Consider the following 355,210-nt stretch of genomic DNA (forward strand, 5'->3'; position numbering starts at 1 on the left):
ACTACGAAAACCCGCGCAACGTCGGTTCCTTCGCCAAGGACGACGACACGGTCGGTACCGGCATGGTCGGTGCGCCGGCCTGCGGCGACGTGATGAAACTGCAGATCCGCGTCGGCGCGGACGGCATCATCGAAGACGCGAAGTTCAAGACCTACGGCTGCGGCTCCGCCATTGCGTCGAGCTCGCTCGTCACCGAGTGGGTGAAGGGCAAGACGCTAGACCAGGCCATGTCGATCAAGAACACGCAGATCGCCGAAGAACTGGCACTGCCGCCGGTGAAGATCCACTGCTCGATCCTCGCGGAAGATGCGATCAAGGCAGCAGTCGCCGACTACAAGCAGCGCCACGGCGAAGCGGCGGTCGCCGAAGACGGCAAGGCCGCCTGAGCAGCAACAAGGTAAGAACGAAGCAACCGGTGAGCGCGGCGCGAACACGCGCGCCAAGCACACCGGCAACTGAGAAACGTTATGGCAATTACGTTGACCGAAAAGGCAGCACAGCACGTCCAGAAGTATCTGACCCGCCGTGGTAAAGGCATCGGGTTGCGCGTCGGCGTGCGCACCACCGGTTGCTCGGGCCTCGCCTACAAGCTCGAGTACGTGGACGAACTCGCGCCGGAAGATCAGGTGTTCGAGACAGGCGGCGTGAAGGTCGTGGTCGACCCGAAGAGTCTCGCGTATATCGACGGCACGGAGCTCGACTTCGCGCGCGAAGGGCTGAACGAAGGCTTCAAGTTCAACAACCCGAACGTGAAAGACGAATGCGGCTGCGGCGAGTCGTTCCGAGTCTAGATTCGTTACTTTCCGCGTGCGGCGGATCAAAGGCGGCGCGGGCCGCCTTTTTAGTTTGATCCGTGCGCGCGTGAAGCGCTCACGCCTGACACGGCCCAACGTTTCCACACCAGGTTTTCATCAACGGACTTTCATCCGATGGCATCGCTGAACGACAGCCACTTCGATCTGTTTGGTCTGCCGGCGCAATTCGCGCTCGACGCGAGCACGCTCGATCACGCGTACCGCACCGTGCAGGCGCAGGTGCATCCGGACCGCTTCGCGGCGGCCGGCGATGCGCAAAAGCGTATCGCGATGCAATGGGCGACGCGCGCGAACGAGGCGTATCAGACGCTGCGCGATCCGCTCAAGCGCGCGACCTATCTGCTGTCGCTGCGCGGCATCAACGTCGGCGCGGAGAACAACACGGCGATGGAGCCCGCGTTCCTGATGCAGCAGATGGAGTGGCGCGAGAACATCGAGGACGCGGCCGCGGCGAAGAACGTCGACGCGCTCGACGCGTTGCTCATCGAGTTGCGCGACGAGGAACGTCAGCGCTTCGACAAGCTCGGCGCATCGCTCGATAGCGGTGCGAATCAGGCGGCGGCCGAGGCGGTGCGGCAGATGATGTTCATCGAACGCGTCGCGTCGGAAATCGACGCGCAGATCGAGCGGCTCGAAGGCTAGCCCGGTTTCGTGCGGCGCGCGCAAAAAGCGCGGCGCCGGCAAGCAGCAACACGCCGAAGCAGCACCGGCAGGCAGCGATGTAGCAAGCGACAAACAAAAACCAGAGCGGCCGCGAGCCGTGGCATCACCCCCAGCAACGCGAACATTCAGGACGGGGCACAACGTCCCCGAGAAGATCCAGATGGCCTTACTGCAAATCTCCGAACCCGGCATGGCACCGGCGCCTCACCAGCGGCGTCTGGCGGTCGGTATCGATCTCGGCACCACCAACTCCCTCGTCGCCGCCGTGCGCAGCGGCCTGCCCGATGTGCTGCCCGACGAAGACGGGCACGTGCTGCTGCCCTCGGTGGTGCGCTACCTGGAACAGGGCGGCCGTCGCATCGGCCGCCGGGCGAAGGCCGAGGCCGCCAGCGACCCGCGCAACACGATCGTGTCGGTCAAGCGCTTCATGGGCCGCGGCAAGGCCGAGGTGGAGGGCGCCGAAAACGCGCCGTACGACTTCATCGATGCACCCGGCATGGTGCAGATCCGTACTGTGGACGGCGTGAAGAGCCCGGTGGAAGTATCGGCTGAAATTCTCGCGACGCTGCGCCAGCGCGCCGAAGACACGCTCGGCGACGAACTGGTCGGCGCGGTGATCACGGTGCCCGCATACTTCGACGAAGCGCAGCGCCAGGCGACGAAAGACGCCGCGCGCCTCGCGGGGCTGAACGTGCTGCGTCTGCTGAACGAACCGACCGCGGCCGCGATCGCCTACGGTCTCGACAACGGCGCCGAAGGTCTGTACGCGGTCTACGACCTCGGCGGCGGCACCTTCGACTTGTCCATTCTTAAGCTCACCAAGGGCGTGTTCGAAGTGCTGGCGGCGGGCGGCGATTCCGCGCTCGGCGGCGACGACTTCGATCATGCGCTGTACCGCCATGTGCTCGAACAGGCCGGCATCGCGCCGCAGACGCTCGCGCCGCACGACGTGCGCCTGCTGCTCGATAGCGTGCGCGAGGCCAAGGAGGCGTTGTCGAGCGCGCCGCAGGCTGATCTCAAGCTCGCGCTTTCCAACGGCACCGCGCTCGATCTGACGATCGACGAAGCCACTTTCGAGACCATCACGGCCGAGCTGGTGCAACGCACGCTGGGTCCGACGAAGAAGGCGCTGCGCGACGCGAAGGTCACCACGAAGGAGATCAAGGGTGTCGTGCTGGTTGGCGGCGCGACGCGCATGCCGGTGATCCGCCGCGCGGTCGAGGCGTTCTTCGGCCAGGCGCCGCTCGTCAATCTCGATCCGGACCAGGTCGTCGCGCTCGGCGCGGCCATCCAGGCCGATCTGCTGGCCGGCAATCGCGGCGCGGAAGGCGACGAGTGGCTGCTGCTCGACGTGATTCCGCTGTCACTCGGCGTCGAGACGATGGGTGGTCTCACCGAGAAGATCATTCCGCGCAACTCGACGATTCCAGTCGCGCGCGCGCAGGATTTCACGACCTTCAAGGACGGTCAGACCGCGATGGCGATTCACGTCGTCCAGGGCGAGCGCGAGCTCGTCAGCGATTGCCGTTCGCTCGCGCGCTTCGAGCTGCGCGGCATTCCGCCGATGGCCGCGGGCGCCGCGCGCATTCGCGTGACCTATCAGGTCGACGCCGACGGCCTGCTGTCCGTGTTCGCGCGCGAGCTCGCGTCGGGCGTGGAGGCGTCGGTCGTCGTGAAGCCTTCGTATGGGCTCGCCGATGACGACATCGCGCGCATGCTCGAAGACAGCTTTTCGACCGCTGAAATCGATATGCGGGCGCGCGCTCTGCGCGAGGCGCAGGTCGAAGCGCAGCGTCTCGTCGAAGCGACCGACGCGGCGCTCGCCGCCGACGCCGAGCTGCTCGACGACAGTGAACGCGCCGAACTCGACACGCTGCTCGCCGCGCTGCGCAACGTCGCCCCGGGCGAGGACGTCGGCGCGATCGAAGCCGCGACGAAGGCGCTCGCCGAAGGCACCGACGAATTCGCCGCGCGCCGCATGAACAAGGGGATTCGCCGCGCGCTGTCGGGCCGCAAGCTCGACGAGATCTGAACGGGCGAACGAACCGCGAACGTCGCACGAATCACCGGAGCGCGCCGGCTGGACTTAAAAAGTCCGCGCGGCGCCAGTAAAATGGTACGGAGCCTGCACGCGGCATTGCTGGCAGCCGCTGTGCCTCAGACCCAAACGGAAACTGTATGCCTCAAATCGTTGTGCTGCCTCACGTCGAACTGTGCCCGGAAGGCGCGCTGATCGACGCCGTTCCCGGCAAGAGCATCTGCGACAACCTGCTCGATAACGGTATCGAAATCGAGCATGCGTGCGAGAAGTCGTGCGCATGCACGACCTGTCACGTGATCGTGCGTGAGGGTTTCGCCGCCTTGACGCCGTCCGAGGAAGACGAGGACGATCTGTTGGACAAGGCATGGGGGCTCGAACCGGCTTCGCGCCTGTCGTGCCAGGCGATCATGCCGGACGAGCAGGATCTGGTCGTCGAAATTCCGCGTTACTCGATCAATCACGCGAAGGAAAACCACTAACAGGAGGGCGCCGCCATGAAGTGGACCGATACGCAAGAAATCGCGATGGCTCTGACCGACAAGCATCAGGATGTCGATCCGCAGCAGGTGCGTTTCACCGACCTGCATCGCTGGGTGATGGAGCTCGAAGGCTTCGACGACGATCCGAACCGCTCCAGCGAAAAGATCCTCGAAGCGATTCAGGCGGCGTGGATCGAAGACGCGGATTATTGAACGCGCATTCGAACTGGTTCATGAACTGCAAAGAAAGGGCGATTCCGATGGAATCGCCCTTTTTCATGGCTGCGTTGACGGGAGTGGCGCGCCAGAGTGACGCGGCCGATCTCAGTCGGCGACGAGACCGCCGTTCTGGACGCGCACGCGCTCGCCGTCGTGGAACGGCGGCGCCTCGTGATAGGTGAAGTAGCGCGTCTTGCCGTCTTCCATGTGCACGCGCACCGAATACGACGTGGTGCTGCGCAAATGTTTTTCGACCGAGTTGCCGGCGAGCCCGCCGCCGAGCGCGCCGAGCAGCGTCATCGCGGTACGCCCGCCGCCGGCCCCGAACTGGTTGCCGACGACGCCACCGGCCACCGCGCCGCCGACCGCGCCAATACCGGTGCCATGTCCTTCATGCCGAACCGCCGAGATCGCGACGACCGTGCCGCAAGTCGAGCAATGAGCGGCTTGTGGCGCCGGCTGCTGCGCGTACTGGGGCGCTGCTTGCGGCCCGGGTTGTTGCGCGTACTGCGCCTGAGGTGCGGCCGGCGCCTGTTGCTGCTGCGCGTACTGCTGTTGCTGCGCCGGAGCGGGGGCCGGGGCTGGGGCGGGCTGCGCAGCTTGCTGAGCCTGAACCTGCTGCTGTTGCGCGGATGGATTGACCGGTGCGGCCGAATCGACGACGCCCGGCACTTGCGTGCTGACCTGCGCGGCCTGTGTCTGATCGTTCTGTGCGCCGTTGCCCGACGCCTTCGGGAACACGCCGGTGATCGCGGCGGTAGCGACGAGACTTGCAACGAGCACCGCGCCGGCGGCAACCGCGATCAACGGATGAAGACGACGTGGCTGCGTGGGTTGATGAGTAGGGGTGTCCATGTGGGGCCTCCACTTCTGACAGAGCCGACTGGCTATGAGACTGAGTGTCGGGCAATTCGATCCCGGCAGCGTTTCCATTTGTAACCGGCTCGATGGCGGCTTCGGGCGTGGGCCGGTGGCCTCTGCGCGGCGCGCCTTGTGTCAGCAAGCTTTCAAGACCGTTGCGACCACGGCGACTTGCGCGCACTGGCGCGGCTTTTACCGCCGGTTACAAAACGACCGCTCGCAGAAACCGGTCCCGCCAAGCGAAAACGCGCATAAAAAAACGCCCGGCATCGACCGGGCGCTCTTCAAAACCATCACATTGCACGCGAAGCGCAACGCCTACTCGCGCTTCGCGTCGCTCAATCTTCGCGACGCAGATGCGGGAACAGAATCACGTCGCGGATGCTCGGGCTATCGGTCAGCATCATCACCAGACGGTCGATGCCGATACCGCAGCCACCCGCCGGCGGCATGCCGTATTCGAGCGCGCGGATGTAGTCCGCGTCGTAGAACATCGCTTCCTCGTCGCCGGCGTCCTTCTGATCGACCTGCTTCCTGAAGCGCGCGGCCTGATCTTCCGGATCGTTCAGCTCGGAGAAACCGTTGGCGATTTCGCGGCCGGTGATGAACAGCTCGAAACGCTCGGTGATGCCTTCCACCTTGTCCGACGCACGCGCGAGCGGCGACACCTCGATCGGGTAGTCGATGATGTAGGTCGGCTCCCACAGTTGCGACTCGGCGGTCTCTTCGAACAGCGCCAGCTGCAGCGAGCCAATGCCCGCGTTCAGGAACTGCGGCTGCGAGGCATCGACGCCGAACTTCTTCAGTTCGGCGCGCAGGAACGTGCTGTCGGCGAGCTGCTCGTTCGTGTATTGCGGCGCGTATTTCTGGATCGCCTGCGTGATCGTGAGGCGATGGAACGGCTTCGACAGATCGAGCTCGCGTCCCTGATAGGTGATCGTGGCCGTGCCGAGCGCATCGATCGCGGCCTGGCGAATCAACTGCTCGGTGAAGTCCATCAGCCACTTGTAGTCGGTGTAGGCCGCGTAGAACTCGATCATCGTGAATTCCGGGTTGTGGCGCACGGACACGCCCTCGTTGCGGAAGTTACGATTGATTTCGAACACACGCTCGAAGCCGCCCACCACCAGACGCTTCAGATACAGCTCCGGCGCGATGCGCAGGAACATCTGCATGTCGAGCGCGTTGTGGTGCGTCGAGAACGGCTTGGCTGCCGCGCCGCCCGGAATCGGGTGCAGCATCGGCGTTTCGACTTCCATGAAATTCGCGTCGGCCATGTACTTGCGGATCGACGAAATCGCCTTGGTGCGTGCGAGGAACGTGCGGCGCGTCTCCGGCGTGACGATCAGATCGACATAGCGCTGGCGGTACTTCATTTCCTGGTCGGCGAGACCGTGGAACTTGTCCGGCAGCGGACGCAGCGACTTCGACAGCAGACGCAGCTCCGTGCAGCGCACCGACAGCTCGCCCTTGTTGGTGCGGAACAGCACGCCGCGCGCGGCGACGATGTCGCCCATGTCCCACTTCTTGAACGCGTCGTAGGTTTCCTGGCCGACGTCGGCTGGCGTGATGAAGAACTGGATCTGACCCGAGCCATCGCGCACGGTCGCGAAGCTCGCCTTGCCCATCACGCGTTTGAGCATCATGCGGCCGGCGATCGCGACTTCGAGCGGATTCGCTTCGAGCGCTTCCTTGTCGGCGTGCTCGTACTGCGACTGCAGATCTTCGGCGTGGTGCGTGGGACGGAAATCGTTCGGATAGGCGACGCCTTGCTCACGCAGCTCGCGCAGCTTTTCGCGGCGTTCGGCGATGATCTTGTTGTCGTCCACTTCGGGCACGACAGTCGGCTGGGCGGCATTCCGCTGGGCCGCATTCGGCTGGGTCGGTTCAGTCATGATGATTTGGTATTCGGTGGCCCGCCGCGGCGTGCGCCGCAAAGCGGGAAGCCAGTCAGTGTAGAAACCTCAGGCGGTACTGGAAAACGAAGCAAGCGCGGTCCCGATCGCTGAACGTGGCCGCGCCGTGCGCGCTTAGACGCCCTGTTTCAGGCTTGCGCTGATGAACGGATCGAGATCGCCGTCGAGCACGCTCTTCGTGTTGCTGATTTCGACGTTGGTGCGCAGATCCTTGATGCGGCTGTTGTCGAGCACGTACGAGCGGATCTGATGGCCCCAACCCACATCGGTCTTGCCGGCTTCGAGCTTGTCCTGCTCGGCCTGACGCTTGCGGATTTCCGCTTCGTATAGGCGCGATTTCAGCATCGCCATTGCTTCGGCGCGGTTGCGGTGCTGCGAGCGGTCGTTCTGGCACTGCACGACGATGCCCGACGGCATATGCGTGATACGCACCGCCGAGTCGGTCTTGTTGATGTGCTGACCGCCCGCGCCGGAAGCACGGTACGTGTCGATGCGCAGATCGGCCGGGTTGATCTCGACTTCGATCGAGTCGTCGATTTCCGGGTACACGAACACCGACGAGAACGAAGTGTGACGGCCGCCCGATGAATCGAACGGCGACTTGCGCACGAGGCGGTGCACGCCGGTTTCGGTACGCAGGAAGCCGTACGCGTATTCACCTTCGATCTTGATCGTCGCATTCTTGATGCCGGCGACGTCGCCTTCGGTCTGCTCGAGCACTTCGGTCTTGAAGCCCTTGCGCTCGCAGTAGCGCAGATATTGGCGCAGCAGCATCGACGCCCAGTCGCACGCTTCGGTGCCGCCGGCGCCGGCCTGGATGTCGAGAAAGGCGTTGTTGGGGTCGGCCGGGTTCGCGAACATCCGGCGGAATTCCATGTCGGCGACGCGCGCCTCGATGGCCTGGGCATCGGCTTCGCAGGCGAGCAGCGTTTCGTCGTCGGCTTCTTCGCGCGCCATGTCGAACAGGTCTTGCGCGTCGTTCACGTCGTTGGTGATCGACGTGAGTTTGCCGACCGTGTCGTCGAGCAGCTTCTTTTCCTTACCGAGTGCCTGGGCGTGCTTCGCATCGTTCCAGACGTCCGGGTCTTCGAGTTCCCGGTTGACTTCGATTAGACGCAGTGCTTTGTCGTCGTAGTCAAAGATACCCCCGTAGGTCGTCCGCGCGCTTGCGCAGGTCGGCCAGAGAGGCTTCGATCGCGTTGAGACGTTCCGCTTCCATGTCGATCTTTTATAGCTTCGTAAAAAGGAGAAATTATAGCCGATCGGCACGCCGCGCCGGAGCCCCGCGGGCGATCCGGCGCGTGTTCGCAATTGATTTTGCGGAAGATTTCAGCTCGCCGCGTGCTCGACGATCAATTGCACGCGCGACACGCCGTTCCATGTGTCGCTCGCGAGCCGGTAGGCGACGGTGGTGCGCGCGGGCAGCGTATCGGTGTGATTGAACCAGATCGCGTTGAAGCGCTGGCGGCCGCGCAACAGTTGCAGCTTCAGGTGCTTGTCCTTCACGAGCGCCTGCGACGCGACCTCGAATTCGCCCGAGAACACCGGCGCCGGAAAGCCTTGGCCCCATACGGCCGCATCGAGCATCTCGACGAATTGCGGCGTGAAGTACGCGTCTTCCAGCTCGCCGTCGGTTTCGACCGTGCGCGCGAGCGCCTCCGCGGACAGCCATTCGCGGCCGACCGCCTCGAAGGCGGCCGTGAAGCGCGGCACGTTCGCGGCGGCGATCGTCAGGCCCGCGGCCATCGCGTGGCCGCCGAATTTGACGATCAGGTCCGGTTCGCGCTTCGAGATCAGATCGAGCGCGTCGCGCAGATGGAAGCCCGCGATCGAGCGGCCCGAGCCCTTGACGAGCACGCCGGTATCGTCGGCGGGTGCGAACGTGAACGACGGGCGGTGGAATTTCTCCTTCAGCCGTCCGGCGACGATGCCGATCACGCCTTGATGCCAGCCCGGATTGAACAGCGTGATCGTGGTCGCGCCGTCGGGATCGACCGTCGACAGGTCGTCCAGTGCCTGCTGCTGCATGCCGGCCTCGATTTCGCGGCGCTCGCGGTTCATCGTGTCGAGCTGCTGCGCGAGTTCCCACGCGCGGCCGACGTCGTCGGTGGTCAGGCATTCGATGCCGAGCGACATGTCCGACAGCCGTCCCGCCGCGTTCAGGCGCGGTCCCAGTGCGAAGCCGAGGTCGAAGCCGGACGCGTTGCGCGCGTCTCGCGCGGCGGCGCGAAAGAGGGCGGCGATGCCCGGCTGCATGCGACCCTTGCGGATGCGCTGCAGACCTTGCGCGACCAGCACGCGGTTGTTGCCGTCGAGCTTGACGACATCGGCGACGGTGCCGAGCGCGACCAGATCGAGCAGGCCGTCGAGGCGCGGTTCGGGCAGCGCATCGCCGAACGCGCCGCGGCGGCGCAGTTCGGCGCGCAGCGCGAGCAGCACGTAGAACATCACGCCGACGCCGGCCAGGCACTTGCTCGGGAACCTGCAGCCCGGCTGGTTCGGATTGACGATCGCGCGCGCGGCGGGCAGTTCGTCGCCGGGCAGGTGGTGGTCGGTGACGAGTACGTCGATGCCGAGCGCGTTGGCGGCGGCGACGCCGTCGACGCTCGCGATGCCGTTGTCGACGGTGATCAGCAGATCGGGCTTGCCCGTAGCGCCGCGCGCCGCCAGCTCGACGATGTCCGGCGTGAGTCCGTAGCCGTGCTCCATGCGGTTCGGCACCAGATAGTCGATGCGCGCGCCGAACATGCGCAGTCCGCGCACCGCGACCGCGCAGGCGGTCGCGCCGTCGCAGTCGTAGTCGGCGACGACCAGCATGCGGCGCTGCTGCTGGAGCGCGTCGGCGAGCAGCGCGGCGGCCGCGTCGCAGCCCTTCAGCTCGACGGGCGGCACGAGCCGCGCGAGGCCGGTCTCGACCTCTTCGGGCAGGCAGACGCCGCGCGATGCGTACAGGCGCGCGAGCACCGGATGCATGCCGCAGCGGATCAGTACTTCGGCATCGACGGGGGAGCAGGGGCGCGTAACGATTCGGGTCATGCGGAAGGGCCGTGGATCATTCGATGAAAAGCGAGGCCAGCACGCGCCGCCGCCAGAATTTGCGCAGATCGCCGCGCGTGACGGTCAGCGTCACCGAGCCGGTGTCGCCGCACAGCGTGAGGCCGAGTTCGGGGAGTTCGCCCGCCTGCAGCGCCGCGAGCGCCGGCTCGAACCAGTCCGTCTGCAGCGCGGCGAATGCCTGGTTCCAGCGCGCCCAGTCCTGTTCGATGTAGGGCGCGGAGAATGGATCGAGTTCGACGAGTGTCGCGCCGCTGCCGTTGGTTGCACGGCGCAGCGCCGCCGGCAGTTCGCGATACGACGCCGGCGGCGCGCCTGGCGTGATCCCCGCGCTGAGCGCGAGGCCCCGCGTCGCGGCGGCGTCGGACAGCACCTGCGCGAACGGACTGCGCACCGGCCGCGCGGCGCCTTGCGCGTAAAACCAGATCGAGTTGACGGCCGGCAGCCCGCGTGCCTCGCGCGCCTCGTTGACCGGATGCTCGAACCATGCCATCTGCACTTCGTTCTGCAGCTTCATCCATGCGCGCGAGCGTTCGCCGGAATGCGCTTCATGGGGCAGCCAGATCTCGATGTTGCGGCCGCTCGCGCGCAACGGCGACGCGCCCGCGAGCGTGCCGAACGCGTCGCTCGACAGATACCAGCGGGTCGGTTTCGGCGCTTCGATGCGCACGCCGAGTTCCTCGATCAGCGGACGCGCAAGCGCGAGCAGCGTGGCCGCTTCGTCGTCCGACAGATCGAGCGACGCGGGATCGATCAGCACCAGGTGGTCGTGCGCGATGTGCACGTGCACCGGCTGCACGCAGGCCCACGTCGCGCTGCCGGGTTCGCCGCCGTCGGCGCGCAGCATGTAGGGCGCGAGCGGGGCTTCGTCGGCGGCGGCCGAGGCGTCCGCCGTGCCATCGGGCAGCGCGCCGAATTGTCGCGCGACCCAGCGCTCGTGCGGCAGCGTGCGCTGAAAATCTTCGCCGATCACGCGTTCGATCAGCGTCGCGCGGGCGACCAGCCTGTCGAGGGCGGGGCTCTGGATGTCGTGAAGCGCGGTGGAGGCGTCGGCCGCGGCGGGCAGCGCGAAGGGCAGCAGAAGATGGAGGCGGTCGGCAGGCATGATGCTGCGCATTGTAGGGCAAACGGTGCGAGTATTTCGACGAAGCACGGTCGGTTTGTCGATCGCGAACCGAGGCATGAGCTTTGCGCGAGCCGGCGGCATTGTGTGGCAAACTTCGCGCTTGATCGCTGGGCGCGGCAGGGGCGGCGCACCGTGCAGCCACGCCTCCATGCGCCAGCGGAGCCGCACGGCGGCTGGGCGGGCGAGGAACGATCCGCGCCGCCGCGAGCCCAACGGTCACGACGCTCGGGCCGCTCGGCGCACGCTCGATGTCCGCCGCTCCCGACACACAGTCGAAGAACGCACAAAAGGATTCGCTTGAAATTTCCCTACGAATGGCAGATTGGCTGGCGCTACACACGCGCCGGCAAACGCACGACCGGCAACGGCTTCATCTCGTTCATCGCGCTGGTGTCGATGTCGGGCATCGCGCTTGGCGTCGCGGCGCTGATCGTGGTGCTGTCGGTGATGAACGGCTTTCAGAAAGAGGTGCGCGACCGCATGCTGTCGGTGCTCGCGCACGTCGAGATCTTTTCGCCGACCGGGTCGATGCCCGACTGGCAGCTGACCGCGAAGGAAGCGCGGCAGAACCAGCTGGTGATCGGCGCGGCGCCCTACGTCGAGGCCCAGGCGCTGCTCACGCGCCAGGATGCGGTGAGCGGCGTCGCGTTGCGCGGCATCGAGCCGACGCTCGAACCGGAAGTGTCCGATATCGGCAAGGAAATGAAGGGCGGCAAGCTGACCGACCTCCTGCCCGGCGACTTCGGCATCGTGCTCGGCGCCGATCTCGCGGCCAACCTCGGCGTGCAGTTGAACGACAAGATCACGCTCGTCGCGCCCGAAGGCACGATCACGCCCGCCGGCATGCTGCCGCGCCTGAAGCAGTTCACGGTGGTCGGCATTTTCGAGTCGGGCCACTACGAATACGACAGCACGCTCGCGCTGATCAACATCAAGGACGCACAGGCGCTGTTCCGGCTGCCCGCGCCGACCGGCGTGCGGCTGAGGCTCACCGACATGCAGCGCGCGCCGGAAGTCGCGCGTCAGCTCGCGCGCACGCTGTCGGGCGATCTGTACATTCGCGACTGGACCCAGCAGAACAAGACCTGGTTCTCGGCGGTGCAGATCGAAAAGCGCATGATGTTCATCATCCTGACGCTGATCATTGCGGTGGCCGCGTTCAATCTGGTGTCGTCGCTGGTGATGACGGTGACCAACAAGCAGGCCGATATCGCGATCCTGCGTACGCTCGGCGCGCAGCCCGGCTCGATCATGAAGATCTTCGTCGTGCAGGGTGTGACGATCGGCTTCATCGGCACGGCGACCGGCGTCGCGCTCGGCTGCCTGATCGCGTGGAGCATTCCGTGGCTGGTGCCGATGATCGAGCATCTGCTCGGCGTGCAGTTCCTGCCGCCGTCGGTGTACTTCATCAGCGAGCTGCCGTCCGAGCTGGTTCCGGCCGACGTCGCTCGCATCGGCATCATCGCGTTCGTGCTGTCCGCGCTCGCGACGCTGTATCCGAGCTGGCGCGGCGCGAAGGTCCGTCCGGCGGAGGCGCTGCGCTATGAATGACCGCCTCGTCCATCCCTCAACCGATTCATCCATGAACGCTCAGGACCCCGCATCGTATCCGTACGTGCTCGAAGCCACCGGCATTTCCAAATCGTTCGTGCAGGGTGGCCTGAACGTGCAGGTGCTCAACAATGCCGAGCTCGCCGTGCGGCGCGGCGAGAAGCTCGCGATCGTCGGCGCGTCGGGCTCCGGCAAGAGCACACTGCTGCACGTGCTCGGCGGTCTCGACGATCCGAGCGCGGGCGAGGTGTCGGTGCTCGGCAAGCCGTTCACGAAGCTCTCCGAGCGCGAGCGCAACGACCTGCGCAATCGCGCGCTCGGTTTCGTTTATCAGTTTCACCATTTGCTGCCGGAGTTTTCCGCGCTCGATAACGTCGCGATGCCGCTGCGAATTCGTCGCGAGACGACCGAAGTCGCGCGCCGTGAGGCGATGGCGGTGCTGGAGCGCGTCGGCATGGAGCATCGCGCGAAGCATCGGCCGGGCGAGCTGTCGGGCGGCGAGCGTCAGCGTATCGCGATCGCGCGCGCGCTCGTCACGAAGCCCGCCTGCGTGCTCGCCGATGAGCCGACCGGCAACCTCGACGGCGGCACCGCCGACACCGTGTTCAACCTGATGCTCGAACTGTCGCGCACGCTCGAGACGAGCTTCGTGATCGTCACGCACGACCCCGAACTGGCGGGGCGCTGCGATCGCATCATGCGGCTGCGCGACGGCGTGCTGCACGAAGAACCGCCGGTGCCGGTCTGAACCCGGGTTGAGCGAAACCCCGGCACGGTCGTTGCTGGTGGTCCGCGGATGACCGACCGCCGCCGCGAAACGCCGGACCACCTTCGGTTCGGTTCCATTGCCAGCGAGACAACCCATGTGGATCGATACGCACTGCCATCTCGACGCTTCGGAGTTCGACGCCGATCGTGACGCGGTCGCGGCGTCCGCGCGCGATGCGGGGGTGTCGCGCATCGTGATCCCGGCGATCGGGCGACAGAACTTCGCGGCGGTGCGCGAGCTCGCGCACCGTGTCGACGGCGGCGCGTACGCGCTCGGCATTCATCCCATGTACACGCCAGGCGCCGTCGACGCCGACCTCGACCTGTTGCGCCTGGAGATCGAGGCGAGTCTCGACGATCCGCGCTTCGTCGGCATTGGCGAGATTGGGCTCGACTTTTTCGTCGACGGTCTCGACGATGCGCGCCAACAATTTTTCTACAACGGGCAGTTGCAACTCGCGCGCGAGTTCGATCTGCCGGTCATCTGCCACGTGCGCAAATCGCAGGATCAGGTGATCGCGGGACTGCGCCGGCATCAGATCCATCGCGGCATCGCGCACGCGTTCAATGGCAGTTTCCAGCAGGCTCGGGCTTATATCGATCAGGGCCTGCATCTTGGGTTCGGCGGCAACCTGACGTTCGAGCGCGCGCGGCAGATCCGCCGACTTGCCGAACAGCTGCCATTCGACGCGCTGGTCGTCGAGACCGACGCGCCCGATATCGCGCCATCGTGGATGTACAGGCAGCGCAATTCGCCGGAGCAGATTCCGGCGATCGGCGCGAGTCTCGCGCAACTGCGCGGTGTCACTTCCGACGCAGCAGCCCTTGGCACAACGGCTAACGCGCTCGCCGCGCTGCCGCGACTCGCGCTTTCCTCTGCATAATCGATTCCGTTGATCGAAAGGGTTCGCGCCGGGCGACACCCATGCCCGGCGGGCTCGCTGCTGCCTGCTCGCCGGCGCGTGACGACGCCCGGCGCCAGTGGTGCGGAGGGCGGATGCGGGCAGTCTGGTGCGGGTTTGCGTTGGGCGTGATCTGGCTGCAGCAGCAGGCGGTGTTGCCGGATGCGGGCGGATGGTGGGCGTTGATACTGGCCGGCTCCACGGCGGCTGGCGTTGCCGTGTGGGGTTTGCGTGGCGATAGGATGGGTGCGGCGTACCGGCTCGAATACGAGCGGCGCTTTTCGAACCAGTTCGCTAGCCGCGCATGGCGCGACGTCCGCATGCGGCGGGTCGCCGGTTGGGGCGCCGTGTGGTGCGCGGCGATCTGCGTCGGTTTCGGCTATGCGGCTCTGCGCGCTCATACGCGGCTCGCCGTAAGTCTGCCGCATGAGTGGGAAGGGCGCGACATCGAGGTGGTCGGCGCTATCAAGGGACTGCCAACGCGCGACGACAAAGGCGCGCGCTTCCTGTTCGACATCGAGTCGAACGATGCGCGCCTCGCCGCTTTTCCGCGCGTGGTCCAACTCGCCTGGATCGCGCGCGACGCCCCGGCGCCGCGGCTCGAACCGGGCGAGCGCTGGCGTCTGACCGTGCGCCTGAAGCGCCCGCACGGCAACGCGAATTTTGGCGTGCGCGATGCCGAGGCGAGTCTGCTCGCGCGCAACGTCCGCGCGACTGGTTACGTGAGCGTGCCGGAGCATGCGCGACGCCTCGCCGGTCGCGCGCGCGGGCTCGCCGTGCTGGTCGACCGCTGGCGCGCCGCATTGCGCGCGCGTATCGACACGGTGCTCGCCGATGCGCCGCATCGCGGCATCGTCGTCGCACTCGCGGTCGGCGCGCAGGACCAGCTGAGCCCCGCCGACTGGCAATTGATGCGCGGCACCGGCACGAGTCATCTGGTGGCGATTTCGGGCTTGCACATCGGCCTGGTCGCGGGGTTGACCGGCTGGCTCGCGGCCGCAGTCTGGCGACGCTCGGGCTGGCTCGGCCGCAACTGGCCGCTGCGCCTGCCCGCGCAGCTCGTCGGCGTGACGGCGGGGGCGCTGTTCGCCGCGCTGCATGCCGCGCTCGCGGGCTTCAACGTGCCGGCGCAACGCGCGCTGTGGATGGCCGCACTCGTCGCGCTGGCGTTCGTCGGTGGCCGGCAACTGGCGCGCTCAACGGTGCTCGCGTGGGCGCTCGGGCTCGTGCTGCTGGTCGATCCGTGGGCGGTCGTGTCGGCCGGATTCTGGCTGTCGTTCTGCGCGGTCGGCGCGATCCTGTTCGCGATGGCGGGGCGGCCGCGCGTGCGCGGTCCACAGGCGTCCCTTCGGCATGAAGACGAAGAGGGCGGCGCGGCGCATGGTAGGTGGCTGGCGCTGCGTCCTGACTTGATCCGGCATCTGCGTGCCTTCGCCGAACGCTTGCGCAGCGCCGCGCACGTGCAGTTCGCGGTGACGGTCGCGCTTGCGCCGCTGACCGCCTACTGGTTCGCGCAGATTCCGCTCGTCGGTCCGCTCGCGAATGCGTTCGCGATTCCGTGGGTGAGCGCGCTCGTCACGCCGGCGGTGCTCGCGGGCGTCGCATTGCCTGCGCCGCTCGACGCGTTCGCGTGGCGCGCCGCGCACACGCTGCTCGATGGTCTCGTGGCCGGCCTGGAGCTGGTGTCGGGACCGCGCTGGACATTGTGGTGGTTGCCGCAGCCGCATGCGTGGGCGCTCGCCGCGGCGGCAGTCGGTGTGCTGTGGTGTCTCGCGCCGCGCGGCTGGCCGTTGCGCTGGGCGGCGCCGCTGACGTGGCTGCCGCTGCTGATGCCCAGCGCAAACGGCGCACTCGCCGAGCCATCGGGCGCGTTCCGTCTGACTGCGCTCGATGTCGGGCAGGGCACGTCGGTGCTCGTGCAGACCGCGCATCACGCGTTGCTGTTCGATGCCGGCCCCGGCCCGGAATCGACGCATGCTGGCGAGCGAGTGGTGGTGCCGTTCCTGCAGGCGCAAGGTGTGACGATGCTCGATACGCTGATGATCAGCCACGACGATTCGGATCATTCGGGCGGCGCGCCGGCAGTGCTCGACGCGATCGAGGTGCGTCAGCTGGTGGCCGGACTGAAGCCGGACAATCCGCTGTGGCCGAAGGCGAAGCAGCATGGCACGCGGACGCTGCCGTGTGTGGCGGGGCAGCGCTGGCAGTGGGACGGTGTCGAGTTCGCCGTATTGTGGCCGGACGCCGGGGCGCTCACCGGCAAGGCGAACGAACATTGCTGCGTGTTGAGAGTCAGCACGTTGCCCGCCACCAATGCAGGCCAGGCGGCGTTGGTCAGTGTCAACGCGCCGCGGTTCGCGGCTCTGCTGACCGCCGACATCGAAGCGCCGACCGAACGCGCGCTGCTCGCACGCGATCGCGAGATGTTACGCGCGCAAGTATTGATAGTGCCGCATCATGGCAGCAAGACCTCGTCGACCGAACCGTTCCTCGACTCTATCGATCCGTCCATCGCGTTATTTCAGGTAGGCTACGAAAATCGTTTTCATCATCCGAACGCGGGCGTGCTCGCGCGCTACGTGGCGCGTCATATCGAGCTCGCGCGCAGCGATCGGGATGGCGCCGTCAGGGTCGACGTCGATCCGGGCGCGCGCGGTGAGGAGGGCGCCGCGCTCACGCTCGAGCGCTATCGCGACACGCAGCGCCGCTACTGGATGGAGCCCTGAGCGCGTCGCCGCTCAATGAGCGCAACGGCGCAGACAACGGGCGCAAGCAGCGGTATAAGCAGCGGCAGAGGCGCAGCACCCGCCCGCGCGTAAAAAACACAACGGAGATTGCCGCAGTTGAAAAACATCATCCATTTCTCGCACGCGAACGGCTTTCCGGCCTCGACTTACCGGACCATCTTCGCCGAACTCTCCGACGACTACGAGGTGCGCTCGATCGAGCGGATCGGTCATGATTCGCGCTTTCCGGTCACGCAGGACTGGCCCCATCTGGTCGACCAACTGCTCGACGATATCGCGCGCAAGTACGAGCAGCCAGTGTGGCTCGTCGGGCATTCGCTCGGCGGTTATCTGTCGCTGATGGCGGCGCTGAAAAAGCCGCAGTGGGTGAGGGGCGTCGTGATGCTCGACTCGCCGGTGATCGCCGGCTGGCGCAGCAGCATGCTGCGCGTGTCGCAATGGACCGGGCTCGACGAGCGGCTGTCGCCGGCCGCCGCGACGCGCAAGCGCCGCACGCAATGGGCTAGCCGCGACGAAGCCTGGCGGCACTTCCATTCGAAACCCGCGTTCGCGCGCTGGGACGAGCGCATGCTGTCCGACTACATCGACTTCGGCATTCCGCAGAGTTCGCCCGACGGCACCCGCGTGCTCGCGTTCGATCGGCGCACCGAATACCAGATCTACCGAACTTTGCCGCATACGCTCGGCGCGCGGCTCGCGCGCGGCGCGGCGGTGCCGGTCGGGTTCATCGCCGGCACGCACTCAAAGGAAATCCGCCAGGTCGGTCTCGACGCGACGCGGCGCGCGACCGGCGGGCACGTCGAGTGGATCGAGGGCAGCCATCTGTATCCGATGGAAAAGCCGATCGAAACCGCGCGCGCGGTGCAACGCATGTTGCGCGAGCTGGAGCGAACCGCCTGACGCGCTGCGCGCACGACGCGGGCCCGAAACTGCCGCGCCGGCTGCCACGCGAGGCGGCATCGGCGCGCGGCGGCCGGGTCGTTTTTTGCTGGGTCGGGACCATCCTTTACGGTATAATCCGTTTTTCCCGCGAGCATCCAGCGATGACCAAATATGTTTTCGTCACCGGCGGCGTAGTATCTTCCCTCGGCAAGGGTATTGCCGCCGCTTCCCTCGCCGCGATCCTCGAATCGCGCGGTCTTAAAGTCACCCTCCTCAAACTCGATCCCTACATCAACGTCGACCCCGGCACGATGAGCCCGTTTCAGCACGGCGAAGTGTTCGTGACGGAAGACGGAGCGGAAACCGACCTCGACCTTGGCCACTACGAGCGCTTCATCAGCACGAAGATGCGCAAGGCCAACAACTTCACCACGGGCCAGATTTACGAGTCGGTGATCCGCAAGGAACGCCGCGGCGATTATCTCGGCAAGACCGTGCAGGTCATTCCGCACATCACCAACGAAATCCAGGCATTCGTCGAACGCGGCGCAGCTTCTGCGACGTGCGGCGAGCCGGATGTCGCGATCGTCGAAGTGGGCGGCACGGTGGGTGACATCGAATCGCTGCCGTTCCTCGAAGCCGCGCGTCAGATGAGCCTGCGCCTCGGCCGCAACAGCGCGTGCTTCGTGCACCTGACGCTGGTGCCCTGGGTCGCCACGGCCGGCGAGCTCAAGACCAAGCCCACCCAGCACAGCGTGCAGAAGCTGCGCGAAATCGGCATCTCGCCGCACGTGCTGCTGTGCCGTGCCGACCGCCGCATTCCGGACGACGAGCGCGCGAAGATCTCGCTGTTCTCGAACGTGCCTGAAGACGCGGTCATTTCCGTGTGGGATGCGGACAGCATCTACAAGATTCCGCAGATGCTGCACGACCAGGGTCTCGACGCGATCATCTGCGAGGAGCTGAAGCTCACGCCGAAGGCGGCGGACCTTTCCATGTGGTCCGACCTCGTCGAGAAGCTGCAGAACCCGAAGCACGAAGTGACGATCGGCATGGTCGGCAAGTATGTCGATCTGACCGAGTCGTACAAGTCGCTGATCGAAGCGCTGCGTCATGCGTCGATGCATACGTCGACGCGCGTGAACATCGAGTACATCGACTCCGAAGAGATCGAAACGCAAGGCGTCGAAAGCCTCAAGCATCTCGACGCGGTGCTCGTGCCGGGCGGCTTCGGCCGTCGCGGCACCGAAGGCAAGATTGCCGCGATCCGCTACGCACGCGAAGCGAAGGTGCCGTATCTCGGCATCTGCCTCGGCATGCAGCTAGCGGTGATCGAATTCGCGCGTGACGTGGTCGGCCTGAAGGACGCGAACAGCACCGAGTTCGATCAGGAAACGAAGAATCGCGTGGTCGCGCTGATCACCGAGTGGTACGACCGCGAAGGCCGCGTCGAGAAGCGCACCGAAGAATCGGACCTCGGCGGCACGATGCGTCTCGGCTCGCAGCGCTGCCCGATCAAGCCCGGCACGCTCGCCGAAGAGATCTACGGCACGGACGTGAACGAGCGTCATCGTCACCGTTATGAGGTGAATAACCGTTTCGTGCCCCAGCTCGAAGGGGGTGGCCTCATCATTAGCGCCCGTACCCCGAGCGAGGATCTGCCGGAAATGATGGAGCTGCCGCGCAGCATGCACCCGTGGTTCGTCGGCGTGCAGTTCCATCCGGAATTCACGTCCACGCCGCGTGACGGTCATCCGTTGTTCAAGTCGTTCGTCGAAGCGGCGCTCGCGCATCAGCAGTCGAGGGTCGAGGAGAAAGCATGAAACTGGGCGATTTCGAAATCGGGCTCGACAAGCCGTTTTTCCTGATCGCCGGTACCTGTGTCGTCGAATCCGAACAGATGACGATCGACACGGCCGGCCGCCTGAAGGAAATCTGCGCGAAGCTGAACATTCCGTTCATCTACAAATCGTCGTACGACAAGGCCAATCGCAGCAGCGGCAAGTCGTTCCGCGGTCTGGGCATGGACGAAGGTCTGCGTATCCTGTCGGAAGTGAAGCGCCAGCTCGGTCTGCCGGTGCTGACCGACGTGCACGCCGAGCACGAGATCGAGCAGGTGGCAGCGGTCGTCGACGTGCTGCAAACGCCCGCGTTTTTGTGCCGTCAGACGGACTTCATCCACGCGTGCGCGCGCTCGGGCAAGCCGGTCAATATCAAGAAGGGCCAGTTTCTCGCGCCGCACGACATGAAGAACGTGATCGACAAGGCGCGCGACGCCGCGCGTGAAGCGGGTCTGTCGGAAGACCGCTTCATGGCGTGCGAGCGCGGCGTGTCGTTCGGCTATAACAACCTCGTGTCGGACATGCGTTCGCTCGCGATCATGCGCGAGACCAACGCGCCGGTCGTGTTCGACGCGACCCACTCGGTGCAGTTGCCGGGCGGTCAGGGCACGAGCTCGGGCGGCCAGCGCGAATTCGTGCCGGTGCTTGCGCGCGCCGCGGTGGCGGTCGGCGTCGCGGGTCTGTTCATGGAAACGCACCCGAATCCGGCGCAAGCGAAGTCGGACGGGCCGAACGCGGTGCCGCTCAATCGCATGGCCGAGCTGCTCGAGACGCTCGTCACGCTCGACCAGGCCGTCAAGCGTGGCCCGTTCCTCGAAAGCGACTTCAACTGATTCAGGTGTGCGCCGCGTGTCACGATTGCTCTCGATAATCGACCCGCGGCGTTTTCGCATAATGGTCGTCGAACGTATCGGCGCGCGAGTTGTCTGTCGGGGAGACCGGCGGGTGCTTTGCATGGGACCGGAGTAGGCGCTAAAGCACCAACTCCGGATCGACAGCGCGATACAGTGTCAGAGTAAAGAATTCAACGTCATCCTTTGAGGAAACCATGAGTGCTATCGTAGACATCATCGGTCGAGAGATTCTCGATTCGCGAGGCAACCCCACCGTCGAATGCGACGTGCTGCTCGAGTCGGGCACGATGGGCCGCGCAGCCGTGCCGTCGGGCGCGTCGACCGGCTCGCGCGAAGCGATCGAACTGCGCGACGGCGAAGCCGGCCGCTACGGCGGCAAGGGCGTGCTGAAGGCCGTCGAGCACATCAACACGGAAATCTCCGAAGCGATCATGGGTCTCGACGCTTCCGAGCAGGCATTCCTCGACAAGACGCTGCTCGAGCTCGACGGCACCGACAACAAGTCGCGCCTAGGCGCGAACGCAATGCTGGCCGTGTCGATGGCCGTCGCGAAGGCCGCCGCTGAAGAAGCCGGCCTGCCGCTGTACCGCTATTTCGGCGGTTCGGGCGCGATGCAACTGCCGGTGCCGATGATGAACATCGTCAACGGCGGCGCGCACGCGAACAATAGCCTGGACATCCAGGAATTCATGATCGTGCCGGTCAGCCAGCCGAGCTTCCGCGAAGCGCTGCGCTGCGGCGCCGAAGTGTTCCACGCGCTGAAGAAGATCCTGTCGGATCGCGGCATGAGCACGGCAGTCGGCGACGAAGGCGGCTTCGCGCCGAATTTCGGCAGCAACGAGGAATGCCTGTCCACCATTTTGCAAGCCATTGAGAAAGCGGGCTATCGCGCCGGTGAAGACGTGCTGCTCGCACTCGACTGCGCGGCCAGCGAGTTCTACCACGACGGCAAGTACCAGCTCGCGGGCGAAGGCCTGCAGCTGTCGTCGACGGAATTCGCGGATTACCTCGCGAACCTGGCGGACAAGTTCCCGATCGTGTCGATCGAAGACGGCATGCACGAAGGCGACTGGGAAGGCTGGAAGACGCTGACCGACAAGCTCGGCGACAAGGTCCAACTGGTCGGCGACGACCTGTTCGTCACGAACACGCGCATCCTGAAGGAAGGCATCGAGAAGGGCATCGCGAACTCGATCCTGATCAAGATCAACCAGATCGGCACGCTGACGGAAACCTTCGCGGCGATCGAAATGGCCAAGCGCGCGGGCTATACGGCCGTGATTTCGCACCGCTCGGGCGAAACCGAAGACTCGACGATCGCGGACATCGCCGTCGGTCTGAACGCCGGACAGATCAAGACTGGATCGCTGTCGCGTTCGGATCGCATCTCGAAGTACAACCAGCTGCTGCGTATCGAGGAAGATCTCGGCGATATCGCGAGCTACCCTGGCAAGTCGGCGTTCTACAATCTGCGCTAAGCGTTTTCGCCAGATTGTTCACGCCGATCGATGAGCCGGTTATCCTTCGTTTCTGATTGACTTCGCCGCCCTGCGTATAGCGCAGGGCGGCGCGTATTTATTGCGCTTACTTCATGCGGCTTGTCACTGCTGTCCTGATCGTTTTGCTGGCATTGATCCAGTACCCGCTCTGGTGGGGGCACGGCGGCTGGCTGCGCGTGCATGAGTTGCAAGGCCAGCTCGCGCAGCAACTGCAGAAGAATGCCGACGCCAAGCTGCGCAACGAGCGCATCCAGGGCGAAGTGCAGGATCTGCAGAACGGCACTGCCGCGGTCGAAGAGCGGGCGCGCTACGAAATGGGCATGGTCAAGGACGGCGAAGTGTTCGTGCAGTTCGTGTCGCCGAACCAGCCGCTGCCGTTGGCGAACACGCCGTCGGCGGATACTTCGACGCGCGGGGAAGTGTCGGCCGCGCCGCTGCACGTGGTGCCGAATCCGGAGTCGCGCGCGAAACCGGATCGCAAGCATGGCGGGAAGGCGGCGGCTGCGAAGGAGAAGAAGCCGGCGCACTGAGGTTCGATATCTCGCATCGGCTTCGCCACGAAGGGCGAAAAAAGCGCGGTTCACTTTGAAACGCGCTTTGTGTTTTTGGGCTGCCGTATTCGCTGCTACCAACCCCAATACGGCCCGAACCCGACGCCGACCCCAGTTCCCCAGCCACGTCCCCAGCCGCCGCTCGAGAAGCCCAAGGAAAATCTCACGGGCGGCGAGCGCGAGTAATAGCGGGACCAGGCTTGCGCGGCGGCGTCCGTGGCGATCGCCTGATTCTGTTCGAACATGACCTGTTGCTCGATCGCGTCATAGCGCGCGCGTTCCTCCGGTGTCAGCGTCTGTGTATGGCTGATGGCCTCCGCCTGATCGGGCGGCAGACGGCTCAGAATCGGCGCGGGGCCCGGCGGATCGATCGAGCAGGCGGCCAGCGCCGCGCAGCCCGTGAGGACGGCCAGGATCAACGAAAGCGTATGCTTCATGGTCGAATCTCCATCGGTCCGAGGTCCGAGGCTCGAGCAGGCGTCTTCCAACACGTGGTGACGGATCCTTCCAATGTATCAACGCCGCGCTCAAATGCAACGCGCCGCCCGAGCCGTGACAGGCATGGGGCGGCGCGGTCAGGACTTCCGTCGTAATGCGCGATCAGTTCGCGGGCACGCACTCCGCTTCAGCGGAAGCGCACTTTAGTGCCGCTGCGCGGCCGCCGGCGTCACGCCTTGTGAGAGTCCGCCGGCGACGAAAAGTTGCGCGACGTCGACCGGGTCGAACTCGTAGCGCTGGTTGCAAAACTCGCAGTGAATCTCGACGTGGCCGCGTTCCTCGATCACGCCGTCGACTTCATCGCGGCCGAGCATCTTCAGCATCGCGCCGACTTTTTCGCGCGAGCACGTGCATTCGAAGCGCGCGGTGACAGGCTCGAAATGCTGGACGTTTTCCTGCCAGAACAGACGCCGGAACACCGTCTCCGGTTCTTCCTTCAGCAACTCGTCCTGTGACAGAGTGCCGCCGAGCGTGCAGACGCGCTCCCACGTATCCGCGTCGAGCGCGCCCGGATGCGGGACGATGCCGCCGTCGCCCGGCAGCTTCTGCAGCAGCATGCCGACCGCGCGCTCGGTGTTCGCCGCGAGCCACATGCGCGTGTCGAGCTGCTCGGAGTGATGCATGTAGTGCTCGAGCACTTCGGCGATCGACTTCAGCGGTCCGTTCGCGCCCGACAGCGGCACGATACTCTGATACGGCTGCTGGCCGGGCTGCTTGTCGGTCGGGTCGAGCGTGATCACGCAGCGGCCGTGGCCGCTCGCGTTCACCAGATCGATCAGCGAGGTCGTGTCGTCGATCGTATGGGCGGCTTCGCCGGACAGCTTCGCGGTGGCGCGCATCGTCAGGTTCGAGCTGCACTGCACGACCAGCATCTTGATCGGGCCATCGCCGAAAATCTGCATGACGAGCGTGCCGTCGAACTTCAGGTTCGCCGACAGCAGCGCGCACGCGGCCATCATTTCGCCGAGAATCGTTCGCACGGGCGCCGGATAATCGCGGCGCGTCAGCACGTCCTGCCAGGTATTGCGCAGGGAAACGATCTCGCCGCGCACCGGCGCCGCGCTGAACATGAATTTTTGCAACTGGTCGCTCACAACTTTTCCTCGCTGGAATGACGCGGCGTGATGCCGCGCCTTTGCGCGCCGCGCGCCGGCCGTCTAGCCGATGCGTACGAGCTGCGCCTTGAAATACTCGCGACGCCCGGCATAACTTGCCGCGGCGCGCTGCAGGTTGGCGATATCCGCTTCCGTCAGTTCGCGCACCGCCTTCGCGGGCGCGCCGAGGATCAGCGTATTGTCGGGAAACACCTTGCCCTCGGTGACGATGGCGCCCGCTCCGACCAGACAGTTGCGGCCGATCACCGCGCCATTCAAGACCACCGCCTGAATTCCGATCAACGAGCCTTCCTTGATCGTGCAGCCATGCAGCATCGCCTGATGGCCGATCGTCACGTTCGACTCGACCGTCAGCGGATAGCCCGGGTCGGTGTGCAGCACCGCGTTTTCCTGCACGTTGCTGCCGGCGCCGATCTTGATCGGCTCGTTGTCGCCGCGCAGCGTCGCGCCGAACCACACGCTCGCATTCTCCTCGAGCGTCACGTTGCCGATGATGTTCGCGGAATCCGCGACGAACACGCTTTCATGAATGATCGGGGCGGCTTCGCCCAGCTTGTAAATCGTCACAATGTCTCCTTATCGGTCGGTGCCAGGCCTTGGGGCTGCTCCGATCCCGTGCACGATGGGTGTCTGATCGATTGCCTCGCATGGGCTGGGCGGCGTGCGCCCCGGCGCGGTGCGAGTTTGGCGGTTCTGCGTGGCCAACTGACGGGCGTGCCCGGAAGCGCGCCGGATGGTCGAATCGGGTATTGTAAACGGTTGTGTGCTTGAACCGCTCGGCCGCTCGCGTGCGGGCCGGGCGCCGTCGGCTTCACCGCTTCCATCGCCTATCCGTTCGTCATGACGTCCGCCCCTTCGCCCGTTTCCGTCGCTTCCCCCGCATCGAACTCTCGCGACGAGCCGCTGTGCGCGCGCCGCGCTGCGCTCGCCGCGTTGCGCGAGCGGGAACCGGCCGCGAAGGCCGCGGCGGCCCGCGAACTGTACGCTGCGGTACTCGATGGCCGCGCGCTCTGTGACGCCGGCCTCGACCTCGCCGAGCCCGCTGGCCTGCCCGGCCGCCCCGAACGGCCGGAACTGGTCGAACCGCGCCAGCTCGGCCGACGCAGCATGCAGTCGCCGCAGGGGCGCGCGGTGCTGCTCCACGCGCTTGCGCACATCGAGTTCAACGCGATCAATCTGGCGCTCGACGCCGTCTGGCGCTTCTCCGGCATGCCCGCCGAGTTCTATGCCGACTGGCTCAAGGTCGCCGCCGAAGAGGCATATCACTACTCGCTGCTCGCCGCGCGTCTCGCCGACTACGGCCACGCATACGGCGATTTCCCGGCGCACGGCGGCCTGTGGGACATGTGCGAGCGCACTCGCGGCGACGTGCTCGCGCGCATGGCGCTCGTGCCGCGGACGCTCGAAGCACGCGGCCTCGACGCGTCGCCGCCGATCCGCGCGCGGCTGCAGCAGGCCGGCGATCACGCGTCGGCGGCGATTCTCGACGTGATCCTGCGCGATGAAATCGGCCACGTGCTGATCGGCAACCGCTGGTTTCGTCACCTGTGCGACGCGCACGACCTCGATCCGCACCACACGTATCTGCGTCTGGCCGACCAGTATCACGCGCCTAGACTGCGTGGCCCGTTCAATTTCGAAGCGCGCCGCGACGCCGGTTTCGACGACGCCGAACTCGCCGCGCTCGCACGCGAGGATACGCTGCAAGTCGCACGGGCTGCGGACGACCGGGCGTCGCCCTGATAATCCATCACCACCTCTCGCGGCGTCCACCCTATAATCGAACGACCATTCTTTTTTGCGAGTGCGCCGTTGATGAATACCTCCCACTCTGAATTCGTTAGCGCACATGGCGTCCGGCTGCACGTGCGGCGCTGGGGCCGTCCCGACGCGCCGATACTGTTCATGCTGCACGGCTGGATGGATGTCGGCGCGTCGTTCCAGTTCGTCGTCGATGCGCTCGGCGGCGACTGGCAGGTGCTCGCGCCGGACCTGCGCGGCTTCGGTCTGTCCGACTGGCCGGTTGCCGGGCACGGCGGCGGCACCTACTGGGTGCAAGACTATCTCGGCGATCTCGACGCGTTGATCGACCACTACGCGCCGGACGGCGAGGTGAACCTGGTCGGTCACAGCCTGGGTGCGAACGTCGTGTGCCTGTACGCCGGCGTGCGGCCGCAGCGGGTGCGGCGGGTGGTCGATCTGGAGGGCTTCGGGCTCGCGCCTTCATATCCGGCGCAGGCGCCGAAACGTCTGCTGAACTGGCTCGACGAATTGCGCGATCCACCGCAGTTGAAGCGCTACGCGTCGCTCGACGAGGTCGCCGCGCGCCTGATCAAAACCAATCCGCGCCTCGATCCGCGGCGCGCGCAGTTCCTCGCGCAGCACTGGTCGAAGCCGGATGGCGAAGGGCGTTTCATGCTGCTCGCCGACCCGGCGCACAAGGTCCGCGGCCCCACCTTGTATCACCTCGACGAGGTGATGGCGGTGTGGCGCAAGGTCAGCGCGAAGGTGCTGCACGTCGAGGCCGCCGGCTCGCCGACGCTCGCGCGAATCGCCGGCGACGTGCCGCTCGACGAATTCAAGGCGCGTTTCCACGCGTTTGCCGATTGGCGCGAGAAGATCATCGACGGCGCGGGGCACATGGTGCATCACGACCAGCCGGAGCAGGTCGCCGCGTTGATCGAGGGTTTCTGCGCCTGACGCCGTGCCTGAAGCTACGGTCGAAAGGGCGCTCGCGGGTCGCCCGGACGTTGGTCTCGGCACTGCCCCGTCCTGACCTTCCGGCACCCGGGCAAGTGCAACCGGCGTCGCCAGATACCCCTGCGGACCCTTACTGCATTACAGTAAAATGACCGCAGAACCCTTCCAGGACCACGATGAACGCCGATCTTCACTGCCACTCCACCGTTTCCGACGGCCAGTTCGCGCCGACCGACGTCGCGCGCCGCGCGCACGCGAACGGCGTGACGCTGTGGGCGCTCACCGATCACGACGAAGTGGGCGGCCAGCAAGAGGCGCGCACCGCGGCCGAGGCGCTCGGCATGAACTACCTGAGCGGCGTCGAGATTTCGGTTACGTGGGCGGGGCGCACGGTGCACATCGTCGGACTCGGCATCGATCCGTCCAACCAGGTCCTGATCGACGGTCTTGCCCGCACCCGGGACGGCCGCGCCGCGCGCGCCGAGGCAATCGGCGAGCAACTGGCCACGCTCGGCATTCCACACGCGTACGAGGGCGCGCTGCACTACGTATCGAATCCCGACATGATGTCGCGCACGCATTTCGCGCGCTTCATGGTCGAGCACGGCCACTGCGCAAACACCCAGGAAGTGTTCGACCGTTATCTCGGCGACGGCAAGCCGGGTTATGTCGCGCACCGCTGGGCCAAGCTCGCCGACGCGCTCAGCTGGATCCAGGCCGCCGGCGGCGTCGCGATCGTCGCGCATCCGGGGCGTTACGCCTATTCTCAACTCGAATTCGACGCATTCTTTGGCGAATTCATCGACCTCGGCGGCAAGGCGATCGAGGTCGTGACCGGCAGCCACACGCCCGACCAATACCGCGAATATGCGGATGTCGCGCGTCGCTATGGCTTCGAGGCCTCGCGCGGTTCCGACTTCCATGCGCCAGGCGAAGGCCGCATCGAACTGGGCACACTGCCGCCGCTACCCGCCGATCTGAAGCCCGTCTGGGAACGCTGGCTGTGACCGCGCGCCGTGCCGGAACGGCACGTCTCGCACGCGGGCAGGCTGGCTGCGGCACGCGCGCTGCTCGCCGCAGCCCATCCGCCGCAGTTCGTCTGCCGCCATCGTGAGTCCCCATGTCCCAATACTTTCGGCTCCATCCCGACAATCCGCAGCCGCGCCTCGTCAAGCAGGCCGCGCAGATCATCAACGACGGCGGCGTGGTCGCCTTGCCGACCGATTCGACCTACGCGCTCGCCTGCCGTCTCGACGACAAGGATGCGGTCGAACGCCTGCGGCGTATTCGCGGACTCGACGAAAAGCAGCTGCTGTCGCTGCTCGTGCGCGATCTGTCGGAGCTCGCCAATTTTGCGATGGTGGACAACTGGCAATATCGGCTGCTGAAATCGGTGACACCGGGTCCGTACGTGTTCGTGCTGCAGGCCACCAAGGAAGTGCCGCGACGCGTATCGCATCCGTCGCGCAAGACGATCGGTCTGCGCGTGCCGGATCACGCTATCACGCTCGCGATTCTCGAGGAGCTCGGCCAGCCGCTGCTCGGCACGACGCTGATCATGCCCGGCGAAACCGAGCCGCTCAACGACCCCGAGGAAATCCGCGCGCGGCTCGAAAAGCAGCTCGATCTGGTGATCGACGGCGGCGCGTGCGTGTGCGAGCCGTCCACCGTGATCGATCTGACTGGCTCGGAGCCGGTGCTGGTGCGGGCAGGGCGCGGCCCGCTCGAGCCGTTCGGCCTCGAGGAAACGGCGTGAGCGGCCCGAGCGAAAGCGGACAGACACGCGCGAGCGCATTGTTACAATAGCGAGTTATGGATTCTTCCCTGATACAGACAATTGCGGTGTACGCGCTGCCGGTGATCTTCGCGATCACGCTGCACGAGGCCGCGCACGGCTACGTCGCGCGCTGGCTCGGCGACAACACCGCGTACGTGCTCGGCCGCGTGTCGCTTAACCCGATGCGGCATATCGATCCGCTCGGCACGATCGCGATTCCGTTGCTGCTGTACTTCGCGACGAGCGGCGCGTTCATGTTCGGCTATGCGAAGCCGGTGCCCGTCGCGTTCGGCAATCTGCGCAATCCGCGCTGGGGCAGCCTTTGGGTCGCGGCGGCCGGGCCGGTATGCAATTTTGTCCAGGCGCTGCTGTGGGGCGTGCTTGGCATCGTGCTGGCGGTGCTCAATGTCAACGAACCGTTTTTTACGCGTATGGCGGGCGCGGGCGTCGGCGTCAATCTCGTGCTCGGCGTGCTGAACCTGTTTCCGCTGCCGCCGCTAGATGGCGGACGCGTGGTGATGGCCCTGTTGCCGCCGAAGCAATCGATCGCGTTGTCGCGGCTCGAACCGTACGGCTTTTTCATCGTGATGGCGCTCGTGATGACGGGTACGCTCACGCGTTTCTGGTTGAGGCCCCTCGTTACGCTCGGCTATAGCGCGATCACCGCAATTCTGACTCCTCTTGTCTCGCTTTTCTAAATAACCATGTTCCCAGACCGTATCTTCTCCGGCATGCGGCCCACCGGGTCGCTGCACCTCGGCCACTATCACGGCGTGCTGAAAAACTGGGTGCGGCTGCAGTCCGAGTACCCGTGCTTTTTCTGCGTGGTCGACTGGCACGCGCTGACGACTCACTACGAAACGCCCGAAGTGATCGAAAAGAACGTGTGGGACGTGCTGATCGACTGGCTCGCTTCCGGCATCGATCCGGCGCAGGCGACGCTGTTCATCCAGAGCAGGGTGCCCGAGCATGCCGAACTGGCGCTGCTGCTCGGCATGAGCACGCCGCTCGGCTGGCTCGAACGCGTGCCGACCTACAAGGAGCAGATGGAAAAGCTGAAGGACAAGGATTTGTCCACCTACGGCTTCCTCGGCTACCCGGTGTTGATGGCGGCGGACATTCTGCTGTATCGCGGCTCGCTCGTGCCGGTCGGTGAAGACCAGGTGCCACACGTGGAGATGACGCGCGAAATCGCTCGTCGTTTCAACTACCTGTACGGGCGCGAGCCGGGCTTCGAGGAAAAAGCGAACGAAGCCGCGAAGAAGCTCGGCGGCAAGCGCTCGAAGCTGTATCACGAACTGCGCAATGCGTATCAGCAGGAAGGCAACGACGAAGCGCTCGAACGCGCGCGGGCGATGCTGCAGGAATCGCAAAGCCTGTCGATGAGCGATCGCGAGCGCCTGTTCGGCTATCTCGAAGGTTCGCGCAAGATCATCCTCGTCGAGCCGCAGGCGATGCTGACCGAGGCGTCGCGCATGCCGGGTCTCGACGGCCAGAAGATGTCGAAGTCGTACGGCAACACGATCGGCTTGCGCGAAGACGCGGAAACGATCACGAAGAAGGTCCGCACGATGCCGACTGACCCCGCTCGCGTGCGCCGCACCGATCCGGGCGATCCGGACAAGTGTCCGGTGTGGCAGCTGCATCAGGTCTACACCGACGAAGCGACCCACGAGTGGGTGCAGAAGGGCTGCCGCTCGGCGGGCATCGGTTGCCTCGATTGCAAGCAGCCGGTCGTCGAAGGGATTCTGCGCGAGCAGCAGCCGATGCTGGAGCGTGCGCAGAAGTACATGGACGACCCCTCGCTGTTGCGCGCGATCGTCGCCGATGGCTGCGACAAGGCACGCCGCTTCGCGACCGAAACGATGCGCGACGTCCGCGAGGCGATGGGGCTTTCGTACAACTGATGCGCACTCGAGGCGCCGCCCCGCAGCGATGAGCACGCCGGCTATCCCTGGCTTGCATGGCCTCGGTGAGCCGTCGCGCTGGGTGCGTCACTGGGCGCACCTGATCGCGCCGGGCGGGGCGGTGCTCGACGTGGCATCGGGGGCCGGGCGGCACGCGCGCTTTTTTGCGTCGCTCGGCCATCCGGTCACCGCGATCGATCGCGATGCCGCTGCCCTCGACCGGCTGCGCGACGCACCGCTCGTCAGCCCTGTCGTGGCCGATCTCGAAAGCGCGCCGTGGCCATTGCCGGACGATGCGGTGTTCGCCGCCGTCGTGGTCACCAATTACCTGCACCGACCGCTTTTTCCGCAGTTGCTGCGCGCGCTCGCGCCCGGCGGCGTAATGGTTTACGAGACCTTTGCGCAAGGAAACGAAAGCGTCGGCAAACCCTCCAATCCGGCGTTTTTGCTCGCGCCTGGCGAGTTGCTCGAGATCGTGCGGGGCCAATTGCGGGTGATCGCATTTCAGGACGGATTTCTCGCCGAGCCGCGTCCGGCGTACGTTCAGCGCATCTGCGCGGTTCGGGAAGCGGCACCTGCGGATGATCCCGCACGAGCAACAGTTCCACCTTGTTACGAGTTGGCTGGCTAATCCGCTACAATCGCGGTTTACCTGATCATATTCATGGCGTTTCATGACTAACGGCAACCACAGCGGTCACCAGGACGGCGTTCAGATCCGCGGCAGCATTCCTGCCATCATCACTCCGATGCTCGAAGACGGCAGCCTTGATCTGCCGGCGTTTCGCAAACTGATCGACTGGCACGTCGAGGAAGGCACGAATGCGCTCGTCGTGGTCGGCACGAGCGGCGAGTCGGCCACGCTGTCGGTCGAAGAGCACGTGCTGATGGTCAAGACCGCGGTCGACCACACCGCTGGACGCATTCCTGTCATCGCGGGCGCGGGCGCCAACTCCACCGCCGAGGCGATCGAACTCACGCAGCACGCGAAAGACGTCGGCGCGAATGCCACGCTGCAGGTCGTGCCGTACTACAACAAGCCGACCCAGGAAGGCATCTACCGCCATTTCGCGAAGATCGCCGAAAGCGTCGATCTGCCGGTGATCCTGTACAACGTGCCGGGCCGCACCGTCGCCGACATGAGCAACGAGACCATCCTGCGCTGCGCGCAGGTGCCGGGGATCGTCGGCGTGAAGGAGGCCACGGGCAACATCGACCGCGCTGCGCATCTGATCAAGTCGGCGCCGGCAAACTTCAGCATCTATAGCGGCGACGATCCCACTGCGATCGCGCTGATGCTGCTCGGCGGTCACGGCAATATTTCGGTCACCGCGAACGTCGCGCCGCGCGCAATGAGCGAGCTGTGCAAGGCCGCGCTCGCCGCGGACGCGAAGACCGCGCGCGAGATTCATCTGAAACTCCTGTCGCTGCACAAGTACCTGTTTGCCGAAGCGAATCCGATTCCGGCGAAGTGGGCGCTGCAGCAACTGGGGCGTGTGCAGGGCGGCATCCGCCTGCCGCTCACGCCGCTCGACGCGCAATACCACGAAGTGGTGCGCGGCGCGCTGCGCGAAGCGGGCCTGCTCGGCTGAACGGCCCGCCCGTCCAGCCGCCCACGCCAGACCGCCACCGGCATTTCATTAACCGACGTCGCTTCAGCCCACGTTCCCGGCAGACCGAACGAGGCATCGCGTTCCAGCATCACGAAGGACCTCATGAAACGTTCCGCACTTTCCCTCCACGCAACCCGCATGGCGGCGCTGGCGCTTGCCCTGTCGACGCTCGCCGGCTGTGACACGCTGAACGACTGGTTCGCTTCCGACCGCGTCAACTACAAGGCGACCTCGAGCGCACCGCCGCTTGCCGTGCCGAGCGACCTGAGCACGTCGCCGAACGACCAGCGCTATGTGGCGCCGCCCGCCAATCTGGCGCTCGGTGGCACGCCGACGCGCGCTGTCACGGCCGCCGGCAACGCGACCGAAGGTCAGCCGACCGCACAGGATCCGCTCGGCATGCATATCGAGCGCGACGGCGACCGTCGCTGGCTGGTGGTAGACGGCCGTTCCCCGGAACAGCTGTGGCCGCAACTGCAGGAGTTCTGGCAGGAGAACGGCTTCGTGCTGAAGACCGACGCGCCGGCCACCGGCATCATGACGACCGACTGGGCGGAGAACCGCGCGAACATTCCGGACGACTGGTTCCGCCGCACGATCGGCAAGGTGATCGACTTCGCCTATTCGTCGGGCACCCGCGACAGTTTCCGTACGCTCGTATCGCGCGGTTCGGACAGCGCGACCGATATCTCGATCACGCATAGCGCGATGGAAGAGGTGATGACCGGGCAGGACAAGACGTCTTCGCGCTGGGAAGAGCGTCCGCGTGACCCGGCGCTTGAGGCGCTGTTCCTCGCCAAGCTGATGCAGAAGTTCGGCCTGACCGAAGCGCAGTCGAAGCAGCTGCTGACCGACGCGCGCCCGGCCAGCGCGCCGACTACCATCGAGCAGAACGCGGGCGCGTCGACGCTCGATCTGCAGGAGTCGTTCGACCGCGCCTGGCTGCGTGTGGGCCTCGCGCTCGATCGCACCAACTTTACGGTCGACAACCGCGATCGCGAGAAGGGCATCTACTACGTACGCTACGCGGATTCGATGCAGGAGCTGAAGAAGGAAGGTTTGTTCGGCAAACTGTTCTACAGCGGCAATTCGACGCGCAAGCCGGGCCAGGAATTCCTCGTCAACGTGCGTGCGAAGGGCGACGCGGTGACGCAGGTTGCGGTCGTCGACGCGAACGGGCAGATCGATACGTCGTCGGACGCGCAGCGCATCGTGTCGCTGCTGCACGCGCAACTGAATTAGGCGGGTCGTGCGCTTCGCAAGTCTCGGCAGCGGCAGTGAAGGCAACGCGCTGCTGGTGGAAGCGCACAGCGGCGCGAGCACCACGCGCGTGCTGCTCGACTGCGGGTTTTCCGGGCGCGAAGTCGAGCGGCGTCTCGCGCGGCTCGGCGCGAGCGCCGAGCATCTCGATGCGATCCTGATTACGCATGAACATAGCGATCACATCGGCAGCGCATTGACGCTGGCGCGCAAGTGGTCGATTCCGCTGTACATGAGCTGGGGCACCGCGCGCGCGGTGGGCGCCGACGAAACCGATGTCGACCTGCAGGTGCTGTGGGGCGACGAGGCGGTAGCAATCGGCGAGCTCAGCGTTCTCCCTTATACCGTTCCGCACGACGCTCGCGAACCGTTGCAATACGTGTTCTCGAACGGCGCGCGCCGGCTCGGCGTGCTCACCGACGTTGGCACGTCCACCCCGCATATCAGCGCGGTGCTGAGTGGTTGTGACGCACTCGTGCTCGAATGCAATCACGACGTGCAGATGCTCGCGGGCAGTCGTTATCCGCCGTCGCTGAAGGCGCGTATCGGCGGCAATCACGGGCATCTGAACAACGACGCGGCGGCTGAAATCCTGGCGTCGCTCGACCGCTCGCGTTTGCGGCATCTGGTCGCCGCGCATCTGAGCCAGCAGAACAATCTGCCGGAACTCGCGCAGGCGGCGCTGGCGGGCGTGGTTGGCGCGGCTCCCACCGAGGTGGTGGTTGCGTCGCAGAGCGAAGGTTTCGGGTGGTTGACTCTGTGACTGCGGTGCGGGGCTGGCTTCCGGTTGCGCCGCGCAGCATATGTCAGCTGATCAGGTAATGAAAAAAGCCCATAACGAACAATCGTTATGGGCTTTTGCTTTGAGCGTCGAGGCGGCGCAGGGCACGCCTCGCGACCGGCCAAGCCTAATTGCGGTTGCCCCCGAAAATGCCGAGCAGCGCAAGCAGGTTCACGAACACGTTATACAGATCCAGGTAGATCGCTAGCGTCGCGGTGATGTAGTTCGTCTCACCGCCGTTCACGACGCGCTGCACGTCGAACATGATGTAGGCGGAAAAGATCACGATTGCCATGACCGAAACCGTCAGCATCAGTGCCGGCAGTTGCAGGAACACGTTCGCGACCGAAGCCAGCAGGATCACGATCACGCCCATGAAGAGCCATTTGCCGAGGCCCGAGAAGTCGCGTTTGCTGACCGTGGCGATGGTCGCCATGGCCGCGAAGATCACACCAGTGCCACCAAACGCGAGCATGATCAGCGACGGGCCGTTCGAGAAGCCGAGCACGAACGCGAGAATGCGCGACAGCATCAGCCCCATGAAGAACGTGAAGCCGAGCAGTACGAATACGCCGACGGCGCTGTCCTTGGTGCGCTGAATCGCGAACATGAAGCCGAACGCGATCGCGAAGAACGCCAGCATGCTCATGGCGGGACTGGTGGCGGCAAACAGCGAGAAGCCGGTGGCAAGACCGACCCAGGCGCCGAGCACCGTTGGGATCATCGACAACGCGAGCAGCCAGTAGGTATTCCGTAGCACGCGGTTGCGTGTTTCGACCGTACTGACCGCGCCGTTGCGGTCAAACATATATGGATGTTCGTTCATGGTCTCTCCTTACCTCGGAAGCGTGTTTCGTGATGGTGATACGGAAATTTGCGAAGCGCCGGCGGGCGCACCGTTCATCCGTAAGATTAGCGCGGCGGCACGGAGTTTCAATACCCTCCAGTCGCCCCTATGGCCTACGCTACCAGTATTTTGCACCCGTTGCTTCGATCCTTTCAAGTCTGTAAGGGTTCAATCGCAATGATACACGAGAACATGCTACAATAGCGGATTCATTTAAATCTGTAACCTCTTAATTTTTTGGAGTTTTTATGGCGATCGAGCGCACCCTGTCGATTATCAAGCCGGACGCAGTGGCCAAAAACGTGATCGGCCAGATCTATACCCGTTTCGAAAACGCTGGCCTGAAGATCGTGGCATCGCGCATGGTTCATCTGTCGCGTGCTGACGCCGAGAAGTTCTACGCTGTGCACGCAGCACGTCCGTTCTTCAAGGACCTCGTCGAATTCATGATCTCGGGTCCGGTGGTTGTGCAGGCGCTGGAAGGCGAAAACGCGATCCTGAAGCACCGTGACCTGATGGGTGCGACGGACCCGAAGAAGGCAGAAAAGGGCACGATCCGTGCCGACTTCGCCGACAGCATCGACGCCAACGCGGTGCACGGTTCGGACGGGCCGGAAACGGCTGCGGTCGAAATCGCTTTCTTCTTCCCCCAAGTCAACGTCTACTCGCGTTGAGCGCCTCGCGCTGAGGTCGGGTAGTGACCTCAGTCGCGTATCGCAAGCCGTCTTTCGCGTGGCGCGTTTCGTGCGGTCGAATTGTTTTATCGCATGGATCGCGCGCGGTGCACGGCAAAAGTAGTAAGGTAAAAGCAGCAGGAATGGGCGCGAACGGCACGGCGTTCATGCAGCTTGTTGCATGAACGTAGTCTCGCACTGAAATGGCAGGATTCGATATGACGAGCAGTCCCTCCGTCAACCTTCTCGACCTCGACGCCCAAGGGCTCGTCGCCTATTGCGACAGCCTGGGCGAGAAACCGTTTCGCGCCAAGCAATTGCAGCGCTGGATTCACCAATACAACGCTGCCGACTTCGACGGCATGACCGATCTCGCGAAGTCATTGCGCGAAAAGCTCAAAGGGCGCGCCACGATCACAATGCCTGGCGTCGTCAGCGATCATATTTCGTCGGACGGCACACGCAAGTGGCTGATCGATGTCGGTAATGGCAACGCCGTTGAAACCGTGTACATACCCGAAGAAACGCGCGGAACGCTATGTGTGTCGTCGCAGGCGGGGTGTGCGGTCAACTGCCGATTCTGCTCGACCGGCAAGCAGGGGTTCTCCCGCAATCTCACCACCGGCGAAATCATCGGCCAGTTGCGCATGGCCGAGTTTGCGCTGCGCGCGTCGCGTGGCGATGCCGGCGGCCGCGCGATGGGCGGCGACGGCAAGGGCGAGCGCGTCGTCACGAACGTCGTGATGATGGGGATGGGCGAGCCGCTGCTCAATTACGACGCGGTCGTGCCAGCCATGCGTCTGATGCTCGACGACAATGCGTACGGCCTGTCGCGCCGGCGCGTCACGTTGTCCACGTCGGGCGTCGTGCCGATGATGGACCGGCTTGGCGCGGACTTGCCCGTGGCGCTCGCGGTGTCGCTGCATGCGTCGAACGACGCGCTGCGCGACGTGCTGGTGCCGCTCAACAAAAAGTATCCGCTGCGCGAACTGATGGCGGCGTGCGAGCGCTACCTGAAAGTGGCGCCGCGCGATTTCATTACGTTCGAATATTGCATGCTCGATGGCGTGAACGACAGTGAGGCGCACGCACGCGAGCTGCTCGCCGTCACGCGCAGCGTGCCGTGCAAGTTCAATCTGATTCCGTTTAATCCGTTTCCCGAATCGGGCCTTATCCGCTCGAAACCGGAACAGATCAAGCGGTTTGCGCAGGTGTTGATCGACGCAGGCGTCGTCACCACCGTGCGCAAAACCCGCGGCGACGATATCGATGCTGCCTGCGGTCAGCTGGCCGGCGCGGTGAAAGACCGCACGCGTCTTGCTGAGCGCACCGGGAAGGCGGCGAAGGTGATCGAGGTTCGCGCCGTGTAATCGCGTGGGGCAGCAGGGCGTCGGCGTTCGGCGGAAAGCACTGCGAACGCAAAAATGCTCTGATGCCACCGGCGGTTGAAAAGAAAGTTTGCAGAATCGATCGGGAGCGGCACACAAAGCCGCACATTTTGTTATAAACGGTCTGCGATTTGGACGTGAGGCTCGAGCCCGTCCAGTCGCACGATTAAAAGAATCGACGCGAAAGGATTTGGGATGAGTGAGCCGCAGCACCCGCAGCCGCACGAGACAGACACGAACGATGGCCATCCGTCACCCGTCGCAAGGGCAGTGGTCCAGCCGGTCGTGCAGCCGGCCCTCGATTCGTTGGCAGCGGTTGGCGCGCGCTTGACCCAGTTGCGCGAGTCGAAAGGCTGGGCGATCGAGGACGTGTCGGCGCGGCTGAAGGTGTCGGTCGTCAAGCTGAGCGCGCTCGAAGCGGGCGACATCAGCCATCTGCCGGACACGACGTTCGCACTCGGCGTCGTGCGCAGCTACGCGAAAATGCTCGGCGCCGATCCGGCGCCTTTTACGGCGGCGCTGCGTCGCGAGAGAGGAGTGCCGGCGCCGAATCTGTCGATGCCCGCGTCATCCGGCAAGGATCTGCCCCGCGGCAAGGTTTCGCTGTCGCTCGGCGATAGCGGACACAAGAGCCGTTCGTGGCTCTGGGGCATTGCGGCGATCGTCGTCGCGGTCATCGCGCTCGGCATGTGGCGCACCAACGGCGGCGATTCATCCGCGTGGCTCGCGCGGCTGAAGGCCAGCGCAAATAGTTCGACGAGCAGCGACACGGCGGCGTCGGGCCCGGTCGCGCAAGGCCCGGCGACGGCGGAAGGCGCATCGGCGCCGGACGCGGCGGCCACGGCGGACAACGCGGGGAGCGCGGATAATGCGGCGTCTGCGTCGGCAACGCCGATGCCCGCACCGCTTGCCACCGGCACCGCGCCGGGCTCGGCCCCGGCTGCGAATACAGCGGCAACGCCGGCGCCGGCGGCAGCGGCAGCGAAGGCCGGCTCGCAGGCGCAGGCACAGGCCGCCATGGAGAGCCCAAGTGCACCGGTGGTCGTGGCGAACGCGTCGGCACCGGCGGTTGCGCCAGCGCCCGGCGAGTCGGTCGTCGCGCTGCGGGTGACGCAGGACAGCTGGTTCAGCGTGCGTGACAAAAACGGCAAGGAATTGTTCTCCGGCCTCGTGCATGCTGGCGATCCGAAGGAAGTGACGGGCGCCGGCCCGTTCAAGGTGACGGTCGGCAACAAGGCGGGTCTCGAGTCGGTGACGCTCGACGGCCAGCCGGTCGATCCGTCGAAATATGCGGCAGCCAAGGGCAATGTGGCGCGGTTTGCGCTGCCTTGACAGATACGGTACGCGCCGCGGCCAACCGGTCCGCGGCGCTTTTTCAATTGAGGCGCTGCGTTTTTGCATAGCGCGTGCGGCGTAAATGGGTTTTTCGATGCAAACCGAAGCTCAATCCCAATCCTGTAGCAAGATCGTTTCAGACGAGCCGGTGTTCGGCGGCCCCGCGATGCGGCGCAAATCGCATGCGGTCAACGTCCGCTGGGGCGGCCAGCTCGTGACCATCGGCGGCGATGCGCCGGTGCGCGTGCAGTCGATGACCAACACCGACACCGCCGACGCCATCGGCACCGCTATCCAGATCAAGGAGCTGGCGCAAGCCGGTTCGGAACTGGTGCGTATCACCGTGAATACGCCGGAAGCGGCGGCGGCCGTGCCGGCTATCCGCGAGCAACTCGACCGCATGGGCGTGATGGTGCCGCTCGTCGGCGACTTCCATTACAACGGCCATCTGCTGCTGCGCGACTATCCGGGCTGTGCGGAATCGCTGTCGAAATACCGGATCAATCCGGGCAACGTCGGGCACGGCGCGAAGCGCGACACGCAATTCGCGCAGATGATCGAGGCGGCGGTCAAATACGACAAACCGGTGCGCATCGGCGTGAACTGGGGCAGCCTCGACCAGGACCTGCTCGCCAAGATGATGGACGAAAACGGCTCGCGCGCTACTCCGTGGGAAGCGCAAAGCGTGATGTACGAAGCGCTGATCCAGTCCGCGATCGGCTCGGCGGAACGCGCGGTCGAACTCGGCCTCGGGCGCGACCAGATCATCCTGTCGTGCAAGGTCAGCGGCGTGCAGGATCTGATCGCGGTGTACCGCGAACTCGCGCGCCGTTGCGATTTCGCGCTGCATCTGGGCCTGACCGAAGCAGGCATGGGCTCGAAGGGCATCGTCGCGTCGACCGCAGCGCTGTCGGTTTTGCTGCAGCAGGGCATCGGCGACACGATCCGTATCTCGCTGACTCCGGAACCGGGCGCCTCGCGCACCGGCGAAGTGATCGTCGGTCAGGAAATCCTGCAGACAATGGGCCTGCGCTCGTTCACGCCGATGGTGATCGCTTGCCCAGGCTGCGGCCGCACCACGAGCACGCTGTTCCAGGAACTGGCGTCGCAGATCCAGACCTATCTGCGTCAGCAGATGCCGGTGTGGCGTGACCAGTATCCCGGCGTCGAGCAGATGCACGTCGCGGTGATGGGCTGCATCGTCAATGGTCCGGGCGAGTCGAAGCAGGCGAATATCGGCATCAGCCTGCCGGGCTCGGGCGAGAACCCGGCCGCGCCGGTGTTCATCGACGGCGAGAAAGTGAAGACGCTGCGCGGCGAAAACATCGCGCAAGAATTCCAGCAAATCGTGAGCGACTACGTCGAGCGCCGCTATGGCCGCGCCGAAGCGCTCAACTAAATACCGGCAATCGAAACACAGATGACTGAACAGAAGAAAAAGCTCGAGAAGCTTTCCGGCGTGAAGGGCATGAACGACATCCTTCCGCAGGAAGCCGGGCTCTGGGAATTTTTCGAAACCACCGTCAAGTCGATGCTGCGTTCGTATGGATATCAGAATATCCGCACGCCGATCGTCGAGCATACGCAGCTGTTCACGCGCGGTATCGGCGAAGTGACCGACATCGTCGAAAAAGAGATGTACAGCTTCACCGACGCATTGAACGGCGAAAACCTGACGATGCGCCCGGAAAACACGGCGGCGGTGGTGCGCGCGTCGATCGAGCACAACATGCTGTACGACGGCCCGAAGCGCCTGTGGTACATCGGGCCGATGTTCCGTCACGAGCGTCCGCAGCGCGGCCGTTATCGCCAGTTCCACCAGGTCGGTGTCGAGGCGCTCGGCTTCGCGGGTCCGGATGCGGACGCGGAAATCATCATGATGTGCCAGCGTCTGTGGGACGACCTCGGCTTGACCGGCATCAAGCTCGAAATCAACTCGCTGGGCCTCGCTGAAGAGCGAGCCGCGCATCGTGTCGAACTGATCGCATACCTCGAGAAGCACATGGACGTGCTCGACGAAGACGCGAAGCGCCGTCTCTATACGAACCCGCTGCGCGTGCTCGATACGAAGAATCCCGCGCTGCAGGAAGTCGCGCAAAACGCGCCCAAGCTGATCGACTTTCTCGGCGAAGAATCGCGCGCGCACTTCGAAGGTCTGCAGCGTCTTCTGAAGGCGAACAATCTTCCGTTTACGATCAATCCGCGTCTCGTGCGCGGTCTCGATTACTACAATCTGACCGTGTTCGAGTGGGTGACCGACAAGCTCGGCGCGCAAGGCACGGTCGCGGCGGGCGGCCGCTACGATCCCCTGATCGAGCAGCTCGGTGGCAAGCCGACCGCTGCGTGCGGCTGGGCGATGGGCATCGAGCGGATTCTCGAGTTGCTGAAGGAAGAGCAGCTCGTGCCGGAAGACGAAGGTTGCGACGTGTACGTGGTCCATCAGGGCGACGCCGCGCGCGAGCAGGCTTTCATCATCGCCGAGCGTCTGCGCGATACCGGTCTCGACGTGGTCCTGCATTGCAGCGCGGACGGTCAGTCTGCAAGCTTCAAGTCGCAGATGAAGCGCGCCGATGCGAGCGGCGCCGCGTTTGCGGTCGTGCTCGGCGAGGACGAGATCGCCAATGGCACGGTCGGCGTGAAACCGCTGCGCGACACCCAGGCCCATGGCGGTAAGAACGAGCAACAGAACGTGCCCGCCGAAGACTTGACCGAATATCTAATCAATGCGATGGTTGCATCCGCCGAAGACGGCGACGACTGATCGCAATGTCGTCGAGCCGGCTGGCTCGACACGCACACGTAGCAAGAATGAGGAAATCGCCGGGCAATGAGTTACCACGACGAACAAGAATCGATTGAAAGTCTGAAGGCATGGTGGCAGCAGTGGGGCAATGCGACCACGTGGATCGTGCTGGTGGTGTTGTTGGCAGGCGCGAGCTGGAATGGCTGGAATTTCTGGCAGCGTCGCCAGGCCGCGGAAGCCGCGGTGCTGTATGACCAGGTTCAACAAGCCACGGCAGCGGGCGACAAGGCGCAGATCGCGCGCGTCGCCGCCGACATGGAAGACAAGTTCGGCCGCACCGCCTACGCTCAGATGACCGCGCTCGGCGCCGCCAAGGCGCTCTACACCGCTGGCGACGAAGCCGGCGCGAAGGCGCAGCTGCAATGGGCGATCGATCACGCGAAAGATGACGAGTTCAAGCAGATCGCGAAGCTGCGCATGGCATCGCTGCTGCTCGACGACAAGGCGTACGACCAGGGGCTCGCGCTTCTGGCGGAGCCGCAATCCGATGCCTTCAAGGGCGTCGTGGCGGACCGCCGCGGCGACCTGCTCGCCGCCCAAGGCAAGCGCGACGACGCGCGCGCGGCCTACAAGCTCGCGCTCGACTCGCTGTCGAAGAGCGACAGTTCGGCGCGCCAGCTGATCCAGTTCAAGCTGGATGCGCTTGGCGGCTGAGCGTCCCGCGCGGCGCGCCGCGAGCCACGACCGCAAGACGGTCTCCCTTAATCCATTTCCTGAATGCTTCGTCCACCGATGAATCTGCTGAAACGTTACGCCGTGCCCGTTATCTGTGCGATGACCGTTCTCACGCTGGCGGCTTGCTCGTCCACGAAAGACGAGCGCCGTGTGCCGACGCCGCTCACCGAGTTCAAACCCGTTCTCGACGTGCAGCAGTCCTGGTCGGCGAGCGTCGGCAAGGCGGGCCGCTACATGTTCTCGCCGGTTGCCGTCGGCAATGCCGTGTACGCTGCCGGCACGAACGGCACGGTCGCCAAGATCGACGCGCAAACCGGCAAGGACGTGTGGCGCGTCAAGCTGCATGACGATCTGTCGGCGGGCGTCGGCAGCGATGGCACGCTCACCGCGGTCGGCGGCCTGAAGGGCGACGTATACGTGCTCGGCGCGGACGGCAAGGAGCTGTGGACCGCGAAGGCGCCGGGCGAGATCATTTCGCCGCCGCTCGTCGGCAACGGCCTCGTGGTCGTGCGCACGATCGACGGCCAGATCGTCGCGTTCAACGCGCAAACCGGCGAGCAGAAGTGGAACTTCCGCAACCGCGCGGTGCCGTTGAACCTGCGCGTGTCATCGGGCATGACGTTCGCGGGCGACGCGGCCGTGCTGGCTGGCTTCCCGGGCGGTTCGTTCGCCGCTATCAACCTGCAGACGGGCGACGCCTACTGGCAGACGCCGGTGTCGTATCCGAAGGGCGTGACCGAGGTCGAGCGTATCAACGACGTGACCGGCCCGCCGACGCTGGTGGGTTCGGAGACCTGCGCGGTGACGTTCCAGGGCCAGATTGGCTGTTTCGACGCGAACTCGGGCCGCGCGCTGTGGGGCAAGCCGTTCTCGAGCACGAGCGGCCTCGCGCAGGATGAGCGCAGCGTGGTCGCCGCCGACGACTGGTCGGTCGTGTCCGCGTTCGACGTGAACAACGGTTCGGTGCTGTGGAAGAACGAGGCGCTGAAGAACCGCGAACTGAGCGTGCCGATGCTGCTCGGCCGCGCGGCCGTGTTCGGTGACTACAAGGGCTTCGTGCATTTCCTGTCGACCGCCGACGGCACGCTCGTCGCGCGGGTCAAGACCGACGGTAGCGCGATTACCGCCGCACCGGTGCTGGCAGGCGACACGCTGGTCATCCAGACGCGCGATGGCGGCCTGTTCGGCTATCGTCCGCGCTGATCGCTATAGATGGTGTCAGGCGCGCAGGCCGGCTTTGCCGGCCGCGCGCTTTTTAGTTGAAGTCTGCGTGGGCCTTGGCGCACGGCTCCTGCCTCGGGTTGCCACTCCGTCCGTGGCGTGATCGGGCAGGCTCAATAGAAAAATCGCCGGACGGGCTGGTCCGGCAAGTCGGATCGAAGCTGCGCCCGCCGGCATCGAAGGCGGTGCGTGCGCTTGGTCGGCGGCTTTGCGAACCCCGGAAGCACTCGCGCACGAGCGTCGGCCGCCGAGCAGCACGGTCTGAAGCAGGCGACCCCCGGTGGCGTCTGTGCAGCCACTCCCGTCCGCCTGGATGCGCGTGTCGATTGCGCATCCGGAGCAGGCTGAATTCGTGATAATTTCGTCAAAACGCCGCCGCGTGGCGGCTGCCTGGCGTCGCTAAGCGCGCGATCGATTGCGATCCCGCGTTTCACCGTGAACAACATCAGATGAAACCCGTTATTGCCCTCGTTGGGCGCCCCAATGTGGGGAAATCCACGCTGTTCAACCGCCTTACGCGTTCGCGTGATGCGCTGGTTGCCGACCTGCCCGGTCTCACGCGCGATCGCCACTACGGCGAAGGACGCACCGGCGAGCGGCCTTATCTGGTCGTCGATACCGGCGGCTTCGAGCCTGTCGCGAAGGACGGCATCCTGCACGAGATGGCGCGCCAGACCCGCCAGGCGGTCGAGGAGTCGGACGTCGTCGTGTTCATCGTCGATGGCCGCAACGGGCTCGCCCCGCAGGACAAGTCGATCGCCGACTATCTGCGCAAGGTCGGCCGGCCCATCTTCCTCGTCGTCAACAAGGCCGAGGGGATGAAGTACACCAACGTCGCAGCCGACTTCTACGAACTCGGCCTCGGCGACCCGCGCGCGATCTCGGCCGCGCACGGCGACGGCGTCACCGACATGATCAACGAGGCGCTCGAAGTCGCGTATGCCGGTCAGCCGGAAGAGAGCGAGGAAGACAAGGAAGCGCGCGGCGTGAAGATCGCGATCGTCGGGCGGCCGAACGTCGGCAAGTCGACGCTGATCAATGCGCTGGTCGGCGAAGAGCGCGTGATCGCGTTCGACATGCCCGGCACTACGCGCGACTCGATCTACGTCGATTTCGAACGTAACGGCAAGCCGTATACGCTGATCGACACGGCCGGTCTACGCCGCCGCGGCAAGGTGTTCGAGGCGATCGAAAAGTTCTCGGTCGTGAAGACGCTGCAGTCGATTTCCGATGCGAACGTCGTGATTCTGCTGCTCGACGCGCGTCAGGACATCTCGGATCAGGATGCGCACATCGCTGGCTTCGTCGTCGAGCAGGGCCGCGCTCTGGTGGTTGGCGTGAACAAATGGGACGGTCTCGATCCGCATGTGCGCGAGCGCACCAAAGCCGACCTCGAACGCAAACTAAAATTCCTGGACTTCGCCAAATTCCATTTTATTTCCGCCGCGGAAAAAACCGGAATTGGGCCGCTGATGCGTTCGGTCGACGACGCTTACACGGCCGCGATGTCGAAGCTGCCGACGCCGAAGCTGACGCGCGCGCTGATCGAGGCGGTCGAGTTCCAGCAGCCGCGCCGCCGCGGTCCGGTGCGTCCGAAGCTGCGTTATGCACACCAGGGCGGGCAGAATCCGCCGATTATCGTGATTCACGGCAATGCGCTCGACGCGATCACCGACACGTATAAGCGGTACCTCGAAAATCGCTTCCGGGAAACTTTCAAGCTGACGGGAACTCCATTGCGAATAGAGTTCAGATCGTCGACGAACCCTTACGCGGACAAAGGCTGAAGCAGGCTGAAGCTGGTCTTAAACCTGGGCTGAAACCCGCATGTATGCTGGGTTTGGCCGGTGGTCCCGGGCCCGCGCGTCGAAATGAAAATCAGCTATAGTGTAGCGGTTGGCGGCGGATCTCTTTTTCTTCGCCGTCAATTCAGTCAACCTGCAAAAAAATACGGAGTTTGCTATGAGCAACAAAGGGCAATTGTTACAAGACCCGTTTTTGAACGCACTGCGTAAAGAGCATGTGCCGGTGTCGATCTACCTGGTCAACGGCATCAAGCTTCAAGGGAACATCGAATCGTTCGACCAGTACGTCGTGTTGCTCCGGAATACGGTCACCCAGATGGTCTACAAGCACGCGATTTCGACGGTCGTGCCGGCCCGTCCGGTGAATTTCCACCCGGATTCCGAACAGTCCTAACCCTCGCCGCGGCCGGCACAGCGTCGCCCGTTGGCGATTCGCTCCCGGTCGCGTCATTTTGATACCCTCCAATTTGATCAATGCAGCGCTCGTTGGCATCGACTTCGGCAAGATCGATTTCGAAGCCAGTCTCGAAGAACTCAGCCTGCTCGCGCAAAGCGCGGGCGCGAACCCCGTAGTCACCCTCACCGGACGCCGTTCCAGTCCCGACGCGAAGATGTTCGTCGGCAGCGGCAAGGCTGAAGAATTGCGCCTTGCCTGTGAAGCGAACGACATCGAACTCGTGATCTTCAACCATGCTCTGGCGCCTGCGCAGCAGCGCAATCTGGAGCGGGCGCTTAATCGGCGCGTGGTCGATCGCACCAGTCTGATCCTCGACATTTTTGCGCAGCGCGCACGCAGCCACGAAGGCAAGCTGCAGGTCGAGCTCGCGCAGCTGCAATATCTGTCGACCCGGCTGATTCGCGCGTGGACCCACCTCGAACGTCAGAAGGGCGGTATCGGTTTGCGCGGTCCGGGTGAAACGCAGCTCGAAACCGACCGCCGGCTGATCGGCGAGCGCATCAAGGCACTGAAGATCCGCCTCGACAAGCTGCGCCGCCAGCACGGCACGCAGCGTCGCGCGCGTAATCGCAACCAGACGATGTCGGTGTCGCTCGTCGGCTATACGAACGCTGGGAAATCGACGCTCTTCAACGCTCTTACCAAGGCGCAGGCGTATGCCGCCGACCAGTTGTTCGCGACGCTCGATACCACCTCGCGGCGCGTGTATCTCGGCGACGAAGCGGGGCAGGTGGTGGTGTCCGATACCGTCGGTTTCATCCGCGAACTGCCGCATCAGCTCGTCGCGGCGTTTCGCGCGACGCTCGAGGAAACCATTCACGCCGACCTGTTGCTGCATGTCGTCGATGCATCGAGCGCGGTGCGGCTCGATCAGATCGATCAGGTGAACGAGGTGTTGCACGCGATCGGCGCGGACACGATCCGCCAGGTGCTCGTGTTCAACAAAATAGATGCGGTGCCAGAGCTGGCAGCCCGTGGGGACGCGGTCGAGCGGGACGAGTATGGTAATATTTCGCGCGTCTTTTTGAGCGCGCGCACCGGGCAGGGGCTGGATGCGTTGCGCGCTGCCATCGCTGAAATCGCTACAGCCGAACCGCTTGCCGAGATGCCGCTCGATGCGTCGCAAGATGACCGCTCGGCGCAACTGCGCGAAGACCACAAGATTCCAGAACTCGGGCACTGACCCGTTCCAATTGCACTGACCCGCTGTCTACTCTGGTGAACGAACACAGGTGAACGATTACAATGAGCGGAGTATCTGGCTGCGTATGCGCGCCTCGCTTTCACTGAACGATCCGCGTTGGGGCCGGGGCGACGGCAACGGCGACCGGCAACGGCCGAACGATCCGAAGCGACCGGGGCGCGACGGTGAGGGTCCGCCCGATCTCGACGAAATGTGGCGCGATTTCAATCGCCGTCTGTCCCGGATTTTCGGGCGCAAGGGCGGCGGTGTCGGCGGCGGCCGTCCGGACAACGGCCGCGGCGCTCGCCTCGGCGTCGGCATCGTAATCGGCGTGCTGATCGCAATCTATCTCGGCAGCGGCGTGTTCGTCGTACAGGATGGCCAGGCGGCCGTCGTGCTGCAGTTCGGCAAGTATCGCTATACCGCGGCGCAGGGCGTGCACTGGCGTCTGCCGTATCCGTTCGAGTCCCACGAGTTCGTCAACGTCGGCCAGATCCGCCAGGTCGAGATCGGCCGTAGCAACGTGGTGCGACTCGCCAACGTGAAGGATTCATCGATGCTCACGCACGACGGCGACATCGTCGACGTGCGCTTCGCCGTGCAGTACCAGGTGCGTAAGCCCAACGACTTTCTGTTTCGCAGCGTCGATCCGGATCAGAGCGTGATGCATGCCGCGCAGGCGGCGGTGCGCGGCATCGTCGGAGCGCACAGCACCAGCGATATTCTCGATCAGGATCACGAAACACTGCGCCAGCAGCTGATCGCGTCGATCCAGCAATCGCTCGATCAGTATCAGTCCGGTCTCGGAGTCACGGGTGTGACGATTCAGAGCGTGCAGGTGCCCGAGCAGGTGCAACCCGCGTTCGCCGACGCTGCGAAGGTGCACGACGAAAACGAACGCGCGAAACGCGATGCGCAGGCTTATGCCGCCGAGCTCGTGCCGCGCGCGCAAGCCGACGTCGATCGTCAGGTCCAGGAAGCCAAGACCTACAGCCAGAGCACGGTCGCGCAGGCGCAGGCCGAGGCCGAGCGCTTCAAGCAGGTCTACGCGCAATACGAGAAGGCGCCGGCCCTCGTGCGCTTCCGCCTGTACATGGAAACCATGCAGCAGATTTACGCGAACGCGACCAAGGTGTTCGTCGACGCGAAAAACGGCAACAACGTGCTGTATCTGCCGCTCGACAGGCTCGTCGAGCAGAACCGCGAGCGTCAGGCCGCGGCCGCGGGTGCCGCCGCTTCGGGTCCGGCTGTCGCGGGCGCGCCACAAGCGGCGAGCGCGGCTGCGCCGTCGGCTGCGTCGGCCGCTGAGACCGGTGCCGCGGCGGGCTCCGCCGCCGAGGGCGCATCCGGCCCCGCCGCTTCCGCGCCTGCGCCGGCGAGCCGGCCGAGCGCCGCGTCGCTGCGTTCGCGCGAAGCGTTCCGCAATCGCATGCGCGAAGAAGACGTTCAATAAGGAGCGCACGAGAATATGAACCGAATCATTGCGCTCGTCGTCGCCGTCGTCATCGTGCTGTTCGCGGCATCGTCGATGGTGTTCGTCGTCGATCAACGGCATATGGCCGTGCTGTCCGCGCGCGGCGACGCCGTGCCCACGCTGCTCGGCCCAGGGCTGCACGTGAAGCTGCCGCCGCCGTTGCAAACGGTGACTTTCGTCGACAATCGCATCCAGTCGCTCGACGCACCCGACGAAGATCATTACGTCACGTCGGACAAAACCGATCTGCTGGTCAACCCGGTCGTCAAGTTCCGTGTGACCGATCCGCTGAAGCTGATCGCCGAGACGAAAGGCGATCCGCAGAGCCTGCCCGACCGGCTCGCGCTGCTGTCGCGCGGCGCGCTCGGCGACGCGTTCGGCAAGTTCACACTATCCGACGCGCTCGCGAAACAGCAGGCGGTCGCCGAAGAGGCGCGCGGTGCGATGGACAAGAGCGCGGCATCGCTCGGCGTGTCGGTCGTGGATGTGCAGCTCACGCGCGTCGATTTCCCGGCGGCGGTGGCCGACTCGGTGTTCAAGCGCATGATCGCCGCGCGCCAGCAGGTCGCAGCGGACGAGCGCGCGAAGGGCGCCGCCGAAGCGAACCAGATCCGCGCTGACGCGCTCGCGAAGCAGCAGGCGGTGCTCGCCGACGGCCTCGCCCAGGCCCAAGGCATTCGCGGCGAAGGCGATGCGAAGGCCGCGGAGATCGCCGCCGAAGCGTTCGGCAAGGACCCGCAGTTCTATCAGTTTTATCAAAGCATGCAGGCGTACCGGAAGACCTTCAAACCGGGCGATCTGATCGTGGTCGACTCCAGTAGCGAGTTCTTCCGCTTCATGCGTAGCCCGACCGGCGGCGTCGCCCCGGACGCTTCCGCGCCTGCTGCGCACAAACGCTGATTACCGAAGGCCGCGGCATCCGCATCGCGGCCGCTTCACTCGCATGGACATAGCTGGCTCGTTATTGCTCGCGATCGCGCTGATGCTGATTATCGAGGGGATGTTTCCGTTCGTTTTTCCGAGCGCCTGGCGCGACACGTTCCGTAAAATAGCGGAACGACCGGCGCATCAGATTCGTGTCGGTGGTCTCATCGTGATGTTGCTCGGGCTGGTTCTGCTGTTCATCGCGACCTGAAGCCGGCTTGCTTGTCTGACGAACGCTGCGTGCCGCGGCGTGTTTCACCCGCCCGAGCGAAACGCCGACTGTTCCGGTCAGGCCGCAGCGCGTCGCGCGCGAGCCGCAAAACGCCGCCCGAGCGTCGGTGACAGCCGCCAGAATCAAGCCGCTATACGCCATTCACACTCATTCATCGGCGCTACAAGACGCCGTGTTCAACGCCGTAGGACTGTATCGATGTCGACCTGGTTGCTTCCTGAGAATATCGCCGACGTGCTGCCGTCGGAGGCCCGCAAGATCGAAGAATTGCGGCGTCATTTGCTGGACCGTTTCCGCTCGTACGGCTACGAGATGGTGATGCCGCCGCTGCTCGAATACCTCGAGTCGTTGCTGACGGGCGGTGGGCAGGACCTGAATCTGCGCACTTTCAAGCTCGTCGATCAACTGTCGGGCCGCACGCTCGGTCTGCGCGCCGACATCACGCCGCAGGTCGCGCGTATCGACGCGCATCTGCTGAACCGCCAGGGCGTCACGCGTCTTTGCTACGCGGGCAATGTCGCGCATACGCGGCCGCGCGGCCTGCATGCGACGCGTGAGCAGATCCAGATCGGTGCGGAAATCTACGGCCACGCGGGCCTCGAAGCGGACCTCGAAATCCAGCAGCTGATGCTCGACGCACTGCGTCTCGCCGGCCTCGCGAAGGTGCGTCTGGACCTGTGTCACGCGGGCGTGCTGGCGGCGCTGATCGAAGCCGAGCCGGCCGCCGAGGAACTCGGCCAGGCGCTCTACGACGCACTGGCCGGCAAGGACGTGCCGCGCCTCGTCGAGATGACCGCACAATTCTCGCCGGTGATTCGCGATGCGCTGCGCGCGCTGCCCACTTTGTACGGCGACGCTTCGGTGCTCGAAGAGGCCCGCGCGCGTCTGCCGAATTCGCCGGCGATCGCCCGCGCGCTCGACGACCTCGCGTTCCTCGCCAGCCAGGTCGACGGCGCCGAAGTGATGATCGACCTCGCCGATCTGCGCGGCTACGCGTACCACAGTGGCGTGATGTTCTCCGCTTACGTGGACGGCGTGCCGAACGCGGTGGCGCGCGGCGGCCGTTACGACCACGTCGGCCAGGCCTATGGCCGCGCCCGCGCAGCAACCGGCTTTTCGCTGGATCTGCGTGAAGTCGCGCGAATCTCGCCGATCGAAGCGCGCAGCAGCGCGATCCTCGCGCCGTGGCGGCACGACGAGGCGTTGCGCGTGGCGGTCGCGGCATTGCGTGACGGTGGCGAAGTGGTGATCCAGGCGCTGCCTGGCCACAAGCACGATCTCGATGAATTCGCGTTCGACCGCGTGCTGGTCGAGCGCAATGGCGCATGGGTGGTCGAACCGCGCGCTTGAGCCGCGCGTTCCGATCGACTCCGCCGGGAACAGGTTTCCGGCGCTCGCTACAGGGCGGTGCAACCATCGCCCGAACCGGGCGCGGTCGAGCGACTTTTCGCGGCCGCGCATCCCTCGCAATACTCAACATAACGTGCATACCGTTGAGCGGAAACGGAAAAATTCCGGAAGCTTCCGCGAACCTAGGTAAAATACGTTTTTAACCAGCTTACGAAACAACATGTCTGCCAGCGCAGTGAATGTGAACCCCGGGCGCAACGTCGTCGTCGTGGGTACCCAATGGGGTGATGAGGGCAAGGGCAAGATCGTCGACTGGCTGACGGACCACGCTCAGGGCGTCGTTCGCTTCCAGGGCGGTCACAATGCCGGTCACACGCTTATCATCGGCGGCAAGAAAACCATCTTGCGTCTGATTCCGTCGGGCATCATGCATGCCGGCGTCGCGTGCTATATCGGCAATGGCGTCGTGTTGTCGCCGGAAGCGCTGTTCAAGGAAATCGGCGAACTCGAAGCCGCCGGCATCGACGTCCAGAAGCGTCTGTTCATTTCCGAAGCCACCACGCTGATCCTGCCGTATCACATCGCGATCGACCAGGGCCGCGAAGCGCGCCGCGGCGCGAGCAAGATCGGCACGACCGGCCGCGGCATCGGCCCGGCATATGAAGACAAGGTCGCGCGCCGCGGCCTGCGCGTGCAGGACCTGTTCGACGCGTCAGCCTTCGCCGAGCGCCTGCGCGAAAACCTCGACTACCACAACTTCGTGCTCACGCAGTACCTCGGTGCAGCCGCGGTCGACTTCCAGCAAACGCTCGACACGATGCTGAGCTACGCCGACCGTCTGAAGCCGATGGTCACCGACGTGTCGCGCCGCCTGTACGACGTCAACGCAAACGGCGGCAATCTGCTGTTCGAAGGCGCGCAGGGCACGCTGCTCGACATCGACCACGGCACCTATCCGTTCGTCACGTCGAGCAACTGCGTGGCGGGTGCCGCGACAGCGGGCGCGGGCGTCGGTCCGCAGAAGCTCAACTACATCCTCGGCATCACCAAGGCGTACTGCACGCGTGTTGGTTCGGGCCCGTTCCCGAGCGAACTGTACGATGCGGACAATACCTCGCGTCAAGACCCGATCGGCCTCGAACTCGCCACCGTCGGCAAGGAATTCGGCTCGGTCACCGGCCGTCCGCGCCGCACCGGCTGGCTCGACGTCTCGGCGCTGCGCCGCTCGATCCAGATCAACGGCGTGACGGGTCTGTGCATGACCAAGCTCGACGTGCTCGACGGTCTCGACGAGGTGAAGCTGTGCGTCGGCTATACGGTCGACGGACAGAACGTCGATCTGCTGCCGCGCGGCGCGACGGAAGTCGCGCGCTGCGTACCGGTCTACGAAACCTTCGCGGGCTGGAAGGAAAGCACGGTCGGCATCAAGGAATGGGACAAGCTGCCCGCCAACGCGCGTGCGTACCTGACGCGCGTGCAGGAAGTCGCGGGCATTCCGATCGACATGGTGTCCACCGGTCCGGATCGCGACGAAACGATTCTGCTGCGTCATCCGTTCAAGGTTTAAGTGATGCAAGGTGTACCGATGATCGCGATGAAAGATCCGCGTAACGACGACAAGAACCTGTGGGTCGGCTGGGACGAATATCACCGGCTGATCGAGGTGCTCGCACTTGCCGTGCACGAATCGGGCTGGAAGTTCGACAAGATCTTGTGCCTCGCGCGCGGCGGTCTGCGCGTCGGCGACCAGCTGTCGCGCATCTACGATCTGCCGCTGGCCATTCTCGCAACGAGCTCGTATCGCGAGGCGGCCGGCACGCAGCAGGGCGAACTCGACATCGCGCAATACATCACGATGACGCGCGGCGAACTGCACGGCAACGTGCTGCTCGTCGACGACCTCGTCGATTCGGGTGTCACGCTCGCGCGCGTGCAGCAGCATCTGAAGGAACGCTATCCGGCCATCACTGCGGTGCGCTCAGCGGTGCTGTGGTACAAGGGCTGCTCGAAGGTGAAGCCCGATTATCACGTGCAGTATCTGCCGACCAACCCGTGGATTCATCAGCCGTTCGAGGAGTGGGACACGGTGCGTCCGCATAATCTCGGCGCGTGGATCAAGCGCGGCATTGCCCAGGCCGAGGAGGCGTCGGGCAATTAACGCAAGGCCGCGCGCGGCATCGCGGTGTCACAGAACGGAGCCCAGTCGGGCTCCGTTTTTTATGCGCCCCACACGCTGCGCTGGGACGCCCGCCCCGCGGCAGACGCGTCCATATCGCAGTGCTACACTGCGCGGACATCCACGTGGCGTATCCACAACAAGCCGGGCGGTACCGGATGGGCAGTTTAAAATAGCGGGCGTTTTTTCCGCCCGGGAACGGATTTCCTCGCGTCCATGACAGATAACAACCACGAACACAAACAGCCGCTTCCTTCCCTTGCGATTGCCGCGATCGGAGTGGTGTTCGGCGACATCGGTACGAGTCCGTTGTACTCGCTGAAGGAAGCCTTCAGCCCGTCGCACGGTATCCCGTTGACCGATCAGTCGATCCTGGGCGTGATCTCGCTGCTGTTCTGGGCAATCATGATCGTAGTCGGCGTCAAGTACGTGCTGTTCGTGATGCGCGCCGACAACAACGGCGAGGGCGGCGTCCTCGCGCTGATGGCGCTGGCGTTGCGCTCGGCCGATCAGAAATCGAAAATGGCCGGCCTGCTGATGATGCTCGGCATCTTCGGCGCCTGCATGTTTTACGGCGACGCGGTGATCACGCCAGCGATCTCGGTGATCTCGGCGGTCGAAGGTCTGGAAATCGCCGCGCCGCATCTGTCGCATCTGGTGATTCCGCTGACCATCGTGATCCTGATCGTGCTGTTCTGGATCCAGCGGCACGGCACGGCCACGGTCGGCCGTCTGTTCGGGCCGATCATGATGCTGTGGTTCCTCGTGCTTGCCTTGCTCGGCCTGTGGCACATCATGCAGTCGCCGAACGTGATCCGCGCGCTCAATCCGTACTACGCGTACACCTTCATGGCCGCGCACGTGCTGCAGGCATACGTGGTGCTCGGCTCGGTCGTGCTGGTCCTGACCGGCGCCGAAGCGCTGTACGCGGACATGGGCCACTTCGGCGCGAAGCCGATCCGCATGGCGTGGTACGTGCTCGTGATGCCGTCGCTGGTGCTGAACTACTTCGGCCAGGGCGCGTTGCTGATGCACGACTCGAAGGCGATCGAAAATCCGTTCTTCCTGCTCGCGCCGGACTGGGCGCTGTTGCCGCTCGTCGTGCTGTCGACGGTTGCGACGGTGATCGCGTCGCAGGCGGTGATTTCGGGCGCGTACTCGCTGACGAGCCAGGCGATCCAGCTCGGCTACGTGCCGCGCATGAAGGTCCTGCACACGTCCGAACTCGCGATCGGGCAGATCTATGTGCCGGTCGTGAACTGGATGCTGCTGTTCATCATCCTTTGCATCGTGATCGCGTTCAAGAGCTCCGACAATCTGGCGGCCGCGTACGGTATCGCGGTGACGGCAACGATGGTGATCACGACGATCCTCGCGTGCGTCGTGATGGTGAAGGTGTGGAACTGGAACAAACTGCTCGTCGGACTCATCATCGGCGTGTTCCTCGTGGTCGACCTCGGCTTTTTCGGCGCGAATCTGCTGAAGGTCGAAGAGGGCGGCTGGTTGCCGCTGTGCATCGGCGGCTTGCTGTTCTTCCTGCTGATGACGTGGTTCAAGGGCAGGATGATCGTGAAGGAACGCACGGCCGCCGACGGTATTCCGCTGATGCCGTTCCTGCAAGGCCTGCTCGCGCATCCGCCGCATCGCGTGTCGGGCACCGCGATCTATCTGACCGGCAGCGATTCGCTGGTGCCGGTGAGCCTGCTGCATAACCTGAAGCACAACAAGGTGCTGCACGAGCGCACGATCTTCCTGACCTTCGTCACGCGCGACATTCCGTATGTGAAAGACTCCGATCGCGTGACCGTGAAGGACATGAACGGCGGCCTGTGGCTGGTGAAGGCAGCCTACGGTTTTAATGAAACGCCCGACGTAAAGGCGGTGCTGCTCGACGTCGGCCGCTCGCACGACATGACGTTCGAATTGATGGACACGTCGTTCTTCCTCGCGCGCGAAACGGTGGTGCCGACGCAATTGCCGGGCATGTCGGTGTGGCGCGAACGTGTGTTCGCGTGGATGCATCAGAACGCCGCCAAGCCGACCGACTTCTTCAGCATCCCGGCTAACCGGGTCGTGGAACTGGGGACGAAGATCGAGATTTGACGGCCCGCGCGTGACGTGCGGGAGCGCCAACAAAAAGCCCACGCAATGCGTGGGCTTTTGATTCATGCGCGCGTGCGTGTAAGCGGTTGAGCGCGCGACGCAGTCATATAACGGACCGGTGCACGTCCAACGACGTGCACCGGTCCGATACGCTCACTTCTGCTTGAGCTTGGCAAACGCGGCCGCCATCGCGCCGCCCGGCTCCGGTTCGCGCGAGCGCTGCGGCGCGCCGCGTCCCGCTCCGCCGCGGTTGAGGCCGCCCGAGCCGCTGCGATCCTGCTGCGCACCGCCGCCGCTGCGCGCGGCCGCCGCGCCGGGTTCGTCATCGAGACGCATCGTCAGCGCGATGCGCTGGCGTTTCACGTCGACCTCCAGCACCTTGACCTTGACAATCTGACCGGCCTTCACGACCTCGTGCGGGTCCTTCACGAACTTCGTCGACATCGCCGACACGTGCACGAGACCGTCCTGATGCACGCCGACGTCGATGAATGCGCCGAACGCCGCGACGTTCGTCACGACGCCTTCGAGCACCATGCCCGGGATCAGGTCGCTGACCTTCTCGACACCTTCGCGGAACGTCGCGGTCTTGAATTCGGGACGCGGATCGCGGCCCGGCTTTTCCAGTTCGACCAGGATATCGCGCACGGTCGGCAGACCGAAGCGTTCATCGACGAATTCAGTGGGTGACAGTCCGCGCAACGCGTCCCGATTGCCGAGCACTTCGCCGACCTGCTTGCTGATCTTCGCGAGAATGCGCTGGACGACCGGATAAGCTTCCGGGTGCACCGACGAACGGTCGAGCGGATTCTCGCCGTTGTTGATGCGCAGGAAGCCAGCGGCCTGCTCGAAGGTCTTGTCGCCGAGACGCGGCACCTTACGCAGATGCTCGCGCGACGGGAACGGCCCGTTCGCATCGCGATAGTCGACGATGTTGCGCGCGAGCGTCGCGTTCAAGCCCGAGACCCGCGCGAGCAGCGCGACCGACGCGGTATTCGCATCGACGCCGACCGCGTTCACGCAGTCTTCGACGACCGCGTCGAGCGAGCGCGCGAGTTCGCGCTGGTTCACGTCGTGCTGATACTGGCCGACGCCGATCGCCTTCGGCTCGATCTTCACGAGCTCGGCGAGCGGGTCCTGCAGACGTCGCGCGATCGACACCGCGCCGCGCAGCGACACGTCCATGTCGGGGAATTCCTTCGCCGCGAGTTCGGACGCCGAGTACACGGACGCACCCGCTTCCGACACGACGATCTTCTGAAGCTTTAGCTCCGGGTGACGCGCGATCAGCTCGCTCGCGAGCTTGTCCGTCTCACGCGACGCGGTGCCGTTGCCGATGCTGATCAGCTCGGCCTGCGTTTGCGCGGCAAGGCGCGCGAGCTTCGCGAGCGAGCCGTCCCAGTCGCGGCGCGGCTCGTGCGGGTAGATCGTGTCGGTCGCGAGCACCTTGCCGGTGCGGTCGACCACCGCCACTTTCACGCCGGTGCGCAAGCCCGGATCGAGACCGATCACGGCCTTCGGCCCAGCGGGCGCCGCGAGCAGCAGGTCTTTCAGATTGCGTGCGAACACGCGGATCGCTTCGTGTTCGGCTTCGTCGCGCAGATTGGTCAGCAGCTCGTTTTCCAGGTGCGGCTGCACCTTCACGCGCCAGCACCAGCGGCACACATCGGAGAGCCACTTGTCGGCGGGGCGGTTCTGATTGGCGATGCCGAAGTGCCGCGCGATCAGCGCTTCACCCGGGTGCGGCACCTGCGCGTCGAGCTCTTCGCCGAGACCCAGCTTGATCATCAGCACGCCGGCATTGCGGCCGCGGAACAGCGCGAGCGCGCGATGCGACGGCACCGTGCGGATCGTTTCGGCGTAGTCGTAGTAGTCGCGGAACTTCTCTTCCTCCGCCGTTTCCTTGCCTTCCACGACCTTCGACGACACCACGCCCTGGTTGAACAGATAGTCGCGCAGCTTGCCGAGCAGTTCGGCGGTTTCGCCGAACTGCTCGGAGAGGATGTCACGCGCGCCGTCGAGCGCGGCCTTCACATCGGCGACGCCTTTCTCGGCGTCCACGTACGCCGCGGCTTCGGTTTGCGGATCGAGCAGCGGATCGCCGAGCAGCGCGTCAGCGAGCGGCTGCAAACCGGCTTCACGCGCGATTTGCGCGCGCGTGCGGCGCTTCGGCTTGTACGGCAGATAGAGGTCTTCCAGCACCTGTTTGCTGTCGGCGCCTTCGATCGCGCTACGCAGCTCGACGGTGAGCTTGCCCTGTTCGTCGATGCTCGCAATGATCGCCGCGCGCCGGTCTTCCAGCTCGCGCAGATAGAACAGGCGTTCCTCGAGATTACGCAGTTGCGTATCGTCGAGATTGCCGGTCACTTCCTTGCGGTAACGGGCAATGAACGGAACGGTCGCGCCTTCGTCGAGTAGTTCCACCGCGGCCGCGACCTGGCGCGGCTGGACGGACAGTTCGGTGGCGATGCGCTGGACGATCTTGAGTGCTACGGTTTCCGTCATAAGGTCTTGGTATTTCCTGCGGACTCAGTGATGGGCCGCGCGCGGGCGGCAATTCGGGACAGGCCGGGCGTGCGCCGCGACCAGGTTGCTAGAGCGGGGCATTTTGCCATAAATGCCAAAGGGCTCAACCGCGGGGTGTTAGAATTTCGGGCATGTTCCGTTGACCCTCTACGACGTTGCCAATCTCCTTGTCCCTCAACCGCCTGGTCTCTTCGCTGGCGTCAGGTTCGCTGCCGGGTTCGTCTCGGGGTTCGTCTCAATTGCCGCTGGTTTCGTTGCGCTGGTTCAGTCCGTCGGTCGTAACGGCGGCTGCGTCGTGCGTGATCGCCGCAGCGCTTGCCGCGCCGGTGCCGGCCGCGGCGCAGAGCGCGACACCCGCGCAAGGTGCGGCGCCCGTCGCGGCCTCGGGCCCGCAAGTCGCCGCAACGGCCGGCAGCCCTCAAAGCGCGAGTGATGCAGCCGCGCTGGACAAGTCGTTCGACGAGCGGCAACAGGTGCTCAACCAGCGCACCGACGACAACAACTATCAATTCGCTGTCGCGCAACACAACTGCTACAGCCGCTTCTTCGTCAATCACTGTCTGAATCGTGCGCGCGACGCGATGCGCAGCGTGCAGGCGGACATCCGCAAGGAGCAGCTCGCGCTCGACGCCGAGCAGCGTGCGCAGCGCGCCCGCGAGCGCGACGAACGCACAGCATTACGGCGCGCGCAAAACGAGGCGGAAGCGCCGCAACGCGCCGCCGAAGACGCGCGTAACGAGCAGGCGTATCAGGAAAAGCAGCGTCAGCACGCGCTCGATCAGGCGCAGCGCAACGCCGAGGCGCCGCAGCGCGAAGCCAATGCGCAGGCCTACGAAGAGAAGCAGCGTCAGCACGCGCTCGAGCAGGCGCAGCGCAACGCCGCGGCACCGCAGCACCAGGCCAATGCGCAGGCCTACGAAGAGAAGCAGCGCCAGCACGCGCTCGACCAGGCGCAGCGTGGTGTCACGCCGTCGCAGTCGGCGGCCAATCAGAAGGCCTACGACCAGAAGCAGAGCGACTACCAGCGCAAGCTCGAGGAAGCCCGTCGGCAGGGCGCGCAACAGGCCGTGGAGCGCCAGCAGAAACAGGAGAATTTTGAGCGGAAGCAGGCCGAGGCCGCGCAGCACAAGCTCGATGTCGAAGCGCGTCAAAAGCAGGCTGCCGAAAAGGCCGAGCAGAAGCGTCAGGACCAGTTGAAGCAGCAACAGCTCGAAGAGCAGCAAAAGCAGCAGCAACAGCAACAGCAACAGTAAGCGTGCTGTAGTGGCAGTGCCGTAGAGTGAGCCGTGGCGGTCGTGGCCACGGCCGCCGTAGTCGCCGTAATGCGTTTTGAGCCGGACAGCAACCTCAGGCATCGGACCGCGCGCACGCGGTTGGTGCCGCCGACCAGAGGAGGCGAGCATGCGCGATCGTCATCACGTCATCGACGCAAACACACTTCGCGACCGCATTCTGCAACTGGAATCGGAGCATAGTGGACTCGACCGGTTGATCGACCGGATGTCGGATGAACCCGGCATCGACGACTTTGAGTTGCAGCGCCTGAAAAAGCGCAAACTCAAAGTCAAGGACACCATCATCTTGCTGCAATTGCAGCTCGAACCGGACGCGCGCGCCTGAGTTCGCGGCCTGGCAGGTGCTGGGGCGCGCAGCGCGCGAGCCGGACTTAGCAGGAACGCTTGCCTTGAATTCATCGCATGACACTTCATCCCGGGCCGCGCCGGACAACGCATCTGCTTCGGGCACGCCCTCGCCGCGTGCGGCAGCACCGGTGCCAGGTGTGTCGCTGAGTCGGCGCCGCGCGAGCGAGCTCGACGACATCTTCGCCGACAACGGTCTGCTCGCGCGGCAGATCGACGGTTATCGGCCCCGTGCGTCGCAGATCGAAATGGCGCGCGCGGTTGCCGCGGCGATGGAGGCGTCGGGTCGCGCGATGCCCGAGCCCGTGATGTTCGAGGCGCAGAAGCGCCCGGCACGGCGCCTGCAGCAGACGGGCGCTGAGGCCGCCTCTGAGTCGACCGACAGCAACGCCGAAGCCGACGGTGTCGATGCGGGTGAGAACACGCTGATCGTCGAAGCCGGAACCGGCACCGGCAAGACCTATGCGTACCTCGTGCCGGCCATGCTGTGGGGCGGCAAGGTGATCGTCTCGACCGGCACCAAGCATCTGCAGGATCAGCTGTTCCAGCGCGACATTCCGACCGTGCGCGACGCGCTCGCGGTGCCGGTGTCGGTCGCGATGCTGAAGGGCCGCGCGAACTATCTGTGCCATTACTACCTGCAACGCACCGCGGACAACGGCCGTCTGCCGTCGCGCCAGGAAACCTCGTATCTGCAGGACATCGTGCGCTTCGCGAAGATCACGCGCACCGGCGACAAGGCCGAACTGGCGAGCGTGCCGGAGACCGCGCAAGTGTGGTCGATGGTCACCTCGACGCGCGACAACTGTCTCGGCCAGGAGTGTCCGCACTACAAGGACTGCTTCGTGATGCAGGCGCGCCGCGAAGCGCAGCAGGCCGATATCGTGGTGGTCAACCACCATCTGTTTTTCGCCGACATCATGCTGCGCGATACTGGTATGGCGGAGTTGCTGCCGACTGCGAACACGGTCATCTTCGACGAAGCGCACCAACTGCCCGAAACCGCCACGCTGTTTTTCGGCGAAACGCTATCGACCGCGCAGTTCCTCGAGCTCGCGCGCGATTCGGTGGCCGAGGGGCTCGGTCACGCACGCGATGCGGTTGACTGGGTCAAGCTCGGCGCGACGCTCGAGCGCGCCGCGCGCGACGTGCGGCTCGCATTCAAGGAAGACACGGTGCGTCTGTCGATCGGCCAGTTGCCCGACGATCATCCGCTATTCCCCGCGCTCGACACGCTCGAAGCCGAGCTCGACGCATTGGCCTCGGCGCTGGCGGGGCAGGCCGAGCGAGCCGAATCGCTGGGCGCGTGTCTGCGTCGCGCGCGCGAGCTGCAGGACGTGCTGAGCGGCTGGACCACGCCGCCCACGAGCGCGGAACGCGACGCGGTTGCGACACGCGAAGGCGACGCAGGTGCCGAGCGCACCGATCCGAACGAAAAGGTCCGCTGGATCGAGGTGTTCTCGCACACGGTGCAGTTGCACGAAACGCCGTTGTCGGTCGCGCCGATTTTCGCGAAGCAGCGCGCCGGCGTGCCGCGCGCGTGGATCTTCACATCGGCGACGCTGTCGGTGCGGGGCGACTTCACGCATTACGCGGCGCAGATGGGCTTGAACTCGAAGCGCTCGATGACCTTGCCGAGCCCGTTCGACTATCCGTCGCAAGGGCTTCTGTACGTGCCGCGAAATCTGCCGCAGCCGTCGTCGCCGATGTTCACCGATGCCGTGTTCGATGCGGCATTGCCCGCGATCGAAGCATCGGGTGGCGGCGTCTTCATGCTGTGCACCACGCTACGCGCGGTGGACCGTATCTCGGCGAAGCTGCGCGACGCGATCGAGTCGCGCGGCTGGGACTATCCGCTGCTGGTGCAGGGCGATGCGAGCCGCACCGAACTGCTCGATCGCTTTCGCGCGTACGGCAATGCGATTCTGGTCGGCAGTCAGAGCTTCTGGGAAGGCGTGGACGTGCGCGGCGACGCGCTGTCGCTGGTCGTGATCGACAAGCTGCCGTTTGCGCCGCCAGACGATCCCGTGCTGGCCGCGCGGCTCGACGCACTGACGAAGAAGGGCTTGAGTCCGTTCGCCGTGCATCAGCTGCCGCAAGCCGTGATCACGCTGAAGCAGGGCGCGGGCCGACTGATTCGCGCGGAGACGGATCGTGGCGTGCTGATGATCTGCGATACGCGTCTCGTCGATAAACCGTATGGCCGCCGTATCTGGCAGAGTCTGCCGCCCTTCAAACGCACCCGCGAGATAGAGGTGGTCCGGGAGTTCTTCGAGGAACCGGTCGAACGCGGTTGAATATCTTGATCGGTTGCTGCGTTCGGGTGACGCAGCGACCCAACGACGTGTGCCGCGTGCGCGGTGCATCGCAAACAAAAAAGCCACGAATTTGCATTCGTGGCTTTTTTAATGCTGCTTGCCGGGGGCTGCCGGTTTGAGCAGCCTCCCGCATCGACGTTAGCTGCGACGGGAGCCGTCGCAACGTCGAGCAAGCGCAGCTTACTGGCTTGCGCCTGCAGCCGGCGATGCTGCGACTGCCGGCGATGCTGCTTCAGCCGGGGATGCTGCTTCTGCGGGCGATGCTGCTTCTGCCGGGGATGCTGCGACTGCCGGCGATGCTGCTTCTGCCGGGGACGCGGCAGCAGGCGCGGACGCAGCATCTGACGGAGCAGCGGCTTGTTCGCTCTTATTGCATGCAGCGAGTGCCACAGCTGCCAACAGGGATGCTACGAGGAGGGATTTCTTCATGATCACGTCCTTTTATGGTTTAAAGGTAAGCAACAGCGCAAAATAAAACCGGTAATGTGCTCCAACACCGACCTGGGCCGCTGGTGGAGATGCTCTTTCGAGAGCTGGAATCTTCCCTACGGCTTGGGCGGAAATTATATGCACTTTCGTACTGACAGTCGATAAATCCGGGGTCAATACGTTGTCTTTCTCATACAAAATTTCACTGTACGGTATAGCACGTGGGCAGAGTTACGCAAGCTCGCCCACCTGTATCCAGCCCGCACGATACCACTCGTGTAGCAGGGATGTCACAGATGAATCGTGCGATAGTGTTACAAAGCGTTTCGCACTCATGGACCTCTGATTCGCGAGATCAAACAGCCATCTTTTCGCACCGTTCCACGTCATTTCTTCTCCATTTACGAAGAAAAAACGACGTTCATACAACAGGTTAGTCTTGCGATCGAGCCGTAGACCGGATTTCGATGCGACGCCGATGAAACGGGCTTCGTTGAGCGGCCGTTGCGGCGGATCAAAGACGACACTCGGCTTCGGTTCGCTGAGGTACGTACCGAGGAACGACGCAATGTCCTGCTCATTCCATCGCACTTTAGCAAGCATCGCGCCCACCCGTTCGACGAGCGCCGCGGGCAGTTCGGCCGGCCGCTCGACGGCGGCCTGCCGTGGATCGCTGTAGAGGGTGCCGGCCTTGCGGGTGGCCTCTCCACGCTCGGCCAGGTGGTACAGGAACTGCGCGGTCAGCTCTGTCTCGGACGGGGCGCGAAAACCAATCGAACAGGTCATGCATTCGCCCTCGGCGATGCCATCGTGCGCGATGTGCGGCGGCAGATACAACATGTCGCCGGGCTCGAGCACCCACTCTTCATCGTGCTCGAAATGCTGTAAAACTTTCAACGGCAAGCCAGGCTGCAGTGTCAGGTCTTTTTGCGCGCTAATACGCCAGCGGCGCTTGCCTTTTACTTGCAAAAGAAACACATCGTAGGAATCGAAGTGCGGACCGACGCCGCCGCCATCGGTCGCATACGAAATCATCAGGTCGTCGAGACGCGCGTCCGGCACAAAGCGGAAACGGTCGAGCAACGCGCGGGCGCGATCGTCATGCAGGTCCACGCCCTGCACGAGCAGTGTCCACGCGCGCTGTTTGACGGACGGCAGTTCGTCGGGCGCAAACGGGCCGTGCTCCAGCTGCCATTTGTTGCGGAAGTGCGTGATCAGGCGCGCTTCGACGTCGTCCTGATCGGCCAGCTCGAACAATTCGTCGCGCGACAGCGGCGCTTCGACGTCCGGAATCGCCTGACGGATCAGCAATGGCTTTTTCTGCCAATAGCGGCGCATGAATTGCGAGGGGCTCAGATGGCCGAGCAGTGCGGTCGGAATGTCGGGCGAGGGCGGAAGAATGGGCTGCGTGGCCGGCTTTGCAGCAGACGGCGAATTGCTTGCCGAATGTGCATCGGCCGGGAGATGAGTGGGCCGCCTGGGCATCGTATAATGTGAGTTGTATTCTGGAGAATCGAATGAAAATCGCAAAGAACACCGTCGTGTCGGTCGCGTACAAGCTGTCGGATGCGCAAGGCAATCTGATCGAGGAAAGCGAAGAGCCGATGGTCTATCTTCACGGCGGCTATGATGGCACGTTCCCCAAGATCGAGGAAGAGCTCGACGGCCACGAGGCTGGCTTCGAAACCCAGATCCAGCTCGAACCGCAAGACGCGTTCGGCGAATACGATCCCGAGCTTGTGAAGATCGAGCCGCGCGATCGCTTCCCGGAACCTCTTGAAGTCGGCATGCAGTTCGAAGGCACCCCGGAAGATGGCGACGAGGAAATCGATGCGCTGGTCTACGTGGTGACCGACGTCGCCGAAGACAAGGTCGTGCTCGACGGCAACCATCCGCTCGCCGGCATGGCGCTGCGTTTCGCGTTGACCGTCAAGGACGTGCGTCCGGCAACTGAAGACGAAATCCAGCACGAACACGCGCATGGCGCGGACGGCCTCGAAGTCCTCGACGACGACGAAGACGAGGACGAAGAAGATAACTCAAAACCGACCCTGCACTGAGCTTGCGGGCGTGCGAGGTGTCGTCGCGGGGGCAGGCGGCACCGATGCCGGCAACGCCGGCGAGGCTGGCAGTATCGACCCCGGCGGCATCGAGATCGCGGGCCCGTAGTCGCCGCCGCCCTGGTCGGACGGGATGTGCGGCTGCTGGTCCTGCGACTCTCCAGGTGTCTGCAATACGGGCGGCAATTCTGACCCCGGCCCGAACCCTTCCACATTCGGCATCTCTGGTGCAGCCGGCATCGACGCGCCGGATTCGTCACGCGGCGATACGGGTGGCAAGACCGGCGGCGTGGTGGGCAGCGGCATCTGCTTCGGCACGTCGCGCACGCTGACTCTGAACGGCGGCTTCCAGGCGAAGTCCGCTTCTATCTGAATCCATTGGTTGAGACGATCACGCGGCGCGAGCGCAATGCGCGTGAGGTTCGTCACGACCATCCCCTTGTCGTTGCGTAGCGGCTGATCGATGACGAAAGCACCGGCCTGCCGTTCGTCGTCTGCATGAACGACGACCACGGGTCCGGGGAAAATCTGCGCGAGCTTGACCAGACTGCGCTTGAATTCGAGAAAGCCGTCGCGGCGCGGACTGTGAGCAAAGTGCAGCCAGGCGAACCGTTCGGGTCGCTCATAGCGCTCCGGGTCGAAATCACCCTGAATGAATACGACCATCGCGCGCGCGTCGCGGCGCTTCGCGTATTCGGCCGCGTGCTCCAGCCAGAATGCATTGGCGATCACGCGATCTTCGAACTCGCCGTTGCGGCCGCCCGCGCTCAGGTAGTGATTGTTCGGACCCGGCGCGTTCAAACCGATGAAGACGACGTCGCCGCCTTTGGTATTCGCTTTTTCGTTGACCACCCAGCGCACGTTTTCGCGAAATGGACGGAAGCGCGATACCTCGCTCTCGCGTGTCAACGCGATCGGGTTCTGTCCCATCGAGGTCGGATCGGCGAACAGCGTTTGACGCAACTGGTCGAGCCGTTCGACTGGATCGAAGCCGCCGGCTTCCGCCGTGCCGCAATCGGCCCAGTCGTGCTGGCCGGGGATAAAGAAGAGGGCAGTGCGCGAGCTGTCGAGCAAGGCCTGACGGCGCTCGAACAACGCGTCGCGACAAACTTCCTTCGGGCCCTTCAGATTGCCGTCGTAGACGATGAAGCGCACGTCGCGCTCGCGGCCGATCGCATCGAGCAACCGTTGCGTGGCGGCTTCGTCGGCGGGGCTGTGCATCGTGCCGGAAATCACCGCGAATCCGAAGCGCGAGGCCTCGGCGTGCGCCGGCGCGCCCCAAGCGCACACCATTGCGAGCACGACGATGCCCCCTGCCGGTGCGAGCACGTGACGCAGCGCCGCGCGAATCCCTCGCGGTCGCGGCGGGCGTCTGCGCATGTCAGTGGTCCGCATCCGGCGCGACGGCCAGTTCATGCAGCTCGTACAGCAGATCGAGCGCTTCGCGCGGCCGCAGATCGTTCGGATCAATGACGCGCAGACGCTCGACGAGCGTCTGAATCGCGGGCGACGCAGGCGTTGCGTCGCCCGCCGCCTCGAGGTCGTCGTCCGCATCTTCGGCGAGGATGGCAGGCTGCGTCGCAAACAGATCGAGTTGCGGCGCGGGCTGCGCGGCCGATTGCTGTTCCAGATGCGCGAGATGCTTGCGCGCCGCGCGAATCACCGCGTTGGGTACGCCGGCGAGTTGCGCGACCTGCAGACCGTAGCTCTGATTGGCCGGTCCTTCGTTGACAGCATGCAGGAACACGATGCCGTGCCCATGCTCGACCGCCGACAGATGCACGTTGGCTGCGTGCGGAAACTCCGCGGGCAGTTGCGTCAGCTCGAAATAGTGCGTCGCAAACAGCGTGTAGCAGCCGTTGTGGGATAGCAGGTGACGCGCGATTGCCCACGCGAGCGCGAGGCCGTCGAACGTCGATGTGCCGCGACCGATCTCGTCCATCAGCACGAGGCTTTGCGGCGTCGCGTCGTTGAGGATCGCGGCGGCTTCGGTCATCTCGACCATGAAGGTCGAGCGGCCGCCGGCGAGGTCGTCGGCCGCGCCGATGCGCGTGAAGATACGGTCGATCGGTCCGAAGGCCGCGCGCCGCGCCGGCACGTAGCTGCCAACATATGCGAGCAGCGCGATCAATGCGGTCTGGCGCATGAAAGTCGACTTACCGCCCATGTTCGGACCGGTGATCAACAGCAGCTTGCGCTCGGTCGCGAGCGTGCAGTCGTTGGCGATGAACTGCTCGACCTGCGCCTCGACCACCGGATGCCGCCCCTGCTCGATGTCGATGCCGGCGTTCGCCGAGAACGTCGGCGCAACCCAGTCGAGCGCGCGAGCCCGTTCGCCGAACGCGGCCAGCAGATCGAGTTCGGCAAGCGCGAGCGCGACGCGCTGACAGTCGGGAATGAACGGCAGCAACGCTTGCAGCAACGCGTCGTACAGCGCGCGTTCGCGCGCGAGCGCGCGTTCCTGAGCGGACAGCGCTTTGTCCTCGAAGGTTTTCAGCTCGGGCGTGATGTAGCGCTCGGCGTTCTTCAGCGTCTGCCGACGGCGATAGTCGTCGGGCACCTTGTCGGTCTGGCCGCGCGTGACTTCGATATAGAAGCCATGCACCTTGTTGTACTCGACGCGCAGATTGTTGATGCCGGTGCGTGCGCGTTCGCGTGTTTCGAGATCGATCAGGAACTGTCCGCAGTTCTCCGAAATATCGCGCAGTTCGTCGAGCTCGGCGTCATAGCCACGCGCGATCACGCCGCCATCGCGCACCATCGCGGCCGGCTCCTGCGCGACCGCGAGCTTCAGCAAATCGACGCACGCGTGCGGCGGTTCGAGCGCCGCGTCGATGCGCGCGAGCGAATCCGCGTTCGCTGCCACCGCCGCGAGCTGCGCGCGCAAAGCAGGCAGCGCGATGAAGGTATCGCGCAGGCTCGACAGATCGCGCGGTCGCGCCGACAGCAACGCGAGACGTCCGGTGATCCGTTCGATGTCGGAAATCTGCCGCAATGCGCTGCGCAACGTATCGAGATCGGCGCTTGGCGGTGCGTCGAGCAACGCGCCGATCGCCTGCTGGCGGGTTTGCGCCACCGCCGAATCGCGCGGCGGATGATGCAGCCAGTGACGCAGCAGGCGGCTGCCCATTGTCGTGCAGCAGGTGTCGAGCAGCGAGCACAGCGTTGGCGATTCGGTGCCGCGCAGTGTCTCCGTGAGTTCGAGGTTGCGGCGCGTGGCCGGATCGAGGCCGATGTATTCGGATTCGGATTCGACCTTCAGGCTGCGCACGTGACGCAGCTGCTGGCCTTGCGTAGACGCCGCATACAGCAGCAACGCGCCGGCCGCGCCGCACGCGCAGCCGAGCGAATGCGCGCCGAAGCCGTCGAGGCTCGCGACTTCGAGCTGATCGCACAGGCGCTTCGTGCCCGACGTGATATCGAAGTGCCAGGCCGGCACGCGCTTGAGCGCGCTGGCATTGACAGGCGGTGTCCAGCTGGTCGAGTCGGCGGCGGCATCGGCGACCAGAATTTCCGCGGGACGGATGCGCTCCAGCGCGGCGGCGACCTGATCGGGCACGACTTCGGCGAGCCGCAGCGCACCGCTCGCGAGATTGAGCCATGCGAGACCGACGCTCGTCGCGACGCCGCGGCGATTGTGCGCGACGCACAGCGCGAGCAGATAGACGTCGCTCTTGTCGGACAGCAGCGCGGCGTCGGTCAGCGTGCCGGGCGTGACCACGCGCATGACCTTGCGCTCGACCGGGCCTTTCGAGGTGGCCGGGTCGCCGATCTGTTCGCAGATCGCGACCGATTCGCCGAGCTTCACGAGCTTGGCCAGATATTGTTCGACCGAGTGATGCGGCACGCCGGCCATCTTGATCGGATTGCCTGCCGATGCGCCGCGCTGCGTGAGCGTCAGGTCGAGCAGACGCGCGGCTTTTTCCGCGTCGTCGAAAAAGAGTTCGTAGAAGTCGCCCATCCGGTAGAACACCAGCGTGCCCGGATGCTCCGCCTTGATGCGCAGGTACTGCTGCATCATCGGCGTGTGTTGTGCGACGTCGTTGGCCGCTGCGGTTTGAATGCCCATCCTTCGTGTCTTTTTGCGGTAGATGCTCAGGGCGTGAGTTTAACCCGCCGGCGCGACGAGCGGACCCTGGCCGAACGGACGATGCCCAACCCGGGAGCCGGATGCGTTCATTCCTCGATCATCGCCCGCATGTCCACTCTGCGTTCGTTGGTGGCGCTGCGGCGTTTCGCGAGCCACATCAGCAGCGTAATGAAGCTGCCGAACACGACGATGATCCACTGCGCGGGCATCTTTGCCGTGAGCAGCAGCGTGTACACGCCGAGCATCAGCAGCACCGCGAGGTTCTGGTTGAAATTCTGCACGGCGATCGAGTGACCGGCCGAAAGCAGCGTCGCGCCGCGATGCTGCAGGACCGCGTTCATCGGCACGATGAAAAAGCCCGACAGCCCGCCGAGCACGATCATCAGCGGATAGGCCAGCAGAATGTAGTAGGGCGCGACGTGCGTGCCGAAGCGCAGGCCCGCGCCCGGCGGGAACAGGTTCTTGTTGTAGAAGGCCATCGCGATCGCCACGGCACCTGTGAGCACGCCGACCGGCAAAACCTTCAGCGAGTGTCGCAACGGAATCAGCGCGGCCGCACCCGCCGCGCCGATCGCGATACCGGCGCCGGTCACGCCCTGCATCACCGCGGCTTTCGACAACGACAGCCCGAGGTTCACGTTCGCCCATTTGAGCACCAGCAGCTGCATCGTCACCGCGGCGCCCCACATCAGCGTGGTCACCCACAGCGCGATCTGCGCGAGCTTGTCGGCCCACAGCACGCGGAAGCAGTGATGGAAATCGCCGAGCAGCTTGCTCGGCTCGGTCAGCCGGTTCGGATAGCGCGCGCCGGTATCCGGAATGAAGATATTGATTGCGGCGGCGATCGCGTAGGTGAGCATGACCGCGGACATCGCGAGATCGGCGGCGGAGTGCATCAGCGGCAGATGCATGCGCGTGACGAAATGCTCGACGACGGTGCTGATCAGCGCGCCACCGAGCATCGTGCCGACGATCGTCGACAGCACCGTCGCCGATTCGAGCCACGCGTTTGCGCGCACGAGCTTTTCGGCGGGCAGCAGCTCGGTGAGGATGCCGTACTTGGCGGGCGAATACGCGGCCGCGCCGAAGCCGACCACGCCGTAGGCGATCATCGGATGAACGCCGAGGATCATCATCATGCAACCGCTCGCCTTCAGCGCGTTGGAGATGAACATCACGTGGCGCTTTTGCATCGAATCGGCGAACGCGCCGACAAAGGGCGCGAGCAGCACGTACGAGATCGTGAAGAAGATCTGCAAGAGCGGCGTAACCCACGCGGCAGAGCGCATCACGGAAAGCAGCGCGATGGCTGCGATCAACAGCGCATTGTCGGCCAGCGACGAAATGAACTGCGCCGCGATGATCGTATGGAAGCCTTTTTTCATGGGGCCGGTTGGAGGCTGCGCCCGGGGTGAAAGTCGGACAGGGTCAAAGCGGTATGGAGCACAGAACGGTCCCGGCCGAGTCCCGTCCCGAGTCACCGCGGCTTTTTGGCGCGACGCCGCGCACGCGCCGCAGCGCCGCCAACAAAAAAGCGGCCGAAGCCGCTTTTCCGCACAACTGTAATCCGTGGCCGCGGACCGGCCACGGCGGTGCACCTTACGCCGACTGCTGACGCGTGCGGCTGTAGCGCGACAGAATCGGGATCATCTGCGCGTAGACCTTCGGATTGCCCGCGACGACTTCGCCGACGTGCAGGAAATCCGAATCACCGGTGTAGTTGCCGACCAGACCGCCGGCTTCGGTGATCAGCAGGCTGCCCGCTGCGACGTCCCATGCGTTCAGGCCCTGCTCGAAGAAGCCGTCCATGCGTCCGGCCGCGACGTTGGCCAGATCGAGCGCGGCGGCGCCCGGGCGGCGCAGGCCCGCGCAAGCTTGCGTCATCTCGGCGAACTGGCGGCCGTACGATTCGAGGCTGTCCTGCGCGCGGAACGGGAAGCCGGTGCCGATCAGGCAGTCGGCGAGGCGGTCACGCTTGGCGACGCGGATGCGGCGATCGTTGAGGAACGCGCCACGGCCACGCGATGCGGTGAACAGATCGTTGCGGGTCGGGTCGTAGACGACGGCTTGCGTGACGATGCCCTTGTGCGCGAGCGCGATCGACACGCAGTAGTACGGGAAGCCGTGGATGAAGTTGGTGGTGCCGTCGAGCGGATCGATGATCCACTGGTATTCGGAATCGTCGTTCGACTTGCCCGATTCTTCGGCGAGGATGGCGTGATCGGGATAGGCGGTCTTCAGCGTTTCGATGATCGCCGCTTCGGACGCTTTGTCGACCTCCGTGACGAAATCGTTGTGCTGCTTTTTGCTGACCTGAATCAGGTCGAGATCGAGCGATGCGCGGTTGATGATCTGAGCTGCGCGGCGCGCGGCCTTCACAGCGATATTGAGCATGGGATGCATAAACTGATCCTTGTGCCGGGGCAGCACGGCTGCCGGCCGGTAAATAAGCGCGAAACCTGCGCTGACGGGCGCCGCAACGACGCAAAAACAGCACGGAACGGCAGCCGGCTATCCAGCCGGAGCGCATTCCGTCGACGGAGACGAATTGAATAAGAACGGTGCGGCCGGTTCGACGAAGGCTTCAGCAAACGTCGGCGCCGGACGCGAAAAGCGGTATTTTACCTGAGTCCGGCCGCCCTCGCGCAGGTGCTCGCTAACGTGGAGCGGATGTGCCGCACGGGCGCCCGTTGGCGCTACCATACGCGTCTTGAGTTCTAGCCAGCCGAGTTTCATCGTGGATCACACCCACCATTCCTCCGACCCCGCCGTGGCCGATTTGCGCGGCGGCTTCACGTCGACGCGTTTCGTGCTGGTCGAGCCCAGCCATCCGGGCAATGTCGGCGCCGCGGCGCGCGCGCTGAAAACCATGGGCTTTTCGCGGCTCGTGCTCGTGTCGCCGCGCGTGCCGAACGTGCAGAACGATCCCGAAGCGATCGCGATGGCGAGCGGCGCGGACGACGTGCTCGCCTCCGTGCACGTGGTGCCGTCGCTTGCCGATGCGCTGACCGGCGTGCACTGGTCGATCGCGCTGACCGCGCGGCTGCGCGAATACGGTCCGCCGCAATGGACGCCGCGTGCGGCTGCCGCCGCCGCGCACGCAGAGGCGATGCACGGCGAGATCGCGCTGGTGTTCGGCAACGAGCGCACGGGTTTGTCGAACGAGGACGTCGAGCGATGCAGCGCCATCGCGCATATTCCGGCCAATCCGGCCTACAGCTCGCTCAATCTCGCGCAGGCGGTGCAGGTGCTCGCCTACGAGCTGCGCACCGCGTATCTCGGCGCCGATGAAGCGACCGACGGTGCGCCCGCCGCAGGGGCACGCGTAGCGCCGGCCGAATCCGCCGGTACGCGCGCGCAGATGGCAGCGAGCGACGAGATCGAGAGCATGTTCGCGCATCTGGAAAGCGCGCTGGTCGCGCTCGAGTTTCTCGATCCGGCCAATCCGAAGAAGCTGATGTCACGGCTGCGGCGGCTCTTCGCGCGCTCGGGCCTCGAGCGCGAAGAGGTCAATATCGTGCGCGGCATCGCCAAGCACATCCTGCTCAAGACCGGGCGGACCGGCTGACGCTCGTTGACGGCCCGTCGCGGCGCACCTGTTGCGCCGCGTTCATCTGACGACAACCTTGCAGGTGACGGGGACTTCCGGCAGGTTTCGCGCAATCGCCCTACAATCCACGAAACGTTAGAAGCAAAGCTGCCGCCGTGCTAAGCGGCAGGCATGCCGTCACATGCGGCGCGAAATGCACAAGCCCGCGCGAGCACTAAGCGCGCGGACCCGCCCACGCAGACGGTTTTTCTTTTCCCCCAAAACAACACAGTCCCAGCCATGTTTACGAGACTTCGCGAAGACATCGCCACGATCCGGGAGCGCGACCCCGCCGCCCGCAGCGCATGGGAAGTGCTCACGTGTTATCCGGGGCTGCACGCGCTCGTGCTGCATCGGATCGCGCACGCGTGCTGGCGCGCGAAGCGCCGCTGGCTCGCGCGTTTCGTGTCGCAGATGGCGCGCTTCATGACCGGCATCGAGATCCATCCGGGCGCGACCGTCGGGCGGCGCGTGTTCATCGATCACGGCATGGGCGTCGTGATCGGCGAGACCGCGCAGATCGGCGACGACTGCACGATCTACCAGGGCGTGACCCTCGGTGGCACGTCGCTCACGCGCGGCGCGAAGCGGCATCCGACGCTCGAGCGTGGTGTGATCGTCGGGGCGGGCGCGAAGGTGCTCGGCGGATTCACGATCGGCGCGGACGCGAAGATCGGCTCGAACGCGGTGGTGACGAAGCCGGTACCGGCGCGTGGCACGGCGGTCGGCAATCCGGCGCGGATCATCGTACCGGCGTCGGTCGCCGCGGATGCGAACGGCGCCAAGGGTGCGAACACGAATGCGGACAACGCCGCGCGTGACGCGAAGCGTGGCAGCGAAATCAGCGCGTTTTGCGCCTACGGCATCACGCCCAATGCGGACGATCCGGTTTCGCTCGCGATTCACGGTCTGATCGATCATGCGGCTACCCAGGCGCGGCGTATCGATGAAATCGTCGATGCGCTCGAGCGGCTCGGCACGAGCCTCGAAGGGCTGCAAGGCGCGGATGCGGCGTTGCTCGATCTGCGGCGCCTATCGGCGGCGATCGCGGGGAAGGTGGAAGGGGTGGCGGCGGAGCACTAGGTATCGGCGCTTCGACAGCGCGAAGCGCACGCCGTACTTACCACGTCAATCCAGCGGCAACGCCCGAATCCCGTCGGCATCGATCTTCAGATAGCCGCCACGGCGCTCGCCGTGATCGAGATCCCAGTCCGGCAGAACCCAACGCGTGCCGCCCGGTTCGCGATGCCGCGCGGGCAGATGTGTATGCCCGTGAATGATCGTCGCGCTCTTCGATTTCCTGAACAGCGCGGCGACGCCTCGCGGGGTCACGTCATACTTGACCGACATCGGCCGCGTGCGGCCGTGCTCGCTCTTCGAGCGCATATTCTCGGCGAGCTTGCGACGCCACCGAAACGGCCACGCGAGAAACACTGTCTGCGCGAGTCGATTGCGCGCGAAACACCTGAACAACTGATAGCCGCGATCCGCGGTGCACAGACCATCGCCGTGGGCGAGCGCAATGCGCGTGCCGAACGCGGTGATCACGAATGGATCGGGGAGCCAGATCGCGCCGGCCGCTTTCATGAAGCGCTTGCCAAGCAGAAAGTCGCGATTGCCGTGCATGATGTAGAGCGCGATGCCGCGCTCGGACAGCGTGTGCAGCAATGCGGCAATACGGGCGACGAACGGCTCGCTCAGCATGTCGTCGCCGACCCAGTATTCGAACAGGTCGCCGAGGATGAAAACAGAGTCGGCCGCTTCCGCGTTCACGCGGATGAAGTGCTCGAACGCGGCGACCGTGCGCGGAATCGCCTCGCCCAGATGTAGATCGGAGAGGAAGAAAAAAGGGCGCGCGGCGTGCGGGCGTGGGCCCTCGCCTGGCACGCCCGCGGCGATGCTTCGCAGCGGCGTCTCTTGCAGCATTGAAGGTGCCTGATTTCAGTTCAAACGAGTCGACGCCCGCATGGGGCGCGACTCACTCACGGCTTAGCCGACGACGACAGCCTTTTCGATCACGACGTCATCGACCGGCACGTCCTGATGGAAGCCCTTCGAGCCGGTCTTGACCTTCTTGATCTTCTCGACCACGTCCATGCCTTCGACGACCTTGCCGAACACCGCGTAGCCCCAGCCTTGCGGCGTCGGCGACGAGTGGTTCAGGAAGTCGTTGTCGTTCACGTTGATGAAGAATTGCGCGGTCGCCGAATGCGGGTCGTTGGTACGCGCCATCGCGATCGAGCCGTTCTCGTTCTTCAGACCGTTGTTTGCCTCGTTGGTGATCGGCTCGGCCGTCGGCTTCTGCTTCATGCCGGGTTCGAAGCCGCCGCCCTGGATCATGAAGCCGTCGATCACGCGGTGAAACACCGTGTTGTCGTAGTGGCCGGCCTTCACGTAGTTCAGGAAGTTCTCGACCGACTTCGGCGCCTTTTCGGCGTTCAGCTCGAGTTTGATGACGCCGTGGTTCGTATGCAGTTCAACCATGATGGAATCCTTTGATGAACAGGTGGGTAAAAGGCGCGTCGCGTCGTCATGCGCTGACGACAGGCCGCGCCGGGGCGTTGGTTGGGGCCGGGCTTCGGCCGCGCGGATTCGCTTGCTCGTGCGCCCGCTGGTTCGTCGTTACTTGCTCACCACCGTCGCCGACTGGATCACGACCGGTTTCTGCGGTACATCGCTCATCGGGCCGCGCGTGGTGGTGGGCGTGGCTTCGATGCGCTTCACGACGTCCATGCCGCTCGTGACCTTGCCGAACACCGCGTAGCCGTTGCCGTCCGGATTCGGGTAGTCGAGATTGGCATTGTCCACCGTGTTGATGAAGAACTGCGCGGTGGCGGAATTCGGGTCGCTGGTGCGTGCCATCGCGATCGTGCCCGCGGTGTTCTTCAGACCGTTGCGGCTCTCGAGCGGGATCGGCGCGCGCGTCGGCTTCTCGGCGAAGCTCTGCGTATAGCCGCCGCCCTGAATCATGAAGCCCGGAATCACGCGATGAAAGATCGTGCCGCTATATTGGCCGGCCTTCACGTAGTCGAGGAAATTCGCGACCGTCTTTGGCGCCTTCTCGGGATACAGCTCGACGCGGATGTCACCCTCCGACGTCTTCAACAGCACGGAAGGATGAGCGGCCTGCGAACCGGACTGTGCAAAGGCGGGTGCGTTTGCGATCAGGGCGGCGCTGCCGAGCGCCAACATCAACCATTTCATGAAAATCCTCGGGGTTGGAGAAAACGTGCGGCAAGCAACGAGCCCGGCGCTCAGCGCGACGGCGCCATGTACGGCGGCATGGCGAGCGAGCCGTTCGGGCCGCCGAACTGGAAGCTCGGGCTGTCCGTGATGTTCGACGTGGGGTGCGCGGCGGGCCCGGTCGTCTGTTCGGCGGCGGGCTGCGACGCCGCGGCAGCGGGCGCCGCCGGCGACACGACCTTCTGGATGTCCGCGAGACGCTGCGCGGTCCTCGGGCTAGCCTTGCCGAGGCTTTCCGCGCGACGGTACGCGGCATCGGCGAGGCGCAGATAGAGGTCGCCGAGGTTCTCGAACGCGAGCCCGTAGTTCGGATTGACCTGGGTGGCCATTTCGAGCGCGGCGCGCGCTTCGGTCAGGCGGCCTTGTCTTGCGAAGAGCGTGGCGAGGTTGTTGTACGGCTCGGGCAACTCGGGATACAACTGCGTGAGTTCGGTGAACGCGGTGATCGCTTCGTCGTCGCGATTCAGATGCACGAGCACGTTTGCGCGTTTGAATTTAGCTTGTGCGTCGCGCGGGTTTGCGGCGACGCGCGCATCGAGTTGCGTCAGCGCGGCTTGCCAGTTTTTCTGCGCGATCGACGCGTCGATTTCCGGCGTGTTGTCACGCACGGCGGGACCTTGCGGCATCACCGCCGCCTTCTGCGCAAAAGCGCTCGCAGCCGGCACCGCGGCTAGCGCGGCAACGACGGTGATACGCCACGCGAGGGCGCGCGCCGCTTCGAAAGTGACGCCACCAACAACGTCGCCAAACGCAGTCGCGGCGAGGGTCGCAGCGCTGCGCGCGCGGCCGCTGGAGTGTTTCATAGGCTCAGGTCAGGATGTTATACTCCGAGCCATTCTAACAAAAGGTCTGCGCGTTCCGTCGAACCGCCGACTGTCTTTTCGCCACTCGTGGCCGTCTCCGCCCGGTTCGCAGTATCGTCTGCAGCCTGATCGCCGCACGAGGTGCGCCGGTTTAAGCTGTATGCGACGCACCCGTTGTCCTGTTGGTTTCGCGGGTCGCGGCGCGCATGAAGCACAATGCGGACTTCTTTCGGCCCACGCACCGCTCTCTATGGAATCTCTGCGCATCTACAACACGCTCGCGCGTGACAAACAGACTTTCGTGCCGCTGCGCGAAGGTGTCGTGCGGATGTACGTCTGCGGGATGACCGTGTACGACTATTGCCACGTCGGTCATGCGCGGGTGATGGTCGTGTTCGACATCGTGCAGCGCTGGTTGCGCGCGCTTGGGTACAACGTGACCTACGTGCGCAACATTACCGATATCGACGACAAGATCATCAAGCGTGCAGTCGAGAACGGTGAAACCATCAAATCGCTGACTGATCGCTTCATCGCCGCGCTGCATGAAGACGCGGACGCGCTCGGCATCGAGCGTCCGGACATCGAGCCGCGCGCGACCGACTTCATTCCGCAGATGCTCGGCATGATCGAGGCGCTCGAGAAGAACGGCTACGCCTACCAGGCGAGCGACGGGGACGTCAACTACGCGGTACGCAAATTCGCAGGCTACGGCAAGCTGTCGGGCAAGTCGCTCGAAGACCTGCGTGCGGGCGAACGCGTCGCGGCCAACGACGCGAAACAGGACCCGCTCGACTTCGTGCTGTGGAAGCAGGCGAAGCCCGATGAACCGGCCGACACCGGCTGGGATTCGAAGTACGGGCGCGGTCGTCCCGGCTGGCACATCGAGTGCTCGGCGATGGGCTGCACGCTGCTCGGCGAACAGTTCGACATTCACGGTGGCGGCCAGGATCTGCAGTTTCCGCACCACGAAAACGAGATCGCGCAAAGCGAGGCCGCGACCGGACAAACATTCGTCAATTATTGGATGCACAACGGCTACGTACAGATCGACAATGAGAAGATGTCGAAGTCGTTGAACAATTTTTTTACGATTCGCGAAGTGCTCGCGCAGTACGATGCAGAGGTGGTGCGTTTCTTCATCGCGCGCGCGCACTACCGCTCGCCGCTGAACTACAGCGACGTGCATATCGACGACGCGCGCAATGCACTCGCGCGTTTGTACACGGCGTTGAAAGACGTGTCACCCGATAGTGCCGCGCTCGACTGGAACGAAGCGTACGCGCAGCGTTTCCAGGCAGCGATGAACGACGACTTCAACACGCCGGTGGCCGTGTCGGTGCTGTTCGAACTGGCCACTGAAGTGAATCGCACGCGCGAGCCCGCGCTGGCCCGTCAATTGCGCGCGCTTGGCGCGGTGCTCGGGTTGCTCGGACGCGAACCGCGTGCATACCTGCAGCAGGCAGCGGGTGCTGCAGCCGAAGGCGCGCTCGAGCCCGCCGCGATCGAAGCGAAGATCGCCGCGCGCATCGCCGCCAAGCAGGCAAAAGACTATGCGGCAGCAGACCGGATCCGAGCTGAATTGCTCGAGGCCGGCGTTGCCCTCGAAGACAAACCCGGCGGGTTGACCGAGTGGCGGCGCGTGTGAGCGCACCTCGTACTTCCCTCTGAACGACTCGCCAGGCAGGAGGCAGGATGGCAACGGCCACGAAGACGCCGGCTAAACGCGCGGCGTCTCAAACCAGTGCGGCAGCCGCACCATCGGCTGCCGCAGCCAAGTCGACGCGTGCGTCGACTCGCGCGGGCGATGGCGCGGTAGACAAAGCGTCATCGATAGCGGGCGGGGCGGCGAAAGCCGGCTCGGCCGCGGCAAAGAAGAGCGCGGCCAAACGCTCGCTCAATGGCGCGTGCGGCGCGGGCGCTGAAGCCGCGCACGCGCCGGTTGCGAAGCGCGCGAAAACGGCGTCGCGGGCGAAGGGCAATGGCGCGGTGCCGGCCGAGCTCGCCGGCGACGTGCAGGAACTCGCACGCGATACGAACGCAGGCGAAGTCGTGCGCAAGACACGTGTGTCGGCCACCTCGGCGAGCACGGTCAGCGCCGGCGGCGAAGCGGCCGGTGTCGCATCGCTCGCGAACGAAGTCGCGGTGCCGGTGCAGATCGGCGGCCTCGCGCCTGAAGTCACGCGTCCCGCGTATTGGGATAAGGCGTGTGCGGACCTCGTCAAGCGCGATCGCATTCTGAAAAAGCTGATTCCGAAGTTCGGTCCTGTGCATCTTCTGAGTCGTGGCGATCCGTTCGTCACGCTTGCGCGCTCGGTGGTCGGCCAGCAGATTTCGGTCGCGTCGGCGCAGGCGGTGTGGGCGAAGGTCGAAGCCGCGTGTCCGAAGCTCGTGCCGCAGCAGTTCATCAAGCTCGGTCTCGAGAAGCTGACCGCGTGCGGTCTGTCGAAACGCAAGGCCGAGTACGTGCTCGATCTCGCGCGGCATTTCGTGTCGGGCGCATTGCACGTCGGCAAATGGACGTCGATGGACGACGAGTCGGTGATCGCCGAACTCACGCAGATTCGCGGCATCGGCCGCTGGACCGCGGAGATGTTCCTGATCTTCAACCTGTCGCGTCCCGACGTGCTGCCGCTCGACGACCTCGGCCTGATCCGCGCGATCAGCGTCAACTATTTCAGCGGCGAACCCGTCACGCGCAGTGAAGCGCGCGAAGTTGCCGCGAACTGGGAGCCGTGGCGCACCGTGGCGACCTGGTACATGTGGCGTAGTCTCGATCCGTTGCCGGTCGACTACTGAAGAAGAACAGGAGGCGAAGCCGTTTCAAAGACTATCGTGTATATCATGTCGATAGTTGAGAAATGGTTTTGACATCGGCTCGCGCGGTTAGAATACGCGCTGCCCGGTAAGTCCAAGGATTACAACCAATGAAGACCACGTTTCTGGATTTCGAACAGCCGATCGCTGAACTCGAAGCGAAGATCGAAGAATTGCGCTTCGTGCAGGACGACTCGGCTGTCGATATTTCGGAAGAGATCGAGCGGCTGTCCAAGAAGAGCCAGCAGCTCACCAAAGATCTGTATGCGAACCTCACACCGTGGCAGGTTTCGCAAATCGCCCGTCATCCGCAGCGTCCGTACACGTTCGACTACGTGAGCGAGCTGTTCACCGACTTCCATGAACTGCATGGCGACCGCAATTTCGCGGACGATCTGTCGATCGTCGGCGGTCTCGCGCGGTTCAACGGCCAGGCGTGCATGGTGATCGGTCATCAGAAGGGCCGCGACACCAAGGAGCGCGCGCTGCGCAACTTCGGCATGCCGCGTCCGGAAGGCTATCGTAAGGCCGAGCGTCTGATGCGCCTCGCCGAGAAGTTTGGCCTGCCGATCTTCACGTTCATCGACACGCCGGGCGCGTACCCCGGCATCGGCGCGGAAGAGCGCGGCCAGTCCGAAGCGATCGGCCGCAATCTGTACGTGATGGCCGAGCTGAAGACGCCGCTGATCGCGACGATCATCGGCGAGGGCGGCTCGGGCGGCGCGCTCGCGATCGCAGTGGGCGATAGCGTGCTGATGCTGCAGTTCTCGACCTACTCGGTGATTTCGCCGGAGGGTTGCGCGTCGATTCTGTGGAAGAGCGCCGCGAAGGCGCCGGAAGCAGCGGAAGCGCTCGGCTTGACCGCGCATCGTCTGAAGGCGCTCGGTTTGATCGACAAGATCGTCAACGAGCCGCTCGGTGGTGCGCACCGCGATCCGAAGGGCATGGCCGCGATGCTGCGCCGCGCGCTCGCCGATTCGCTGCGCCAGTTCCAGGGCATGAGCACCAACGACCTGCGCGAACGCCGTTTCGAACGGCTGATGGCGTACGGCAAATTCAAGGAAACGACGCCGGGCGCATAAGCCCGCGCGTTGACCTGTCTTCATCGTCCACCGGCGCTTGCCGCGCTAACGACGTGACCACCACCGCCGACTCATCCGCCGAGCGCCTCGTGATCGAGGCGCTCGGCGCGGCGCTGTCCGGGCTCGATCCGAACGCGCGGATTGCGCTCGCATTCAGCGGCGGCGTCGATTCGAGCGTGCTGCTCGATGCGGCGGTGCGCGTCGCCGGCGCATCGCGTTGTGTCGCGCTGCATGTGCATCACGGATTGAGTCCAAATGCCGATGCGTGGCTCGCACATTGCGAGGCATTCGCGCGCGAACGTGGCGTGGAATTCGACGCGCGACGCGCGGACGTTTCGCGCGCGCCGGGCGTGAGCATCGAGGCTGCGGCACGCGACGCGCGTTATCGCGCGCTCGACGCGATGTGCGCAACGCGCGGAATCAGCACGCTATGGCTCGCGCAGCATGCGGACGATCAGGCCGAGACCGTGCTGCTACAACTGCTGCGCGGCGCGGGTCTCGCGGGGCTCGCGGCGATGGCGCCCGGCTCGCTGCCGACGGGTGCGTCGACGACACGTATGCGGCCGCTTTTGCATTTGCTGCGCGCGCAACTCGAACATTATGCGAGCGCGCGCAAGCTTCGCTGGATCGACGACGAATCGAACACGGACACGCGTTACGCGCGCAACGCATTGCGTCATCAGGTGATGCCGGTGCTCGCGGTGCACTTTCCGGGCTTTCGCGATGCGCTCGCGCGCACGGCCGCGCATGCAGCATCCGCGCAGCGCTTGCTCGATACGCTCGCGCGCGCGGACATGAAGAGCGCGGCGCGCGATGAAGGACGCGCGCTCGCGCACGACGCGCTGCTCGCTCTCGACGACGATCGCGCGCTGAATCTGCTGCGCTACTGGATGCGCACGCTCGGCTTCGTCGCGGCATCGAGCGCACGTGTCGCGGATGCGCTGCGGCAGTTGCGCGAAGTCGGTGCGGGACAGGACGGACATCGTCTGCGTATCGATCATGCGGGGCATGCGTTGCGCAGTTATCGCGGCCTCGTCTACTGGGAGGCCGGCGACAGCAGCGAGCCCGCCGACGAAACCGCGCTCGCCGAGCGTGAGATCAGCGAACTCGCGTGGCAGGGGCAAGAGGTCTGGCATCTGCCGCAATGGCGCGGCACGTTCGTGTTCGCGGTGGTGGATGCAGCCGCTGCCTCCGACGTCGCCGACGCATTGCACGAAGCGCCACGCGACGAATCATTGGATACCGTTCCCGTCAGCGTCCTGCAACGTGCTTCTCTCAGCGTGCGGGCGCGCCGCGGCGGCGAGCGCATGCGCGTCGGTGCGTCGAACACGTCGAGCCGCACGCTGAAGAACCTGTTTCAGGAGCGCGGCATTCCCGCATGGAAGCGCGACGTGCCATTGCTTTACGTCGGCGATGAACTGCTGTTCGTGCCGCTGATCGGCGTGAATCGTCGGACGGTGCGCGACGCATCCGAGCGCGAAACGCGCGTGAAAATCGCCTGGCGAGAAGATCTGCTGATCGCCTGAGTGCCGGTCGGGCAGTCGCGCATGCCGCGCGGGCGCATGTCGTAATAATGAAATAGGGTGCAAATCAACGATAAAACAGGCCATTGCGTGCCTGATTTGACGCATTTGAACGCTCTGTGCGTCTTGTCTTTTTGTGCCTAATCAGGTACTTTAGCTTGTTTGCCCGACCCGATTTCGCCGTCGCTTTTGTCGCCATCGGTCGTTAGTGCCGGCAGGCGTGCGTGATCCGTCGTCGCCGTTCAAATCCGATCAGCCATTTGCGATTTCATCCCGGGCAAATCCGCGCGTGCTGCACGCGTGCTGCATCTACGCCGCCACACACTTTGCCGCCGTTCACGAGACGTTGCGCCCCTGTGCTTTCTGTGCGGTCGTCTCCAGCGCGCCAGCGCGGTTTATCTTCCAGTTCAGAACGACAATGGCACTCATCGTACACAAATACGGCGGCACCTCGATGGGCTCGGTCGAGCGCATCAAGAACGTCGCCAAGCGCGTCGCGAAATGGCACAAGGCCGGCCACCAGATGGTCGTCGTGCCCTCGGCAATGTCCGGCGAAACCAATCGCCTGCTTGGCCTCGCGAAAGAAATCACGACTCAACCGAGCCCGCGTGAAGTCGACATGATCGCCGCCACCGGCGAGCAGGTCAGCTCGGGTCTGCTCGCGATCGCGCTGCAGGAAGCCGGCGTCGAAGCGGTCAGCTATGCAGGCTGGCAGGTACCGGTCAAAACCGATAGCGCGTTCACGAAAGCGCGCATCAGCGACATCGACGGCGAGCGCGTCAAGCAAGACCTCGCGGCCGGTAGGGTGGTCGTGATCACCGGCTTCCAGGGTATCGACCCCGATGGCCACATCACGACGCTCGGCCGCGGCGGCTCGGACACCTCGGCGGTCGCGGTCGCGGCCGCGCTGAAGGCCGACGAGTGCCTGATCTACACGGACGTCGACGGTGTGTACACGACGGACCCGCGCGTCGTTGAAGAAGCGCGCCGGCTCGACCGCGTGACGTTCGAAGAAATGCTGGAAATGGCCAGCCTGGGTTCGAAGGTGCTGCAGATCCGCTCGGTGGAATTCGCCGGCAAATATCAGGTGAAGACGCGCGTGCTGTCGAGCCTGACCGATCCGCTGATGCCGCTCGACGACGAAATGAAGTCGGGCACCCTGATTACTTTTGAAGAAGACGAGACCATGGAAAAAGCAGTCATCTCGGGCATCGCGTTCCAGCGCGACGAAGCTCGTATCGCCGTGATGGGCGTGCCCGACAAGCCGGGCATCGCGTATCAGATTCTCGGCCCGGTGGCGGACGCGAATATCGACGTCGACATGATCATTCAGAACCAGAGCGTCGAGGGCAAGACAGCGTTCACGTTCACGGTTGGCCGCGGCGACTATGCGCGCGCAATGGAGATCCTCACCGGCACGGTCAAGGCGCACGTGCAGGCCGAGCAGGTGCTGGGCGACCCGAAGGTGTCGAAGGTGTCGGTGGTCGGCGTTGGGATGCGCTCGCACGTCGGCATCGCGAGCAAGATGTTCCGCACGCTGTCGGAAGAGGGCATCAACATTCAGATGATCTCGACTTCCGAAATCAAGATTTCGGTATTGATCGACGAAAAGTACATGGAGCTCGCAGTGCGCGCGCTGCATAAGGCCTTCGAACTCGATCAGGCATAAATCGTGTGAAAAACGGGGCGCTCTAGAGCGCCCCGTTTGTTTTGTGGCGTTCATGTGAACGATTTGCGTCGCGAGACACCTCGTTGGCACAAAAAATGTTCGCGAGACATTGACCTTATCGGCCCGGCCCGCTATTATCTTGGCTTCGTCGCACTGACTCCCTGTGCGACAGAAAGTTTGGGAGACGTGGCCGAGAGGTCGAAGGCACTCCCCTGCTAAGGGAGCATCTGGGCCAAAACCTGGATCGAGGGTTCGAATCCCTCCGTCTCCGCCAGCAATGGTGGTGAAACCCCGCAGAGTCTAGGCTCTGCGGGGTTTTTGTTTTTCGGCGACCGCTGTTTCGTTTCCTCTCGCTGCCAGTTATGCAGGCATCCTGATCACTGCATGGCGCTCTGAACCCGCGTCGCTTAGAACGCGTGCCGCAACCCCACCATGCCGACGAACTGAGACGGGCCCGACGACGGCGTCATGTTCTGCGAGTCGCCGACCACCGCGACCGCGTCGGCGATGGTCACGCCGCTGCCCGACGCGATCAGCGACTTGCCGCCCGCATGCTGATAGGCCTCGAGCGCGTACAGCGTGGTGCGCGTCGACAGGCTATAGGTCTGTTCGAGCGAGATCTGATGATAGTGCGCCGGGTCGGTGATGCCATTCGCCTGGCTTGCCTGCGTGAAGCTATAGCCGCCGCCCACGGTCACGCTCGGTGTGATCCGGTACGTCGCGATCGCGCCGTACGTGTTGAACACGGCCTTGTCGAAGAACAGCGAGCCGTGGCCCGGCGCGTACTGCACATTCGAGTAGTTGACGCCCACCATCAGATCGTGCCACGTGTAGCGGCCCGCCGCGGCGAACAGCTGCGCGCTGCGCGCGCTCGCATAACCGTTGTTGACCGGCGAGTTGATCGCGAAGCTGCCGAGCGCCGCGCTCGTCGCGATGTCCTTCAGCTTCACGTAGCCGGCTGCGAGCGATACCGGCTGGAAGTCATAGCGCAGTGCCGCGCTGAACAGGCTGCCGTTCGCGACGCTGCCGGGCACGCCACCGAGACCGTACTGCGCACTTGCCTGCAGGCCCGCGATCGTCGGTGATAGATAGGTAACCGAATTGTTGAAGCGCAGCGTCGTGTCGAGGGCGTCGAGATCGCCCGGGTGCGCGCCGGTCGCGCCGGTCAGCACGCCGGTCGGTCCGAGCGCGCCGACCATCTGGAAGTAGGGCGTGTACTGGCGACCGAGCGTCACTGTGCCATAGCGGTCGTTCGCGAGGCCGACGTAGGCCTGGCGGTTGAACAGGTAACCCGCGGTGCTTTGCGCGCCGGTCAGCGAATTGAAACCGCTCTCGAGCCGGAAGATCGCCTTCGTGCCACTGCCGAGATCTTCCGAGCCGAGGAAGCCAAACTTGCTCGCCTGCAGATTGCCCTGGCTCATGTAGAAGTTCGAATGCCCCTTCTGGTTGCTGGCATAGGCGAACGCATTGTCGATGACGCCGTACAACGTGACGCTGCTTTGCGCCGACGCGCTGGTCGATAACGCGGCGCCCGCGAACGGCAGGCAGCAGAGGACGAACGCGCGGGTGCGCGCGCGCTGGCTGATTTTCATGATTGGGATGTCTCCAGACTGAAGGGACGGCCTGATCCCTCAGGCCGGTGCGGTGTGTCGTTCAGTGCCTAGTAGCGCGAGTCGGTGCTTTTGTGTGTCAGTGCGGCAGCGAAATCGTCAGGCAGCGCCAGCCGTTTGCGGTGTGGTCGGCGTCGAGCGTGCCGTTCGTGCAGACGATCGCGCGTGTCTCATGCATCGGCACGAACACACGCACTCGGAGCTGCGTGCGATGCTTCCATTGCGGACGCTCGAGCGTCACGCGCAACGTGTTTGCGTCACCCGTCAGCGTGACGTTCCAGCGGCCTTGCTCGCCATTGCGCCAGGCTTCGGTCTCGCCGTCGTCCTCGATCGAGCCGCCTTGCGCGGTGCCCGCGCCGGCATGTGGCACCGCGAGGAATGCGCGCTCATCGGCGGGGCGGCCGAAATGCTGCTCGGCGATGTTGAGCGGAATCACGCTGCCTTCGCGCAGCAAGAACACCGGCCGCTCGATAGGCGCGGGCAGCGTGACGGTCTGGCCGCCGTCGAATGCTTCGCCGCTCCAGTACGACACCCAGCGCGAACCGGCGGGCAGATACACGTCGCGCGTGCTCCGGCCCGGATCGACCACCGGCGCGACCAGCATCGACGAGCCGAGCATCATGTCGTCGCCGTCGACGAGGCAGCGCGGATCGCGCGGAAACTCCGCGAACAGCGGCCGCAGCACCGGTTCGTACGCGCTATGCGATTGCCACAGCAGCTCGTATAGGTAAGGGATCAGCCGATAGCGCAGCTTGATCAGGTCCGCCACGTGCCGCGTGACTTCCGGATGCATCCACGGTTCGTTGACGGTGCCGTCGTCGTTCCACGAGTGAATCGAAAAGCGCGGCAGGAAAATGCCGAACGCGACCCAGCGCGCGAACAGCTCCGGCTGTGGCGCCGGACCCGAGAAGCCGCCGATGTCATGGCCGCTATTCGACACGCCCGACATCGCGAGCCCGAGGCCCATCTTCAGATTGAAGCGCAGCGTTTCCCACGACGTGTAGTTGTCGCCCGACCACGTCTGTACATAGCGATGCATGCCCACGCCGCCCGAGCGCGATACGAGGAACGGACGCTTATCGGGCGCATGCTCGCGCTGCGCGTCGTGCGACGCGCGCATCATCAGCTGCGTTTGCAGCACCTTAGCCTGATGTGCCGGATACGGCTTGCCGAAGCCGCGCGCAATTGCATGCGGCGACCAGATCTCGAACTCGTTGTTGTCGTTCCAGGTGGCCGCGATGCCGTATTCGAGCAGCGCGTCCTTCACGCGCGCCTTCCACCAGTCGATCGTCGCGGGATTCGTGAAGTCAAGATACGCGCCGACTTCGTCCCAGAACTGCACCCATGCGGGCCCGCCATCGGGCGCTTCGATCAACAGGCCGGCCTGCGCGACGTCGTCGAACGCGGGGTGATCCTGCAGCAGACACGGCTTGATGTTCGCGCATAGACGCACGCCGTGATCGAGATAGCTCTGTACGAAGCCTTCGATGTCCGGAAACTTCTCGTGGTTCCAGTTGAACACATAGCGCTTCGGCCCGATCGACGTATAGCCCGAGGACAGATGGAACGAATCGCACAGCACGTCGTGCTCGCGGCAGCGCTCGATGAATTCGCCCATCTGCTGTTGTGCGTCCGGTGCGTCGGTGTAGCTCATCGTCGAGCCCGAGTAGCCGAGGCCCCATTTCGGCATCCACGCGGGACGTCCGGTGAGCCACGTGAAGCGGCGCACCGCGTCGAGCGGCGAGCCGGGCGACGCGATGAAGTAGTAGTCGAGATCGCCATGCTCGGCGATGAAGTGCCGATAGTGACCGTGATAGTTGTCGAGCTCACGGCCCATGTCGAAGCGGCAATCGGCGAGCGTGTCGTAGAACAGGCCAAAGCCGGTCGACGTCTGCGGCTGCCACGTCACGTAGAACGGGATGTGTTTGTATAGCGGGTCCGTGGTGCGTGCGCTGTAGCCCATTGCGTCGATGTTGCGCATCTCGTAGCTTTGCTGCGCGCGATCGAGCGAGCCGGCACGCTCGCCGAGGCCCACGTACATTTCGTCGCGGCGCCGCTCGACGTAGTGATAGACGCGCGAGTCCCACCAGCCGAAGTTGTACGCCTGGGTCTTGCGATCGCTCATCACGCGATGCCACGTGCCTTCGTGCAGGATGTCCCATGCGCAGGCGCCGCCTTCGAGCGCGACGCTCACGCGTACGCGCGCCGTTTCGATCGCCACGTGGCCGGCTGCTTCGTTCACCGTGAACGGCGGCGGCGTAAAGCCGCTCAGGTCGCGGCGCTCGCGGCCTTCGAGCGGCACGTCGTCCGCGCCGGGCGCGATCGCCCACGTGCGCGGACCGTGCGTTTCGCCGTCCGGCAGCACGAGCACGCGGATGATGTCCTCGGCGAGCACGAATAGCTCGATGCGGCAATTCGGCTGCGCGCTCAGCACGACCGGGTTGGCCGCGGGGTTGCCAGCGTTGGAGGCGAGTGCGAAGCGCGGCGGATGTTTGAGATTGATCTGTGAACGCATGACGAGTCTTCGAGGGAGGTCAGGCAGCGGTGTTGACGCTCAGGTCGGCGCGGCGCGCGCGGCCGTGGCGCGGCACGCCGCGCATCAGGATGATCAGCAGCGCCGCGCCGATGATGTCGAACGCGCCGAGCGCGCCGAACAGCGGCGTGTAGCCGATCGAATCGGCGAGCGCGCCGACCATCAGCGAGAAGCCGAGGCCGCCGATCCACGCGGCCATGCCCGCGAAGCCGGCGACGGTGCCGACCTCGCCGGGATCGAAGACGTCGGCGGCGAGCGTGTTGACGAGCGCCGAGATCATCTGGTGCGCGAAGCCGCCGACGCAGAAGAGGGCGATCGCCTGGTACGGCGACGCGACGAGACCGATCGACGCCGGGCCGAGCATCATCAGCGCGCCGAGCACCACGCCCGAGATGCGCGACCAGATCAGCGGCACGCGAAAATGCTTCATCAGGAACGGCGACAGATAGCCGCCGAACAGGCCGCCGAGGTCCGCGGCGAGAAACGGCAGCCACGCGAACAGCGCGATTTCCTTCAGATCCATATGACGCTGCGTGGCGAGATAGAGCGGAATCCAGAAGCTGAACGTTTGCCACGCGGGTTCGGCGAAAAAGCGTGCCTGCGCGATCGCCCAGAAACGGCGCGTGCGCAGTACTTCACGCACGCTCGCGCGGCGTGCCGCGGGCGGTGCCTGGCCTTCGACGATCGCCGTGCGCTCGGCGTCACTCACGCGCTTGTGCTCGGTGGGCGAGCGGTACAGCACGAACCATGCGGCGGCCCAGAAGAAGCCGAGCGCGCCGGTCACTGCAAACGCGCTCTGCCAGCCGTAGCGCAGCGACAGGAACACGACGAGGGGCGGCGCGAGCAGCGAGCCGAACGAGGTGCCCGCGTTGAAATAGCCGACCGCGACGGATTTCTCGCGATCAGGAAACCATTCGGCGACGACCTTCATGCCGGCCGGAATCGCGACCGCTTCGGACAGACCCATGAAGCCGCGCAACGCGGCGAGCGAAAACCAGCTGCCCGCGAAGCTATGGAACACGCCGGTCAGCGACCACAGGCACGCAAACAATGCGAAACCGAGGCGCAGACCGATCAGATCGATGATCAGGCCGCAGACGGGCTGCATCACCGTATAGCCGACCTGGAACGCGCCGACCACGTACGAGTACTGCCGCGTGTTCATGTGCAGCAGCTTCATCAGCTCGGGCGCCATCACGCCGAGCGCGTTGCGCGACAGATAGTTGACGATCGTCCCAACGCAAACGAGGGCGATGATCCACCAGCGCAATCCCTTGATCGTTTTCAAAATCAGTCTCCGTGGCGCATTGAGCGGTTGCCTCCGAGGCGGCGCTCGGAAATGCGCGAATTCGAACATTTATTGGTCGTCAATGAAAGTCATCCTACCACTTGGAACCCGGTTAGATATTCGGGAAAACCATAGCACACCCGGTGTTTTTCATTGATTTTTCGAGATAATTTGGTAATCTTTGTCAGAATTTTTGAGAGGTGATCGGATGACTGCGATCCGAAATGCGAGCGTGAATGTTCTTTCGAACATGGAATGTTCGTTTGCGGTAAGTCTGCCAGACCTCAGCCGCCGGCCCCGCCGGAAGCGTTTTTTCACCGCCGTATGGCGGATGTAACCAGACATTACGCCGCAGCCGGTCAGGCGATTTTCAGCATCAGTTATTACAAAGTTGAAATACCCGTGTTGCTGCCTTGCGTTATATTTCCGCCAACAAACATGTTCGTACAAAGGTGATCAATGAAGTCCGTTCGTCTTGTTCCGCTTATGCTCGGGGTGTTCACGTTGGCTGCATCGGGTGCCGCGATGGCCGCGGGGCTCAACGTCGGAGTCAATATCGGCATTCCCGCGCCGGTCTACGTCGCACCGGCTCCGGTCTACGCACCGCCGCCGCCTCCGCCGCCTCCCGTCGTCTATCAGCCGGCTCCCGTGTACTACGGCGGTCCGCAGATCGTGATCGGCTGGCATGGCGACCGGTACTGGGATGGCAGTCGCTACTGGGCGCGCGACGACTGGTATCGCCACCATCCGCCGGGCCACGGCGACTATTGGCGCGGTCACTACGACCAGCATCGCGGCTGGCACTGAGCCGGCACCGCGGCGCGCTAACTGGCTGCTGCGACATCAGAACCGCCCTGCGAGGGCGGTTTTTGTTTTCTGCGCTGAAACATCGATAACTGATGCGTTTCGTCGCAGTCGCCCGCCGGATCGCGCAAGCTAATTGGGTAGAATCCCCCACATCGCCACTGCCCACTTACCAGCACGACTCCATGACAACTGGCTCGCGACGGGTTCAAACGCCTGAGGGACTTCGACACAGCGTGCTCCACGGACCCTTGCGCGCCGCGTTCGCCGTCGCGCTGCTGTGCGCGAGTCTGCTCGCCGCGCCGCATGCGCATGCCGCGCATGCGATCGCGCAGTACGGCGAGCCGAAATATCCAGCCGGCTTCAAACACTTCGACTACGTCAATCCCGATGCGCCGAGAGGCGGCACGCTGGTGCTCGCGAACCCGAGCCGTCTCACGAGCTTCGACAAGTTCAATCCGTTCACGCTGCGCGGCAATGCGGCGCCGGGCCTCGAATTGATGTTCGAGAGCCTGACGATCGGCAGCAGCGACGAAGTCGCGTCGGCTTATGGGCTGCTCGCCGACGACATCGTCGTCGCGCCCGACGGCCTGTCGGTCACGTTCCACATCAATTCGCGCGCGCGCTTTTCGAACGGCGAGCCCGTGACCGCCGACGACGTCAAATTCTCGCTCGATACGCTGAAGAGCCCGCAGGCCGCGCCGCAGTTCGCATCGCTTTTCAGCGAGATCAAGGGCGCGGTCGTCGTCGATCCGGCCACGGTGCGCTTCGAGTTTCGCGAGCGCAATCGCGAGTTGCCGCTGCTCGCGGGCAGCATGCCGGTGTTCTCGCGCAAGTGGGGGTTGAAGCCCGACGGCAGCCGCATTCCGTTCGATCAGCTTGCGTTCGAAAAGCCGATCGGCAGCGGGCCGTATCTGATCGACAGCTTCGACAACGGCCGCACGATCACGTTTAAGCGCGACCCGAACTACTGGGGCGCCGATCTGCCGGTGCGCGTCGGCATGAACAACTTCGATCGCATCGTCTACAAGCTGTATGCGGATAGCACCGCGCGGCTGGAGGCGTTCAAGGCGGGCGAGTACGACGCGCTGGTCGAATACATCGCGCGCAACTGGGTGCGGCGTGACGTCGGCAAGAGGTTCGACAGCGGCGAGTTGATCAAGCGCGAGTTTGCGCAGCACAACGGCACCGGCATGCAGGGCTTTTTCCTGAACACGCGCCGGCCGCTGTTCCAGGACGTGCGGGTGCGCAAGGCGCTCGATCTCGCGCTCGACTTTCAATGGCTGAACCGCCAGCTGTTTTTCAGCCAGTACACGCGCATCGATAGCTATTTCGCCAATACCGGATGGCAGGCGAAGGGGCTGCCGTCGCCCGGCGAGCTCGCGCTGCTCGAGCCGTTTCGCGCCCAGCTCGACCCGGCGGTATTCGGGCCGCTGCCGAAGCAGCCCGATACCGATCCGCCCGGCACGCTGCGCGCGAATCTGCTAGAGGCACGCGATCTGCTGCAGCAGGCCGGCTGGACCTATCGCGACGGCGCGCTGCGCAATGCCGAGGGCGAGCCGTTCCAGTTCGAGATACTCGACGACGCGGGTTCGGCCTCGTCGATGGAGCCGATCATCGCGACTTTCACGCGCAATCTGCAGAAGCTCGGCATTGCTGTGAACTTCCGCACTACCGACTTCGCGGTCTATCAGAAGCGGCTCGACGCATTCGACTTCGACGTGACGACGATTCGGATGCCCGACGTGCAGGTGCCGGGCTCCGAGCAGATCACCCGCTTCGGCAGCAAGGCCGCCGATACCCCCGGCTCGGACAACGCGATCGGCCTGAAGTCGCCGGCCGTCGACGCGGTGTTGAACGCGCTCGTACACGCGCAAACGCGCGAGCAGCTGACCGACGCTGCGCACGCGCTCGACCGTCTGCTGATGCATGGCTACTATGTGGTGCCGCACTGGTACAGCGGCACGCATCGCGTCGCGTACAAGCGCGGACTCGCGTGGCCGAAGACTTTGCCGCTGTACTATGGCGCGGAGGGCTGGATCACGACGATGTGGTGGTACGAAGATCCGCAGGCGCATGCGCACACGGCCAGCGCCGACTGATCCGCAGACCCATCGCCCCCACCAACGCGTTCGCACTGGAACACCGCCTATGTGGAGCTACATCCTCAAACGCCTGCTGCTGATGATCCCGACGCTGCTCGGCGTGCTGACGCTGACCTTCGTCGTGATCCAGTTCGTGCCGGGCGGTCCCGTCGAGCAGATGCAGCACGAGTTGCGCAAGGGCGCGGAGGGCGCCTCGCCGTTCGGGCTGCGTTCGCATAGCGGCGTCGATGCGCAGCAGATCGCGCAACTCAAGCAGCTGTACGGCTTCGACAAGCCGCCGCTCGAACGCTACGGGCTGATGCTCAAGCGCTTCGCGACCTTCGATCTCGGCCAGAGCTATTTCCGGCATCAGAGCGTGTGGTCGCTGATCGTGTCGAAGCTGCCGGTGTCGATCAGCATCGGCCTGTGGACGTTCTTTCTGACCTATCTGATATCGGTGCCGCTCGGCATCGCGAAGGCGGTGCGCAACGGCTCGCACTTCGATATCGCGACGAGCCTCGTCGTGCTGGTCGGCTACGCGATTCCGGGCTTCGTGCTGGGCGTGCTGCTGCTCGTGCTGTTCGGCGGCGGCACCTTCCTGCAGCTGTTTCCGCTGCGCAACCTCACGTCCGACAACTGGGGCCAGCTGAGCCTCATCGGCAAAATCCTCGACTATCTGTGGCATATCACGTTGCCGATCACGGCGTCGGTGGTGGGCAGCTTCGCGGTCGTCACGATGCTGACGAAAAACGCGTTCCTCGACGAAATCCGCAAGCAGTACGTGCTGACCGCGCGCGCAAAGGGTTTGTCCGAGCGGCGCGTGTTGTGGAAGCACGTGTTTCGTAATGCGCTGCTGCCGCTGATCGTCAATTTCCCGGGTGCTTTCATCGGCGCGTTCTTCACCGGCAGCCTGCTGATCGAAACGCTGTTCTCTCTCGACGGGCTCGGCTTGCTGTCGTATGAATCGGTGATGCGGCGCGACTATCCGGTCGTGCTCGGCACGCTGTATCTGTTCACGCTGATCGGCCTCGTCACGCGACTGATCTCCGACCTGTGTTACGTGTGGGTCGATCCCCGCATCCAATTCGAACAACTGGAGCGCTGATGAATCGAGCCCGCCTTTCCGCCGATGCGGCGGCACGCACCGAACCCGCGCGCGCACTGATGTCGCCGTCGCCGGCGCGTCGCGTGTGGCAGCGGTTTCGCCAGCAGCGTCTCGGCTACTGGAGCCTGATCATCTTCGTCGTCGCGTTCGCGGCGAGCCTCGTGGGGCCGCTGTGGTCGAACGACAAGCCGGTCGTCGTGCGCTATGACGGTCATCTGTATTTTCCGCTCGTGAAGACCTACGCCGAGACCACCTTCGGTGGCGACTTCCCGACGCCGACCGATTACCTCGATCCGTACATCCGTCACCGCTTCGACGCTCCGGGCAACTTCGCGCTGTATCCGCCGAATCATTACTACTACGACACGCTCAACTACTTCTCGAAGGCGCCCAACCCGGCGCCGCCGTCGCGCGAAAACTGGCTCGGTACCGACGACCGCGGCCGCGATCTGTTCGCGCGTCTGCTGTACGGCTTTGGCGTGTCGGTCGTGTTCGGCCTCGTGCTGACCGTGATCAGCACGATAGTCGGCATCGTCGCGGGGGCGGTGCAAGGTTACTTCGGAGGGCGAACGGACATCGTCGGGCAGCGCTTGATCGAAGTCTGGAACGCGATGCCTCAGCTTTATCTGCTGATCATCTTTTCGTCGATCTTCGAGCGCAGCTTCGCGCTGCTGATCGTGCTGCTGTCGCTGTTCAACTGGATCGGCCTGTCCGATTACGTGCGCGCCGAATTCCTGCGCAATCGCCAGCAGGACTATGTGCGCGCCGCGCGCGCGATGGGCTTGTCGCATTGGCAGATCATGTGGCGTCACGTGTTGCCGAACAGTCTGACGCCAGTCATCACGTTCCTGCCGTTCAGCATGAGCAGCGCGATTCTCGCGCTGACGAGTCTCGACTTCCTCGGCCTCGGCGTGCCGCCGCCGACGCCGAGCTTGGGCGAATTGCTCGCTCAGGGCAAGGCGAATCTCGACGCATGGTGGATCTCGGTGTCGACCTTCGGCGTGCTGGTGGCGATGCTGTTGCTATTGACCTTCATGGGCGACGCGCTACGCAACGCGCTCGACACGCGTATCTCCGATGCGATACACGCCGGAGGTGGCCAATGAGCGCGCTGCCGCAAATCGAGCCGCCATCGACGGATATGCCGCTGCTCGAACTCGACCATCTGCGCGTTGCGTTCGGCGACACGGTGGCCGTCGACGACGTCACGCTCGCGATCGCGCGCGGCGAGCGCGTCGCGCTCGTCGGCGAGTCGGGTTCGGGCAAGAGCGTGACCGCGCTGTCGGTGCTGCGCCTGCTGAACGACGCGCAGGTGAGCGGCGCGGTCCGCTTCGATGGTGAAGATCTGCTCGCGAAGAGCGAGCGCTCGATGCGCGGCCTGCGCGGCTCGGACATCGCGATGATCTTCCAGGAGCCGATGACCGCGCTCAATCCGCTGTATACGATCGGCGACCAGATTGCCGAGACGATCGTCGTGCATGACGGCGTCAGCGTGGCCGAGGCGTGCCGGCGCGCGGTCGCGTTGCTTGCGCGCACCGGCATCACCGAACCGGAGAAGCGCGTCAACAGCTATCCGCATCAGCTATCGGGCGGCCAGCGGCAGCGCGCGATGATCGCGATGGCGCTCGCCTGCCGGCCGCGCCTGTTGCTCGCCGACGAGCCGACCACTGCGCTCGACGTGACGATTCGCGCGCAGATCGTCGAACTGCTGCTGGAGTTGCAGCGCGACGAAGCGCAAAAGCGCGGCATGGCCGTGCTGCTGATCACGCACGACCTGAACCTGGTGCGTCACTTCGCGCAGCGCGTCGCGGTGATGGAGCGGGGCGTGCTGGTCGAAACCGGCACGGTCGAGCAGGTCTTCGAGGCGCCGCGCCATCCTTATACCCAGCGGCTGCTCGCCAGCCGGCCGCAGCGCGAGGTCGCGCCGGTGCTGCCGATCTCGCCGGTGCTGCTCGAAGCTCGCGACGTGTCGGTCGACTTCAAAACGAAGCTGCCGGGCCTGCGCGGCTGGTTCGGCGCGGGGCGGTTTCGTGCGGTCGACGCGGCGAACGTGTCGGTACGCCAGGGCGAGACGCTCGGGATCGTCGGCGAATCAGGGTCGGGCAAGTCGACACTCGCGATGGCGCTGCTCGGTCTGCAGCGCACCGCGCACGGCGAGATCCAGTTTCAGGGCAGGGCGCTCGCGAGCTATCGCGGCGCCGAAAAGACCGCGCTGCGCTCGAATATGCAGGTTGTCTTTCAAGACCCTTTTAGTTCGCTTTCGCCGCGGCAGACGATCGAGCGGATCGTCGGCGAGGGGCTCGCGCTGCATCGGCCGCAGATGACGCCGCAGGCGCGGCGCGACAAGGTGCTCGCGGTGCTGCGTGAAGTCGGCATCGACCGTACCGCGCTGTATCGCTATCCGCATGAGTTTTCGGGCGGGCAGCGGCAGCGCATCGCGATCGCGCGCGCGCTGGTACTCGAGCCGCGCGTGCTGATCCTCGACGAACCGACCAGCGCGCTCGACGTCTCGATTCAGCAGCAGGTGCTCAAGCTGCTCACCAGTTTGCAGCATAAGTACAACCTCGGCTTCGTGTTCATCAGTCACGATCTGGAGGTGATCGGGGCGATGGCGCACCGCGTCGTGGTGATGCAAAACGGATCGATCGTCGAGACCGGCGAAGTCGAGAAAATTTTTGCGGCACCCGCGCATCCTTACACGCGAAAGCTGCTGAAAGCGGCGCTTGATCGTTGATTTTTCACCGTTTCACCAATTGAGTGCGCGTCGCGATTGATTTTTTCTATTCCTTTTGACACGCAAATACTTACTGGCTAGTATCGACCAAACTTTTTCGTAGACGTCTGATTTTTTGGCAAAAACTACCGACCAATGCAGCACAGAAACTTCACCCAGGCTTGCACGCGCGTCGTCGCCGGGATGTTCATTGGCGTCTTGATGGCAGCAGCTCCCGGCGCATTCGCCGATGAAGTAAGCGGTTTTAATCAGAATGCCTCGTATCCGACCACCAACGGCTCGGATCCTCTCTCCCTCCTCACTCCGCAACCCAAGGCTGCTAGCACCGAGAGCAGCGGCGCCAAATCATTCCTTTCCGGTATGGCCGGCAAAGCGGGTGACGTGGTGGTCGGCGCGCTGAACATGATCGGCGTTCGCTACCGTTGGGGCGGCAATACACCAGATTCAGGGCTTGATTGCAGCGGTTTCGTGCGCTACGTGTTCCAGGACACGCTCGGCCTCGCGCTGCCGCGTCGTGCCGAGGAAATGAGCCGGATGGGCGAGAAGGTGCGCGTCAGCGACCTGAAGCCGGGCGATCTGGTGTTCTTCAATACGATGCGCCGCACGTTCTCGCACGTCGGCATCTATATCGGCGACAACAAGTTCGTGCACTCGCCGTCCACTGGCAGCACGATCCGCGTCGACGACATGGATGACGGCTACTGGGAAAAGCGCTTCACGGGTGCGCGTCGGATCGAGACCTCGTATCAGGCCGACGATCTGCGCAAGCGCGTGACCGCGACGATCAGCGGAAATAACTGATTCCGCGCTGAGTCCGGCGATAAAAAAGCCTGCTTCTTTCGAAGCAGGCTTTTTGCATTTGATGCGCGAATTTTGCCCTGGTGGCGCACGGCGACCGTGCGCCACGAGGTTTTCAGGCGCCCATGCGCCGCGCGGCGAGCTTGCGCTGCAATTCCGGCATCATCTTCGCGACCGCTTCCTCGCCGGCGAGGATCGCCGCGTTGCGCTGTGAGAAATCACTGCCGCTCATCGCCGCGAGATTCGGCCGGATCACCACGTCGGCGTACTTGTCGAGCTCGTAGGCCTTGATCGTCTGGCCCATGATCGTGAAGGTCTGCATCAGCACGTCGAACGAGCTCGTGGTGAGGCCGGTCTCCGGCCGCTGCGAGATATCGACGGCGATGACGAAATCCCCGCCCATCTTGCGCGCGAACGACGCCGGTACGGGGCTCACGAGACCCCCATCCACATACTCGTGGCCGCCGATCTTCACCGGCTCGAAAATCGACGGCACGCTGCACGACGCGCGCACCGCGGTGCCGGTGTTGCCGCGCTGGAACAGGATCGGCTGGCCGGTTTGCAGCTCGGTCGCGACTACGCCGAGAGGCCTCGCCATCTTCTCGATCGGGCGGTTGTTCAGCGTCGTGTTCAGGTAGTTCTGCAGCGCGACGCCCTGCAGGAAGCCGCGCGTACGAAACGGCATCGCCCAGTCGCTGATCGACGCTTCGTCCATCGACAGCGCGAGCTTGTTCAGCGCGAAACCGTTCATACCCGACGCGTACAGCGCGCCGACCACGGAGCCGGCGCTCGTGCCGGCGATCAGGTCGATCTGAATATTGCGCGCCTCGAGCGCCTTGATCACGCCGATGTGCGCAAAGCCGCGCGCGGCGCCGCCGCCGAGAGCGAGCGCGACGCGAACCGGTTTCTGTTGCGCTTTTTCAGGCGGCGCAACGGTGGGCGTCGCGGTGATGGGCGCGCCATTGAGTTTGCCGTTGGTCGTGGTGCAGGCGGCAAGCACCGCGGATGCGGCCGCCAGCGAAAAGCTGCGGCGGCTCAAACTTGGGGATGAGGGTTTCAACGAGTTCTCCAGCTGCGGCGCGGGCGACGCAGGCGGCGTCGCGCGTACCGCGATCAGGCTGAGGTCAGGCCAGGCGTATCGCCGGCGGCGATTCCGCGCGCTGGAGAGTGTCCCGTTCCTATCGGATCGATGTGCGGGGCAAGCCCTTATATCAGCGCGCGCACATCTTAATGCAAACGATCAGCGCGCGCGGTCCGCTGTAATGAAACGTTGCAGAGGAAGTATTCGGAACTGGGGCCGCGTCTTTTCAAGATGAGTTCGGTGAGCGGAGGGAAGGTGCCTGCGCAGGTGTCCGGACGCCGTTCGCCCATGCGCCTTAGGCCGTTCGGACGAGGGCGGCAACCCGCGGGCGGAAGGTATAATTCGCCTCTTGCATCTATTTCCCTCGTGGCCGTGCGCGACATCGCGCGCAGCATGGGCACGCTTCGCTGCCGCGCTTCGCAGCCATGTTCGCTCGAGCGCCGGCGCCTGTTTTCCGAGTAACCGCTAATGACCACCTCCGTTCGTACCCGATTCGCACCGAGTCCCACCGGCTTCATCCACCTGGGCAACATCCGCTCCGCGCTGTATCCGTGGGCGTTCGCGCGCAAGATGAAAGGGACCTTCGTGCTGCGGGTCGAGGACACCGACGTCGAGCGCTCCACGACCGAATCGGTCGACGCGATTCTCGAGGGCATGGCATGGCTTGGTCTCGATTTCGACGAAGGCCCGTTCTACCAGATGCAGCGCATGGACCGTTACCGCGAAGTGCTGAAGCAGATGCAGGACGCCGGGCTCGTCTACCCGTGCTACATGTCGACCGAAGAGCTCGACGCGCTGCGCGAGCGTCAGCGCGAAGCGGGTGAAAAGCCGCGCTACGATGGCACGTGGCGTCCGGAGCCGGGCAAGGTCCTGCCGGAGCCGCCCGCGGGCGTGACGCCGGTGCTGCGCTTTCGTAATCCGCTGACCGGCGTGGTCGCGTGGGACGACGCGGTGAAAGGCCGCATCGAAATCTCGAACGAAGAACTCGACGACCTCGTGATCGCCCGTCCGGACGGCACGCCGACGTATAACTTCTGCGTCGTCGTCGACGATCTCGACATGCGCATCACTCACGTGATCCGCGGCGACGACCACGTCAACAACACGCCGCGGCAGATCAACATTCTGCGCGCGCTCGGCGGCGAGCCGCCGGTGTATGCACATCTGCCGACCGTGCTGAACGAGCAGGGCGAGAAGATGAGCAAGCGCCACGGCGCGATGAGCGTGATGGGTTATCGCGATGCAGGGTATCTGCCGGAAGCGGTCGTCAACTATCTGGCGCGCCTCGGCTGGTCGCATGGCGACGCGGAGATTTTCACGCGCGAGCAGTTCGTCGAGTGGTTCGATCTCGAGCACCTCGGCAAGTCGCCGGCGCAGTACGACCATGACAAGCTGAACTGGCTCAACGCGCACTACATCAAGGAAGCCGACAACGCACGCCTCGCCGAACTGGCGATACCGTTCTTCGCGGAGCTCGGCATCGACGAAGCCACACTCGCGCAAGGTCCGGATTTGACGGGCGTAGTGGGCCTGATGAAGGATCGTGCGTCGACAGTGAAGGAAATTGCGCAGAACTCCGCGATGTTCTATCGCACGCCGGCACCCGATGCCGAGTCGCTTGCACAGCACGTGACCGACGCGGTTCGTCCGGCGCTCGCTGATCTGGCCGCTGCATTGAAGACGGTCGAATGGACCAAGGAGGCGATCGCCGCCGCGCTGAAGGCTACGCTCGGCGCGCACAAGCTGAAGATGCCGCAGCTCGCGATGCCGGTGCGTTTGCTGGTGGCGGGTACGACGCATACTCCGTCGATCGATAGCGTGCTGATGCTGTTCGGTCGCGACGTCGTCGTTGGCCGTATCGAAACAGCGCTTGGCTGATCAGCTGCGGGCGTGCGTGACAGGGTTTCGCACGCCTTCGGAAAAATCGCATGTAATTGCTCAAAGGGTATTTACAAACCGCAGATCGCCCTCTAGAATCTCGTTTCTCTGATGTGCGCGGGGGTATAGCTCAGCTGGGAGAGCGCTTGCATGGCATGCAAGAGGTCAGCGGTTCGATCCCGCTTACCTCCACCAACACAGCAGAGAGAAGTTAAAGTGGTTAAGAAGTCTGAAAGTTGTAGAAAAAAAGACTTCACAAATCGCTGAAACGTAGTTAAAATATCGGTCTTCGCAGTTGACGTTGAAAAGCTCGGCGAATTAACTGAAAAGTTAGGGCGAGCTAAATAAGTCGAAAGCGAATTAAGACGGATCTGAAAAGATTTTGTCCCCTTCGTCTAGAGGCCTAGGACATCACCCTTTCACGGTGAGTACAGGGGTTCGAATCCCCTAGGGGACGCCAAACATCAGCGTCGCTTTAGTATTCGAGTAGTAGTAAAGCAGCGCAGCTTGCAGAGAATTAACCGACGCTCGCAAGCAGGGTGTAAAGACTGGAGTGGTAGTTCAGTCGGTTAGAATACCGGCCTGTCACGCCGGGGGTCGCGGGTTCGAGTCCCGTCCACTCCGCCAGACAAAGCCCGTTCACACATACCTGAACGGGCTTTTTCATTAAAGGTGTAAGCAGTACGTTGTCCCCTTCGTCTAGAGGCCTAGGACATCACCCTTTCACGGTGAGTACAGGGGTTCGAATCCCCTAGGGGACGCCAGAACATCGGCGTCGTTCGGTTGGAAGTTTGAACGGTGCAGCAGGCTGTGAGCATGGCTCGCAGACTGCGATGCAAAATCTGGAGCGGTAGTTCAGTTGGTTAGAATACCGGCCTGTCACGCCGGGGGTCGCGGGTTCGAGCCCCGTCCGCTCCGCCAGATTTGAGAAAGCCCACTTCACAAGAAGTGGGCTTTTTTTATTTCGGCTGCCCGTGGCCGGCCGCCTCGCGGAAAGCTCGGGACAAACAGCCATTGCCAGCGCGCGCGGCCTGTTTTACCGTTGATCCGACTCATCCTCGCGGTCCTGCCATGTTCGATCCAACCGAAGCCCCGTCACCGTTTCATCTGCGCACGGCAAGCATGGACGATTTCGAGTTTGCCGAGGCGCTGACCCGCAACAACATGGGGGGCTACTATCGCCGGCATCATCTGGTCTGGCGCAGCGATCTGTTTCTCGGCAGTTGGCGGGAATCGGAGAATTTCATTCTCGAAGTGGATAGCGTGCCGATGGGCGTGCTGCGTATCACCGAGGAGGGTGATTCGCTGCATATCCGCGACGTGCAGATTGCCGAAGGATATCGGCGGCTTGGCGCCGGTACGTTTCTTCTCGACATCTCGCATCAATGGGCGCGCGAGCGGGGGCTGCGCGAGTTGCAGTTGCGCGTGTTCGTCGATAATCCGGCTGCGCGGCTCTATCAGCGCAAGGGCTATAAGCTCGCCGGGCCGCGGCTCGCGCAGCTAGGCGCAATCCGTCATCTGGCGCGGCGGGTTTGAGGCCAGGTCTGCGTGGTTCGCCGACTCGCACCGCCACGCATCGACGTTCACCGCTCGGCAACATCAGCCGAACCGGCTTGATCCTGTGCCGTTTCATCATCCGCTTGCGCATCATCATGCTCGCCGTTGCTTGCGCGATGCTCGGCGCCTCGGTCGATAAACGCGCGTGGACTCGCGCCGAACGCGCGCCGGAACATCGCGGAGAAGGCGCTTTGGCTCTGATAGCCCAGTTCCTGCGCGACATGCGACAGCGGCCGTCCCTGGCTCAACAAGGGAATGGCGCGCGCGAGGATCGCCTGCTGACGCCACTGCGAAAAACTCACCCCCAGCTCCTGACGAAACAGCCGCGCGATCGTCCGCGTGCTCGCGCCGACCGTCGACGCCCACTGTTCGAGCGGCTCGCCATGCATCGGGTCGGCGATCACGGCCTCGCACAGCGCGCGCAGGCGCTTTTCGCTGGGCATCGGCACGGACAGCGGCAACGGCTCGGAGCGCGTCAGTTCATCGAGGGCGAGCGCGCCGAGCAATTGCTCGCGTGCGGCGGACAGGCCAGGCGTATCGAGCGCGGCAATCACCTCGCGCAACAGGTTCGATACTTCGACGACGCGCGGCGTATCGAGCCCGGCCGGCACCGTACTCTCGGTGATGTACAGCGTGCGCAGGAACGCATCCTCGACGGCGACCACTTCGTGCGTGACATGCGGCGGCAACCAGATCGCGCGCGATGGCGGCACCATCCACGTCGTGCCCGTTGTCGCGACGCGCAGCACGCCGCGCGACGCATACGCGACCTGCGCCCATGCATGCGTATGACGCGCGATATGCCAGCCCGCCGGCATCGGCCGCGAGCGCACGCGGATCGGATGCGTGTCGTTCGGCGCAAACTCGGGCGGTATGTCGGCGAAACGCACGCGGCTCAACGGGTTGGACTCGGCGGACGAGGGCATGGCAAGGTCGGTTCGGATAACGGAGCCGGCAACGGCGAAGCGCGGTCGAGGCCATTCACCGGCGCGGGTTCCAAGCATTGTAGATCGTGCCTGGTTGCTGATGCCGTCGGGCCACCGTTGCATAATGTCCCGATGGCCCCCGAGCCACCAATCTCACCTCTGACCACGGAGACTCAACGACGATGCAGACCGTCTTTGTCTATGGCACGCTGCGTGCCGGTGAAACCAACGACATCAGCGAAGCCGCCGCGCGCAACGACCTCCCCGCGCCAAGCCTGCTCGGCAGCACCACGGTGCGCGGCCATCTGTTCGATTTTGGCGACTATCCGGGTCTCGTCGTCGACGAAGCGGGCGTCGACGTGGTCGGCGACGTCTATGAAATCGACGATGCGCTCGTCGCGGTGCTCGACGAAATCGAAGCCGTATATCCGGGTGTCGACGAGCGTTTTCTGGCCCGCGAGGTGATGGTCAAAGTAGACGGAAACGTCGTGAACTGCCGCTTCTATCCGGTTGTGCCGAACGCGGTAAAAGGGCTGCCCGAAATCCGTTCGGGAGACTGGGTCAAACATCGGCGCACGCGCTGAGCCGGTGCGCGCAAGCGGCCAATAGAGCAGCGCGCCACGTATGTCCGCGGCGCGCCGTCATTCAAGCTGATGCGATCGCCTGGCTCGAGCAGGCACGAGGCGCCCGAGCCCGCGTCATCGACACCATCAAATCTCTTCGTAAAGCGGCAGCGTCAGAAAATCGGTGAACTGCTCCGCGGTCGACATCTGCTCGAAGATCTGCGCGGCGCGCTCATACGGCTTCGTATCTCCGCCCACCGTCTGTTTGACCTTGTCGAGTTCCTGCCCCGCGAGCGCGCGCACCAGTTCGACCGTCACCTTGCGGCCGTCATCGAGCTTGCCCTTCGGCGAGCGGATCCACTGCCATACCTGCGAACGCGAAATCTCGGCGGTGGCCGCGTCTTCCATCAGGTTGTGAATCGGCACGCAGCCATTGCCCGCGAGCCACGAACCGAGGTAGTGGATGCCGACGTTGATGTTGTTGCGCAAGCCCGCTTCGGTGATCGGCGTTTCCGGGCGGAAGTCGAGCAGATCGGTCGCGGTCACGAGCACGTCGACGCGCTGCTTGTCGATCTGGTTCGGCCGGTCGCCGAGCACCTTGACGAACTCTTCCATCGCGACCGGCACGAGACCCGGATGCGCGACCCAGCCGCCGTCGTAGCCATCGCCGGCGTCGCGCGCCTTGTCCGAGCGCACGCCGGCCATCGCCTTGTCGTTCGCGGCCGCATCGTTCTTGATCGGAATCAGCGCGCTCATGCCGCCGATCGCCGGCGCGTTGCGGCGATGGCAGGTCTTCAGCAACAGCAGCGCATACGCCCGCATGAACGGCGAGGTCATCGTGATCTGCGAGCGATCGGCGAGGCAGAAGTCGCGGTCGCTCTTGAACTTCTTGATCGCGGAGAAGATGTAGTCCCAGCGGCCCGCGTTCAGGCCCGAGCTATGTTCGCGCAGCTCGTACAGAATTTCGTCCATTTCGAACGCGGCGACGATCGTCTCGATCAGCACCGTCGCGCGAATCGTGCCACGCGGCACGCCAACGGCTTCCTGCGCGGCGACGAAGATGTCGTTCCACAGGCGCGCTTCGAGATGGCTCTCCATCTTCGGCAGATAGAAGTACGGGCCCGAGCCGCGCGCGATCAGCTCCTTCGCGTTGTGCACCATGTACAGCGCGAAATCGAAGATGCCGCCCGACACGCGCTTGCCGTCGACCTTCACGTGCTTCTCGTCGAGATGCCAGCCGCGCGGACGCACGATCAGCGTCGCGGTCTTGTCGTTGAGCCGGTACGACTTGCCGTTCTGTTCGAGCGAGATCGTGCGGCGCACCGCGTCCTTCAGATTGATATGACCGGTGATCTGGTTGTCCCAGCTCGGCGCATTCGAATCCTCGAAGTCGGTCATGTAGGAGTCCGCGCCCGAATTGAGCGCGTTGATGATCATCTTGCGCTCGACAGGTCCGGTGATCTCGACGCGCCGGCACTGCAGATCCTGCGGCAGCGGCGCGATCTTCCAGTCGCCTTCGCGCACGCTCTTCGTCGCGGCGAGAAAGTCGGGACGCTCGCCCGCGTCGAGCCGCTTCGCACGTTCGACGCGCGCCTGCAGCAACTGCTGACGACGCGGCTCGAACGTACGGTGCAAGGCCGCGACGAGTTCCAGCGCTTCGCGGGTGAGGATCGCTTCAAAGCCGGGCTTGATGTCGCCGGTGATTTCCATGCCTTGCGGCAACGACAGCGGATTAGCCATCTTTTCTCCTTGGTCGGTCAGATTGCAAAAGTGCGAAGGTTGAAAACGGGAGTGGGTTCCCGAAAGCGAGGGGACGTCATACGCGCGGGCTGGCGCGCTTGCGGCCGCCACTGCCATGAGTTTTGGGTTGACGGCCGCCGCCCGAGCGCGACGACGTCGAGAGCGTCTGCAGAAAGCCCAGCAGATCGTTCATGCCGCCGCCGGTGCCATGCGGGCTCACGCCAAGCTCTTCGACGGGCAGGTTCTGCCGGTTCAGCCAGAACGTCGTGAAGCCGAACCACGTCGCGCCCGCGACGTCCCAGCCGTTCGCCGACACGAACACGATCTCGCGCGCGGCCACGCCGAACGCATCGGGGCCGAGCGCATACGCGGCGGGCGCGGGTTTGTACGCGCGCACCGCATCGACCGACAGCACATGATCGAAGAGGGCGCTCATGCCGGCGCTCTTGACCGCGATGTCGAGCATTTGCGGATTGCCGTTGGACAGAATCGCGAGCCCGAGTCTGAGCCCGACACGCGGCGCGCCAGCGGGCTCGCGCAACGTGCGCAGCACCGGCACCGCGTCGGGAAACGCCGACAGGCACGCGTATTCGTCCATCAGACGCTTTTCGGCCGAGCGGCCGAGCGTGAGCTGCAGTCTTTTCGCGGCGAAGCGCAGTGCGTCGAGCGTGATGTCCCAGAACGGGCGGTAGTGTTCGCCGGGGGCGTCGCTGCGCGCGGCGAGCGTGCGCAGCTGCGTGTATTCGATCTGCTTCTGGCGCCAAAGCTGCGACAGCGCGTCGCCGTGTCCGGGGAATAGTTGCTCCGCGGCGGCGATCACCGAATGCACGTCGAACAACGTGCCGTAGGCGTCGAAAATCACTGCTCGCGGGGAAGGTGTCGTTGTGGCCGACATTGCCATGCGCTCCTGTCAGAGGTCGGGATCGATTGTATTGGTGACCTTAGGTGCTAAAAAATAGGCTAAAAATCACTTGATCTTTTACTTTTATGTACCTAATCTCGCACACAACCCTCACTCTTGCGCCGATTTCATTGGTTCGCACGGCGCGCATCGTTCATGGACCGTTTCAAGCAGATCGAGACCTTCGCCACCGTCGCGGCCAAAGGCAGCCTGTCCGCGGCGGCGCTCGCCGAGGGCGTCGCTCCCGCGATCATCGGCCGGCGCATCGACGCGCTCGAGGAGCGCCTCGGCGTCAAGCTGCTGGTGCGCACGACGCGCAAGATCACGCTGACCTTCGAAGGCTCGGCCTTTCTCGAAGACTGCCAGCGCATCCTTCACGACATGCAGAACGCCGAGGCGAGCGTGTCGGCGGGCGGCGTCAAGGCGAGCGGCCATCTGCGGCTGTCGGCGCCGGCCGGCTTCGGGCGCCGGCACGTGGCGCCACTGGTGCCCGCATTCACTGTCGCGCATCCGGACGTGTCGATCACGCTCGATCTGTCCGATCGTCTCGTCGATCTCGTCAACGAGGGCTTCGATTGCGCTGTGCGGCTCGGCGAGTTGCCCGATTCGTCGCTGGTGTCGCTGAAGCTCGCCGAAAACCGCCGCGTGTGCGTCGCGTCGCCCGCGTATCTGAATCGGCGCGGCGCGCCGCACAGCCTCGCCGAGCTCGCGCGCCACAACTGCCTCGCGCTCGGCGCGAGCGCGAACCAGCAGCGCGGCTGGATGTTCCAGCACGACGGCAAGGTCGTGTCGATCAAGGTGTCCGGCACGATGGAATGCTCGGACGGCGCGGTGCTGCATGAATGGTGTCTCGCCGGACACGGACTGGCGTGGCGCTCGTGGTGGGAAGTCGGCGCGGACCTCGCGGCGGGACGCCTCGTCACGGTGCTCGACGAATTCGCCGCGCCGCCGATCGGCATCCACGCGGTGTTCCCGCAGCGCCGTCATCTGCCGCTGCGGGTGCGGCTGTTTCTGGACTTTCTCAAGCATACGTACGGCGAACCCGGTTACTGGGACTGACGCGCCAATCTCCAGACGGACGCAATTACCCGCATTCATACGCATTACAATCGTTCCGGGCAGCCTGCACCCTGGGCTTTGTTGGACGCTGACGCCGTGCTGCGCGCAGCCGGCGACGGAGGGCATCATGTTCAGGCACATCCTGGTTCCAACCGATGGCTCAGATCTTTCACGCAAGGCGATAGCGGGCGCGATCGATCTCGCGCAGGCCGTGGGCGCCCGCGTGACCGCGTACGCATGTCTGCCGCAATATCCGTACTCGCCGTTCTCCGATGTCGCGGTCGAACCACCCGGCGAGTTCCTGCAACGCAGCGAGCGCGAAGCGCGCGTGCATCTGCGCGAAGTCGAGCATGCGGCCCACCGCGTCGGCGTCCACGTCGAGAGCCGCACGAGCGTGCATCCGGCGCCGTATCTCGGCATCATCGAAGCGGCCGAGCGGGGCGGCTGCGACGTGATCTTCATGGCGTCGCATGGGCGGCGTGGGCTCGGAAGCCTGTTGATCGGCAGTGAAACGCAGCGCGTGCTCACGCATACGAAAATTCCTGTGATCGTCTATCGCTGAATCGCTTTGCGCCGCCGCCGGCGGCGTGCCGGCATCCGCCTTCAAAAAAAACGCACCGGCGGCGAAGCCGGCGCGTTCAGGTTCGCCGCACGCTTGCCGCGTGCTGGCTTCTCTCAGACCCCGGCCGCTGGCATGCGCACTAATGCTCCTGCCAATCCGGTACGGCGCGGTCCCCCCTGTGTCGGCGGCACTCTGACGGTGCCGCTCGACATTTGCCAATCGTTGCTGCGTTCAGGCCACGGGATTGCGTGACCCGACCGGCTGGTCTCAGGCGACCTTCTTGTCGAAGAACTGCTCGTTTTCCGTCGAACCATGCAGCGCGGTCGTCGATGCTTCGCGCTCGACCGTCTGCGTGACGGCGTCGAAGTAGCCGGTGCCGACTTCGCGCTGGTGCTTGACCGCGGTGAAGCCCTTTTCGGCCGCCGCGAATTCCGCCTGCTGCATTTCGACGAATGCGGTCATCTGGTTGCGCGCATAGCCGTACGCGAGGTTGAACATCGAGTAGTTCAGCGCGTGGAAGCCGGCCAGCGTGATGAACTGGAACTTGTAGCCCATTGCGCCGAGCTCGCGCTGGAACTTCGCGATCGTCGCGTCGTCGAGGTTCTTCTTCCAGTTGAACGACGGCGAGCAGTTGTACGACAGCAGCTGGTCCGGGTACTCCTTGTGGATCGCGTCGGCAAATTTCTTCGCGAACTCGAGGTCCGGCTTGCCGGTTTCGCACCAGATCATGTCGGCGTAAGGCGCGTACGCGAGGCCACGCGAGATCGCCTGTTCGAGGCCCGGCTTCGTGCGATAGAAGCCCTCGACGGTGCGCTCACCGGTCAGGAAGGGGCGGTCGTTGTCGTCGATGTCCGAGGTCACGAGGTCGGCGGCTTCCGCGTCGGTGCGAGCGAGCAGCACGGTCGGCACGCCCGACACGTCGGCGGCCAGACGCGCGGCGGTCAGCTTCGCGACGGCTTCGCGGGTCGGCACGAGCACCTTGCCGCCCATGTGGCCGCACTTCTTGACCGAGGCGAGCTGGTCTTCGAAGTGCACGCCCGACGCTCCCGCTTCGATCATCGCCTTCATCAGTTCGAACGCGTTCAGCACGCCGCCGAAACCGGCTTCCGCGTCGGCCACGATCGGGGCGAAGTAATCGACGTAGCCTTCATCGCCCGGGTTCTTGCCCTCCGACCACTGGATCTGGTCGGCGCGCGTCAGCGTGTTGTTGATGCGCTTAACGACGAGCGGCACCGAGTTGGCCGGATACAGCGATTGGTCCGGGTACATTTCACCGGCGACGTTGGCATCGCCCGCGACCTGCCAGCCCGACAGATAGATTGCCTTCAGACCGGCCTTCACTTGCTGCATCGCCTGGTTGCCGGTGAGCGCGCCGAGCGAGTTGACGAACGGCTCGCTGTTCACTGCGGCCCACAGCTTTTCGGCGCCGCGCTTTGCGAGCGTGTGCTCGGGTTGCACCGAGCCGCGCAGACGCACCACGTCTTCGGCCGAGTAGGTGCGCTTGACACCCTTCCAACGCGGGTCCGTTTCCCATTGTTGCTTGAGTTGCTGCACTTGCTGTTCGCGGGTCATTGTCATGATGTGCTCCTTCGATGCCAGTTATGGAGGATGGGTGACTCTGTCTTCTCGAAGCGTAGGGCCAGCAGAGGCGTTCTGTTTCGTGAAGTCTTATATAAGAGTCTAGGCAAATCGATGGACGCACAATAGACGCCGCAAAGCGTTTTTCCAATATTTATTTTTTCATGAAATCAATAGGTTAAATCCTACGTTTCGCGATGAGAAACGATATTTTCCCTGTTGCAATAGTCCTTCTTGTGCTTTGCAGCATGATTTTTTACGACGCAAAAAATTTTTTTACATCGTGAAATTTGGGGCGGGCAGTCGATAGGCGAAAAAAAACCGGCGCCTGAGCGCCGGTTTCTTCTGTTGCCACGGACGGCGCGAAGCCGTCCGTGGGTCTGATGGCTAGCGATTAGCTGCCGCGACGTGCCGAACGGGGACCGTCGTTGCGGCGCGCGCCGTAACCGTCACGCGAACCGTAACCGTCGCGCGAACCATAGCCGTCACGCGAACCGCCGTGGCTTTCGCGCGAGCCGTAGCCGTCACGCGAACCGCCGGCCGACTTGTTGCCCCAGCCGCCGCCGTTGCTGTTGCCGTTGCCGTTGCCGTTGCGCGAGCCACTGTAGCCGCCCGGCTTGCCCGAGCCGCTGCCGAAGCGGCGGCCGTTACCGGCCGGACGACCGCGGCCACCGAATCCAGGACGGCCGTTGCCCGAAGGCGGCGCCTTGCGCGGCTCGAAGCCTTCGACGACGTTGACCGGCAGCGGCGTGCGCACGAAGCGCTCGATGCGCTTCAACGCGCCCTGTTCGGCGTGATGCACGAGGCTCACCGCGATACCCGAGCGGCCCGCGCGGCCGGTACGGCCGATACGGTGCACGTAGTCTTCGGCGAACTTCGGCAGGTCGTAGTTGAACACGTGCGTGATGCCCGGGATGTCGATACCGCGAGCGGCGACGTCGGTTGCAACCAGCACGCGCACGCGGCGCTCGCGCAGCGCGCGGATCGTGCGGTTACGCGCGCCTTGCGGCAGGTCGCCGTGCAGCGCGGCCGATTCGAAACCGGCGTCGGCCAGACGGCCTGCCAGCTGGTCGGCGTCCATCTTGGTTGCCGTGAAGACGATCGCCTGATCGAGGCCGTCGGCACGCAGCAGATGGTCGAGCAGACGGTCCTTGTGATCGCGGTCGTCGACGTAGTGGACGGTTTGCGAGATGTTGGTGCGCTGCTCCATGCGCTGGACGATCTCGATACGCTCCGGGTCCTTCAACAGACGGCCGGTCAGCGAGCCGATCTTGCCGTCGAGCGTGGCCGAGAACAGCATGGTCTGACGCGTAGCCGGCGTCTCGGCGACGATCGTGTCGATGTCGTCGATGAAGCCCATGTCGAGCATGCGGTCGGCTTCGTCGAGCACGAGGATCTGCAGTTGCGACAGATCGATGCGGCCGCGCTCGAGGTGGTCGATCAGACGGCCCGGCGTCGCAACGAGGATTTCAGGGTTCTTCGCGAGCAGCATCAGCTGCTGGCCGTAAGCGACGCCGCCGAGAATGCTGACGGTGCGCAGGCGCTTGAGGTGCTTGCCGTACGTCGCGGCGGCGGTCGTGACCTGCATCGCGAGTTCGCGGGTCGGCGTCAGCACCAGCATGGTCGGACGTGCGACCGGCTGCGGACGGCGGCCGCGGCCACCGTCGGCCGGGCGCGGTTCGCGCGGCTGGCTCGCCTGGGCCTTTTGCAGCTGCGCGAAACGCTCGATGGCGGGCAGCATGAAGGCGGCGGTCTTGCCCGACCCGGTCGGGCTCGAAACCAGCAGATCGCGGCCGGCGATACCGGCCGGCACAGCGCGTTGCTGCACCGGCGTGGGGTGCTCGTAGCCAGCGGCGGTCAGCGCGGAGACGACTTCCGCGGACAGGCCGAGCGACGCGAAGCTCGGCTTGGCGTCAGCCTGCGCGGCGGCTGCGGGAGCGGCGGGCTCGAGACCAAGTGCTTCGTCGGCGATGGCGTTCAACGGGCTGCTGGGGGTGTTGCTCAAAGTCATGTGAATCCTTGAAAACGATCCTGGGTGGTTCATCGGATGAAAAACGTCAACGCCAATCGGCATACCCAAGTCGTCGGATTCAGCGAGCAAAAAAGCAGCGAGCAAATCGAAAAACGGGGGCAACTCGCGACAATGAAGGCGAGTTTTTCGTTAGAAGCTGTATCGGATGCGACATGCCAACATGGCGAGTCGCCAGCCTGGGACTTGAGCCCGTAGTGGGCTAGGCAGAAGGGGACAGGTTCTAAACTGGATTGGAGCAAACGCTATGGGACGCTGCGCCGCGAGGACCGTTGGAAAAAACGGGCGAAGCAGTGAAGCGCAGGCGGCATTATAGCGACCTTTGCTGCACTGCGCCACCATTCAGGCAATTCCGACAGAAAAAAGTGACGGAATGCAGTAGGGAAGTGAGATTGGCGCGCCGGAGACTCAGGCCGCGGCACCGCTCTTCAGCGATTCGACGAGCTCGACGTATTGCTGCTTAGCAGCGTCCTGCGCGGTGCCCTTGAGCGCCGCCCAAGCTTCGTACTTGTATTTGCCGACGATGTCGGTGAAGCCCGGCTTGTCGCCGTGCACGTCGCCTTCGCTCGCCTGCTTGAAGAGCGCATACAGACGCAGCAGCGTCAGATTGCCCGGACGCTCGGGCAACTGCTTGACGTCCTGCTGGGCTTGTTCGAACTGGGAGTTGATATCGGTCATGGTGGTTTGGCCCGCGTGGCGGGATAGATGAGATCGGCTGAAAATCATAACAATTGACCGCCGCCGCGGGGGCCGAGGGCTTATTCCAAACCGGGCAGCCGCGAAGGGGGGCAGCGTGGTCGCGCAAACCACCATTCACGCGCACCGCGCCGATTACAATACGGTCCATGACTCAAACATTGCTCCTTGCAATCGATACATCGACCGAATTCTGTTCGGCGGCGCTCGTGTCCGCGTCCGTCGATGCCGCCGGTCAGCCCAACGCCGAACCGCGCGTCTGGGTTCGTCACGAACAAACCGGCGCGGTGTCCAGTACCCGCCTGCTGCCGGCGATCCGCGAACTGTTCGACGAAGCCGGCCTCCCGTTGGCGGACTGCGACGCGATCGCGTTCGGCTCGGGTCCGGGTTCGTTCACCGGACTGCGTACGGCGACCGGTGTCGCCCAAGGCCTCGCGTTCGGCCTGAACCTGCCAGTCGTACCGATCGGCACGCTGCTCGCGTGCGCGGAGAGCGCCCGCCTGCGCGATCCGTCGACCACGCGCGTGCTGGCCGCGCTCGACGCGCGCATGGACGAAATCTACTGGGCCGACTACGCGTGGGACGACGCGCAACACGAATGGCGCACCGTTCAGACGGCGTCGCTCGATGCGCCCGAGCGGATCGCGCTGCCCGACGTACCGTTCACACTCGCCGGCAACGCGGCAGCCGCGTTCGGCGAGCGATTGCCGGCGGTCGCGGCCGCGCAGCGCGTCGATGGCGAGGCGTTGCCGCATGCGTTGCCGCTCGCGTACGCGGCGCTGCGCGCGTTCCATGCGGGTCGCACGGTACCAGCCGATCAGGCCGCGCCCGAGTACGTCCGCGACAAGGTCGCGCAGACGACCGCCGAGCGCCTGGCCGACAAAGCGGCGAAATCGGCCAAAGCGGCTCATAGCGCCGGGCAGTCCGCACAGAGTGCGCCCAACGGCGCGGCTGGCCAGCCGTCCCACGACGAGGCGCGCCCATGAGCGGCGTGCTGCTCACGGACCGCTACATGTCGCCGATGACCGAAAGCGACCTGGACGAAGTCGCCGCGATCGAGAAGCTAGCGTATGAGTTTCCGTGGAGTCGCGGCAACTTCGGCGACTCGCTGCGCAACGGCTATTTCGGCGTCTGTCTGCGTCACGTGACGGGCACTTTGATCGGCTATTGCGTGCTGATGCCGGTCGTCGACGAAATGCATCTGCTAAATCTTTGCGTCGCACCTCAAGCGCAAGGCGCCGGCGCGGGCCTCGCGCTGCTGCGCGAGGCGGTGCGCATCACGCACGCGAAGAAGCTCGACGGGCTGCTGCTCGAAGTGCGGCCGTCGAATCATCGGGCAATCCGGTTGTACGAGCGCTTTGGCTTCGCATCGATCGGCCGGCGCAAAAATTATTATCCGGCGCGGCATCGCGCCCGGGAAGACGCGATCGTGATGCGTCTGTCGTTTGCCACGGAGGGCGAAGATGGCGCTGCATGAAACGGTGCTCGAAGAATTTGGACTCGCGCCGCTGTGGGTGCGTCGCGGACTCGCCGCGCGCGAGGCGGAGGCCGGGCAGGGTGATGCGTCGCAGTCGCTGGCGGAACACGCAAACGACGAGCGACGCGCGGAGCCGGCGCCGCAGACCGCGCGCGAAGCGCTGCGCGCAACCGCCGACGCGCAGCCGCAGCAAGCGCCGCGTGAACCCGCACCGCGCTTCGACGAAACCGCCGCGCGCCGCGAGACATCACAACCGCAACCGGACTTTTCAGCCCCGCCAACTTTCGATGCACCACCCGACGACGACTTCGCGTGGTTCGACGATCCAACGGCATCGGCCCCCGCACCGGCCGAAGCACGCCGCGACGCGCCCGCGCTGCCGGCTATCCACACGCTCGACTGGGACGCGCTCGCCGAGCGCGTCGCCGGATGCGAGGCCTGCCGGCTGTGCGAGAAGCGCACGAACACGGTGTTCGGCGTCGGCGATCGCGAGGCCGACTGGATGCTGATCGGTGAAGCGCCCGGCGAGAACGAGGACCGTCAAGGCGAACCGTTCGTCGGCCAGGCCGGCAAACTGCTCGACAACATGCTGCATTCGCTCGCGCTCGCGCGCGGCACCAACGTCTATATCGCGAACGTGATCAAGTGCCGGCCGCCTGGCAACCGCAATCCGCAGCCGGATGAGGTCGCGCGTTGCGAACCTTATCTGCAGCGCCAGGTGTCGCTCGTGAAGCCGAAACTGATCGTCGCGCTCGGCCGTTTCGCCGCGCAAAGTCTGCTGAAGACCGAGGCGAGCATTTCGTCGCTGCGCGGCCGCGTGCATACGTACGAGGGTGTACCGGTGATCGTCACCTATCATCCGGCCTATCTGCTGCGTAGCCTGCCCGACAAGGCCAAGGCATGGACGGACCTGTGCCTTGCGCGCGCCACGTGGCTCGCGAACGGCGGCGCGCCGTCGAACGAATCAAAGTGACGATCCCCGAGGGACCGGCGGCGCGCATGTCCGCCACGTCTGTCAGCCGCGCGGCGCTTCTCGATACGTTGCTGGGTTTGCGTGACGATGCTTCAGTCGATGCGCTGCGCGATCCCGCCGTCCGCGATCTCGCCTGGCTGCTGCTGAGTCCCGATCTGTTGCGCCCTCAGCCTCCCGCGGGCGCGCTCGCCGATCCATTCGACACACCGCAGGAATTGCAGGCCACGCTCGACTGGCTGCGCGCGCTCGATGCCACTCCAGAACCTCTGCATCAGGATCTCGCGGCAACGCGCATCACGCGTCTTGGCCGCTACGCCGAACGCCTGCTGGGCTTTTTCCTTCGTCATGGGCCGGGCACGCAACTTATCGCAGCGGGTGTGCCGCTACGGCACGCGGGCCGCACGCTCGGTGAATGCGATTTCCTCGTGCGCACACGCGAGGGCGCGCGACTGCATTGGGAACTCGCGGTGAAGTGCTATCTGCATGCGGGCGATCCGAATGGGGCAGAGGCGGCGCGTCTCGCCGATTATGTCGGCCCCAATCTGAAGGACCGCTTTGATCTGAAGCTCGCGCATCTGCTCGATCATCAGTTGCCGCTCAGCGCACGCGAGGAATTTGCAACGACGGGCTATACGGGCGCGTGGACGCCGCAGATGTTCGTCAAAGGCTGGCTGTTTTACCGGCATGGCGCCACGCCCACCGATCCTCCCGAACTCGATCCCGCGCATGGCCGCGGCTGGTGGGTTACGCATCGCGACTGGCCGGCTTTCGAGTGCGCGCACACGCGCAAGTGGCGGCTGTTGCCGCGGCTCGAATGGCTCGCGCCGCAGTATCGAATGCAAGCCGGCGCGGACGACTCGAGCTATGTCGACGCAACCGCGCTCGCCGCTCGAATCTCACCGCAATACGGCCCGACGATGGTTGCCGGATTCATCGAAGACAACACGGGACGTCTGCTCGAGCGCTCGCGCGGCTTTATCGTGCCCGACGACTGGCCCGAGCACGCGCGGCGTTACGCGAAGCAATAGCGTCGCTCACCACCACCGATGAAAGTGATGCACCGGCCCCACGCCGTGGCCGACGTCGAGCCGCTCGCTCGCCTGCAGCGCACCGGTTAGATAAACCTTCGCATCGGCCACGGCGCTAGCGAGATCGTCGCGCTGCGGAATCAACGCCGCGATCGCCGACGACAACGTGCAGCCAGTTCCATGCGTGTTCTTCACCGGCACGCGCGGACCGCCGAGACGCAGCGTACCGCTTTCCTGCACGAGCCAGTCGGGGCTATCGGTCGCGCTCAGATGGCCGCCCTTCATCAGCACCGCGCGCGCGCCGAGCCCACGCAGCGCTTCGCCTTGCTCGACCATGCCGGCTTCGCCGGTGGCGGGCTGCGTGCCGAGCAACGCGGCCGCTTCCGGCAGATTCGGCGTCAGCAGATCGGCGAGCGGCAGCAGTTCGTCGCGAACCACCGCGACCGCATCGGGCAGCAATAGCGCGTGATTGCTCTTCGAGATCATCACCGTGTCGAGCACGATGTGTTTGGGCCGGTGACGGCGCAGCGCGTCGGCAACCGCGCGCGCGATCGGCGCGTTCGCGAGCATGCCGATCTTCACCGCGTCGATGCGGATGTCGTCGAACACCGCGTCGAGCTGCGCGGTGATGAACCCTGGGTCCGGCGCGTGGATCGCGGTCACGCCGCGCGTGTTCTGCGCGGTCAGCGCGGTGATCACGCTCGCGCCATAGGCGCCGAGCGCGGAGAAAGCCTTCAGATCGGCCTGGATGCCGGCGCCGCCGCCGGAATCGGAACCGGCGATCGTCAGCACATTGGGAATCGTTTGAGTCATTGTCGAGCGAGGAAGAAGAAGGGCGCGCTCGTGCGTGTCGCGGCCGGCCCGGCGCGGTTGATCAGTGCTTGGCTTCGCCGATCAGCGCGACCGAATCGAACGCGCGCTGGTTCGCCTGGTGGCGTCGCATGACGAGCCACATCATCACGCACACAAAGGTGCCGAACAGCACGATCACCACGGTAACCGGCACGTCGAGCCACACGAGCACCGCGTACAGGCACAGCATCACGAGCACGGACAGATTCTCGTTGAAGTTCTGCACGGCGATCGAATGGCCTGCCGACAGCAGCACGTGCCCGCGATGCTGCAGCAGCGCATTCATCGGCACGACGAAAAAGCCCGACAGGCCGCCCACGAACATCAGGAAGATATACGCGAAGATCAGGTAGCCCGACACGTGCATGCGGCCAAAATAAATGCCCCAGTGCGGGGGAAACAGATCGCGCGTATAGAACGCCATCAGCATCACGGAGATACCCATCATGATGCCGACCGGCAAGACCGACAGCGACTTCTTCAACGGCACACGCGAAGCCGCAAAAATCGCGCCGCCCGCGACGCCCACCGCGACCACCGCCTGCAGGATCGCCGCCTCGGACAGCGACATGCCCAACGACACCTCGGCCCATTTCAGCACGATGAATTGCAGCGTCGCACCCGCGCCCCAGAACAGCGTCGTCACGGCGAGCGAAATCTGTCCGAGCTTGTCACGCCACAGCACGAGAAAGCAGTCGGCGAAATCGGTGATCAGACGGATCGGACCGTGTTCCTGGCGCGGATAGCGCGCGCCGGTGTCGGGAATGCGCAGATTGAATAGCGCGGCGACCACGTAAATGCCCATGATCACGAGCATCGCGGCTTCCGCAGGCGTGTTCACGGTGGGGACGTGCCATTTGAGAATCGGCGCGGCGATGTGCGGGCTGATCAGCGCGCCGCCGAGGACCGTGCCGAGAATGATCGAGCCGACCGTGGTGCCTTCGATCCAGCCGTTCGCGGCGACCAGCCGGTCAGGCGGCAACAGTTCGGTGAGAATGCCGTATTTGGCGGGCGAGTAGGCCGCCGCGCCGAAGCCGACGATGCCGTACGCAATCAGCGGATGCGCGCCGACCAGCATCGTGATGCAGCCGACCACCTTGATCGTATTGGTGATGAACATCACGCGTCCTTTCGGACGGGAGTCGGCGAATGCGCCGACGAAGGCGGCAAGGACGACGTACGACAGCACAAAAAACAGCTTGAGCAGCGGCGTCATCCAGTTCGGAGCGTGAAGATCTTTCAGCAGTGCGATAGCAGCGATCAGAAGCGCATTGTCGGCCAGCGACGAAAAAAACTGCGCGGCCATGATGGTGTAAAAGCCTTTTTTCATCTGATGCGATGCTGTCCTCGCTGCGGTCCGTCCGCCCCGGCCGTTTGTTATGCGTCCGGGCTTATGCCGATCGAAATGGGTTGTGCGCACGGCTTTATATCATGAAAATAGATGGATTCAGACTAGCAGAATCCTTGATCGCACCGCCCAGCGGGCCGCAGAGCGCTGAAAACGCCTTGTAAGCCGCTGATTCGCAAGTGTCTTTTCGAAAAAATCCCATGCCGCGCCCCCTTTCCGCCACGATTCATACCGCTGCTCTCGCCAATAACCTCGCTGTCGCGCGGCGCTATGCGCCGAAATCGAAAATCTGGGCCGTCGTCAAGGCTAATGCCTACGGGCATGGCCTCGCGCGCGTGTTTCCCGGATTGCGCGCGACGGACGGCTTTGGGTTGCTGGACCTCGAAGAAGCGGTGAAGTTGCGTGAATTGGGCTGGGCAGGCCCAATTCTTCTGCTGGAAGGCTTTTTCCGGCCGACCGACATCGACGTAATCGACCGCTACAGCTTGACCACGGCGCTGCATTCTGACGAGCAGCTGCGCATGCTCGAAATGGCGCGCCTGTCGAAACCGGTCAATATCCAGTTGAAGATGAACACCGGCATGAACCGGCTCGGCTATACGGTCGAAAAATTCCGTGCCGCATGGGAGCGCGCGCGCGCCTGCCATGGGGTCGGCCAGATCACGTTGATGACGCATTTTTCCGATGCCGATGGCGAGCGCGGCATTGCTCATCAGATGGAGGCGTTCGAGCGCGGCGCGCAGGGCATCGCCGGTGCGCGCAGCCTGTCGAATTCGGCCGCGACGCTGTGGCATCCGGAAGCGCATTTCGACTGGGTTCGTCCGGGCATCATCCTGTACGGCGCGTCGCCGTCCGGCGTGACGGCCGCGATCGACGGCACCGGCCTGCAGCCCGCGATGACGCTCGCGTCGGAACTGATCGCCGTGCAAACGCTCGCCGAAGGCAGTTCGGTCGGCTACGGGTCCACGTTCACCGCGCGCGGGCCGATGCGCATCGGCGTGGTCGCGTGCGGTTACGCGGATGGCTATCCGCGCGTCGCGCCCGAAGGCACGCCGGTGATCGTCGATGGCGTGCGCACGCGAATCGTTGGACGTGTGTCGATGGACATGCTGACCGTCGACCTGACCCCGGTGCCGACCGCCAACGTCGGCTCGCGCGTGGAACTGTGGGGTACCGCGCTGCCCATCGACGACGTCGCGCAAGCCTGCGGCACGATCGGCTACGAGCTGATGTGCGCGGTCGCGCCGCGTGTGCCGGTTCGGGCGGAGTAACGCGTGGCGAAAGCGAAGACGTTGTACATCTGCGGCGAATGCGGCGGACAGTCGCCGAAGTGGTCCGGTCAATGCCCGTCCTGCCAGGCGTGGAACACGCTCGTCGAATCGGTCGCCGAGGCGCCGTCCGGTCACCGTTTCCAGTCGCTTGCGAAGAGCACACCAGTGCGGCGCCTCGCCGACATCGACGCGTCGGACGTGCCGCGCTTTTCCACCGGCGTCAGCGAATTCGACCGCGTGCTCGGCGGCGGCCTCGTGCCGGGCGGCGTGGTGCTGATTGGCGGCGATCCGGGCATCGGTAAATCGACGCTGCTGTTGCAGTCGCTCGCGGAAATCGCCGCGGACAAGCGCGCGCTCTATATCAGCGGCGAAGAATCGGGCGCGCAGATCGCGTTGCGCGCGCAACGGCTCGCACTGCTCGAACCCGGCTCGAAGGCGAGCGAACTGCAATTGCTCGCGGAAATCCAGCTCGAAAAAATTCAGGCGACGATCACCGAGCAACGGCCCGAAGTCGCCGTGATCGATTCGATCCAGACCGTCTATTCGGATGCTTTGACATCGGCGCCGGGCTCGGTTGCGCAAGTGCGCGAGTGCGCCGCGCAACTCACCCGCATCGCCAAGCAGTCGGGCACCACGATCATCATGGTCGGGCACGTGACGAAAGAGGGCGCGCTTGCGGGGCCGCGCGTGCTCGAACATATCGTCGATACGGTGCTGTATTTCGAAGGGGATACGCACTCGTCGTACCGTCTCGTGCGCGCGATCAAGAACCGCTTCGGCGCGGTCAACGAGCTCGGCGTGTTCGCGATGACCGAGCGTGGTTTGCGCGGCGTCGCGAATCCGTCGGCATTGTTTTTGTCGCAGCACGAACAGTCGGTGCCGGGGTCCTGCGTGCTCGTCACGCAGGAGGGCACGCGGCCGTTGCTCGTCGAAGTGCAGGCGCTCGTCGATTCGGCCAACGCGCCGAATCCGCGGCGCCTCGCGGTCGGCCTCGAACAGAACCGGCTCGCGATGCTGCTCGCGGTGCTGCATCGGCACGCGGGCATCGCCTGTTTCGATCAGGACGTGTTCCTGAACGCGGTGGGCGGCGTGAAGATCTCCGAGCCCGCCGCAGACCTCTCGGTACTGCTCGCGATTCATTCGTCGATGCGCAACAAGCCGCTGCCGAAAGGGCTCGTCGTGTTCGGCGAAGTCGGCCTCGCCGGCGAAATCCGGCCGTCGCCGCGCGGTCAGGAACGCCTGAAGGAAGCGGCCAAGCTCGGCTTCTCGGTGGCGGTGATTCCGAAGGCCAATGCACCGAAACAGCCGATCGAAGGCTTACAGGTCGTTGCGGTCGAACGGATCGAACAGGCCATCGACCGCGTCCGCACGCTCGAATAGACGGGGGCGGCGACGGCTCGCCGGTACTTTGTGCGCTTGCGGTCGCGTAATGCCCTGTAAATATCGCCATATTGGCTGTAACCTGGCCGCCATACCTTTTTCCTAAGCTGTAACGATATGCATCCCTTCTGATGCTCGAAAAAGGATCGCGCTTTGAAACAGTCACATGAAACCGCTGCCGACCAGCACATCCAGGTGCGCGGCTGCCGGGTCTCCGCACCGATTCATCAGCCTTGGGGCGGCGCTTGCCGAATCGTCGAGTGGATCGACACCGCCGGGCAGATCTCGCGGCGGGTGGTGGCCGAAGACGTGACAGCCGCCGAAGTGCGCGCCACGATCAGCCGCCATGTGGAAGGTCGCAAGCACTTGCTGTACGACGACGAGAAATCGCCGCGTCAAACGTTGCCGCGCCAGACGGCGACGCGGCGTTGACGGTGGCGGTTCATGCCCCGTCGTCGTCCGAGTCGGCGGCGCTCGCGGCCACCGCCGCATACGCATGCGGATTGAACAGCGGATGCTGCGCCGCTTCAGCGGGCGTGAGCACCGGCGACACGCAGCAATCGAGCGATTCCAACGATTCCACCCATTCGCCGAGCGTGCGCGTCGCAATCACCTCAGCGAGTTCCCGGATGAGCGCCAAGGCATCGGGACCGCCGATCGCCTGCCCCAGGCTCCAGTGACGCGTCGCCCATTCGGGCCGGTCGAGCGCCATGCACAGCGTTTCCCAGAACTTCAATTCGAGCGCGCCGACCGCGAGCCAGCGCTCATCGCTCGTGCGGTACAGGTTGTAGCAGGGCACGCCGCCATTCAACAGACCACTGCCCGCGGCGGGCGCCGCCCCTTCGTTGAGCAGGGAGACCTGCGCGACGAAGTTGTGCGCATAGCTCGTGTGCGTCATCGATACATCGACGAAGCGGCCCGCGCCGCCTCGCGCGACATGCCAGAGCGCGGCGAGAATCTGCGTGACCGCGCTCAAGGCGCCACCGAGCAGATCGGCGATCTGGAAGTTCGGCACGATCGGCGCACCGTCGCGGCTTGCCAGTTGATCGAGCACGCCCGCATAGCCGATGTAGTTCAGGTCGTGACCGGCATGGTCCGCGAATGGACCGCTTGCGCCATATCCGCTGATCGCGCAATAGACGAGCCGCGGATTGGCTGCGCTGAGCGTCGCGTAACCCAGGCCGAGTCGCTCCATCACGCCGGGCCGGAAGCTCTCGATCAGCACGTCGGCTTCGGCCGCGAGCGCGCGCAGCACGTTGCGTCCCGCTTCGGATTTGAGGTCGAGGCGCGTCTCGCGCTTGCCGCGATTGACCATCCGGTAGAACGCACCGGGCCGGCCCGCGACACGATCGCTCGACGATTGCATCATCGTGCGCGTCGGGTCGCCCGCGCCGGGCGCCTCGATCTTCAGCACATCGGCGCCGAGCTCGGCGAGACGCAGCGCGGCCGCCGGCCCCGGCAAGAGGCGCGTGAGGTCGAGCACGCGGAGTCCTTGCAACGGTGGCGGCAGCTCGGTTGCCGTTGCAGCTGCGGGTCCAGACACCGATGACGCGGACGACGAGTTCGCAAATGACAAAGCCAAGCTCCCGTGGATGCCGGCGCGGCCCGGCCGTTGCGTGCCGCTAGCCGATCTGTTCGAGTTCCTCGTGCGTCTCCAGCCATTCGGCTTCGAGCGTATCGAGGCGCGCGTTCACGTCTGCCTGACGGCGGATCGCCTCCGTCAGTTTGCTCTTCTGTTCCGGCTCGTAACTCGCGGGATCGACGACGAACGCATCGAGCGTCGTCTTCTCCGCGTTGAGCGCGTCCATTTCCTTTTCGATCTTCGCGATACGGCTTTGCAGCGGTTTCTTCAGATGCGCGAGCTTCTGCCGCGTTTCCGCTTCGAGGCGGCGCTGCTCCTTGCGATTGACGTTGCTGTCGCCATTTGCCGCGCCGTTGGACGCCGCGTCCGACGCACCGGAAGCGTTCGCCTTCAACGCCGCGCGCTGCTCGGCCGCATGCTGCAGCAGCCAGTCGCGATAGTCGTCGAGATCGCCGTCGAATTCCTGCAGACGATGCTTCGCGACCAGCATGAACTGATCGGTCGTCGCGCGCAGCAGATGGCGGTCGTGCGACACCAGAATCAGCGTGCCTTCGAATTGCGCGAGCGCCATCGTCAGCGCGTGGCGCGTTTCGAGATCGAGGTGGTTGGTCGGCTCGTCGAGCAGCAGCAGGTTCGGCTTCTGCCAGATGATCAGCGCAAGCGCGAGGCGTGCCTTCTCGCCGCCCGAGAACGGCGCGATCTTCGCGGTCGCCATGTCGCCGGAAAAGTTGAAGCTGCCGAGGAAGTCGCGCAGCTCCTGCTCGCGGGTGTCGGGCGCGAGACGCGCGAGGTGCTGCAACGGCGTGTCGTCGGGGCGCAGCGTTTCGAGCTGATGCTGCGCGAAGTAGCCGATGCGCAAACCCTTGCCTTCGCGCACGTGGCCGGAGAGCGGTTCGAGCGTGCCCGCGAGCGTCTTGATCAGCGTCGACTTGCCCTGGCCGTTCGCACCGAGCAGGCCGATGCGCTGACCGTTCTGGATCGACAGCATCACGCGCTCGACGATCGGAATCTCGCTGCCGTCTTCGGCGTGATAGCCACAGCGCACCTCTTCCATCACCATCATCGGATTCGGCGCGGAGTCGGGCGTACGGAACTCGAACGTGAACGGCGACGCGACGTGCGCGGGCGCGATCAGCTCCATCTTCTCGAGCGCCTTCACCCGGCTTTGCGCCTGGCGCGCCTTGGTGGCCTGCGCCTTGAAGCGGTTGATGTAGCTCTGCAGATGCGCGACCGTGCGCTGCTGCTTTTCGTACGCGCTCTGTTGCAGCGCGATCTGCTGCGCGCGCAGCACTTCGAATTGCGAGTAGTTGCCGCCGTAGCGCTTGATCTGCTGGTTCTCGAGATGCAGCGTGACATTGCAGACGGAATCGAGAAACTCGCGGTCGTGCGAGATCACGATCAGCGTGCCGGCATAGCGATTGAGCCAGTCTTCGAGCCAGACGATCGCGTCGAGGTCGAGGTGGTTGGTCGGTTCGTCGAGCAGCAGCAGGTCGGAGCGGCACATCAGCGCCTGCGCGAGATTCAGCCGCATGCGCCAGCCGCCCGAGAAGCTCGTGACCGGCTCACGGGTCTGGTCGAGCGTGAAGCCGAGGCCGAGCAGCAACGCTTCGGCGCGAGCCGGCGCGGTGTAGCCGTCGGCGTCGGCGAACGCGGCGTGGGCTTCGGCTTCGGCTGCGCCGTCGTGCGCCGCGGAGGCCGAAGCGATGCGCGCCTCGATGTCGCGCAGCGCGGCGTCGCCGTCGAGCGTGTAGGCGAGGGCGGTTTTGTCGACGGCGGGGGTTTCCTGCGCGACGTGGGCGATGCGCCAGGTCGGCGGGATCGAGAAATCGCCGCCGTCCGCATGCAGCTCGCCGCGCAGCACGGCGAACAGCGTAGACTTGCCCGCACCGTTCGCCCCGACGAGGCCGGCTTTTTCACCGGGATTCAACGTGAACGTGGTGTTGTCGAAAAGCGGCTTGGTGCCGCGCGCGAGGCTGAACTGATTGAAGCGGATCACGACGTGGCCGGCTGAAGAAAACCGCTATTTTAGACTGCCCGGCGGGTTGCCGGGCGCGCGGCGCCGATCGCCCGGCTGTCACATCGAGCGCAGCCGCCATCGGCCATTCGGCTGACTGTATCGGCAGCGCTTTTGGCATAGACTGACGGCTTTCACGGGAGGGCACATGACATCGATCTATTCGTTTTCGGCACGCACGCTCGGCGGCGAGGAAGCGAGTCTCGCGAAGTACCAAGGCAAGGTGATGCTGATCGTCAATACCGCGAGCGAATGCGGGTTCACGCCGCAGTACGCGGGCTTGCAGAAGCTGTACGACGCCTATGCGGCGCGCGGGCTCGCGGTGCTCGGCTTTCCGTGCAATCAGTTCGGCAAGCAGGAGCCGGGCGACGCCGCGCAGATCGGCAGCTTCTGCGAGAAGAACTACGGCGTGACGTTCCCGATGTTCGACAAGATCGACGTGAACGGCCCGAATGCGCACCCGCTATTCCGTTACCTGACGATCGAAGCACCGGGGCTGCTCGGCCTCGAGGCGATCAAGTGGAATTTCACGAAGTTTCTGATTGGCCGCGATGGCAACGTGGTCAAGCGCTATGCGCCGCTGACGAAGCCCGAGGCGATCACCGAGGATATCGAAGCGCTGCTGTAACAGGAGCGCTTTTACAGGATCGGCGAAAAGAGCCGCGCGACGTGCATCAGCATGCGTCGCAGCGCGTTCGCCTTGCGGTACTCGTCGCGATCGATTTCACGCGACTCGGCGAAGTCGTCGAGCAGCATCGTTTCGACTTCGAGCGCGAAGCCGCGGTCGACGGTCAGCACCATGATCTCGAAGTTCAGACGGAACGAACGGTTGTCGAGATTGGCGCTGCCGATCGCGGCCGCGTTGCTGTCGATCAGCACGACCTTCTGGTGCAGGAAACCCGGCTGATAGCGGAAGATGCGAATGCCCGCGCGCAGCGAGTCGTATGCGTATAGCTTCGACGCCGCGAACACCACGCGGTGATCGCGCCGGCTCGGAATCAGGATGCGCACGTCGACGCCCCGCAGCGCCGCGAGCCGCAGCGCGGCGAACACCGCCTCGTCGGGCACGAGGTAGGGCGTCGTGATCCAGATCCGTTCGCGCGCCGCGTTGATCGCTTCGACGAAAAACAGCGAGCAGGTCTCCTGTTTGTCGGCCGGGCCGCTCGGCAGCACGATGCAGTGCATGTTGTTCGCGGGGCGTTCGATGGTGTCGTGGGCGTCGTGCTGTTCGACGGATGGGACGGCCGATTCGGCGGGCGGCAGGTCGAACTCGGGCAACTGCTGCGTGGCCCAGTACCAGTCCTCGATAAAAACGAACTGGATGCTGGCGACCGCCGGGCCGCGCACCTCGATGTGCGTATCGCGCCACGGCGACAGCGGCGGCTTCGCGCCCAGATATTCGACGCCTACGTTGTGACCGCCAATAAACGCGCGCTCGCCGTCGACCGCCACGATCTTGCGGTGATTGCGGAAGTTCAGTTGCAGACGGTTGACGAAGCGGCGGTTCGTCGCGAACGGCTGCATCTCGATGCCGGCCGCGCGCAGTGCCGCGACGTAGCGGTGCGGCAGATCGAAGCTGCCGATGCTGTCATACAGAAAGTACACGCGCACGCCTTGTTGCGCTTTCGCGATCAGCGCGTCTTTCAGCATGTCGCCGAGCGCGTCGGCGCGCACGATGAAGAACTGCACGATTACATAGCGGCGCGCGTTCTGGATCGCGTCGAAGATCGCCTCGAAAGTCGCCGTGCCGTTGATCAGTGTGCGCACGGTATTGCCGGGCAGGAATGGCATGCCGCCAAGGCGCGTCAGCGACTGCACGAGCCGCGAGCCGAGCTGCTGCGTCGGCACCCCGGCCGACGACGCGTGCGTGTCCCACACCTGCGGATGCGCGCGTGTGCGCAGCAGCTCGTTCTCGACGCGGCGCGCGTCCGCGTAGCCGGCGAACTTGCTGCGGCCAAGGAACAGGTAGGGCACGAGCGTCAGATAAGGCATCGCGACGAGCGACACGGCCCACGCGATCGCCCCTTGCGAGGTGCGGGTATGGAGGATCGCGTGAGCAGCCGCGATGATGCCGAGAATGTGGGCAAGGAGAACCAGCGGGCCGACGTGAAGCAGGTCGAATGTCATAAGCTCGCGAACAGTTGGCGAAGCGCCGTGATTCAGGAAACGGAGGCGGGCACAGGCTCGCTTCGTGGTCTGCGGCGAACGCGTCGGGCAACGAATTCAGACTGCGGCTGCGGCGCCTGGGAAAGCGCCAAAAACGGGCTAAAAACCCGCGCTAAAAAATAGCGCAAAAACTCGTACGAATAAACCGTGTGTGCTGCGGCGCGCGGCGCGCGCGTCACTTGCGAAATCCGCTGCAAGCGGCGCCGCGCACGTCGCGCGATCAAACGGACAGCACGCCGCACTCAGACCGGCAAGTCGCTGGCCTGAATCAGGAACACGTTGTCGTCGCCGGCGCTGGTGGACAGCCACACGAGGTCCAGACCGCCGAACGCCGCCTCGACGTGCTCGCGTTCGTTGCCGATCTCGATGACGAGCACGCCGTCTTCGGTCAGCCAGTTGCGCGCGTCGGCAATGATCCGGCGCACGATGTCCATGCCGTCCGCGCCACCCGCGAGTGCCATCTCCGGCTCGTGCTTGTATTCGGCCGGCAACTCCTGCATCGACTTCGCGTTCACGTACGGCGGGTTGCTGATGATCACGTCGTAGCGGCGCTCGGCGAGCGGCGCGTACAGATCGCCTTCGAACAGCGCGATGCGGTCGTCTAGGTGGTAGTCGAGCACGTTGCGAGTCGCGACTTCGAGCGCGGGCGCGGACAGATCGACCGCGTCGACGTCGGCGTTCGGGAACGCGTGGGCGGCGAGGATCGCGATACAACCGGAGCCGGTGCACAGCTCGAGCACCGCGCCGACCTGCTCGGGGTCCTCGACGTACGGCTGCAGGCCGTCCTGCAGCAGCTCGCCGATGAACGAGCGCGGCACGATCACGCGCTCGTCGACGTAAAAGTGATAGCCGTGCATCCACGCTTCCTGCGTGATATACGCGGCCGGCACGCGTTCGGCCGCGCGTCGCTCGATCACGTTCAGCACCGCCTCGATTTCGGCCGTGGTCAGGCGCGAATCGAGAAACGGCTCGAGCAGGTCGAGCGGCAGGTGCAGCGTGTGCAGGATCAGATAGGCGGCTTCGTCGTAGGCATTGGCCGAGCCGTGGCCGAAAGACAGCTTGGCCTCGCTAAATCGCGACACTGCATAACGCAGCAGGTCGCGGACGGTGCAAAAAGGAAGCGTCATCGCAAGGTTCCTGGTTATGCGATCAGTTGTTCGAGCACGCGACGATACACGTTCTTCAGCGGCTCGATATGGGCGACTTCGATATGTTCGTCGATCTTGTGGATGCTCGCGTTAAGCGGACCGAACTCGATCACCTGTTTGCAGATGCGCGCGATGAAGCGGCCGTCCGACGTGCCGCCGGTGGTCGACAGCTCAGTGTCCACGCCGGTCTCGTCCTTGATCGCTTGCGCGAGCGCGCTCGACAGCTCGCCCCGCGGGGTGAGAAACGGCAGGCCGCTCACGGTCCATTGCAGGTCGTATTCGAGGCCGTGTTTGTCGAGAATCGCGTGCACGCGTTTTTGCAGGCCTTCGACGGTGCTCGCGGTCGAGAAGCGGAAGTTGAACATCACGTCCGCATGGCCGGGGATCACGTTGGTCGCGCCGGCGCCGCTGTGGATGTTCGACACCTGCCAGGTGGTCGGCGGGAAATATTCGTTGCCTTCGTCCCAGCGCTCGGCAACGAGTTCGGCGAGCGCGGGCGCGAGCAGGTGCACCGGATTCTTCGCCAGATGCGGATAAGCGATATGGCCTTGCACGCCTTTGACGATCAGCTTGCCCGACATCGACCCGCGCCGGCCGTTCTTGACCATGTCGCCGAACCGCTCGCTGGAGGTCGGCTCGCCCACGATGCAGTAGTCCATGCGCTCACCGCGCTCCTGCAATGCTTCGACGACCTTGACGGTGCCGTCGGTGGCGGGACCTTCCTCGTCGCTCGTGATCAGGAACGCGATCGAGCCGCGGTGCCGAGGGTTAGCCGCGACGAACTCCTCGCTCGCGACGACGAAGCCGGCGATCGATGCCTTCATGTCCGCCGCGCCGCGGCCGTACAGCTTGCCGTCGCGCTGGGTCGGCTCGAACGGCGCCGAGTGCCATTGTTCGAGCGGGCCGGTCGGCACCACGTCGGTGTGACCGGCGAACGCGAGCAGCTTGCCCGCGGTGCCGTCGACGCCGCGCTTGACGGCCCACAGGTTGGTCACGCCGTTGGATTCGATCGTCTCGTGCTCGAAGCCGAGCGCGGCCAGGCGCTCGATCAACAGACGCTGGCAATGCTGGTCGTCGGGCGTCACGGACGCGCGCGCGATCAGTTGTTCGGTAAGGGCGAGGGTGCCGGACATGGATTCAGTACAAGCCACTTTGAAATGAAAAAATGCCGGCTCGCGGTGAGCCACCGCAGCCGGCAACAGCCTTTGAACGACGCGACGCGAGGCCGCGCGTCTTACTGCCTTGTGCCTGAGTCTGGCGCTCAGGCAAACAGCGCCGCGTACTCGTCGGCGGAAAAACCGAGCGACTTCACGCGCCCGTTCACGACCAGCACCGGCCGCTTGATCACCGACGGCTTGTGGATCATCAGTGCGATCGCGCCCGGCTGCGTTTCAGCGGCCGCCTTCATGTCGTCGGACAGCGCGCGCCACGTCGTGCCGCGGCGGTTCAGCAGCGCGTCGAGCTTGACGTCCTTGAGCCAGTCCTGCACGAGCGGCTCGGTCACGCCGGCCTTCTTGAAGTCGTGAAACTCGAACTCGACGCCGTGCTCTTCGAGCCACACACGTGCCTTCTTCACGGTGTCGCAGTTCGGAATGCCGTAGACGACGGTTTTGGTGCCGCGCGCCATCAGTCGCCTCGCAGCAACTCGTTCAGGCCGACCTTCGCGCGCGTTTTCGCGTCGACCTTCTTGACGATGACCGCGCAGTACAGGCTGTGCGTGCCGTCCTTCGACGGCAGGTTGCCCGCCACCACGACCGAGCCCGCCGGAATGCGGCCGTACGTGACTTCGCCGGTTTCGCGGTCGTAAATCTTGGTGCTCTGGCCGAGGTACACGCCCATCGAGATCACCGAGTTTTCCTCGACGATCACGCCTTCGACGACTTCCGAGCGCGCGCCGATGAAGCAGTTGTCTTCGATGATGACCGGGTTCGCCTGCAGCGGCTCGAGCACGCCGCCGATGCCGACGCCGCCCGACAGGTGCACATTCTTGCCGATCTGCGCGCACGAGCCGACGGTGGCCCACGTGTCGACCATCGTGCCTTCGTCGACGTATGCGCCGATGTTGGTGTACGACGGCATCAGCACGACATTCTTCGCGATGAACGAGCCGCGGCGCGCGATCGCGGGCGGCACCACGCGGAAGCCGCCGGCGGCGAAGTCTTCAGCGGTGTAGTTGGCGAACTTCGACGGCACCTTGTCGTAGAACTGGCTGTAGCCGCCGGCCGGCATCGGCGCGTTGTCTTCCAGACGGAACGACAGCAGCACGGCCTTCTTCAGCCACTGGTTGACGATCCAGTCGCCGTCCTTCTTTTCGGCGACGCGCAGCGCGCCCTTATCGAGTTGCTCGATCGCGTGGGCGACGGCTTCGCGCACTTCGGCCGGCGCGGCTTTCGGCGACAGCTCGGCGCGGTTGTCCCAGGCGGTATCGATGATGCTCTGAAGTTGTTGCGACATATGCGTGATTTTCTGAAGGGTTGAAGTCTGGAGACGGGGATGCGGTGCGGCTCGGGTGCGGCTCAAGCCGCAGCGAGAGACCGGCAGAATTCGACGATCCGCTGCGCGCCTGCCGTGCATTCGTCGACATCGGCGACGAGCGCGAGGCGCACGAAATTGCGGCCGGGGTTCACGCCGTGCGCGGTGCGCGCGAGGAACGAGCCCGGCAGAACCGTCACATTATAGTCGGCGTAGAGGCGCTGGGCGAACTCGGTGTCGGTGAGGCCGGTGCGCTCGACATTGGCCCACAGGTAGAACGCGGCGTCGGGCAGGCGCACGTCGAGCACGTCGGCGAGCATCGGCGTGACGGTGGTGAACTTCTGCAGGTACTTCGCGCGGTTCTCGCGCACGTGCGTCTCGTCGCTCCACGCGACCACGCTCGCGCTCTGGTACACGGTGGACAGCGCCGCGCCGTGGTACGTGCGATACAGCAGGAACGACTTCAGAATCGACGCGTCGCCGGCGACGAAGCCCGAGCGCATGCCCGGCACGTTCGAGCGCTTCGACAGGCTCGACAGCATCACGAGGCGCTCGAAGCCGCGGCCGAGCTGGTGCGCCGCTTCGAGACCGCCGAGCGGCGGCTTCGACTCGTCGAAATAGATTTCCGAGTAGCACTCGTCCGACGCGATCACGAAGCCGTAGCGGTCCGACAGCGCGAACAGTTCGCGCCAGTCGTCGAGCGTGAGCACGGCGCCGGTCGGGTTGCCCGGCGAGCAGACGTACAGCAGTTGCGTGCGCGCCCAGACGTCGGCGGGCACCGCCGAGTAGTCGCACGCGAAGTTGCGCGCCGGGTCGCTGTTGACGAAGTACGGCTGGGCGCCGCCGAGCAGCGCCGCGCCTTCGTAGATTTGGTAGAACGGGTTCGGACAGAGTACGATCGCAGGCTCTCCGTCGGCATCCCGGCGCGGGTTCAGCACCGTCTGCGCGAGCGCGAACAGCGCCTCGCGCGAACCGGACACCGGCAGCACCTCGGTCAGCGGATCGAGCGGCGGCAGGTTGTAGCGTTGCGTGACCCACTTCGCGATCGACTCACGCAGCGGCGTCGAGCCGAGCGTGGCCGGATAGGCAGCGAGGCCGCCGAGCGAAGCGATGACGGCGTCGCGGATCAGTGGCGGCGTCGGATGTTTCGGCTCGCCGATGCCGAAGCTGATATGCGCGAGGCCGGCCGGCGGCGTGACGTCCTTGAAAAGCAGGCGCAGCTTTTCGAACGGATAGGGCTGAAGGGAGTCGAGTAGCGGATTCACGGAACGAGTTGGCCTGATCGGAATGGACGCGGATGAAAGTCGGGACGACCGGGCACGCGCGCCGGCGGGCGTCGGTGCATCAAACATGAATCGGCGTCCCTGCGCGCGATGGACTGGCCGGCGGCGAGCCGGCCACCAGCGGCGGCGAACGGACGATTATAGCGTGGCGCGCCCGCGGGCCAAGCGGGAGGTTGCCGCGCGGCGCGGCAGCAATCCGCGAGGCGGCGCACCGGCGCGCCGCGGCGGGAACGGCGCGAATCCCCTACGGTTCGCGTAAAAGAATTTGCAGGAGCAGCAATGTACGCAGCAGAGCAGCAGACACCCGGCTGGACCCTCATCCGACCCGCCCACGGCGCCCGTCGGAGTCCGGCCCCATGACCAACTGGCTTCGCAACGGCTGGCCGACGCTCGCGATCATGCTGGGCGCGTCGGTCTGGGGGATGGTCTGGTACCCGCTGCGCATGCTCGCCGCGCTCGGCGTGACCGGCACCGCAGCGAGCGCGCTGACGAGCGGCACCGGCTGCCTGTTCGTGCTGCTCGTGCGGCATCGCGCGCTGAAGACCGTGCGATGGCACTGGCTGCTGCCGGCGCTCGCGCTGGCCGCCGGCGTCACGAATCTCGGCTTCGTGTGGGGCGCGATCCACGGTCAGGTGATGCGCGTGCTGCTGCTGTTCTATCTGACGCCCGCGTGGACCGCGCTGTTCGCACATTTCATCCTGCATGAGAGGCTCACGTGGTCGGGCGCGGCGCTGGCCGCGCTGTCGCTCGCGGGCGCGATGACGATGCTGTGGTCGCCGCGGCTCGGCATTCCGGTGCCCGGCAATCCCGCCGAATGGGCCGGGCTCGCCGGCGGCATGGGCTTCGCGATGAGCAATGTGCTGATTCTGAAGACGAGCCGCGTGCTGCCGGACATGAAGCCCGAAATGCGCACCGCGGTGGTCTTCGGCGGCGCGGCGCTGTTCGGCGCGCTCGCGTCGCTCATCGAGCCGATGCCCGCGCCGCCCACCGGCGCGCATCTGGATACCGCGGCGCTGCTGGTGCTCGGTCTCGGTCTGCTGCTCGCGTCGAACAATATGCTGGTGCAGTACGGGCTCTCGCGCTTGCCGGCCAATCGCGCTTCGATCATCATGCTGTTCGAGCTGGTCGTGACGGCGCTGTCGGCGTGGCTGTTCGCCGGCGAAGTACCGGGGCCGCGCGAATGGGCCGGCGGCGCGTGCATCGTGCTCGCATCGGCGTTGTCGAGCTGGGTGCATCGGACGAGGACGGCGCCCCCCGATCCGGCCATCGGCGACACGGACGGGCCGAGCGGCGACGATGGACGCGGTGGCCCGTGCGGTGAGCAACGCGGTGACGAACACGGCCGTGACGGCGATAGCGACGACCACCGAAAGGGCGGTAAGAATCGTCCACGCGCGATGGTATGATTCCCCCTCATTAGCCGGCGCATGCGCACCTGTGCCTTCGATGTGCATGGGCGCACGCAGCCGGCAACAAATTGCGAAGGCTCGCGAGGTTGCGTGGGGCCGTCCCGCCGCGGCGGTGAACGACTGGCGCAACCTCGCGAGCCACCTATCACACTCTCTTTTCAAACAGCGAAATCGCCGTGCGGCTCACCTCGATCAAACTCGCTGGCTTCAAATCCTTCGTCGATCCCACGCATTTCCAGGTCCCAGGCCAGCTGGTTGGCGTGGTCGGTCCGAACGGGTGCGGCAAATCCAACATCATCGACGCCGTGCGCTGGGTGCTCGGCGAATCGCGCGCCTCTGAATTGCGCGGCGAGTCGATGCAGGACGTGATCTTCAACGGCTCGACCGCCCGCAAGCCCGGCAGCCGCGCGAGCGTCGAACTCGTGTTCGACAACGCGGACGGCCGCGCCGCCGGCCAGTGGGGCCAGTATGCGGAGATCGCCGTGAAGCGCGTGCTGACGCGCGACGGCACCTCGAGCTACTACATCAACAATCTGCCGGCGCGCCGCCGCGATATCCAGGACATCTTCCTCGGCACCGGCCTGGGTCCGCGTGCGTACGCGATCATCGGGCAGGGCATGATCGCGCGGCTGATCGAGGCGAAGCCCGAAGAGCTGCGCGTGTTCCTCGAAGAAGCCGCCGGCGTGTCGAAGTACAAGGAACGCCGCCGCGAGACCGAGAACCGTCTGCACGACACGCGCGAGAACCTGACGCGCGTCGAGGACATCATCCGCGAGCTCGGCACGAACCTCGAGAAGCTGGAGGGGCAGGCGGTCGTCGCGACGCGTTATCGCGAGCTGCAAAGCGATGGCGAGGAAAAGCAGCGTCTGCTGTGGCTATTGCGCAAAAACGAGGCGGCTGGCGAGCAGCAGCGTCAGCAACGCGCGATCGAACAGGCGCAGATCGACCTCGAGGCGCAAACCGCGAAGCTGCGCGAAGTCGAGGCGGAACTCGAAACGCTGCGCGTCGCGCATTACTCGGCGAGCGACGCGATGCAGGGCGCGCAGGGCGCGCTGTACGAGGCGAACGCGGAAGTGAGCCGGCTGGAAGCCGAGATCCGCTTCATCGTCGAATCGCGCAACCGCGTGCAGGCGCAGATCGCTGCGCTCACGGCGCAGCGCGAACAGTGGCAATCGCAGGCCGACAAGGCGCAGGACGATATCGCCGACGCCGAAGAGCAACTGGCCGTCGCCGAAGAAAAAGCCGTGCTGGCCGAAGAGAACGCCGCCGCCAAGCACGACGCGCTGCCCGCGCTCGAAGCGCGCTGGCGCGACGCGCAGGCGGAGCTGAACACCGAGCGCGCCGGCATCGCGCAGACCGAGCAGGCGCTGAAGCTCGAAGCCGCACATCAGCGCAATGCCGATCAGCAATTGCAGCAACTGCAGCAGCGCCAGGAGCGGCTGAAATCGGAAGAGGGCGGCCTCGACGCGCCCGACGAAGCGCAGCTCGAGGAGTTGCGCATGCAGCTCGCCGAGCACGAGGAAATCCTGCACGACGCGCAGGGGCGCCTTTCGGACGCGCAGGAAACACTGCCGCGGCTCGACGGCGAACGGCGCGCCGCGCAGGAGCGCGTACAAGCTGAAAGCGCGCAGATCCATCAGCTCGACGCGCGCCTCGCCGCGCTCAAGCAGTTGCAGGAAAACGTGCAGACCGAAGGCAAGATCCAGCCGTGGCTCGACAAGCACGAATTGGGCAGCCTGCCGCGTCTATGGAAGAAGCTGCATGTCGAGGCCGGTTGGGAAACCGCGCTCGAAGCGGTGCTGCGCGAGCGCCTCGCCGCGCTGGAAGTGTCGAATCTCGATTGGGTCAAGGCGTTCGCAACCGACGCGCCCCCCGCCAAGCTCGCGTTCTACGCACCGCCCGCAGCCGGTCAGCCAGCCCCGGCGGCCGGCGCGCTGCGCTCGCTTTTGTCGCTCGTGCGCATCGAGGACGCGGGTATCCGCGCGGTGCTGACCGACTGGCTCGGCCTTGCGTTCGTCGCCGACGATCTGCAGCAGGCGCTTTCGATGCGCGCGCAGCTGCCCGAGGGCGGCGCATTCGTGGTGAAGGCGGGGCACGTGGTCACGCGCGTCGGCGTGCAACTGTACGCGGCCGATTCCGAGCAGGCCGGCATGCTCGCCCGTCAGCAGGAAATCGAAAATCTCGGCCGCCAGGTGCGTGCGCAGGCCTTGCTCGCCGATGAGGCGAAGGCCGCCGCGATCCGCGCCGAAGCCGCGCACACGCAAGCCGCGCAAGCGCTCGCCGAAATGCGTCAGCAAGCTGAACGCGCGACGCAGCGGGTCCACGCGTTGCAGATGGACGTGCTGAAGCTCACCCAGGCGCACGAGCGCTACACGCAGCGCAGCACGCAGATCCGCGAGGAACTCGAAGAGATTGCCGCCCAGGTCGACGAGCAGCGTGCGCTGCGCGCGGAATCGGAAGCGAACTTCGAGCGTCACGACGGCGAGCTTGCCGAACTGCAGGCGCGCTTCGAAGACCATCAGCTCGCCTTCGAAGCACTCGACGAAGAACTGACGACCGCCCGCGGCGAAGCACGCGATCTCGACCGCGCAGCCACCGACGCGCGCTTTGCCGCGCGCAACATGGCGAACCGCATCGACGAATTGAAGCGCAGCATTCAGGTCGCGCACGAGCAGAGCGAGCGCGTTGCGGGCTCGCTCGAAGACGCGCGCGCCGAGCTCGAAACGATCAACGAGCAGACCGCGCACACGGGTCTGCAGGACGCGCTCGATATCCGCGCCGTCAAGGAAGAGGCGCTGCGCGCCGCGCGCGTCGAGCTCGACGACCTGACCGCGAAGCTGCGCTCGGCCGACGAAACGCGTCTCACCGCCGAGCGCGCGCTGCAGCCGCTGCGCGACCGCATCAACGAATTGCAGTTGAAGGAGCAGGCCGCGCGCATCAACGGCGAGCAGTTCGTCGAGCAATTGACCGCGGCCGGGGTCGATGAAGCCGATCTGCAAGCGAAGCTGACGCCGGACATGAAGCCCTCGTACCTGCAGGGCGAAGTCACGCGCATCAACAACGCGATCATCGCGCTCGGGCCGGTCAACATGGCCGCGCTCGACGAGCTGAAGGCCGCGACCGAGCGCAAGAGCTTCCTCGATTCGCAGTCGGCCGACCTGACGAGCGCGATCGAAACGCTCGAAGACGCGATCCGCAAGATCGACGCCGAAACGCGCACGCTGCTGCAAAGCACGTTCGATGAAGTGAACCGTCATTTCGGCGAACTGTTCCCGCGTCTGTTCGGTGGCGGCCAGGCGAAGCTGATCATGACCGGCGACGAAATCCTCGACGCCGGTGTCCAGGTGATGGCGCAGCCGCCGGGCAAGAAGAATTCGACGATTCACCTGCTGTCGGGCGGCGAGAAAGCGCTGACCGCGACCGCGCTCGTGTTCGCGATGTTCCAGCTGAATCCGGCGCCATTCTGTCTGCTCGACGAGGTGGACGCGCCACTCGACGACGCCAACACCGAACGCTTCGCGAATCTGGTCCGGGCGATGTCGGACAAAACCCAGTTCCTGTTCATCTCGCACAACAAGATCGCGATGGAGATGGCGCAGCAGCTGATCGGCGTGACGATGCAGGAGCAGGGCGTCTCGCGGATCGTTGCGGTCGACATGGAAACGGCGGCGGGTTTCGCCCAGAATATCGTTTGAGTTAACGCCTTCGCGGGCATCCGCATTCAGCGCAGCGGCCTCGATGAGAGCCGCGCGGTACGTGGAGCGGACGGCAGGCCTGCGTGGATAGAAGAATTGCTGACGGAGCATGCATGGACGAGTTGACACTCGGTTTGATCGGCGCGGGTGCCGTGGTGGTGGGGGGCGTGGTCGTGTACAACGCGTGGCAGGGCGCGAAGGTGCGTCGCAAGATGCCGCGGCCGATGCCGGCCGACACCGCCGAGAGCCTCGCGCGGGACGAGCATGAGGAGCAGAGCCCGTTCATCGAGCCGGCCCGGCCGACCACGCGGCGCGAGCCCAGCGTGAGCGCCGAGGCGACCGCGCACCCGAGCGCCGCGCGCGTCGAGCCGACGTTCGGCGCGGGCGCGGCGCCGCTCGATACACCGGCTGATATCCAGGCCGAGATGACGTCGCCGAACGGTTACCCGTTGGCGGATTCCGATACCGCCGGCGAAGGCGAGCATGCGGCGGCTTCGGACGCCGACGTGGAGCGACCCGCGGCCGAAGCGCCCGCGGCCCAGCCGGCGCCCGCCGAGCACGAGCGGGTCGAACCGATCCTGCCGGCCGCCACGACGATCTCGTCGGCGCCGCCGGCCATCGTGGATCGGCGCATCGACTGTATCGTGCCGATCCGATTGAACGGTCCCGTGGCCGGCGACAAGGTGCTGCCGCTCGCGCAGCGCTTGCGTCGCGCAGGCAGCAAGCCCGTGCATATCGAAGGCAAGCCCGAAGGCGGCGGCGCATGGGAGCTGCTGCAGAACGGCACGCGCTACGACGAACTGCGCGCGGCCGCGCAGCTCGCGAACCGCAGCGGCGCGCTCAACGAGCTCGAATTTTCCGAGTTCGTGACCGGCGTGCAGCAGTTCGCCGACGCGCTCGACGCCGCGCCGGAATTCCCCGACATGCTCGAAACCGTCGCGATGGCGCGCGAGCTCGATGGCTTTGCCGCCCAGTGCGACGCGCAGCTGTCGATCAACGTGCTGTCGGACGGCGCACCGTGGTCGGCCAACTACGTGCAGGCGGTCGCGTCGCAGGACGGTCTGCTGCTGTCGCGTGACGGCACGCGCTTCGTCAAGCTCGACTCGCGGCAAAACCCGGTATTCATGCTGCAGTTCGGCGACACCAACTTCCTGCGCGACGACCTCACGTATAAAGGCGGCGAGATGATCACGCTGGTGCTCGATGTGCCGGTCGCCGACGAAGACATTCTGCCGTTCCGTCTGATGTGCGATTACGCGAAGTCGCTGGCCGAGCGTATCGGCGGACGCGTGGTCGACGACGGCCGCCGGCCGTTGCCCGAAAGCGCGCTGCTCGCGATCGAAAAACAGTTGATGACGCTGTACGCGAAGCTCGAACAGGCGGGCATTCCGGCGGGTTCGCCGGCCACGCGGCGCCTGTTCAGCCAGTAAGCAGTTTCAGCGTTCCACCCGTTCTGACGACGGCCGCACGATGTGCGGCCGTCGTCGTTTCAGGCTTGCATTGCAGCATGGCTCGCCCGGTATTCACCGATGTAAAGGGGCACGCTTCCTGCGATAATCCGATGTCCGACTTTCATTATCGAGAAGCTTCCGACCGCATGGCCCGATCCTCCGTCCCTTCTTCCGCAACCAGCGCTCCGGCCGAACGGGCCGCGTGGTTGCGCGCGGAACTCGAACGCGCGAACTACGCGTACTACGTGCTCGATCAGCCGGATCTGCCGGATGCCGAGTACGACAAGCTGTTCAAGGAGCTGGAGGGCATCGAGACCGAGCATCCGGATCTGATCGTGCCCGATTCGCCGACGCAGCGTGTCGGCGGTAAGGCCGCGAGCGGTTTCGAGCCGGTCGTGCACGATCAGCCGATGCTGTCGCTGAACAACGGTTTCGCCGACGAAGACATCGTCGCGTTCGACAAGCGCATCGGCGACGCGCTCGGCAATAACGCGAGCGAGCCGCCGGTCCCCGTCGACTACGCGGCCGAGCTGAAATTCGACGGTCTCGCGATCTCGCTGCGCTACGTCGACGGCGTGTTCGTGCAGGCGTCCACGCGCGGCGACGGCACGACTGGCGAGAACGTCACCGAAAACGTCCGCACGATCCGCTCGATTCCGCTGAAGCTGAAGGGCAAGCGCGTGCCGCACGTGCTCGACGTGCGCGGCGAAGTGCTGATGTTCAAGCGCGACTTCGAGCGCCTGAACGAACGCCAGCGCGCCGCCGGGCAACGGGAATTCGCGAACCCGCGCAACGCGGCGGCTGGCAGCCTGCGCCAGCTCGATTCGAAGATCACCGCGCAGCGGCCGCTGTCGTTTTTCGCGTATGGGATCGGCGTGCTCGACGGCATCGAGATGCCGCCCACGCATAGCGAACTGCTCGACTGGTACAAGGAGATGGGCTTGCCGGTCAATGGCGAGCGTGCGGTCGTGCAGGGCGCCGAAGGCCTGCTCGGCTTCTTCCACGCGGTCGGCGAGAAGCGCGACAGGCTACCGTACGACATCGACGGCGTCGTCTACAAGGTCAACCGGCGCAACGAGCAAGACAGGCTCGGCTTCGTGTCGCGCGCGCCGCGCTTCGCGCTCGCGCACAAATTCCCCGCACAGGAAGCGCTGACGAAGCTCGTCGCGATCGACGTGCAGGTCGGCCGCACCGGCGCGATCACACCGGTCGCGCGGCTGGAGCCGGTGTTCGTCGGCGGCGCGACGGTCACGAACGCGACCTTGCACAACGAAGACGAGGTGCGCCGCAAGGACATCCGCATCGGCGACACGGTAATCGTGCGGCGCGCCGGCGACGTGATTCCGGAGGTGGTCAGCGCGCTGCTCGAGCGTCGTCCGGCCGACGCTCGCGAGTTCGTGATGCCGACGCAGTGCCCGGTGTGCGGCTCGGCGATCGAGCGGCTGCCCGACGAGGCGATTGCCCGCTGCACGGGCGGGCTCTTCTGTCCGGCGCAGCGCAAGCAGGCACTGTGGCACTTCGCGCAGCGCCGCGCGCTCGATATCGACGGCCTCGGCGAGAAGATCATCGATCAGCTGGTCGAACAGAACCTGGTCCGCACGCCGGCCGATCTGTTCAATCTCGGCTTCGCGACGCTCGCGGAGCTCGACCGCTTCGCCGATAAATCGGCGCAGAACCTGCTCGACTCGCTCGAAAAAGCCAAGCACACGACGCTCGCGCGCTTTATCTACGCGCTGGGGATTCGCCATGTCGGCGAATCGACCGCGAAGGATCTTGCGAAGCACTTCGGCTCGCTCGATCCGATCATGGATGCGTCGCTGGAAGCGCTGCTCGAAGTCAACGATGTGGGGCCGGTCGTCGCCGAATCGATCCACCAGTTCTTCGCCGAGGACCACAACCGCACGGTGATCGAGCAGCTGCGCGCGCCGGGCAGAGTCACGTGGCCCGAGGGGCCGCCCGCGCCGAAGGCGCCGCAGGGCGTGCTGGCCGGCCAGACGGTCGTGTTGACCGGCACGCTGCCGAACCTGTCGCGCGAGGATGCGAAGGAAATGCTCGAAGCGGCCGGCGCGAAGGTGGCGGGGTCGGTTTCGAAGAAAACCAGTTACGTGGTGGCGGGCGCCGACGCGGGCAGCAAACTCGCGAAGGCCGAGGAACTCGGCATCCCCGTACTCGACGAAGATGGTATGCGCAAGCTCCTGGAGGGGCACTGATGATTCACGACATTCTGAAGATGGGCGACCCGCGCCTGCTGCGAATCGCCGAGCCGGTCGATCACTTCGACACGCCCGAGCTGCACCGGCTCGTGGAAGACATGTTCGAGACCATGCACGCTGCGAATGGCGCGGGTCTTGCGGCACCGCAGATCGGCGTCGATCTGCAGGTGGTGATTTTCGGCTTCGGTTCGAACGAGCGCTATCCGGACGCACCGCCAGTGCCGGAGACGGTGCTGATCAATCCGACCATTACGCCGGTGTCGCAGGACATGGAAGAGAGCTGGGAAGGCTGCCTGTCGGTGCCGGGACTGCGCGGCGTGGTGAGCCGGTTTTCGATGATCCGCTATCACGGCTTCGATCAGTTCGGCAATCCGATCGACCGGGTCGCCGAGGGCTTTCATGCACGGGTCGTGCAGCACGAATGCGATCATCTGATCGGCAAGCTGTATCCGATGCGGATTACCGATTTCTCGAAGTTCGGCTTTACCGAGGTCCTGTTCCCCGATCTCGATCCGAATAGCGACGACTGACACGGCTGCCGCCAACAAAAAACCCACGCCTAAGTGCGTGGGTTTTTTGTTATGCCGATGCGCCCGCTCTGAGCAACGAGGCGCATTGGACGGACTTCAGAACGACTCGTCTTCCGACAGATAGCGCCACTGTCCCGGCGGCAGCGCGCCGAGCATCACGTTGCCCATGCGCACGCGCTTCAGGCCCACCACTTCGAGACCGACCAGTTCGCACATGCGGCGAATCTGACGCTTCTTGCCTTCGCGCAGCACGAAACGCAGCTGCTCGCCGTTTTGCCAGCTGACTTGCGCGGGCTTGAGCGCGACGTCGTCGAGCGACAGGCCATGGCGCAGCAGCGCGAGTTTTTCGGCCGGGAAGTGGCTTTCGACGTCGACCGTGTGATCGCCGTAGGCGACGCGCACCAGATACTCCTTGTCCACGTCCGAGTGACCGCCGATCAGTTGCTTCGCGATGCGGCCGTCCTGCGTCAGCACCAGCAGGCCCGTCGAATCGATGTCGAGACGTCCGGCCGGCGCGAGCTGGCGCAGATGCGACACCGAGAAGCGGATGCCCGAATGGTCGCCTTCCCAGCGATTTTCCGGCGTGACGAGCGTGATGGCCGGCTGATAGCCGTCCTCCGCCTGTCCCGATACGAGGCCGACCGGCTTGTGGACGATCACGGTCACCTGGCTCGACTGAAAGGCTTCGGCGGCTGGATCGATGTCGATGCGCTGATCCGGGAACACCTTGGTGCCGAGCGTGTCGACGCGCTCGCCGTCGACCATGACCCAGCCTTTCTCGATCCACTCGTCGGCCTCGCGGCGGGAGCACAGGCCGAGCTTGGACATCAGCTTCGACAGACGTAGCATGCCCGGCGCGTCTTCGCGATCGCGGCGGGGCGGGTGCGGGGTGTCGATGGTGGTGTCGACGGGTTGGGCCGTTGCCGATGCCGACGTTCGCGGCTTGGCGGCGCGGGCTGGCCGGTCGTCGCCGAAGCGGCGGTTTGCGGATGGCAGCGTGTCGTCGAAGCTGCGCGCAGGGCGCTCGCGACGCTCGGTACGTTCACCGCCGCGTGCGGCGCGGTCGCCGGACTCACGACGCGAGGGCGTCCAGTCGCCGCGTGCACCGCGGTCGCCGCGGTCCTCACGCGTGGCGCGCGCCGGACGCTCGGTGCGCTCGCCGTAGCCGCCTTTTGCGGGTTTCCCGAAGCTGCGCTCGCCACGCTCGCCTTCGAAGCGGCGCGGGGCGCGGTCGCTGCGCTCGCCTCGATCACCACCGCGACGCTGCTGCGGCTCGCCGCGATCGCTACCGAAGCGCGGACGATCGGCGGCATCGCGCTCCCGGCGCACCGGGCGGTCGTCACGCCCGCTGGCTTCCGACGGTCTGCCTGCGCCTGCGCGTGGACCGCTGAACGGACGGCGTTCGCCGTCGTCGCGGCGCGGTGAGCGCTCGCCGCGCTCCGCATTGCCCTCGAAACGACGCGGCGCGCGTTCTGCGCGCTCGCCGAATTCGCGACGGGGCGCGCGTTCGCCGCGCTCAGCGCCGCCTTCGAAGCGACGCGGTGCGCGTTCACTCCGCTCGCCGAATTCGCGACGGGGCGCGCGTTCGCCGCGCTCAGCGCCGCCTTCGAAGCGACGCGGCGCGCGTTCACTCCGCTCGCCGAATTCTCGCCGTGGAGCACGTTCGCCACGCTCAGTGCCGCCTTCGAAGCGACGCGGCGCGCGTTCAGTCCGCTCGCCGAATTCGCGCCGGGGGGCACGCTCGCCACGCTCAGTGCCGCCTTCGAAGCGACGCGGCGCGCGTTCAGTCCGCTCGCCGAATTCGCGCCGGGGGGCACGCTCGCCACGCTCAGCGCTGCCCTCAAAACGACGCGGTGCGCGTTCTCCGCGTTCGCCACGCTCAGCCGCACCTTCAAAGCGGCGCAGTGCGCCCGCGGCAGCCGCACCCCGTTCGCGCGGACCCGACCCTTCGGCACGCGGCGCGCGGGCACCGGCGCCCGCCGGCTTCGCGCTGACCGGCCGCTTCGCGCCACCCTCGGCCTCGAAAGGCTTCGGCCGCGCTGGACGGGTCGGCTTACGCGCCGACGCGCTGCCGGGGCGGACAGGGGCGCGTTCGGACGACGCCGGCCGCGGATGCTTCGCTGTTAATTTGTTTCGCATGAAATCTCACACTGCGATCGCGCGCAGCAGTTCGGTCTCGACCTGAATTTGCAGGCGGTTGTCCGACAGGCTGTGTCCTTCGAGCAGGAACACGTCCTCGACGCGTTCGCCGAGCGTATTGATCCGCGCCGAGGCGACGCCGACCCGGTGCTCGGCCAGCACGCGCGCGATCGAATAAAGAAGGCCCGGCCGGTCGTTCGCCGACACGGACAGGATGTAGTATTGGCCGCGCTCATCGGCCCGCAGGTCGACACGCGGCGTAATCGGGAAGGTGCGCGACAGCCGCGACAGCCGGCCCTTCGACGGTCCCGGCAGCAAGGTGCCGTGGCCCGCGAGCCGCGCGGTCAGTTCCTGCTCGACCAGATTGGCGATGTCGCGATAGTGCACGTCCTCTTCGGTGTGCGTGACGAGGAAGTTGTCGAGCGCGTAGCCGTGGCGCGTCGTGCTGACGCGCGCATCGAGCACCGACAGGCCGTTGCGGTCGAAATACGCACAGATGCCCGCGAACAGATCGGGTTGGTCCTTCACGTAGACGAGTACCTGCAGCGCCTCGCCGATCGGCGACGGCCGCGCGCGCACGAGCGGCGTCGGCGTTTCGACGTGGCGGTACAGCACGCGGGTCTGCCACGCGATGTCCGCCGCGTCGTGGCGCAGGAAGTAGCCGACGTCGAGCTTGTCCCACAGCGCCCGTTGCGCGCCTTCCGGCACGGTTTCCAGACGCAGCAGCGCGAGCGCTTCTTCCTTGCGCGACTTCAGTTCCGAATGCTCGTCCGGTTGAGCGCCGCCCAGCACGGCGAGGCTGGTGCGGTAGAGGTCTTCGAGCAGTTTGCCTTTCCACGTGTTCCAGACCTTCGGGCTGGTACCGCGGATGTCGGCGACGGTCAGCAGATAGAGCGCGGTCAGACGCCGCTCGGTGCCGACCAGTTCGGCGAAGCGCTTGATCACTTCGGGGTCGCTGGTGTCCTGCTTCTGCGCGACCTGGCTCATCGTCAGATGCTGCTGCACGAGCCACACGACCAGTTCGCCATCCTCGCCTTCGATGCCGTGCTGCCGGCAGAAGCGCCGCGCGTCGGCCATGCCCAGCGTGGAATGATCGCCGCCGCGCCCCTTGGCGATGTCATGAAACAGCGCGGCCACGTACAGCACCCACGGCCGGTCGAAGTTGGCAATCAATTGGCTGCAGAACGGGTATTCGTGCGCATGCTCGGCGATCGCGAAGCGGCGCAGATTGCGCAGCACCATCAGGATGTGCTGATCGACGGTGTACACGTGATACAGGTCGTGCTGCATCTGCCCGACGATGCGCCGGAAATTCAGCAGATAACGCCCGAGCACGCTGGTCTGGTTCATCAGCCGGAACGCATGCGTGATGCCGGCCGGCTGTTTCAGGATTTCCATGAAAAGCCGGCGGTTTTCCGGGTCGCGCCGCCAATGCTGGTCCATCACGTCACGAGCGTTGTAGATCGCGCGCAGCGTGCGCGCCGACAGACCCTTCACGCCTGGGGTGCGCTCGTAAAGCAGGAACGCTTCGAGGATCGCGTTCGGCTCGCGCTGGAACACGTCGTCGGACGTGATTTCGAGCATGCCCTGCTTTTCGACGAAGCGATCCGACAGCACGCGCGTGATGCCGCTCGTGTTCGGAAACAGCTGCGCCTCGATGTTCTGGATCAGGATCGTCGCGAGCTGCGTGACCGCTTTCGCGGCCCAGTAGTAGCGGCGCATCAGTTGCTCGCTCGCGCGCTTGGTCGCGGTCGGCTTGAAGCCGAAGCTTTCGGCGACCGGCGTTTGCAGGTCGAACACCAGGATGTCCTGACGGCGCCCGGCGATCACATGCAGCCGCGCGCGCAGCGCCTTCAGGAAGCTCTCGTTGCGGCGCAGCTCGCGCGCCTCGCGCTCGGTGATCAGTCCGCGCGCTTCGAGCTCACGCCAACTGCTGCCGAACCCGGCCGCCTGCGTGATCCACAGGATCAACTGCAGGTCGCGCAGCCCGCCCGGGCTTTCCTTGATGTTCGGCTCGAGCGCGTACGGCGTGTCCTGAAACTTCGCGTGACGCTGGCGCATTTCGAGCACCTTCGCCTGGAAGAACGCCTTCGGGTCGAGCGCTGCACGGTAGCGTTGGGCGAAATCGTCGAACAGCGCGGTGCTGCCGGTGATGCGACGGGCTTCCAGCAGCGAGGTACGCACCGTGACGTCGTTGGCCGCTTCCTCGAGGCATTGCGACACGCTGCGCACGCTGCTGCCGAGTTCCAGCCCGAGATCCCACGCGAGGCTGATGAAGCGCTCGATGCGCGCCTCCAGATGCTCGAGCCGCGTGTCGGGCAACAGGACCAAAATGTCGATGTCGGAGTGCGGCGCGAGTTCGCCGCGCCCATAGCCGCCGACCGCGACGAGTGCGAGATCGTCGGGCAGTTCGCAGGTGTCCCAGGCGGCGCGCAGCGAATGGTCCGTGGCGCGCGCCAGCGCGGCCATCAACGCGTCGACGTTGGTGGCCGTTCGAAAGCGTTCCAGCAACTGGGCTTTGGCCACTTTGTAGTCCGCCTTGAGCGACGAGGCATGGGAGGGGGCGACGGCTGGAACGCTACTCATTGGCAGACGGAAGGTGAGGTCGGAATCGGTCAGGCGGTAGCCGCGACCACGGGCGGACGCGCGGGCGTACCGGCCGACACGGTCAGCACGTCGTAGCCGGTCTCCGTGACGAGCACGGTATGCTCCCACTGCGCGGACAGGCTGCGGTCCTTGGTCTTGACGGTCCACTGGTCGGGCATCGTGCGGATGTCGCGGCGGCCGGCGTTGATCATCGGCTCGATCGTGAAAATCATGCCGGCCTGCAATTCGAGGCCGGTGCCGGGGCGGCCATAGTGCAGGATCTGCGGATCTTCATGGAACACGGTGCCGATGCCGTGGCCGCAATATTCGCGCACCACGCTGTAGCCGAGGCCTTCGGCGTGCTTCTGGATCGCATAGCCGATGTCGCCGAGATGCGCGCCGGGGCGCACTTGGTCGATGCCGAGCCACATGCACTCGAAGGTAGCCTGCACGAGGCGCCTCGCCATGATCGACCCTTCGCCGACGATGAACATGCGGCTGGTGTCGCCGAAGTAGCCGTCCTTGATGACCGTGATGTCGATGTTCAGCGCGTCGCCGTTTTTCAGGGCCTTGTCGCCGGGAATGCCGTGGCAGATCACGTCGTTGACGGAAATGCAGGTGGCTTTCGGGTACGGCGGGTAGCCGGGCGGCTGGTAATTCAGCGGTGCGGGGACCGTGCCCTGGTCCTTCAGCATGTATTCGTGGCACAGGCGGTCGAGCTCGCCAGTGGTGACGCCGGCCTTGACGAACGGCGTGATGTAGTCGAGCACTTCGCTCGCGAGCCGACAGGCGACGCGCATCTTCGCGATGTCGTCTTCGTTTTTGATGGTGATAGCCATGGTTTCCTCGGAAGCCTTGCTGGATAAGGCTTGCTGGGTGTTGCGGTGGCCTGGCGGAGGGCGTCTGGTGCACACGGAATGCCGGTCGATCCTTGACGATCCCCCGCGGGTGGCGGAATCGAGCCATTTTACAGCAGTGGGGGCGGGCTCGTTGCGCTGGATCAGGCGGTAATGGGCTAAAAGTGATCAAAATCGGCCAATTGGTGGGCCATAGGGCGCCAAGCCGGGATTCGGAGCCCGGCTGTGCGCTCCAGTGCGCATGGCTATCCGCCGGTGGTTGGGTCGGTTGAGTCGGTCGATAGTCGCGTGCTATACTCTTTGGCTAAGTCGGTCCTAGTCCGCTTTTATTCGCGAGTCCGCAAATTCGCGCATGGCAACTGGGCGGAACCGGCTTCTCGCGGCAATCCGGTTGCTGACGTCGTGAGCTGGAGAAAGCAGTGTCAGGCAACCAATTCGCAAACCGGCGCACCCAGGGTGTCGCCGCGTTCCAGCCAAAACAAAGGCGGGCGCGGCCGATACGGCAGCCGGCTTAAGACCCAACCCTCGTGGAGAATTTCATGGCAGTTACGATGCGTCAAATGCTGGAAGCAGGTGTCCACTTCGGTCACCAGACCCGCTTCTGGAACCCGAAGATGGCTCCCTTCATTTTCGGTCATCGCAACAAGATTCACATCATCAACCTCGAAAAGACGCTGCCGATGTACAACGACGCGCTGAAGTACGCGCGTCAGCTGGCATCGAACCGCGGCACGATCCTGTTCGTCGGTACGAAGCGTCAATCGCGCGACACGATCGCCCAGGAAGCGCAGCGCGCTGGCATGCCGTTCGTGAACGCACGCTGGCTCGGCGGTATGCTGACCAACTTCAAGACGCTGAAGGTATCGATCAAGCGCCTGAAGGACATGGAAGCGGCGCTGGAAGCCGGTGAAACCGAGCGCATGAGCAAGAAGGAAGCGCTGCTGTTCGAGCGCGAAATGGCCAAGCTGCAGAAGTCGATCGGCGGCGTGAAGGACATGGGCGGCATTCCGGACGCGATCTTCGTGGTTGACGTCGGCTACCACAAGATTGCCGTGACCGAAGCGAACAAGCTCGGCATTCCGGTCATCGCCGTGGTCGATACGAACCACTCGCCGGAAGGTGTGGACTACGTGATCCCGGGTAACGACGACGCCAGCAAGGCCGTCGCCCTGTACGCGGCTGGTGTGGCCGACGCGATCCTCGAAGGCCGTGCCAATGCGGTCAACGAAGTGGTCCAGGCAGCACGTGGCGGCGACGGCGACGAGTTCGTCGAGGTCAACCCGGAAGCGTAAGGCTGCCCAGTGTCCGACATAAAAGGGGGCTTTCTACAGGCCCCCTTTTTTTAAGCCGCGACGCTTGTAACAGATGTTGTAACGGACATCTGGCAGAGTGCTCGAGGTGGTGTGACACGCGTCGCTCGCAAAAATACGCGAAAACGCTGAAACGAATTCCTGCCGCCGGCATCGAAGTGCGGGCGGCATGTGACAGACAGAACTCAAGGAGCAAATGATGGCGGCAATTACCGCAAGCATGGTTGCAGAACTGCGCGCGAAGACCGACGCGCCGATGATGGAATGCAAGAAGGCGCTGACGGAAGCCGACGGCGATCTGGCGCGCGCTGAAGAGCTGCTGCGTGTGAAGCTCGGCAACAAGGCGAGCAAGGCGGCATCGCGCGTGACGGCTGAAGGCGTGGTCGCATCGTTCATCGGCGGCAACGCTGGTTCGCTCGTCGAGCTGAACTGCGAAACCGACTTCGTCTCGAAGAACGACGACTTCCTCGCGTTTTCGAAGAAGGTCGCCGAGCTCGTCGCGACGCAAAACCCGGCTGACGTCGCCGCGCTGTCGGCGCTCCCGCTCGACGGCTCGACCGTCGACGCAGTCCGTCTCGCGCTGGTCGGCAAGATCGGCGAAAACATGTCGATCCGCCGCTTCGAGCGCTTCGAAACCGCCAACAAGCTGGCCGCGTACCTGCACGGCACGCGCATCGGCGTGCTGGTCGAGTACACCGGCGCGGACGAGCAGGTCGGCAAGGACGTGGCGATGCACATCGCCGCGATGAAGCCGGTTTCGCTGTCGTCGGACGACGTTCCGGCGGACCTGATCGCCAAGGAGCGCAGCATCGCTGAACAGAAGGCTGCCGAATCGGGCAAGCCGGCTGAAATCGTCGCCAAGATGGTCGATGGCAGCGTGCAGAAGTACCTGAAGGAAGTGTCGCTGCTGAACCAGACGTTCGTTAAGAACGACAAGCAGACGATCGAACAGATGCTGAAGGCGGCTAGCTCGAGCGTGCAGAAGTTCGCACTGTTCGTGGTCGGCGAAGGCATCGAGAAGAAGCAGGACGACTTCGCTGCGGAAGTGGCCGCTCAGGTCGCTGCTGCAAAGCAACAATAAGCGTTAGCTAAGTTTCACAGCCGTACCGTTTGGACCCGCGGCGAGGCAAGACCTCGCCGCGGTCGGCAGCACCGCAAGGCCGCGCACGGGTTGACCCTCGCCGCGCGGCCGCCGCTGGCGAACCTTTGGGTTCGCCAATTTGGCGGAGCTTGCCCGAATCAGTATTTCACCCCTACATTAGTCCCTTGTTGTTGCCCTGTTCTGCGCGATCTGGATACCTCTATGCCCACTGCCTATAAACGCGTCCTGCTCAAACTCTCCGGTGAAGCTCTGATGGGCGACGATGCCTTCGGCATCAATCGCGCGACCATCGAACGAATGGTGGCGGACGTGGCCGAAGTGGTCCGTCTCGGAACGCAGTTGGCCGTGGTGATCGGTGGCGGCAATATCTTTCGCGGCGTCGCGGGCGGCGCGGCGGGTATGGACCGCGCGACTGCCGACTACATGGGTATGCTCGCCACGATGATGAACGCGCTGGCGCTGCAGGACGCGATGCGCCATGCTGGCATCGAGGCGCGCGTGCAGTCCGCGCTGCGCATGGACCAGGTCGTCGAGCCGTATATCCGGCCCCGCGCGATCCGCCAGCTCGAGGAAGGTAAGGTCGTGATTTTCGCGGCCGGTACCGGCAACCCGTTCTTCACAACCGACACGGCCGCTGCATTGCGCGGCTCGGAAATCGGCGCGGAAGTGGTGCTGAAGGCAACCAAGGTGGACGGCGTCTATTCGGCCGACCCGAAGAAGGATTCGAGCGCGACCCGTTACACCACGATCAGCTTCGACGAGGCAATCGGCCGCAATCTGCAGGTGATGGACGCGACGGCTTTTGCGCTGTGCCGCGACCAGAAGCTGCCGATCCGCGTGTTTTCGATCGTCAAACCCGGTGCGCTGAAGCGCATCGTGCTAGGTGAGGACGAGGGCACCCTCGTCCACGTGTAAACTTCGTTTACATTACATGGGCTTTGACGCGAGCCCGGGCCGCCGCATCGCGCGTGCCGGGCGGCTCGCACCGTTTTGAAGGTTCGGAGGTTTAAAAATGTCTGTGGCTGATATCAGGAAGGGCGCTGAACAGAAGATGCAGCGCTCCATCGACGCGTTCAAGAACGACCTGTCGAAGATCCGCACTGGCCGTGCGCACACGGGCCTGCTCGATCATATCCAGTGCGACTACTACGGCTCGCCGGTGCCGATTTCGCAGGTCGCGAACCTGACGCTGATCGACGCTCGCACGATCGGCGTGCAGCCGTGGGAAAAGAAGATGGTTCAGGTCGTCGAAAAGGCGATCCGCGAGTCGGACCTCGGTCTGAACCCGGCCACGCACGGCGACGTGATTCGCGTTCCGATGCCCGCGCTGACCGAAGAGCGTCGCCGCGAGCTGACCAAGGTCGTGCGCAGCGAAGCCGAAACGGCCAAGGTGGCCGTGCGCAACCTGCGTCGCGACGCCAACGAGCAACTGAAGAAGCTCGTCAAGGACAAGGAAATTTCGGAAGACGATGAGCGTCGTGCCGGCGACGACGTCCAGAAGCTGACGGACAAGTTCGTCGCCGAAATCGACAAGCTCGTCACGACGAAAGAAGCCGAGATCATGACGGTCTGACGCCGTTCGGCTCAGTCTTTCTGATTTCCACTTCTTTACTGGCATTACTGTCCCGACGGCCATGACCTATACCAGCTCAACCGTGCGCGTGCCTGAAGTCGCCGCGGTGCCGCGACATATCGCGATCATCATGGATGGCAACGGCCGTTGGGCCACCCAGCGGCGTCTGCCGCGCGTGGCGGGCCATACGCGCGGCGTCGACGCGGTGCGGGCGGCCGTCGAGGCGTGCGCGCGGCGGGGCGTCGAATATCTGACGCTGTTCGCGTTCAGTTCGGAGAACTGGCGCCGTCCGAACGAGGAGGTGTCGTTCCTGATGCGCCTGTTCGTCACCGCGCTCGAGCGCGAGATCGGCAAGCTGCACGCGAACGGCATCCGTTTGCGCGTGGTCGGCGATCTCGAGCGTTTCGACGACAAGATCCGTGATCTGATCAAGCGCGCGGAGACCAAGACCGCGCGCAATACCCGTCTTACGCTGACCATCGCCGCGAACTACGGCGGTCGCTGGGACATCATGCAGGCCACCCGCAAGCTCGTCGAGCAGGCGGCTGCGGCCGGCAAACCGGTCGAGGTCAACGAGGACGCGTTCGCCGAGCATCTGTCGATGGCTTATGCGCCCGAGCCCGACCTGTTCATCCGCACCGGCGGCGAGCGCCGCGTCAGCAACTTCCTGCTGTGGCAGCTCGCCTACACCGAGTTCTATTTCACCGACACGTTCTGGCCGGATTTCGACGCCGACGCGCTCGGTCATGCCATCGCTTCGTACGCCGAGCGGGAACGCCGCTTCGGCCGCACCAGTGCTCAGCTCGAGCCGCAATCGCAGAACGTCGATTCGCTTCCATGCTAAAAACCCGTGTCATCACGGCGATCGTGCTGCTTGCAGTGTTCCTACCTGTCACGCTGTTCGCGCCGGTCGGCGCGTTCGGCGCGCTGATCGCGTTCGTAGTCGTGTTCGCCGCGTGGGAGTGGGCGCGCCTGCTGAAGCTCGGCGGCGCGGGTCCGGTGCTGTACGCGCTCGTCGCGGCGCTCGGGCTCGTCACCAGCACACGGCTGGGCATTGGCACGGAGCATGCGCGGCCATTCTTCCAGGCGGCGGCGATTTTCTGGGTGATCGGCGGTCCTTTCGTGCTGCTGCGCAAGCCGGTGCTCGCGCAGGGCGCGTGGCGCGCCTTTCTGTTTCTTGCCGGCATCGTCGGTTTCATCGCGTGCTGGCATGCTCTCGTCGCCGCGCGCATGCTCGGTGTGCCGTTCGTTCTGTCGCTGCTGCTATTGGTATGGCTCGCCGATATCGGCGCATACTTCTCGGGGAAGGCGTTTGGCAAGCACAAGCTGGCACCCGCCATCAGTCCGGGTAAAACCTGGGAGGGCGCGATCGGCGGCTGGTTGCTGGTCATGATCGTCGCGGCGGTGGCGATCTTTTTGCACGCGTTCGAGCCGACCCTGTATTCTGCGCTGCTGGCGCAACTGGGCGCGTTACGCACGGTGCTCGCGCTGACCCTGCTGGTGGTTTTCAGCGTGGTCGGTGATCTGTTCGAATCGATGATGAAACGCCAGGCCGGCGTCAAAGACTCGAGCGGCCTGTTGCCGGGGCACGGCGGCGTGCTCGATCGCATCGACGCATTGTTGCCGGTGCTGCCGCTCGCGATGCTGCTGCTCGGCTAGAGAAAAGAGATATGCAAAAACGTCTGACATTGCTCGGTTCCACGGGCTCGATTGGAGACAGTACGCTCGACGTGGTCGCGCGCCATCCCGAGCGTTTTTCCATTTACGCGCTGAGCGCGCATCGCAACGGCGACAAGCTCGTCGAGCAATGCCTGCGCTTCGCGCCCGAAGTGGCGGTGGTCGGCGACGCCGACACGGCCGCGAAGGTCGCCGCGAAGCTGCGCGATGCGGGCAGCAAGACCGAGGTCACGTACGGGCCGCAGGCGCTCGTTGACGTCGCGAAGAGCGAGGGCTGCGACACGGTGGTCGCGGCGATCGTCGGCGCAGCGGGGCTCGCGCCCAGCCTCGCCGCGGCGCGCTCCGGCAAACGCATTCTGCTCGCGAACAAGGAAGCGCTGGTGATGTCCGGCGCGATCTTCATGGACGCGGTGCACGACAACGGCGCGGTCCTGCTGCCGGTCGACAGCGAACACAACGCGATTTTCCAATGCCTGCCGCGCGAAGCATCGCTGCATGGCGGCGTCTCGAAGATCATCCTGACCGCGTCGGGCGGCCCCTTCCGCACCCGCGAACCGGCCACGCTCGTCGACGTGACGCCTGACGAAGCCTGCAAGCATCCGAACTGGGTGATGGGCCGCAAGATCTCGGTCGACTCAGCGACGATGATGAACAAGGGCCTCGAAGTGATCGAGGCTCATTGGCTGTTCAATCTGCCCGGCGAGCGCATCGACGTGCTGATCCATCCGCAGAGCGTGATTCATTCGCTGGTGTCATACGCAGACGGCTCGGTGCTCGCGCAGCTCGGCAACCCCGACATGCGCACGCCGATCGCGCACGCACTCGCGTTTCCGGATCGCGTCGATTCCGGCGTCGCGCAGCTCGATCTCGCGGAGATTGCGTCGCTGTCGTTCGAAAAACCCGACTACGCGCGCTTCCCGTGCCTCGCGCTCGCGATGAAGGCGCTGGCCGAAGGCGGTGTCGCGAGCGCGGCGTTGAACGCCGCCAACGAGATCGCGGTGGAGGCGTTCCTCGCGCGCCGCATCGGCTTCATGGCGATTGCGCAGGTGGTCGACTCGGTGCTGAACGCATTACCGAACCGCAGCGCGCACGCGCTCGACGACGTCATCGAAGCGGACGCCGCGGCGCGCCGTGCTGCTACCGAATTCATCGCGCGTCTGCCCGACGGCGTCCGTCGCACGGAACGCGCCGTCCAGTGAGGCGTTTATGAATCTGCTGATCGAACTGCTCGCTTTCGCGGTTGCGATTGGCGTACTCGTGGTGGTCCACGAGTACGGGCACTACAGCGTCGCGCGTCTGTGCGGCGTGAAGGTGCTGCGTTTTTCGATTGGCTTCGGCAAGCCGCTGGTTCAGTGGGTCAGTCAGAAGACGGGCACCGAGTGGACGATTGCCGCGCTGCCGCTAGGCGGCTACGTGAAGATGCTCGACGAGCGCGAGGCCGGCCCCGGCTCGGTTGCCGACGCGGATCTGCCGCATGCGTTCAATCGCCAGTCGGTGTGGCGGCGCTTCGCGATCGTCGCGGCCGGTCCGGTCGCGAATTTCCTGCTTGCGATCGTGCTGTTCGCACTCGTGTTCGCCACTGGCGTGACCGAACCGGCGGCCGTGATCGCCACGCCCGCGCCGAATACACCCGCCGCGCTGGCGGGCTTCGAGGGCGGCGAGACGATCGTCGGTGTGCGCACCGGCCATAGCGACGAGACCGAGCCAGTGCGCTCGTGGTCGGATCTGCGCTGGAAGCTGCTCGGTGCCGCCTTCGATCAGCAGCGCATCGTGCTCAGTGCAAAAGACGCACACGGCACCTCCGATTTTCCGATGGACCTGCGCGGCATCGGCGAGAAAGACGTCGACGACGATCTGATGTCGCGCCTCGGCTTCGAGCCAGGTGGCGGCAAGCTGACGGTGGCCGGCGTACAGGCGGGCAGCGCCGCGCAGAAGGCGGGGCTCGTCGCGGGCGACCGGCTGCGCGCGATCAACGGTACGCCGACCGATAATGCCGCGGCCTTCATCGCCTTTGTAAAATCGCACGCCGGCGTGCCGGTCACGCTGCGGGTGGAGCGCGGCGGCCGCGGCGGACATACGGCGGGCGCGCTCGAAGAGATCACGATCGTGCCGCAACTGCAGCGCGATGCGGCGAGCGGGCAGCAGATCGGCCGCATCGGCGCAGAGCTGGCGACCCAGGTGCCGTCGATCGAAGTGCGCTACGGCCCGCTCGACAGCCTGCGCCTCGGCACGCGCCGCACGTGGGATCTCGCGGTGTACTCGGTGCGGATGTTTGGCCGGATGATCGTCGGTGAGGCATCGCTGAAGAACCTGTCCGGTCCGGTGACGATCGCCGACTACGCGGGAAAGAGCGCACGTCTGGGTCCTTCCGCGTTTTTGTCGTTCCTGGCCCTTGTCAGCATTAGCCTTGGCGTGCTGAACCTGCTACCAATTCCGGTATTGGACGGGGGTCATCTGTTATATTATTTGGTTGAAGCTGTGACCGGTAAAGTTGTCTCTGATCGCTGGCAACTCGTTTTTCAGAGGGCGGGTCTTGCCTGCATCGTCGCGTTGTCGGCGATTGCGCTGTTCAACGATCTGGCTCGTTTAATCCATTTTTAAAGTGTCCGGCGGCGTTCTCGAGGGCGGCCGCCAGGCCTGATGCAGCTATACACACTGGGGAAGCACGTTGTTCAAACCTCATCGCTTTGGTCCAAAGACGGTTATAGCCGCGGCGTTCGCCGCGCATGGGCTGGTTGCTCATGCAACGACGCCCTTCGTGGTGCAAGACATTCGCATTGAGGGATTGCAACGCGTCGAACCGGGTACGGTGTTCGCGTACCTGCCCATCAAACAAGGCGATACCTTTTCCGACGACAAGGCTTCTGAAGCGATTCGTGCGCTGTACGCGACGGGCTTCTTCAACGACGTCAAGATCGCAACCGAAGGCAACGTGGTGGTGGTGCAGGTGCAGGAGCGCCCGGCCATCGGCACGATCGACTTCGCCGGCATCCACGAGTTCGAAAAGGACAACCTGATCAAGGCGCTGCGCGCGGTCGGGCTGTCGCAAGGCCGCTACTTCGACAAGGCGCTGGTTGACAAGGCCGAGCAGGAACTGAAGCGCCAGTATCTGACGCGCGGTTTCTACGCGGCCGAAGTCACCACGACGATCACGCCGATCGACCGCAACCGCGTCGGCATCCTGTTTTCGGTGGCCGAAGGTCCGAGCGCGAAGATCCGCCAGATCAACTTCATCGGCAACAAGACATTCAGCACCGGCACGCTGCGCGACGAAATGCAGTTGTCCACGCCGAACTGGTTCTCGTGGTACACCAAGAACGACCTGTACGCGAAAGACAAGCTCACCGGCGACCTCGAGAACCTTCGCTCGTTCTACCTGAATCGCGGCTTCCTCGAGTTCAGCATCGAATCGACCCAGGTGTCGATCTCGCCGGACAAGAAGGACATGTACCTGACCATCACGCTGCATGAAGGCCAGCCGTACACGATTTCGAACATCCGCCTCGCCGGCAATCTGCTCGACCGCGAAGCGGAGCTGAAGAAGCTCATCAAGATCAAGCCGGGCGACCGCTTCTCGGCCGAAAAGCTGCAAGCCACCACGAAGGCGATCGTCGACAAGCTCGGCGAATACGGTTACGCGTTCGCGACCGTCAATGCCCAGCCGCAGATCGACCAGAACAACCACACGGTGGACCTGACGCTGCAGGTCGACCCGAGCCGTCGCGTGTACGTGCGCCGCATCAACGTGGTCGGCAACACGCGCACGCGCGACGAAGTGGTGCGCCGCGAAATGCGCCAGCTCGAAAGCTCGTGGTTCGATTCGAACCGCCTCTCGCTGTCGAAGGACCGCATCAATCGTCTCGGCTACTTCACCGACGTCGACGTGACCACGGTGCCGGTCGAAGGCACGCCCGACCAGGTCGACATCGACGTGAAGGTCGCCGAAAAGCCGACCGGCGCGATTACGCTCGGTGCAGGTTTCTCGTCGACGGACAAGGTGGTGCTGTCGGCGGGTATCTCGCAGGACAACGTGTTCGGCTCCGGCACGAGCCTCGCGGTGAACATCAATACCGCGAAGACGTACCGTACGCTGACGGTCACGCAGGTCGACCCGTACTTCACGGTTGACGGCATCAAGCGGATCACCGACGTCTACTACCGTACGTACCAGCCGCTGTACTACTCGACCGATTCGAGCTTCAAGATCGTCACGATGGGCGGCGACCTGAAGTTCGGCATTCCGTTCTCCGAAGTCGATACCGTGTACTTCGGCGCGGGCTTCGAACAGAACCAGCTGGACGTCGATGCAAATACCCCGGCTTCGTATAAGCAATACGTGAATGACTTCGGCCGGGTGTCGAACAACGTGCCGCTTACGATTGGCTGGTCGCGCGATGCGCGCGACAGCGCGCTCGTGCCAAGCCGCGGCTACTTCACGCAGGCGAACGCAGAATACGGCACGCCGATCGGCGGTACCCAGTATTACAAGGCCGACATCAACGCGCAGTACTATTACTCGTTTGCGCGCGGCTTTGTGCTGGGCTTCAACTTCCAGGGCGGCTATGGTAACGGCCTTGCTGGCAAGCCTTATCCTATCTTCAAGAACTATTACGCGGGCGGTATCGGTTCGGTGCGTGGTTACGAGCCGAGCTCACTGGGTCCGCGTGACAAAACGACCGGCGACCCGATCGGCGGCTCGAAGCTGCTGGTGGGCAATATCGAGTTGACGTTCCCGCTGCCCGGGACCGGTTATGACCGGACGCTGCGTGTGTTCACCTTCCTGGACGCTGGTAACGTCTGGGCGGACGCGAGCACGGCAGCTACGTCGACTGGCGCGAACGGTCTGCGTTACGGCTACGGTGTGGGTCTCGCGTGGATCTCGCCGATCGGCCCGCTCAAGTTGAGCCTTGGCTTCCCGCTCACGAAGCACACGGGCGACCAGTATCAGAAGTTCCAGTTCCAGATCGGGACCGCGTTCTGATTGGGCGGCGGGCGCTCCCGGCGGCCGGCTGCGGCGGCGGGCGCTCCCGGCGGCGAGCCCGGCCAAACTACAGTATCGAGAGGATGACTTTGCTAACCGGTATGTTTTCGAAACGTGTAGCGTGCGCATTGGCGCTGGCAATGACCCTCGGGGTCGGCATGGCGCACGCGCAGGAGGCGAGAATCGCCGCGGTGAATTCCGACCGCATCCTGCGCGAATCGGCTGCGGCGAAAGCCGCGCAGCTGAAGCTCGAGGCCGAATTCGCGAAGCGGGACAAAGATCTCGCCGACATGGCGCAAAAGCTCAAGTCGATGTCCGATGCACTCGACAAGAATGGCGCGACAATGTCGGCGACCGATCGCGCGCAGAAGCAGCGCGACCTGTCGCAGCTCGACTCGGACTTCCAGCGCAAGCAGCGTGAGTTCCGCGAAGACCTGAACCAGCGCCGCAACGAGGAACTCGCGGCGGTGCTCGATCGCGCGAACAAGGTCATCAAGCAGATCGCCGAAACGCAGCACTACGATCTGATCGTGCAGGAAGCGGTGTATGTGAGCCCGCGCATCGATATCACCGATCAGGTGCTGAAGGCACTGGCGGCATCGGGCAACTAAGGGCAACCGAGGGCGGCGCACGGTCGCCCCGCGCGCGTTGGCGCGCGCCCTCGCAATGATTGAACAGGTTGGAGACAGGATAGGCATGGCATTTAAGCTCGAGGACATCGTCCAGCGGTTCGGCGGTGAGGTTGTCGGTAACGGGTCGCAGCGCGTGAGCAGTCTCGCGCCGCTCGACCAGGCAGGCCCGGACCAGTTGGCGTTCCTCGCCAATCCGAAATATCTGTCGCAAGTCGAAACGACCCGCGCCGGCGCGGTGCTGATCAATGCCGGCGACCTCGAGAAGCTCGCTTCACGCGAAGGTCGAAACTTCATCGTCACGCCGAATCCCTACGCTTACTTCGCGCGCATCGCGCAAACCTTTATCGAGCTCGCCGCGCCTAAGCCCGTCCCCGGCGTGCATCCGAGCGCAACCATCGATCCTTCCGCGCAGGTCGCCGCGAGCGCGGTGATCGGTCCGCGTGTGACCGTGGAAGCGGGCGCGGTGATCGGCGAGCATGCGCGGCTCGACGCCAACGTCGTGATCGGCCGCGGCACGCGTGTCGGCGCGAACGCGCATCTGTATCCGAACGTGACCGTGTACCACGGCTGCAAGCTCGGCGAGCGCGTGATCGTGCACGCGGGCGCGGTGATCGGCTCGGACGGCTTCGGCTTCGCGCCCGACTTCGTCGGCGAGGGCGACGCGCGCACCGGCAGCTGGGTGAAGATTCCGCAGGTCGGAGGCGTGTCGATCGCGAACGACGTCGAGATCGGCGCGAACACTACGATCGACCGCGGCGCGATGGCCGACACGATCATCGAGGAGTGCGTGAAGATCGACAACCTCGTGCAGATCGGCCACAACTGCAAGGTCGGCGCCTACACGGTGATCGCGGGCTGTGCGGGCATCGCGGGCAGCACGACCATCGGGCGTCACTGCATGATCGGCGGCGCGGTCGGCATTGCCGGACACGTGACGCTCGCCGATCACGTGATCGTCACCGCGAAGTCGGGCGTGTCGAAATCGCTGCTGAAACCCGGCATGTATACGAGTGCGTTCCCGGCCGTGAACCACGCGGACTGGAACAAGAGCGCCGCGCTGCTGCGCAATATCGACAAGCTTCGCGATCGCATCAAGGCGCTGGAGAGCGCCGCCGCCGACAAGGCCGGCAGTGCCACTGACGGCGCCGCAGGTCAACCCGCAGGCAACAAGATCTGACAGTTATCCCGGCGACCCACCGGCACCGCGTAAAATAGTGGTCGAGCATCATGAAGCAAAGCCGGTGGCCGTGACCGGGTGGCACGGCCACCGGTCAATCAAGGCATCGGTCGCGCGCGTTTTCAACCCACCTGCACCAGCATCCGCAGTCATCATCGCGCAGTCAATGCGTGAGCAGAAACACCATGAGCACCGAAAAAATCAATCTCGACATTCATAAGATTCTCACGCTGCTGCCGCATCGTTATCCGTTCCTGCTGGTCGACCGGGTGCTCGAACTCGAACCGCACAAGAGCATCAAAGCGTTGAAGAACGTGTCGATCAATGAGCCGTATTTCCAGGGACATTTCCCGACGCGGCCGGTGATGCCAGGCGTGCTGATCCTCGAAGCGCTCGCGCAGACCGCGGCGCTGCTGACGTTCTCGGAAGAGCCGAGCGATCCGTCGAACACGCTGTACCTGTTCGTCGGCATCGACAACGCGCGCTTCAAGCGCGTGGTGGAACCGGGCGATCAGCTGATCCTGAACTGCACGTTCGAGCGTCACATGCGCGGCATCTGGAAGTTCAAGGCGCGCGCCGAAGTGGATGGCGTCGTCGCGGCGGAAGCCGATCTGATGTGCGCGGTGCGCCACACGGACAAAGACGCGTAAAGCTGGCGTCCGGGCAGGTCGCGGCGTGGCACGGCAGGTGCGCGGCCCCGGCGGCAAGGCCATCCACACAACGCAACAGAATCAGAAGCGAGGACGCATGAGCAGGATCCATCCCACCGCGATCATCGAAGCGGGAGCGCAGCTCGACGAATCCGTCGAAGTCGGGCCCTATGCGGTGATCGGCGCACACGTGACGATCGGTGCGCGCAGCACGGTCGGCTCGCACAGCGTGATCGAAGGCTATACCACGATTGGCGAAGACAACCGCATCGGCCATTACGCATCGGTCGGCGGCCGTCCGCAAGACATGAAGTACCGGGACGAGCCGACCAGGCTCGTGATCGGCAACCGCAACACGATCCGCGAATTCACGACGATCCACACCGGCACGGTGCAGGATGCGGGCGTCACCACGCTCGGCGACGATAACTGGATCATGGCCTACGTGCACATCGGTCACGACTGCCACGTCGGCAGCAACGTGATCCTGTCGAGCAACGCGCAAATGGCCGGCCATGTGACGATCGGCGACCACGCGATCATCGGCGGCATGTCCGGCGTGCATCAGTTCGTGCGCATCGGCGCGCATGCGATGCTCGGCGGGGCGTCGGCGCTCGTGCAGGACGTGCCGCCCTATGTGATCGCCGCGGGCAACAAGGCCGAGCCGCACGGCATCAACGTCGAAGGGCTGCGCCGCCGCGGTTTCTCGGCTGACGCGATCTCGGTGCTGCGCTCCGCATATCGCGTGCTGTACAAGAACGGCCTGTCGCTCGAAGAAGCGAAGGTGCAATTGAAGGAACTCGGTTCGGCCGGCGGTGACGGCGACGCCCCGGTGCAGACGCTGCTCGCGTTCGTCGAAGCGTCGCAGCGCGGCATCATCCGCTAACCGATGACGTTGCAACCCAGTCCGCCGCGCATCGCGATGGTGGCCGGCGAGCCGTCGGGCGACCTGCTCGCCGCGTCGCTGCTCGACGGTCTCGCCAGCCGGCTGCCGGCCGCCACGCAGTACTACGGCATCGGCGGTCCGCGCATGATCGCCACCGGCTTCGACGCCCACTGGCCGATGGAAAAGCTGACGGTGCGCGGCTATGTCGAAGCACTGCGGCACATCCCCGAAATCCTCGGTATCCGCAACGAGCTCAAGCGTCAGCTGCTTGCCGAGCCGCCGTCCGTGTTCGTCGGCGTCGACGCGCCCGACTTCAACTTCGGGCTCGAGCATGCGCTGCGCGACGCCGGCATTCCGACCGTGCACTTCGTTTGCCCGTCCATCTGGGCGTGGCGTGGCGGGCGCATCAAGAAGATCGCCAAGGCGGTCGACCATATGATGTGCGTGTTCCCGTTCGAAACCGCGCTGCTCGAAAAGGCGGGCGTCGCGGCGTCGTACGTCGGGCATCCGCTGGCCGATCAGATCCCGCTCGAACCCGACACGCTCGGCGCGCGCCGCGCGCTCGGTCTGGCGGAAGGCGGGCCGGTGATCGCGGTGCTGCCGGGCAGCCGGCGCTCCGAGATCGACCTGATCGGCCCGACGTTCTTCGCGGCGATGGAGATGATGCAGCACCAGGAGCCCAGCGTGCGCTTCGTGATGCCGGCGGCGACGCCCGCGTTGCGCGCGCTCCTGCAGCCGCTCGTCGATGCGCACCCGGGCCTCGCGCTGACCATCATCGACGGCCAGTCGCAACTCGCGATGACCGCCGCCGACGCGATTCTCGTGAAGAGCGGCACCGTCACGCTGGAAGCCGCGCTGTTGAAAAAGCCGATGGTGATTTCGTACAAGGTGCCCTGGCTGACCGGTCAGATCATGCGCCGCCAGGGCTATCTGCCGTACGTCGGCCTGCCGAACATTCTAGCCGGGCGTTTCGTGGTGCCGGAGATCCTGCAGCACTTCGCGACGCCGCAGGCGCTCGCCGAGGCGACGCTGAAACAGTTGCGCGACGAAGCGAACCGGCGCACGCTGAAGGAAATCTTCACGGAGATGCACCACGTGCTCAAGCAGAACACCGCGCAGCGCGCGGCCGAAGTCGTGGCGAGCGTCGTCGAGCAACGGGCGGGGCGACCATGAACCCCCCGCGCGCGCCTCGCCGCAAGACCGCGGCCGCCGTTCGGGTGGTCGCGCAAGCCGGCCTGAACTTCGAGAGCGCCGACGACATCGTCTGCGGCGTCGACGAAGCAGGGCGCGGACCGCTGGCCGGACCGGTCGTCGCGGCGGCGGTGATTTTCGATCCCACCAAACCGATGATCCGCGGCCTCGACGATTCGAAGGCGCTCACCGCACTCAAGCGTGAAGCGCTGTACGACAAGATCGTCGATCGCGCGCTCGCGTATTGCATCGCATCGGCGACGGTCGAGGAAATTGATTCGCTGAACATCCTGCACGCCACCATGCTCGCGATGAAGCGCGCGGTCGAGGGCCTGTCGGTCGTGCCGACGCTCGTGAAGGTCGACGGCAACCGTTGCCCGACGCTCAGCATCCGTAGCGAGGCGGTGATCGGCGGCGACGCGCTCGTGAAGAGCATTTCGGCGGCGTCGATTCTCGCGAAGGTCGCGCGCGACCGCATGCTGCTCGAACTGCACGAGGCGTATCCCGTGTATGGCTTCGACGCGCATGCCGGCTACGGCACGCCGCAGCATCTCGCGGCGCTGCGCGACCATGGGCCGTGCGAGCATCATCGGCGCTCGTTCGCGCCGGTGCGCGAAGCGCATGTGCGGTTCGGCACAGGCGTGCCGTTGCCATCGGCGGACGCCGTCATCGTGGCCGACGCGCTGCTGCTCGACGACGATGTATTCGGCGACGCCGGCCTCGCGTGACTGACCGCATCCGCACGGCTCGAACGCGGTCCGCGCTCGAGCGCCGCTGATTTGCCACTGATTCGTCGCCGCTCCCATTTCCATTTCTTACCGCCTTCGCTGCCTGTGAAAGCCATCACCTCGCGGGACAATCCGCTCTACAAGCGCCTGAAGGCACTGGCCGGCTCGACGCATCAACAGCGCCGCAGCGGCCACGCGCTGCTCGAGGGCTTCCATCTCGCGAGCGCGTATCTCGACGTCGCCGGTCAGCCGGAGCTCTGCGTCGTCACCGACGACGCGCTGCGTCACGACGAAGCGCAGGCGATCGTTTCGCGCATCGACGAGCATCGGCTCGTGACGCTGCCCGATGCGTTATTCGGACAGTTGTCGAATGTCGTGCATGGCGTCGGAATTCTGCTGCTCGTCGAGAAGCTGGATGCGCCGCTGCCCGAGCGCGTCGAGCAAAACTGTCTGGTGCTCGACGGTGTGCAGGACGCGGGCAATGTCGGCTCGATTCTGCGCAGTGCGGCGGCCGCGGGGATTGAGCAGGTGTTCTGCGCGCCGGGCACCGCGTACGCGTGGTCGTCGAAGGTGCTGCGCTCGGGGATGGGCGCGCACTTCCTGTTGCAGATTCATGAGGATGTCGACGCGAGTGCGTTGATCGAACGTCTCGCGGTCCCGATCGTCATCACCGATTCGCACGGCGCCGAAGCGATTTATGACTGCGACCTGAGCAGGCCGCTTGCGTGGGTGTTCGGCAACGAAGGGGCGGGCGTGTCGCAGGTGTGGCGCGATGCCGTGTCGTTGCGGGTGACGATTCCGCAGCCTGGCGGCATGGAATCGCTGAACGTGGCGGCCGCGGCGGCCGTCTGCGTGTTCGAGCAGTGCCGGCAGCAGCGCGGCCGTAAAAAGTAGACGTCAGTGGCGTTGCGCGGGCGCTGACCGGCAACGCTACGCCTGCTCGGCGGTCGCTCAATACGACGGCCGATCCAGCTTGATCTCCTGCAGGATCGTCGTCGCGATCTCCTCGATCGACTTGTGCGTCGACGACAGCCACTTGATCCCCTCACGCCGCATCATCGTTTCGGCTTCGTTGATCTCATAGCGGCAGTTTTCCGGCGCCGCATACTTGCTGCCCGGCCGCCGCTCGTTACGGATCTCCGACAACCGCTGCGGATCGATCGACAGCCCGAACATCTTCTGCCGGTGCTCGAGCAGCGGCGTCGGCAGCTTGCCGCGCTCGAAATCTTCGGGAATCAACGGATAGTTCGCCGCCTTCACGCCGTACTGCATCGCCAGATAAAGGCTCGTCGGCGTCTTGCCGCTGCGCGACACACCGACGAGGATCACGTCGGCGTCCGCGAGATTGCGGTTCGATTGACCGTCGTCGTGCGCGAGCGAGAAATTGATCGCCTCGATCCGGTTCTTGTACTCCTCGGTGTCCGCGTTCTGGTGGCCGCGGCCCATCGCGTGGCTCGACTTCAGCTCCAGTTCCTGTTCGAGCGGCTCGACGAAGGTCTGGAACATGTCGAGCACGAGCGCGTTCGAACCCTTGACGATCTGATTCGACGAGCTATCGACGAGCGTGGTGAACACGATCGGACGACGGCCGTCCTGCACGACCGCTTCGTTGATTTTTTCGAGCGTTGCGTAGGCCTTCTCGGTCGAGTCGACGAATGGCACGCGGACCAGGCGGAATTTCTGGTCGAACTGGGAGAGGATCGAATGCGCGAAGGTTTCGGCAGTGATCCCGGTACCGTCTGAGACGATGAATACGGTGGGCGGCATCAGTGGGGCTGTGAACGTGAAAGGCAAATGGGCCAGCAAAGCGCGGCGCTGGAACGCGCTTGGATCAAACCGCGCAGCGGCGCGCGGCCGGCCTCGCAAAGCCGGCTGGCTGGGCCGGGGCGCGATTCGAGACGCAATTCTCGACCGACTGCCACATTTGGGGAGTCGGCACGGTAGAATAGCGGCAACCTGTTGGATAAGCAATTGCAGGCGATTGGCCGCTAAATTACCGCGAACGGTCGTTCAACCTCACGTCATCTGGCGTAGATATGCGTTGAACGTAAGAGATCGGGCGGTAAGTGCGTTGATTGGCGTTCTTCGCCGCCGCCGTCTCGGTCACGGTCGCGGCCGGCGTCTCCATGCAACGCATCTCTGCCTTAACGGCGATTGCTTATCTAACAGGTTGTGCAAGACACGGGGTCGAGCTTCCAATGGGCTGCCCGTGTTCAAGCCCACTTGCACAGTCGTGAATTTCTTTCACACTTAGGGGCTTGTATGACTAACGCAGTTACCGGCGCAAAGGACAAGGCGTATGTAGTTCCGTTCGAGCAGTTGCGGATGACCGACGTGGAAATCGTCGGCGGCAAGAACGCGTCGCTGGGCGAGATGATCAGCCAGCTCGCTGAAGCCGGCGTGCGCGTGCCGACCGGCTTCGCGACCACCGCGCTCGCGTTCCGTGACTTCCTGCAGCACAACAATCTGACCGAACGCATCGCCAAACGTCTCGAGACGCTCGACGTCGACGACGTGAAGGCGCTCGCCGAAGCGGGCAAGGAGATCCGTCAATGGATCGTCGACGCGCCGCTGCAGCCGCAGCTCGAGGCTGACATTCGCGCGGGGTTCGACACGCTGCAAAAGAGCTCGCCCGAAGAGCTCTCGTTTGCCGTGCGTTCGTCCGCGACCGCGGAAGACCTGCCCGACGCATCGTTCGCCGGTCAGCAGGAAAGCTATCTGAACGTGGTCGGCATCGACGACGTGCTCGATCGCATGAAGCACGTATTCGCGTCGCTGTACAACGACCGCGCTATCTCCTATCGCGTCCACAAGGGCTTTACGCATGCTGAAGTCGCGTTGTCGGCGGGCGTGCAGCGCATGGTGCGCTCGGACGTCGGCGCCGCCGGCGTGATGTTCACGCTGGATACCGAATCGGGCTTCAAGGACGCCGTCTTCATCACGTCGAGCTATGGCCTCGGCGAAACCGTCGTGCAGGGCGCGGTGAATCCGGACGAGTTCTACGTCTTCAAGACCACGCTCGCGCAGGGCAAGTACCCGATCATCCGCCGCTCGATCGGCTCGAAGCTGATCAAGATGGAGTTCACGAAGCCGGGCGAGCCGGGCCGCGTGAAGACCGTCGACGTCGCGCACGAGCAGCGCAACCGTTTCTCGATCACCGACGAAGACGTGATCGAACTCGCGAAGTACGCGGTCATCATCGAAAAGCACTACCAGCGTCCGATGGACATCGAGTGGGGCAAAGACGGCCGCGACGGCAAGATCTTCATCCTGCAGGCGCGTCCGGAAACGGTGAAGAGCCAGGGCGGCGGCAAGGCCGAGCAGCGCTTCAAGCTGAAGGGCCAGTCGAACGTGCTGGCAACGGGCCGTGCGATCGGTCAGAAGATCGGCGCGGGTCCGGTGCGCGTGATCCATGATCCGTCGGAGATGGACCGCGTGCAGCCGGGTGACGTGCTCGTCGCCGACATGACCGACCCGAACTGGGAGCCGGTCATGAAGCGTGCGTCGGCGATCGTCACGAACCGTGGTGGCCGCACCTGCCACGCGGCGATCATCGCGCGTGAGCTGGGCGTGCCGGCGGTGGTCGGCTGCGGCGACGCGACCGACGTGCTGAAGGACGGCGCGCTCGTCACCGTATCGTGCGCGGAAGGCGACGAAGGCAAGATCTACGACGGCCTGCTCGAAACGGAAGTCACCGAAGTGCAGCGCGGCGAATTGCCGCCGATTCCGGTGAAGATCATGATGAACGTCGGCAATCCGCAGCTCGCGTTCGACTTCTCGCAACTGCCGAACGCAGGCGTGGGTCTCGCGCGACTCGAATTCATCATCAACAACAACATCGGCGTGCACCCGAAGGCGATCCTCGAGTACCCCAACGTCGATCAGGACCTGAAGAAAGCGGTCGAAAGCGTCGCTCGCGGTCACGCGTCGCCGCGCGCGTTCTACGTCGACAAGCTGACCGAAGGCATCGCGACGATCGCGGCGGCGTTCTATCCGAAGCCCGTCATCGTGCGTATGTCGGACTTCAAGTCGAACGAGTACAAGAAGCTGATCGGCGGTTCGCGCTACGAGCCGGACGAGGAAAACCCGATGCTGGGCTTCCGCGGCGCATCGCGCTATATCGCCGAAGACTTCGCCGAGGCGTTCCAGATGGAATGCGTCGCGCTGAAGAAGGTGCGTGAAGAGATGGGCCTCGACAACGTCGAGATCATGGTGCCGTTCGTGCGTACGCTGAAGCAGGCGGAGCGCGTTGTCGGGCTGCTCGCAAAGTTCGGCCTGAAGCGCGGCGAGAAGGGCCTGCGCCTGATCATGATGTGCGAAGTGCCGTCGAACGCGATCCTTGCCGAAGAGTTCCTGCAGTACTTCGACGGTTTCTCGATCGGCTCGAACGACCTGACGCAACTCACGCTCGGCCTCGACCGCGACTCGGGCATGGAACTGCTCGCCGTCGATTTCGACGAGCGCGATCCGGCGGTCAAGTTCATGTTGAAGCGCGCAATCGAAACCTGTCTGCGTCTGGACAAGTACGTCGGTATCTGCGGTCAGGGTCCTTCGGATCACCCGGACTTCGCGCAGTGGCTGACGGACGAAGGCATCAAGTCGATCTCGCTGAACCCCGACACGATCATCGATACGTGGCAGCAGCTGGCAAAGGCAAAGGCGTAACTCGCGAGGTATCGAATGCCGCTTCGCAGGCGGCATTTGGCACGCGTTAAAGGCACGTCCGCTTCGTGCTATAAACACCCCGGTAGATCCGGGGTGTTTTGCTTTGTGGAGGTCGACGTGGCGCCTGGTGGACTGTTCTGGTGGATCGGGGCGGGTGTGCTTGTCGTGCTGGAGCTGATGAGCGGCACCTTCTATCTGTTGATGATCGCATTCGGTTTCGTCGCGGCCGCGCTTGCGCGCATTGCCGGCGCCGGGCCCGATCTGCAGTTCGTGGTGGCGGCGCTGGTCGCGCTTGCGGCGGTCGTGGCGCTCAGACGCTCGCGCTTTGCCCGTCGCCGGCGCGAGCAGGCGTCGCGCAATCCCGATGTCAATCTGGACATCGGGCAGACGTTGAACGTGCCGGCCTGGCAGGGCCGCAAAGCACGCGCGACCTATCGTGGCGCCGCATGGGACGTCGAGCTGGCCGCGGGCGAGCCCGAAGACGCACAGGTCTACGAGATCAGGGAGTTGCGCGGTAGTTGTCTGGTCGTCGTCGCGAGCCGGCAGCCGAAGGCGCGCGCGAGCGCGACCTGACGATCTGAACCCGAGTGTTGGGTGCGGTGTTCGCCACACGCGCTCATCGATGTCCGTTCACAAAGCGAAGCACCAGAGCCTAATCTGAACACGCAGGCCCGACCAACCTGCGCACAACAATTCGAAGCAGAAGCGGAGGGTAGCGATATGGATTCAACCATCGTCGGGGCGGTGCTGCTGATCGTCGTGATCGTGCTCGCGTCGCAGACCATCAAGATCGTGCCGCAGCAGCATGCGTGGGTGCTCGAGCGCCTCGGCCGCTATCACGCGACGCTGACGCCGGGTCTGAGCTTCGCGTTTCCGTTCGTCGATCGGGTCGCGTACAAGCACGTGCTGAAGGAGATTCCGCTCGAAGTGCCGAGTCAGGTCTGCATCACGCGCGACAACACGCAACTGCAGGTCGACGGTGTGCTGTATTTCCAGGTCACCGATCCGATGAAGGCATCGTACGGATCGAGCAACTTTGTGTTCGCGATCACGCAGTTGTCGCAGACCACGCTGCGCTCGGTCATCGGCAAGCTGGAGCTCGACCGGACTTTCGAAGAGCGCGATTTCATCAATCACAGCATCGTGTCCGCGCTCGACGAGGCGGCCTCGAACTGGGGCGTAAAAGTGCTGCGCTACGAGATCAAGGATTTGACGCCGCCGAAGGAAATCCTTCACGCGATGCAGGCGCAGATCACCGCCGAGCGCGAGAAGCGCGCGCTGATCGCGGCCTCGGAAGGGCGCAAGCAGGAGCAGATCAATATCGCGTCGGGCGGCCGCGAGGCGGCGATCCAGACGTCCGAAGGCGAGCGGCAGGCGGCGATCAACCAGGCGCAGGGCCAGGCCGCGGCGATTCTGGCGGTGGCCGAGGCGAACGCGCAGGCGATCCAGAAGATCGCCGCGGCGATCCAACTGAACGGCGGCATGGACGCGGTCAATCTGAAAGTGGCCGAACAGTACGTGAACGCGTTTTCGAACCTCGCGAAGCAGGGCACGACACTGATCGTGCCGGGCGACATGTCGAACATGAGTTCGATGATCGCGTCTGCGCTGACGATCGTGAACAAGGGCAGGGCGGCAGCGGAGCCGCCGCGAAGCGACCTGCGCTGACGAACTGAGCAATCGGCGCGCAATGAGCGCGTGACAAAAAGCAAATGGCCCGCCATCGATGTGCGGGCCATTTTTCTGCGTGAGCCGCAAACGAATCGCGCTTACGTCGGCGAGCGCATCAAACGCGCCTTCTCGCGCTCCCAGTCGCGCTTCTTCTCGGTCTCGCGCTTGTCGTGCATCTTCTTGCCCTTCGCGAGACCGATCTCGCATTTGACGCGACCGTTCTTGTAGTGAAAATTCAGCGGCACGAGCGTGTAGCCGCGCTGCTCGACCTTGCCGATCAGCTTGCTGATTTCCTCGCTATGCAGCAGCAGCTTGCGCGTGCGCACCGGATCGGGATGGATGTGCGTCGACGCTTCGGGCAGCGGGCTGATGTGCGTGCCGATCAGAAACAACTCGCCGTTGCGGATCACCACGTAGCCTTCCTTGATCTGGCCGCGCCCTGCGCGCAACGCCTTGACCTCCCATCCTTCGAGCACGAGGCCGGCCTCATAGCGTTCCTCGACCGAATAGTCGTAGAAGGCTTTTCTGTTGTCGATGATGCTCATGAATGGAAAGTGCCCAACTCGTTTAAAATTACGATTTTAGCAAAGCGGGACAAGGAAAGCCCGCCGCGCTCATCCACCCTTGCCACGCGCTGTTCAATTTATGGCAGATGTCCAGAAAACCGTGTTGATTCGCCATTCGGCGGAACAGATGTTCGACCTCGTCACCGACGTCGACGATTACCCCAACTTCCTGCCATGGTGCGGCGGCATCGAAATTCGTCACCGGGACGACACCAGCATGGAGGCGCGGATCGATATCAACTTCAAGGGCATCAAGCAGCATTTCGCCACGCGCAACTCGATGGAGCGCCCCACGCGCATCGACATGGAATTCGCCGATGGTCCGTTTCGCAAGTTCACCGGTTTCTGGCGCTTCACGCCGCTGCGCGCGGATGCGTGCAAGATCGAATTCGCGCTGCACTACGAGTTCACCAGCATCCTGCTCGAGAAGATCATCGGGCCGGTGTTCAATCACATCGCCAATACCTTCGTCGAATCTTTCGTGAAGCGCGCCAATCAGCGCTATGGTCAGGCATGAGCGCGCGGCTAACGGTTCAGGTCTGCTATGCGCTCGCCGGCGAGCAGGCGTTGATTGCGGTCGAGTTGCCCGTAGGCGCGACGCTGAGGCAGGCGATCGACGCAAGCGGGATTCTGCGGCGTTTTCCGTCGATCGATCTGAACACGCAGAAGGTGGGCGTGTTCGGCAAGCTCAAGCCGCTCGATACGGTGCTGGCCGACCATGATCGCGTCGAGATTTACCGGCCTTTACTGGTCGATCCGAAGGTGTCGCGCCAACGGCGCGTCGAAAAGACGCGCAAGGCTGGGTCGATCGAGGGGCGGCGCTGGTTGAACAAGGATTCGCGCTAGGCGGCGCGAGTCGGCGGGGCGGTGAATTTTTTCGCCCGCCGCCCGCGTCACATCATCACGTCACATCACCTCAAGGCGCCGCCGTTTGCGCCTTCTCGTCCCTGCCCTCGATGCGCGCCGTACCCGACGAATCGTCGTCCGAATGTCGGCGCACCGACCGCCAGACCCCCGTCACCAGCAGCAGGATCGCCGCGAGTTCGAGCGGGCGAGGCAGGCGCTCGTCGTAAATGAACGCATAGAGCAGCGCGAATAGCGTCTCGAACACGATCATCTGGCCGGACAGCGTCAGCGGCAGCCGTTTTGCCGCGGCATTCCACAGACCGTTGCCGAGCCACGACGCGCCGATCGCGAGCACCAGGTTGAGCAGCCAGAACGTGTGCCACCGGGCATCGGCCAGCTGGCCCTGCGGGCCGCCGGCCGGTAGCACCGCGACCACCAGCCACAACGCGCCGCCGAGCGCGCCCGTCACGACGCCCCACAGCACCGACCATTCGTTGCCGCTGAAATGCGTCTGACGCTGCAGGTAGCGGGCGTTTTCAACCGCGAACCAGGTCCAGCAAAGGAGCGCGCCCACCGCGCAGGCGACGCCGAGCAAGCGCGTCGCGATGCTCACCGGCGCCGCACCGGCCACCGTAAACACGTCGATATTGATGCACACGATGCCCGCCATCACGGTCGCGAGCGGCCATGCGAGGCGCGCGAGCGGCACGGCGCCGTGATCGCGCCGGCCCATCAACGTGACCGTGACCGGCAGCACGCCGACGATCAGCGAGGCCGGCGCGATCCCGATCAGGTGCACGGCGGCCGTCAGCAGCAGGTAATAGACGATGTTGCCGGCCAGCGCGAGCTTGACGAGCGCGATCAGGTCCTCGCGGCTCAGCCGTTTGGCGAGCGAGCGCGCGATCGGCAGCGCCGCGGCGAGCGACACCACGCCGTACATCGAATAGCGGCCGGCGACGAGCAGCAGCGGGGAGAAGTCGGGCAGCACCCGCGGCACCAGAAACACCATGCCCCACAAGGCTCCGGCCATGACCCCATATATGACACCGCGCTGCATTGACTGCCCCTTCTGGATAACCTGGAATGGGCGGCAGAATAGCGGTTTCGCGGACGGGGCGTCTTGTTCGATCCTGCATTCGTGTCGCTCGATCGCCGATGGCCGCCGGCCAAGGGTCCAGCGTTTGCCTGCGAACGCGCAAACGAAACCCGATCGAACCCGACGCGAAAAGCGAAGCGAAATCGGCGCGTGCCGGAGCGGTAAAAAATCGTCTGAAATTCGCTAAGCTGCTGTTCGCGCAGTGAAAACCGGGGTGGTATCGCGTATAATTCGCTTTTGCGCCTATAGGATTTGCCATGCGTCTGATCCAAACAGCACTCACGTTCGATGACGTGCTCCTCGTCCCGGCCTTCTCCGATGTTCTGCCGCGCGACACCAGCCTCAAGACCCGGCTGACCCGCAACATCTCCCTGAACATGCCGCTCGTGTCCGCCGCGATGGACACGGTCACCGAAGCACGTCTGGCAATCGCCATGGCGCAAATGGGCGGCGTCGGCATCATCCACAAGAACCTCACGCCGGCCGAGCAGGCGCGTGAAGTGGCCAAGGTCAAGCGTTTCGAGTCGGGCGTCGTGCGCGACCCGATCACCGTGCCGCCGCAAATGAAAGTGCGCGACGTGATCGCGCTGTCGCGCCAGCATGGCATTTCGGGCTTCCCGGTCGTCGAGGGCGCGCAGCTCGTCGGCATCGTGACGAACCGCGACCTGCGCTTCGAAGAGCGTCTGGACGAGCCGGTGCGCAACATCATGACGCCGCGCGAACGCCTCGTCACCGTCAAGGAAGGCACGCCGCTCGCCGAAGCGAAGGCGCTGATGCACAGCCACCGCCTCGAGCGCGTGCTGGTCATCAACGACTCGTTCGAGCTGCGCGGCCTGATGACCGTCAAGGACATCACCAAGCAGACCGAACATCCGGACGCGTGCAAGGACGAGCACGGCAAGCTGCGCGCGGGCGCGGCGGTCGGCGTCGGCGCGGACAACGAAGAGCGCGTCGAACTGCTCGTGCAGGCCGGTGTCGACGTGATCGTCGTCGATACCGCGCATGGCCACAGCAAGGGCGTGCTCGAGCGCGTCAAGTGGGTCAAGCAGAACTTCCCGCACGTCGAGGTGATCGGCGGCAACATCGCAACCGCCGCGGCTGCCAAGGCGCTCGTCGAATACGGCGCGGACGGCGTCAAGGTCGGTATCGGCCCGGGCTCGATCTGCACGACGCGAATCGTCGCCGGCGTCGGCGTGCCGCAGGTCACCGCGATCTCCAACGTGTCCGAAGCGCTGAACGGCACCGGCGTGCCGGTCATCGCCGACGGCGGCGTGCGCTTCTCGGGCGACGTCAGCAAGGCGCTCGCGGCGGGCGCGAGCGCGGTCATGATGGGCAGCATGTTCGCCGGCACCGAAGAGTCGCCGGGCGAAGTGTTCCTGTTCCAGGGCCGCCAATACAAGTCGTACCGCGGCATGGGCTCGGTCGGCGCGATGAAGGACGGCGCGGCGGACCGCTACTTCCAGGACAACTCAGCGAACATCGACAAGCTGGTGCCGGAAGGCATCGAAGGCCGCGTCGCGTACAAGGGTTCGGTCAACGCGATCCTGTTCCAGCTGATCGGCGGCGTGCGCGCGAGCATGGGCTACTGCGGTTGCCGCACCATCGCCGAAATGAACGAGAAGGCCGAGTTCGTGCAAATCACCGGCGCGGGCCTTCGCGAGTCGCATGTGCATGACGTGCAAATCACCAAGGAAGCGCCCAACTACCACGTGGACTAAACGCCCATGAAGCCACTGCTGCGCGTTGTACTGATCCTCGATGCGTTGGTGCTGCTGGCGTTCGGCCTGCTATTCGTGCTGACGCCGTGGATCTCGCTGTACGACGCGCTGCAACTGGTGCCAACGGAGCCGATGCTGGTCGGCCAGGCGTTCGGCGTCGCGCTGATCGGGCTCACATGGCTCGCGCTGCATGCGTCGTTCGACGGGGCGCTGACTTCGACGGTCGCGAAGGTCGTCGGTCATGTGCACTGGCTGATCGGCGTGCTGATGCTGGTCTGGCTGCTGGGGCTGCATACGCCGTCGCTGACTGGCTTCGGGCAGATGGTGGCGGTGCTGGCCGGTGTCGCGCTGGTGGTGATCGGGCTTGGCGGCGTGCGACTGTCGGGTGTGGTGCGGCGGCGCGAGAAGGGGGGCGTGGTCAAGTCCTCGTCGAGCAAGGCCGACAGCCGGGCTGATAAGCGTGCCGCGAAAGAAGCCGAAAAGGATGCCGTACAGAAGCGCGAGCCACGTGCCTCAGCGGGCTTCCCGATCTATCAGGCGGAGCCGGTGCCAGAGCCCGTCGTGCCGGTCACGCGACCCGTGAATCCGGCTGGCGCGGCTCCCGTTGCCACTGCCGCGCCGCTTGGTCCGGCTGCAAGCGAGCCTGGCCTGAGCGAATCCGAACCCGCCGCGCGCGACACCAGCAACGACGTGCCCGGCGCACCGCGCCCGCCGTTTCATGGCTGAAGCGCCGCGCGCCAGGCCGTTTGCCGAAGCTACCGGGTTTGGTTCGCGCGCATCGCAGGCGGCAAGTTCCGCCATTGGTCGCGCCTTTGTGCTTCATCGTAATGTTTGCTGTCCGCGCCGCGCCGAGACCGTCGCCGCGTGGACCGCTTTGAACTCATCGCCGCGCCTCGTGCGCGGCATTCCGTATCCGCTCACTTCTGATTCCGTCCGCTGCCATGCATGACAAGATCTTGATTCTCGACTTCGGTTCGCAAGTCACCCAACTGATTGCACGTCGCGTTCGCGAAGCCAACGTGTATTCGGAAATCCATCCGTACGACGTCGACGCGTCGTTCATCCGCGACTTCGCGCCGAAGGGCGTGATTCTGTCTGGCGGCCCGAGCTCGGTCACCGAGGAAGACACGCCGCGCGTGCCGCAAGCCGTATTCGAACTCGGCGTGCCGGTGCTCGGCATCTGCTACGGCATGCAGGCGATGGCGCAGCAGCTCGGCGGCAAGGTCGACATCGGCCATCTGCGCGAATTCGGCTACGCCGAAGTGCGCGCGCGCAACCATACGAGCCTGCTCGAAGGCATCAGCGACTTCACCACGGCCGAAGGCCACGGCATGCTCAAGGTGTGGATGAGCCATGGCGACAAGGTGCTGGAAATGCCGCCGGGCTTCGCGCTGATGGCATCGACGGAATCGTGCCCGATCGCCGCGATGGCCGACGAACAGCGCCGCTTCTACGGCCTGCAATGGCATCCGGAAGTCACGCACACGGTGCAGGGCCGCGCGATGCTCGAGCGCTTCGTGCTGCAGATCTGCGGCGCGAAGGCCGATTGGGAAATGGGCCACTACATCGACGAAGCCGTCGCGAAGATTCGCGAGCAGGTCGGCAACGAGCACGTCATTCTGGGGTTGTCGGGCGGCGTGGATTCGTCGGTGGCGGCGGCGCTGCTGCATCGCGCGATCGGCGATCAGCTGACCTGCGTGTTCGTCGATCACGGCCTCTTGCGCCTGAACGAAGCCGAGCAGGTGATGGCGCTGTTCGCCGATCACCTTGGCGTGAAGGTGATTCACGTCGACGCGAGCGAAGCATTCCTCGGCAAGCTCGCCGGCGTGACCGATCCGGAAGCGAAGCGCAAGATCATCGGCGCGGAGTTCGTCGAAGTGTTCCAGGCCGAAGCCGGCAAATTGACGGACGCGAAGTGGCTGGCGCAAGGCACGATCTATCCGGACGTGATCGAATCGGCGGGCAAGGGCAAGAAGGCCGCGCAGACCATCAAGAGCCACCATAACGTCGGTGGTCTGCCGGAGACGCTGAACCTGAAGCTGCTCGAGCCGCTGCGCGAGCTGTTCAAGGACGAAGTGCGCGAGCTTGGCGTGAAGCTCGGTCTGCCGCACTCGATGGTGTATCGCCATCCGTTCCCGGGCCCGGGTCTGGGCGTGCGGATTCTCGGCGAAGTGAAGCGCGATTTCGCGGACCTGCTGCGCCGCGCGGACGCGATTTTCATCGAGACGCTGCGCAACACGATCGACAAGGAAACCGGCAAGTCGTGGTACGACCTGACGAGCCAGGCGTTCGCGGTGTTCCTGCCGGTGAAGAGCGTCGGCGTGATGGGCGACGGGCGCACCTACGAGTACGTCGTCGCGCTGCGCGCGGTGCAAACGCTCGACTTCATGACCGCGCATTGGGCGCATCTGCCGCATGAACTGCTTGGGCATGTGTCGAACCGGATCATCAACGAAGTGCGCGGGATCAACCGGGTTGTCTATGACATCTCGGGCAAGCCGCCTGCGACGATCGAGTGGGAGTGATCAGCCGTCCCGACCGTACCGGCACGACCTGGCAACACAACACATCAAAGCCCGCGTTTTCGCGGGTTTTTTTGTTTTGGGCCGCTGGATTCGCAGGTTGTGAACGGCGCCGCGATTGACACCGGCATGTCAGACCAGATCGAGCCGCGCCCCATCTCGACGGCACGATTCGGCGGTAACCCCAAATGGGCGGTCTTGGCATCGCGATTTTTCCGGGCATTCCGCTGGGGTCGTTTCCGCACCGCGATCTGGTCGCGCGCCGGCTCGAAGCGCCGCTCGTTACGCGCGACGTGAATCTGATCCGACGCGCCGAGCATTCGTTGTCGCCGGCCGCTGAGTCCTTCACCGAGCTTTGGTACAAGCGCATCGGCAAGCCGGCCGGCCAGTGGCGCGCTGTGATTGCGCATGGCCTGTCATACTGTATGAATATACAGTAACATGGCTGCAATGGGCCGCTTGTGCGGCGGTATGCGAATTGGCGGAAAAATTTCAGCTAGGGAACGAGGCACGATGCCTGAACAACTGTGGTTGCCCGGGCTAGAGGCGCCGCCCCCGCCCACCGACGGGCTCTTTTTCGCGGTTTATCCCGATGCCAATACCGCGGCCGGCATGGCGAAGTTCGCGCAACAGCTTTGCGCGGAGGTACGCGGGCGCAGCGGCGTGCGCGGCAAAGCGCTCGCGGCGAACCGTTTGCACGTGACGCTGAGGCATCTCGGCAATTTCGCGGGCGGCTTGCCGGCGGATGTGGTCGAGGCGGCGAAACGGGCGGCCGCCGCGGTCAGCATGGCGCCGTTTACGGTCGAATTCGACGCGATCGCCAGCTTCGCGAAAAAGCCGCGGCTCGGGCCGGCGGTGCTGGTCGGCGAGCACGGTGTGCGCGGACTGCAGGCGCTTCACGATGCGCTCGAAGCGAGCTTGCGGGACGACGGCATCGAGCCCGATGCACGTTTTACGCCGCACGTGACGCTGGCGTACGGGATGCCGTGGATCGAGCGCCGTCCGGCCGAGCCGGCATGCTGGAACGTGCGCGAGTTTGCGCTGATGCACAGCCTGCTGGGACGATCCAAACATATCGTTCTCGCGCGCTGGCCGTTGGTGGGGCGAAGCTGAGGAGCGGGGGGCGCGCCGGCCACCGCGGCGTCGAATGCGCGGGTGTATCGCCTGGCAACCGTTAGAACCGCACGCTTGTCCCGCAGCCTCCGGCATAGGCGCCACCGCTTGCCGCGGCGCCGCCGCAAAAGACGCCGCAGCCGGAAAGCAGCAAGGCCGCGGCAATCGCCGTCAGCGCGGTACCCACGCCGATGCGCCGACACGTGTGCGGGCTCCCTCGCACCGGCTGCACGGCGCCGTCAGGACACGGATGCGCAACGGGAAAAGTACTGGGACGGCTGATCGGTTTGAATGACATCGCGGCATCGACTTCGACGGGAGGAAAATCATGGCTTGCCGCGCCAGTCAAGCGCTGCGCGCGTCGTACGGCTCGATGACCTACTCTAAGTCGACGCTGAAGCACCGTCAAACGTCGAATAGCCGGCAAATCGGCGCTTTTATGCCGTCGGGGGAGCACTGAATGCCCGTGCACTCCCTGATAGAATGCTCGGGCCGCAACGTAGTGGATTGCAGATGAAATTGCTTGATGCGCTTGTCGAACAGCGTATTGCCGCCGCCGCCGCGCGCGGAGAGTTCGACGACTTGCCGGGCGCGGGCGCGCCGCTGGCCCTCGACGACGACGCGTTGGTGCCGGAAGAGGTGCGCGTCGCCAACCGGATTCTGAAAAATGCGGGCTTCGTGCCGCCCGCCGTCGAGCAGCTTCGCGCGTTGCGCGACCTGCAAACGGAGCTGAATGCCGTGAGCGATCAGGCGACCCGTTGCCGTCTCCAGGCCCGCATGCTCGCGCTCGATATGGCGCTCGAATCGCTGCGCGGCGGCCCGATGGTCCTGCCGCGCGAATATTGCCGCCGCATCGCCGAACGTCTGTCGGAACGCGTGGGCAATGTCGATGTGGCGGGAGCAGGTTCACAGTGAACGAGCCGCTCGCGTGTCCCGCCTCGATCGGCTCTTCGGCGCAAACCGAGGACGGCGAGAAATCCGTTGACGCTAGCATCGGCGCAGTGTCCGCGCCGGCGGCTGATCGACCTGTGGCCGGTCCTGCCATCCCTCCCGTAAATTCCGAAGCTCCCATCATCTCCGAACGCGACTTGCGCTTCATGGCGCTCGCTCAGGCCGCCGCCGAAGAAGCGCGCGCGGCCGGCGAAGTACCGGTCGGCGCGGTGCTGGTGCGCGGTGACGAAGTCATCGCCACGGGCTTCAATCATCCGATCGGCGCGCACGATCCGTCCGCGCACGCCGAAATGGTTGCGCTGCGCGCCGCCGCGCAGTCGCTCGAAAACTATCGTCTGCCGGGTTGCGAGCTCTATGTGACGCTCGAGCCTTGCCTGATGTGCGCCGGCGCGATCATGCACGCGCGCATCGCGCGTGTCGTGTTCGGTGCGCGCGATCCGAAAACCGGCGCGTGCGGCAGCGTGGTCGATGCGTTCGCGAATCCCCAGTTGAACCATCACACGACGGTCAGCGGCGGTGTCCTCGAAGCCGAATGCGGTGCCGCGCTCAGGTCGTTTTTTGCCGAGCGGCGTCGCGCGAGCCGCGCAGCGCGCGCGGCGGCTCGTGGTGAAGTGGCTGAAGGGTCCGTTGGCACCGCCACTGACCCCGCAACACCCCCGAGCAGCGAACCGCCCCCAACCACGCCGCTCTAAAACAACAACGCCCAACGGGTCTCGCCATGACCGCTCATCGCACCATCGAATTGATTGCGCCATCCGGCTATCCGCATGATCCGGAGGTGTTGCATCGCGCGTTGCATCGGTTGCGGGCCCAGGGGCATCGTGTCGACGGCGAGGCGGCCGCAAAGCGCCGCTACCAGCGCTTCGCCGGCACCGACGGCGAGCGCGCGGCCGATCTGAACCGGCTCGCCGATCCATCGCGCGAGTTGCCCGATGTCGTGCTGGCCGTGCGCGGCGGCTACGGCGCGGTGCGGATTCTGCACGGTCTCGACTACGAAGGCCTGCAGCGGCGGCTCACCGATCAGCCGATCGCGCTCGTCGGTCACAGCGACTTCACCGCGATCCAACTGGCGCTGCTCGCGCGCGCCGGCTTGAAGACCTTTGGCGGCCCGATGCTGATGAGCGATTTCGGCGCCGAGGAACTCAGCGAATTCACGATGCGGCATTTCTGGTCGGCATTGACGCAGCCGACCCTCACGATCGCGAGCAACACGCCGCAAGCGCAGAACGTCGATGTGACGGGCACGCTGTGGGGCGGCAATCTGGCGGTGGTGGCGTCGCTGGTCGGCACGCCGTACATGCCGCCGGTGCAGGGCGGCATCCTGTTCGTCGAAGACGTCAACGAGCAGCCGTTCCGCATCGAGCGGATGATCTATCAGCTGCATCTGGCCGGCATCCTCGCGCAGCAGCAGGCGCTCGTGCTCGGCGACTTCACGGGCGGCAAGCCCTACGACTACGACAATGGCTACGACCTGCAGGCGATGGTCGAGCAAGTGCGCTCGCTGATCGGCATTCCAGTCGTGACGGGGCTGCAGTTCGGGCATGTCCACAACATGGTGACGCTGCCGGTCGGCGCTAATGCGCATCTGGTCGCGAATGCGCATGGCTTCAGGCTGACGGCATCGGGCTATCCGAGCCTTGGCTGAAGCCCGCGTGGGTGGGGCAGAGGCGGGCGAATAGCCCGCTTTTTTTCGCGTTATCAACGCAACTAACTGTCTGCATTATGCAGCTCACCACCTCCCACATCCGTCGCCAATGTTTTTTGTTTTTGTTGACAAAAACCCGGCCGCCAACGGTCGGCTTGGCGCCGTGAAAACGGGGAATATTTCCGTCAGACAGCCGCGCAGCTTGACTTGCAGGCGTTCCCTGACGCAACGCAGCACGAGAACTGTCGAAAATTGACGCAAAAATTGTTGACAATATTTGTGTCCGTCCTATGATGACCAACATACCGAGACGCCAATCATGTCCGACACCGAATCAGTCGCGAACAGTTCGAAGCCCGAAGCAATCGCCGAGCGCATCCGCGCGGCGATCCTCGAGCATCGGCTGGCACCCGGCGCGAAGCTCACCGAAGCTCAGCTATGCGAAGTATTCGGCGTGAAGCGCGGCCCGATCCGTCAGGCGCTGTCGCAGCTGGCAGGTGAGCGGCTCGTCGATCTCGAGCCGAACCGTGGCGCGTTCGTCGCGAGTCCGTCGTTGCAGGAGGTGCACGAGGTGTTCGAAATGCGCCGCATCATCGAGCTGGCCGTCGTCGAAAAGATCTGTAGCGGACACGGCATGCGGCGTCTGAAGAACATCGGCGGCATGATCGGCCGGGAACGCAAGGCATTCGAAACGCGGGATTTTCCGGCATGGATCCGCTTGTCGGGCGAGTTTCATACGGAGCTCGCGAACCTGACCGGCAACTCGGTGCTGTGCGATTGCCTGAACGGGCTGGTCGCGCGTTCCACGCTGATTTCCGCGCTGTACGAGTCGCTCGGACGCAGCCCGTGCTCGTTCGAGGACCACGAAGCGATTCTCGCCGCGCTCGACGCCGGCGATGCAAAGCAGGCGGCCGCGCTGATGTCGCGCCATCTGCAAAGCGTCGAGTTGAAGATGCTGGAGCGCCCCGCGCGCGGTGCAGCGGATCTGCACGAAGTATTCGGTGCGCTCGCGCCGAAAGAAACATCAACGTAAAGAGCCGAAGCCGACTCCACCCCAGGCTGAGGCAGGTAGCAGGCGAGCGCCCGTTGGTGGTGCGCGCCGCACTGAATCGAACTGAACCGATAGATGCACGGCAGGGCGGCCTCGCGTGAGCGCCGACGGCCTGAACACGCACGTCCGTCGCGAGACGACGGACTTTAGGGTAGCGACGCATCGCCGGAAATCCGCGGCGGCCGGCGATGCGACAACCACAAGTACGTCAGTACGGAGACACGCGCGGCACGGTCCGGGACCACGACGCCGACTTCTGCGACCCATACAGGGCAAGAAGCGAGCAACTGGCATGGCCGATGCAATGTCCGTCGATGCGCTTTCGACGGTCCCTATCCAAAGGAGGAATCATGGCTCAGTTCAGTGCAGCGCCAGGCAGTCACCCCATCCCCAACTATCCGGAAGGCACGGCCCAGACCGGTCCGTCGATGCCGGCCGGCTACAGCGAGCGGCTCTACAACGCGGACCTCGCGCCGCTGCGCGCGCAGAACTGGACCGCGTACAACATCTTCGCGTTCTGGATGTCGGACGTGCATAGCGTGGGTGGCTACGTATTCGCGGGGAGTCTCTTCGCGCTCGGCCTGACGAGCTGGCAGGTGCTGGTCGCGTTGCTCGTCGGCATCACGCTCGTGAACGTGCTGTGCAACCTGATTGCGAAGCCGAGCCAGCTGAACGGCGTGCCGTATCCGGTCGCGTGCCGCGCGACCTTCGGCGTGCTCGGCGCGAACGTGCCCGCGGTGATCCGCGGCCTGATCGCGGTCGCGTGGTATGGCATCCAGACCTATCTCGCGTCGAGCGCGCTCGTGATCGTCGTGCTGAAGTTCGTGCCGCAACTGCTGCCATACGCGGACGTGCATCGGCATGGCCTGCTCGGTCTGTCGACGCTCGGCTGGGCCGGCTTCATGCTGCTGTGGGTACTGCAGGCGCTGGTGTTCTGGCATGGCATGGAGACCATCAAGAAGTTCATCGATTTCGCCGGTCCGGCCGTCTACGTCGTGATGTTCATTCTCGCCGGCTACATGGTGTATCGCGCGGGCTGGCGCAACATCGGCATCAACCTCGGCGGCGTCAAATATCACGGCATGGAAGTGGTGCCGGTGATGATCACGGCGATCTCGCTGGTGGTGTCGTACTTCTCCGGACCGATGCTGAATTTCGGCGACTTCTCGCGCTACGGCAAGAGCTTTCGCAGCGTCAAGCGCGGCAACTTCTGGGGCCTGCCGGTCAACTTTCTCGCGTTCTCGCTGGTGACGGTGATCACGACCGCGGCCACGCTGCCGGTGTTCGGCGAGCTGATCACGGACCCGGTCGAAACGGTGGGCCGCATCGACTATCCGATGGCCGTGATTCTCGGCGCGCTGACCTTCACAATCGCGACGATCGGCATCAACATCGTCGCGAACTTCGTGTCGCCGGCCTTCGACTTCTCGAACGTCGCACCGCGCCTCATCAGCTGGCGTGCGGGCGGCATGCTCGCGGCGGTCGCTTCGGTGTTCATCACGCCGTGGAACCTGTTCAACAATCCGGCCGTGATTCACTACACGCTCGACGTGCTCGGCAGCTTCATCGGACCTTTGTACGGCGTCCTGATCGTCGATTTCTATCTGGTCAAGCGTCAGAAGATCGTGCTCGACGATCTGTACACGGTTGCGCCGAACGGCTCGTACTGGTATCGCAACGGCGTCAACTATCGCGCGGTGGCCGCGTTGCTGCCTGCCGCGCTGCTCGCGGTGATCTGCGTGATGGTGCCGGGCCTCGACGGCCTCGCGAATTTCTCGTGGTTCATCGGCGCGGGACTCGGCGCGCTGTTTTACCGGATGCTCGCGCGCTGAGCTTCATGGAGCGCCATGTTTTCGCCGCTGCAATATGAGTCGAACAGGAGTCGCCATGCGTATCAAACTGATCAATCCGAACACGACGCGCCGCATGACCGAGGCGATGGGGCACTGCGCGCGCGAGGTCGCCGCGCCCGGCACCGAAGTGATCGCCGTCAATCCGACGATGGGCCCGCCGTCGATCGAAGGCTATTACGACGAAGCGCTCGCCACGCCCGGTCTGCTCGCCGAAGTCGCGGCCGGCGAGCGGGAAGGCTGCGACGGCTACGTGATCGCGTGCTTCGGCGACCCGGGTCTCTACGCGGCCCGCGAGTTGGCGCGCGGGCCGGTGATCGGCATTGCCGAGGCGGCGATGCACGCGGCGAGCGTGCTCGCGCCGGGCTTTTCGGTCGTGACGACGCTCGCGCGCACCTGCGGCATGGCCTGGCATCTGGCCGAGCGCTACGGTATGAAGCGCTTCTGCCGCAACGTGCGTGCGACCGACGTCGCCGTGCTCGATCTCGACAAGCCCGGCTCGGCGGCGCGCCGCATCATCCTCGACGAATGCCGGCGCGCGCTCGACGAGGACGGCTCGGACGCGATCGTGCTCGGTTGCGCGGGCATGGCCGAGCTATGCGCGGAGATCGAGGACGCGCTCGGCGCGCCGGTGATCGAAGGCGTGACGGCGGCCGTCAAATGGACCGAGGCACTGGTGGCGCTGCGTCTCGCGACGGCCAAGCGCGGCGACTATGCACGGCCGCTCACGAAGCGCTACGACGGCGCGCTCGCCTCGTTCAGCCCCGGCCCGCTGCGGGTAAACGCCGACTCGGCGGAGACCCAGGCGGACGCGCACATACACTCGCTGTAACACGCACTATCTGCCCGGCCGTATGGGCTCACCGGGGCGTTTTCGCTACACTGGGTCAACTCGGTGCGGCGGCTTCGGCCGCCGCTGAAGCCTCGGAACGAGCGCTTGCAAAGGTCAGTTCCGGCGTCGTTGCCGAGGGGTTTCGAGCTCGAGCTTCATGCGCGAGCTTCACGCAAATTCCTGGTCCCGTCACTACGCATCCGTCAAACCATGCCACTCGACCCGAACTACCCACGCGATCTGATCGGCTACGGCCGCCACCCGGTGCACGCGAACTGGCCGGGGCGAGCGCGCGTCGCGGTGCAATTCGTCCTCAACTACGAAGAGGGCGGCGAAAACTGCGTGCTGCACGGCGACCCCGGTTCCGAGCAGTTCCTGTCGGAGATCGTTGGCGCGGCGGCGTATCCGGCGCGGCACATGAGCATGGAGTCGATCTACGAATACGGCTCGCGCGCGGGTGTGTGGCGCATCCTGCGCGAATTCGAAAGACGTGACCTGGCGCTGACGGTGTTCGGCGTCGGCATGGCGATCGAGCGGAATCCGGAAGTCGCGCGGGCGTTCGTCGAACTCGGGCATGAGATCGCGTGCCACGGCTATCGCTGGATTCACTATCAGGACATGTCGCCGGAGAAGGAAGCGGAGCACATGCGCCTCGGCATGGAGGCGATCGAGCGGGTGACCGGCGTGCGGCCGCTCGGCTGGTACACCGGCCGCGACAGTCCGAACACCCATCGGCTGGTCGCCGAATACGGCGGTTTCCTGTACGACTCCGATTACTACGGTGACGATCTGCCGTTCTGGATGGACGTCGAGGTGGCGGGCGGCAAGAGCGTGCCGCAACTGATCGTGCCGTACACGCTCGACACCAACGACATGCGCTTCGCGACGCCGCAAGGCTTCAACACCGCGGACCACTTCTTCACCTACCTGCGCGACGCGTTCGACGTGCTGTACGAAGAGGGCGACGAAGTGCCGAAGATGCTGTCGATCGGTATGCACTGCCGGCTGCTCGGACGGCCGGGGCGTTTCCGCGCGCTGCAGCGCTTTCTCGATCACATCGAACAGCACGATCGCGTATGGGTGTCGCGGCGAATGGATATCGCGCGGCACTGGCACGAGACTCATCCTTACCAACAGGACAACCGCGAGGCTGCGGCATGAAGGCGATGCAATACACCCTGGACCAACTCAACAGCCTCTCGACCGACGCGTTCGTTGCGACGCTGTCGGGCATCTTCGAGCACTCGCCGTGGGTCGCGGAGATTGCGGCGCGGCAGCGGCCGTTCGCGAGCATCGAGGAACTGCATCGCAGCATGTCGCAGATCGTCGAAACCTCGGGCGAGGACAAGCAGCTCGCGCTGATCAACGCGCACCCGGAACTGGCCGGCAACGCCGCGGTGCGTGGCGAGCTAACCGCCGAATCGACCCGCGAGCAAAGCGGCGCCGGGCTCGCGCAATGCACGCAGGAAGAGTTCGACAAGCTGCATGCGCTCAATCACGCATATCGCGAGAAGTTCGGCTTTCCGTTCATTCTCGCGGTGCGCGGCTATGACCGCCACGGCATCATCGCGAACTTCGAATCGCGCGTGAACAATAGCCGGGCCGACGAAATGCGCGCGAGCCTCGATCAGATCTATCGCATTGCACGTTTGCGGCTCGACGACCTGATCCGCGTGTGACGCGCACCGCGTCACGCAACGAGCCGCAACGTTTTTCCCGCACCAATCGATATCAAGGACGACAAAGATGGCACTTCCGATTCTCGACCCCAACGCACCGGAATTCACGCGCCGTTACGTGAATCTGGCGGACCCGCGTCTGGGCGCGCAGGCGCTCGAGGCTAGCGACGAATTCTTCGCGCCGAAGGACCGCATGCTGAATCCGGAACCGGCCGTCTTCATTCCGGGCAAGTACGACGACAACGGCAAGTGGATGGACGGCTGGGAAACGCGCCGCAAGCGCACGACCGGCTACGACTGGTGCGTCGTCAAGCTCGCGCGGCCGGGCGTGATCAAGGGACTCGACCTCGACACCAGCCACTTCACCGGCAACTTCCCGCCGGCGGCGTCGGTGGAAGCGGCGCGGGCCGTCGATGGCGAGCCGAACCAGTCGACGCAATGGACCGAGATCGTGCCGTCCACCACGTTGCAGGGCAATAGCCACCACTACCTCGAAGTCGCCGACGCGAACGCGTACACGCATCTGCGCGTGAACATCTATCCGGACGGCGGCATCGCGCGTCTGCGCGTGTACGGTCAGCCGCAGGTGGACTGGGCGGGCGCGAGCCGCACCGAGCAGTTCGATCTCGCGGCGATGGAAAACGGCGCATATCTGGTCGGCGCGAACAACCAGCACTTCGGCGCGGCCTCGACGCTGCTGATGCCGGGCCGCGGCGTGAATATGGGGGATGGCTGGGAAACGCGTCGTCGTCGCGAGCCGGGCAACGACTGGGCGATCATCGCGCTCGCGCAGCCGGGCGTGATCCGCAAGATCGAAGTCGACACCGCGCACTTCAAGGGCAACTATCCGGATCGCTGCTCGATCCAGGCCGCGTACGTGAAGGGAGGCACCGATAGCTCGCTCGTCACGCAGGCGATGTTCTGGCCGGTGCTGCTCGGCGAGCAGAAACTGCAGATGGACAAGCAGCATTTCTTCGAAAGCGAGATCGCGGCGCTCGGGCCCGTCACGCATGTGCGCTTCAACATCTATCCGGACGGCGGTGTGTCGCGTCTGCGTCTGTGGGGTACGCTCGAATGAAAACGCTCGCCATCGAACCGCTGACGAAAGAGGCGTTCGCCGCATTCGGCGACGTGATCGAACTCGAAGGCGCGAAGCAGATTCCGATCAACCGCGGCACGACGATCCGCTATCACGACCTCGCGAAAGTCGACGTGACCGACGAGCACGGCCGCACGCTCGTCAATCTGTTTCGTGGCCAGCCGCGCGCGCTGCCGTTCGAAGTGAAGATGCTCGAGCGTCATCCGCTCGGCAGCCAGGCATTCGTGCCGCTGAACGACAAGCCGTATCTGGTCGTCGTCGCACCCGCGGGCGAACTGGACGCGGCGAAGATTCGCGCGTTCGTCACGAGTGGTTGGCAGGGCGTCAACTACGCGAAGGGCGTATGGCACCATCCGCTGATCGCGTTGGGCGAGATGAGCGACTTTATCGTCGTCGATCGTGGCGGCGAGGGGCTCAATCTGAACGAGCAGGATCTGGCGGAGTCGCTCTGGCTCACGGAAGATGCGTTGAGCGCGGTGGCGGTTTGATGGCAATGCAGCTGCCGGGTAGCCGGTAGCGTTGCGGTTGAAAAGAAAAGCCCGCGACGTGCGTTACGTCGCGGGCTTTCTTGCATGGATCACGATCACTTGCGCCTGCCGAGCAGCGGCGAATGCCCGATGACTTCTCTTGACAGCTCGGGCGGCTCCGGCGCCGAAAATCCCGCTGCTTCGATGGCCGGCTTGAGCCCGCTGAATTGCAGGCTCTTCTTTGGCGAACGCAGCGATGTCATGCCGTCGTCCCACGCATGCAGCATCTGCTTGGCGACCGTGCGCCACTGCGGTTCGTTGCGCGCTGCCTCGATCAACTCGTGACCGACGTCGACAGCCGAGTCGCACAGCGCCTCGACCATTTGCGCATATTGCCGCGGAGCGATGCCCATGCGCGTGTTGAAAAAGCGTTCCAGCGTTTTACCGGCTGCCCAGGTCTTGCGGCCGTCGATGGCGAGGCCCGGCGGATTGGCGGCGAAGCGCGGATAAGCCTGGGTCGTCACGACATCGTAGACGGGCGTGAACGCGACATCGTCGACCGACGTATAGAACAGCGCGACGTTCTTGGTGTGGCAGTCCGCATTGCGCACGACGTAGTTGGTCAGCAGATGCCAGCCGAGCTGCTGGAGCTGCGTTCGCGTGGTGTCGCGATCGAGCAGATACGCTCTTGCCGCGTTGAGCATTTTCTCGCTGGTCGAATTGTATTTTTCGTGCGGCGGCAAACCGAGCAGGCCGCACAGGTCTTCGACGCCGTACGCCGGCAGTCCATCTTCGTCGACATCGAAGCGCTCGACGACGAGCGCCCGGCCATCGTCCGACATCTGGGTGCGCGCAACGGGCGCCACCCCGAGCCGCTCCAGCACCCGCATCGAATGGAACTCGTTGAAACCGAGAAAGGGCGTGTTGTCGTCCGAACCTTTGACGATGTGACGGCTCGTTCGAATCGTCGGCTTTCCGAGCCGCAACGGTGTCGATGCGGCAGGCTGCGCTTCCGGCGCGATGAACTTCGGCACGACACCTGAAATGGCCGCTCGCGCGTATTCACGCACCAGTTGCGCAAAATGTTCGGCGGTGTTGTCGCCGTGCAGGATGTGCTGGACGTCGAGCGCCTCCAGTTCGGTGCCCGGCGCCACGCCTTCTGGCGTCACGGTGACCCGGCCGATCCCCATCGAACCCACGACGGCGAGCAGCGACAGATCGGTTCCGTCGAGCAAGGGCCCGAATTGCTCGCGGATCAGATTCAGCAGATAGCCCTCGGGCAGGTTCTGCCGGAAAAACGGATGCAGGTCGCGCGGCCAGCGCCAGGCCTCTTCGCGCACCGGCATCGTCAGACTGACGAAGTCGGCCGCGCTCGCATCGCGGTTGTATTTGAGGACATAGTCGTCGCGCTCGCGAAACAGCGTGGCAACGTTCTTGCCCAGTACCTGAACGTCGAGCTTCATGGCTGCGCGTCCGGGCTGCGCTGTTCAGCGAGGATGTCTTCGAGCGTGCGGCCATGTCCATGCGCGACGAACTTGAGGTCGTAACCGGCGGCTTCGAGCAGGCGCACGAGCACGGACACGCTCATATCGTTTTTGGCGAGCGTCTCCATCCGCGCGACGGTCGTGCGGGCCACGCCCGCGCGGCGCGCAAGCTCTTCCTGCGATAGCTTGCTGTCGCGTCGTACGGCTTTCAGCATGTCCGAGACATCGGCGAGGTTGGTCATTTGTGGCCTCAGGGCGTCAAATTCAACGTATTTGCCATTTATTGTAGCCCAAGAGTTACAACAAGTTTGTTTGTTTTTGTGCCTCTAGGGCTACATTTTATGCATCTTTGGCTTAGTTTGTGGCCCAAGGGCGACAAATCTAATGTATCGATGCCACTGACTGCCCCCGCCATTCCTCCCCAAACGACAACGGGCTTGCCGCTCTCGCGACAAGCCCGTACACACACCAGCCTCTACCTCGGCACCGGAATCGTGATCCCGACAGACGTCTTTACTTCGCCGCGCCGCCTTCGAACCACGCGGCGATCTTCATCCGCTCGTCGTCGGTCATGTGCGTGACGTTGCCGAGCGGCATCGCTTTCAACGTGACCGCCTGCTGGTAAATGCGCTGTGCGTTCTGCGAGATTTCGTCGGGGGTATCCATCAGCACGCCGGCGGGCGCGCTGCCCATCATCGTCGGATGCGAGGAGTGGCAAGCCACGCAGCGCTGCTGCAACACCGGCGCGATGTCGGCGACCTTCAGCGTCGGCGCGTTGGCGGCCTGCGCCTGCGGCACCACCGGACGCGGCATGGTCCACACGAGCGCCGTGCACATCAGCGCGACGCCGACGAGCGGCAGATACCACAACACCTGGCCGCGATGGCGCATCACGAAGAACTGACGGATCAGCGCGCCGGCCAGCATGATGACGACGAGCACCGCCCAGTTGTACGGATGCGTATAGGTCATCGCGTAGTGGTTCGACAGCATCGCGAACACGACCGGCAGCGTGAAGTAGGTGTTGTGCACCGAGCGCTGCTTGCCGCGCTTGCCGTAGATCGGGTTCGGCGTGTCGCCCTTTAGCATCGCGTCGACCATCTTGCGCTGGCCCGGAATGATCACGAAGAACACGTTGGCCGACATGATCGTCGCGAGCATTGCGCCCATGATCAGATACGCCGCGCGGCCCGCGAAGATATGACAGGCGAGATACGCCGCGATCAGCACATATACGCCGACACAGATGCCGAGCAGTTTGTCGCGCGTGCCGAGAATGCGGCACAGCGAGTCATAGACGATCCAGCCGGCCGCGAGGAAACCGATCGCCGAGGAGACAGCGACCACCGGTCCCATGTCGAGCACGTTCTTGTCGATCAGGTAGGTGCTCGGCGAGAACAGATACAGCACGGTAAAGAGGCCGAAGCCCGACAGCCACGTCGTGTACGACGGCCATTTCGACCAGTGCAGGTCTTCGGGCATTTCCGGCGGCGCGACCGTGTACTTCTGCATGTTGTAGAAGCCCCCGCCGTGCACGTGCCACAGTTCGCCGAACACGCCGCGACGGCGCTGGTTCGGATCGGTCGGCGGTTTCAGGCTGTTGTCGAGCGCGACGAAATAGAACGATTCGCCGATCCATGCGATGGCGGCGATGACGTGGAACCAGCGAATCGCGAGGTTCAACCAGTCGGTGATAAAGCCTTCCATGAAACTCCTCCACTTCTGATTCGTTGTGCGCGCGATGACGTTCGACGTCGCCGGTCATCGCGCCGACTGCGGATAGAAGACGCAGCGCGGCTTGTTATGGGTATCGCGGGGCGCTTGTGCGTATTGGTGTCTGTTCGTGCCGAAGCGGACGCGGCTTGCATCCGGCAGGGCTAGCTGCCCCGATACGTGCTGTACGAAAACGGCGACACCAGCAGCGGCACGTGATAGTGCGCGCTGGCATCGGCGACGCCGAAGCGCAGCACAACGCGATCGACGAAGCGCGGTTCCGGCAACCTGGTGCCGAGCGACGCGAAGTAGTCGCCCGCGCCGAACACGAGTTCGTACTCGCCAGCGACGAGCGCGTCGCCCTCGAGCAGCGGCTCGTTGCAGCGGCCGTCGTGATTGGTGACAGTGGTTTTGAGTGCGCGGCGCGTGTCTCCGGCGAGCGCGAAGAGTTCGACCTTAATGCCTGCGCCGGGACGGCCGTTCGCGGTGTCGAGCACGTGGGTAGTGAGCTTGCCCATTCGCAATTGTCCTTGTGTGAATGCGAGGTGTCGGCGGCGGCCCGATCCATTACGTTTGCGGCGGATCGAGGCTCCACGTCAGTGGCTACATACCCGTCGGCGAATTGAAGCGAGCGCCGTGGCAGCCATTGTAAAAAGGATGCCCTGTTCAGCGCGCGAGCGATAGGAAAGATAATAGTTCGCGCATGATGGACAGCCAGTCGAAAGCCGCGCCGGCTCATCGGCCGATCGTACCGGCGCCAAAAATGCACCACTATATTGGCGGTGTGAAGTTGGGTATCGCAACCGCGCGAGTTGCCAGCGGGATTTTGGCTACCGAAGGTAAGCGCTGTGCGACACACCCGTGCAAAGGCAGGCCTTTGGCACGGCAAACCCCGAAGACGGCGATTCACGCTGGGTAACCGGGCCAACGGCGTTCAACCGAACGCGGCGGCACGGGTGGCGTGCCGCCGCATCGCGTTCGAACGGCTTTGCATGCAGGCAATCAGGCGGACAGACGAATGACGATGAATGAAGCACTGAAACAACCCGGCAAAACGATGCTCGTGAAGCACGCGGACATGCTGGTCACAATGGATGGCGAGCGGCGCGAATTGCGCGACGCCGGGCTATTTATCGAGGACAACCGGATCGTCGCGGTCGGCCCGACCGCGCAACTGCCGCAAACGGCCGATCAGGTACTCGACCTGCGCGGCCACCTGGTGACTCCTGGCCTCGTCAATACGCATCACCACATGTACCAAAGCCTCACGCGCGCGATTCCCGCCGCGCAGAACGCCGAGCTGTTCGGCTGGCTGACGAATCTGTACAAGGTGTGGGCGAACCTCACGCCCGACATGATCGAAGTATCGACGCTGACCGCGATGGCCGAGCTGCTGTTGTCGGGCTGCACGACGTCGAGCGACCATCTGTATATCTATCCGAACGGCAGCCGTCTCGACGACAGCATCGCCGCGGCGCGCCGCATCGGCATGCGCTTTCATGCGGCGCGCGGCAGCATGAGCGTGGGACGGAAAGACGGCGGCTTGCCGCCCGATTCGGTGGTCGAGCGCGAAGCGGACATCCTGAAGGACACGCAGCGTCTGATCGAGACGTATCACGACGACGGCCGTTACGCGATGCTGCGCGTCGTCGTGGCGCCGTGCTCGCCGTTTTCGGTGAGCCGCGACCTGATACGCGAATCGGCGCTGCTCGCGCGCCAGTACGGCGTGTCGCTGCACACGCATCTGGCGGAGAACGTCAACGACGTCGAATACAGCCGCGCTAAGTTCGGCATGACGCCGGCCGAGTATGCGCACGATCTCGGCTGGGTCGGCCGCGACGTATGGCATGCGCACTGCGTGCAACTCGACGACTCGGGCATCGCGCTGTTCGCCCGCACCGGCACCGGCGTCGCGCACTGTCCGTGCTCGAATATGCGGCTCGCGTCGGGCATCGCGCCGGTCAAGCGCATGCGGCTCGCGGGCGTGCCGGTTGGGCTCGGTGTCGACGGCTCGGCGTCGAACGACGGTGCGCAGATGGTCGCCGAAGTGCGCCAGGCGCTGCTGTTGCAGCGCGTCGGTTTCGGGCCCGATGCGATGACCGCGCGCGAGGCGCTCGAAATCGCGACCGTGGGCGGCGCGCGCGTGCTCAATCGCGACGACATCGGCGCGCTCGCGCCTGGCATGGCCGCGGATTTCGTCGCGTTCGATCTGAGTCAGCCGCAGTTTGCCGGCGCACTGCACGATCCGGTGGCGGCTCTGGTATTCTGCGCGCCGTCGCAGGTCAGCTATAGCGTGATCGACGGCAAGGTGGTGGTGAAGGAGGGGCGCTTGGCGACGCTCGAACTCGGGCCGGTGATCGAGCGGCATAACGTGCTCGCGCGGCAGCTTTACGAGGCGGCGGCTTGAGCTTGAGCGGAAGGGGCGGCACTCACGCTCTGATGCGCGGATGCCGCGAGTCGTTGATCTCTGAGCGGCGCCGCATGCGGGCTCAGGGCTTGTCGATCAACGTCCGGGTCGCCTCGCCAACCAGCCCCCGCAGCCAGCGCACTTCGTCGGAGTAGTGCACGCGCTCGTGCCACAGCTGGTAGTACTGCATCGGCGGGAAGTCGAGCGGCGCGGGCATCACGGTCAGCGGCAGGAACTTCGCGTAGTAGTCGGCAAAGAGGCGCGTCGTCGTGAAGATCAGATCGGATTTGATCAGCACGTACGGCGCGAGATTGAAGTAGGGCAGCGTGACGACCACATGGCGCTTGAGCCGCTCGCGCGCGAGATGCACGTCGATCGCGCCGCGCTGGCCGACCGAGTACGGCGTCGGCGCGAGATGCGGTGCGTTCAGGTACTGGTCGAGCGTGAGCCCGCCACGTTTGGCGAACGGATGCGAGTTGCTCATCAGGCAGACGATCTGATCGACGAACAGGTTCGACAGATGCAATTGCTCGGGCGGCTCCGGCCAGTTGCCGACCACGATGTCGAGCTTGCCGTCCTCGAGCGCGAGTTCGTAGTCGAACGCGGGGCCGAGCGAATGGAATTCGAGCGTCGCGTTTGGCGCGGCCTGGCGAAAACGTTCGACGACCGTCGGCACGAATAGCACGTTCAGGTAGTCGGGACAGCCGATCCGGTAGCAGCGGATGGATGTGGCCGGATCGAAGTTGTGCTGCTGGAACTTGATGCGCTCGATTTCGCGCAGCGCGTTCTGCACCGGTTCGAGCAGGCGCAAACCGTATTCGGTCGGCACCATGCCGGACTTGCCGCGCACCAGCAGCGGGTCGCCGGTGATGTCGCGCAGACGGCGCAGCGCCGCGCTGATCGCGGGCTGGGACTGATTCAGTTTGACGGCGGCGCGCGTGACGCTGCGCTCCATCAGTAGCGTGTGCAACACGCGCAGCAGGTACGTGTCGATCGCCTCGCGTTGCTGGCTCATGGATTCTCCGAAATATATGTGCTGGCTGATCGAACGGACGTGGGGGTATATGCGTTTTAATATGGACGAAAAACGACGTCAAGGGTGACATACCCGCAGAGCTTGTAGCGGCGCGGGTTTGCGGGAATTTTGTCAACTCGACTGAGTGGGTCGAATTAGGTATCGTCATTCGGTTGTGGTGACGGATCGCCCGTCGGCACGGTGGACGTCATCGACGTCGACCCGGCGGTATTCAGGCAGCAAGCGGCGTCTCAAACGCACTACGGAATCTCATGAGCGACACTCCACTTAGCGACGGCGCACCACTCACCGGCCAGGCGGTGCCCCGGCTCGCGCTGACGGGCATCACCAAGCAGTACCCGGCCGTGCGCGCCAACGACGACGTCACGCTCGTCGTCGCGCCCGGCGAAATCCACGCGGTGCTCGGCGAGAACGGCGCGGGCAAGAGCACGCTGATGAAGATCATCTACGGCGCGGTGCGGCCCGACGCCGGCGAGATCCGCTGGGAAGGCGAGACGGTCGACATCGCGAGCCCGGCGGCCGCGCGCAAGCTCGGCGTCGGCATGGTGTTCCAGCACTTCTCGCTGTTCGAAACGCTGACGGTCGGCGAAAACATCGCGCTCGCGCTCGACGAACCGTTCGATCTGAAGTCCCTTGCGAAACGCATTCGCGAGGTGTCGGCCGACTACGGGCTCGACATCGATCCGCAACGGCACGTGCACAGCCTCACCGTCGGCGAGCGCCAGCGCGTCGAAATCGTGCGCTGCCTGCTGCAGAATCCGCGTCTCCTGATCATGGACGAACCGACCTCGGTGCTGACGCCGCAGGCGGTCCGCAAGCTGTTCACGACGCTGCGTCGGCTCGCGGCCGAAGGCTGCAGCATTCTCTACATCAGCCACAAGCTCGACGAAATCCAGGAGTTGTGCGACACCGCGACCGTGATGCGAGGCGGCCGCGTGACCGGCAATGTGACGCCGAAGAACGAGACGCATGCGTCGCTCGCGCAGTTAATGGTCGGCCACTCGCTGCCCGACTACACGCGGCGCGAGCACAAGCCGGGCGCGGTGCTGCTCGACGTCAGGCAGTTGTCGGTCGCGAGCGACGATCCGTTCGGCACGTCGTTGCGCGACGTGTCGTTCAGCGTGCATGCGGGCGAGATCTTCGGCATTGCCGGTGTGTCGGGCAACGGCCAGGCGGAACTGCTCGCGGCGTTGTCCGGAGAAAAGCGCGCTGAAAAACGCAGCCTGCCGGCCGACGCGATCAAGATCTGCGGCAGACCGGCCGCGCGCCTCGGCGCGGGCCGCCGGCGCGCGCTCGGCTTTGGCTTCGTGCCCGAGGAGCGGCTCGGCCGCGGAGCGGTGCCGGCGATGAGCCTTGCTGACAACGCGTTGCTGACCGCGCATCGGCAGAGCATGGTCAAGTCGGGCTGGATCAGGGCGGGCGCGATGCGCGCGTTCGCGAAGCGCTGCATCGACGCGTTCGACGTGCGCTGCGGCGGCCCCGACGCGCTCGCGCAAAGTCTGTCGGGCGGCAATCTGCAGAAGTACATCATGGGCCGCGAGATTTTGCAGGCGCCGAAGGTACTGGTGGTCGCGCAGCCGACATGGGGCGTCGATGTCGGCGCGTCCGCGTTCATCCGTCAACAACTGCTCGATCTGTCCGCGCGCGGCGTCGCGATTCTGGTGATCTCGGAGGAACTGGAAGAGCTGTTCGATATCTGCGATCGCATCGCGGTGCTCGCGGGTGGGCGGCTCTCGCCGGTGCGCGCGACCGGTGCGACCAACGCCGAGGAAATCGGCCGCTGGATGGCGGGGCTATTCGGCGACCGCGAGGGCGCGGCGCCTGCGGCAGACCAACCGGCGCATGCGTGAGGCGAGGCGTTGCCCGCCGGCCAAGCCAAAACGCAAAGCACGCACTCGAATGCGGACCCTGAAGAACAGAACCCGAACAAACCCACGCCACCCATGATGCTTCCTTATCGACTCGAAGCCCGCACCACGCCCTCGCGCACGATGCAGCTCGCCGTGCCGCTGATCGCCGCAGTGCTGACGCTCGCGATCGGCTTTCTGATTTTCGGCCTCGTCGGCCGCGACCCCTTGCAGGCGATGCACGCGTTCTTCATCGAGCCGCTGTCGAGCATCAACGGCTGGTCGGAGCTATTGCTGAAGGCGTCGCCGTTGTGCCTGATCGGCCTCGGTCTCGCGATCGGTTATCGCGCGAACGTGTGGAACATCGGCGCCGAAGGGCAGATGCTGCTCGGCGGCATCGCGGCAAGCGGCGTCGCGATCTATTTCGATCAGGCGAGCGGCTGGTGGATCCTGCCGACGATGATGCTCGCGGGCATCCTCGGCGGCATGGCGTGGGCTGCGATTCCCGCGTTCCTGAAGAGCCGTTTCAATACCAACGAGATTCTCGTGAGCCTGATGCTCACGTACGTCGCGACCCAACTGCTGATCTACCTGGTGAGCGGCCCGTGGCGCGATCCGCAGGGCATGAACTTTCCGCTGTCGGAGATGTTCAGCGGCGACGCGCTGTTTCCGACGCTGTATGGCGACTGGCACTGGAAATTTCTGCGCGGCACGCGCCTGAACGCGTCCGTGTTCCTCACGCTGATCGCGATTCCGCTCGTCTGGCTGTTCATGCGCAAGAGCTTCGCGGGCTACCGGATGAACGTCGGCGGACTCGCGCCGCTCGCCGCGCGCTACGCCGGCTTCTCCGACAAGAAGACGATCTGGACCTCGCTGCTGATTAGCGGCGGCCTCGCGGGCCTCGCCGGCATGGGCGAGATCGCCGGTCCGATCGGCCAGTTGCAAGCGACGTGGTCGCCGGGCTACGGCTTCACCGCGATCATCGTCGTGTTCGTCGGCCGCTTGCATCCGCTCGGCATCGTGCTCGCCAGTCTGCTGATGGCGCTGCTGTATCTCGGCGGCGAAGCGGTGCAGACCTCGATGCAATTGCCGCAGGCGCTGTCGGGCGTATTTCAGGGGTTGCTGCTGTTCTGCCTGCTCGGCGCAGACCTGTTCGTGAACTACCGCGTGCGGCGCCGCTCGGCCGTGGCAGTGGGTCATTGAGCTTGCCAATCAGCTCGCTAAACCGCTTTCAGAACTCGATATGGATATCCAGCAAGCCAGCGCGCTCACGTCGAGCGCGATCACCGCGTCGATCCCGCTGATGTTCGCGGGCGCCGGCGAACTCGTCGCCGAAAAATCGGGCGTGCTCAACCTCGGCGTGGAAGGGATGATGCTGATGGGCGCCGTCAGCGGCTACGCGGTCACGTCGATCACCGGCAGCCCGTGGCTCGGCGTGCTCGCCGCGATCGGCGCCGGTCTCGCGATGTCGCTGCTGTTCGCGTTCCTGACGCTGACGATGCTCGCCAACCAGGTCGCGACCGGCCTGTCGCTGACGATCTTCGGCATCGGATTGTCCGCGTACGTCGGCAAGCCGTACACGTCGGCCGCGGTGCGCGCGACGATCGATACGTGGACGATCCCCGGCCTGTCGAAAATCCCGGTGCTCGGCCCCGCGCTGTTTACGCTCACGCCGCTCGATTACCTCGCGTTCCTGATGTTCGCGGCGATCGGCTGGTTTCTGTATCGCACGCGCGCGGGGCTCGTGCTGCGCTCGGTCGGGGAATCGCCGCAGGTCGCGCACTCGGTCGGCTTTCCGGTGGTCGGCGTGCGCTATGGCGCGGTCGCGTTCGGCGGCGGCATGGCGGGGCTCGCGGGCGGCTACTATTCGATCGTCAATCTGCACCTGTGGCAGGAGAACCTGACCTCGGGCCGCGGCTGGATCGCGCTGGCACTCGTCGTGTTCGCGACGTGGCGCCCGGGCCGTCTGCTGATCGGCTCGCTGCTGTTCGGCGCGGTGACGGGGCTGCAGTTCTACGCACAGGCGATCGGCGTGCCGGTGCCGACGCAGTTCCTCGCGATGCTGCCCTACGTCGCGACGATCGTCGTGCTGGCGCTGATCTCGCGCAATCCGAACACGATTCGCCTGAATGCGCCCGCGTCGCTCGGCAAGCCGTTTTTTTCGGCGGGCTGACGGCGACACAGTTTTTTGTCGATCCACTCACTACTATTCGCTCATCACGACAGGGGAAAAACATGAAGAGAAGAAATCTGCTGACCGCTTTCGCGTGGGGTGCGGCGTCGCTGGCACTCGCCGCGCCGCTCGCGCAAACCGCGCAGGCCGCCGATGTGCCGGGCGTCGCGTTCGTTTATCTCGGCAATCCGGGCGATGCCGGCTGGACCTTCGCGCACGATCAAGGCTCGCGCGAAGCCGAAGCGAAGTTCGGTAACCGGATCAAGGTCACGCGCGTCGAGAACGTGCCGGAATCGGCCGACTCCGAGCGCGTGTTCCGCGATCTCGCCAACAAGGGCAACAAGATCATCTTCGGCACGAGCTTCGGCTTCCAGGACTTCCAGCTGAAGGTCGCGAAGGACTTCCCGGACACCATCTTCCTGCACGCGACCGGCTACAAGAAGGCGCCGAACTTCGGCACCTACGACGTGCGCATGTACCAGGGCGCATATCTGGCCGGCGTCGCCGCGGGCTACGTGACGAAGAGCAACACGCTCGGCTTCGTCGCGTCGGTGCCGATTCCGGAAGTGGTGCGTAACATCAACGCGTTCACGCTGGGTGCGCGCTCGGTGAACCCGAAGGTGCATACGAAGGTGATCTGGATCAACAGCTGGTTCGATCCGGGCAAGGAAAAGCAGGCCGCCGAAACGCTGATCGGCCAGGGCGCCGACGTGCTGCTGCAAAACACCGATTCGAGCGCGACGCTCGCCACAGCTTCGGAGAAGCACGTGCACGCGTTCGGCTGGGATTCGGACATGAAGAAGTTCGGTCCTGATGCGCATCTCGGCTCGGTGGTCGCGCACTGGGGCGTGTACTACAGCGCGGTGATCCAGCAGGTGCTCGACGGCAAGTGGAAGAACGATCCGGTGTGGTGGGGCATTCCGCAGAAGGCCGTCAACCTCGAAAACCTGAACACGTCGGCGATTCCGGCCGATGGGCAGAAGCAGGTCGCCGCCAGGCGCGAAGAACTCGCGAGCGGCAAGCGCGACGTGTTCACTGGCCCGATCAAGGATCAGTCGGGCACGGTGAAGGTGCCGGAAGGCAAGACCCTGACCGATGCGGAATTGCAGCGCCTGAACTGGTACGTCGAGGGTGTCGACGGGGCGCTGCCGAAGTAAAGCGGGCGGTCCGCTATTGAAAAAAAGCTGCATCCAGCCTGGGCTGGATGCAGCTTTTCTGTTTGCGGCCTGCGCGTGGCAGCGCGCAAGCGTGTCGTGCGATCGCCGCTCAGTCCTCGATGCGCAGGCCGACCTTCAGCGTGACCTGCCAGTACGCGACCTTGCCGTTCTCGATCTGGCCGCGCGTTTCCGTGACCTCGAACCAGTGCAGATTGCGCAGCGTTTCCGACGCTTTGGCAATCGCGGTGGTGATCGCGTCGTCGATCGATTTCTTCGACGAACCGGTCAGTTCGATCTTCTTGTAAACGTGTTCTGACATGAATTCCTCCTTGGTGTGCGCCGCTGGTCGATAAAACGCTGCTCGGAAACGCGCATGGAAAAAGTATAGGCAACGGTTCGCGCAGTCCGTCGGACATATGCGTGCTCGCGAGCGTCATCGCTTGCGCGGCGGATCAAACGTCTTTGCCCGGACCATCGATGCCGCACGTCGCGTGCCCGGTATCGCTTGGTCGTTATCATGTGTACGCAACATAACCCATTCAATCTGATAGCAACGAGGTTCGAACGTGGAAATTGGTTTTTGCGGCCCCGGTCTGATGGGCGCGCCGATGATCCGGCACCTGCTGCGCGCGGGCCATACCGTGCATGTGTGGAACCGCACGCGAGCGAAGGCCGAAGCGTTGCGGGCCGAGGGCGCGCACGTCGTCGATGCGCCGCGTGAGCTGGCCGCGCGCTGCGACGCGGTGCTGCTGTGCGTCGCGGACGCGGCGGCGGTCGAACAGACCGTGTTCGGCCCGGCGGGGCTGCTCGATGGCGATCCTTCGACTCCGCGCCGTGTGCGCTGGATCGTCGATCATTCGAGCATTGCGCCTGCCGCGACGCGCGCGCTGGCGCGACGGGTGGCGGATTTCGCCGGGCAGGGCGGGATGGCGGGCGCGGGAGCCTGTCGGGATGGCGCTTCGATCGGCTGGATCGACGCACCGGTGTCGGGCGGCGTCGCCGGCGCCACGGCGGGCACGCTCGCGATCATGGCAGGCGGCGCGGCCAGCGATCTCGCCGCGGTGCGCCCCTTGCTCGATGCCTATGCCGCCCGCGTCACGCACATGGGCGAGGTCGGCGCCGGGCAAACCGCGAAGCTGTGCAATCAGGCGATCGTCACCGCGACCGTCGCCGCGATCGCCGAGGCGGTGAGCCTCGCGCAGCGCAGCGGCATCGACGCCGCGAAGCTGCCCGAGGCGCTCGCCGGCGGCTGGGCCGATTCGGTGCTGCTGCGGACCTTCGTGCCGCGGATGACGCAAAGCGATCTCGCGCCGATCGGCGCGTTGCGCACGTTCCAGAAGGACGTCGATACGGTTGCGGCGGCCGCCTACGAGACCGGCACGCCAATGCCGGTCGCGTCGACGGTCCAGCAATTGCTGCGACTCGGTGCCGCGATGGGGCTCGCCGACGCGGATTTTTCGGCCTTTATCGACATTCTGCAGACGCCGCGCGACGGCTCGAACGGGTGACGCGCGCCGCGGCGGGCGAACTGTCGGGCTGAAATCTCTAAACCTGCTAAAATATTGGGTTTTTCGCCGATATCACATTCAAAGGGACGCGCCGTGCTGTCTACTGCCAATATCACCATGCAATTCGGGCCGAAGCCCCTCTTCGAGAACATTTCGGTCAAATTCGGGGAAGGGAACCGCTATGGCCTGATCGGTGCGAACGGCTGCGGTAAATCCACCTTCATGAAGATTCTCGGTTCGGATCTGGAGCCGAGCTCGGGCAACGTGATGCTCGAGCCGAACGTGCGTCTGGGCAAGCTGCGTCAGGACCAGTTCGCATACGAAGACGTGCGCGTGCTCGACGTCGTGATGATGGGCCACACCGAAATGTGGGCCGCGATGACCGAGCGCGACGCGATCTACGCGAACCCCGACGCGACCGACGACGACTACATGCACGCGGCCGAACTCGAAGCGAAGTTCGCCGAGTACGACGGCTACACGGCCGAAGCGCGCGCGGGCGAACTGCTGCTCGGCATCGGCATCGCGATCGAAGACCACAACGGCCCGATGAGCAACGTCGCACCGGGCTGGAAGCTGCGCGTGCTGCTCGCGCAGGCGCTGTTCTCGAAGCCGGACGTGCTGCTGCTGGACGAGCCGACCAACAACCTGGACATCAACTCGATCCGTTGGCTGGAAGATATTCTAAACCAGTACAACTCGACGATGATCATCATCTCGCACGACCGGCACTTCCTGAACCAGGTCTGCACGCACATGGCCGACATGGACTACGGCACGCTGAAGGTCTATCCGGGCAACTACGACGACTACATGCTCGCGAGCACCCAGGCGCGCGAGCGTCAGCAGGCCGCCAACGCGAAGGCGAAGGAGCGCGTGGCCGATCTGCAGGACTTCGTGCGCCGCTTCTCGGCGAACAAGTCGAAGGCACGCCAGGCAACCAGCCGTCTGAAGATGATCGACAAGATCAAGATCGAGGAATTCAAGCCGTCGTCGCGGCAGAATCCGTTCATCCGCTTCGAGTTCGAGAAGAAGCTGCACAACATCGCGGTGGTCGCCGAGAGCATTTCGAAGAAGTACGAGCGCTCGATCTTCAATAACTTCAGCATCAGCGTGCAGCCGGGCGAGCGTATCGCGATCATCGGCGAGAACGGCGCGGGCAAGACCACGCTGCTGCGCTCGCTGCTCGGCAATCTGCAACTCGATCACGGCACGGTGAAGTGGGCGGAAAACGCGAACGTCGGCTACATGCCGCAGGACACGTACGAAGAGTTTCCGAACGACGTCACGCTGATGGACTGGATCGACCAGTACCGCAAGGAAGGCGACGACGAGCAGATGGTGCGCGGCACGCTCGGCCGCCTGCTGTTCAATGCGGACGACATCCGCAAGTCGGTCAAGGTGCTGTCGGGCGGCGAGAAAGGCCGCATGATCTGGGGCAAGCTGATGCTCGGCCGCCACAACGTGCTGCTGATGGACGAGCCGACCAACCACATGGACATGGAGTCGATCGAGTCGCTGCAGATCGCGCTGGACAAGTTCGAAGGCACGCTGATTTTTGTTTCGCACGACCGTGAGTTCGTCAGCGGCCTCGCGAACCGGATCATCGAAGTGCGCACGGACGGCACGCTGAACGACTTCGGCGGCAACTATGAGGACTTCCTGACGAGTCAGGGCGTTCAATAAGCGCTGGGTCGCTGGTTTTCAGCGATTCCCCTGAGGCCCATGCTGGCAGTTTGCCGGCGTGGGCCTTTTGTTTTGGTGGCTAGCCGGTGCCCCAGGCGCTGGACTAATGCCGGCTCAGCGCGAGCCGTCGAATGACTTCATCCAGCTTACCCATGGGGCGATTCTTCGCTTGAACCGCGCTATTTGCAGGTTTCGCCGCTCTAGCTGTAGGGTGCCTCACGAGTTCGTGCAGCGGCCGCATCGGGTGACTGAGCAGCGCGCTTTCCGCTTCCCGTCCAAGCGCAACGAACCGCACGGTTGGAGGGAACAGGCCGATGAAGTCAGTCAGAATCTGGACTGTCGCATGTAGCTCTGGATTCGTTGGGCGGCGGTTGCTTTCGGTGTCTTCGTCCGCGAACGGATGAAACGGGAATGCATTCCATAGCGCAAACTCGGTTGGATCGAAGCCATTGGAAAGCATCGTCTGCCAGACGACCGAGGCCGTTCTCTCATAGACACCGTATTCGCGGTCCGTCATTCGAGGCAGCGCATCGCGGCAACTGGTGCGGGTTGCCGAACCCGGCAGATAGTCCGGTAGCGGGCCGCGCTCCGTTCTCCTGGCGAAGCCGTTGAGCTTCGCATCGTTGCCAAGCAGAATCCGCTCGGAGGTCATCGCGATGCCCGTGAAACGTCCGCCGCGGCAGCTCAGCGCTTCCGCAATCAGGATCACCTTGACGCTCGTCCGGCGGGCTTGCAGGTAGGCGGCGAGCTGTTGCTGGCGAATCAGTGGCGCGTTGATGCCGGGCTGATCGCGTTCATCGGTCTCGGACCACGGATTGAACACGTGGGCCATTCGGCGCCATTGCGCGAGGCACTGAACGAAGTCCCTGGTGGTGGTCATGGAGCCGAAGTTTTCCGAAGCGTTCTCGGGTTTGGATGCATGCGCTTCCAACGCGCACAGAGGAAAACACAAACCAAAAAAATGCCGGGACATCCCGGCATTCTTCATGGTCGCAAGCAACCTCGAACTGCGATGCGTGCAGACGACCGGCTCACACCTTGTCGTTCTGAAAGCGCATCGCCGTGCCTTCCCGTTCGATCCGGGTCCAGATCGCGCGCTTTTCCTCGTCGCTGAGGAACACCCAGTTCGACACTTCGGTCGCGGTGCGGCCGCAGCCTTTGCAGACCTCGTCGAAGAGCGTGGAGCAGACGCCGATGCACGGGCTGTCGGGAAGATCGTGGAGATTCGAAGTCATCGGAAACCTTGGGGCGGGGAGGCAAAGTTCCGCTATGTTAACCGATGCGCGGAGCGTGCCTTGCAAGCGACGTCAGCGCGATGCGAAGTTCACGACGACCGCGCGCCGACGTGCGGGGCCGCCGTCATGCCCCGGTCGCCAGCTGCCACAACAACGCGCCGTTGAGCGCAATGATGAACCACGCCGACAGCCAAGCCAGCACGAGCGGCAGACCGTGCACACGCCAGCCGCGCATCAGCGTCGGATCGGACGCACAGCGGATCAGCGGCACGACCGCGAGCGGCAATTGCAGGCTCAGCACGACCTGGCTCGCGACCAGCAACTGATTCGAGCCATGCTGGCCGAACATGCCCACCGCGAGCAGGGCCGGCCCGATCGCGAGCGCACGCGTGAGCAGTGCGCGTTTCCAGCGCGGCAAGCGCAACCGCAGGAAGCCCTCCATCACCGCCTGACCGGCCAGCGTGCCGGTGACGGTCGCGCTGAGTCCGCACGCGAGCAGCGCCGCCGCGAACAGGATGCCGGCCCAGCGGTTGCCGACGAGCGGCGCGATCAGCCGATGCGCATCGGCCAGATCGGTGACGTCGCGATGGCCGCTGGCATAGAACACGGCGGCCGCGACGATCAGCAGCGCGGCGTTGATCACGAACGCGAACGCAAGCGAGCCGAAGGTGTCGATATTGACGACGTGCAGCGCGGCCTTGATCTGCGCGTCGCTGCTCTCGGGCGCGTGGTGCTTGACGAGCGCCGAATGCAGATACAGGTTGTGCGGCATGACCGTCGCGCCGACGATGCCCGCCGCGAGCCACAGCATGCCCGCGCTTCTGATCAGCTCGATGCTCGGCGCGGTGCCGGCGAGCGCCGCGTGCCAGTCGGGCCGCGCGAGCGCGAGCTGCACGACGAAGCACAGACCGACGAGGCCGATCAGCGCGGCGATCACCGCTTCCAGCCTGCGGCCGCCTTTCTGCCGGAGCGCGAGCAGCGCGAACGTGCAGACCGCCGACATCAGCACGCCGACCGTCAGCGACACGCCGAGCAGCAGTTGCAGCGCGACCGCGCTGCCGACCACCTCGGCGACGTCGACGGCGATGATCGCGACTTCGCTAGTCAGCCATAAGAACAGCGTCGCGCGCCGGCCATTGCGCTCGCGGCACAGTTGCGCCAGATCGCGCCCGGTCACGACGCCGAGGCGCGACGACAGCCATTGCATCAGCATCCCCATCAGGCTGGCCAGCAGGACGATGCCGAGCAGGCGGTAGCCGTAGCCCGCGCCGGCGCCGAGCGCGGTCGCCCAGTTGCCGGGGTCGATATAGCCGACCGCGATCAGCGCGCCGGCGCCGAGGAACGAGAACCAGTGCGCCGGACGCGTCGGCTCGCCCGGCAGACGCCGGCGCCGGTTGGGACGCATCGCGAAAGGATTGGTGTTCATCGTGCCAGAGCTTCCGGGAAACGCAGCCTGTTGCAAGTCATATGCCCACCGCAGGCGCGCAGCGGCTGGCCGGCCGTCGCGCGGCGACGTCGCGCAATCCGCATCAATGGATCATGATAGGAGCATTCGAGCCGTCGTGGCGAAGCCGGTGCGCGTGAAAGGTGCGCTGGCGCGCCGACGCGGCTCTGCACCGGCATGCAGCGTCCGGCACCCGCGCGGGCGCGAGCGGCGCCCCGGCCAGGTGCGAGCCGACGTCGACCTGACAAGCAGATAACAGCGACGCGACGAAACCCCCGCGACCTGCGCCAGCGCGGGGAAAGCGCGACCGCGGCGCGCGTATTTTCCGGTAGACACGCGCCGATAACCCGTTAAAATTGCGGCCATTTTGCAAGGGTGCGGCCAGAGCCTGTACCGTTTGCGCGACAGCTCCGGGTTTTTTTTGGAGTGGGCAATAATTGGTGGTAGTTTTCGGGGTTTTCAGGGGGCCGTGCACGCGAGCGCGCGGCTTGAGTGACGACGGGAGCGGAGAACGGGATGAACAAACGGATAGTGGGGCAGGTGGCGGCGCTGATCTTGTGCGCGGCGCCGTGGTTGACGGCCGCTGCGAAAGATACGCAGCTGAACGTGTATAACTGGTCCGACTATATCGCGAAGGATACGATCCCGAACTTCACGAAACAGACCGGCGTTCAGGTCAAGTACGACAACTACGACAGCGACGACACGCTGCAGGCGAAGCTGCTCACCGGCAACTCGGGCTACGACATCGTCGTGCCGACCAGCAACTATGCGGGCAAGCAGATCGCCGCGGGCATCTTCGAGCCGCTCGACAAGTCGAAGCTGCCGAACCTGAAGTACCTCGACCCGTCGCTGATGGCGCTCGTCGCCGGCGCCGATCCGGGCAACAAGTACGTGGTGCCCTGGGCGTACGGCACGACCGGCCTCGGCTACAACGTGACGAAGGTCCAGCAGATCCTCGGCAAGGACGTGCCGCTCGATAACTGGGACATTCTGTTCAAGCCGGAAAACATCTCGAAGCTGAAGGCCTGCGGCGTGTCGGTGCTCGACGCGCCGGACCAGATGTTCGCGGCCGCGCTGCACTACATGGGCAAGGACCCGATGAGCACGAACCCGGCCGACTACCGCGCCGCGCTCGAAATGCTGAAGAAAATCCGTCCGTACATCACGCAGTTCAACTCGTCGGGCTACATCAACGACCTCGTCGGCGGCGACGTGTGCTTCGCGTACGGCTGGTCGGGCGACGTCGTGATCGCCAAGCATCGCGCGCTCGAAGCGAAGAAGCCGTACAAGATCGAGTACTTCGTGCCGAAGGGCGGCGCGCCGGTGTGGTTCGACGTGATGGCGATTCCGAAGGACGCGAAGCACAAGGAAGCCGCGCTCGAGTGGATCAACTACATCGAGACGCCGCAGGTGCACGCCGCGATCACCAACGCCGTCTACTACCCGAGCGTCAATATGGAAGCGCGCAAGTACGTGGACAAGGACGTCGCGAACGATCCGGCCGTGTACCCGTCGCCGGAAACCATCAAGAAGCTGTTCCTGTTGAAACCGCTGCCGCAGGAAATCCAGCGGCTGCAAACGCGACTGTGGACCGAGTTCAAGTCCGGCCGCTAAGCGCGGCAACAAACAGATAAGAAGCCTATGAAGCCCTCGGTGTTCACCGGGGGCTTTGTTCGTCAAACGCCGGAGTGAAGCAGCATTATGATGAGTAGTGACCAGCCGGGCGTGCTGGCCGGGACGGCCGTGCCGTCGACGGGCCCGAGCGCCGTTACGGGAGACACAGCGGAGCAGTTCATCCAGATCGTCGACGTCGTGAAGAAGTTCGGCGAGACCGTCGCGGTCAAAGGGGTCAACCTGACGGTGAAGAAGGGCGAACTGTTCGCGCTGCTCGGCAGTTCGGGCTGCGGCAAGTCGACCCTGCTGCGCATGATGGCCGGGCTCGAAACCGTGACGTCGGGCAAGATCCTGATCGATGGCGAAGACCTCGCGCAACTGCCGCCGTATCGCCGGCCGGTCAACATGATGTTCCAGTCGTACGCGCTGTTCCCGCACATGACGGTCGAGGCGAACGTCGCGTTCGGCCTGAAGCAGGAAGGCGTGCCGAAGGCCGAGCTGAAAGACCGCGTGCACAACGCGCTCGAACTCGTGCAGATGGGCCGCTTCGCGAAGCGCAAGCCGCATCAGCTGTCGGGCGGCCAGCAGCAGCGCGTCGCGCTCGCGCGCTCGCTCGTCAAGCGGCCGAAGCTGCTGCTGCTCGACGAGCCGATGTCGGCGCTCGACAAGCAGATCCGGCAGCGCACGCAGATCGAGCTCGTCAACATTCTCGACCAGGTCGGCGTCACCTGCATGATGGTCACGCACGATCAGGAAGAAGCGATGACGATGGCCAACCGCCTCGCCGTGATGAGCGAAGGCCAGATCGTGCAGCTCGGCACGCCGCATGAAGTCTACGAGTATCCGAACAGCCGTTTCTCGGCGGAATTCATCGGCTCGACCAACCTGTTCGAAGGCCGCACGGTCGAGGACGAACCCGATCACGTGTTTATCGAAACGCCGGATCTGACCTGCCGTTTGCACGTCAATCACGGCATCACCGGTCCGCTCGGCATGCCGGTGACGATCTCGGTGCGGCCCGAACGCATCGCGCTCACGCGCAAGCCGCCCGAGGGCGCCTACAACTGGGGCAAGGGCGTCGTCACGAATATCGCGTACATGGGCGGCTATTCGCTGTATCACGTGAAGCTCGACGGCGGCAAGACCGTCATCGCGAACGTGACGAGCCTCGCGCTCACCGAAATCGATCCGCCGTCCTGGGGCGACGAAGTCTACGTGCGCTGGAGCGCATCGGCCGGCGTGGTGCTGACGTCATGAAAGAAGCGCTTGACTCGTTTTTCACGTGGCCCGTGCGGCGTCTGAAGCTCACGGGACGTAGCGCGGTGGTGGCGGGACCGTTCATCTGGCTGCTGCTGTTTTTCCTCGTGCCGTTCCTGCTGGTCGTGAAGATCAGCTTCGCCGATTCGCAGCTCGGCATTCCGCCGTACACGCAGCTCGTCACCTTCGCGGAAGGCGCGCTGCACATCACGCTCGATCTGTCGCACTACGCGTTTCTGCTGACCGACAGCCTGTACTTCGCGACCTATGTGAATTCGGTCGTGGTCGCGGCGATTTCGACCCTTCTGTGTCTGCTGATCGGCTATCCGATGGCGTACTACATCGCGCGCTCCAATGCAGCCACCCGCAATCTGCTGATGATGGCCGTGATGCTGCCGTTCTGGACTTCGTTCCTGATCCGCGTGTACGCATGGATCGGCATTCTGAAGAACAACGGGCTGCTGAATAACTTCCTGATGTCGGTCGGCCTGATCCATACGCCGATCGAGCTGTATCACACGAACACGGCGGTCTACATCGGCATGGTCTATTCGTACCTGCCGTTTCTCGTGATGCCGCTTTACGCTCACCTCGTGAAAATGGACCTGACCTTGCTCGAAGCCGCCTACGACCTCGGCGCGAAGCCGTGGAAGGCGTTCTGGCAGATCACGCTGCCGCTGTCGAAGAACGGCATCGTCGCCGGCTGCCTGCTGGTGTTCATTCCGGCGGTCGGCGAGTACGTGATTCCTGAGCTGCTCGGCGGCGCGAACACGCTGATGATCGGCCGCGTGATGTGGAACGAGTTCTTCGACAATGCGGACTGGCCGATGGCGTCCGCCGTCACCTGCGCGATGGTGTTGTTGCTGCTGGTCCCGATGGCGCTGTTCCAGCGTGCGCAGGCGAAGGCATTGGAGGAGGGCCGCCAATGAAACCGAATCGCATGCTGCAGCTGATTGCTCTCGGCATCGGCTTTCTGTTTCTATATATCCCGATCGTTAGCCTCGTCGTGTATTCGTTCAACGAATCGCAACTGGTCACGGTGTGGACACGCTTTTCGACACGCTGGTACGCGGCGCTGTTGCGGGACGACGAGCTCATCACGTCGGCGTGGCTGTCGCTGCGGATCGGCTTGCTGACGGCGTTCGCGTCGGTGATCATCGGTACGTGGGCCGGCTTCGTGCTCGCGCGGATGGGCCGCTTTCGCGGCTTCACGCTGTACACGGGCATGATCAACGCGCCGCTGGTGATCCCCGAAGTGATTCAGGGCATTTCGCTGCTGCTGCTGTTCATCGAAATGGCGCGCTGGATCGGCTGGCCGGCCGAACGCGGCATCTTCACGATCTGGATCGGCCACGTGATGCTGTGTATTTCGTACGTCGCGATCATCGTGCAGTCGCGCGTGCGGGAGCTGCATCCGTCGCTCGAGGAAGCCGCGCTCGATCTCGGCGCGACTCCGTTGCGCGTGTTCTTCTCCGTGACGCTGCCGCTGATTTCACAGGCGCTGGTGTCGGGCTGGCTGCTGTCGTTCACGCTGTCGATCGACGACCTCGTGCTGTCCGCGTTCCTGTCGGGTCCCGGCTCGACGACCTTGCCGCTCGTCGTGTTCTCGCGCGTGCGTCTCGGCCTGAATCCGGAGATGAATGCGCTCGCGACGCTGTTCATCGCGGTCGTCACGGTCGGCGTGGTCGCGGCGAACTTCTTCATGCAGCGCGCGGAGCGCAAGCGGGCCGTGATGGCGGTTTGAGGTCGCGCGACGCGTTGGGCGCCTTCATTTCTTCTGGCGATAGCGATGCTCGAGTCCCTTCTGCGCGTGCTGGACTGGCAGCCGCTTTATCGGCTGTGGGAACTGATCGTGATCATCGTGAAGTTTCTATGGGAGCTGTTGCGATTGCTGAGCGGTGGCGGAGGGCAGTGATTGCGCCTGCCGCCGCGCGAGGCCGATTCAACGCGCGAAGCGGTAATCCTGCGGCCGCACGCGCCGCGTACGCTTGCGAAAGCTGAACGTGAAGCCGGGCCAGATCGCGGTGACCTTGCCGCTCTGGGTCTGATGCCAGCTATGGCAGCCGCTCGTCCATACCGCGTGCCGCATCTCCTGCTGCAAACGCGCGTTGAAATCGCGCTGCACGTCGGCGCGCAGGGTCATCGTGCGCGCATTGCGTTTGCGCAGCACGCGCAGGCAATCGCCGATGTAGCGCAGTTGCGACTCGATCATGTAGATCATCGAGTTATGGCCGAGCCCCGTGTTCGGGCCGACGATCATGAAGAAGTTCGGGAAGTTCGCGATGCTCGTGCCGAGATAGGCCTCCGGGCCATCGCGCAGCCATAGCGTGCTGAGGTCGGTGCCGTCGAGGCCGGTCACTTCGAACGGCGCGGGCACGTCGTTGACCTGGAAGCCGGTGCCGCAGATGATCGCGTCCGCGCGGTGGTGCGCGCCGTCCTCGGTCACGATGCCATCCGCGACGATCTCGCGAATGCCGCTCGTCACGACATCGACGTTCGGCTGGCACACGGCCGGGTAATAGTCGCTCGACAGCAGTACGCGCTTGCAGCCGAGCCGATAGTTCGGCGTGAGCTTCGCGCGCAGCGCCGGGTCCTTGACGCGTCGCTCCAGATAGCTGAGGCTGAACTTCATCGGCATCTCCATCAGCTTCGGATTGACGACGAACGCGATCCCACGCGATTCGAGCTGCCAATAGATCGCGCTGCGAACGAAGCGCTGCGTGAACGGCAGCGTACGGAACAGCCATTGCGCGCGCGGGCCGATCGGCTTGTCGCGCTTCGGCATCACCCAAGGCGCGGTGCGCTGGAACAGGTCCAGATGCGCGACGCGCGGCTGGATTTTCGGCACGAACTGGATCGCGCTCGCGCCGGTGCCGATCACCGCGACGCGTTTGCCGTCGAGCGGATACGCGTGATCCCAGCGCGCCGAGTGAAACAGCTTGCCTTCGAAACGTTCGATGCCGGCGATGCGCGGCAGCGCGGGACGCGACAGCGGACCGTTCGCGGCGATCAGCACGTCGGCCTCGATAATTTCGCGCACACCGTTCGTGTCGAGCTCGACGAGCCAGATCTGCCGCGCTTCGTCGAAGCGCGCGGCGCTCACTCTCGCATTGCAGCGCACATAGCGATCGACGCCGTACTTGCGCGCGCAGTGCTGCAGATACGCGAGAATTTCGGCCTGGCTGCTGAACGAGCGCGACCACGCCGGATTCGCCTCGAACGAAAACGAATACAGATGCGAGGGGACGTCGCAGGCCGCGCCGGGGTAGGTATTGTCGCGCCACGTGCCGCCGATGCCGCTTGCGGCCTCGTAGACGGTAAACGATGTGATGCCCATCTGCTGCAGACGGATCGCCATGCCGATGCCGGCAAAGCCACTGCCGACGATCGCAATGCGCGGCGCGGTGGATGAGGGGGAGGGGGCAGGCGTCACGGCGGTCTCCGGCACGGGCGAAAGCGGGGGTGAAACGACAGCGGCTACCGAGCGGCGGGCTCGCGCGGCGCGTACGGCCGAAGCCGAAATCGCGCGTCAACACCTGTCTATACACGGCTTACCGCGCAGGGTAGACAACCGTACACATCGCGTCAAGATCGTTTAGAGTGCAGCTATTGAACGCGTATACCGCGCGATGATTGAACGCACGATGACCACTGTCCCCGAAGCATCGTCCGTCGCCGGCCCGGAGTTGCCGCCCGGCAAGCGCAAGCTGATCGAAGCCGCCCTGCGGTTGACCGCCGGCGGCCGCAGTTTCGCGAGCCTCGGCTTGCGCGAGCTCGCGCGCGAGGCGGGCCTCAATCCGAACACGTTCTACCGTCATTTCAGCGCGCTCGACGAACTCGCGCGCGAAGCCGTCGCCGCCGTGAGCCGTCGGCTTCGGCCGATGCTGCGGCGCGAGCGCTGGCTCGCCGCGCATGACGAGCCGCACAGCGTGCCGCGGCGCGCATGCGTCGCTTTTTTCGCGTTTGCGCTCGCGAACCGCGAGGCGTTCCTGAGCGCGCTGGCGGAGTACCACGGCACGTCGCCGGCCTTGCGCGAAGCGGTGCGCGCGAACCTGCACGAGGTGTCGGCGGAAATGGCGGACGACGTCGTGCAACTCGAACTGATGCCGCGACTTGCGCGCGAAACCGTCGACGAAGTCTGCACGCAGATCGTGCTGCAACTGTTTCATCTATCCGCTGAATACATCGACGCGAACGACGCGCGCCGCGACGCATTGATCGATTACGCCGAGCGTTTCATCGTGCGGCTGTTCGCAGGGGCGGTTGTGCTCGCGCAGCACGAGGGTAGCCAGGCGGAATCGGCGCGGGCCTGAAATAAGCGCAAGCGCTACACAAAACCGGCAGGCAAAAAAACAGGCTCCGCGAAGGAGCCTGTGTTTCATTCGACGCGGATCGACCGGGTGAGATCAGGTATCGGTCCAACCGCCGGAATCGTCGTTGCTGCCCATGTCGATGCCGCCGCCGCTGCCGTCATCGTTCCAGTCGTTCGAACCCTGACCGAAGTCGAGGCCGCCGCCGTTTCCGCCGTCGTTGCCGCGCCGGCGCAGTTCGTCGGGGTCGACGACCACGTCGCGCTCGATCACGCGGTCACGCCCATGACTGAGCGCCTCGCCAAGCAGCACGCCGGTCAGCAGACCGCCCATGCCGCCACCCATGCCACCGCCTTGCTGCACGATGACCTGCGGCTGCTGCTGAACCGGACCCTGTTGCGGATAAGGCGGCTGCGGATTGCCGAAGCGCTCGGCCTCCTGCGCATACGCCGATTGCTGGGCGGTGCCCACCGACGCGGCGGTCGGATCGGGCCGGCCGTCGGCGCGCGCACGCAGGCTCGCGATGCGTTGCTCGAACTCGTCGAGTGCATAAGGCGGCAGCGGATTCTTGCCGTTCGACAGCGTTTCGATAGTGCCGCGCAACTGCTCTTCGGTCGCTTCGACGTCTTTCTCGAGCAACTCGTGACCCGGCGCGGTGGACAGCTTCACGTCGAGCTTGATCGAACGCACCGTGTTGAGCATGTCGGTTGCACGCTTCAATTGCGCGCGACGGTCCTCGTCAGCGCGAGTGTCTTCCTGGCCGCGCGCGCGGCGCAAGGTCCAGCGCAGCACAAACGCGATCGCCACGATCAGAACAACGATACCGATCCACATACCCACCCCCGGACCATGCCGTAATTGCGCTTGCGACGCCATTGCCGACTGTTGCTGCACAGCAGGCGCATTCTGCTGCGCGAACGGATTCGCGGCATGACGGGTGACGTTGTTGCCCGCGCGCTCCGCGTCGCGGCGCAGGCGCGCTTCGGTTTGCGCGAAGCGGCTCGGGTCGGTGAAGCGGATCTGCGGATCGAGCGTCTTCGCCTGTTGGAGTTGCGCGAGCGCCTCGGCGGAACGGCCTTCGCGATCGAGCACCTGGGCGTACAGATAATGCGCGTGTGCGTTGTTCGGATGCGCTTGCAACACTTCGGTGAGGCCGGCGTCGGCCTGCTGCCAGTTGCCCTGCGCCATCGCCGATTCGATTTGCTGAGCGGTCGGCACCGCGAACGCCGCGGCCGACACGAGCAGCAGCGAAGCGAAGGCGGTTGCGAAAAGTTTTTTCATTTGCGGACCGGGCGGGGCGCGCCCGTCTCCATCAGTCGATTGCGGTGGCTGCCTGTGGCGGCCGATATGCCGGTGCGTTCAGGAGCGAGCGCACCGGCATGTACTGCTACTGCTGTTGTCACTGCCGCGTGTACCTGCTTCGCGTACTTGCCATGAGGTGGTACACCCGCATCCAGCATTTACTGCGCCGGCGTATTGAGCTGCTTCTTCAGCGCTTCGAGGCGGTCGTCGACGGACGGGCCGCGGTTCAGGTCCGCGAGTTTGTCGTCGAGCGCCTTGCCGCTTTTCTCGTCGGCGGAGTTCAGACGCGCGTCGGAACGCGCGTTCGACAGCGCGACTTTGTCTTCGAGCTTCTGGAAATCTTCGGACAGGTTCTTGCCGCCGATGCCGCCGAGTGCCGTGGCCGCCGTATCTTTCGCCTGCGCGATCTGCTGCTTGGCTTGCAGGATGTTCGAGCGTGCGTTCAGGTCGTTGCGGCGCGTGCGCATGTCCTCGATCTGGCTCTTCAGTTGCGCGACCGACGGCTCCAGCGTGGTCAGCTCTTTCGTCAGTGCATCGCGTTCGGCTTCGGCGGTGGCCTGCGCGCCGAGCGCTTCACGCGCGAGCGCTTCGTCGCCGGACTGCAGCGCACGACGAGCACCGTCTTCATACTTCTTCGCCTTGTCCGCGGCAACATCGCGCTTGCTTTGCTGGGTGGCGACCTGCGCCTGAATCTCGATCAGCGAGTTCTCGGCCTTGCCGATGCTGTCGTCGAGTTCGCGCACGATCTGGCGCGAGTCACGCGACGGATCCTGCACCGAGTCGGCCGCATCGTTCAGAAGACCCTTGAGCGTGCGCGAAATGCTGTCAAAAAGCGACATGAAAACCTCCAGAGAATGTGAGCGGCGCCGACGATGCGTGCGCGCCTGACTGCTTTGAACTACTGCTACTTTACGCCGCCGCGCGCGATGCTGCGCAACGTTCGGACCGGAGTTCGGGGCGTACTTGCCAATTGCAATAGCGCGGTCCGTTTTTGTTGGGGCGCAATGCCGGGTCGAGGCTTGCCTGGATGATGAAAAGCCGCGACGGGCATGGACTTGACGGCGGATATTACACCATCGGCTGTCTTAAAGATGGCTTGAACGACGCGGCTTTCCGGAGGCTGAAGCGATGCTGGAAAGCCACTGTTTGCAAGCGTGTGCGGGCATTATCGAGCAGCGGTTCATACAGGTGTCACTGATGTAACGATATGCAACGCGGACTCGTTGCATACCTCCGCCTGTTCGTTCGGATGCAGTGATCGCGGCTCGATGCGCGGTAATTTTCCGTCACGCTTTCGGTCACGCGAAGCGGCCGCCTTCGGCGCTCGGGTCGCTGTGCGGTTCGTCGTCGTCGGGGGCCGGCTCGTTGGGGCGGCGCTTCAGAGAGTTGCGCAGACGCGCCGAGGTGCCGGACAGCCGTTGCGACGCGGCATGTTCGATTGCGTCCGTCTCCGTGTTTTCGGCGTTGTCGGCGGCTCGTGCCGCGGTCAGACGCGCGACGGCTTCGGCGGTGGCCGCCGCCTGTTCGTCCTGCTCGGCGGCGAGCGCGGCGGCGACACCCGCGGGAAGCAGCGGGGCGGGGGAATTGGCAGCGTCCGTCGCGACAGCGGGGCGACCGGCTGGCGGCATTGCGGGCGGGTGCGCGGCATCGGCTGCGCCGGCAGCCGCGCTTGCCGCGTCTTTGTCAGGCGCTTGCAGCGACGCCGGCAGGGCGGCGCGCGCATAGCGCGTACCGCGCGCGACGCGTTGCAGCGCCGCGTTCAGCGCATCGGGCGCGCGCGGCGCGCGCAGCCGGTCGACGATGCTCGCGGCCTTGACCTGCTCGCTGGTCGCACCGAAGCTCAGCACCGCGCGCCGCATCAGTTCGCTTACGCTGATGCCCAGTTCCTCCGCGGTCGCGGCAATCGCACGTTTCTGCGCGGTCGTGACGAATACGACGATGCGCTCGCTGGGCTTGGACATGATCGACTCGCAGTCTTGTTGGCATGGGCGGGTCGGCGCGAGCCCCCGGATACGGTGTCGAACCCGTCAACGGAGCTGCCGGTGGAACCCGCCGCTGGGTCCCCGTCGCGCGCATCGAAAGACGTGCGCGGGGTTCATCATATGACGAGTTGCGCCGCCACGGAATAAGCGTGATGCGAAAATCCCGTGACATCAATGAGTTGTAGTGATTGCGGCCGGTTTGTCCACAGCCCTTTCAACAGAAAATGTTGATAACCCCGCATAAGCCGCGCTCCGCACGCACGCTGCGATCCGCACTGCGCGAAATTACAGCCCCTTGCCAGGAAAAGGCGGCCGTCGAAGGGAATTCTTACAAAAAAACCGCGTTGGAACGCTGCTGATTTCTTTAAAATGCGCTGTTACGTTGCGCCGGACATGGTCCGAGGCGTGCCGTGCGGCCGGCCGGGGGCAAGGTCCGCAGGGCGGCGTACGTCCCCGGCCAGGATGTCGATCACGACCCATGCGCGCGCCGTGTGCGCGTGCAGACAGGCGCGCAGTTGCGGGCCCATTACTCCAGTCATGCCAATCATCAAACGACCGCATTCCTCGAATTCTCCGGCCGGTGAAGACCGGGACTCCCATCAACGCACCCCAGGACGCAATGCTGCTTCGCGCGACGCCGAGTACGGCCGTCGTTCGATCGGTGCGTCGCTCATGCTGTGGTTTATCGGCCTGATCGCGACCGTCGCCGTGATCGGCGCGCTGATCGTCGGCTATGCGCTCGTCGTGATGGGGCCGCAGTTGCCGTCGCTCGACGCGCTCACCGACTATCGCCCGAAGGTGCCGCTGCGCGTCTACACCGCAGATCACGTGCTGATCGGCGAATTCGGCGAGGAGCGCCGCAGCCTCGTGCGCTTCCAGGACATCCCCGACCAGATGAAGAAAGCGGTGCTCGCGATCGAGGACTACCGCTTCTACGAACACGGCGGCGTCGACTTCGTCGGCATTCTGCGCGCCGGTTTCGCCGACCTTGCGCATGGCGGCGCATCGCAGGGCGCGAGCACGATCACGATGCAGGTCGCGCGCAACTTCTTCCTCTCCAGCGAGAAGACCTATACCCGCAAGGTCTACGAAATGCTGCTCGCGTACAAGATCGAGCGAGCGCTGACGAAAGACCAGATCCTCGAGCTGTACATGAACCAGATCTACCTGGGCGAGCGCGCATACGGCTTCGCCGCGGCCGCGCGCGTGTACTTCGGCAAGGACCTGAAGGACATCTCGCTGGCCCAGGCCGCGATGCTCGCGGGCCTGCCGAAGGCGCCGTCCGCGTATAACCCGGTCGTCAATCCGAAGCGCGCGAAGATCCGTCAGGAGTACATCCTGCGACGCATGCTCGAACTGCGCTACATCACGCAGCAGCAGTATGACCAGGCCGTGAAGGAAGAGATTCACACGAAGAATCCGGGCAACGAGTACAGCGTGCATGCCGAGTACGTCGCCGAAATGGTGCGGCAGATGATGTACGCGCAGTACAAGGATGAAACCTACACGCGCGGCCTGAACGTCACGACGACGATCGATTCCGCCGATCAGGACGCCGCGTACCGCGCGGTGCGCAAGGGCGTGATGGACTACGAGCGGCGCCACGGCTATCGCGGACCGGAGGGCTTCGTGCAGTTGCCCGAGGCCGGCGACGACCGCGACCAGACCATCGACGACGCGCTGACCGATCACCCGGACAACGGCGAGATCATCGCCGGCGTGGTGACGGCCGCGAACGCGAAGCAGGTCGTCGCGCAACTGGTCGACGGTACGCAGGTGACGGTGTCGGGCGACGGCCTGCGCTTCGTCGCCGCCGCGCTGAGCCCACGCGCGAACCAGACGCTGCACATCAGGCCGGGTTCGATCGTGCGCCTCATCGCCGACGACAAGGGCAACTGGCAGATCACGCAGCTGCCGCAGGTCGAGGGCGCGCTGGTGTCGCTGACGCCGCAGGACGGTGCGATCCGCGCGCTGATCGGCGGTTTCGACTTCAACAAGAACAAGTTCAACCATGTGACGCAGGCGTGGCGCCAGCCGGGTTCGAGCTTCAAGCCGTTCATCTATTCGGCCGCGCTCGACAAGGGTCTCGCCCCGGCGACGATCATCAACGACGCGCCGCTGTACTTCCCGCCGAGCACGCCGGGCGGCGACGCGTGGGAGCCCAAGGACGACGACCAGCCTGATGGTCCGATGTCGATGCGCCTCGCGCTGCAGAAGTCAAAGAACCTGGTGTCGATCCGCATCCTGTCGTTCATCGGCACCAGGTATGCGCAGGACTTCGTCACGCAGCGCTTCGGTTTCGACGCCGACAAGACCCCGCCGTATCTGCCGATGGCGCTCGGCGCGGGCCTCGTCACGCCGCTGCAGTCGGCGGGCGCGTACTCGGTGTTCGCGAACGGCGGCTACCGGATCAATCCGTATCTGATCAACGAAGTGACCGACGCGCGTGGCGTGGCGATCTCGCGCGCGCAGCCGCTCGTCGCTGGGCACGATGCGCCGCGCACGCTCGAGCCGCGCAACGCGTACATCATGAACAGCCTGTTGCACTCGGTCGCGACCGCGGGTACGGGCGCGGGCACCAACGTGCTGAAGCGCTCGGACCTGCAGGGCAAAACCGGTACGACCAACGATGCTAAGGACGGCTGGTTCGCCGGCTATCAGCAGTCGCTGGTGGCGGTCGCCTGGATGGGCTATGACCAGCCGAAGAGTCTCGGCAGCCGTGAATTCGGCGCGCAGCTCGCGCTGCCGATCTGGGTCGAGTACATGCAGCGCGCGCTGCGCGGTGTGCCACAGGCCGAGCCGCCGCAACCCGACGGCGTGACGGCGATGGACGGTGAGTTGTTCTTCAGCGACAAGTTGCCGGGGCAAGGCTTCGTCGCGAGCATCGGTCTCGATTCGAGCAATCCGATGGCCGGCGCGACCGATGCGGTGGGCGGTGTGGGGCCGGCGGGCATGACGCCGCCGGTGGTGCCGCCGCCGAGCGTGTCGACGACCGAGAAGAAGCAGATCATGGATCTGTTCGAGTCGAACAAGCCTTGATGTTTTTGACAGCGCGTACGCGGTCGGCTTCGGCGGGTCGCGCACGCGTCCACCCCTTCGGGTCGGATTCCTGACCTATCCTTCCTTCTTTGCGCGATGCGTGCGCGATGCGTGCGCGAATGCATCGGCGGCTGAATCCATCGCGCGCTCAAGCACTTGGACGCGATCTGCAGGCCTTATCAACAGGTCTTTCAACACATTCTGTGGATAACGGCGCTGGCCGTTTTTTTCCCGTTGTGACTCCGCTTGATCGTGTCGTTGCTTCGAAATTGCTACGCCCAATAACACGCGGGACAAAGCGATTCGCCTCAAGCACTTAGACGCTTCGCCCCTGGCTTATCAACAAGTCTGTCAACACAAACTGGGGATAACACGAACTGGAAATAAGTGCGGCGTTCGGTAGGGAATCCCAGGTTTAGTTGGATGCGGTTGTGTTCGGTGTACCGACGGGCGCCGACGCAGACGCAGCAGTCGAAGCGGCCGCCGCCGGCGCGGACGACGTCCGGCCCTGATCGAGCGGCGGATTCCCCATCGCTTGCAACAGCGCAGCCGTGTCAGTGAGCCGCGCACTCGTATAGCGGATCTCGTCGAGCTGCGCGTTGCGCCATTGCTGCTCGCTCGAACGGGTCGCCGCGACGGGCAGCGAGCCGAGCCGATAGCGCGCCGACGTCTCGTTGAACACGCCCTGTGCCGAACGCGCGGCGATGTTCGCGGCATCGAGCGACTGCGCGTCGTGCTCGAGCGAGGCGAGCGTATCGGCGACGTTCTGGAACGCGGCCAGCACGGTCTGTTTGTACTGCGACACGCTCGCTTCGTAGGTGTGTTGCGCCGCGCGGCGCTGCGCGAGCAGCGCGCCGCCATGAAACAGCGGTTGCGACAGCGACGCGCCGATGCTCCAGATCGCCCCCGCACCGGACATCGCGACCGGCCAGCTAAACCCGCCTTGTCCCATCGATGCCGACAGCGACAGACTCGGGAACATCTGCGCGGTGGCGACGCCGACATCGGTCGCAGCGGCCTTCAGCGCGGCGTCGGCGGCCTCGATGTCAGGCCGCGTGCGTAGCAGCTCCGACGGCACCACGACCGGCACCTGCTCGGGCAGATGCAATTGCGCGAGATCGATGTCGTCCGGAGCGGCATCGGGCGTGCGGCCAAGCAGCACCGCGAGCGCGTGACGCGTGGTGAGCCACTGTTGCTTCAGCGCCGGCAGACTCGCCGACACGCTCGCCGCGCTCTGCTGCGCGTTCAGCAGATCGGCATGCGAGACCGCGCCGAGCGCGAAGCGCCGTTCGGTATCGCGCGCCTGATCGTTGGCGAGGACCACGAGCCGCTCGGTCGTATCGATCTGCGCGTGCAGCGCGGCGCTCGTGATCGTCGCGGTCACGATGTTCGCCGCGAGCGCGCGCCGCGCCGCCTCCAGCTGGTAGACCTGCACGTTCACGCGCGCGGCGAGCGCCGCGTTCGCGAGGCGCGCGGAGCCGAACAGATCGAACGTGTAGTGCGCCTGCAACTGGCCGACGAACACGTTGTACAGAAACGTGTTCGGTCCGATCTCGGGGATCGCGAGCGCGCGATTGCGGGTGGCCTGGCCGCCGGCGTCGATGGTCGGCAGCAGCGAACTGCCAACCTGCGCGCGCAACTGCTCGCGCGCGGCGGCGAGACTGCGGTCGGTCGCGTCGAGCGTCGGACTATTGCGCAAGCCTTCGTCGACGAGCGCGTTCAGCGCCTCCGAGCGGTACAGCTTCCACCATTCGGGCACCGGTTGCGCGCCGGTCACGAACTGCTGCGTGATGCCCTGCGCGGGCACGGTTTGCGTCGGCAGCGGCTCCGCACCGTAGTGCGCGGGCTGCGGCATCGCGGGCGCGTCGCCGTTCGGTCCGAACGAGCAGGCGCTGAGCATGCAGGTGATGCTCGCGATGCCGGTGGCAAGCGTGGTGCGGGCCAGCGCGTCGAAGCGCGCGCGGCGGCGGGACAGGGCGGGAATAGTCATGCTCGTGCTCATGCTCAGTTACCCGTATGCGTGGCGCCGGAACCGGACGGCGTCTGCGGCTCGCGCTCGTCGGCTCGCACGCGGAACGACACGGCGTACAACGCGGGCAGATAGAACAGCGTCAGGATCGTCGCGCTCGTGATGCCGCCCATCAGCGCGGTCGCCATCGGCCCGAAGAAGTTCGAGCGCAACAGCGGGATCAGCGCGAGCACGGCGGCGGCGGCGGTCAGCGTGATCGGCCGGAACCGCCGCACGGTCGCGCCGACGATCGCATCGAAACGCTTGTGCCCCGACGCGATGTCCTGCTCGATCTGATCGACGAGAATCACCGAGTTGCGCATGATGATGCCGAACATCGCGATCACACCGAGCATCGCGACGAAGCCGAACGGCTGGCCGAACAGCAGCAGCGTGAGCACGACGCCGATCAGGCCGAGCGGCGCGGTCAGCACGACCATCAGCACGCGCGCGAAGCTTTGCAGCTGGATCATCAGCAGCGTCAGCACCGCGATCACCATGATCGGAATCTGCGCGTTGATCGAGGTTTGACCCTTGGCGCTTTCCTCGACGGAGCCGCCGATCTCGATCCGGTAGCCGACCGGCAGCGTCGCGCGGATCGGCGCGAGCGCGCGGTCCACCGCGTGGGTCACGTCGATGCCTTGCGCGCCGGCCGACACGTCGGACTGCACGGTGATGGTCGGCTGGCGGTCGCGTTCCCAGATCACGCCGTATTCGAGGTCGTTGCGCAGATGTCCGAGGGTGCCGAGCGGCACCGGGCCGTTCGGCGTCGGCATCGCGAGCGCGGTCAGCTGCGACGGGTCGACGCGTTCGGCGCGCGGCGCGCGCAGATCGACGCTGATCAGCTTATCGCGCTCGCGATACTGCGTGACCGTGTAGCCGGACATCGTCAGCGCGAGGAAGCTGGAGATGTCTTCGGATGTCACGCCGAGCTCGCGCGCGCGTTTCTGGTCGATCTCGAAGCGCACCGAGCGCTCGGCGGGTTCGTCCCAGTCGAACTGCACGTTGCGCGTGCCGCGATTGGCGCGCATCGTCGCGGCGACGCGTTCGGCGATCGAGCGCACGGTCGCGATGTCGTCGCCGCTCACGCGGAACTGCACCGGATAGCCGACCGGCGGGCCGTTCTCGAGGCGCGACAGGCGCGTGCGGATCGCCGGGAAGTTGTTGCGCAACTCCGGTTCGAGCCACTGCGCGAGCTTCTCGCGATCCTTGACCGTCTTCGCGGTGATCACGAACTGCGCGAAGTTCGGCTGCTGCAATTGCTGATCGAGCGGCAAATAGAAGCGCGGCGCGCCGGTGCCGACGAAGCTGACCGAGTGATCGATTTCCGGCCGCCCCTTCAGAACCTGTTCGAGCCGCTGCGCCTGACGCAGCGTGGCATCGAACGACGCGCCTTCGGGCAGCCGCACATCGACCAGCAACTCCGGCCGGTCCGAGCTCGGGAAGAACTGCTGCGGCACCAGCGAGAAGCCGGCCATCGCGAGCACGAACAGCAGCACGGTGATCGCGAGCACCACGAAGCGCCGTTCGATGCACCAGCCGATCCAGCCGCGCAAACGCGTGTAGAAGCGCGTGTCGTAGATGTCGTGTTCGTGATCGTCGGGCTCGTGCGCATGGCGCTTACGCTCGGGCAGCATGTGATAGCCGAGCAGCGGAATCAGCACGACCGCCGCGAGCCACGACGCGATCAGCGCGATCGCCGACACCTCGAAGATCGAACGCGTGTACTCGCCGGTGCTGGATTTCGCGAGCGCGATCGGCAGGAAGCCGGACACGGTCACGAGCGTGCCGGTCAGCATCGGAAACGCGGTGCTGGTGTACGCGAAGGCCGCGGCGCGCGTGCGGTTCCAGCCTTGCTCGAGCTTCACCGACATCATTTCGACCGCGATGATCGCATCGTCGACGAGCAGGCCGAGCGCGAGCACAAGGGTGCCGAGCGATACCTTGTGCAGGCCGATATCGAACAGGTACATGCACAGCGCGGTGACCGCGAGCACCACCGGAATCGAGATCACGACGACCATGCCGGTGCGCACGCCAAGTGACACCAGACTCACGATCAGCACGATCGCGACCGCTTCGGCGACCGCTTCGAGGAAGTCGTTCACAGAGCGCGCGACCGCGTGCGGCATGCTCGATACTTCGACCAGATTCAATCCGACGGGCAGCGCGGCGCGCAGTTGGGTCATCTGCTGATCGAGCGCGCGGCCGAGGCGGATCACGTCGCCGCCCGGCTGCATCGTCACGCCGATGCCCAGCACGGGTTTGCCGCCGAAGCGCATCTGCGTGACGATCGGGTCGTCGTAGCCGCGCCTGATCGTCGCGATGTCGCCGAGACGGAACGTGCGGTTGTTGATGCGGATCAGCGTGTCGGCAAGCGCGTTGACGTCGTTGAACTGGCCGCTCGGGCGCACGAACACGCGGTCGTCGGTGGTGGTGAGCGTGCCCGCGGGCGCGATCGCGTTCTGCGCGTTGATCGCCTGGCCGAGCTGTTGCGGCGAGATGCCGAGACGCGTCAACTGCGTGTTCGCGATCTCGATGTAGATGTGCTGATCGGGGTCGCCGAAATAATCGACCTTGCCGACGCCCGGCACGCGCAGCAGCACCGAGCGCAACTGGTCCGCGTAATCATGCAGTTGCGCGGCGGAAAAGCCGTCGCCTTCGAGCGTGTAGATGTTGGTGTAGACGTCGCCGAATTCATCGTTGAAGAACGGGCCCTGGATGCCCGGCGGCAAGGTCGCCGAGATGTCGCCGACTTTCTTGCGCACCTGGTACCACGTCTCGGGCACCTGGCTCACCGGCGCCGAGTCTTTCATCGTGAAGAAGATCAGCGATTCGCCGGGGCGCGAGTAGCTGCGCACGAAATCGATGTACGGCGTTTCCTGCAGCTTGCGGCCGATGCGATCGGTCAGCTGCTCCTGCACCTGGCGCGCGGTGGCGCCGGGCCAGAACGTGCGGATCACCATCACGCGGAACGTGAAGGGCGGGTCTTCCGATTGCGCGAGCCGCGTGTAGGCGAGGATGCCGAACGCGGTGGCGAGCGCGATCAGGAACACGACCAGCGCCTGATGACGCAGCGCCCACGCGGAAAGATTGAAGCGGCCTTCTTCGTGCGCCGTGCTCATGAAGCGAAGTCCTCGGGATGCAGCGGCGCGATCGCGCGGACTTTCTCGCCGGCGCTCACGGTGTGCACCCCTTGCAGTACGACGCTTTCGCCATCTTTCAGGCCCGCGCTGACGACAAACGTGCGCTCGTAGTAGCGCGTGACGGTCACGCGACGCAGCTCGAGCGTGTTGTCCGCGGCGCGCACGACCCACACGGCCGGTTCACGCCCCTCGTGAAACAGCGCGGTGACCGGCAGCGTGAACACGCCGTGCTGCGCGGCCGCCGCGGTGAGCGGTACGGCCGGCGTGACGTCGGCGGTCATGCCGAGGCGCACGTCGGCGCCGGCATCGACGAGCGTCAGACGCGCGCGCCATGTGCGGCTTTGCGGATCGGCGGCCGGCGATAGCTCACGCACGCGCGCGCTGAGCTTGCGGCCCGGCAGCGCGGCGAGCGTGACGCTCGCATTCTGGCCGACCGCGAATGCGGCGAGCGCGCTTTCGGGCACGTCGCACAGGACGTCGAGGTCGCCGCTCCACGCGAGGTTGTAGACGGCCTGACCCGCCGACACGTTTTGTCCCGTGTCCGCCTGTTCAGCCGTGATGACGCCCGCATGACCGGCGGTGAGCGTCGTGTACTGCAGTTGGTTCTTCGCGAGCGCCGCCTGCTGCTGCGCCTGATCGCGCTGCGCGAGCGCGGAAGCGTAGGCGTTGGTGGTCTGTTCGAGCTGCGCCGGCGCGATCAGGTTTTCCTTGGCCTGGGCCCTGTCGCGTTCGAGCTGCTGCTGCGCATAGACGAGGTTGTGCTGCGCGGCTTCGACCTGCGCCTGCGTGCTCGCGGCGTTTTTCTGCGCATCGGCCGGGTCGAGCAGCGCGACGACTTCGCCGCTCTTCACCGTGTCGCCGAGCCGCACCCGCCGCTCGATGATCTTGCCGGCGACGCGAAACGACAGCGGCGTCGAATAGCGCGCCTGCACTTCGCCGGGCAGCGACGCCGCCTGCAGCGCGTGACCGTCCGCATGCACGGCAAGCGCGACCACCGGGCGCGGCGCGGGTGCCGCGGCCTCCTTCTTCGAGCAGGCCGAGAGCGCGAGCACGCCTGCCAGCGCCAGCGCGCAGGCGTGCCTGGAGAAACCGCGGTGATGGGATGGGGGAGACTGCTGGCGCATCGCTGACGATGCGGGAGAACCGGGACGCTTCACAATTACCCCAACTGGAGACAGCGAACGAACACGGCAAGCCGCGTGGCCCGCCAGCGAAGACCTGCACGCCGTTCATGCTAATGGCATACAGATATGGCTTTGGATGAAGAAATGCATTCTAATACACTCGTGTATCTGAATGTATAGATGGATTTGAATTCTTTTGGATGCTAGGCTTGCGGCCATGAAACGTCAAAGACTGACACGAGAGCAGAGCAAAGACCAGACGCGGGGGCGGCTGCTCGATGCTGCGCAGGCAACTTTCATGAAGAAGGGCTTCGTCGCGGCGAGTGTCGAGGACATCGCGGCGGCGGCCGGCTATACGCGCGGCGCGTTCTATTCGAACTTCCGTAGCAAGACCGAGCTGTTTCTGGAGCTGTTGCGGCGTGATCACGAAGCGATGCAGGCGGGACTGCATGCGATCTTCGAAAACGCGGCGTCGCGCGAGGAGATGGAGGCGCGCGTGCTGCGCTACTACAGCTCGCTGCATCGCGAGAACAAGTGTTTTCTGCTATGGGTCGAGGCGAAGCTGCTGGCGGTGCGCGACGGCCGTTTCCGGCTGCGCTTCAACGCGTTCATGCACGAGAAGATCGAACAGTTGAGCGCCTATGTGCGCGAGTTCTCGGAGCGCGTGGGCACGCCGATGTCGATGCCGCCCGAGCAGCTCGCGATCGGACTGATGGGGCTATGCGACGGCGTGCAGTTCTTCTACACAGTCGATCCGCAGAATGTGCCGACCGAAATGGCCGAAATGGTGCTGGCGGGGTTTTTCTCGCGCGTGGTGTTCGGGCGCGATGCATGACAGTGGGCGTTGAGCCCGGATGCAAGAACGCGCGCCCCCAACGGATCGCGCATCAGATACGGCTACAACCGCAAAAATCAGTCGACCGGCAGTTGCGCGCAGGCTTCGGCGGCGGGCGCCGCGCAAGCGAACGCGTATTGGCCGCTGGCGTCGAGGATCTTTGCCCCTGCGTGCAGGGCGACCTTGATATCCGGGCAGCGCTCATAAGCGATATATGCCGAGCTAGCGGCGGCCGACCAGCAAACCAGCGAAAACGCGATTTTTTCGAGCAAATGAAAACGATGTGGCATGGCGATGTGGCGGTAATTTCTTTCGGCCGCTATTTTACCAACAGACTAGGGTTTATACCTAGTTAAAACCCACAATAGACGCCGCAATAGTGGCGGGATCGACACGCCACCGCGAATCTGACCGGAATGTCATGTCTGGGTCAGGGTTGGGACATGTCCGATAACTAGAATCGGTTGGGTTGGGCAGGCCCGCGCGCATGCCGCACGGGTCCACACAAGCGGCAACCATTGCGCCGGCCCGGCTTTACCGAGGCAGGAGTCGTCCCATGAATCAACTGCAGTCGATGCGCGTGTTCGTCAAGGTGGCGGACTTCGGCAGTTTCGTTGGCGCGGCGAGCGCGCTGGATCTATCCACCGCGGTCGTCACGCGGCACGTCGCGGATCTCGAAGCGCGGCTCGGCACCCGATTGCTGAACCGCACGACCCGCCGTCTGTCGCTGACCGAATCCGGCGCGACCTATCTGGAGCGCGTACGTCACATCCTCGCCGATCTCGAAGGCGTCGAGCAGATGGTGGTGGCGCGCAATCACGAACCAGTCGGCACACTGCGCATCGTCGCGCCGGTCGTGTTCGGGCTGCATAGTCTCGCGCCGGTCGTGCAGTCGTACGCGGCGCGCTATCCGGACGTCGTGCCCGACGTCACGCTCGCCGACCGCCACGTCGATCTCGTCGAAGAGGGCTTCGACGTCGGTATTCTGGTTGCGCGGCAGATGCGCAGCGCGAGCATCGTCACCCGGCGGCTCACGACCGGCTATATGACAGTGTGCGCGACGCCCGAGTATCTGGCGCAACACGGCACGCCGAAACGCCCCGAGGATCTGCTCGGGCATTCGTGCCTGAGCCGGCCGGCCGAGCAGGGCGGCGGCGAGGAGCGCGTGTTCAGCGGGCCGGACGGCGAAGTGCGGGTGCGGCCGATCAACGCGATCGCGGCGAACAACGCCGAGATGCTGCGGCAGTTCGCGCTGCTGGGCATGGGCGTGGCGATTCTGCCGAGCTACCTGATCGGACGGGATCTGGCGGCGGGGCGGCTCGTGCGTCTGCTCGACCAGTACAGCCTGCCGCCCATCGAAATCACGATTGCGTATCCGAGCCGGCTGCATCTGCCGGCGAAGGTACGGACGTTCATCGATCATCTGGTCGAGCATTTCCAGCCGGAAAGCGCACAGGCGCGGGATTCGCGCAGTGCGGCGCTGGTGCGGGCGGTAGCGCAGGTGAGCGGGTCCGACGATCAGGTCGCGCGCGAGATGGCCGAAGACGCGCTCGAACGAACCCGCACGACACGCCGTGTGACAAGGGTGCCGCGCACGCGGATCGCGGCGTCGTCGCAGTTCTGAAGGGGAAGGTGACGCGTGTCTGAATCGGGCTTCAGATGCTTAAGCCCGGACCATAATTGCCGCCGATCAGGCGCGTGACCGACTCGATGTCGACATAATCCTGCTCCGGCATGCTATCGAGCATCGCCAGCACCTCGTTGCTCGCGCCGGCTTCGCGCGCCGCGTCGACGAGCGCGTCTTTGTTGGTCGGAAATTCGACTTCGCTGAGAAGATCGGCGATCTGCAGATCGATCGATTCGCCGGGGATGTCCGAGGCCGTCATGCGCATGCTCCTGTCGAGCTCGAGTTAGTCACGTTGTTATTGCCGCCGCGAAAAGCCAGCGCCTCGCCGCGATGAGTTTCTCGCAGTGTCGCAAACCCGCGCGTATCGCCACCCCATCTTCATGACAGCCGGCGCAAGCCGGGCCAGCGCGCCGCTGCGGCCGCGCCATCGCCCGCCGTTGCGGCCGCCATCACGTGGTCAGATGCTCGTGCTGCCCGGTCAGGCTGCGTTCCAGATGTCGGGACTTTGGCAGCGCAATATGCTCCCAGTGCTGCGGACGGCTCGAGTCGGCGCTCGCCACGTCCGGGGCAGGAGGCGCGACCGGCGCGGCGTCCACGCGTTGCGCAAGCGTAATGGAATCCTTGCTGTCCGGCGCGGTATGAACCGGCGCGGCGAAACACGAGGCTGACAGCGTCACCATGATTAACAGTGTCGAGGTTTTCATCGCCCGACCTCCTAGAGCTCATGCGGCGCTGACAATCGAGCAAACCCTGTGCCGTCCCGCGTCGAAAGGACGGTGCAAGCCAAGGACGGCGTAGCGCTACGCGGCCCAAGCTCCTTACCATCTTAGACGGCAATTACTGCAAAGCGCGCACATTTGCGACAAAACCGTATTGTAGATTCCATCATCGCACGAACCACCGCGCGCGTCCGCCATGGGTTAGCGCAGCACGTCGAAGCGCGTCCACGGCCACGACGGACGGTCGCGCATATAGCCGTTCAGCCAGTTCCACTGCGGATGCCGCTTCATAAACGCCTGCGCATCGAACGGCCGGCCGCACGGATGCCCCCAGCGCGCGGTAAACGCCATCTCGCGCGCCATTTCGCTATCGACCACCTTGCCGTCGTTCGCGCCCCACGGATTGAACGGGCCGTGATCGGTCCCGCCGAAGCGCGCGTCGTCGAGCTCCAGATGCCCGCAGATCGTGCGCGAGCACGGGTTGTCGTTGCGATCGAGATAGACGTCGTGATGATCGGCGATCATCTGCCTGGCGAGTTCGACGTCGATGTTGCCGCGATGCATTTCCTCGAGCTGCATGAAACGCAGACGCCGCGCGCCGTTCTTGCGCACGTCGGTATAGTCCTCGCCTTCGCCGATGCATTCCTGGTTGCGGATCTTCAGATCCGTCGCGGTGTTGTAGCCGCTGTAGAAACCGTCCCTGGTGGTCTCGAAGCCCGAATAGTGCAGCCCGAGTTCGTAACGCGCGATCTCGCCGGTCTTCGTGTCGCCTAGCAGCCAGCTGTTCGCGTAGCCGCCGTTGTTTGCGAGCGAGAACATCTCGCACCATTCCTTGATGGTGTTCGCATATTGCGACGCGCGCCGCGAGCGATAAAACTCGGGCGCGCCGGCCGGGTTGTAGCCCGCGAAGTTCGAGATCGTCGTTTCGGTGATCATCAGGCCGGCCGCCGTGACCCAGAAATCGGTCAGGCTCGAGATGCAGCCCGGCAGGCCCTGCATCAGGATGCGGTTGCCGCGGTCGGGCACGATGTCGAACACGACGTTGAACGCGTCGCCGGCCGCATAGCGGTCCCATGAGTTGTGCGCCATCACGATGCGGCCGTCGCGCGTCGCGCTGCCGGTCGCGATGAACGCGCTGCAGTGGTGACCGCGCCGGCCGCGCCACAGTTTCGCGCCCAGATGCGGCTGTGCCTGCGCCGCATGTGTCGGCCACCAGCTTTGCAGCAGATCCATGTAGCCGTTCCACGCCAGCACTTCGGCGAACGGCAGCTTCGCGCCATCGGCGATGCCATGAATTTCGTCGGCGAATTCGGTGTCGAGCTTGCTCGCGAACTGACTCGTCGCGGCGTTGACGAAGGTGTCGAACTCCTCGCCGGTGTCCCACCTGGCGAGATATCGCGCGGTGCGGATCGCGTTTCTGATTTCGTCGGCGAGCAACTGGCCGTGCTGCTCGCCGCGATCGTACGGCTCGCCTTCGATATGCACGAAAATCCAGCCGGCCTGATCGCGGCGTACGGCCTCGGGGGACGGTTCGCTCATCTTCGGCTCCGACGATACGGCGTATAGGGCGGGCGCTGTCGCCGCGCCCATGCTGGGCTCACGCGTGCCGGCCGCATGCAGGGTCGGCGGTCTGTTCATTGTAGAGAATCCGCGGCGCTTTGCATCGCGCGCCGCGAAGCTTGAGCGAAGGCCCTAGCGCGACGGATTCATGCGGAAGTACGCGTCGAGCAGCGAGGTCTTGTAGACGACCCCGGCAAGCAACGGACGCGCGGTGCTTTCGATCACCGGCAGGCGCTCGCCCTGAAACGCCATGAAGTGCTGCAACGCGACGGCGAGCGACATGTCCGGCGTCAGCACGTCGAAATGCGGCTGCAGATAATCGGCGGCGGTTTTCATCGACGTGTCGGTCCGGTCGAGCAGATCGGACGTGATGTCCTTCAGCGCGACCACGCCGAGAAATGCGCCCGAGTCGTTGGCGACGTACAGGTACTTGACCGGATATTCGAGAAACACGCGCGTCATGTCGTGCACGGTCGCGTTCGGCGGTACGACGGTCTGCGCGGGGCGGATCAGCTCGCGCATCTGCGTCGCGCGCAGTCGCGTTCGTTCCTGCTCCTCGCGATTGCGGCGCAGCGTGATCTCGTACATCGAGGTCTTGCCGATCGCGCGCGCGATGAAGTACGCGACCACGCACGACACCATCAGCGGCAGCACGACCTGATAGCTCAAGGTCATCTCGAAGATCATCAGGATCGCCATCAGCGGCGCCTGAGTCGCGCCCGCGAGGAACGCGCCCATGCCGACCATCGCATACGCATAAGCGGCCGACGTCGCGTGCGGCCACAACGCGTGCATGCCCTGGCCGAACAGCGAGCCGACCGCCGCGCCGACGAACAGCGTCGGCGTGAACACGCCGCCGACCGCGCCGGAGCCGGCCGTCGCCGCGGTCGCCGCGAGCTTGCAGACGAGCACGAGCACGAGCGCGGTCCACGTCCACGGCGAATGCAGGATCGAGTTCACGACGCTGTAGCCGTTGCCCCACACCTCGGGCTCCGCGACCGAAATGATGCCAACCACGAAACCGCCGATGCCGAGCCGCACCGGCAGCGCCACCGGCAGCTTGCGAAAGGCCTGCTTCGAGGCATCGAGCAACCGCAGGAACTGCGGCGCGGCCGCGCCGCACAGCGCGCCGAGCGCGACGAACAGCAGCACCTCGGGACCGGTCACGGTCGGAAACTCCGGCATCTCGTAGGGCGGCTTGTAGCCGGCGAATTCGCGCATCGTGATGTTCGCGACGACCGCGGCGACCACCACCGGCCCGAAGCTCTCCATCGCGATCGAGCCGAGCACGATCTCGGTGACGAAAAACGCGCCCGCGATCGGCGCGCTGTACGCGGACGTGATACCGGCCGCCGCGCCGCACGCGACCAGCAGGCGCAGCCGCGGCGGATCGAAGTGGACCCAGCGGCCGATCAGCGACGAGGCGAGCGCCGCGAGCTGCACCATCGGACCTTCACGGCCGATCGAGCCGCCGCTCGCGATCGTAAACAGCGACGACACGCTGCGCCACAAGCTCAGGCGCACCGGCACGGCGCCGTCGCCGATCGCGACCGCTTCCATGTAGTCGGAGTGCGGGTGCCGGTCGGCGTGACGCTGCGCGATCAGCAGAAACACGCCGGCGACCAGACCGCCCGCGGCCGGCACCCAGATGCGCACGGTCCACGGCAGGCTGCGCGCCGTTTCGACGAAGCTGCCGGAGTGGCCGGTTATCGCCAGTTGCAGCAGTTCGATGCCCTTGCGAAACGCCACGGTGGCGAATGCGCCGACAATGCCTACGACGACCGACCAGACCAGCATCGTATGGGCATCGGAGAGGCGGAAAAGGCGTTGGGCGCGGGTGCGCAGCTTCAGCAGGAATGAAAGCACGTCGACGGTACGGGGCGTGATGGGAGGTTGAAAAATCCGCGCCACAACGACAGCGCGCCCGCCTCGAATGGCGGGCGCGCGGCGGCGAGCGGGCGGGGCCGGGCGGCGCGGTTCAAGTCGCCGCCTCGTCGAGTTCCGGGTAGTGCCGGAAGACGCAGCTTTCGTTATGGGCGATGCGCCGGTCCGAGTCCAGGTACGCGGCGATGTTCGGTCTGGCGATCACCCTATCGTGCAGCGCGGCGAGCCGCGGATAGTGCTCGCCGAAGCGCTTCAGCGCGCGCGGAAACGCATACAGCAGACCATCGATCAGCTGGAACATCGACAGGTCCACATAGGTCAGCGCGTCGCCGACCATGAAGCTGTCGCCGGCCGGATTCTGCGCGAGCACGCGCTCGAAGTACGACATGAACTTCGGAATCCGATGCTCGATGAAATCGTGCGCGCGCACCTTCGCCGCGTCTTTCTGCTCCTCGTAGTAGAGGCCGCTCGCGAGCGGATGGTGGGTGTCGTGCGCTTCGGTGACGACGTCGGCGATCGTCAGTTGCAGGCCGTTCGCGACGTAGCGCAGGCTCTCCACCTTGGGCGCGAGATTGAGCCGCGGGCCGAGATAGAACAGGATGTTGGCGGTCTGCGGGATCACCAGATCGCCGTCTTTCAGAAACGGCGGCGCGAACGGCGGATACGGCTCGTCGGGGCTGTCCATCACGGCCATCATCGCCTCGGTGCCGAGGCCCTTCGAAGGCTTGCCGCGCGCGACTTCGACATAGTCGACGCCGGCTTCCTCCAGCGCGAGCCGCACGAATTCGCCGCGGCCTTGCAGGCCATCCCAGTAGTACAGTTCCAGGCTCATCGATCGATCCTCATTCCGGTCGCCGGGACGCGTCGCGCGAAGACGGTTTCACCGCTGCCATCGGACCATGCGCACAGGCGGGTTGTGGGAGCAAAGTTCGCAGCAACGAGTATGCCGTGTGAGCGGGCCGGATGGGGCGCCAGAATGCCCAAAACCCCGCGCGCGGCGGGGTGTCGGGGAAGGCGGGGAGGCCGGCGACGGCTCAGCGCAACAGGTGCTGGACGGCCCATGTGATGCCCAGTCCGCCGGCGATCAGCCACACATACAGAATCAGGCCCGTGGTCAGCGCGCGCGGACCCGCTTCGCGAATCTGCGAAATGCGCGTTTCCATGCCGAGTGCGGTCATCGCCATCGTCAGCGCGAAGGTGTCGAGCAGGTTCAGCGACGAGGTGGCGCTTTGCGGCAGCACATGCAGCGAGTTGATCGCGACGCAGGCGAGAAAGCCGAGTGCGAACCAGGGGATCGCAAGCTTGCGCGGGACGGCGCCGTCCGTGCTGCCATCCTTCGCGCCGCGCGCCGCGCGGTTCACCCACAGGCCGACCACCAGCAATACCGGCACGAGCAGCATCACGCGGGTCATCTTGACGATCGTCGCGATGTGCGTCGCTTCCGGGCTCACGTTGCTTGCCGCGCCGACCACCTGCGCGACCTCGTGGATCGTGCCGCCGAAGAAGAGACCCGCGCCGACCGTATCGAGGTGCAGCCAGCCCGCGTTGAACAGCACCGGGTACAGGAACATCGACAGCGTGCCGAACAGCACGACGGTGCCGACCGCCATCGCGCTCTTGTGCGGCTTCGATTGCAGCGTCGATTCGAACGCGAGCACCGCGGCCGCGCCGCAGATCGCGCTGCCGGCCGCCGTCAGCAGCGCGGTGTCCCGGTCGAGCTTCATGATCTTGATGCCGGCCCAGGTGCCGATCACGAGCGTGCTGACGACGATCAGCACCGATTCCGCGAGGCCCGGCAGACCCACCTGGGCGATTTCCTGCAGGCTCACGCGCAGGCCGAAGAACGCGACCGCGATGCGCAGCAGCTTGCGCGCCGAGAAGTTGACGCCCGCCGCCCAGCTGGCCGGCATGCTGTCGCGCAGCGCATTGCCATAGATCGCACCGGCGACGATGCCAACGATCAGCGGACTCAGGCCAAGACCGGCAACCGCCGGAATCGCCGCGATGCGCGTGACGGCGGCGGCGAACAGCGCGACGAACAGCACGCCATTGAGTTGGCCGCGAGTGGACAGCGCGGGTGAGGCGGCAGTGAGCGGGACGGTGGGTGTGGACATGATCGGGTGCCTGACTTCGTAGCGAACTTGCATAGAACTGCATGAGCAGCAACGGGGCTAATCCTAAATTAGATATAACGATATGAAAAATCGTGATTTAGAATGTGAAGTATCGGCCCAACCAATATTTCATCGAGATGACCCCGGATCAACTTATAACGTTCGCTGCCGTCGCTGAGCATCGCAACATCAGCCGGGCGGCGGTGGCGCTGCATCTGTCGCAGCCGGCGGTGTCCGGACAGCTACGGCAATTGCAGGACGAATTCGGCGAGCCTCTGTACCAGCGCGATGGCCGCGGTGTACGGCTGACGCCGGCCGGCGAGCAGCTCGCCAGCTATGCGGCGCGGCTGCGCGATACCTGGCGGCAGGCGCATGCGTATCGCGACGCGCTGCGCGGTCTGGAGCAGGGCACTTTGCGGATCGGCGCGAGCACGACGCCGGCGAGCTATCTGCTGCCGTATCTCATCGCCGAATTTCATCGCCGCTATCCGGACGTGACCGTGCATACCGCCAACGGCAATACGGCCGAGATCGTCGGCGCACTCGGCTCGGTCGACATCGCGATGATCGAGGGTCCCGCCGGCGCCGATCTGCCGCCGGATACGGTCGTCCATGCGTGGCGCGAGGATGAAATCGTCGCGATCATGCCGCGCTCGCATCCGCTCGCGCAGGCGGACAACGGCGAGCGCATCGAGCTGGCCGCGTTCGGCGCTTATCCGCTGGTGCTGCGCGAGGAAGGCTCGGGCGTGCGGCAGACGGTCGAGCGCGAATTCGCTCGCGCGGGCGTGCCGATGCGCGTGGCACTCGAGATCGCCGGGGTCGAAGGCGTGAAGGAGGCGGTGCGGGCCGGCATGGGCGTCGGCTTCGTGTCGGCGATGTCGATGCGGCATGAGAACGGTGCGCTGCGTCTGATGTCGCTGAGCCCGCAGCCGCTGACGCGGCGGCTGTCGATTCTGGTGCCCCATGCGAGCGCGCCGTCGCGGGTGGTCGAACAGTTTCTGGCGATGTGTATCGCGGACGGCGGCTGACTGCAGCGCGGGCGGCGTGCGGCCGGCGCGCCTGGGGATTTCCTCTATGGTGCGCGATGGCCGTCCCGCGCACTATTCGCTCATCGCAGCGCCTCGGCGCTTTTTTTCGAAGTGTAATTGGAACCGGTTCCAAGAGCGGTTTCGCGTCAGGATCGAATGAGTTGAACATGGCTGATGCAGTTGAGATCGTGATCGTCGCCAGCGCGTTCGGTGTGAACGCCGTGCGCGCCGACGGCCATCTGAAATGGGCGCAGGCGGCAAAGCGAGCCGGCGCGGCGGGTTTCGAAGTGCGTCGCGAGCTGTTCGCGAGCGACGCGGACGCGGACCCGCAACGGCTGCGCGCCCTCGGCGCGGCGTTGGCCGATCTCGGGCTGTGGCCGGTGTTCTCGACGCCGGCATCGTTGTACGCCGCGAGCGGCCAGCTCGATACCGACGCGCTGCGTCTGGCGCTCGACGAAGCGGCCGCGCTCGGCGCGCGCTTCGTCAAGCTGCAACTCGGCGGCTTCGCGGGGGAGGCTCACGGTGCGGCGCTCGTCGCGCAGGTGGCGAGCGGCTGCGGCACCACGGACGGCGCGCAGCCACGGCTCGTCGTCGAAAACGGGCAACTGGCGCAGGGCGGCTCGCCCGCGCAGTTCGTCGGGCTGTTCGACGCGCTCGCGCGTGAAGGTCACGCGGACGCGCTCGGTATGACTTTCGATACCGGCAACTGGGCGTGGCTCGACGTCGCGCCGCTCGAAATCGCGCCGCAGCTTGCGCCGTACGTCGAGTACATCCATTGCAAGAGCACGACGGGCGAGGGCGCGCGGCGCTTCGCGATCGCGCCGGCCGCCGATGACGCTTTCTTCCGCGCGGTCCTCGACCGGCTGCCGCGCGATGTGCCGCGTGGCATCGAGTTTCCGTTCGACCCGAGCCGGATCGATGCTGATGCCGCGCACTATGTGAACTGGCTAGCGCGGGTATAGACCGCGACGCGGCAAGCAAGGCAGCAAACAACGCAACGCAACCTGAATCATCGGCATCGGATGCACCACCAGGAGCCCAGCATGACCCACCCGTACCCCGCCCTCGACGTGATCACCTACGGCGAAGCGATGGCGATGTTCGTCGCCACCGAAACCGGCCCGCTGGCAGGCGTCGGACACTTCACGAAGCGCATCGCCGGGGCGGATCTGAACGTCGCGATCGGCTTGTCGCGACTCGGCTTCAGGGTGGGCTGGATGAGCCGCGTCGGCGACGATTCGTTCGGCCAGTACGTGCGCGACACGCTGACGAAGGAGGGCATCGACCAGCAATGCGTGAGCACAGACGCGCGCTATCCGACCGGCTTCCAGCTGAAGTCGAAGAACGACGACGGCAGCGATCCGGCGGTCGAATACTTCCGCAAAGGCTCGGCAGCGAGCCATCTGTCGCGCGACGACTACGTCGCCGACTACGTGCTGCCCGCGCGTCATTTGCATCTGACCGGCGTCGCGCCGGCGATCTCGGCGAGTTCGCGCGAACTCGCGTTCCATCTGGCCCGTGAAATGCGTGCGGCAGGCAGGACGATCTCGTTCGACCCGAACCTGCGCCCGACGCTGTGGCCGTCGCGCGCGGCGATGGTCGAAGGCCTGAACGCGCTCGCGGCACTCGCCGACTGGGTGCTGCCCGGCATTGGCGAGGGTGAGATTCTGACCGGCTACACGCAGCCGGAGGACATCGCGCAGTACTACCTCGAGCGCGGCGCGCGCGGCGTGATCGTCAAGCTCGGCGCGCAGGGCGCGTATTACCGCACCGTGACCGATGCCGCGACGATCGCCGGCCGGCCGGTCGCGAACGTCGTCGATACGGTCGGCGCCGGCGATGGTTTCGCGGTCGGCGTGATCAGCGCGCTGCTCGAAGGCCGCACGCTCGCGCAGGCGGTCGCGCGCGGCAACCGGATCGGCGCGCTCGCGATCCAGGTGATCGGCGATTCGGAAGGTTTGCCGAGCCGCGCCGAACTGGACGCGCTGGAACTGGCCGAGGTGCCGGGCATCGCAAGCGCGGCCTGACGCGGCTCGGACTGCATCGATAGCGATGCATACACGACCAGCATCCACACGACAACAAGAGCGCCCTCAGCGCGCCAAGATTTTTTCATCATTGATTCGGGACGACGCCGTCCAAGGAGACTTCCATGACCTCATCACTTGCGATTCGCCGCTGGTGGACGATCATGCCGATCGTGTTCATCACCTACAGCCTCGCGTATCTGGATCGCGCGAATTTCGGCTTTGCGGCGGCGGCCGGCATCAACCAGGATCTCGGCATCAGCAAGGGGCTCGCGTCGCTGATCGGCGCGCTGTTTTTCCTCGGCTATTTCTTCTTCCAGATTCCGGGCGCGATCTACGCCGAGCGCCGCAGCGTGAAGAAGCTCGTGTTCTGGAGCCTCATCCTGTGGGGCGGCTGCGCGGCGTTGACCGGCATGGTCAGCAACATCCCATCGCTGATGGCGATCCGCTTCGTGCTCGGCGTCGTCGAAGCCGCGGTGATGCCGGCGATGCTGATCTTCATCAGCAACTGGTTCACGAAGAGCGAACGCTCGCGGGCGAACACGTTCCTGATTCTCGGCAACCCGGTCACGGTGCTGTGGATGTCGGTCGTGTCGGGCTATCTCGTGCATTCGTTCGGCTGGCGGCAGATGTTCATCGCCGAGGGCGCGCCCGCGATCCTCTGGGCGGTGTGCTGGTGGTTCCTCGTGAAGGACAAGCCCGAGCAGGTGTCGTGGCTCACGCAGCAGGAAAAGGATGCGCTCGCGCAGACCTTGCGCGCCGAGCAGGCCGCGATCAAGCCGGTGCGCAACTACAGCGAGGCGTTTCGCACGCCCGCGGTCATCAAGCTGTGCGCGCAGTATTTCTGCTGGAGCATCGGCGTGTACGGTTTCGTGCTGTGGCTGCCGTCGATCCTGAAAAACGGCTCGTCGATCGGCATGGTCGAGACGGGCTGGCTGTCTGCGCTGCCGTATGCGGCCGCGACGATCGCGATGCTTGCAGCTTCGTGGGCATCGGATAAACTCAACCGCCGCAAGGTGTTCGTGTGGCCGTTCCTGCTGGTCGGTGCGATCGCATTCGCGGCGTCGTACGGGCTCGGCTCAGCGCATTTCTGGATTTCGTATGCGCTGCTCGTGATCGCGGGCGCCGCCATGTACGCGCCGTATGGCCCGTTCTTCGCGATCGTGCCAGAACTGCTGCCGAAGAACGTCGCGGGCGGCGCGATGGCGCTGATCAACAGCATGGGTGCGCTCGGTTCGTTCGTCGGCTCGTACGTGGTCGGCTATCTGAACGGCGCGACCGGCTCGCCCGCGGCATCGTATGCGTTCATGAGCGTGGCGCTCGTCGCCGCGGTGATCCTGACGCTCGCCGTCAAGCCGGCCGCCGCCGAACGACGCGACCCCGCTCGTCCCACCGTCGCAAGGAAAATTAGCTGATGAAGAAGATCGTCGCCTGGAAGTCGCTGCCCGAGGATGTGCTCGCCTATCTGCAACAGCATGCGCAGGTCGTGCAGGTCGATCCGTCACAGCATGATGCTTTCGTCGCCGCGTTGCGCGATGCCGACGGCGGCATCGGCGCGAGCGTGAAGATCGCGCCGGCGATGCTCGAAGGCGCGAGCCGGCTTAAGGCGCTGTCGACGATCTCGGTCGGCTACGACCAGTTCGACGTCGACGACCTCACGCGCCGCGGCATCGTGCTCGCGCACACGCCGGACGTACTGACCGAATCGACCGCCGATACTGTGTTCTCGCTGATCCTCGCGTCCGCGCGGCGCGTGGTCGAGCTGGCCGACTGGGTCAAGGCGGGCCAGTGGCGCACGAGCATCGGGCCCGCGCAGTTCGGGGTCGATGTGCAGGGCAAGACGATCGGCATCGTCGGCCTGGGGCGGATCGGCGGCGCGGTCGCACGGCGCGCTGCGCTCGGCTTCAACATGAAGGTGCTGTACACGAACCGCAGCGCGAACCGCCACGCGGAAGAGGCGTATGGCGCGCGGCGCGTCGAACTGGCCGAATTGCTCGCGCAGTCCGATTTCGTCTGTCTGCAGGTGCCGCTCACGCCGCAGACGCGGCATCTGATCGGCACGGCCGAACTGCGCGCAATGAAGAAGAGCGCGATCCTGATCAACGCGTCGCGCGGCGCGACCGTCGACGAAGCGGCGCTGATCGAGGCATTGAAGAACGGCACGATTCACGGTGCGGGCCTCGACGTGTTCGACACCGAACCGTTGCCGGCCGACTCGCCGTTGCTGTCGATGCCAAACGTGGTCGCGCTGCCGCATATCGGTTCGGCGACGCACGAGACCCGTCATGCGATGGCGCTCAACGCGGCGGAGAACCTGGTCGCCGCGCTCGACGGCACCTTGACGACCAACATCGTCAACCGTGAAGTCCTGGCGAAGTGAATCGCAGGGCGGCGCGCACGCTGCCGCCCTCGGACCGACACGAGCGATCAGCGAATGAGCACGACCCCGCCCGCCACGCCGCCCAATCCGCCGTCCGCGCCGACGCGCCGCGCGACGATTACCGATGTCGCGCGCGAAGCCGGCACCGGCAAGACCAGCATCTCGCGCTATCTGAACGGCGAGTTCAGCGCGCTGTCGCCCGAGCTGCGCGTGCGCATCGAAGCCGCGATCGCGCGGCTCGACTATCAGCCGAACCAGATGGCGCGCGGTCTGAAGCGCGGCCGCAACCGGCTGATCGGCATGCTGGTCGCCGACCTGACCAATCCATACTCCGTCGAAGTGCTGCAAGGCGTCGAGGCCGCGTGCCACGCGCTCGGTTTGATGCCGCTGATCTGCCACGCGGCGAACGAAGTCGAGATGGAGCGCCGTTACCTGCAACTGCTGACCACGTATCGCGTGGAAGGCGTGATCGTCAACGCGCTCGGCGTGCGTGAGGAGACGTTGCGGCCGGTCGGCGATGGCGGGATTCCGGCCGTGCTGGTCGATCGTCGCGTGGAGGGGCTCGTCGCCGACATGGTCGGTCTCGACAATGGCGCGGCCGCCGAGCTTGGCACGCGGCATCTGCTCGAACGGGGCTTCGAGCATATCTGGTTCGTCGTGCAGCCGTTCGAGCGGGTCAGCTCGCGGCGGCAGCGCGTCGACGCGTTCGATCGCGCAATGCGCGATGAAGGCCGCGCGCGCGGTCATACGCTGGTGCTCGATCTCGCCGATGAGACTGCTGTCGAACGCGGCCTTGCGGAGCTGGATCGTGCGATCGACTCGCCAGGCGGGGCCGGCGCCGCCCCGCGCGTCGCGCTGTTCGCGGCCAACGCGCCGGTCGCGTTGCGCCTCGCGCTGCACCTGAACGCGCGTTACGGCGCGCACTGGCAGAGCCGCGTCGCGCTGCTTTCCATCGACGATCCGGATTGGGCCGAGCTCGCCGGCATCACGACGATCCGTCAGCCGACCTATGACATCGGTTATCGCGCGGTCGAATTCCTGCACGAGCGCATCGAAGGCGCGCAGACGGGTGCGCGCGACTGCCTGCTGCCCGGCGAGCTGATCGTGCGTGCGTCGACCGCGCGCTGATTTCCGGTCAATCTGCGATCATTCGGGGCTGCGGCGCGCAGCGGTTGCGCGCCGGGGATTGCAAGGAACCCCGCAAGGATACTCATGGTCGTGCCACCGCTTACCCTCGCGAGCCTCGCGCTCGCCACCCTCGTCATCGCCGCTTTACCTTTTCTGCTTTACCGGCAGTTGCGCCGTCCGCTCGCACTCAGGCCGCGCGACGCGATCGCCGGCGTCGCGGTGTTCGCGCTGTTCGCGATGGTGATCGAGCGGGCGCTGAACGACTATCTGCTGCGCGGTAACGCGGCGACGGCGGCGTTCCTTTCGCAACCGCTCGCGTTCGTCGTCTATGGAGCGCTGGTCGCGGGCGTTTGCGAGGAAGTGGGGCGGTTCTTCGGCATGCGGCTGCTGATGAAGCGGGCGGCGACGCGGCCGGCCGTGCGCAAAAAGTCGAGCGTGGAAGCGCCCACCGGCGTCGCTGCAAGCGCGGGCGCCAACGCCGCCGCCAGCCCGACCGCCGACGCCGACACCCGCACCGCCGCCTTGCGCGCCGACGATGGCGCCGCGCTGAGCTACGGCCTCGGCCACGGCGGCGCGGAAGCGTGGATGGTCGGCGTGCTCGTGCAGTTCCAGTGGCTCGTGTTCGCGGTCCTCGAAAACCGCGGCCAGCTCGGCGATTACCTCGGCAATCTGCCGGCCGAAGCAGTGATGCGCGTGCATCTGATTCTCGCAAGCCTGACACCGCAACTGGCCGGCATTTTCGCGCTCGAACGCGTTGCCGCGCTGGTGTTCCAGATCGGCCTGTCGGTGCTGATGTGGCGGGGCGTGCGGGCCGGCTCGCGCGCCATCCTGCCGCTCGCGATCGTGGTGCACGCGCTGATCGACGCGCCCGCGGCGATGACGCAGGCGCGGCTGCTGCCGCTCGCGGCGGTCGATACGATCTATGCGGTGGCGGCGGTGTTCGTCGCGGGACTGTTGATCCGCAGTTACCGGCGGCCAGCGGCGGCGTGAGCGGATGAACCTCTGGATCGCAGGCGCCTCGCCATCCCTTCAGCGTTTCTCTAAAATGCGCCTACGTTTTTTCAGGATCCTCTTTTCCCGGCAGCCTTCATGGAAGCTTACCAATACGACTGCGCGCATCCGGAGTTCGGCGAGCTCGCGCGCGTCATCAGCGATCTGTTTCCCGAGCAGACGCAGTTCATCGAGCGTGCCGCCGACAATGGCGCGCCCACACTGACGATTCACTGGGTAGCGATGCGCTTCGGGTCGACCGCGAGGCGGATCGAGATGACGGTCGCGATCGCGCCGGCGGCGCTCGCGCGTTATCGCGCGATGCCGGCGCGGCTGCGCGGCCGCAGCTTCGCGGTTTTGCGCGCGTACGTCGAAGCGAGCCTGGGCTCGCTCGAAGAGATGTACGCGAACGGCGAGGCGGTGCCGCGCGAAGTCACGGTCGAGCTCGGCGACGAGTTCGCATGAAGCGCGGGTGATGCGCAGATGAAGCGCGGGTGAATCTGCTTCAATCCGCGAGACGATAGACCTTCGCGAAACGCGCGGCCTGCACGACGCCATAGTCGCCGGGCGCGTACTGCATGACCCAGTCGCCGGCCGCGCCGTGCAGCACGTCGCCGCCGCTGGCCGAGCGCGCGAGCGAGAAGGGCTCGTCCATCCGGCGGGCAAGCACGACTGCCGGGATGTTGCGATAGGCGCCGGCTTCGCCGTGCGCGAGCGCTGGATCGGCGGGCAGGTACTTCGCGTCGAAGCGCTCGCGCGACACGACCCAGCGGTCGCCGGTCGAGCCGGTGATCAGCGCATCGCCGCGCACATAGCGGTTCGGGCCTTCGAGGCTCATCAATTGGCCTTCGGAGGCGGCGAATTCGACGCTTACCGTTTCGTCCTTGACGACGCGTTGGGCGTGCGGATCGTCACGCAGATCGAGATTCCTGAGTTCGGTCATGAAGCGGGTGGGAGATTAGGGGGGGGCGTTGCGGCGAGACTCGCCGCTTTGCGAACCCGAATCATGCCAGATGCCCGCTACGGGGCAACCCCCCGCCGCGGGCGCTCTTTCATTACGGCTTGACGGCCGCGTCGCTCGCGGCTTCGGCCGCGGGCTTGCTACCCTTGCCATGGTGGGCGCGCTGATGACCCTCGGGGCCGCCATGGTGGAACGTCGCATCGGCGAGCTTCTTCTGCTCCGGCGACAGGCTGCCATACAGCGGCTCGAACGCATCGACGAGCTTCTTCATGCCGTCCGCATGCGCCTGCGCAATCGTTGCGTACTGTTTCATGTCGTCGAGCGCGCTCACGTTGGTGGCGGCTTTGCGCTGCTCGAACAGCTGGCCCATCGTTTCGCCATTGCTGCGCATCACGTCGGCGAACGCCTTCCATTGCGTTTCCTGCGCGGGCGTGATCTTCAGTTGCGAATGCAAATAAGCGATGCGGTCTTCGACGTTGCGTTCATGGCCGGCCTTGGCCGCGGAAGCCGTTGCCGTGGTGTCCGGTGCCGAGGCCGAGGCCGGCGCGGCGGTTTGAGCGAACGCGCCGCCCATCGAAACGGCCGTAGCCAGCATAACGAGTGCTTTTTTCATCGAAACTCCTGATGTCTGTTCGTATTGAGACTCGGCGCGCGGCGTGCGTATCGCCTCGCGCCAGCGACGAATAGCGGCGCGCCGCAACCAGCTGCCGCATTCGCCCGTCGCCGCTATTAGTAACACGATATCCCTGCAATACGGCTGCTGTGCGACAAACGCTTACAACCGAAACGAACGGGAAACGGCTCGCGCCTGAGCGGCAAGTGCGCCGATCTGCCGCGCCGAGGACGCCCCACAGTGTGCCGGGCAGCGGTGAGCGCACACCGTCACACAGCGCCGCTGCCCGCGCAGACGCGCGATAATCCGCGACATTCCATACCAACTTCCCGTCCCTTCGATGAGACCTCCGCGCCTCGACCAGCTCGACGACCTCGACCGTAATCTCGTTGCACTGCTGCAAGCCAACGCGCGCGAGAGCGTCGCGAATCTCGCGCGACAACTCGGCGTCGCGCGCACGACCGTGATCGCGCGCATTGCGCGGCTCGAACGCAGCAACGTGATCGCCGGCTACAGCGTACGGCTGGGCCAGGACGTGCTCGATTCGAGCATCGTCGCTTATGTCGGCATCATCATCGCGCCGAAGCACGGGCCGGCCGTGCAGAAGCGCCTCGGCAAGATGCCCGAGGTGCAACTGCTGTGCGCGGTCAGCGGCGAGTACGACTACGTGGCATGGCTGCGTGCCGATTCGCCTGAGCGGCTCAACGATCTGCTCGATCAGATCGGCGGGCTCGAAGGTGTCGAGCGGACCACGACGTCGATCATTCTCGCGCGCAAGATCGACCGCGGCACGGTGTGAGCCGGCGCGCGGCATAACCTCTTCGCGAATGCTTCGACGGTCCGTCGTTTACGCGTTTTCTACGCGTTTTCGACGAATCGTTTGAGAAGTTCGTCGGAATGTCGAATCTGGTGGTCATACCGCAGCATTTTGCGCGTATGAACTGTTTTTGCTTCTTCCTACACTGTCATTCAAGGGTTCGGCCCGCAGGCGCCGCGCGCAATACGCGGCGCACTTCCCAAGCTCAGAGACAGCACATGGATAACAAGGAGAAGCAGATGAAAGTAGCTATCGTTGGCGCAGGTCTGATCGGTCACACCATTGCTCATATGCTGCGCGAGACGGGCGACTACGAAGTCGTCGCGTTCGACCGCGATCAGCACGCACTCGACAAGCTCGCCGCCCAGGGCATTCCGACCCGCCGCATCGATTCCGCCGACGCCGCCGTGCTGCGCGCCGCGATCCAGGGCTTCGACGTGCTGATCAACGCGCTGCCGTACTACCTCGCGGTGAACGTCGCATCGGCCGCGAAGGGCGCGGGTGTCCATTACTTCGACCTGACCGAGGACGTGCGCGCGACGCACGCGATCCGCGCGATCGCCGACGATGCCGATCACGCGTTCATGCCGCAGTGCGGTCTCGCGCCGGGCTTCATCGGCATTGCCGCGCACGAGCTCGCGAATCGCTTCACGGAAATCCGCGACGTGAAGATGCGCGTCGGCGCGCTGCCCGAGTTTCCGACCAATGCGCTGAAGTACAACCTGACGTGGAGCGTCGACGGCCTGATCAACGAGTACTGCCAGCCGTGCGAGGCGATCCGCGACGGCCGCACGCAGTGGGTGCAGCCGCTCGAAGGTCTCGAGCATTTCTCGCTCGACGGCACCGAGTACGAAGCGTTCAACACGTCGGGCGGGTTGGGCACGCTGTGCGAGACGCTGGCGGGCCGCGTCGAATCGCTCGACTACAAGTCGGTGCGCTATCCGGGGCATCGCAACCTGATGCAGTTCCTGCTGGAAGACCTGCGTCTGTCGAGCGACCGCGATACCTTGAAGACCATCATGCGCCGCTCGGTGCCATCGACCGCGCAGGACGTCGTGCTGGTGTTCATCACCGTGAGCGGCATGCGCGACGGTCAGCTCGTGCAGGAGGTCTTCACGCGCAAGATCTTCGCGAAGACCGTCTGCGGCGTGCCGATGAGCGCGATCCAGATCACCACCGCCGGCGCGATGTGCGCGGTGCTCGATCTGTTCCGCGAGCGCAAGCTGCCGCAAAAGGGCTTCGTGCGGCAGGAGCAGGTGTCGCTTGGCGATTTCCTCGCGAACCGCTTCGGCAAGCTGTACGAAGGGCAGTCACTGGAGGCGATGGCGACGGTTTGAGGCTCGAATCGCTCGCGCCAAATGAAAATCCCCGTACGTCACTGACGTACGGGGATTTTTCGTTTTTCAGCCGATCAGCGGGGCTGCGCTGCACCGCACTCGCGTGGCCGTCATCCAGCCACGATTTGCGCAACGAGCGCTTGATAGTCCGCCGAACTGGGCGCGGTATTGTCGAACATCAGCAGACCCTCGCGGCTCGCGCCGCTCGGCTCGAAGCGCCGCCGCCGGTAATCGTCCCAGTGCGCGAGCTTGTACGCATCGTTGGGATTCGCGCGCGCGACGATCCGCTGCCGCGCCACGTCCTCCGAGGTCCGCACCCACACGACACGCAATCTCACGTCCGGCGCGACGCCGAGCCACGCATGATCGAACAGTCGCCGCTCGCGCACCTCGCGCGACAGCGGGCCGACGACCAATGCGCTGATGCCGAGTTCGAGATTGTCGCGCGCGGTATCGATGAGGCCGCGATATTCGGGGTCGCGCAGATGCTGCAGGAAAAGAGGGCTGTCGCGATCGTTCGGATCGCCGGTCACCATTGCCATCGCGGCCGCGCTATAGCCGCCGTACAGTGTGTCCTTGTCGAGCAGGCAGAAGGAGGTGCCGCTCGCTTTCATCAGCGGGCCGAACAGTTTTTTCGCCAGCGTCGTCTTGCCCGTGCCCGCATGACCGCAAAAGAACACCAGAGAAGTCACGCAGGCTTGTCCTCACGCGGCGCGGCGGCCGCATCGGGGCGCGGGTCGCGCGCGAACTTGCCGTTGGTCTCGAGCCACATCACGTTGATGATGCCGAAGCCGAGCGCCACACCCACGCCGAGAATCCAGGTGAAATACCACATCGCAGTCTCCTTGAGCGTGCGTCCGGCGACGCTAATCGACAGGCTTGCCAGTTACCCACGACGGCCAGCCGTGAGCGCGGCCGCCTTCAACGATCATGAAGAAGAACGCCGCGCCATGCAAGAGGGCGCGGCGCCCGAGTCCCGCGCGCGTTGCTATGATGCGGGACAGTCATGCGTAAGACCCGCACCGCGTAGTCGCAAACTCGGCCCAACATCGAGAGCACACGGGAGAACCAGCATGCCGATGCGCCTGTCTCGCCGCGGCCGGGCCGCACGCCGCGCCGCGTTGGCCGCATGCGTCGCGCTCAGCGTGCTCGGCGTGCTCACGCTAGCCGGCTGCGCGTCGACGCCGGCCGAGCCGGTGCCGTTCAAATCGGTGCCGGCCGAGCGCATCGTCAGACAGGGCTATACGCAGCCGGGCCCCGGCCTCGTCGCGGTGGACGTGCGGCGCGAGCGTTCGCGCGACGTGATCGTGCGGTTCCGCGGTGCGCTCGTCTATATCGACGGCGAGCGCGTGACCGACCTGATGAACGGCGAGCACGTGGTGTTCTATCTGCCGCCCGGCACGCATCGGATCGGCGTATCGACGCAGTTCGATCCGGTCGTCGAGCTGAACTTCATCGTGACGGCCGACCCGCGCTACACGAACCGCGCGTCGGTCACGTTCAACGACGATCACCGCATCGGCCTGCAGCGGGTCGCGCAGTAGCCGCGTTAGCCGCAGTAGCAATGCGGCCCGGCATTAACAATTCGAAACGCGCGCCTTACGCAGCGCGCCTTAACATGGCGGCTGATCCAAGCCTGCTGAAAGCGTGCTTGTCCGTTCACACGAGACCGGTCGCCCGTCTTACGCAACGCTTACGCGAGAGGGCGGCCCGGTCTGTTTTCGTTTCCAGGGTAATCCGAACATGCTGATCAATTGCGCCGCCTATCAGGACGGCCGTAAGCTCGCCGACATCGATATCGACGCCATCAGCGACTACGTCGCGCGGCCCGAGTGCTTCGTCTGGGTCGCATTGAAAGACCCGAGCCCCGAAGAACTCGCGGTCATGAAAGAGGAGTTCAATCTGCACGAACTCGCGATCGAAGATGCGCAACACGGCCATCAGCGCCCGAAGATCGAGGAGTACGGCGATTCGCTGTTCACCGTGATGCACACGGTCGAGATGGACGAGAACGGCGAGTTCGTGATCGGCGAAGTCGCCGTATTCGTCGGCAACAACTATGTGCTGTCGGTGCGGCGCGGCACGCGCGCCGGTTTTCAGAGCGTGCGAACGCGCTGCGAGCACGAGCCGCATCTGTTGAAGGAAGGCTCGGCGTTCGTGCTGTATGCGCTGATCGACGACGTGGTCGACCGTTATTTCCCGATCGTCGAGGCGATGAGCACCGAGCTCGAAGCGCTCGAGGACCGCATCTTCGAGAAGAACGATTCGGCCGCCTCGCGCGCGATCGTGCAGGACCTGTACACGATGAAGCGCCGGCTCGTGACCCTGCAACACCACATCCTGCCGCTGCGCGAAGCGGTGGGCAAACTGACCGGCGGGCGCATTCCGAGCATCTGCTCCGGCATGCAGGCGTACTTCCGCGATGTCTACGACCACCTCGACCGGATCGTCAGAACCATCGAAGGGCGCCGCGAAATCGTCGTCACGGCGGTGCAGGTGAACCTCGGCATGATCTCGCTCGCGGAGAGCGAAATCACCAAGCGGCTCGGCTCGTTCGCGGCGCTGTTCGCGGTGCCGACGATGATCGCCGGTATCTACGGGATGAACTTCGAGCGCATTCCCGAGCTGCATTTCAAGTTCGGCTATCCGGTCGTGCTGATCGTGATGCTGGCGATCGACTTCGTGCTGTACCGGCGCTTTCGCAAAGCCGGCTGGCTGTAGCCGGCCCGCCTTTCGAGATCCTCGCGGTTTCGCTTGCAGCGCGCGCAATACCAGGCCAGCATAAGCGGCCGGTGTGTCGCGCCGCACGCGATGCATCGGCGTTCTCGACTGCACGGACTGAGCGAGGGGACCTTGCCACACGCTGCCCGAATCGATCGAGCGCATCGCGGCGCCGCACATGCTGCGCGCCCGTGCGTTGCAACACTGCGAATCGTTGACATTCCGAAAAGCTTGCGCTGAGAATAGGCCTCGCAAACGTTTGCGCATCACAAAAAATACGGCTCGTCCGCGAGCCTGACAACCTTGGAGATACGCATGAGCCATCGAACCCGTCGTCGCATTCTTGCCGCCGCAGTTCTCGCCACCGCCTCCGCCGTCCTGCCATTTTCCGTCGCCCACGCGCAGAACGCCCCGGCTCATAAACCCAAGGTCGCGCTGGTGATGAAGTCGCTCGCCAACGAGTTCTTTCTGACCATGGAGACCGGCGCGAAGGACTATCAGAAGCAGAACCCGGCCAAGTTCGACCTGATCACCAACGGCATCAAGGACGAAACCGACACCGCCAACCAGATCCGCATAGTCGAGCAGATGATCGTGTCGAAGGTCGACGCGATCGTGCTCGCGCCGGCCGATTCGAAGGCGCTCGTACCGGTCGTCAAGAAGGCGGTCGACGCGGGCATCATCGTCGTCAACATCGACAACCGGCTCGATCAGGACGTGCTGAAGTCGAAAGACCTGAACGTGCCGTTCGTCGGCCCCGACAACCGCAAGGGCGCGCGGCTCGTCGGCGACTACCTCGCGAAGCGGCTGAAGGCCGGCGACGAGGTCGGCATCCTCGAAGGCGTATCGACCACCACCAACGCGCAGCAGCGTACCGCGGGCTTCAAGGACGCGATGCAGGCGGTCGGCGCGAAGATCGTGTCGGTGCAGTCGGGCGAGTGGGAAATCGACAAGGGCAATGCGGTCGCATCGGCGATGCTGAATGAATATCCGAACCTGAAGGCGCTGCTCGCCGGCAACGACAACATGGCGATCGGCGCGGTGTCGGCCGTGCGCGCGGCCGGCAAGCAGGGCAAGGTGCAGGTGGTCGGCTACGACAACATCAACGCGATCCATCCAATGCTGAAGGACGGCCGCGTGCTCGCCACCGCCGACCAGTTCGCGGCGAAGCAGGCCGTGTTCGGCATCGATACCGCGCTGAAGGCGTTGAGCGAAAACAGGAAGCAGTCGGAGTTGTCGGGCGTCGTCGAAACGCCGGTCGTGCTGGTGACGAAAGACACGCTGAAGTAAGCGCGGCGCGCCCGGCGTCGAGCGCGAGCCGGGCGCGGCCGGACAGGCTCGCGGGAAACCGCCAATGCCGCCGCGAAGCGCGGACCGCACGCTTCAGCGGCAATGCGGCAACCCGCCGTCCGCTTTTATTCAACGAACGCTCAAGAATTCCGCCCGGCCGCCGTTAATTCCAGAGATAAGCGTCATGACGGCGGCTCGCGCGATGAGAGAAGCGCGGCCGTGAGCGCCTGCGCATTCCGCGCAGTGGGCCGACATGACTCGTGGCAGCCAGGAGCGATGTGCTGTGCGGCAAGCGCAGCGGACCACCGCCAGGGTGTCACGAAGGCGCCAGAGGCGCCATGCAATCAGGAGCGCGATGGATTCGACCGACCACGACGCCTTGCCTGTCGTGCTGACCGTCAGCGGCATCGGCAAGACCTATGCCGAACCGGTGCTCGCCGACGTATCGTTGTCGCTGCGGGCAGGCGAGGTATTGGCATTGACCGGCGAGAACGGCGCGGGCAAGAGCACGCTGTCGAAGATCGTCGGCGGGCTGGTCGAGCCGAGCGCGGGCACGATGCAGCTCGCCGGCGCGCGGTACGCGCCCGCGAGCCGCACCGAGGCCGAGGCGCTCGGCGTGCGCATGGTGATGCAGGAGTTGAATCTGCTGCCGACCTTGTCGGTCGCCGAGAACCTGTTCCTGAACCGGCTGCCGCGCGCGGGCGCGTTCAGCTTCGGCTGGATCGATCGCGGCAAGCTGCGGGAGAACGCGCGCGAGGCGATGGCGCAGGTCGGGCTCGACGCGATCGATCCCGACACGCTGGTCGGCGAGCTCGGTATCGGTCATCAGCAGATGGTCGAGATCGCCCGCAACCTGATCGGCGACTGCCGCGTGCTGATACTCGACGAGCCGACCGCGATGCTGACCGCGCGCGAGGTCGATCTGCTGTTCGAGCAGATCGGGCGGTTGAAGGCGCGCGGCGTCGGGCTCGTCTATATCTCGCATCGGCTCGAAGAGCTGGCGCGGGTGGCCGAACGGGTCGCGGTGCTGCGCGACGGCCGCCTCGTGCATGTCGACGCGATGGCGAACCTGACGAGCGAGCAGATCGTCACGTGGATGGTCGGCCGCGAGCTCGGCGAGCATATCGATCTCGGCGCGCGCAACATCGGCGCGCCGCTGTTGAAAGTGGAGCGGCTCGCGCGCGGCAAGGTCGTGCGCGACGTGTCGTTCGAGGTGCGCGCGGGCGAGATTTTCGGCGTCAGCGGGCTGATCGGCGCGGGCCGCACCGAGCTGATGCGGCTCATCTACGGCGCCGACCGCAAGGACGGCGGCAGCGTGTCGCTCGCCGCGACGCCAGGCGCGCCGCCCACGCCGGTGCAGATCGACTCGCCGGCGGACGCGGTGCGCGCGGGCATCGCGCTGATCACCGAGGACCGCAAAGGCGAAGGCCTGCTGCTGCCGCAGCCGATCGCGGCCAACCTGTCGCTCGGCAATCTCGGCAGCGTCGCGCGGCATGGCGTGGTCGACGCGAAGCGCGAGAACGCGCTGGCGAACAGGCAGACCGCCGCGATGCGGATTCGCAGCTCGGGGCCCGCGCAGATCGTCGGCGAGCTGTCGGGCGGCAATCAGCAGAAGGTCGTGATCGGCCGCTGGCTCGCGCGCGACTGCCGCGTGCTGTTGTTCGACGAACCGACGCGCGGCATCGACGTCGGCGCGAAGTTCGATATCTACGGCCTGATGGGCGCGCTCGCTCGCGACGGCCGCGCGCTGGTCGTGGTGTCGAGCGATCTGCGCGAGCTGATGCTGATCTGCGACCGGATCGGCGTGATGTCGGCGGGCAGCATGACCGGAGTGTTCGAGCGCGCGAGCTGGAGCCAGGATGCGCTGCTCGCGGCCGCGTTCGCCGGCTACCGCGGCCGCGAGGCGCTGCTGCACACGCACGGCGTCAACGAAGCAGGGAGTCTGTGATGACCGATCAACCGTGGCGCGAGGCGGCGGGTGTCAAGCAGGGTGACAAACGGGGCGACAAGCAGGGTGACCAGCAGGGCGGCAAGCCGGGCGAAAAGCCAGCCGGCGCGCCGGACGCGCCCGTCGTGACGCCGCCGGCCGATCCGTCGGCGCCGCTCGCGAGCGGCAAGCCGGCCGGCACGCGGCTCGGCTTTTCGAACTACCTGGGCCTCGCCGGCGCGCTGCTCGCGATGATCGTGCTGTTCTCGCTGCTGAGTTCGCACTTTCTGACCTACGACACGTTCAGCACGATCGCGAACCAGATTCCGGATCTCGTCGTGATGTCGGTCGGCATGACCTTCGTGCTGATCATCGCGGGGATCGATCTGTCGGTCGGCTCGGTGCTCGCGCTCGGGGCGTCGGTGGTCAGCGTGGTGACGCTGAAGTGGGGCTGGGGGCCGGCCGCGGGGGCGCTGCTCGGTGTCGCGGTCGCGGCGCTGACCGGCACCGTGACCGGCGCGGTGACGGTGGGCTGGCGGATTCCGTCGTTCATCGTGTCGCTCGGGGTGCTCGAGGCGGCGCGCGGCATGGCGTATCAGATGACCAATTCGCGCACCGCGTATATCGGCGACGCGTTCGATTTTCTGTCGAACCCGATCGCGCTCGGCATCTCGCCGGCCTTTCTGGTCGCGGTGGCGGTGATGGTGATCGCGCAGCTGGTGCTGACGCGCACGGTGTTCGGGCGCTATCTGGTCGGCATCGGCACCAACGAGGAAGCGGTGCGGCTCGCGGGCGTCAATCCGCGGCCGTACAAGGTGATCGTGTTCGCGCTGATGGGCGCGCTGTCGGGACTCGCGGCGCTGTTCCAGATCTCGCGGCTCGAGGCGGCCGATCCGAATGCGGGCGTCGGCCTCGAGCTGCAGGTGATCGCGGCGGTCGTGATCGGCGGCACGAGTCTGATGGGCGGGCGTGGTTCGGTGATCAGCACGTTCTTTGGCGTGCTGATCATTTCGGTGCTGGCGGCGGGCCTCGCGCAGATCGGCGCGAACGAGCCGACCAAGCGCATGATCACCGGCGCGGTGATCGTGGTGGCGGTGGTGCTCGATACCTACCGCAGTCACCGCAAACGCGGCTGAGGTGTGCGCCGCGGCGCAGCGATGAATCAGTGTGGTGTGTCTTCGATGAAGACGTCCGCGGGTCGCCAGGCGGCGCATGCGGCGGGAACAACAGGCAGTAGGAGAGCAACAGGTTATGGCGACGATCAAGGATGTAGCGGCCGTGGCGGGCGTGTCGTTCACGACGGTATCGCACGTCGTGAACAACTCGCGGCCGGTGTCGGCCGATGTGCGCGCGAAAGTCGAGCACGCGATTCGTCAACTGCACTATGTGCCGTCGGCGGTGGCGCGCTCGCTGAAGGCGCGCGCGACCGCGACGATCGGACTGGTGGTGCCGAACAGCACCAACCCGTATTTCGCGGAGCTCGCGCGCGGCATCGAGGACGGCTGCGCACGCAACGGCTACTGCGTGTTCTTCTGCAACTCCGACGATGACCCCGCGAAGCAGCGCAACTATCTGCGCGTGTTGCAGGAAAAGCGCATCGACGGGCTGATCGTCGCGTCGGCCGGTGACGACGCCGTGCTCGCGCAGACGCTCGCCGACTCGCGCGAGCCGCTCGTCGTGGTGGACCGCAACATCGAGGGGGTCAACGCGGACCTCGTGCAGATCGATCACGAGAAGGGCGCTTACCTCGCCACCCGTCATCTGCTCGAGCTCGGGCATGTGCGGATCGGCTGCATCACGGGGCCGGTGGAGACCGCGGTCGGCGCGATGCGCGTGCACGGCTTCATTCGCGCGATGGCCGAGCGCGGCATCGAGATTCCGACCGATGCGATCGTCGAAAGCGATTTTTCGGGGACGGGCGGCCACCGCGCGGCCGCGCAGCTGTTCGACACGGTCAGGCCGTCGGCGATTTTCGCGGTCAACGACATGATGGGCATCGGCGCGTTGCGCGCGGCGGCGGAGCGCAATATCAGCGTGCCGCGCGATTGCTCGATCATCGGTTTCGACGATATCGAGCTGGGCCGCTTCACCTTCCCGTCGCTGTCGACGGTCGGGCAGTCGGTGCGCGCGCTTGGCGACACGGCCGCGCAGACGCTGATCGACCGGATCGCCGAGGCGGCGTCGAACAGCACCGCGCGCAGCCCGGCGCGCCGGCGGGTGGTGTCGCCGCGGCTGATCGTGCGCGAGTCCACCGCGACATGGGCGGGAGACGCACGGCGGAATCTGGCGGCCTGACGCGCCCGCGATAGCAACGCGACACGTCGCGCAATGGAGGGCACACGAGTGGCAAGCAACCCAACGCGTTCACGCGTCACGGTGGTCGGTAGTCTGAACATGGACCTCGTGGTGCGCTCGCCGCGCCTGCCGCAGCCGGGCGAAACGCTGGCCGGCCGCGGCTTCGCGCAGGTCGCGGGCGGCAAGGGCGGCAACCAGGCGGTCGCCGCCGCGCGGCTCGGCGCGCAGGTGTCGATGCTCGGCTGCGTCGGTACCGATGCGAACGGCGCGCAACTGCGCGCGGGCCTCGAAGCGGAGCACATCGACTGCGCGGCGCTCGAAACCGGCAGCGAACCGAGCGGCGTGGCGCTGATCGTCGTCGACGATGCGAGCCAGAACACGATCGTGATCGTCGCGGGCAGCAACGGCGAGCTCACGCCGGCCAGCATCGCGCGACACGAAGCGGCGCTCGCCGCCGCCGATGTCGTGATCTGCCAGCTCGAAACCCCGCCCGAATCGGTGCATGCGGCGCTGGCCGCGGCGCGGCGCCTCGGCAAGATCGTGATCCTTAACCCGGCGCCCGCTACCGGCCCATTGCCGGCCGCCTGGCTGCCGCTGATCGATTACCTGATTCCTAACGAACTCGAAGCCGCCGCGCTGAGCGGTGTCGCCGTCGACTCGCCCGCGGACGCCGCGCGAGCCGCCGCCGCATTGCGCGCGGCCGGCGTGCGCAACGTGCTGGTGACGCTCGGTGCGCGCGGCGTGCACGCGGCGCTCGAAGGCGCGGCCGCGACGCTGTACGACGCGCCGCGCGTCGAGGCGGTCGATACGACGGCGGCCGGCGACACCTTCATCGGCGGCTTCGCGGCGCAGCTCTCCCAGGGTGCGAGCGTCGAAGCGGCGATCCGCTTCGCGCAACGCGCCGCCGCGCTTTCGGTGACGCGCGCGGGTGCACAGCCGTCGATTCCGACGCGCGCCGAAGTCGACGCGTCGGGCTGATGCCATCGCGGCATTAGCGCCCCCGCGAGCCGCCTGACGGCGCTGTGCTGCGATCGCTTCGGCGACTCCGTACGGCTCGCAATCCGCCCAATCCCCGCCGCTCAAACGTCTAAAGTCGCGTTTTGACGAATACCGTCGCGTTGCCCCAACGCGACGCGAAGCCACACGTCTGCCGCCAACTCGCTTTCAACGTCTTACATCGTCTTTGTTCATACCTTTTAAATGCTTCAAGTCTATGAACGCGCTGCCGTAAACGATGATTAGAGCAATGACTCAAAAACAGCGCCGGACCCAAACTCACGCCGCCCCCACGCTGCGCAAGCAGCAGCCTCTCATCGAGTACAGCACACAGGACCAAGCATGTTGAATAAAGGCATCACGATCAAGGCGCGAATTGGACTCACGATGGCGTTCCTCGCCGCGTTGCTGGTTGCGATCGGCGTTTTCGGTCTGTTCGGCATGGGCCGTTCGAACGACGCCTATGAAGCCACTTTCACCGATGCGATGCCGGGCGCCGTGAACATCGGCAACGCGGAAATGTACGCGGCGCGCGAGCGACTCGCGCTCGACCGCGCCGCGTTCCTCGTCGGCACGCCGGAAGCGGCATCCACGATCGAGCGCGCGCGCATGCTCGGCAGCACGTCCGACATGTGGTGGAAAAAATATCTCGATCTGCCGCGCGACGCGGACGAAGACCGGCTCGCGCAGGACGTCGCCGCGAAGCGCAACACGCTGCATCAGCAGCTCGAAGCGTTCGCGACGGCAATCGAGGCGAACGATCAGAGCAAGCTGGTCGAGCACGCGAAGAATCTGCAGGCCGTCTTCAACGATCTCGTCACAGCCGACGACGCACTGCGCAAATACCAGTTCGATTCGGCGAAGCAGGGCTTCGACTCCGCGCAGAACAGTTTCCATCTGTTCCGCATGGTCAGCATCGGCGCGCTGGTGCTCGGCGTGCTGGCGGCGGCGCTGTCGTATCTGACGCTGAGCCGCGCGATCGCGCGTCCGCTCGACGAAGCGCTCGGCCACTTCGAGGCGATCGCGGCCGGCGATCTGCGTCGTCCGGTGGTCGTGACTTCGCGCGACGAAATGGGGCAACTGCTCGAAGGAATCGCCAGAATGCAGCACAGCCTCACCGAAACGGTGCGCAGCGTGCGCGGCGGTAGCGAGTCGATCGCGACCGCGACGCGTCAGATCGCGGCGGGCAACGTCGATCTGTCGTCGCGCACTGAAGAGCAGGCGTCCGCGCTGCAGGAAACCGCGTCGAGCATGGAGCAGCTGACCGGCACCGTACGCCAGAACGCCGATAACGCGCGACAGGCGAGCGCGCTTGCCGCCAGTGCGTCGGAGATCGCCAATAAGGGCAGCGCGGTGGTCGGCCAGGTGGTCGGCACGATGGGCGACATCAACCAGAGTTCGGCGAAGATCGCCGACATCATCTCGATCATCGAGGGCATCGCCTTCCAGACCAACATCCTCGCGCTGAACGCAGCCGTCGAGGCGGCGCGCGCCGGCGAGGAAGGGCGCGGCTTCGCGGTCGTCGCGGGCGAGGTGCGCAGCCTCGCGCAGCGTTCGTCGGCGGCGGCCAAGGAGATCAAGGAGCTGATCGATACGTCGGTCGAGCGCGTGCAGTCGGGCTCGGCGCTGGTCGACGAGGCCGGCCGCACGATGAGCGAAATCATCGGCGCGGTGCAGCGCGTGACCGACATCATGGGCGAGATCGCGTCGGCGTCCGAAGAGCAGAGCGGCGGCATCGACCAGGTCGCGCGCGCGGTCACGCAGATGGACGAGGTTACGCAGCAGAACGCGGCGCTCGTCGAGGAAGCTGCCGCCGCCGCGTCGTCGCTCGAGCAGCAGGCGGCCCGGTTGCGCAACGTGGTCGCGGTGTTCCAGCTCGACGACAGCGGCCGTGGCGGTCACGACGGGGCGTCAGGGCTTGCGGCGCTGAAGCGCCCGGTGTCCACGAGCCCGGTCGCCGCGCGCGCACGCAAGCTCACGCCGGCTACGGCGCAGGCGGCGATGCCGGCGAAGGCAGCGACGGTCGCTGCTGTCGCGCCGCAGGTTGCCGCCGCGCCCGCGCCCACCCGCGCGCCGGCCAGGTCCGCGGCGACGGCCGGCGGTGATCAGGATTGGGAGACCTTCTGAGCGGGCTCGGGTTCACGTGTACATGGGCGGCGGCGCTGTCGCGCGTTAGGTGATTGACCCCGCCGTTCGTTGCAACATCCGTTCCCGTCCGCTCGCTGGCTGTCCGGCATCCGTGCTGTACGAACGACGATCGCTTCGCGAAAAGCCGCGCCTGGGTCCCCAGGTGCGGCTTTTTTTCGGCTCGCGCAAGAAATAACGTTTGCGCGCGGCGTGGCTTTCACCGGCGCCTGTCGCGATCCGGTACATTGACGGGCACGGCCCCGATCCGCGTGCGCGGCGCGCGGCTGCCCGCACCTTCAACAGGTGGTTCCCACTTATTGCTACGTCCTGCGAACCTGCCATGCGCCAGCCACAAAAAACCGACATGACGCGTTACGATCTTGCGCAACACCTCGTCGAGGCACGCCGGCAGCACCTGCCGATCGACGCGCCCGCCCCCGACAGCCTGCCGCCCGACGCGGCGACCGCCTACGCGATCCAGCAGGCGGTGATCGCGGGGCTGGGCGAATCGACCGGCGCGTGGAAGATCGGCGCGAAGTCCCCGGGCGGCGCCGCGTCGGGCGCGCCGATTCCGGCCTCGCTGGTGGTGCCGTCGCCGGCGCGGCTTGCGCATGACGGATTCTTTCGCGTGCTGGTCGAGCTGGAGATCGCGTTTCGCTTCGACGTGACGATCGAGCCGCGCGCTCAGGCCTATGCGCGCGACGAGGTGCTGTCCAAGCTCGGCGCCGTGCTGCCGGCCATCGAGATCGTCGACAGCCGCTTCACCGAGTGGCCGAACGTCGCGCCGCTCGCGCAGCTAGCCGACGCGCAGAACAACGGCGCGCTGATCACTGGCCATCCGGCCGTCTATGCGAGCCTCGCGCGCGGCTTCGACTTCGTGTCGCCGGAACTGGAGCTGAGCTTCAACGGCCGCTCGCTGATACCGGAAGTGACCGGCAATCCGGCGGGCGATCCGCGCGAGCTGCTCGTCTGGTTCGTCAACCATTGCGCGGCGATGGGGATCACGATCGAGCGCGACTGGACCCTGACCACCGGCTCATACGTCGGCGCGCACAAGATCGACGAGCCCGGCATCGTGCGTGGACATATCGATGGGTTGGGTGAAGTGGAAATTGAACTGACCTGATCGATGCTGGTTGTAACCGCAAATTACAACGCTTCATCCATTCCAAACGGCTGCCCGCGTGCAGCCGTTTTTATTTTGGCGAATTCGAAACGGTGGCAGTCTTTGAATCGTTAACCTGTTCGAATCCATTTGTTGCAACTTTGCCGCTTCTTTCCGTATACACCTATGAGAGCGGCGCGAGCGGCTGCCGTCATCCAGTCGTACGGATCAGGGGTGTGCCTGCTTTTGGTGACGAAGTGTGCGTGCGCAGACAGCCGCATTTTTGTGAAGGGTCGACGGTGCAGGTACGGGATGTGCAATAGCAACGCGAGGTCATGGCGCGATGCAGCGGTAAAGCGAAGTCGTGCAGGAGCACTGAATAGCGATGCGGTGCTGAAGAAAGTAACGGTACAGCGGAGCAAGTAACGGTACAGCGGAGCAGCGGATGATTTGATTCGTTGCGGCGTGAGTGAAAAATTGTAGGTGGTCGATTCTTTGGTTCCAAGTGAGGACTGTAGCTTCGCGGTTACGGAGCGATTTTCGCAACGTAGTTCGTGAAAAAAAATTTAAAAGGGTTTAGGATGAATTCGAGCGATGTCGTTTCCGAATAGCGCGCCGCGCACGACATCGCTCCAGACTTCGGCGAGGAGGTAGCATGGATATCTACAGCAGTTTCGCGACCCGCTTCGAGAAAACACGGGAGGATGAACTCTCGCTCGAGGAGTATCTCGCGCTCTGCAAAGACAATCCCGCCGCGTACGCCACTGCAGGCGAACGCATGTTGACGGCAATCGGAGAACCGGAACAGATCGACACGCGCAACGATCCGCGTCAATCGCGTATCTTCGCGAACAAGGTCATCAAGGTATACCCCGCATTCCGAGAGTTCTACGGAATGGAAGAGGTGATCGAGCAGGTGGTCGCCTACTTCCGGCATTCGGCCCAGGGGCTCGAAGAAAAGAAGCAGATACTGTATCTGTTAGGACCGGTCGGCGGCGGCAAGTCGTCGATCGCGGAACGGCTGAAGCAACTAATGGAGCGCGTACCGTTCTATGCGATCAAGGGCTCGCCCGTCAATGAATCGCCGCTCGGTCTGTTCGACTACGAGGAAGACGGTCCGATCCTCGAAGAGCAATATGGCATTCCTCGCCGCTACCTGCGAGGCATCCTGAGTCCGTGGGCGGTCAAGCGCCTGCACGAGTACAACGGCGACATCCGCAAGTTCCGCGTGGTGCGCCGCTATCCGTCGATCCTTCGTCAGATCGCTATCTCGAAGACTGAACCGGGCGACGAGAACAATCAGGACATTTCGTCGCTGGTCGGCAAGGTCGACATCCGCAAGCTCGAACAGTACGCGCAGGACGACGCCGACGCGTACAGCTACTCGGGAGGCCTGTGTCTCGCCAATCAGGGCCTGCTCGAGTTCGTCGAAATGTTCAAGGCGCCGATCAAGGTGTTGCACCCGCTGCTCACCGCGACCCAGGAGGGCAACTTCAAGGGTACGGAAGGCTTCGGCGCGATCCCGTTCGACGGCATCATCCTCGCTCACTCGAACGAGTCGGAGTGGAAGGCGTTCCGCAACAACCGTAACAACGAAGCGCTGCTCGACCGGATCTTCGTCGTCAAGGTGCCGTACTGCCTGCGCTATAGCGAAGAGGTCAAGATCTACGAGAAGCTGCTGCGCAACTCGTCGCTGGCCAACGCGGTCTGCGCGCCTGGCACGCTGAAGATGATGGCGCAGATGTCCGTGCTCACGCGTTTGCAGGAGCCGGAAAACTCGAGCCTGTTCTCGAAGATGCAGGTCTACGACGGCGAGAATCTGAAGGACACGGACCCGAAGGCGAAGTCGTACCAGGAGTACCGCGACTTCGCGGGCGTCGACGAAGGCATGACCGGGGTGTCGACCCGCTTCGCGTTCAAGATTCTGTCGCGCGTGTTCAACTTCGACTCGACCGAGGTCGCGGCCAATCCGGTGCATCTGATGTACGTGCTCGAACAGCAGATCGAACGCGAGCAGTTCCCGCCCGAAACCGAGCAGAAGTATCTGTCCTTCATCAAGGACGTGCTCGCGTCGCGCTATGCGGAGTTCATCGGCAAGGAGATTCAGACCGCGTATCTGGAGTCGTACTCCGAGTATGGTCAAAACATCTTCGACCGCTACGTCACGTATGCGGACTTCTGGATCCAGGATCAGGAGTTCCGCGACCACGACACCGGCGAGAGCTTCGACCGTGCCGCGTTGAACGCCGAGCTGGAGAAGATCGAGAAGCCGGCGGGCATCAGCAACCCGAAGGACTTCCGCAACGAGATCGTGAACTTCGTGCTGCGCGCGCGGGCTGCGAATGCGGGCAAGAACCCCGCGTGGATCAGCTACGAGAAGCTGCGCGTCGTGATCGAAAAGAAGATGTTCTCGAATACGGAAGAACTGTTGCCGGTGATCTCGTTCAACGCGAAGGGCTCGGCCGAAGAGCAGCGCAAGCACGAAGACTTCGTCAATCGCATGGTGGCGAAGGGCTATACGCCGAAACAGGTGCGCTTGTTGTGCGACTGGTATCTGCGCGTGCGCAAGTCATCGTGATGCGCGCATGATACTCATGATGTGCCGCCCGTACGGTTCGACCGTACGGGCAACCGGCGAGGCGCAAGCCGCATAGCATGCACTGCGCGGCGGGCGTCTCGCGCACCGGAAATATTAGTGCGGCCGCAGCGGAAACGCGGTTGCACGGACGGGAGACCGGGCGTGCTTCATCAAATCATCGACCGCAGGTTGGCAGGCAAGAACAAGAGTATTGCGAATCGCGAGCGTTTTTTGCGCCGCGTCAAAAACTATATCCGTCGCGCCGTTTCGGAAGCGGTGCGCGACCGCAGCATCAAAGATATCCAGAACACCCAGAGCATCACCATTCCGCGCAAGGACATCGCGGAGCCGTCGTTCCGTCACGGACCGGGCGGCCGGCGCGAGATGGTGCATCCCGGCAACTCGGACTACATCCGCGGCGACAAGATCCAGCGCCCGCAAGGCGGTGGTGGTGGCGGCGGAGGCAGTCAGGCCAGCAACGAGGGCGAGGGTCAGGACGACTTCGTGTTCGAGCTGAGCCGCGAAGAGTTCATGCAGTATTTCTTCGACGACCTCGAACTGCCGCGTCTCGTCAAAACCCATCTGATGGCCGTGCCGACGTGGAAAAGCATCCGCGCGGGCTGGGCCGCGGAGGGCACGCCCAACAACATCGACGTGGTGCGCTCGCTGCGCAGCGCGCTCGGCCGGCGCATCGCGCTCGGCGCGCCGCTCGTCAACCAGTTGCACGAAATGGAGCGGCAGCTCGAAGAGCTGAAGGCCGATCCCGCCGATCGCCGCGAAGAGATCAAGCTGCTCGAAGACGACATCCACCATCTGAAAGGACGCATCTGGCGGATTCCGTTCATCGATCCATTCGATCTGCGCTACGTGAATCGCGTGAAGCAACCCACGCCGTCGAGTCAGGCAGTGATGTTCTGCCTGATGGACGTGTCCGGCTCGATGGACGAGCAGCGCAAGGATCTCGCGAAGCGCTTTTTCATCCTGCTGTACCTGTTTCTGAAGCGTAACTACGAGCGCATCGAAGTGGTGTTCATTCGCCACCACACGCGCGCCGAGGAAGTCGACGAAGATACTTTCTTCCACTCGACCGAAAGCGGCGGCACGGTGGTGTCGAGCGCGCTCGAACTGATGCGCAAGGTGATGGAGGAACGCTACTCGCCAACTGAATGGAACATTTACGGGGCGCAGGCTTCGGACGGCGACAATTGGACCGACGATTCGCCGAAGTGCCGCAAGATACTCTCGGATGACATCCTGGAGAAGGTGCGGTATTTTGCGTATATTCAGGTGACGCCCGAAGAGCAGAATCTGTGGCTCGAATACGCGCAACTGGCGCTATCGCAACCGCATATGGCGATGAAGAAGGTCGAAACCGCGGCCGATATCTATCCGGTGTTTCGCGAGTTGTTCGAGAAGCAGGCGGCGACTTCGTGAGGGAACGCTGATTGCGCTCCAGGCATCTGGATCACGACGCGTGCGGCGATGAATCGTACGACTTGAGGCAAGCCGTCGTACGACTGCGCCGCAGCGCAACAAAGGCGTGCCGCAGCAACTGTCGGGGCATGCCGAGGCAGGAGCGGCTAGCACGGCAGCCGCTCGCGCCGGAGCAGTCCGCAATGCTGCAGCACGGGACACACCGGAACGCCCATCGAGGGGCAAAGGGAAGTCCGTATGAACGTAGCCGATAGACGGCCTCTGCCGTGCCCGTCCGACTGGACCTTCGAATTGATCGAAGAGTACGACTCGCATATTGCCCGTGTTGCGGAGCAATACGAGCTCGACGTGTATCCGATCCAGCTCGAACTCATCAGCGCTGAACAAATGATGGACGCCTATGCGTCCGTCGGTATGCCGGTGAACTACCGTCACTGGTCGTTCGGCAAACACTTTCTTTCTACCGAAAAAAGCTATCGTCGCGGCCAGATGGGGCTCGCGTACGAAATCGTCATCAATTCGAACCCCTGCATCGCGTATTTGATGGAAGAGAACACGATGACGATGCAGGCGCTCGTGATCGCGCATGCGGCGTATGGTCACAACTCGTTCTTCAAGGGCAACTATCTGTTCCGCTTGTGGACGGACGCGCACGCGATCATCGACTACCTCGTCTACGCGAAGAACTACATCGCGGAATGCGAGGAGCGCTATGGGCTCGATCGCGTCGAGGAATTGCTCGATTCGTGCCACGCGCTAATGAATTACGGCGTGGACCGCTACAAGCGCCCGCAGAAGCTGTCTTTGCAGAAAGAGTTCGCCGCGCGGCGCGAACGTGAGGCGTATCTGCAGTCGCAGGTCAACGAATTGTGGCGCACGCTGCCCACGCGCCATACGCCGCTGCCCGAAGAGGTCGAGGAGCGCTATCCGCCCGAGCCGCAGGAAAACCTGCTGTATTTCGCGGAGAAAAACGCGCCGCTGCTCGAGCCGTGGGAGCGCGAGGTGATCCGCATCGTGCGCAAGATCGGTCAGTATTTCTATCCGCAGCGGCAGACCCAGGTGATGAACGAAGGCTGGGCGACGTTCTGGCACTACACGCTGCTAAACACGATGTACAACCAGGGCAAGCTGGAAGACGGCTTCATGATGGAGTTCCTCCATTCGCACAGCAACGTCGTCTATCAGCCGCCGGTCACGAAGCCGTATTACAGCGGCATCAATCCGTATGCGCTCGGCTTTTCGATGATGAGCGACATCCGCCGCATCTGCGAGGCGCCGACCGACGAAGACCGCAAGTGGTTTCCTGATCTGGCCGGCAGTCCCTGGCTGCCCTCGATGCACTACGCGATGCGCAACTTCAAGGACGAGAGCTTCGTCGCGCAGTACCTGTCGCCGCATCTGATCCGCGAAATGCGCCTGTTCTCGGTGCTCGACGACGACATGCGCGACGCGCTGGAGGTGTCGGCGATTCACGACGACAGCGGCTACCAGTACGTGCGCCAGGCGCTGTCGCGGCAGTACGACATGCATCACCGCGAGCCGAACATTCAGGTATGGGCCGTCAACACGCGTGGCGATCGCAGCCTGACGTTGCGGCATTTCATGAGCGACAACCGGCACCTGTCGTCGGATAGCGACGAAGTGCTCAAGCACATGGCGCGCTTGTGGCAATTCGATGTGTACCTCGAAAGCGTCGACGAAAACGGTACCGTCAGAAAGCGCTACGACTGCCGGTACGTGCCGTCCTCGGTGAGAATCTGACGTCTCCGTCCGAGCGCGGCGACGGTTCGTAACCGCCCGGGCGGTCCGCGTCGATCACCCGAAGCCCCCGCAGCCTCCCGGCTGGCGGGGGTTCGTTTTTCGTTGCGGTTCTACTTCGCCTCCGGCCCGTACCCAGGGCTTTCCTGCAGTTCCGCAGACAAAACCCCATCTGAACTTTTCACTTATGTAAAATTCGCCGCGCGCGCGTGTGCGGTTGTCCGCGACGCGCATGAAGGCGGCGTCACGAGCGTCATCCTCGTTTAGAGAAAAAAGGACCGACATCAGCATGAACGATCTAACCGACCAACCCGTCGTCGCACGAGCGGACGACACCCGGCGCCGCATCTTCGCGATCGTCGGCGCTTCATCGGGCAATCTTGTCGAATGGTTCGACTTCTACGTGTATTCGTTCACGGCGCTGTATTTCGCGCCGTCGTTCTTTCCTAGCGGCAACACCACCACGCAGTTGCTCAACACGGCCGGGGTGTTTGCCGCCGGCTTCCTGATGCGCCCGATCGGCGGCTGGTTCTTCGGCCGGTTCGCCGACAAGCGTGGCCGCCGCACCGCGATGATGGTGTCGGTCTTCATGATGTGCGGCGGCTCGCTCGTGATCGCGATGCTGCCCACGTACGCGCAGATCGGCGCGCTCGCGCCGGCGCTGCTGCTGATCGCGCGACTGTTTCAGGGCCTGTCGGTGGGCGGCGAATACGGCACCAGCGCGACCTATATGAGCGAAGTCGCATTGAAGGGCCGGCGCGGCTTCTTCGCGTCGTTCCAGTATGTGACGCTGATCGGCGGTCAACTGTTCGCGCTGCTCGTGCTGGTGATCCTGCAGCAGATGCTGACGACCGACGAACTGAAGGCGTGGGGCTGGCGCGTGCCGTTCGCGATCGGTGCGATCGCTGCGCTGATCTCGCTCTATCTGCGTAAATCGCTCGACGAAACCACCACCGCCGCGACCCGTCAGCGCAAGGAAGCGGGCACGCTGCGCGGCTTGTGGGAGCACAAGGGCGCGTTCATGACGGTGCTCGGCTTCACGGCCGGCGGCTCGCTGATCTTCTATACGTTCACCACGTATATGCAGAAATATCTGGTCAATACGGCCGGCATGCACGCGAAGACCGCGAGTTCGGTGATGACCGCCGCGCTGTTCGTCTACATGCTGATGCAGCCGGCGTTCGGCGCGCTGTCCGACAGGATCGGCCGGCGCAATTCGATGCTGTGCTTCGGTTTGTTCGCGACGCTCGGCACGGTGCCGCTGCTGCATGCGCTGAAGGACGTGACGAGTCCGCTCGCGGCGTTCGCGCTCGTCGTCGTCGCGCTGGCGATCGTCAGCTTCTATACGTCGATCAGCGGCCTGATCAAGGCGGAAATGTTCCCACCGCAAGTGCGTGCGCTCGGCGTGGGGCTGTCGTATGCGGTCGCCAATGCGATCTTCGGCGGCTCCGCGGAATATGTCGCGCTGTGGCTGAAGTCGGCCGGCGTCGAGACGATGTTCTTCTGGTATGTAACGGCGCTGTGCGCACTCGCGGGTATCGTGTCGCTGCGCATGCGTGATCCATCAACGGAAGGGTATCTGCGGCACGAGCCGTGAGCCGCTAGCCGGGCACGGCGAAACGTCGTGCCGCGATGAAGCATTCGAGCGGCGGTCCGGGGCAACCGGACCGCCGTTTTTCATCGCCTCGACGTTCGCGCGCCACTACGCGAACTGGCAGCAGCGCACTCCGCTCAACTGACGACGATCCGTGTCCCCCACGCATGCAGCAGGTCGCGCAAGCTCTCGGCCTGTTCCATCCTCGCGCCGCTGCGCAGATGAATCTGCACCGCACGCCCCGCGATGCCGTCGATCGGTTGGGCGAACCATAGCTCGACCGCGAGGCCGAGTCCTTCGGGTTGATCTTCGACGACCGGTTCGATCACGCGCGGTCTGAAACACGCATTGTCTGACATGGCGAAGCACCTCTGCGATGACGGGTCGTGCCCATCGTAATCAGCGGCACGCTCGGGACCAAGTAACGAATACGCGTTTGCTAAGCAGGGAATGCTTAGCAGAAAATCGGCTCGCGCTCGCGCTCCGTCCGGTTCGCGACGCGCTTCTCGCTGCTCACACCGGCTTCGAGCGGTCGCCGACGAATTCATCGACCAGCTTGTCGACGAACTCTTCGACCCTCGCGGCCTCATGCGCGGCGACCGTCGTCATCGACGGCGCCGCCCCGCGGGCGGCAGCATCGGCCGCCGCGCTCGCCGTCGGCAGACGTGCGCGCCAGGCCGCGCGCGCCAGCATCAGCAGGTGGTAGTAAAGCCGCGCGCTAAAGCCGTAGTCGTAGGCGAACAGATGCGTGCGCGCGATCCGCCAGCCCGCGCGCGCGTCGCCGTTTCTCGCGTGAATCGACACGACGATCGGCACGAGCCGCCGCAGCGCCTGCCGCCGCGACGCTTCGAGCCGCGCCGGCAGACGCAGCGACTTCACGAACCCATACGCGCTCAACGGCGCTGCCGTGCTCGTGCCGCGCGTGCTGTGCGAGATCGACGTCGCGGTCTTCCGATACACCGACACGTAGTCGTGCAGATAAAACACCTCGCGCGCGGCAAGGCATAGCTCGGTGCCGAACACGTAGTCGCAGCAGACGCCGTACCGATCGTCGTAGCCGATCCGCTTCACGAGCCGCGCGTCGGCCATCCAGCCATTGTTCGGAAACATCTGGATCAGGCCGGTGCGGCCGGCGAGCGGCTGCAGCCCCTCATTGGCCTGGGTGCGCCGGAACGCCGCGTTCAGGCGCTCGCTCGCGGCGAGGTCGATCGCGCCGTCCTGATCCGCTTCGTACTGGGCGCCGAATGCCGCATCGAGCCCCGGATAGCGCTGCCAGAGCGACACGAGTTTGCCGACGGCGTCGCTCGTCAGCAGATCGTCGTCGTGGATCAACAGGATCTTGTCGCCGCGCGCCCGCTCGAACAGGCTCGACACATTGCGCGCCTGGCCAAGCGGCCGCTCGTGCTTCTCGTAGCGCACGCGCGGCTCGTCGCGGTAACGCTGCAAGATCAGTTGCCGTGAGCGGCAGTCCGTCGAATCGTCGCCAATCACGATTTCCACATGCGGATAGCTTTGCGCGAGGCACGAGTCGACGCACTCGACGAGCAGTTCGGGACGATTGCAGGTCGGCACACAGATGGACACTTGGGCGATGGCCGCACGGGCGAGGGGAGCACTTGACGCGTTGGACATGAATGACGCCTTTTAACGATCGGAAGCGGCATGAACCGGCGCAACGCGGAGCGGCCGGTTCGGAGGGCGCACACTTCGCTGCTAGCAGCAAAATAGTCCAAGGCGCTGAAAAAATATTCGGTAAAAATGAGGAAGAAATGTTTGCTTACAGAAAGGCACTGGAAGGCAAAAGTGATGCGGCCTGAATGCATGAAGCAGACAGGCCGCCGTGGCACGGGGTTTTTTCAACCGACCGACGGTTCGTCGTCGCCGCGCTTTTTGCCCGGACGGTCCGCCGGGGACTGCTTGTGGCCCTCGCCGTGGCGCTCGGGCATCTTGCTCTTCGCATTGTCGCTATGCACGGCGTGGTGCGGATGCGCTAAATCCTCGGTCTGCGTGCCGACCTCGCTTTTCGTTTCGTTTTCGCCCGGGTTTTTGGTTTCGCCTTGGGGTTTTTCCGTCGTCTTGCTCATCGCTGCTCTCCTGGAGGGAAGACAAGGCTTCGGTAGCAAGACGCGGACCCCGGCGGGCGGCAAACAGCAGTTCTGCGCTCAGGGCGGCCGGGTGGCGCGGCGTGGCGCCGGTCAGCGAGATGATGAAGTCGAGAAACGCGCGCGAGCTCGGCAGGGTTCGCCGGCTTGCCATGTTGCTTCAGATACGACGGCGCCGCCACGGTCAAGATGCGCGTATCGAGCAGCTTGCGGGCGACGAGCGTCGACACCGGGGGTCTCCGAAGCGGATCGCGACATCGAAGCCGTCCGCGACCATGTCGCCCAACTGATCGCGCGTGATCAGTTCGAGCTGCAGGTCCGGATGTTTGTCGATGAAGCTGCCAAGGCGCGGCCCGAGCACGAGCCGTGAAAAGAACGGGTCCATGTTGACGCGCAGACGCCCGCGCACCGCGGTCGTACCCTGCGCGGCGGAGGCCGCCGCTTCCTCGAGTCCGCCGAGCAGCGGCACGTTCGAATTCATGCGTTGACACGCGAGCAAACGCGTCGCGGGTCAACGCCCCGCGCTCTGCGCAGCCTGGCCGCGAATCACGCGCGTACCGGACGGGGCGTCGAGATGACGGAAGATCCACGCGGACACCAGCGTGATCACGCCGACGCACACGAACGCGAGCCGGAAGCCGAGTTCCGCCGAGCCCCATTGATCCGCGAACAGATTGACGAGCCCGCCGCCGATCGACACGCCGAGCCCGATCGCCAGCATCTGCACCATCGAGAACAGGCTATTGCCCATGCCCGCGTCTTCGTGCGAGAGGTCCTTCAGCGTGATGCTATTCATCGCCGCGTACTGCATCGAGTTGGCCGCGCCGAACACCGCGAGAATCGCGATTTCGACCACGAGCGGTGTGCCGCGCGAAATCAGCGAGAACGCGACGATCGCCGAGCCGACGATGATCGTGTTGACCAGCAGGAACGTGTCGTAGCCGTAGCGGCGCACGAGCGGCGCGATCCAGCGTTTCGCGAGCGTGCCGGCGAGCGCCGCGGGCAGCATCATCAGCCCGGAGTGCAGCGGCGAGTAGCCGAGCTGCAACTGCAGCAGGAGCGGCACGAGGAACGGCACCGCGCTCGAACCGACCCGGCATACGAGGTTGCCGATCAGGCCGACGCTGAAATTCGGCTCGCCGAACAGCGACAGCCTGAATAGCGGATTGCCGCGGTTTCTCGCGTACGGAATGTAGGCGAGCGCGCAGGCGACCGCCAACGCGAACAGCCCCGCCGACCACGCCGCGCGATGCGACGGGACCGGCGCGTCGATCGCGAGCGAAAACGCGATCATGCACAGCGACAGCAGCGCGCAGCCGATCACATCGAAGGCCGGCGCCTGCGTCTCGTCATGCGACGGCAGAAAGCGGTGCACCGCGTACAGGCCGAGCGCGCCGATCGGCACGTTGATCAGAAAGATCCAGTGCCATGTGATCGCCTGCACGAACCAGCCGCCGAGCGTCGGCCCGGCGATCGGCCCGAGCTGGCCCGCGATCGAAATGAACGCGAGCGCCGATACATATTGCTCGCCCGACACGCTGCGCAGCACCGCGAGACGTCCGATCGGCAGCAGCATCGAGCCGCCGAGGCCTTGCAGCACCCGCGCCATCACGAGCTCGCCGAGCGTGTGCGCGCTCGCGCAGCAGATCGAGCCGAGCACGAACACGAGAATCGCGGCGAAATAGACGCGGCGGGTGCCGAAGCGGTCGGCAAGCCAGCCGGAGGCGGGCGTCAGCATCGCCATCGTCAGCGTGTAGGCGACGACGACCGGTTGCATCGCGAGCGGCGCGACGTGCAGGCTGTTCGCGATCGACGGCAGCGCGGTGTTGACGATCGTCGTATCGAGCGACTGCATGAAGAAGCCGGCGGCGACGATCCACAGTAGGGCGGTTTGAGACGAATGCTTGGTCATGGTTTCGACAGCGGGCGCGGCGGCAAAGACGCCACCGGAGCCGGGACAGGCGGAATTCCGTCATCTTATTGACATCCCCGTCAATCGGGAACCCCACTAAGCTCGCTGACTGTTATCGACAATACCGATGAGCAGCGCGACAATCACGCATGCTCAATCCGATCTGTCTGAAGACCTTCTCGACCGTCGCAGCCTGCCATAGCTTCACCGAGGCGGGGCGGCGGCTCGACCTGACGCAGTCGAGCGTCAGCGAACATATCCGGCGCCTCGAACAGAGCGTGGGCCGGCGCCTGTTCGTGCGCGACACCCATTCGCTCGCGATGACGCCCGACGGCGAAGCGATGCTCGCGCATGCGAGTGTGATTCTGCAGGCCCTATCGCGCGCGGAGTCGCAATTTCGCGCGCCGCGTCTGAAGGGGCGCGTGCGGCTCGGCTCGTCGGACGACATCGCGCTCGGCCCGCTGCCCACCGTGCTGGCGGCGTTTCGCAATGCGCACCCCGACGTCGAGCTCGAAATCACGATCGGCATGACCGGCAGGCTCTATGAGCTGCTCGACGCGGGCGCGATCGATCTGCTGGTCGGCAAGCGCCGGCTCGGCGACCGGCGCGGCGTGCCGCTTTTCACCGGGCGGCTCGAATGGCTCGCGCGGACCGGCACGCTCGTCGATCTGAGCCAGCCGCTGCCACTGATTCTGGTCGCCGAGCCGAGCGTGACGCGCGCGGTCGTGCTCGATGCGCTCGCCGAAGCCGGCGCGAGCTGGCAGATCGTCTGCACGAGCAGCAGTCATTCCGGCTGTATCGCGGCTGCGCGCGGCGGACTCGGCATCACCGTGCGGCCACAATATCTGGCCGCGCGCGGGCTCGCGCCGCCGTTGAATGCGGCCGGGTTGCCGACGTTGCCGTCGGTGGAATTCATTGCGCTGGCGGCGAAGCGCTTGAGCCGCCCGGCCGGCACGCTGCTGCAGTTGCTGCATGACAGCGATCTGCGCGGGTCGTGGATCGGCGAGTGAGGCGGGCAGTGCATCACCTCATGCCGCCGCTTATGCCGCCACTCAGGCCGGCATCTTCCGGAACGAAATCGCGAAGCGGTTCCAGGCATTGATCGCCGAGATGAGCAGTGTCAGGTCGACCAGTTCCTCGTCGCTGAAGTGCGGGCGCACCGCCTGCCATACCGCGTCGGGCACGTGATCGTGCGACACCAGCGTCACCGCTTCGGTCCACTCGAGCGCCGCGCGTTCGCGGTCCGTGAAGAACGGCGTTTCGCGCCACACGACGACGGTCGCGAGACGCCGCTCGGTTTCGCCGCCCTTGCGCGCGTCGCTCGTATGCATGTCGACGCAATACGCGCAGCCGTTGATCTGCGACGCGCGCAGCCGCACCAGTTCGGTCAGCGATTTTTCGAGCGCCGACTTGCCGATGCGCTCTTCGACGCCGAGCAGCGATTTGATCGCGGCGGGGTTGGCTTTGTAGAAGTCGAGACGTTGTTCCATGATGGGCTCCTGGGTTGATGGGACGCTGCGATGGATCGGACAGGTGTTAGCTTAGTCCGTCATCTGGATCATCAAAATGGCCGATTCCAGATATTTTCAGGTAGCCACTTTCGGGCGTTGAGCGGGGCCCGCATAGCATCCTTACCGCCGACGATGGCATCGTTGCCGCGTGCGGGCCGATTCGGTAAGGTGAGTTATCGACGCTTGCTTTGCGCCTTTCACCGTGATCCGGAGACCTGCCTCATGACCGTTGCCGCCGACCCGTCCTCTGTGTCCACCTCGCCGATCCGCACCGATGTCCTGATCGTCGGCGCCGGTCCCGTGGGTCTGTTCGCGGCATTCGAGGCCGGTGTGATCGGCCTCACCTGCCAGATCGTCGACATACTCGGAAGGGTCGGGGGCCAGTGCATCGAGCTGTATCCCGACAAGCCGATCTACGATATCCCCGCGATTCCGTCATGCACCTCGCGCGAACTGGTCGAGCGACTGGTCGCGCAATGCAAGCCGTTCGATGTGCCGATTCATCTCGAACAGCGCGTCGATACGGTCGAGCAACGCGACGACGGCCGCTGGACCGTGCGCACCCAGCGCGGCCTCGTGTTCGATGTCGCGGCGATCCTTCTCGCCGCCGGCAATGGCGCGTTCGTCCCGCAAAAGCTCGGGCTCCCCGAGGCCGTGCCGCTGGAAAAGCGCTACGTGCACTACAGCGTGGCGCGCCTCGCCGATTTCGCCGACAAGAACGTGGTCGTCGCGGGCGGCGGCGATTCGGCGCTCGACTGGGCGCTGGCGTTGCGCAAGGTCGCGCGGCGGGTGACCCTCGTGCATCGGCGCGCCGGCTTCAGCGCGGCAGATTCGAGCGTCGAGCTGATGCGGCGCGCGGTCGAGGCGGGTGAGATGGACTTCGTCATCGGCGCGATCGCGGCGCTCGAGGTGGAAGACGGCGCGCTGCGTTCGCTGACGCTGCGGCAGATCCATGGCGAGACCCAGCTCGAAGCCGAACACCTGATCGCGCTGTATGGACTCGTCGCGGATCTCGGACCGATCGCGCAGTGGGGACTGAAGATTCACGGCGGGCGTATCGATGTCGATACCTCGAACTACGAAAGCTCGCGGCCGGGCATCTTCGCCGTCGGCGACATCGCGAACTATCCGAACAAGCAGAAGCTGATCCTGTCAGGCTTTCACGAGGCGTCGCTCGCGCTGCGCAAGGCGTATGCATACGCGTATCCCGACAAGAAACGCGTGCATGTCCATTCGAGCTACGACACGAAGCTCGCGGAAAAGATCGGCGCGGCCGGTTGACGGCGTGCGCGCAAGCGCGGCGATGTCGAGCCGGACCGGCCATTGGCATCATTTTCCAGCGGGCTGACTCGCGGCGGCCGCGGCGCTCGCGGCCTTCTCTTTCTTCTTCGCCTCATGGTGACCGATCGCGCAGCCCGCGGCCGCACCCGCCGTCCCATGATGTCCGGCAACGTGGCCGGTCACCCCGCCCACGACCGCGCCTTTGGCGCAGCCTTCGGCCTGCGCGACGCTGGATGCGAAGCTCAATGCCGCGGCGAGGGCACACGGGGCCCCGAAGTTCATGGCGAAAGTCGTGAATACCTTTTTCAATTGACACTCCTGTTTTTGCTATCGAAGGGCAAAACGGAAAGCCGAAACCGCCGCGCGGCGACGCTTTCCGTGATGACCGACTAGCAATCGCGGGGCCTGCCGTTATAAGCTTTGCGCCTTGTGAGCCGGCGCGCGAGCGCCCTTCGCGCCGCATCCCGACCCATGCGGGGCCGCGCAACCGTTTTCGCGAAGGCTTCGGCGCCGGCCAGGCGCGAGGCTTGCTAAACACAACAATTCCAATTACGTGTCCGCCATGACCCAGCTTGATGCTTCTACTCTCCGCGTCCACGGCGAGCCCGCTCGAGTGCAGGCCGAGGCCGCGCCGTCGGCGCTCGTCGGCGTCGATTATTGGTCGCTCGTGCAGGCGATCTCGGACTACGCGATCTTTCTGCTCGACGCGAAAGGCCACGTCGTGAGCTGGAATGCCGGCGCGCAGAAGCTGAAGGGCTACACGGAAAGCGAGATCGTCGGCCAGCATTTTTCGCGCTTCTACACCGAGGAATCCGTCGCGCGCGGCTGGCCAGGCTTCGAGCTGGAGCAGGCGGCGCTCACCGGCCGCTTCGAGAACGAGGACTGGCGCGTGCGCAAGGACGGCACGACGTTCTGGTCGAACGTCGTGATCACCGCGATACGCAACGGGCAGGGCGAGGTCACCGGCTTCGCGAAGATCACGCGCGATCTGACCGCGCAGCGCGAATATCTCGAAGCGCTGCGCCAGAGCGAGGAGCGCTTCCGTCTGCTCGTCGATAGCGTGAAGGACTACGCGATCTTCATGCTCGATCCGCAAGGCTTCGTCGTCAGTTGGAACTCGGGCGCCGCGCGCATCAAGGGCTATACGCACGATGAAATCGTCGGCCGGCACTTCTCGCAGTTCTACGTGCCCGAGGAGGCCGCGGCCGGCAAGCCCGCGCGCGAGCTCGCGATCGCGCGGCAGATCGGCGCCGTCGAAGACGAAGGCTGGCGCGTGCGCAAGGACGGCTCGACGTTCTGGGCCAACGTGATCATCACGGCCGTCTATGACGAATCCCGACGCTTGCGCGGCTTCGCCAAGGTCACGCGGGATCTGACCGAGCGGCGCCGGCGCGAGGAGCTCGAGCGCTCCGGTGAGCGCATGCGCGAATTTCTCGCGACGCTCGCGCACGAACTGCGCAATCCGCTCGCGCCGGTGCGCAACGCGGTCGGCACGATGCAGATGGAAGCCAATCTGAGCCCGGTGGTCGCGCGTGCGCGCGATCTGATCGATCGCCAGGTCACGCACCTGACGCGACTCGTCGACGATCTGCTCGATATCGGCCGCATCATGTCCGACAAGGTCGAACTGCGGATTGCGCGCGTCGACCTCACCGAACTCGTCACGCGTGCGATCGAAGCGGCGCGGCCGTTCACCGACTCGCGCGAGCAGCGCGTGGTCGCGCAGGTAACCAACGCCCCCGTGAGCATTCGCGGCGACATGACGCGGCTCGTGCAGGTCCTGCAAAACCTGCTGCACAACGCATCGAAATTTTCCCCGCACGGCAGCGTGATCGAGATGCGTGGACGTGTCGACTTTCGCATGGCGGTGCTCGAAGTGCGCGACGCCGGCTGCGGTATTCCGGTGCGCTCGCTCGACAAGATCTTCGAGCTGTTCGCGCAGGAGAAGGAAGGGCAAAGTTTCGGCGAAGGCGGTCTTGGGATCGGCCTGACGCTGTGCAAGTCGCTCGTCGAAATGCATGGTGGCAGCATCGTCGCGAGCAGCGAAGGACCGGGGCTCGGCAGCACGTTCACTCTGAGTCTGCCGCTCTCGGCGCAGTCCGACACCGCGGAGAGCGGCGCGATCAATGCCGCGCCATACGTGCAGCCGCTGCGGATTCTGCTCATCGACGACAATCGCGATTCGGCCGACAGCCTCGCGATGCTGCTCGAACTGAAGGGCCACGAGGTGCGTATCGCCTACGAGGGCGAGCAGGCGCTGCAGATCGCGCCGCGCTTCTCACCGCATCTCGCGCTGATCGATCTGGCGATGCCGAAGATGGATGGCTATGCGACGCTCGCGGCGATGCGCGCGCTGCCCGAGATGGCTCGCACGATGTACGCGGCGATGACGGGCTTCGGTCATGCGAGCGATCTCGATCGCACTCGCAACGCGGGTTTCCATGCGCACCTGGTGAAGCCGGTCGAGATGGCGGTCCTCGACGCGTTGCTCACGAAGGCCGATGGTCGACTGAGCGGAAGCGGGGGGACGTAGGCGCTTTTTCGCTGCGCGGCTGCCCCGTGAGCTGGGGCACGATGTTTGCTGTGACTCTGCATACGTTCCGGTCCGCCGCCGCTCGGCGGGCCGCGGATCGAATCGGTGCAGGGAGGCACGATGCTCGACACGCGCGACCACGCGGCCAGCTTGAAGGCCCAGTCACGGCAGATCTCGAATCAACACGGCGGCCGCGCACCGCCGCTCGACGATTTCCTGCGCGACGCGCGCTTCGATGCGAACGATCCCGCTGCTCTCGGAGCACTGCTCGCTGATCTTATCGAGCGCGGCTACGATCGCGCGCCGAGCTTGCCGTTGCCAGGGCATGGCGAGACGCTGGTGCGCTGGCGCGCGCTGGCCGCCGTTGCCGCGTGCGACCTCGGTCTCGTCAAACTGTTCGAAGGCCATACCGATGCGCTCGCGATTCTCGCCGAGCTGAGCGGCCCGTTGCCGCCGCCGGCAAGCCGCTGGGGGGTGTGGGCCGCCGAAGCGCCGGACGCGCGAGTGCGCGCAGTCAGTGAAGGAATCCAGAACGCTTCTGGCGAGGGCGCTGAGGTGCGCCTGTCCGGTACCAAAGCCTGGTGCTCCGGCGCGCAGGCGCTCACCCATGCGCTCGTGACCGCATGGCGCGATGACGAGCCGGTGCTCGCGGCCGTCGCGCTGGACCAGAGCTCGATCTCGATCGACACATCGAAGTGGCAGGCCGTCGGCATGAGGGCGACCGCGAGCGCCGATGTGACGTTCAACGACACCGTGGCGACGCTCGTCGGCGCGCCGCATGAATATCTGCAGCGCGCGGGCTTCTGGCATGGCGGCGCCGGTATCGCCGCGTGCTGGTACGGCGCGGCCGCGCAGATCGGCCGCACGCTGCGCGACGCGTGCGCGCGGCGCGCGGATGCGCATCGGCTGGCTCATCTCGGCGCGACCGATGTCGCGTTGCGGTCGGCCGCCGCGGTGTTGCGTGAAACCGCCGCGTGGATCGACGCGCGACCTTCGGATGATGCGCAGACGCGCGTGTTGCGCGCGCGTCTGGCCGTCGAGCAGGCCGCGAGCGCCGTCATCGATCATGCGACGCGCGCGCTTGGCGCGGGTCCGTTGTGCCGCGACGCGCGCTTCGCCCGAGCGCTCGCCGACCTGCCAGTGTTTCTGCGGCAAAGCCACGCGGAACGCGATCTCGCCGCGCTTGGCGAACGGCTCGTTATGTGCGCTGACACGACCGCAGTGCCGGCATCGGATCACGCGTCGTTGCAAACACTCACATCGTGGACGCTATGACCTTTATTCCCCAGCCTTCGGAGGATCGCTGCGATGAGCTCGCCGATGCCGTACTTCGATGAACTTTACCGACGCAGCGACGATCCGTGGCGTTTGCGCGAAGGCTGGTACGAACGCCGCAAGCGTTCGCTGACGCTCGCGCTGCTGCCGCGGCCGCGCTATCGCAACGGCTTCGAACCGGGCTGCGCGAACGGCGAGTTGACGGCCGGGCTCGCGACGCGCTGCGACGCACTGCTCGCTGCCGATCTGCATCCGCGCGCCGTCGAGCTCGCGCGCGAACGGGTCGCGGGCGCATCGAACGTGCGGATCCAACAGCGCAGCGTGCCGTGCGAATGGCCGACGGAGCACGGGCCGTTCGATCTGATTGTGATCAGCGAGTTTGCGTACTACCTCGACGCGGCCGAGCTCGAAACGCTGGCCGCGCGCATCGCTGGTTCGCTGACGACCGATGGCACGCTGCTCGCCTGCCATTGGCGCCGGCCGTTCGCCGAAGCGCGCGAATCGGCCGACCGCGCGCACGCGCTATTCGATGCGCGCTGCGGCCTCGCACGTCTCGCGCATCACGACGAAGCCGACTTGCTGATCGACGTGTGGTCGCGCGACGCACGTTCGGTCGCGCAGCGAGAGGGGCTTCTATGATCGGCGTGATCGTCCCGGCGCATAACGAAGAGGCGTTGATCGCGGGGTGCCTCGCGGCCTTGCTCGAAGCGTCGCGACATGAAGCTCTCGCCGGCGAAGAGGTGCGGATCGTCGTCGCGCTCGACGCGTGCAGCGATTTCAGCGGAGCGATCGCTCGCGCTTACGGCGTGCAGACGCTGACGCTGAAGGCGCGCAACGTCGGGATCGCAAGGGCGCTGGGCGCGTCGCTGCTGCTCGCGCTCGGCGCGCGCTGGCTCGCGTTTACCGATGCCGACAGCCGCGTGTCGCCGGATTGGCTCGCTGCGCAATTGGCGCTCGGCGCCGATGCGGTGTGCGGCTCGATCGCCGTCGACGACTGGAGCGCGCATCCGCACAGCGTGCGCGAATATTTTCGCAAGACCTATGTCGACGCCGACGGACATCGTCACGTGCACGGCGCGAATCTCGGCGTATCCGCGCAAGCCTATCGGCGCGCGGGCGGCTTTCCGCCGCTCAAATGCAGCGAGGACGTTGCGCTCGTCGATCGCCTGATCGCGACGGGCGCGCGCATCGCGTGGAGCGCCGCGCCGCGCGTGACGACGAGCGCGCGTACCGCGGCCCGCGCGCGCGGCGGTTTCGGCGACACGCTCATTGCATGGGCGACGGATGGCGCGCTGGCCTGAGCGACGGCGCTGCGCCGCGAGCTGGTCTCGCTCGCAACCATCCGGATACCGGAGCAATGGCACGGCAATACGCCGCGGGGAGGACGAACATGATGGACGCGTTTTTCGTTCTATTCGGCCAGGGCAGGGAACTCGACCCGTTGCAGATGGGGCTGCGCTCGATCGTCGTGTTCGTGATCGCGATCGTGCTGATTCGCGTATCGGGGCGGCGCTCGTTCGGTCAGCGCACGCCGTTCGATCTGGTCGTCGTGATTCTGCTCGGCGCGATGCTGAGCCGCGCGATTGTCGGGGCGTCGCCGTTCATCGCGACCGTGGTCGCGTCGCTGGTGATCGTCGTATGTCACCGGGTGCTCGCGTGGGCGTTCATACGTTCGCGCCGCTTCGAGCTGCTGGTGTGCGGCGTCGAGCGCGAGGTGTTCAGCGACGGCAAGTTCCACGCGAACGAAATGCACGCGGCGCTCATCACGCGCACCGACATCGAGGAAAGCGTGCGGCAGAAAACCGGCTCGCGCTCGATGGACAACGTGGCCGCCGCGATCCTCGAACGCAATGGCGAGGTGAGCGTGATACGCAAGCGCGAGTGAGCGCCTGAACACGGGAAGGGCGGGGCGCGTTTGTGCGGGCGGGCTGTAAGGGCTCGACGCGCGGCTCAGCCGCGCCCGCCTCGCGAAATCTCCGAGCCCGCGCCGCGCGGCAAGCGCAGCGTGACCGGAATCGACGCGAACGAGCACAGCCCGACCACCAGAAACGCGGGCCAGAAATCCGACCACGTGATGCTCGGATGTCCATGCAGCGCGCGCGAAATCTGCAGCACGATCCCGCCGACCGTCACGCCGAGACCGAGCGACATCTGCTGCACGACGCTGCCGAGACTCGTCGCGCGGCCGACGTCGCGGCTCGCAATCTCCGCGTAGGTCAGCGAATTGAGGCTGGTGAATTGCAATGCAGGGAAGAAGCCGCCGAGCAGCACGACGACCCAGATGATCCACGTCGGCGTGTGCGGGAAAAAGAGTCCGCACGCGGCGATCGAAATGCCCGATAGCGCCGCGTTGAACACGAGCACCTGGCGAAAGCCGAAGCGGCGCAGCACGGTGGAGGCGATCGTGCGCATGAACATGCCGCCGAACGCGGACGCGCAGGTGATCAGCCCCGATTGGAACGCGCTCATGCCGTGGCCTTCCTGCAGCAGCAGCGGCAGAAGGAACGGCAGCGCGCCGAGACCGATGCGAAACAGCGAGCCGCCGAGCACGCTCGCCTGGAAAGTCGGCACCTTGAAAAAGCGCAAGTCGAGCAGCGGCAGCGCGACGCGCTGCGCGTACACGACGTAGATCGCGAGCAGCGTCGCGCCGAGCGCGCACATGCCGAACGCGTCGGTATTGGAAATCAGTTCGCCGCCGACCAGCGACAAACCGAGCAGCAGCAGCACCGCGCCCGCCGCCGACAGCAGGAAGCCGATCCAGTCGAGCGGGCCGGGGTCCGGTTCGCGCGTATTGGCGATATAGCGATTGGTCAGATAAATGCCGAGAATGCCGATCGGCACGTTGATGAAGAAGATCAGACGCCAGTGCAGATACGTGGTGATGAAGCCGCCGAGCAGCGGACCGGCAGCGGGGCCGAGCATCGCGGGCACGCTCAGATAATTCATCGCGCGGATGAAGTCGGCTTTTTCCACCACGCGAAAGATGATGATCCGCCCGACCGGCACCATCATCGCGCCGCCGACGCCCTGAATGAAACGCGCAACCGTGAAAGTGGCAAGCGAGTTCGACGCCGCGCACAACAGCGAGCCCGTGACGAAGATGCCGATCGCCGTGCGGAACACGGTGCGGGCGCCGAACTTGTCGGCGAGCCAGCCGCAGACCGGGATGAAGACGCCGAGCCCGAGCACGTAGCTCGTGACCGCGATTTTCAGCGTGACCGGGTCGCGGGCGAAATCGCGCGCCATGGCCGGCAGCGCGGTGACGATCACGTTGGCGTCGACGCTTTCCATGAACATCGCGCACGCGACGATAAGGGGCGCAATCAGAGCTTTCTGAGTCTGGGCGACGGTCATGGCGGCGAGGCTGCGGCGAAGCGTCGCAGGCAAAGGGGGCATTATTGCACCTGTACGGTGCGGATTGTTAATACCTGCAGGGCCGATGCCGACCCTTTACATTTTTTGTATCCGACACGCGACGGCGGCGGTGCGACACCGCCAATAAATATTGATTTTTGTTGCGCTGCGGCACGAGATGGCTATAATCGGGTTATCGCTTAGGTATAAACCCTTAGTCAGGAGCCGCCATGAACACCGCATCGACTGTCGTCCGTTCCACCCCCGCCGCCACCACGTTCTTCGGCAAGCTGCGCGCGCTGGCGCTGCATGCGCTGAACCTGCATCTGCAGAACTGCGCGGTGATCGCCGAAGCGTATCGTCGCCCGCAATAAGCGCATATTGCGCGCGCGGGCCGCGCAAGACCCGCCAACCGTGTCGATGCCCGCTCGTGTAGCGGGCATTGTGCTTTCTGGCCCCGCCAGGCAGGGCGCGTTCAGCGCGTCATCCGCGCCGTCGACATCAGTCCCCAAAGAGTAGCCCTCCCCTCGGGCCAGTTCTGGCCCGCCATCGCCGTTTCCCTTCCAGATATCGCTCGCGCGCGCTTTTGACGCGCGACGCGTAGGCGAATCGACAGCAAAATTGCTATTGCTGTCAACCTTTTGCACGTTTTGCCGTTATCACTTTGTAATCGCCGCCACAGGCGATACCGCGCGTGACGCACCCGTCGCGGCGACCGCTCTCGCAAGGCCCGCATTGACCATGTTCCACCGACTTCAACACAGCTTCGAGCGCCTGCGCGCGCTGCTCGGCCGTGCAGCGAAAGTGCTTGGCAGCCGGGGACTTCTGTCGCCCGTGCTCGCGCTCGTTATTTGCGGGCTGCTGCTGGTCGTGCTGCAGCATCTGTCGGAGGCGGTGAATTACCGTTCGGTGATGCGCGAACTGCGCGAGCTGTCGCCGCGCGAGTGGATCGGCGCGCTCGGCGCGACCGCGCTTAGCTACGTCGCGCTGGTCGGGCGCGACGCGGTCGGCCTGCGCTATCTCGGCGCGAGCGTGCCGCGCGCGGCGCTGTGGGTCGGCGCGACGGCCGGCTCGGCGCTCGGCAATGCGACCGGTTTCGGCGCGCTGACGGGCGGAGCGGTGCGCGCGCGCGTGTACGGCGTCGCGAACATCACGCCCGCGCAGATCGGCCGCATGACCGTGTTCACGAGCGTGTCGCTCGCACTCGCCCTGGTATTGATGACCGCGCTGGGCATGCTCGGCATGGCTGCACAGCTCGCGCCGATGCTGCATCTGTCGCCGGTCGCGCTGCGCTGGAGCGGCGCTGCGCTGCTGATCGCGCTGGCGCTCGCCGCCGCCGCGTGCCGCCGCGAAACGCGGCCGATTCGCACGCGCTGGCAGTGGCTCTCGTTCGATATTCCCGCGCGCCGTGATCTGCTCGCGCAGATCGCGCTGGCGGTGCTCGACGTGGTCGCCGCAGGTCTCGCGCTGTGGGCGTTGCTGCCGCATGCGAACGTGAGCTTCATCGGCTTCATCACCGTCTACGCGGCCGCGATGCTGCTCGGCCTGATCGGCCATACGCCTGGCGGGGTCGGCGTGTTCGAGGCGGCGATGGTGTTCACGCTGAGCGGCAGCGTGCCGATGCATCAGATGGTCGCCGCGCTGCTCGCGTATCGCGCGATCTATTTCGGCGTGCCGCTGATCGTCTCCGCGGCGCTGCTCGCGGGCTTTGAGGGGCGCGCGCTGAAGAACCGTCTGTCGATGCTGCAGGCGCAGCGCGTGTCGGAACTCGCGCCGCTGTTTCTGAGCCTCGTTACGTTCGTGGTCGGCGGCATGCTGGTCATCTCGAGCGCGACGCCGGCGTTCTGGCAGCGCATTCATGTGCTGCGCGACGTGGTACCGCTGTGGGTGCTCGAAAGCTCGGCGATGCTGTGCAGCGTGCTCGGCGTGCTGCTGTTGTTCGTCGCGCGTGGGCTGCTGCGGCGGCTCGATGCGGCATGGTGGATGACGCTCGCGCTCGCATTGCTGAGCCTTGCGCTGTCGCTGACCAAGGGTCTCGCATTCGTCGAAGCTGGTGTGCTCGGCATGCTGATCGTGCTGCTGCTCGCGACGCGCAAGCGCTTCAACCGTCATTCGTCGCTGTTCGCCGAGCGTTTCACGGCCGGCTGGCTCGTGTCGATCGCGATGGTGCTGATGTTCGCGACGTGGGTCATGCTGTTCGCTTTCCGTGATGTGCCGTACACGCGCGACCTGTGGTGGCAATTCGCGTTCGACGAGCGCGCGCCGCGCGCGCTGCGCGCGACGCTCGCCGCCAGCGTGTTCGCCGCGACCTTTTCGTTCTGGCAATTGCTGCGTCCGGCGCCGGGCCGCTTCGTGAAGCCGGCGCCCGAAGATCTGCTCGACGCCGCGCGCATCGTGCGCGCGCAGGAACGCAGCGATGCCGGTCTCGCGTTGATGGGCGACAAGAGCTTCCTGTTTTCGGAATCGCGCGAGGCGTTCCTGATGTACGCGAAATACGGCCGCACGTGGGCCGCGTTGCACGATCCGGTGGGGCCGCGCGAAGAGTGGGCGGGTCTCATCAAAAAGTTCGTCGCGCTCGCGCATGCGCACGGCGGTCGCGCCGCGTTCTACCAGGTGCGCGCGAATGCGCTCCCGCTGTATCTCGACGCCGGCCTCACGCTGATGAAGCTCGGCGAGGAAGCGCACGTCGTGCTCGACGACTTCGATCTGAAGGGCTCGCACCGCGCGCATCTGCGCTATGCGTTGAAGCGCGGCGAGCGCGACGGCTTTAGCGTCGAAGTGATCGATCAGGCGCGTGTGCCGGCGTCGCTCGAAACGCTGCGCGGCATTTCCGATGGCTGGCTCGGCAGCCACGATGCGCGCGAGAAGAGTTTCTCGGTCGCCGCTTTCCACGACGAATACCTCGCCGCGCAGTCGGTGATGCTGGTGCGCCAGAACGGCGAACCGGTCGCGTTCGTCACCTTCATGACGACCGATATGAATACCGAGGCGACCGTCGGCGTGATGCGTCACGTCGAAAGCGCGTCGCCGTACGCGATGGAATATCTGTTCACGCAACTCGCGCTGCATCTGAAGCAGGCGGGCTTCCGCTCGCTCAGTCTCGGCATTGCGCCGCTCTCCGGCGTGCAGCCGACTCCGCTCGCGTCGCGCTGGCATCGGCTGGCCGGCATCGTGTGGCGCTTCGGCGGCCGCTTCTATAACTTCCGCGGACTGCGTGCTTTCAAGAGCAAGTTCCAGCCGCGCTGGGAGCCGCGTTATCTCGCGGCATCCGGTTCGGGCGTGTTCTTCACGCTCGCGGACCTGTCGCTGCTGGCAGGAGGCCGGCGTTCATGACATTGCATCCGTTGTTCCGGCTCGCCGTCGCGGCGAGCGTTCTGAGTTGCGGCGCGCTCGCGCACGCGGCCACCACCACCGTACCGGGCGGCCGCTATGGCGACGTGCGCGTCACGCAGCCCGAGGGGCCGCTGCGCGGCTTCGTCGTACTGTATTCGCAGGCGAGCGGCTGGAGCGCGGCCGATCAGCAGAGCGCCGATGCGCTCGCGAAAGCGGGCGCAATGACGGTCGGCGTCGATACCGCGCGCTACGAGGCCAACCTTGCCGCGAAAAAGGAAACCTGCCATCAACTGGTGGGCGATGCCGAGGCGCTTAGCCATCAGCTCGAACGACAATCGCAGTCGAGCCGCTACTTCGCGCCGATCGTCGCGGGTACGGGGCAGGGCGCAACGCTGGCGATGCACGTGCTCGAGCAGGCGCCGTCCAATACGATCGCGGGCGCGGTGTCGGTCGACGCCGACCGCACGCTCGACGCGCGCTTCGAACCGTGTCCGCCCGACCCGACCGTGATCCGCGACAAGGTGCCGGGCTTCGTCGAAAAGGCGAGCACGGGCAACGCCGATCGCGCGCGTCTGGTCGCTTTGCTGACGCCGCATCTGCAGCCGGTCTCGACGAGTGCCGACGACGTCTCCGACCTGCCGCTGATCGAGTTGCCGGCCGCGCATCCGAACGGCCTGATGGCGATCGTGATTTCCGGCGATGGCGGCTGGCGCGATCTCGACAAGACGATCGCGCAGGCCTTGCAGAAAGATGGCGTGTCGGTGGTCGGCTGGGACAGCCTGCGCTATTTCTGGAGCGAGAAGCCGCCCGCGCAAACGAGCCGCGATCTCGCGCGCGTGATGCAAACCTATGGCGAGCGCTGGCACGCGCAGCACGTTGCGCTGATCGGCTACTCGTTCGGCGCCGATGTGATGCCGTTCGCGTATAACCGTCTGCCGCAGGCGCAGCGCGACAAGGTGTCGCTGATGTCGCTGCTCGGCTTCGCGCCCGACGCCGACTTCCAGATCCGCGTCGGCGGCTGGCTCGGCATGCCCGCGAGTGACAAGGCGCTGAACGTGCGGCCCGAGTTGACGCATGTGCCGCCGTCAATCGTTCAATGCTTTTATGGCGAGAGCGAGACCGACACGCTGTGTCCGGCGCTCGACAAGAGCGGTGTAGAAGTCATCCGCACCTCCGGCGACCATCACTTCGGCCGCGATTACAACGCGCTGGAGCGACGCATTCTCGCGGCATTCAAGAAGCAGAGCGGCGTGCGCGATTGATTGCGGCGTTGGCTGTATCAGCGGGGCGCGCTTTACGGCGCGCCCCGTTTTTTTGCTGCTCCGTTCTGGCCAGAACCGTGGTCCGCGGAGATTGACAAAGCCTGCCAAGTCGACGAAGATCGTCGGCATGAACTGCCTCGACATCCGTATTGCGCTGATTATTAGCATCATTCATCGAATGGTGGGTTAGCGCGCGTCGACTTGCAGTGACACATAACCCGCCAAACGAGGCGGGTTTTTTTATGTCCGCTTTCAGGTTCATTCTCTACCTGCCTCCTGGCGAACATGCTGCGATTGCCATCGATGGATGTCGATCGCGGTTGATTCGTTGTTGCATCGAACGTTGCCACCCAGGAGCTTGCCGTGCTGTTAACCGAACTCGAACAGGCCGCCGCAGCGGCCGGGCGCGTCGCGCCGTCTCACGACTACCTGAAAAAGACCCTGACCGCGCGCGTCTACGACGTGGCGCGCGAGACCGAGCTCGAACGCGCGCCGAACCTGTCGGCACGGCTGCGCAATCCGGTTTATCTGAAGCGCGAGGACAACCAGCCGGTGTTCTCGTTCAAGCTGCGCGGCGCGTACAACAAGATGGCGCATATTCCGGCCGAAGCGCTCAGTCGCGGCGTGATCACCGCGTCGGCGGGCAATCATGCGCAGGGCGTGGCGTTGTCGGCCGCACGCATGGGCGTGAAGGCGATCATCGTCGTGCCGGTGACGACCCCGCAGCTCAAGGTCGACGCGATCCGCACGCATGGCGGGCCGACCGTCGAGGTCGTGCAGTTCGGCGAATCGTATAGCGATGCCTACGGTCACGCGGTCAAGCTGCAGGAGGAGCGCGGCCTGACCTTCGTGCATCCGTTCGATGATCCGTACGTGATCGCCGGCCAGGGCACGGTGGCGATGGAAATCCTCAGCCAGCATCAGGGGCCGATTCACGCGATGTTCGTGCCGATCGGCGGCGGCGGTCTCGCGGCCGGTGTCGCCGCATACGTGAAATCGGTGCGCCCGGAGATCAAGGTGATCGGCGTGCAGACCGATGATTCGTGCGCGATGGCCGCGTCGCTGAAGGCGGGCGAGCGCGTGACGCTGAACGAAGTGGGCCTGTTCTCCGACGGCACCGCGGTGAAGCTCGTCGGCGAGGAAACCTTCCGCCTGTGCAGCGAATATCTCGACGAAGTGCTGCTCGTGAACACCGATGCGCTGTGCGCCGCGATCAAGGACGTGTTCCAGGACACGCGCAGCGTGCTCGAACCGGCGGGCTCGCTCGCGGTGGCGGGCGCGAAGCAGTACGCCGAACGGGAAGGCATCGAGAACCAGACGCTGATCGCGATCACGTCGGGCGCGAACATGAACTTCGACCGCATGCGCTTCGTCGCCGAACGCGCCGAAGTGGGCGAAGCCCGCGAAGCGGTTTTCGCGGTGACGATCCCCGAAGAGCGCGGCAGCTTCAGGCGCTTCTGCGAGCTGGTCGGCACGCGCAGCGTCACCGAATTCAACTACCGGATCGCCGACGCGAACTCGGCGCATATCTTCGTCGGCGTGCAGATCCGCAACCGCAGCGAACCGGCGCAGATCGCCGGCGCCTTCGAAGCGCACGGCTTCGCGACCGTCGATCTGACCTTCGACGAACTGTCGAAGCAGCACATCCGCTACATGGTCGGCGGCCGCTCGCCGCTCGCGCGCGACGAGCGACTGTTCCGCTTCGAGTTTCCCGAGCGTCCGGGCGCGCTGATGAAATTCCTGTCGTCGATGGCGCCGAACTGGAACATCAGCCTGTTCCACTATCGCAACCAGGGCGCGGACTACAGTTCGATTCTGGTCGGCATTCAGGTGCCCGAAAGCGACCACGCGGCATTCGAGCGCTTCATCGAAACGCTCGGCTATCCGTGCTGGGAAGAAACGAAAAATCCTGTCTACCGACTGTTTCTCGGCTAGTCGAAGCTCGTTTAGCGGATCGGGGTTTACCTGAGTGGACGCCACGCCGGCAGAACGAGCCGGGTGTCGTCCAAATCGCCGGAAAGCCCCGCCACTCTTGCGTTTACGGCCGATACAGCGACACTGCAGGGGCTCCTGCCTCACACCTTCTATCGCGCAGCGCGATACGGCCTATCCGCCATATCGCGTTGCGGGATAGGTGTCACGATCGTCACACTGAGCGCAAATTTCATCACCGCATTCAGGAGACATCTATGCGCACCCAAGTTGGCATCATCGGTGCAGGGCCTGCCGGCCTGTTTCTTTCCCATCTGCTTCATCTGCGCGGTATCGACTCGGTCGTGCTCGAAACGCGCACCCGCGATCAGATCGAATCGACGATCCGCGCCGGCGTGCTCGAGCAGGGCACGATGGACCTGCTTACGCAAACCGGCGTCGGCGAACGCATGAAAGCCGAAGGCGCGCTGCATCACGGTTTCGAACTCGCGTTCGACGGTAAGCGCCGCCGCATCGATCTGACCGATCTCACCGGTCAGGCGATCACGGTTTATGCCCAGCATGAAGTGATCAAGGATCTCGTCGCGGCGCGTGTCGCCGCGGGCGCCGAACTGCGTTTCGGCGTGTCGGATACGTCGGTGCACGGCATCGATACCGATAAGCCGTCGATCCGCTATCGCCACGAAGGCGCGGAGCACGAACTGCAATGCGACTTCGTGATCGGCTGCGACGGCTCGCAAGGCGTGTCGCGCCAGGCTATTCCGCAGGCGCTGCGCAAGGATTTCGAGCGCGTCTATCCGTTTGGCTGGTTCGGCATTCTGTGCGAAGGCCCGCCGTCGTCGGACGAACTGATCTACGCACGCCACGAGCGCGGCTTCGCGCTGATCAGCACGCGCTCGCCGAACGTGCAGCGCATGTATTTCCAGTGCGATCCGAAGGACTCGGTCGACAATTGGTCCGACGATCGCATCTGGGCGGAACTGCATGCGCGCGCCGATTCGGACGAGGGCCATAAGCTCATCGACGGCAAGATCTTCCAGAAGAATATCGTCGGTATGCGCAGCTTCGTGTCGACGACGATGCAGTACGGCCGCCTGTTCCTCGCTGGCGACGCCGCGCATATTGTGCCGCCGACCGGCGCGAAGGGCCTGAACCTCGCGGTCGCCGACGTGAACGTGCTCAGCAAGGCGCTCGACGCGTTCTACAAGGAAAACCGCACTGATCTGCTCGACCGTTATAGCGAAACCGCGCTCAAGCGCATCTGGCGCGCCGAGCACTTCTCGTACTGGATGACCAGCATGCTGCACCGTATCGAAGGCGCTTCGGCGTTCGAGCAGCAGTTGCAGGTTGCCGAGCTCGAGTACGTGACGACGTCGCGCACGGCCGCGACGGTACTGGCGGAGAACTACGTAGGCGCCGCCGGCGCGCAAATGCAGGCGAATCTGTAAATGCCACTGCAAGCACCGCGCGATCGTCGGGATCGCTAATTGATCGACAGATCCCGATGCGCGGCCGCCTGAAACTCCTTGGGCGTGACACCGGTCTGCTTGCGGAAATAGCGGCTGAAATAGGCCGCGTCTTCGAATCCGAGCGCATGCGCGATCTGTTTGATACTCGAACCCGAGTAAACCAGGTCGCGTTGCGCCTCGCGTATCAACTGGTCGTTGACGAGCGACAGCGGCGAATGGCCAAGCTCCTCACGACAGATGCGGCCCAGTTGCGCCGCGGTCACCCCCAACTTTCCCGCGTAAAAATCGATTGGCAGATGCTCGCGCACGTGCGCGGCGATCAGTTCGCGCAGCCGTTTGATCTGCGCGGCGCGCCGGTCATTGACGGTCGCACCCGCGCTTAACGCGGCATCGGTCAGACGCGCGACCTGCACAAAAAGTGCAATCATCAGCGACATGCCCGCGGCGATATGGCCGCGCGCGCTGCCCCGAAATTCCTGCTCCAGCAAACCGAACAACGGCATCAACGTGCGCTCGCCGATGGCGGGCCGCACGGGAATCAGCGCGGGCCGTTGCAGCACCGGCATGAGGCCCGGCGACACCGCTTTCGAAATCGTCTCCAACGCGCGCTGTGCGGCGGTAATCACGAGCCCGTCGATCTCCGGCGAAAACACGAAACCATGCACCGTTTGCGCCGGAAGCAGGATCAGGCATGGCGCTTCGATCGTGAGCTTTTCGCTCTCGATCAGCACGTAGCCCGAACCGCTGCGGATATAGAGAATCTGCAGCAACGCATCGTGCCGGTGCGCGGAGATATGCCAGTCGTTCGGCCGACTGCGCTCGACTATCCATTCGAAATTGAACGCGTCGTACCACGGCGGCCGCGCGGACTCTCCGTACAGATCGTAGTTAGGGATATTTCTCATGCAGTTTGGTCTCCTATGTTCGAATTGTCCTGCGATGCGCTGCCTTTGTCCAATTTCGTCCCGAAGCGCGTGGCTATACTTTTTTCCATCGAAGACGCGGCCGAATGCCGTCCGCGCGGCATGACCCAGAGAAGTGCACGCGGATGGAACGCCTCGCGCATCGCGAAGCAATCGCCAATGCGAACGGCTTTCTCATGTCGGACGCGGCCAGCCATATCACGGGCCCGGTCCTAAGCGTCGATGGCAGCTCGCACGCCTACGGCGCGGCAGGCGACCATGCAATTCGAACAACAAGAAAATATCTCTTCATCTCAAGGAGACATAGCAATGACCAAGCAGAAAGGAGCACGCACATGAGCCGCTCCGAACGCAGTGTAGATGTGCAGGCCTTCATCGACGGACAGCGTTTCTCGCCGTTTCAGTGGACGATTCTGGTGCTGTGTTTTCTGGTCGTCGCGGCCGATGGTTTCGACACCGCCGCGGTCGGCTTTATCGCGCCGTCGCTCGTGCAGCAGTGGGGCATCGCGCGCAGCGCGCTCGGCCCGGTGATGAGCGCGGCGCTGGTCGGACTCGGCATCGGCGCGCTCGCGGCCGGCCCGTTCGCGGACCGCATCGGACGCAAGACGGTGCTGGTGCTGTCGGTGTTCTTCTTCGGGCTGTGGAGTCTCGCGGCGTCCCGCGCGACGTCGATCGAATCATTGACCGTGCTGCGCTTTTTCACCGGCCTCGGTCTCGGCGCGGCGATGCCCAATGCGGTCACGCTGATGTCCGAGTACGCGCCCGCGCGGATTCGCGCGGTCGCGGTCAATGCGATGTTCTGCGGTTTTTCGGGCGGGCTCGCGCTCGGTGGCTTCGCGTCCGCATGGCTGATTCCGAATCTCGGCTGGCCGAGCGTGCTGGTCGCGGGCGGCATCGGCCCGATCGTGCTGAGCGTGCTGCTGATTTTGCTGCTGCCGGAATCGGCGCAATTCCTCGCGGTGCGCAAGCGGGCCGATCAACGGATCGCGCGAATCCTGCAACGCATCGCGCCTCACGACCGCTTCGACGGATGCCGCTTCTTCGCGGTCGACGTGCGCCGCAATAGCGCCGACTCGCGCTCGCAGTGGGCGCTCGCGATCATCCTGTCGGCGCGCTACCGTTTCGGCACGCTGATGCTGTGGCTCGCCTATTTCATGGGGCTGCTGATTTACTACCTGCTGACCAACTGGCTGCCGACGCTGTTCAAGGACACCGGCTTCTCCGGCGAAAAGGCGGCGTTGATGACGTCGCTGTTTCCGCTCGGCGGCATCCTCGGCAATCTGTGCGTCGGCTGGGTGATGGATCGCTTCGCCGGCCATCGCGTGATCGCGTTCACCTATGTGCTCGTCGGTGCGCTCGTGCTGCTGGTCGGGCGGGGCGTCGGCCATCAGGTCTGGCTCGGCACGCTGATCTTCCTGACCGGCACGGTCGCGACCAGCGCGGTGACGTCGATGTCGGCGCTCGCGGCAAGTTTCTACCCGACCCGGGCGCGCGCGACGGGCGTGGCGTGGATGCTGGGAATCGGCCGGGTCGGCGGCGTGGCGGGCGCGTTCGTCGGCGCGGCGTTGATGGGGCTCGGCTGGCAGTTCGGCGCGGTGTTTAGCCTGCTCGCGGTGCCGGCCGTGATCGCGGCGGGCGGGGTGGTGCTGATGATGCGGCGCGAGCCGCTCGATCACGCATCGGTCGATGACAACATCGGCGCGATAGCGATGGAGTGAAGTCCGGCGTCGGGCGTGCCGCTACGCTCGAACAATGCGCGACCGCTCAGGTCGCGCGCAGCAACGCCATTTCGTTGTGCAGCAGCGCGAGCAATTCGTCGTCGGTCGGCCGCGTGCCCCAGTGGCGCGCGCCGGCCACCGACGCGATCGCTATCCACGAATGCGGTGGAAACCATTCGCGCACCAGCGTGCCGTCCTGGCGCAGGCACAGCTGGCCGGTCAGCTCGCTGTATTCGGCGCAGATGTGCGCACCGTCGACCTGCGCGCTTACTCGTCTCGGATCATTGCGTAGCACGTCGTCGCTCCTGTCAAAGGGGTGGCGCGAATGCAAGCGCGGCATGGTGGCGCGATTAACGCCACCTGGCTTCCATCAATGGTCATGCCCGTGACCGTGCCAGCCGTTGTCGTGCCAGTCGTTGTCGTGCCAGTCGCGATGCGGGCCGCGTGCATCGCGCCATTCGTCGTGGTGACGTTCCCACTCGCGACGCTCCCAATAGCGACGACCATCGTAGTAACGATCGCCGTACCAGCCCGGCGCGATCACGACCGCGGGCGGCGGCGGAGGCGCATACACGGGCGCGGGCTGCACATAGACCGGCGGGGGCGGCGGAGCCTCGACCACGGCGGGCGCGACCGCGATGCCCGGCACACCGATATTCACGCCGACATCGACGTGCGCGAAAGCGGCCGTCGATGCGCCGATCGCGAGACCCGCGACGACGCTCAACGATATCCAGCGGTTGCGTGAAAGACTCATGATTGTTCTCTGTTGTGTGGATGTCTCTGATGGAGTGGCGAGCCGGACGCGCACCTACTGCGCGTGATGGCCCGATCAATAGCGTTCGTAGTAGTGGTCGTGATGCGGATGATCGCCGCCAGGGACGACGATGCAGCCGCTCAACGCGCCGCCGAGCGTGGCGGCAAGAATGACCAATGCGAGAATTTTTTTCATGATGTTGCTCCCTGAAATCTGTGATGCGAGTGCCTGTCGTGCGAAGCGTTTCATCTAAACCGCTTTCGTTTGAACCGAACTCTACTGAGCGGCGCGATTACCGATGTGTTTGTGTGTAACAGGACGTGTCGATTGGAGGTCACATCGATACGTTCACGCGAGTGCGATGAACGGAGAGGGAAAGCGCCGGGGGTGAGATGTCGAAATGCCGGGCGATAGTCAGGCGTGCGGGCAAACCCTTGAAGAGGCTATGAAAAAAACCGCATTCAAGCGCCGGCGATGCATGGATGCGGAGCGAAGGTTCGGCGCATCGATGGGTGAAAAAAGAAGCGAATGGAATTTCGCCTTATCTATGCCGCGCAGATACATTCGGTTGCAGACTGGTCATCGGGCTCGCCATGCGTTCGTGCGAGCACGATGAAATGACGCCACACCTGTAGCGTCATCTGGCTGTCTTACTGCGCGGCCGCGGGCTCCTGGGCGGTCGCTTCGCGATAGCCGAGCCGCGCCGAAATCGCGAGACCGGCTTCTTTGAGCAGCGCGACGTAATGCTGCTTCGTGTCGGCGCCACAGCGCATCGTCGGAAACGAAATCGACAGACCGGCGATCACGCGGCCGAAGCGGTCGAACACCGGCACCGCGATACATTGCAGGCCTTCTTCCTGCTCCTCGTTGTCCTCGCCGTAGCCCTGCTCGCGTACGTGCGGCAGGATGCTCAGCACCGCTTCGGCGCAGGTCAAGGTTTTCTGCGTCGACTTGCGGAATTCGATGTGCGAGAGCACGTCACGCGCATCGGCCGGGTCCATCCATGCGAGCAGCACCTTGCCGATCGCCGTGCTATGCAGCGGATTGCGCCGGCCGATTCGCGACTGCATGCGCAGCCCGTAGTCGGCATCGATCTTGTGGATGTAGATGATCGCGTCCTCGTCGAATGCGCCGAGGTGTACCGCTTCGCGCGTCATCTGGCCGATGCGGCGCATGTCGACGTCGGCCTCGCGCACCAGATCGACGCTTTCGAGCGCTTTCGCGCCGAGCTCGAACAGGCGGATCGTCAGCCGATAGCGCTCGGTTTCGACTTCCTGAGTCACGTAGCCGAGCGCCTTCAGTGTTTGAATCACGCGATGCACGGTCGTCTTCGACATGCCGAGCCGTTGCGACAGCTCGCTGATGCCGATCCGCCCGGTGTCGCCGATCGCGCCGAGAATCGCGAACACGCGCCCGATCGACGACGCCGATTCGCCTCGCTCACCGCTGTCCGCATCCAGCGCCTTATCGAGCGCTTTGTCGCGCGCAGTGCTTCTCGCCATGTTTCTCGCCGTGTTCCTGTCTGTTCCCGTTGCCGCCATGTCCATCATTCCCTGTCTGTGCCAAGCCGCGCCGCTGTCGCATCGAGCCGATGCTCGCCCGGCGCGAGAGCATAGCGCGTCGCGCGCGCTGGTGGCGAGCTTGTGTCGAACCTAGCGCGCGAGCCAGCCGCCATCCACCGCCAGTGTATGCCCATGCACGTAGTCCGACGCCGACGAGGCGAGAAAAACCACCGGCCCCGCGAGATCGTCGGGTACGCCCCAGCGGCCGGCCGGAATGCGCCCGAGAATTTCCTGCTGGCGCTGCGCGTCGTCGCGCAACGCGGCGGTGTTCGCGGTCGCCATATAGCCGGGCGCGATCGCGTTCACGTTGATGCCCCGCGCGGCCCATTCGTTGGCGAGCAGTCGGGTGAGACCGAGCACGCCGCTTTTCGACGCGGTGTACGACGCGACGCGAATACCGCCCTGGAACGACAGCATCGACGCGACGTTGATGATCTTGCCGCCGCCTTGCTGCCGCACGAACTGACGCGCTGCCGCCTGCGACAGAAAGAACAGGCTCTTCAGGTTCACGTCCATCACCGCGTCCCAGTCGTCTTCGCCGAACTCGAGCGCATCTTCGCGGCGGATGATGCCCGCGTTGTTGACCAGCACGTCGAGGCGGCCAAATGCTTCGACCGCGGCGCGCACGATGTCGTCGACCGATGAGGTCGACGCGAGATCGGCGCGCACGTCGGCGAAGCGACGTCCGAGCGTCTCGACGCGCGCGGCGGTCGTGCCCGCGTCCGCGCGGCTGACGCCGACGATGTCGCAGCCGGCCGCGGCGAGCGCGACCGCCATGCCGGCGCCGAGGCCGGTGTTGCTGCCAGTCACGATGGCGACCTTGCCGCTCAGATCGAAAGTATTCATTGTGGTCGGGCTCATGTTCGCTCAGCGCAGCTCGCGAACCGCGAGATGGTCCATGTCGCCGAACACCTGGTTCTCACCGGCCAGCCCGGCGAGATCACCGCCTGCTCGTTGCGCACGACGATATGCCGGGTTTCGTGCGGCTCGGCCTGTCTCACATCCATTGATCGTTCTCCTGTCGGTATGCGGGGCGCGGTGCCGCCTTGTGCCGAGACTGTAACGCAGAATCGCAATTTCGGAACATCGGTCCGAAAGTTTTTCGGCGAGCGATCGCGGCTGGAATGGGCTACTGAGACTGACCGGGTAAACGATAGTCAGGTTTAAGAAATAAAGCGGAACGACGTTCCTTTCATGATGCTATATTGCGCCCGATAGGGAGAGCCCAGCGCAGACCGGGACACCAACACGGGTCATTGATCCGATAACGGGGCGTCACCGTCCATGGAGGAGACATGAAGATCAAGAAGGCCATCGACCGCATTCCAGGCGGCCTGATGTTGGTGCCGCTACTGCTCGGCGCCTGTGTGCATACGTTCGCGCCCGGCGCGGGCAAATATTTCGGCTCGTTCACCAACGGCCTGATTACCGGCACCGTGCCGATTCTAGCGGTATGGTTCTTCTGCATGGGCGCAACGATCGACCTGCGCGCGACCGGCACCGTGCTGCGCAAGTCGGGCACGCTGCTCGCCACCAAGATGCTGGTCGCATGGATCGTCACGCTGATCGCGGCGCGCTTCATTCCGATCGACGGCATCAAGACCGGGCTCTTCGCGGGGCTGTCGTTGCTCGCAATCACGACCTCGATGGACATGACCAATGGCGGTCTTTACGCGGCCGTCATGCAACAGTACGGCACGAAGGAAGAGGCGGGCGCGTTCGTGCTGATGTCGGTCGAATCGGGGCCGCTGATCAGCATGATCATTCTGGGTGCCACGGGTGTGGCGTTCTTCGAGCCGCGGCTGTTCGTCGGCGCGGTGCTGCCGTTTCTGATCGGCTTTGCACTGGGCAACTTCGATAGCGAGCTGCGCGAGCTGTTCGGCCGCTGCGTGCATCCGCTGATTCCGTTTTTCGGCTTTGCGCTCGGCAACGGCATCGATCTGAACGTGATCGTCACTAGCGGTTTGCCGGGCATCGTGCTGGGGCTCGGCGTGATCGTCGTGACCGGCGTGCCGCTGATTCTGGCTGATCGCTGGATCGCCGGCGGCAATGGCGCGGCGGGGCTCGCGGCGTCGTCGACGGCGGGGGCGGCGGTCGCGAATCCGGCGATCATCGCCGACATGATTCCGAGCTTCAAACCGCTGGTGCCGGCCGCCACCGCGATGGTCGCCACCGCTTGCCTCGTGACCGCGATTCTGGTGCCGATCCTCACGGCGCTGTGGGTGCGCCGGCATCATCCGCGCGGCACGCTGCGCGAGGAGTTCGCCACGGTGACGCAGGCCGCGCCGCTCAATGAGTAGCGCGATGCACTTGTTTGAATGAGTCAGTAGAGGGCAGGAAGCTGGCGCGCCGCTCAGCGCGCCAGCTTCGTTTCGAGCATCGCTTTCACCGCGGGCCATTCGTCGTCGATAATGCTGAAGCGCACCGAGTTGCGCTTGCGCCCATCGGGCATGATCCGCTCGTGCCGCACGATGCCTTCCTGTTTCGCGCCTATGCGCAGGATCGCCGCGCGCGATCTGTCGTTGAGCTCGTCGGTCGTGAATTGCACGCGCACGCAGCGCATCACGTCGAATGCGTGGCACAGCAGCAGATACTTCGCCTCGGTGTTGACGACCGAGCGCTGCGCCGAGGCGGCGAGCCACGTATGGCCGATTTCGAGCTTACGGTTCGCGCGATCGATCTTCCAGAACCGCGTGCTGCCGACGATGCGGCCGGCGCCGTCATTCCGGTCTTCCTCGTCACGCCGCACGATCACGAACGGCATCACCTTGGCCGCAGCGCGGCCGGCGAGCGCCCTGGCGATATAGGCATCGATCGTCGCCGGGCCCGGCACGACGGTCAGCTTCATGTCCCACAATTGCCCATCGGCGGCGGCGTCGACGAGCGCCTGCGCGTGGTCTTCGCGCAGCGGCCGCAACTCGACGAACGAGCCGCTCAGCGTGGGTTGCATCGATTCGGCGGAGATATCGTTCATGGCAATGAAAAAGGTCCGCGAGCGGAACACTCGTGGACCTGGCAGACCGGTTGATCCGTGCTCGGGAACGACGCGAGCGGCAAACCCGCGGCGCCGTTACCGAAGCGCGCGATCAAGGTGATTAAATCAGGTGATTAAACCGACATTACCGTGACAGCCTTGGTGACGAGGTAGGCTTCCATCGCCTCCGGGCCGCCTTCCGAGCCGTAGCCGGAATCCTTGACGCCGCCGAACGGCATTTCCGGCGTCGGCGTGGCGGGCTGGTTGATCCACAGCATGCCGACTTCCATGCGCTGCGACAGCAGATGCACGTTGGCGAACGACTTCGTATACGCGTAACCGGCGAGGCCGTACGGCAGACGGTTCGCTTCGGCGATCGCTTCTTCGAGCTTGTCGAAGCCGCGGATCGCGGCGACCGGGCCGAATGGCTCGTTGTTGAACACGTCGGCTTCGAGCGGCACGTCGGTCAGCACGGTGGCCGCGAAGAAGTTGCCTTCGGTACCCACGCGCTCGCCGCCCGTCGCGACCTTCGCGCCGGTCTTGCGGGCGTCGTCGACGACCTTGGCCATCGCGCTCAGACGGCGCGCGTTGGCGAGCGGTCCGAGCGTCGTGCCCTCGGCGAGACCGTCGCCGAGCTTCAGGCTTTCAGCGTGCTTGACGAGCGCCGCGGCGAACTCTTCCCGGATGCTGTTGTGCACGAGGAAGCGCGTCGGCGAAATGCAGACCTGGCCCGCGTTGCGGAACTTCGCGGCGCCGGCTGCCTTAACCGCGAGCGCGACGTCGGCGTCTTCCGCGACGATCACCGGGGCATGGCCGCCGAGTTCCATCGTCGCGCGCTTCATGTGCGAACCGGCCAGCGCCGCGAGCTGCTTGCCGACCGGCGTCGAGCCGGTGAACGTAACCTTGCGGATCACCGGATGCGGGATCAGGTAGCTCGAGATTTCGGCCGGATCGCCGAACACGAGGCCGACCGTGCCGGCCGGCACGCCGGCTTCGACGAATGCCTGCAGCAGGGCCGCCGGCGACGCCGGGGTTTCTTCCGGCGCCTTCACGAGGAACGAGCAGCCGCAGGCGAGCGACGCCGACAGTTTGCGCACGACCTGGTTGACCGGGAAGTTCCACGGCGTGAACGCGGCGACCGGTCCGATCGGCTCCTTCAGCACTTGTGACTGCGCGGCGAGGTTGCGCGACGGCACGATGCGGCCATACACGCGGCGGCCTTCGTCCGCGAACCATTCGATGATGTCCGCGGCCGCCAGCACTTCGACGCGCGCCTCGGCGAACGGCTTGCCCTGTTCCTGCGTCATCAGGCGGCCGATGTCGGCGGCGCGCTCGCGCACGAGAGCCGCAGCCTTGCGCATGATGGTGGCGCGCTCGTTGGCCGGCACCTTGCGCCAGGCTTCGAAGCCGCGCTGCGCGGCTTCGAGCGCGCGGTCCAGATCGGGGATGCCGGCATGCGCGACCTTGCCGATGGCCTGGCCGGTCGCGGGGTTGATCACGTCGAGGGTCTTGCCGCTGGCGGCGTCACACCATTCGCCGTTGATCAGAAGACGGGTATCGGTATAGCTCGAGATGGCCATGCTGGGTTCCTGTGAGAGGGAAAACAACAGGCCGCGTGGTTGTGCGGCACGAGGCGACACACCTACGCGGCCATGAATGAATTGCCGATATCAATTATCTTATCTGATTGCGGGCAATCGCACCGGACGCGGACCGCGGGCCTCCGCTCGTGGCATGCGGTTTGCTGAGACTTGGCACCGGAGCGACTTTGCGGGTCACGCCGAGGTGCCGCGTCCGCGCCGCACGAAACGCCTGCGAGACGCAGCGCTTCATCCATTCAACCGCTACTACAGCGCATCACGAGGACATCGCCATGCCAACCGGAACAGTGAAATGGTTCAACGACGCGAAGGGCTTCGGCTTCATTACCCCCGATGACGGCGGCGAAGATCTGTTCGCGCATTTTTCGGAGATTCGATCCGAAGGTTTCAAGTCGTTGCAGGAAAACCAGAAAGTCAGCTTCGAAATCAAGCAGGGGCCGAAAGGCAAGCAGGCGGCCGATATCAAGCCCGTGTGACGTCGGCATGGCGGTTCATCCGCATGCGAGGTAACGATGGATAAGGACGCCGCCTACGCGGAGATCGAGCGCAATGGCGGCGCCGCTTATGCGAAGACCTTCGCCGCGCGCTATCCCGACGAACCGCTTACACCGTTCTGTCATCGCTATCTGTTCGAACAGGCGCAGCGCGATGAAGCGGAGCACGACGCGGCCGCGGCCACGCACGACGACGAGCGCGGTTTCGCGCTGAGGTCGCTCGCGCGCATGGAGGCGTCGTCGCATATCGCGCAGGCGGCGGCGAGCGCGTCGCGCGACGCGGCGGCCGCCGCGCACACATCGGCGCGCGCGGCTCGGCGCTCGGCCTTCTGGACCATGATCGCCGCGCTCGCGTCGGCGACGGGCGTAGTGGTAAACGCGGCCCTCAATCTCGGCTGGCTCGAATGGGCAAGGCATCTTGCGCAATAAGCGACGCGTCGGGCCGCGCGTTCGCGCCCGTGAATGTGATGTGCATCGGAGGCGCCAATGGGGCTAGCCCGCAAACCACGCGACAACCTATGCATGTACCACACCGATACGACATCGATGCGACACGGCTACACGAGCGCGTCGATCGCACAAATCGACCCATCGGAGCATGCCGCGGACGGTCTGAACGCAGTATTATTCTTCAGGTTTCCTTCAGCTTTGCTCCGTACTATTTGCGCCACTGCCCGTGGCCTTTCAGGACCGCGGCCGCCGCTACGTGCGGCTCGAGCACAGGCTTTCACGACCTGCATTCGGGCAATGGAACAGATAGATTCCTGACTGAAAACTGAAAGCGCCTATAAAGGCTTGCTGGAGCATCCATGAAAACTCTGTTCTTGCAGGCGCCGTCGTACGACGGCTTCGATGGTGGCGCGGGTTCGCGCTATCAGGCCAAGCGTGAAGTTCGCTCGTTCTGGTATCCGACGTGGCTCGCACAACCCGCCGCACTCGTTCCCGACAGCCGCGTGCTCGACGCAACGGCAGACGGCCTGTCCGTTGAAGCCGCGCTCGACATCGCTTCGCAATACGAGCTGGTGGTGATTCACACCAGCACGCCATCCTTCCCGACCGACGCACTGTTCGCCCAGGACCTCAAGAAGCGCAAGCCGTCGCTGCTGATCGGCATGGTCGGTGCGAAGGTCGCGGTCGATCCGCATAATTCGCTGATCGCGACCGAGGCCATCGACTTCGTTTGCCGCGAGGAATTCGACTACACCTGCAAGGAAATCTCCGAGGGCAAGCCGTTCTCGCAGATCCTGGGCCTGAGCTATCGCGCCCCCGACGGCTCGATCGAACACAACGAAGCGCGCCCGATTCTCGAGAACATGGACGAGCTGCCGTTCGTCGCGCCGATCTACAAGCGTGATCTGACCATCAAGAACTACTTCAACGGCTACCTGAAGCATCCGTACGTGTCGCTGTACACCGGCCGCGGCTGCCGCTCGAAGTGCACGTTCTGTCTGTGGCCGCAAACGGTCGGCGGCCATCGCTATCGGGTGCGTTCAGTCGAGAACGTGCTCGAGGAAGTGAAGTGGATTCGCGACAACATGCCCGAAGTCAAGGAGATCATGTTCGACGACGACACGTTCACCGACTTCAAGCCGCGCGCCGAAGAAATTGCGCGCGGCATGGGCAAGCTGGGCGTCACGTGGTCGTGCAACGCGAAGGCCAACGTGCCTTACTCGACGCTGAAGATCATGAAGGAAAACGGCCTGCGCCTGCTGCTGGTCGGCTACGAGTCCGGCGACGACCAGATCCTGCTGAACGTCAAGAAGGGCCTGCGCACGGACATCGCGCGGCGCTTCGCGCAGGACTGCCGCACGCTCGGCATCAAGGTGCACGGCACCTTCATTATCGGCTTGCCCGGCGAGACCCAGGAAACGATCCAGAAGACCATCGAGTACGCGAAAGAGATCAATCCGCTGACCATCCAGGTGTCGCTCGCCGCGCCGTATCCGGGCACCCGGCTCTATCACCAGGCGGTCGAGAGCGGCTGGCTCGCGGAGAACAAGGTGATCAATCTCGTCAGCAAGCAGGGCGTGCAACTCGCGGCGATCGGCTATCCACATCTGTCGCGCGACGAGATGTACCACCAGCTCGAGAACTTCTATAAACGCTTTTATTTCCGGCCGTCGAAGATCTGGGAGATCCTGCGCGAAATGCTGACGAGCTGGGACATGATGAAACGGCGCCTGCGCGAAGGCGTCGAATTTTTCCGCTTCCTGCGCGCGCACGAGGCGTGAGCGCCGTACACATCGCCGCCGTCACGCTCGCGTACGCGTGCGCGGCGGCGACTGTTGTCGGCATCGGCTACACCGTGCTCGCAAGCGCGCTGATCGGGCGCTTCTTCGCGAGGGCGGTGGCCGTTCCCTCCAGCTTTCCACCCATTACGGTGATCAAACCGTTGCACGGCAACGAGTGGGCGCTGCTCGATAATCTGTCGAGCTTCTGCGCCCAGGATTATCCGGGGCCCGTGCAATTCCTGTTCGGCGTGCACGACTCGGCCGACCCCGCGCTGCAAACCGTCGACGAACTGCGGCGCCTGCATCCGCGCGCGGACATCGCCGTGGTCGCCGATGCGCGCCTGTACGGCCCGAACCGCAAGATCAGCAACATCCTCAACATGCTGCCGCAGGCGCGCCACGACGTGCTCGTGTTCGCCGACAGCGACGTGTGCGTCGGCCCCGACTATCTGCGCAACGTGATCGGCGAATTGCAGAAGCCGGGCGTCGGGCTCGTCACCTGCGCGTATCGCGGCCAGCCCGATCCGGGTTTCTGGCCGCGGCTGTCGGCGATCGCCACCAACTACCAGTTCCTGCCGGGCGTCGTCACCGGACTCGCGCTCGGGCTCGCACGCCCGTGCTTCGGTCAGACCATCGCGATGCGGCGCGACACCTACGAGCGGATCGGCGGCTTCAAGCCGTTCGTGCGGCACCTGGCCGAAGACTACGAAATCGGCGCGGCGGTGCGCGCGGCGGGCGAGCAGGTCACGATTCCGCCGTTCGCGATCGCGCATGCCTGTGTCGAAGCGAGCGCCGCGCAACTGGTGACGCACGAACTGCGCTGGAGCCGCACGATCCGCCGCATCGATCCGCTCGGACACTTCGGTACCGCGCTCGTGCATCCGTTGCCGTTCGCGCTGCTCGCGCTCGCGTGCTCGGGCGGCGCGCCGTGGGCGTGGCTGCTCGCGGCAGTGACGGTGCTCGCGCGTGTCGCGTTGAAGTGGCGCGCGGATCGGGCGTTGCGTCAGCGCTGCCGCGATCTGTGGCTACTGCCGTTATGGGATATCGTATCGTTTGCGATTTTCGTCGCGAGCTTCCGCTCCTCGCGGGTGATCTGGCGGGGCTTCAGCTTCAAGGTCGACGGCGACGGGCTGCTGTCGGCGGCACAGGACGAATGACGAACGAACGGCAGATTGGGCGGGCAATGAGCGAAGAAGGATCGAGCGGGCGACACAGCACCGCACTCGAGACGCACGGCAGCGGCCTGGCGGCCCAGGCGGCACAGGCGGCGGCGCACTCGGCAACCCATACGGCATCACATACCGCGGCACGCGGCGTGCGGCGCATCGCGCCCATCGAGGTCGCGTGCGAGGTGCCCGCATGATGAAGCATCTGGGCCGCGCGGCCGCGCTCGCGGGTTTGCTGATCTCTTTGTGGCTGGTCTGGCGCGAAGATCCGCGCGCGGTGCTCAGCGCGTTGCGCGCGGCCGGCGCGGGCCTCGTGCTGGCCGCGTTGGCGCACGTGCTGCCAATGGTCGCCAACGCCTGCGACTGGCGCTCGCTGATTCGCGGCGCGAATCGCCCAAGCTTCGGCAGGATGATGCATCTGGTATGGGTGCGCGAATCGGTCAACTCCATGCTGCCGGTCGCGCGGATCGGCGGCGAACTCGTGGCGTTCCGCATGTTCAAGCGCTGGGGCGTCCGGCCATCGACAGCGGTCGCCAGCACCATCGTCGATATGCAACTGACCTTGATCAGTCAGCTGATGTTCACGATGGTCGGCATCGGCTTTCTGTTCGCCAACGCGCAATCGGGCGCGCTGCGGCTCGCCGGGCAGCTCGCGTGGGGCGTGGTCGCGTTGACGCCGCTGCTATTGCTGTTCGGGCTCGTGCAGCATGCGAATCCGTTCGAGCGCATCACGCGCGTGGCAAACAATATGACGAGCGGCAAGCTGACCGCGCTGGTCGGCCAGTCCGCGCAGATCGATCAATCGATCAAGGTGATCTGGCGACGCCGCGCGGTCGTGCTGCGCTATCTGTTTTTCTGGCAGCCGCTGCAATGCGTGCTGACCTCGCTGGAAATCTGGCTCGCGCTGTATTTCCTCGGCGCGCGCGTGACGCTCGTCGAGGCGATCGTGATCGAATCGCTGATCCAGGCGGTCAGCAGCGCCGCGTTCTTCGTGCCGGGCGGTCTCGGCGTGCAGGAGGGCGCCTTCGTACTGATTGGCGGCGCACTCGGGCTCGATCCCGCCACCTGTCTTGCGCTCGCGGCCGCGCGGCGCATTCGCGACCTGCTGATGTTCGTGCCGGGCCTGATCGCGTGGCAGTTGTTCGAGGCGTCCGGCAGCGCGCGGCCGCATGCCGCGCCACACGGGGTGGGCGCCGGGCTGGCCAAACAGCGTTCGGGCGTCGCTGACGTGAACCGCGGCGGCGAGCGGCGCTGAGCGATCGGCGCGCGGTTTCCCGCTTCCCGCTCGCGTCTTCGACGCGCATGCCGCGCGCCGTCAGCGCGGCGCGCGATAGGCCGGAAACGACACCTGCACCGCCAGCCCCCGGCCCCCGATTCCCGCGCCTAGCTGCAGACTCGCGCCGAAATGCTCGGCGATCCGCGCAACGATCGACAACCCCAGCCCGCTGCCGGTCGCCTGATTGCCGGTCGCGCGGAAAAAGCGGTTCGTGAGGCGCGCGAGATCGTCTGGCTCGACGCCGGGACCGTCGTCCCGCACGCTCAGCTGCACGTGCTCGTCGGCATGGCGCACCGCGACTTCGATATTGCCCCCCGTACGTCCATACTTGATCGCGTTGTCGAGCAGATTGTCGAGCAGGATGCCGATCAGCACCGGCTCCGCATCGATCTCGGCGAGCATGTCGCCGACCAGCATCACGTTGATGTGCTTTTGCTGCGCATTACGCCGGTTCGCGAGCAGCGTATCTCTCGCGATCGCGGCCGGCTTCACCGGCTCGGTGGGCAGCTTCTCCTGCACGTCGAGCCGCGCGAGCAGCAGCAACTGCTCGGCGAGCCGGGCGCTGCGATCGACGCCTTGCACGACGCGCTCCATCGCGAGCCGCTGCAGCCCGATGTCGGGCTCCGCGAGCGCAACCTGCGCCTGCACCTTGATCGCGGCGAGCGGCGTCTTCAGTTCGTGCGCGGCATCGGCGGTGAAGGCGCGTTCGAGTTCGAGCGCATGCTGCAGACGCGCGAGCATCTGGTTGATCGCATCGACGAGCGGGCGCACCTCGAGCGGCGTGCGGCCGATGCCGACCGGTTCCATGCGGTTGATGTCGCGAGAACTGAGCGCGGCCGATAGCACCTTCAGCGGCGCGAGGCTCCAGCCGATGCTGAACCACACGAGCACCGCGAGCACCGGCAGCGCGATCAGCGTGGGCCGTGCGATGCGCCTCGCGATTTCGCTCACCAGGTCGCTGCGGGTATTGGCCGGCTCGAACACGCGCACGCTGTGGCCGAGCACGGTATCGCGCAACGTGAACGAGTGATAGAGCTCGCCGACCAGCATCACGTCTTGCGCGCCGCTCGCGGGCGGCAACGGCAAATCCCACGCGGCCAGCGCGTGCAGTTGCGGGCTACCTGCCAGCACGACGCCGTCGGCCGAGCGCACCTGGAAAAGCGCATCGCGCGGCAGGGTGTCGTCGTCATCGTAGTTGTTCGCGCCGGCTTCGCCGTTTCGCTCTTCTTCGCGCAGGTCGATGCGCGCATTCGCGAGCGTCATCAGATTGGCCGAATCGAGCAGCGCGAGCATCTGCGCGAGTTCGGCGAGGCGGGCTTGCTCCCATAGGCCGACTTCGCGCGTCGCCTGCCGGTAGCTCGACGCGAGCGCGCCGCCCCAGACGAGCGCGATGCTCGCCAGCACCAGCAGCACGAGGCGCCGCCGGATCGACGGACCGATCATTCTTTCTCCATCACATAGCCGATGTTGCGCACGGTCTTGATTAGATTTGCGCCGAGCTTCTTGCGCAGGTTCGACACATGCACCTCGATCGCATTGCTTTCGATTTCTTCCTGCCAGCCGTACAGGCTTTCCTCGAGCCGCGAGCGCGACTGCGGAATGCCGAGATTGGTCAGCAGTTGCAGCAGAATCGCCCATTCGCGCGATGTAAGCGGCACGCGCGCCTCGTCGATCTGCACTGTTTGCGCGGCCGGATTCACTGTCAGATTCTGGTAACGAATCAGATCGATACTGCGACCTTGTGCGCGGCGCAACAGCGCGCGGCACCGCGCGACCAGCTCGGTGAGATCGAACGGCTTGCCGAGATAGTCGTCGGCGCCCGCTTCGAGACCGCCGACGCGATCGACGACCGTGCCTTTCGCGGTCAACACCAGCACCGGCACGTCATTGCCGGCGTCGCGCATGCGTTTGAGCAGCTCCGTGCCGCTCACGCGTGGCAGGCCGAGGTCGAGTACCACCAATGCATATTGAGTCGTGTCGAGCGCGAGGCTGGCCTTGTGGCCGTCGCGTGCCCAGTCGACCGTGAAGCCGGCCTGGCGGAGGCCCGCTTCGACACCGCAGCCGATGAGCTCGTCGTCTTCTACGAGGAGTAAGCGCATGAGGCAAATGTTCCAATGTGGGGATTTATTGCATAACGTCCTGCATTTTTATGCAAGCGGCATTGATGCGTCTATACGAACAATCCGCCGGTGTTTCGAAGTGTAACCACGCCGTTCGTTAGCCGCTTTATGCCATGCGGATGCTTAAGGTTTCCTTCAGCTTGAATCGATACCATCGACGCGCTATAAAATGGTCGTCGCAGATCGTGATGCATGTGCGAGACCAGGTTGTCGTCAGGCCATCGCAACCTGATCGTAAGGACTTCGATGGAGTGACGCGCGAGGCATTCTTTATGCTGGTCGATAGCGTCAATGGACGGTATCGACGAGTCCCGCCCAATGCCAGCATCCGGTCAGGCTGCAAGGCCCCGCACGAGGCACGTTATGAAGCGAGTCACCATCGACATGCTACGAGCCCATTTGCTAGTCGCGTCTCTGACCGCCGCAGGCACCGAAGCGCTGCTGTGCATCGCGCTGCCTGTACTGCCGGTCTCTGACGCTTTTTTCGCTTCAGCATCGTTCAGGCTGTTCGCGCTCGCGCTGATCATCGGCGGCGTAGTGATTGCGCGCGAATTCTCCGAGGTCGCCTTCGAGCTCGCGGTGCGGCGCGACTACGCGATTCGCGCTGCTCGCGGCGCATGGCCCGCCGTGATCTCAGCGAACTGTCCACGCCGGTGGCTCGTCGTGCTTCACCTCCGGCTAACGGGGCAACCGTTCGTGCTGGCCGAGCACTGACGGATACGGACGACACACGATGGCGGCCCACGCGTTGATTGCATGTCAATGGCTTCTGTTGGCCGGCTGCGTTAGCGCTTCGATCTACACGGTAGCCGCCGCGCTCGCCATGCCGTTTTTCACCGCGCGGCATAAATCGAACCATCATGGCGGCAGGGCGGTCAATGGCGCATACGGCGGTTCGCTAGTGGGTTCGTCCGATGGACCAGGCGGGCCGTTCGCGCAGGTCGGTGTCAGCGTGCTGAAGCCGCTGTGCGGCGCCGAACCGCGTCTCTACGAGAATCTCCGGACCTTCTGCGAGCAGCGGCATCAGCATTTTCAGCTGGTGCTGGGTGTGTCGTCGCCGCACGATCCCGCCATCGCGGTGGTGCGCCGCTTGCAGGCCGCCTATCCCAAGTGCGACATCGAGCTCGCGATCGACACGCGCGTACATGGCAGCAATCTGAAAGTCAGCAACCTGATCAATATGGCCGCACGCGCTCGCCACGACGTGATCGTGATCGCCGACAGCGACATCGCGGTCGACTCCGACTATCTCGACAGCGTCGCCGCGCCGCTCGCGGACCCGAGCGTCGGCGTGGTCACGTGCCTGTACGTCGCGCGCGGCGTCGGCGGCTTCTGGCCGCGCGTCGGTGCGCTGTTCATCAACGAGTGGTTCGCGCCGTCGGTGCGGGTCGCCCATGCGATGGGCTCGCGCCGCTTCGGTTTCGGCGCGACCCTCGCGTTGCGGCGCGCGACGCTGGAGCGCATCGGCGGCTTCGAGGCGCTGAAAAACTGCCTCGCCGACGACTACTGGCTCGCCGAGCACGTGCGCGCTCTCGGTCTGCAAACGGTGCTGTCGCGGGTGATGGTCGCCACCGACGTGATCGAGCCGACCTTCGCGGCGCTGTGGCAGCGCGAAACGCGCTGGCTGCGCACGATCCGCTCGGTCAATCCGCCGGGTTTCGTGTCGCTGCTGATCACATTCCCCACACCGTGGCTGTTGACGAGCGCAGGGCTGACCGTGTCGCTCGCGACCTGTGCTCACGCGCCGTTCGCGGCGGTGGTCGCGAGCGCGTCGGCGACCGCGCTCTGCGTTGGTGCGCGCCTGCTGCTGCATTTGCGTGCAGCGCGCCGTGCGCGCACGTTCTGGCGGGATCTGCCGCTGGTGCCGTTGCGCGATACGCTGCTCGCGCTCCAGTGGCTCGTCAGCGCGTTCGGTTCGCACGTCGTGTGGCGCGGCGAGCGCATGCAGCTCGGCACGCCGTCCGCCGAGCGCAGCGGCCGGCTGGACAGCCTCACGTGATAGCGCGCGGCAAACCGGCCCAGCCCCGCGGACTGATCATCACCGCCGACGATTTCGGCCTGCATCAGCGCGTCAATTTCGCGGTCGAGCGCGCGCACCGCAACGGTGTGCTGCGCGCGGCGAGCCTGATGGTCGGCGCGCCGGCCGCCGAAGACGCGGTTGCGCGCGCGCATACGCTGCCGGAACTGCGCGTGGGCCTGCATCTGGTGCTGGCCGACGGTGCCGCGCTGGCGCCGCGCGAGCAGGTCGCCGCGCTGCTCGACGAGAACGGCCGCTTCGGCAGCAACATGGTGCGCGACGGCGTGCGCTTCTTCTTTCTGCCGCACGTGCGCCGGCAACTCGCCTACGAAATCCGCGCGCAATTCGAAGCCTTCGCCGCGACCGGCCTCAGGCTCGACCACGTGAACACGCACAAGCATTTTCATCTGCATCCGACCGTGCTCGGCCTGATCCTCGACATCGGCCGCGACTACGGCATGAAGGCGATGCGTCTGCCGTTCGAAGCGAACGCGCCGCTGTGGCTGCGGCCGTGGGTCGCGCACGTGAAGACGCGGCTCGAGCGCGCGGGGATCGCGCACAACGACTACGTGGTCGGCATTGCGGCGAGCGGGCGCATGGACGAGGCGAGCTGGCTCGCCGCGCTCGCGAATCTGCCGCATGGCGTCGGCGAAATCTATTGTCATCCGGCGCTGGCCGGTGACGCGCTGAGCGAGGGCATGCACGACTACCGACATGCCGACGAGTTGCAGGCGCTGTTGTCGCCAAAGGTGGCCGCCGCGATCCGCGCGCTCGGCGCGCGAGTCGGCGGGTTCGCGGATGTGCTTGCGTAGCGTCAGCTTCGCGAAACGCGGAAAACCTGGGCCGCGCTCACACCGGCTGCTTTTTCATCAATAGCTTCAGCAACGCGGGCAGCAGCAACAGCACGAGCGGCAACTGGACGATCAGTCCGGAAATGATCGCGATCGCGAGCGGTTGCTGCATCGCCGAACCTTGCCCCAGCGCGAACGCGAGCGGCAACAGCGCGAGGATCGCGGCGATCGTCGTCATCGCGATCGGCCGCAGACGATTGCGGCCGGCGGCCTGCAACGCGTCGTCGAACGGCATTTCGTCGTCGCGCACCAGCGCCTGCAATTCGGATACATAAAAGATGGCAACTTCCGTCACGATGCCGATGATCATCGTCATACCCATCATCGCCGAGATATTCAACTCGATGCCGGTGATCCAAAGGCCGATGAACACCGCGCCGGCAGCGAAGAGCGGCATTGCCAGCACCGCGAGCGCGACACGCAGGCGTTCGTACAGGAACAGCAGCAGGCCGAACACGAGCGCGATCGCGGCGCCGAACACGGTCAAGAGCCCCTTGAAGGCGATCTGCTGTTGCTGGTACAGACCGCCGAGCTCGTAATAGACGCCCGACGGCAGCAGGTCCGCGTTGCCGAGCGCCTTCTGCACGTCAGCGATCGTCGAGCCGAGATCGCGCCCGTCGATGCGCGCAGTGACCGCGACCATCCGCTTCAGATTCGAGCGGCTGATTTCGGGCTGACCGGTAACGCTCACGCGATCGGCGACGCGCTTCAGCGCGAACAGATGCCCGTCCGGCGCGCGAATCTGTAACTGACCGAGTTGCGTATCGGTCATCTGGCGCGCGCCGTTCACGCGCACGCGCACGCCTACCGTTTTCGGGCCGCTCTGGAACTGCGTCGCGACATTGCCTTCGAGCATGTCGGTGACGGCCTGCGCGATCGCGTGCGGGTCCATGCCTTCGGCCGCGGCGGCGGCGGGCAGGATGTGCAGCTCGATCGCGTCGCCGGCCGGGTTGATACCGTCGTTCACGTCGACGATGCCCTGAATCTGGCCGATACGCGCGGCAACTCTGCGCGCGGTGGTGTCGAGCGTGTGCGGATCGTCGGAGAAGATCTTGATCTGCACCGGCTGGGGCACCGCGGTCAGATCGCCGATCAGGTCTTCCATCAGCTGCGCGAGCTCGATGCTGACGCCCGGCACCTGTGTGTCGATCTGCGAGCGGATTTCCTCCATCACGGTGTCGATCGGTTCGCGCTTGCCCGACTTCAGGCGCACGAAGAAGTCGCCCTTGTTCGGCTCGTTCAGATCGCCGCCGAGGCCCGCGCCGGTACGGCGCGAATAGGTCGCGACGTTAGGGTTCGCGCGCACGATCTGCTCGATCTGCTTCATCAGCCGGTCCGTTTCGGTGATCGACGTGCCCGGCTGCGTGTGATAGTCGAGCACGAAGCCACCTTCGTCCATGCTCGGCATGAAGCCACTGCCGACGCGCGTGAATGCGAACGCCGCGACGACGATCAACGGCACGACGCCGAGCAGCACGAGCGGCGGCCGTGCGATCACGCGGCCGATCGTCACCGCATAGCGCCGGTTCAGCCATGCGGCGAAACGGGTTTCCTGGTGCTCCTCGGCGTCTTTGGGCGTGAGCCAGTGGTCGCACAGGATCGGCACCGCGAGCCACGTGACGAGGAACGAAATGAACAGCGCGCTCGCCATCGTCAGCGACAGCGCCTTGAAAAAGGCTCCCGTCACACCCGACAGAAACGCGAGCGGCACGAAGATGATCAGCGTTGCCGCCGACGAACCCGCGAGCGGCCGTGTGAATTCGAGCGCCGCGGCCATCACGCGGCCATGGAACGCGCGCGCGCCGGCTTCACGCATGCGCCGCACGATGTGCTCGATCATCACGATCGCGTCGTCGATCACGAGGCCGACCGCGGCCGCCATACCGCCCAGCGTCATGATGTTGAAGCCCATGCCGAACACGTCGAGCAGCAGGATCGTCGCGGCCATCACGACCGGCACCAGCGCGACCGCGATCGCGGTGATCTTCCAGTTGCGCAGGAAGAAGAACAGCGTCAACGCCGCGAGCACGATGCCGATCATGATCGCGTCGCGCACGCTGGTGGCCGACGCGATCACGAGTTCGCTCTGGTCGTACCAATTCGACAGATGCACGCCCGCGGGCATCTGCGGCTGGAACGCGGCAATCTTCGCGCGGATCGCGCGTGCCATCGCGACGCTGTTGGCGCCGGGCTGCTGGTACACGTTCAGGAGCACCGCATCCTGACCATCGGCGGTGACGCGCATCCATTGCGGCACGACGCCCTGGCGCACCATCGCGACGTCGCCGAGACGGATCTGCGCGCCGTTCGCATTGCCGTTGGCGGACACGACCACGTTGCGCAGTTCGTCGAGCTGCGTGATCGTCGAGTTGGTGACGACGAGGTACAGCTTGTCGTGATCTTCGATGCGGCCGTTTGCCATCAGCACGTTGCTCGCGCCGATCGCCTTCGATACATCGGCGAGCGACAGCTTGTACGCGGCGAGGCGGGCGGGATCGACCGCGACCTCGAACTCGTCCTCGGCGCCCCCGGTCACCTCGACGCGCGCGACGCCTTCCACCGACGACAGCAGCGGCCGCATCTGGAACTGCGCGAGATCGCGCAGCGCGGACAGCGACTGTTGCTTCGACGTGAGGCTGTACGCGAGCACCGGAAACACGGTCGGGTCCATGCGCCGCACCTGCATCGTCGTGCCGGGCGGCAGCGTCGCGAGAATTTCGCTGATCGCCGATTGAGCCTGCAGCGTCGCCTGCGCCATGTCGGTGCCCCAGTCGAAGTTCAGCGAAATCTCCGCGGCGCCACGGCTCGTCGTCGATTCGACGTCGCGCACGTTCGGCACGCGCCGCAGCGCTTCTTCGACCGGCATCGTGACGAGCGTGGTCATCTGCTCGGCGGGGCGGTCGCCCGCGTCGAGCGATACGACCGCGCGCGGAAACGCGACGTTCGGAAACAGCGAGATCGGCAGACGGAACGCGCTCAACACGCCGGCAATCGCGAGCAACGCGATGACGAACAGCAGCGAGCGGCGATGCGTCTGCATCCATTGGCCGAAGTTCATCGCGCGCCATCTCCCGCGGCGCGGACCGCCATGCCGTCTTTCAGCTCGTAGTTGCCGCTCGTCGCGACGCCGAGCATGGGGTCGAGCGGGCCATCGACGCCGTAGCGCTCGCCGTTTTCGATCGCGATGCTCACTGCGACGCGATGCGCCTTGTTTTGCGGCGTGATCTGGAACACGTACGCATGCTGCCCATCCTGCAGCACGGCCGCGCGCGGCACGATCCAGTGCGTGCCCGTGCGGGTCGCGATGTCGCCAGAAACGCGTGTGCCGGGGATGAACGGCGTCTGCGCGAGCGGTACCGTCGCGCCGATGTTGACCAGTTGCGATTGCGGATCGATCGCGGCACCGACGAGCACCACACGGCCTTCGATCGACGTCTGCGCGAGTGCCGCGGACAGGCCGTGCAGCGTAACGGCATCGCCGGGATGGATCGCTGCGGCGTCGGTGGGCTCGACGCCGAGCGTCACGTTTGCGCGCGCATCACGGCTCGCGCCACTCGCGAGTTGCAGAATCGCCGCGCCTGCCTGCACCTGGTCGCCCTGTGCCGCCGACAGCTGCAGCACCACGCCGTCGAACGGCGCGGTCACGACCTTGTTGCCGCTCGCGATGCCGCTCTGAGTCTGCGCGGCGAGCGCTTCGCGCGCATCGTCGACGGCCTTGCTCGCGCTCGCGAGCTGCGATTGCGTCGCGAGACCTTTGTCGTACAGCGACCGGGTCCGCGCGAGTTCGCCTTGCGCGAGCGTCAGCGCGCTTCTCGCCTGAGTTGCGGCAAGCACCGCGGCAGGATCGGCCTGGACGACGAACAGTGGCGTGCCGCGCTTGACGGTCTCGCCCGCCTGCACGCGCATCTGTGCGATACGCGACACATAGGGCAGGTTGATCGTCGTCAGGTTCGACGCGGTGGTCGCGACGATCCCGAAGCCGCGCACCGGCTGCGCGATCGCGGCGCGCTGCACGTGCACGGTCTGCACCGCGACCGACGATTGAGTTTCGCTGGCGGGGTTGTCGTCCGCACGAACCGGATGGACTGCTGCGTACAGCAGGACCGCGCAAACCAGCGGCGCGGCGACGGCCGCAACACGCGGCCATCCGTACCGCGATGGAAACAGGCTATTTCGCATGAGTGTCGATGAAAGTTTGAGCGGGAGTGAAAGCGTCGGGAATCGCGCTGCCGAGCAGCGCCTGCAAGCCGACGCGTTGTTCGTCGAGCGCTTCGCGCAGCGTCGCGACGTCGATGCGTTTCGCGAGCGCGGCGCTTTGCGCGTCGGTGTACGCGCCGAGCGCGAGGTTGTGTTCGGCGTAGGCCGCCGCGGCTTCGCGCGCGGAGCGCTCGACGCCGGGTAATGCGGCTTCGGTCTGCTGCAACTGCCGGGCGAGAATCGCGCTGTCCTCGCGCAGCCGGGCGACGTCCGCATACGCCTGGTTCAGCCGGGTCTGGTACTCGTCGCGAAGCCGCTGACGGGTCGCTTTTTCGATCGCGACATTGCCCTGATTGCGGTTGAAGATCGGCAGACTCAGGTTGATCTGAAAGCCGCTCGTGTAGATGTTCGAGGTGTCGCGCGCCCGCACGAAACCGACCGACAGACTCGGGAACTGGCTCAGAATCGCCGCGCGGTATTTCTGCTCCTGCGCTTCGTAGCCGGCCTGTAGCGCGATCAGGTCGGGGCGACGGTGCGCGAGCTCGGCGAGCGCTGAGTCGAGCGTGGCGTCGGGGAGCGGTGCGACTTCGTCGTCGTGGCCTGCCTGCAACTGCAATTGCACGTCGGGCGCGAGACCCAGCAGAGCGTTCAGATCGTGATGGGTTTGCGCGGCCGCGCGCTCGGCGTCCGTGTACTGCTTGCGCGCGTCGCTGTAAGCGATGAGCGCGGCGGTGAGCGTATCGTCGGTCAGATTGCCGTCCGCGCGCGCCGCGGCCATGCGCTCGTAACGGGTGCGCGCGAGTTCGCGTTGCTGTTGCAACAGCGGCAGCGTGCGCTGCTGAAAGCAGCTCTTCACGAACAGCTGGCGCGCCTGCGCGACGACCTGCCATTCCTGCCACAAAAGGCCGAGATCGGTCTTCGCCAGCGTCGCGTCGGCGGACTGTTTGTTCGCGCTGCGCAGCACGATCGCCATCACGTCGATGCTGAGGCCATAATTGAACGCGCGCGTGGTGCCGGCCGCGCCCGGATAATCGCTCGACACGCTCAGTTGCGGATCGGGCAGCAGACCCGCCGAATAAGCCTGCGCGCGGGCGATGCCGAGATCGTCGCGGGCCAGCTTCAGATCGGGGTTGTTGGCGACCGCGAGCATCGCGACTTCGTCGATGTCGAGCCCGTCGGCGGGATCGAACCGATGGGTGGCCAACTCGGGCAGCGGCATGCTCGCGGGATCGATGCGGACCCGTTCGAGCGATCGCGCGGACGTCGAGGTGACCTGCGGCGCGAGCGGTTCGCGGTGATAGGTCGCGCAGCCGCTCATCAGCAGCGCGCACAACGGCATCAGCGCGCGCCGACGCAGCGCCGTCACGGGATGGAAATCAGGCAAAATCCGGCTCCTGCGAATCATCGGAAGGGGCGAGCGACTCGCGAACGAGGCCTCGCAATGGGAGCCAATTTTCCGAAGCGCGCGCTTAAGACAGGCTTAACGTCGAATCGCCTGACCCGAGCCGCGCGAAATCGGCGCCGTCATCAGTACCCGTAAGGCTTCGTTAAGCTGCTGGGGCCGATAATGCGGCGGCTAAAACCGCAGCAAGGAGGGGAGAGACCATGCGCCTGCTATTGGTCGAAGACGACGACATGATCGCGGAATCGGTGCTGGGCGCGATGCGCCGCGCCGGCTACGCGATCGACTGGGCCGAGGACGGCCGCGCGGCGGAACTGTCGCTCGACAACGGCGTGTACGACCTCGTACTGCTCGACCTCGGCCTGCCGAAAAAAGACGGCATCGACGTGCTGAACGCGTATCGCCGCAACGGCGGCGCGGCGCCGGTCATCATCCTGACCGCGCGCGACGCGATCGACGAACGCATCCGCGGTCTCGACGCCGGCGCCGACGACTACCTGATCAAGCCGTTCGATCTCGACGAACTGGCCGCGCGCATTCGCGCGCTGCTGCGCCGGCGCACCGGCCAGAAGCAGCCGGTCTACAGCCACGGCGAACTGACGCTCGACCCCGCCGCGCATGAAGTGACCAAGGACGGCGTGCCGCTGCCGCTGGTGCCGCGAGAATTCGCGCTGCTGCAGGCGCTGATCGAGGAGCCGACCCGCGTGTTCACCAAGGCCGAGCTCGAAGAAAAGCTGTACGGCTGGGGCGAAGAAGTCGGCAGCAACACGATCGAAGTGCATGTGCACAGTCTGCGGCGCAAAATCGGCGCGGACCAGGTCGTGACCGTGCGCGGGGTCGGCTACCGCCTGAAGAGGTGCGGATGACGTCGATTCGCCGCTGGCTCCTCGGCTGGCTGATCTTCGGCATGGCGGCGACCTCGATGGTCGCGGCTTTCGCGATCTTCCATACCGCGCGGCGCGAGGCGAGCGAGCTGTTCGACTACGAACTGCGCAGCGTCGCGTTGTCGCTGCCGTCGTCGCTGAGCGGCGCGGGGCCGCGCGAGCATCGTGCCCCCGACCTCGGTGATCTCGCCGACGACCGCATCGTCATCGAGATCTGGGACAAGAGCGGCACGCTCGTCTATCACTCCGCGCAGGCGCCGATGTTCGAGCGTCTCGCGCCGGGCTTCCACACGGTGCCGCGCGGCGAGTACCACTGGCGCATCTTCGGCGTCGCGCAGCCGGACCGCTACGTGCAGGTCGCGCAGCCCGTGTCGGTGCGCGAGGACCTCGCGTTGCATCTCGCGCTGCACACGCTGTGGCCGCTCGGCGTGCTGCTGCCGGTGACGATCGCGCTGGTGCTGCTGGTGGTCGCGCGCGGGCTCGCGCCGATCGGCGGGCTGTCGCGCGCGCTCGCGACGCGTTCGATCGATTCGCTCGAACCGCTGCGGCTCGACGGCAACATGCCGGTCGAAATCCGCCCGCTCGTCGAAGCGCTGAACGATCTGCTGCAACGTCTGCATACGGCGTCGCAGGCGCAGCGCACGTTCATCGCCGATGCCGCGCACGAGCTGCGCTCGCCGCTCGCGGCGCTGAAGCTGCAACTGCAGGCGGCGTCGCGCGATGGCTCGCTGAGGGGCGAGGGGCAGACGCTCGAGCGTGTCGAAAATCGGGTGAACCGGATCATTCACCTCGTGCAGCAATTGCTGACGCTGGCGCGCGAAGACGCGCAGCCGGTCACCTCGACGGTGCCGGTCAGCCTGCGCCGCATCGGCGAGCAGGCGGTCAGCGATTGTTCCGTGCTCGCGGAGCTGCGCGAAATCGATCTCGGCCTCGAATGCGAACAGGCGCGCACACCGAACGACGCCTACACGGTGCTCGCCGAGCCGCACAGTATCAGCGTGTTGTTGGGGAATCTGATCAACAACGCGATTCGTCATACGCCGCGGGGCGGCCGTGTCGACGTGGTGCTGCGGCGCACGGGCGAGCGGGTTGGCTTCGAGGTCGTCGACAGCGGCTCGGGGATTCCGGAGGCGGAGCTCGAACGCGTGTTCGACCGTTTCTATCGCGGCGAGGAGTCGAAGGGCGAGGGCAGCGGGCTCGGTCTCGCAATCGTTGCGCGGATCGCCGAGCGGCATCAGCTCGGGCTGTCGCTGCACAACAATGTCGGCGCGCCGGGCTTGCGGGTGTCGGTCACCGGGCTGCACGCGCCCGCCGCCGATGCGCCCGTCACGGCCGCGAATTAACGATCGTCATTGCAGCTAGCGGTTGTCACAAGCATATAGGCGCACGCTGCTACAATCTCATTTTTACAGATCGACAGATTGGTTGTGCACTATGGGTTTCGAACAACTCGCTGAACTGAAGAAGCAACTGGCCGCGGCGCGAGCCGCCGCCGAGGGCGCCGGCAAGCCCGATCGCAAATCGGCTGCGCGCCCCGCTTCGAAGTCCACTGGCAAGCCCGCTTCAAATCCTGGGGCACATCCTGGCTCTAACGCCGAGCGTGGCGCCAATCCGGGCACGAAGCCCGGTGGCCGGCCCGGCGGAAAGCCGGCCGCGAAGGCCGGTGGTCGGCCGGACGGCAAGCCGGGCACGCGACCCGGCCGCCCGCAGCCGCGCCACGCCGCACCCGAGGGCGCCGCGCCCGCCAGGCCGGCGGCGGCGGACGCCAAGCCGGTGGACCCGGTGGTGCGCTCGATCGGTCGTCTGCAAAAGCGTTTCCCGGTCGCTTTCCCGAAGAATCCGGCCCCGAAGCTGCCGCTGAAGATCGGCGTTTTCGAAGACCTCGTCGTGCATGCGAAGGAGCTGTCGCTGACCGAAGCCGAGCTGCGCGACGCGATCAAGACGTGGTGCCGTGGCGGGCGCTACTGGAAGAGCCTCGTCGAAGGCGCCGCGCGCGTCGATCTGGCGGGTGTCGAAGCCGGCAAGGTCACGGCGCAGGAAGCGGCCGGTGCGCAGCGCCTGCTCGCGCATCGCGCGGCGAAGGGCGCGCAGAAGGCCGCCGCGGCGACGGCAAGCGCAAATGCCCCGACCGATGCCGGTACACCGTCACCGTCCGGGAAGGCGACCGCCGACGAGCCGCAGGCCGAAGCAGTCGTAGCGGCAGTCGCGGAACAGGCGGTTCCGCAGGCGGATGCCGCTGCTGCAACGCCGGAAGCCGTAGCACCGAATGCCGCCGGCAGCGCGGACGCCCAGGCGCAAACCAGCGCCCAACACGAGACGCAAGCTTCCACTCCCTCCCAGGCCTAACCTTGGCATAACCCGTCGCGGCCTCGCTCAAGAGGCCATGACGTGCGGCGCAGCCGTCAGCCGGCTGCGCACGAATCCCACATGCTCCCGCAGCACATAAAACGCATCCGCATACGCTAACGGCATGCGCAGGTGGTTCAGCGCCGCCTCGATCTCGTCCAGTTGCCCCAGTAGCTGTGTGCGCTCCTCGTCGGTTGCGCCGGCGAGCGCGTGCCGCTCGATCGCGATCAACGAACCGTAATAACGATAGATGCGCGAGCGCACCCGCCACCGGTACAGCGCCGGAATCACCCGCATCGCGGGCAACAGCAGCACGGCGACCGGCAACAGCAGGACCAGCGTGCGATCGCCGATGCTCGCGAGCCAGAACGGCAGCGTCCGATACAAAAAGCCCTTGCCGGTCCGGTAATAGCGCTGCGCGTCCTCGCTGATCCGGTATTCGTGCTCGACCGGTGTCGGGAACTGGCCGGCGTGCTGCAACAGGCCCGCGGCGCCATGTACTTCCTGCGCCGCCTCGATCAGCAGATCCGAGATCGCCGGATGCAGCGTGCTGCGCGCGACGAGTTCGACCGTCGGACTGATCAGGTGGACGGTCTCGGGCGGAATGCGCCGCTTCAGGTCGAGCACGCCGGGCGGCAGGTCGATCTGGTCGAGAAACGGAAACACGCGCGTATAGGCGCTGGCTTCGTCGAAATTCATCACCGAAATGCCGGGTACGCGCAACAGCCGCAGCATCAGGCCGCGCGTCGCCGAGTCACCGCTCAGGAGCGCCGCGTCGACCTCGCCGGCGACCAGCTGCGTGGCGGCCTGCAGACCGTCGCTCGGCACCAGCGTCGTCGCGCCGCCTGGCTCGATGCCGTTCGCCGCGAGCAGTTGCAGCGCGAGCAGCCGCGTGCCGCTGCCTTCGCGGCCGACCGCGATCCGCTTGCCTTCGAGCTGCGCCAGTTGCGCGAGCGCCGCGCCACGATAGAACACGACGATCGGCACATAGAACACGCTGCCGAGCGACACCAGCGACGACGTATCCAGCCCTTGGGCCACCCCGCCTTGCACGAACGCGATATCGACTTGCTGCTTCGGGTCCAGCAGCCGCTGCAGGTTCTGCACGGACCCATCGGATTCGAGCACGTTCAGGCGGATGCCGTTGCGCGCGAGAATCTTGCGGTACTGGTTCGCAGTGACGACGAACGAGCTGTCGCGCGGGCCGGCGCTGATCGTGATCGTGCGCGGCGGCGCCGGATTGGCGATCCAGACGATCAGCACGATCGCGAACGCGATCAGCAGCGCCGTGATGAAGTAGGGCAGCAGGTGCTCGCGCCATTCGGCGCGCGTAAGTTCGGCGGAAAAGTGCGGAGGACGCGGACGCTGCGCTTTCATGAATACTCCGTGCTTGAAGCCGGGAGCAGGCATTGTCGCCTGTGCGCGGTGGCTTTGCCGTAGCGGTTCGTTCTATCGACCGGGCGCGCGGCGCTCGACGGAGACTGCCGCCCGCGGCCGGAGAATAACGCGTACATGGCATAATTTGCCGCAAATCGCGGTCTGGCAGTAGTGGACTTCACAACTCGCGGAGTGTCGCTGGGCGCATGTTGAATCGTCGGCATCGGAAGATCGGCAACTGGCTGGGATTGCTCGCGATCCTGCTGACGACGCTCGCGCCGACGATCTCGCAGACGCTCGCCGCCCATCGCCATGCCGACGCGATGATGGGCGAGCATTGCCAGATGGCGTCGATGGACGACATGGCGTCGATGCCGGGCATGCGGATGCAGGACGGCACGCCCGAGCCCACCCAGGCCATCGCCAACCCGCCAGACAACACCGACGACACCGGCAATCCCACGGACAAGCACGCGCAGATGTCCGGCGATGCCTGCGGCTATTGCAGCCTGCTCGCGCATCTGCCGGTGATGCCGAGCGTCGGCACGCTGTTCGTCGCCGCGGTCCGCGCGCGCCAGCACACGGCCGTGACGCGCTATAACAGCGTGCGTCGTGTCGAACCGCGGACCTTCGCGCAGCCCCGCGCCCCGCCTTCCGCTTCCTGATCCGAATCCCTTACGACGCGATGCGCCTACGTGCATCGCGCTTGCTCGCGCGCGTCCGTTCGACGGCGCTCGCCGGCCTCGTCATCACCGATCAGACAGGATTCACTCATGCACACATCAGCAATGCGCGGTAGCCGTCCCCGGCGCGCGGCGCCGCTCGCCGCGGCCGCCTATGTCGCCTACACCGCTTACGTCGCGTGCGGCGTCGTAGGCCTGATCACCGCGCCGTCCATCGCGCAGGCGCACGCGATCGCGGGCAACCGCGTCTTCCCGGCGACGCTCGCGGTCGACGACCCCGGCGTCGGCGACGAAGCCAACTTCGAGTACGGCCATCAGCGCGTGCCCGGCGACAACGGCGACCAGAGCATCAACACGTTCAGCTTCGAGTACGACAAGCTGATCACGCCGCGTCTGGCCGTGTCGATCGACGGCGCGTACGTGCTCCAGAACAACCCGCGCGCGGCCGGCTTCAACAACTTCGGCGTCGGCCTCAAGTACCTGCTGTACGTGAACGAGCCGCACGAGCTGATGACGTCGATCGGCGTCACTGCGGAGCTCGGCGGCACCGGCAGTCGAGCGATCGCCGACAACTTCTCGACGATCTCGCCGACCGTCTACATCGGCAAGGGCATGGGCGATCTGCCCGATTCGCTCGCGTATCTGCGCCCGGTCGCGATCACGGCCGAGGCGGCCCCCGCGCTCAACACCGGCGCGGGTCAGCCGAACGCGTTCAACTACGGCTTCACCGTGCAGTACAGCCTGCCGTATCTGCAGCAGCACGTGCACGACGCGGGTCTGCCGCAGCCGTTCTCGAACCTGATCCCGCTCGTCGAGGTCCCGCTGTCGCGCAGCCAGGGGCAGACGACCGGCACGGTCAATCCGGGCTTTATCTGGATCAATCGCTACGGACAGTTCGGCGTCGAGGCACAGATTCCGATCAACCGTGCGAGCGGCTCGCACGTCGGCATTCTGGTGCAGGCGCATTTGTTCTTCGACGACATTGCGCCGACTACGCTTGGCAAGCCGCTGTTTCCATGAGTAGTGCAGGAGAAAAACGATGATGAACAGCTTCGAATATCACGCAATGCGCCTGGCGGCACTGATCGCCGGTGTGACGTTCGCGAGCGCGGCACTCGCGCATGTGTTTCCGCAGAAGCAGGAGCCGGGCGCGGGCGCATCGGTGGCCGCGCCCGCGCAGGTCAAGGTGACCTTCGACGGGCCGCTCGAACCGGCGTTCAGCTCGCTGAGCGTCACCGATGCGAGTGGCAAGCAGGTCGGCACGCAGAAGTCATCGGTGGATGCGCGGCAACCCGCGGTGATGACGCTGCCGCTGCCGACGCTCGCGGCCGGACACTACACCGTGCATTGGGTCGCGGTGGCGTCGGACGGGCATCGAACGCATGGGGACTATGGCTTCGATGTGAAGTAGGGCGGCACGATGCGCCGTGCTCGCGCAAGCGGCGCTCAAACCCGCTTGAACAACTGCCGCGCGAGCGAGCACATCAGCATCGTCGCGGGCGATTCGTCCTGCAGGCGCCGGCTCATGATGATCGGCGACGCGGCGCTTGCCGACGGAATCGGCCTGTACGCGACGCCGTGCGCGCGCAAGCCCTCGACGCTCTCCGGCACGAGACACACGCCGACCTGCGCGGCGACCAGACCGAGCGCGGTCTGCAACTCACGCACTTCGTGAATCGCCTTCGGCTCCAGCGCCTGATCGTGCATTGCCGAGATCTGCTGGTCCGCGTAGCTCGGCCGCGGCGTGCTTGGATAGACGATCAGCGTTTCCTCGGCGAGCGCGGCGAGCGTCAGAGGCTTCTTCTGCCGTGCGAGCGGATGGTCCTGCGGCAACGCCGCGATCATCCGTTCCTCGACCAGCACTTCGCGCGCGAGTTGCGCATCATCGAAGCGCAGGCGGCCGAAGCCGACGTCGATGCGGCCGCCTTTGAGCGCGGCCAACTGCTCGAGTGTGAACATCTCGATCAGCGATAGCTCGATATGCGGCGCGGCCTCGCGGAACGAGCGGATCACCGCGGGCAGCGCGCCATACAGCGTAGACGGCACGAAGCCGATCACGATGCGCTCCGCGAGTTGTGCGAGCCGTCGCGTGAGCGGCGCGAGCTCGTCGGCTTCATCGATCAGACGCTTCGCCTGGGTGTAGAAAATGCGGCCGGCTTCGGTGAGCCGCAACGGTCGCGAGCCGCGCTCGAACAGCGGCAGGCCGACGTCTTCCTCGATCTGCTGGATCTGCCGCGACAGCGGCGGTTGCGTCATATGCAGACGATTGGCCGCCCGCGTGATGTTCATCTCCTCGGCGACCGCGATGAAGTAGCGAAGTTGGCGAAATTCCATGCATGCCTCAGAGGTGTGATGCGTCGGCGATCGGGTTGGTGTTGGAATGCCGCGCGCTGAATGTTCGTTTACGGCTCTGTGCTCCCGCAGGAGCGCTCCGCGGCGGCAACGAATGATAGCAACAGCACCGTCAAACCCTATCTGTCTGCTCGGCCTCGACGTTCAATCAATACCGCGCGCATTCGTTTAAATGACGTCGAGGCAGCAGATAGCGGAGGAGGAAGATCATGTGGCCCATTATTCTCGATACGCTCGGTGCGCTCGCGGTGCTCGCGAGCGTGGCGGCGCAGATCGCGCTGCTGCGCAAGCATTGAATAAAAAGCGCAGTGAATAAAGCGCTTTCAGTGTGTAGCGCCTGATCGTGGCGTCTACTCGTAGGAGTTTTATGCATCGATCTGGTACGAGATGCACCGCGAACCAGATCAGCGCGTATTGCCCGAAATCTTCGTAAGCCCCGCGTAAACATATCCAACGAAATCCGCTTCGATTCGATTGTTCGTCGGAAGCGGCGTGTCAATTCGCCTCGAGCCGCTTTATCCGAGCTCACGCGATGCCTAAATTTACGACCTGTGACAGCGCCACTGCATTTCCAGCTTTTAGCGGCGTGGACCTCGTGACTTCTCGCGAGGCATGCCGGCGCGAACCATTGAAAGGACACGATGATGAGCAAGCTCACAGGCAAGGTAGCGGTTGTAACGGGTGCATCGAAAGGCATCGGTGCGGCGATTGCGAAGGCATTGGCGGCGCAAGGCGCGTCGGTCGTGGTGAACTATGCGTCGAGCCGCGCGGGCGCCGACAAGGTCGTCGCCGATATCACCGCGGCGGGCGGCAAGGCGGTCGCGGTTGGCGGCGACGTGTCGAAGGCCGCGGACGCGAAGGGCATCATCGATGCGGCGATCGAAACCTATGGCCGGCTCGACGTTCTCGTCAACAACTCGGGTGTCTACGAATTCGCGACGCTCGAAGAGATCACCGAAGCGCATTTTCATAAGCACTTCGATGTGAATGTGCTGGGTCTGCTGCTGGTGACGCAGGCGGCGGCCAAACATCTGGGCGAAGGCGGCAGCATCGTCAACGTGAGCTCGGTCGTGACCCGCATCACACCGGCGACCACCGCGGTCTACACGGCGACCAAGGGCGCGGTCGATGCGATCACCGGCGTGCTCGCGAAGGAACTCGGTTCGCGCAAGATCCGCGTGAATTCGGTGAATCCGGGCGTGGTCGAAACCGAAGGCGCGCACACCGCCGGCGTGATGGGCTCGGAGTTCGAAACGTGGGCGATCAGCACGACGCCGCTCGGCCGTATCGGCCAACCCGACGATATCGCCGATGTCGTCACGTTCCTGGCTTCGGACGACGCGCGCTGGTTGACGGGCGAGAGCCTGATCGCGAGCGGCGGCGCGCGTTGAGTCCGACGGGTTGCCAACGCTTCCGGCAACCCGCTCTTCAGATCGAGTGCGATAACGGATGGCGCGGCCGGTAGCACGACGGCCGCGCCGCCTGTTGCAGCGACGGAGCGCGAGCTACGCGCGTTGAACCTCGCCGACCGAGACCTCGGTTTCCGCTCCCGGCAATTCCACCGCAAAAAAAGCGTCGAGCAGATTCGAACCCGGCCGCTCGGCGAGCCGCGTCAGCGATTCGATCATCTGCACGCGGCAGTCGACGAGCGGCACCATCCGGATGCGCCGCGACTCGTTGAACTCGGCGCGCGCGATCACGCCGACGCCGATTCCCTGCGCGACCGCTTCCTCGAGCGCCTCGCGGCCATCCACGTACATGACCGGCTCGACCTGCAACGACTCGCGCACGAGCTCGATTTCGAGCAGTTGTTGGGTGACCGATTGCGGCTCGCGGAAGATCATCGGCTGTTCGACGAGCTCCGCGTAGCTGAGGCGGCGCTTCTTCGCGGCCGTATAGCTGGCCGGCACCATCGCGACCAGCGGATCGCGCCGCAACACCCGCGACCGCAGGCGGCTATGCACTTGCGGCGCGGCCGTGATCGCTGCGTCGACCGCACTCGACAGCACGCGCTGCATGCACTCGGCCGCATTGGCGATCGACAGCGTGACGACGATGCCCGGATGCCGCTGGCGAAACGCGCCGATCAGCGCGACGGCGAGATCGGGCGCATCGGCCGCGAGCGATAGCGAACCCGACTCCAGCCCGCCCGCCGATTCGAGCAGCTGACGCGCATCACGCTCGCAGCTGAGCATATGCCGCGTCACGCTGAACAGGCGCAGCCCGAGTTCGGTCGTCTCCACGCCGCGCGGCCCGCGCTCGAACAGCTTGACGCCGTAATCCTGTTCGAGGCGCCGCACATGGTCCGACACCGCCGGCTGCGTCAACGACAACGCCTGTGCCGCTTTAGAAAAGCCGCCATGTTCAGCGACCGCATGAAACGCCCGCAATTGCGCGTACTGCACGTGTGCCTCGCCGACTGATAAGTTTTTACGATACCGTCATCGATTATATCGATTTTACCGATGGACAGCGTTTCTATATCGTGTGAGGTATCCACATAGCGATATCGGAGTACCCGACATGGAAAGCGCGATCGGCGGTTCGGCGGCGGCATTGAGCGTTGCGGCCGCGGCAACGTCCGTCACCCGTGGCACGACATCCTGCGCGGCGCCGGCTGGCGGCGAGCCTTACTTGTTGACACCGGGTCCGCTGACCACGGCACTCTCGACGAAACAGGCGATGCTGCGCGACTGGGGCTCATGGGACGGCGACTTCCGCGCGATGACCGCTCAGTTGCGCGCGAGCCTGCTCGAAATCGCCGGCGACACCGCCGGGGAGTACGACTGCGTGCCGCTGCAGGGCAGCGGCAGCTACTGCGTCGAAGCGATGCTCGGCAGCCTGATTCCGCGCGACGGCCATGCGCTCGTGCTCGCGAACGGCGCGTACGGCAAGCGCGCGGCGACCACGCTCGGCTACCTCGGCCGCGCCTGCACGCTGCTCGACAAGGGCGACTACCTGCCGCCGCGCGGCGTCGAAGTCGAGCGCATGCTGGCCGCCGATCCGTCGATCACGCACGTGGTCGCGATCCATTGCGAAACGAGCTCCGGCATCCTCAATCCGCTCGAAGAAATTGCGGCCGCGGTCGCGAAGCACGGCCGCAAGCTGCTGATCGATTCGATGAGCGCCTTCGGCGCGGTGCCGCTCGACGTGCGGCAGATCGCGTGCGAGGCGTTCGTGTCCTCGGCGAACAAGTGCATCGAGGGCGTGCCGGGTTTCGGCTTCGTGATCGCGCGCAGGAGCGCGCTCTCCGAAGCGAAGGGCCGCAGCCATTCGCTCGCGCTCGATCTCCACGATCAATGGGACGTGATGAATCGCACGGGCCAGTGGCGCTTCACGCCGCCCACGCATACGGTGGCTGCGTTCCTCGAGGCGCTGCGGCTGTTCAGGCTCGAAGGCGGGCAGCCCGCGCGGCTCGCGCGCTATGCGAACAATCGCGACGTGCTGGTGGCCGGCATGCACGAGCTCGGCTTCGAGCCGCTGCTCAGCGCGCACTGGCGCTCGCCGATCATCGTGACGTTTTTCTCGCCCGCGCATCCGTCGTTCGAATTCGCGCGCTTCTATGAACTGATGAAGGAGCAGGGCTTCATCATCTATCCGGGCAAGCTGACGGTGGTCGACAGTTTCCGCATCGGCTGTATCGGTCTGGTCGACGAGCACGTGATGCGTCGCGTGGTCGAGGCCTGCGCGCAGGCGCTGCGCACGATGGGCGTCACGCACGCGGCGCCGCCGCCCGCCGCGCTCGACGAACGCAAGGCGCTCGCCCAGGCGGCCTGAGCCGCGACGGCAAACCCAACACATTCGGATTCCTGGGGATTCAAGCAGATGAAATACGTGAAGGCGGTGATTTTCGATTGGGCCGGCACGGTGGTCGACTACGGTTCACGCGCGCCGATGGGCGCCTTCGTCGAGACTTTCGAGCAGTTCGGCGTGCCGATCACGATCGACGAAGCACGCGGCCCGATGGGCATGGCGAAGCGGCCGCATATCGCGGCGCTGATGGCGCTGCCGCGCGTCGCGCAGGCTTGGGCCGAGCGTCACGGCCATACACCGACCGACGCGGATATCGACGCCGTGTACGACGTGTTCGTGCCGAAGAACATCGCGGTCGCGGCGAGCTATAGCGCGGTGATCCCGGGCGTCGCCGAAGTCGCGAGCGCACTGCGTCACGACGCTATCCGCATCGGCACGACCACCGGCTATACCCGCGAGATCATCGACGAAATCGTGCCGGGCGCGGCCGCGCAGGGCTTCTCGCCGGACAGCATCGTATGCACCGGCGATACGCCGGAAGGACGGCCGTCGCCGTACATGATCTACCGGACGCTGCCGCAGCTCGGCGTGTGGCGAACGAAAGAGGCGATCAAGGTCGACGACACCGAGGTCGGCATCGAAGAGGGCATCAACGGCGGCACCTGGGCGGTCGGCGTCGCGGTGAGCGGCAACGCGTTCGGCATGAGCGAGGCCGAGGTGAAGGCGCTGCCGGCCGACGAATTCGCCGCGCGCCGCACCGCCGCGACGATCAGGTTGAAGGCGGCGGGCGCGCATTACGTGATCGACAGCGTCGCGGATCTGATGCCGGTCGTGTACGACATCGACGCGCGGCTCGCGCGCGGCGAGCGCCCTTGAAGCGTCAGTCCGATAACGTCACTTGAAGAAACCGACCGCGAGATCGATGAACTCGCGCACCTTGCGCGGCACGAACTCGCGGCTCGGGTACACCAGCGACACGGCCACGTCGCCATTGAGCACCGAGTAGCCCTCGAGCACGCGCACCAGCGTGCCGGCGCGCAGTTCGTCCTCGACCATTTCGAGCGGCAGCAGCGCGATGCCCATCGCACCGAGCGCGGCCTGCTTCTGCATGATCATGCTGTTGACCGTGAACGAGGCATCGATCGCGATGCTCTCGCCGCTGTCGTCGCCGGCCTCGCTCGTGCGGTCGGCGTCGCCGTCCCCCTTGCGGAAGATCCACATCGGGCCGGTCGTGTCGAACGGCGCGGCGATCAGCCGATGCCTCTCCAGCTCGGCCGGCGTTTGCGGATGACCGGCCTGCGCCAGATACGCGGCCGCGGCCACCGGCACCGCGTGCGAGTTGATCAGACGCCGCACCACCAGCGACTCCGAGCGGATCATATGCTCGGTCACGATGCCGACATCGAAGCCGCCTTCGAGCAGATCGACGCGTTTTTCCGTCAGCGTGACGCGCAGGTTCACCTGCGGAAAGCGCGCCTGATATTCGGCGAACAGCGGCGTCAGCCGAAACAGCGAAAAACTGCCGAGCGCGACGATGCGCAGGTCGCCGGCCACTTCGCGCGACGCCGTGGTCGCGCGCGATTCCACTTCCTCCAGTTCGGCGAGCAGCACGCGGCAACCGTCCGCGTATTGCGCACCGGCCTCGGTCAGCACGACCTTGCGCGTGGTGCGCTGAAACAGCCGAATGCCGAGATGCTGTTCGAGGCCCGACACATGGCGCGTGACGACCGATGTCGACACGTTCAGTTGCGCGGCGGCCTGCGCGAAGCTGCCGACATCGGCGACCTTGACGAAAGCCTGCATGGCCTGAAAGAGATTGATCATCTGAGTGCAAGAAACGTCTTTGTTGTTGCGCACGGCGGGGCCGCGTTCGCGCCCGTGCTCAACTACCGCGCGAGCAGCGCGCCATCGCGCGCGACGACGCGGCCGTTGGCGACCACCAGCTTGCGCACCGGCCGCGCGACGAGCGCATGCGCGAGCGTGTCGGCATCGACCAGCACGAGATCGGCGCGGGCGCCCGGCTGCAAACCGTAAGCTTCGAATCCGCAGGCGCGCGCGGCGACGCCGCTGACGCAATCGAACGCGAGCGCGAGATCGTCGTCGCGGCGCAGGCCGTAGCGCATCGCGATCAGCATCGCTCGTTCCAGCATGTCGGGCGAGCCGTACGGCGTCCAGGTGTCGCGAATCCCGTCGTTGCCGCCGAACAGCGTGACGCCGTGCGCGCGGCAAGCCGTGAGCGGCGGCACCGGCACCGACGGCGGCGCGGTGGTCAACAGCGCGACGCGCAGCTCGGCGATACGCGCGAGCAGCGCATCGCGTTCGCGCTCGGGCAGCGCGCCGAGACAGAACGCGTGGCTCACCACTACTTGCCCCTGCATGCCGTGCGCGGCAACGCGATCGAGCAACAAACCGAGCGTGAACGCGCCGATTTCGCCGGGCTCGTGCAGATGAATGTCGATCGGCTTGCGGTGACGCTCGGCGAGCGCGAACGTCAGATCGAGCGACTTCACCGGATCGCCGTCGATCAGCGCGGGATCGAGCGCGCCGAGCGCGTCGGCGCCCGCCCCGAGCGCACGATCGAGCAGCGCGTCGGTGCCGGGCCGGCCGAGCAGCCCCGACTGCGGAAACGCGACGATCTGCAGGTCGAGCACGTCGCGCAGTGTGTCGCGCGTGGCCAGCACGCCGTCGAGATGGCGCAGGCCCGCGTCAGTGTCGATATCGACGTGCGTGCGCACCCGCGTCGTGCCGGCCGCGAGAAACGCGCGCGCGAGCGCGAGCGATTGCGCACCCGCGTCGTGGCCGCTTTCGGCGCGCCAGCGGCGCTCGTTTTCGATGCGGTCGGTCAGCTTCGGCCCGACTTCGTTGCGATACCACCGCAAGCCCCAGTTGGTCTTGTCCAGATGCGTATGCCCTTCGACGAAACCTGGCAGCAGCAGCGCGTCGCCGCCGTCCTCGACCGGCACAACGGGCTCGCGCGGCAGAGCGGCGCCGAGCGCGGCGATCCGGCCATCGACGATCGACACCTCCACGCGCTTGCCGTCGGCGAGACGCACGTTGGTGATCAGCGAGGCGTTCGTCGTGGGGCGTGGAGTGGTCGTGGTCATGAGCGGTAGGCAAGGGGAGTGAACGGGGTGCAAGGGATACGCGGCCGGTGCGTTGACGCAACCCGCGATGCTACCCCGAGACGATAATAAATCGGTCCCCGTTACGACTGATAAAGCGTGAATCAATCCGGGAATTCGACACGCCGAGATCGCGGCGGAGAGCCGCGCCGACCGGCAAAATCCAAGGCCGGACGGCGGTTCACGGTATACTCCCGCGTAACTTGCCTGATCGCCAGGCTTGCCCGATACTCAGCTGTTATCCCCAAATCTCCCCGTACGTCGAGTTTAACGCTACTGCTTATGAGTACAATCCTTGAAAGTCTTCCGATCGGCCAGAAGGTCGGTATCGCGTTTTCCGGCGGCCTCGACACCAGCGCCGCGCTGCACTGGATGCGCAAGAAGGGCGCCGTGCCGTACGCCTACACGGCCAATCTCGGTCAGCCCGACGAAGACGACTACGATTCGATCCCGCGTCGCGCCACGCAATATGGCGCCGAAGGCGCGCGTCTGATCGACTGCCGCGCGCAACTGGTCGCAGAAGGCATCGCGGCGCTGCAGTGCGGCGCGTTCCATATCTCGACGGCGGGCGTCACCTACTTCAACACCACGCCGATCGGCCGTGCCGTGACCGGCACGATGCTGGTCGCCGCGATGAAGGAAGACGGCGTCAACATCTGGGGCGACGGCAGCACGTACAAGGGCAACGACATCGAGCGTTTCTACCGCTACGGTCTGCTCGTCAATCCGAACCTGCAGATCTACAAGCCGTGGCTCGACCAGCTGTTCATCGACGAACTCGGCGGCCGCGCGGAAATGTCCGAGTTCATGCGCCAGTCGGGCTTCGACTACAAGATGTCGGCTGAAAAGGCCTATTCGACCGACTCGAACCTGCTCGGCGCGACGCACGAAGCGAAGGATCTCGAAAGCCTCGAGTCCGGCATCAAGATCGTGAATCCGATCATGGGCGTCGCGTTCTGGCGCGACGACGTGCAGATCGCCAAGGAAGAAGTGACGATCCGCTTCGAGGAAGGCCAGCCGGTCGCGCTGAACGGCCAGACGTTCCCTAACGCGGTCGAACTGCTGCTCGAAGCGAACCGTATCGGCGGCCGTCATGGTCTGGGCATGAGCGACCAGATCGAGAACCGCATCATCGAGGCGAAGAGCCGCGGCATTTACGAAGCCCCGGGCCTCGCGCTGCTGAATATCGCTTACGAGCGTCTCGTCACCGGCATCCATAACGAAGACACGATCGAGCAGTTCCGTGAGAACGGCCGCCGTCTCGGCCGTCTGCTGTACCAGGGCCGCTGGTTCGATCCGCAGGCGATCATGCTGCGCGAAACCGCGCAGCGCTGGGTCGCGCGTGCGATCACCGGCGAAGTGACCGTCGAGCTGCGCCGCGGCAACGACTACTCGATCCTCAGCACGAAGTCGCCGAACCTCACGTATCAGCCCGAGCGTCTGTCGATGGAGAAGGTCGAATCGACGTTCTCGCCGCGCGACCGCATCGGCCAGCTGACGATGCGCAACCTCGACATCAAGGACACGCGCGACAAGCTGCGCATTTACTCGCAGGTGGGTCTGCTGTCGTCGAACGAGACGTCGGCGCTGCCGCAGGTGAAGGGCGACAAGGAGTAAAGCGGCGCGTCCGATTATCTCAACGTCGCATCGATCGATGGGCCGGCTCGCGAGAGCCGGCCCATTTTCTTTGGGGCCGCCGGATGCGCTCCGGCGCGTGCTCGCGGTCCCACATTCTGTGCTCAAGTTTGGCCTGCCTATGCCGTTGACATAAGCTAAGCCCATTCTGGAACCCTTCCGTGCAACTCGCTCACAGTATCGACCGCCTCGCCAGCCGGATGCCAGTCGACTCGACCGCCGGCGGCGAACCCGAGGTGGAGTCCTCGGTCATCGAGTGGCTGTTGCACGACGATCAGGTGATGCGCGAGTGCTTCACGCACGCGGCGGAGATTCTGAAGAGCGTGACCGGCGCGGCGATTACCGCGATCGTGCTGCTCGACGAGGAGTATCAGCACTATCGCGCCGAGGTCGGCATGGCGATGCCGCTCGTCACGCGCGCGCGTTCGCTCGCCGACTACGCGGTGCGCGACGCCGATCTGTTCGTGATCGAGGATGCTCACAACGACAGCCGTTTCGGTGAATGCATGCTGGTCAAGCGTCATCCGTTCGTGCGCTTTTACGCGGCGATCGCGCTGCGTGCGCCGAACGGCGAGATCGTCGGCGCGCTATGCGCGATGGACCCGGCACCGGGCCGGCTCGACGCGGCCCAGCGCGGTGTGTTCTACCACCTGCGCGCGATGATCGAAAACGATCTGAAGATGCGCACGGCCACCGCGATCGATCCGCTCACGCAGTTGTACAACCGGCGCTTTCTGCTGGAAACCATCGCGCGACGCTGGAAGGAGGCGCGCGACGGCGACATGATGGGCTCGGTGGTCGTCGACGTCGACTGGTTCAAGCAGTACAACGACACCTACGGCCATCAGGCCGGCGATCATTGTCTGCGGCTGGTCGCCTCGGTGATGCAGGCCGCCGCCGACAGCGAGCACTTCGTGGTCGGGCGCATGGGCGGCGAGGAGTTCGGACTGCTGATGCTCGAAGCACAGAAGTCGAAGCTCGAAGACACGCTCGAAACGCTGCGCCAGGGCGTGGCGGATCTCGCGATCGAACATCGCGCGTCGCCGCTCGGGGTGGTGACGGTCAGCGTGGGCGCGTCGCTTACACGTATCAGCGATTTATCGCGGCCCGCGCATCGCGACGGTTTCGCGAGCGCCGACCGGGCGCTGTATCGCTCGAAGCATAACGGGCGAAATCGCGTGACGATGGCGTAGCTCTAGTCTTCGTCGTGACGGCGGCATGGCTTATAGGACCAACGTCCCATTTCCAACCGTTGTCATCGTGGCAATATCGAAGCGCGTAGTGAACGTCGACGCAGTCGCCGGGTGCGGCAGCAGGGCTTTTTACGATGCGCATCATTCAAACGTTGCTGTTCATCGCGGCGTTCTGCTCAGGCATGACCGTCGGCGTTGCGACGTGCGTCGCCGCCCAAACTGCCGCTGCGCAACCGGCCGCGTCGTCGGCCGCCTCGTCGGCCGTTTCCGTTCCGGCAGCCCCAGGTGCCCCCGCCTCAACTCCCGCCGCGCGCCAAATCGATCTGGGCAATCAACCGTTCACCGGCGATTTCGACGCCATGCTGGACCGGCGGCTGATCCGCGTACTGGTTCCCTACAGTCGAACGCTCTATGTGAATGAGCAAGGCCACGAGCGAGGGCTGACCGCCGGCCTGATGCGGGACTTCGAGCGCTATCTGAACAGGAAATACCAGGCGACGCTCGGCAAACGTCCGCTCACGCTGGTCATCATTCCGACGACGCGCGACCAGTTGCTCCCAGGGCTGATAGCGGGCCGGGGCGACATCGCCGCGGGCAATCTGACGGTCACGGAGGCCCGCCTGAAGCAGGTCGACTTCGTGTCGCCGCGTGACCGGACAGCAGTACGCGAAGTGGTCGTGACCGGGCCGAAGTCGCCAACCCTCGCGAAGCTCGACGATCTGAGCGGCAAGACCGTCCATGTGCGGCCCAGCAGCAGCTACTACGAGAGCCTGAACGCGTTGAATGCGCGGTTTGCCAGGGAACGCAAAGCCCCCGTGAAGCTCGTACCGCTGCCCGACGCGCTAGAAGACGAAGATGCGATGGAGATGCTCAATGCCGGGCTGGTCCAGATCCTCGTGGTGGACGACTGGAAGGCAAAGGTATGGGCGCCGATACTGCCGGGAATCGTCGTGCATAACGACATCGCGGTGCGCGACGCAGGCTACATCGGCTGGGCGGTCCGCCTCAAGAGCCCGAAGCTACGGGACGCGATCAACGACTTCTACCTGAATTACGTGAAAAAGCAGAGTGTCGCGGAAGTCCGTCTGCAGCAGGAAATGAAGCGCATCAAGCAGATCTCCAACAATACGGAGTCAGCGGAGCTGAAGCGATTCAAACAGACGGTCGGCCTTTTCGAAAAATACGGCGCGCAGTACGGCTTCGATCCGCTCCTGCTTGCGGCTCAGGGCTATCAGGAATCGCAGCTGAACCAGAGTGCGCGCAGTCACGTTGGAGCAATCGGCATCATGCAGCTGATGCCAGCCACGGGGAAGGAACTTGCGGTTGGCGACATCAGGGTGGCGGAGTCCAACGTCCATGCGGGAGCGAAATATCTCGACGTGCTGATGGCCCGTTACTTCCCCGATGCTCACTTCTCGGAAAGGGACCGCTCGCTGTTCGCATTCGCGAGCTACAACGCAGGACCCGCAAACATCGCCAGGATGCGCAAGGAGGCGCAGGCTCGCGGTCTCGATCCGAACAAGTGGTTCAACAATGTCGAAATCGTAGTCGCCGAGAAAATCGGCATCGAACCCACTACGTACGTGCGCAATGTCTTCAAATATTATGTTGCGTACCGGCTCGTCCGGGAGGCCGAGGCGGCACGGGCTCGCGCTATCGGGCAGATGCGCAAGCAGGGCGGAACGTAACGGAAGTGCTCGTCTGAAAGCGCTGTCACCGCAGCGACGCTTTGAACGCACCGGATTCCTTGATGATATGGACGCGCGCGATGAACGACATCAGGAATCACGATGCTTTCGTTCCAAGCGGTTGTGACGGGATCATTCCACCCGGACCCGCGGGAAGCGTCGGGGCAGGGGCGATCTGGATGCATACCTATGAAGCCGTTACCGGCGGCGTGGGTCGATATGTACAGGGCGCGTCTGCTGTCGATCAAGAAACGTTACGACCCGCACGGAGTTTTCTTCGTTCGTCACGGTGTCGGCTCCGAAGCCTGGAGCGACGACGGGTTCACCCGCATGGCCGATTCCGACTAGCTGGCCGGCCGTTTCAAGCGAATTCTGATGCTCGCTATGTGTCGGTATGAGCGTGTATTGACTCCGGCGAGAGCTCAATGCACGCTAGCGATGCATCGGCATCCGAAGCATCTCTTTCTAGCGAACCTGATGAAGCGGAGTCGGTAATAAGTTCGGTGCCGTTGCCAATACAACGTCGTATAAATGACGGAGACAGAAAAGATGACAACACCGAAGAAGATCCCGGCGGCCATGCACAACCCTTCGTGGCTCACTACCGCGGCGAGCCTGATGGCGTCCGCGATCGTGCTGGCCGGCTGCGGCGGCGGCAACGACGACGGACTGCATCCACCGCCGCCGAACAACGTGCTGCCAGGCTTCATCAAAAGCGCGGTGACGACGAAATCTTATGACGGCAACAGCGACGATCTGCTGACCGCGGGCCTCGGCAAGACCGGCCTCGCCTCAGCGACCGCGCCGGCCATCGCGAATACCGCGCAACCAACGGCCGCCGAACTGCGGCGTCTCGCGATCTGGTCGAACTACCGGGCGCTCGTCGACATGACGGCGAACGGCGGCTATGGACGCTTCTGGGGCCCCAACGTCGACCTGAACGGCAACGACACGCTGGGCGAAGGCAAGATCGCGGGCAAGGAATACCTCGCCTATGCCGATGACGGCAGCGGCGCGCAGAACGTGAGCCTGCTCGTGCAGATTCCCACCAGCTTCAATCCGGACCAACCGTGCATCGTCACCGCGACGTCGTCCGGTTCGCGCGGTGTGTACGGCGCGATTTCGGCGGCCGGCGAGTGGGGCTTGAAGCGCGGCTGCGCCGTGGCCTACACCGACAAGGGCAGCGGCAACGGCGCGCATGAGCTGTCGACGAATCGCGTGACGTTGATCGACGGCACGTTGCAGGATGCGAGCACAGCGGGCAAGGCAAGCCTCTTCACCGCGAAGCTCGGCGGCACCACGCAGGCAACGTTCAACGCGCAATTCCCGAACCGCTATGCGTTCAAGCACGCGCACTCGCAACAGAACCCCGAGCAGGACTGGGGCAAGAACACGTTGCAGGCGATCCAGTTCGCGTATTGGGCGCTCAACGATTCGTTCGGCGCGTTGAATGGCACGACGCGCACGGTGCGCTATGCGAGCGGCAGCATCACGACGATCGCCGCGTCGGTCAGCAACGGCGGCGGCGCTTCGCTCGCGGCGGCCGAGCAGGACACGTCGGGGCTCATCACGGCAGTGGTAGTCGGCGAACCGCAGATCAACATGCGGCTTACGCCGCAGGTGTCGGTCGCGCAGGGCGGCGTGCCGGTCGGCGCGTTCGGCAAACCGCTCGCCGATTACATGACGCTCGCGAACCTGCTGCAGCCGTGCGCCGCGCTCGCTCCGGCCGCGGCCGGCGCGCCGTATCTGACCGCGCTGCCGACCGCGACCACCACCGCGCTGCGCACCGCGCGTTGCGCGTCGCTCGCGGCAGCCGGTGTGATCGCGGGAGCGGATACGGTGACGCAGGCCACCAATGCGCTCGCGCTGCTGCATCAGAACGGCTATCAGACGGACTCGGACCTGCTGCAAGCGCCGATGTGGGACTCGCAGGCAGTGCCGGCCGTCGCCGTGACCTATGCGAATGCATATGCGCGTGCAAGCGTCGCCGACAACCTGTGCGACTTCAGCTTCGGCACCACCAGCGCGACGGGCGCAGCCGGCGTGACGCCGGCGGTCTCGCCGATGCTGACGGTGTTCGGCAACGGCAACGGCGTGCCGCCGACCAATGGCATCAACCTCGTCTACAACGCGGGCACCTCGGGCGCGGCCGATCATCGGCTTGCGACCGCCGATGCGAGCTACGCGGGCGCCGCATGCCTGCGCGCGCGGTGGACCGATGGTTTCTTGAATGCCAGCGTCGATGCAATCCGCGTGAATGCGAACCTGCATGGCAAGCCGACCATCATCGTGCAAGGACGCGCGGATGCGCTGGTGCCGATCAACCACGCGTCGCGGCCGTATCTCGGCTTGAACCAGGTGGCCGAGGGCGGTGCGAGCAAGCTGGCGCTTTACGAAGTCACGAACGGTCAGCACTTTGACGCGTTCCTCGGCGTCGCCGGTTTCGACACGCGTTTCGTGCCGTTGCACTTCTACAATCTTCAGGCGCTCAACCTGATGTGGGCGCATCTGAAGAACGGCACGCCGCTGCCGCCGTCGCAAGTGATCCACACGATACCGCGCGGCGGCACGCCGGGAGCCGCACCGGCGCTGACCACGGCCAACCTGCCGGCGATCGCGGCGAGCCCGGGTGCTAATGCGATTTCCGCCACGAACGGCGCCGTGAACGTGCCGAATTGAGCGGCGCGTGCCGAAGCAATACGCGCACACAGGCGCCCGCCTGTGTGCGCGTTGCTGTGAGATGACCTACTTCTGCGCTCAAGAACACATCCCCTCGCGCTCGAGCCACGAACGGAACTGCACGACCAGTTCGTCGCCAGACTTCTCATCCGCAATGTAAGTGCAGTAACTGCGAGACCGCAGACGCGGACCGTCGAACGGCGCGACGAGCCGGCCAGCGGCGAGATCGTCGGAGACCAGCGCGGTCGGTCCCATCGCGATGCCGATTCCGTCGATGGCGGCCTGCAAGGTCAGATAGAAGTGATCGAAGGTCAAGGTGGCGGCCGGCCTCAGCGCGGCAAGCTGCGTGCTCGCCAGCCAGTCGGGCCAAAGCCGCGGAAGACTCGAGGTGTGCAGCAACGTGTGTTGCCGCAAGTCGTCCGGCGATCGAAGCGGCACCCGCTGCAAGAGCGCCGGACTGCAGACCGGAAGCCTCTCCTCGGACAGGAATGGCCGCATCGAATAGCCGTAGAACGTGTCCGGGCCGCCCCGGATGACGATGTCGTAACTCTCTTTCAAACTCTCCAGCGGTCCGTTCGACGTCTCCACCTTGACCTCCACGTCGGGATGCTCGGCGCGGAATGTCGCCAGTCTCGGCACCAGCCAGCGCAACGTGAATGTCGCGGGCGCGTTGACGGATAGCGTCCGCGACAGCGTTTCGGGCACACCGTATCGCGCGGTTGCCTGCGACAGCTGTTCGAACAGTGGGCCGATTTCCTCCAGATAGGCCTTCGCCGCCGCCGTCAGTGTCACGCGCCGGTGGTGCCGTTCGAACAACGAGGCGCCGAGCCATTCCTCGAGCAGACGCACCTGCTGGCTCACCGCGCCGTGAGTCACGTGCAGCTCTGCGGCGGCTTCCTTGAAGCTGCCGAGCCGGCCCGCAGCCTCGAAGGCCCGTAACGCATTGAGCGGAGGCAATACCCGTTTCATTTGCAAGAGTTTTTCTAACGCAGGCGGCCAATTTATCTGGTTTGAGGGGCCACGACAAGATAGATATCCTTCCTCTTGTACCGCTAATGCCATTCCCGCTCACTCTCGGCCCCAAAACCCCATGCTTAGTTATACCGGTGGCATCGTGCTTTTTGCCGCGATGCTTCACGCGAGCTGGAACGCGATGCTGCACGGCAACCGCGACCGGTTCCTGTCGATGACCTGGATGAGCATCGCCATCGCGGCTGTCGCCACGCTCGTCGTCCTGGTCAATCCCTTGCCAGCCAGCGCCTGCTGGCCCTACCTCGTTGCATCGGGGCTCGTGCATATCTTCTACAACGTGAGCCTCGTGCGGTCGTATCGACGCAGCGACCTGGCGCTCGCGTATCCGATCGCGCGTGGCTCGTCGCCGCTGCTCGTCACGCTCGGCGCGGCGCTGTTCGCGCGTGAAGCGATCGGCCCGTTGCACGCGCTCGGGATCGCGATGGTCTCGGGCGGCATCATCGCGATCGCGTTGCAGGGGCGGCACGTGTCGCGCGCGGGTGTGCTGAGCGCGCTGACGACTGGTGCGACGATTGCGCTCTATACCGTGATCGACGGCATCGGCGTGAGACTGTCCGACGGTCAGCCGCTGACCTACACCGCGTGGATGTTCCTGTTCTACTGGCTGATGCCGCTGCTGTTCGTCGCAATGCGCGGCCTCGCGCCGCTATGCACACCGGTACGTGCCGAGCCGCTGTCGGTGGGCTCGTCGCTCGTCGGCGGTTTGGTGTCGATCGCGGCGTATGGCATCGTGATCTGGGCGCTGCAGTCGGGCGCGATGGGTGCGGTGTCGGCGTTGCGCGAAACCAGCGTGGTGTTCGCGGTGCTGATCGGGCGGGTGTTTCTTGGGGAAGCGGTCAATGGCGGGCGCTGGCTCGCCTGCCTGGTCGTTGCGGCTGGAGCGGCATGTCTGGGGCTTTGACGAGAGAGAGAGGATGCGGGTCGTTCATCGCCGGCTTGCCTTGATGTGACGGGTGGCAAGCAAGCCATGCGCGATTCGTCCTAAGCTTTCCTTCAGCTTTGACTGATAGATAGCGGGTTCGACAATGGCAGAGAAAAACAACGATGCCCCGTGGACCCCGATCCGGCCGACAGGCCGAAAAGAACCGTTACCGCTCGACCTATCTGCTCGAATTGGCGCGCGGCAGCTCGCACATTTCGAGCACGCTGGGCGCCGACAGCCGGCAAGCGGCGATCGCCGAAGTGCTGTGCGAATTTGGCCTCCAATACGGCAAGGACAAGTTGCCGGTCTTTCGCGCTCTGCTCGCGGAAAGCCTCGAGGACCGTGACAATCCGGACGCGGCGCGAGCGGTGCTGAGCTTCGCGCAGCGCCAAACGCTCTAGCCGCCGATCAGCTTCAACCCCACCGGCAGCGATTCGCCGAACACGCGGCCTTCGTCGGCGTTATCGAGAGCGACGACTTCGCTGACCATCGTGATCCAGGCGCGCGGCGCGCTCGCCGCTTCGAGGCGTCGCACGACGCTCGCGCGCAGTTCGTCGGGCAGATCGCGCGAGCGATCGCCGGTCATGCGGGCGATCTGCACCGCGGCGAACGCGGCCGGGTCGACCTTCTTCCAGTCGAGCGCGAGGATCGCGTCGAGCCATTGCGCGGCGACCTCGGGTGGCACGACGCTGTGCGCGCTGCCGTAGAACGGCTGGCGCGCGCCGATCCGTCCGACTGCCCACCAGCTTTGATGGTTTTCCGCGGGCTTTTTCAAGCGCGTGAGCACCGCCTCGCCGAGTTCGATCTTGCGTTCCGCCGGAATCCGTTCGAGCGATGCGGACAGGCGCACCATATCGGCGAAGCCGGTCTTCGCGACATCGAACGGCAGCTTGTGACGCGATTGCGCGGCCTTCTGCAGATAGTCCATCGCGTCGAGCACGCGCAACTGTTCGTCCTCGCCGAGACCGCCGGCCGCGCGGCGCCACAGCGTCCACCATTCGGACCACACCTGGCTGTCGGTCACGTATTGAATGCCGTCGTCGAACAGCGTCCACAGTTGCTCGACGCGCCATTCGTCGAGCGGATAGCCGAAGCCGGGCCGCACGCAATAGCCGGCCAGATTCAGCCACAGCCGCTCGTGATCGGCGGAGCGGCGCCGGCGCCGCGCGCGTTCCCACAGCGCGCCGAACAGCTCGCGCAGCAATGCGCTACCCCAGCCATCGCGCGGGCCGAGCAGATGTTCGAGCTGCGCGCGCAGGCGTTTGATTTCCTTCGGGTCGACGTTATGCGCGCGGGCGCCGAAGCAACGGTCGATCAGTTCGATCGCGCGATCGAGCGCCGGGTGGCGTTGCGGCGCGCCATCGGCGGATAGGTCTACTTGCGCGTCGCCGTGGCGCAGCTGGAATTCGAGCAGCCAGCGTTGCGATGGATCGTCGAGCTCGATGCAATGGACGTCGAGCGTGCCGACCTCGGTCAGCGACGTCGCGATGCGCACCGCGGTTTCGCGGGCGCGCTGGCCGTCGCGTGGCTGGACGATCGTCGCGATCGGCGGCAGGCGCACGAAGTCGCCGCCCGCGAGATCGACCAGCTCGCCAGGCTGATATGCGGTGTCCGCGCTAGACGACACCAGGTGAAAGCGCACCGGATGTCCGAGCCGCAGTGCGAACGTGCGATCCTCGATCAGAATCTCGTGAGCTTCCTCGGTGCCGCGCGGCAGCAGGCAGATGCCGCGTTGCGCGGGCGCTGCGTCCGGCTCGGCAACGTCTTTGCCGGCGGGCGTTTCGTCGAGCACCAGAAAATAGCTGCGCGGCGAACCGCCGCCGATTTTCGGCGCGAAGCCGGCGCGCGCGAGCGTATAGGCGACCGCGCCGCGCGCGACCGCGACGTCGGGGTTGTCGTTGTGCAGCACATGGAGCGGCGCGCCGCGCCAGCCGCCGAGCGTGTCGGCGAGACGCCGCGATAGCGCGTCGGCGCGGAACACGCCGCCGTTGAGCAGCAGCGTGTCGGGAACGGGCAGGGCGGCTGTGCGGGATGGGTCCGGCGTGCTGGAGTGCGCGCCGAGGGCCTTGCGCGACTGCGCGGCGAAGCGTTCGAGAAAGGCCGCGATATGCCGCGTGACCGCCGCATCGGTCGCGTACGGCAGGCCGAATTCGACGATCGCGCCGCGCGGGCGGCCCGGTCGTTGATCTGCGGCGACGCGCGGAAAGAATCCATCGACGATGATCTTCTCGACCTCGTCGCGCGTGACCTGGGTGGTGCGCGCACCGCCGATCAGCTTCGAGCCGGCGCCGAGCAGCGTGACCGGCGCCGCCTCGGGCGCCTGCGCGCCGAGCAACTGCTCCTTCGCGACGCGGCATCGCTCGACCAGCTGCGACAGGCTCGCCGCCGACAGCCGCTGCGGCGCCTGCCCAGCGCCACCGGCACCACCCAACAGCCGCGCCTCGACCAGATGCGCGAGCGCGAGGTCCATATTGTCGCCGCCGAGCATCAGGTGATTGCCGACACCGACCCGCGTCAGGCGCGGCTCGCCGTCGTCGGTCAGGCCGACTTCGATCAGCGTCAGATCGGTGGTGCCGCCGCCGACGTCGCAAATCAGCACGAGCCGGGTGTGCGCCAACTCGTCGGCAAGCGTGTCGCGATGCCGGAACAGCCAGTCATAGAACGCGGCCTGCGGCTCTTCGAGCAGCCGCAGCGACGGCAGCCCGGCAAGCCGCGCCGCTTCGACGGTCAACGCACGCGCGCCTTCGTCGAACGACGCGGGCACCGTCAGCACGACGTCCTGCTGTTCGAGCGGCGCCTTCGGAAAGTGCTGGTTCCACGCGGCCCGCACGTGCGCGAGGTAGCTCGCGCTCGCGTCGAGCGGAGAAATCTTGCGGACGTCGTCGGGCGCGCCCCACGGCAGGATCGGCGCGACGCGATCGACCGAAGCGTGCGACAGCCAGCTTTTCGCGCTCGCGACGAGCCGCCCGGGCACCTGCGCGCCGAGCAGCCGCGCGAGCCGGCCGACCACGACCGGCTGCCCGGCGTGTATGCCTTGGCCGGACGCCGCGCGCGCGGCGGGCCACGGCAACTGCAGATCGGCCGCGCTCAGCTCGCCGTCGGCCGCCTGATAGCGCACCGACGGCAACAGCGGCCGCGCGGCGACCTCGCCGGGGCTCACCAGCTGCTCGATCTCGAACACGCGGATCTGCTGCGAGCCGGCTTCCGCGTATGCGAGCACCGTGTTGCTGGTGCCGAGATCAATGCCGACGCTGTACCGCTTCATGTCACTCACGCATTCGGGTTGCCGCGCACGTCGAATTCGACTTTCCAGCGCTCGTCGGAGCCGCGCGGGATCGCCTCCAGTTCGAGCGTGCCCGCTTCGGTCACGCGCGCGTGCAGCTTCACCGGCACGACTTCACCGGCGGTGCGGCCGGCCGCCGGCAGCGTCGCCTGAATTTCCTCGAGTTCCTGCAACTCCTCGGGGCCCCAGTATTCGAGCAGCGTGCCCACCTGATCCTGTCGACGCACCGACGAGCCGAAGAAGCGGAAATGCACGGGCTCGCCGACGACCAGCCCGAACTCCTGCGCGGGCAACTCGGCGTCGGTGCCTTCTTCCATGCCGAACGGCGCGACGCACAGCGCCTGCACCGGCGGCTCGAGGCCGGGCACGGCCGGCATCGCCGATTCGATCGCGATGTAGTACGCGCGCGCGGTGCCGCCGCGAATCCGCACGCCGCGGCCGCGTCGCACGTAGCCGTAGTAGGCCGCGCCGCGCGCGACCGCCAGATCGAGGTCCGCGCCTTCGAGCAGACGCGCGCTCGCCGCGCCTTCGGCCGCGAGCCAGCCGTTCAGCGTGCTCATGATGCGCTCGACCAGCAGCGTCGACTTGAACACGCCGCCGTTGAACAGCACTGCGGTCGGATGCAGAAAGCTCGCGTTTTGCGCGGCGGCATTGGCCGCAGCTTCACCGAGCCCTTCGAGTTCGGCGAGCGCGCCGACCTGACGGCCGAGGAACGCCGCCAGATGCCGCGTGATACCCGCGTCCTGCGCATAGGGCAGACCGAGCTGCGTCAGACCCACCCGCGCGCGGCTCACCGGACGCGCGGCGCTGTCGACCTGCGGGAAGAAGCCGTCGAGGATCGTCTGCGTGAGCTCGGCGCGCGTCAGCTCGGTGCGGATCGAGCCGCCGATCAGCTTCGAGCCGCGGCTCGGCACGACGAGCGGCACGGTGTCGGTCGCGGGGTCGCTGAGCAGTGTTTCCTTCGCCGCGCGGCAAGCGTAGGTCAGCGCACGCAGCTGCCACGCGTCGGCCTGGGTGCCCTGCGCGGCGAGCTTGCGCGCGACCACGTGCGCGAGCGCGAGGTCCATGTTGTCGCCGCCGAGCAGGATGTGATCGCCGACCGCGACGCGATGCAGTTCGAGATTGCCGTCGCGTTCGATCACCGCGATCAGCGACAGGTCGGTGGTGCCGCCGCCGACGTCGACGACGAGGATGATGTCGCCGACCTTGACCTGCTTGCGCCACTGGCCGGCGCTCTTCTGGATCCAGCTATAGAGCGCCGCCTGCGGCTCTTCGAGCAGCGTCATGCGCGTGAAGCCGGCGGCCTCGGCTGCTTCCGCGGTCAGTTCGCGCGCGGCCGGGTCGAACGACGCGGGGATCGTCACCGTGACGTCCTGCTCGCCGAACGGCGCGTCCGGATGCGCGTGGTCCCACGCCTCGCGCAGGTGCGTCAGATAACGCACCGAGCTTTCGAGCGGCGACACGCGTGTGACTTCGGGCGGCGCGTCGTTCGGCAGAATGCCCGCGCGACGGTCGACGCCTGGATGGCACAGCCAGCTTTTCGCGCTCGACACGAGCCGGATCGGCGTGCCGGCGCCGCGATTGCGCGCGAATTCGCCGACCGCGAATTCGCGCTGGCCGGTCCACGGCAGGTACAGATCGCCGGAGGCCAGTTCGTCGGGATGCGGCAGGTACAGGAACGATGGCAAGAGCGGCAGAGTGTCGATTGCGCCGGGGCCCGTCAGCTGCGCGATCGACAGCACCTCCTGGGTGGTTTTCTCGCCGTCGCTCGCGTGCGTGTCCACGTAGGACAGCGCGCAGTGCGTGGTCCCGAGGTCGATGCCGATGGAATAGCGTGCGTCGCTCATAGCTCCACCTCCGCCGGCGCGATGACCTTCGCGTTATGGCCGTCCGCGAGCTTCGGCAGACGCACCTCGTCGACGCGCCAGCCGCGATGGCTGATGCTGCCGCTAAACGGCGCGCTGCCGACCACGTTGCCGGTCAGACGCACCGAACTCGCGTCGAAGCCGGCGGGCAGCGTCACTCGGCTGCCTTCGGCTTCGTCGCGCACCGGGCGGATCGTGAAGTGCTCGCGCAGCGTCGCGCGGCAGCCTTCGTGCACGAGGCGCGCGGCCGCGCCGATGTCGGCGTCGCTATAGGCCTTGATGTCTTCCTCGACGAAATCGATGAAGCGCGCGTCGCGTTGCAGCAGGCCGAGCAGTTGCAGCGCGGCGTCGGGGGTGGCCTCCTTCAGCACCGGGGCGGGTTGCGGCTTCGGTTGCGGGGCGGGTGCGGGTGCCGGGGTTGCCGCGGCGGCGGGGGCGGGCGCCGGGGCCGCGCCGAACTTTTCGCCGTTGCGCAGGCGCAGCACGTCGGCGGCGAACTCGCCATTGCCGAGAATGCGGAAAAACGTGCCCACGGCCAGCGAAATCCGGCCGAGGAAGGATGGGTTCGAATCGCTCATAAAGGCTCCTGATCTGCTCTGTTAGGGACGAGCGGTCCTCGCCGCGCCACGTGCGCCGGGCAGCGAAGCTGACGGGCCGGGCGCGGCTGTGATGTTGCGGGTCGGCGCGCGGCCGGGGGCGCGAGCCTTGGGCGATGATCATGCAACCGCCGGGCCGCCAGACTGTCCGGGACGCTTCGCGACCGGGTCGGCCGCGCGTGCGGCGCGCGCAAAACCCGTATTTTGCCTTGCGGCGCGCCCGACGCGGGCAAAGCCGGCAATTCTAGCGGGCAATGGGGTGGGATTGGCGGGGAGTTGGGGGGAAGGGGCGGTGTGCGCAGGTGCTTTGGGAGCGGGTTCCGGCTTGCTGCTGGCGCACCGGCGCGAGAGGCCGGCCGCTCGCCAGCCGCTCCCCGCGCAGTCTTGCCGCTTACGCGATGATGCGCATGTCGGCGACGTTACGACTTGCTCGGCTCTTTCGGTACCCGCTTGCCCGATGGTGCCGGCGCGGGCGTGACCGGCCCGGCGACTTTCATGTCGGCGCTGTGCGGTTGTCTGTGTGCGGCCATCGAGCGTCCAGGCCTGACCGACCCGGCGGCGTGCATGTTGGCAACGCGCGGTTGCCCGTGCGCGGCTGTCACGCGCGCAGGCCTGAGCGGCCCGGTGGCGTGCCTGTGGGCGCGCGGCGACTGTCCGTGCGCGGCCAGCGCCGGCGCGGGACCGGCAGCGCGCGCGAGCGGCGCACGCGCATCACCCGGATACCCCGGCAGATGACCGTCATGGCTTGCCATCACGCGACGCAGTTCCTCACGGCGATGGAAAACCTCCGCGCGACGATCGCCATGCGCGTAGAACTGGCGCTGCCGGACGCCGTCCCGGCCGACGACCCAGATATACGTATCGCCGCCGACGAATACCACGTCGCGGTCGACCACATTCGCGACGTACACATCGGTGGGCAACGGCTGATAGGCGGTCACGGTCACTTCGGTAGGGCGGTTCGGGGCGCTGACGAGCTGGCCTTGCCCACTGGTCACGCAGCCCGCGAGAAAGCTCGCGCACGCAGCCGACGCCAACAGCGCCTTGGTGATCTTTTTCAACTTCGTTCCCCGGTTTGTCTTGTTTATTTGTCGAGCGACGCCCTTTTAACGGCCAGGCGTTTTGCGTTCTTGAGATACGAATCGCCGATCGGGAAAATTAGTTGATGAATGCGCAGGCGAAAACCGCGCAGGCGAAAACGCATGCGCCAATGCGTGCGCAGCCGGGGCTCCGATCCGCGCTTAATTGCCGCCCGGATTGCCTTCTTTAGACTTCGCGTCGTGCCAGTTCATCCGGTGCCGATTGACGGTCTCGGTATGGCGCGCGTCGTCCTCGGTGTGCAGATAAAGGCTGGTCGTATTCAGCGACACGTGGCCGAGATTGTCGCGGATCGTGCGCAAATCGACGCCGCCGTCCGCCTGGTGCGAACCGGCCGTATGCCGCAGCCAGTGCGCCGACGCGCGCTCGAGTTCGTCGGCGCGATCGGCGAATTCGGCGCCGCGCGCGCGCAGCCACATCGCCGCGCCCGCGAAGATGCCTTTGATCGCGTCGTGAATCGCCGAGCGCGACAGGCAGCGGTTGCGACCCTTGAAGGGCAGCACGAGCGGGGTTTCCTCGGCGCGGGTCGGCAGCGCGGCGAGGCCATTCAGCGTCCGGTAGCTGCGCAGTTCCTGAACCAGTTCGGCCGACACCGGCACGATCCGCTCCTTGTCGCCCTTGCCGAGCGTTTCGAGCCACCACTGGTCCTGACCGTCGGCGCCGAGCCTTCGGAAGAACTGGCCCATCTGCCCGCCGGCGACCTCGGAAATGCGCATGCCCTGCAGATAGAACAGCGTGGTCAGCCAGCGGCAGCGCGCGTAGTACGCGCGCTGCGCATCGGTATCTTGCGGCAACTGCTCGACGAACAGTTTCACTTCGTCCCACAGCGACGTCGACAGATAGCGCGTGACGCGCGGCGCCGAGCGCTTCGCGCGCTGTCGCAGCAGCGCCATCGGATTGCCGCGCAGATAGCCCGCGTTGACGAGCCACGTGAACATCGCGTTCAGGATGATCAGCGCCTGGCGCTGGCTGGCCGGCGACAGCGGCCCGTTGAACGGCCGCCAGCGCGTGTCGCCGCGCGCGTACTTGCCGCCGTTCGCCGACACCCAGCGCGCGGCCGGCTGCGGATCGGCGATGAACGCCTTGAACAGCAGCAGATCCTCGTGCGTGAGTGACGACAGCGGCTTGCCGAGCTGCACGACGGCCCACAGCAGCAGCCGCTCGGCTTCCTTGCGGTAGTTGTCGAAGGTGGTCTTGGTGTCGGCGTAATTGGAGAGCCACGCGCGCACGGCGTCGAGGTCGTTGCGCGCCGATAGCTGGGAGTTTTCCGCCGCGCCGCGATTGGTGCCGTCGCGGCCATCGAGCAGTTCCGGCACGACGAGCGATTCGACGGGCTGGACGGTGGCGAGCTCAGCATTCGGGGCAGCTTTGGACACGGTTCGGGACACTCCTCGGGCGCACGCCGGTTGGCGTCATTCTGCTCCGCTCAGGCGTTGTCCGAAGCGTTTGCCTGAAAAGAAAACAGTGCCCATTCTGTTGCTGATGAAACGCGAAACCCTATCACACAGTAGACCGCGCCTGGCGCAAAACAGCGGGGCGCGCTCAAGCTTCGACGCAGCGACGATCGATCGGCATACAGTAATGGAGCGCGCCGCGCGATTGTTGCCCGCTATAGTCGCCATCTATTACCGGCATTGCCGGATTCGAATTCTATTGAACTTTGCCCTCGCCTATATTCGAATAGGAGTGGCGCGTCGGCCGGAGTCATCTGTTAGAGACTCCGGCTGCGTTTCCTTCAACCCTGGATTTCATGAGTGCACTGCCGAATCATTTGGCCGACTGTCGGGTTCCTCGATCGTCAAAATGCCACGGACGCCTGACAGGATGACAAACGCATAACAAGTACCTTGCATGGGATTGGAGAAAGTGCTTCGCACCGACTCCGATCGACAACGGAGACATCCTCCAAAGGAGAGAACGCATGTCAAACGAAGCAAAGTGCCCGTTCATCCACACCGCCGGCGGCGGGACGACCATTCGAGACTGGTGGCCGAAGCAATTGCGCGTCGATCTGCTGAACCAGCATTCCAACCGCTCCAATCCGCTAGACAAGGACTTCAACTATGCCGAGGCATTCAAGAGCCTCGACTACGACGCGATCAAGAAAGATCTCGCCGCGCTGATGACCGATTCGCAGCCCTGGTGGCCCGCTGACTTTGGCCACTACGGACCGCTGTTTATCCGTATGGCATGGCACAGCGCCGGCACCTACCGCATTGGCGACGGTCGCGGCGGCGCAGGGCGCGGCCAGCAGCGTTTCGCGCCGATCAACAGCTGGCCGGACAACGTGAGCCTCGACAAGGCGCGCCGGCTGCTATGGCCGATCAAGCAGAAATACGGGCAGAAAATTTCGTGGGCCGATCTGCTGATCCTGACCGGCAACGTCGCGCTCGAAACGATGGGTTTCAAGACATTTGGTTTCGGCGGCGGGCGCGAGGACACGTGGGAACCGGATCAGGACGTCTATTGGGGCAATGAAAAGACCTGGCTCGGCGGCGACGTGCGCTATGGCAAGGGCGCGGCCGGCAGGGAAGACGACGAAGGCGTGCTGGTCGCCGACGAAGAACTGCACGGCACCGAAAAGAGCCGCACCGATCCGCCCGGACGCAACCTCGAAAACCCGCTCGGCGCGGTGCAGATGGGCCTGATCTACGTGAACCCGGAAGGCCCGGACGGCAATCCCGATCCGCTCGCGGCCGCGGTCGACATCCGCGAAACGTTCGCCCGCATGGCGATGAACGACGAGGAAACGGTCGCGCTGATCGCCGGTGGCCACACATTCGGCAAGACGCACGGCGCGGGGCCCGCCGAGAACGTCGGTCCGGAACCGGAAGGTGCCGGTCTCGAGGAGATGGGGCTCGGCTGGCGCAACAGCTTCGGCACCGGCAAGGGTGGCGACACGATCACGAGCGGTATCGAAGTCACGTGGACCTCGACGCCGACGCAGTGGGGCATGGGCTATTTCCACAACCTGTTCGGCCACGAGTGGGAGCTGACCAAGAGCCCGGCCGGCGCGAATCAGTGGGTTGCGAAGGGCGCGGAGCCGACGATCCCGCATGCGCACGACCCGTCGAAAAAACTGCTGCCGACGATGCTGACGACCGACCTGTCGCTACGCCTCGACCCGATCTACGAAAAGATCTCGCGGCGCTTCATGGATAACCCGGACGAGTTCGCCGACGCGTTCGCGCGCGCATGGTTCAAGCTCACGCACCGCGACATGGGTCCGCGCGCCCGCTATCTGGGCCCGGAAGTGCCGGCCGAAGAACTGCTGTGGCAGGACCCGATTCCGGCCGTCGATCACCCGCTCGTCGACGACAAGGACGTCGCGGCGCTGAAGCAGAAGATCCTCGCGTCCGGACTGTCGGTGTCGCAGCTGGTCACGACCGCGTGGGCATCGGCCTCGACGTTCCGCGGCTCGGACAAGCGCGGCGGCGCCAACGGCGCACGCATCCGGCTCGCGCCGCAGAAGGACTGGGCAGTCAACCAGCCGGCCGAGCTCGCGAAGGTGCTGAAGGTGCTCGAAGGCATCCAGAGCGAGTTCAACGGTGCGCAGTCCGGCGGCAAGAAGATTTCGCTCGCCGATCTGATCGTGCTGGCCGGTGGCGCCGGCATCGAGCAGGCCGCGAAGAACGCCGGGCAGCAGGTGACGGTGCCGTTCTCGCCGGGTCGCATGGATGCGTCGCAGGATCAGACCGACGTCCAATCGGTCGGCGCGCTCGAGCCGGTCCACGACGGCTTCCGCAACTATTTGGGCGGCAAGTTCCCGGTGGAGGCGGAGAAGCTGCTGATCGACAAGGCGCAACTGCTGACGTTGACGGCGCCCGAGATGACGGCGCTGATCGGCGGCCTGCGCGTGCTGAAGGTGGGCGGTGGCAAGGAAGGTGTGCTGACGGACAAACCGGAAACGCTGACCAACGACTTCTTCCGTAACCTGCTCGATATGGGTACGGAATGGACGCCGGTGTCGGAGGCCGCGGAAACGTTCGAAGGCGCCGACGCGAAGAGCGGCGAGGTCAAGTGGACGGGTACCCGTGTCGATCTGGTGTTCGGCTCGAACTCGGTGCTGCGCGCCTTGAGCGAGGTCTACGCGAGCGAGGACGGTAAGGAGAAGTTCGTGCGCGACTTCATTGCCGCGTGGGTCAAGGTGATGAATCTGGATCGTTTCGATCTGGCTTGATCCAGCCACTGCGGCGCGCGTGGTTCATTGCCGCGCCGACACAGTGTTTGAAGGTAGCTTTGAGTAGTCATCGAGCGCGATTGCCGGGATGCCGGCAATCGCGTTTTTTCTTCGTCTCCTTCCCAGTCATCGACTCAGATCATCTTCAACACCACCCTGAAACGCGCGTGTCCGCTCAGCATCCGGTCGTAGGCCTGCGCGGCCTCGGCGAGCGGATACTCCTCGATCATCGGCTTGACGCCGGTGAGCGCGCTGAACGCGAGCGTGTCCTGCGAATCGGCCGAGGTGCCGGACGGCCAGCCTTGCACCGAGTTGCGTCCCATGATGAACTGCACGATCGGCACTTCGATCGGCTCTTCCGAGACGCCGACCATCACGAGCTTGCCGTTCAGGCCGAGACCGCCGAGCGTGGCTGTCATCGCCTTGCCGCTCGTCACCGTGGCGAGGATCAGCTTCGCGCCGCCCAGTGCCTGGAGCTTCTCGGCGACGTTTTCCGTTTTGCTGTCGATGTAGTGATGCGCGCCCAGTTGCTGCGCGAGCGGGGCCTTGTCCTGACCGCGCGCGATCGCCACCGTGCGAAAACCCATCTTGCGCGCGAACTGCACGCCTAGATGACCGAGGCCGCCGATGCCGAGAATCGCGACCACGTCGCCGGCGCGCGCGCCGCTATTGCGTATCGCGTTGAAGGTCGTGATGCCCGCGCACAGCAGCGGCGCGGCATCGACATCGGACAGATCGTCGGGAATGCGCGCCAGCGCTTCGACCGGGGCCACCATGTATTCGGCGTAGCCGCCGTCGTAGCTGATGCCGGGGATCAGCGCAAACTTGCACAGCACGAAGTCGCCCCGGCGGCAGTGTTCGCATTTGCCGCAGTGCCCGCCGTGCCAGCCGACCCCGACACGCTGCCCGAGCTGCCAGCCCTCGACACCCACACCGAGCGAGTCGATCACGCCCGCGATCTCATGACCGGGCACGCGCGGATAGGCGAGGCCCGGCCACAGCCCGTCCTTGGTCATCACATCGCTATGACAGATGCCGCAAGCCTGAATCCTGATGCGGACGTGACCCGCGCCCGCCTCGGGCACTTCACGTTCGACCAGTTCGAGCGGGCCGCCTGCCTGCTTCACTTCGACTGCTTTCATCGTGGGCATGATGTTCTTCCTTTCCAGTGGTGAACGGAACAAGAGGGGAACAAACTCAAACATCATAGTCCGCGCCCAGGCGGGTCGCCAGAAAGAAGCCGCCGTCAATTGGCCGATGACGATGACATCCGATGTAATTGGCGCGCCGCGCGGCCGCCGCTAATCTTCGGCTATTGCGCCGCCAATTGGATGGCGCGCAGCAGTTGTTTTCAGCCGATAAAAAGGAGGGCAATGCGATGAACGTCACGAGTCACGATCCGAAAGTGCAGCCGGGCGATCTCGGTAGTCTGTTGCGCTATTGGCGTGACGTGCGCGGCGTGAGTCAGCTCGATCTGTCGCTCGAGGCCGGCTTCTCGCAGCGGCAGATCAGCTTCATCGAAAGCGGGCGCAGCGTGCCGGGCCGCGACACGCTGCTGACGCTTGCGCAGACTCTCGACGTGCCGCTGCGCGAGCGCAATGCGCTGCTGCTTGCCGCCGGTTACGCACCGGTCTATTCGGAAGCGCCGTGGAATGCGCAAGAGATGAACGGCGTGGTTCGCGCGCTCGAACGGGTCGTGCGTCAGCATGAGCCGTTTCCGGCGCTCGTGATGGACCGCGACTGGAACGTGCTGATGAGCAACGACGCGGCTCCGCGCTTTTTCAACTGCTTCATCGACATGGCTGCGCGCGAAGGCCCGCGCAACATGCTGCATCTGATCTTCGATCCGCTCGGCATGCGTCCGTTCGTGGCCGATTGGGATGAGGTCGCGCGAAGCCTGCTGCAACGCGTGTATCGTGAATCGGTGGGTCATGTCATCGGTGCCCACACGAAGCGTCTACTCGATGAACTGCTTGCGTATCCCGATGTGCCACGCGACTGGAAGACGCATCATGGCTCTTCCACGACGCCCGCGACGCTGCCGATGATTCCACTCGGCTTCATCAGCGAAGGCGTGGTGCTGCGCTATTTCTCGATGGTCACGACCGTGGGTACACCGCAAAACGTGGCCGCGCAGGAACTGCGCATCGAATCCATGTTTCCCGCCGACGAGGCCACCGAAGCACGCCATCAGCAACTGCTTGCGATGCATGCATTGCCGCAACCTCCAATATCGGCAAACCGATGGACGGGAACTGAATGGCAGTGACCTTCAAGGCAGTCCCAGGCACGCTCGATGCTCCAGCGGGATATGCGCTGATCGCCTTGCGCAGTGTCCCGACGGACGCCTGATCGATGGAAGCCCGTCGCTCGCGCCCGCCAAAAACTGGAAGAACACAACACGAAACCGACCACCCCGTTACTGGCAGTCAGCTTCTTCGCAGCCGATGTGCAGGCAGGCGCGGGACCCTTTCTCGGCATCTATCTGCAAGCGCATGGATGGAGCCCCGACACGATCGGCACCGTGCTGACGCTGGGGGCCATCGTCAGCGTGCTCGTGACGGCCCCGGCTGGCGCGCTGGTCGATGCCATTTACCATCGGCGCGCGGTGGTGGTTGCCGCAAGCGCGCTGACGGTCGCCGCCGCGTGCGTGATCTGGCTCTCGCGCGGCTACTGGCCGATCGCGTTCTCGCAGATCGCCACGGCAGTGGCGGGCTCGGTCATGGGCACCGCGCTGATGGGATTGACGCTCGGCATGACCGGCCGCAGAAACTTCGACCGGCAATACGGCCGCAACCAGGTGGCGAACCACGCCGGCAACATCGTGGCGGCGGCTTTGTCCGGTGCGATCGGCTGGTGGCTCGGCATCGTCTGGGTGTTCGCGCTCGGGGCGGCGTTCGGGATCGCGTGCATTGTCTCCGTGTTGCTGATTCCCGCGCGCGCGGTGCATCGGCACTATGCGCGCGGCCTCGCGCACGAGGACGACAAGGATCGCTCGCAGGTGCGCGCGGACAGCGTGCGCGCGCTGATCCGCTGCCGCCCGTTGCTGTTGCTCGCGCTCGCGCTGGCCGCCTTCAGCCTCGGCAATTCCACGCTGCTGCCGCTTTACAGCCTTGCGCAAGCGGCGGCACACCACCGCGACGCCAGCGCGATCACGGCGGCCAATATCATCATTTCCCAGCTCGTGATGCTGGGCGCCGCTGTCTACGCGAGCCGCGCGATCCGCCGCTGGGGTTTCTGGTGGGTCATCCTCGCGACGCTGATCACGCTGCCGCTGCGCGGCTTGACCGCGGCATGGATCACGGCCGAGTGGGGGATCGTGCCGGTGCAAATCTTCGACGGTCTGGGCTCGGGGCTGCAAAGCGTCGCGATCCCGGCTCTCGTCGTGCACCTGTTGCATGGCAGCGGGCGGGTGAACCTCGGTCAGGGCGCGGTGCAAAGCGTGGAAGCCGCCGGCGGTTGCCTGAGTCCACTGCTCGGCGGATGGCTCGCCAGCCGCTTCGGCTACCCGACGGCATTTATTGCGCTCGGTAGCTTCGCGTTCATTTCGCTGGCCGTGTGGATCGCCCAAGGCGCGACGATCAGGCGAGCGTGCGATACGCGCCGCGACGAACTCGAGAAAATGACCGACATCGATGCGTCGGCGTTGTTTTCGTAACTCGGACGCCGCGGCCCGCAATTAGTTGAACCCACATGCTTGACCCAGATCAAGCCGCCCGCCATGCCGGGGCGCATGATGTAAGCGCGTGACGCAATAGGAAGCATCGTGTCTCATTCCGGCCACAGGAGAAGTCCGTCATGAAAGCACTCGTTTATCACGGTCCGGGCAAAAAGTCGCTCGACGAACGGCCGATCCCCGAACTCGCGGCGCCCACCGATGCAATCGTCAAAGTCACTCGCACGACGATCTGCGGCACCGATCTGCACATTCTCAAAGGCGACGTGCCGAGCTGCGAGCCGGGCCGCATTCTCGGCCACGAAGGCGTCGGTGTCGTGCATCAGGTCGGCGACGCGGTGAGCGGGCTCGCGGCCGGCGATCACGTGCTGATCTCGTGCATTACCTCGTGCGGTCGCTGTGACTACTGCAGGCGCGGGATGTATTCGCATTGCACGACGGGCGGCTGGATTCTCGGTAACCGGATCGACGGCACGCAGGCCGAATACGTGCGCATTCCGCATGCGCAGAGCAGTCTGTACCGGATTCCGGCCGGCCTCGACGAAGAGGCGCTCGTGATGCTGTCCGACATTCTGCCGACCGGCTTCGAATGCGGCGTGCTCAACGGCAAGGTTCAGCCGGGGTCTACGGTGGCGATCGTCGGCGCCGGACCCATCGGGCTCGCGGCGCTGTTGACCGCGCAGTTCTACTCGCCGGCGCAGATCATCATGATCGATCCCGATGTCAACCGGCTCGAGGTCGCGCACCGCTTCGGCGCGACCGCGTGTGTCGACAACGCGCATACCGATGCGGTCGCGCAAGTGCTGAAGCTGACGGAATCGGTCGGCGCCGACTGCGTGATCGAAGCGGTCGGCATTCCGCCGACGTTCGAGCTTTGCCAGCAACTGGTCGCGCCTGGCGGAACGATCGCGAACATCGGCGTACACGGCGTGAAGTGCGATCTGCATCTGGAACAGCTGTGGGATCGCAACATCGCGATTACGACGCGTCTCGTCGATACCGTCAGTACCCCGATGCTGATGAAGACGGTCAAGGCGGGGCGGATCGATCCGACGCGTCTGATCACGCATCGGTTCCGGCTCGACGATATTCTTTCGGCTTACGAAACGTTCTCCAGTGCGTCGAGCACGCGCGCGCTGAAGGTGTTGATCGAGGCGTCTTAGGCGGGGCGCGGCGAGCCGGAGCGGTGGCGCGTGGCACGCGCGCGCCGCGCCGCGATTTGCGACCTGGCTGCAACTCCATTCGAAAGCGCACGATTGGCCCAGATCAATCGCGGATGCGGCGCATGGTCGCGCGGCAGACCTCTATACTGTGCGTCGTCAAAACACGAGGCCCTGTCGCCGACCCGTGGCTCCGCCACCTCGCGAAATCGGCATCGCTCGCCCCGCCCATCCATGGATACTGATTTGTCGTCGCCGCGCCGCTCACGGTTCACGCGCGTTATCGAGGTGTTCAGCGCATTTCTCAAACTCGGGCTGACCAGTTTCGGTGGCCCGATCGCTCACATCGGTTACTTCCGGCGCGAGTTCGTCGAGCAGCGCCGCTGGCTCGACGACGAAGCCTTCACCGACCTGGTCGGCCTGTGCCAGTTTCTGCCGGGCCCCGCGAGCAGCCAGGCGGGATTTTCGATCGGGTTGCTGCGGGCCGGGTGGGCCGGGGGCGTTGCCGCCTGGTGCGGCTTCACGCTGCCGTCGGTACTCGTGATGCTGGCCTTTGCCGCGATCGCGCCGGACCTCGGCGGAGCGCTCGGCACGGCTGTGATCCATGGCCTGAAACTCGTCGCGGTGGCCGTCGTCGCGCAGGCCGTCTGGGACATGGCGCGGCGTCTGTGTCCGGATCGCCGCCGCGCGGCGATCGCGCTCGCATCGCTCGTATTGCTGAGTGTGCTTGGCACCGTCTACGCCCAACTGATCGTGATCGGCGCCGGCGCCGTGCTCGGTGTCACTCTGTGCCGAACCACGGCGGCGCAAGCGCCACGCGCCACTCCTCTGCGGGCCGGCGATTTTTCAGGTGTCGCGCACGGCGGGCATCGTCGCGCTAGTGATGTTTTGCGCATTGCTGTTCGCGTTGCCGCTATGGGCGGCAAGCGGGCCCTCGCAAGGCCTGCGCGTATTCGACGTGTTCTATCGCTCGGGCGCGCTCGTGTTCGGCGGCGGGCACGTGGTGCTGCCGCTTTTGCAGCGTGAAACCGTCGCGACCGGATGGGTCTCGCCCAACGACTTCCTGGCCGGCTATGGCGCGGCCCAGGCCGTACCTGGACCTCTATTCACGTTCGCGGCGTTTCTCGGCTGGATGATGGCGCTGCCACCCAGACACTGGAGCGGCGCACTGCTGGCGACAGTGGGCATCTTTCTGCCGGGACTGCTGCTCGTGCTCGCCGCATTGCCGTGGTGGCAGGCGCTGCGAGCGCGTGCGGCGATGGCAGCGGCGCTTGCCGGCGTCAATGCCGCGGTGGTCGGCCTGCTGGCCGCCGCGCTCTATTCGCCGGTGTGGACGAGCGCGGTGTTGTCCGCGACGGATTTCGCGGTCGCGTGTATCGGCTTTTTGCTGTTACTGCGCTGGAAGGTGCCGCCGCTTGCGGTTGTCGTGCTGTGTGTGGCGGCCGGCGTTGCTCAAACCGTGTGGCACCCGCTCTGACAGCGCTAATGGCGCACGGACGATCACGCGGCCTCGGTGCGTTTGCCGCAGCACGACGCGACGCCACCGCTGATGACGCGGAACGCCGCCTTGACGTACGTCAAATCCGCGGTGGATTGCGTGATTAAGCTGGAGACGTCGCGGCACTTCATGCGCTTGGGGGCGTCACCATGCATATTTCCTTTCCATCCTGCATGCCCGAATACTGCGCCCGCGATCTGGTGCTGGCGTTTCCGGCGCACGTCGACGATCGGTCCGTGCAGTGCGCGATTACCGCCGAGGCGCTCGAAGATCACTTCGGCGCGCGCTCGCTGCGCGAGGACGATCTGGTCCAGGCGTTCCTCGCGCACCGCTATCAGATCGAGCAGGCCGCCAAACAGCTGCTCGAGGAGGTCGGCGCGAAGCCCGTGCTGCTGCACAGCGGGTTCTTCAGGTTCTCCGCGTGACCGGCGGCAATTATCCGGTGCTCTACGCGATTGGCGCGGTGGCGCTCCTTCTCGCACTCGCCGTCGATCCGTTTGCCGCGCGCAGCGCGAAATGAATGCGACGGTTTCGTCTGTACCGGCGATCGGTATGGCCCTGGCGCTGCCGTTGATCGGCGTGGCGCACAATGTTGACGAGCTGATCGCGCTGCGTTTGATCGCCGGTTTGGTAGGCGGCTATGCATCCGCTCGCCAACCAGTCGATCGAGCCGATCATCACCGTGTATTCTTCGTGACCGGCGCGCGGCTGATCGCCTGCGGTGGCCTCGCGCGCTGGGCGCACGGCCGCGCTGGAGCCTGACAGGCAGGCAAGCCGGCAGGTACATTGAACCTTTTAACGCATCCGGTGGGAAGGGAACATGAGCACTCAAGCGGACAATCGCGCGTTACTGCGCACGCTCGGCATCCACAAGCCGATCATTCAGGCGCCGATGGCCGGCGTCACCACGCCGGCGCTCGCGGCCGCGGTGTCGAACGCGGGCGGTCTGGGCTCGCTCGGCGTTGCCGCGATGAACGCGGAGAACGCGCGCCGCGCGATCCACCAGACCCGCGAGCTAACCACGAAACCGTTCAACATCAATGTGTTCTGCCATCGCCCGGCCACACCCGATGCGGCCGTCGAGCGTGCATGGCTCGCCTGGCTCGAACCGGTGTTCCGGCAATACGGCGCGACGCCGCCGCAAGCGCTCTCCGAGATCTACACGAGCTTCGTCGTCGACACCGCGATGCAGGCGATGCTGCTCGCGGAGAAGCCGGCCGTCGTCAGCTTCCATTTCGGCTTGCCGCCCGATGCGGTGATCGCGCAACTGAAGCACGCGGGCATCCGTTTGCTGGCGAGCGCGACCAATCTCGACGAAGCGGCGACGGCCGTCGAAGCAGGCGTCGATGCGATCGTCGCGCAGGGCATCGAGGCGGGCGGTCATCGCGGCATATTCGACACGACCTCGCGCGACGAGCGCCTCGGCACGTTCGCATTGACGCGTCTGCTGGCGAGCGAGTTCGACCTGCCCGTGATCGCGGCGGGCGGCATCATGGACGGCGCCGGCATCGCGGCCGCGCTTGCGCTGGGCGCGCAGGCGGCGCAAATGGGCACGGCCTTCGTCGCATGCCCGGAGACCTCGATCGACGACGCTTATCGCAGCGCGTTGCTCAGCGATGCGGCGCGCTCGACGACATTCACTTCGGCCATATCGGGGCGCCTCGCGCGCAGCATCGTCAATCGCTTCACGGCGCTCGGCGAGGACCCGCAGGCCCCGCAAACGCCTTCCTATCCGATCACTTACGACGCCGGCAAGGCGCTCAATGCTGCCGCCAAAGCCAAGGGTGAGTTCGGCTACGGCGCGCAATGGGCGGGGCAGGCCGCGCCGCTTGCGCGTTCGATGCCCGCCGGCGAACTGATCGCGCAACTCGAACGCGAAACGCGTGAAAGTATCGAGCGGCTGCAATCGGTGTGGAACTGAGCAGTCTGATTTTCATGCCTCGCATCGATCGAAAACATCGGCACGCATCCTCGAAACAAAAAAACAAAGGGAGACAGGCATGCAACGCAAATTCGACGATCTGCTGCTGGGCAGCATCGAGCTCTTCTGTTTCGCGGCGGAGCTCGGAAGCTTTACGCTCGCGGCCAACGCCGCGAGTGTCACGCCGGCGGCGGTGAGCCGCTCGGTGGCGCGGCTCGAGGAACGGCTCGGCGTGCGCCTGTTCGTGCGCACGACGCGCCAGATCCGTCTGACCGACGCGGGGCGGCGCTACTTCGAGCAGTGCCGTCAGGCGTTGTCGCAACTGATGGACGCCGAGCGCGAAGTGACGGGCGAGCAAACCACACCGGCAGGCATGCTGCGCATCAGCATGCCGACGCCGTATGGGCACTATCGCGAGTTGCCGCTGCTGCCGGCGTTTCGCGAGCGCTATCCGCAAGTCCAGGTCGAGACGCACCTGAGCAACCGCAACATCGACTTCGCGGACGAAGGTTTCGATCTGGCGATACGCGGACGCGCACCGGCCGATTCAAACCTCGTCGCGCGCAAGCTCGAAGATGCGGAAATGGTCGTGGTGGCGACGCCCACTTACCTGCAACGCGCGGGGGTGCCGAACACCGTCGAGGACCTGCAGACCCACGAGTGCATCCAGTTCGAAATGCCGAGCAGCGGGCGTCATCTCGCGTGGACCTTCGAGGGCTCGGCTGACAATGGCGACGTGCTGACCCGGGGAAGCTATGGAACCTCGGGCGATGCGCTCGCCGGCGTGACGCTCGCGCGTGCCGGCGCGGGTCTCTTTCAGACTTATCGCTTCGTCGTGGCCGACGACCTGCGCGAAGGTCGGCTCGTGGAAGTGTTGCGCGAAGCGGGCGGGCGTACGCGGCCATTCATCCTGCTTTATCCGCACGCGCGCTATCTGACTTCGCGCGTGCGGGTTTTCGTCGAATTTCTGATCGAGCAGTTGGCCACGCCCACGACACCCCCTGTGCCCGCGCCACGCACGCGCGCGCACTGAGCGGCGCGCGCGTCTTCATCGCATGGCCCCGCTCAGTGGCCCGCGCTCTGGCCGCCGTCCACATGCAGGATCTCGCCGGTCACGAACGGCGCCGAGTCGAGATAGAGGATCGCATTCACGATGTCGCTCATCTCGCCCATATGACCTACCGGATGCAATGCGCCGAGCGCCGCATGGGTTTCGGGCGCATGCATCGGTGACTTGATGATGCCGGGCGAAACTGCATTGGCGCGAATGCCGCGCTTCGCGTACTCGATCGCAAGCGAGCGGGTCGCGGCGGCGAGGCCGCCCTTGGTCAGCGAGGCCAGCACGGACGGCACACCGTCGATCGCGTGATCGACGAGGGTCGTCGTGATGCTGACCACATGGCCGCGCTCATGCTTCTCCATCTCGGCGATCGCCAACTGCGTGATGTGGAAGAAGCCCGCGAGATTGATGCTGGTGATGGTCGCGTAATCTTCGGCCGTGTACTGCGTGAACGGCTTGGCCACGAAAATGCCCGCATTGTTCACGAGCGTATCGACACGACCGAAACGTGCCACCGCTGTGTCGATCACGCGTCGGGCGGTGGCCGGATCGGCAATGTCACCGGCCACCGTGACGAGGTTGGGATCGTCGGACGGCTTGATGCTGCGCGATGTCGCGACCACGTTATGGCCGAGCTTGCGAAATGCCTTGACGGTTTCGGCGCCGATGCCTTGCGATGCACCGGTGACCACGATGACTTTGGGAGACTGACTCATAGTGAACCTCGAAGTTGGTTGGATCAGCAATCTGTGATCGGACTGTTGGCTCCGATGGCTACTAATTTATGCAGTCGTGCTCCGCTTTTGCATACAGGGCGCGGACAAACACTTGTGAGCCGCAGGAACAAGCGGTGAGTGATGACACGTGTCGGCAGTCGTCCTGTCGGTGCCGGTCGCGATTGTCGCCGGTAGATCAATTCAGTTTTGCACCGCGTAGCGCATACGGCGAGGAAATGCGCTTGCACAAATCTGCATAGTCAAATATATTGAAGTCAGATACCGAAGAGGCGATCGATGGACGATTCGATCAACGAAGACTTCGAGCGGACGCAGAAGCTGGTGTCCGTGCTGGGTCAGGCGCGTCAGCTGATTGCAAGCGAACTCAGGGCAGGGCTCGCGGATGCAGGACTCAATCTGCAGCAGCGCGGCGTTCTGCTCACGCTGGCGCGCGGGAGCGCGAAAACACCGGCCGCCCTGTCGAAATTGGCTGGCGTGCACCCGACACGGATGACCCGCGTGCTGGACAGGCTCGAAGACAGCGGATTGATCGAGCGCGCCCGCAACGGCAGGGATCGTCGACTCGGCAATGTTTCATTGACGCAGAAAGGGCGAGCCATCGCCGCGCGCCACACACGGGTTGTCCAGGGAGCATGGAGCGAGCGGCTTTCGCACTTCTCGAAGTCGGACTTCGACGCGTTGAGCCTGCTTCTTTCAAGACTGCTCGACCGCTAAGGCGGTTTTTTTCAACCACTTATCTGACAATGCAGATAATCGCCCGGCACTGAAGGGCGCTCCGAACCGAGACGAGGACATGAATCCACCGACCAACCCGGGCGCGCCGGCCCAGCTGACTGGCGCAAAGTTCGCACTCGGCACGTTTGCCGTAGCGCTCGCCACCTTCATGAACGTGCTCGATTCGTCGATCGCCAACGTCGCGATTCCGACGCTGTCGGGCAACCTCGGCGTGTCGATCGACGAAGGCACATGGGTCATTACGCTGTTTGCCGCGGCCAACGCGGTGTCGATTCCGTTGACGGGGTGGCTCACGCAGCGCATCGGCCAGGTCAAGCTGTTCGTCTGGGCGATCCTGCTGTTCGTGCTGTCATCGGCGGCGTGCGGACTCGCTCCGAACCTGCTGGTGCTGCTCGTCGCGCGCGTCGTGCAGGGCGCGGTGGCGGGGCCGCTGGTGCCGCTGTCGCAGGCCATGCTGCTCGCGTCGTTTCCCAAGGAAAAAGGCTCGAGCGCGCTTGCGCTGTGGGCGATGACGGCGACGGTCGGGCCGATCGCGGGCCCCGCGCTCGGCGGCTGGATCACCGACAGCTACAGCTGGTCGTGGATTTTCTACATCAACGTGCCGGTCGGCCTGTTTGCCGCCGGTGCGATCTGGGTGGTCTGCCGCGATCGCGAGACGCCGTCGCGCAAGCTCCCGATCGACAAGGTCGGGCTGATCTCACTGATCGCCTGGGTCGCGCCGCTGCAGATCATGCTCGACAAGGGCCGCGACCTCGACTGGTTCAGCTCGCCGGTAATCTGGGTGCTGACGATCGTCGCCGTGGTCAGCTTCCTGTTCTTCCTGATCTGGGAGTTGACCGAGGAAAAGCCGATCGTCAACCTGCGGCTTTTCGCCAGACGTAACTTCCTCGGCGGCACGATTGCGATTTCGGTCGCCTACGCGATCTTCTTCGCCAACCTCGTGATCCTGCCGCAGTGGATTCAGGGCTTCCTCGGCTACCGGGCGGTGGATGCGGGGCTCGTGACCGCGCCGCTCGGCATTTTCGCCGTGATCCTCGCGCCGGTGATGGGCAAGATCATGCCGCGCTCGGACATGCGGGTGCTCGCCACGCTTGCGTTCGCCGGATTCGCTGCGGTGTTTTTCATGCGCTCGAACTATACGACCGGCGTAGACGCGTGGACCCTCGTGCTGCCGACGCTGCTGCAAGGCATCCCGACCGCGTTGTTCTTTACGCCGCTGACGGCGATC

Annotated in this window: 308 protein-coding genes, 6 tRNA genes and 4 pseudogenes (1 of these 318 running past the window's edge); 208 read left to right on the forward strand and 110 right to left on the reverse strand. The window is 65.0% G+C overall.

The genetic code is table 11. The annotated features are described in order from the left end of the window. The 6 genes from iscU to iscX form a co-directional block, all read left to right on the forward strand. Nucleotides 1-386 carry the 3' portion of a Fe-S cluster assembly scaffold IscU gene (gene iscU, locus AB3X94_RS01810; protein WP_013089817.1) on the forward strand. The gene continues 28 nt to the left of window position 1, outside the view, so only the last 386 of its 414 coding nucleotides appear in the window; its start codon lies beyond the left edge, outside the window; the stop codon is at nucleotides 384-386. A gap of 81 nt (nucleotides 387-467) precedes the next feature. Continuing rightward, entirely contained in the window at nucleotides 468-791 is a 324-nt protein-coding gene (iscA, locus tag AB3X94_RS01815) for an iron-sulfur cluster assembly protein IscA (RefSeq protein WP_129959361.1), read from the forward strand. Nucleotides 792-929: 138 nt separating this feature from the next. Then, nucleotides 930-1,457, forward strand: coding sequence for a Fe-S protein assembly co-chaperone HscB (hscB, locus tag AB3X94_RS01820; protein ID WP_176108194.1), 528 nt, complete (start codon nucleotides 930-932; stop codon nucleotides 1,455-1,457). A gap of 181 nt (nucleotides 1,458-1,638) precedes the next feature. Then, a complete protein-coding gene (hscA, locus tag AB3X94_RS01825) occupies nucleotides 1,639-3,510 on the forward strand; it encodes a Fe-S protein assembly chaperone HscA (RefSeq protein ID WP_176108195.1) in 1,872 nt (623 codons plus the stop codon). Between the two features lie 146 nt (nucleotides 3,511-3,656). Further along, the gene (gene fdx / locus AB3X94_RS01830; RefSeq protein WP_176108196.1) at nucleotides 3,657-3,998 is read left to right on the forward strand and encodes an ISC system 2Fe-2S type ferredoxin; all 342 of its coding nucleotides are present in this window, start codon (nucleotides 3,657-3,659) and stop codon (nucleotides 3,996-3,998) included. 15 nt (nucleotides 3,999-4,013) lie between these two features. Beyond that, nucleotides 4,014-4,211 (forward strand): Fe-S cluster assembly protein IscX, encoded by a 198-nt coding sequence (gene iscX, locus AB3X94_RS01835; RefSeq protein WP_008922031.1) that lies wholly within the window; start codon nucleotides 4,014-4,016, stop codon nucleotides 4,209-4,211. Nucleotides 4,212-4,322: 111 nt separating this feature from the next. Here iscX and AB3X94_RS01840 read toward each other — a convergent pair whose 3' ends face one another. The 5 genes from AB3X94_RS01840 to AB3X94_RS01860 form a co-directional block, all read right to left on the reverse strand. Next, nucleotides 4,323-5,072 (reverse strand): glycine zipper 2TM domain-containing protein, encoded by a 750-nt coding sequence (locus AB3X94_RS01840; RefSeq protein WP_176108197.1) that lies wholly within the window; start codon nucleotides 5,070-5,072, stop codon nucleotides 4,323-4,325. Nucleotides 5,073-5,416: 344 nt separating this feature from the next. Next, a complete protein-coding gene (gene lysS / locus AB3X94_RS01845) occupies nucleotides 5,417-6,973 on the reverse strand; it encodes a lysine--tRNA ligase (protein ID WP_368610667.1) in 1,557 nt (518 codons plus the stop codon). A gap of 135 nt (nucleotides 6,974-7,108) precedes the next feature. After that, nucleotides 7,109-8,213, reverse strand: a protein-coding gene (gene prfB, locus AB3X94_RS01850) for a peptide chain release factor 2 (RefSeq protein WP_013089810.1) whose coding sequence is annotated in 2 segments (ribosomal slippage) — nucleotides 7,109-8,131 and nucleotides 8,133-8,213 — 1,104 coding nt in all. Because the reading frame shifts where the segments join, the coding sequence is not laid out codon by codon here. Nucleotides 8,214-8,323: 110 nt separating this feature from the next. Next, entirely contained in the window at nucleotides 8,324-10,030 is a 1,707-nt protein-coding gene (gene recJ / locus AB3X94_RS01855; protein ID WP_176108198.1) for a single-stranded-DNA-specific exonuclease RecJ, read from the reverse strand. Nucleotides 10,031-10,046: 16 nt separating this feature from the next. Continuing rightward, the gene (locus AB3X94_RS01860) at nucleotides 10,047-11,165 is read right to left on the reverse strand and encodes a regulator (RefSeq protein ID WP_368610668.1); all 1,119 of its coding nucleotides are present in this window, start codon (nucleotides 11,163-11,165) and stop codon (nucleotides 10,047-10,049) included. Nucleotides 11,166-11,471: 306 nt separating this feature from the next. Here AB3X94_RS01860 and AB3X94_RS01865 point away from each other — a divergent pair, with 306 nt between their 5' ends. From AB3X94_RS01865 to ftsB, 9 genes are all read left to right on the forward strand, one after another. Then, a complete protein-coding gene (locus tag AB3X94_RS01865) occupies nucleotides 11,472-12,725 on the forward strand; it encodes a lipoprotein-releasing ABC transporter permease subunit (RefSeq protein WP_176108200.1) in 1,254 nt (417 codons plus the stop codon). Next, entirely contained in the window at nucleotides 12,718-13,473 is a 756-nt protein-coding gene (gene lolD, locus AB3X94_RS01870) for a lipoprotein-releasing ABC transporter ATP-binding protein LolD (protein WP_368610669.1), read from the forward strand. Before AB3X94_RS01865 ends, lolD begins: the two co-directional genes overlap by 8 nt. A 115-nt stretch (nucleotides 13,474-13,588) precedes the next feature. Further along, nucleotides 13,589-14,377 (forward strand): TatD family hydrolase, encoded by a 789-nt coding sequence (locus AB3X94_RS01875; RefSeq protein WP_176108202.1) that lies wholly within the window; start codon nucleotides 13,589-13,591, stop codon nucleotides 14,375-14,377. A gap of 113 nt (nucleotides 14,378-14,490) precedes the next feature. Further along, nucleotides 14,491-17,121, forward strand: a complete 2,631-nt coding sequence (locus AB3X94_RS01880; protein WP_368610670.1) for a DNA internalization-related competence protein ComEC/Rec2 — start codon at nucleotides 14,491-14,493, stop codon at nucleotides 17,119-17,121. 117 nt (nucleotides 17,122-17,238) lie between these two features. Then, nucleotides 17,239-18,042 (forward strand): alpha/beta fold hydrolase, encoded by an 804-nt coding sequence (locus AB3X94_RS01885; protein ID WP_176108204.1) that lies wholly within the window; start codon nucleotides 17,239-17,241, stop codon nucleotides 18,040-18,042. 143 nt (nucleotides 18,043-18,185) lie between these two features. Continuing rightward, nucleotides 18,186-19,847 carry a CTP synthase gene (locus AB3X94_RS01890; protein ID WP_176108205.1) on the forward strand — a complete coding sequence of 554 codons (1,662 nt, stop codon included), beginning with the start codon at nucleotides 18,186-18,188 and terminating at the stop codon, nucleotides 19,845-19,847. Next, nucleotides 19,844-20,698 (forward strand): 3-deoxy-8-phosphooctulonate synthase, encoded by an 855-nt coding sequence (gene kdsA / locus AB3X94_RS01895; RefSeq protein WP_176108206.1) that lies wholly within the window; start codon nucleotides 19,844-19,846, stop codon nucleotides 20,696-20,698. The genes AB3X94_RS01890 and kdsA overlap by 4 nt, the downstream gene beginning before the upstream one ends. Nucleotides 20,699-20,913: 215 nt before the next feature. After that, on the forward strand, nucleotides 20,914-22,197 hold the full coding sequence (eno, locus tag AB3X94_RS01900; protein WP_176108207.1) for a phosphopyruvate hydratase: 1,284 nt from the start codon (nucleotides 20,914-20,916) through the stop codon (nucleotides 22,195-22,197). Nucleotides 22,198-22,310: 113 nt separating this feature from the next. Beyond that, entirely contained in the window at nucleotides 22,311-22,748 is a 438-nt protein-coding gene (ftsB, locus tag AB3X94_RS01905) for a cell division protein FtsB (RefSeq protein ID WP_176108208.1), read from the forward strand. A 95-nt stretch (nucleotides 22,749-22,843) separates the two neighbouring features. On the opposite strand, the gene AB3X94_RS01910 is transcribed toward ftsB, so the two are convergent. The 3 genes from AB3X94_RS01910 to AB3X94_RS01920 all read right to left on the reverse strand — a co-directional run bounded on the left by AB3X94_RS01910 (nucleotide 22,844) and on the right by AB3X94_RS01920 (nucleotide 24,949). Then, nucleotides 22,844-23,206, reverse strand: a complete 363-nt coding sequence (locus tag AB3X94_RS01910; RefSeq protein WP_176108209.1) for a hypothetical protein — start codon at nucleotides 23,204-23,206, stop codon at nucleotides 22,844-22,846. A 204-nt stretch (nucleotides 23,207-23,410) separates the two neighbouring features. Further along, a complete protein-coding gene (hslO, locus tag AB3X94_RS01915; RefSeq protein WP_176108210.1) occupies nucleotides 23,411-24,361 on the reverse strand; it encodes an Hsp33 family molecular chaperone HslO in 951 nt (316 codons plus the stop codon). A 63-nt stretch (nucleotides 24,362-24,424) separates the two neighbouring features. Next, nucleotides 24,425-24,949 carry a gamma carbonic anhydrase family protein gene (locus AB3X94_RS01920; RefSeq protein WP_176108211.1) on the reverse strand — a complete coding sequence of 175 codons (525 nt, stop codon included), beginning with the start codon at nucleotides 24,947-24,949 and terminating at the stop codon, nucleotides 24,425-24,427. Between the two features lie 273 nt (nucleotides 24,950-25,222). On the opposite strand from AB3X94_RS01920, the gene AB3X94_RS01925 reads away from it, so the two are divergent. From AB3X94_RS01925 to AB3X94_RS01970, 10 genes are all read left to right on the forward strand, one after another. After that, nucleotides 25,223-26,125 (forward strand): ferritin-like domain-containing protein, encoded by a 903-nt coding sequence (locus AB3X94_RS01925; RefSeq protein WP_368610671.1) that lies wholly within the window; start codon nucleotides 25,223-25,225, stop codon nucleotides 26,123-26,125. A 72-nt stretch (nucleotides 26,126-26,197) separates the two neighbouring features. Continuing rightward, nucleotides 26,198-27,082 carry an alpha/beta fold hydrolase gene (locus AB3X94_RS01930; RefSeq protein WP_368610672.1) on the forward strand — a complete coding sequence of 295 codons (885 nt, stop codon included), beginning with the start codon at nucleotides 26,198-26,200 and terminating at the stop codon, nucleotides 27,080-27,082. Nucleotides 27,083-27,258: 176 nt separating this feature from the next. Further along, nucleotides 27,259-28,089, forward strand: a complete 831-nt coding sequence (locus tag AB3X94_RS01935; RefSeq protein WP_368610673.1) for a 3',5'-nucleoside bisphosphate phosphatase — start codon at nucleotides 27,259-27,261, stop codon at nucleotides 28,087-28,089. 113 nt (nucleotides 28,090-28,202) lie between these two features. Continuing rightward, nucleotides 28,203-28,838 (forward strand): L-threonylcarbamoyladenylate synthase, encoded by a 636-nt coding sequence (locus AB3X94_RS01940; protein ID WP_018435435.1) that lies wholly within the window; start codon nucleotides 28,203-28,205, stop codon nucleotides 28,836-28,838. A 56-nt stretch (nucleotides 28,839-28,894) separates the two neighbouring features. Next, complete coding sequence (locus AB3X94_RS01945; RefSeq protein ID WP_176108214.1) at nucleotides 28,895-29,557, forward strand: site-2 protease family protein; 663 nt, start codon at nucleotides 28,895-28,897, stop codon at nucleotides 29,555-29,557. Between the two features lie 6 nt (nucleotides 29,558-29,563). After that, nucleotides 29,564-30,766, forward strand: coding sequence for a tryptophan--tRNA ligase (locus AB3X94_RS01950; RefSeq protein ID WP_176108215.1), 1,203 nt, complete (start codon nucleotides 29,564-29,566; stop codon nucleotides 30,764-30,766). A gap of 28 nt (nucleotides 30,767-30,794) precedes the next feature. Then, nucleotides 30,795-31,397 (forward strand): bifunctional 2-polyprenyl-6-hydroxyphenol methylase/3-demethylubiquinol 3-O-methyltransferase UbiG, encoded by a 603-nt coding sequence (locus AB3X94_RS01955; protein WP_176108216.1) that lies wholly within the window; start codon nucleotides 30,795-30,797, stop codon nucleotides 31,395-31,397. 43 nt (nucleotides 31,398-31,440) lie between these two features. Then, nucleotides 31,441-32,358, forward strand: coding sequence for a 4-hydroxy-tetrahydrodipicolinate synthase (dapA, locus tag AB3X94_RS01960; RefSeq protein WP_176108217.1), 918 nt, complete (start codon nucleotides 31,441-31,443; stop codon nucleotides 32,356-32,358). A gap of 123 nt (nucleotides 32,359-32,481) precedes the next feature. Further along, complete coding sequence (gene bamC / locus AB3X94_RS01965) at nucleotides 32,482-33,621, forward strand: outer membrane protein assembly factor BamC (protein ID WP_176125664.1); 1,140 nt, start codon at nucleotides 32,482-32,484, stop codon at nucleotides 33,619-33,621. Between the two features lie 7 nt (nucleotides 33,622-33,628). After that, entirely contained in the window at nucleotides 33,629-34,402 is a 774-nt protein-coding gene (locus AB3X94_RS01970; RefSeq protein WP_176108219.1) for an MBL fold metallo-hydrolase, read from the forward strand. Between the two features lie 145 nt (nucleotides 34,403-34,547). Here AB3X94_RS01970 and AB3X94_RS01975 read toward each other — a convergent pair whose 3' ends face one another. Continuing rightward, nucleotides 34,548-35,246, reverse strand: a complete 699-nt coding sequence (locus AB3X94_RS01975; protein ID WP_368610674.1) for a Bax inhibitor-1/YccA family protein — start codon at nucleotides 35,244-35,246, stop codon at nucleotides 34,548-34,550. 269 nt (nucleotides 35,247-35,515) lie between these two features. Here AB3X94_RS01975 and ndk point away from each other — a divergent pair, with 269 nt between their 5' ends. From ndk to AB3X94_RS02060, 17 genes are all read left to right on the forward strand, one after another. After that, nucleotides 35,516-35,941 (forward strand): nucleoside-diphosphate kinase, encoded by a 426-nt coding sequence (ndk, locus tag AB3X94_RS01980; RefSeq protein ID WP_008923116.1) that lies wholly within the window; start codon nucleotides 35,516-35,518, stop codon nucleotides 35,939-35,941. 218 nt (nucleotides 35,942-36,159) lie between these two features. Further along, the gene (rlmN, locus tag AB3X94_RS01985; RefSeq protein ID WP_176108220.1) at nucleotides 36,160-37,311 is read left to right on the forward strand and encodes a 23S rRNA (adenine(2503)-C(2))-methyltransferase RlmN; all 1,152 of its coding nucleotides are present in this window, start codon (nucleotides 36,160-36,162) and stop codon (nucleotides 37,309-37,311) included. A gap of 213 nt (nucleotides 37,312-37,524) precedes the next feature. Further along, nucleotides 37,525-38,661: a helix-turn-helix domain-containing protein gene (locus tag AB3X94_RS01990; RefSeq protein WP_368610675.1), complete on the forward strand. Its 1,137-nt coding sequence runs from the start codon at nucleotides 37,525-37,527 to the stop codon at nucleotides 38,659-38,661. Nucleotides 38,662-38,746: 85 nt separating this feature from the next. Further along, a complete protein-coding gene (gene ispG / locus AB3X94_RS01995) occupies nucleotides 38,747-40,063 on the forward strand; it encodes a flavodoxin-dependent (E)-4-hydroxy-3-methylbut-2-enyl-diphosphate synthase (protein ID WP_176108222.1) in 1,317 nt (438 codons plus the stop codon). Between the two features lie 21 nt (nucleotides 40,064-40,084). Then, nucleotides 40,085-41,425: a histidine--tRNA ligase gene (gene hisS / locus AB3X94_RS02000; RefSeq protein ID WP_368610676.1), complete on the forward strand. Its 1,341-nt coding sequence runs from the start codon at nucleotides 40,085-40,087 to the stop codon at nucleotides 41,423-41,425. 66 nt (nucleotides 41,426-41,491) lie between these two features. Continuing rightward, entirely contained in the window at nucleotides 41,492-42,121 is a 630-nt protein-coding gene (locus tag AB3X94_RS02005) for a tetratricopeptide repeat protein (protein WP_176108224.1), read from the forward strand. A gap of 78 nt (nucleotides 42,122-42,199) precedes the next feature. After that, on the forward strand, nucleotides 42,200-43,345 hold the full coding sequence (gene bamB / locus AB3X94_RS02010) for an outer membrane protein assembly factor BamB (RefSeq protein ID WP_176108225.1): 1,146 nt from the start codon (nucleotides 42,200-42,202) through the stop codon (nucleotides 43,343-43,345). Between the two features lie 467 nt (nucleotides 43,346-43,812). Next, nucleotides 43,813-45,150: a ribosome biogenesis GTPase Der gene (der, locus tag AB3X94_RS02015; protein ID WP_013089777.1), complete on the forward strand. Its 1,338-nt coding sequence runs from the start codon at nucleotides 43,813-43,815 to the stop codon at nucleotides 45,148-45,150. Nucleotides 45,151-45,325: 175 nt separating this feature from the next. Continuing rightward, nucleotides 45,326-45,562 (forward strand): RNA chaperone Hfq, encoded by a 237-nt coding sequence (hfq, locus tag AB3X94_RS02020; protein WP_006051315.1) that lies wholly within the window; start codon nucleotides 45,326-45,328, stop codon nucleotides 45,560-45,562. 58 nt (nucleotides 45,563-45,620) lie between these two features. Beyond that, the gene (hflX, locus tag AB3X94_RS02025) at nucleotides 45,621-46,808 is read left to right on the forward strand and encodes a GTPase HflX (protein ID WP_176108226.1); all 1,188 of its coding nucleotides are present in this window, start codon (nucleotides 45,621-45,623) and stop codon (nucleotides 46,806-46,808) included. A 49-nt stretch (nucleotides 46,809-46,857) separates the two neighbouring features. Continuing rightward, on the forward strand, nucleotides 46,858-48,261 hold the full coding sequence (hflK, locus tag AB3X94_RS02030) for an FtsH protease activity modulator HflK (RefSeq protein ID WP_368610677.1): 1,404 nt from the start codon (nucleotides 46,858-46,860) through the stop codon (nucleotides 48,259-48,261). A 15-nt stretch (nucleotides 48,262-48,276) separates the two neighbouring features. Beyond that, complete coding sequence (gene hflC, locus AB3X94_RS02035) at nucleotides 48,277-49,182, forward strand: protease modulator HflC (RefSeq protein WP_176108228.1); 906 nt, start codon at nucleotides 48,277-48,279, stop codon at nucleotides 49,180-49,182. Nucleotides 49,183-49,225: 43 nt separating this feature from the next. Further along, nucleotides 49,226-49,417 (forward strand): DUF2065 domain-containing protein, encoded by a 192-nt coding sequence (locus AB3X94_RS02040; RefSeq protein WP_176108229.1) that lies wholly within the window; start codon nucleotides 49,226-49,228, stop codon nucleotides 49,415-49,417. 219 nt (nucleotides 49,418-49,636) lie between these two features. Next, nucleotides 49,637-50,788, forward strand: a complete 1,152-nt coding sequence (locus AB3X94_RS02045) for an ATP phosphoribosyltransferase regulatory subunit (RefSeq protein WP_176108230.1) — start codon at nucleotides 49,637-49,639, stop codon at nucleotides 50,786-50,788. Nucleotides 50,789-51,008: 220 nt separating this feature from the next. After that, nucleotides 51,009-52,355 carry an adenylosuccinate synthase gene (locus tag AB3X94_RS02050; RefSeq protein ID WP_176108231.1) on the forward strand — a complete coding sequence of 449 codons (1,347 nt, stop codon included), beginning with the start codon at nucleotides 51,009-51,011 and terminating at the stop codon, nucleotides 52,353-52,355. Between the two features lie 18 nt (nucleotides 52,356-52,373). Then, nucleotides 52,374-52,946 (forward strand): phosphoribosyltransferase, encoded by a 573-nt coding sequence (locus tag AB3X94_RS02055; protein ID WP_013089770.1) that lies wholly within the window; start codon nucleotides 52,374-52,376, stop codon nucleotides 52,944-52,946. 234 nt (nucleotides 52,947-53,180) lie between these two features. Next, on the forward strand, nucleotides 53,181-55,067 hold the full coding sequence (locus tag AB3X94_RS02060) for a potassium transporter Kup (RefSeq protein ID WP_176108232.1): 1,887 nt from the start codon (nucleotides 53,181-53,183) through the stop codon (nucleotides 55,065-55,067). Nucleotides 55,068-55,220: 153 nt separating this feature from the next. Here AB3X94_RS02060 and AB3X94_RS02065 read toward each other — a convergent pair whose 3' ends face one another. Beyond that, complete coding sequence (locus tag AB3X94_RS02065; protein WP_368610678.1) at nucleotides 55,221-57,572, reverse strand: Tex family protein; 2,352 nt, start codon at nucleotides 57,570-57,572, stop codon at nucleotides 55,221-55,223. Nucleotides 57,573-57,832: 260 nt separating this feature from the next. Here AB3X94_RS02065 and AB3X94_RS02070 point away from each other — a divergent pair, with 260 nt between their 5' ends. The 3 genes from AB3X94_RS02070 to AB3X94_RS02080 all read left to right on the forward strand — a co-directional run bounded on the left by AB3X94_RS02070 (nucleotide 57,833) and on the right by AB3X94_RS02080 (nucleotide 61,530). After that, a complete protein-coding gene (locus tag AB3X94_RS02070) occupies nucleotides 57,833-58,846 on the forward strand; it encodes a hypothetical protein (protein ID WP_368610779.1) in 1,014 nt (337 codons plus the stop codon). Between the two features lie 148 nt (nucleotides 58,847-58,994). Further along, nucleotides 58,995-59,213, forward strand: a complete 219-nt coding sequence (locus tag AB3X94_RS02075; protein ID WP_013089766.1) for a DUF465 domain-containing protein — start codon at nucleotides 58,995-58,997, stop codon at nucleotides 59,211-59,213. A gap of 64 nt (nucleotides 59,214-59,277) precedes the next feature. After that, nucleotides 59,278-61,530 (forward strand): ATP-dependent DNA helicase, encoded by a 2,253-nt coding sequence (locus tag AB3X94_RS02080; RefSeq protein WP_176108234.1) that lies wholly within the window; start codon nucleotides 59,278-59,280, stop codon nucleotides 61,528-61,530. A 201-nt stretch (nucleotides 61,531-61,731) separates the two neighbouring features. On the opposite strand, the gene AB3X94_RS02085 is transcribed toward AB3X94_RS02080, so the two are convergent. Next, nucleotides 61,732-61,980, reverse strand: coding sequence for a hypothetical protein (locus AB3X94_RS02085; RefSeq protein ID WP_035491217.1), 249 nt, complete (start codon nucleotides 61,978-61,980; stop codon nucleotides 61,732-61,734). 231 nt (nucleotides 61,981-62,211) lie between these two features. Beyond that, a complete protein-coding gene (locus AB3X94_RS02090; RefSeq protein ID WP_176108235.1) occupies nucleotides 62,212-63,465 on the reverse strand; it encodes a cupin domain-containing protein in 1,254 nt (417 codons plus the stop codon). 32 nt (nucleotides 63,466-63,497) lie between these two features. Between AB3X94_RS02090 and AB3X94_RS02095 the strand changes: the two genes are divergently transcribed. Next, nucleotides 63,498-64,040 carry a peptidylprolyl isomerase gene (locus AB3X94_RS02095; RefSeq protein ID WP_129959440.1) on the forward strand — a complete coding sequence of 181 codons (543 nt, stop codon included), beginning with the start codon at nucleotides 63,498-63,500 and terminating at the stop codon, nucleotides 64,038-64,040. Here AB3X94_RS02095 and AB3X94_RS02100 read toward each other — a convergent pair. The 4 genes from AB3X94_RS02100 to AB3X94_RS02115 form a co-directional block, all read right to left on the reverse strand. Then, nucleotides 64,020-65,435: a hypothetical protein gene (locus AB3X94_RS02100; RefSeq protein ID WP_368610780.1), complete on the reverse strand. Its 1,416-nt coding sequence runs from the start codon at nucleotides 65,433-65,435 to the stop codon at nucleotides 64,020-64,022. The genes AB3X94_RS02095 and AB3X94_RS02100 overlap by 21 nt on opposite strands. Continuing rightward, on the reverse strand, nucleotides 65,422-68,109 hold the full coding sequence (gene mutS / locus AB3X94_RS02105; RefSeq protein WP_368610679.1) for a DNA mismatch repair protein MutS: 2,688 nt from the start codon (nucleotides 68,107-68,109) through the stop codon (nucleotides 65,422-65,424). Before mutS ends, AB3X94_RS02100 begins: the two co-directional genes overlap by 14 nt. A gap of 107 nt (nucleotides 68,110-68,216) precedes the next feature. Continuing rightward, a complete protein-coding gene (lplT, locus tag AB3X94_RS02110; protein WP_368610680.1) occupies nucleotides 68,217-69,515 on the reverse strand; it encodes a lysophospholipid transporter LplT in 1,299 nt (432 codons plus the stop codon). Nucleotides 69,516-69,729: 214 nt separating this feature from the next. After that, nucleotides 69,730-70,533, reverse strand: coding sequence for an inositol monophosphatase family protein (locus AB3X94_RS02115; protein ID WP_176108238.1), 804 nt, complete (start codon nucleotides 70,531-70,533; stop codon nucleotides 69,730-69,732). Nucleotides 70,534-70,867: 334 nt separating this feature from the next. Here AB3X94_RS02115 and AB3X94_RS02120 point away from each other — a divergent pair, with 334 nt between their 5' ends. Both AB3X94_RS02120 and cysE read left to right on the forward strand, forming a co-directional pair. Beyond that, nucleotides 70,868-71,698: an RNA methyltransferase gene (locus tag AB3X94_RS02120; RefSeq protein WP_368610681.1), complete on the forward strand. Its 831-nt coding sequence runs from the start codon at nucleotides 70,868-70,870 to the stop codon at nucleotides 71,696-71,698. A 261-nt stretch (nucleotides 71,699-71,959) separates the two neighbouring features. Continuing rightward, entirely contained in the window at nucleotides 71,960-72,802 is an 843-nt protein-coding gene (gene cysE, locus AB3X94_RS02125; protein WP_176108240.1) for a serine O-acetyltransferase, read from the forward strand. Nucleotides 72,803-72,847: 45 nt separating this feature from the next. Here cysE and AB3X94_RS02130 read toward each other — a convergent pair whose 3' ends face one another. From AB3X94_RS02130 to AB3X94_RS02145, 4 genes are all read right to left on the reverse strand, one after another. Further along, the gene (locus tag AB3X94_RS02130) at nucleotides 72,848-73,645 is read right to left on the reverse strand and encodes a UDP-2,3-diacylglucosamine diphosphatase (RefSeq protein WP_368610682.1); all 798 of its coding nucleotides are present in this window, start codon (nucleotides 73,643-73,645) and stop codon (nucleotides 72,848-72,850) included. A gap of 63 nt (nucleotides 73,646-73,708) precedes the next feature. Continuing rightward, complete coding sequence (locus tag AB3X94_RS02135) at nucleotides 73,709-74,203, reverse strand: peptidylprolyl isomerase (protein WP_013089755.1); 495 nt, start codon at nucleotides 74,201-74,203, stop codon at nucleotides 73,709-73,711. Between the two features lie 138 nt (nucleotides 74,204-74,341). After that, a complete protein-coding gene (locus tag AB3X94_RS02140) occupies nucleotides 74,342-74,923 on the reverse strand; it encodes a peptidylprolyl isomerase (protein ID WP_018435468.1) in 582 nt (193 codons plus the stop codon). 50 nt (nucleotides 74,924-74,973) lie between these two features. Next, a complete protein-coding gene (locus AB3X94_RS02145; protein ID WP_368610683.1) occupies nucleotides 74,974-75,765 on the reverse strand; it encodes a tetratricopeptide repeat protein in 792 nt (263 codons plus the stop codon). A 250-nt stretch (nucleotides 75,766-76,015) separates the two neighbouring features. Here AB3X94_RS02145 and cysS point away from each other — a divergent pair, with 250 nt between their 5' ends. The 6 genes from cysS (at nucleotide 76,016) to AB3X94_RS02175 (ending at nucleotide 83,130) form a co-directional block, all read left to right on the forward strand. Further along, complete coding sequence (gene cysS, locus AB3X94_RS02150; RefSeq protein ID WP_176108243.1) at nucleotides 76,016-77,413, forward strand: cysteine--tRNA ligase; 1,398 nt, start codon at nucleotides 76,016-76,018, stop codon at nucleotides 77,411-77,413. A 47-nt stretch (nucleotides 77,414-77,460) separates the two neighbouring features. Next, nucleotides 77,461-78,564 carry a DNA-3-methyladenine glycosylase gene (locus tag AB3X94_RS02155; protein WP_176108244.1) on the forward strand — a complete coding sequence of 368 codons (1,104 nt, stop codon included), beginning with the start codon at nucleotides 77,461-77,463 and terminating at the stop codon, nucleotides 78,562-78,564. Nucleotides 78,565-78,692: 128 nt separating this feature from the next. After that, complete coding sequence (locus AB3X94_RS02160; RefSeq protein WP_090800690.1) at nucleotides 78,693-79,664, forward strand: acetyl-CoA carboxylase carboxyltransferase subunit alpha; 972 nt, start codon at nucleotides 78,693-78,695, stop codon at nucleotides 79,662-79,664. Between the two features lie 53 nt (nucleotides 79,665-79,717). Beyond that, nucleotides 79,718-81,190, forward strand: coding sequence for a tRNA lysidine(34) synthetase TilS (tilS, locus tag AB3X94_RS02165; RefSeq protein WP_368610684.1), 1,473 nt, complete (start codon nucleotides 79,718-79,720; stop codon nucleotides 81,188-81,190). Between the two features lie 415 nt (nucleotides 81,191-81,605). Continuing rightward, the gene (locus tag AB3X94_RS02170) at nucleotides 81,606-82,856 is read left to right on the forward strand and encodes an aspartate kinase (RefSeq protein WP_368610685.1); all 1,251 of its coding nucleotides are present in this window, start codon (nucleotides 81,606-81,608) and stop codon (nucleotides 82,854-82,856) included. A 180-nt stretch (nucleotides 82,857-83,036) separates the two neighbouring features. Then, nucleotides 83,037-83,130 (forward strand) — tRNA-Ser (locus tag AB3X94_RS02175). A gap of 133 nt (nucleotides 83,131-83,263) precedes the next feature. Here the strand turns inward: AB3X94_RS02175 and AB3X94_RS02180 are convergent. The 3 genes from AB3X94_RS02180 to AB3X94_RS02190 form a co-directional block, all read right to left on the reverse strand. Continuing rightward, on the reverse strand, nucleotides 83,264-84,448 hold the full coding sequence (locus AB3X94_RS02180) for a porin (RefSeq protein WP_368610686.1): 1,185 nt from the start codon (nucleotides 84,446-84,448) through the stop codon (nucleotides 83,264-83,266). Between the two features lie 97 nt (nucleotides 84,449-84,545). After that, nucleotides 84,546-86,981: a TIM-barrel domain-containing protein gene (locus AB3X94_RS02185; protein WP_368610687.1), complete on the reverse strand. Its 2,436-nt coding sequence runs from the start codon at nucleotides 86,979-86,981 to the stop codon at nucleotides 84,546-84,548. A gap of 19 nt (nucleotides 86,982-87,000) precedes the next feature. Then, on the reverse strand, nucleotides 87,001-88,287 hold the full coding sequence (locus tag AB3X94_RS02190; protein ID WP_176108248.1) for an MFS transporter: 1,287 nt from the start codon (nucleotides 88,285-88,287) through the stop codon (nucleotides 87,001-87,003). A 459-nt stretch (nucleotides 88,288-88,746) separates the two neighbouring features. Here AB3X94_RS02190 and AB3X94_RS02195 point away from each other — a divergent pair, with 459 nt between their 5' ends. From AB3X94_RS02195 to AB3X94_RS02220, 6 genes are all read left to right on the forward strand, one after another. Next, entirely contained in the window at nucleotides 88,747-89,094 is a 348-nt protein-coding gene (locus AB3X94_RS02195; protein ID WP_176108249.1) for a hypothetical protein, read from the forward strand. Between the two features lie 182 nt (nucleotides 89,095-89,276). Next, nucleotides 89,277-91,193: an extracellular solute-binding protein gene (locus AB3X94_RS02200; protein ID WP_368610688.1), complete on the forward strand. Its 1,917-nt coding sequence runs from the start codon at nucleotides 89,277-89,279 to the stop codon at nucleotides 91,191-91,193. Between the two features lie 49 nt (nucleotides 91,194-91,242). Then, nucleotides 91,243-92,280, forward strand: a complete 1,038-nt coding sequence (locus tag AB3X94_RS02205; protein ID WP_176108251.1) for a microcin C ABC transporter permease YejB — start codon at nucleotides 91,243-91,245, stop codon at nucleotides 92,278-92,280. Next, the gene (locus AB3X94_RS02210; RefSeq protein WP_176108252.1) at nucleotides 92,280-93,386 is read left to right on the forward strand and encodes an ABC transporter permease; all 1,107 of its coding nucleotides are present in this window, start codon (nucleotides 92,280-92,282) and stop codon (nucleotides 93,384-93,386) included. Before AB3X94_RS02205 ends, AB3X94_RS02210 begins: the two co-directional genes overlap by 1 nt. Continuing rightward, on the forward strand, nucleotides 93,383-95,014 hold the full coding sequence (locus AB3X94_RS02215) for an ABC transporter ATP-binding protein (protein WP_368610689.1): 1,632 nt from the start codon (nucleotides 93,383-93,385) through the stop codon (nucleotides 95,012-95,014). Before AB3X94_RS02210 ends, AB3X94_RS02215 begins: the two co-directional genes overlap by 4 nt. 135 nt (nucleotides 95,015-95,149) lie before the next feature. Continuing rightward, a complete protein-coding gene (locus tag AB3X94_RS02220; protein ID WP_176108254.1) occupies nucleotides 95,150-95,815 on the forward strand; it encodes a C40 family peptidase in 666 nt (221 codons plus the stop codon). A gap of 112 nt (nucleotides 95,816-95,927) precedes the next feature. On the opposite strand, the gene AB3X94_RS02225 is transcribed toward AB3X94_RS02220, so the two are convergent. Next, nucleotides 95,928-96,929: a patatin-like phospholipase family protein gene (locus AB3X94_RS02225; protein ID WP_368610781.1), complete on the reverse strand. Its 1,002-nt coding sequence runs from the start codon at nucleotides 96,927-96,929 to the stop codon at nucleotides 95,928-95,930. A gap of 432 nt (nucleotides 96,930-97,361) precedes the next feature. Here AB3X94_RS02225 and gltX point away from each other — a divergent pair, with 432 nt between their 5' ends. From gltX to AB3X94_RS02260, 7 genes are all read left to right on the forward strand, one after another. Beyond that, complete coding sequence (gltX, locus tag AB3X94_RS02230) at nucleotides 97,362-98,771, forward strand: glutamate--tRNA ligase (RefSeq protein ID WP_176108256.1); 1,410 nt, start codon at nucleotides 97,362-97,364, stop codon at nucleotides 98,769-98,771. 119 nt (nucleotides 98,772-98,890) lie between these two features. After that, nucleotides 98,891-98,966: transfer RNA gene (locus AB3X94_RS02235), tRNA-Ala, on the forward strand. Nucleotides 98,967-99,155: 189 nt separating this feature from the next. After that, nucleotides 99,156-99,231 (forward strand) — tRNA-Glu (locus tag AB3X94_RS02240). A gap of 90 nt (nucleotides 99,232-99,321) precedes the next feature. Next, a tRNA-Asp gene (locus AB3X94_RS02245) sits at nucleotides 99,322-99,398 on the forward strand. 61 nt (nucleotides 99,399-99,459) lie between these two features. Next, nucleotides 99,460-99,535, forward strand: a tRNA-Glu gene (locus AB3X94_RS02250). 80 nt (nucleotides 99,536-99,615) lie between these two features. After that, nucleotides 99,616-99,692: transfer RNA gene (locus AB3X94_RS02255), tRNA-Asp, on the forward strand. Between the two features lie 150 nt (nucleotides 99,693-99,842). Continuing rightward, nucleotides 99,843-100,307, forward strand: coding sequence for a GNAT family N-acetyltransferase (locus AB3X94_RS02260; protein WP_176108257.1), 465 nt, complete (start codon nucleotides 99,843-99,845; stop codon nucleotides 100,305-100,307). 47 nt (nucleotides 100,308-100,354) lie between these two features. Here AB3X94_RS02260 and AB3X94_RS02265 read toward each other — a convergent pair whose 3' ends face one another. Next, nucleotides 100,355-101,254, reverse strand: a complete 900-nt coding sequence (locus AB3X94_RS02265; RefSeq protein WP_176108258.1) for a helix-turn-helix domain-containing protein — start codon at nucleotides 101,252-101,254, stop codon at nucleotides 100,355-100,357. Nucleotides 101,255-101,436: 182 nt separating this feature from the next. On the opposite strand from AB3X94_RS02265, the gene AB3X94_RS02270 reads away from it, so the two are divergent. Beyond that, the gene (locus AB3X94_RS02270) at nucleotides 101,437-101,838 is read left to right on the forward strand and encodes a gamma-glutamylcyclotransferase (RefSeq protein ID WP_176108259.1); all 402 of its coding nucleotides are present in this window, start codon (nucleotides 101,437-101,439) and stop codon (nucleotides 101,836-101,838) included. Between the two features lie 126 nt (nucleotides 101,839-101,964). Here the strand turns inward: AB3X94_RS02270 and aceB are convergent, their stop codons facing one another. Further along, the gene (aceB, locus tag AB3X94_RS02275; RefSeq protein WP_184228358.1) at nucleotides 101,965-103,557 is read right to left on the reverse strand and encodes a malate synthase A; all 1,593 of its coding nucleotides are present in this window, start codon (nucleotides 103,555-103,557) and stop codon (nucleotides 101,965-101,967) included. Nucleotides 103,558-103,633: 76 nt separating this feature from the next. Continuing rightward, on the reverse strand, nucleotides 103,634-104,452 hold the full coding sequence (locus AB3X94_RS02280; RefSeq protein ID WP_176108261.1) for a haloacid dehalogenase type II: 819 nt from the start codon (nucleotides 104,450-104,452) through the stop codon (nucleotides 103,634-103,636). Between the two features lie 162 nt (nucleotides 104,453-104,614). Between AB3X94_RS02280 and AB3X94_RS02285 the strand changes: the two genes are divergently transcribed. Both AB3X94_RS02285 and AB3X94_RS02290 read left to right on the forward strand, forming a co-directional pair. Further along, nucleotides 104,615-105,517 carry a LysR family transcriptional regulator gene (locus AB3X94_RS02285; RefSeq protein ID WP_176108262.1) on the forward strand — a complete coding sequence of 301 codons (903 nt, stop codon included), beginning with the start codon at nucleotides 104,615-104,617 and terminating at the stop codon, nucleotides 105,515-105,517. A 127-nt stretch (nucleotides 105,518-105,644) separates the two neighbouring features. Further along, on the forward strand, nucleotides 105,645-106,079 hold the full coding sequence (locus AB3X94_RS02290; RefSeq protein ID WP_368610690.1) for a universal stress protein: 435 nt from the start codon (nucleotides 105,645-105,647) through the stop codon (nucleotides 106,077-106,079). Nucleotides 106,080-106,346: 267 nt separating this feature from the next. Here AB3X94_RS02290 and aceA read toward each other — a convergent pair whose 3' ends face one another. The 3 genes from aceA to AB3X94_RS02305 form a co-directional block, all read right to left on the reverse strand. Continuing rightward, nucleotides 106,347-107,651 carry an isocitrate lyase gene (aceA, locus tag AB3X94_RS02295; RefSeq protein WP_026228698.1) on the reverse strand — a complete coding sequence of 435 codons (1,305 nt, stop codon included), beginning with the start codon at nucleotides 107,649-107,651 and terminating at the stop codon, nucleotides 106,347-106,349. Between the two features lie 400 nt (nucleotides 107,652-108,051). Continuing rightward, nucleotides 108,052-109,668, reverse strand: coding sequence for a DEAD/DEAH box helicase (locus AB3X94_RS02300; protein ID WP_368610691.1), 1,617 nt, complete (start codon nucleotides 109,666-109,668; stop codon nucleotides 108,052-108,054). A gap of 426 nt (nucleotides 109,669-110,094) precedes the next feature. Further along, nucleotides 110,095-110,364 carry an acyl-CoA-binding protein gene (locus AB3X94_RS02305; RefSeq protein ID WP_152851132.1) on the reverse strand — a complete coding sequence of 90 codons (270 nt, stop codon included), beginning with the start codon at nucleotides 110,362-110,364 and terminating at the stop codon, nucleotides 110,095-110,097. Between the two features lie 167 nt (nucleotides 110,365-110,531). Here AB3X94_RS02305 and tsaB point away from each other — a divergent pair, with 167 nt between their 5' ends. Genes tsaB through AB3X94_RS02325 form a run of 4 tightly spaced genes read left to right on the forward strand, consistent with a single transcriptional unit; the run spans nucleotide 110,532 to nucleotide 113,860 of the window. Beyond that, complete coding sequence (tsaB, locus tag AB3X94_RS02310; protein ID WP_368610692.1) at nucleotides 110,532-111,368, forward strand: tRNA (adenosine(37)-N6)-threonylcarbamoyltransferase complex dimerization subunit type 1 TsaB; 837 nt, start codon at nucleotides 110,532-110,534, stop codon at nucleotides 111,366-111,368. After that, entirely contained in the window at nucleotides 111,365-111,859 is a 495-nt protein-coding gene (rimI, locus tag AB3X94_RS02315; RefSeq protein ID WP_368610693.1) for a ribosomal protein S18-alanine N-acetyltransferase, read from the forward strand. The genes tsaB and rimI overlap by 4 nt, the downstream gene beginning before the upstream one ends. Beyond that, complete coding sequence (locus AB3X94_RS02320) at nucleotides 111,846-112,832, forward strand: uracil-DNA glycosylase (RefSeq protein WP_176108266.1); 987 nt, start codon at nucleotides 111,846-111,848, stop codon at nucleotides 112,830-112,832. Before rimI ends, AB3X94_RS02320 begins: the two co-directional genes overlap by 14 nt. Nucleotides 112,833-112,858: 26 nt before the next feature. Beyond that, the gene (locus AB3X94_RS02325; protein ID WP_368610694.1) at nucleotides 112,859-113,860 is read left to right on the forward strand and encodes a DUF1853 family protein; all 1,002 of its coding nucleotides are present in this window, start codon (nucleotides 112,859-112,861) and stop codon (nucleotides 113,858-113,860) included. A gap of 6 nt (nucleotides 113,861-113,866) precedes the next feature. Here AB3X94_RS02325 and thiD read toward each other — a convergent pair whose 3' ends face one another. Together thiD and lplT (AB3X94_RS02335) are read right to left on the reverse strand one after the other, a co-directional pair. Further along, nucleotides 113,867-114,673 carry a bifunctional hydroxymethylpyrimidine kinase/phosphomethylpyrimidine kinase gene (gene thiD / locus AB3X94_RS02330; RefSeq protein WP_176108268.1) on the reverse strand — a complete coding sequence of 269 codons (807 nt, stop codon included), beginning with the start codon at nucleotides 114,671-114,673 and terminating at the stop codon, nucleotides 113,867-113,869. Nucleotides 114,674-114,734: 61 nt separating this feature from the next. Further along, a complete protein-coding gene (lplT, locus tag AB3X94_RS02335) occupies nucleotides 114,735-116,042 on the reverse strand; it encodes a lysophospholipid transporter LplT (protein WP_176108269.1) in 1,308 nt (435 codons plus the stop codon). 218 nt (nucleotides 116,043-116,260) lie between these two features. Here lplT (AB3X94_RS02335) and alr point away from each other — a divergent pair, with 218 nt between their 5' ends. From alr to AB3X94_RS02350, 3 genes are all read left to right on the forward strand, one after another. Then, nucleotides 116,261-117,331: an alanine racemase gene (gene alr, locus AB3X94_RS02340; protein WP_368610695.1), complete on the forward strand. Its 1,071-nt coding sequence runs from the start codon at nucleotides 116,261-116,263 to the stop codon at nucleotides 117,329-117,331. 3 nt (nucleotides 117,332-117,334) lie between these two features. Continuing rightward, on the forward strand, nucleotides 117,335-118,711 hold the full coding sequence (radA, locus tag AB3X94_RS02345) for a DNA repair protein RadA (protein ID WP_013089722.1): 1,377 nt from the start codon (nucleotides 117,335-117,337) through the stop codon (nucleotides 118,709-118,711). Nucleotides 118,712-118,864: 153 nt separating this feature from the next. Beyond that, nucleotides 118,865-119,143 carry a DUF2866 domain-containing protein gene (locus AB3X94_RS02350; protein ID WP_176108271.1) on the forward strand — a complete coding sequence of 93 codons (279 nt, stop codon included), beginning with the start codon at nucleotides 118,865-118,867 and terminating at the stop codon, nucleotides 119,141-119,143. A gap of 10 nt (nucleotides 119,144-119,153) precedes the next feature. On the opposite strand, the gene AB3X94_RS02355 is transcribed toward AB3X94_RS02350, so the two are convergent. Together AB3X94_RS02355 and AB3X94_RS02360 are read right to left on the reverse strand one after the other, a co-directional pair. Further along, a complete protein-coding gene (locus tag AB3X94_RS02355; protein ID WP_368610782.1) occupies nucleotides 119,154-120,209 on the reverse strand; it encodes a CaiB/BaiF CoA transferase family protein in 1,056 nt (351 codons plus the stop codon). Nucleotides 120,210-120,333: 124 nt separating this feature from the next. After that, nucleotides 120,334-122,289: an ATP-binding cassette domain-containing protein gene (locus AB3X94_RS02360; protein ID WP_368610696.1), complete on the reverse strand. Its 1,956-nt coding sequence runs from the start codon at nucleotides 122,287-122,289 to the stop codon at nucleotides 120,334-120,336. A gap of 166 nt (nucleotides 122,290-122,455) precedes the next feature. Between AB3X94_RS02360 and AB3X94_RS02365 the strand changes: the two genes are divergently transcribed. Next, a complete protein-coding gene (locus tag AB3X94_RS02365) occupies nucleotides 122,456-122,935 on the forward strand; it encodes a glutathione peroxidase (protein WP_013089718.1) in 480 nt (159 codons plus the stop codon). Between the two features lie 11 nt (nucleotides 122,936-122,946). Here AB3X94_RS02365 and cls read toward each other — a convergent pair whose 3' ends face one another. The 6 genes from cls to dapC form a co-directional block, all read right to left on the reverse strand. Beyond that, nucleotides 122,947-124,434 carry a cardiolipin synthase gene (cls, locus tag AB3X94_RS02370; RefSeq protein WP_368610697.1) on the reverse strand — a complete coding sequence of 496 codons (1,488 nt, stop codon included), beginning with the start codon at nucleotides 124,432-124,434 and terminating at the stop codon, nucleotides 122,947-122,949. Between the two features lie 281 nt (nucleotides 124,435-124,715). Beyond that, on the reverse strand, nucleotides 124,716-125,600 hold the full coding sequence (gene prmB / locus AB3X94_RS02375; RefSeq protein ID WP_368610698.1) for a 50S ribosomal protein L3 N(5)-glutamine methyltransferase: 885 nt from the start codon (nucleotides 125,598-125,600) through the stop codon (nucleotides 124,716-124,718). Between the two features lie 14 nt (nucleotides 125,601-125,614). Next, complete coding sequence (gene dapE, locus AB3X94_RS02380; RefSeq protein ID WP_368610699.1) at nucleotides 125,615-126,754, reverse strand: succinyl-diaminopimelate desuccinylase; 1,140 nt, start codon at nucleotides 126,752-126,754, stop codon at nucleotides 125,615-125,617. A gap of 128 nt (nucleotides 126,755-126,882) precedes the next feature. Further along, nucleotides 126,883-127,248, reverse strand: coding sequence for an ArsC family reductase (locus AB3X94_RS02385; protein WP_018435509.1), 366 nt, complete (start codon nucleotides 127,246-127,248; stop codon nucleotides 126,883-126,885). Further along, nucleotides 127,248-128,075, reverse strand: coding sequence for a 2,3,4,5-tetrahydropyridine-2,6-dicarboxylate N-succinyltransferase (dapD, locus tag AB3X94_RS02390; RefSeq protein WP_176108277.1), 828 nt, complete (start codon nucleotides 128,073-128,075; stop codon nucleotides 127,248-127,250). The genes AB3X94_RS02385 and dapD overlap by 1 nt, the downstream gene beginning before the upstream one ends. Before the next feature lie 62 nt (nucleotides 128,076-128,137). Then, nucleotides 128,138-129,358, reverse strand: coding sequence for a succinyldiaminopimelate transaminase (dapC, locus tag AB3X94_RS02395; RefSeq protein ID WP_368610700.1), 1,221 nt, complete (start codon nucleotides 129,356-129,358; stop codon nucleotides 128,138-128,140). A 374-nt stretch (nucleotides 129,359-129,732) separates the two neighbouring features. Between dapC and AB3X94_RS02400 the strand changes: the two genes are divergently transcribed. From AB3X94_RS02400 to def, 5 genes are all read left to right on the forward strand, one after another. After that, complete coding sequence (locus tag AB3X94_RS02400) at nucleotides 129,733-130,782, forward strand: DMT family transporter (protein WP_368610701.1); 1,050 nt, start codon at nucleotides 129,733-129,735, stop codon at nucleotides 130,780-130,782. 179 nt (nucleotides 130,783-130,961) lie between these two features. After that, nucleotides 130,962-134,480: a chromosome segregation protein SMC gene (gene smc, locus AB3X94_RS02405; protein WP_368610702.1), complete on the forward strand. Its 3,519-nt coding sequence runs from the start codon at nucleotides 130,962-130,964 to the stop codon at nucleotides 134,478-134,480. Between the two features lie 113 nt (nucleotides 134,481-134,593). Continuing rightward, nucleotides 134,594-135,910 carry a cell division protein ZipA C-terminal FtsZ-binding domain-containing protein gene (locus tag AB3X94_RS02410; protein ID WP_176108281.1) on the forward strand — a complete coding sequence of 439 codons (1,317 nt, stop codon included), beginning with the start codon at nucleotides 134,594-134,596 and terminating at the stop codon, nucleotides 135,908-135,910. A 167-nt stretch (nucleotides 135,911-136,077) separates the two neighbouring features. After that, nucleotides 136,078-138,141, forward strand: coding sequence for an NAD-dependent DNA ligase LigA (ligA, locus tag AB3X94_RS02415; protein ID WP_368610703.1), 2,064 nt, complete (start codon nucleotides 136,078-136,080; stop codon nucleotides 138,139-138,141). Continuing rightward, on the forward strand, nucleotides 138,141-138,674 hold the full coding sequence (gene def / locus AB3X94_RS02420; RefSeq protein ID WP_176108283.1) for a peptide deformylase: 534 nt from the start codon (nucleotides 138,141-138,143) through the stop codon (nucleotides 138,672-138,674). Before ligA ends, def begins: the two co-directional genes overlap by 1 nt. A 96-nt stretch (nucleotides 138,675-138,770) precedes the next feature. Here def and AB3X94_RS02425 read toward each other — a convergent pair whose 3' ends face one another. The 3 genes from AB3X94_RS02425 to map are packed head-to-tail and all read right to left on the reverse strand — an operon-like array spanning nucleotide 138,771 to nucleotide 144,313. Continuing rightward, complete coding sequence (locus AB3X94_RS02425; protein WP_368610704.1) at nucleotides 138,771-140,813, reverse strand: pseudouridine synthase; 2,043 nt, start codon at nucleotides 140,811-140,813, stop codon at nucleotides 138,771-138,773. 6 nt (nucleotides 140,814-140,819) lie between these two features. Then, the gene (locus tag AB3X94_RS02430; RefSeq protein WP_368592668.1) at nucleotides 140,820-143,399 is read right to left on the reverse strand and encodes a [protein-PII] uridylyltransferase; all 2,580 of its coding nucleotides are present in this window, start codon (nucleotides 143,397-143,399) and stop codon (nucleotides 140,820-140,822) included. Nucleotides 143,400-143,428: 29 nt separating this feature from the next. Next, nucleotides 143,429-144,313, reverse strand: a complete 885-nt coding sequence (map, locus tag AB3X94_RS02435) for a type I methionyl aminopeptidase (protein WP_309235153.1) — start codon at nucleotides 144,311-144,313, stop codon at nucleotides 143,429-143,431. Nucleotides 144,314-144,795: 482 nt separating this feature from the next. Here map and rpsB point away from each other — a divergent pair, with 482 nt between their 5' ends. The 16 genes from rpsB to AB3X94_RS02515 all read left to right on the forward strand — a co-directional run bounded on the left by rpsB (nucleotide 144,796) and on the right by AB3X94_RS02515 (nucleotide 161,057). After that, entirely contained in the window at nucleotides 144,796-145,548 is a 753-nt protein-coding gene (rpsB, locus tag AB3X94_RS02440) for a 30S ribosomal protein S2 (RefSeq protein ID WP_013089705.1), read from the forward strand. 217 nt (nucleotides 145,549-145,765) lie between these two features. Continuing rightward, nucleotides 145,766-146,647: a translation elongation factor Ts gene (gene tsf, locus AB3X94_RS02445; RefSeq protein WP_176108287.1), complete on the forward strand. Its 882-nt coding sequence runs from the start codon at nucleotides 145,766-145,768 to the stop codon at nucleotides 146,645-146,647. A gap of 222 nt (nucleotides 146,648-146,869) precedes the next feature. Next, complete coding sequence (pyrH, locus tag AB3X94_RS02450) at nucleotides 146,870-147,583, forward strand: UMP kinase (protein ID WP_013089703.1); 714 nt, start codon at nucleotides 146,870-146,872, stop codon at nucleotides 147,581-147,583. Between the two features lie 97 nt (nucleotides 147,584-147,680). Next, a complete protein-coding gene (frr, locus tag AB3X94_RS02455; protein ID WP_013089702.1) occupies nucleotides 147,681-148,241 on the forward strand; it encodes a ribosome recycling factor in 561 nt (186 codons plus the stop codon). Between the two features lie 61 nt (nucleotides 148,242-148,302). After that, nucleotides 148,303-149,085 (forward strand): polyprenyl diphosphate synthase, encoded by a 783-nt coding sequence (gene uppS, locus AB3X94_RS02460; protein WP_176108288.1) that lies wholly within the window; start codon nucleotides 148,303-148,305, stop codon nucleotides 149,083-149,085. Further along, nucleotides 149,079-149,900, forward strand: a complete 822-nt coding sequence (locus tag AB3X94_RS02465; RefSeq protein ID WP_176108289.1) for a phosphatidate cytidylyltransferase — start codon at nucleotides 149,079-149,081, stop codon at nucleotides 149,898-149,900. Before uppS ends, AB3X94_RS02465 begins: the two co-directional genes overlap by 7 nt. A gap of 11 nt (nucleotides 149,901-149,911) precedes the next feature. Continuing rightward, nucleotides 149,912-151,117 (forward strand): 1-deoxy-D-xylulose-5-phosphate reductoisomerase, encoded by a 1,206-nt coding sequence (locus tag AB3X94_RS02470; RefSeq protein WP_176108290.1) that lies wholly within the window; start codon nucleotides 149,912-149,914, stop codon nucleotides 151,115-151,117. Between the two features lie 7 nt (nucleotides 151,118-151,124). Continuing rightward, nucleotides 151,125-152,519, forward strand: a complete 1,395-nt coding sequence (rseP, locus tag AB3X94_RS02475) for an RIP metalloprotease RseP (RefSeq protein ID WP_176108291.1) — start codon at nucleotides 151,125-151,127, stop codon at nucleotides 152,517-152,519. A 67-nt stretch (nucleotides 152,520-152,586) separates the two neighbouring features. After that, nucleotides 152,587-154,899, forward strand: a complete 2,313-nt coding sequence (bamA, locus tag AB3X94_RS02480; protein ID WP_176108292.1) for an outer membrane protein assembly factor BamA — start codon at nucleotides 152,587-152,589, stop codon at nucleotides 154,897-154,899. A gap of 89 nt (nucleotides 154,900-154,988) precedes the next feature. Next, a complete protein-coding gene (locus tag AB3X94_RS02485) occupies nucleotides 154,989-155,510 on the forward strand; it encodes an OmpH family outer membrane protein (protein ID WP_026225318.1) in 522 nt (173 codons plus the stop codon). An 85-nt stretch (nucleotides 155,511-155,595) separates the two neighbouring features. Further along, nucleotides 155,596-156,708, forward strand: a complete 1,113-nt coding sequence (lpxD, locus tag AB3X94_RS02490) for a UDP-3-O-(3-hydroxymyristoyl)glucosamine N-acyltransferase (protein WP_368610705.1) — start codon at nucleotides 155,596-155,598, stop codon at nucleotides 156,706-156,708. Between the two features lie 185 nt (nucleotides 156,709-156,893). Then, nucleotides 156,894-157,358 carry a 3-hydroxyacyl-ACP dehydratase FabZ gene (gene fabZ / locus AB3X94_RS02495; protein WP_176108294.1) on the forward strand — a complete coding sequence of 155 codons (465 nt, stop codon included), beginning with the start codon at nucleotides 156,894-156,896 and terminating at the stop codon, nucleotides 157,356-157,358. Nucleotides 157,359-157,455: 97 nt separating this feature from the next. Next, nucleotides 157,456-158,244 (forward strand): acyl-ACP--UDP-N-acetylglucosamine O-acyltransferase, encoded by a 789-nt coding sequence (gene lpxA / locus AB3X94_RS02500; RefSeq protein WP_176108295.1) that lies wholly within the window; start codon nucleotides 157,456-157,458, stop codon nucleotides 158,242-158,244. A 3-nt stretch (nucleotides 158,245-158,247) separates the two neighbouring features. Continuing rightward, entirely contained in the window at nucleotides 158,248-159,417 is a 1,170-nt protein-coding gene (gene lpxB, locus AB3X94_RS02505) for a lipid-A-disaccharide synthase (protein ID WP_176108296.1), read from the forward strand. After that, nucleotides 159,414-160,163, forward strand: a complete 750-nt coding sequence (gene rnhB, locus AB3X94_RS02510) for a ribonuclease HII (protein WP_176108297.1) — start codon at nucleotides 159,414-159,416, stop codon at nucleotides 160,161-160,163. The genes lpxB and rnhB overlap by 4 nt, the downstream gene beginning before the upstream one ends. Before the next feature lie 105 nt (nucleotides 160,164-160,268). Beyond that, nucleotides 160,269-161,057, forward strand: a complete 789-nt coding sequence (locus AB3X94_RS02515) for an RNA methyltransferase (protein WP_176108298.1) — start codon at nucleotides 160,269-160,271, stop codon at nucleotides 161,055-161,057. Between the two features lie 57 nt (nucleotides 161,058-161,114). Here AB3X94_RS02515 and AB3X94_RS02520 read toward each other — a convergent pair whose 3' ends face one another. Beyond that, nucleotides 161,115-161,930, reverse strand: a complete 816-nt coding sequence (locus AB3X94_RS02520) for a pyruvate, water dikinase regulatory protein (RefSeq protein WP_176108299.1) — start codon at nucleotides 161,928-161,930, stop codon at nucleotides 161,115-161,117. A 495-nt stretch (nucleotides 161,931-162,425) separates the two neighbouring features. Here AB3X94_RS02520 and ppsA point away from each other — a divergent pair, with 495 nt between their 5' ends. The 3 genes from ppsA to AB3X94_RS02535 all read left to right on the forward strand — a co-directional run bounded on the left by ppsA (nucleotide 162,426) and on the right by AB3X94_RS02535 (nucleotide 166,496). Next, nucleotides 162,426-164,828: a phosphoenolpyruvate synthase gene (ppsA, locus tag AB3X94_RS02525; protein WP_176108300.1), complete on the forward strand. Its 2,403-nt coding sequence runs from the start codon at nucleotides 162,426-162,428 to the stop codon at nucleotides 164,826-164,828. Between the two features lie 117 nt (nucleotides 164,829-164,945). Continuing rightward, nucleotides 164,946-165,401, forward strand: a complete 456-nt coding sequence (locus tag AB3X94_RS02530; RefSeq protein WP_176124981.1) for an NfeD family protein — start codon at nucleotides 164,946-164,948, stop codon at nucleotides 165,399-165,401. Between the two features lie 147 nt (nucleotides 165,402-165,548). Further along, nucleotides 165,549-166,496: an SPFH domain-containing protein gene (locus tag AB3X94_RS02535; protein ID WP_176108302.1), complete on the forward strand. Its 948-nt coding sequence runs from the start codon at nucleotides 165,549-165,551 to the stop codon at nucleotides 166,494-166,496. 101 nt (nucleotides 166,497-166,597) lie between these two features. Here AB3X94_RS02535 and smpB read toward each other — a convergent pair whose 3' ends face one another. Then, nucleotides 166,598-167,044, reverse strand: coding sequence for an SsrA-binding protein SmpB (smpB, locus tag AB3X94_RS02540; RefSeq protein WP_013089686.1), 447 nt, complete (start codon nucleotides 167,042-167,044; stop codon nucleotides 166,598-166,600). Between the two features lie 100 nt (nucleotides 167,045-167,144). On the opposite strand from smpB, the gene AB3X94_RS02545 reads away from it, so the two are divergent. Next, nucleotides 167,145-167,582 carry a type II toxin-antitoxin system RatA family toxin gene (locus AB3X94_RS02545; protein ID WP_013089685.1) on the forward strand — a complete coding sequence of 146 codons (438 nt, stop codon included), beginning with the start codon at nucleotides 167,145-167,147 and terminating at the stop codon, nucleotides 167,580-167,582. Continuing rightward, nucleotides 167,579-167,911, forward strand: coding sequence for an RnfH family protein (locus AB3X94_RS02550; RefSeq protein WP_368610706.1), 333 nt, complete (start codon nucleotides 167,579-167,581; stop codon nucleotides 167,909-167,911). Before AB3X94_RS02545 ends, AB3X94_RS02550 begins: the two co-directional genes overlap by 4 nt. A 70-nt stretch (nucleotides 167,912-167,981) precedes the next feature. On the opposite strand, the gene AB3X94_RS02555 is transcribed toward AB3X94_RS02550, so the two are convergent. Then, complete coding sequence (locus tag AB3X94_RS02555) at nucleotides 167,982-168,968, reverse strand: DMT family transporter (RefSeq protein ID WP_368610707.1); 987 nt, start codon at nucleotides 168,966-168,968, stop codon at nucleotides 167,982-167,984. Nucleotides 168,969-169,264: 296 nt separating this feature from the next. On the opposite strand from AB3X94_RS02555, the gene guaB reads away from it, so the two are divergent. The 3 genes from guaB (at nucleotide 169,265) to guaA (ending at nucleotide 173,250) form a co-directional block, all read left to right on the forward strand. Beyond that, complete coding sequence (guaB, locus tag AB3X94_RS02560) at nucleotides 169,265-170,725, forward strand: IMP dehydrogenase (RefSeq protein WP_176108305.1); 1,461 nt, start codon at nucleotides 169,265-169,267, stop codon at nucleotides 170,723-170,725. A gap of 6 nt (nucleotides 170,726-170,731) precedes the next feature. Beyond that, on the forward strand, nucleotides 170,732-171,451 hold the full coding sequence (locus tag AB3X94_RS02565) for a hypothetical protein (RefSeq protein ID WP_176108306.1): 720 nt from the start codon (nucleotides 170,732-170,734) through the stop codon (nucleotides 171,449-171,451). Between the two features lie 215 nt (nucleotides 171,452-171,666). Beyond that, on the forward strand, nucleotides 171,667-173,250 hold the full coding sequence (gene guaA / locus AB3X94_RS02570) for a glutamine-hydrolyzing GMP synthase (protein ID WP_176368964.1): 1,584 nt from the start codon (nucleotides 171,667-171,669) through the stop codon (nucleotides 173,248-173,250). Between the two features lie 44 nt (nucleotides 173,251-173,294). Here guaA and AB3X94_RS02575 read toward each other — a convergent pair whose 3' ends face one another. Continuing rightward, nucleotides 173,295-173,657, reverse strand: a complete 363-nt coding sequence (locus AB3X94_RS02575) for a hypothetical protein (protein WP_368610708.1) — start codon at nucleotides 173,655-173,657, stop codon at nucleotides 173,295-173,297. Between the two features lie 103 nt (nucleotides 173,658-173,760). On the opposite strand from AB3X94_RS02575, the gene AB3X94_RS02580 reads away from it, so the two are divergent. From AB3X94_RS02580 to AB3X94_RS02630, 11 genes are all read left to right on the forward strand, one after another. Continuing rightward, a complete protein-coding gene (locus AB3X94_RS02580) occupies nucleotides 173,761-174,360 on the forward strand; it encodes a 2'-5' RNA ligase family protein (RefSeq protein WP_176108309.1) in 600 nt (199 codons plus the stop codon). Nucleotides 174,361-174,873: 513 nt separating this feature from the next. Next, the gene (locus AB3X94_RS02585; protein WP_176125601.1) at nucleotides 174,874-175,275 is read left to right on the forward strand and encodes a DnaJ family domain-containing protein; all 402 of its coding nucleotides are present in this window, start codon (nucleotides 174,874-174,876) and stop codon (nucleotides 175,273-175,275) included. A gap of 113 nt (nucleotides 175,276-175,388) precedes the next feature. Next, nucleotides 175,389-176,003, forward strand: coding sequence for a tRNA adenosine(34) deaminase TadA (gene tadA, locus AB3X94_RS02590; protein ID WP_368610783.1), 615 nt, complete (start codon nucleotides 175,389-175,391; stop codon nucleotides 176,001-176,003). A 26-nt stretch (nucleotides 176,004-176,029) separates the two neighbouring features. Further along, nucleotides 176,030-176,956: a muramoyltetrapeptide carboxypeptidase gene (gene ldcA / locus AB3X94_RS02595; protein WP_176108311.1), complete on the forward strand. Its 927-nt coding sequence runs from the start codon at nucleotides 176,030-176,032 to the stop codon at nucleotides 176,954-176,956. Between the two features lie 319 nt (nucleotides 176,957-177,275). Further along, nucleotides 177,276-177,989 (forward strand): GntR family transcriptional regulator, encoded by a 714-nt coding sequence (locus AB3X94_RS02600; protein ID WP_176108312.1) that lies wholly within the window; start codon nucleotides 177,276-177,278, stop codon nucleotides 177,987-177,989. A 368-nt stretch (nucleotides 177,990-178,357) separates the two neighbouring features. After that, complete coding sequence (locus AB3X94_RS02605) at nucleotides 178,358-179,839, forward strand: NCS1 family nucleobase:cation symporter-1 (protein WP_368610709.1); 1,482 nt, start codon at nucleotides 178,358-178,360, stop codon at nucleotides 179,837-179,839. 55 nt (nucleotides 179,840-179,894) lie between these two features. After that, nucleotides 179,895-180,689 (forward strand): aspartate/glutamate racemase family protein, encoded by a 795-nt coding sequence (locus AB3X94_RS02610; RefSeq protein ID WP_176108314.1) that lies wholly within the window; start codon nucleotides 179,895-179,897, stop codon nucleotides 180,687-180,689. Between the two features lie 210 nt (nucleotides 180,690-180,899). Further along, nucleotides 180,900-181,850 carry an allantoinase PuuE gene (gene puuE, locus AB3X94_RS02615; RefSeq protein WP_176108315.1) on the forward strand — a complete coding sequence of 317 codons (951 nt, stop codon included), beginning with the start codon at nucleotides 180,900-180,902 and terminating at the stop codon, nucleotides 181,848-181,850. Further along, nucleotides 181,847-182,368, forward strand: a complete 522-nt coding sequence (gene uraD / locus AB3X94_RS02620; protein WP_368610710.1) for a 2-oxo-4-hydroxy-4-carboxy-5-ureidoimidazoline decarboxylase — start codon at nucleotides 181,847-181,849, stop codon at nucleotides 182,366-182,368. Before puuE ends, uraD begins: the two co-directional genes overlap by 4 nt. Nucleotides 182,369-182,435: 67 nt before the next feature. Further along, on the forward strand, nucleotides 182,436-183,446 hold the full coding sequence (gene alc, locus AB3X94_RS02625; RefSeq protein WP_368610711.1) for an allantoicase: 1,011 nt from the start codon (nucleotides 182,436-182,438) through the stop codon (nucleotides 183,444-183,446). Beyond that, nucleotides 183,443-183,955 (forward strand): ureidoglycolate lyase, encoded by a 513-nt coding sequence (locus AB3X94_RS02630; protein ID WP_368610712.1) that lies wholly within the window; start codon nucleotides 183,443-183,445, stop codon nucleotides 183,953-183,955. Before alc ends, AB3X94_RS02630 begins: the two co-directional genes overlap by 4 nt. Nucleotides 183,956-184,050: 95 nt before the next feature. Here AB3X94_RS02630 and AB3X94_RS02635 read toward each other — a convergent pair whose 3' ends face one another. From AB3X94_RS02635 to uraH, 4 genes are all read right to left on the reverse strand, one after another. Further along, on the reverse strand, nucleotides 184,051-185,397 hold the full coding sequence (locus tag AB3X94_RS02635) for a type II toxin-antitoxin system HipA family toxin (RefSeq protein WP_176108319.1): 1,347 nt from the start codon (nucleotides 185,395-185,397) through the stop codon (nucleotides 184,051-184,053). Further along, nucleotides 185,394-185,660: a helix-turn-helix transcriptional regulator gene (locus AB3X94_RS02640; RefSeq protein ID WP_008920757.1), complete on the reverse strand. Its 267-nt coding sequence runs from the start codon at nucleotides 185,658-185,660 to the stop codon at nucleotides 185,394-185,396. Before AB3X94_RS02640 ends, AB3X94_RS02635 begins: the two co-directional genes overlap by 4 nt. A 271-nt stretch (nucleotides 185,661-185,931) precedes the next feature. Further along, nucleotides 185,932-187,125, reverse strand: coding sequence for a urate hydroxylase PuuD (locus tag AB3X94_RS02645; RefSeq protein WP_176108320.1), 1,194 nt, complete (start codon nucleotides 187,123-187,125; stop codon nucleotides 185,932-185,934). 170 nt (nucleotides 187,126-187,295) lie between these two features. Then, nucleotides 187,296-187,649, reverse strand: a complete 354-nt coding sequence (uraH, locus tag AB3X94_RS02650; RefSeq protein ID WP_368610713.1) for a hydroxyisourate hydrolase — start codon at nucleotides 187,647-187,649, stop codon at nucleotides 187,296-187,298. 500 nt (nucleotides 187,650-188,149) lie between these two features. Between uraH and AB3X94_RS02655 the strand changes: the two genes are divergently transcribed. Next, nucleotides 188,150-189,538 (forward strand): 8-oxoguanine deaminase, encoded by a 1,389-nt coding sequence (locus AB3X94_RS02655; protein WP_368610714.1) that lies wholly within the window; start codon nucleotides 188,150-188,152, stop codon nucleotides 189,536-189,538. Between the two features lie 82 nt (nucleotides 189,539-189,620). Here the strand turns inward: AB3X94_RS02655 and AB3X94_RS02660 are convergent, their stop codons facing one another. Further along, nucleotides 189,621-190,553, reverse strand: a complete 933-nt coding sequence (locus AB3X94_RS02660) for a LysR substrate-binding domain-containing protein (RefSeq protein WP_176108322.1) — start codon at nucleotides 190,551-190,553, stop codon at nucleotides 189,621-189,623. 272 nt (nucleotides 190,554-190,825) lie between these two features. On the opposite strand from AB3X94_RS02660, the gene AB3X94_RS02665 reads away from it, so the two are divergent. The 4 genes from AB3X94_RS02665 to AB3X94_RS02680 all read left to right on the forward strand — a co-directional run bounded on the left by AB3X94_RS02665 (nucleotide 190,826) and on the right by AB3X94_RS02680 (nucleotide 195,751). Beyond that, a complete protein-coding gene (locus AB3X94_RS02665) occupies nucleotides 190,826-192,424 on the forward strand; it encodes an ABC transporter ATP-binding protein (RefSeq protein WP_368610715.1) in 1,599 nt (532 codons plus the stop codon). Nucleotides 192,425-192,517: 93 nt separating this feature from the next. After that, nucleotides 192,518-193,624 carry an ABC transporter permease gene (locus AB3X94_RS02670; RefSeq protein WP_176108324.1) on the forward strand — a complete coding sequence of 369 codons (1,107 nt, stop codon included), beginning with the start codon at nucleotides 192,518-192,520 and terminating at the stop codon, nucleotides 193,622-193,624. Between the two features lie 40 nt (nucleotides 193,625-193,664). Continuing rightward, the gene (locus AB3X94_RS02675) at nucleotides 193,665-194,594 is read left to right on the forward strand and encodes an ABC transporter permease (protein WP_176108325.1); all 930 of its coding nucleotides are present in this window, start codon (nucleotides 193,665-193,667) and stop codon (nucleotides 194,592-194,594) included. 62 nt (nucleotides 194,595-194,656) lie between these two features. Further along, entirely contained in the window at nucleotides 194,657-195,751 is a 1,095-nt protein-coding gene (locus AB3X94_RS02680) for a BMP family ABC transporter substrate-binding protein (RefSeq protein ID WP_176108326.1), read from the forward strand. A 109-nt stretch (nucleotides 195,752-195,860) separates the two neighbouring features. Here AB3X94_RS02680 and AB3X94_RS02685 read toward each other — a convergent pair whose 3' ends face one another. Next, nucleotides 195,861-196,070 (reverse strand): dodecin, encoded by a 210-nt coding sequence (locus AB3X94_RS02685; RefSeq protein ID WP_018435559.1) that lies wholly within the window; start codon nucleotides 196,068-196,070, stop codon nucleotides 195,861-195,863. 247 nt (nucleotides 196,071-196,317) lie between these two features. On the opposite strand from AB3X94_RS02685, the gene AB3X94_RS02690 reads away from it, so the two are divergent. Both AB3X94_RS02690 and AB3X94_RS02695 read left to right on the forward strand, forming a co-directional pair. Continuing rightward, a complete protein-coding gene (locus AB3X94_RS02690) occupies nucleotides 196,318-197,259 on the forward strand; it encodes an NAD(P)-dependent oxidoreductase (RefSeq protein ID WP_368588686.1) in 942 nt (313 codons plus the stop codon). Nucleotides 197,260-197,352: 93 nt separating this feature from the next. Next, nucleotides 197,353-198,945 (forward strand): ABC-F family ATPase, encoded by a 1,593-nt coding sequence (locus AB3X94_RS02695; protein WP_176108328.1) that lies wholly within the window; start codon nucleotides 197,353-197,355, stop codon nucleotides 198,943-198,945. Nucleotides 198,946-199,048: 103 nt separating this feature from the next. Here the strand turns inward: AB3X94_RS02695 and AB3X94_RS02700 are convergent, their stop codons facing one another. From AB3X94_RS02700 to AB3X94_RS02710, 3 genes are all read right to left on the reverse strand, one after another. Beyond that, on the reverse strand, nucleotides 199,049-199,933 hold the full coding sequence (locus tag AB3X94_RS02700; protein ID WP_368610716.1) for a uracil-DNA glycosylase: 885 nt from the start codon (nucleotides 199,931-199,933) through the stop codon (nucleotides 199,049-199,051). Nucleotides 199,934-199,976: 43 nt separating this feature from the next. Beyond that, nucleotides 199,977-200,180 carry a DUF1289 domain-containing protein gene (locus tag AB3X94_RS02705; RefSeq protein ID WP_090800501.1) on the reverse strand — a complete coding sequence of 68 codons (204 nt, stop codon included), beginning with the start codon at nucleotides 200,178-200,180 and terminating at the stop codon, nucleotides 199,977-199,979. A 124-nt stretch (nucleotides 200,181-200,304) separates the two neighbouring features. Beyond that, the gene (locus AB3X94_RS02710) at nucleotides 200,305-201,606 is read right to left on the reverse strand and encodes an Nramp family divalent metal transporter (RefSeq protein WP_176125574.1); all 1,302 of its coding nucleotides are present in this window, start codon (nucleotides 201,604-201,606) and stop codon (nucleotides 200,305-200,307) included. Between the two features lie 534 nt (nucleotides 201,607-202,140). On the opposite strand from AB3X94_RS02710, the gene AB3X94_RS02715 reads away from it, so the two are divergent. From AB3X94_RS02715 to AB3X94_RS02735, 5 genes and pseudogenes are all read left to right on the forward strand, one after another. Further along, entirely contained in the window at nucleotides 202,141-203,241 is a 1,101-nt protein-coding gene (locus AB3X94_RS02715; protein WP_176108330.1) for a polyamine ABC transporter substrate-binding protein, read from the forward strand. Between the two features lie 168 nt (nucleotides 203,242-203,409). After that, nucleotides 203,410-204,498 (forward strand): annotated as a pseudogene (locus tag AB3X94_RS02720) (ABC transporter ATP-binding protein); the annotation flags it as partial. Beyond that, entirely contained in the window at nucleotides 204,495-205,427 is a 933-nt protein-coding gene (locus AB3X94_RS02725) for an ABC transporter permease subunit (RefSeq protein WP_176108332.1), read from the forward strand. The pseudogene AB3X94_RS02720 and the gene AB3X94_RS02725, both read left to right, overlap by 4 nt. Then, nucleotides 205,424-206,242, forward strand: a complete 819-nt coding sequence (locus tag AB3X94_RS02730) for an ABC transporter permease subunit (RefSeq protein WP_176108333.1) — start codon at nucleotides 205,424-205,426, stop codon at nucleotides 206,240-206,242. The genes AB3X94_RS02725 and AB3X94_RS02730 overlap by 4 nt, the downstream gene beginning before the upstream one ends. A 45-nt stretch (nucleotides 206,243-206,287) precedes the next feature. Beyond that, nucleotides 206,288-206,413 (forward strand): hypothetical protein, encoded by a 126-nt coding sequence (locus tag AB3X94_RS02735; protein ID WP_281375039.1) that lies wholly within the window; start codon nucleotides 206,288-206,290, stop codon nucleotides 206,411-206,413. Between the two features lie 27 nt (nucleotides 206,414-206,440). Here the strand turns inward: AB3X94_RS02735 and AB3X94_RS02740 are convergent, their stop codons facing one another. After that, nucleotides 206,441-207,931, reverse strand: coding sequence for a flavin-containing monooxygenase (locus tag AB3X94_RS02740; RefSeq protein WP_368610717.1), 1,491 nt, complete (start codon nucleotides 207,929-207,931; stop codon nucleotides 206,441-206,443). A gap of 211 nt (nucleotides 207,932-208,142) precedes the next feature. Here AB3X94_RS02740 and AB3X94_RS02745 point away from each other — a divergent pair, with 211 nt between their 5' ends. After that, complete coding sequence (locus tag AB3X94_RS02745; RefSeq protein ID WP_246392038.1) at nucleotides 208,143-208,811, forward strand: TetR family transcriptional regulator; 669 nt, start codon at nucleotides 208,143-208,145, stop codon at nucleotides 208,809-208,811. 93 nt (nucleotides 208,812-208,904) lie between these two features. On the opposite strand, the gene AB3X94_RS02750 is transcribed toward AB3X94_RS02745, so the two are convergent. The 3 genes from AB3X94_RS02750 to AB3X94_RS02760 form a co-directional block, all read right to left on the reverse strand. Continuing rightward, a complete protein-coding gene (locus AB3X94_RS02750) occupies nucleotides 208,905-210,089 on the reverse strand; it encodes a tetratricopeptide repeat protein (protein ID WP_368610718.1) in 1,185 nt (394 codons plus the stop codon). A gap of 179 nt (nucleotides 210,090-210,268) precedes the next feature. Continuing rightward, nucleotides 210,269-210,949, reverse strand: a complete 681-nt coding sequence (locus AB3X94_RS02755) for a PspA/IM30 family protein (protein WP_176108337.1) — start codon at nucleotides 210,947-210,949, stop codon at nucleotides 210,269-210,271. Nucleotides 210,950-211,408: 459 nt separating this feature from the next. Continuing rightward, nucleotides 211,409-212,071 (reverse strand): hypothetical protein, encoded by a 663-nt coding sequence (locus AB3X94_RS02760; RefSeq protein WP_368610719.1) that lies wholly within the window; start codon nucleotides 212,069-212,071, stop codon nucleotides 211,409-211,411. Between the two features lie 558 nt (nucleotides 212,072-212,629). On the opposite strand from AB3X94_RS02760, the gene AB3X94_RS02765 reads away from it, so the two are divergent. Further along, on the forward strand, nucleotides 212,630-215,131 hold the full coding sequence (locus AB3X94_RS02765; RefSeq protein ID WP_368610720.1) for a penicillin-binding protein 1A: 2,502 nt from the start codon (nucleotides 212,630-212,632) through the stop codon (nucleotides 215,129-215,131). 415 nt (nucleotides 215,132-215,546) lie between these two features. Here AB3X94_RS02765 and AB3X94_RS02770 read toward each other — a convergent pair whose 3' ends face one another. The 3 genes from AB3X94_RS02770 to AB3X94_RS02780 are packed head-to-tail and all read right to left on the reverse strand — an operon-like array spanning nucleotide 215,547 to nucleotide 221,409. Further along, complete coding sequence (locus AB3X94_RS02770) at nucleotides 215,547-217,121, reverse strand: efflux transporter outer membrane subunit (RefSeq protein ID WP_176108340.1); 1,575 nt, start codon at nucleotides 217,119-217,121, stop codon at nucleotides 215,547-215,549. A gap of 14 nt (nucleotides 217,122-217,135) precedes the next feature. After that, nucleotides 217,136-220,264, reverse strand: a complete 3,129-nt coding sequence (locus AB3X94_RS02775; protein WP_368610721.1) for an efflux RND transporter permease subunit — start codon at nucleotides 220,262-220,264, stop codon at nucleotides 217,136-217,138. Further along, a complete protein-coding gene (locus AB3X94_RS02780; protein WP_368610722.1) occupies nucleotides 220,261-221,409 on the reverse strand; it encodes an efflux RND transporter periplasmic adaptor subunit in 1,149 nt (382 codons plus the stop codon). Before AB3X94_RS02780 ends, AB3X94_RS02775 begins: the two co-directional genes overlap by 4 nt. Before the next feature lie 217 nt (nucleotides 221,410-221,626). On the opposite strand from AB3X94_RS02780, the gene AB3X94_RS02785 reads away from it, so the two are divergent. Beyond that, nucleotides 221,627-222,244: a TetR/AcrR family transcriptional regulator gene (locus tag AB3X94_RS02785; protein ID WP_176108343.1), complete on the forward strand. Its 618-nt coding sequence runs from the start codon at nucleotides 221,627-221,629 to the stop codon at nucleotides 222,242-222,244. 77 nt (nucleotides 222,245-222,321) lie between these two features. Here the strand turns inward: AB3X94_RS02785 and AB3X94_RS02790 are convergent, their stop codons facing one another. Then, nucleotides 222,322-222,534, reverse strand: a complete 213-nt coding sequence (locus AB3X94_RS02790) for a hypothetical protein (RefSeq protein ID WP_176108344.1) — start codon at nucleotides 222,532-222,534, stop codon at nucleotides 222,322-222,324. 266 nt (nucleotides 222,535-222,800) lie between these two features. On the opposite strand from AB3X94_RS02790, the gene AB3X94_RS02795 reads away from it, so the two are divergent. Beyond that, nucleotides 222,801-223,868 carry a LysR family transcriptional regulator gene (locus AB3X94_RS02795; RefSeq protein ID WP_368610723.1) on the forward strand — a complete coding sequence of 356 codons (1,068 nt, stop codon included), beginning with the start codon at nucleotides 222,801-222,803 and terminating at the stop codon, nucleotides 223,866-223,868. A gap of 31 nt (nucleotides 223,869-223,899) precedes the next feature. Here the strand turns inward: AB3X94_RS02795 and AB3X94_RS02800 are convergent, their stop codons facing one another. The 6 genes from AB3X94_RS02800 to AB3X94_RS02825 all read right to left on the reverse strand — a co-directional run bounded on the left by AB3X94_RS02800 (nucleotide 223,900) and on the right by AB3X94_RS02825 (nucleotide 230,148). Next, nucleotides 223,900-224,130, reverse strand: a complete 231-nt coding sequence (locus AB3X94_RS02800) for a DUF2795 domain-containing protein (protein WP_176108346.1) — start codon at nucleotides 224,128-224,130, stop codon at nucleotides 223,900-223,902. Nucleotides 224,131-224,320: 190 nt separating this feature from the next. Further along, entirely contained in the window at nucleotides 224,321-224,575 is a 255-nt protein-coding gene (locus AB3X94_RS02805) for a hypothetical protein (RefSeq protein WP_176108347.1), read from the reverse strand. Between the two features lie 216 nt (nucleotides 224,576-224,791). Continuing rightward, nucleotides 224,792-226,129: a C45 family peptidase gene (locus tag AB3X94_RS02810; RefSeq protein ID WP_176108348.1), complete on the reverse strand. Its 1,338-nt coding sequence runs from the start codon at nucleotides 226,127-226,129 to the stop codon at nucleotides 224,792-224,794. 153 nt (nucleotides 226,130-226,282) lie between these two features. After that, nucleotides 226,283-228,016, reverse strand: coding sequence for a ClcB-like voltage-gated chloride channel protein (locus AB3X94_RS02815; RefSeq protein ID WP_176108349.1), 1,734 nt, complete (start codon nucleotides 228,014-228,016; stop codon nucleotides 226,283-226,285). Between the two features lie 112 nt (nucleotides 228,017-228,128). Next, entirely contained in the window at nucleotides 228,129-228,866 is a 738-nt protein-coding gene (locus tag AB3X94_RS02820; protein WP_368595062.1) for a glutathione S-transferase, read from the reverse strand. A 202-nt stretch (nucleotides 228,867-229,068) separates the two neighbouring features. After that, nucleotides 229,069-230,148, reverse strand: coding sequence for a YeiH family protein (locus AB3X94_RS02825; RefSeq protein WP_176125590.1), 1,080 nt, complete (start codon nucleotides 230,146-230,148; stop codon nucleotides 229,069-229,071). A 137-nt stretch (nucleotides 230,149-230,285) separates the two neighbouring features. Here AB3X94_RS02825 and AB3X94_RS02830 point away from each other — a divergent pair, with 137 nt between their 5' ends. The 8 genes from AB3X94_RS02830 (at nucleotide 230,286) to AB3X94_RS02865 (ending at nucleotide 238,166) form a co-directional block, all read left to right on the forward strand. After that, nucleotides 230,286-231,176, forward strand: coding sequence for a LysR family transcriptional regulator (locus AB3X94_RS02830; protein WP_176108352.1), 891 nt, complete (start codon nucleotides 230,286-230,288; stop codon nucleotides 231,174-231,176). 167 nt (nucleotides 231,177-231,343) lie between these two features. Beyond that, entirely contained in the window at nucleotides 231,344-232,138 is a 795-nt protein-coding gene (locus AB3X94_RS02835) for a sugar phosphate isomerase/epimerase (RefSeq protein ID WP_176108353.1), read from the forward strand. A gap of 81 nt (nucleotides 232,139-232,219) precedes the next feature. After that, nucleotides 232,220-233,203, forward strand: a complete 984-nt coding sequence (locus AB3X94_RS02840; RefSeq protein WP_176108354.1) for a sugar kinase — start codon at nucleotides 232,220-232,222, stop codon at nucleotides 233,201-233,203. A gap of 125 nt (nucleotides 233,204-233,328) precedes the next feature. Continuing rightward, nucleotides 233,329-234,618: an MFS transporter gene (locus AB3X94_RS02845; RefSeq protein ID WP_176108355.1), complete on the forward strand. Its 1,290-nt coding sequence runs from the start codon at nucleotides 233,329-233,331 to the stop codon at nucleotides 234,616-234,618. Next, the gene (locus AB3X94_RS02850) at nucleotides 234,618-235,583 is read left to right on the forward strand and encodes a 2-hydroxyacid dehydrogenase (protein WP_368610724.1); all 966 of its coding nucleotides are present in this window, start codon (nucleotides 234,618-234,620) and stop codon (nucleotides 235,581-235,583) included. Before AB3X94_RS02845 ends, AB3X94_RS02850 begins: the two co-directional genes overlap by 1 nt. A gap of 54 nt (nucleotides 235,584-235,637) precedes the next feature. Then, nucleotides 235,638-236,711 (forward strand): LacI family DNA-binding transcriptional regulator, encoded by a 1,074-nt coding sequence (locus AB3X94_RS02855; RefSeq protein WP_176108357.1) that lies wholly within the window; start codon nucleotides 235,638-235,640, stop codon nucleotides 236,709-236,711. Nucleotides 236,712-236,795: 84 nt separating this feature from the next. Continuing rightward, a complete protein-coding gene (locus tag AB3X94_RS02860; RefSeq protein WP_176108358.1) occupies nucleotides 236,796-237,701 on the forward strand; it encodes a YhfC family intramembrane metalloprotease in 906 nt (301 codons plus the stop codon). A gap of 99 nt (nucleotides 237,702-237,800) precedes the next feature. Beyond that, on the forward strand, nucleotides 237,801-238,166 hold the full coding sequence (locus AB3X94_RS02865; protein ID WP_176108359.1) for a DUF3022 domain-containing protein: 366 nt from the start codon (nucleotides 237,801-237,803) through the stop codon (nucleotides 238,164-238,166). Between the two features lie 40 nt (nucleotides 238,167-238,206). On the opposite strand, the gene AB3X94_RS02870 is transcribed toward AB3X94_RS02865, so the two are convergent. After that, nucleotides 238,207-238,644 carry a PGDYG domain-containing protein gene (locus AB3X94_RS02870; RefSeq protein WP_176108360.1) on the reverse strand — a complete coding sequence of 146 codons (438 nt, stop codon included), beginning with the start codon at nucleotides 238,642-238,644 and terminating at the stop codon, nucleotides 238,207-238,209. 112 nt (nucleotides 238,645-238,756) lie between these two features. Next, nucleotides 238,757-239,275: a Spy/CpxP family protein refolding chaperone gene (locus AB3X94_RS02875; RefSeq protein ID WP_368610725.1), complete on the reverse strand. Its 519-nt coding sequence runs from the start codon at nucleotides 239,273-239,275 to the stop codon at nucleotides 238,757-238,759. 340 nt (nucleotides 239,276-239,615) lie between these two features. On the opposite strand from AB3X94_RS02875, the gene AB3X94_RS02880 reads away from it, so the two are divergent. Together AB3X94_RS02880 and AB3X94_RS02885 are read left to right on the forward strand one after the other, a co-directional pair. Continuing rightward, nucleotides 239,616-240,074, forward strand: coding sequence for an Lrp/AsnC family transcriptional regulator (locus tag AB3X94_RS02880; protein ID WP_176108362.1), 459 nt, complete (start codon nucleotides 239,616-239,618; stop codon nucleotides 240,072-240,074). 257 nt (nucleotides 240,075-240,331) lie between these two features. Continuing rightward, on the forward strand, nucleotides 240,332-241,429 hold the full coding sequence (locus AB3X94_RS02885) for a saccharopine dehydrogenase family protein (RefSeq protein ID WP_176108363.1): 1,098 nt from the start codon (nucleotides 240,332-240,334) through the stop codon (nucleotides 241,427-241,429). Nucleotides 241,430-241,539: 110 nt separating this feature from the next. Here the strand turns inward: AB3X94_RS02885 and AB3X94_RS02890 are convergent, their stop codons facing one another. Together AB3X94_RS02890 and cydX are read right to left on the reverse strand one after the other, a co-directional pair. Further along, nucleotides 241,540-242,121 carry an AAA family ATPase gene (locus AB3X94_RS02890; RefSeq protein ID WP_368610726.1) on the reverse strand — a complete coding sequence of 194 codons (582 nt, stop codon included), beginning with the start codon at nucleotides 242,119-242,121 and terminating at the stop codon, nucleotides 241,540-241,542. Next, nucleotides 242,118-242,264 (reverse strand): cytochrome bd-I oxidase subunit CydX, encoded by a 147-nt coding sequence (cydX, locus tag AB3X94_RS02895; RefSeq protein ID WP_026228716.1) that lies wholly within the window; start codon nucleotides 242,262-242,264, stop codon nucleotides 242,118-242,120. The genes AB3X94_RS02890 and cydX overlap by 4 nt, the downstream gene beginning before the upstream one ends. A 238-nt stretch (nucleotides 242,265-242,502) precedes the next feature. Between cydX and AB3X94_RS02900 the strand changes: the two genes are divergently transcribed. The 13 genes from AB3X94_RS02900 to AB3X94_RS02960 all read left to right on the forward strand — a co-directional run bounded on the left by AB3X94_RS02900 (nucleotide 242,503) and on the right by AB3X94_RS02960 (nucleotide 261,257). Next, nucleotides 242,503-242,973: a hypothetical protein gene (locus AB3X94_RS02900; protein ID WP_368610727.1), complete on the forward strand. Its 471-nt coding sequence runs from the start codon at nucleotides 242,503-242,505 to the stop codon at nucleotides 242,971-242,973. A gap of 199 nt (nucleotides 242,974-243,172) precedes the next feature. Beyond that, nucleotides 243,173-244,150 carry a magnesium/cobalt transporter CorA gene (gene corA, locus AB3X94_RS02905; protein ID WP_176108366.1) on the forward strand — a complete coding sequence of 326 codons (978 nt, stop codon included), beginning with the start codon at nucleotides 243,173-243,175 and terminating at the stop codon, nucleotides 244,148-244,150. Nucleotides 244,151-244,465: 315 nt separating this feature from the next. Next, nucleotides 244,466-245,440, forward strand: a complete 975-nt coding sequence (locus AB3X94_RS02910; RefSeq protein WP_176108367.1) for a sugar ABC transporter substrate-binding protein — start codon at nucleotides 244,466-244,468, stop codon at nucleotides 245,438-245,440. A gap of 355 nt (nucleotides 245,441-245,795) precedes the next feature. Then, nucleotides 245,796-247,388: a sugar ABC transporter ATP-binding protein gene (locus tag AB3X94_RS02915; protein ID WP_368610728.1), complete on the forward strand. Its 1,593-nt coding sequence runs from the start codon at nucleotides 245,796-245,798 to the stop codon at nucleotides 247,386-247,388. Next, on the forward strand, nucleotides 247,388-248,503 hold the full coding sequence (locus AB3X94_RS02920) for an ABC transporter permease (protein ID WP_176108369.1): 1,116 nt from the start codon (nucleotides 247,388-247,390) through the stop codon (nucleotides 248,501-248,503). Before AB3X94_RS02915 ends, AB3X94_RS02920 begins: the two co-directional genes overlap by 1 nt. Before the next feature lie 115 nt (nucleotides 248,504-248,618). Beyond that, nucleotides 248,619-249,662 (forward strand): LacI family DNA-binding transcriptional regulator, encoded by a 1,044-nt coding sequence (locus AB3X94_RS02925; protein ID WP_176108370.1) that lies wholly within the window; start codon nucleotides 248,619-248,621, stop codon nucleotides 249,660-249,662. Between the two features lie 48 nt (nucleotides 249,663-249,710). Further along, nucleotides 249,711-250,640 (forward strand): ribokinase, encoded by a 930-nt coding sequence (gene rbsK, locus AB3X94_RS02930; protein WP_176108371.1) that lies wholly within the window; start codon nucleotides 249,711-249,713, stop codon nucleotides 250,638-250,640. A gap of 360 nt (nucleotides 250,641-251,000) precedes the next feature. Continuing rightward, on the forward strand, nucleotides 251,001-252,785 hold the full coding sequence (locus AB3X94_RS02935; RefSeq protein WP_368610729.1) for a methyl-accepting chemotaxis protein: 1,785 nt from the start codon (nucleotides 251,001-251,003) through the stop codon (nucleotides 252,783-252,785). A gap of 364 nt (nucleotides 252,786-253,149) precedes the next feature. Further along, a complete protein-coding gene (locus AB3X94_RS02940; protein WP_176110574.1) occupies nucleotides 253,150-253,911 on the forward strand; it encodes a 2-keto-4-pentenoate hydratase in 762 nt (253 codons plus the stop codon). A 634-nt stretch (nucleotides 253,912-254,545) separates the two neighbouring features. Further along, the gene (locus AB3X94_RS02945) at nucleotides 254,546-256,468 is read left to right on the forward strand and encodes a PrkA family serine protein kinase (protein WP_176108373.1); all 1,923 of its coding nucleotides are present in this window, start codon (nucleotides 254,546-254,548) and stop codon (nucleotides 256,466-256,468) included. Between the two features lie 162 nt (nucleotides 256,469-256,630). After that, a complete protein-coding gene (locus tag AB3X94_RS02950; protein WP_176108374.1) occupies nucleotides 256,631-257,902 on the forward strand; it encodes a YeaH/YhbH family protein in 1,272 nt (423 codons plus the stop codon). A 237-nt stretch (nucleotides 257,903-258,139) separates the two neighbouring features. After that, nucleotides 258,140-259,663 carry a SpoVR family protein gene (locus tag AB3X94_RS02955; RefSeq protein WP_368610730.1) on the forward strand — a complete coding sequence of 508 codons (1,524 nt, stop codon included), beginning with the start codon at nucleotides 258,140-258,142 and terminating at the stop codon, nucleotides 259,661-259,663. 286 nt (nucleotides 259,664-259,949) lie between these two features. Next, on the forward strand, nucleotides 259,950-261,257 hold the full coding sequence (locus tag AB3X94_RS02960) for an MFS family transporter (protein ID WP_176108376.1): 1,308 nt from the start codon (nucleotides 259,950-259,952) through the stop codon (nucleotides 261,255-261,257). A gap of 134 nt (nucleotides 261,258-261,391) precedes the next feature. On the opposite strand, the gene AB3X94_RS02965 is transcribed toward AB3X94_RS02960, so the two are convergent. Both AB3X94_RS02965 and AB3X94_RS02970 read right to left on the reverse strand, forming a co-directional pair. Further along, the gene (locus AB3X94_RS02965; protein WP_176108377.1) at nucleotides 261,392-261,613 is read right to left on the reverse strand and encodes a hypothetical protein; all 222 of its coding nucleotides are present in this window, start codon (nucleotides 261,611-261,613) and stop codon (nucleotides 261,392-261,394) included. A gap of 154 nt (nucleotides 261,614-261,767) precedes the next feature. After that, the gene (locus tag AB3X94_RS02970; RefSeq protein ID WP_368610731.1) at nucleotides 261,768-262,886 is read right to left on the reverse strand and encodes a glycosyltransferase family 2 protein; all 1,119 of its coding nucleotides are present in this window, start codon (nucleotides 262,884-262,886) and stop codon (nucleotides 261,768-261,770) included. Between the two features lie 2 nt (nucleotides 262,887-262,888). Between AB3X94_RS02970 and AB3X94_RS02975 the strand changes: the two genes are divergently transcribed. Next, nucleotides 262,889-263,071: a hypothetical protein gene (locus AB3X94_RS02975; RefSeq protein ID WP_176108379.1), complete on the forward strand. Its 183-nt coding sequence runs from the start codon at nucleotides 262,889-262,891 to the stop codon at nucleotides 263,069-263,071. A gap of 39 nt (nucleotides 263,072-263,110) precedes the next feature. Here AB3X94_RS02975 and AB3X94_RS02980 read toward each other — a convergent pair whose 3' ends face one another. From AB3X94_RS02980 to AB3X94_RS02990, 3 genes and pseudogenes are all read right to left on the reverse strand, one after another. After that, nucleotides 263,111-263,338, reverse strand: a complete 228-nt coding sequence (locus tag AB3X94_RS02980; protein ID WP_368610732.1) for a hypothetical protein — start codon at nucleotides 263,336-263,338, stop codon at nucleotides 263,111-263,113. 143 nt (nucleotides 263,339-263,481) lie between these two features. Next, nucleotides 263,482-263,825 (reverse strand): annotated as a pseudogene (locus AB3X94_RS02985) (LysR substrate-binding domain-containing protein); the annotation flags it as partial. 42 nt (nucleotides 263,826-263,867) lie between these two features. Further along, a complete protein-coding gene (locus tag AB3X94_RS02990) occupies nucleotides 263,868-265,268 on the reverse strand; it encodes a DHA2 family efflux MFS transporter permease subunit (protein WP_368610733.1) in 1,401 nt (466 codons plus the stop codon). A 149-nt stretch (nucleotides 265,269-265,417) separates the two neighbouring features. On the opposite strand from AB3X94_RS02990, the gene AB3X94_RS02995 reads away from it, so the two are divergent. After that, on the forward strand, nucleotides 265,418-266,278 hold the full coding sequence (locus AB3X94_RS02995; RefSeq protein WP_368610734.1) for a LysR family transcriptional regulator: 861 nt from the start codon (nucleotides 265,418-265,420) through the stop codon (nucleotides 266,276-266,278). A 42-nt stretch (nucleotides 266,279-266,320) separates the two neighbouring features. On the opposite strand, the gene AB3X94_RS03000 is transcribed toward AB3X94_RS02995, so the two are convergent. Further along, nucleotides 266,321-266,758 (reverse strand): carboxymuconolactone decarboxylase family protein, encoded by a 438-nt coding sequence (locus tag AB3X94_RS03000; RefSeq protein ID WP_176108382.1) that lies wholly within the window; start codon nucleotides 266,756-266,758, stop codon nucleotides 266,321-266,323. A 243-nt stretch (nucleotides 266,759-267,001) separates the two neighbouring features. Between AB3X94_RS03000 and AB3X94_RS03005 the strand changes: the two genes are divergently transcribed. Further along, nucleotides 267,002-268,060 (forward strand): NAD(P)/FAD-dependent oxidoreductase, encoded by a 1,059-nt coding sequence (locus AB3X94_RS03005; protein WP_368610735.1) that lies wholly within the window; start codon nucleotides 267,002-267,004, stop codon nucleotides 268,058-268,060. A 48-nt stretch (nucleotides 268,061-268,108) separates the two neighbouring features. Here AB3X94_RS03005 and AB3X94_RS03010 read toward each other — a convergent pair whose 3' ends face one another. Continuing rightward, nucleotides 268,109-268,342, reverse strand: coding sequence for a hypothetical protein (locus AB3X94_RS03010; protein ID WP_368610736.1), 234 nt, complete (start codon nucleotides 268,340-268,342; stop codon nucleotides 268,109-268,111). Nucleotides 268,343-268,622: 280 nt separating this feature from the next. On the opposite strand from AB3X94_RS03010, the gene AB3X94_RS03015 reads away from it, so the two are divergent. The 5 genes from AB3X94_RS03015 (at nucleotide 268,623) to AB3X94_RS03035 (ending at nucleotide 273,753) form a co-directional block, all read left to right on the forward strand. Next, nucleotides 268,623-270,593, forward strand: coding sequence for a PAS domain S-box protein (locus AB3X94_RS03015; protein WP_368610737.1), 1,971 nt, complete (start codon nucleotides 268,623-268,625; stop codon nucleotides 270,591-270,593). Nucleotides 270,594-270,713: 120 nt separating this feature from the next. After that, nucleotides 270,714-271,868, forward strand: coding sequence for an acyl-CoA dehydrogenase (locus tag AB3X94_RS03020; RefSeq protein ID WP_368610738.1), 1,155 nt, complete (start codon nucleotides 270,714-270,716; stop codon nucleotides 271,866-271,868). A gap of 33 nt (nucleotides 271,869-271,901) precedes the next feature. Further along, complete coding sequence (locus AB3X94_RS03025; protein WP_176385015.1) at nucleotides 271,902-272,507, forward strand: SAM-dependent methyltransferase; 606 nt, start codon at nucleotides 271,902-271,904, stop codon at nucleotides 272,505-272,507. Continuing rightward, nucleotides 272,504-273,169 carry a glycosyltransferase family 2 protein gene (locus tag AB3X94_RS03030; RefSeq protein ID WP_176108387.1) on the forward strand — a complete coding sequence of 222 codons (666 nt, stop codon included), beginning with the start codon at nucleotides 272,504-272,506 and terminating at the stop codon, nucleotides 273,167-273,169. The genes AB3X94_RS03025 and AB3X94_RS03030 overlap by 4 nt, the downstream gene beginning before the upstream one ends. A gap of 89 nt (nucleotides 273,170-273,258) precedes the next feature. Beyond that, entirely contained in the window at nucleotides 273,259-273,753 is a 495-nt protein-coding gene (locus tag AB3X94_RS03035; protein ID WP_176108388.1) for a DUF421 domain-containing protein, read from the forward strand. 65 nt (nucleotides 273,754-273,818) lie between these two features. Here the strand turns inward: AB3X94_RS03035 and AB3X94_RS03040 are convergent, their stop codons facing one another. Then, the gene (locus tag AB3X94_RS03040) at nucleotides 273,819-275,222 is read right to left on the reverse strand and encodes an MFS transporter (RefSeq protein WP_368610739.1); all 1,404 of its coding nucleotides are present in this window, start codon (nucleotides 275,220-275,222) and stop codon (nucleotides 273,819-273,821) included. 230 nt (nucleotides 275,223-275,452) lie between these two features. Between AB3X94_RS03040 and AB3X94_RS03045 the strand changes: the two genes are divergently transcribed. From AB3X94_RS03045 to AB3X94_RS03055, 3 genes are all read left to right on the forward strand, one after another. Then, a complete protein-coding gene (locus AB3X94_RS03045; RefSeq protein WP_013089588.1) occupies nucleotides 275,453-275,596 on the forward strand; it encodes a hypothetical protein in 144 nt (47 codons plus the stop codon). Between the two features lie 367 nt (nucleotides 275,597-275,963). Beyond that, nucleotides 275,964-278,555, forward strand: coding sequence for a bifunctional lysylphosphatidylglycerol flippase/synthetase MprF (gene mprF, locus AB3X94_RS03050; RefSeq protein WP_176108390.1), 2,592 nt, complete (start codon nucleotides 275,964-275,966; stop codon nucleotides 278,553-278,555). Beyond that, nucleotides 278,552-279,817 carry a virulence factor family protein gene (locus tag AB3X94_RS03055; protein ID WP_368610740.1) on the forward strand — a complete coding sequence of 422 codons (1,266 nt, stop codon included), beginning with the start codon at nucleotides 278,552-278,554 and terminating at the stop codon, nucleotides 279,815-279,817. Before mprF ends, AB3X94_RS03055 begins: the two co-directional genes overlap by 4 nt. Here AB3X94_RS03055 and AB3X94_RS03060 read toward each other — a convergent pair. Continuing rightward, nucleotides 279,789-280,079 carry a hypothetical protein gene (locus tag AB3X94_RS03060; protein ID WP_368610741.1) on the reverse strand — a complete coding sequence of 97 codons (291 nt, stop codon included), beginning with the start codon at nucleotides 280,077-280,079 and terminating at the stop codon, nucleotides 279,789-279,791. The two genes, AB3X94_RS03055 and AB3X94_RS03060, sit on opposite strands and share 29 nt — an antisense overlap. 101 nt (nucleotides 280,080-280,180) lie before the next feature. Here AB3X94_RS03060 and ilvA point away from each other — a divergent pair, with 101 nt between their 5' ends. After that, nucleotides 280,181-281,752, forward strand: a complete 1,572-nt coding sequence (ilvA, locus tag AB3X94_RS03065) for a threonine ammonia-lyase, biosynthetic (protein ID WP_368610742.1) — start codon at nucleotides 280,181-280,183, stop codon at nucleotides 281,750-281,752. A 254-nt stretch (nucleotides 281,753-282,006) separates the two neighbouring features. Next, entirely contained in the window at nucleotides 282,007-283,197 is a 1,191-nt protein-coding gene (locus AB3X94_RS03070; RefSeq protein ID WP_176108393.1) for a 4-hydroxybenzoate 3-monooxygenase, read from the forward strand. Between the two features lie 35 nt (nucleotides 283,198-283,232). Here AB3X94_RS03070 and AB3X94_RS03075 read toward each other — a convergent pair whose 3' ends face one another. Beyond that, nucleotides 283,233-284,123: a helix-turn-helix domain-containing protein gene (locus AB3X94_RS03075; RefSeq protein ID WP_176384845.1), complete on the reverse strand. Its 891-nt coding sequence runs from the start codon at nucleotides 284,121-284,123 to the stop codon at nucleotides 283,233-283,235. 353 nt (nucleotides 284,124-284,476) lie between these two features. Between AB3X94_RS03075 and AB3X94_RS03080 the strand changes: the two genes are divergently transcribed. After that, entirely contained in the window at nucleotides 284,477-285,859 is a 1,383-nt protein-coding gene (locus AB3X94_RS03080; protein WP_368610743.1) for an MFS transporter, read from the forward strand. 46 nt (nucleotides 285,860-285,905) lie between these two features. Here AB3X94_RS03080 and AB3X94_RS03085 read toward each other — a convergent pair whose 3' ends face one another. From AB3X94_RS03085 to AB3X94_RS03105, 5 genes and pseudogenes are all read right to left on the reverse strand, one after another. Beyond that, nucleotides 285,906-286,154, reverse strand: coding sequence for a hypothetical protein (locus tag AB3X94_RS03085; RefSeq protein ID WP_026228520.1), 249 nt, complete (start codon nucleotides 286,152-286,154; stop codon nucleotides 285,906-285,908). A gap of 75 nt (nucleotides 286,155-286,229) precedes the next feature. Beyond that, complete coding sequence (locus AB3X94_RS03090; protein WP_368610744.1) at nucleotides 286,230-286,616, reverse strand: hypothetical protein; 387 nt, start codon at nucleotides 286,614-286,616, stop codon at nucleotides 286,230-286,232. A 650-nt stretch (nucleotides 286,617-287,266) separates the two neighbouring features. After that, on the reverse strand, nucleotides 287,267-288,118 hold the full coding sequence (gene kdgR, locus AB3X94_RS03095) for a DNA-binding transcriptional regulator KdgR (RefSeq protein WP_246392039.1): 852 nt from the start codon (nucleotides 288,116-288,118) through the stop codon (nucleotides 287,267-287,269). 150 nt (nucleotides 288,119-288,268) lie between these two features. Beyond that, a complete protein-coding gene (gene kduD, locus AB3X94_RS03100; protein WP_176108398.1) occupies nucleotides 288,269-289,039 on the reverse strand; it encodes a 2-dehydro-3-deoxy-D-gluconate 5-dehydrogenase KduD in 771 nt (256 codons plus the stop codon). Between the two features lie 6 nt (nucleotides 289,040-289,045). Beyond that, nucleotides 289,046-289,167: pseudogene (locus tag AB3X94_RS03105) on the reverse strand (5-dehydro-4-deoxy-D-glucuronate isomerase); the annotation flags it as partial. Between the two features lie 306 nt (nucleotides 289,168-289,473). On the opposite strand from AB3X94_RS03105, the gene kdgT reads away from it, so the two are divergent. After that, nucleotides 289,474-290,478, forward strand: a complete 1,005-nt coding sequence (gene kdgT, locus AB3X94_RS03110; protein ID WP_176384834.1) for a 2-keto-3-deoxygluconate transporter — start codon at nucleotides 289,474-289,476, stop codon at nucleotides 290,476-290,478. A 53-nt stretch (nucleotides 290,479-290,531) separates the two neighbouring features. Here kdgT and AB3X94_RS03115 read toward each other — a convergent pair whose 3' ends face one another. Next, nucleotides 290,532-291,152, reverse strand: a complete 621-nt coding sequence (locus AB3X94_RS03115) for a GNAT family N-acetyltransferase (protein ID WP_368610745.1) — start codon at nucleotides 291,150-291,152, stop codon at nucleotides 290,532-290,534. Nucleotides 291,153-291,286: 134 nt separating this feature from the next. Then, the gene (locus AB3X94_RS03120) at nucleotides 291,287-292,732 is read right to left on the reverse strand and encodes an NAD-dependent succinate-semialdehyde dehydrogenase (protein WP_176108401.1); all 1,446 of its coding nucleotides are present in this window, start codon (nucleotides 292,730-292,732) and stop codon (nucleotides 291,287-291,289) included. Nucleotides 292,733-293,025: 293 nt separating this feature from the next. On the opposite strand from AB3X94_RS03120, the gene AB3X94_RS03125 reads away from it, so the two are divergent. The 6 genes from AB3X94_RS03125 to AB3X94_RS03150 all read left to right on the forward strand — a co-directional run bounded on the left by AB3X94_RS03125 (nucleotide 293,026) and on the right by AB3X94_RS03150 (nucleotide 297,899). Further along, on the forward strand, nucleotides 293,026-293,229 hold the full coding sequence (locus AB3X94_RS03125; RefSeq protein ID WP_007181784.1) for a cold-shock protein: 204 nt from the start codon (nucleotides 293,026-293,028) through the stop codon (nucleotides 293,227-293,229). Between the two features lie 36 nt (nucleotides 293,230-293,265). After that, nucleotides 293,266-293,676, forward strand: a complete 411-nt coding sequence (locus AB3X94_RS03130) for a hypothetical protein (RefSeq protein WP_176108402.1) — start codon at nucleotides 293,266-293,268, stop codon at nucleotides 293,674-293,676. Between the two features lie 380 nt (nucleotides 293,677-294,056). Next, a complete protein-coding gene (hpnJ, locus tag AB3X94_RS03135) occupies nucleotides 294,057-295,478 on the forward strand; it encodes a hopanoid biosynthesis associated radical SAM protein HpnJ (RefSeq protein ID WP_176108403.1) in 1,422 nt (473 codons plus the stop codon). Then, nucleotides 295,475-296,635, forward strand: a complete 1,161-nt coding sequence (gene hpnI / locus AB3X94_RS03140) for a bacteriohopanetetrol glucosamine biosynthesis glycosyltransferase HpnI (protein ID WP_176108404.1) — start codon at nucleotides 295,475-295,477, stop codon at nucleotides 296,633-296,635. Before hpnJ ends, hpnI (AB3X94_RS03140) begins: the two co-directional genes overlap by 4 nt. A 26-nt stretch (nucleotides 296,636-296,661) precedes the next feature. Next, nucleotides 296,662-296,841 carry a hypothetical protein gene (locus AB3X94_RS03145; protein WP_246392040.1) on the forward strand — a complete coding sequence of 60 codons (180 nt, stop codon included), beginning with the start codon at nucleotides 296,662-296,664 and terminating at the stop codon, nucleotides 296,839-296,841. Then, complete coding sequence (locus AB3X94_RS03150; protein ID WP_176108406.1) at nucleotides 296,838-297,899, forward strand: lysylphosphatidylglycerol synthase domain-containing protein; 1,062 nt, start codon at nucleotides 296,838-296,840, stop codon at nucleotides 297,897-297,899. The genes AB3X94_RS03145 and AB3X94_RS03150 overlap by 4 nt, the downstream gene beginning before the upstream one ends. Nucleotides 297,900-297,959: 60 nt before the next feature. Here AB3X94_RS03150 and AB3X94_RS03155 read toward each other — a convergent pair whose 3' ends face one another. Together AB3X94_RS03155 and AB3X94_RS03160 are read right to left on the reverse strand one after the other, a co-directional pair. After that, complete coding sequence (locus AB3X94_RS03155; RefSeq protein ID WP_368610746.1) at nucleotides 297,960-299,363, reverse strand: ATP-binding protein; 1,404 nt, start codon at nucleotides 299,361-299,363, stop codon at nucleotides 297,960-297,962. After that, nucleotides 299,360-300,019 carry a response regulator gene (locus tag AB3X94_RS03160; protein ID WP_013089566.1) on the reverse strand — a complete coding sequence of 220 codons (660 nt, stop codon included), beginning with the start codon at nucleotides 300,017-300,019 and terminating at the stop codon, nucleotides 299,360-299,362. The genes AB3X94_RS03155 and AB3X94_RS03160 overlap by 4 nt, the downstream gene beginning before the upstream one ends. Before the next feature lie 384 nt (nucleotides 300,020-300,403). Here AB3X94_RS03160 and AB3X94_RS03165 point away from each other — a divergent pair, with 384 nt between their 5' ends. The 3 genes from AB3X94_RS03165 to hpnK are packed head-to-tail and all read left to right on the forward strand — an operon-like array spanning nucleotide 300,404 to nucleotide 302,869. After that, nucleotides 300,404-300,754, forward strand: a complete 351-nt coding sequence (locus tag AB3X94_RS03165; protein WP_176108408.1) for a hypothetical protein — start codon at nucleotides 300,404-300,406, stop codon at nucleotides 300,752-300,754. A 19-nt stretch (nucleotides 300,755-300,773) separates the two neighbouring features. Then, nucleotides 300,774-302,039 (forward strand): bacteriohopanetetrol glucosamine biosynthesis glycosyltransferase HpnI, encoded by a 1,266-nt coding sequence (hpnI, locus tag AB3X94_RS03170; protein WP_368610747.1) that lies wholly within the window; start codon nucleotides 300,774-300,776, stop codon nucleotides 302,037-302,039. After that, nucleotides 302,036-302,869, forward strand: coding sequence for a hopanoid biosynthesis-associated protein HpnK (gene hpnK, locus AB3X94_RS03175; protein WP_176108410.1), 834 nt, complete (start codon nucleotides 302,036-302,038; stop codon nucleotides 302,867-302,869). Before hpnI (AB3X94_RS03170) ends, hpnK begins: the two co-directional genes overlap by 4 nt. A gap of 37 nt (nucleotides 302,870-302,906) precedes the next feature. Here hpnK and AB3X94_RS03180 read toward each other — a convergent pair whose 3' ends face one another. The 3 genes from AB3X94_RS03180 to AB3X94_RS03190 are packed head-to-tail and all read right to left on the reverse strand — an operon-like array spanning nucleotide 302,907 to nucleotide 308,489. After that, nucleotides 302,907-305,966, reverse strand: coding sequence for an efflux RND transporter permease subunit (locus tag AB3X94_RS03180; RefSeq protein WP_368610748.1), 3,060 nt, complete (start codon nucleotides 305,964-305,966; stop codon nucleotides 302,907-302,909). Beyond that, entirely contained in the window at nucleotides 305,963-307,087 is a 1,125-nt protein-coding gene (locus AB3X94_RS03185) for an efflux RND transporter periplasmic adaptor subunit (protein ID WP_176108412.1), read from the reverse strand. Before AB3X94_RS03185 ends, AB3X94_RS03180 begins: the two co-directional genes overlap by 4 nt. Beyond that, the gene (locus tag AB3X94_RS03190) at nucleotides 307,077-308,489 is read right to left on the reverse strand and encodes a TolC family protein (RefSeq protein ID WP_368610749.1); all 1,413 of its coding nucleotides are present in this window, start codon (nucleotides 308,487-308,489) and stop codon (nucleotides 307,077-307,079) included. The genes AB3X94_RS03185 and AB3X94_RS03190 overlap by 11 nt, the downstream gene beginning before the upstream one ends. A 221-nt stretch (nucleotides 308,490-308,710) precedes the next feature. Here AB3X94_RS03190 and AB3X94_RS03195 point away from each other — a divergent pair, with 221 nt between their 5' ends. The 3 genes from AB3X94_RS03195 to AB3X94_RS03205 all read left to right on the forward strand — a co-directional run bounded on the left by AB3X94_RS03195 (nucleotide 308,711) and on the right by AB3X94_RS03205 (nucleotide 311,737). Then, on the forward strand, nucleotides 308,711-309,373 hold the full coding sequence (locus tag AB3X94_RS03195) for a response regulator (protein ID WP_018434619.1): 663 nt from the start codon (nucleotides 308,711-308,713) through the stop codon (nucleotides 309,371-309,373). After that, entirely contained in the window at nucleotides 309,370-310,734 is a 1,365-nt protein-coding gene (locus AB3X94_RS03200; RefSeq protein WP_176108415.1) for an ATP-binding protein, read from the forward strand. The genes AB3X94_RS03195 and AB3X94_RS03200 overlap by 4 nt, the downstream gene beginning before the upstream one ends. A gap of 91 nt (nucleotides 310,735-310,825) precedes the next feature. Continuing rightward, nucleotides 310,826-311,737: a ProQ/FINO family protein gene (locus AB3X94_RS03205; protein ID WP_368610750.1), complete on the forward strand. Its 912-nt coding sequence runs from the start codon at nucleotides 310,826-310,828 to the stop codon at nucleotides 311,735-311,737. Between the two features lie 27 nt (nucleotides 311,738-311,764). Here AB3X94_RS03205 and AB3X94_RS03210 read toward each other — a convergent pair whose 3' ends face one another. Further along, nucleotides 311,765-313,114, reverse strand: a complete 1,350-nt coding sequence (locus AB3X94_RS03210) for a TAXI family TRAP transporter solute-binding subunit (protein ID WP_176108417.1) — start codon at nucleotides 313,112-313,114, stop codon at nucleotides 311,765-311,767. 206 nt (nucleotides 313,115-313,320) lie between these two features. On the opposite strand from AB3X94_RS03210, the gene AB3X94_RS03215 reads away from it, so the two are divergent. The 3 genes from AB3X94_RS03215 (at nucleotide 313,321) to AB3X94_RS03225 (ending at nucleotide 315,208) form a co-directional block, all read left to right on the forward strand. After that, nucleotides 313,321-313,779, forward strand: coding sequence for a DUF2946 domain-containing protein (locus AB3X94_RS03215; protein ID WP_368610751.1), 459 nt, complete (start codon nucleotides 313,321-313,323; stop codon nucleotides 313,777-313,779). 108 nt (nucleotides 313,780-313,887) lie between these two features. After that, nucleotides 313,888-314,817, forward strand: a complete 930-nt coding sequence (locus AB3X94_RS03220) for a hypothetical protein (protein WP_176108419.1) — start codon at nucleotides 313,888-313,890, stop codon at nucleotides 314,815-314,817. 19 nt (nucleotides 314,818-314,836) lie between these two features. Then, nucleotides 314,837-315,208: a copper resistance protein CopC gene (locus AB3X94_RS03225; protein WP_176108420.1), complete on the forward strand. Its 372-nt coding sequence runs from the start codon at nucleotides 314,837-314,839 to the stop codon at nucleotides 315,206-315,208. A 35-nt stretch (nucleotides 315,209-315,243) separates the two neighbouring features. Here AB3X94_RS03225 and AB3X94_RS03230 read toward each other — a convergent pair whose 3' ends face one another. Continuing rightward, on the reverse strand, nucleotides 315,244-316,131 hold the full coding sequence (locus AB3X94_RS03230; protein ID WP_176108421.1) for a LysR family transcriptional regulator: 888 nt from the start codon (nucleotides 316,129-316,131) through the stop codon (nucleotides 315,244-315,246). A gap of 662 nt (nucleotides 316,132-316,793) precedes the next feature. Between AB3X94_RS03230 and AB3X94_RS03235 the strand changes: the two genes are divergently transcribed. Continuing rightward, nucleotides 316,794-317,540 (forward strand): glucose 1-dehydrogenase, encoded by a 747-nt coding sequence (locus tag AB3X94_RS03235; RefSeq protein ID WP_176108422.1) that lies wholly within the window; start codon nucleotides 316,794-316,796, stop codon nucleotides 317,538-317,540. 114 nt (nucleotides 317,541-317,654) lie between these two features. On the opposite strand, the gene AB3X94_RS03240 is transcribed toward AB3X94_RS03235, so the two are convergent. Further along, entirely contained in the window at nucleotides 317,655-318,554 is a 900-nt protein-coding gene (locus AB3X94_RS03240; RefSeq protein ID WP_368610752.1) for a LysR substrate-binding domain-containing protein, read from the reverse strand. A 118-nt stretch (nucleotides 318,555-318,672) separates the two neighbouring features. Here AB3X94_RS03240 and AB3X94_RS03245 point away from each other — a divergent pair, with 118 nt between their 5' ends. Next, nucleotides 318,673-319,926: a 2-aminoethylphosphonate--pyruvate transaminase gene (locus tag AB3X94_RS03245; protein ID WP_176108424.1), complete on the forward strand. Its 1,254-nt coding sequence runs from the start codon at nucleotides 318,673-318,675 to the stop codon at nucleotides 319,924-319,926. A 48-nt stretch (nucleotides 319,927-319,974) separates the two neighbouring features. Continuing rightward, entirely contained in the window at nucleotides 319,975-320,778 is an 804-nt protein-coding gene (phnX, locus tag AB3X94_RS03250; RefSeq protein ID WP_368610753.1) for a phosphonoacetaldehyde hydrolase, read from the forward strand. 18 nt (nucleotides 320,779-320,796) lie between these two features. Here the strand turns inward: phnX and AB3X94_RS03255 are convergent, their stop codons facing one another. Continuing rightward, entirely contained in the window at nucleotides 320,797-321,726 is a 930-nt protein-coding gene (locus AB3X94_RS03255; protein WP_368610754.1) for a LysR family transcriptional regulator, read from the reverse strand. Nucleotides 321,727-321,788: 62 nt separating this feature from the next. After that, nucleotides 321,789-323,006 carry an amidohydrolase family protein gene (locus AB3X94_RS03260; protein WP_368610755.1) on the reverse strand — a complete coding sequence of 406 codons (1,218 nt, stop codon included), beginning with the start codon at nucleotides 323,004-323,006 and terminating at the stop codon, nucleotides 321,789-321,791. A gap of 300 nt (nucleotides 323,007-323,306) precedes the next feature. On the opposite strand from AB3X94_RS03260, the gene argG reads away from it, so the two are divergent. The 5 genes from argG to AB3X94_RS03285 all read left to right on the forward strand — a co-directional run bounded on the left by argG (nucleotide 323,307) and on the right by AB3X94_RS03285 (nucleotide 330,219). Further along, nucleotides 323,307-324,641 carry an argininosuccinate synthase gene (gene argG / locus AB3X94_RS03265; protein ID WP_176108428.1) on the forward strand — a complete coding sequence of 445 codons (1,335 nt, stop codon included), beginning with the start codon at nucleotides 323,307-323,309 and terminating at the stop codon, nucleotides 324,639-324,641. Between the two features lie 179 nt (nucleotides 324,642-324,820). Next, nucleotides 324,821-325,852 carry a sensor domain-containing diguanylate cyclase gene (locus tag AB3X94_RS03270; RefSeq protein ID WP_312883580.1) on the forward strand — a complete coding sequence of 344 codons (1,032 nt, stop codon included), beginning with the start codon at nucleotides 324,821-324,823 and terminating at the stop codon, nucleotides 325,850-325,852. A 134-nt stretch (nucleotides 325,853-325,986) separates the two neighbouring features. Then, the gene (locus AB3X94_RS03275; protein ID WP_368610756.1) at nucleotides 325,987-327,540 is read left to right on the forward strand and encodes a transporter substrate-binding domain-containing protein; all 1,554 of its coding nucleotides are present in this window, start codon (nucleotides 325,987-325,989) and stop codon (nucleotides 327,538-327,540) included. A 189-nt stretch (nucleotides 327,541-327,729) separates the two neighbouring features. Continuing rightward, nucleotides 327,730-327,888 (forward strand): BBE domain-containing protein, encoded by a 159-nt coding sequence (locus AB3X94_RS03280; RefSeq protein ID WP_368610757.1) that lies wholly within the window; start codon nucleotides 327,730-327,732, stop codon nucleotides 327,886-327,888. Nucleotides 327,889-328,089: 201 nt separating this feature from the next. After that, nucleotides 328,090-330,219 carry a D-(-)-3-hydroxybutyrate oligomer hydrolase gene (locus AB3X94_RS03285; protein WP_368610758.1) on the forward strand — a complete coding sequence of 710 codons (2,130 nt, stop codon included), beginning with the start codon at nucleotides 328,090-328,092 and terminating at the stop codon, nucleotides 330,217-330,219. Between the two features lie 78 nt (nucleotides 330,220-330,297). On the opposite strand, the gene gcvA is transcribed toward AB3X94_RS03285, so the two are convergent. After that, nucleotides 330,298-331,188 (reverse strand): transcriptional regulator GcvA, encoded by an 891-nt coding sequence (gcvA, locus tag AB3X94_RS03290; RefSeq protein ID WP_176108431.1) that lies wholly within the window; start codon nucleotides 331,186-331,188, stop codon nucleotides 330,298-330,300. Between the two features lie 121 nt (nucleotides 331,189-331,309). On the opposite strand from gcvA, the gene AB3X94_RS03295 reads away from it, so the two are divergent. Both AB3X94_RS03295 and AB3X94_RS03300 read left to right on the forward strand, forming a co-directional pair. Continuing rightward, nucleotides 331,310-332,152: an EamA family transporter gene (locus tag AB3X94_RS03295; protein ID WP_368610759.1), complete on the forward strand. Its 843-nt coding sequence runs from the start codon at nucleotides 331,310-331,312 to the stop codon at nucleotides 332,150-332,152. Between the two features lie 143 nt (nucleotides 332,153-332,295). Continuing rightward, the gene (locus AB3X94_RS03300) at nucleotides 332,296-332,574 is read left to right on the forward strand and encodes a hypothetical protein (protein ID WP_176108433.1); all 279 of its coding nucleotides are present in this window, start codon (nucleotides 332,296-332,298) and stop codon (nucleotides 332,572-332,574) included. Here AB3X94_RS03300 and AB3X94_RS03305 read toward each other — a convergent pair. The 5 genes from AB3X94_RS03305 to AB3X94_RS03325 all read right to left on the reverse strand — a co-directional run bounded on the left by AB3X94_RS03305 (nucleotide 332,571) and on the right by AB3X94_RS03325 (nucleotide 340,403). Beyond that, nucleotides 332,571-335,447 (reverse strand): Hsp70 family protein, encoded by a 2,877-nt coding sequence (locus tag AB3X94_RS03305; RefSeq protein ID WP_368610760.1) that lies wholly within the window; start codon nucleotides 335,445-335,447, stop codon nucleotides 332,571-332,573. The genes AB3X94_RS03300 and AB3X94_RS03305 overlap by 4 nt on opposite strands. Beyond that, complete coding sequence (locus AB3X94_RS03310; protein ID WP_368610761.1) at nucleotides 335,444-337,303, reverse strand: Hsp70 family protein; 1,860 nt, start codon at nucleotides 337,301-337,303, stop codon at nucleotides 335,444-335,446. Before AB3X94_RS03310 ends, AB3X94_RS03305 begins: the two co-directional genes overlap by 4 nt. After that, a complete protein-coding gene (locus AB3X94_RS03315; protein ID WP_368610762.1) occupies nucleotides 337,300-337,899 on the reverse strand; it encodes a DUF2760 domain-containing protein in 600 nt (199 codons plus the stop codon). Before AB3X94_RS03315 ends, AB3X94_RS03310 begins: the two co-directional genes overlap by 4 nt. 437 nt (nucleotides 337,900-338,336) lie before the next feature. Next, entirely contained in the window at nucleotides 338,337-338,978 is a 642-nt protein-coding gene (locus tag AB3X94_RS03320) for a hypothetical protein (RefSeq protein WP_217709926.1), read from the reverse strand. A 180-nt stretch (nucleotides 338,979-339,158) separates the two neighbouring features. After that, complete coding sequence (locus AB3X94_RS03325; RefSeq protein ID WP_368610763.1) at nucleotides 339,159-340,403, reverse strand: tyrosine-type recombinase/integrase; 1,245 nt, start codon at nucleotides 340,401-340,403, stop codon at nucleotides 339,159-339,161. A gap of 533 nt (nucleotides 340,404-340,936) precedes the next feature. Here AB3X94_RS03325 and katG point away from each other — a divergent pair. After that, entirely contained in the window at nucleotides 340,937-343,195 is a 2,259-nt protein-coding gene (katG, locus tag AB3X94_RS03330; RefSeq protein ID WP_368610764.1) for a catalase/peroxidase HPI, read from the forward strand. A gap of 134 nt (nucleotides 343,196-343,329) precedes the next feature. On the opposite strand, the gene AB3X94_RS03335 is transcribed toward katG, so the two are convergent. Beyond that, entirely contained in the window at nucleotides 343,330-344,346 is a 1,017-nt protein-coding gene (locus tag AB3X94_RS03335; protein ID WP_368610765.1) for an alcohol dehydrogenase, read from the reverse strand. Nucleotides 344,347-344,573: 227 nt separating this feature from the next. On the opposite strand from AB3X94_RS03335, the gene AB3X94_RS03340 reads away from it, so the two are divergent. The 4 genes and pseudogenes from AB3X94_RS03340 to chrA all read left to right on the forward strand — a co-directional run bounded on the left by AB3X94_RS03340 (nucleotide 344,574) and on the right by chrA (nucleotide 349,508). Then, entirely contained in the window at nucleotides 344,574-345,464 is an 891-nt protein-coding gene (locus AB3X94_RS03340; protein WP_176108440.1) for a helix-turn-helix domain-containing protein, read from the forward strand. A 117-nt stretch (nucleotides 345,465-345,581) separates the two neighbouring features. Beyond that, nucleotides 345,582-346,853 carry an MFS transporter gene (locus tag AB3X94_RS03345; RefSeq protein ID WP_368610784.1) on the forward strand — a complete coding sequence of 424 codons (1,272 nt, stop codon included), beginning with the start codon at nucleotides 345,582-345,584 and terminating at the stop codon, nucleotides 346,851-346,853. 140 nt (nucleotides 346,854-346,993) lie between these two features. Beyond that, the gene (locus AB3X94_RS03350) at nucleotides 346,994-348,034 is read left to right on the forward strand and encodes a zinc-dependent alcohol dehydrogenase family protein (RefSeq protein ID WP_368610766.1); all 1,041 of its coding nucleotides are present in this window, start codon (nucleotides 346,994-346,996) and stop codon (nucleotides 348,032-348,034) included. A gap of 231 nt (nucleotides 348,035-348,265) precedes the next feature. Then, nucleotides 348,266-349,508 (forward strand): annotated as a pseudogene (gene chrA / locus AB3X94_RS03355) (chromate efflux transporter). Between the two features lie 23 nt (nucleotides 349,509-349,531). On the opposite strand, the gene AB3X94_RS03360 reads toward chrA, so the two are convergent. After that, nucleotides 349,532-349,684 carry a hypothetical protein gene (locus AB3X94_RS03360; RefSeq protein ID WP_368610767.1) on the reverse strand — a complete coding sequence of 51 codons (153 nt, stop codon included), beginning with the start codon at nucleotides 349,682-349,684 and terminating at the stop codon, nucleotides 349,532-349,534. Between AB3X94_RS03360 and AB3X94_RS03365 the strand changes: the two genes are divergently transcribed. The 4 genes from AB3X94_RS03365 (at nucleotide 349,679) to AB3X94_RS03380 (ending at nucleotide 352,483) form a co-directional block, all read left to right on the forward strand. After that, complete coding sequence (locus AB3X94_RS03365; protein WP_176108444.1) at nucleotides 349,679-349,954, forward strand: DUF1488 domain-containing protein; 276 nt, start codon at nucleotides 349,679-349,681, stop codon at nucleotides 349,952-349,954. The two genes, AB3X94_RS03360 and AB3X94_RS03365, sit on opposite strands and share 6 nt — an antisense overlap. A 127-nt stretch (nucleotides 349,955-350,081) precedes the next feature. Beyond that, nucleotides 350,082-350,291 carry a hypothetical protein gene (locus AB3X94_RS03370; RefSeq protein ID WP_217710223.1) on the forward strand — a complete coding sequence of 70 codons (210 nt, stop codon included), beginning with the start codon at nucleotides 350,082-350,084 and terminating at the stop codon, nucleotides 350,289-350,291. Between the two features lie 58 nt (nucleotides 350,292-350,349). Further along, on the forward strand, nucleotides 350,350-351,450 hold the full coding sequence (locus AB3X94_RS03375) for a nitronate monooxygenase family protein (RefSeq protein ID WP_176108445.1): 1,101 nt from the start codon (nucleotides 350,350-350,352) through the stop codon (nucleotides 351,448-351,450). A 79-nt stretch (nucleotides 351,451-351,529) separates the two neighbouring features. Then, entirely contained in the window at nucleotides 351,530-352,483 is a 954-nt protein-coding gene (locus AB3X94_RS03380; RefSeq protein WP_368610768.1) for a LysR family transcriptional regulator, read from the forward strand. 32 nt (nucleotides 352,484-352,515) lie between these two features. On the opposite strand, the gene AB3X94_RS03385 is transcribed toward AB3X94_RS03380, so the two are convergent. Continuing rightward, nucleotides 352,516-353,226 carry an SDR family NAD(P)-dependent oxidoreductase gene (locus tag AB3X94_RS03385; protein ID WP_176108447.1) on the reverse strand — a complete coding sequence of 237 codons (711 nt, stop codon included), beginning with the start codon at nucleotides 353,224-353,226 and terminating at the stop codon, nucleotides 352,516-352,518. A 297-nt stretch (nucleotides 353,227-353,523) separates the two neighbouring features. Between AB3X94_RS03385 and AB3X94_RS03390 the strand changes: the two genes are divergently transcribed. Further along, entirely contained in the window at nucleotides 353,524-353,961 is a 438-nt protein-coding gene (locus AB3X94_RS03390) for a MarR family winged helix-turn-helix transcriptional regulator (RefSeq protein ID WP_368610769.1), read from the forward strand. A 79-nt stretch (nucleotides 353,962-354,040) separates the two neighbouring features. Then, a partial coding sequence (locus AB3X94_RS03395) for a DHA2 family efflux MFS transporter permease subunit (RefSeq protein WP_368610770.1) occupies nucleotides 354,041-355,210 on the forward strand: 1,170 nt, incomplete at its 3' end.

The organism is Paraburkholderia sp. BR10923, from assembly GCF_040948765.1.
Lineage (GTDB): Bacteria > Pseudomonadota > Gammaproteobacteria > Burkholderiales > Burkholderiaceae > Paraburkholderia > Paraburkholderia youngii.

Coding starts and splice junctions, on each gene's coding strand:
- AB3X94_RS02775 (WP_368610721.1), bottom strand. CDS start 220,264: ATGAGCACGGCGCACGAAGAAGGCCGCTTCAATCTTTCCGCGTGGGCG.
- AB3X94_RS01990 (WP_368610675.1), top strand. CDS start 37,525: ATGAGTGAGCCGCAGCACCCGCAGCCGCACGAGACAGACACGAACGAT.
- AB3X94_RS02090 (WP_176108235.1), bottom strand. CDS start 63,465: ATGCCCAGGCGGCCCACTCATCTCCCGGCCGATGCACATTCGGCAAGC.
- AB3X94_RS03295 (WP_368610759.1), top strand. CDS start 331,310: ATGCTTAGTTATACCGGTGGCATCGTGCTTTTTGCCGCGATGCTTCAC.
- AB3X94_RS02910 (WP_176108367.1), top strand. CDS start 244,466: ATGAGCCATCGAACCCGTCGTCGCATTCTTGCCGCCGCAGTTCTCGCC.
- AB3X94_RS03255 (WP_368610754.1), bottom strand. CDS start 321,726: ATGATCAATCTCTTTCAGGCCATGCAGGCTTTCGTCAAGGTCGCCGAT.
- rpsB (WP_013089705.1), top strand. CDS start 144,796: ATGGCAGTTACGATGCGTCAAATGCTGGAAGCAGGTGTCCACTTCGGT.
- AB3X94_RS02260 (WP_176108257.1), top strand. CDS start 99,843: ATGTTCGATCCAACCGAAGCCCCGTCACCGTTTCATCTGCGCACGGCA.
- AB3X94_RS02820 (WP_368595062.1), bottom strand. CDS start 228,866: ATGAGCCTGGAACTGTACTACTGGGATGGCCTGCAAGGCCGCGGCGAA.
- dapA (WP_176108217.1), top strand. CDS start 31,441: ATGACTAACGGCAACCACAGCGGTCACCAGGACGGCGTTCAGATCCGC.
- AB3X94_RS03360 (WP_368610767.1), bottom strand. CDS start 349,684: ATGCATGGTGACGCCCCCAAGCGCATGAAGTGCCGCGACGTCTCCAGC.
- hpnI (WP_368610747.1), top strand. CDS start 300,774: ATGGCGGCCCACGCGTTGATTGCATGTCAATGGCTTCTGTTGGCCGGC.
- AB3X94_RS01840 (WP_176108197.1), bottom strand. CDS start 5,072: ATGGACACCCCTACTCATCAACCCACGCAGCCACGTCGTCTTCATCCG.
- AB3X94_RS02940 (WP_176110574.1), top strand. CDS start 253,150: ATGACGCGTTACGATCTTGCGCAACACCTCGTCGAGGCACGCCGGCAG.
- bamB (WP_176108225.1), top strand. CDS start 42,200: ATGAATCTGCTGAAACGTTACGCCGTGCCCGTTATCTGTGCGATGACC.
- lpxD (WP_368610705.1), top strand. CDS start 155,596: ATGGCATTTAAGCTCGAGGACATCGTCCAGCGGTTCGGCGGTGAGGTT.
- alc (WP_368610711.1), top strand. CDS start 182,436: ATGGCACTTCCGATTCTCGACCCCAACGCACCGGAATTCACGCGCCGT.
- ndk (WP_008923116.1), top strand. CDS start 35,516: ATGGCGATCGAGCGCACCCTGTCGATTATCAAGCCGGACGCAGTGGCC.
- AB3X94_RS02195 (WP_176108249.1), top strand. CDS start 88,747: ATGAAGTCCGTTCGTCTTGTTCCGCTTATGCTCGGGGTGTTCACGTTG.
- dapE (WP_368610699.1), bottom strand. CDS start 126,754: ATGTCCGGCACCCTCGCCCTTACCGAACAACTGATCGCGCGCGCGTCC.
- AB3X94_RS02400 (WP_368610701.1), top strand. CDS start 129,733: ATGACCAACTGGCTTCGCAACGGCTGGCCGACGCTCGCGATCATGCTG.
- smpB (WP_013089686.1), bottom strand. CDS start 167,044: ATGAGCATCATCGACAACAGAAAAGCCTTCTACGACTATTCGGTCGAG.
- AB3X94_RS01880 (WP_368610670.1), top strand. CDS start 14,491: ATGCGGGCAGTCTGGTGCGGGTTTGCGTTGGGCGTGATCTGGCTGCAG.
- AB3X94_RS02155 (WP_176108244.1), top strand. CDS start 77,461: ATGGCAACGGCCACGAAGACGCCGGCTAAACGCGCGGCGTCTCAAACC.
- AB3X94_RS02980 (WP_368610732.1), bottom strand. CDS start 263,338: ATGAGCAAGACGACGGAAAAACCCCAAGGCGAAACCAAAAACCCGGGC.
- AB3X94_RS03235 (WP_176108422.1), top strand. CDS start 316,794: ATGAGCAAGCTCACAGGCAAGGTAGCGGTTGTAACGGGTGCATCGAAA.
- AB3X94_RS03205 (WP_368610750.1), top strand. CDS start 310,826: ATGGGTTTCGAACAACTCGCTGAACTGAAGAAGCAACTGGCCGCGGCG.
- tsf (WP_176108287.1), top strand. CDS start 145,766: ATGGCGGCAATTACCGCAAGCATGGTTGCAGAACTGCGCGCGAAGACC.
- kdsA (WP_176108206.1), top strand. CDS start 19,844: ATGAAACTGGGCGATTTCGAAATCGGGCTCGACAAGCCGTTTTTCCTG.
- AB3X94_RS02795 (WP_368610723.1), top strand. CDS start 222,801: ATGAATCAACTGCAGTCGATGCGCGTGTTCGTCAAGGTGGCGGACTTC.
- uppS (WP_176108288.1), top strand. CDS start 148,303: ATGACCTATACCAGCTCAACCGTGCGCGTGCCTGAAGTCGCCGCGGTG.
- cls (WP_368610697.1), bottom strand. CDS start 124,434: ATGACATTCGACCTGCTTCACGTCGGCCCGCTGGTTCTCCTTGCCCAC.
- hpnJ (WP_176108403.1), top strand. CDS start 294,057: ATGAAAACTCTGTTCTTGCAGGCGCCGTCGTACGACGGCTTCGATGGT.
- AB3X94_RS01875 (WP_176108202.1), top strand. CDS start 13,589: ATGTGGATCGATACGCACTGCCATCTCGACGCTTCGGAGTTCGACGCC.
- AB3X94_RS02365 (WP_013089718.1), top strand. CDS start 122,456: ATGACATCGATCTATTCGTTTTCGGCACGCACGCTCGGCGGCGAGGAA.
- AB3X94_RS02605 (WP_368610709.1), top strand. CDS start 178,358: ATGGCTCAGTTCAGTGCAGCGCCAGGCAGTCACCCCATCCCCAACTAT.
- rimI (WP_368610693.1), top strand. CDS start 111,365: ATGAGCGGCGTGCTGCTCACGGACCGCTACATGTCGCCGATGACCGAA.
- AB3X94_RS02860 (WP_176108358.1), top strand. CDS start 236,796: ATGGTCGTGCCACCGCTTACCCTCGCGAGCCTCGCGCTCGCCACCCTC.
- AB3X94_RS02925 (WP_176108370.1), top strand. CDS start 248,619: ATGGCGACGATCAAGGATGTAGCGGCCGTGGCGGGCGTGTCGTTCACG.
- AB3X94_RS03280 (WP_368610757.1), top strand. CDS start 327,730: ATGAAGCCGTTACCGGCGGCGTGGGTCGATATGTACAGGGCGCGTCTG.
- AB3X94_RS03225 (WP_176108420.1), top strand. CDS start 314,837: ATGATGAACAGCTTCGAATATCACGCAATGCGCCTGGCGGCACTGATC.
- lolD (WP_368610669.1), top strand. CDS start 12,718: ATGAATGACCGCCTCGTCCATCCCTCAACCGATTCATCCATGAACGCT.
- AB3X94_RS02970 (WP_368610731.1), bottom strand. CDS start 262,886: ATGTCCAACGCGTCAAGTGCTCCCCTCGCCCGTGCGGCCATCGCCCAA.
- AB3X94_RS02705 (WP_090800501.1), bottom strand. CDS start 200,180: ATGACTTCGAATCTCCACGATCTTCCCGACAGCCCGTGCATCGGCGTC.
- AB3X94_RS03180 (WP_368610748.1), bottom strand. CDS start 305,966: ATGAACTTCGGCCAATGGATGCAGACGCATCGCCGCTCGCTGCTGTTC.
- AB3X94_RS02550 (WP_368610706.1), top strand. CDS start 167,579: ATGAGCGCGCGGCTAACGGTTCAGGTCTGCTATGCGCTCGCCGGCGAG.
- AB3X94_RS02935 (WP_368610729.1), top strand. CDS start 251,001: ATGTTGAATAAAGGCATCACGATCAAGGCGCGAATTGGACTCACGATG.
- AB3X94_RS02655 (WP_368610714.1), top strand. CDS start 188,150: ATGACGATGAATGAAGCACTGAAACAACCCGGCAAAACGATGCTCGTG.
- AB3X94_RS03335 (WP_368610765.1), bottom strand. CDS start 344,346: ATGCCCACGATGAAAGCAGTCGAAGTGAAGCAGGCAGGCGGCCCGCTC.
- AB3X94_RS02520 (WP_176108299.1), bottom strand. CDS start 161,930: ATGCCGCCCACCGTATTCATCGTCTCAGACGGTACCGGGATCACTGCC.
- AB3X94_RS02140 (WP_018435468.1), bottom strand. CDS start 74,923: ATGAAATGGTTGATGTTGGCGCTCGGCAGCGCCGCCCTGATCGCAAAC.
- kdgT (WP_176384834.1), top strand. CDS start 289,474: ATGAAGATCAAGAAGGCCATCGACCGCATTCCAGGCGGCCTGATGTTG.
- frr (WP_013089702.1), top strand. CDS start 147,681: ATGTCTGTGGCTGATATCAGGAAGGGCGCTGAACAGAAGATGCAGCGC.
- AB3X94_RS02600 (WP_176108312.1), top strand. CDS start 177,276: ATGTCCGACACCGAATCAGTCGCGAACAGTTCGAAGCCCGAAGCAATC.
- guaA (WP_176368964.1), top strand. CDS start 171,667: ATGCATGACAAGATCTTGATTCTCGACTTCGGTTCGCAAGTCACCCAA.
- AB3X94_RS02995 (WP_368610734.1), top strand. CDS start 265,418: ATGCTCAATCCGATCTGTCTGAAGACCTTCTCGACCGTCGCAGCCTGC.
- hscA (WP_176108195.1), top strand. CDS start 1,639: ATGGCCTTACTGCAAATCTCCGAACCCGGCATGGCACCGGCGCCTCAC.
- AB3X94_RS03210 (WP_176108417.1), bottom strand. CDS start 313,114: ATGAAAGCGCAGCGTCCGCGTCCTCCGCACTTTTCCGCCGAACTTACG.
- AB3X94_RS02975 (WP_176108379.1), top strand. CDS start 262,889: ATGACGCCTTTTAACGATCGGAAGCGGCATGAACCGGCGCAACGCGGA.
- AB3X94_RS02900 (WP_368610727.1), top strand. CDS start 242,503: ATGCCGATGCGCCTGTCTCGCCGCGGCCGGGCCGCACGCCGCGCCGCG.
- AB3X94_RS01955 (WP_176108216.1), top strand. CDS start 30,795: ATGAGCACGCCGGCTATCCCTGGCTTGCATGGCCTCGGTGAGCCGTCG.
- lpxB (WP_176108296.1), top strand. CDS start 158,248: ATGACGTTGCAACCCAGTCCGCCGCGCATCGCGATGGTGGCCGGCGAG.
- tsaB (WP_368610692.1), top strand. CDS start 110,532: ATGACTCAAACATTGCTCCTTGCAATCGATACATCGACCGAATTCTGT.
- AB3X94_RS03340 (WP_176108440.1), top strand. CDS start 344,574: ATGAACGTCACGAGTCACGATCCGAAAGTGCAGCCGGGCGATCTCGGT.
- AB3X94_RS02965 (WP_176108377.1), bottom strand. CDS start 261,613: ATGTCAGACAATGCGTGTTTCAGACCGCGCGTGATCGAACCGGTCGTC.
- AB3X94_RS03370 (WP_217710223.1), top strand. CDS start 350,082: ATGGCCCTGGCGCTGCCGTTGATCGGCGTGGCGCACAATGTTGACGAG.
- AB3X94_RS02200 (WP_368610688.1), top strand. CDS start 89,277: ATGACAACTGGCTCGCGACGGGTTCAAACGCCTGAGGGACTTCGACAC.
- mprF (WP_176108390.1), top strand. CDS start 275,964: ATGTTCCACCGACTTCAACACAGCTTCGAGCGCCTGCGCGCGCTGCTC.
- AB3X94_RS03075 (WP_176384845.1), bottom strand. CDS start 284,123: ATGAGAAATATCCCTAACTACGATCTGTACGGAGAGTCCGCGCGGCCG.
- AB3X94_RS01860 (WP_368610668.1), bottom strand. CDS start 11,165: ATGCGCAGCATCATGCCTGCCGACCGCCTCCATCTTCTGCTGCCCTTC.
- bamC (WP_176125664.1), top strand. CDS start 32,482: ATGAAACGTTCCGCACTTTCCCTCCACGCAACCCGCATGGCGGCGCTG.
- AB3X94_RS02955 (WP_368610730.1), top strand. CDS start 258,140: ATGAACGTAGCCGATAGACGGCCTCTGCCGTGCCCGTCCGACTGGACC.
- AB3X94_RS03005 (WP_368610735.1), top strand. CDS start 267,002: ATGACCGTTGCCGCCGACCCGTCCTCTGTGTCCACCTCGCCGATCCGC.
- thiD (WP_176108268.1), bottom strand. CDS start 114,673: ATGACTCAAACGATTCCCAATGTGCTGACGATCGCCGGTTCCGATTCC.
- AB3X94_RS03380 (WP_368610768.1), top strand. CDS start 351,530: ATGCAACGCAAATTCGACGATCTGCTGCTGGGCAGCATCGAGCTCTTC.
- AB3X94_RS02410 (WP_176108281.1), top strand. CDS start 134,594: ATGGACGAGTTGACACTCGGTTTGATCGGCGCGGGTGCCGTGGTGGTG.
- AB3X94_RS03350 (WP_368610766.1), top strand. CDS start 346,994: ATGAAAGCACTCGTTTATCACGGTCCGGGCAAAAAGTCGCTCGACGAA.
- katG (WP_368610764.1), top strand. CDS start 340,937: ATGTCAAACGAAGCAAAGTGCCCGTTCATCCACACCGCCGGCGGCGGG.
- dapD (WP_176108277.1), bottom strand. CDS start 128,075: ATGTCGCAACAACTTCAGAGCATCATCGATACCGCCTGGGACAACCGC.
- AB3X94_RS02145 (WP_368610683.1), bottom strand. CDS start 75,765: ATGAAACACTCCAGCGGCCGCGCGCGCAGCGCTGCGACCCTCGCCGCG.
- AB3X94_RS03130 (WP_176108402.1), top strand. CDS start 293,266: ATGGATAAGGACGCCGCCTACGCGGAGATCGAGCGCAATGGCGGCGCC.
- AB3X94_RS02325 (WP_368610694.1), top strand. CDS start 112,859: ATGTCCGCCACGTCTGTCAGCCGCGCGGCGCTTCTCGATACGTTGCTG.
- uraD (WP_368610710.1), top strand. CDS start 181,847: ATGAAGGCGATGCAATACACCCTGGACCAACTCAACAGCCTCTCGACC.
- AB3X94_RS02730 (WP_176108333.1), top strand. CDS start 205,424: ATGAAACCGAATCGCATGCTGCAGCTGATTGCTCTCGGCATCGGCTTT.
- AB3X94_RS03260 (WP_368610755.1), bottom strand. CDS start 323,006: ATGACCACGACCACTCCACGCCCCACGACGAACGCCTCGCTGATCACC.
- puuE (WP_176108315.1), top strand. CDS start 180,900: ATGCCACTCGACCCGAACTACCCACGCGATCTGATCGGCTACGGCCGC.
- AB3X94_RS02770 (WP_176108340.1), bottom strand. CDS start 217,121: ATGACTATTCCCGCCCTGTCCCGCCGCCGCGCGCGCTTCGACGCGCTG.
- AB3X94_RS03055 (WP_368610740.1), top strand. CDS start 278,552: ATGACATTGCATCCGTTGTTCCGGCTCGCCGTCGCGGCGAGCGTTCTG.
- AB3X94_RS02085 (WP_035491217.1), bottom strand. CDS start 61,980: ATGAAGAAATCCCTCCTCGTAGCATCCCTGTTGGCAGCTGTGGCACTC.
- AB3X94_RS02160 (WP_090800690.1), top strand. CDS start 78,693: ATGAAGACCACGTTTCTGGATTTCGAACAGCCGATCGCTGAACTCGAA.
- AB3X94_RS02575 (WP_368610708.1), bottom strand. CDS start 173,657: ATGCGCAATCACAGCGCGCCACTGGCCGGCCGGCTTGCCGATGCGCTT.
- fabZ (WP_176108294.1), top strand. CDS start 156,894: ATGAGCACCGAAAAAATCAATCTCGACATTCATAAGATTCTCACGCTG.
- AB3X94_RS03160 (WP_013089566.1), bottom strand. CDS start 300,019: ATGCGCTTACTCCTCGTAGAAGACGACGAGCTCATCGGCTGCGGTGTC.
- fdx (WP_176108196.1), top strand. CDS start 3,657: ATGCCTCAAATCGTTGTGCTGCCTCACGTCGAACTGTGCCCGGAAGGC.
- AB3X94_RS02725 (WP_176108332.1), top strand. CDS start 204,495: ATGAAAGAAGCGCTTGACTCGTTTTTCACGTGGCCCGTGCGGCGTCTG.
- def (WP_176108283.1), top strand. CDS start 138,141: ATGATTCACGACATTCTGAAGATGGGCGACCCGCGCCTGCTGCGAATC.
- AB3X94_RS02835 (WP_176108353.1), top strand. CDS start 231,344: ATGGCTGATGCAGTTGAGATCGTGATCGTCGCCAGCGCGTTCGGTGTG.
- AB3X94_RS03315 (WP_368610762.1), bottom strand. CDS start 337,899: ATGAGCGATTCGAACCCATCCTTCCTCGGCCGGATTTCGCTGGCCGTG.
- AB3X94_RS01940 (WP_018435435.1), top strand. CDS start 28,203: ATGTCCCAATACTTTCGGCTCCATCCCGACAATCCGCAGCCGCGCCTC.
- lpxA (WP_176108295.1), top strand. CDS start 157,456: ATGAGCAGGATCCATCCCACCGCGATCATCGAAGCGGGAGCGCAGCTC.
- AB3X94_RS03150 (WP_176108406.1), top strand. CDS start 296,838: ATGATGAAGCATCTGGGCCGCGCGGCCGCGCTCGCGGGTTTGCTGATC.
- AB3X94_RS03310 (WP_368610761.1), bottom strand. CDS start 337,303: ATGAGCGACGCACGCTATTCCATCGGCATCGACCTCGGGACCACGCAC.
- AB3X94_RS02040 (WP_176108229.1), top strand. CDS start 49,226: ATGGACATAGCTGGCTCGTTATTGCTCGCGATCGCGCTGATGCTGATT.
- AB3X94_RS02555 (WP_368610707.1), bottom strand. CDS start 168,968: ATGCAGCGCGGTGTCATATATGGGGTCATGGCCGGAGCCTTGTGGGGC.
- AB3X94_RS02665 (WP_368610715.1), top strand. CDS start 190,826: ATGAGCGACACTCCACTTAGCGACGGCGCACCACTCACCGGCCAGGCG.
- AB3X94_RS02285 (WP_176108262.1), top strand. CDS start 104,615: ATGGACCGTTTCAAGCAGATCGAGACCTTCGCCACCGTCGCGGCCAAA.
- rlmN (WP_176108220.1), top strand. CDS start 36,160: ATGACGAGCAGTCCCTCCGTCAACCTTCTCGACCTCGACGCCCAAGGG.
- AB3X94_RS03030 (WP_176108387.1), top strand. CDS start 272,504: ATGATCGGCGTGATCGTCCCGGCGCATAACGAAGAGGCGTTGATCGCG.
- AB3X94_RS02060 (WP_176108232.1), top strand. CDS start 53,181: ATGACAGATAACAACCACGAACACAAACAGCCGCTTCCTTCCCTTGCG.
- AB3X94_RS02050 (WP_176108231.1), top strand. CDS start 51,009: ATGTCTGCCAGCGCAGTGAATGTGAACCCCGGGCGCAACGTCGTCGTC.
- AB3X94_RS02680 (WP_176108326.1), top strand. CDS start 194,657: ATGAAGAGAAGAAATCTGCTGACCGCTTTCGCGTGGGGTGCGGCGTCG.
- kdgR (WP_246392039.1), bottom strand. CDS start 288,118: ATGGCGAGAAGCACTGCGCGCGACAAAGCGCTCGATAAGGCGCTGGAT.
- der (WP_013089777.1), top strand. CDS start 43,813: ATGAAACCCGTTATTGCCCTCGTTGGGCGCCCCAATGTGGGGAAATCC.
- lplT (WP_176108269.1), bottom strand. CDS start 116,042: ATGAAAAAAGGCTTTTACACCATCATGGCCGCGCAGTTTTTTTCGTCG.
- AB3X94_RS03115 (WP_368610745.1), bottom strand. CDS start 291,152: ATGAACGATATCTCCGCCGAATCGATGCAACCCACGCTGAGCGGCTCG.
- hfq (WP_006051315.1), top strand. CDS start 45,326: ATGAGCAACAAAGGGCAATTGTTACAAGACCCGTTTTTGAACGCACTG.
- AB3X94_RS02565 (WP_176108306.1), top strand. CDS start 170,732: ATGAAGCCACTGCTGCGCGTTGTACTGATCCTCGATGCGTTGGTGCTG.
- recJ (WP_176108198.1), bottom strand. CDS start 10,030: ATGACCCGAATCGTTACGCGCCCCTGCTCCCCCGTCGATGCCGAAGTA.
- AB3X94_RS02830 (WP_176108352.1), top strand. CDS start 230,286: ATGACCCCGGATCAACTTATAACGTTCGCTGCCGTCGCTGAGCATCGC.
- AB3X94_RS03010 (WP_368610736.1), bottom strand. CDS start 268,342: ATGAACTTCGGGGCCCCGTGTGCCCTCGCCGCGGCATTGAGCTTCGCA.
- AB3X94_RS02710 (WP_176125574.1), bottom strand. CDS start 201,606: ATGAACACCAATCCTTTCGCGATGCGTCCCAACCGGCGCCGGCGTCTG.
- AB3X94_RS03035 (WP_176108388.1), top strand. CDS start 273,259: ATGATGGACGCGTTTTTCGTTCTATTCGGCCAGGGCAGGGAACTCGAC.
- mutS (WP_368610679.1), bottom strand. CDS start 68,109: ATGGGCATTCAAACCGCAGCGGCCAACGACGTCGCACAACACACGCCG.
- alr (WP_368610695.1), top strand. CDS start 116,261: ATGCCGCGCCCCCTTTCCGCCACGATTCATACCGCTGCTCTCGCCAAT.
- AB3X94_RS03025 (WP_176385015.1), top strand. CDS start 271,902: ATGAGCTCGCCGATGCCGTACTTCGATGAACTTTACCGACGCAGCGAC.
- AB3X94_RS03185 (WP_176108412.1), bottom strand. CDS start 307,087: ATGCGAAATAGCCTGTTTCCATCGCGGTACGGATGGCCGCGTGTTGCG.
- aceB (WP_184228358.1), bottom strand. CDS start 103,557: ATGGCTAATCCGCTGTCGTTGCCGCAAGGCATGGAAATCACCGGCGAC.
- AB3X94_RS02635 (WP_176108319.1), bottom strand. CDS start 185,397: ATGAAGCTCGACGTTCAGGTACTGGGCAAGAACGTTGCCACGCTGTTT.
- cysS (WP_176108243.1), top strand. CDS start 76,016: ATGGAATCTCTGCGCATCTACAACACGCTCGCGCGTGACAAACAGACT.
- AB3X94_RS02675 (WP_176108325.1), top strand. CDS start 193,665: ATGGATATCCAGCAAGCCAGCGCGCTCACGTCGAGCGCGATCACCGCG.
- AB3X94_RS02005 (WP_176108224.1), top strand. CDS start 41,492: ATGAGTTACCACGACGAACAAGAATCGATTGAAAGTCTGAAGGCATGG.
- AB3X94_RS03020 (WP_368610738.1), top strand. CDS start 270,714: ATGCTCGACACGCGCGACCACGCGGCCAGCTTGAAGGCCCAGTCACGG.
- AB3X94_RS02645 (WP_176108320.1), bottom strand. CDS start 187,125: ATGGAAGGCTTTATCACCGACTGGTTGAACCTCGCGATTCGCTGGTTC.
- AB3X94_RS02745 (WP_246392038.1), top strand. CDS start 208,143: ATGACCACTGTCCCCGAAGCATCGTCCGTCGCCGGCCCGGAGTTGCCG.
- AB3X94_RS03220 (WP_176108419.1), top strand. CDS start 313,888: ATGCACACATCAGCAATGCGCGGTAGCCGTCCCCGGCGCGCGGCGCCG.
- AB3X94_RS02850 (WP_368610724.1), top strand. CDS start 234,618: ATGAAGAAGATCGTCGCCTGGAAGTCGCTGCCCGAGGATGTGCTCGCC.
- AB3X94_RS02610 (WP_176108314.1), top strand. CDS start 179,895: ATGCGTATCAAACTGATCAATCCGAACACGACGCGCCGCATGACCGAG.
- AB3X94_RS03215 (WP_368610751.1), top strand. CDS start 313,321: ATGTTGAATCGTCGGCATCGGAAGATCGGCAACTGGCTGGGATTGCTC.
- uraH (WP_368610713.1), bottom strand. CDS start 187,649: ATGGGCAAGCTCACTACCCACGTGCTCGACACCGCGAACGGCCGTCCC.
- iscA (WP_129959361.1), top strand. CDS start 468: ATGGCAATTACGTTGACCGAAAAGGCAGCACAGCACGTCCAGAAGTAT.
- cydX (WP_026228716.1), bottom strand. CDS start 242,264: ATGTGGTATTTCACCTGGATTCTCGGCGTGGGTGTGGCGCTCGGCTTC.
- AB3X94_RS02055 (WP_013089770.1), top strand. CDS start 52,374: ATGATCGCGATGAAAGATCCGCGTAACGACGACAAGAACCTGTGGGTC.
- AB3X94_RS03060 (WP_368610741.1), bottom strand. CDS start 280,079: ATGAACCTGAAAGCGGACATAAAAAAACCCGCCTCGTTTGGCGGGTTA.
- AB3X94_RS02580 (WP_176108309.1), top strand. CDS start 173,761: ATGCCTGAACAACTGTGGTTGCCCGGGCTAGAGGCGCCGCCCCCGCCC.
- AB3X94_RS02805 (WP_176108347.1), bottom strand. CDS start 224,575: ATGAAAACCTCGACACTGTTAATCATGGTGACGCTGTCAGCCTCGTGT.
- AB3X94_RS02840 (WP_176108354.1), top strand. CDS start 232,220: ATGACCCACCCGTACCCCGCCCTCGACGTGATCACCTACGGCGAAGCG.
- AB3X94_RS02115 (WP_176108238.1), bottom strand. CDS start 70,533: ATGCATCCCATGCTCAATATCGCTGTGAAGGCCGCGCGCCGCGCAGCT.
- AB3X94_RS02670 (WP_176108324.1), top strand. CDS start 192,518: ATGATGCTTCCTTATCGACTCGAAGCCCGCACCACGCCCTCGCGCACG.
- AB3X94_RS02870 (WP_176108360.1), bottom strand. CDS start 238,644: ATGACCGAACTCAGGAATCTCGATCTGCGTGACGATCCGCACGCCCAA.
- argG (WP_176108428.1), top strand. CDS start 323,307: ATGAGTACAATCCTTGAAAGTCTTCCGATCGGCCAGAAGGTCGGTATC.
- AB3X94_RS02800 (WP_176108346.1), bottom strand. CDS start 224,130: ATGACGGCCTCGGACATCCCCGGCGAATCGATCGATCTGCAGATCGCC.
- AB3X94_RS02855 (WP_176108357.1), top strand. CDS start 235,638: ATGAGCACGACCCCGCCCGCCACGCCGCCCAATCCGCCGTCCGCGCCG.
- AB3X94_RS02640 (WP_008920757.1), bottom strand. CDS start 185,660: ATGACCAACCTCGCCGATGTCTCGGACATGCTGAAAGCCGTACGACGC.
- AB3X94_RS02880 (WP_176108362.1), top strand. CDS start 239,616: ATGAGACCTCCGCGCCTCGACCAGCTCGACGACCTCGACCGTAATCTC.
- AB3X94_RS01975 (WP_368610674.1), bottom strand. CDS start 35,246: ATGAACGAACATCCATATATGTTTGACCGCAACGGCGCGGTCAGTACG.
- AB3X94_RS02735 (WP_281375039.1), top strand. CDS start 206,288: ATGCTCGAGTCCCTTCTGCGCGTGCTGGACTGGCAGCCGCTTTATCGG.
- AB3X94_RS03045 (WP_013089588.1), top strand. CDS start 275,453: ATGAACACCGCATCGACTGTCGTCCGTTCCACCCCCGCCGCCACCACG.
- ligA (WP_368610703.1), top strand. CDS start 136,078: ATGGCCCGATCCTCCGTCCCTTCTTCCGCAACCAGCGCTCCGGCCGAA.
- AB3X94_RS02825 (WP_176125590.1), bottom strand. CDS start 230,148: ATGTCCACACCCACCGTCCCGCTCACTGCCGCCTCACCCGCGCTGTCC.
- AB3X94_RS02765 (WP_368610720.1), top strand. CDS start 212,630: ATGCCAATCATCAAACGACCGCATTCCTCGAATTCTCCGGCCGGTGAA.
- AB3X94_RS02215 (WP_368610689.1), top strand. CDS start 93,383: ATGAGCGCGCTGCCGCAAATCGAGCCGCCATCGACGGATATGCCGCTG.
- AB3X94_RS02755 (WP_176108337.1), bottom strand. CDS start 210,949: ATGTCGCTTTTTGACAGCATTTCGCGCACGCTCAAGGGTCTTCTGAAC.
- hscB (WP_176108194.1), top strand. CDS start 930: ATGGCATCGCTGAACGACAGCCACTTCGATCTGTTTGGTCTGCCGGCG.
- ispG (WP_176108222.1), top strand. CDS start 38,747: ATGGGTTTTTCGATGCAAACCGAAGCTCAATCCCAATCCTGTAGCAAG.
- AB3X94_RS02660 (WP_176108322.1), bottom strand. CDS start 190,553: ATGAGCCAGCAACGCGAGGCGATCGACACGTACCTGCTGCGCGTGTTG.
- AB3X94_RS03275 (WP_368610756.1), top strand. CDS start 325,987: ATGCGCATCATTCAAACGTTGCTGTTCATCGCGGCGTTCTGCTCAGGC.
- AB3X94_RS01890 (WP_176108205.1), top strand. CDS start 18,186: ATGACCAAATATGTTTTCGTCACCGGCGGCGTAGTATCTTCCCTCGGC.
- AB3X94_RS02960 (WP_176108376.1), top strand. CDS start 259,950: ATGAACGATCTAACCGACCAACCCGTCGTCGCACGAGCGGACGACACC.
- AB3X94_RS02305 (WP_152851132.1), bottom strand. CDS start 110,364: ATGACCGATATCAACTCCCAGTTCGAACAAGCCCAGCAGGACGTCAAG.
- AB3X94_RS02760 (WP_368610719.1), bottom strand. CDS start 212,071: ATGTCCAAGCCCAGCGAGCGCATCGTCGTATTCGTCACGACCGCGCAG.
- AB3X94_RS03195 (WP_018434619.1), top strand. CDS start 308,711: ATGCGCCTGCTATTGGTCGAAGACGACGACATGATCGCGGAATCGGTG.
- AB3X94_RS02205 (WP_176108251.1), top strand. CDS start 91,243: ATGTGGAGCTACATCCTCAAACGCCTGCTGCTGATGATCCCGACGCTG.
- AB3X94_RS03230 (WP_176108421.1), bottom strand. CDS start 316,131: ATGGAATTTCGCCAACTTCGCTACTTCATCGCGGTCGCCGAGGAGATG.
- AB3X94_RS02385 (WP_018435509.1), bottom strand. CDS start 127,248: ATGGCGCGCGGCACCAAAACCGTCGTCTACGGCATTCCGAACTGCGAC.
- AB3X94_RS02875 (WP_368610725.1), bottom strand. CDS start 239,275: ATGAAAAAAGCACTCGTTATGCTGGCTACGGCCGTTTCGATGGGCGGC.
- AB3X94_RS02585 (WP_176125601.1), top strand. CDS start 174,874: ATGAAATTGCTTGATGCGCTTGTCGAACAGCGTATTGCCGCCGCCGCC.
- AB3X94_RS03145 (WP_246392040.1), top strand. CDS start 296,662: ATGAGCGAAGAAGGATCGAGCGGGCGACACAGCACCGCACTCGAGACG.
- AB3X94_RS02465 (WP_176108289.1), top strand. CDS start 149,079: ATGCTAAAAACCCGTGTCATCACGGCGATCGTGCTGCTTGCAGTGTTC.
- AB3X94_RS02290 (WP_368610690.1), top strand. CDS start 105,645: ATGTTCAGGCACATCCTGGTTCCAACCGATGGCTCAGATCTTTCACGC.
- AB3X94_RS02700 (WP_368610716.1), bottom strand. CDS start 199,933: ATGAAGAATGCCGGGATGTCCCGGCATTTTTTTGGTTTGTGTTTTCCT.
- AB3X94_RS02865 (WP_176108359.1), top strand. CDS start 237,801: ATGGAAGCTTACCAATACGACTGCGCGCATCCGGAGTTCGGCGAGCTC.
- AB3X94_RS02135 (WP_013089755.1), bottom strand. CDS start 74,203: ATGGTTGAACTGCATACGAACCACGGCGTCATCAAACTCGAGCTGAAC.
- AB3X94_RS02545 (WP_013089685.1), top strand. CDS start 167,145: ATGGCAGATGTCCAGAAAACCGTGTTGATTCGCCATTCGGCGGAACAG.
- lplT (WP_368610680.1), bottom strand. CDS start 69,515: ATGAAAAAAGGCTTCCATACGATCATCGCGGCGCAGTTCATTTCGTCG.
- cysE (WP_176108240.1), top strand. CDS start 71,960: ATGTTTACGAGACTTCGCGAAGACATCGCCACGATCCGGGAGCGCGAC.
- AB3X94_RS02170 (WP_368610685.1), top strand. CDS start 81,606: ATGGCACTCATCGTACACAAATACGGCGGCACCTCGATGGGCTCGGTC.
- AB3X94_RS03390 (WP_368610769.1), top strand. CDS start 353,524: ATGGACGATTCGATCAACGAAGACTTCGAGCGGACGCAGAAGCTGGTG.
- AB3X94_RS03000 (WP_176108382.1), bottom strand. CDS start 266,758: ATGGAACAACGTCTCGACTTCTACAAAGCCAACCCCGCCGCGATCAAA.
- hflC (WP_176108228.1), top strand. CDS start 48,277: ATGAACCGAATCATTGCGCTCGTCGTCGCCGTCGTCATCGTGCTGTTC.
- AB3X94_RS03300 (WP_176108433.1), top strand. CDS start 332,296: ATGCCCCGTGGACCCCGATCCGGCCGACAGGCCGAAAAGAACCGTTAC.
- iscX (WP_008922031.1), top strand. CDS start 4,014: ATGAAGTGGACCGATACGCAAGAAATCGCGATGGCTCTGACCGACAAG.
- AB3X94_RS02785 (WP_176108343.1), top strand. CDS start 221,627: ATGAAACGTCAAAGACTGACACGAGAGCAGAGCAAAGACCAGACGCGG.
- AB3X94_RS01910 (WP_176108209.1), bottom strand. CDS start 23,206: ATGAAGCATACGCTTTCGTTGATCCTGGCCGTCCTCACGGGCTGCGCG.
- AB3X94_RS02130 (WP_368610682.1), bottom strand. CDS start 73,645: ATGCTGCAAGAGACGCCGCTGCGAAGCATCGCCGCGGGCGTGCCAGGC.
- AB3X94_RS03040 (WP_368610739.1), bottom strand. CDS start 275,222: ATGACCGTCGCCCAGACTCAGAAAGCTCTGATTGCGCCCCTTATCGTC.
- AB3X94_RS01930 (WP_368610672.1), top strand. CDS start 26,198: ATGAATACCTCCCACTCTGAATTCGTTAGCGCACATGGCGTCCGGCTG.
- AB3X94_RS02885 (WP_176108363.1), top strand. CDS start 240,332: ATGAAAGTAGCTATCGTTGGCGCAGGTCTGATCGGTCACACCATTGCT.
- AB3X94_RS02220 (WP_176108254.1), top strand. CDS start 95,150: ATGCAGCACAGAAACTTCACCCAGGCTTGCACGCGCGTCGTCGCCGGG.
- AB3X94_RS03090 (WP_368610744.1), bottom strand. CDS start 286,616: ATGAGTCTTTCACGCAACCGCTGGATATCGTTGAGCGTCGTCGCGGGT.
- AB3X94_RS02780 (WP_368610722.1), bottom strand. CDS start 221,409: ATGCGCCAGCAGTCTCCCCCATCCCATCACCGCGGTTTCTCCAGGCAC.
- AB3X94_RS02265 (WP_176108258.1), bottom strand. CDS start 101,254: ATGCCCTCGTCCGCCGAGTCCAACCCGTTGAGCCGCGTGCGTTTCGCC.
- AB3X94_RS02100 (WP_368610780.1), bottom strand. CDS start 65,435: ATGCGGACCACTGACATGCGCAGACGCCCGCCGCGACCGCGAGGGATT.
- AB3X94_RS03200 (WP_176108415.1), top strand. CDS start 309,370: ATGACGTCGATTCGCCGCTGGCTCCTCGGCTGGCTGATCTTCGGCATG.
- AB3X94_RS03015 (WP_368610737.1), top strand. CDS start 268,623: ATGACCCAGCTTGATGCTTCTACTCTCCGCGTCCACGGCGAGCCCGCT.
- AB3X94_RS02750 (WP_368610718.1), bottom strand. CDS start 210,089: ATGAAAAAACTTTTCGCAACCGCCTTCGCTTCGCTGCTGCTCGTGTCG.
- phnX (WP_368610753.1), top strand. CDS start 319,975: ATGAAATACGTGAAGGCGGTGATTTTCGATTGGGCCGGCACGGTGGTC.
- AB3X94_RS02185 (WP_368610687.1), bottom strand. CDS start 86,981: ATGCGTTCACAGATCAATCTCAAACATCCGCCGCGCTTCGCACTCGCC.
- rnhB (WP_176108297.1), top strand. CDS start 159,414: ATGAACCCCCCGCGCGCGCCTCGCCGCAAGACCGCGGCCGCCGTTCGG.
- hisS (WP_368610676.1), top strand. CDS start 40,085: ATGACTGAACAGAAGAAAAAGCTCGAGAAGCTTTCCGGCGTGAAGGGC.
- AB3X94_RS03385 (WP_176108447.1), bottom strand. CDS start 353,226: ATGAGTCAGTCTCCCAAAGTCATCGTGGTCACCGGTGCATCGCAAGGC.
- AB3X94_RS02210 (WP_176108252.1), top strand. CDS start 92,280: ATGAATCGAGCCCGCCTTTCCGCCGATGCGGCGGCACGCACCGAACCC.
- AB3X94_RS03080 (WP_368610743.1), top strand. CDS start 284,477: ATGAGCCGCTCCGAACGCAGTGTAGATGTGCAGGCCTTCATCGACGGA.
- AB3X94_RS03155 (WP_368610746.1), bottom strand. CDS start 299,363: ATGATCGGTCCGTCGATCCGGCGGCGCCTCGTGCTGCTGGTGCTGGCG.
- ppsA (WP_176108300.1), top strand. CDS start 162,426: ATGACTAACGCAGTTACCGGCGCAAAGGACAAGGCGTATGTAGTTCCG.
- AB3X94_RS02945 (WP_176108373.1), top strand. CDS start 254,546: ATGGATATCTACAGCAGTTTCGCGACCCGCTTCGAGAAAACACGGGAG.
- guaB (WP_176108305.1), top strand. CDS start 169,265: ATGCGTCTGATCCAAACAGCACTCACGTTCGATGACGTGCTCCTCGTC.
- AB3X94_RS02045 (WP_176108230.1), top strand. CDS start 49,637: ATGTCGACCTGGTTGCTTCCTGAGAATATCGCCGACGTGCTGCCGTCG.
- AB3X94_RS02065 (WP_368610678.1), bottom strand. CDS start 57,572: ATGACGGAAACCGTAGCACTCAAGATCGTCCAGCGCATCGCCACCGAA.
- AB3X94_RS01950 (WP_176108215.1), top strand. CDS start 29,564: ATGTTCCCAGACCGTATCTTCTCCGGCATGCGGCCCACCGGGTCGCTG.
- aceA (WP_026228698.1), bottom strand. CDS start 107,651: ATGACCCGCGAACAGCAAGTGCAGCAACTCAAGCAACAATGGGAAACG.
- lysS (WP_368610667.1), bottom strand. CDS start 6,973: ATGACTGAACCGACCCAGCCGAATGCGGCCCAGCGGAATGCCGCCCAG.
- AB3X94_RS02300 (WP_368610691.1), bottom strand. CDS start 109,668: ATGACTTTGAGCAACACCCCCAGCAGCCCGTTGAACGCCATCGCCGAC.
- AB3X94_RS02320 (WP_176108266.1), top strand. CDS start 111,846: ATGGCGCTGCATGAAACGGTGCTCGAAGAATTTGGACTCGCGCCGCTG.
- AB3X94_RS02535 (WP_176108302.1), top strand. CDS start 165,549: ATGGATTCAACCATCGTCGGGGCGGTGCTGCTGATCGTCGTGATCGTG.
- AB3X94_RS03165 (WP_176108408.1), top strand. CDS start 300,404: ATGAAGCGAGTCACCATCGACATGCTACGAGCCCATTTGCTAGTCGCG.
- AB3X94_RS02430 (WP_368592668.1), bottom strand. CDS start 143,399: ATGAGTAGCGTTCCAGCCGTCGCCCCCTCCCATGCCTCGTCGCTCAAG.
- AB3X94_RS01935 (WP_368610673.1), top strand. CDS start 27,259: ATGAACGCCGATCTTCACTGCCACTCCACCGTTTCCGACGGCCAGTTC.
- AB3X94_RS02845 (WP_176108355.1), top strand. CDS start 233,329: ATGACCTCATCACTTGCGATTCGCCGCTGGTGGACGATCATGCCGATC.
- ftsB (WP_176108208.1), top strand. CDS start 22,311: ATGCGGCTTGTCACTGCTGTCCTGATCGTTTTGCTGGCATTGATCCAG.
- AB3X94_RS02990 (WP_368610733.1), bottom strand. CDS start 265,268: ATGACCAAGCATTCGTCTCAAACCGCCCTACTGTGGATCGTCGCCGCC.
- AB3X94_RS02920 (WP_176108369.1), top strand. CDS start 247,388: ATGACCGATCAACCGTGGCGCGAGGCGGCGGGTGTCAAGCAGGGTGAC.
- AB3X94_RS02685 (WP_018435559.1), bottom strand. CDS start 196,070: ATGTCAGAACACGTTTACAAGAAGATCGAACTGACCGGTTCGTCGAAG.
- ldcA (WP_176108311.1), top strand. CDS start 176,030: ATGACCGCTCATCGCACCATCGAATTGATTGCGCCATCCGGCTATCCG.
- AB3X94_RS01945 (WP_176108214.1), top strand. CDS start 28,895: ATGGATTCTTCCCTGATACAGACAATTGCGGTGTACGCGCTGCCGGTG.
- AB3X94_RS02790 (WP_176108344.1), bottom strand. CDS start 222,534: ATGCCACATCGTTTTCATTTGCTCGAAAAAATCGCGTTTTCGCTGGTT.
- AB3X94_RS01925 (WP_368610671.1), top strand. CDS start 25,223: ATGACGTCCGCCCCTTCGCCCGTTTCCGTCGCTTCCCCCGCATCGAAC.
- AB3X94_RS02630 (WP_368610712.1), top strand. CDS start 183,443: ATGAAAACGCTCGCCATCGAACCGCTGACGAAAGAGGCGTTCGCCGCA.
- AB3X94_RS02915 (WP_368610728.1), top strand. CDS start 245,796: ATGGATTCGACCGACCACGACGCCTTGCCTGTCGTGCTGACCGTCAGC.
- AB3X94_RS02470 (WP_176108290.1), top strand. CDS start 149,912: ATGCAAAAACGTCTGACATTGCTCGGTTCCACGGGCTCGATTGGAGAC.
- AB3X94_RS02180 (WP_368610686.1), bottom strand. CDS start 84,448: ATGAAAATCAGCCAGCGCGCGCGCACCCGCGCGTTCGTCCTCTGCTGC.
- AB3X94_RS03245 (WP_176108424.1), top strand. CDS start 318,673: ATGGAAAGCGCGATCGGCGGTTCGGCGGCGGCATTGAGCGTTGCGGCC.
- AB3X94_RS03125 (WP_007181784.1), top strand. CDS start 293,026: ATGCCAACCGGAACAGTGAAATGGTTCAACGACGCGAAGGGCTTCGGC.
- AB3X94_RS02715 (WP_176108330.1), top strand. CDS start 202,141: ATGAACAAACGGATAGTGGGGCAGGTGGCGGCGCTGATCTTGTGCGCG.
- AB3X94_RS03375 (WP_176108445.1), top strand. CDS start 350,350: ATGAGCACTCAAGCGGACAATCGCGCGTTACTGCGCACGCTCGGCATC.
- AB3X94_RS02280 (WP_176108261.1), bottom strand. CDS start 104,452: ATGTCGGCCACAACGACACCTTCCCCGCGAGCAGTGATTTTCGACGCC.
- AB3X94_RS02095 (WP_129959440.1), top strand. CDS start 63,498: ATGAAAATCGCAAAGAACACCGTCGTGTCGGTCGCGTACAAGCTGTCG.
- kduD (WP_176108398.1), bottom strand. CDS start 289,039: ATGAGCCCGACCACAATGAATACTTTCGATCTGAGCGGCAAGGTCGCC.
- pyrH (WP_013089703.1), top strand. CDS start 146,870: ATGCCCACTGCCTATAAACGCGTCCTGCTCAAACTCTCCGGTGAAGCT.
- corA (WP_176108366.1), top strand. CDS start 243,173: ATGCTGATCAATTGCGCCGCCTATCAGGACGGCCGTAAGCTCGCCGAC.
- AB3X94_RS02810 (WP_176108348.1), bottom strand. CDS start 226,129: ATGAGCGAACCGTCCCCCGAGGCCGTACGCCGCGATCAGGCCGGCTGG.
- AB3X94_RS03285 (WP_368610758.1), top strand. CDS start 328,090: ATGACAACACCGAAGAAGATCCCGGCGGCCATGCACAACCCTTCGTGG.
- prmB (WP_368610698.1), bottom strand. CDS start 125,600: ATGACGCTTCCTTTTTGCACCGTCCGCGACCTGCTGCGTTATGCAGTG.
- gltX (WP_176108256.1), top strand. CDS start 97,362: ATGACCACCTCCGTTCGTACCCGATTCGCACCGAGTCCCACCGGCTTC.
- rseP (WP_176108291.1), top strand. CDS start 151,125: ATGAATCTGCTGATCGAACTGCTCGCTTTCGCGGTTGCGATTGGCGTA.
- eno (WP_176108207.1), top strand. CDS start 20,914: ATGAGTGCTATCGTAGACATCATCGGTCGAGAGATTCTCGATTCGCGA.
- AB3X94_RS02425 (WP_368610704.1), bottom strand. CDS start 140,813: ATGCGAAACAAATTAACAGCGAAGCATCCGCGGCCGGCGTCGTCCGAA.
- AB3X94_RS03365 (WP_176108444.1), top strand. CDS start 349,679: ATGCATATTTCCTTTCCATCCTGCATGCCCGAATACTGCGCCCGCGAT.
- AB3X94_RS03120 (WP_176108401.1), bottom strand. CDS start 292,732: ATGGCCATCTCGAGCTATACCGATACCCGTCTTCTGATCAACGGCGAA.
- AB3X94_RS03070 (WP_176108393.1), top strand. CDS start 282,007: ATGCGCACCCAAGTTGGCATCATCGGTGCAGGGCCTGCCGGCCTGTTT.
- AB3X94_RS02270 (WP_176108259.1), top strand. CDS start 101,437: ATGCAGACCGTCTTTGTCTATGGCACGCTGCGTGCCGGTGAAACCAAC.
- gcvA (WP_176108431.1), bottom strand. CDS start 331,188: ATGAAACGGGTATTGCCTCCGCTCAATGCGTTACGGGCCTTCGAGGCT.
- AB3X94_RS02075 (WP_013089766.1), top strand. CDS start 58,995: ATGCGCGATCGTCATCACGTCATCGACGCAAACACACTTCGCGACCGC.